Raw genomic sequence first — 453,184 nt, forward strand, 5'->3', positions numbered from 1 at the left:
GCCCTCTACCGACACGCACAATTCGCCGTCCGCAGTCTTGATCTCACCGACGGTGTGAATCTTGCGGCCGTCCTTGGAAAGGAATTTGCCGCTGATCGTGAGGGGCTCGAACAGCGGAGTCGGGCGATGGTACCGAGTGCTCAATTGTGCTGTCATGCCGGAAGTTCCGCCCCAGGCGTTCGCGACGCCGAGAACGTGATCGAGCAGCAGCGCCGAAACACCGCCGTGTACATGGCCGGGAGGTCCCTGGTACGGCAGCGTCAACGTGACCACTCCCTGCACCGACCCGTCAGCGAGCCCTTCCAGAACGAGCGGCGGCGCAATGGCATTCTCGGGGCCGGTCACCGGATCGTGACGAGTCACGCCCTCACCGTTCCACATGTCGATCAAACGCTCAGCCACTTCGGGTGAGTGCTGCTCTAGGTGCTCGGCAATGCTGTTGAGTTCCTCCGCAACCCGGTCCAGGTTGGCGTTTCCGCGGTCGGTCCGCAGCATCGCGTCGACAACGCGTCGGGCTGCTGCCGTGGCCCGGTCGACCGGGGCGTCTTGCGGCGGCGACGTCAGAATCGTGCCGCCCGGGTGTGTGGCTGCCGTGGGGTGTGTACCGAGGTCCATCAGTTGATCTCCATTGTTGCGTGTGTGAGAACCGGGGAGTTCTCGCGCTCGGGGCAGGTCGCCGCCAACGTCAACGTGTTGCCGTCCTGCCATACCGAGGTGGTGATGGATTCGCCGGGGAACAGAGAACCGGCAAACCGCACCGAGTAGTTCTTCACCCTCGTCGGATCTCCGTCGAGGATTCCGTCCACCACTGCCTTGCAGACGATGCCGTACGACGCCAGGCCGTGCAGAATCGGAGCGTCGAAGCCCGCCATCTTCGCGAAGGCAGGATCGGCGTGCAGCGGGTTCATGTCTCCACTGAGTCGGTACACCAGCGCCTGTGAGGGACTCGTGCTCGACGTCAGTACCTTGTCGGGCGCCTGATCGGGCACCCCGGCAACAACTTCGGGACCGGCACTGCCGCCGAAGCCACCTTCGCCGCGCGCCCAGATCTGCATTCCGGTGGTCCACAACGGGTTCCCGTCAAGGTCGTGCGCCGCGGTCTCGAGAACGATCACAGCTGCCTTTCCCTTGTCCCAGACGTCGGCGACCCGAGAGGAAATACGAGCAGCACCCGTCGACGGGATCGGCGCGTGAAGTGTCAGAGACTGCCCACCGTGCAGAATCTTGCGCAGGTCGATGTCGATTCCCGGCATACTCATCGACGGTGCCGGCAATACACCCGCCGAAACTCCCTGGCCTGCAACCATTGCAAACGTCGGGAGTACCTTCAGACCCTTTTCGTACACCCAGGTGAGTTCTGCGGGATCCAGAGCATTCGCTCCTGCTCCGAGTCCCAACTGGTAGAGCATGACGTCGCGGTCGGTCCACGACGCTTCGCGCACTGTCGGTTCGGCGGACAACGCCACCTCGAGATCGATAGCCATCAGTTCTCCAAAGTTCCGGCTCGGTAGACCGTCACGACGCACGCGCCGCCCAGTCCGAGGTTGTGCTGCAATCCGATTCGTGCGCCCTCGACCTGGCGAGCGTCCGCGGTCCCGCGAAGCTGCCACGTGAGTTCGGCGCACTGGGCCAGCCCCGTCGCACCCAGCGGGTGTCCCTTCGAGATCAAACCACCCGACGGGTTGACGACCCACTGGCCGCCGTACGTGGTCGCGCCGGATTCGACGAGCCTTCCGCCCTCTCCGACGGCGCACATCCCCAGGCCCTCGTAGGTGATGATCTCGTTGATCGCGAAGCAGTCGTGCAGTTCGATGACGTCGACGTCTTCGATGCTGATGCCGGCTTCGGCAAAGACCTGCTCGGCGGCCGCCGCCGTCATCGGCGCGCCGACAACGTCGATCATCGACCTCTCGGCAAACGCTGCCTCGGTGTCGGTGGTCATGGCCTGAGCGACGATCTCGATCGCGCGGCCCTCGAGTCCGTGCTCACGGACGAACTTCTCACTCACGACGATCGCGGCTCCGGCGCCGTCCGAAGTCGGCGAGCACTGCGAACGTGTCAGTGGATCGTGAATCATCTTGTCACCGAGCACCTGTTCGAGGGTGTACTCGTCACGGAACTGCGCATACGGGTTGTTGACCGAGTGCTTGTGGTTCTTGACCGCCACGGCTGCAATCTGTTCGACCGTCGTGCCGTACTTCTTCATGTGTTCGACGGCAGCATTGCCGAACAGCTGCGCAGTCATGGGTGAGCGCGCGAAACCGTAGTCCTCGACCATGATCTTCAGCTGCGAGTCCAAAGTCGTGACCTTGGGCATCTCACCGGTGCCGGTCAGTGCAGTTTTGGTCATCTTCTCGAAGCCGACGGCCAAAGCGCACTCGGCTTGCCCGGCCTGGACCCATTCGCGCGCGGTCATCAGTGCCGTCGAGCCGGTGGCGCAGTTGTTGTTGACGTTGAAGATCGGAATGCCGGTCAGACCGGTCTCGTAGAGAGCTCGCTGTCCTGCTGTCGACGCATTGAACACGTAACCGACTGCAGCGCGCTGGATCTGGTCGTAGCCGATCCCGGCATCGGCCAGGGCATTCGAGACGGCTTCGGTCACCATGTCCGGGTATTCCCAGTCGCGGGTCTCGATCTTCTCGAACTTGGTCATGCCCACGCCGATGACGAAGGTGCGATTGCTCATGTGCAGGTCACTTTCCCGGTTCGGGGTCGCGAGGCAGACCCAGGATTCGCTCACCGATGATGTTGAGCTGAACATTGGTTGTACCACCCGCGATGGACATGCACTGCGAGTTCAAGAACATCTGGGTTGCAGACATCCGATGCTGGTCGCCCAGAAGTGAACTCGGCCCGGCCCACTCCATTGCCACATCCCAGACCTGCTGGATGTGCTCGACACCGATCAACTTTGCCACCGAGGACTCGGCGCCCGGCTGCGCGCCGGTGAGCGAGCGCAGCGTGGTGCGCAGACCGAGCAGACCGCCGGATTGCGCGTCGCACAGCACCTTTCCGAGAACGGTCAACTGCTCGTCGTCGATGCCACCGGGCAGTCCGTCGACCAGGCTCAGAAGAGCCTCGCCACCCGATCCGAGAGACGAGTCGTTGGACAACGAGACACGCTCGTTGGCCAGCGTGGTGCGAGCGAGCTTCCAGCCGTCGCCTGGCTCGCCGACCAGGCACTCGTCAGGAACGAAGACGTCGTCGAAGAAGACTTCGTTGAACAGTGCTTCACCGGTGATCTCGCGCAGCGGACGAATGTCGAGGCCACTGTTCTTGATGTCGATGAGGAAGTAGGACAGGCCCTTGTGCTTGGGTGCGTCAGCGTCGGTGCGCGCGAGGCAGATTCCCCAGTGCGCGTCGCGTGCCATCGACGTCCACACCTTCTGGCCCTGCAACTTCCAGCCACCGTCGACCTTGGTAGCCTTGGTACTCAGGGCCGCGAGGTCGGAACCTGCGCCGGGCTCGGAGAAGAGCTGGCACCAGACTATGTCGCCGCGCAGTGACGGCGGGACGAACTTGGCAAGCTGCTCTTCGTTGCCGTGCGCGATGAGCGTCGGGATGACCCAGTTGCCGATGATCATGTCGTGCGGCTTGATCTTCGCCGCGCGCAATTCCTCGGCGATCACGAGCTGGCTGACAGCATCGGCGGACTTGCCCCACGGAGCCGTGAAGTGCGGTGCGGTGTAGCCCTTTTCCGCGAGATACGTCTTCTGTGCGGCGCCTTCGAGTTCGAGAGCAGGAGCAAGTTCAGCGCGAACGTCGGCGCGGATCGCCTCTGCCTCCGGCGGCAACTCGATGCTGAGCACGCGACGGGCGCCGGCAATGGTCAGCTCCGCAACACGACGACGCCAAGATGCCGTGGAACCCAGCAGAATTCGCAAGGACTGCGCGCGGCGCAGGTACAGGTGCGCGTCATGCTCCCACGTGTAACCGATTCCGCCAAGCACCTGGATGCAGTCACGCGTGACGGAAAAGCCTGCCTCCAGGGCCGTGGCTCCGGCGACTGCTGCTGCGAGAGAAGCCTCTTCGGCACCGACGCCGTTCGCCGGTGTCAGCGCACGCGCAGCGTCCCAAGCGCAGACGCGCGCCTGCTCGGCAAGAGCGAGCATGCGGGCAGCCTTGTGCTTGACTCCCTGGAACTGGCCGATCGCGCGACCGAACTGCTGACGCACCTTCGCGTAGTCGGCCGAGGTCGTGACTGCCCAGTCGGCCAAGCCTGATGCCTCGGCCGCGAACAGTGTTGCGGCAATGTCGAGTACACGCTGGGTATCGATGGTGAGGATCTCGGAATCGGTGAGGACCAAACCATCGACGGTGACCTCGGAGTTACGACGCACGACGTCATAGCTGGCCAAGTCCGTGACCTCGAGACGATCGCGTTCGAGCAACACGAATCCGCTGTCGGTCGCGAGCAGGAACACGTCGCCGACATGACCGCCGAGAATGTGGCTGGACGTACCACTCAGAGTGGCGACACCACCGTCGCGTGTGATCTTCAGTGAACCCGGCTGCAGTGCAACAGCTCCGAGAGTACTGCCGTCCACGAGCGCCGGTAGCCCGCCGGTCACCCCGGCATCGCTGAGTACGGCGCTGACCACTACCGTCGGCAGGAACGGTCCGGGAACCATCGAGCGTCCCAGTTCCTCGACGACGATAGCGAGTTCGACCAATCCGTATCCGGCACCGCCGAATTCCTCGGCTACGTGCAGTCCGAGAAGTCCCTGCTCGGCAAGCCCGTTCCAGAGTTGGGGGCGGGTTTCGACCTTCGCCTCGACCGCTTCACGGATGACGGTGGGTGTTGCGTGACGCGCCGCCCAGCCCCGTACGGAGTCGCGGAGGTCACGATCTTCTTCACTCAATCCAATAGTCATGTCTACCTCGTCAATTCGACAGTGTCAGTACGGGTCAGATGCGTTCGATGATGGTGGCGGTCGAGAGAGCGCCACCGGCGCACATCGTGACCAGAGCCGTCGACTTGTTCGAGCGCTCGAGTTCGTGCAGCGCAGTGGTGATCAGACGAGCACCCGTCGAGCCGACGGGATGCCCGAGCGCGATCGCACCACCGTTGACGTTGACCTTGGACAGGTCGGCGCCGTGAACCTGCGCCCAGGAGAGCACGACGGATGCAAATGCTTCGTTGATTTCGACGAGATCGATGTCGTCCAAGGTCATTTTGGCCTTGTCGAGCACCATCTGGGTGGATTCGATAGGACCGTCGAGGTGGTAGAACGGGTCGGATCCGATCATGCCGGACGCGATGATCCGCGCGCGGGGCTTCAATCCCAGTTCCTGTGCGCGCTCTTCGCTCATCAGCAGTACCGCAGCGGCGCCATCACTGATCTGCGACGAGTTTCCGGCGGTATGGATGTGGCCCTCGATAACCGGCTCGAGCCCGGCGAGCGCTTCTGCCGTCGTCTCACGCAGTCCCCCGTCGCGAGTGACAGTGGCAATCTCACCAGTGGGCACGCCTTCCTTGTCCACCACCGGAGCCTTGACAGGAACGATCTCGCGGTCGAAGCGGCCTTCCGCCCAGGCCTGAGCTGCGCGGCGCTGCGACTCGAGACCGAAGGCGTCGACGTCGGCGCGCGTGATGCCGCGTTTTTCGGCGATGCGCTGCGCCGAGGTGAACTGATCACCCATGTCGATGGTCCAGTCGTCCGGGTACGGGTTCCCCGTTCCGGGCGCATTTGCCTGGCCCAGGAACACACGGCTCATGGCCTCGACGCCGCAACCGATACCGGCCGAGATCTGACCGGAGGAAATCAGGCCGGAGATCAAATGCACTGCCTGCTGGGCAGATCCACAGGCGCAGTCGATAGTGGTTGCCGCTGTGCTGTACGGCAATCCGGCGTGCAACCACGCCTGCCGCGTGACGTTGTTGGACTGCTCACCCGCCTGGGTGACACAGCCACCGATGATCTGTCCGATGTCTTCCGGTGCTACGCCTGCCCGCTCGAGAACGCCGAGCTGCGCTGCTCCCAGAATTTCGGCGGGGTGCAGTCCCGCCAGGGCGCCGCGACGACGGCCGATCGGTGTCCGAGCGGCCTCGACGATGACTGCATGACCCATGATGTTCGCTCCTTCGTGGAGTTTTCGGTCGGTGAGCTGGCTCACCGTTCAATTTTCTGTAATTTATTCTATTAATGATGTCAGGGCAATGTCCGGATTGACATCAACTCTGAACCCGTGCCGATCCAAAAATAGAATTGATTTCAATTTTGAAGACATGACGAACCCCCCGAGGAGGGGCGAGGTCACGTCAGTGTCGTGAGAGATTCACCAGAAGCAGGTCGCATCCCTTGCGGATGTCGTACTCCGCATCGGGGATGGAGATTCGACCGTTGAGGCACGATTGGATGACCCCGAACCACAGCTGCATCAGCAGACGCAGCCCGGTGTTGTCATCTTCGGTGGGGTTCTCGATCCCAGCCGCATCGAGGATGATCTGCCGGAATCCGCGATCGATCTTGCCCACGTCCGGCACCGTCGCGACGTTGGCGGTACTGGACGACTGCAGCATCGCAGTCGAGAGAGCCGGCCGACGCAGTAACCCGCGAGTGGCGCGAACCAATACCTCGTACACCGCATCCTGTGGATTGTCCGACTGAACCTGATGCCTGGCAAAGCTGGCACCGATCTGATCGATCTGCTCGACCATCACAGCGACGAAGAGGTGCGTCTTCGAGGGGAAATAGCGATAAAGAGTGCCGATGGCCACGCCCGCCCGCTTGGCGACCTCGTGCATCTGTACCCGTGAGAGTTCCTTCTCGGTCCCCAATTCGGCGGCCGCTTCCAGCATCCGCACATGGCGCGCCCGCTGCTCGTCCGAACTGGGCTCTGCAGCGTCCCTGACCTCGGCAATTCTCGGCAACGTCGCCCCCATCATCGATTCTGTGTCCCGGTCGCGAACGACCTCGCCAATTCTCTCATCTCGACCACCCATCTCGGCATATTGCCCGCTCAGTGGGACCTGGCATGGCCTTCTCTCGCCGTGCGGTATTCCGTGGACACCCCACCCTCTTGGAGTAAGGACGCAATGATGCAGGACTGGACCACCGAGTGCGACGTGTTGGTAGTCGGCTCCGGCGGCGGCGCGCTGACCGGCGCATACACCGCGGCAGCTCGAGGATTGACGACGATCGTCCTCGAGAAAACCGATCGCTTCGGCGGAACTTCCGCGTACTCGGGCGCATCCATCTGGCTGCCGGGAACCCAGGTACAGGAACGTGCGGGACTCCCCGACTCGACGGAGAACGCACGCACCTATCTACGCGCATTGCTCGGCGATTCCGAGTCCGAGCGCCAGAACGCCTATGTCGAGACCGCTCCCGATGTCGTCGCCCTACTCGAGCAGAACCCGCACATCGAATTCGAGTTCCGCGCGTTCCCCGACTACTACAAAGCCGAAGGCAGGATGGACACGGGACGCTCCATCAACCCACTGGATCTCGATCCCGCGGACATCGGTGAACTCGCCGGCAAGGTGCGTCCCGAACTCGACCAAGACCGCACCGGTCAAGGCCATGCGCCCGGCCCGATGATCGGTGGGCGCGCACTGATCGGCCGTCTGCTGGCCGCAGTCCAGAGCACGGGCAAGGCAGAACTTCGAACCGAATCCACTCTCACGTCCCTGATCGTCGAGGACGGACGAGTCGTCGGGGCCGAGGTCGAAACCGGCGGCGAAACCCAGCGAATCAAGGCGAACCGCGGTGTCCTGATGGCAGCGGGCGGCATCGAGGGCAACACCGAGATGCGTGAGCAGGCCGGCACCCCCGGCAAGGCGATCTGGAGTATGGGTCCCTTCGGCGCCAACACCGGCGATGCGATCTCTGCCGGTATCGCTGTCGGTGGCGCAACCGCTTTGCTCGATCAGGCGTGGTTCTGCCCCGGCGTCGAGCAGCCGGACGGCAGCGCCGCCTTCATGGTCGGCGTTCGCGGCGGACTTGTCGTCGACAACGCTGGTGAGCGCTACCTCAACGAGTCGCTTCCGTACGACCAGTTCGGGCGAGCGATGGATGCGCACGACGACAACGGCTCGGCCGTACCGTCGTTCATGATCTTCGACTCGCGCGAGGGTGGCGGGCTGCCCGCCATTTGTATCCCGAATACCGCACCCGCCAAGCATCTCGAAGCCGGGACGTGGGTCGCCGCCGATACGCTCGAAGAACTCGCCGCCAAGACCGGACTGCCGGCCGACGCGCTGCGCAGCACCGTCGAAAAGTTCAACGATGCGGCAAAACTGGGCGTAGACGAAGAGTTCCACCGCGGCGAAGACCCGTACGACGCGTTCTTCTGCCCACCCAACGGCGGCGCGAATGCGGCACTGACGGCCGTCGAGAACGGTCCGTTCTACGCAGCCCGCATCGTCCTCAGTGACCTCGGCACCAAGGGCGGATTGGTCACTGACGTCGACGGCCGTGTCCTGCGCGCCGACGGCAGCGCCATCGACGGTCTGTACGCCGCCGGCAACACGAGTGCTTCATTGAGCGGGCGTTTCTACCCCGGCCCCGGAGTTCCGCTCGGTACTGCCATGGTCTTCTCCTACCGAGCAGCCCAGGACATGGCGAAGTGACGCACTAGATCGTAGAGCAGCAGATGATGGGGCAGCCGAATGGAAATCGGTTGCCCCATTCTCCTTCTCACGGTGTCGCGATGTTGAAATTCGGGTCGAACACGTCCATGATGTCGGCGAAACGCGACAGAGTCGAGACATCGCCGTCGTACGTGACCTTCCCGCTGTCGAGAATGGCGGACGCTTTGCCTGGTTGGAGCAGAATTCCGGCAAGTAGCGCCTTCGGGCCGGTGAGAGTCAGTTGTGCGTCGGGAGCACGTCCGGAGCGGGCGTTCAGCACCGCTCGACGCACCCACATGTTCCAGTCCTGCTTGGTGTCGGCAAAACTGAAATTGACGGAAATGTCGACGTCATCGGCCTTTTCCGCAACGAGATGTACTCCCGCGTAGTCGAAGAGCAGATCGATCGGCATCGCCAGAATCGTGTCGGTGCTGTCGGTATTGACCTGACCGGCGCCGGTCACCCCGTTCCGCAGTTCCATCGCAGTGGCGAGGAAGATCGACCGATACTGCGGTACTTCCTGCTGATACCCGAGTTGTTCGTAGGCATCGGCTTGTAGATTCTTCGCCTCGTCGTCAGCCGGGTCGGCGAAGACCAGATGATGCAGAAGTTGTACAGCCCAACGATAGTCACCCGAGTCGAAGGCGTTGCGGCCCTCGGCAAGTATCTTGTCCCGCCCGATCAAGTCGACGTGCCGCTTGGCGTGATCTTCGGGCAACAACGGCAAGATCGTCGCAGGATCGCCGTCCCAGAAACCGAGTTCCTTGTGGAAAACCGCGCGCACGTTGTGGTGTAGTCCGCCATGGTAGTAACGGTTGTACCACTTCTGGCCGATGGCTTCCGGAAGTCGCACGACCTCTGCAGCTTCGAGCGGCGTGTAACCCTGGTTCGCGAATCGGAGCGCCTGGTCGTGGATGAACTTGTACATGTCTCGTTGCGATTCAAGGAATTCCACTACCGTGGCGTTCCCCCACACCGGCCACGTGTGCGGGCCGTGGTGCACTTCCACGTCGTCGCCCCACCGCACCAATGTCTCGTCCAGGTACCGCGCGAAATTTCGTGCATCTCGCGTGCGCGCACCACGGATCGTCTGGATGTTGTGCATCGAGTGATTGGCGTTCTCGGCACAGGTGAGTGCCTTGATGGCGGGAATCCAGATGTGCATCTCCTCCGGCGCCTCGGTGTCCGGGGCGTACAGGAACTCGAAGTCCCACCCACCGAGGTTGCGCACCTCACCGGTCTTGGTGATGCCGTCGGTGGGCGGGATGTAGGTCATGTGAATGTTCATGTTGTCGGCACCCGAACCCAGACCAACTGTCACCAGACCGCAATCACATTGCGGCAGAATCAAACCGAAGGTATACCCCATGCGTCGCGACATCGCATTGCCGGTGATGACGTTTTCACCGATCGCGAACTTGTTGAACGATTCGATGGTTCCGGGCGCGACGATCGGAATCTTGCCCGAAACCACGTCTGCCTCGTCGACGAGACCCTTGACTCCGGCGTAGTGGTCGAAATGCGTGTGGGTGTAGATGATCGCGACGACAGGCTTGGTGTTGCCCAGTTCACGACGGAACAACTCCAGGCCCGCCTTGGCGAGATCGGCACTGGTGGTGGTGTCGATGATGACGAGTCCGTCGGGAGCGTCGACGATGGTGAGGTTTACTGCGAACCTGACCTGGTACAGACCGTCGACCACCTTGTAGAGCCCACAGCGCCTCACCAACTGCGACTGCCTCCACAGACTCGGGTTTACCGTCTCCGGAGCCTGTTTGTCATCGCCGATGTATTCGAGCGGTTGACCGTCGTGGATCAAATCGCCGTTGTCGTTGAAGACCTGGTCGTTGTCCCACCCGGCGATGAATCCGCGGTCGGCATCGCCGAAATCTGCTCGGTCCGACATCGGATAGTCGTTAACTGCCGCGCGGTTGACCTCGACCGTGAACGGCGTTGCAGGCTTGGTCTCAGCACCCATGAGCACTTTCCTCCGATTCTCGTCTTCTCGCCCACGCAAGCACGCGACGCCATCGGACGTGACCTCACGCGGAACCCTCTGCAGCCAATCTGGTGGCCACACGGAATTCGCGCATCACCCGTCACAGGTGAGATGGCAACTGAACCCCCGGAGAGCAGGCAGATCACATCGAGCAGACCTCACTCGACGGAGGTCATTCGGCAGACGCTGCAGATCGAAGCTCCTCACACATCGCCCTGAAGGCACCGTCGTCTGCAGGATCCGTCGGCACCGCCAGAGCAATCCCGTCGCAGAGGCCCGCGTACTTCGAACTCAGCACGTCGGGGAGTTCCGCATAAGTGCATTGTGTGACCAAGATGTCGAGAACATCGTCGGTGAGGACGGCAGGTAACTGGGCCCAGTCACCTGCCCGCGCCATCACTGTCAGCTCCTCCCCGACCTCGGACAATCCGAGGACCTCCAGCGCGACTCGGTACGCCGGAGTGGAGTAGAGAAAGGCGAGTTCGCTGCGCGCCGCTTCTCGCTGCGCGATGATCGCGGCCCGATCTTTGCCGGTGATCGTCTTCGGAACGGCAATCAGTCTCGGCTTCCTCCCACCGCCCGTCAATGACGGAATGATCCTCTCCGCGAGCACCTTCGGATGCGAGCTGGTGGGGTGAGCCACAAATCCATCGGCGACGTCGCCCGCGAGGGAGCACATCCGAGAGTTCACTCCCCCGGTCCAGATCTCCGGAGCAGGAACACCGATCTGCCCCGGGCTGAAATAGGGTTGCAGCCTGTTGAAAGTGTAGTGCGAACCGGCATAGTCGAGTTTGCCGCCCGTTTGGAACACGCGAAATATCTCACGCACAACGCCGACGTAATCACGCAGTTGCGCAACAGGATCCGTCCACGGCATCGAATACCGTCCGACGATGTTACCCCGCACCTGCGTCGCAAGCCCCAATTGGAATCGTCCACCGGAGAAGTCCGCCAGATCCCACGCAGCCAAAGCCGTCACCATGGGACTGCGCGCAAATGCGACAACCATCGACGTCCGGACGGTGAGGGTGGTGCTGTGTTCGACGGCGAGTGCTGCCACCGCAAAAGGATCGCGGACGGTCTCGGAGATGTGCACCGTGTCGAAACCGAGTTTCTCGATGCGTTCGACGTGCTGAGCTACCTGCCGCAGCGGAGTGTCGGCAGGTAGCGAGGTCACCAATTCCATGTCAGCCCAACGGCTCCAGGCGAATCGACAACAGCCTTCCTTCGTTGGCGACCTTACGAGCGTGCTCGTTGAAGTCCGGTGCGGCGCAGACGAACAGCGTACGTCCGTCGGAGCCGCCGAGCCCGCACGCGAAGACACCGCTGTCGAAGGCAATTTCATCGATTATCTTGCCGGCGATCACATGAAGAACACGAGTTCCGAGTGCGTCGGCCACCCACATCGAATCGTCTCCGTCGATGCAGCATCCGTCGGGCGCAACGACGATCTGAGCGAGAGTGGTCTCCATCTCGGGTCCACCAGGTACCGGCCCGAACGACGCCCAATCACGGCGTTCGCTCAGGGAGCCGTCGGCCTGGACCGCAAACGCACTGATTCGATTTCCCAGCGTTTCGTCCACGAGCAGATCTCCGGTCGACGTCAGAGCCATACCGTTGGGGAAGTGGAGATCTCGCGCCACGACGTGTACCGATCCGTCCGGGTCGACGCGGAGGAGATCTGCCGTTTCGACGGGAGCCAGGTTCATCAGGTCGAACCCGAAGTTGCCTACGTACGCTCGTCCCTGCGCATCGAACAGCATGTCGTTGACGTTGGCACTGACGTACTCGGACAAGTCCGCGTGCACCACCAACTCGCCGTCGGATTCTCGCCGCAGAATCTTCTGGTCCCGCATGGAGACCACCAGCAATCTGCCGTCCGGAAGCCACCCCAGCCCCGACGGTTGCCCTGGAACCTCCGCCTCCACGCGTATGTCGGTCCCGTCCTCGCGGGCCGAAATCACCTGATAGGTATAGAAGTCCGACACCCAAACCCGGTTTTCGTGCCAGCGTGGGCATTCGAAGTAGGTATAACCCTCGAGAACTACCGCAACCTCTGGTGCCATCAGGCTCTCCCACGTCGGTGATTAAATGGTGTATTCACTCCATTCAATCATCGGTGCCCCGGTGGCGGTGTCCGATTCCCGACTACTCGCCGCGGTACACCTGGTCCAGCACGTCGAACGCGGATTCCCACCCGTCGTAGACGTTGCCGTCGCCCTTGAAACCCGGGACCCCGACCAGATGGAATGTCATCTCGGTCTTGTCGCCCCGATCTGCGAGCGTGACCGTGATTCGCGGCGCAGTATCCACCGAATCTCCTGGATTCCCCCAGGTGAAGACCAGTTTCTTCGGCTCGTCGACCTCGAGATAGGTTCCACCGGTGGGGAACTCGGCACCATTCTCGTCGTTGATCATCAGGTAGCGGTACGTTCCGCCAACTCTGGGATCGATCGTGACGTGCTCCCGCGGGCTGCTGACACCCTCAGGGTGCCACCAACGCGCCGCCTCGTCGGGATCGGTCCACGCTTGCCAGACAAGGTCGCGCGGCGCGTCGAAGACCCGGGTGATGGTGAATTCTGCAGTGGCATCGGCATTCTGGTCACTCATTGTCCTTCTCCTTCTTCGGTCGACGTTGTTTCAGCTCACGTAGACGCTCGTCGAGAAGATCGAAGCGTTCGTTCCAACCGCGCCGGTGTTCGTCGACCCAGGCGCTCGCGTCGTCGAGACCCTCTGCGCGAAGGGTGCATGTGCGCCATTGCGCGGTGGCGGTTCGTTCGATGAGACCGGCTCGCTCGAGCACCTTGAGATGCTGCGAGATGGCGGGTCTACTCATTTCGAACGGCTCGGCCAGCTCACCGACGGTCATCGAACCATCCGTCAGGCGAGAGAGCATTTCACGCCTCGTCGGGTCTGCCAGTGCGCTGAACACTGCATCGAGCCGGCCACTTCGCCCATCCATGTAAGCAACTCCTTAATTAAGGAATAACTTAAACATAGAACTCGGGATCGTGGCCGTCAACCCTTTCAACTCCAGGTGTACCGAAGTCGCTCGACGATTGTCGCCTCGTCCATCTGGGAGAACGTCTCCCGCTCGGCTCCCTTCACTGACACCAATGCTTCGACGATCGGTTCCCCGAAGATTTTCTTCGCCGCCGAGGAACAGCTGAAATTCTGCACGAGCGCGCCGACGTCGGTGGGGACTCGGGTCACCCCGCGCTCATCACGTTCCGCCTCTGTGAGAGTCGACGGGTTCACCACCATTTCCGGAGGCAATTGCGCGGAATTGTCGATACCGATATGCGAAAGACCCAGTATCGCAGCGGTGGCCAGGTACGGATTGGCCGACGGATCGACGAGTTTCAGTTCGGCGTTGGCGCCGTGTGGATTCGACGGCGACTCTGCGCAGAACCTCAGTGCGGCTTCCCGGTTCTCGAGCCCCCAACAGACGTAGGCGCCCGACCAATTGTCCGGCCGCAGCCTGATACCCGAAAGTGGAGAGGACGCAAAGACAACGGTGAATTCCGCCAGATGAGCGAGGACTCCACCCAAGGCGGAAGCTCCCGCATCCGTCATTCCGTGCTCCCGATTGCCACCGGAGAAAATTGGCCTACCATCTGCGGTCAACGAAAAATGTTGGTGCGCACCGTTCCCCGCACCACCAATAGCAGGGATCGGCGAGAACGAGGCCGTCCAGCCGTGAGCTCTGGCCGTACGGCTGATCAGTATCCGAGCCAAGACCACCAGATCAGCGGCCTGAACAGGAGCACTCGGAGCGATCGACATCTCGAATTGATCTACTCCGTACTCGGCATGGACTTGCTCGATATGCAGTTGTGCGCGTTCGGCATTGCGCAGGAGGTCCTTGAGGAAGTCTTCGCGACCGAGGACTGCGCCCAGACCGTAGGCCGACCACTCACCGCCGCACGCATCACCGAAAAGAGTGAACTCGATCTCGTGGCCCACCCGAGCGTCCAGTCCGTCGGCAGCAAGCCGCGCCACGACCGCGGCAAGCGCGGAACGAGTGCACACGGCGGCCGTCGAACCGTCTTGCTCGTGCAACGTCGCCGGTGCCCACGACACACCCCCGCCGAGATCGCGGAGGTCGGATCGGTCGATACGCAATCGGAGATCACCGACGACCGAGAAGGAATCGGTGAAGGCAATACGATCGTCGCTACAGAAGACGTTCCAGCTCGGTGAGACTCCCGCACCGACTTCCTCGAAGACACCGGTTCGAGCCGCGGGCATCACTTTCGCGCGAGCGACACCTGCCATGTCGACGATCGAGCCGATGGTCAGAGCCGGAACTTCCCTCATCCAAAGGCAAATACCCCACCCGGTGGCGCGCCAACCCGTCAGATCAGGTTGTCCTCCACCGGCAGCCCGAACGCCGCCCGGCCGTACAGCGCCAACGCGCGCTCGGGTTCGTTGGCAACGTGAACGCTGCCCGCATGAACGTCACGCCACGCACGCTCGATCGGGTTTCCGCGGGAGAGGGAGTTGCCGCCTGCCGTCTTGAACAGCATGTCGATCGCTTCCACCGAGCGTTCCGTCGCGCGAACCTGGTCACGACGCGCACGCAGCCTCATCGAGAGTGGGAGCTCCTGACCGGCGACCGCAAGTTCGTACATCTCCCGGATGTTGCGATCCATCTGCAGAATCGCAGCGTCGATCTCCGACGACGCACGTGCGACGGCGACCTGAGCGAACTGGTCCTCACTGAACCGTCCGCCACCCAGGCTCAGACGGACGCGCTCACGCATCACGTCCAGGTACCCCTCGTAACAACCGGCGACGATACCCACACACGGAGCAGCGACCGTCGAGGTGAAGATGCTCCCGAACGGAAGTTTGTACAGCGGACCAGGATTGACCGCTTGGCCGGGCCCGCTCAGTTGCGCGGTTTCGTAATTGCGCTTCAGGCGGTGCTCGGGAACGAACGCGTTCTTGACCACGATCTCGTTGCTCGCGGTGCCTCTCATTCCCACGACGTCCCAGACGTCGCGGATCTCGTAATCGGTGCGCGGCACCAGCACCGTCATGAAGTCGACGGGACGGCCGTCCACGCCGACCACCATCGCTCCCAGCAATGCCCAACTTGCGTGGTCACAGCCGGAGGAGAAACCCCACTGGCCCGATAGTTCGTACCCACCGTCCACCGCCGTCAGTCGTCCGACCGGTGCGTAGGCGGACGAGATGAGCGTCGTCTGGTCCTCTCCCCACACGTCGTCCTGCGCTCGGTCGTCGAAAAGCGCCAGATGCCACGGGTGCACTCCCACCACCGAGGCGACCCAACCGGTCGAGCCACAGGCGGCGGAGATGGCCCTGATGACTTCGTAGAAGTGGACCGGGTCGCTCTCGGCGCCTCCGTATCTCTTCGGCGCAAGCATGGAGAAGACACCGGCTTCGGACAGTTCCCGGATGGTCCGTTCGGAGATCTTGCGCGAATCGTCGACCTTCTGAGCACGGGCCGCGATCTTCGGAAGCAGATCACGGACGGTACTCAGAACCTTGTTGACCATGGGAGACACTCCTCGCACCGAACCGTGAGGGAGCGGATCGGCAGATAGACATAACGGCTGCCTCGCCACGATATGTCGGTCGCGCGTTCCGGTGATCGGAAGTCCCGAAGGCCGGGACGAGCCGCCGGATCCTCGCGCTCTCCGCTGGTCCCGGCCAGTGAGACGAGGCCCCAGAGGCAATTCACGCTCCCCTAGCGTCGGGCGTCGACACTGACCCTGGAAAGGACGGGACTCATCGTGACGATCAATCAGTCCGACAACGACGAAGTTCGCGAGATCCAAGCTGGAACCGCGCCTACTCGCTTTGCACGTGGATGGCACTGCATTGGGCTCACGGAGTCCTTCAAGGACGGCCAGCCGCACTCCATCGAGGCGTTCGGCACCAAGCTCGTCGTCTTCGCCGACAGTGAAGGCAACGTCAAGATCCTCGACGCGTACTGCCGTCACATGGGTGGCGACCTGAGCCAGGGCACCATCAAGGGCGACGCCATTGCCTGTCCGTTCCACGATTGGCGCTGGGGCGGCAACGGCAAGTGCCAGAAGATTCCGTACGCACGCCGCGTTCCCCCGCTGGCCAAGACGCGCGCATGGCAGACGCTCGACCAGGACGGCATGCTCTTCGTCTGGCACGACCCCGAGGGCAACCCGCCGACCGACGACGTAGCCATCCCCCGCATCGAAGGCGCGCTCAGCGACGAGTGGAGCGACTGGGTCTGGTACACCACGACCGTCGACACGAACTGCCGTGAAATCGTCGACAACATCGTCGACATGGCCCACTTCTTCTACGTCCACTACTCGTTCCCGACGTACTTCAAGAACGTCTTCGAAGGCCACGCCGCAACGCAGTACATGCGCGGCGTCGCTCGCTCGGACATGCGTCCCCACGCGGCAGGCACCCCGAAGATGGTGGGAAGCAACTCGGTTGCGACGTACTTCGGTCCTTCCTTCATGGTCGACGACCTGACCTACGAGTACGAGGACTACAACGTCGAGTCCGTGCTCATCAACTGCCACTACCCGGTCAGCGCAGACAAGTTCGTGCTCCAGTACGGCATCATCGTCAAGAAGTCGGATCGTTTCCAGGGCGAAGCCGCCGACGCGATGGCCGCGAACTTCGGCACGTTCATCGCCAAGGGATTCGAGCAGGACGTCGAGATCTGGAAGAACAAGACTCGCATCGAGAATCCGCTCCTGTGCGAAGAAGACGGCCCGGTCTACCAGCTCCGTCGCTGGTACGAACAGTTCTACGTCGACGTCGCGGACATCGCTCCCGAGATGACCGAGCGCTTCGAATTCGAACTCGACACCGCGCGACCCGTCGCCGCCTGGCAGAAGGAAGTCGAAGACAACCTCGCTGCGAAGAAGGCAGACGAAGATGCAGCCTCTTCAGTGCGCTGAGTGCAAGGCGCAGGTCCTGGTCCAGAAGAACAGTTGGGAACACACCACCGTTCAGTGGAGTGACCAGGCCCGCGCCCAGTGCCTCGAAATCGCCGACGACCGTGAATTCGGGCAACGTGAGGGACGACCCGGTGCTCCCCGCAAGGAGTGCGGCGCCTTGATCGCGTCGATCGTGAACGCTGCAACAGCGGGCGAGCTCGAGATTCTCAACGACGAGCCGGTGCCCAAGCCGATCGTCGACGACAGCGAACCCGTACCGGCTCCGTTTCACTAGTCAAGCCAACATCTTTCGAAGAAGGTAGTAATGATCGATCCTCAGTACTACGGCCCGTGGGCAGTCATCGCCGGCGGTTCCGAAGGTGTCGGCGCGGGGTTCGCCGACGAGCTCAGCAAGATCGGCATCAACCTCGTTCTCATCGCCCGCAAGCCGGGCCCACTCGAGGAGACCGCAGCCAAGGCACGCGCCAACGGCGTCGAAGTACGCACTCTCGCATTGGATCTGCTGGTTCCCGACGCGCTCGATCAGATCAAGGCGGTCACCGACGACGTCGAGGTCGGCCTGCTCATCTTCAACGCCGGCGCCAACAGCTACGGCCACGAGTTCGTGACCGGTGATCTGACCGGATTTGCCGGAGTCATCGAGCTGAACATCAACAAGCAGCTCGAACTCTCACACCACTTCGGCGGTCTGATGAAGGATCGCGGACGCGGCGGCATCATGCTGCTCGGTTCGCTGGCCGGATTCATGGGCTCCGAGCACCAGAGCATCTACGCGGCGTCCAAAGCATTCGGTCGCATCTTCGCCGAAAGCCTGTGGCTCGAACTCCAGCCGTACGGCGTTCACGTCGTCGAGTTCATTCTCGGTGTCACTCGCACACCGGCCATGATTCGCGCCGGCCTCAACTTCGACATCCCGGGCATGAACGTCGCCGAGCCCGAAGATGTTGCACGCGAAGGTCTCGAACACCTTGCCGACGGCCCGATCTGGGTTGCTGCAGGAAACTACGAAGGCGCCAAGAAGCGCAGCGGCTTCCCCCGAGACAAGATGGTCAAGGGCGCTGCCGAAGCGATGCGCAAGCTGCTGAACCGCTGACATCTGCTGTGCGCCTTTATTAACCCCCCGACGTTAAGAAAGGCGCACAGCATGAGCGTCGACATCACCACCCTTCTCGACGAACGTGAGATCACCCGCTCCATCTTCGAGTTCGCCCGAGCCATGGATGCGCGGGACTGGGATGAACTCCACCGGATCATGACGCCGGACGCTACGGCGGAACTGGGAACCGGAACTCTGTGCGGACCTGCCGAGGTAGTGGCTTCCATCCGCTCGTTCCTCGACGAGTGCGGTCCGACCCAACATCTGATCGGCAACGTGCTGGTCGAGGTGGTCGGCGATCTCGCCACCAGCCGCTCCTACGTCAGTGACATGCACGTGGGCACCGGGAGCAAAGCTCACCTGAACTTCTTCACGCTCGGCGACTACCACGATTCGTGGTCGCGAATCGACGGAACGTGGCGAATGACGCACCGCACCAAGCATTCACACGCCAGTCAGGGATCCATCGAGGTTCTGGGAGCCGGCCCCAACGGTTGGCGGAGCTGACTCAGCTCAACACCGACGAACGGCCGGTCGCGAGTGGACTCTTGCTGGTGAGTCCGCCGTCGACCACCAGGGTCTGCCCCGTCATGTAGCGAGATTCATCCGACGCCAGGTAGACCATGGCGTGTGCGATGTCTTCGGGTTCGCCGAGGTAAGGCAGGGCGTTGGCCTGCTTCATGCCTTCGATGACGTCAGCAGGGATGTTGTCCACGAGTGCGGGTGTCATGATCGCACCCGGCGCTACGGCGTTGCACCGAACACCGTTTGCTCCGTACTGAACTGCAATGTATTGAGTCAACCGGATGACCGCCGCCTTGGCAGACCCGTAGGCCGACTGCAGGGAGTCTCCGATCAATCCACCGACCGAGGCCGTGTTGACGATCGACCCTCCGCCGCCGCTGTTCATGTGCGGAATGGCAAGGCGTGAAGCGACGACAGTGCTGCGCACGTTGAGGGACATCACGCGATCCCACTCGTCCAGGTCCATCCGGAGCAGGTCGAGATCTTTGCGCGGATTGCTACCGCCCACGTGATTGCACAAGACGTTGATGCCGCCGAATTCGGCGACCGCCTTTTCGATCATCGCGGCCAGGGAGCCCTCGTTCATGACGTCGACGCCGAAACCCAGTGCAGTGCCACCGGTCTCGCGAATCGCCACCGCCGCTTCCTCTGCTCGCGCCGGATCGAGGTCGGCAACCAGCACCGCGGCGCCTTCTGCCGCCATGAGTTGTGCTGCGGCACGCCCGATTCCACTGGCGGCGCCGGTGATCACTACCTTCTTGCCTTCGAGCCTGTTCATATCTGTTCCCTTCGCGGACAATCGCCATACCCGGATCTCACGTGCCCGGAATTGACAGCTGGGCGATTACCCGATCACTACCAGTGAACGCAGGATCGACAGCCGCGTCCAACTTTCTTGAATGAACTCACAAGTACGTGACCATGGCCCGCGCACCTGCTACACCGCCGAAATCGAGTGGCGACGGCAGGATCGACTGTGCTGAAGTGGCACTATGCAGAATTCTGTTCGACCGCTGTCCATCAACGACCTCGACCGTGCCGCCGAGGTTCTCGGCGAGGCGTTTGCCGACTACCCCTGGACGAACTGGTGCGTCGCCGAAGACTCCCACGTGGAACGCGTCGCGGCTCTGCAACGGATCTACCTCGAACACCTGGCACTACCGTTCGGGCGTTCCTACATCGACGATTCCGGCAACGGCGTCATCGCAGTCCTGCCGCCCGACGCCCCGGAGCCAGATGAAGCGACCGTCGAGAAGATCGTCGAACTGCACGGAGATCGGTTCGAGCGCGTTCTTCAGGCTGACGAACAACTGTCTGCGCTTCCCGTCCCCGACAACGCATGGTCGTTGGCAACGATCGGTACGACGCTGCGCTCACGCGGAACCGGATTGGGTTCTGCGCTACTGAAACATGCTTTGGCGGAGCTGGATCGAACTGAACAGGATTGCTGGCTCGATACGTCAACCGAACGAAATCTACCGCTGTACCAACGGTTCGGTTTCACGATCGTCGGCCAGGCCGCGCTCCCCGACGGACCAGATGTCTGGCGGATGCATCGACTTCAGGGCTGATTGTTCGACTTCAGCACTCGCCGAATCATTTTCGACAAGGACGCGTATTGGGTGATCGTGTTGACTGCGATCCACCTCGACACCGGCCAGGTCCTGGTCCACGAGAAAACCCCGACCGACAGCAGTTGATCCTCGTCGAGAGTTTCCACGTATCGACGCAGCGCTGCGACAGCCGCGCGCAAACGATCCCGAAGCTCTCGAACCGAGGTACCTGCACTCGCCTCGACCACCGACTGATTCAGCGCGGGTGTTTGCGTCCACTTGTAACCCGCCGCCGGCGTCTGCGGGGTCTCGTCTCGCAGTCCGGCACCTATCCACTCTACGACGGCCTCTGCCCACCAGACACGCACAGCGAGTACGTCGTGCACCGTCCACGCATCGACGGCAACGACGTCGAAAACATCGGCCTCGGCGGCGCTCTCGAGTAACGCGTCGAGTTTCGAATACGCCGTGTCCAGCTCACTCGCCAGTTCCTCGCGTGACAAGGTCTGCGCCACAATGCCTCCGAACTTTCGTCAAAAATGGAAGAAGCGGAGCCATCGAATCCGATGACCCCGCGTTCAACCTAACGTCTACCGAAGCTAGTTCAGTTCTCCCATGAACCTGTTGACGTTCTCGGCGATCTCCTTCGACTTGGTGTGGTGCAGGTAGTGATCTCCGTCCAGCAAGACCAATTCACCATGATCGACCGATGCTGCCTGTCCTTCGTGCAGCGCAGTCCAGCCCTCGACTTCTGAGTTCTGCACGGCGAACAACAGAATCGGAAGATCAGCCGGGAATGTCCTGCCGATTGCTTCTGCGAAGTTGCTGGAAAGATGATCCATCTCGTTGAGATAGGTGTCGCTGAAGTTGTTCTTCGCAGTCAACTGTCGCATCTCGTCCTTTGCTGCGGCGTCGAGGTACTCGTCCGAGGTTTCACCGCCGACGAACTTGGAGAGCAATTCCGCCAAGCCCAATTGCCTTCCAACTCGGAGTGCTTCGATCGGGAATTTGGTATCCATATTCGGCTGACCCGGAACACTACTGTCGATTCCCACGAAAGCGGTGACCTCGTCGCGGTACTTCGCCGTGTAGTCCAGTGCATAGACACCGGTGATCGAGTGACCCATGAGGATGTATTGGTCGATCCCCAGAGACTGCACAGCCTCGTGTACCTCCTCGACGATGTTCGCCGTCGTGCGATCCTTGTCCGTTCCGTCGCTGTGCCCGTATCCGAAGGGCTCGATCGTGACTACGCGGTAGTCAGGTGCCAGCTCGTTGACGAGCGGCGTGAAGTCGAGAATCGGTGCAGACGTTCCGAATCCGGGCAGCAGAACGATGGTCTGATCGCCGTTGCCGCGGATCGAGTAGCTCATGTTCTTTCCGTCTACGGACACGAACTGGTTGCCGGTTTCCCCGGTCGGAACGCTCGCCTTGGCGGAGCCGACATCGAATACGAGCGCTATCGATACCAGCACAACCAGAACTACGGACACCGACGCAAGAACCTTCAGTGCAACGGTACGAATCTTCTTCATTCTCATCCTCATCTTTTCGGGCGTCGATACGGCTAGGAAAGGCTCGACATCGAGGCCACACTGGTCTCGTCGAGCACACGCAACACGTTGTTGCCCATCAGCTTTGCCAAGTCCTCCGCAGGCCAACCGCGTTCCGCCAGACGGTCTATCAACACCGCGAAACCGGATACGTCCTGCATACCGTCCGGAAAGTCGTCGAATCCATCGTAGTCACTACCCAAACCGATGTGGTCGATGCCCGCGACGTCTCGGGCATGCTCGACATGATCGGCCAGATGGTCCACCGTCATCGCCGGCCGTGGGCCGACCCGCCCGCCTTTGAACCACTCGTTGTACTCGGCAGAAAGGAACATAGGCACAAAGGCGATCATGATGACCCCGCCGTTTGCCGCGAGCAGCCGCATGACGTCGTCGGGAACGTTGCGGGGGTGACCGCACAGCTGAGAGCAGGACGAATGGCTGAAGATCACCGGTGCCGACGACGTCTCGACGGCATCTCTCATCGTTTCCACCGAGACGTGCGACAGGTCGACGAGCACGCCGAGCCGGTTCATTTCGCGCACGATCTCGCGACCGAAGTCGGTCAGCCCGCCGTGCACTCGGGTGTCCGTCGCGGAGTCCGCCCACCCGGTGTTGTCGTTGTGCGTCAGCGTCATGTACCGAAGACCAAGGCGCGCCATCATTCTCAGGACGCCGAGCGAACTGCCGATGCTGTGACCGCCCTCTGCGCCTAACAATGACGCAACCTTGCCCTCGCTCCAGATGCGACGCACGTCGTCACCTGTACGCGCGAATTCGAAAGTATCCGGGTACCGCTCGATCAACCGGTACACGAAGTCGATCTGTTCGAGTGTGTACTGAACAGCCTCGGCCTCCGTCCGGTCACACGGGGTGTAAACCGACCAGAACTGCGCACCGACGCCACCGCGACCGAGTTTGTCGATGTCGGTTTGGAAGATGGAATCCTTCTCGAGATTCTCCACCGAGTAGTCGGCAGTCTCGCGAGCTGTCCATGCGAGATCGTTGTGGCCGTCGATGACCGGTGCAAGGCCGTAAGCATCCAGTGCCGCTGGGTGATTCACGTCCGGGAAAGGAGCGAGAGGTTTCAACATGAGTTTTCCTCGGGAAAGTAGTGCGGGCAGGTCGAGGGCCCTCATCGCCCTCGACCTGCCCGAGATTTCATTCAGCGGAGAGAATCATCTCGCCGCGACTAGTCGGAAATCTTCTTGAAAAGCCTTGTCATGTACAGATATTCCTCGCCATCGATCGTGAGATGAGCCATCTCACCCGAAGCGCTCTCGTTACTGATCGAGAACCGGGAAGCGGACAGAGGCACGACCTTGGTGGGCGGGGCGGGCGGCTCGCCGTCGATCTCGATCTTGGCGAAGTTCTGCACCTGGAATCCGCCGTCGTCGCCACGCGTGAGTTCGATGCGAACGGTTGTCGATTCATAGGTTCCGAGAATGTGCGACAGGTCGATGTCTTCTGCATTCGGCTCGGACTTCGGCTCCGGCAGAACGAGATCGAGCTCCTGCGCGATCTCCTTCTCGATGTCGTGGGCCAGGGCACCGCCGCCACGCGAGTTGGTGACTACGGCCATGGCGAGACCGAGCTCGGGGAAGGTGTGAAAACGAGTGATCTGACCGATCGTCGCACCGCCATGCTGCGCGGACGTCACACCGCCCCAGTCGGACAGGATCCAGCCGAGACCCCAGGCCTGATCGACGCTCGAGACCGCGGTCAGGTCGAATTGCGGAGTGCGCATCAGGCGCGCGGACTCTTCGGACAGAATGCGCTCACCCGTCAGAGCCAGGCCGTCTCGCATGTGTGCAGCACCGAATGTCAGCAGAGAGCTGACGGATCCGGTGATGATGCCGGCCGGACCGATACCGCGCGGAAGCAGCCACTGCTTGGTCGGAACCACCTTGTCCGGCGACGTCCGATCCGGGTTGGCCACATGGCCGACGGCGGTGCGGTACAGAGGGGCGTCCTTGGCCTTGGTGATGATGTGCGTCAATCCGAGTGGCTTCCAGAGGTATTCGACCAACGCCTCGTCCCACGTCATCTCACGAAGAACCTCGACGATACGGCCGGCCACGGCGAAACCCGCGTTGCTGTAACTCAGATGTCCGCCGGGCTCGGTGACGCTGATCGCGGTCGCGAGTTCGTCGACGTACTTCTCGACGCAGTCGTCGCCGTCACCAGTGTCGTTGAACAGGTCTCCGTCGATACCGCTTGTGTGCGTGAGCAACTGGCGAATCGTGATTTCCTTCGTGTTGGAAGGATCCGCGATCGTGAACTCCGGAAGCACCTCCACCACCAAGGTGTCCAGCGTCAGCTTGCCCTCGTCGACGAGCTGCATGATCAGCGTCGTCGTCCAGATCTTGCTCGCGGATCCGAACTGGAACAGGGTGTCGGCATCGACGTCGACTCGTGTGTTCAGGCTCGTCACTCCGGTGGTGATGACACGGATATCCGCTGCGCCGTCTTCGCCCAGCGCGATCACACCGACCTGCGCGCCCGGTACCGAATGCTTGGCTGCCAGTTCGTCGAGGCGTTCCTGCCACTTCGGGGCGACAAGTAGGTCCTTGGGCAAGTCGGTCACAGGTCGAACTCCTTCGATCATGGAAGCCAGTGGCGTAGATGGCGTTACTGCGATCCGCTCAGGTCTCACTCGTCGGGAGGTGAGGTTGCGGAAGCAATAGCCGTCCACCCATGATCTCAGTGTGCTCGCAGTCACGTCCTGGTCGATTGCACCGAAGTTGCACCCGAAAATGGTGCGATCGGACGAGCCTGTGTTCAGGATTCGCCATTCGAAACGATCAGCGCTCGAAGGTTCCTTCCAAGCGATTGCGTGAACCCGGATGGATCAAGCGCGCCGCACTGACCAACCCGTTGGCCGACCAGGTGCGGCGGCGAATCAGTAGGCACGGTTCCCCTCGATCGATGCGGAGCAGCTCGCATTCGTCCGGGCTCCCCAACACCGCTTCCACGACATGCTCGCCGCGAACCAGAGGCGCAACGTCACTCAAGTAGTTGTTGGGGGTGATCGCGGTGAAGTCCTGGCGCAGATAGTCGGGCGCCTCGTTCGGATTCACGAATCGGTCTTCCACCTGAATCGGAGTTTCGTCCTCGAAGTGCACCATCAGCGAATGGAACACCCGTTTGCCCACCGATTCACGAAGAAACGTCTGCCCGTGGTCGGTTTCTTCCTCACGAACGAAGACGACCTCGGTTCGATGACGGTGGCCGCGGCGCTGAATCTCGTCGGCGATGTTCTTGACTTCGAACAGCGGGGACGCGGTCTTGGTGGCGGCGACAAAAGTACCGACCCCCATCATCCGCACGATCAGACCGTCGCTGGTGAGTTCACGAAGCGCTCGATTGATGGTCATACGTGACAATCCCAGCGCACTCACCAGTTGGTTTTCCGAAGGCAGCTGATCGCCTTCGGTCCACCGACCCGAGTTGATCTGCGAGACCACGAGGTTCTTGACCCGTTCGTAGGCAGGGGCGGACTCGCCGCCTGCCTCGTTGAACAGCACGGCGAGTTCTGCGTCCACTTCGGCAATCGCCATCGCCACCACCCGTTCCTCGAAAACCACCGAGTCGGTTCTCCCGTTCGGCCTCCGAAGTCTATCCGCCTCGTGCACCTTTCCGATCCATCCGCGAGCGTCCGCGCCGGACCTAACCCACCATGCGCCGCAATTGGCTCGTCGCAACCGAAAGCGCAGCAAGATCGTGCTGCCCGGATGCCTCGATCTCGGCGAGAGCGAGAGTGGACCTCTCGATTCTCGACGCATTCCTCTCTTCCCACCGGGAGAGTTTTTCCGCTGTCGAGTCACCTGCTTGCGCGTCGGCCAAGACGTCGAGGGTCAATGCCCGCACCGTCGAGTACAACTCGTCACGCAACGACAACCTGGCCAGCGCGTTCCATTTTCCGTCCTTGCTCAATGCCGACACTCGATTGAGCATCGGGACGAGCCCAACGTGTTCACCCAGCCGGAAGTAAAGTTCGCCGGTCTCCGCGATTGTGCGATCGGCGAGGTCCGCGATCTCCACCACGTCCAGCAGCCCGAACTGGTCGAGCAGGATCTCCACTCGCCTGACCAGGTTCTCCGGCGCGCCCTTGTCCGTGATGAGGACAGTTCGCGCAGCCAGGTTCCGCTGATCTGCACCTACCAGCCAGCCATCGAGTTCGGCCGATGCCTCGGCGATGCGATCACCGAACCGGCTGATCTCGGCCCCGACCGCCAGCGGTTGAGGCCGACGCGTCAGCATCCACCGTGACGCGCGGTCGAGCAGTCGTCTGGTGAGCAGGATCAACTCGTCGGATACGGCTGTCGAGATCGAGGCTTCGCTGATGTCGCGCCACAACTCCCACAGACCGAACACTTCGGACACCACGGTGAAGGCGCGTACTGCGTCCTCCGGATCAGCGCCGACCTCTTCACCGAGGCGATACACATAGGTGATGCCTCCCCGATCGATGACGTTGTTCGTCAGCACCGTCGCGACGATCTCGCGTCGCAGGGGGTGCCGGTCGAGGGCATCGCCCCCTGCATCTCGAACGCCCTCCGGAAAGTAGTTCAGCAGCGCCTTGCGGTAGATCTGGTTGTCGATCGAGCTTCCCGCCAACAGAGTGGATTTCAGATCGAGTTTGACGTGGGCCATCAATGTGGCGAGTTCCGGCGACGTCAGTCCCGTTCCCGTCTTCTCGGCCGCAGCGAACTGTTTCTTGGTCGGAAACCCTTCGATGACGCGGTCGACGATTCCGCGAACCTCGAGGCTCGAAATCACTCTGCCGTGCACACCGATCATCGCCCCCGCATCCGCGCGCGTGGTGCCCATCAGCTCGTTCTGTGAACGGTTGTCTGCAAGAACGAGTTCTGCGACCTGATCGGTCAGCGATTCGAGTAGCGCAACGCGATGTGAGTCCGCGACGACGCCTGAACTGATCAGGGAGTCGAGAAGGATCTTGATGTTCACCTCGTGATCTGAGCAATCGACTCCGGCCGAATTGTCGAGGGCGTCGGTGTTGATCCGCCCGCCGCCGCGTGCGTACTCGATCCGTCCGGCCTGGGTGAGGCCGAGGTTGCCTCCTTCGCCGATCACTCGCGCACGCACTTCGTTGCCGTTCACCCGAACGGCATCGTTGCTCTTGTCGCCGACTTCGAGATCGGACTCGGCGGAGGCCTTGACGTACGTTCCGATGCCGCCGTTCCACAACAGATCTGCCGGGGACCGCAGAATCGCCCGAACCAGTTGCGGTGGAGTCAGTTCGGTGACGTCGTCCTCGAGGCCCAGTGCCTGTCGCATCTCGTCACTGATCGGAACGCGCTTCGCCGAGCGCTCCCACACTCCGCCGCCGGCACTGATCAAGGTCGGGTCGTAGTCGGCCCACGACGATCGTGGGAGCGTGAAGAGACGTGATCGCTCGTCGTACGAGCTCTGCGCTGCCGGGTTCGGGTCGACGAACACATGCCGATGATCGAACGCCGCGATCAGGCGAATGTGATTGCTGCACAACATTCCGTTACCGAAGACGTCACCGCTCATGTCTCCGATCCCCACCGCGGTGAAGTCGTCGTGCTGGGTATCGACGCCGAGCTCCCGGAAGTGCCGCTTGACACTTTCCCAGGCGCCCTTCGCCGTGATACCCATGGCTTTGTGGTCGTAGCCGACCGATCCGCCGGAGGCGAAGGCGTCGCCGAGCCAGAATCCGTACTCCGCAGCAACTTCGTTCGCGATGTCGGAGAACTTTGCAGTGCCCTTGTCCGCGGCGACAACAAGATATGTGTCGTCTCCGTCGTGGCGAACGACCCGTCGCGCTGCGACAACGGCGCCGCTCTGCTTGTCGACGTTGTCGGTCAGGTCAAGTAGCCCGCGAATGAAGGATCGGTAGCAATCGATTCCGGCCGCCAATGCAGCTTCCCGGTCTGCGTCTGCACCCAGACCCGGAACCGGCGGACGTTTGACGACAAATCCGCCCTTCGCGCCGACAGGCACGATGACCGCGTTCTTGACTGCCTGCGCCTTCACCAGTCCCAGTACCTCGGTGCGGAAGTCCTCTTTCCGATCCGACCAGCGCAGGCCGCCGCGAGCGACCGTACCGAAGCGAAGGTGCACACCTGCGACATCTGGTGAGTACACGAATATCTCGAACTTCGGACGAGGGAAAGGCAATACGGACAGCTGCTCCGAATCGAACTTCAGCGAGAGTGCGCCGAGCGATGCGGTGCCGTACACGAAGTAGTTGGTACGCAACGTGTTACAGACCAGTTCCGACATCGCGCGCAAGATCCGATCAGCGTCCAGTCCTTGCACTTGTGCCACAGCCGTATCCACCGCCGCTGCTGCGCGTGCGCCCCGATCACCGTCGACGGCGTCAGGATCGAAACGACTCTCGAACAATTCACACAGACCGCCGGCGATCTCGGGATGATCGGCAAGTACCTCGGCGACACGACTGTTGCTGTACGGAAATCCTGCTTGCTGCAAGAACTCCGCGTATGCCCGCAGCACCACAACCTGTTTCCAACCGAGTCCCGCGATCGCGACCAATTCGTTGAACGAGTCCGGCTCGGCGTCGCCGCGTCGAACCGCGGCAAATGTCGCAGCGAAGCGCGCGGCAAAGTCGTCGAAGCCGTCGACAGGAGCATTCGGATAGTCGAGCGTGAACTCGTAGATCCAGGCCTGTTCCGACCCCACCGGGACGAGCTCGTACGGACGCTCGTCGACCACGTCGACACCCAGGCTCTGCAATACCGGCAGCACCTCGCCCAGCGAGAGCGGGTCACCCGATACGTACAGCCCGAGTCTGTGAGTACCGGGTCCGTCGACAGATCGGGCCAACCGTGGGCTCACCTCTCCGAGTTCGAGGCCATCGAATACCGCCATGTCCTCGGCAGCGCGGACGGCATCGAAATCCTGCTTGTATGCCACCGGAACTCGCTCGGCGAACCGAGCACGCCTGCGCCGCTCGTCGTAGTGCGAAGCATCCAGAACGAATCGCTCGTCCCACGTCAAGCACGCGTCGACGACGAGGTCCCGAATCTCCCGCGCTTGTCGCGCCGATGCGAAATTCGCGCCGCTGCCGACTGTGGCCGTGAAATGCACGACGGCCAGGGCAGATTCCGAGACTCGACTGGAGAATTCGATATTGCGGGCACCGAGCGCGTCGGCGAGTACCGACTCGGCCGTTGTTCTGATCGTCGTACTGAACTTCTCGCGCGGAACGAAGAGCAACGCCGACAACTCTTGATCCCGCCCAGCCGCAGGAGAACATCCCACCGGTTGCAAGAACAGATGGATCGACGTGCGGCCGTCCACGGAAGTGAGTTCGTCCAGCGCGTCCGCGATTCGGGCCGGCTCGGCTGCGAACAGCACTGTGATCGGGATCGACTGGATTACTGCCAGCATCGATTGTCCGACAAACGAATCGACGGTGGATCCGGAGGCATCGAAGATGTCTGCGACACGTCCGCGCACGAGCGGGGTTCGCCGAACATCCGCGACAAGGCCGGTCGCGGTCAAGGACCCGATGAACCGGTACGCACGGTCACCGACGGACACATCGATCTCGGTGGCGTAGGCGGAGCCACCGAACCCTCGCCCGAGAGTCATCACCCCGACCGAGAGGGGCGCCGCTTTCGAATCCGAGGAGCCGGTTGGATCGGGGAGCACGCCGAGAGTCTTCGTCTCCTCGCCGTCGATTGTCTTCGCACCGCCGACGACGCTGAAGTTTCCGGCGCTGCACCACCGGAGGAAGTCAGCCTCTTCTGCGTAGCCATCCGAGTCCAGTTGCTCGCACGCCTCGTCGACGAGATCCCGCAGGGATAAGGAATCGCGGAAGGCATGCGCGATTCGGTCGAGGATTCCGTCGACGTCCTCCGCGATCACCTGAGCCTGCTCGTCCGAACAATGTGCGGGTAGCCCGATGTGGATCCATGATTCGGTGCGCTCACCAAACCGGGCACCTTCGATGCTGTGCGCCGGTTGCACGACTGTGCCAAGCACAGGGTGCACCACGAATTCCGGTTCCATGCGAGCACGGGCGAGCGTCGCCAGGACCGCTTCGACGAGCTGCGGCATGTCGTCGCCGACGTATTGAATCGCCGGGCCATCACCCAACTCCCCGGCCGGCGCGAGTCGCGAGATCGACGAATTATGTCCTCGCCGACGCGAAAGGTCCATGTGCGCGGCGACGATCGCAAGCTTGCGGTCTTCGGCAAGCGCAGCGTATCGATCCGCAGACAAGCCCTCGAAATACGTACTGGACACCCTCCTCACATTCTCGGAGTCCGGTGTCGTGTCGACTGAAACGAGGCTCATGTCAGCACCTTCCGCCGAAAGCCACGCTGCTTCCGACTGGTAGAGGATTCGATCCGCGATCAACTTGTCTATACAGGCTTAGACAAGTTGATCATTGCAGAACGTGAGCCGCGACACAACAGCTACACCCCTGGACAAATTCGCCACCCTCGGCCATAGTCAGTTCATGCCGACTAGTGGCAATTAGATTCCATTAGATGAAATTTGTTGAACACCTCGCTTCGAAGGAGCCCCCGTGACCACCCAGACCGCGCCCGACATCGACAACGTTGATCTCGTAGAGTTCCGCAGCACCGTCCGAGCCTTCGCCAACGCCGAGATTCACCCCGGTGCGGCCGCACGCGACGAGTCCAAAGAGTTCCCGGCGCAGCTGGTCAAGCGCCTCGGACAGCAGGACCTCATGGGCATTTCCGTGCCGGAGGAATTCGGCGGACTGGGTCTGTCGACACGAACCCAACTGGTCGCCATCGAGGAGGTTGCACGCACCGACGCCGCTCTGGCGTCGATCTACACCGCGCACTACCTGGGCCTCGAGCCGATTCTCGTCGGCGGTTCCGAAGAGCAGAAGCATCGCTGGTTGCCCCAGTTGGCTTCAGGCGAACTGCTGGCAGGCTTCGCACTCACCGAACCCGACGCCGGATCAGACATCGCGTCGATGCGTACCGTCGCCCGACGCGAGGACGACGGCTGGCATCTCTCCGGGTCCAAGACGTACATCTCCAACGCGAAGGAAGCCGACCTGGTCGTACTCTTCGCCAAGACTGACCCGAGCGCAGGATTCCGCGGCATCACCGCCTTCGTCGTCCCCAAAGGCACACCGGGAATCAGCTATTCGGAACCGCAGGACAAGATGGGAATTCGCTCGGCTCCGACATACACCGTCTACCTCGACGACGTCGTCCTCCCGCTCGACTCGGTGATCGGCACCGAAGGCCGCGGCGGCAACATCGCCTTGACCGCACTGAACCGAGCGCGCATCGACGTCGCGGCAATGGCGAACGGCATCGCTTTGCGCGCTTGGGAACTGGGACGTGAGTACGCCACCGAGCGAAAGCAGTTCGGCACGCCTATCTTCGACTTCCAGGCAATTCAGCTCCTCCTCGGTGGCTGCGACGCGCAACTGGTCGCATCACGCGTCACCGCAGACTGGGCCGCCGACGTCAAGGACGCCGGCCAGGACATCCGCCGCGCCGCATCGATTTCGAAGTACGTCGCCACTGAAGCCTGCTTCTCGATCGTCGATCAAACCGTGCAGATCCACGGTGGCGCGGGATTCATGCGCGAATCGGAAATCGAACGCCTGTACCGGGATTGCCGCATTCTCCGCATCTTCGAGGGCACCTCGCAGATTCAATTGCTCACCATTGCCGGCAACGCTCCGTCGCCGCGTTCCACCGAGTTCTGAAAGGCGCGGACATGACTGCACTTCCCCCACTCGACGGCATCCGGGTCATCGACCTCTCGCGTGTCCTCGCCGGACCTTATTGCACCGCACTGCTTTCGGATGCCGGCGCGGACGTCGTCAAGATCGAATCCGAGCATGGTGAAGACTCTCGGCATCTCGGCCCGTTCCGCGACGGCGAGAGCATCTACTTCAACGTGCTCAATCGCGGAAAGCGTTCGGTGGCACTCAACCTCAAGAACGACGAGGACCGTGAGGCGCTGCTGACGCTCATCGAGACCGCCGACGTCGTCGTCGAAAACTTTCGCCCGGGCGTCACCAAGCGCCTGGGAATCGACTACGCGGCTGCGCGGGCTCGCAATCCGCGGATCGTGTACGCGTCGATCTCCGGTTTCGGCCAGGACGGACCCATGTCCGGAGCTGCAGCCTACGATCTTGTGGTCCAAGCCCTTTCGGGGATCATGAGCATCACCGGCTCGGAAGCATCCGGGCCGACCCGGTTGGGTGAGTCGTTCGGAGACCTGGTCGCCGGGCTGTTCGCCGCCTGGGGAATCAGTACTGCCCTGCTGAGTGCACGGGCGACCGGGCTCGGACAGCATCTGGACGTCGCGATGTTCGACAGCATGCTCGCCATGCTGCCGACAGCACACAGCCAACTGCAATCCACCGGGCTCACTCCCCCGCGCGTCGGTAACCGTCATCCGGTGTCCACACCTTTCGACACCTATCGGGCCGACGACGGACTCTTCGTCCTCGCAGTTGCGAGCCAATCCGGGTTCGAGAAATTGGCGCAGACGATGAATCGCGTCGACCTGATCGCAGATCCTCGATTTGCCGACGACACCGTTCGGACCGAGAACGAGCCGGCACTGCGTAAGGAGATCGAAAACTGGGCCGCCGGAAAGACCGTCGCCGACGTGGTCGACATTCTCGGCGCTGCAGGGCTCGCCGGCTCGGAGATCTGGGACGTCCAACAGGCACTCACCTCCGCACAGGCCGAGTACCGCGGAGTCGTCGAATCGTTCGTGCACCCGGTAGCAGGAAAGATCTCCTACGTACGACAACCCGTCGTCTTCGGTGAGAGCCGACGTCCAGGAGTTCGCCGCAGCCCCCTGCTGGACGAGCACCACGGCGAGGTGCTACCGGGCTCGCGATAGATTCAGCGCAGACATCCCTCGGCACTTGGAGTAGGACATGGCCCCCGGCGACGTGACCCGCAGCGCGAATCGCACGTTCGAACTTCTCGGTGCGATCGTCGAGCACGGCGGGTTGACGCTCGGCGACGCCGCCAAGGCAACCGATCTGGCAACCAGCACCGCGCTTCGCCTGATCAGAAGCCTCGAACAAACCGAGTTCGTCGTTCGCGGCGAGGACAACGTCTATCGCGTCGGCCCGCGGCTACTGCAGATCGGAGCTCGCGCTCTCGGCGACAATCAACTGTTGCCGAGAGCCCGGCCCGCGATGAAGGCCATCGCCGAAACCACGAGGGAGTCGACCTACCTGTCGACGATGGGACCGAAAGACACTGCGCTGTATCTCGATCAGATCGAGGGCACGCACGCGATCCGCCACATGGGGTGGGTGGGCCAGAGCGTTCCCCTGAACGGCACCGCCGTCGGCGCAGCGTTGAGCGGCAAGGTGGGTGAGAGCGGATACGCCATTGCGCACGACACCATCGAGGACCACTCGACCGGAGTTGCCGCGCCGATCTACAACGTAGTCGGTCAGATAGCCGGGGCGCTCAGCGTCGTCGGCCCGACATTCCGTCTGACGGACGAGGTCTGCGCCAGCCACGGTCGCGTCTTGGTGGAGCACTGCGCCCGGTTGTCCGCGGAACTCGGCAGCCAGACTCCCTGAGCCACCCCGAGCACTTGGCGATTCAGTCTCGTATCCGAGACAATGTGGGTCCCCCGCTACCTCCTCCGACCTACCTGTAAGGACACACCCATGAGCACGAGCCGCGTGAAATCCGCTGAGCGTGTGCTCGACGTGCTCGATCTGCTGGCTCGCCGGGGTGTGCCGCTCGCGACCGCGGACATCTCCAGCGCCCTCGACCTACCCAAGAGCACGACGCATCATTTGCTCAATGTCATGCGGGATCGACGGTTCGTCTCGTACTGGGCTGATCAACGCGCCTGGACTCTGGGTGTCTCGGCGTTCGAAGTCGGTGCGTCGTACATGCGATCCGGCCCACTGCACCGCGAGGGCCAACGATTCATGCTGGCACTCACGCAGTCGACGGACGAGACCTCCCACCTGGCGGTACTTCAAGGTTCTGACGTCATCTACCTCGACAAACGTGAACCGCTCAAGCCGGGCGTGCGGTTGGTGACCGAGATCGGGACCCGCCTTCCGGCGCACCTCACCGCAGTCGGGCGGGCAATTCTGAGCCGCCTGGACGCGGAACAGATCAGCGCGCTGTACGAGGGGTACACCTGGCCGACGCGGACCGGAACAGGACCGTCGACGCTCGCCGAACTGCGAAACCTGCTCGCCGAAGCACGCGAGAGCGGGTATGCGGTAGAAGAGAATGCGACGACATCCGGGATCAATTGCATCGCCAGCCCCGTGATCACACGGGACGGTCGTCCGGTCGCAGCTCTCGGCGTCACCTTCCTCTCCGGCTCCAAATCGGCCGAGGAGAGCGCCCTGATCGCCGACCGAGTGCGCACCGTCAGCGCCGAGTTCTCCGCCGACCTCGGCGATCGAATGGTGGAGACCCCGACCGCCGACATGTAACAAAATTCTCCGCTGCGTACTTCCCGGGCCTTGTTTTCGTCTCATATTCAAGACTAGAGTCTCGTATACAAGACTTACTGAATCACTGCCGCACTATTGGAGTCCCATGAACGCCACCCCTGCCACCCAGACAGCCACCCGAACCATCCAGGTCGGAATCGGCGCTGTCACCATCGCCGACGTCGTCGACGTCGCCCGAAACGGTTACGGCGTCGCACTGACCGCCGAGTCCCTCGCCGCGATCGCCGAAAGTCGTGCACGCATCGAAGCCCTGGCCGCAGACCCCACGCCGGTGTACGGAGTTTCCACGGGATTCGGCGCGCTTGCCACCCGGCACATCCCGGAGCATCTGCGGACGCAGTTGCAGCGCAGCCTGATCCGCTCGCATGCGGCGGGCTCGGGGCCGGAGGTCGAACGCGAAGTGATCCGGGCCTTGATGCTGCTACGCCTGTCGACGCTCGCCACCGGACGGACCGGAGTGCGCCCCGTGGTCGCGCAGGCGTACGCCGACCTACTTACCGCAGGCATCACTCCGGTGGTGCACGAATACGGCAGCCTCGGATGCTCGGGAGATCTGGCACCACTGGCGCACGTGGCGATGGCAATCATCGGCGAAGGTTCCGTCCGCACCGCCGACGGTGAACTCACCGATGCGGCAACGGCATTGGCCGCCCAAGGCCTCGAACCGGTGGTTCTGGCCGAGAAGGAAGGCCTCGCACTGATCAACGGCACCGACGGGATGCTCGGCCAATTGGCCCTCGCGATCACCGATCTCGATCATCTACTCAAGCTGGCCGACATTGCTGCCGCGATGAGCGTGGAGGGCCTGCTCGGAACCGATCAGGTATTCGCCGCAGATCTTCAGGCACTTCGCCCCCACCCCGGACAGGGTGCGGCGGCCTCGAACATGGTGCGTCTGCTGGCCGACTCCCCGATCGTTGCCAGCCATGCGGGCCCTGACTGCACCAGGGTACAGGACGCGTACTCACTGCGGTGCGCTCCGCAGGTCGCCGGCGGCGCACGTGACACCGTCGATCATGCCCGCCTCGTCGCCGGACGCGAATTGGCCAGTGCTGTCGACAATCCCGTTGTCACCCTCGACGGGCGGGTTCGGTCGAACGGCAACTTCCACGGCGCTCCCGTGGCCTACGTCTTGGACTTCCTCGCCATCGTGACCGCGGACGTCGCGGGTATCAGCGAACGCCGCACCGACCGCTTCCTCGACGTTGCGCGCAATCACGGCCTGACTCCCTTCCTCGCCGACGACCCCGGAGTCGACAGCGGACTGATGATCGCGCAGTACACGCAAGCTGCCGTCGTGTCCGAACTCAAGCGACTCGCGAGCCCCGCCAGCGTCGATTCGATTCCTTCCTCGGCCATGCAGGAAGATCACGTCTCCATGGGATGGTCGGGTGCCCGCAAGCTCCGCCGGTCCATCGACGGTCTCACCCGGGTTCTCGCCATCGAGATACTGACTGCAGCACGAGGAATCGATCTCCGGTCCCCACTCGAGCCCTCCCCCGCCACCGGAGCGGTTCTCCGGACGCTACGCGAGAAGGTGCAGGGGCCTGGTACCGACCGCTTCCTGTCCCCCGAGATCGAGGCGGCGGTGGACTTGGCGGCATCCGGCGCACTCGTTGCGGCCGCGGAGAACGCGATCGGTGCCCTGGCATGACCGCACCCGGAGCACTGAGGCCGCACCCTCGACCTGAAATCGAAGCACTCCCTCGATACTCCAAAGCCGCCGGCCTGGAGCAGGTTCGGTGGCGGGCGTCGAGCAACGAGTCGACGGTTGCACCCTCGGCGGCAATTCTCGAGGCCGTCAATCTCGCGGCCGCACACTCGCACTTGTATCCGTCGCTGTTCGGCGACACGCTGATCACCCGGTTGAGCGACCGTCTGGGCGTGGGCGACGACCAGGTATTGGTCGGCGCCGGTTCGCTGGCACTGCTCCAGCAGGTATTGACCGCATACACGGGCCCGGGTACCGAAGTCGTCTACCCGTGGCGCAGCTACGAGGCGTACCCGATTCTGATCGGAATCGCCGGAGCGAGCGGTGTACCTGTCGCACTCGATTCCGAACATAGGCACGATCTGAGTGCAATGGCGGCAGCCGTGACTCCGCAGACCCGCGCGGTACTCGTCTGCAACCCGAACAATCCGACCGGAAGCGAGTTCTCGACCGCGGAGTTCGTCTCGTTCGCCCGCTCGATCCCGGGTGACGTCCTCATCCTCCTGGACGAGGCTTACCGGGAGTTCGCGACCGGCGATGTCGACGGCGTCGACCTGCTTCGAGCCTTTCCCAACATCGTCGTATTCCGAACCTTCTCCAAGGCTTACGGATTGGCCGGCCTTCGGGCCGGCTACGCCATCACCGACTCGGCGATCGCAGCGGATCTTCGTAGCGCGGCACCGCCCTTCGGGCTCAGCGCCGTTGCCGAGGCCGCGGCCTGCGCAGCGTTGACCGATCCGGCGCACACCGATTCGATAGTCGAAACCGTAACCGAGGGTCGCGCGCACCTACGTGAGCAATTGGCTCTGCGCGGCGTCGAGTCCGTCCCCAGCGGAGCCAACTTCGTCTGGATCCCTCTCGGCGAGAGAGCTTCTGCACTCGAAGCGGCTTGCGTCGCCCAGGGTGTCTCGGTCCGGATGTTCCCTCGCGAGGGGGTGCGGGTCACCGTCGGCGAGCGGGCCGCAGAAAACGCCGTGATCTCAGCTGTGGACGCTCTCGCACACAACCTTTGACCGACTGGAGAAAAGAATGTCCGTCCACGAACTTGCTCGGTCGATCGGTTCGAGTCGCCTGATCACCGACCCGGCGGTAATGGACTCGTACCGTCGCGACGAGGCCCATCTCGCCGAACCCGGCCATCCGGTAGCCGTCATGCTCGCCGAAACTGCGGCCGACATTTCCGAGGCCCTGAAATGGGCTACTGCTCACCGTGTCCCGGTGGTAACCCGCGGGGCGGGAACCGGTTTGGCGGGCGGCGGGACAGCCGTCGAGGGCTGCCTGGTCATCTCGACCACTCGCATGCGCTCGATTCTCGAGGTCAATCCGGACGATCAGCTCGCTGTCGTGGAAGCCGGGGTGATCAACGCCGACATCAGTCGATCAGCAGACGAGTACGGGCTGATGTACGCCCCGGATCCGAGCAGTTTCGAGATCTCCACGATCGGCGGGAACATCGCCACCAACGCCGGTGGACTTCGATGCGTGAAGTACGGCGTCACCCGCGATTCAGTCTTGGGCCTCGAGGTGGTACTCGCTGACGGGCGGATCGTGCGAACGGGTCGAAGGACCGTCAAAGGTGTTGCGGGATACGACCTGACGAGCCTTCTCGTCGGTTCGGAAGGAACTCTCGGAGTCGTCACGAGCGCCACACTCAAGCTCCAACCCAAACCCAAGAGAGCACCGGTCACCGTCGTCGGCAGTTTCGATTCTCTCCGCTCCGCGGCGGACGCAGTTGCCGCGGTCGTTCGTGACGGGATCGGGCCGAGCCTGCTCGAACTGATCGATCGAGCAACCCTTCGCGCAGTCGACGACTGGAAACGAATCGGGTTGGAAGACAATACTGCCGCGATGCTGATCGCGCAGGCCGACGGGGTCGATGCCGACGCAGCAGCGGCGGCGATGCAGAAACACTTCGAACAGGCCGGCGCCGATTTTGTCGCCGTCTCGCAGGATGCAGCGGAAGCCGCACAACTACTCGAGATCCGCAGGCTCGCCTACCCGGCGTCCGAACGTCTCGGGCAATGCCTCGTGGAAGACGTCGGGGTCCCACGGTCGAAACTGCCCGACATGCTCGAAAGTATCGACCGGGCCGCTGCCGAGCATTCGGTGAAGATCATGACGGTCGCCCATGCGGGTGACGGCAACGTCCACCCGACGTTCGTATTCGACCGCACCGAAGACGGCTCGGTCCCCGAAGCCGTGTGGACCGCCGCGGACGAGGTCTTCCGGCATGCCCTCGAACTCGGCGGAACTCTCACCGGAGAGCACGGCGTCGGCGTCCTGAAGCGTCGCTGGCTCTCTCTCGAACTCGGCGAGGACAGCATGCAACTGCACCGATCGATCAAGGCCGCGTTCGATCCGCTCGGAATCCTCAACCCGGGTAAGGGTTTCTGATTCGCGAGGGGTGTTACACAGCATTTACGTGAAAACTGGTTCCGGGTATTGACGCCTGTATATACAGGCATATACATTTATCCGCAGTGACAGTGACCCAGCGCACAGAGCGCAAGGCGCAAAGCACCAAGCACGAAGAAGGTGGGCATTACCCCGACGTCGATTCCGTCGCTCGACGGGCTCGCAGCAGAAAGACAGGCCTATGACTCACGATGGACCGGCCGAGGTCATCCTCACTCCGGAGCGACGCACTATCGACGTCGTCCCGGATGCAGAACGACACGGCACCCCGCGCAGCCAGTTCACTCTCTGGTTCGGCGCCAACATGCAGATCACTGCAATCGTCGACGGTGCTCTCGCCGTCGTATTCGGCGCGGACGCCATCTGGGCGATCGTCGGACTTCTGATCGGCAACATCTTCGGTGGCGCTGTCATGGCGCTTCACTCCGCACAGGGTCCGCGCATGGGCCTCCCCCAGATGATCTCGAGTCGCGCCCAGTTCGGCGTCAAGGGAGCCGTCGTCCCGCTTGTTCTGGTCATCCTGATGTACCTCGGCTTCGCTGCCACGGGCACTGTGTTGGCCGGCCAAGCCGTCAACAAGATCCTGCACATCGACAGCCCCACCGTCGGCATCGTCGTCTTCGGTCTCCTCACCGCATTCGTCGCGGTCACCGGCTACAAGCTGATCCACATCGTCGGCAGAATCGCCACCGTCGTGGGCATCGTCGGATTCTCCTACCTGGCCGTTCGACTGTTCCTCGAGTACGACGTCGCCTCATACGTCGGCATCAAGGGCTTCGACATCGTCACCTTCCTGCTCGCGATCTCGCTGGGTGCCGGTTGGCAGCTCACCTTCGGCCCGTACGTCGCCGATTACTCGCGTTACCTGCCGCGCAGCACCTCCGAGAGCACCACGTTCTGGTCGACGTTCCTCGGTAGCGTCATCGGATCACAGTGGTCCATGACCTTCGGCGCTCTCGTCGCGGCCTGCGCAGGCGACGCGTTCCTGGGTAACCAGGTCGGCTTCATGGGAGATCTCGCCGGACCCGCTGCCATCGCCTTCCTGATCTACTTCGTCATCCTGGTCGGCAAGCTGACGGTGAACGTGCTCAACGCGTACGGCGGATTCATGTCGATCCTGACCACCGTCACAGCCTTCAACGGCCAGTCGCGAATCTCCAGCACCGCGCGCACCCTCTACATCCTCGGTTTCACCGCCGTCTCGGTGTTGATCGCGATCGCCGCCAGCGCCGACTTCCTGGACAACTTCAAGAACTTCGTCCTGGTATTGCTGATGGTGTTCACGCCGTGGAGTGCGATCAATCTGATCGACTACTACTTGATCTCCAAGGAACGCATCGACATTCCGGCGCTCTACGACGTCAACGGTCGGTACGGAGCCTGGAACTTCACTGCCCTGGCCTGCTACGCCGCCGGTGTTCTCGCCCAGATCCCGTTCCTCGCCCAGAAGATGTACACCGGCCCCGTCACGGACATGCTCGGTGGCGCCGACATCTCGTGGCTCGTCGGCATCGTCTTCACCGGCCTGATCTATTACCCGCTCGCCAAGCGCACCAGTAATCCGCCTGCGTCGATGATCTACCCCGATCACACCGCGATGACCGACTCTCGCGTCTGATCCCCCAACATCTTTCGAACTTCAGCAAGCTAGGAGAACACAATGGAAATCAGCACCCCCGGCCACGAGCCGCGCCCCGTCCGTGCTCCCCGCGGCCCCGAGCTCACGACGCTCGGTTGGCAGCAGGAGGGCGCCCTGCGCATGCTCATGAACAACCTCGACCCCGATGTTGCCGAGCACCCGGACAGCCTCGTCGTCTACGGCGGAACCGGTCGCGCAGCACGTAGTTGGGCGGCATTCGACGCCATGGTCGCCACGCTGAAGACGCTGAAGAACGACGAGACAATGCTGGTCCAGTCCGGCAAGCCGGTCGGTGTCTTCCGCACCAACGAGTGGGCACCCCGAGTCCTGATCGCCAACTCCAACCTCGTCGGTGACTGGGCCAACTGGGAGGAGTTCCGCCGTCTCGAAGACCTCGGTCTGACCATGTACGGCCAGATGACCGCAGGCTCCTGGATTTACATCGGCACCCAGGGAATCCTGCAGGGCACCTATGAGACCTTCGGCGCCATCGCGAAGAAGCGCTACAACGGCTCACTCGCCGGAACGATCACCCTCACTGCAGGTCTCGGCGGCATGGGCGGCGCTCAGCCTCTCGCTGTCACGATGAACGACGGTGTCGCGATCTGTGTCGACTGCGACATCACCCGCATCGACCGTCGTATCGCCCACAAGTACCTCGACACCAAGGCCGACAGCATCGAGCACGCGCTCGAACTCGCGACAGCGGCACGTGACGCCAAGAAGCCGCTCTCCATCGGCCTCGAAGGCAATGCGGCAGAGATCTTCCCGGCGCTGCTGGAGATGAAGGCCCCCATCGACATCGTCACCGACCAGACCTCGGCGCACGATCCCCTCGCCTACCTGCCGATCGGTATCGACTTCCCCGACATGAAGATCATGTCGGAGAAGGATCCGCAGAAGTTCACCGAAGATTCCCGCAACGCGATGGCCGCGCACGTCAAGGCCATGGTCGGATTCATGGACGCCGGCGCCGAGGTGTTCGACTACGGCAACTCCATCCGTGACGAAGCCCGCAAGGCCGGCTACGACCGCGCTTTCGACTTCCCCGGATTTGTTCCGGCCTACATCCGCCCGCTCTTCGAAGAAGGACTCGGCCCCTTCCGCTGGGCAGCGCTCTCCGGTGACCCCAAGGACATCGAGGCCACCGACAAGGCCATCCTCGAACTCTTCCCCGAGAACGAGCACCTGCGCCGCTGGATCACCATGGCAGGCGAAAAGGTTGCCTTCGAAGGCCTTCCGGCCCGCATCTGCTGGCTCGGCTTCGGCGAGCGTCACCTCGCCGGCCTCAAGTTCAACGAGATGGTCGCCTCGGGCGAACTGTCCGCACCGATCGCCATCGGCCGCGATCACCTCGACTCGGGATCGGTCGCCTCGCCGTACCGCGAAACCGAATCGATGATCGACGGGTCCGACGCCATTGCCGACTGGCCGCTGCTCAACGCCCTGGTCAACACCGCATCCGGCGCTTCGTGGGTTTCACTTCACCAGGGTGGCGGCGTCGGTATGGGACGCTCCATCCACGCGGGTCAGGTGTGCATTGCCGACGGCACCGAACTCGCAGCCAAGAAGCTCGAAGCAGTTCTCACCAACGACCCCGGTATGGGCGTCATCCGGCATGCGGATGCAGGATACGACCACGCCATCGACACGGCAGCCACACGCGGCGTCCGTATCCCGATGACCGAGAACTGAAACAGCTCCACCACCTCACCCTGAGTTAGGAATTACATTGACTACGAATGGTTCTCGAACCACAGTTCTGACCAACATCGGAACCCTCGTCACCAATGACCCGACTCTGGGTGAGGGCAAGCTCGGCGTACGACACGACGCGGCAATCGTCTTCGACGACGGCGTTGTTGCTTGGGTCGGCGATTCCGCCGACGCCCCGGCTGCCGATATCGGTCAGGATATCGGCGGTCGGGCCCTGCTTCCCGGCTTCGTGGAGAGTCACTCACACCTCGTGTTCGGTGGCGAGCGGGCCGAGGAATTCGCGGCTCGCATGGCGGGCGAAAAGTACGCCGCCGGCGGCATTCGCAACACCATCGAAGCGACGCGCTCGGCCACCGACGAGCAATTGCAGGCCAATGTTCGGCGCCTACTCGACGAATCCTTGCGCTCGGGCAGCACAACCGTCGAATGCAAGACCGGGTACGGGCAGAACACCGAGAGCGAACTACGCAGCGCGCTGATCGCCGGGCAGTTCACCGACGAGGTCACACTGCTGGCTGCCCACGTTCCACCACCCGAATATGCCGGCCGCGCCGATGATTACGTCGCCATGGCGTGCGACGAGATGATCCCTGCCTGTGCGCCACATGCGAAGTGGATCGATGTCTTCTGCGAGCGAGGAGCATTCAACCGCGAACAGGCACATGCAGTCCTGAGCGCAGGCGTCGCCGCCGGACTGATCCCCCGCGTCCACGGAAACCAACTCGGCGAAGGGCCAGGAGTCCAGCTCGCCGTCGAGATGGGTGCCGCGTCCGTCGATCACGTCACCTACGTCACCGCCGAAGACATCGATGTCCTGGCTCAGAGTTCCACCGTCGCAACACTGTTGCCCGGCGCCGACTTCTCCACCCGCAACAAGTACCCCGACGCCCGCGCACTTCTGGACGCCGGAGTCACCGTAGCTCTGGGCGCCGACTGCAACCCCGGCACCTGCTACACCACCAGCCTTCCGTTCTGCATCGCAATTGCGGTGCGAGACATGCACATGACGCCCGCTGAGGCGGTCTGGGCAGCCACTGCCGGTGGCGCCCGCGCGCTTCAACGTACCGACGTCGGAACCCTTTCTCTCGGAACACGTGCCGACGCCATCGCGCTCGATGCACCTTCGTACCTCCACCTCGCCTACCGCCCGGGCGTGCCTCTGGTGCGCGAGGTCTGGAAAAACGGCGCACTCGCCACAAGCTACTGAAATACACTCACCGGGAGGCCGTCGTGGCACATCAGATCGCAGTCGACATCGAACCCAAGCCGTGGACCGGACGCTCCGACGGTACCTCTGCCGAGCATCTGCGGTGGCATCATGCCGTGCAACCGTATTCAGTCGAGACCGCACCCGGTGACTGTGTTCTGATCGGATTCTCCAGCGACGAAGGAGTCCGTCGCAACAAGGGCCGTCGCGGTGCCGCGGACGGCCCGGACGCATTGCGAGCCGGGTTGGCTTCCATGGCGCTGGCCGAACCACTGCAGATTCAGGACGCGGGAACCGTTGCCGTGTCGGGTGAAGAACTCGAGGCCGGTCAAGCCGCACTCGGGAACGCAGTCAGCGCTGCGCTCGATTCGGGACACTTCCCCGTGGTTCTCGGGGGAGGACACGAAATCGCCTACGGTACATACCTCGGCGTCGCGGGCTCAGAGTTGCGGACCGCCGGAGCCAAACTCGGAATCCTCAACTTGGACGCGCACTTCGATCTACGTGGCGATCCGATCCCCAGCTCCGGCACGCCCTTTCGTCAGATCGCCGAGGACGAAGCCGCGGCCGGTACCTCGCATCAGTACAGCGTGATCGGAATCAGCCAGCCCAGCAACACCACTGCTCTGTTCGACACGGCCCACCGTCTCGGCGTTCGCTATCTGCTCGACGAAGAATGCGGAGTGATCGATCGAGGCGTCGTGGATCAGTTCCTCGCAGACTTCCTCGACGACGTCGATCTGGTCTACCTGACCATCGACCTCGACGTACTTCCTGCCGCCGTGGCGCCGGGCGTCAGCGCACCCGCGGCCTACGGTGTCAGCCTGGAAACCATCCAATACGTATGTGATCGAGTCACGTCGAGCGGAAAGCTCGCGGTTCTCGATGTCGCCGAACTGAACCCGAGCCTCGACGTCGACAATCGCACTGCACGGACCGCTGCTCGCCTGATCCACCGGATTGTCACCAAGCACGCACCGATTCGTCGGTAGCCTCGGCGCTAGCCTCGGCGCGCCTCCAGCGCATCGAGAATGAGATCGAGACCGTAGGCGAACTCACTCGTGTGGTCGTAAGCCGGACTCAGACCGTGATCGACGATCATCTCGTGAAGGAAGGGCAACTCTTCAGCCGGAAGGTGCTCGAGGATGCCACTCGCAACTTCTTCGACGTCGCCGGGGGCGCTGATCGGTAGATTTGCCTCCTGGAGAACATATCCGCCGATGTAGCTGTCGATCAGCGAGGCTCCATGGGCGGCCATCGGCAGCGTGAACCCCGCCTTCCGGAAAACTCCCAGCACAGCGTCGAGATGACGCAAAGTCGCCGAGCCAGGGTTGCGTCGCGAATCCAGCAGACCGAGAGCCCAACGGTGCTGCGACAGGACTGCTCGAGCGGAAAAGGCGCGGACGCGGATTGCATCTCGCCAATCCGCACACTCGCTGTCGGGTAGGTCGATCGCCTCGAAGACCGCATCGACGACGCCGTCGAGAATCGCATCTTTGTTGGGCACGTGGTGGTAGAGCGACATTGCTTCGATGCCCAATTCCTGAGCCACTCGTCGCATCGTGACGGCCTCGACACCGCCGGCGTCGGCAACGCGGATTGCACCCTCGATCACGCGAGTTCTGTTCAGCGACTGTCGCGGTTGCCGTGCCACGCAGACTCCCCTCCGAGGAACGAATACGTTGACAACCTTACAGACGTAAGTCACCCTTACAGGTGTAAGTCAGCCTTACGCTCGTAAGGCGCTCGCGAAAGGAGATCACGATGCCGATGCCGAGATGGTGGGGACACGTCAACAAGCGAGTGTTCAATCCGCGAGCGATCTCGAGCGGGAAGTGGCCGGTACTGACACACATCGGACGCACATCCGGGACGACCTATCAGACGCCTCTCGACGCCTATCCGGTCGACGGCGGCTACGTCTTCATCCTGGTGTACGGATCAGGCTCGGACTGGGTGCAGAACGTCTTGAAAGCGGGGAGCGCTCGACTGTCGGTCGACGAGACGGAGGTGAGCCTCGGCGCCCCGCGCCTCGTCGCGAAAGACGAAGCATTTCAAGCACTTTCCTCAGACGTGTCCCAACCCCCGAGGATGCTCCGCATCACCGAGTATCTCCGGATGGATCTGACTACGGCTTGAACCTGCTCGTCACGCGAGGACCTCGCGCACGGCGGACCTGACTTCGTCCATGCTGCAACCGGATTCGATCAGTTCTGTACCCGTATGCACGAGCGAGTTGATCAACTTCGCGGTGAGCTTGGGGTCCGACACACCGCGGAGACGGAGTGCCTCGACCAGAGGAAGCACAAGACTGTCGTGCATTTCCATGATCCGCGAATCTCGAAACGTTTGCGGGGTCAGCGTCGCCAGCGCTCCGACTATCGCATGCTCCCCGTCGGCAACCAATTGCAGATTTGCTTCGACGTACGCCCATACCGGATCGTCGGCGCCTGCCATCGCCTCGACGATCTTGTCGTTCCAGCGCGGGAACATGTCTTCGACGACAGCGCTGAGGAGATCCTCTCGGGACCGGAAATAGTGGTAGGCACTCGACCTGGCCAGCCCGGCCTTCGCTGCAACCTCACCGAGCCCCGGCGGCCGGTCCGGGGTCTCGGACAGAAGAGCGTGTGCAGCGTCGAGGAGAGAACGGCGCTGAGCAGCGCGATGCTCGGCCACAGTGGGGGCATCGATCCTCGGCACCGAATCTCCTCCAGTCCCCTTGCGGGCTTACTCGCTCTGACGCAATCGACCGTCAACCATTTCGAGGATGCGGTCGCAGTGCCCGAGCACGTCGTGATCATGGGTCACCATGATCGTAGCGACGCCTGCTTCATGAGTTTCGCGCGAGAGCAGTTCAACCACTTCGTGGCTGCGCTTGCGGTCGAGAGCAGCCGTCGGCTCGTCTACGAGCAGGAGCGAGGGATTACTCATCAGTGCCCGAGCGATACCCACACGTTGACGTTCGCCTCCGGAGAGCTGCCCGGGCCGGCGATCGGCACGGTGACTCATACCGACCGAGTCGAGCAGTTCATCGGCGTCGCGTCCGGACCGCCCCGTAATCTTGGCAACCAGCCGAAGCTGATCACGCGCCGTCAACGCCGGAACAAGGTTTCCGGATTGAAAGACGAATCCGATCTTGTCTCGCCGGAGTTCGGCCAGGGCACGGGCCGGCATGGCCGTGACGTCGGTGCCGTCTATGACGACCGACCCACTCGAGGTACGCGCGAGGCCGCCTGCGACAGCGAGCAAGCTCGACTTACCAGCGCCTGACGGCCCGACGATCGCGACGAGTTCCCCACGCCGGACGTCGAGATTCACGTCGTCGAGGGCGAGCACGGTGGAGTCACCGTCACCGAATCGAAGACAGACCGCGTCCAATGTCAATCCGGTAGTGGTCTTTTCGACTGTGGTCATCGGTTTTCTCCCAACGCGGTGAGCGGGTTGACACGGGTGATGCGGACGATGGCAACGGCTGCGCCCATCAGCCCGAGTACCGCCAAGAGCGCAGCGCCGTTGACGATCGGACCGGACTCGAGAGCGAACGGCATTCCTCCACCTTCGAGTCCCGAGCCGAGACCCAACCCGAGTAGGACGCCAACACCGATGGAGCCGAGCAGCACCACCAATGCCTGCGTCAATCCGTCGCGGAGCAGGAAACCGGTGGAAGCACCCATCGCACGCAACACTGCGAGTTCACGACCGCGCTGAACAGTCCAGATACTGAAGAATGCGCCGACAACCAGCGCGGAGATCGCGTACAGAAACGCCTTGATCATCGACATCGTCATCATTTCCGCGGAGAAACCCGGCGACGAGTCGAAAGAGTCCTCGAGCGTCTTGGCAGACGTTCCCGCCGCCGCATCTCCCGATGCGAGGTCCGGCAACGCATCGCCCTTGCCTCGGATTGCCACAACACTTGCCTCGGAATACGCACTGGCGTTGACAGTTTCGCCGATCTTGGCGCCGGCGTGTACCTCCTGCCAGGTATGCAAGGGCAGGTAGGCGACGTCGACGTGTCCGAAAGTGCGTTTGTCTTCGGTGAATCCGACCACTGTCAGCTCGGTGCCGAGTCGGTCGAGTACGACGGTGTCACCGATCGAGACACCGTCGTCACGGAAGGTGGAGCTGACGATGATGTCGGTGTCAGCGAGCAAAGCCCTCCCGTCGGCAGGGGCGGGTTCGAGGAACGAGCCCGGTTCGATGCCGAAAAGAGTGAGATCGACGGGAGTGCCACTGCGAGTTTTTGCATTGACGATCATGTTTCCGAACAGTTCGGCGTCTTGGACATCCGGTTGCGCGCGCCATGCCTGCGCCTGCTCTTCGGTGACGACCGACCGTGAAAAGGCAGAGTCTGCCTTCGTGTCCGGAGCGAAGGCGAATGCCTGGATCGGTGTCCGCTGCAACGCGGACACACCATCGTTGACCAGGCCGGACGAGAGCCCGGACAGGATCACCATCAGGATCGCGATGAGGGCAACCACGGCACCCATCAAGAGGAATCGATTTCGCGCAAACCACAGTTCACGCAGGGCGAGGAACATTCGGGAAGCTCCAAAGTCGTCGATGCGAGTCACGCCGACTTTTATCGACGCCTTGTCGAAATCATATCGACAAGGCGTCGAAAAGCTATGTGAGGTACATAACTACGACTTGTAGTAGGCAACCGAAGCAGTGAGTGCCGAATCAACCCACAATGCCCACTGGTCGATCTCCCACAATCGAGATTCGGTCCATCACACGTCTCGCCGGGAAGTAGTCGCTGGCTGCATAGTGCTGGCACGTTCGGTTGTCCCAGAAGGCAACGGTATTCGGCTCCCACTTGAGACGGACCTGAAACTCCGGACGGTTGACGTGCCGGTAGAGCATCGCGAGAAGCTCGTTCGACTCCTCTTCGGATACCCCCAAGATTTTCTGCGTGAAGGTCATGTTGACGAACAACACCCGCCTGCCGCTTTCGGGAATGACCCGCACCACGGGGTGCCGCACAGCAGGAAACTCAGGCCGCAGCATCTCGACGGCATCGGCCGGCATCGACCTCCCGAAAGAATTGATCCAATCATGTTCAGCAACAAGAGGATCGATTCGCCTCTTGACGTCTTCCGGAAGCAGATCGTAGGCAGCAGCGGTGTCAGCCCACAATGTGTCACCACCCACCTCTGGCACCTCGACTGCACGAAGCACGGCAGCAAACGATGGAAACTCGTGCCACGTCACGTCGTTGTGCCAGTTGTTCTCGACGCCGCCGACCATCCCATCCTTGGCCAGCGTCGTGACATCGACGTCCGTCTGCCCGGGCTGCGTGTACTTGAAGAACGGATGCTGTTCCAGATCGCCCCAACGCTCGGCAAATGCTCGATGTTCCGCTCGGTCGAGGTCCTGATCCCGAAAGAAGAGGACTTTCCATTCCAGGAGAGCTCGGCGGAGTTCCGCAATCACGGCATCGGACAGGCCCCCGCTGAGTCGAATACCGGAGATTTCCGCTCCGATCGTCGGCGCGACCGCCTTGACTGCAAAGTGTTCGTACGGCGCCGGAACTACCGACTCGGGATTCCGGCGAGCAACGAGTGGACCGTAGGCAGCAAGCGGATCGGTGGGGATCGGAAAGATTGTTGCCGCAGGAAAAAGGGTAGCCATCAGGGCACTTCCTCGGAATCGACAATGTCGTAACGGACGGTATCCACGTTAAGGTTTCATCCTTAATGTGTCAACGGTCACGTTCCCCGGTCGAACCTTGACCCTGACGCCGCGTCAGGGTTGGAGAATGGTTTCCACAGACGGAATCCGATTCGATCACGGGAGGGCAAGGCGATGATGACCATCGGCGAGCTGGCCAAATTGGCCGGCACCACCGTCAGATCCGTGCGCTACTACCACTCGAACGGCCTTCTCGAAGAACCACAACGCCAACCGAACGGCTACCGCATGTACCGCGCGGTGGACCTGGCACGACTGAGCCGCATCCGCCGCCTGCGCGATCTGGGGATTCCTGTCGCCAAGATCGCCGAACTCCTCGACGGCGACGCTCACGACACCCGGTCCGCACTCGATGCCCTCGACAAGGACTTGGCAACAAAGGCCGAACAGATCGCTGTTCAGCGTGCTCACATCGAGTCGCTACGCCGAAACGCCGACCCTGAACTACCCGATGCATTTTCGGAAGTGCTCGCACAGTATGTCGTTGCCGGTGCGCCGACAGCGTGGATCGACAACGAGCGCGAACTTCTGATCCTCGCACTCACGGTCTCCGGGGGTGATCCCGAGGTCTGCGATTCACTCCTGTCCGCACATCGCCGGGTATTGGCTGAGCCGAACCGCGAGCAGGCCATCGAACTGATAGCTCGCATGTATGCCCTCGCCGACGCACCGGCGGACGCGGATACAATTGCGGCCCTTGCCATTCAGTTCTGCGACTTCACCGAGAGCGTGCTACCCGAACAAGCTGCACCGGAGAACGCTTCCCCAACTCGACTGGTAGCGGTACTGCGCGAACACCAAGCGGATCGACGAACCGTCACCCAGGAAAGATTCGCGAAGGCCGTGGCTGCGGAGTTCGCCGCCCGCCAATCCCGACCCTGAACCCCGACACCGAATCCCCACATCAGAAGTGGGGCGATCAATGCTGCCCGAAGAGGGCTCGACGCAAGGACACGACAATGACTGGATCCATCATGCCCAGATCACGCATGCCTCGACCACGAAAATGGCTGGCTTCCACCGTCGCTGCGGCCGCACTCGCTGTGCCCGCATTGGCGGCGTGCTCGGAACCTTCTGCCCCGCAGACAGCTCCACAACCCGATCTCAGCGCGTTCTACGATCAGACTGTCGAATGGGGGCCGTGCGCCGCCGATACCGCGACATCCACGGCAAGTGACTGCGCCATGGTCACAGTACCTTTGGACTATTCCGCCGCTGACGGCAAGACGATCGAAGTGGCGATCTCGCGGGTCGCCTCCACCGACCCCGCGCAGCGACGCGGGATCCTGCTCACCAACCCCGGCGGCCCGGGCGGCCGAGGTCTCGGTTTGCCCGAGATTCTGAATGCGGGCATGACACCGGAAGTCGCAGCGGCATACGACGTCATCGGTATGGACACCCGAGGACTCGGCAAGAGCACGCCGATCGACTGCGGCGTCGAGCAGATGACATGGATGCGTTCACCCGGTACCACGGATGAGGGGTGGAACGAGAGTGTTGCGCTCGCACGCGAGGCCGCCGACAAATGCTGGGACAAGTACCCGGACTATCTGCCGCACATCAATACTCAGAACATCGCCCGCGATCTCGACGTGATTCGCGGTGCCCTCGACCAGGAGAAAGCGTCGTACTTCGGGTGGTCGTACGGCACATATCTAGGTGCAACCTATGCTCAAATGTTCCCCGACCGGATCGACCGTGTGGTTCTCGACAGTGCACCGGACCCGAAGAAATACGGATACGAAATGTTCCAGGACATGGGCCCGGCCAACGAGAAGGCTATCGACGGTTTCTCGCGGTGGGCAGCAGAACACAACTCCACCTATGCACTCGGATCGACGCCCGCCGAGGTTCGAGCCCTCATCGAGAAGCTGATCTCGGACGCTGCCACCACTCCGATTCGTATCGGTGACTACGTCGTAGACGATCACGTCCTTCCATTCCTGATGTACGTCAACGGAACCGGCGACACCGAGATGGAGAGCGAGGCATTCGCACAGGTATTGGTTCAGTTGCGCGATCTCGCCGCCGGCAAGACCGTCGAGAACATCCATCCCCAGCTGACGGGACTGATGCAGGCGTGGTTCCAGACCGAGTTGGGAACCGGCCCTGACTATGCCGGAACAATCGCCATTGTCTGCGGAGACGTGTCGATGCCGAGCGATCCCCAGTGGTACCGCGACAAGTTGGAGGAGCACCGCACTGATCAGCCGATCTTTGCCGGCACTCACAACACGATCATGCCGTGTGCATTCTGGCGCAGTGAGGCCCCGACGCGGATCGACATCGACAACAACGTTCCGACATTGCAGATTCAGGCAACCGGTGACACCCGCACGACGTACGACGAAGGACTCGGTATGCATGAAGCGATGAAAGGCTCACGGCTCGTGACAGTTCCAGGCCGAACTCATGCGGTGTTCCCCGGTTACGCGAATACTTGCGCAAACGCCGCCGTCAACTCGTACCTGCTCGACGGCACACTGCCGGAAGAGGACGTGGTGTGCGAGTCGTGACGGTATCCGGTGATCCCGTCGCCGGAAGACCTGCGTGATCTGATGCGCGATTGCCCCTCGACAATCGCGCATCAGGCAGACAGAATAGTTCGGTGAGTCCCATTCATCGGGCCGACGGCGAGATTTCGGCAATTGGTCGTTCCACCGAGATCCTGAAGACTTTTCGTGACAGCTCAGGCGTTCTCAGCGCAGCAGCGCTTGTTCGACGGACAGGCATGGCCAAAACAACGGTGTATCGAATGGTCGACGATCTCGTCCGAGTCGGGTTGCTCGAACGGCAAGGAACCAACTACCGCTTGGGCCTCCTCCTGTTCGAGATCGGCGAATCTGTTCCACGGCAGCGAAACCTCCGCGAAGCAGCGCGGCGCCACCTTTCGGCCTTGCGTGAAGCAACGGGGCACAACGTGGGACTCGCTGTATTGGACGGTTTCGACGTGGTTTACCTTGATGTCTTCCGTGGCGACGACGGACCACGCCTTCCGCAGCAAATCGGTGGTCGGTGGCCTGCACACGCAAGTTGTTCCGGCAAAGCAGTATTGGCGTTCACCAACTCTCGGGATTTCACGATGCCCACTGTCCTCGAAGCACACACCGAGAACACCATCACCGACCCCGAACTCTTCCACCGAGAACTGGATCGTGTTCGCAAGCGTGGTGTCGCCTTCGACCGCCAGGAAGCATTTCCCCGGATCGTCGGCGCCGCAGCACCAATATTCGGCCCGGACGAAGACGTCCTCGGCGCCATCTCCATTTCCGGTATGGCAGGCCGAATAAATCTGACCCGTATCGACGCGGCGGTGCGGACGACGGCAATCGCCATCTCACGTGATCTCTCGAGTGCCCAGTCCGTCGTCCGCCCTGTCCTACAACGACGCTGACGCCGTCAACCGCGCCCGACGTACGGCATACGGTTGGCCATGATCGTCAGAGTCGGGACATTCACGTCGAGTGGTAGATCGATCAGTTGTACAACGGTGTCCGCCACATGACGTGGATCGAATGTCGGCTCCGGCTTGGTGGTGCCGTCGGATTGTCTGGCGGAGTGGCCGATTCCGGCTGTCATATCAGTTGCCGCATTACCGATGTCGATTTGACTGCAGCAGATGTCGAACTCTCGGCCGTCGAGAGAGATCGACTTCGTCAAGCCTGACACACCGTGTTTGCTCGCAGTGTAGGCGGCGCTGTCGGGCCGTGGTGTGTGAGCAGAGAGCGAACCGTTGTTGATGATCCGGCCTCCTCTCGGATCCTGTGTTTTCATGATACGAATCGCTTCACGCGCACAAAGGAATACGCCGGTGAGATTGGCTGCGACTGTCGCGTTCCACGCTTCAGGATCGATCTCGTCCACACTCCCCGACGGCCCGAATGTCCCTGCGTTGTTGACAAGTACATCGAGTCTGCCGAAACGCTCAGTCACGGATGTGAACAACCGGTGAACCGATTCGGGCGAGGACACATCAGCGGGAATTACCACTGCACGCTCGTGACCCCCACCTGTCCCTTCCAAGCTCACGCTGTTTCGACCAGCCAATACAACGTGGTGTCCGGCGTCGAGTAGACCTCTGGCCATTGCGCGGCCGAGTCCCGACCCTGCACCGGTCACGACCACGACTCGGCCGACACGCTCAGTGATTGTCACCGTGTACCTCCGTTCCACGCCTGCCCACCAGGAAATCGAAATCGACTCCGCGGTCGGCCTGCATCACATGATCCACGAACAGTCGTTGATACCCACTCGTACTCTTTTGTAAGCGCGGCGGCAACGCCTCGAGACGCCTGGCCAGCTCGTCGTCGTCGACGAGTACACGCAAGACTCCACGAGCAACATCCAACTCGATCAAATCACCATCCCTGACGGCGCCGAGAGGCCCACCGGCTCCCGCTTCAGGCGCAACGTGCAAAACGACTGTGCCGAAGGCTGTTCCGCTCATTCGCGCATCCGAGATCCTGACCATGTCTCGCACACCCTGCTCGAGCAGCCTTCGAGGGAGTGGCAGATTACCTACCTCTGGCATCCCCGGAAACCCCTTCGGCCCAGCACCGGTGAGGACGATGACGTCGTCGGCTTCGATGTCGAGATCCGGCGAGTCGACGCGCGCCGTGAAGTCATCCATTCCGTGAAACACGACCGCACGACCCACGTGGCTGAGCAACTCGGGCGACGCCGCAGACGGCTTGATCACTGCACCGTTCGGCGCGAGATTGCCGGTCAATACCGCTATGCCGGCTTGCTCCAGCAACGGTGCCGCCGTGCTACGAATTACGTCGTCATCCCAAATCGTTTCGCCGGAGTTGTTCTCACCGAGAGTCTTTCCGGTAACCGTGGCGGCATCCAGATGGAGGATGTCTCCGAGCTCGGCGATCACCGCGGGCAGTCCGCCTGCGTAGAAGAAATCTTCCATCAAATAGGTACCCGAAGGCATGAGGTTGACCAGCAGGGGAACGTCACGACTCTGCTCCCCGAAATCGCTGAGTTCGAGGGGAATTTCCAGCCTCCCGGCGATGGCAAGCAAGTGCACCACAGCGTTGGTGGACCCACCGATCGCCGTGTTCACCTTGATCGCATTCTCGAATGAATTTCGGTCGACGACCGAAGACATCGTCAGGTTCTCGACGACCATCTCCACGATTCTCACGCCGCTGTCGCGTGCAAGTACACGTCGCCGTGAATCCACTGCCGGGATCGCAGCATTACCGGGCAGCGTGAGGCCCAAAGTCTCGACAATCGAAGCCATCGTCGACGCGGTGCCCATAGTGTTGCAGTGACCAGGCGATCGAGACATCGCCGATTCCGCTGCTCTGAACTCACATTCGCTCATGCACCCCGCTCGCACTGCTTCACTCATCTCGAACACCGAGGTTCCAGATCCGACAGTTTTACCTTGATGGCGGCCGTTCAACATGGGCCCACCGGATACGACAATGGTGGGAAGGTCACAACTGGCTGCGCCCATTACCAGCGCCGGGGTGGTTTTGTCGCAGCCGCAGAGCAGTACGACGCCGTCGATCGGATTGGCTCGAATCGACTCCTCCACGTCCATGCTGACGAGGTTCCGATAGAGCATCGTGGTGGGGCGGATGATCGTCTCACCCAATGACATCACCGGAAACTCAACTGGAAATCCGCCCGCTTCGATGACACCCAGTCGCACCTGCTCGGCCAGATCTCTGAAGTGAGCGTTGCACGGCGTGAGCTCGGAATACGTGTTGCAGATACCGATAACCGGTCGGCCGTCGAACATCCGATCAGGGATACCCTGGTTCTTCATCCACGAGCGGTGGATGAATGCATTGAGATCATTGCCTCCGAACCAATCCTGCGAGCGAAGTGTTCTACTCGTCGGTGTTCTACTCATCCGAACCCTCCAAACCAAGGATTGCCCTTGCCTCCCCAGGTGTTGCAGGCTGCATTCCGAGTCGCTGGACGATGTCGACGATGTTCTCCACCAAACGAACGTTCTCGGCCGGCTCCCCATTCGCGAGAAACGGATAGTCTTCGATTCCCACACGCACGTGCCCACCGAGCACGAGTGCATGAGTCAGACCACGCAGTTGATCTGGCCCGCTGATACTCACGGAGAAGACCGATTTCTCCGGTAGGTGTTCCACCATCTGCTGCAAGATCTGCGGGGAGTACGGCATCGCATTCTGAAAAGTTCGATCAAGTCCCAGTACAAGATTGACGAGGTGCGGGCCAGGCTGCTCTTCGGTCAACGTACGTATCTCCTGGAGCAGATGTGACGGGCTGAAGGCCTCCCATTCAGGTTTGATTCCTAGTTCGCGCATTGACGCTGCCAGTTCGGCGGCACGACTGGGCGGCGTGTCCATCAGTACCTCACCGACCGGTGATGTCACATAGGCCGTGATGGCATCGAGCGTGCATGTGTCTGCTCCGCCATGCAGGCCCTGCAGCCTCGCGTCCCAGTCCACGACGCGCGTTCCGTCACTGCGAACACTCACCATGTCACCGTTGACTCCGCCGCCGGTCGAGTTGTTGATCACGATGTCGCAGCTTTGGCGGACAAGCGTATTCATCCGCCGATAGATTGCGGCATCACAGGTCGCTTGATCGTCCGGTCGTCGAGCATGAAGTGCTGCCACGCTGGCTCCAGCGCTGTGGCAGCGTGCCACATCCGCCGCAATCTGCTCAGGCTGAGTCGGAATGAACGGATTGTCGGCAACAGTGAGGAAGCCACCCGTCGGGGCAACTGTGACGATGACCTTGTCTCGCAGATCGCTCATGCCGGAACGCTCTTGTAGCTGGATGCGGCGAAGAACATGGCAATCGCCGATGCCCCGGGGTCCTCGACGCCCCTGGCGTGTTCTCCCACGTAGGTCGCGCGTCCGCGGCGGGCGAGCATCGCGCGAGTCGATTCGGCGCCGAGCCTCGCAGCCGTGGCCGCAGAGCTCAAGGCAGCAGACAAGGTTGCCCCGCTGACTGCCGCCTCGGTCAATGCGCTGGTTGCGGGGACCATGGCGTCGACCATGGTCTTGTGACCCACCTGGGCATTGCCGAGACGCTGCACCGCAGCTGTCGCCGTACCTAGGGCAGAAGCCAAGTCTGTTGCGGTCACTTCAACTCCAGAGACTGCTCCGATCCGGCCGAACCACAGACCGAGAAGTGGTCCGCTTGTCCCACCGATGCCGAGAAACGCATCCGACGTACGGGCGAACACTTCACCAGGACTGGTCGGCGGGTCGGAACGAAGTCGTTGCACCGCACTTCGCAGGCCCGTCCGCAGATTCATTCCGAAATCGCCGTCTCCGACAAGCCGGTCCAAATCTGTGAGGGAATCGAATTGATCTTCGGCAGCGTCGGCAAATCGATCGATCCACGCCCGAGTGTCCCCGACGCTCAACGTTGTCATCATGAAACTCTTTTCAGTAGTGCATATTCGAGTTACCAAGCGAGTGCGGGAGTGCGTACCGTTGCATCCCAGAGATCCAGAAACTCCTCGGTCGAACGGAGAAGGGTGATAGAGAGCCCGTGCATATCCAATGCAGTGACGAAAGAACCTGCAATCACCCGATCCAAACCGATACCGGCATCCCCGAGGAAAGACTTCAATTCTGCAGTGGCAATCGATAATTCGAGTCCATGGGTTGCCCCTAGCCCATTCACTATCGCTATCACACCGTCCCCGCGCTCCACCCCGACAGCATCGAGGATCGGCTCCGACAACTGCGCCACGAGTTCGGCTGCAGGAACCGTCGGACGCGTCTCACGTCCACGCTCGCCATGGATTCCGATGCCGAACTCCATCTCCCCCGGCGCCAGTTCGAAGGACGGACGATCCTGTCCGGGAGCCGTGCACGAGCGGAAAGCTGCACCCAACGTCGCCGACGCCGCCACCACCCGGCGCCCCAAGTCAGCGATCTCGGAAAGCGCCCAGTGCCGTTCCGCGGCCGCCCCACAAATCTTCTCCACGGCAATTACCGCAGCGGTACCACGACGTCCAGGTCCACCCTCGTCTGCAGTCGTCGTCGCGAGATCGTCGTCGACCATCACGATCTCCACTTGCCGCTCAGTTCCGAGTAACTCGGCCGCGATCGAGAAATTCAGTTTGTCTCCGGTGTAGTTCTTCACGATGAGAAGGGCACCCCGTCCGGTCTCGACAGCATTGACCGCAGCGCGGATCTGAAAGGCTGTGGGACTGGCGAAGACCGACCCAGGAACTGCGGCGTCCAACATGCCGGATCCGACGAACTCCGCGTGTAGCGGCTCATGCCCGGCCCCGCCACCCGAGACCAACACAACTTTGTCTCGGGCGACAACCGCGCGAGTCACAAACGACGGATCTCGGTGGTAGGAGAGCATTTCCGGGTGCAGGATCTGAAGTCCTTCGAGCGCTTCGCGGACTACATCCTCGGGCCGATTGACCACATGGCCGATCATGACGAACTCTCGGACGCCGACATTGGACCGACAGGGAAGCAAACCGCGAACGCACTCACACACGTGCGAACATTGTCACCGACCCGTATCCCAGCCGACGCCGCGGGTTCGTTGACGTAGGAGACAGTTCCGTTGTGCCACATATCCATTCCATTGCTGATTTCGGCAGAGTCGTGACTGACCGCTACGCCGGCAAGTCCCGCATCTCCCATGCGGACGATTCCGATGATCCCTGCGTTATCCTTGCCGATTCCGGCATCGTTCAGCACAGCCAACGCACAGCCCGTCGCAATCGCCATCCGCCCTGACTCTTGACCGCCGTTGGATGCCGCAACGACGATGCGGTCGCGGTCCGACCGTTCGATCTGCGACATACTGTCCATGACAACAATCTGTCTACCGTTCTCCACACCGACAATGTTCCGAAACATCAGTCGACGCTCCTCTCTATCAGTGCCAGCACTTCTTCGGAAACGCGGCTGCCCACACGCACACCCGCTGCGACCGCAGTCGGATTGGCATACGTCACGATGCCGCACTCCCACACGTCGTTGCCATCTCCGATACGCGAACTCTCGTGTCCGACTGCAATGCCGACGATCTTCTGGGCATCGATCGCAGCCAAGCCTGCGATTCCGGCCTTGTTCTTCCCTATGCCGGCGTCATTGCACACCACAACACGAACCCCGAACCCGACGGCGTACTCTCCAGCACTCGTCCCTCCGTGTGATCCGGTCACGATCACATCACCGGCCTGAGCCGAAGAAGCAAACGCAATCGAATCCATGATCCACACCCTCTTTCCGTTAGAGGAATGAACCAAAGTAGGTTCGGCACCTTCGGTTTCAACTACTCGCATGGCCATCCACCCCTAGAATTCGACGTGCCTGATCAGGACTTGCGGGTTCACGCCCGTACCGCCGAGCGATCGAAACAACTTCGGTGACCAGATCAGGTGTGGAGGGATATCCCAGTTCTTCGTAGTGGTAGTCACCGGCTCCGATTGCAACGTGGCCCCCGCGCTTGATCGACTCTTCAGCTGCTGCAAGAACATTGCCTCGGTAGGCCGAGACGATCCACTCCACTGGAAGATCAGCCGGCAGGAGGTCCAGTTGCGCACGTAGCCCTGCCGCTGTCGCCGGATGTGCAGCCGGAAACTCGTCACCACCGAGAATGAAAGCGATCACCAATGGTGACGACGGATTCCGCACCCTTGCGTGGGCGAAGATCGCGCGCGTCCAACTCACGTTGAATGACGTCTGGTATGGCGTCATTCCCAATTCACCAGCGCGCGAAAGTAACTCGATCTGTGTTCGAGTGTCGTTGACGAAGACCCTGGAATCGGTTGCGAACAAGCCTGTCGTCGCATCGATCAAGTCCATCGCCGCACAACCCATATCGACGACCAAGAAGTCGGAACGTCGTTTCGGATCACTTTGGTTCGGGGCAAGATTCGACAGCCGCTCATCTATCGTGTAGCCGGGAACATTGGCCATCGACGGCGCAAGCAGCAGATTCGATACCGCCCGAACCCGCTCGACGATCTCTCCGTAGGTCGCCGCCGAGTGATCCACGCCGCCGTCCACGGCTCGACCGTGAAAATGCATCAACGACGCCCCCGCATCCTCACAAGCGCGGGCGGTGTCGGCTATTTCGCTGGGCGTCCACGGAATGTGGGGGTTGGGTGCGCGCATGGTGTTCTCGTTGACGTGCACTCCGATGATTACCGGTTTCTCCGTTGTATTGGACGTTGTGTCAAGAGTCATGTCGCTCCTTCGCAAGATTCCAACCGGCTGTCATCGACTGACCTCCGTCGACCGTCCACGTCTGACCCGTCACGAAACCGGCGCCGGGACCAGCGACAAAGGTCACGACTTCGGCAATCTCAGCCGGCTCCGCGTAACGGCTCAACGGGATCGACTGCAAGATGGCGCTCTGCATTTCAGGGCTCTGGGCCCGACTGGCGAGCGGGGTCAGGGTCGATCCGGGCGCGACGCAGTTGACTCGGATCCCCTCGCCGGCGAGCTCGATCGCGAGTTGTGTGGTCAACGCGACCACGCCACCTTTCGAGGCGGAATACGCAGCGCGGTCTACGCTGCCGCGTAGGCCGGAAACCGAGGCAATTGTCACCACCGATCCGCCGCCATCTCCGGCGAGCAGATCCACGAACTCCCTGACCACCGCAAACGTGGAAACGAGGTTCAGCTCGAGGGTTCGCCTGAATCGATCGGGTGTGGTGTGCCGGATCGGCGCGTTGTCCGCGGTTCCCGCCGAGGTCACAACCGTGTCGACACGACCGAACAGCTTCTCGGCGACGTCGCGAAGCCGTCGGATATCCCCCTCATCGGTGACATCCACTCGAACGCCGACTGTCCGTGTATCTGGTTCTGGCGCAGTGTCTCCGGATGTATGCGACAGGTCGGCAGAGATGACATTCCAACCCAAGTCGGCGAATCGTTTGCACGTTGCCAGGCCAATCCCCGATGCGCCACCAGTGACGATCGCTACCTTCCTACTCACGACTACAGCACCTTCCTCATGTCGCGAATGGGATTCGACCCGTCCCACTCCTTCGATGCAGCCTCGACTGCGCGAAACAGATCACCCTTCCTTCCACTGACCTCCGAGATTTCGATGACTGTTCCCGGATACGGGCCGTCCTCGTAGTACACGAATCGCTCGTCCGGAGCGCCACTACCGGACCTACCACTCTGCAATTCGACGAGCCCTCGGTTCTTGGATTCCTCCATATATCGATCGAAATCCGCTGTCCAGTAGGCAACATGTTGAAGTCCTTCGAGCCCGCGATCTGCGAACTCGCGAAATGCCGACGGCTCATCGTTGTGTTGTTGAATCAGCTCGATCTGCGCGCTTCCGCTGTGCGCGAGCGCCACACTGAATCGAGGCGCACTCGACTTGCCACGGAAGACGAAGTCGTTCAACGGTTGGTCCTCCACGAAGAAGAAGGGGCCTACGCCGACAACGTCGATCCAATGCTTCAGCGCGCTGTCGATGTCGTTGACCACAAAACCCAATTGGCGCAAAGGCCCGAAGTATCTACTCACGAAGTCCTCGTTTGTTCGTTGCCGACGAAACTACGGTCGACGACTGTGATCCTGATAAGTGATGATGTCCTGCGCATGCTCGCCTGAAGAATGAAGAATTCCCGTTGATCGGGAATCTTCCGGGCCGAGACTCGGCTCAAACCTGCTCAGGTGCAACCAAGGTTCCGGCGTCGCGCTCCGCCCGGTAATCCAGAGTCAGTTGGGCGTTGGCCTTGTCGGCCTTTCTGGTGATCACCTTGAGCAGCAGCACGATCAATGCTGCCGTCGCCAGCACCGCGGAGTACACCCCGATTGCCGGTGTGAAACTGTTGGTCGCGTCCTTGATCCAGCCGGTGACCTGTGGACCGAAATAGCCTCCGAGGTTACCCATTCCGTTGATGACACCGAAACCTGCCGCCAAGGCAGCGCCGGTAAGGAAGCTCGAAGGCATGGTGATGAAGATGCTCATCGAACTGTAGAGACCGATCCCGGCGATGCAGAATCCGAAGATGGCGACAACAGGTGTGGTGAAGAACAGCGCAGCAATAGCAAAACCGAGTGCTGCGACCGATGCGGCGATGGCGAAGTGCACGGGGCGCTCTCCGGCGCGGTCCGAATGGCGCGTCCACCAGATCATCGGTCCGATCGCAATCAGTGCAGGTAGTGCGGCAACCCATCCGATCTGATTGGTGCTCATCCCGAATTGCGCGTAAATCTGCGGCATCCAAATCTGGAAACCGTTGAGGCTGAAGGTGAAACAAATGAACACGGCGATCAACACCAGCACTCGTGGGTGCACGAGTCCCTGGAGGAAGCTGTGCTTACCGACGACCGCTTCGCGCTCTTGCGCCTCCGACTCGAGCGTATCGGTGAGCCAACCGCGTTCTTCCTCGGAGAGGAACTCCGCCTCGGAAGGCTTGTCCCGCAGAACCTTGTAGATCACAAACGCCATGACCACGGCGGGGACGCCGGTGAGAATGAATACCCATCGCCATCCGGAAAGCCCGAGAAAGCCGTCGATAGCCATCAGGTGCGTGGTGATCGGAGTACCCAGGCCGGAGATACAGATGAAGGTCACGATCCACGCCATTGCTTTGCCTCGATCCCGATTCGGGAACCACTTCGAGACGAAGAACAGCATGCCGGGCGAAAAGCCGGCTTCGGCAATACCCAACAGGAATCGTGCTGCCACCAATCCGCTGGCACCCTGAACGAACGCGGTTCCGATGGTGACCACGCCCCACGTGATCATGATTCGTGTGATCCAGCGCCGCGCACCGACCTTTGTGAGGATGTAGTTGCTCGGGGGTTCGCAGATCGTGTAACTCCAGAAATAGATTCCGGCCGCAAACCCGAACATCGAGGCCGATATTCCGAGTTCTTTGTTCATCGTCAATGCTGCAACGCCGATGTTCAATCGGTCGAGATACAGGACGATGTATGCCAATCCGATGACCGGCATGAAGCGGAGCATGACCTTCCGGACGGTCCTGGCCGGAAGGGGAAGTTGCTCGGTGACTGTTCTTTCGTGACGCATGATTCACCTCGTACTCATTCGAACACATCATTGTGATGGCTGACACAGAGACGATGCGGGTCGCGATTCGAACTTCACAGACACGATTCCCGATGATCGGTACTCGATTCGTGAGCAATCGACCGGCCGGGGTGACAAGAAGGCGGAGTGCCTGTCGGTTTCGACAGGCACTCCGCGCGGTGAAACATAGGCTTTCCGGGGGCATTCAGCCAGTCAGCTCACTCTTGATCTCGTTCTTGAGAACTTTACCGACCTTGGAGCGAGGTAGATCGTCCCAGACGATGACTTGCTTCGGAGTCTTCACACTTCCGATGCGAGCTTTCACGAAAGCCATCACCTCGGCGCCGTCGATAGCGGCGCCGAGGTGTGGCTGCACCACTGCCACAACACGTTCGCCCCACTTGTCGTCCGGCAACCCGATCACTCCGCAGTCCTGGATCCCCGGATACGCCATGAGCGCCTGCTCCACCTCGACCGAGTAGACGTTGAAACCGCCCGTGATGATCATGTCTTTTGCACGATCGACGATGAACAGGAAATTGTCCTCGTCCAGGTATCCGATGTCGCCGGTGTGATGCCAGCCGTGAGCCGACGCTTCCGCGGTTGCGTCGGGGTTCTTGTAATAGCCCGCCATCACCAACGAACTGCGGATCACCACCTCACCACGCACACCGCGGTCGAGCAGTGCGCCTTTGTCGTCCATGATCCCCACGGTCACCAACGGCGACGGTCGACCGGCCGAGGAAAGTCGCGACGTTGCGACAGTGCCGTCCGGGCCGAAGTGTTCCTTCGGTGACATCGTCGAGATCATCATGGGGGCTTCACTTTGCCCGAACAGCTGAGCCATGACCGGGCCGATCTTGTCGATCGCCTCCTCGAGCCTGGTCGGGGAGATCGGTGCCGCGCCGTACCAGAAGCACTGCAACGAGCTGAGATCCGTGGCCGCAAGACTCTCGTGCTCGAGCAACATGTAGATGAGCGTCGGCGGCAGGAAGGTGTGAGTCACCTTGTGCTTCTGAACGTTCGCGAGGAAGTACCCGAGATCGGGCTTCGGCATGATCACCACTTCGCCGCCGAGGGCCATGATCGGGAAGCACAGAACACCGGCGGCGTGAGTCAACGGCGCCAACGCCAGATACACCGGTCGTCCCTCGAACGGATAGCTCATCAAGGTGATGGCCGTCATCGTCTCGATGTTGTGCCCGGTCAGCATCACGCCCTTCGGCCGACCCGTCGTACCACCGGTGCCGACCAGCATAGTGACGTCGTCGGGTGCAACGACATCGAGTTCTTGTTCCCCGAGCCAGCTTTCGAGAGACAGAGCCGATTCCCATTCGCCGTCGATGCAGACGAGCGTCACCAACTGGGGAAGCGCGTCCTTGATCTGGTCGACCAGCGACGCGTACGACTTCTGGAAGAACAGCGCACGACAATCGAACAGATCCAACAGATCCCGATTTTCCGCGGCTTCGTTACGAGGGTTGATCGGGCACCAGACCGCGCCGGCCCTGCTGATACCGAACACGCAGGAGAACGAGATCGGGTCATTGCCGGACAGAATCGCGACCTTCTCGCCCGGCCCGATGCCCGAAGCCGCAAGCGACGCTGCGAAGCGTCGGCTGAACTGTTGCACCTCGCCGTAGGAGAGAGTGCGCTCCCCCATCGTCAAACACGGTGCGGTGGAACCCAGAGAGGCTCCCTTGTCGAGATAGTCGGTCAAACGCATGGGGAGCCTCCAGGGCGGGGCTCCCGGCGCGATGCACGCCGGGAGCCGTGAACATGATGACGAGGATGACGAGCTAGGCGTTGATGGTTACTTCCGGTTCCAGCGCCAGCCCGAAACTACGTAGCGCGCCGAGCAGTTCGCGATGGCCGAACGCCTGGCAAGCCGAGGCAAGCCCGGTCCGCTTGGGCGCCTGCTGAAGCAGCGAATGTGCTGCATATGCATGCAGTAGGCCCGTCTGCTTGTAGTTGCAGTTGCCGTGGATCACGACGTGCGAGCGACCGAGCGGGCCCGACGCGTAGACGGAGTCCAATGAGGTGTTGATACGCGGATTCTCACGAGGCGGCATACCAGCCTGCACCGAACCGGCGATCTCGGCCAGGGCGGCTTCCTGCTCGTCGGCAGGCAGGGTTTTGATCTGCTCCTCCACGATCTTCTGTGTCGCGACAACACCTTCCATCACGGTGCGGTCGAAGACACCGCCCGCAGCCTTGACGTTGGAAACTCGCGGATCGTTCTTGAACCACACCGGGTGACACGTTCCGCCCCACGGCAATGCCAGCGCGGTTTCGTGCTGGCCGGGAACGACGACGTCGAAAGTCTGACCGGGCGCCCACTGCACGTACTTGTTCTGCTCGAGGTAGTACCAGTTCGCCTTGAGGATGGTGAAGATCGTCTGAGTGGAGGCGTAAGTGGGGAATCCCTTCCACAGCACCAGAATGTCGAGCGTATCGAGGCCCGGCGTTTCCAGTGCGATGTTGGCCGCGATCTCACCGGTGGTGTACATCTGCGCGATGCCGGGTGAGAGAAGCAGGCCCTTCTCCTGGTACTTGTCGCTGAACTTCTCCTGGACGTCGAGTACCCAGTCCTGCTCACCGGTGGTGTCCATGTAGTGGCAACCGGCATTCAACGCGGCCTCCACGACGGTGCCGCCAAGCTTGATGAACGGCCCGACCATGTTACTGACAACCTGTGCACCGGTGAACAATTCGGTGAGCGCCTCGACAGTGTGCTCGACCTCGACGACCTCGTGATCGACGGTGTCCAAACCGGGGATCTTGTCGAGTACCTCTTGAATGCGAGCGGCGTCTCGGCCGGCTGCGATGAACGGGATGTTGAACTCGCGCAGGTATTCACACACCAGGCGACCGGTGTACCCGGAGACGCCGTAGACGATGACTGGCTTCTTTTCGGACATGTTCGTGGAACCTTTCGAAGACGAGAGAAGGGGATAGTTACGAATCGGGGGCGAGTTACATGCCCATTCCACCGTCGACCGGGAGGCCGATACCGGTGATGAATCGTGCGGCGTCGGAAGACAAGAACACCACGGCGTCCGCCATGTCGTTCACTTCACCGAGACGGCCGAGCGGGGTGAGACCGATGACGTCACCGACTGCTGCTTCGGCACTGGGCCAGAGGCCGAGCTTCTCCATGTCCGCCGCGAGTCCGAGCCCCATCTCGGTGGCTACGAGGCCCGGGTAGATGCAGTTGACGCGGACTCCGTAGCCGAGCTTGCCCGACTCTGCGGCGGCAACCCTGGTGAAGCGATCGACCGCGGACTTTGTCGCGGAGTACCCGCTGATGCCGGGAAAGGGAATGGTTGCGGCGACCGAGGAGATGTTGATGACGGAACCGCCGGTGCCGGCTACTCCGCCCGGACGCATGCTACGCAGTCCGTGTTTGGTTCCGAGCGCCGTTCCGAGGATGTTGACCTCACACATGCGTCGGATGTCGCCTGGATCGAGGTCGACCACCAGCGAGGAAATCTCGATGCCGGCGTTGTTGACGAGGATGTCGAAGCCACCGAGAGTCTCCGCGGTGGCAGCAACCGCCTCTGCCCAGTTCGCGTCGTCGGTGACGTCCAGCTTCACGAAGCCGGTCTTCACTCCGCCGGAACCGACAGCCTCCGCGGTGGCGCGGCCCTCGTCTTCGAGAACGTCGCCGATCATCACCGACGCTCCCGCCTTTGCCAACGCCTCAGCCATACCGGCTCCGAGCCCCTTGGCACCACCTGTGACCAGTGCTTTTCGTCCCTCGAGATCAAACACACTCATTTTCGACTGCCTCCATGACTGAAACGACTCTCGCGATGCCACCGTTCACAGCGACGCTGCCAAGTGGTGTGAGTCACAGAGTATTCAACTTTGGACGAGTGTCAAGAGAAATCTTGACGACTGTCAAGATTTTGTTACACGCTCGTCAAAGACCAGGGGTTACACTGGGTCGAACGCGGCGATCGTGCCGCTGTGGAAACCGCAGGGAACAGGACGTGCCATCGTGACCACGACAGTCGAGAAGCCAAGTGGGGCAGGAAAAAAGGCGGTTCCTGTCTCTTCGGAGAAGCGGTCCAACGCCGACAAGGTGTCACGTCGCCAGGTCGACAAGTTCTCCGAGCGACGCGATCAACTGGCCGAGGCTGCACTGCAAACGCTGGCCGAACTGGGCTACGCGCGCACGAGCCTGCGCGAAATCGCCCAGAATTCGGAGTTCTCACACGGCGTTCTGCACTACTACTTCAGCGACAAAGTCGACCTGATCACCCACTGCGTGCGCCACTACAAGGCGCGCTGCGTCACCCGCTACGACGGCATCGTCGCCACCGCTCAGACGCCTGAGGAACTGAAAGCCGGTTTCGGCGCACTGCTCGCGGAGACCATGATCGAAGAACCGACGATGCACCGCCTCTGGTACGACCTGCGCGCGCAGTCGATGTTCGAGGAGTCGTTCCGAACCGACGTGGCAGCGATCGACGAGAGTCTCGAAAACATGATCTGGCGCATCGTCTCTCGCTATGCCGAGCTTCTCGACGTGGAGCCCTCGGTCACCTCGCCGGCGATGTACGCGATCTTCGACGGCCTGTTCCAGCAGAGTCTGCTGCGTCATCTGTCCGGTGATCAGACTGCCGCGAACTATCTTTCGGAGAGCGTCCAGCAGATGCTGCCCCTGGTAGTGCCCACACCCTGAGCCGGCACCACGTCCTGAGTCGACTCAGCGGGCAGCGATGCCTTCCGCGACGTACCTGGCTCCGCGATCGAATTCGCCGACCACGTCGTAGTCGGCGTCTTGCCGCCAGAAGCGGACCAACGCCCCGTAGGTACCACCGATCATCTGCGCGAGAAACAGCGGCGGGTAGTCCGATCTCACTTCGCCGGCTTCGATACCGGCAGTGACGATCCGCAGGAGTTCCACGTGGAACCGATGATCGTGGGCCGCCCCCGCTCCGGAGGAGGCGAAGTCGCGCTCCAGTTCTGCAGTCACCATGCGCAGATAGCGCGGATGCATGATCGCCTGTTGCGCAAAGTCCTGAAAAATCCTGGAGATCCGATCAGAGGTCGGCATCGGCGATTCCATGAGCTGATCCACCAGTGCCGCAAGCTGATCGAGGTGATCACTGTGCAGCGCCTCGAGAACCGAGTCCTTGCCCTGGAAGTAATTGAAGAAGGTAGCTCGCGACACCTCGGCTCGCTCGGCGATGTCGTCGACGGTCGTGCTGGCGAAACCCTGCGCCGAGAACAGAATTCGAGCAGCCGAGAGCAACCTGTCGTTGGTATCGCGCTTGTTCTGTTCTCGTTTGGAAATCACGTCGACCTGCCTTTCTCCGCCTCAGGACACAGTCTTCGCCACAGTCCGGAATGTGTCCAATGTCGGTCTCGCCAGTTGAAGCACCACCCCTTCGATAGATGGACTACAGTCCAATTATGTCGACTGTTTCCACAGACCGCCACGACCGCGTTCTCATCGTCAGGATCGAACGCGAAGAACGTCGCAATGCGATCAATCGTGAAACTGCCGAGGGAATCGAAGCCGCGCTGAACCTTCTCGACGACGACCCCGATCTGTGGGTCGGCATCATCACCGGAACCCCCAGCATCTTTTGCGCCGGAACCGATATCCGAGAGCGGGCCGATCTTCGCATGCCCCGCGGCGGCGAGTACGGCGTCATTCGGCGCCGGCGGAACAAGCCCCTGATCGCTGCAGTCGAGGGATACGCGCTGGGTGGCGGTTTCGAAATCGCATTGGCCTGCGATCTGATCGTCGCCTCCGCCACAGCACAATTCGGCCTTCCCGAAACCAAACGCGGCCTGGTTGCGACGTCCGGTGCACTCTTTCGGGCGCCTCGCGCGCTTCCGATCAACGTCGCCCGCGAACTCTTGATCACCGGCCGCACACTGGATCCCGAACGGGCCAAGGATCTCGGCGTCGTCAATGCAGTCACTGCCGAGGGCAAAGCACTCGACGAGGCGCTGGTGATGGCAGCGGAGATCTGCGAGTCCTCCCCCACCTCTGTGAGCTTGAGCCTGAAGGCGATCGACGCGCTCTACGCCGACGCCGACGCCGTCGGATGGGAGGTCACCGACGACGCCAAGGATGCAGTGTTGCGCTCCCCGGACATCGCCGAAGGGCTCGACGCCTTTGCCAGTCGTCGGACACCCCGATGGAGCGGACTGCCGCCCGCATGAGCGACCACGATCCGAGACAGATTCCCTATACGTCTGGTCGGAAAGGGTATGAACCGGTTACAGTCTCTCCTGTGACGGGAATCGGCGCATACGAGACGGGCACGCTGCTGACGCGGCGGCGCCATGTCGACTTTGCGCATGTCTGTACATCCGGGTGTCCGATCTACTGATCGGACCTACGACGTGAGCGCCGCTCACGTCGATACTCGTATGTACACCCAGATCAGGGGACATTTCTGTCATGACCACCGCTTCCATCTCACACCTGAGTTCCGTCGTAGCAGCCAACGCCGACGCCATCGACAAGGACGCGAGCAAAGCGCACGTCGTCTTCAAGGCTTCCGCCCAGGCGCACGACGCCGTTGCCAGCACCATTTCTCTCGGTAAGTACAGCGTCGAGGTCGACGAGCCGCCGGCCCTCGGCGGCGAGAACACCGCAGCCAATCCTGTCGAGTACTACCTTGCTTCGCTTCTGTCGTGCCAGGTGGTCACCTACCGAGTCTGGGCCGACAAGCACGGTATCGCTCTCGACGACATCTCGGCCAGAGCCGAAGGTGACCTCGACGTTCGTGGATTCTTCGGCTTCGACGACGCCGTCCGTCCGGGATTCTCCGAGGTACGCGTGGTCGTCACCCTGACCGGCCCGGAAACCCGCGAACGGTATCTGGAGCTGCAGGAGACGGTCGACGCCCACTGCCCCGTACTCGATCTCACCCGCAATCCCGTCCCAGTGCATACAGTCGTCGAAACCGCCTGACCCGCATCAACCCACCTTCACCACGGAGTATGAATTCATGAGCGAGAACACCCCCGTCGACACCGATCCGACCGCCGATTGGTCGTTCGAAACCAAGCAGGTCCACGCCGGACAGGGCCCGGACAGCGCCACCAACGCTCGGGCACTTCCGATCTACCAGACCACCAGCTACGTCTTCGACAACACCGACCATGCGGCAGCACTCTTCGGCCTCGCCGAGCCGGGCAACATCTACACCCGCATCATGAACCCGACTCAGGACGCCGTCGAGCAGCGGATCGCCGCACTCGAAGGCGGAGTAGCGGCTCTGCTGGTTGCGTCCGGCCAGGCCGCCGAGACCTTCGCGATCCTCAACATCGCCGAAGCCGGTGACCACATCGTCTCCAGTCCTCGCCTGTACGGCGGCACGTACAACCTCTTCCACTACACGCTGCCCAAGCTGGGTATCACCGTCGACTTCGTCGAAGACCCGGACAACCTCGATCACTGGCGTGAGGCAATCCGTCCGAACACCAAGGCGTTCTACGGCGAGACCATCTCCAACCCCAAGAACGACGTGTTCGACATCCCCGGCATCAGCGCAGTCGCCCATGAGCACGGCATCCCCCTGATCGTGGACAACACGGTGGCAACTCCTTACCTCATTCAGCCGCTGAAGCACGGCGCTGACATCGTCGTCCACTCCGCCACCAAATACCTTGGCGGACACGGCACCGCGATCGCCGGCGTCATCGTCGACGGTGGCACCTTCGACTGGACCCAGGGACGCCACACCAACTTCACCACCCCTGACCCCAGCTACCACGGCGTCACCTTCGCCGATCTCGGTGCACCCGCCTACGCCCTCAAGGCGCGCGTTCAGCTTCTGCGCGATCTCGGCTCGGCCATCGCACCGTTCAACGCCTTCCTCATCTCGCAGGGCATCGAGACCTTGAGCCTGCGCATCGAGCGCCACGTGTCCAACGCCCAGAAGGTCGCGAAGTTCCTCGAGGGCCGCGCCGAAGTCACGTCGGTCGCGTACGCCGGACTGGAATCCTCACCCTGGCACGAGCGCGGAAAGCAGCTGGCGCCCAAGGGAACCGGTGCCATTGTCGCGTTCGAGCTCGCCGGCGGAGTCGACGCAGGCAAGAAGTTCGTCAACGCACTGACGCTGCACAGCCACGTCGCCAACATCGGCGACGTTCGCTCACTCGTCATCCACCCCGCCTCGACGACGCACTCGCAGCTCACCCCCGAGGAGCAACTCGCTTCGGGCGTCACCCCGGGGCTCGTCCGCCTCGCGGTCGGCATCGAAGGAATCGACGACATCCTCGCCGACCTCGAAACCGGTTTGGCAGCAGCAGCTTCCTGATCGAGCACACGAAAAAGCTCGGTCCCGACAAGCGTCGGGACCGAGCTTTTTCGTTGCGTCAGAACTAGCTCTTGGGAGTGAACGCGGCCAGCGGTTCACTGTCGGACCAGTCGTGGCCCCAGTAGCTGTCCGCCGTGATTTCCTCAGCGGTGTAGAAGGTTTCGTCGACAAGCATGCCTTCGCAACCGAACTCGAGATCCCAGCCACCCGGTGCGCGCACGTAGAACGACACCATCTTGTCGTTCGTGTGGCGACCCAACGTCGAGGAGATCGAGAAGCCGAGCTTGGCAACACGATCGAGAGCCTGACCGACGGCGTCGAGAGTCTCTGCTTCCATCATCAGGTGCACGAGACCGGGCTCGTCCACCGGCGGCGCCGGGCACAGCGCCAGGCTGTGGTGGCGCTGGTTGACACCCATGAAGCGAACGCGGCGAGCCGGCGGCGGCGCATCGATTCCGCCGAGACGGATGGAACCGCGCGGGAGGAATCCGAGCACCTCGGTGTAGAAGGTGTACGCCTCGTCGAAACGCGTAACCGGAAGCACCACATGGCCGAGGCCCTGATCGCCGGTGACGAAACGGCCGCCGTGCGGGGTGACCAACGGGCTGTGGTCGAGTACCGGTCCGAAGAAAACCTCGACGCGGTTGCCGTTGGGATCGTCGAATGCGATGACCTGCTCGGCATCGCGGTAGCTGGCGTCGACCTCGGAGAGGACCTCGACCTCGACTCCGGCCTTCTCCACTGCTTCACGAACACGCTGGAGCGCGAACTGATCTCGCACTTCCCAGCCCACTGCGAGGGCCTTGTCCGTCTCGCCGGGCAGGACGATCAGTCGCGCACGACGCTCGTCCAGGCGCAAGTAGAGGCCGTCGGCTTCCGGGCCACTACCGACCGCGAGGCCGAGTCCGTCGACCACGAGTTCGCGCCAGCGAGCCACGTCCTGCGTTTGGATCCTGAGATACCCCAGGCCCCGAATTTCAGTCATGCCTAACCGTCCTTGCTTCGAGAGTGATTGTGGGACTAGATCATCGAGCGGTGAATGCCCTGCGGTTCGCCACCGAGCTGCGAGAGCGTCGACGCGTGGAAGATGGAACCGGGTACGTGGATCGCATGCGCGAGACCGGCATGCGCATCACGCCAGAACCGCTGCATCGGCGTGTTCAACTGCAAAGCGCCACCACCGGAACGAGCAAAGATCTCGTCCACCGCCCGCACAGCACGCCACGCCGCAGCAGTCTGCGTACGACGACCGATCGCACGAAGCTCGAACGAAACTTCCTGCCCCTTCTCCGTCATGTCCCAGAAACGATCCACCGTCTCCAAGATCGCAGCCCGAGAAGCAGCGATCTCGGCCGCAGCCTCACCGATCGCGAACAGCACGTACGGATCTTCCTTGATCGGAACACCACTGACCGTCACACGCTCACGCTGCGCAGCCATGTTGCACGCCAACGCACCCTCCGCGATACCGATCAACGACGAGGTGATTCCCAGCGGGAAAATGCACGAGAACGGGAACTTGTACAGCGTCTCGGTACGGCCCGCTTCCTTCCACGCCGTCCCGTCGTACACCTTTCCGGCGTCGATCGTGCGGTAGGTGGGCAGGAATGCGTCCTTGACGATCAGGTCCTTCGACCCGGTCCCGCGCAGGCCCACGACATTCCAGCTGTCCTGGTCGATGTCGTAATCGGAGCGCGGCAGCAGTACGTGCAGGTGCTTCGGCGGCATCAACGGCTTACCGGATTCGTCACCGACCATCGCGCCGATCATGATCCAGTCACAGTGATCGGTACCCGAGGAGAACGACCAGCGGCCGTTGAGGATGTACCCACCCTCGACCGGCCTCGCTACGCCCATCGGCGCATACGGCGACGCCATCCACGTATCAGGATCGGTTCCCCACACCTCTTCCTGAGCCTTGCGGTCGAAGAACGCAAGCTCCCACGGATGCACACCGACGATGCCGCTGACCCAACCCGTGGCACCGTCCATCGCGCCGATAGCCATTGCCGTCTCGGCGAATTCACGCGGATGTGCCTCGAGGCCTCCGAATTCCTTCGGCTGGAACATCCGGATGACGCCGGAGTCGCGCAGTCGCTTCGCGCTGCCGTCCGTCAAGCGCATCAGCTTGTCGCCCTCGACTCCGTCGGCGCGGATCTCGTCGGCGAACTGTGAGATGTTGTCCAGAACCTGACCCATGATTTTTCCGGCTTTCTGGTTTCGGTACCCGGCGAGTGCCTAGGCAGAATGAAAATCTGTTGGTGAAACGGTGGCAGGTAGCCCGCCGAAGTGCAGAAACGCTTCCCGGTGAGTGGGAGCACCCATTACTTGCCTTCTGGACGCGTCAGGAATGCCAGAACGGACGCAACCCAGGCGTCACGGGCTTCGATCATCGTCCAGTGTCCGCAGTTGGGGAAGATGTGAACTTCGCCGTTCGGGATGTCGCGCATCGGCAGTATGGCCATGTCCACGGGGCTGACACGGTCGTCGCGTCCCCAGGTCAACAGCGTCGGTGCCTTGATCTTGTTCAGCTGCGCCCAGTACGGCACGGCGGTCGAAGCAGCTGCAGCCGCGCCCATGGCGGCCATGGCCTTGCTGCTGTACATACGACGGGCGATCTCGAGCGTCGTCGGCTCGGTGGCCAGGGCCCAACGCTCTTCGATGAGTTGCTCGGTGACGACGGCACGGTCGAAGACCATCGAATGCAACCACCGGACCAGAGCTTCGCGGGTGGGGTTGTCGGTGAACTCCATGAGGAGTTTGATGCCTTCACCGGGACCGGGAGAGAAGGTGTTCTTGCCCATGCCGCCGATGGTGACGAGCTTGCTCACGCGGTGCGGTTCGTCGATCGCGACCTTGGTGGCGACGATGCCGCCCATGGAGTTGCCGATCATGTGGACCGGTCCGAGGCCGAGGCCATCGAGGAACATCCCGACCGATGCCTGCGCCATCATCATCGGGTGGTCGGGGCCGGGATCGCTGACGCCGAATCCGGGGAACTCGAGAACGTAGCAGTGGAAGTACTCCGCGAAGTCCGCGAGAACGCCACGGTAGTTACGCCAACCGGTGACACCGGGACCCGATCCGTGCAGCAGCAGGAGCGGCGGGCCGTCGCCGGCTTCGTGGTACCGGAGCACACCGAGATCGGTCTGCAGTTCCTTCAGAGTTCCCTCGTAGCTCAGTTCAGTCGTCATGGTCCGAACGGTGCCATCAGTACCGCTGAGCTGCTATGACCCGTCCCGATCAGCGAGACAAGTCGATCGAAATACGTCAGATCCAGTGGTCGGACGACGCTGCCAGCAGGCGATCCATCGTCTCCGCCGAGAACGTATTGGTCGGAACGGGAGGCGTCTTGCGGCCGCGGCGAGGAGCACCCAGTTCGGGGTACAACGTCCGCGAGACCTCACGAGCCGCGTCGACGACCAGCGGAGCAACTCGCTCGAGCTGAGCGGTCCGCATGTCGCCACACAACGCGATGCTGCCGACGGGACCCTCGTGTCCGCGAATTGCCGAAGCCACGCACGCGACTCCACGCGCCGACTCCCCGCGTTCGAAGGCCAGTCCCCGACGCTGACGGATGCGGTTCAGTTCCTGATGGAGCACAGCGACGTCGGTGATCGTGTTCTCGGTGCAGCGGGGAAGAGCCGACCCGAACAGAGCGTCGACGCGCTCGGGGTCGATCCATGCCAGCATCGCCTTGCCACCGGCCGTCGAATGAGCGAGCACTCTGCCGCCTACGCGGGACGGCAGGGCCGCGGCAAACCGTCCGCCGACCTTGTCGAGGTAGACACTCTCGCGTCCGTCGAGCACCGACAGGTGAACGACCATTCCGGTCTGCAGGTGCAGTTCGTGCAGAAGCGGTGCTGCGGCTTCGCGGATCTGGCTGTGGCCGCCGTCGCCACCACCGAGGCCGAGTGCGCGGCGCCCGAGGCAGTAGCCGAACGATGCGTGATCGACCCAGTCCAGCTTGACGAGCTGATCGAGAATGCGGTGGACGGTGGACCGCGGCAACTGAGTACGGCACGCGACCTCTTCCAGCGTCAGCCGCGCGGCACGGCCGTCGAAGGCGTCGAGAATCAGCGTCATCCGCTCGACCATCGACGGCGGCAGATCCTTCTTGGGTTGCCCACCGGCGGTCTGGACGGTGGACAGTGTGTCGTTCATGTCAACGATGGTCATGGACGCCTCCCGAAAACTGGAATTGATTCTACCGACTATAACCCAGGTCACAGTTCCTGGAAAGTGAATCAACCTTTTCGATCCCGATCAGCGGTAATTCCCCTGCTGCCATGCGAGCAGGAGGGCTATAAACGCCCGATGCACCTGGGAATCGTCACGCCGGTACTGATTCAGCACCCGAGCACACGTTCGGAGTGGGAGGCGAGTGCCGACATCGGTGAGATCGCCACAGTGGCCGCTACGGCAGATCGACTCGGTTTCCATCATCTGACCTGCAGTGAGCACGTAGCAGTTCCCGAAGAGATTGCCACCGAACGCGGCGGAACCTATTGGGATCCACTCGCCACACTGGGCTATCTGGCCGCCCGCACGTCGCGGATCCTCCTGGCGACGCAGGTGCTGGTACTGGGTTATCACCACCCCCTCGAGATCGCCAAGCGCTACGGAACGCTGGATCGCGTCAGCAACGGACGCCTGATACTCGGGCTCGGAGTCGGAACTCTGAAACAAGAATTCGATCTCATAAATGCTCCGTTCGTCGACCGGGGAGCGCGTGCCGACGATGCTCTGGCAGCACTTCGTGCATCACTGTCGACGCCGACTCCGGAGTATCACGGCGAGTTCTACGACTACTCCGGATTCGTCGTCGAACCCCATGCCGTCCAGAAGCGCGTACCCCTGTGGATCGGCGGCAGGACCAAGAGGTCGTTGCGCCGGGCCACCACACACGGCGACGGTTGGGTTCCGTTCGGGCTGCGATTCTCCGAACTGAAGGAAATGCTCGACGCCACGACGCTCCCCGACGGATTCGACGTCGTCCTCCCCGCCGGCGCTCCGCTCGACCCCCTCGGCAATCCCGAATCCACGCTTCGTGCCCTCACTCGCGTCCGCGACGCCGGGGCGACCATCGCCAGTTGCTCGATCGGCGCTCGAAACGTCGAGCACTACTGCGAACAGCTAGAAGAACTTCACCGAATCGCCCTCACCGAGGGCCTCGCTTTCACCACTTCCTGATCCGTCAACCTTCCCGAGCAAAGGACGTACCCATGACCGACACGACCGCCCTGATCGAATCTCTGCTGGCCCGAGTGGAATTGCTCGAGGACAAGCTCGCGATCACCGAACTGCTGACCACCTACAGCCCCGCCGTCGACAGTGGATCAGCCGACGAGGTCGCGAACCTGTGGCTCGAGGACGGCGTCTACGACGTCGACACCGGCGCGATGCACGGCCGCGGCGAACTCCGGGCCATGGTTCACAGCGCCTCTCACCAGAACTGGATCATGAACGGCGCGGCGCACATGATGACGCCAGCGCACATCCGCATCGACGGCAACAAGGCCGTCGCAACCTGCCATTCGCAATTGGTCATCAAGGACCCCGAGAACCCGACGGGGTTCAAGGTCCTCCGTATCACCGCGAACCGCTGGGAACTGATCAAGACGGACGGCGAGTGGAAGGTCGAACTGCGTACCAACGCCCTCCTCGACGGACGGCCCGAGGCCCGCGCTCTCCTGGCCGCCGGGGTGACGGCCTAACCCCCTGTGCGCGGTTAAGGACCCTCTGCGGTCGCTAACCGCGCACAGCTGTTGAAAGTTTGGCTCCCCGAACTCTATAGTTCACTTATTCGAACCAACAGGTCCGAGTACGTGTGACCAGGAGAGCGATGAGCACCAGTACGCAAGAGCCGACGACTCCGCGCCGACGACCTACGGGGAGATCCATCGCTCTGCTCGGTCCGGCGTTCGTCGCGGCAATCGCGTACGTCGATCCGGGCAACGTCGCCGCCAACCTCACAGCCGGCGCGAAGTACGGCTATCTCCTCATCTGGGTGCTCGTCCTCGCCAACGCGATGGCCGTCCTGGTGCAGTATCTGTCCGCGAAACTCGGGTTGGTCTCCGGCAGATCCTTGCCCGAGATGCTCGGTCAGCGGCTACGCAAGAACAACCGTCGCGCGTTCTGGCTCCAGGCCGAGATGATGGCGATCGCGACCGACGTCGCCGAAGTCATCGGCGGCGCCATCGCACTCAACCTGCTCTTCAACATCCCGCTCTTCCTCGGCGGGCTGATCACCGGATGCGTGTCGATGGTGATCCTGACGATTCAAAGTCGGCGCGGACAGCGCACTTTCGAGTTCGTGGTCATGGGCTTGCTGGCCATCATCACGATCGGCTTCCTGACCGGGCTCGCCTTCACCGACGTCTCCGGCAGCGAAGCAGTCGCGGGACTGGTGCCCCGCTTCGAAGGCACCGAGACCGTACTGCTCGCCGCCAGCATGCTCGGCGCCACGGTCATGCCGCACGCGATCTACCTTCACTCCGCATTGGCACGTGATCGCCACGGCCACATCAAGCCCGGGCCACGGTTGCAGCGACTACTCAAAGTCACCCGTTGGGATGTCGTCGTCGCCTTGATCATCGCGGGCGGCGTGAACATCGGCATGCTGCTTCTGGCCGCTTCGGCTCTGCGCGGAGTACCCGGCACCGACACCATCGACGGCGCGCATGCCGCGATCGAGAATTCGCTCGGTCCGGGCGTGGCCGTTGTCTTCGCAATCGGGCTCCTCGCCTCGGGACTCGCGTCGACCTCCGTGGGATGCGCAGCCGGCGCCGAGATCATGCACGGTCTTCTGGCCATTCGCATTCCGGTGATCACACGCCGAATCGTCACTCTCATCCCGGCGCTGATCGTTCTCGGACTCGGCGTCGACCCGACGCTGGCGCTCGTGCTCAGCCAAGTGGTCTTGAGCCTGTGCATCCCCTTCGCGATCATCCCGCTGGTGCGAATGACCTCGGACCCCGAACTCATGGGCGACGCGCGAAATGCCCCGATCACGACCGTCGCGGCGTGGATTGCGGCGGGCTTGATCGTTGCACTCAACGTCGCTCTGCTGGTTCTGACGGTGACAGGCTAGAGCACCGGAGCCACCCAACGCGTCCCTCACAAACGCGCTGGACGGCTCCGGCCGGACTAGGAGGCTTGCTCGGCGAGAGTGGCCTTGGCCCAGCGGTAATCGGCCTTTCCGCTGGGAGAACGCCTGATCGACGGAACGTTCATGACGGTGCGCGGCACTTTGTACCGAGCGACCTGCGACGCGCAATGCTCACCGATCTCGGCAGCGTCCGGGACGTCGAAGCCTTCGCGGGTCGTGATGACCGCCGCGACGCGCTCACCGAACTTCGCATCCGGAATTCCCGCGACCAGTGCGTCGAGCACAGCCGGGTGACTCTTGAGTGCCTGCTCGACCTCCTCGGGATACACCTTCTCCCCACCGGTGTTGATGCACTGAGAACCACGTCCCAGCAGGACGATCGAGCCGTCGGCTTCGACACGTCCGACGTCGCCGAGCACCGACATCCGCACCCCGTCGATCACCGGGAACGTAGCCGCCGTCTTGACCGGATCATTGAAGTAGCCGACCGGCACGTGACCACTGCGAGCGATGTACCCGGTCTCGGGAGATCCCGGCTCCAGCGGCCGCATCCTTTCGTCCACGACGCGGGTCTCGTCGCGAGCAGCGATGCGCATCAAACCGTCTTCGCCGATCTCGAGATTGCCGTCGACGCCCGACTCCGAGGAGCCGAATCCGTCGCGGATCACCAGGTTCGGGAGTATGGACTTGAGCTGCTCGCGCAGGGAGAGCGAGAACAATGCTCCGCCCGACGAGACCATTCCGACCGTGCTGAGATCGTAATCCGCAGCGTTGGCAGCCAATTCGTCTGCGAGCGGACGCGCCATCGCATCTCCGACGACGGTGATGGAGACGGCCTTCTCACTCCCGGCGAGCTGCAGGGTCGTCTTCGCGTCGAAGCGCGCCATGAGAATTGCGTTGGCGCCCATGAAGAATCCGGTGAACAGCGAGTACGACGCTGCGCCGTGCATCAACGGTGCAGTGCTGAGCATGTTCATCGCGGGCACGTTCGGGACCGCGGCGTACAGAGCTTCAGCGGTGGTGTGCGGCGGACCGAACGGATTTCCGCCGGTGAGCGCCGCGAAGTAGAAGTCCTCGTGACGCCACATGACGCCCTTGGGCATACCCGTCGTGCCACCGGTGTAGATGACGAAGAGGTCGTCGTTGCTGCGGGGCGCGAAGTCACGAGTAGCGGGCTGCTCCGCGGCAGCGTCGGCATATCGAACGACGTCGACGCCTTCGATGTCGCGGACCACCGACTCGCCGACGACAACGACGTGTTTGATTCCGGGCGCGGCCGGGAGGACAGTCTCCACGACGGGAACGAACTCCTCGTCCACGATCAGCGCTACCGACTGCGAATCGTTGTACAGGTAAGTCAGTTCGGCGTCGACGTAGCGATAGTTGACGTTGATCGGGACTGCGCGAATCTTGAGGCAGCCGAGCAAACTCTCGACGAACTCGATGCTGTTGCGCATGTGCAGAGCGACGTGATCGCCCGGCCCGACACCGACACTCGCCAAGTGCCGGGCAATGCGGTTCGATCCCTCGTCCAGTTCGACGTAGGTGCGACGACGGCCATCGCACACGAGTGCGGTGCGGTCCGGAATCAAATCCGAAATGCCCTCGTACAGATCTGCCAAATTCAGTGACACTACTGGTGCCTTCCTTGATGTCCGGCCCGGGGAATTCGGGACCGACCGTACTGCGTTTTCGGTGAGAACTATCCGACCCTGGTGCCGACGAATGCGGCCAAGAACTGGGCGGATTCACCCGTTGCGCCACCAGAAGTCGCGAAAGCCGATCCCGCCGTGAGGATCTCCGACGGCGGTGTGGGATGGGGACGTTTCTGGGTGTCGACAACCATGGTGGCTCCGGGACAGGATCGGTGGTGACGCAGGGCGCGTACGCGGTGGGGTCGCCGCGTCGACCCAAGGTGGCATGCGCCGCTCGTGACCCAGATCACCGCTCCCGCTCAGTGAGACTACTCGTCTTTCGGCCGATCTTCTGCTCAAAACTAGAACTAATTCTGATTTTGCTCGAATGATTTCTTCGGAACGACAACCGAACTCTCGACTTCAAATTAGAATGAATACTAATTTTGTTGAACCTACTCGCCAGACCGGATCGAAGGAGCACGACATGACGCAATCACTGAGCTTGGAAGGCAAAGTTGCCGCCGTCACCGGCGCCGGCGCCGGCCTGGGTCGCGCCGAGGCACTCGGACTCGCCGCTGCCGGCGCAGCCGTCATCGTCAACGACATGGGCGCAGCGGCCAACGACGTGGTCGACGAGATCAAGGCAGCAGGCGGACAGGCACTCGCCATCACCGGCGACGTCTCCGATTGGTCACTCGGCGGGCGCATCATCGAAGAGGCCGTCAAGAACTTCGGATCCTTCGACATCCTCGTCAACAATGCAGGCATCCTGCGCGACAAGATGATCTTCAACCTGACCGAATCCGATTGGGACGACGTCATCCGCGTACACCTCAAGGGTCACGCCGCCACCTCACACGCAGCCGCAGTCCACTGGCGCGCAGCCAGCAAGGCCGCCGACGCACCGGTCTACGGCCGCATCATCAATACCTCTTCCGAAGCCTTTCTCTTCGGCAGCGCCGGACAGCCCAACTACTCGGCAGCCAAGGCCGGTATCACCGCGCTGACGCTCTCGAGCGCAGCAGGTCTCTCCCGCTACGGCGTCCGCACCAACGCGATCTGCCCCCGCGCCCGCACCGCCATGACGGCAGAAGCCTTCGGCGAGAACAACACCGGCGTCGTCGGCCTCGATCCGCTTGCACCCGAGCGCGTCGCTACCCTGGTCAGCTACCTCGCATCCCCCGATTCCGACGAGATCAACGGTCAGGTATTCGTCGTCTACGGCAAGATGGTGGCGTTGATGGAAGCACCCAAGGTCGAGAATCGTTTCGACGCAGCCGGATCCGCGTTCACAGTCGAAGAACTCGGTGGCCAGCTCTCGTCCTACTTCTCCGGCCGTGGGCCGTACGAGACCTACGCCGCCTACAGCGTCGCCGGCCTCGAAAAGATCGCACTTGCAGTCGACGAGACCGCAACAGTTTAAGCAGCACTGACGAAGAGGAGCGTTTTCATGAGGTTGAACGGCAAGGTAGCGATCGTCACCGGCGGCGCCGGTGGAATCGGTCGCGCCATCACCCGAGTCTTCGCCCGTGAAGGCGCGAAGGTCCTGTTCGTCGACATCAACGACGAGCAGGGCCAGGCCCTCGAACAAGAACTGGCCGGCTCCGGCAAGTTTCTGAACGTCGACCTTGCTGCTGCCGGTTCGGCCGAGCAGATCCGTGACGCTGCGCTCGCGGCTTTCGGCAAGCTCGACATCCTGGTGAACAACGCTCACGCGTCCCGTCAGGCTCCGTTGCTCGAAACCACGCAGGACATGTTCGACCTGTCCTTCAACACCGGTTTCTACCCCGTTGTCCACCTGATGCAGGCGTGCCACGACGAACTCGCGAAGACCAAGGGTTCGGTCGTCAACTTCGCATCGGGTTCAGGTTTGGACGGAATGCCCACCCAGACGTCCTACGCTGCGGCCAAGGAAGCTGTGCGAGGCCTGACGCGCGTCGTCGCCAACGAGTGGGCGCCGGAAGGCATTCGGGTCAACGTGGTCTGCCCGTTCGCTGCCACCGAAGGCGTCGTCAAGTGGCAGGAAGCCTTCCCCGAACGTGCAGCCGCATCGGTTGCCAAGGTACCGCTCGGACGCATCGGGGATCCCGAAACCGACATCGCTCCTGTCGTGGTGTTCCTGGCGAGCGACGATTCCCAGTACATGACCGGACAGACGTTGATGGCCGACGGCGGCAGCATCAAACTGCGCTGAGCCGAAGTTCTTCTCGGTGGGACTCAGCTCACCGAGAAGAGCTTGGCAGCGTTGTCGTGCACGACGGCTCGCAGCCACTCGTCTCCGAGATCGAAGCGCGTAACCGCTTGCAAGGCCGTGAGATACGGGTACGGGATGTTGGGGAAGTCGCTGCCGAACAGGATGCGGTCCTGCATGTCGACGAGCCGTGACACGTCGGCCTTCGGGAAGGCACACTGCTCTTCCGTGAAGTCGGTGAAGGCCATGGTCGTATCCAGGCGAACGTTGCCGTAAGCCTCTGCCAGATCGAGGAATTCGCTGTACTCGGGCATCCCCATGTGCGCGACGATCAACGACAGGCGCGGGTACCGTGACAACAGCGAAGCAATGCGATCGGGCCCCGTGTACTCCCCCGGCGCCGGTCCCGATCCACAGTGGATCACGATGGGTGTCTCGGAGTCCTCGAGTTGACCCCAGACCTTGTCGAGCAGAGGGTCGTTCGGATCGTAGTTGCCGACCTGGATGTGGGACTTGAAGATTCGCGCACCCGACTCCAACGCCTTCCCGACGTACGACGCTGCCGACTCCTCGGGATAGAAAGTGGCCGTGTGCAGGCAATCGGGTGTTTGCGCGGCAAACTCGACGGCCCACTGGTTGAGCCACTCGGCCATCGCGTGCTTGTGCGGGTAGATCATGGACGTGAAAGCTCGGACGCCGAACTCGCGGAGACGGTGTACCCGTTCCTCCTCGGCAAGGCGGTAAGCGATGGGCCATGGTCGCCCGATCATCGGGCCCGCCGAATCGAAGTAACCCCACACCTTGTCCATGACGCTCTTCGGCATGAAATGGGTATGGACGTCGATCACGCCCGGAACACCCAACTCGCGCCAGAAAGCCCGAACCTCGACGATCTCTTCCGGTCCGGTCGATGGGACCTCTTCGGTACACACGTCTGACACCCCTTTCGTTCGCTCGACCATACCGAGCGCCGTCGCGCTCACCGGGACAGGTCGTTGACGGCCCGCCATGAGCACCCGAGTGTGAACCCATCTTGCCGATCACCGTTGGAGGTTGAATGTCTCAGGCCGAGTCCGAAGTGGGGTCGATCAGTGCCGTCGAGGAACTGCTCGCAATCGAGGAAATCAAACGTGTCTTCGCCGCGCGCCTACGCTGCATGGACACCAAGCAGTGGCACGTCTACCCGACCCTGCACACCGCAGACGTCGTCAGCGAGACGTGGGGCGGACTCCCGACGGACAAGCAACCCAAGACCGGTGACACCTCGAACCAGGTAGTGGGCATCGACAAGCTCACCGCGGCAATTCGGAACATGCTCGACGGCGACATCCCCCTCACCACGGCACACCACGCGCACACTCCCGAAATCGTGCTGACCTCGCCCACCACCGCAACCGGTATCTGGGCGATGGAGGACATGCTGTGGTGGAACGACGGCGAGAAAGAACTGCATCTACACGGCTACGGCCACTACCACGAGGAATACCGCAAAGAAGACGGCAGGTGGCTGATCAGCTACCGAACGCTCACGCGGCTCCGTGTCGACCAGGACCCCGGATTCTTCCGATTCATGAAAGCGCTGTGACGAAGTGACCAACCCGCTGTTCCAACCGCTCCGTATCCGTTCGCTCGAATTGTCCAACCGCATAGTCATGTCGCCGATGACGCGCACGTACTCCATCGAGGGCGTGCCCGGGCGCGACGTCGCCGACTACTACCGCCGACGCGCCGAGGGCGGAACCGGACTGATCGTCACCGAGGGCGTCGCGATCGATCACGAGACTGCTGTCGATCACGCCAATGTCCCCAACCTCCACACCCCTGCCGCTCAGGCCGGCTGGCGCAAGGTAGTCGACGACGTGCACGCTGCGGGCGGCAAGATCGTGCCTCAGCTCTGGCACGTCGGACCGCTGTGGGGTGCGATGACGCAAATGGACCCCTCACTCAAGCCGATGCGCCCCTCCGGCGAATGGGGCCCGCTCGGCGTCACCTCGTACTCTGCTGCCTACGTCGAGCGCGCACAGGCGAGCACCGAAGCGATGACCGAGCAGGACATCCAGGACGTCATCGACGCGTACGTCCGCAGCGCGAAGCACGCCGTCGAACTCGGCTTCGACGGCATCGCGATCCACGGCGGTCACGGCTACCTCCTCGACTCCTTCTTCTGGGAGGGCACCAACCAGCGCGACGACGCGTGGGGCGGCGACCTGGAGCGTCGTACCAAGTTCCCGGCCGCCGTCGTCGCTGCGATCCGTGCGGCCATCGGACCGGATCTGCCGATCATCTACCGTTTCTCGCAGCACAAGCAGCAGGATTTCACCGCCAAGATCGCGGAAACTCCCGAGGAGTTGGGCGTCATCCTGGGCGCGCTGGTCGACGCCGGAGTCGACGTTCTCGATGCCAGCATCAGGCGTTTCGACGTCCCGGCCTTCGAAGGCAGCGATCTCTCGCTAGCGGGTTGGGCGAAGAAGCTGACCGGCGCCGTCACGATGGCGGTCGGCAGCGTCGGGATCGGAAAGTCGCTGCGGGACAGCCGCATCGAAGGCGTTGCGCCGGTGGTGGACAACATCCCACAGCTCGAGGAGCGCATCGGCAGCGGTGAGTTCGATCTGATCGCGATCGGCCGCCTCCATCTCGCCGATCCGGCGTTGGCGTCGACCCTGCGCGACGGTGGTCCGCTGCCCGCGTTCGATCGAGCCGTGCATGAGGGCAGCTTGATCTAGGGGCTCCGCCCCCTGTGCGCCTTTCCGGTAGTTCGCACTACCGACAAGGCGCACAGGGCCGAAGGCCTTTATGTTCGACCTATGACTACCTTCAACGCCTGGGTCGCCCGCGAAAGCGACGGCACCATCGACTTCGCCCCCGAAACCGTCGACGAGTCCTTCCTCCCCGCAGGTGAGGTCACCATTCGCGTCGAGTATTCGAGCGTCAACTACAAGGACGCGCTCGCGGTCACCCCGAAAGGCGGGGTGGTTCGCGAGTACCCGATCGTCCCCGGCATCGACGTCGCCGGCGAGGTCATTGCCTCCGAGTCCGACGCATTCGCCCCGGGCGACAAGGTCGTCGCACATGGCTACGAGATCGGGACCGCCCGCAACGGCGGCTACGCCGAGATCGCCCGTTTGCCTGCCGAGTGGGTCGTGAAACTCGACGGCATTTCCACCGCCGACGCTGCTGCGATCGGCACGGCAGGATTCACCGCGGCCATGAGTGTCCAAGCCATTCTGGCCAGCGGAGTGACGCCCGCCGACGGTCCCGTCCTGGTGACGGGCGCGAGCGGCGGAGTCGGCACCGTCAGTGTCGACCTTCTGGCAAGCGCAGGCTTCGACGTGGTCGCCTCCAGCGGCAAGCCCGGCGCGGCAGACCTTCTGGTCTCACTCGGTGCGTCTTCGGTGATCGGCCGGCTCCCCGAGGATCCCGACGCCAAGCCTCGCCCGCTCGGAAAATCTCAGTGGGCGGCGGCCGTCGACTGCGTCGGCGGAAAGACCCTCGCTCACGTTCTGAGCACGATCAACTACGGTGGTGTTGTGGCCGCCAGCGGGTTGACCGGTGGCGCCGCGCTGCCTACGACCGTGCTGCCGTTCATTCTCCGCGGAGTCTCACTGCTGGGCATGGACTCGGTATTGATGCCGATCGAACCCCGTCGCGCGCTGTGGGCCCGTCTGGGCTCCGACCTCGCACCACGTCATCTGAAAGAGATCACGAACCTCGTTGCCGTCCGCGACGTCGTCTCGGTGATCGATCAGGTACGCGAAGGCAAGTACACCGGCCGTGCGCTGGTTCAGGTTGCCGACGGTTTCTGAACCGCTCAGAAAAGTGTGAACAGATCTGCCGGCTCTTCGGCCGTCGTGGACTTCTCTTTGTACGGAGAGTTCACGGCGGTCGGCTCCTTCTTCACCGGGGCAGCAAGCGGCACCGACGCGATGTCCCCCGAGACGATGGCGCGTGCGGCTTCGCCGGCCAGCTTGTCTGCCATCTCGTTGTAGTGGTTGCCCACATGCCCGCGCACCCAGCGGAAGCGCACCGGTCCGACACGATCGGTGATGGCTCGATCGATACTCTGCACCAATTCGAGGTTCTTGACCGCCCCGCCGCTCGCGGTCTTCCAGCCCTTGCGCTTCCAGCTGGGCAACCATTCGGAAGCGCACTTGATGGCGTACTGCGAGTCGGATTCGATGAGCAGAGGATCCGCGCCGGGATGGGCTACGACGGCCTCGAACAGAGCACGCAACTCGGCAATCTGGTTGGTGCCGGACGCTTCTCCGCCGGACATGCTCGGACCCTCGTGATTGACCCACGCCCAGCCGATAGCCCCGCCGGGGTTTCGCAGACAGGATCCGTCGGTGCTCACGATGATCATGGCTCGGACAATACGTTGCGCCACCGACACACGCCTTAACGGAGGATGGACGGTGGCGATACGCTGACCTCGATGACGCCGCTATCTCCGGTCGACGAAGTCACGGTGACTTCTCAGCGACCACTCGATGCCGCGCTGACGCTCAGCCCGCATCAGCGCGGACCCGGCGACCCCGCACATCGGCGGTCCGCCGACGGAGCGATCTGGCGAGTTTCCCGCCAACTTTCGGGTCCTGTGACCTACCGCATCACTCAGTCGGATCGCCACTCGGTGCGGGTGCAGGCGTGGGGTCCCGGCGCCACGGAATTACTGATCGGCGCCGAAGCGTTGCTCGGTCTCGACGACGAAGCCAAAGATTTCGCCCCCGAACATCCCAAGCTCGCCGAAGCTCATCGACGCTTCCCGCATCTGCGCATCGGCCGCACCGGCCGCGTCATGGAAGCTCTCGTTCCCGCGATCCTCGAGCAACGCGTCCACGGCATCGACGCGTTTGCCGCGTGGCGCCGCCTGCTGACCAAGTTCGGTGAGCGCCCGCCCGGCCCGGCACCCGACGGAATGCGAGTTCCACTCACCGCGGACCAATGGCGTCGAATGCCGTCATGGGAGTTCCATCGCGCGAACGTCGATCCCGCGAGGTCCAAGACGATCGTTCAGTGTGCTCGCGTCGCCGACCGCCTCGAGCAGGCATCCACGTTCCCCCGGGCCGAAGCGACCAAACGATTGCGAGCGGTGCCCGGCGTCGGAATCTGGACTGCCGCCGAAGTGGCTCAGCGCGCCTTCGGCGATTCCGATGCACTCTCGGTCGGCGACTACCACCTCGCTGCCGTCGTCGGGTGGTCACTGCTGGGTGAACCGATAGACGACGCCGAGATGGTGGAGTACCTCGCGCCCCTTCAACCGCATCGATACCGCGCCGTGAGGCTTCTGCAGGTCAGCGGCCAAGCCGTCAAACCCAAGTTCGGTCCGCGAACTGCCGTTGCCGACCACCGCTGGCACTGAGCACCAGGAGATAAAGAATGTCGACCCGATACGCACACATCGCCTTCTCCCCCGCTGCGGTGGAGCGTCAGCGGTCGACCGGGAGTTTCACCGTCTACGGTTCGAAACTCGATCAGCCCGACGAAGGCCCGATGGAATTCGATTTCCGCGCTCAGGGATTCGTGAAATCCGTGGATTCCTTCTTCATGTCCACGGTGACGCCCGACGGGTGGCCGTACGTCCAACATCGCGGCGGCCCGCGCGGATTCCTGCATGTGTTGGGTCCGAATCGAATCGGATTCGCCGATCTTCCCGGCAATCAGCAATTCGTGACACTCGGCAATCTGGAAGCGAACAATCGCATCTCGCTGTTCGTCATCGACTACCCGACGCGGACGAGATTGAAGATCTACGGGCGTGCGCAGGTGATCGAGGAGGACCAGGACCCTGCACTACTGCAACAGCTCTTGCAAGTTCCCGGCGGCACCATGACCGCAAAAGCCCAGCGTTCCATCGTCATCGAGGTCGAAGCGTTCGACTGGAACTGCAGTCGAAACATCACACCTCGCTTCGACAAGGAGCGCATGGACGAATCCCTCGCTCTGGCACGCCAACCCCTGCAAGCCGAGGTCGACCGGCTTACAGCCGAGGTCGAGGAATTGCGCGCGCGTTTGTCGAAGAACGAATGAGACTGGGCGGTTTCAGGGCACCCGGAGTCGGGTAGCCACCAAACACGGCCCGTCGCGCGGAGACGACGGGTCCCGTTGTGCCCGAGGAGGTCCGCACGATCGATCCAGACGGTGGAGTTCTGGCTAACGAACTGCACCGCCACCATTCACGACTGGTTCCACACAGACAGATTGGCCGTCCCCATGAAACTGTCCCGAACTCTCACCATGTCCGTTCTCGTTGTCGCCGCAGTCGGCGCCGGAGCCGGCACCGCGGTCGCAGCGCCCCCGAATGCGGGCTTCGATCCGTCCCAGCCCCTACTGACTCCGACCGCCGAGTCGAACAGCCAGGCGGCGTTGATGCTCTTCCCCGGTAACGATCCGAAGCAAGCCGCGTTCGACACGATGGCCAACGAGGTCAATATCGGCTGGAACAACGGCGGCTTGCAGTCGACGCTCATCGGAGCCAACCTCGGCGTCGGAATCGGCTGCCTGTCGATCTTCCCGAACTTCATCGCCGGCTGCATCGTCGGTGGAGTCATCGGCACGGTTGCCGGAGTCGGCGCGGGAATCACCAACGGAAACCCGAACGCTGCGCCGGCCGTCGAGAAGTTCTTCGCGACTCCTTGAGAGACGCTCAGCTGTGCGTGTGCCCGGGGGTGGGTGTCTCGTCGTGAAAATGTGTGGCGCCGATCGAATGCAACAGCTGGTGAACGGTGTCGTCTGCCAGTTGGTATCGCATCGATCGGCCGTCGCGCGTCGCGCTCACCCACCCCTGGCTACGCAGTAGGCGCAGCGCATGTGAGACCGCAGTGCCGCTCATCCCCAGCGCCACGGACAGATCCGTGACGCAGATACCCGGTGCGTGGTGAAGGCAGAGCAGCAGACGCAGACGGTTTGCGTCGGAGAGCAGCTCGAAGCGACCGGACCAACTGGTGACGTCCAGACCCTCGAGTGCAGCCCTGGCGCGACGAACATCCTCGATGCTCAGCGCGCCGCTCGTCTCTGCTGCACCTGCATTCGTCAACCGACTGCCTCCGTAGAACTTCCGATCCCCCGCCGCAAGTGTACCCAGAAGCGAACCCCGTCAGGCGGACTCCACCACGGCCGCCATACCCTGGCCACCGCCGATACACATGGTCAACAGTGCTTTTCCGCCGCCGCGTCGGCCGAGTTCGTGAAGCGCGGTCGTTGCCATACGCGCACCCGTCGCTCCCACGGGGTGCCCTAGTGAGATGCCGGAACCGTTGACGTTCAGGCGATCGAGGTCCTCGAAGCCCCATTCCTTCACGACGCCGAGAACCTGGCACGCAAACGCCTCGTTCAGCTCGACCAGATCGAAGTCGTCAAAGCCTGCCCCTGTTCGAGCAAACAGTTTCGAGACGGCGGCAACCGGCCCGAGGCCCATCAGCGCCGGTTCACAACCGGCCGCGGCCCAGCTGTCGAGGAACCCGATGGGTTCCAGCCCCAGCTCGTCCAGACGATCCTCGGCGACCACCAACATCGCTGCCGCAGCGTCGTTCTGCTGGCTGGCGTTACCGGCGGTCACGACGCCTCCCTGTGTCACCGCACGCAGCCGTGCCAGGGTTTCGAGTGAGGTATCCGGACGGATCCCCTCGTCAGCACGAAACTGTGTGACGTTCCCTTTTCGATCAGTCTGTTCGACGGCAACGATTTCGGCATCGAATCGGCCGGAATCTCTTGCCAGTGTTGCTTTTCGGTGACTGTCGACAGCGAAGGCGTCCGACTCTTCCCGCGTGATCCCGCAGCGCAACGCGACGTTCTCGGCCGTTTCGATCATTCCGCTGATCCGGCCGAATCGCCACTCGGGTTGCGAGCGCTCGCGGCCACGATCGAGGCGGTCGAACAGTTGCAGCCCACCGGATTTGGTCCCCCACCGCGCTCCGGTGGTGTAGTGCTCGATCCCGCTCATCGATTCGACGCCACCCGCGAGAACCACGTCGGCCGCACCCGTCTGGACCATCATGGCCGCGGTAACGATGGCCTGCAGACCCGTTCCACATCGGCGATCGGTCTGGAAGCCTGCTACCGAAATCGGCAACCCGGCTTCGAGCGCCGCCCACCTGCCGATGCACGGTGCCTCCGAATTGGCATACGACTGCCCCATCGCGACGTCGTCGATGCGAGACGGATCGATTCCGCTGCGACGCACGGTCTCCTTGACGACAGTGGCAGCCAAACTTTCCGCAGACACGTCACGAAGTGCCCCTCCGAACCGGCCCACCGCGGTTCTGACCGGCGCGACCAATGCTGCTCGTTTCACAACTGACCTCGAATCTCGTTCTGGAAGAATGGAAAAGGAATCAGGAGACCAACAGGCGCACGGTATCCGCCACCAGCGCAGGCTTACCCGCTCCTTCGATTTCGATCGTGTACCGCACGACAATCGTCGCGCCCTTCGCGGAGCGCTCGAAAGAAAGAATCTCCGCACCGGCTCGCACCGAAGAACCGACCTTGACCGGTTCGGGGAATCGCACCTTGTTGCTGCCGTAGTTCACGGTCATGGAGATTCCGTCGACACGCATCACCTGAGCACCGAGCACTGGCAACAACGAAAGAGTCAGATAGCCGTGGGCGATGGTGCCGCCGTACGGACCCTGCGCTGCCCGCTCGGGATCCACGTGAATCCACTGGTGATCCTCGGTGGCGTCGGCGAACTTGTCGATCCGATCCTGCGTGACCGGGAACCACGCGCTGTAGCCCAAGTGCTCACCGACAGCTGTCTCCACGTCGTCGATTCCATTGAAAATTCGCATAGTTCTCCCCTGAAAGGTGTTGAACAGCAAAGAAAAGCAACAACGCCGCGGCGCAGTTCTAATGTGCGCCCCGGCGCAGTTCTAATGTGCGCCCCGGCGCAGCTCTAATGAGCGCCGCGGCGCAGTGTCACCCGATACGTGTACTGCTCCGGCAAGAAGTAGCTCACCGACAACTCGTTGGCAACGCCCTGCGCGTTGGAGTACAAACGGTCTACCCGCAACATGGCGTGGCCGATTTCGCAACCGACGTCCCTGGCAACGTCCGCCGTTGCCGGGGACACCGTGATCGATTGTGCTGCTTCGACGATCGGACTGTCGATCAGCGGCTCCAGCAAGCCGATCACCGTATTGGCGCTCACCGCACCGGCCGCCATGGCGGGCAGGTCGATGATCTGCCGAGCTATCGCCTCCGGCAGATGCGCCGTCGTCTGAACGAACGGAACTCCCTCGTGGATCCGCCGGAAGACCACGGTGTACACGACGTCGGTGTCGAGCCGAAGCCGACTGGCCGCCTCGATGTCCACGCGCCGTTGCAGCGGTGCCACAACTTCCATCGTCGTGTCCCGCGAAAGGTTCATGAGATCTTCGATGGATCCGAGATGACGGAGATAGCGGCCGCTGTTCTCGGTCACGAACGTGCCGCGCCCGGGTACTCGGTACACGATGCCCTCGGCAACCAGGTCGTGAAAGGCTCGGCGGACTGTCTGCCGACTCACGCCGTGATGCTGCGCCAGTTCGGATTCGGTGGGCAGTTGAATGCCGTCGCGGTAGGTACCGGCAGAGATCTGCTGACGAAGCTCACGAGAGAGGCGTTGGTACGCCGGCTCCGTCTCTCTTTCCTTACCGCTCATAGCGACATGATCCTACTTGCTCACCACTCCGTCACAGACCGCCGCGGGCAACCAGCTGCGAAACGATCACGTTGCGCTGAATTTCGTTGGTTCCCTCCCCGACGATCATCAGTGGTGCATCACGGAAATACCGCTCGACGTCGTACTCCGTCGAGTAGCCGTAGCCGCCGTGGATGCGGACGGCGGACAACGCGATTTCCATCGCCACCTCGGAGGCGTACAGCTTGGCCATGCCTGCCTCCATGTCACAGCGCTCGCCGCTGTCGTACATCTGCGCCGCGTGCCAGGTCAACTGCCGCGCGGCGGTCAGTTTCGTTGCCATGTCGGCGAGGTAATTGCCGATCGACTGGTGCTTCCAGATCGGCTGGCCGAAGCTCTCGCGCTGTTGTGCGTAGGCAAGTGAATCCTCGAGAGCGGCCGTGGCGACGCCCAGTGCGCGGCAAGCCACCTGGATACGGCCGGTCTCCAGCCCCTTCATCATCTGGGCGAAGCCCTTTCCGGGAGCACCGCCCAGAATGGCCGACTCGGAGATGCGGTAATTGTCGAAGGACAGTTCGCAACTCTCGACGCCCTTGTATCCGAGCTTCGGGAGGTCGCGAGAGACGGTCAGCCCTTCGCCGTGCTCGACGAGGACGATCGAGATGCCCGCATGACGAGGGCTTGCGCTGGGATCGGTCTTGCACAGTAATGCGATCACGCCGGACCGGCGGGCATTGGTGATCCATGTCTTTGCGCCGTTGATGATCAGATCTGTGCCGTCACTCTTGGCGTTGGTCGTCATGGCCTGCAGATCGGAGCCTCCGCCGGGCTCGGTGAGCGCCATGGTTGCCCGGATCTCGCCGGTTGCCATTCGCGGCAGGTACTTCACCTTCTGCTCTTCGGTACCGAACAGCGAGATGAGCTTCGCGACCACCGTGTGTCCACCCATCGCTCCCGCCAAGGACATCCACCCTCGCGACAGTTCCTGCGTCACCTGCGCATAACAAGGCATCGACACCGGCGATCCGCCGTACTCCTCGGGAATCGCGAGGCCGTAGATCCCGATCTGCTTCATCTGATCGATCCACTTCTCGGGATACTCGTTCGCGTGCTCCACCTCCTGGACCGTGGGCTTGACCTCTCGGTCGACGAACCGGCGCACGGTTTCGATCAGAAATGTCTCTTCGTCGTTGAGCTTGAGCATGAATCCGCCTCGACTTGAAAAAGTTTGTACGGCCATATTTCGATATTGTTCGCGCAATGTCAATACCGGCCTTGACATCGATACGCAGCAACTGCCAGCATCGAGGCAGTTCGGTGCACATCAACGCCGTTCACGGCAGCTCATCTATTTCGCAACTGGCCGTACATTTGATCCCCAGATCGAGGTAATCGACACACATGGACGAGAACCACTACCGCGCGACCAGACGCCGCGCGTCCCTGGTCGCACCGGGTTCGGACGAGCGCAAGGCCCGCAAAGCACTCTCTTCGTGCGCGGACGAGGTGATTCTCGACCTCGAAGATGCCGTCACTTCGTCGAACAAGGACCTGGCACGAACCCTCGTGAGCTCCTTGGTGCTCGAGTTCGGTGGGGCGCGCACCATCTCGGTCCGAATCAACGGCCTGACCACGCCGTGGGCCCGCGACGACCTGATCGCCTGCGGCAGCCTCGAGGAATCGCTGACGAGCGTGATCGTCCCGAAGGTCGAGTCCGCCGACGAACTACTCGAGGCCGAGCACATCCTCTTCACTGCCGGTGGGAACCACACCACCCTGCAAGCCCTGATCGAAACTCCGCTCGGCGTCCAGAATGCCGACTCCATCGCCCGCGCGACTCCTCGTCTGCAGGCCGCGATCATCGGATACGCCGATCTCGGTGCAGCGCTGGGTCGCTCACGCTCGGCACTGCCTGAACACTGGCTTGCCATTCAGGACAGAATCCTGATCGCCTGCCGCGCAGCCGGCGTCGCAGCAATCGACGGGCCCTTCCTCGGCATCACCGACGACGACGCTTTCCGACACGCCGCGCACTGGACCAGCGCTCTCGGGTTCGACGGCAAATGGGTCATCCACCCGGCGCAAATCGACTCGGCCACTATCGCATTCACCCCCTCGGACGACGCCGTCCGTGACGCCAGACGGGTACTGACCGCACTCGAAGAGGCCGAAAACCTGGGTTCGGGTGCCGCCCAGCTCGACGGCCAGATGCTCGACGAGGCAGTGGCCGTGGCAGCGCGTCGTACGCTTGCCCGAGCCGAAGGAGTCACTGTATGAGCGAGCACTACGTCGGAGGACCGTACTTCGACGACCTCACCCACGGACAGGTATTCGACGAAGCCCCCGCGGTCACGTTGACCAGTGGACTCGCCGCCGCCCATCAGGCGATCCTCGGCGACCGCATGCGCCTTCCGCTCGACGCACACCTGTCGTCGAGTGTCACGGGTTCCGCTGCACCAGTGGCGAATCCAGGTCTCGTCACCGACATCGCCATCGGCCAGTCGACCGTGGTCACACACCACGTCAAGGCAAACCTCTTCTACCGTGGACTGCGATTCCACCGCTTCCCGGTGCTCGGCGACACCCTGTACACACGAACCGAGGTGGTCGGGCTGAGGGAGAACTCGGCCAAGCCGGGACGCGCTTGCACCGGTCTTGCCGCGCTGCGGATGACGTCCACCGACCAGAACGGCAACACGGTCCTCGACTTCTACCGCTGCGCCATGCTCCCACTGAGCCCCGATCCGATCGAGGCGCGAGTTCGCCACGCCGACGACCTCGGGGCGATCGGTCCGTCCGAACCGGATCCGTACCTGTCACCTGACGGCTGGGACCTCGACACGTATCGAGAGCGCGTACCCGGCAGGCACTTCGAATCCGACCTGTTGGGTTCGGTGTTTCGCAGCAGCGGCGACGTCGTCTCCAGCGCCCCCGAGCTTGCCCGGCTGAGCTTGAACATCGCAGCGACGCACCACGACGAGCGCGTCGGCGCCCACGGTCGCCTCGTCTACGGCGGCCACACCATCGGGATTGCACTCGCCCAGGCAACCCGCGCTCTGCCGAACTTGGTGACAGTGCTCGGGTGGCACTCGTGCGATCACACCGGGCCCGTGCACGAGGGCGATACCCTCACCAGCGAACTACACGTCGAAGGCTCGTCGCCCCTCGAACATGGAACCGCAGTGCAGCTACGTTCACTCGTGTTCTCTCACAATGCTTCTGCAGCACACACCCCGGTCCTCGACTGGCGTTTCACTGTGTTGATGGCATGAGCACACACTTTTCCACCACGGAGGAACACAGATGAATCAGACCCTTGGCCCGTTGTCCGGGCTTCGAATCGTCGAGGTCTCGAGCTTTGTCGCCGCGCCCCTGTGCGGACTGACTCTCTCCCAGCTCGGCGCCGAGGTGATCCGGATCGACCCGATCGGCGGTGCCTCCGATTACAAGCGCTGGCCAGTCACCGACAACGGTGAAAGCATCTACTGGACCGGACTCAACAAAGGTAAACGGTCACTGTCAGTGGACATGCGCGCCGAGCGCGGCCAAGAACTGATTCGGCAGCTGGTCACGGCTCCGGGACCCGGCGGGGGAATCCTGGTCACCAATGCCGGCGGACGCACCTGGATGGGCCACGACTCCCTGGCCCAATTGCGTAGCGACGTCATCACCCTCGAGGTTCTCGGACGCCGCGACGGCAGCCCCGGTGTCGACTACACGGTCAACGCCGCGTTGGGATTCCCACAGATCACCGGCCCCGCGGACTACGCCGGAGTTGTCAATCACGCCTTGCCGGCCTGGGACGTCGCGTGCGGGCTCTACGCCGCGCTGTCGATCACTGCCGCTGTGCGCCAACGTGACTCGACCGGACACGGCACGCAGATCACGCTGCCACTCGAAGACGTCGCATTGGCCACCGCGGGAACCCTCGGCTACCTCACCGAAGTACAGGTGAACGGCCGCAGTCGCGAGTCCGGCGGGAACGCCGTCTACGGCACGTACGGAATCGATTTCGTCTCCAGCGACAACGACCGGTTCATGATCGTTGCACTCACTACTCGCCATTTCCGTGACCTTGCGTCGGTCACCGGCACCGCGGCGGCTGTCGACGCCGTCGAAGCCGCCCTCGGAGCCGACTTCTCCACCGAAGCGGACCGCTACCGTCATCGAGAGGTCCTGACAGCCCTGTTCTCACACTGGTTCCGGGAACACAGCGCCGCCGAGATCGCTGCCGCGCTGGACCAGTCGTCAGTACTGTTCGAGAGGTACCGTAGTTTCGAGGAGGTTGTGAAATCCGGTGAACTCGAGAACAACCCGATGTTCTCCGCACTCGACCAGCCTCGAATCGGAAGTTATCTCGCTGCCGCCAACCCGGCGTCGTTCGACGGCGCGCATCTGAGCACCGGACCGGCCTCCGAGGTCGGCGGCGATTCGGTCGCGGTGCTCACCGACATCCTCGGAACCACCGCTGATCACGCCTCGACGCTCATTGCGGACGGCGTCGTCGGGGTTCCGGCGAACTGACCCACTCACGAACGTGTTTTCGCCCTCGGAACACAGTTCCGAGGCCGAAAACATGCAACGAGCAATTCAGAGACCAAGATCCTTCGCGATGATGGTCTTCATGACTTCACTTGTGCCACCGTAGATTCGCGTGACACGTGTATCGGCGTAGAGGCGTGCGATCGGATACTCCGTGATGTACCCGTATCCGCCGTGGAGTTGGAGGCACTTGTCGATCACTCGACCTGCCGCCTCGGTGCAGAACAGTTTCGCCTTCGCTGCATCGGGAATCGTCAGCGTGCCACGGTCATGACATTCGAGTGCGTTGTCGGACACCAACTGGATGGCATCGACCTCGGTAGCACATTCGGCCAGAACGAATTTGGTGTTCTGGAATGCCGCAACCGGCTTGCCGAACACCTTGCGGTCCTTGACGTAGTCGATGGCAAAGCGAAGCGCTGCACTGGCAGTGGCGGCCGCTCCGAATGCGATAGTCAGGCGCTCCTGAGCCAGGTTGTGGGTCAGGTAGCTGAATCCGTCGCCTTCTTCTCCGAGCCTGTCCTCGACGGGTACCTGTACATCGACAAACGAAAGCTCCGCGGTGTCGGAGGTCTTGAGACCGATCTTGTTGATCTTGCGCCCCACCGAGTATCCGGGCGACGACGTGTCGACCACCAGAATCGACAACCCGGTGCGTCGGTTCTCCGCTGTGCTGGGCGCGGTGCGGCACACCACCAGGACGCGATCGGCAAGTACCCCGCCGGTGATGAACGTCTTGGAACCGTTGACCACGTAGTGCGTACCGTCCTCCGACAGCTTGGCCGTCGTCGCGATGTTCGCCAGATCCGACCCTGTTCCCGGTTCGGTCATCGCGATCGCGAACATCAGATCTCCGGAAGCGAAGCCCGGCAACCAGCGGCTCTTCTGCTCGTCGTTCGCGTACTCGAGCAGGTAGGGCAGGATCAGGTTCGTATGCACCGACTGCGAGCCGAAGGACGCCCCGGCGGCAGCAACTTCCTCGGCGACGACGACGTTGAACTTGAGCGACTTCTCGCCGCCTCCGCCGTATTCCTCCGGCACCTGAATTCCGAGTACGCCCAACTCTCCGAGTCGTCGGTAGAAATCGCGGGGCGGGTGACCGTCCTCTTCCCACTTCTCGTGGACCGGGGTTACTTCCTTCGCGATGAAATCGCGGACGGTAGCCCGGAATGCCTCGTGATCCTCGTTGAACACGGTGCGCTGCATGTATGAACTCCAGTCGGTCGAGGGAACAGGGTGATCCTGATCTCACCTTGCCTCAATGTTCCGCATCCGATCCAACACTCATCGGCTATTGCTCCGATAGGGCGTACCAATATGGCCTGACCTGCGATACATAGGCAACCGCTATCGTTCCGATCATCGACGCGACATTGCCCAAAGTGATCCAGAACACGTTGAATGGGTCAGCCGGCAAACACAACATCATCGATCGCTTCGAGGCCGCGCTTCGAGCACGATCGCATCCGCCCACCAGTCTCGAAGGGACGCCACGTGACCCCCATCGCGCCACAGCGTAACGACGTCCAGCCCGAAGCAACAGCAACGCCAGATTCGTCAGCAGTCCCCGTCTTCGGTACCCGCAAGCGTGCGTGGACGATGACCGGGCTCGTCGTCTTCCTCTACATCGTCAACTACGCGGACAAGGCAGTCCTCGGAATCATCGCTCAGCCCCTCGCTCGTGAGCTCGGACTGAAGTCTTCGCAAATAGGCATGGTCGGCTCGCTCTTCTTCCTGATGTTCTGCATCGGCGGATTCCTCGCCGGACCACTCAACAAGTACCTGACCCTACGTTGGGCACTGTTGATCCTTGCCGCAATCTGGTCCGTGGTCATGCTCCCCCTCGTTCTCGGCGCCAGCCTCGCGATGTTGATCGTCTCGCGCATGCTCCTCGGATTCGCCGAGGGTCCCAGCTCGGCGCTGATGCACACCGCGGCGTACTCGTGGCACCCGCCGGCCAAGCGCGGCCTTCCCGGCGCAATGCTCGCCGGATCCGCCTCTGTGGCAAAGATCGCCCTCGCGCCGGTACTGACCTTCATCGCCGTTCATTACGGCTGGCGCGCAGCGGTTCTCTCGCTCTCCGTTCTGGGTCTCGTGTGGATGGGTTGCTGGTTGGCCGGTTGGTCCGAGGGCCCGTACACGAGCAAGGCCGTCAAGGCGACAAAGACTGCGGATACAGAAGCAACCGAGGCAGCCACAAAGACGGTCACAGAGCCCAACGTTCCGTGGCGCAAGATCCTGCTCTCCCGCACCTTCGTCAGCTGCTGCTTCCTCATCGCCACCATCTACGCGCTGACCACCGTCGTTCTCACCTGGTTGCCGTCGTACTTCGAGGTCGGCCTCGGATACAGTGCGATGCAAGCCGGTTCGATGTTCGCGCTGCCCTCGATCGTCGGTCTCGTCCTCATGATCACCTCCGGTTCCGTCACGGACAAGTTGATCGGCCGCGGCTTCACTTCTCGCACGGTCCGCGTCATCGTTCCCTGCGTCGGCGTTCTGATCTGCGGATCGATTCTCCTGTTCCTGCCACAGATCTCCACTCCCATCGTCGCTGTCGCCATGGTCTCGATCGGCTACGGGTTCTCGGCAATCACCTTCCCGCTCATCAACGCTGCAATTTCGGAACTGTGCCCGCCGCAGCAGACTGCCGGAACGATGGGATTCTTCCTCGCCATCATGTCGATCGGTGGCCTGATCGCTCCTTACGCAACGGGAGTCATCGTGGACAACGCTGCAACCCCGGCCGACGGTTACGCCCAGTCCTTCCAGGCAATCGGCGTCATCGGAGTCATCGCCGCGGTTCTGGTCCTCGTCTTCGCCAATCCCGAGCGCGATCGCAAGCTCATCCGCGGCTGAGTACTCCACGTATAGCCATTCGCTAACAAAGCTATTCACCGAAAGACATTGCCGGGTCGACCCGCTCGTGATCGACTCGAGGCACGCCCCGACCGCACAGTCGCAGAACCGGGCACGAACAGCAGGAGAGATACATGCGAGATGCCGTCATCGTCGACGCAGTACGTACACCGATCGGCCGTCGCGGCCGCGCCCTCTCGGAGATCCATCCGGCCGAACTGTCTGCACATGTGCTGCGTGCACTCGCTGAACGGACCGGACTCGACGCGGCGACGGTCGACGACGTGATCTGGGGATGCGTCAGTCAGGTCGGCGAACAGGCCGGAAGCATCGCCCGTACAGCAGCACTCGCCGCCGGCTGGCCCGACAGCGTTCCCGGCGTGACACTGACACGGGCCTGCGGATCGAGCCAGCAGGCAGTTTCCTTTGCTGCGGCCACCGTCATCTCCGGGCAGAACGACGTGGTCGTAGCCGGAGGCGTCGAATCGATGTCGCGAGTTCCGATGGGAACCGCCAGCAAGAACGGTGAGCATTTCCCGGCTTCGGTACTCGAACGCTACGGTGTGGACAGTTTCAGCCAGGGGACCGGCGCCGAGATGATGGCCCGGAAATGGGCACTCACTCGAACGGCTCTGGACGAATATTCCCTCCGCTCACACGAACTCGCGGGCCGTGCCACCGATGCAGGAGCATTCACCGGGCAGATCACTCCGATCGCCGGCTTGTCCCAGGACGAAGGCATTCGGCGAGGTGGAAGTCTGGAGTCGCTCGCGAAGTTGCCCCCGGCCTTCGACGCCGACGGTGTCATCCACGCCGGCAACTCTTCTCAGATCTCCGACGGGGCGGGCGCCACACTCGTCACGACCAGCGAGTACGCCCGCGCACGCGGGTGGAAGCCGCTCGTCCGTATTCACACCGCAGTGGTCGCAGCCGACGACCCGGTCATCATGCTCACCGGTCCGATTGCCGCCACCGCAAAGGCATTGGATCGCTCCGGCCTGTCCATCGACGACATCGGAGCGTTCGAGATCAACGAGGCATTCGCCCCCGTCCCCCTTGCCTGGCAGGCTGAAACCGGCGCAGCCATCGATCGTGTGAATCCTCTCGGCGGCGCTGTCGCGGTCGGCCACCCACTCGGCGGATCCGGCGCGATCTTGATGACTCGCCTGGCACATCACATGCGCGACAACGGAATTCGATACGGACTCCAGTCGATGTGCGAGGCCGGCGGCATGGCCAATGCGACCATTCTCGAATTGATCTGACCCGACAACGCTTTCGGGCCGACACGTCATCCAGCAGGAAAGAAGAATTGATTCATGAAACTCGAGGGACTTTCCACCGCGATCACCGGCGGCGCTTCAGGTCTCGGCCTGGCTACCGCTCGACGACTGCTCGACGCCGGAGCGCAGGTCACATTGATCGATCTGCCTTCGTCCGACGGTAAGCAGGTGGCGGCCGATCTCGGAGCTGCCGCACAATTCGCCCCGGCCGACGTCACCGACAGCGAACAGTTCGCCGAAGCACTCGACGCGGCGCACGAGCGCGGCGGCCTTCGCGGCGTCGTCCACTGCGCGGGTGCCGGACGTCGCATGCGCATTCTCGACAAGGACGGAAAAGCCGGATCGGTCGAAGATTTCGAGTTCGTCGTCAAGCTGAATCTTGTCGGTTCGTTCAACGCACTCCGTCTCGGCGCCGAACGGATGGCGGAACTCGACGCCGTGGACGGTGAGCGAGGTGCCGTCATCATGACGGCGTCGGTCGCAGCATTCGAAGGTCAGATCGGTCAGATCAACTACACAGCGTCCAAAGCCGGCATCGTCGGTATGACGGTCACCGCTGCCCGCGATCTCGCCAGCCGCGGAATCCGCGTCAACACCATTGCTCCCGGCATCATGGACACTCCCCTGCTGGCGCGCCTGCGCGAAGACGTGCGCACGGCCCTCGAAGCCTCGGTTCCCAACCCCTCACGGCTGGGTCGCCCGGACGAGTTCGGCCAGCTCGCCGTCTCGATGCTCGAGAACGGCTATCTCAACGGCGAAACCATCAGACTCGACGGCGCTATCCGAATGGCTCCCCGGTGACGGGCGCCAGCGTGATCGCCAATCCACAACTGCGCCACAACATGCACTACCCGGATACGACCATGGCGTACTGGGCACCCAGCATGGCGGCACTGTACGGTGATCGCCTCGCCGTCGTGGACGGCGAGCGCACGTGCACGTTCCGCGAACTCGGTCAGCGCAGTGCGCAATTCGCCGGTGCACTGCGGCGGGCTGGGGTCGGCGTCGGCGATGTCGTGTTGCTACATCTCGGGAACTGTGTCGAGTTCCTGCAGGCCTACTACGGCTGCCTGCAGGCCGGGGCGACCGTGACGTTGGTCAATCCGCTGCAGCCAGAACTCGGACTGCGCAAGCAGATAGAGGAGACGTCCGCCGTTGCTGCGGTCACTCAGAGTTCGCAGCTGCACGTACTGCTTGCAGCCTCTTCAGGAACCTCCGTACGTACGATCGTGATGGTTCAGGACACCGAGGGCACGCTCGATACACCGGAGTCGGTCGTCGCGTTCGACGCCTTCATCGCCGATCTACCCACCGAATTCACCCCTGCCTCCGTTCTTAGCGACGACATCGCACACATCGCGTTCACCGGCGGAACCACCGGAGTCTCCAAAGGTGTTCGTGTTCTTCACCGCAACGTCGTCGGCAACATCACGCAGATGTGTGGGTGGAGAACCGGGCACGAGTTGGAAGCAGGTCCTGACGGTCTCGTCACGCCTCGACGCATCGACGGCCTCGACGTGCTCGGTCCGACGCCGGGGACCGGGGCGACCATCGTGGTCTCACCTCTCTTCCACGCACATTCGTTGCTCAACACGTCGTTCCTGTTGATTTCCGGTCTCACCCAGGTATTTGCCGGTCGGTTCGAACCCGGCCGGATGCTCGAGCTGATCGAAAAGCACGAGGCCACCTACCTCACCGGGTCTCCCGCCATGTGGCACGCACTGTCGGTTCATCCCGACGCCACGGTGCGCAACACCGACAGCGTGTGCGTCGTCTCTTCGGGCGCTGCCCCGATCGACAGCGTCACGCTCGCCGCACTCCGCCGGGCATTTCCCAAAGCGCTCGTCGTCGAGGGGTACGGGCTAACCGAGGCCACCTGTGTGGTCACGGCCGCTCCGCTGATCAACGGCTCGCAGTACCGGCAGAGCAGCGTCGGCCTCCCGATCTTCGACACCGAAATCCAGATTCGCGATCAGCTCGACCGAAAGACTGTTCTGAGCGAGAACGAACGCGGCGAACTGTGGGTGCGTGGACCTCAGGTCACCGACGGCTATCTCGGACACCCGGAAACCACCGCAGAACAGTTCGTCGACGGCTGGTTGGATACCGGAGACATCGCGTACCTGGACTCGGACGGATATCTCTTCATCTGTGACCGGGCAAAGGACATGCTCATCTACAAGGGGTACAACGTCTATCCGCGGGAACTCGAAGAGATTCTGGTTTCGCACCCGGCGATCTCGACTGCCGCGGTTGTCGGCCGCGAAGTGGGGAGCAACGGCCAGGAGCCCGTAGCCTTCGTGGTGATGATTCCGGGCGCCGAGTTCGACGCCGAGCAGATCAAGGCGTTTGTCGCCGAGCAGGTGCTGCCGTACAAGAAGATTCGCGAGGTCGTCGAGGTAGAACTCCTTCCGACATCGGCTGCCGGTAAGGTCCTCAAGACCGACCTCCGCTCGAGACTTCTCGAATCCGTCGATCAGAAAGGCGGTTCCAGGTGACGACCTTCGCAGACCTGACGTCGCAATTGCGTGTCCCGGTTCTCGCTTCACCGATGTTCATCATCTCGACTCCTGACCTCGTCATCGCGCAGTGCACCGCCGGGATCATCGGGTCCTTCCCGGCACTGAATGCTCGTCCGCAGTCGGCACTTCGGGATTGGCTCAAACTGATCACCGTGGCTCGTGAGGAACATGATCGTGAGCACCCGGAGAATCTGTCGGCGCCATTTGCCGTCAACCTCATCGTCCACCGGTCCAACAACCGCCTGGAAGAGGACCTGGCGACCATCGCCGAGTTCGAGGTCCCGATCGTCATCACGTCCCTCGGCGCTCGCACCGACATCAACGACGCAGTCCACGCATACGGTGGAATCGTCCTTCACGACGTCATCGACAATCGTTTTGCACGCAAGGCGATCGAGAAGGGCGCCGACGGACTGATCGCGGTGGCTGCCGGGGCTGGTGGTCATGCCGGTAGGCAGTCGCCGTTTGCCCTGATTCGTGAGATTCGTGAGTGGTTCGCCGGTCCGCTACTGCTGTCGGGGGCTATTGCTCATGGCGATTCGGTTCTCGCTGCGCTCGCGGCCGGTGCCGACCTTGCTTATGTCGGTTCGGCTTTCATCGCCACCGAAGAGGCCAACGCGGATCCTGCGTACAAGGAGATGATCGTGGGTTCAGGGGCCTCCGACATCGTCTATTCCAACCTGTTCACCGGAGTACACGGAAACTACCTGCGGGGCAGCATCGTTGCCGCCGGCTTGGACCCCGACAACCTGGCCGAATCCGATCCATCCGCAATGAGTTTCGCGACCACCGACACCGATACCAAGGCGTGGCGTGACATCTGGGGCGCCGGACAGGGCATCGGAGCGATCGACGCAGTCCTTCCGACGCATGCAGTAGTAGAGCGTCTCGCCGCCGAGTACGCTGCCGCTCGAGAACGTATCTGCCGACTCTAGTGCTGTGACCGGCGTTCGTCAGGCAGGCGTTCGTCAGGCAGGGATTCGTCGGACAGGTACTCGTGGACCAGATTCACGAATACCTGTCCCACCGGCGACAGTGTCGAGGGGTCGAAGGCGAGACCGTACGCACGCAGGAATCTCGGCTCGCAGGCCCGTTCCACCACCTGACCTGGCATCGATTTGGCCACTGAGCGCTCGACCAACGAACCGCCGAGCCCGGCGATGACCATCGGGAGCCGCGACTCCCGTTGCTCGGTCACCACCGCGAGTTCCGTTCTGGTACCGGCCTTTCGGATCGAATCTTCTATCGCGTCACCCATCGCTGCCCCGCGAGGAACGAACACCATGGGAATGTCCGGCATTTCCGAAAGGCGTACCGGCCCCTCGGGTAGTTCGGTTCCCGCCGGGTAGACCAGGCGGTACTCCTGCTCCCCCAATTCGACGATCTCGAGGCCTTCTCCCGCCTCGAGTGGCAGATGAGCCACCGCGAATTCGCAGTGGCCGTCCCGGATGAGACTTTCCAGATTGTCCTCACGCTCGAGTTCCGAGAATCTGACTCGTGCTTGCGGATACCGTCGACAGAACTCCGCAATCAGATCGACGATCGTCCCCGAGGTCAGTGCCGGGAAAGCCATGATGTCGAGGCGACCGACGATGGCGCCATCGGATGCCGTCAACTGTTCAGCCGCCGCAGCTACGTCTCGCAGGACCTGTCGACTCGGGCCGACCAGGCTGCGACCGGCCGCACTGAGCACCATGCCGCGCCCGATGCGATGGAACAGCCTCACTCCCAGTTCACGTTCGAGCCCGCGCAACGCTTGTGACACGGTCGGCTGAGCAACTCCCAAAGCCGCTGCGGCGCCGTTGATCCCCTTGTTCTCGACGACCGCGAGGAAGTACTCCATCTGCCGGAACTCCACAGTTCACTCCTCTTCCTCGGACGGAACGGCGGAGGTAGCCATTTCCGCAGCCGTCGCGATGAATGCAGCGGCTGCCGGAGATTGCTCGCCCGAGCGATAGACGATGCCGACGTCGCGTGTCAGCGGCGGATCGAAGGAGAAGGCGCAGACGTCTGTCATCTGCTGCTGTGCAACCCTTCTCGGCACGACAGTGGCGCCGATCCCTCGACGCACGAGTTCCCACGTGGTCACAGGATGGACGCAGTCCACGACTACGTTTTCGGCGCCTTCGCTGAGTAGACCCCGGAACTGATTCGATTGATCACCGAGATCGACCACCAGCGGCAAACTGTGCAAGAGCGCTCGCGGAACCGGATCCGTCAACGGCGCTGCAAGCCGGCCGGACAACGACGCATGGGTGGCGAGTACCAACTCCTGAGTGGCAATCGGAGACGTGACCAAACCCTCGTACCCGATACTCAGATCGGTGACACCGACCTCGGCCGACCCTCGCCGCAACGCATTGTCGACCCCGGCTGGGCCGTACGTGTCGAGAACGCGCACGACGATCTTGGGGAAGTTGGCGCGGAATCGCCTGACCAACTCGACCATCGGATCGATCGAGAACGCCGAGTACGAGACGACGTCCACCCGGCCGAACTCGAGTTCGCGAACGGCGGTCACTTTCGCCTTCGCGCGCTCGACATCGGCAAGGATTCTCCTGGCCGCGAGATCGAACGTGCGACCTGCGTCGGTAAGAACCAACCGCCTACCGGTCCGGTCGAAGAGCGTGGCGCCGAGTCGACGCTCGAGCGTGCGAATTGCCTGTGACAGCGAGGGCTGCGAAATGTAGAGAGCCTGAGCGGCCTTCGTTATCCCACCGTGGTCGACAACAGCGACGAAGTAGGTAACGAAGTGCAGATCCACTCATCCATCATACGACCAGCGATCTGACGCTCACTCCACCCGAGTTACCCCGGGTACGGCCCACTCACCGGTGAAGACCGGCTCCCGCTTTTCCACGAAGGCACGAACCGCGTCGGTAGCATCCGTCGCAAAATTGACCGCCTGGGCCCTCGCCTCGTTGTCCAAGGCTTCCCGCAACGAGAGTGAGGTGTGATGTTCGAGCATCGCAGCAGACTGACTCAGTGCGGCCGGCGGACCGTCGGCGAGCCGCTGCGCCAGCGTGGACGTGTGTTCGTCCAGTTCGGCCGGTTCGACCAGATACGTCACCAACCCGAGCTCGTAGGCTTCCTGTGCGTCGATCGTCTCGGCGAGCATCACCAGTCGCTTGGCTTGTTGGAGGCCGACCAGTCTCGGCAGGATCCACGAACCCCCGAAGTCGACAGACAACCCCCGTTTGGCAAAGATCTGGCTGAACTTCGCGCCCTTGGCTGCCACGACGAAGTCGCAGAGCAACGCCATGTTCCATCCGGCTCCGACGGCAAACCCGTCGACCTTCGCCACCAGAGGCTTGGGAAACTCGCCCAGTGCGATCGCCGTTGCGTTGATGACACGCATGCGATCGAGCGGGTGCGACGAGCCACGCTTGTCCAGATCGGATCCCGCGCAGAAGGTCCCGTCCGCGCCGGTCAGGATCACAGAGCGAATCTGCGAGTCCTCTTGAAGTTCGAGGACTGCTTCACGTAGAGCGATCCAGGCGTCGAGATCGAGAGCGTTGCGGCGGTGCGGCCGACAGAGAACAATCGTCGCGACGGCACCGTCACGATCGATGCTCACGGCCGCGCGCTCGATCGTCTCGGCACTCATGAACCACTCCACACAGGAGAGCGCTTCTCGGCAAATGCCGTGGCGCCTTCCTTGGCGTCACGTGAGGTGAAGACCGGATCGATGAATTCGCGTTGCGCGACAAAGGCATCCGGATCGGTGTACTTGGCGGACATTGCCAGTACCTGCTTGGTCGCGCGCACAGCCAGTGGACCGTTTGCCGCTACTCGGGCCGCAAGCTCGCGTGCGACGGTCAGCGCCTGCCCCGGTTCGGCGAGCCGATTGACCAAGCCATGATGATGCGCCACGGTGGCACTGAGCGGATCCCCCGTGATCGCGATTTCCATGGCCAACTGGTACGGGAGAATTTTCGGCAGACGTAGGAGTCCGCCGGCCGCCGCGGCAAGCCCCCGCTTCACCTCGGGCAGGCCGAATTTCGCGTCCGTGGATGCCACGATCAAGTCGGCCGCCAAGGCCAGTTCACAACCGCCGGCGAGTGCCCAACCTTCGACGGCTGCGATCAGCGGCTTCGACGGCGGAGCCTCGGTCAGACCGGCAAATCCACGACCCGGCAGCGATGGCCGCTCCCCGCGGGCAAAACCCTTCAGATCCATACCGGCGCAGAAGGTTCCACCGGCTCCGGTCAGAATTCCGATGGTGAGATCGGACCGTTCCTCGAACTCGTCGATCGCGGCTGCGAGTGCCTTTGCGAGGTCCAGGTTGACCGCGTTCTTGGCCTCGGGACGATTGAGGGTGATGACGGCAACGCCGTCGGCGAAGTCGGTGAGCACGACGCTCATGTTCGGTTCCTACTTCCGTGATGAGATTCTTGAAAGGTCACTGCGCGCGAAGGCTCCAGCGCACGGGCGTGCCGCCGGACGGTGTCACGATCTCCCGCTTGGCCAGAACAACAAGATGAGCATGGGTTTCGCGAACTGCCAAGCGAAGTAGTCGCGGCGACATCTGGTCGAACGGACGAGACCAGGAGATCGTGCGCGAGAGTTCCCAGGCCGTGGATTCGGGCTCAGCCTGCACCGCAGCCACGATCTCCGCCAATCGCTCCTCGTGGTGCCCCATCAATTGACGTGCACGATCGGCGATCCCACGGAATCGATATTCATGTGCCGGAAGCACTTCGCATTCGCCCAGTGTCGTCGTCGCCTCGAGCGAGAGAAGATAACGATGAAGCGGGTTCTCGAGTTCACCGGGAATCGTGGAGATGTTCGGGCTGATCCTCGGCAGCATGTGGTCGCCGCTGAACAACAAGCCTCTGTCCTCTTCCACGAAGCAGAGATGTCCGGGAGTGTGCCCCGGTGTCCATTGGGCCCGGAGATTCCAACCGGGTAGGTCGAGTGAATCCCCATCTCCCAGAACTACGTCGATGGTTTCGTGCTCAGCGAACCGCACCAGGTCGACCCGAGACGCGTCGAGCACTTCGGCCGGTGCACCGAGTTCGGACAACTGCAGGTTCCAGCCGGTGATGTCGTCGCGGGTCTGCTCGGGACCGTGGTATCCGAGAAGCGTCGCATCGGCCACGTGCATCGCAAGCGTCGCGCCGCTGACCTGCCGAAGACGCGGTGCCAGGCCGAAGTGATCGGGATGCAGGTGGGTGATTGCCGCATAGCGCACTTCGGAAACGTCGTATCCGATCGATGTAATGCCGTCGACGAGAGCCTGCCACGACTGTTCGTGATCCCAGCCGACGTCGATGAGGGCAAGTCCGTCGTCGAGCGCGAGTGCGTAGACGAGTACGTAGCGCAAAGGGTTGTCCGGCATGGGAACAGGGATCGACCACAATCCGTCCCGCACTTGTTCCACCGGTGGAAGAATTTTGTTCGCCCACGCCTCACGTTGTGCGACACCGACGTCTTCGGTCACGATCATGATGCTTCTCCGCTCGCGTTCAGCATGGTCCGCAGGCTCGACTTGAGCAGTTTTCCGCTCGCGTTGCGAGGTAGGGAGTCCACGAAATGGATCTGGCGAGGTTTCTTGTACGACGCCAACTTCGCTGTGCTGAAAGCGATCAACTCGTCGACGCTTGGCATGTCGGCACCGTCGACCAGTTTGACCACCGCGGTGACGGATTCACCCCAGCGCTTGTCGGGAACCCCGACCACCGCAACCTCGGCGACCGAGGGGTGTTCGGCCAGAACGGATTCCACCTCGATCGGATAGACGTTCTCACCGCCGGTGATGATCATGTCCTTGAGGCGGTCGGTGACGAACAGATACCCCTCGTCGTCCAGATGGCCGGCGTCCCCCGTCCGGAGGAAGCCGTCGTGGGTGAACAGTTCGGCGGTCTCACGTTCACGTCGCCAGTACCCGCGAGTGTTGTTTCTACTACGCGCGACGATCTCACCGGAATTGTTGGGCGGCAATTCCTCACCAGTGGTGACGTCTCGAATGGAGATCTCGACGCCGATCATCGGTTTTCCCGCAGAGCGGAGCAACTCCGAACGCGGTCCGCTTACGTGATGGTCGTAAGCACGAAGGACGGATACCGAACCCGTTGTCTCGGTCATCCCGTATCGCTGGACGAATTTGCACTTCAAGACGGTCATCGCATGAGCGAGGAGCGCCGGAGTGATCGGCGACGCCCCATAGGCGACCACCTCCAGGCTGGTCAGATCGAAACTGTCGAGAGTGGGCAGATCTACCAGCGTCTGAATGACGGCAGGTACCAGAAATGCGTGGGTGACGTGGTGAGTCGCGATGGCATCAGCGACCCGAGCCGGCGCCAGGTCTCCGAGCAGCACCAAAGGGACCCCGGCCGACAAGCACGTACTCATCCAGCCGGCACCGGCGATGTGAAAGAGAGGAAGTGCGTCGAGTGCGACTGCATCCGAACCGAATTCGTAGACGTCGAACCCCTCGGGCTCGTTGTACAGATTCCGGTGCGTGGCCACGACGCCCTTGGGCCGGCCGGTTGTCCCGGAGGTGTACAGCTGCAGAACTGCTGCGTCCGGGTCGTGCCCCTGTCCGGGGTCGACGCCGGTCCCGGAGGCCACGAACTCCGCCCAGGTTTGCGAATCCGGCAGGCCCCCTTCAGCTCCCACGGTTACGACCTCGATGTCCGGCAACGCTGAGGACATCGCCGCCGCCCCCGCGGCGAACTCGTCGTCGACGATCAAGACGTCGAGCTCCGCGTCCTCGGCGATGTCGACGAGTTCGAGTGGGTTGAGCCGCCAGTTCAACGGGATGAACACTGCGCCCGCCTTCGCACACGCGATGAAGGTTTCCGCACCTTCGAGCCCCATCCGCAGTAGCGCACCGACGCGAGCACCCGTTGCGGTCACTCCCGCCAGCGCACTCGCCAAGGCACTGGTCTCGCCATCCAGCGCAGCCCATGTCACTGTTCGGTCGCCGCACGTGATCGCCGGATCGGACGGCCGTGTCGACGCCGAGTGGCGTATCCGGTTGGGTAGGTGAAGCTCGCTCACATCACGCTCCTGTGTTCCAGGTACTCACCGAGCACGAACCGCGGTCGGTGGTACTGGAACAGTCGACCATCGCTATGGCCTGCGCCACAAAGACGAGAAGGCGCACAGAGCCATAGCTCAGACCTATGTCTGCAGGTCGCAGCAAGTCACCACCGCCAGGGCGCCGTCATCTGGGAGAATTTGTCAGATGCAGGCAACCGGGATGGACATACGCAGCGCACAGTATCTCGTCGCCGTTGTCGATCACGGCAGCGTCACCGCCGCCGCGGACGTCCTGCGTATCTCGCAACCGTCACTCTCGCAGGCCGTACGCAACCTCGAACGAGCACTCGGAGCCACACTCTTCGAGCGCACCACTCGCGGTTTGGCTCCCACCGCAGTCGGACTGGCAATTGCCGATTCTGCACGTGCGTTGCTCGCCGACGTTGCTCGGGCCGAATCCGCCGTGGCCGCAGTAACCGCTTTGCGCGCCGGGGAACTCGCCATAGCTGTTCAGTCCGATCTTGCCATCGACCCTGTTGCAGAGGTCGCCGGACGCCTCCATCTGACGGCACCCGGAATTCGATTCTCCACGAACGCCGTCGCGAACGCGCAGGACGTGCGCGCGCTGGTCCGAGCAGGTACGTGTGAACTCGGTTTTCTCGAGACCCACCCGGGTACCGATGTCTCCGACGGGCTTCGAGAAATTGCCGTGAGTAGCCAGGAAACGGTCTTGTCGATCCCCGTTCGCCTGGCCACAGACCTCCCCGATCCGGTTCCGCGCGCCGTGGTTACGCACCTGCCGATGGTGGTCGAGGCATCGACAGTTCGGCGCGGGCATTCGATCGACGACGATCTGGACCTCGCCAACGTCGTCGTGGAAGTGCCTGATCGCCTTGCCGTCCGGGAAATGGTCGGGCAGGGTGTAGGCGCCGCGCTGCTGCCCAGATCGATCGCCGAACAAGACTCCCCAGCGTCCGAGGTTCGCTCGCTCTTCCCGCCCATCACGCGGCAGACGATCTTGATCTACCGCGACGGCCCACTCTCGCCGGCCGGGTCCGCGTACATCGAGAACGTCTCAACACGTCACAAGCCGTCTACGAACAGCCTGCCCAACGGCGAGAGCGTCTCCGGATCGAACTCGACGCCGTAATTCAGTGAGATCGGCGGCTCCACCGGAAATATCTCCGCGCCGGACGCGACCGATCTCTCGGCCAGCGAACGCTCCATGAATGCCATACCCAAACCCGCAAAGACGAACGCGCCGACGGTCTCCCGCTGCGACAACTCCGTCGACATCCGAGTCCGGGCCCCGGCGGCCTGCAGGGACGACTCGATGGCAAGCCTCGCCCGCGAGTGTTTGAGTACACCCACCACTGGGAGATCGGGCAATGCCGTCAATGACACCGGCTCTCCCGCAGCGGGTTTCACACCATTCGGCCAGACGCCAGGATGAACCCCCGACGGCACTGCCAGCCAGTATTCGTTCACCCCGATCACTTTCGTGGACAGCGCCGACATGTCGGGTGGCCAATAGCTGAAGACCACCTCGCATGCGCCGTCTGCCAACACCTGCTCAGACGTTGCATCCTGCGGCAGTTCACCGACCCGAACGGTCACAGCAGGCCATCGCTCACGAAAGTCCGCCACGATGCGTGCGATCGGACCTTCGAGACCATGTGCCGCGGAGCAGATGTCGAGCCGGCCACGAGGCTCGTCGGCCGTACCGATCGCGACGTTGAACGCGGCCGCACTGCTGCGCATCATCTGCCTCGCCGGCCCTACCAACGCCCGACCTGCCGCCGTCAGAACCAAGCCACGACCGACTCGGTGAAACAGTTCGACTCCGAGTTCACGCTCGAGACCACGAATACCCTGCGACAGCGACGGCTTGGTGACCGACAGATTCTGCGCAACCGTCGACAAGGACTCCCCACCGGCAACGGCAAGGAAGTACTCGATCTGACGTAGGTCCACGGCATCGACTTTGCCATAAGCGCGGCCGACAGTACCGCCGGCAAGCGCGGACGGTGTTCATACACGCTTCACTAGTCGGACATACAGGACACACCTTTTTCTACCCGGCGCCGCCTACCGTAATTGGTCCAGACCAATTACGTATGGGTCTGAACCACCGCGTCGAAGACAAGGAATCCTCGTGAGACGTACGACCATCGCGATAGCAGCCGTGACCGCGGCTCTCGCCGTTCCCGGCATCGCCCCCGCCGAATCCCACGCCGAACCCAGTTGGGGCAGTTCGTCCTTCGAATGGGGTAGCTCTTCGGGCGAGAACAACACGCCACCCGCAGCGCCCGGCGTCAGCGTCCCCGGCGGACGGTACGAGCACCCCGTCGACCTGACCTTCACCGCCGAGCGCGGCGCCACCGTCCGCTACACCTTGGACGGAACGACACCCACCACCGACAGCCAAGCTGCCACGCCGGGACGTCCGTTGCAGATCGCACAGGACACCAACGTCACTGTCGCCGCTTTCCGCGGCGATCACGCGAGTGCGGCCGTCTCGTTCGGCTACCTGATCAAGACCTCGGAAAAGCCGCTGGCTCAGGTCGTCGTAATGTCCGACGTCCACGTCGGCGATCACGCGAACAATGACAAGAAGTACGAAAGCTTCTTCGACACAATCGGTTCCATCTTCCCGAAACCCGACGCGATCCTCTCCAACGGCGACATGATCAACGACAACGGAGACGGCAAGGGGCCCGACCACAAGATCGTCGCAGAAATCTTCCAGGCAAATCTCGCCAGGAAGGGCATGAACGAGACACAACTCCTGATCTCCAACGGCAATCACGATGCAAGTCTCGCGGCGATCAGAGCCGGATATCCGGCGGAGTGGTTCCCGGATTCCGGTGGCGGATACTACGAATCCGACGTCAGCGGTGTCCATCTCTTCACGGTCAACACCGAGACATACAACAATGATTCAGCGCAACGTAATTGGCTGAAGTCCCGCCTGACCGAAATCACTTCGGAATCCGGAAACCTGACCAAGCCGATCTTGGTCCAGGGACACCGGCCGGCAAGCAACACAGCCATGGACGGCCAACAGGCGTCGAATCCTCGACTGACCGAAGACTTGAGTGCCTTCCCTCAGGCAATTTTCTTCTCCGGGCACTCGCACCTGAACAACAACGACGACCGGTCGATCCATCAACGCGACTTCACGGCGGTCAACGACGGCTCGATGTCGTACATCGAGATCGATCACGGCTACCAGATGGTGACCGAGTCCGGTCTCGCGAACCGTTTCGAATCACCCACTGCCCAAGCGCTCTTCGTGGAGGTCTACCAGGACCGCACGGAAATCAACCGCATCAACATGGCGGCAGACAAGCACGACATCTACACCGGAGGCGCGTGGTCGGCCAACTGGCAGCCGCCGTACTCGAGCGCGGGCACGCTGAGCGGCTCGGGGTGGACGGTCGAACTCGACGGGTCGACCAACCAGCAGATCAAGGACAACTTCCGCTACACCTCTGGTGCACGCAACACGAATGCACCGGAATTCACCACGGCCACCCCGCTCTCGGTGAGCACCGGAGCGAACGGTGAAGCAGCGCTACGGATCGCGCAGGCGAAGGACGACCAGATGGTCCATCACTATGCCGTCGAGGTCACGGACACAGCCACCGGGGCGAAGGTCGTCTCGTCGAAGGTGCTCTCCGACTTCTACTTCATGCCACGACCGAACAGCCTCGACATTCCGATTCCCGATGCAGCAGCGGGCACAGCATACGAAGCCCGTGTCGAAGCCGTTGACGCATACGGTAACCGGTCACCGGTGACGACTCTGGCCTTCACCCGCTGATTTTTACCCGTCCGCTTACTGATCTGACACGACAAAGCGGCACCGCGCATGTTCGCGGTGCCGCTTCTCGGCTCAGTTGTAGGTGCGCAGCAGGCCCTTGCTGATGATCTGCTTCTGGATGTCGCTGGTGCCTTCACCGATCAGAAGGAACGGTGCCTCACGCATCAACCGCTCGATCTCGTATTCCTTGGAGTAGCCGTACCCGCCGTGGATGCGGAAACTGTCCTGTGTGACCTCCGAGCAGAATTCGCTCGCCAGATACTTCGCCATACCTGCTGCGACGTCGTTGCGCTCGCCCGAGTCCTTGAGTCTGGCAGCATTGACCATCATCAGATGGGCCGCTTCGACTTTGGTGCCCATCTCGGCGATCCGAAATGCGATGGCCTGATGTTCGGCGATCGGTTTGCCGAACGTCTCTCGTTGTTTGGCGTAGGTGACAGCCAGTTCGAAAGCACGCTGGGCGATTCCGCACGCGCGAGCGGCGACGTTGACCCGGCCGACCTCGACGCCGTCCATCATGTGCCGAAATCCCAAGCCAGGGGTGCCACCGAGAACCTCTTCCGCTCCGATCTCGAAACCGTCGAAGATCATCTCGGTGGTGTCGATTCCCTTGTAGCCCATCTTCTCGAGCTTGCCCGGAATGGTCAGGCCCGGGAGTACCTCACCGAAACCTGCCGGCTTCTCGATCAATATCGTCGTCAGATTATTGTGCGGCTTGTCCGCACCCTCGTCCGTCTTGACCAGGACTGCCACCAACGTCGACGAACCACCGTTGGTCAGCCACATCTTCTGCCCGGCGATCACGTAATCGCCGGACTCCGTGCGCTTTGCCTTGGTCGATATCGCAGCAACATCTGAGCCCAGTGCGGGCTCCGACATGGAGAAAGCGCCGGTAATCTCCCCGGAAGCCAGACGCGGCAGGTACTTCGCCTTCTGTTCCGGCGTCCCGTGCGCGGAAATCATGTGGGCCACGATGAAATGGGTGTTGATGACCCCGGACACGCTCATCCATCCGCGGGCCAGCTCTTCGACACACAGTGCGTAGGTGAGCAGTGATTCGCCGATACCCCCGTACTCGGGGTCGATGGTCAGACCGAACAGGCCCATGTCCTTCATCTGCTTGACGATGTCGGTCGGGTACGTATCCGTGTGTTCGAGTTCCTGCGCCGCGGGGATGACCACCCGATCGACGAACTCGCGTACCGCCCCGACGATGTCGCTCTGGGTCTCGGTCAATCCCGCCGTCTGCGCCAAACGAGTCACTGTTCCACCTGTCAGTCGGTACTTTGTGCTCTCCTGTCGACGAAACTGATTCGACTCCAGGAACTTTCACCCCACCGCGACGTGTGTGCGGCAGAGACGCTGCATCCATTCAATCCCCGAACGGTATATGTGTCAAAGTCGATTTCGCATACGAACCGTATGGCGGAAACTATGTCCGAACAGGTCGTTCCTGCTGTTGACAACCGCGCCACGCGTGCTGGATATTCGAGTGGCCAGGTCGCTATGGGGCCCTTCGATCGGCCCGTTCACGCGACGCATTCCCCACCTCTCCTCGAGACAGGCACATTCCATGCACGACGCAGTCATCTGTGAACCCGTTCGCACCCCGGTGGGCGGATTCGGCGGAGTCTTCAAGGACGTTCCCGTCACCACACTCGCCAGCACCGTTGTGCGTGGCCTCGTCGAACGAACCGGCATTGCGTCCACCGATGTCGACGACGTCATCTTCGGTCAGGGTTACGCCAACGGAGAGGCCGCGGCCATCGGGCGAATCGCGGCACTCGACGCCGGTCTCGACGTATCCGTTCCCGGAATACAACTCGATCGCCGTTGCGGTTCGGGATTGCAGGCGATCATCTACGCCGCGATGCAGGTACAGACCGGGATGAGTGATCTGGTCATCGCCGGCGGCGCCGAGAGCATGAGCGGAACCGAGTTCTACTCCACCGACATGCGTTGGGGCACAAAGCGCCCTTCCGTCGAGTTCCACGACCGATTGGCCAAACCGCGCACGAACTCCGGCGGAGTCAACTTTCCGGTCGAAGGCGGCATGATCGAGACCGCCGAGAACTTGCGCCGCGAGTACTCGATCACCCGCGACGAGCAGGACCGATACGCGGTGCGATCGCACGAACGGGCCGTTCACGCCCAGGACAGCGGGTACTTCGACGACGAGACCATTCCCGTTTCGGTGCACGGGCGCCGTGGTGAGCAGACAGTCGTCACCCGCGACGAGCATCCGCGCCGGGGGATTCAGCTGTCCGATCTTGCTGCACTGCGCCCCATTCGAGGTCGCGTCGACCCCGAAGCCACAGTCACCGCCGGAAACGCCTGCGGCCAGAACGACGCCGGAGCTGCGGCCATCGTCACCACTACGGCCAACGCGGAACGACTGGGCCTGCGTCCGTTCGCGAAACTGGTCAGTTGGGGCGTCGCCGGTGTGGAGCCGAACCGGATGGGCATCGGCCCGGTGCCAGCGGTAGCGAAAGCCCTCTCCCGTGTCGACCTGTCGCTCGGCGACATCGACCTCATCGAAGTCAACGAGGCCTTCGCCGCACAGGTTCTCGCGTGCGCCAAGGCTTGGGGATTGAGCGCGCAGGACATCGAGGAGCGCTTCAACGTCAACGGTTCCGGGATCTCGCTCGGACATCCTGTCGGCGCTACCGGCGGACGGATACTCGCCAATCTGCTGCGCGAACTCGACCGACGCCAGGCACGGTACGGGATCGAGACCATGTGCATCGGTGGCGGACAAGGGATTGCAGCGGTGTTCGAGAACCTGCGACGTGAGAAGCGTTAACCGATCGATCCGTCGCGGCGAAGGTCTGCGATCTGGTCGCCCGTCCGTCCCAGCTCGGCCAGTAGCGAATCCGTCTGCTGGCCGAGCGCCGGAACGTCACCCATACGCATTTCGACATCCGAGTACGTCATCGGAGGCAGCACGGCATCGATCGGACCGTTCTCGGTGCCCACTGACCGCCACCTGGCCCGCTTCTCCAGCTGCGGATGTTCCAGCAGACCGGCCATGTCGTTGAGTGCTGCAGCCGGAACACCGGCGGCGGCCAGACGCTGATCCAGGTCCGCTGTCGAGTACAGACGAGTCAGCGAACCCACCAATTCGTCTACCTCGCCGCGATTTTCGACGCGCACGATGTTGGTGCGGTACCGCGGATGATCGACCAGATCCTCGCGCTCGAACACGTCCACCATCAGTGCACGCCACCCACGGTCGTTCTGGACGCCGATCAGGATCTCGCCGTCGCTCGTGGGGTACGAATCGTAGGGAACGATCGCGGCATGGCCGAGACCGACGCGCGGAATCTGCTTGTCCGCATACATTTTCATGTACATCGGATGCCCCAGCCACTCGACGGTGGAATCGAACATCGAGACCTCGACGAGCGCTCCTTTACCCGTTCGCTCTCTACGGAACAAGGCGCTCAGAATCGAAGTCAGCGCGTACATTCCCGCGGCAATGTCCGAGACCGGGATACCCGTCTTGGTGGCCGTCTCCGGTGTGCCGGTCACGGAGATCATTCCGGTCTCGGCTTGGACCAGCATGTCGTACGCCTTGCGCTCGCGCCGTGGACCGGCACTGCCGTAGCCGGACATGTCGATCACGACGAGCCGAGGGAATTCCTCGCGCAGTGCCTCCGCGCCGAACCCCAGTCGCGCAGCTGCATCGGGAGCCAGATTCTGTAGGAACACATCTGCGCGCGCGACAAAATCGAGAACGATCTGCCGGCCGGATTCCGACTTCACGTCGACAGCGATCGATTCCTTGGAACGGTTGAGCCACACGAAGTGTGACGCCTGACCGTGAACCGCCTGGTCGTAGTGACGCGCGAAGTCGCCCTCGCCGACGCGTTCTATCTTGATCACCCGCGCACCCATGTCCGCGAGATGTCTGGTGGCGAGCGGTGCCGCCACCGCCTGTTCGAGTGCAACCACGGTGATTCCGTCGAGCGGAAGATCCGAGTTCGGCTGTCCCATGTCAGTAGTCACCCTTGAATTCTCACACTCAGAAGTCTCACACTCAGGATTCTTGCACTCGAACAGGACGGATCAGATGTGGCGGCCGCCGGTGATCTCGAGAACCGTGCCGGTCATGTAGCTCGAGAGGTCGCTCGCGAGGAACAGCACAACCGAAGCGACCTCCGAGGGCTCGGCCGCGCGACCCATCGGAATCTCGGCAAGCTTCTCGTTCCAGATCCGTTCGGGCATCGCCTCGGTCATCGCCGTGCGGACAAGTCCGGGCTGAACGGCGTTGACCCGAACGTTCTTGAACGCGACCTCCTTTGCCGCGGCTTTCGTCAATCCGACGATGCCGGCCTTGGCGGCCGAGTAGTTGGTCTGCCCGAGCATGCCCACCTTGCCGGAGATCGACGAGATGTTCACGATTGCGCCCTTCTCACGCTCGCGCATGCGGGCGGCGGCAGCGCGTGTTCCGTTCCAGGCGCCCTTGAGGTGTACGGCGATCACGTCGTCGAAGTCCTGCTCGGTCATCTTCCGCATCGTGGCGTCGCGCGTCATGCCGGCATTGTTGACCATGACATCGACTGGACCGAAGGCACTTTCGGCCAGATCGAGCATGGCCTCGACCTGTCCGGAGTCACGCACGTCGCAGGAAGCGAAACGGGCGACCGACTCTCCACCGAGTTCGGCGACCGCAGCCGTTCCCACGGTTTCGTTGATGTCGCCGAGAACGACGGTCGCGCCTTCCTTGATGAAGGTGCGCGCAATTTCGAGCCCGATGCCCTGGGCTCCGCCGGTCACTACCGCAACCTTGCCGTCCAACAATCCCATGTCCACTCCGTTCGTGAGGTTAAAGCTCGTCAGGTAAATGTGTCAGCGCTGGTTGCGCTTTTTCGCTTGCGCCACGAGCCCACCGCCGAGAATCAGTCGCTGGATCTCACTGGTTCCCTCGTACAGGCGCAACAGGCGAACTTCACGGTAGATGCGTTCGACCGGCACACCTCGCATGTACCCGTTGCCACCGTGGATCTGCACGGCGAGATCCGCGACCTTGCCCACCATCTCGGTGCAGAAGAGCTTTGCCGCCGAGGGGCCGAGACGTCGATCCTCACCGCTGACGTACCGCGCGGCCACCTCACGCACCATCGCCCGCCCGGCCATGACACCGGCCTGTTGGTCTGCCAGCATCGCTTGAACAAGCTGGAAGTCGCCGATAGCGGTGCCGCCTTGTTCGGTGACCACGGAGAACGCGACAGATTCGTCGAGCGCTCGCTGCGCTGCTCCCACCGAGAGGGCCGCGATATGGACTCGTCCGCGTGCGAGAGACGTCATCGCTGCGCGGTATCCGGTGTCCTGGTCGCCACCGACGAGGGCCGACTCGGGAACCCGGACGTTGTCGAAGGTGACCTCGGAGGTCCAGGCACCTTCCTGACCCATCTTCTTGTCCTTGGGACCAACTGTGACTCCCGGCGTGTCGGCCGGCACCAGGAACACTGCAATTCCCGGACCATCGGAATCCGCCGGGCGAGTGCGCGCGAACACCACGAACAGCTGTGCCAGTGGAGCATTGGTGATGAACCGCTTGTTGCCGTCGATGACCCATTCGGATCCGTCCAGGACGGCCTTGGTCCGAAGACCGGCCGGGTTGGAACCTGCGCCTGGTTCGGTCAGAGCAAAGGAAGCCACGACGTCACCGGAGGCGATGCGCTCGAGCCACTGAGCCTTCTGCTCGTCGGTACCGAAGCCGACCAGCACCTGCCCGGCAATTCCGTTGTTGGTACCGAACATCGAACGCAGCGCCAGGGACGTGTAACCGAATTCCATTGCCAATTCGACGTCTTGGGTGAGGTCCAGTCCGAGCCCACCCCATTCCTGAGGAATCGCGTAGCCGAAGAGCCCGATGGCTGCGGCTTTCTTTCGTATGTCCTCAGGAATGGCGTCGGTGTCGGCTATCTCCTGCTCACGCGGCACGACTTCCTTGCGGATGAACTCCCGCGCAGTCGCCAAGATATCTGCGAAGTCATCTGCATCGACCTGCATTCCCACCACTCACCTTGCTGTTTCCGAAGTCCATGCCGTCCTCCGAAGTCAATACCGTGAGGCAATCGGAGTCAAAGACCTGAAAACGAACCGAAGGTAAGGCAGAACCTATAGCAAGTGTCAGACAGTGCGCAGTTCCCGCTTGAGCAGCTTTCCGCTCTGATTTCGCGGGAGTTCGGCCACGAAACGCACGTGCTTGGGGACCTTGAACGGGGCGATTCGCTCCTTGACGTGGGCAATCAACGCCTCAGGCGTCAACTCGTCGTTGCCGTCCTTGAGCACGACGATCGCGGTGACGGCCTCGATCCACTTCTCGTCGGGCGTACCGATCACGGCAACTTCTGCCACAGCCGGGTGTGTGTAGACCGCATCTTCGACCTCGCGCGACGCCACCAGGATGCCGCCGGTGTTGATGACGTCCTTGATTCGGTCGACGACGGTGATGAACCCTTCTTCGTCCCGCACGACAAGATCGCCCGAATGGAACCAGCCGTCGCGGAATGCCTCGGCCGTGGCTTCCGGGTTTTCCCAGTAGCCGTTGCACAGCTGCGGTGAGCGGTAGAGAACCTCACCGGACTCACCGTCGGCGACGTCGTTTCCGTCGGCGTCGACGACACGGGTTTCGACGAAGAACACTGCTCGCCCGCAAGAAGACGGACGATCAGCATGCTCGCCGGGCTGGAGAACGGTTGCCAGCGGACCGATTTCGGACTGGCCGAAGCAGTTGTAGAAGCCTATGTCCGGGTAACGCTCACGCAGACGATTGAGCACCGTGACCGGCATGATCGAGGCGCCGTACTGCGCCTTCTTGAGCGAAGACAGATCGCGGGTCTCGAGGTCCGGATGGTTGGCCAGCGGTACCCACACGGTCGGAGCCAGGAACAGCGATCCGATCTTTTCTGCTTCGACGCGGCGCAGGATCTCCGGGATGTCCGGCGCCTGCATCAGACTGACCGTCGCACCGACGGACAGGTACGGCAGCATGAAGACGTGCATCCCCGCGGAGTGGTACATCGGCATGCAGATCAGCGGGTTGTCGTTCTTGTCGAGCCCGAGCGCGATCACCGAGGACACGTACTCGTGTACCAGCGCACCGTGAGACATCATGGCGCCCTTGGGCTTCGAGGTGGTTCCCGAGGTGTACAGCAGTTGCGCCAGATCCGTCGACGTCGCACGCGGTTCGAAAACAGGCACCTCGCCGGCCTCGCTGATCGTGACCACCGACAGTTCCGCGTCCCGCAGTGCGATCACGTGGTCGAGATCGAGGTCGGAGCGAACCGAGTCGAGCGTCGACGCCAATGCCGGATCCACCAACACCGCGCGGGTGCCTGACTGCGCCACGAGGTACCGGAGTTCCTCCCCCTTGAGTGCGTAATTGACCGGAACATGCACCAAACCTGCTCGCGCACAGGCAAGGAATCCGATCGCATAGGCGTCGGAGTTGGTTCCGTATGCCGCGACGCGGTCGCCGTGTTCGAGGCCCAGACCGAGCAAGTGGGCCGCGACCCGCGTCACCGCGTCGTCGAGTTCGCGGTAGGTGCGAGTGCGATCTTCGAAGACGACGGCTACGCGGTCGGGGTACTTGGCTGCCGAGCGCCGAAGCACTCCGTCGACGGTGTTGGTGCGTGGATCCAGGCTCATTCGCTCAGGTTATAGGACGTCCAACTAAACCGGAAGAGCGATCGTTACTTATTGCGCCATTCGGGCTTTCGCTTGTCCACGAAGGCCTGCATGCCTTCCTGAGCGTCGCAGGTCACGGCGTTGGTTGCCATCGTTTCCGCCATCGCCTCGTACGCCTGTGCTTGCGGCAGATCGATCTGTTGATAGAACGCCTGCTTACCGATCTTCACCGTCAAGGGGCTGGCCGTCGTGATCTTGGCGGCCAGTTCGCGCACCTGCCGGTCCAGTTCTCCGGGCGTGACGACGAAGTTCACCAGACCCCAGTCCGCAGCGGTGCCGGCGTCGATCGTCTGACCGGTGAGCAACATCTGCATCGAGCGCTTGCGCCCTACTGCCCTGCTCAGAGCCACCATCGGAGTCGAACAGAACAGTCCGATCTTGACACCGGGCGTGCCGAAGACCGCGTTCGACGCAGCAACAACCAGATCACACGACGCAGCCAGCTGACAGCCCGCCGCGATAGCCGGGCCCTGGACTGCGGCAATCACCGGCTGCGGAATCCGCTGCACGGTCTCCATCATCTCGGTACAGCCGTCGAAGATCGCCCGCTCGTCTTCGAGGGTTCGCCCGATCATCTCCGTCAGATCGTGACCGGCAGAGAACACCGGGCCTTCGGCGCGCACGACGACAACCCGCACGCGCTCGTCTGCAGACAACTCGAGAAGGGCAGCCGTCACCTCGCGCATGGTCTCCGCCGAGAGCGGATTTCGCCGCGCCGGCCGATCGAGTGTCAGGAATCCGAGTCCCACCGATTCCTCGACGGAAATCTTCACTGCAGTGTCTTCTACCTGTGTCTGCGACATGTGTTCTCTCTACCAATCGAATCCGTCCCGGTCAACGAGACGAAACGGGCGTCGGTTCGCGCCGCGTCGATACGGTCCGGTCAATACTTCGCCACTACGAGGAGTGCCCATGAGCACCGATGCCGCCGTCACCACCGATCTCCACGAGATTCTGCGGGCCCAGCAGGTAGCAACTCGCGCCGCCGGTCTTCCGTCCGCGCAGATACGACGCGAGCGCATCCAACGCGTCGTCGATCTCCTGGTGGCGAACCACAAGGATCTGACCGAAGCGATCAACGAGGACTTCGGCGGCCGGATCCCGGCCTACTCGGTGATGAATGACGTTCTGGGGTCGATGGTTTCACTCAAGCATGTTCGTGATTCGCTCGAAGAGTGGATGATTCGCTCACCGAGAGCCACCGGAGCGATGCAGGACCAGCTGGGCGCCACGGCGTACGTCTCGTACCAACCGAAGGGTTCGATCGGCATCATCGGAACCTGGAACGCTCCCCTTTTCACTCTTCTGAGCCCGCTCGCCTGCGCCCTCGGAGCGGGAAATCGCGCCGTCCTCAAACCGTCGGAGATCGTGCCCAACACTGCGGCCGTCCTGGCCGAGGCGGCGCGTCGAACGCTCGACCCCTTGGAGGTCGCAGTGGTGACAGGTGGCCCGGAGGTCGCTGATCTACTGACGTCGCTGCCGTTCGATCACCTCGTCTTCACCGGCAGCACGACCGTCGGCAAGCTCGTCATGGCCAACGCCGCGAAGAACCTGGTTCCGGTCACCCTCGAACTCGGCGGCAAGTCACCGAGCGTTCTTGGACGAAGTGCCGATATCAGCTCTGCTGCATCGCGTTTGGCCATCGCGAAATCGACCAATGCCGGTCAACTCTGCGTCTCTCCCGACCTGATCTATGTTCCGCGCGAGAACACGGAAGCATTCATCGACGCGTTCACCGACCAGTTCACCGGACTGTTCCCCACGATCGCCGACAACGAAGACATGGTCTCGATAGTCAGCGACCGTCACCTCGCACGCATCGAGGGGTACATCGCGGACGCCGCAGAGCGCGGAGCGCGAATCATCACCGTTCCCGACGAAGAACTCTCCGCAGACACTCGTCGCCGCCCACTGCGAATCGTGGTCGACCCTCCGACCGACGCGCAGATCATGAAGGAAGAGATCTTCGGACCGGCCGTCGTGATCCTGCCGTACGACGAACTCGACAGCGTTGTCGCCGACATCAACTCACGGCCGAAGCCGTTGGCGCTGTACTACTTCGGCACCGATCTGGACGAGAAGGAATCCGTACTCGAACGCACCGTCTCGGGCGGCGTCACCATCAACGATGCGATGTCACACCCGGGGCTGAGCGACGCACCCTTCGGCGGCGTCGGAGCTTCGGGCATCGGGCACTACCACGGCCGCGAGGGCTTCCTCGAGTTCAGTCACGCGCGAACGGTATTCGAAGCAGCGCAGCATGATCCACGCGGCGAGTGGGGAATGCTCCCGCCGTACGGTGAGGGTTTCGAGCAGATGATGCTGGCTCAGGTGACGCCCTAGTGCCTTCCGCCCCGCCTTTTCGGTAGTTCGCGCTACCGGAAAGGCGCACCGGCAAGGCCTCGGCTGAGGAACTCCACCAACTGACCCGGCTCGGTGTCCGCCGACTCGATCAGTTGGATCAGTTCTTTCTTGTCCTCTGCTGCAAGCGGTTCGATGCCACCGAAGGTGCGCATCGTGGAGCCGGCCGGAAGGACTCGTGCACACACGAGCGTGCCCGGCTCGAGATTGACCGAGCCCCACTCGTCCGTGACCTTCACCAGATGCCCGTTGCGGACGTCACTGAGAGTCACCGACTGCCCCGACTCCGTCGAAGCGACCTTGTACACCGAGCGCGCAATCTTCAACCACTCGTCGGCCAGTTCCCGCTCGTCGGCGGGAAGCAGTTCTCCGCGACGCTCGACAAACGCCTCGAAGATACCGGCGTCGAACAAGGCAACGTCGACGGCCAAACCGCCCTCGACGGCCAACGTCAGTGCTTCTTCACTGTTCCACTGCTCGGCACGGATGAGCGCAAGATCGAAGACGGCATCGAAGTACTCCGGAGTGCGCGAGAACAGCTGTGCCTTGACGTACAGCCAGTTGGCCCGATCGTCGAACGTCACCTCGGACTTGCCGAGATGGCAGACCTTGAACTTGCGACCGGAACCGCACCAGCACTTGTCATTTCGTCCGAGTTCGGGGTGCTCGGCCGGGGCATAGCGCTGAAGAACCTCGTGCAGAACCTCGGACTCGCCGCCCTCGATCCGGCCGAGAAGTGCCAGCGCGCGCGTCACATCGCTGCGATCGGCCGCCAGTAGCGCCAGATCGAAGATCGCGGGAGTCCAATCGGGATCGAGATCGTGCGCAGTTTCGTACGATGCCTCGGCGGCAAGGATCTTGCCGAGACGATCCGAAGCCTTGCCCGCCAGCCAGTGCGCTGCCGGCTTGACACGACGCGATCCCTTTTCGGCGAGAGCAGTTGCAACAGAATGCAATACGGAATCGTGATCGTCGAGTTCGGACAGCAGCTCCAACGCCGCCGCAGCCGCGGGCGGCTCGGCGATACCGGCGAAGGCCTGCGGATCCTCTTTGACCTGCTTGCGCGCCCAGTCCGAGGCGTCCTCGACGGCTTCGACTTTCGCGGCCATCACCAGATCGACGAAGGCAATCACCGACGCGGCTTCTTCCGGGTGCAGGTTCTCCCGAACCTCGAGCATGCGGGCCCGGTTCGCCAGGTGGTAGGCCTCGAAATCGAAACCGTCCACTGCGACGTAATCGCCGTCGCGGACGTACCCTGCCGCCTCGAGCATCTCGCCCAGCGGGGCGGTCGGCTGACGGAAGAGCGACGGCTCGTCGAGCATCAATTGCCAGACGATGGCATCGAGGGTGTCCGCACCGATGTCGGCAAGGACCGTCGCCAGACTCTCGCCGAATCCGGGTGCGGGATCGAGTACCTCGGGAATGGTGCAGAGCGTCAGCTCACGGTCTGCGACGAACAACCCGATCAAGTCGCCTGCAGAACATTCGGCGAGAGTATCGGTGTCGAGGAGAAAACCCTCGTCATGTGGGAACTCCGGATCCTCGATCCCCCGATCAGCCAACAGGTCGTCGTCGATCCCGCGGTGCACGACGCTGATGCCATGGACCTCGTCGTCGTCACGATCGAGGAAAACCCGCAGCATCATCAGATCGGGGTTGGCATCGAGGACGCCGGACTTGATTTCCGCTTCGGTGAGCCGATGGGTCAGCACTCGATGCTCGAACAACGTGTCGAGTGCGGCGTACCGCTCCTCACTCAGGTAGCCGAGCAGTGGGTCCTCGACGTACTCGACGAACTCGGCCATGTCCTCGGCTGTACCGTGACCGGCATCAGCCAACAGGGTGCCCCAGTCCGCCGCTGTCTGCGGGCCGTGCTCACGCAACAACTCCATCGCGGCTTCGGCGATCAAGTCATTGGCATCCATCGGTTCGTTCACCTATCCAACTTTAACGGGGTCGACTCGATACATCGTCACCGGTCATCGGTCGAGTGATCGGCGCCTCCACGCGACGCACGCACCACTTCTTCGGCGTCGAGCTCCTCGGAAGCGAGAACCTCGAGGACCTTCGCAGCCTGCGATTCCGAAGCCATGACGACGACGCCCACCACAAGTGCGCCAGTGGGGGCCGTCAGGACCCGGGCACTGATCACATCACCTGGCGTGCCGTCGAGCGAGTGCGCAACGGTCACGGACTCCTCGGACCCACGATCGAGCAACACGACGCCGGCGTCGGAAGTTTCGACCACCTCGTACACCGACCTCCGGGTTCCGAGCCACTGTGCGGCCGTGACAACCTCCGACTCCGGGAGCAGTTCACCGCGCCTGGCCAGGAAGTCGGCAAAGATCCCACCCTCGAACAGAGCCACGTCCAGTGCCGAGCCGTCGAAGATCGTGGCGGCGATCAGTTCGTCCTCGGACAGACTGTCGTTTTCGAGATCGTCGAGCCCGGTCACGATGTCGGCGTATTCGGAGGCAAACGCGAACAGGCATGCCTTCTTGTACAACCACCGACCATCCGACTCGACGGATTCATCCGCCTTTCCGAGGTGGCAGACCTTGTACTTGCGGCCGGAACCGCACCAACACTTGTCGTTTCGCCCGAGCTCAGGATGATCGACCGGGACGAAGTCCTGCAGTACGGCGTAGAGATTCTCTTCACTTCCGCCGTCGATCCGCCCGAGCAGTGACAACGCGCGGGTCGCGTCGCCGCGGTCCGACGCGAACTGAGCCAGCTCGAACAGGGCAGGACCCCAACCGGATTCGGCAAGGAGCGCCTTCTCGTAGTGCGCCTCCGCCTCGAGGACGCGCCCCAGCCGATCGACTGCCTTACCGGCGAGCCAATGCGCCGCCGCCCGGACCGACCGTGGACCTCGCTCGGAAAGTTCGGCCGCAAGTGCTTCGAGAATTGCGTCGGTCACCGGGTCCTGGTTCCGAAAACCGAGATCGAACACCGCTACCGCCGCACCCGGATCCGCGAGTGAGACAAAAGAATCCGGAGCAGCGCTCACATGACGGTGGGCCCAGTCCGCGATGTCGAAATCGGCGATGACGGCGTCGGTGTATCCGCGATCCGCCAGATCGACAAACGCGACGGCAGAGACTGCCTCGTCGTGGGTCAGGTCGTAGGTGCTCGCGACCAGGGCGGTCCGAATCTGCAGATCGTAGGCATCGAAGTCGAATCCCCGCCGAGCCAGTAGTTCTCGCTCGTGTTCGTACCCTGCTGCCTCGAAAAGCTCGCTCAACGGCGCAATGGGAACTGTGAACAGTGACGGGTCTTCGAGCAGGAGTTGCCAACACACGGAATCCAATGCCTCGACGCCGTCTTCCTCGAAGGGTTCGCCGAGGGACGGTACGAGATCTGGTTCGTCCTCGATCTCCACCAGACGAAACGCAAGTCGTCCGTCTTCGACAGCCAGACCGACGAGATCACCTTCGGCACACTCGCCGAGGGTTCCGGCCGGGAGCATCACGACTCGTCGACTCCGGAAGTGGGCCGCTCCGCGTTCCACGGCGGCTTCTTCCGCCGCGATCACACGGATCGCCCCGTCCTCTCCGTCGCCGTCACCGTCACCGTCACCGAATGCCAAGATCGGTTCCAGGTCGGGGCTCGCGTCGAGAATGTCGGACGCAATCTCCAGGGCGCTGAGTCGGTGAGTGAACACGAGACCTTCGAGGACAGTGTCGAGAGCAACGTACTTTCCGCTCGGTAGGTATCCGAGCATGGGTTCGGACAGATACTCGAGCACGTCGGCTACCTCGGTCGCCGATCCGCACTCCTCGAGATGGGTCGCCCACTCTTCGAGACTCAGCGGGCCTTGCTCGCGCAGAACAGCCAAAGCTGCGGAAGCAATGGAACCAGCGGCATCGTCGTGGAAATCAGTCACCCGCCAATGGTAGGCGACTTATTGCAGTCCGCTGAGCCCCTCGCCCAGCACTGTCGCACCGAGGATCACCAGAATGACCGCCATCATCACTGCATTGTTCGCCGTCATCCAAGCTTTCGCCGACACGAGGATGTCGTCGGCTCGCTTGCCGGAGAACACCTTCACCAGGATCGGCGACGCGATACCGACGCTCGCGATGATCGTGAAGATCACCGCGGCAACAATCTGTTGGGCAACAACATTCGTGGCGACTGCGATAGTGGCCGCACCGGATACCGCGAGCGCTGCATTCTTGGGATTGACCGCCGCGGACAAGAACGCCAACCCGAACGCCTTCCGCGGAGTCAACCCGTCGATGCTCTTCATCCACTTCGGAACTGTCGGATCACTTCCGTCCCTCGGACGCGCTCGCCACTGCTTGAACGCCAATCCGAACAGAACGAGCCCCAACACGATTCGTACGACGCTCGACCACACCGAACTCTGCGCCGACCCCGACGCCGACTCCGACTCCGACTCCGCAAACGAATAGTCCGCGATCACGATGGTCACCGCAACGACTGCCGAGATTCCGAGGACCCACCCGAGTAGAAAAGATGCCGCCCCGCGATGTGCTCCAGCGGTGATCATGACGAGCACGATCACCGCCATGGGCATCGAGACGAAAAGCAGGCCGAGGGCAATCGGAAGAGACAGACCGATCGCGGCTAGCACCGAAAACCTCCATTGAATACACGATCGATGATCGACTCGAAGTCGAAATCACGACGGGGGTGGCAGCATGACCTCGATGAGATGAGGACCGGGTTCCGCAAGCGCTGCGGCAAACTGCTCCGCCAACTCCTCCGCAGTGCTCGCCCGTGACGCGGGCACGCCCAATCCCTCGGAGATCTTCACGTAGTCCATGTCGGGAGACGACAGATCCAACATCGACTGCGCGACGACGCCGCCACCATCTGCACCGACTCGTTGCAGTTCGCCACGCAGGATGGCGTATGCGCGATTGTTGAGCAGAATCGTCGTGACATTCAACTGTTCTCGCGCCTGCGTCCACAACGCGGTGATGGTGTACATCGCGCTTCCGTCTGCCTCGAAATTGATCACCGGTCGTTCCGGCGCGGCAATCGCGGCGCCCGTAGCCACCGGGATGCCCTGGCCGATGGCACCTCCGGTGAGGGTAAGCACGTCGTGGCGCGGCGCTCCGGCAAGGGCAATCGGGATCGCCCAACCGGAAGTGGCTGCCTCGTCGGAGATGATGGCGTCATCCGGCAGGAGCGCGCCGATCACGTCGGCCCAGTTCCGTACGTCCAGAGGCCCGCTCGGCAGCGCAGGCCGATTCACCTCCTGCAGAACAGGTTCGACTCCTGGTGCCACGAGTTCGGCCACTGCTTCGAGAGCGCCGACAACATCGTCACCGACGCTCACCAGCGTTGTCACTGCTGCGCCGTCAGGGGCCAGATCGCTCGGCTTTCCGGGATACGCAAAGAACGACACCGGCGAAACCGCGCCGGCCAGGACCAGCTGAGTTGTTCCGCGAAGTTGTTCGGTGGCGTGCTCGGCGAAGTATCCCAAGCGCTCGAATGACGGTAGCCCCGCGCCTCGTTGAAGCTTGGCCGGAAAGGTCTCGACCAGAATTTGCGCTCCCGTCGCGGCCGCGATCCGAGAAGCGGCGCGCAGTCCGGCCTCGGAGCAGGCTGCGCCACCCAGCAGCAGCGTGGTGCGTCCCTCGGCATTGACCGCGCCGACCACCGAGTCGATCTGTGCTGCAGAAACTTCCGCTCGCGGAGATATGTCCCGAGGACCCGCAATCACTCCACCTTCGCCCCACGAGACGTCGGCAGGGAGGACCAGCGTCGCGATTCTTCCAGCCGAATCCATCGACGCGGCAACGGCGTCGGCCGCATCGCTACCGACAGTCGCGGTGGATTCGGAACGTCTACTCCACCCCTCCAGCCATTCGGTCAGCGCGTCGATATTCGATTCGAGAGGAGCGTCGAAACCGTGGTGGTAGGTGGCGTGGTCACCGACGATGTTCACGATCGGCGTGTGGGCGCGGCGCGCGTTGTGAAGGTTCGCCAGCCCGTTCGCCATTCCGGGTCCGAGGTGAAGAAGTGTCGCGGCAGGCTTTCCGGCGATACGCGCGTAGCCGTCCGCTGCACCGGTGACAGCTCCCTCGAACAGTCCCAGTACCGCGCGCATCTGCGGAACGGAATCGAGTGCGGCGACAAAATGCATCTCGGACGTTCCGGGATTGCCGAAGCACACTTCGACGCCCGAGTCGGCCAGGCTCTGGATGAGCGACTGTGCACCGTTCATTTCGATCACCTCTTCTTCATGAAAGCTGCGAATGCTTCTTGCGCTTCGTCGGATCGCCGCCGTCTCGCGAAGTGATCCGACTCCACGTCGATGGTCTCCAGCAGGGCATCGAGATGTGGACGACGAAGCAGCATCTTCGTCAGCGCTACCGATTCAGCCGGGGAGTCTGCAATGCGTACTGCCCGGTCCAGCGCCACGTCGAGTGCGGTCCCGGCTTCCACGACCCGATTGACCAGGCCGGCTTCGGCAGCCTCGTCGGCGTCGAACATATCGCCGAGCATCAACAGTTCCGTCGCGCGTTTGAGGCCTGCGATCTGTGGCAGCAAATAGCTCGATCCGCCCTCGGGCGAGAGTCCGAGCGGAACGAACGGCAAGCGGAATCGTGTACCTCGCCCCGCGAATGCCAGGTCGCAGTGCAACAACATCGTGGTGCCGATTCCGACTGCAAACCCCTCGACCGCCGCGACGATCGGCTTGCGTGCGGTGACGAGCGCGATCAACAAATCCTTGGCCTCGCCGCCGTCTTTCCCGGCGGTGTCCTGGAAACTTCCGATGTCGTTGCCACTGGTGAAGACACCACCGGCGCCCGTCAGCACCGAAACCCGCACTGCATCGTCGTCGTCGGACTCCCGGATCGCGTTCGTGAGTTCACGGTACGTCTTGGGGTCGAGCGCGTTGCGCCTCTCCTGGCGATCCATCGTGAGCAACCGAACTCCCGGGGCGTGCTCCTCGATCCGAACAGTCATCCGTACCTCCGTCGTAGCCGAGAGTCTCGGTTCAAGCTACTCGGTCCGGAGTTCAGCGTTCGTAGCCCTTGCGCATATCGTCGACGATGCGTGGCCGGTCGAGTGTCGAGGGTTCCAACTCCCGCCTCGGGCGATCGCGCGGGAACACCGACGCCGACGCCAGCGTCGGCTCGTCGAGGAACCGCAGTTCCGGCACATCAGCGGGCAGTCGAAGCTCAGGCGGCGTGGAACCTGCTTGCGCGAGCACATACCCCCAGTCACCGAAACTCGGCACGAAGACGTGGTACGGCGAGACACTCAGCCCGACAGCTGCAACCGTCGACACCGTTCTCCAGTACGCATCCGGTGTCGAGTACGGACTGCCGGACTGGACGACCATCAACCCGCCCGGATTCATCGCGGCAGCAGCAAGTCCGTAGAACTCCATGGAGTACAACCGGCCCAGTGCGGGAGTGTCAGGATCGGGGAGGTCGACGATGACCGCGTCGAAACCCGGTTCCGGGCTTTCTCGTAACCACCGGAACGCGTCGTCGAGAACGACGTCCACCCGTGGATCCTCCAGCGCTCCCTCGTTCAGTTCACGAAGACGGGTATTCGCCAACTCGATCACGGCCGGATCGAGTTCGACCTGCACGATCTGCTCGACGCTGTTCATCCGCAGCACTTCCCGTGCAGCGAGGCCGTCACCTCCGCCCAGAATCAGCACCCGCCGCGGGTCGTTGACCAGGGCCGGATACACCAGCGACTCGGTATACCGATGCTCGTCGACACTCGAGAACTGCAGGTCTCCGTCGAGAAACAGGCGCACGTCGTTGCCCCGCTCGGTAACGACGATTTCCTGGTACACCGACCGCTCGGCGGCCACCACTGGATCGGTGTACAACCGCTGCCTCGATGTGGTCTCGATGTCCGAGGCCGCGATCAACAGCCATCCGATCAAGCTCGCCGCCAACAGCATTGCGACGACGGCGATCAATCGTGCGCGCAGGCTGAGCTGCCACCGAAGAAGTATCAGCGCGACAACTGCCGCAGCCACGAGATTGATCATCCCGGTGAGTGCGGCACCGCGAATCATGCCCGCCCACGGCAGCAGGACGAACGGCCACAGCAGACCACCGATCAACGCGCCGAGGTAGTCGGCCGCATTGAGATTGGCCAGCACTTTTCCGGTGCTCTGTGCGTCGTTGTCGCTCCGACCGGATTGCAAGAGCGTCATCAACAGAGGCACTTCGGCACCGACGAGGATACCGATCAGCGCCGTTGCTGCCACGAGAACTGTAGCGCTCGAACCGAAGAACGTGAAGGTCACGTACAGCGTGACGGCACTGAATCCGCCGATCAGCCCGAGCAGAATCTCGACCGTCACGAACGAAACGGCAGCGTGTCCCAGCAGAGGTTTCGCAGCCAGGGCTCCGATACCCAGCGCCGCAACAAATCCCGCGACGATCAACGATGTCTGGGTGATGCCGCCGCCGGTCAGACTCACGCTGAGAGTGAGCAGTGCCAACTCGTAGATCAGGCCACACGCCGCGCACGCCGCGACGGCAGCAAGAAGTAGCACACGCGCACGTGAGCCGAGCATGGTCGACCGCTCGGCAACCTTCACATCGGGATCATCGGCAACCATCAGGTGAGTGCTGCGGCATTCACCAAACCGATGGACAGCAAGCTGACGCCCACGGCCCACGCGGCGCCACACATCTTCGGATCCTGCACCAGCGCAACCAACTTGCCGGGAAGAAACGCGTTCATCAAACGCAGCGCAATCGCTTGCAGGACGATCGCGAACAGTCCGTACACCGCGGAGTCGGCGAGTCCCTGGGCAAAGCCGTCCGAACTGGTCAGGATTGCAGTCACCACGATGATCGCCAGCGCAAGATGATTGGAAGCCAACAAAATCGCAGCGTTCGGATTCTTGTCGACGTAAACCTGATGGCGCAGATTTCCTGGTGTTATGAGGTCGAGGACCAGAAATCCTGTTGCCAGGACCGCTACGCCGACGACAAAATAGGCGAGGGTGCCGAGAATGCCACCGACGAGCAATTCCGGATCCACCGTTCCGATCTCGACGGAAGTGGATGCAAAGATGTTGGTCACGCCGTTCTCCTTCTCATTGAGCACTACCGTCATTTGGCACTACCCGAGCCACCGCTGCCGCTGCTTCCACCCGCCGGGGATCCCGGGTTGAAGCCCGGTCCCAGGTACGCGTATCCGCCGCTGCGATACGTGCCGTCGATGTCCTCTACCTTGATGGTGCTGCCACCGCCCGAAGCCGAACTGACGGTGACGATGTCGTCGTCGTAGCGCAGGTATTCGTTGCCGCCGTCAGCACTTCGCGCCGCCGGTTCGTCCGCGTCGACAATCCGCGAGACGGTCGTGCCCACTGGATCTTTCGACGAGTACAACACGACGTCGCCATCCTGGGACGTCTTGGAATAGTTGTCCGCGATGAAGTCCTTGGCGCCACCACCGCACGCCGACAACACAATTGCGGCCGCCACCATCACCGGAGCCAACCACGTCCGCCCCCTCACGGTCGCCACCTACTGCGCGTCTTCACGATCACTCCTGTCCCCTCCCCCGGGTACAAATGCCAACTCTGCCAACTCCACCCCTGGCGGTCTCGCACGCCACACAACGCGGTCAACGCTGTGTCGTCGCCGGGAAAGGATCCGCAGATCCAACCGTCCTGGCCGGCGGACTCTCTCAACGATGCAGCTTCCGAATCGAATTCGACTCGGTCCAGGACCAGCGAAGAAGACTCGAACCGGTAGTTATCCGTGGACTCCACTGCCGGCAAGGGTTCACCGCCGGCGGCAAGAGCATCGCACGAAACCTGCTCGGTCAGTTCCTTTCCCGACGCCCGGGCCGTCACCACGTGAGATGCCCCGAGCACTCCGAGTGTCAACGTCGCATCGGAAGTTTCGATCACCAACTCGGCGAGGGCCGGCGGCGAGGGCGCTCCCAGCACCAACCCCAGTGCCGAGGCATTCACGTCGGTCGGTTCCACATCGAGTCGATACAGGCTCATTCCGGGGGGCCCGAGTGGATGACGGTGAGTTCGCTGCGTGTGACCGCCCGTCCCGTGGAAACCTCCCACGACTGTCCGCGCGCCCACTTCTCGAATGCGATCAGACCGGTCTTGTCGGCGGTCGCGTAGTCCGCGTATTCCATCGAACCGGAAGGTGCCGTACCCGTCGTACCCTCGGCCGTGAACTTCGCCGTTCCACTTTCGATCTTGCGGTGAACCTTGTCGTCGAGAACGACGTCGCCGTTCGGGACCAGGTTGGTTCCTTCCCGACGCATCCAGAGAGTCATCTCCAGTTCACCCTCGTCGTCCTCCACAGTCAGCCAGCGGCGACCGGTCGACCCGTCGAGAAGGTGCTCACGCCAGATGTAACCCTCTTCGTCGAGCGTGATGGTCCCTCGAACGACGTGGTCGATGCCCGCGTACGTGATGATGTCGCCGACTCCGATCTTGTGAGGGTCGTACACCTCGGGGTAGTCGGCGAGCGGGTCGACACGGGCATTCGGCTTGCCCTGGCGTCCACGCAGGACCACAAACGCGACGGCAGCGATCACTACGAGTATCAGGACAACTATCAGCACGTTGGTCAACGGTTTCTCCGAAATCGTCTCGGCAGGGTTGCCGCGGGCCATACCCTACCGATCCGTTCTCGGCCTTTTCGGATGAGACTGCCGGCAAGCCGGCCCGTCGTCGGCCCATCATGTCCTCAGCGCATTGGAGCAGTTGAAAGACTGCCCCGGCGCACCTTTGCGTTTACGCTCAGCCCGAGGAACTCCGCGCGAAAGAAAGCCGGTCGACTGACGATGAGCAAGAACACGGAGCCGTCTGCCCGCACCGTCATGCACACGCCACGATTCTGGTTGACGCCGTTGATCGTGGTCACCCTCTTGATGTCGGCGCTGGCAGCGCTGTACATGGGCGGAATACTCGACCCCAAGAAACACCTGGACCAGTTCCCGATCGCCCTGGTCAACCAGGACGAAGGGGACACTCTTCCCGGCGGCGACCCCGCCGACCGCAAGAATTTCGGAAACGACATCGCCGCCGGCCTCGACAGCGGAATCGACCACCAGAAGATCGACCTGCAGCAGATCGGAATCGCCGAAGCGCAATCACGCCTGAACTCCGGCACGCTGTACGGAGCGATCGTGATTCCCAGTGATTTCACGAAGAGAACGATCATTTTGGCAGAGGCCAGCGTCGTCGCCGGTGACGTGGACCAACCGATCATCACGATCTACACCAATCCCCGCGCCGGTTCCGTCTCCGCATCTCTGGTCCAGTCGATCGGAACTACAGCCCTCGCGTCGGTCAACAAGAACATGGGCGAGCAACTCACCACCCTGGTCACCCAGCAGTTGGAAGCGGGAGGCACCGGAACCCAGATCTCAGGAGCGAGCCGCCTGCTGCTCGAAAATCCGGTGAACGTACTCACGGTTGCCCACGATCCGCTTCCCGACGGCACCGGATTCGGTTTGGTTGCATTCTATTTCGCGCTGCTGTTGGTCCTTGCGGGATTCACCGGAGCAACCGTGGTCAATTCCTTGGTGGACGGCATGCTCGGATATGCGCCTACCGAATTCGGTCCGCTCTTCGTTCAGAACGACGTTGTGGGTATCAACAGGTTTCGGACGCTGCTCGTCAAATGGGCGTTCATGATCGTGTTGTCCGGCATAGTCTCCGCGTTGTTCCAGTGGATCAGTCGCGCCCTCGGAATGCCGGTCACTCACGGGCTTGCATTGTGGGAGTACGGCGCGCTGGTCATCACTGCAGTCGGCATCACGGCGATGTCGGTGATGGCCGCATTCGGCTCGTTGGGCATGTTGATCAACCTGTTCGTGTTCGTCATTCTCGCGCTGCCCTCGTCCGGCGGCACCATCCCCCTCGAAGCCAGCCCCAGGTTGTACGCGTGGCTGGCCCAGTTCGAGCCGATGCACCAGATCTACATGGGCACGCGGTCCATCCTGTTCTTCGGCGCACGCGGTGAGGCCGGCCTGCTACATGCCGTCTGGATGACGTTGGTGGGTCTACTGATCGGCGTCGTACTCGGCATCGTGACCACCCGTTTCTACGACCGCAAGGGCTATCAACGCACACATCGTCCCAAGGTGGCGTGAGGTGGTACCCAGCCGGGATTTGATCGAAACCTGTTGGGCCAATTCAATGTGATTGGGCGTTTCGGGAATCTTCGAACCCCCTCCGCACGTTGTACAACTATGGCTAATTACAAAACAGTCAATCCCGCGACAGGTGAAACCGTCAGGGAATTCGATACTTTGGATGACGCCGGAGTTGAAGCCGCACTTGCGAACACGCATCGCGGCTACTTGACCTGGCGCAACAGTGCGCCACAGCAACGTGCGGCAGTCCTGAGCAAGACGGCCGAACTGTACACAGAGCGAGCAGACGAACTGGCCCGAATGATCTCGTTGGAGATGGGTAAGCCGGTCCGAGAGGCCAAGGGCGAAGTACAACTCTCGGCCGCGATCTATCAGTGGTACGCAGACCACGGCCCGGCGTTGCTCGAGGAAGAACGGCTCGACGTTCCCGGGGCCGAGGAGTCGGTTGTGTACCGGCGACCGATCGGCGCCCTGATCGGCGTCATGCCGTGGAACTTTCCGTACTACCAGGTCGCCCGCTTCGCGGCACCGAATCTCATGCTCGGCAACACGATCATTCTCAAGCACGCGTCCAACTGTCCGCAGTCAGCCCTGCTGATGGAAGAGATTCTGCGACAAGCCGGATTGCCGGACGACGCCTACGTCAACGTCTTCGCGACCAACGAACAGATCGCGGACATGATCGCCGATCCCCGAGTTCAAGGCGTGTCACTGACTGGCAGCGAACGCGCGGGCACCAGCGTCGCCGAAACTGCTGGACGCAACCTCAAGAAGGTCGTCCTCGAACTCGGCGGATCGGACGTGTTCATCGTCCTCGATTCCGACGACATGGATGCCACCGTCAAGTCAGCCACCAAGGCACGTCTGTCCAACGCAGGCCAGGCCTGCAATGCGGCCAAGCGTTTCATCGTCACCGAAGATTTCTACGATGATTTCACGCGCAAGTTGGCGACCTCCTTCGAATCCGTTTCTGCCGGTGACCCGTTGGACGAATCCACAGTCCTGGGCCCGCTGTCCTCGCAGAGCGCGGCGGACACACTGATCGAGCAGATCGACGACGCCGTGTCCAAGGGCGCAACCCTGCTGGCCGGTGGAAAGAAGATCGACGGCCCGGGCGCCTACGTTCAACCGACGTTGCTCGCAGACGTGACCCCGGACATGCGTGCCTACAGCGAAGAACTCTTCGGACCTGCCGGCGTCGTGTACAAGGTCAAGTCGGCCAGCGAGGCTGTGGAACTTGCCAATTCGTCGGTCTACGGTCTGAGCGGGTCCGTCTGGAGCAGCGATCTCGATTCCGCCCGGTCGGTCGCTGCCGATCTCGACGTGGGAATGGCGTTTGTCAACGAGCACGGAACGACGTTGCCCGGTCTGCCCTTCGGCGGAGTCAAGCGCTCCGGAGTGGGCCGCGAGCTCGGCCCGTGGGGAATGGACGAGTTCGTCAACAAAAAGCTGATCCGCGTCTCCAAGAAGTAGTTCGAGCGCAAAAAGTAGCTCTATGCAGGGAAGGCCCTGATCTCTACGGAGGTCGGGGCCTTCCTGCTGTCACGCCCAGCCTTGTAACACCAAGTCGAATTAAACCGACCTGCTGGTATGACACTTTCACGAATCGCGCGCACCACCGCACTTGCCGCCGCCCTCTGCGCGAGCGCAGCCATCTGTACCGCGACGTCGGCTTCCGCGGACGTAGTCGACGTCACGATCCTTCCGGGTCTCAGCAGCGGGCCGACGACGCCGTACGGAGCTGGTTGCACGTATCTGGTGGTTGCCAGGACAGCAGCGTTGGACGAGCCGAACGTCTCGATTGTCGACATGAACCGGGCATCGACCATGTTCCCGCAGGAATTGATCTGGGACACCGTCAATCCTTACTTCACCTTGCCGGTTGTACTCGGCCATGCCGTCACTCTGTGGACTCCGACTGCACCCGGCGAACACTCTCTGATGGCCTACCAGACGTCCGCGGGCGGGCCGGTCACAACGGTCGATGTCAATCCGGCCACGCCGATCGGTCCGGGGTGCGTCGTCGCACCCTGATCCGCTAGCCCTCCAAGAAGTCGACGAGCACCCGGTTGAGTGCATCGGCCGGGACCATCGGAATACTGTGGTGCGAAGCATCTTCCAACACTTCGATGCGTGCTGCGGGAACAGTTGTCCGCACTGACTTCGACACCGCTTCCGCATCATGCACCCGTCCGTCCTGCGCGAGGACCACCAGCACCTCGACATCCAGTGCACTCAAGTCCTCCGCCGAAGGACGTCGAGGCACTACGAGATCGGGGCGCGGGAGTTCCGAAGCGCCGGCTTCTGCAAGTGACAGCCAGTCGGAGTCGATGCTCAACTCGCCTGTCTCCCACTCCAACAGTCGCCGTCGGCCAGCCCGCGACGGCTTGAGCAACAGCGGAAGCGCACGCAGAAGGTAGCCCGCCTTCATACCGGAGAAACTCGAATTAGGATCGAGCAGAACAAGTTTCCCGACACGTTCCGGGCGACGCAAAGAAAATGCCAATGCGATCATCGCGCCGTAGGAATGTCCGATTACATCGACGGCCTCGGCACCGGTGTACTCGACTATCGATTCCATCCACTCGATCAGATCGTCGGCGGACTTCATCGGATTACCATTCGGAACGCTGCGCCCGGCATCCCCCATGGTGTCGACGGCAAAGACTCGTCGAGATTTCGACAACGCCGCAACGTTGTCGAACCACACCGTCGAGGTGGCGCCTCCACCGGAAAAGAGGATCAACGGCGTCGAGTTTTCAGGTCCACAGACGTTCACATGCGTGCTCCCGAACCGGCCTGTGAGGTCCACACCCAGCGGTTTCTGCGGCCATTTGGTCAGTACAGCGTCGTATGCGCGATCGAAGTCCATCCCCCACCCCCATTTCTCTCGATTATCGAGATAGTAGACAATCGAGAGACAACACACCAGGGCTGGAGGCATCCTTGAGCGTCGGCGATGCAGAAGAAGAAGCGATGGCGATCGTGCACTCGCTTCGCGCACTGACCGTCGACTTGAACGTGGCGGTTTCCGGCTTTGCAAACAAGTACACAATGCACTCCACCGACGTGCGCGCGTTGATCTGCCTTCTCGATGCCGAGCGCTCGGACACACCGGCGACGCCAGGCTGGCTCGGCGCACAACTGGGAATCAACTCGGCATCGGTGACTGCGCTCGTCGACCGCATGGTCAAAGCGGGCCACGTAGCTCGCGAACGGGACTCGGCGGACCGACGGCGAGTGCTCTTGCAGGTCACACCCACTGCAGTCACTCTCGGCGAGAGCTACTTCGATCCGCTCATTTCACGGGCGGTGAACACCATCGGCAATTACACGGCCACGGAGCGAGCCACCATCGCGAGTTTCATCGCCGGGATGCGAGCGGACGTGGAGCGGACTCGAATCGACAGGGAGCCCTCCCCGTGACTCGCATACTTCCCGCTGGAGAATGCGCATTTCTCGTAGACCTCGATTCCGAAGCCGACGTTCTCGCATTCACCGAAGCACTGACACGGAACACCCCGGTCGGGGTCGAGGACTTCCTCCCGGCAGCTCGCACGGTCCTGGTCACGTGCACCCCCGCGGCAGATCTCACGTACGTCCGGAAGTGCTTGAACGATCTCGAGCAGACCAATTCTGCCTCGATCGCAGACGAACGTTCCGAGGCAGACGCACTCACCATCGCCGTCAGGTACGACGGACCCGACCTCGACGACGTCGCACAGTCACTCGGAATGAGCCCATCCGAGGTGGTTGCGGCCCATACCGAGGCGATGTGGCGTTGCGCCTTCATCGGATTCGCACCCGGCTTCGCCTACCTGACTTCAAACGACACGCGACTCCACGTCCCGCGTCGAACTCAGTCACGAACGTCTGTGCCTGCCGGTTCCGTCGCCCTGGCCGCTGGATACAGCGCGGTCTACCCGCGGGCATCTCCGGGCGGCTGGCAGATCATCGGAAGCACCGACACCGTGATGTGGGACCTGAACGCCACTCCACCGGCCACCGTTCAGCCCGGGGGCCGCGTGCGCTTCGTGAACGAGGAACAACGATGAACGGCCTGGAGATACTCGAAACCGGGCCGCTGAGCCTGATCCAGGACCTGGGACGGATAGGGCATCTGCGCTCGGGCGTCGGGGTTTCCGGTGCTGCGGACCGGCGATCGCTCGGACTCGGCAATCGACTCGTCGGCAACGACGAGAGCGCGGCCGGTATCGAGGTCCTCCTCGGTGGGCTGAGTCTTCGGTCCCGTCACTCGTCGACGATCGCGTTCACCGGTGCGCCCGCACAGGCCTACCGCGACGGCATTCCGGTCGGGCATGCGAGCGTGATCTCTCTGCGGCCTGGTCAGACCGTCCACCTCGACTACGCACCGAGTGGACTGCGGACGTATCTGACCGTCAGAGGCGGCATTGTGGTTCCCTCGGTCCTGGGATCGCGCAGTACCGACACCATGTCCGGGATCGGTCCGGCACCGCTCGAACCGGGTGTCGTTCTCCCGATCGGGCCGTCGCCGATCGCGTTCTCGCCGGTCGACCTAGCGCCGGTGCCGCCGATGACAAACGAGACTCTCGACCTTCGAGTCGTCTTCGGTCCACGTGCAGATCGATTCACCAACCCCGAAACGCTCGTCCAGGGGCGATGGGAGGTTTCGAGCGACTCGGACCGGATCGGCGCACGCCTCGGCCGCGTCGGCACCGATGAACTACTTCGAAGAACAGATGACACCGAGCTGCCCACCGAAGGCGTGGCCCTCGGATCGATCCAGGTCCCGCCAAGCGGCCAACCTGTCGTGTTTCTCGCCGATCACCCCATCACCGGCGGTTATCCGGTGGTGGGAGTGGTGGCGGACGCGGATATCGATCGGCTCGGTCAAGCCCGCCCGGGTCAGCACATCCGGTTTGTCGCTGCCTGAGCAGCGCCGAGCATGGTCGTGTCGGACCCTGCCGTCACACTGACGTCGTGCGAGTTGTCCTGGTTCCCGGTAGTACGACGTCCACGGGAGCTGTGACGGCAACTGTCCTACGGACCGATCCCGGTGGAACGCCGCTCGCCGATCCCGTCGAGTACCCCGACCTGATCGCGGCGGTGCGCACCATCGAGGAAGCCGAGCACCCGCGATGGGTGTGGCCCAGCACGGCAACCGTGTACCCACCCCTACTGCGGGCAGGCGTACGGGTTCAGCGATGCCACGACATTTCCCTGACTCGCGCGATCCTCGGAATGCGCGTCGGTAAACCGTCACCGCCTGCCGACGAGTTCGACGACGATCGCCTCGGCCTCTTCGATACTGCCCCCGTTCTCGATCCCGTCGCTGTCGCCACCGAGTTCGCCGAGCAGCGCGCAACCATCGGCACGGACGCGCGTTTGGATTTGTTGATCGCAGCAGAATCGGCCGGAGCTCTCAGCGCCGCCGAGATGACACACACGGGCCTGCCGTTCTCGACGCAGAAGCATCGCGAACTCCTCGAAGAACGGCTGGGGCCGCGGCCGACGGGATACGACCTCCCCGCTCGGATGCAGGAACTCGCTGCCCAGATCAGTGAGGTCTTCGGGCGCACGGTCAATCCTTCGTCGTCGGTGGAGATCACCGAGGCATTCGGGCGTCAGGGCATCGAACTGCCGTCGACGCGCAAGTGGTTTCTGCAGGAAATCGATCACCCGGCGGTCCCGTTGCTGCTGCGTCATCGCGAACTCGCCAAGCTGTACAGCACCAACGGTTGGCAGTGGATGGACAGTTGGGTGCGGGGTGATCGATTCCGCCCGATCTACGTCCCTGGTGGCGTTGTATCCGGCAGGTGGGCGAGCCGGGGCGGCGGGGCCCTGCAGATTCCCAAGACCATGCGCTCGAGCGTCGTCGCCGATCCTGGCCACGTGTTCGTCGTCGCCGACGCCGGTCAGCTCGAGCCCCGAATTCTGGCCGCCATGTCCGGCGACCGCCGCATGATGGCTGCCGCCGGCGACGACGATCTGTACGCACTTGTCGGTGCAGAAGCCTTCGGCGGGGATCGCGCAAAAGCCAAGGTCGCAATCCTCGGAGTCCTGTACGGGGCGACGGCGGGTGAAGCCAAAGCACTGCTCGTCTTGTTGCGGAAGCGATTCCCGGTCGCCGTCGAGTACGTCGAGCAAGCTGCCAAGGCAGGTGAGCGCGGCGAGGTGGTGAAGTCACTGCTCGGCCGGGCCTGTCCCCCACCGTCTCCCGACTTCTACTCCCACGGCGACGCTCATGCCCGCGGTCGTTTCACGCGAAACTTCGTCGTTCAGGCCACTGCGTCCGAGTGGGCGTTGTGCCTGCTCGCCGACCTCAGGCGCCGCCTCGCCGAAGATCCGGACGGCGAGTTGGTCTTCTTCCAGCACGACGAAGTGGTCGTGCATACCCGAAACCCCGAGTCAGGTGCCGCCCACGTGCTGGCCGCCGCGGCTTCGGCAACTCGATTGTTGTTCGGCGACACAGTCGTCCGTTTTCCCATGGACGTCGGCGTTCGCGAGACTTACGGCAAAGGCACTCCGTAGCGTCGTCAATTCCACTCCAAGTGGTTCCACCGCGCCCGTATTGCGTGTTCTACTGGAAAACGTTGCTTTGTTGGTGCTGGTCGACTGTGTTCGAGGAGAACCATGACCAAGCTGGATACAACTGACGCAGAACAGAACGACAGCGGAGCGGTCAAACGCCGTCGACTGCCGATCTTCACCGTGATCGCCCTTGCCATCTTTGCCTTCATTGCAGGTGGATTCGGCGGTTCGTTCCAAGGCAAACTCGCCGAGGTTCAGAAGAACGACAACGCCTCGTACCTCCCGAGTTCCGCCGAATCGACGATCGTCAGCAACCAATCCGCGAACTTCCTCGCGGTCGAGACAATCCCTGGTTTTGTTCTGTTCCATCGGGATTCGGCCCTCACCGAGGCAGACAAGTCTGCGATCGACTCGGCACGTAACTCCATTTCCGGCATCTCCGGAGTGGACGCCGACGGTATGCAGCCCACCCAGTACTCCGCCGACGGCACAACTGCGTCGATCTTCGTGCCACTCGTCGCCAAAGACGGTGACACCGCAGTCGCGGGCGACGTCCTGGCGACCACCGAGCAAAACGTCATCGACGCCGCCGAGCAGGCCGCTGGTGATGTCGAGGTACTCCCTGCTGGACCAGGTGGACTACTCGTCGCTTTCATCGACGCCTTTGCCGGTCTGGACGGAGCGCTGCTGGGCGCGGCACTTCTGGTCGTGATCCTCATCCTGCTTGTCGTGTACCGATCGCCGGTGTTGTGGTTCTTCCCGCTGTTCTCCGCCCTTCTCGCCATCGGCTTGTCGTCGATGGTGATCTACTTCCTCGCGAAGGCCGAAGTACTCACGCTGACCGGCCAATCTCAAGGCATTCTTTTCGTGCTGGTGATCGGTGCCGGTACCGACTACGCCCTACTCTTGATCTCTCGCTATCGCGAAGAACTGCACACGTATCCCAACCGCTTCGACGCGATGATCAAGGCCTGGCGCGAGTCTGCGCCGGCCATCACCGCTTCGGCTGTCACCGTCATTCTCGGACTGCTCTGCCTGACGTTCTCTCAACTCAACTCCAACAAGAGCCTCGGACCCGTCGCCGCCATCGGGATCGCCTGCACCTATCTGGTGATGATGACCTTCATGCCGGTCGCTCTGGCCGCTACCGGACGGTGGGTCTTCTGGCCGCGCAAGCCCAAGGTCGATCACGCCGCAGACCTGACGACGCACGGGATGTGGGGCAAGATCGCCGAGGTCGTCGGTAGCAAGGACCGCCCACTGTGGATCGGCGCCACAGTCTTGTTGATCATCCTGTTCGCGGCCGGGATCGGCAGTCTCAAAACCGATGGCCTGACATCCACCGAAAGCTTCACCAACCGCCCCGACGCCGTTGTCGGACAGGAACTCTACGACTCGAAGTTCGATCCCGGAGCGGGCGCACCCGCCGTGATCACCGCAAACGCCGACCAGGCCGACGCCGTCATCAAGGCCGCCAGCGGCGTCGAAGGTATCTCGCAGGATCCCGGCGCCGTCTGCACCCAGGTGGACGTCGCGAAGGTCAGCGAGCTGATCAAGACCAATCCCGCTGCCGTCGCCCAAGCCGCCGCTGCGGGTTGCGCCCCAGCGGCTTTCACCGTTGCACCGATCGACGGCCGCACCATGATCAATGCAACCCTCGCCGACTCCTACGATTCACCGCAGGCACTCGATACTGTCAAGCGACTGCGGACGGCCGTCCACGACGTGCCCGGCGCCGACGCACTTGTCGGCGGCAGCACGGCCACCACCCTTGACGTCCAGGCCGCCTCGGTCCGCGACAGGAATCTGATCATCCCGATCGTGTTGGTGGTGATCTTCCTGGTCTTGGCCGCTTTGCTTCGCGCTCTGCTGATCCCGGTGATTCTCATTGTCACCGTGGTGCTTTCCTTCGCGGCGACCCTCGGCGTGAGCGGATTCTTCTTCACGCACGTGTTCGGGTTCGCCGGGGCTGATCAGTCTTTCCCGCTGTTCGCCTTCGTGTTCCTCGTCGCTCTGGGTATCGACTACAACATCTTCTTGATGACCAGGGTCCGGGAGGAGACGGGAGAATTCGGTACCCGTGCAGGCGTTCTGCGCGGTCTTGCAGTGACGGGCGGCGTGATCACTTCAGCCGGAATCGTCTTGGCCGCAACATTTGCCGTACTGGGCATCCTGCCACTGGTCTTCCTGGCCGAGATCGGTTTTGCCGTGGCCTTCGGCGTGCTGCTCGACACGATCATCGTGCGAAGTGTCCTCGTTCCGGCGCTCTCACACGACATCGGGAAACGTATCTGGTGGCCGTCCGAATTGGCGCGCGCCAAAGACTGACCGACTACAGAAACGCCTCTTTGGTCCACAGATGAAAAAGCGCATAGGCCCGCCAGGGTCGCCATTTCTCGGACAACGCCGCGGCTTCTTTGCCGGAGGAGACACCCAGCGCACGTTTCAAGACCAGATCATCAGGTACGAATGCGTCGCGATCACCGAGAATTCGAACAGTGAGATAGTCAGCGGTCCACGGTCCGATTCCTGTTAGTGACAACAACTCTCGCCGAAATTGGACGGGATCCGCATCCCAGGAGAGATCGAGGTCGTTCGCTGCCGCAGTTGCCAACGTGTGCACCGTTTTTGCGCGCGCAGTGGTCAGTCCGACGGCTTTCTGAATATCCTCCGGCGATAGCGCTGCAACCGAGGCCGGGTCGGGGAAAGCAAGAAACTCCGCGTCCACCGCCGCTCCGAATGCGCCGACGAAGCGCCCACCGAACGTCCTCGCCGCGCCGAGCGAAACCTGTTGTCCCAGAACGGTGAGCACCGCGGTCTCGAACCCGTCCACCGAGCCGAGCACCCGCAATCCTGGACGGGCGGTCACTAGTGGGGCCAACAACTCATCGCTACAGAACGCTGCCTCTACAGCAGTGTGATCGGCGTCGAGGTCGAGCCAACGACGCACGATCACCTCCAGCTCTGCTGAATCCGCTACCGGCACATCGGAATCCACGACAACACCTTCGTCCGTCCACGACACCGACACGACAACCGGGCCGGACGGCAACGGTATGACTCTGGTGTGAACACCGTCGTCGTGACGTTCGAGGCCGGCGACGCAATGAGCCCGCAGGGCACCGGTGAGCGGTTCGACCGCATAGGGCGCCTGAAAGCGCAGTGTCACTGCGCTCACCGGCCGGCTTCCAGATCCAGCAGTATCGCTTTCAGTTCGGGGCCGCCGGCGTACTGCCCGAGGCTGCCGTCGCTGCGCACCACCCGGTGACAGGGGACGACCAACGGCAGTGGGTTCTTGGCGCAGGCGGTCCCCACGGCCCGCACGGCACGTGGGCTGCCCGACGCTGCTGCGACCACCGAATAGCTTGCAGTGTGGCCGTATTCGATCTCGGGAAGATGACGCAACACTTCGCGTCGGAACCCCTTGGCGAGTTGGAAATCCAAGCGCAGATCGAATTCTCGACGAGCACCGGCAAAGTACTCGTCCAACTCGCGAGCGACGGTGTCGAGTCGGCGCGGGTAATGAAGCACTCGGGGACTGACCGTACCGGCCAGCCGTTCCAGAACAAGGTCGTGCCCTTCGACGGCAAAAGCAACCCGCACCAAGCCCACATCGGTCGCTGCGAGCAATAACTTCCCGACCGGCGAATCTACGGTTCGGTATGCCACGTCGATCAATTCGGCTTCGGACGCCTGCGCAGCCAGGCGCGCCCGTAGGCGGATCATGGCGTCGGCGTCAACGGCTGGAAGTGCCTCGAACACATCGTTACTCATGAGTGACTCCCTTCCGCAGCGGTAGCGGACAAGTAGGTTCTTCGTAGGGTGGCGATACCGTCGGCACCCGCGCGTCTGGCGGCTGCCGGCGTGTTGCCGAGGATGTCCGCGATCTCTGCGTACGGCAGCCCACCCAGAAAGTGATAGGCGACCGCCGCACGTTGTTTGAGTGGTAGTTGTTCGAGTGCGTCCCAGAGTTCGTGATCCCACGTGCCCGGCACGCCGATTCGCGTCGGCAACTCCGGAACGTCGTCTGTCGGCACGGCCACGCGGGCACGCACTCGGGTGATGTCGATTGCCTTGCGGTGCGCGATGGTGACCAGCCAGGCTTCGATGTTCGCGTCCGGGTTCAGATCCGGATAAGCCCGCATCGCTGCGATGAACGTCTCGGACCACGCGTCCTCGGCGTCGACGGGACCGACCACCGCGCGGCAGACACGCAGGACCACCGCACCGTATTCGGTCACGACGTCTTCGAACGGTTTGAGTGTCACGATCGGTAGACGTTCCCGATCACCGAATTGTGAGTCGAACGCATCAGAAGAGAACATCCGATTCGCCGCCGTGCTCGCGGTCGAGCAGGAACCTCTTGCGTTCGAGGCCGCCGGCGAAACCGGTCAGGCTGCCGTCGCTACCGACCACGCGATGACAGGGAACGATGATGCTGATCGGATTCTTGCCGTTGGCAGCGGCGGCAGCACGGATCGCAAGTGGGTTACCCAAAGTTTGCGCGAGCTCCATGTAGGTCCAGGTTTCGCCGTAGGGGATCGTTCGCAAGGTATCCCAGACCCGTTTCTGGAACTCTGTGCCCACGGGCGCCAGCGGCACGGAGAACTCCGTGCGATCACCCTCGAAGTACTCGGCGAGCTGCGATTCGACTTCACCGAAGACCGCTGTGGAACGATCACCGAACGTGGACTCGTCCGGCTTGTGACGATGCTCCGCCATGTACAGCCCGCAGAGGTTTTCACCTGCCGCTACCAGCGTCAACGCCCCGATCGGCGAATCGATCACAGTGTGTGTACGGATAGCCGTCATGTCTCGATCCTTCCAGGTTGCGCGGTGCAGCAGGCAGCGGGTGAATTGATTGTCCGTGCCGGCACCGACACCTCGAAGACGCCGCGAGCCTCGTGAATGTGAGATTTACCTGTACTTTGACGTCACATCAGGCAGTATCGAGGGATGGCTCTAGTTTTGCCCGGCAGCTCCACCGTCGTCCGCTCCGTCGGCGACGTGGTGCACTGGTCCCTGTCCACGGTCGCTTTTGCGGTCACCCTGCCCGCTCGACTCGAGGCGCTCCTCTTCTCGGTCGAGAGGTTGGTGGCACGCATCAACCAGATCGCCGACAACGCCGACCGCGTCGTCATCGGAGCCGCCGCCGTGACCATTCGAGCTGAGACGCTGGTCGAGGCCGTCGAGCAGACCTCGGACATCGCGGGACAGCTCCTCGAGATCTACGAGCCCATTGCGTTGCAGCTCGCGCCGCTGGCGGCCAGATTCGCCGACGACCTGTCCGAGGCGGAGGTCAGCGCCGCGATCAAACTGATCGACCAACTGCCGGAGCTCACCGACCGCGTGACCGCGGTCCTGCCCATCCTCGGAACCTTGGACTCCGTCTCGCCCGAGATCCACGAACTCCTCGGAGTGGTCAAGGACCTGCGTCAGGCGATCGTCGGAGTGCCCGGCTTCCACTTTTTCCGCAAGCGGGGCGAAGCCAAGCTGGATTGATCAGGCCGAGTAGCCGTTGGTTCCGGCTCGCGTCATGACGACCTTCGGAACCACTGCTCGAGACGAGAGCTTGAGCAGTCCGTCCACCAACTCCACGATGTCGTCGACCTTGATCATGGTCTCGGGTGTGATCCGATCGTGCGTCCACGCCGACATGTCCGTGTCGACGTAACCGGGAGCAATGGCCGTCGCGCTCACTCCGTTTCCGGATTCCTCGGCATTGAGTGCTTCGACCATCGAAATGAGTGCAGCTTTGGTGGCTCCGTAGACGGCCAGGCCGCTCTCGGCATACACGCCGGCCATCGAGGCGAGAGCGATCACTTTCGCGCCACCGGCAAGGTCCGCGTCCGCCGCAGTGCGCAGGAGCGGCAGCGATGCTTGCAGGAGCGCGAACGGTGTCCGCAGATTGACGGCGACGGTCTTGTCGAATCGTCGCATGGGGTAATCCGCTACTCGCCCACTGGTTCCCACTCCGGCGTTGAGGATGAGGGCCCGCATGGAGCCGAACCGATCGCCGTGCGTGGCGACGAGTGCTGAGGCGAAGTTCTCGTCCGCCATGTCACCTGCCGAGACTACGACGTCCGGCGATCCGGCGCGCGTAAGTTCTTCGGCGACGACCGCAAGTCGTTCGGCGTCACGGGCGGTGATGGTCAGTCCGTACCCTTGAGATGCCAGGCGCGTTGCGATGCCGAGGCCGATTCCCTTGGAGGCGCCGGTGACCAGTGCTGATCGAGTCATTCGAATTTTCCTTGCAGTGCGTTGAGTCCGGCCGAGATCAGTTCCGGCACAGAAGATCCAGCCTTGTCGAATCCTCCGCCGACGGTGGCTCCTGCTCGGAATCGGTGATCGATGCCCTGCGCCACGACGGCGAGTTTGAAGAACCCGAGCGCCATGTAGAAGTTCCAGTGCGCCAGCTCTCGACCCGATACGGTCGAATACCGTTGCGCCAGATCGACAACAGAGGGTAGTGACGGGCTCGTCCACGCGGCAGGTTCACCCAGAACCAGATCCAAGGCGGGGTGCCGGTAGACGCACATCATCGCGATGTCCGCCAGCGGATCTCCCAGCGTCGAGAGTTCCCAGTCCACCACTGCGGCAACCTTGGTGACGTCGTTCGCCGCAAGGATCGTGTTGTCGATCCGGTAGTCGCCGTGCACGATCGACGAGGCTGATTCCGCCGGAATCATGTCCGCGAGGCTCGAGGCCAACCTGTCCACGTCTGCCGAGTCCTCGGTCTTGACGCGCGACCATTGACCGGCCCACAACTTCACCTGGCGGGCGACATAACCGTCGGGTCGGCCGAGTTCGCCGAGACCCACGGCGTTGTAATCGACGTCGTGCAGGGCGGCCAGTACACGCACCAATTCACCGGTGCACTGCGTGACCTGCTCTGCCGGAACAGCTTCCAACTCGGTCTTGGCCCGGATCACCTGACCGGTGACGAACTCGACCACCGTGAACGACGCACCCATCACCGAGGCGTCCTCGCACAGCACGACGGTCGGCGCGACCGGTACTGCAGTGTTCTGCAACGCCGAGGTGATTCGGAACTCGCGCGCAACGTCGTGCGCCGACGGCGTGAGACCGGCGGTAGGTGGACGACGCAGAATCCACTTCGAGTTGTCGTCGAAGATTCCGTAGGTGAGATTGGATTTGCCGCCTGAAATCAGTTCGGCTCGCAACTCACCGCTGACCGTGACGCCTGCGGCTTGCAGATACTTGTGGAGCGCCGCGAGATCGAGTCCTGGAAAGTCCGTCACTTCGACTCCTCCCGAGCGGCCCGCTTCGCGGCTCCGACAACACGTTTCGCGATTGCCCAGCGATGAACCTCGGACGGGCCGTCGTAGACGCGGAAGGGACGCACTTCGCGGGACAACCGTGCCAGGGGCAGATCGCCGGACACGCCCATTCCGCCACACATCTGAATGGAGCGGTCGACGATCCGGAAGATCGCCTCGGCCGCATAGGTCTTCGCGATGGAGGTCGCGTTGCTGGCGTGTCCACCCTGATCGAGCTCGAAGCAGGCCTGGACCAAGAGCGCGCGGCTGGCCGCGATGTCGATCTCGTTGTCGGCGACCATCTTCTGGATCATTCCGAGATCACCGAGTTTCGAGCCGAAACCTTCACGCTCGGCAACCCTGGCCACGGCAACGTCGTGGCCGCGGCGCGCTGCACCGAGCCAGCGCATCACGTGCGTCATGCGGGCGGGACCGAGGCGAACCTGGGCGTAGGCGAAACCTTGATCGACCTCACCGAGAACAGCCTCGTCGGGAACGAAGAGATCCTCGAACGTGACCTCGCAGTGCCCGCCGATCATGGCCTTGTCGAGGGTGTCGATGTGTCGACCCACGACGAGACCCGCAGTGTTGGTCGGCGCCAGGAACATGGTCGCTCCGCCGCGCTGCCCGGGCTCGCCGGAGGTGCGCGCCATGATGATGAAGAATCCGGCACCGTCGGCGCCGGTGATGAACCACTTCTTACCGTTGATCTTCCAGCCGCCGGGAACCTTCTCCGCGCGGGTGTTCAAGGCCGAGGGGTCGGATCCGGCTCCGGGCGCAGGCTCGGTCATGGCGAAGGCCGACCGCATGTCCCCGCTCGCGAGCGGCGCGAGGAACTGCTGCTTCTGCGCTTCGTTCGCGACGTGGGCCAGCATGTGGACATTGCCCTCGTCCGGCGCAGCGATGTTGAGCGCAGTCGGGCCGAAGAGCGAGTAGCCGGCTTCCTCGAAGACCGGCGCGCGATCACTCATGTTGAGCCCGTGGCCGCCGTATTCGATCGGCGCATGCGGGGCGAAGACACCTGCTTCTTTTGCTGCCGCCTGCATCTCGATACGGATGGCGTCGCCACCCGCGACGGCGATGTCACCGGCGTGTTCGTCTTCGATGGGGAGCACTACGTTGCGCGTGAAGTCGCGCGTCTTCTCGATCAGCGCCACCACCTCGGGCGCGTACGTCAGATCGATTGCCACCAGCCACCTCCGAAAGAACATCCCGACCGAGCGATCGCTCGGTACCAGCACTCTCGCACACGCCGACGCGTCGGGTCAACAATCCTCGAGCATCGCCTCGCCCTGATCGAGCCTGCCGGCAACCACCATGTCGCGGTACAGATCGTCCTTGTCCATGAGCTCGTCGTGGTTGCCGATGTTGCGGATCCGACCGTCCTCCATGACCACGATCCAGTCGGCGTCACGCACCGTCGAGAGCCGGTGAGCGATAGTCACCACAGCGCCGGTGCGCGCACGTTCGTTGATCGCGTCGACAATCGCTGCTTCGGTGAGCGTGTCGACCTGGGCGGTGGCTTCGTCGAGCAGAAGCAAAGCACTCGGTCGCAGAACTGCGCGTGCCATCGCGATCCGCTGACGTTGGCCGCCCGACAGCGACGTGGCGGTCAGTGCGGTGTCGAGTCCGTTGGGCAGGGCCTCGATCGCGTCGTCGAGGCGGAGCAAGCGCAGAACGGACTGCACCTCTTCGTCCGTTGCGTCGGGATGACTGAAGACGACGTTCTCCCGAATCGTTCCGGGCACCACCGGGGTCTCCTGCTCCACGTACGCGAGACTCTCTCGCACAGCCCGGTGATCGAGCGCGTCGTAACCGACACCATGCAGGAGAACCTCACCCGATCGCGGCTCGACGAATCGCAGGACGGTGGAGAGCAGGGTCGTCTTTCCGGCACCCGACGGGCCGACGATGGCCATGTGCCCACGCTCGGGGATGACCAGCGAGACATCGCGCAACGCAGGTTGGTTGGAGCCGTGGTAGCTCACGGTGACGTCGCGCAACTCGATCAGCGGCGCGGCTGCGCTCGTTTTCTCGACTACGTCCACGACCTCGTCGTACTGCTCGGTGGGCAACGATTGCATCTCGCGGATCCGGATAGCTGCCGCGATTCCCGACTGAACGGACGTCACGTTCTGCGCAAGCTCGGACACCGGCCCCATCAGTGTGAAGGCGTAGAGCAGAAACGCGATGAGCGTCGAGACTGCCATTTCGCCGTCGGCGACTCGCCAGGCACCAAAGCCGAGAATGGCAATGATCGAGCCTTGAATGGCGGTCCACGCGACAGTCCACGCGGTTGCCGACACTCGAACCGCCGTGATCGCATGCTTTTTCGCATCGGACGCGTTGTTCGTCACCAGAGCGCCGACGCGATCCTCGGCCAGGGAAACCTTGACCGTCCGGATCGCACGTAAACCGCCCTCGAGAACGCCGCCGAGCTGACCGAGCGATTCCTGGGTTCGCGCCTCGGCTGCGGAGATCCGCGGCATCAGAACGGCAAAGAGTATGGAGGCGAACACGATTGCCACCATGGTCACACCCAGCAACGGCAGATCCAGAACGCCCATCAGAACGATTGTTCCGATGGTCAACGCGGCTGCGTTGAGAATATTCACTGCGGCCGACGACGCCGCCTCCCGCAGCAGCAAGGTGTCCGAGGTGACCCGGGTGACCAATTCGCCGACGGATCGCGATTGCAGCGAAGGCACGGTCGCGGCGAGGAATCGCCTCACGAGCGAAGACCGGGCGTCGAAGACAACCTTCTCGGCAGCGGTCCCGAGAACGATCCACTGAGCACAGCCGAGCACCGCACCGACGACCAGGAGGACGACGAGCGTGAGGATCGGCCCCTTCAGCGACGCACCGGTGTCGAGGGTGTCGAGAACCCATTTGGTGACCATCGGCGTTGCCAGCGTCGCCGCGGAACCGCACAGAGCCAGCACCAATCCGAGGAGGAGCGAGGGCAGATGCGGGCGAGCGAACTCCGAGAGGACGCGGAGATTGCTCCATTTCGGCGCGGGCTGAGGCGCATCGGATTCAAGCATGAATTTATGGAACACGAATGTTCCATAAAGGGCAAGAGGAATTCCGATACGGAAACACTGGATACCGAAACCGGACACGGCTACGCTTCGAATTCGTGACAACGATCCACAGCGCACCAGAACAAAGCGCGACCCGCGAGCGCACCCGGAAGGCCATCCTCGATGCTGCCGTTTCGGTGTTCGCATCCAAGCCGGCCGCGACGCTCAGCGAGATCGCCTCGGCCGCGAAGGTCGGACGAACCACCTTGCACCGCTACTTCCCCGAACGGTCAGACCTGGTCGACGCAGTCGCCGCCGAGGCCACCCGCGCCGTCGGTGAGGCCGCAGCGGCGGCGCGACTCGGTGAGGGCACCGGAGCCGAGGCACTGGTTCGCCTGTGCCATGAATACTTCGAATTGGCCGACCTTTTGACGGTCCTGTTCTTCACTCCCGGCGTGTATCAAGAAGATTCGTTTGCCGAGTCCGCGTCGAACGACGACGACGTCACCGACGCCATCGAGCGCGGACACTCCGACGGGTCCATCGACCCCGACATGGGTTCGGACTGGGTGCAGAACCTGCTGTGGTCACTGCTCTACACGTCCATGGACTACGTGAACCGCGGTTCTGGGACGCGACTACAGGCCTTGGACCTGACGGTTCGCAGCCTCCGACGCGGAATCGCGCCCGATCCCGCGGTCTAGGTTGTCGGCTGCTTGAACAGCGGCACGCCTTTTGGTCACACCCAATTTGCGGTAGATCGAGCGAATATGTGTCTTCACGGTGGGATAGGCAATGCCGAGATGCGCAGCGATCTCGTCCGCAGTCATCGTGGTGCGCAGAAACGTGAGAATCTCGTTCTCACGTTCGGTCAGAACTCCTGTGAGCTGGGCAGAGAGCCGGCTCCGTTTTTCCAGAATCGTGCGCAGGAGTTCCTGGTGTCTCGACCCTTGTACTGCGTGCGCGTTCAAGAGATCGACAATTACCGGATCGCCGCTGAGAAAAGGGGCGAGAATCCGCTCGGGTATTGCCTCCGCAAGCGCACGATCCAACTGCTCGTGCGCCTGCGATCCACGCCCTGCGACGGAACTCAACGCAGCAGACGTGACAAGTGTGCTCACCAACGCATATCGGGGTAGCCCCGCCGAGGTTGCCAAACGAAGCGCCCGAGCCGACGATTCCGGATCTCCCAAGACTCGATAGAGCTCCGCGAGAAGGGCATGAGCGACCGCGGCACCGGTTCGGGTCAGCGTGGGCGTTGCGATCCGGCGCGCTTGGTCGTCCTGCCCCTGAGCGTGGGCGAGCCAGGCCGTGGTGACGCGTCGCAATGTATCCCAAGGAATGCCGTGCTTGTCCGCAGTGCTCACGCCGCGCAGCAGACGAGCGGCGTTGTGGTACCGGTCTTCCCGGTTCAGAGCGATCAGGCTCATCACCAGGTACAGCCGGGCGAGCGCCTCGAAGTTGGTTCCGGGACTGCCCTCGACGATGATCGAGTCGAACTGAGCGATCGCCTCCTCGAAGTCGCCACGCCAGTACGCGATGCATCCTCGATTCGACTGCGGGAGGCCACCTTCGAAGCGTTCCCAGTCGGACGCCACTTCTCGGGACGGGAGGCCGTCGAGAATCTGTTCGGCTTCGGTGAATGCTCCCGCGTGGGTGAGGGCAAACGCCAAATTGGATTGCGCCAGACGAAATGTCTCCGCACGCGACTGCAACTGTGCCTCATCGCTGGCGGAACGAAGTAGCGCGATGGCACGAGGAAGATCACGACGAAGCCTGATCTCGGTCCATCCGAGGAGGAACAGCGCGGACGGGTAATCGTCTTCGGGCTCGCACTGGGAGAGCGCGTGGCGCGCGCGATCGGCGATGACGGCCTTGGTCGAGGTGTCCGGAGCGAGCAGCAGGTCGGTGAAGCAGACGACAAAATCGTCCGACGCCACCCGCAGACCCTGCCCGCGGAGAAACTCCGCGCCGTACGGGTCGCCGCTGAGGTCACGGCAGCACGCTCTTATCAGCAGGATGTGCGGATCGTGCGGATCGGGATGAGCAAGGCAGAGTTGCTCCAGTTCCCTGGTATGAGATTCGAGAATCAGACGGAGCCAATTCTTCCGCAGCACGCGTCGAGCCTGCTCCGCTTCACCGGAGGCGAGTGCATCACGCACGGCTTCGATCATGTGTCGAAGATACTCGAGACATTCGACCGCCGTGGAAATCCGGTCTCATCCGCTTCGGATGAGACTGCGATCGAAGCCTGCGGAAACCGGTGAGAATTGCCGCAATCAACCGAATTGCGCCAGTTGGCGGAATACCGGTGCGCAGGCCCGACACGAACGGACAAGACACATGAGTTTCTGGGAAAGCCTCGGCTGGATGCTGTGGGCGACCGTCTTCATCGGATATCTCTTCGCGCTGTTCGCGATCATCGCCGACCTGTTCCGCGACCACAAGCTGAGCGGCTGGTTGAAAGCTGTCTGGATATTTTTCCTGCTCTTCCTGCCCATCCTCACCGCGCTCGTCTACCTCGTCGCCCGCGGCGAAGGGATGACGGAACGCAGCAACAAGGCCGCACGTGACGCCGAGAACGCTGCCGAATCGTATATCCGCGAGGTCGCAGGAAAGAGCCCCAGCGAGGAGATCGCCACAGCCGCAGCGTTGCTCGAAGCCGGAGCGATCAACGAGGACGAGTTCGCCGCACTGAAGCTGAAGGTGTTGTCATGAGTGCCCGCTTCGGACCTGTTGACTTCTATCTTCTCGGCCTGCCGGGAGCCGGCCTCGATCCCGCCGCGCTCTCCGCGCTCACCGACCTCACGGATACCGGCCTGGTGCGACTGCTCGATCTGATCCTCATAGCCAAGGCCGAGGACGGTGAACTCACCCTCGTCGAGGTCGAGGAACTACCGAACGGCTTCGAGATCAGCGTCGAGATGCTCGGCGCGTCCGGTCTGCTCGGGCACGACGACATCACCGAACTCGCGGCGGCTATCCCCGCCGGCGCGTCAGCGCTGCTGGTCGCTCTCGAGCTGGTCTATCAGCGCGAACTCGCCGCCCGGACCGCCGAGTCCGGCGCGGTGCTGCTGGGCTACGAGCGGATACCCGCACCCGTCGTCAACGCCCTCATGGACACGATCATCCCGAAATTGGAGGTCTGACATGCCGTACATCCCGAGACGAGGACGCCCCGGACTGTTGGGCCTCGCCGCCCGTACCGCGGTCGTGACCGGTACCGCGACCGCCGTGAGCGACGGCATGGCCACTCGCCGGCAACGGAGAGCCCAGGCCGAATACGAGCACGCGCAGTACGAGTTTGCGCAGCAGCAGGCCGTACTCCCGATTCCCGCACCCACACCCACACCCACACCCACACCCACAGCCTCGGTCGATCTCGTGGCGGAGTTGCAGAAACTCGGCGACCTCAAATCGCAGGGCCTACTGAGCGAATCAGAGTTCGAAGCAGCGAAAGCACGACTGCTCGGCTGATTCACCCCCGATGGAGCGAGGGATTCCCGCTCCCGTGCCGTACCCGACACCGAATGGAACCAGTTATGTCCGCGATCGCAGTCAACGTCCTGAACTTCAATCGGGCAGAATCCGACCTCATGTTCGCTCGCCTGGCCGCGGGCGTCGGCCTGGGCACGTGGAACCACACTCGTGATCTCGGGTCACTCGACAACCAGCCGATCATCCGCCAGAACCGCGACACCTTGTACAGCAGCGCGATCATCGACGTGCGCGAGAACGTCACGATCACGGTGCCCGATACCGGCAAGCGCTACATCTCCGTGTGGGTGGTCAGTCAAGATCACTACGGTCCCGTCATCTTGCGCGATCCGGGAGAGCACCTGCTCACGCGCGAATTGGTCGGGACCGACTACGCCGCGCTGATCGTGCGCATCCTCGTCGATCCGAACAGTCCCGAAGACGTCACCGAGGTGAACCGGTTGCAGGACGCCCTCACCATCGACGGCGGCGGAACCGGTGAGTTCCCGATGCCCGACTACGACGAGCAGTCGCAGACCGAGACCCGCGACGCGCTCCTCGCACTCGCGCGCGGCATCACCACCTACGACCATTCATTCGGCACCGCTGCGGAAGTCGACCCCATCAGGCACCTGCTCGGTACCGCCTCCGGATGGGGTGGCCTTCCCGAGTACGAGGCCACCTACGTCAACTTCGACGAAGGTCTCCCGGTCGGGGAATACCGTCTCCGCCTAACCGACGTTCCCGTGGATGCGTTCTGGTCGGTCTCGCTGTACAACGCAGCGGGATACTTCGAAGAGAACACCCTGGGCGTGAACAGCATCAACAGCCTCACCGCCGCCCTCGATGCCGACGGCAGCACGACTGTCCGCTTCGGTGTTCACCTCGACGGCGTCGCGAACGCACTGCCCATCATGCCGGGCTGGAACTACGTGCTGCGCCTGTACCGTCCCCACCCCTCCGTGCTCGACGGCTCCTGGACGGCTCCTCGTCCCGAAGCGCTCTGACCAAGCGTTTCCCCACGCACACACCACTCTCGGGTGATTCGACCCGACCACGGAGGTACAAGCCATGCGTCTGCTGTTTCAGCTCGTTTCGCAATGCGTACTCGGCGCGATCGCGCTGATCGTCGTTCATTTCGCTTTACCCGGGGTCAGCCTGAGCGTCAACGGTTTCTTGGCCGCTATCGGTGTATTCACCCTCGCCCACATGATTCTCGGCCCGTTCGTGCTCAGCGTGGCACTGCACTATGCGGCTCCACTCGCGGGTGGTGTCGGCTTGGTCGCCACACTGCTCGCGCTCTGGGTTGCGACCCTGGTCCCCGACGGTATTGCGATCAGCGGCGTCGGGTCCTGGATCCTCGCCCCGATCATCGTGTGGGTGATCACGGCGTTGGGAGGGTGGATCTTCATGGCACTCGTCATCGACAAGTGGATCAAGAGACGCAATGCCGAAAAGCTCGTGCGCAGTGTGCAGAAGGCATGAATGATCAGTGCAGAAACGGAACCCACGAGGAGTCAGCCATGCCAACTCACCCGCTCGATCGTCGTGTTCTCCTGAAGACCGCTCCGAACTTCCGGGACCTCGGTGGCATTCCCGTTGCAGACGGCACCGTCCGCGCCGGCGCGCTCTATCGTTCGGCGACGCTGGCAAAACTCGACGGCGACGACGTTGCCGCGGTCGCCCGCCTGGACGTTCGGACTGTGTACGACTTGAGGACCGCAGCTGAGCGCGACGGCGCACTCGACAATCTCCCTGACTCGACGCGGACAGTCTGGCTCGACGTACTCGCCGACAATGCCCACAACGCCGCGGCCACCGGACTTCTCATGACGGACCCGGCCGCGTACGCCGAGAGTGTCAGCGGTGGCCGTGGGATCACACAGATGGAGGAAGCCAACCGCAACTTCGTCAGCCTGCCGTCCGCTCTCGACGCCTATCGCACGTTCTACCTCGACCTCATCGACGAAAAACGCGCCGGGGCAGCACTTTTCCACTGCACCACCGGCAAGGATCGAACCGGATGGGCCGCAACTTCTTTCCTGCTCCTCCTCGGCGCCGACGAAGCCGATGTACGCGCCGACTATCTGGAGACGAACACTGATCTGGCGCCCATGACGGAACCGATCCTCGACTTCGCCGCGAGCAAAGGCGTTGACGGAGAACTGCTCCGGCCCCTCCTCGGAGTCCGTGACAGCTACTTCGACGCCGCGCTGGACGAAATGCGCACGCACTTCGGCACAATCGAGGACTACGCACTCAACGGACTCAAGCTCACCGCAGAGCAACTCACCACGCTCCGCGAGCGGTTCATATCAAGATCGGGCCTCGTCAGCGCGACGTGATCGAAGCTCTGGCTGGGCAGGAATCCGTGCCCTCGTCCTGCTTCTTCGGGCGATTGTCCACGCGGGTGACCACGATGACGGCGAGGATGCCCACCGCCAATCCGAGCGCGGTGAACGGAGTGAAGGATTCTCCGAACATCAGTGCGCCCCAAACCGCGGTGACCGGAGCGATCAAGAACATCAAGGTGTTGACGGACGTGATGCCGATGCGACGCAGCAACAACCAGTACAGGCCGTAACCGCCGAAGGTGGACAACACGATCAACCAGAGCAATGCGATCCAGAATGTGTTGACACTCGGCGGTGCGGCAGCACCCGAAGCAAACGCAATAATCGTGAAAACTATTGCGCTGGTTGAGCAGTGGATGGCCAAGGCCTGCAGTGGTGGCATGGACGTGGGAGCGCGTTGCTGGACGAAGGTGGATGCAACCAGGCTCACCATCCCCAGGAACGGAATCGCGTAGGCCCACCACGGCGCCGATGTACCGGCTCCGGCGTCGGCTGCCGTGACCATCGCGACGCCGCCAAGTCCGATCACCAACCCGACCCACTGCATCCGCGGGACTGCGACGCCGAGGACCGGACCGAGCAGCGCGGCTGCCACCAGCGGCTGAATACCGTCGATCAGCGCAGTTGTCCCGGTGTTCACGCCGAGATCGACTGCCCAATAGACAGACAACAGGTAACCGCTCTGGGAGAGCATCCCGATCACTATCTGCCTGCCGAGCGCTCGCGGTGTCGGCATCGTGTTCCGGCGCCGCGCGGAGAGCCAGACAATCGGGACGAGCACCACCGCGAGCGGGAGAAAACGCCACATCAGCAGCGTGGGTACCTCGGCACTGCCGGCGCCGAGTTTGGCCCCGATGAACCCTGAACTCCAGCACGCGACGAACAGGACCGACAAGGTAGCCGTCACGGCAGATCTCGAGGTCACGATCCGAGGTATACCGATCTGTTTACTCATGGAGTCGACTATACAGATCGGTATACTTTTGTCCATGACAGAGGAATCCACACCTGAATTGACTCCGAAAGCGCGTCGCATCCTGGAGTCGGCGTCGAAGTTGTTCTACGAAAAGGGGATTCACGCCGTCGGTGTGGATACCGTCGCACTGGACGCCGGGGTCACGAAGAAGACTTTGTACGAGCGGTTCGGCTCGAAAGACGGTCTCGTCGTGGAATATCTGAAGGATCGAGATCGGCGGTGGCGGATCTTTCGCGACAAGAAGTTGGCATCAGCCGGACACAGCCGCGCCGAACAGTTGAGTGCGGTGTTCGATGCTTCCGCCTCCTGGTCGAGGGCGAGCGGAGGCAAGGGGTGCAGCATGATCAACGCGCACGCCGAGTTCAGTGATCGCTCACATCAGGTATTCGCTGTCATCGCCGAACAGAAGCAGGAAATGTTGGACGTCTTTCGGCGCATTCTGGCGACGGACGGGCGGGCCGACGAACGTCTCGTCGAGACAATCATGCTGCTTCACGAAGGTGCCCTCGTCGCAGACGGGATCGGTATCGGCACCGCCCCCTTCGGGGCCGGCCGGGACGCGGCGCTCGAATTGCTGAAGAATTCCGGTTGATCCACCCCGCTACGCCCCCACAGTCACTCCCCCACCCGCTTCGCCCCCACCATGCGCCGCGCTATCTCCAAATACCTCTCCACCAACTCCTCCGGAGACAACTCACCGTCCGGTCGGTACCACACCGCCACGGCGACGCACATTGTCACAACGGCGCGGCTGGCATCCTCGGGATGGTCGGCCTCGAACACTCCCGAAGCGACGCCGTCGAGGACGATCCGGTCCACCTGTTTCTGCTGTTCGTCGCGCTGCGCGATGTAGCTCGCCCGACTGTCGGGCTCCATGCTGCGGATCTCGGAGGAGGCGACGAACGACTGCTCGCGTCGAAACATGTGGAACCGCAACAGAGATTCGATCACCGCGTCGAAACGGTCCGAGGGGTCGTCCCCGGCATCGAGTTCGGCGGCGCGGCTTCGCTCCAACAACTCCGTCATCACGACGGTCGCCAGACCGATCAGCAGAGCCTGCTTGGACGGATAGTGGTGGTACAGCCCAGGCACCGACAGCCCGGACCGCGACGCCACGTCACGGATCGACGTTCCGTGATAACCCTGCTCGACGAACGCCTCCAGCGCCGCGGCGAGCGGTTTCGGCAATCCCAGGTCTTCGTAATCGCGCCAGGACCCGCGTACCGGAAGCTCGTTCGTCATACCGATACCGTAGATCGCTCTTGCGCCGCCGCCGAACACGTCGGAGCCATTGGTTAGAGTCGGTGTTCACCGAAAGACAGGGACCAGTCATGATCCATGTTCGCCACACCGCGGTTGCTGCCGTGCCGGTTGATGTCGCCTTCGACTACATCGACAACTACCGCAATGTCCCGACCTGGATGTTCGGTGTTTCCGAGTTCACCCCGTTCGGAGAGTTCGATCAGGGGCTCGGCGCCACGTTCGACGCGGCCATGCAGATCGGGCCCAGCACGTTGCGCTCCAAGCTCGAGGTCACCGAGTGGGAGAAGAATCGGATCATCAAGCTGTCTTCGCTCGGCGGTGTATCCAACTCGTCCACCTGGGAATTCGCCGCGATCGACGATTCCAAGACCGAGCTTTCCGTCGACTTCGCCTACAAACTCCCCGGGGGCATTGCCGGAAAAGCACTCGGCCGATTGATCGGGCCGTTCGTCGAAAACGCTGTCAAGAACAGCGAGGAGACATTGCGCCACAGCCTCGAGGAGCAGTTCGCGGCCCGCGGCGAAGGCTGAAAACTACCCGCGGTCGCCTTCGAGGCCCAGGGCGTTGGCCCACACTTGGGTAGCCGTCTTGACGACGTCCTCGAACGGGACAGGGTTGCCGTCGGCGCCAGGTTCTTCCGAGACGAACGAACTGTAGGCAAGACGGCTCACCATCGCCGACAATGCTCGGGAAGCCAGCAGCGGATCCAACGAGCTGTCTGCCTTGCCTGCCGCTTGCAAGCGTTCGATGGCTCGGGCATTACGCGAAATGAAGGTCTCGGCTCGGTCCCGACGCAGTTTCGCGAAAGCCGGATCGATGTGCGATACCTGTTCGAGCAGACCCATCAGCTTGGCGTTACGGCGAAATGCCGTCAGATAGGCACGGTTGCTCGATTCGAGGACCGCATACGGATTGTCGACATCGCGGACCCGCCCCATGCCGGGGTGCAACATGTCTTCCTGCGCAACGTCGAGAACTGCGGCGAAGATCTGCTCTTTGTTGTCGAAGTACGTGTAGAAGGTGCCGGTGGAGCAGTTCGCTTCCTTGGTGATGTCCGTGAGACGGGCGTCGAGATACCCGGCGCGCTCGAACACAGTTCGAGCCGCTGCAACCAGAGAAGCCCTGGTACGGACGCCGCGGGCGGTCACCGGCAGGTCACGCAGAAGCTCCGTCGCAGCCATGGATGGTGGCGGACGGTCTTCCCAGTTCTCCTGAGGTTCGGCGCGAGAGGTCACCAGCTACTTATACGGCAAAGCCGGCGACTTCTCGGCATCGGCGTCAGGTGATGGTGATTCCTCCGTCGACGGCGATGGTCTGTCCCGTGACGTATCCGCCTGCCTCGGATGCGAGCCACACCATGGTGGCCGCGAGCTCTTCCGGGTCACCCATGCGGCCGAGGATCAGGCGCGGAGCCATCGCATCCAAGTAGCCGTCGTTGTATTGGTCGGTCATTTCCGACTTGAAGAAGCCTGGCGCGATCGCGTTGACGCGGATGCCCTTGCGTGTCCCCCACTGCTGTGCGAGGTCACGGGTCAGTCCTACGACACCTGCCTTGCTCGCCGCATAGGCGGCCTGCGGGAGTCCGGCGGTCGTCAATCCGAGAATGCTCGAGATGTTGACGATGGAGCTGCCCGGGAGCATGACGCGGCCGCACGCCTGCGCTGCCCAGTAGGAACCGTTGAGGTTGATGTCGATGACGGCGCGGAACTGGTCCGGGGTCTCACGGGTTGCCGGAACAGCGGTTCCGACGCCGGCGTTGTTGACCAGGACGTCCACGCGGCCGAACTTCTCCATCGCGGCGTCGACCATGTTCTGGGCCTGCGCGGGATCGACGATGTCGGTGGCCACGCACAGCGCTTCGCGGCCTGCGTCACGCACCAGCTTGGCGGTGTCTTCGAGCTTGTCGACGCGGCGAGCTGCGAGGACGACGTCCGCACCGGCCTCTGCTGCGGCTTTCGCAAACGCCACCCCGAGGCCCGACGACGCACCGGTCACGATGACCACTCGATCGGTCAGAGAGAACTTGTCGAGAACAGACATGCGCGGTGATGCTCCTGTGTCGTCGGGTTCGGGAAGTGACGTATGGACGGCAGTGACGTATCGACTGCAGTTGCGAAATTACAGGCCGAGATCGCGGCCGATGAGTTCCTTCATGATCTCGTTGGATCCGGCCCAGATCTTGGTGACGCGGGCGTCCATCCACGCGCGAGCGGCGCGGTACTCGGTCATGAAGCCGTAGCCGCCGTGCAACTGAACACAGTGATCGAGGACCTCGTTCTGAACCTGCGCGGTCCACCACTTCGCCTTGGCGGCGTCGATGGCGGTCAGCTCGCCGGCAGCGTGTGCTGCGACGCAGTTGTCGACGTAAGCCTGGGTGACCTCGATGCGGGTCACGAGATCCGCGAGAAGGAATTTGTTCCACTGCAGCGAGCCGATCGGCTGACCGAAAGCCTTGCGGTCCTTGGCATATTGCAGCGTCTCTTCGAGGATCGGCGCAGCGTGCGCGATGTTGGACACCGCAGCGCCGACGCGCTCCTGCGGCAGCATTTCCATCATGTGGATGAAGCCGCGGTCGATCTCACCGATGATGTTGGTGGACGGCACGCGAACGTTCTCGAAGAACAGTTCGGCGGTATCGGACTCGTGCTGGCCGACCTTGTCGAGCTTGCGTCCGCGCTCGAAGCCTTCCATGCCGGTTTCGACGGCAAAGAGCGTGATGCCCTTGGATTTCTTCTCAGGGCTGGTCCGTGCCGCCACGATCACGAGATCGGCGTTGTAGCCGTTGGTGATGAAGGTCTTGGAGCCGTTGATGATCCAGTCGTCGCCGTCCTTGACCGCGGTGGTCTTGAGCGAGGCGAGGTCGGATCCACCGGAAGGCTCGGTCATTCCGATGGCCGTCAGCATCTCACCGGTGCAGAACTTGGGCAGCCAACGCTGCTTCTGCTCTTCGGTGGTGAGCTGAACGAGGTAGGGAGCTACGACGTCGGCGTGGATACCGAAGCTCGAGGCGACAGCTGCACTGGCGCGCGAGAGCTCTTCTGCCAGAACCGCGTTGAAGCGGTAGTCGCCGGCTTCGCTTCCGCCGTACGCCTCCGGAACCTCGAGCCCGAGGAAACCGTTACGTCCCGCTTCGAGCCAGATTTCACGATCGATGAAGCGCTGGTCGATCAGCTTCTCTGCGACCGGAAGGATGTTCCGGTTGACGAATTCGCGGGCAGATTCGCGAAATGCCTCGTGATCGGGTCCGTACAGAGTGCGACGCATGACGAGTTGCTTCCTTTCGGCGTGGCAATGCCACACGTAACGATGTTCCTAAGCATTCGCTTAGAATCTAAGCACCTGCTTATAGTGAATCGAGAGCGGGATATTGTCAACATCGAAATCCGTCACACCTGGAGGAAACCGTGAGCGACTCACCTGACGTGGTGATCAGCCCCTCCAAAGCCGCGGCCCGTATCCGCGCGGCAGCCGTGGACGCTTTTGCCTCCGCGGGCTACGGCGGCACCACCACCCGTGACATCGCTGCGCGCCTCGACATGAGTCCCGCCGCCATGTACCCGCACTACCGCTCGAAAGAAGAGTTGCTTTTCGCGATCAGCTACGAAGGCCACACCGAAGCGTTGAAGGTGGTCGAGGGCGCCGACCGACCGGGTGAAGAACCATCCGTTCGCTTGCAGGAACTGATCAGCACGTTCGCCAGTTGGCAGGCGGGGCACCATTCACTCGCTCGCGTTGTCCAGTACGAACTCACTGCCCTCACACCAGAGCACTACCGAACCGTCGTCGCGCTTCGCCGCAGCACGACGCGGGTGGTCCGGGAGGTTGTCGATGCCGGCGTGCAGTCGGGCGATTTCACGATCCCCGATGCCGAAGGCGTCACCCTCGCCTTGATGTCCCTGTGCGTCGACGTGTGCCGCTGGTTCCCGGCCGGCAACTACACGAATCCGGAAGACATCGGAAAACTGTACGGAGACCTGGCATTGAGGATGGTGGGCGCCGCCCGAATCAGGTGACGCCAACCGCAGAAAGGACTCGGCCAGTGGCCAACCGCACCTATCTCTACTCGACCCCTGTTGCCCCGCATGAGAATCCGGCTGCCGCTCGCACCCGTGGACTCAAAGGAATCTCGGAGTGGTCGTACGCGATACCGCTGGTCCCCCGGATCCTTGTGTCCGTGAATCCGCTCGCCCGCCAGTCGATCATCTGGGACGACACCCTCGACCTGATCGCGGTCACCGCGCCCTGTGGTCCTGGTATCGCCCGGCTCGAAGACTTCCTCGGCCGCATCGATCACCCCGAACTCGGCACGATGGCCGGCGATGCGCTGCGTTTCCTGCGCAGCCAGACCGAACCCGACCACTACTTCGTCCTCGAGTGCGGCGAGATCTTCGACATGGACGACGAACCGTTCGCCGAACAGGGCACGGCCCTGATGACCGGTCTGGCGAACATCGATGCGGAGATGGAGGCGGCTTTGGCCACGCTCGCACCCTCCAAGTCGAAGTTCTGGGAGAGACTGTTCACACCGACGCAGGAGAGCGTCGAGGAACCGCTACGCGAACTCGGCCTCGGTTACTGGTCCGAGACCTTGTACTTCGATTTCGACCTCCCGCGATAGCCGAACCGGCACAGCCATCGGTTTCAGACCAGTTGGTCCGCAAACAGGTACCCTCGGATTTCGTGCCCGACAACTCCACCGATCTACCAACCACTGCGTCCACCGTCCTCGGCGGTTGGGGTCGCACAGCCCGAACGACCTCGCACGTCGTTTCGACCCCTGATGTAGAGGCGATCGCTAAGGCCGTCGCCCGCGTCGCAGACGACAATGCAGACAAGCCCATGCACCTCCGACGCGGAGTCATCGCCCGCGGTCTGGGTCGGTCTTACGGAGACAACGCGCAGAACACCGGCGGCTTGGTCATCGACATGACTGCCTTCCGTCGAATTCACAAGATCGATGCCCAGACCCGACTGGTGGAGATGGACGCCGGAGTTTCCCTCGATCAGCTGATGCGGGCGGCACTACCGTTCGGCCTCTGGGTCCCGGTTCTCCCCGGAACACGCCAGGTAACCATCGGCGGAGCGATCGCCTGCGATATCCACGGCAAGAACCACCACACCGAAGGCAGCTTCGGAAATCATGTCCGCTCGATGGATCTGCTCACTGCCGACGGCAGTATCCGAACCTTGGAGCCGCATGGCCCGACATCCGAGCTCTTCTGGGCTACCGTCGGCGGAATCGGCCTGACCGGGATCATCCTGCGCGTCACCCTCGAGATGACGCCGACCGAAACGGCGTATTTCGTCAACGACGGCGCTCTGACCGCGAGTCTTGATGAAACCGTCGCTTTTCACAGCGACGGCAGCGAAGCCGACTACACGTATTCGAGCGCCTGGTTCGATGCAGTCAGTGCGCCGCCGAAGCTCGGCCGGGCCTCGATCACGCGTGGTTCGTTGGCGACCGTCGACCAGCTTCCGCTGAAATTGCAGAAGAATCCGTTGAAATTCGATGCACCACAACTATTCACGACTCCGGATGTTTTTCCCAACGGCTTGATGAACAAGCTTTCGGCCTCTGCGATCGGCGAGTTCTACTACCGCACCGGCGGCAACTACGTCGGAAAGGTCCAAAATCTGACGCAGTTCTACCATCCGCTCGACCTCATCGGTGAGTGGAACCGCGCCTACGGGTCCAAGGGATTCCTGCAATACCAGTTCGTAGTACCCGTCGACGCGGTGGACGAATTCAAGAGCATCATCCGCGATATCCAGCGTTCGGGACACTACTCAGCGCTCAACGTCTTCAAACTTTTCGGCGAGGGAAACGCAGCGCCACTGAGCTTTCCGATGTCCGGGTGGAACGTGGCCTTCGACTTCCCGATCAAGCCCGGACTGGGTGAGTTCGTCGCTTCCCTCGACAAACGGTTACTCGAATTCGGCGGTCGCCTCTATACCGCGAAGGACTCTCGGACTACCGCAGCAAGCTTCCACTCGATGTATCCGCGCATCGACGAGTGGATCCAGATGCGCAGAAACATCGATCCAACAGGTGTTTTCGTGTCCGACATGGCCCGAAGGCTCGAATTGGTCTGAGGCGGCGCTCAGCCTGAAACCTCACCCAGCCGACGCTCGAGGTAGGCCCTCTCCGGTTCCGTACCAACGAGTTTCAGAGCTTGCCGATACGCAGATGCTGCCGCGTCGGTGCGCCCCAACCGCGCGAGCAGTTCGGCGCGCGCGAGGTGATACGGGTGGTAGTCGGCAAGTTTGGGCTCCGCTGCCAGTTCTTCCAACGCTGCCAGCCCAACCTCCTCGCCGTCGCGCATCGCCAGCGCAACTGCCCGATTGACGGCCACGACCGGCGAAGGAGTCAGCGTGAGGAGCACTCCGTAGAGCGCGCAGATCTGCGGCCAATCGGTGTTCTCCACATCGGCGGCCTCGTCGTGCAATGCGGCGATAGCCGCCTGGACCCCGTACGGCCCCGGCGCTCCCCCGGTCAATGCGACCACGACGAGGTCGCTTCCTTCCTCGATCATCGGCGTATCCCAGCACCCGCGATCCTGATCTTCGAGGAGCACGATCGCGCCACCGGCGTCGGTACGGGCATCCCGGCGCGCATGGACGAGAAGCATCAACGCGAGCAACCCGGCGATCTCGCGCTCCTCGGGAAGCAAAGCGCGCAAGATCCTCGCCAGCCTGATCGCCTCTACTGCTAAGTCGACGCGTTGCAGATCTGGACCCGAACTCGCTGCGTACCCCTCGGTGAACACCGAATAGATCACCTGCAGAACACCGGGCAGACGTTCCGGGAGTTCTTCGGCGCTGGGAGTTCGGAAGGGAATCCGAGCCTGACGGATCTTCTTCTTCGCACGCACGATCCGCTGCGCCATCGTCGCCGAGGGCACGAGGAAGGCCCGAGCTACTTCGGGCGTCGTCAACCCGCCGAGGCAACGCAAGGTGAGTGCGATTCGGTCGTCCTCGGCGAGCGCCGGGTGCGAGCAGGTGAAGAACAGCTGCAACCGCTCGTCGGGAAGTTCCCCCTCGACGACGGGAGGCGCCGGGTCGGCACGGTCGGCGTCCACCTGCATCACGGCCAATCGCGCCGCGTAGGCCTGATCACGACGAAGCCTGTCGACGGCTTTACGACGCGCCGTGGTCAGCAGCCAGGCACCGGGTTTTTCCGGAACTCCGTCCACGGGCCAGTGCACCAACGCGGCCTCGACGGCTTCGGACGTGACTTCCTCGGCCAGATCGAGGTCACCGAAACGGCGGACGAGCGAGGCCAAGAGCCGTCCACGTTCCTCCCGGAACACTGACTCGATGGAGTTCTCGGCCTGCTCGTCCACGGCGAATCAGTCCCCGAACCCGGCCAGCGGACGCACCTCGACGCTGCCACCGTCGCGCGCGCCGGGGCACCGCGCAGCCCAGGCCAGCGCCGCATCCAGATCGGGAACGTCGATGACGTCGTAGCCGCCGAGGATCTCACGTGTTTCTGCGAAGGGTCCGTCGGTGACGGTCTTTTCTCCGGACTGCGAGACTCGAACCGTTGTCGTAGTCGTCAGGTCGGCGAGGGCATCGCCGGACACCCAGATACCGGCATCCTTCATTTCCTTGTCGTATTGCTGCCAGTCCTCGAACGTGCACTGGGGTTCGGTGTCTCCGCCGGGCGCGGTGTAGATGAGCAACATGTACTTCATGACTGACTCCTTGGTCTGTTGTTTCTCTTCCGGCTTTCTTGCCTTACAACATGACGACGAACGGTTCTCCCCGGAATCGACAGGCGACTCGAAAAAAACTTTTGGCGGGTTCGTCCGAGGTGCTGCCGTTAGGCTGAGTGTATGACCGAACGCGACCGGGACGCCGCTGGGAAACCCCTCAATTCGCGGCCCCGCGACGGACTCGGCCGTCCACTGCCACGCGACGCGCCGGGCGGCGTTCCGCGCATTCCGGACGATGTACGCCTGCCACCAGACGAGTCCATCACCGAGGCTCAGCGCCTCCTCGACCACGGCATGCCTTTTCACGCACACGAGATTCTCGAAGGAACGTGGAAAAGCGCGCCGCCCGAGGAACGTGACCTGTGGCAGGGACTGGCTCAGCTGGCCGTCGGGCTCACCCATCTGCTTCGGGGCAACAACACCGGCGCCGTCTCACTCCTCGGCCAGGGTCACGACCGCCTCAGGCACTACGAAGTGGAAAGCCCGCACGGCCTCGACATCCCCGGTCTACTGACGTGGTCCGAACACCTGCTCGCCGAAATCGATCGCCCCGGCGATTTCCCCGCCCCTCCGATTCCGAGGTTGAGAATCCCCTGATGCCCATCTTCCCCATGTTTCCGCTCGGCTCCGCATTGCTACCGGGCGAGGTGTTGCCGCTGAACATCTTCGAGCCTCGGTACCGCGCACTGGTCGAGAACGTTCTCGAAGCAGCCGACGGCCCACTGTTCGGGGTAGTGCTCATCGCGCGTGGCCACGAGGTCGGCGGCGGCGAATCACGCCACGACGTCGGCACTCTGGCTCGGATCGAGTCTCATGTCGCCATGGGTGCCGGACGGTATCAGCTGTACTGCCGGACCGAGGACCGCATCCGAGTCAATCGCTGGCTGCCGGACGATCCCTACCCGCTTGCCGAGGTCGAACTGTGGCCGGACGAGAACAACGGAACACCCGTCACCGCTTACGAATACGACTCTTTGCTCGAGCGCATCGAGTTCATGTACGGCATGTTGGGAAAGCTCGCACTACGAGCCGGCGAACAGACCCCGCGAATGCCCGTCCCACCTGATCCCTTGGATCCGTTGGGTTCTCGGCTGTATGCCCTAGCCAGGAGCATTCCGATGGGTGACGCCGATCGCCTTGCGATTTTGACAGCGCCAGGCGCCGACGAACGTATTCGCACGCTCTCGGAGGCGGTCGAGAACACCATCGAGGTGGCCCAGTTCAATCTGCTTTGAGTGCGACTACGCCATCGTCTGACCCATGTCGATGACGATCTTCGTCCCGGTGACCGCGCGTGAGAGATCTGTCGCGAGATAGACCACGGCGTTGGAGATGTCCTCGATGGTGGTGCGCGGGACGGACGTGAGCGGCCACTTGTACGAGTTCATGTACTCCGGATGAGCGGTGAGTACCTTACCGACGTTGGGATCGTTGCCCATCTCGGTCTCCACCGCGCCAGGGTGGATGCTGTTGACTCGAATGTCGAAGCCGCCCAATTCCGTTGCCGCGGTGCGTGCCAAACCAACGAGGCCGTGCTTGGCCGCCGAGTAGTGCGCGCAGCCGGGCGCTTCGGCAACACCGGCGGCACTGCTCACAATCACGATGGAACCGCCGTTGCCGGCTTCGATCATTGCAGGAACTGCGGCCGCCATCGTGCGCCAGACACCATTGAGATTGATGTCCACCAGCGTCGACCACTGCTCTTCCGGCATCTCCCAGAAACGGTTCCACGTTGCGATGCCCGCATTGGCGATCACGACGTCGAGGCGACCGAACCTGTCGACGCCCGACGCCACCGCCGCCCGCAGCGCCTCAAGGTCACGGACGTCCGCTACGGCGGTGACGATCTCGCGCCCCTCCGCTCGTACGAGACGAGCCGTTTCTTCGAGGTCGGCTTCAGTCGCGGCCGCGTAACCCACGTCTTCGGACACCGACGCGCACACGTCGACAGCGATGACGTGTGCACCTTCCTGCGCGAGTCGGATCGCGTGATTGCGTCCCTGACCCCGCGCTGCACCGGTGATGAAAACGACCTTGCCTGCCAAGAGTTGTGTCATGGCCGGGACGTTAGACGCTGATGTAGCCAGTTGCCTCCGAGTTCCCGCTCGACGGGAATCAACCGTCGACGATGACGACGTGAAGATTCCTCGGACCATGGACACCTTCGACGCGTTCGAGTTCGATGTCGGAGGTCGCCGACGGGCCGCTGATCATGGTGGTGGGGCGCTCCGGCGTCAACTTCGCAATCGCCTCCGGCACTCCCACTTCCACACTGCTGCGATACGCGACGCAGATGTGTGTGTCCGGTACCAGCGTCAACGCACGGCGGCCCTGCGATGGACCAGCGTCGAGGAAGATGGTGCCGGTTTCGGCGCACGATACCTTCGAGCCGGTGACAACGGCGTCGAGGTTCTCGAGTTCAGGAGCCGGTACGTCAGGGCTGTCCACCACCAGCGTTCCGTCGAATCCGGCTACCCACGATCGGTCGAGGCCGGCGGGGATTCCCAATGTGCGTAGCCCCTGTGCCGTCAGTATCGAGGTGACGACCTCGGCGATTTCTGTTGCAGCGCAATGGTGAACGTGCGCCTTGTAGTCCACCAAACGGTCGACGAACAAATCGATGAGTTCCCCGTCGGACATGGTTCTGCCAGTCCGGTAGTTTCGCGGTATCTCGCTCTCACGGGCGGGCGCCAAGGTGATGGCATCACGAATGCGTCCGAGTACCAACTCGCGTGAATTCATCTGTCTGCCTTCCCGTCGCGACGAGCCTCGTCCAATGCCGCGCGGCCTTCGTCGGAGTCCCACCAGGATCGGAAGGTCTGCTTGGGCGGTGCGGGAATGTCTCTGGCAGCTGTCCAACCGTTCAGTGGAGGTGGCAAGGTGGAGATCTTCCCCTTCTTACCGGCCACGACGCGTCCGATCCCGGCGGCTTTCTGCGCGAGGGTCCATCGGCCCTCGGTCGACATCGCAATAGAGGCCGCTTTCATCGCCAAAGACTCTGCCGTGACACCGGATTGCTCGACCTTCTGGTGGCGCAATTCGACCAGAAGAGACGGTATGTCGATCTTGACCGGGCAAGCGTCGAAGCACGCACCGCACAGACTCGAGGCAAAAGGAAGCGTCGAGTTGGGATCGTCTTTGCCATGCATGCCCGCGAGCTGCGGAGTCAGCACCGCGCCGATCGGCCCCGGATAGGTCGATCCGTAAGCGTGACCACCGGTGCGCTCGTAGACCGGGCACACGTTCAGGCACGCCGAGCACCGTATGCAGCTCAGGGCTTCCCGTCCGATCTTGTCGGCAAGCGCGGCAGTCCGGCCGTTGTCGAGGAGGATCAGGTGGAACTCCTGTGGACCGTCGTCGGGCGTCACTCCGGTCCACATGGAGGTGTACGGGTTCATCCGCTCCCCTGTCGACGACCGCGGCAACAATTGAAGGAAGACCTCCAGATCCTGATACGTCGGCAGAATCTTCTCGATGCCCATCACGGTGATCAGCGTTTTCGGCAGCGTCAGGCACATTCGCCCATTGCCCTCCGACTCCACGACGGTCAGTGTTCCCGTGTCCGCGATACCGAAGTTGGCGCCGGAGACTGCGACCGGCGTCGTCATGAACTTGTGGCGTAAGAATTTTCGCGCGGCTGCGGCGAGCTCGGCCGGATTCTCCCCGAGGTTCGGATCGACATCTGGCATCTCACGAAGGAAGATCGATCGAATCTCGGACCTGTTGCGATGGATGGCGGGAACCAGAATGTGCGACGGTTTGTCGTGGCCGAGCTGGACGATCAATTCCGCGAGATCGGTCTCGTAGGCGGTGATGCCCTGGGTTTCGAGATGCTCGTTGAGCCCGATCTCCTGCGTTGCCATCGACTTGACCTTGATGACCTCGTCGGTGCCGGTGGCTTTGACAAGTTCGGTCACAATGGCGTTGGCCTCGTTGGCATCCGCTGCCCAATGCACTTTCCCACCACGAGCGATTACTGCGGATTCGAACTGTTCGAGCAGTTCCGGCAACCGCGCCATGACGTCGGCTTTGATCGCCGAACCCGCGTCACGCAGCTCTTCCCAATCGGGAAGCTCGCCGGTCACGTTGATGCGCTTGGCACGGATGGTGTGCGTCGCCTTGCCGATATTGCGTCGCAGTTGCGCGTTGGCCAGCTCGTGATGTGCTGCGGCGGGAAACTTCTCAGTACCTCGCAGGAATCCTGCACCTTCGGGTGACCTCGGCGGGAAGCTGGGCAGACCCAGCGCCACAGCGCTCATGCGTGCACCCGGCTTTCCACCGACGCCAGAATCTCCGCGAGGTGAATGGTCTTGGCGCCCATCTGCAGTCGTGACATCCCGCCGCCGATGTGCATGAGGCAGGAGGAATCTCCGGCGCTGCAGAATTCGGCGCCGGTGTCCGCGACGTGGCGAATCTTGTCCGCCAGCATGGCCGTCGACGTTTCGGCATTCTTGATGGCGAACGTGCCACCGAAGCCGCAGCAGGAATCTGCTTCGGGGAGTTCGACCAGATCGATGTCGCGGACGTTGCGCAGCAACTGAAGTGGTTTGTCTCCCACCCTCAGCATGCGCAGTGAGTGACAGGTCGGGTGATAGGTGACCCGGTGCGGGAAGTATGCGCCCACATCGGTGACCTCGAGAACGTCCACGAGGAATTCGGAAAGCTCGTACGTCTTTGCCTTCACGGTCTGCACCTGTCCACACAGCAACGCGGTGCCGTAACGCTCGGCGACGATCTCGTGTTGATGGCGGATCGAACCGACGCACGATCCCGACGGTGCGACAACGGCGTCGATCGACGTGTCACCGAAGGTATCGGCGTAGTTCGCGACCAGCGGCAGCGCACCTGGCTGGTAGCCGGTGTTCACGTGCATCTGCCCGCAGCAGGTCTGCCCGGACGGAAACACGACGTCGTGCCCGAGACGGGTCAGCAGGAGGGCGGTGGCCTTGGCGGCGTCGGGAAACATCGTGTCCCCGATGCAGGTGGCGAACAGCGCTACGCGCATGTGGATCCCCGCAATCTGTCGGTGTGGTCTGACCACAGTAATACATCCCCGGACAGGCCACCCCATAAACGACGCCCACCCGGTTATGCTCTTGCCTCATGCCGACCGAGCCGGGCCCGCGAGCGTGGGAACAAGTACTGAGCCATCTCGAACGTCGGCTCGTTTCAGGCGAGGTCTCTCCAGGCCAGCGGCTTCCGGGAGAGAGAATTCTGGCGGCCGAACTGGGCGTCGGACGGTCATCGGTCCGCGAGGCCCTGCGCGTTATGGAAGCTCTCGGCCTGCTGAAAGCGCAGACGGGATCCGGCCCGACGTCCGGAGCGATGATCGTGGCCAAACCGACCGGCGGCATGACCATGCTGATGCGAATGCAGGTTGCAGCACAAGGGTTTCCGGTCTCGGACGTGGTGAAGACACGACTCGTGCTCGAATCCGAGGTGATGCAGTCCCTGGCATCGCGAACCCCGGCCCCTGACCTCAGCGCGGCCGTCGAACTGCTCGACTCGATGGACTACGCAGCTCTCTCGGCCGAGGAATTCCTGCTACTCGACGCGCAGTTCCACGTGGCGCTCGCCGACGCGGCGGGCAATCAGGTGATCGCAGCCATGATGACCGGCCTGCGCGAGTCCATCGAGTCCTACGTTCTCGCGGGCGTCCAGATCGACAGCTGGCCGAGCACCTGCACGCGACTACGCCACGAACACCGAGGATTGATCGATGCGGTCAACGCGGGTGACGGCGAACTCGCACGTCAGCGCATAGTCGGCCACATCCGCGGTTACTACTCGGAAAGCGCTCACTCCAGCCGGTGACAGGGGGTGGTAATTGCACCTCCAGAAGTCGTGTACTGTTGGTTTCACACCGACGCGGGGTGGAGCAGCTCGGTAGCTCGCTGGGCTCATAACCCAGAGGTCGCAGGTTCAAATCCTGTCCCCGCTACAAAGAAGAGGCCCGTAGGTTGCGAAAGCGACCTACGGGCCTTTTGCTGTGCGCCTTTATTAACCGCCGGGGGTTAATAAAGGCGCACAGCCGTGGTTCACACCGCCACGTTGTGAAAATCGATCTCCGCGGCGAGCATGCCGGAGAACCACCGATCCAGGTCCTCGTCAGGGACGGACTCGGGCATGGCGTCGACTTCGCACGCCAGTACCGCCACCTGGGACACGAACGGCGGAGCGACATGCATGTCCACCCAGTCCTGCAACGCTGGTTCGCGCTCCACCTTCACTGCCGCCGCCTCCCGGCACCACGACAGATACAGGGTTTCCGCGGCGTACATGCCCACCAGGGCCGCCGCCCTGCCCTCTTCGCGAGCCAGCGTCAAGGCGTGGGTGGACAGCACGGCCGACTCCTCGACCAGAGCCGCTGCGTCCCCCTCGTAGGGGAAGCGGGAACGCAACTGCGCGAAATACTCGCGCTGTTCGCCGACCAGGTTGGACATCGACGTCACGTGGTCGAGCGCGTCGTCGAGCGTCGGGGATTCGGCGACCACCAACCCCAGCACCTTGACGGCCGTCAGTACGAATGCCTCTTCGATCACGAGGTACCGGCGAAATCCCTCATCACTCAACGTCCCGCCGATGGTGTCCTCGATGAATGGAACCGCCCGCGCGGCAGCGAGGTTGCTCTGCTGCCGCGCGAGCAGGTCTGAGGACCGACTCATTCGCCGGCGACCCAACTGATCAAGCCGTCGAACAGGTCGGTGTATCCGGGCCACTGCTCACAGAACTCCGGCGGAGCCCAGTGCGGGGAGCAGTCCGAGGTGAAGACGATCGACCGTCCGGCGCCGTATTCACCCGCAGCGACAAGCGGATCGCCGTTGATGGTGGCGGGAACCGCAGCACCGTCTTTTGCGACGACGCGGTTGTATCCCAGGAGCGCCGGCCACGAATCCCCGGCACCACCGAGAGCCGGGTGAGCAGCATCGACGACGGTGGGAACGATCCCGGCCGGTGTCTCGACGCGATCGTCCTCGGCCAGCATCGTCACAGGCAATACCTCGGCGATCGCGGTCTGGCGGAAAGCTGCTCGCGCCTGGAATCCGGAGAACGAGAGGTAGCCACCGATCATCATCAGCGAGCCACCCGCACCGACCCAGTCACGAAGCGCGACAAGGCGATCCTCGCCGGCGCGGAACTGGTCGAACACACCGGGAGCCAACTGCAGCGAGTTCGCTCCGATGTCGGAGAGAACGACGACGTCGAACTGGGACAATGCTTCTGCGGTGCCGGGGAACTGCGTCGGCACCAGGTGTGCGGGCATGTGTGTCACGTCGTGGCCACGTGAGGTGAGCGCATCCCGAAGCGGACCGACTCCCTCGACGTAGGAATGGACACTGAACTCGTCGACGCCCTTGACGTGCGTCGACGTCGTCATCCAGCTCTCGCCGGCGATCAGTACTCGTTTACCCATGACTGCTTCTGTTTCCTTTCGCGGCCTGCTCGAAGAGCGACCTCGGGTTGTCTCGCATCAGTGCGGACACTTGCTGGGGATCTACGCCTGCGCGCACCAACCGGGCGGCGAAGGCGAGTGGTACGTAGGAGAATCCGTTTCCGCCGTGCTTTCTGAGCATTGATTTGAGGAAGAGGTCGTGACTGAGCAAGAGTTGTGATGCGTGACCGGAGGTGACCAATCCGGCTACCGCACTGGCCGTTTCCGCCGGATGCGGAGAGAGACCCTCGCCGGGGAAATCGAAAGGCATCCCGATCATGTCGAACTCGAGAAAGACTCCGCGGTCGGCGAGCGATCGTTGGTAGTCGGCGTCGTGCCCCGACGGGTCCATGTGGCACAGAACTACGGCCTGCGGATCGACGCCCATCTCGTCGACCACGATGTCGACAACATGATGTCCGACGCGCTGCCACCCTGGAAGGTGGACGAACAGGGGCACGTCCACCTCACGCTGAGCGATGCACGCCGCCCGCAAAGCCTTCGCCTCGTTCTGAGTGAAGAGCGGGGAGATACCGATCTCCCCGATCACTCCCGGAGCCAATTCCTTTGCCGGATCGAACTCCGCGACGAGCGAGCCCGCCAGATCGTCGACACCGAGTTCGTGAACCTCGACCGGATGGGTCGTCTCGAGGTACCAGCCAGAACCCATGATCACTCGCACGTCTGACGTGCGCGAGAACTCCGCCAGCTTCTCCGGCGCCCGGCCCAGTCCCGGCGGCGTCAGATCGACGATCGTCCGACCACCGAGGCGGGCGAAGTCCGCAAGGTCTTCCACCACGGCCGCTGCGTCGTCGACTCGACAATTGTCGAGACTGTAGTACGGATTGTCGTGAAGAAGCCAGGCATCCTCGGCGCGTACCGGACCGGCCAACCGCTGCGCCACAACCGGATCCGGGGCCTCGGTGTACGCACCGGTGACGTCGTTGTGCAGATGTTCGTGTGGGAGAACCAGTCCGAGTTCCGAGCTGTCCACAGTTCCCGTGACGGTACGAACCTTGCTCATGAGCGTGCAGGCCCCGAGGGTGCAGACTGCAGGTGTCGCCACAGCGCACTCAGTGTGTGTCCGCGCATGTTGATCCAGATGGCCAGAAGCAGAACAACACCGGTGATGATCGGCGTCAGGAACGGGCTCACGCCGAGCAAGGTCAGCCCGTTGGCGATGATGCCGGTCAGGACGGCGCCGATGACGGTACCGATCACCGTGCCGCGACCGCCGAAGAGGTTGGTGCCACCGAGAACCACCGCGGTGATCACGGTGAGCTCGAATCCCGTTGCGGAGTTGGCCGATCCCGAGCCCAGTCGAGCCGCGATCAGCAGTCCCGCGATGCCGGCAGCCAGGCCGGTGAAGACGAGCGTCATCATGAGCACGCGACGCGTGTTGACGCCGGACCGTCGTACCGATTCGACGTTGGAGCCGATGCCGGTGACGTAACGTCCGAAACGCATGCGGTTGAGCGCAATTGCTCCGATGACCACGACGACGAGAGCAATCCAGGCGCTGGCGGAGAACCCGAGGAACTCCGCAGTTCCGAGCTTCGCGAAGTAGGTGTCGGCCGGGACCGGAACGGAGAACCCTTCGGTCCGGTACAGCGCGATACCGCGGATGACGGACATCGTCGCCAGAGTCACGATGAACGGCGGAATGCCCTGATAGGCGGCGAGCCACCCGTTGACCAGGCCCCAGGCCGCACCCATCACCGGGGCGGCGACGAAGACCAGGGACGAATCGACGCCGGCCTGGATCAGCTCGGCACTCATTGCCGCGACGAACGCGACGATCGCACCGACGGACAGGTCGATCTGACCGGCCGTGATCACGAAAGTCATTGCCACCGCGATGATCAGAACCGGAGCGATCTGGGTCGCCAAGTTCGACAGGTTCGTGAACGTCAGGAATGACGACGTGGTTGCCGAGAAGACGGCTGCGACAGCAACTGTCACCGCCAGCATCGCGAGCGTCGGTTTGTTGACGCTGTCCCACAAAGAGGGTTTCGCGGCGAGCTTGCGCTCGATCGGCGCCTGGGTCTTCTCGAGAGTGGTCATGCCGTGGCTCCCTGTGTTGCTGCCGATGTCCGTTGCGGCACCGGAGTTCGAGTGATGAGTCCGACGAGGGACTCGATGTTCAGGTCGCCGATCGGAACGTCGTCGACGCTCTGCCCCTCGTACATGACCGTGATTCGGTCACACACGCGGAACAGATCCTGCAAGCGGTGTGTCACGAGAATGACGCCCACCCCGGCCGCTGCCACGTCCGTGATCAGCTTGAGTACCGACTCGACCTCTGCGACGGCGAGCGCCGCGGTGGGCTCGTCGAGGATCAGTACGTCGGGTCGGAAGGAGACTGCGCGGGCGATCGCGACGGTTTGCCGCTGCCCGCCGGACAGTTGCCCGATCTCCTGGTAGGTCGATTTCACCTTGACATGCAGGTCGGCGAGAATGTGAGCCGCCTTCTCGTGCATGGCGTGCCGGTCGAGGAACGGACCTTTTCGCGGTTCTCTGCCGAGGAACAGGTTGCTGGCGACGTCGAGCGTGTCGCACAGAGCCAGATCCTGGTAGACGATTCCGATCTTCTTCTGCTGCGCGTCGAGCGGCGTCGAAAAGCGTACCGGTTCACCGTTGACACGCATTTCGCCGCCGTCGTGCTGAACTGCACCGGCGAGAATCTTCATCAGCGTGGACTTACCGGCGCCGTTGTCGCCGACCACTCCGAGTACTTCACCCTTCGCCAGCCGAAGGTCAACTCCTTGAAGGGACTTCACCGGTCCGTACGACTTGGTGATGCCCGAGAGCTCGATCAGTGGAGGTGCCATGATTACTTCTCCAAGTAGTACATGTAGTCGGCTACGTTCTCCGGGGTCACGATCTGGGTGGGGACGGGGATGTTCGCCGGAGCGCCGCGACCACAAGCCAGGTCGATTGCCGAATTCATTGCCTCGTGGCCGAATTCGAAGGTGTTCTGCTGGACCACGCCTTTAAGCCAACCGGCTTTGAGTCCGCCTACCGCCTGATCCGAAAGATCCCAACCGACTGCTTCGATGCGATCCTGCGCCTTCTGACTGTTGACCGCCGCGACGAGTCCGATCAAGGCCGGCTCACCGGTTGCGTAGACGTACTTCATGTCGCCACCGCCGGTCAGCAGGTTCTCCGCTGCAGTCTGCGCGTTCTCCTGAATGTTACGTCCGTCCACGACGGTGCCGACGGTCATTCCGCGGCCGGTCACGGTCTCCGTGAAGCCCTTCTGCCGCTCCAACTGGACAGTACTGTTGAGCGCGCCGACGATACCGACCGTTCCGGTGTTGTTCGCGACGTCCGCCAAGGTGTTTCCGATCTTGGCACCGCCCTCGGCATTGGCCGTACCGACCTGAGTCGACAGTGCCGGATCGTCGATGGTCGCGTCGACAGCGACGACGGGGATGCCCGCGTTCTTGGCCTTGACCACCGACGGCTTGATTCCGTCCGTGTCGATTGCATCGACGATGATCGCGTCGACTCCGGCGGCGATCAGATTGTCGAAGGCGTTGGCCTGCGCGACGGAATCGTCGTTGCCACTGATGATCTGCAGGTCGACGCCTGCCTTGTCCGCGACGTTTTTCGCGGCATTGTTGATCTGGTTGAAGTACAGCGCCTGAAGGTTGATGGTCACCAGACCGACCTTGAGCTTGCCGTTCGTCCCGTCACAGCTTTCGGCGACCCGGGTCGGCTGCGGGATGGACGAGCCACCCGATGCGTCCTTCGAGTCACTCGACGAAGCCGAGTCACAAGCGGTGAGCGTGAGCGCAACTGCAGCTCCCAGCGCCAGAGGCAATGCACGTTTCATCATCGAGTCTCCAAAAGGGTGTGAGGGGTCAATGTTGCTGTGAAGCTGTCCAATTCATCTCGGGTGGGGCATCCGCGGGGGCCGGCGGTGGCGCACGCCAATGCAGCCGATGCCCCAGCGAGTCGTGCGGCGTCCACCGGTGAGCGCCCGGCGTCGACAAAAGCGATGTACGTACCGCCGAAGCAATCACCGGCCCCGACTGCATCGACGACGTCGACCACTACTGCCGGTTCGCTCGTCACCTCGCCGTCCGGTGTGGCCAGTGTCCAACCTCGCGAGCCGTCGGTCACCAGCAGGTGGGTGTTGTGCTCGGCGGCCAGCGTCTGCCACTGATCGAAAGCGATTCCGAACTCGCCTTCCCACAGGGCACGCCCTACCACGACGTGGTCGGCGAGCGCGAACGCGCGCAGCGCCGCGGCCTTGTTTTCACAACCGTCCAGATCGATTACCAGACTTACGCTTCCCGGCAGTACGTCAGGCAGAAACTCTGCCCGGTATCCGTCCAGGAACAGCCGTCCACCGCCGGCAGCGGCCAAGCGGGTGACCACAACACCGATGCGTTCGGCATCGTTCGGGTCGTCCTGGCTGATGATGGAGCGATCGCCGTCCTGCGCGATGAGAACTACTGCCGTCGACAGGAACGCATCTCGCGGCGACCAACTGGTGTCGACGCCATCTGCCTCCAGGGCTTCGAGAAACTCGGTGGACCGCGCGTCCGGGCCCACGGCACCGGCAAAGATCACCTGCGCGCCCATTCTGGCCGCGGATACCGCAGCATTTGCATTCATTCCACCGTCGATCTGACTGATGGCCGTTGCCTGAACGCGCTCCCCGAGTACCGGTACGTGTGGGACATGTACCGTCACATCGTTGTTGGCGTATCCACAAAAGACAATCATGGTTACTTTCCTGCGGCCCGGGACAGTTCGCGGACCTTCTCGCCTGCGACCCGTCCCCACCAGCGTCCATTGTCCTTCACCGAGGATGCAACTATCGCGCCGTCGCATTCCTTCATCAGCGCTGCGACATTGGCAGCCGTGATGCCGGATCCGATGATCACCGGAAGAACGGTGTTGTCTCGGATCACGGAAACCTCGTCGACCGAAGCGGCGTCACCGGTGCGCGAACCCGTCGCGATCAGGACGTCCGCGTCGAAGAACTCGGCGTCTTCGGTCTGTTCCGCGACGGTGCGGTCCGCGACGATGGCATGCGCACCGTGCTTGACGTGCACGTCAGCGAAGATCCGGACCGGGTCGGCGCCGATGCGATGACGGAAGCGCGTCGTCTTGGCAGCCTGACCCTCGATGAAACCCTCATTGGCAATGTAGGCATTGGCCCACTGATTGACGCGCACAAAACTCGCGCCTGCCGCCCACGCTGCGGCCACTCCGCACTCGCCGGCGTTGGACAGGATGCTGACGCCGACGGCCTTGCCGAACTCGCCGACCACCGCTGCCGTGATGACTCCCATGCTGGCGGCGGTTTCGTAGCCGTGTTCGCCGGGCTTGAGGAACGGTATGTCCCAGTGATTTTCGACGATCACGCCGTCGAAACCGTTGTCGATGTACGCGTGTGCTTCCTCCACGGCGAAGCGGGCAATCTCCGAAACCGGCTGCCCGGCGTAGTGCGGGCTGCCCGGCAGGGCTGGGAGGTGAATGGCCCCGATGAGAGAAGGCGTGCCGGTGAACATCTCTGCCAACGCCGAGGGCTTGGGCGGAAAGACTCCGAGCGGTGATGCGGTCACTTCAGCTACCCCATTCCATGCGCAAGATTTGCGCTGTATGTCCATGCACAAGATCTGCACACGATGTAATCGATTGCCTTGATGAATTAGCAGGTTATGCGATCAACACCGGGTTATGTCAAGGTTTTCACAATTCGAATTTGTAAACGATTGCCTCAATCGCGTTACATGCGGGACACTGGACCGTGCGGTTCGATAACCTCGGACCCGAATCGAGCAGAAAACGGGGGACGCATGCGCAAGGCGACCATTCGCGATGTCGCGGAACTGGCCGGGGTGTCGACTGCCACCGTCTCGCGGGCACTGTCCGGCTCCCGTCCTGTCTCGGACGAGCTTGCGGCGACGATCAAACGAGCCGCGGATTCTCTCGGATACTCGGGAAACATCATCGCCAGCTCACTGCGTCGTAATCGGACGGACACTGTCGGAATGGTGGTTCCGAGTATCGCGAACCCCTTCTTCACCTCGCTGGTGGTCAACGTCGAACACGTCCTCGCTCAGCGCGGACTACAACTGTTCCTGTGCGATTCTCGTTCCGACCCCGACGTGGAAGCGCAGCGGCTCAAGTCGCTCGTCTCCCGTCAAGTCGACGGAATCATCATCAGCCCGTGCCACGGCGAATTGAGTTCCGAAGCGGTCCGAGCCAGCGCGGCAACGCTTCCGGTCGTTCAACTCGACCGGTTTGCCATGGATACCCAGACGGACTGGGTCGGTGTCGACGACGACGCCGCTCAATCCCTGGTGATGGAGCATCTGTCGGAGCGTGGCGCGCGATCGGCCGCCTTCATCAGTTCCGAGCTGACCAATTCGTCAACAGAACTTCGCCGGGCCGGCTTCTTCCGCCACGCGGATCGAATGGGGATCGAAACTCGTGACGAGTGGACACAACTCGGCGAGTACTCGATCGAGTGGGGGCGCACGGCTTCCAACACCATCCTGACCGGCAGAACTCGTCCCGACGCTCTGGTCTGCGCCGACGACTTGATCGCACTCGGCGTGTTGCAGACCTGCCACTCATTGGGCATCGACGTTCCCGGCGACGTTCTGGTCACGGGTTTCGACAACATTCCCTTCTCCGAGTTGTGCAACCCTCCGTTGACCACCGTCGGGCAGCCGCAGGAGAGAATCGCGGAAGAAGCTGTGCGACTTCTGGATCAGGCGATGAACAACTCTTCCGAGTCGACAGCCCACATTGCGCTTGCTCCTGAACTGATTGTCCGTCAGTCCACCGTCGGCCAAGCAGCGGCAACCGCACCGTAGGCCGCAATCGCATCGTCCAGTTCGGACACCTTGACGCTTTCGTTCGCCGCATGCATCAACGAGGGAGTGCCAGGGCCCCAGATCACGACGGGCGCTCCGGGGGCGGCCGCGGCCAGTACCGAAGCATCGGTGAAGTACGAAACCGGTTCGGTTGCAACGGGGATCGGCAGGGTGGCCAACCACGAGTCCGATGCGTCGGTACGCACACCTCCCAGGTGAATCGACGTCTCCACCGAGTCGACTTCCGGTTGGGCGCGCCACCAAGCCAGCAGGTCGGTTCCGTCTCCCACCGTGCGATGATCGATCACCGCATGGGCACTGTCCGGCACGATGTTCGGAGCCGAACCCCCACCGACCAAGCCGAGGTTCCAGGTTTCTGCGCCCAGAAACGCGTCGGACGACAGCGGAAGCTCACGTCGAGCTCGGTCGACGACGTCGAGCAGTTTGAGGACGGCGTTTGTTCCGCGCTGCGGCGTACTCCCGTGCGCGGCTTTCCCTTTGACAGACACGTCGAGCCACAGTGCACCACGGTGCCCGAGGTTGATCTGATTTCCTGTCGCCTCGGGAACGATGACGGCCCCGACCTCGAGATTCGCTACGGCGTCGGCCGAACGAACGGCCCCGAGCGACCCGATTTCCTCGTCGCTCGTCAGCAGTAGTGCGACCGGGACTCCACGTTCGAAGGCGTCGACAACCGCGGCAGTAGCGGCGACAAGGCCGGCTTTCATGTCCGATGTCCCTCTGCCGAGGAACAATTCACCGTCGACCTGCGCGGCATACGGGTCGAATTCCCAGTCCGAGACAGTGCCCACCGGCACCGTGTCGACGTGGCAGGCGAACAACAGTCTTGCCGCCGAGGGTGCTGCTTCGTTGGTGATCAAGGCCCAGGGATGATTGCCGGTCAGGTCTGACTCCACCTTCGCCTGTGGCACACGTGAGAGAACCAACGAGACAATCGAATCCATCGCCCGTCGTTGAGGAGCGGCCTTCCCCGAGACCGTGTCGAGAGCCACCAGTTCCGAGAGAAGTCCGAGGGAATCCATGAACCCATTCTTGCACTCCCACGGATTCAGTGCGCTGCCAGCTGGGCGATGACAACGTAATTATCGTCGGTCGACTCTCCTTCGACCACATCACAATTGGCGAGGATCAACCGCCCGGGAACCGATTCACGCAACTCGTGAGTGCCCAGCAGCGAACCTTTGTGCAGCGGCCCGACGGTTTCGACGTCGTACTCGAGCACCCCGTTCGGTGTGCTCAGCAGGACGTGATCTCCTGGCTCCACCACCCGGAGCGCCCGGAACGGTGCTTCGCGAGTGGTGAAGTTGTGGCCGACGACAACAACGGTCTGTGTGGTCGACGTTCCCGGCATTCCGCTCTCACCCCACCACACCGGCAGCTCGTCGACCGGATTCAGCTGCTGCCCACTCTCGCCGCCGCGCATCAGTTTCTCCGAGTGCAACGGACTGCTCAGGTACGTGACCCCGGACGCAGACCTCAACTCGATCCGCTCAGGTTCTGCCGGATCGACGGTCGCCGAAGCCGGTGCAGCCGCGATGTGCGACTGCACCGGCGAGCGATCGGGTAGCGATCCCGCGTTCTCGCCCGAACATCCGGAAACGAGGAGTGCGAGGATCGCTACCGCCGAGAGGCCGGCGCTACGCAGACGTGTTGCCCGTACCGTCATGACGCTTGCGACGAACAACCACCGTCGTAGCTGCTGCGGCGGCAGCGCCTACGACTCCGACGCCGATCAGTACAGCCGGCAGGTTGGAGCTGCTGCTACCGCTGGTGCTGCTTGCAGTGTCGCCGAGAGCAAGGTCTACCGGGGGCAGGCTTCCGGCGAGTGCCGCATCGCCGTCGGCATCGGTGACGTAGTAGTCGACGACGTTGAAGGCTCCCTTGTTGTTGTAGTAGCCGACCAGCTTGACTCCGGTCTTGTTCACTACAGCGGTGGTCTCGTCGACCTTCGTGACTCCGGAGCCGTCGTCGGTGTGCTCACCGATGATCACCTCACCGCCGACGCCTGTTCCGTTGTCGATCTCCTTCTCGCCCTTTGCCTTGAGCTCGTCGACGATCTTCTGCGCTGCATCCGCTTCGGCCTTTGCTGCGGCCGCGGCGGCCTGAGCTTCCTTGGCCTTTGCTGCTGCGGCGTCGGCTGCGGCCTTCGCGTCTTCAGCGGCCAGGTAAAGATCCTGCGCCTTCTTGCTCGCCGCCTCGGCAGCTTCGGCTTTCTTGGCGGCTTCGGCCGCCTTTTCGTCGGCGATGGCTCGCTTGTCGGTGGCAGCCTCGCCCGCAGCATCGGCCTCGGCCTGTGCCGTCTCCGCGGCCTTCTGTGCAGCCTCGGCGTCCTTCTGTGCGGAAGCAGCGGTAGCTGCCGCTTCATCAGCAGCCTTACGGGCGGCGGTGGCAGCTTCTACCTCGGTTGCAGCTGCGGACTCGGCTGCCTTGGCCGTGGTTTCGGCGGCGGTGGCCACCTTCTGAGTTTCCTTGACGGTGATCGCGAGCTGCTTGGCGTTCCACGCTGCGGCCAACGCCTGAGCCTTTGCGGCGAGTCCCTTCGCGATGTCCCAGTTCTTGAAGGCTTCGTCGGCCTCCTTGTTCTTGTCCGCAACCAGTTTGGCGTTTGCATCCGCGGCGGCCTTCGCCTCGTCTGCCTTGGCCTGCAGAGCATTTGCCTCGGCGCGAGCCTGTGCCGCTTCTTCGGTCTTGGTCCCCGAACCGGCGGCCTTCGCAGCCTCCTCGAGTTCCGCAGCCTTGGCTGCGGCAGCGTCTGCTTCTGCCTGAGCTGTTTTTGCTACCTCTTTCGCATCGGCCGCAGCGGACTCCGCAACCTTGGCCGCCTCTTCGGCTTCCTTGGCAGACTGTTCCGCGGCTCCAGCCTCCGCCTTGGCCTTGGTCGATTCGACCGCCGCCTTGGTTGCCTCGACGCTCGCCTGAGTCATTGCCTCGGTCGCCTTCACCGAAGTGTCTGTCGCTGCGGACGAGTCGACCCCCGCCGTCGCGGCTGCTTCGGCTGCCTTTGCTGCCGCGTCTGCTGCTGCTTTGGCTTTTGCTTCGGCTTCGGCCAGTGCTGCGGCGTCCGTACCTGCGGTTTCGACACTGCCCGCGCCCGCGACCCCGGCTTCAACCTTCTCGGGTGTGGTCTCGGTACTCGTCGCCGGGTCGGCGTCGGTGGTGGCAGCTGCCTCTTCCTCGGCGCAGGTCACCAGCGGATCAGCACTCGGGGTACACACGGTTTCCGGCTCTGCCGATGCAATTCCCGTGCCGCCCACCGCCAATCCGAGAGCTAGTACGGCACCGGCGGCCGCAGAGCGGACCCTCCGAGAATGGGCGATGGACTTCTCCGACATAGCGCTCAACCTTTCGGCCTTCTTTACGAAGACGGCAATTCCGGCGTGGACAGCCTTTACTTCGTCAGCTGAACCCCAGACGTTACGACCGGTCGGTCCGAAAAATTGAGAGCTGCTGTTCGACGCGCGGGAATCAGGATCGCGGAATGCGCCCCATCAGGTAGAACTCCGGATTGGGCAGCATGCCGGAGAAGCTCGCCATTCGGTTGCTCAGGCCGAAAAAGGCGGTGATCGCGGCGATGTCCCACGCGTCCTCGTCACCGAAGCCGTGCTCACGGAGGGCATCGAAGTCGACGTCGGCGATTTCGTGCGAGCCGGAGTTCACCTTCGTGGCGAAGTCGAGCATCGCGCGCTGACGATCGGAGATCTCTGCGGTGCGATAGTTGACCGCAACCTGATCGGCGACCAGCGGCTTCTTCTCGTAAATCCGCAGAATCGCGCCATGCGCGACGACACAGTACGTACATTTGTTGGCCGCAGAGATCGTGGTGACGATCATTTCGCGATCACCCTTGGTGAGCGCGGAATCTTCCTTGAGCATGATCGCGTCGTGGTACGCGAAGAATGCCCGGAACTCGGCCGGGCGCCGAGCGAACATCAGGAAGACGTTGGGCACGAACCCCGACTTCTCCTGGATCTCGAGAATCTTGGTGGCGATGTCCTCGGGCACCTCGGTCAATTCGGCCTGCGGAAAACGGGTGCTCACTGTGCCTCCTGGTCAACCAACGATGTTCGATTCAAGATAATGATGATTAACTGAGTTGTCCAGATGCATTTCCTGCCCTACTTTTTCGGGCACGGATAGTCGGGTACGACCCAAGCGATCTGCGTAGCGTGAAACCCGTGAACAGGAAGACACGATGATCGACGGACTGAACCGCGCACTCGAGTACATCGAGAGCAATCTGCGCGGCGAGATCGACACAGCCGAGATGGCAAGGCTGGCAACCACCTCGGAGTATCACTTTCGGAGGATGTTCTCGGCCCTGGCCGGCATTCCCGTATCCGAATACATCCGTCGACGTCGACTCACCGTGGCCGGCGCCGAGTTGTCCGTCAGCAGATCAGGGGTGTTGGAGACCGCCGTGAAATACGGCTACTCATCCGCGGAAGCCTTCACACGAGCGTTCACCGCATTTCACGGAGTGAGCCCCGGCGCGGTCAAACGTGCTCCCGCCGTTCTCAAATCACAACCGAAACTTGTCATTCACGTGACGTTGGAAGGAGCCACACCGATGGACTACATGCTTGTGGAAAAACCTGCCCTGACCGTCGTCGGATTCAAAGCCCGGGTTCCGCTGGTTCACGAAGGTCCCAATTCTGCGATCGAAGATTTCACCCGCTCCGTCGACAAGGTTGCGCTGCGCGGTTTGCGCGAGCTGTCCGATCAGGATCCGGCGGGAATCGTCAGTGTTGTCGACAATGTGGCGCATCCCAGAACCGAAGGCACAGAACTGGATTACTACCTGGGAGTGGTCACCGGCAAACCTTCACCCATGGGTTTCGACGTACTGACGGTCGACGCACACACGTGGGCCGTGTTCACCGCCGACGGGTCGGCAATCGAATCTGTGCAGTACTTGTGGCGAGATATCTACACGGAATGGTTCCCGGCCAACCCTTTTCGCTCCGTACCTGGTCCCGAGATCATGCGTACCGAATACAACGACGATTTCACAGTCGCCCGGTTCGAGCTCTGGATTCCGGTCGAGAGCGAATTGAACGACAACGGCGCCTAAAGCAGCCGCCGGGTCGGATGGAAGTCACGACCCGGCGGCTGAGCCTTCAGATTAAACAGACTGTCAGAGAATCAGTTTCGCTCCGGTGGCAGCAACCACGTCGTCGACACTGATGCCCGGCGCCGTCTCCACCAGACGGAGACCGTCGTCAGTCACGTCGATCACGGCCATGTCGGTGATGATTCGCTGGACGCAACCCTTACCGGTCAGCGGAAGCGAGCACTCCTCGACGATCTTGTGCTCGCCCTTCTTCGAGACGTGCTCCATCATCACGATGACGCGCTTTGCGCCGTGGACCAGATCCATCGCGCCGCCCATGCCCTTGACCATGTGACCCGGGATCATCCAGTTCGCGAGGTCTCCGGTGGCACTGACCTGCATGGCACCGAGCACGGCAACGTCGACCTGACCACCGCGGATCATGCCGAACGACGCGGAGGAGTCGAAGAACGACGCACCGGGAAGAACGGTGATGGTCTCCTTGCCCGCATTGATCAGCTCGGGATCGAGTTCGTCCTCGGTGGGGTACGGCCCCACGCCCAGAACGCCGTTCTCCGAGTGCAATACGACGGTGATGTCGGTCGGGAGGTAGTTCGGAACCAGCGTCGGCATACCGATGCCGAGGTTCACGTACTGTCCGTCCTCGAGTTCGCGCGCAACGCGCGCCGCCATCTCTTCACGGGTGAGCTTGGTGGGTAGTACAGAAGTCATGCTCGTACCGTCCGATTCTCGATGCCGACCGTCACGGGGCCGACGTGGACAACGCGCTGAACGTGAATGCCGGGCGTGTGAATCTCGGCGGGGTCGAGCTCACCTGGCTCGACGAGGTGCTCGACCTGCGCAATGGTGATGCGTCCCGACGTTGCTGCTGCCGGATTGAAGTTCTGGGTACTCGCGCGGTAGACGAGGTTGCCGTGCCGGTCGCCTTTCCAGGCATGGACCAGTGCGTAGTCGGCGACGATGCCGCGTTCCATCACGTAGGTGACGCCGTCGAAGTCACGAGTTTCCTTGGGCGGACTGGCAACTGCGATGCCGCCGTTGCCGTCGTAGCGCAGTGGCAGGCCGCCGTCGGCAACCTGGGTGCCGACGCCGGCCGGGGTGAAGAACGCGGGGATGCCCGCTCCCCCGGCACGCATGCGCTCGGCGAGCGTGCCCTGGGGCGTGAGTTCGACTTCCAGCTCACCGGAGAGGTACTGACGCGCGAACTCCTTGTTGGAGCCGACGTACGAGCTGACGGTACGACGGATACGCCCCTTCTCCAGGAGCACTCCGAGCCCGAACCCGTCGGTGCCGCAGTTGTTGCTCACCGTTTCGAGTGATGTCGCGCCCTGCTCGAGGAGCGCATCGATGAGGATCTCCGGCACTCCGACGAGCCCGAATCCTCCGACAGCGATCGTGACGCCGTCCGGCACGTCGGCGACGGCCTCGGCAGCAGTGGGAATGACTTTGTCCATCATGTCGATCACAGTAGCGCGACGCGTACGTATTGTGAACCCCCGTCCGCATGACGAACATTTTCACCCCCCGGCATTGCCTGGGTCACATCTACGACCTATTCTGTTCGCAGAGCGCAACACATGTACACATTGCGAACAACTTCACGTAACCGAACGACGAGGTTCCCTATGCTGCATCTACCGCCGAGGTACCAGCGGCCGACTGGCGTCAACGCCCCGGCCGATTTCGCGGACTACAAGACGACTTCCCTTCGCCACCCGAAGCAACCGCTGAAGCTGCTCCCCCAGCGGCTCACGGAGCTCACCGGACCGGTATTCGGCGAAGATCGCGTCGGCGCCGGCGAAAACGACCTGACCATTGCCAACGGCGGCGAAGCACAGGGACAGCGCATCGTTGTCCACGGCCGCGTACTCGACGGCGACGGAAAGCCGGTCCCCCACACCCTGCTCGAGGTCTGGCAGGCCAACGCCGGTGGACGCTACCGCCACACCGGCGACAACTGGCCCGCGCCGCTGGATCCGTTCTTCAACGGCCTGGGTCGCTGCGTCACCGACGCGAACGGCCACTACAGCTTCACCACGATCAAGCCGGGCGCCTATCCGTGGATGAACCACGACAACGCCTGGCGACCGGCCCACATCCATTTCTCGCTGTTCGGCACGGCATTCACGCAGCGCCTCGTGACGCAGATGTACTTCCCCGACGATCCGATGTTCTTCCAGGACCCGATCTACAACGCGGTACCCGAAGAAGCCCGTCACCGCATGGTCAGCGTCTTCGACTACGACGCCACAGTCCCCAACTGGGCGCTCGGGTTCCGCTTCGACATCGTCCTGCGCGGCCGTAATGCCTCCGTATTCGAGAACGAGGAAGACCACGATGACTGATCACACCGCGAAGCCCGCACCCACTTATCCGGTCGTCCCCGGATACTTCACCACTGCCCCCTTCGGTGTCACGCCCTCTCAGACCGTCGGACCGTACTGGCACATCGGTCTCCCCTGGACGGACGGCCCCGACGCCGCCCCCGCCGATGCCCCCGGACGAATCACGCTGGCCATCACGGTGATCGACGGCGCCCGCACACCCGTCGCCGACGCGATGATCGAAACGTGGCAGGCCGATACGCTCGGACGCTTCAACCATCCGGACGATCCCCGCGGCGCAGTGGAGCTCACTCCCGCCCGTTTCCGCGGATTCGCCCGCAGCGCAGCGGATCCCACGGGCACAGCTCTCGTCCACACAGTCAAGCCCGGTGCTCTTCCCACCGAAGCTGACGTGAACGAGGCGCCACACGTCGACGTGTCGGTATTTGCTCGCGGCATGCTCGACCGTCTGGTCACCCGCTTGTACTTCCCCGAAGACGCCGACGCACACGCAACAGATCCGGTGCTGTCCTCACTGAGCGAAACCGAACGCGCGAAGTTGGTTGCAACCAAGGTCGACGGTGGGTACTCCTGGACGGTCTATGTTCAGGACGAGGACGCGAACGGCGTCGAGACGCCCTTCTTCGAGCTGTAAGAGGAGTACACATGCCCACTCGCGGCGCACTGTTCGACCCGGTGTTCGGGGCCACCCGAGTATCGGAGCACCTGTCCGACCAGGCGTGGGTCACCGCGTTGCTCGACGTGGAGGCCGCACTGAGTTGTGCCATGGCCACAGTCGGGTTGGCAGATGGGGAACATTGCGCCGCGGTGGCGGCTGCTGCAGCTGAACTCTCACAACCGGGCGGTCTCGACATCGTGGCGCTCGGCCGTGCGTCGGCCGCCGGCGGAAATCCCGTCATCCCACTGGTGAAGATGCTGCGTGAAAGGGTCGGACTGGAAGGTGTGCCTGCCTCCGTGGTGCACCCGGGCGCCACCAGCCAGGACATCATGGACTGTGCGCTGATGCTGTTGACGCGACGCGCAGGCGCGGTGGTTCTGGCCGATCTGACCCGCGCCGCCGATTCCGCCGCCCACCTCGCTCGCATCCATCGCGCCACTCCGATGGTCGCCAGAACCCTGGGCCAACAAGCACTTCCGACCACCTTCGGGCTACTGGCCTCGAGTTGGTTCACCGCACTCGACGCCGCGGCGATCCGACTCGAGATCGTGCTGTCCACGTTGCCGGTTCAATTCGGCGGAGCCGCGGGAACACTCGCTGCTCTGTATCCCGACGGGCTCAGGATCGCCGACGCGCTGGCCGACGAACTCGGCCTGGCCAGGCAGGTCACTCCGTGGCACACCGACCGCGTGACCATCGCAGAACTCGCGACCACACTCGGTATCGTCGCCGGCGCCGTTTCCAAACCAGCCACCGACATCACCGTCATGGCGTCCACCGAGCTGTCCGAGGTCGCCGAGAGCGCTCCGGGCGGCTCATCGGCCATGCCCCACAAGCAGAATCCGGTTGCCGCGATCACCGCCCGCGCAGCAGCGCGACGCACTCCCGCACTGGTGGCCACAGCTCTGTCGAACATGGATCACGAATTCGCTCGCGCTGCAGGCCCCTGGCACGCCGAGTGGGAAACAGTCACCGATCTCCTGCGCCTGGCCGGCGGAGCGGCGCACCAGCTTTCCGTCAGCCTCACCGGTCTGCACGTACACACCGAGTCGATGGCTCGCAATCTCGACATCACCGGTGGCCTGATTCTTGCCGAGCGTGTCACCAAGGCTCTGTCCGCACACACTGATCGAGCGCGCGACATCGTCACAGCGGCAGCCACTTCCGGGGTCGGACTGGATCGAGATCCCGCTGTCGCAGAACACCTGAGCGAAACCGAGATCGCCGAATTGCTCGACCCCGCACACTATCTGGGCCACGCCACCGATCTGGTCGACCGCGCCCTCGCCGAACGCCCTACAGGAGGATCTCGATGAGCGTCGCGCTCAACTTTCAACAGACCGGCATTCCTGATGCTCCCGCAGTGGTTCTCCTGGGGTCACTCGGATCCGATCTGTCCATGTGGCAGCCGCAGATTCACGCGCTGTCGAATCGCTACCGCGTCATCGCCGTCGACCATCGCGGCCACGGCAAGTCACCGGTTCCCGCCGGCCCCTACTCCATTGCCGATCTCGGCGGCGATGTCATCGCTCTCCTCGATTCGCTCGAACTCGAGTCCGTACATCTGGTCGGGCTCTCCCTCGGCGGCGCTGTCAGCCAGTGGATCGCCGCGCACCACCCCACTCGCGTCGAGACCTTGACCTTGATGTGCACGTCCTCGCAGTTCGCCCCGGCTCAGCCGTGGATCGATCGTGCGCAGGCTGTCCGTGCGGACGGTATTGCATCCATCGCGGCCGCCGTGGTCGGACGCTGGTTCACCCCGGGACTGGCCGACAACGATCCGGAACTTGTCGCCCGCCACGTCGCGATGGTCGAAGCCACACCCGACGAGGGCTATGCCGCCTGCTGCGAGGCACTTTCGGTGTGGGACGGCCGCGCCGACCTGGCCCGCATCGTCGCTCCGACGCTCCTCGTCGCGGGTGAGCAGGATCCGTCCACACCTCCGGCGACGCTGAGCGCGATCGCCGAGGGTATCGCCGATGCGGTACTACACGTCGTTGATCCCGGCGCACACCTGGCCAACGTCGAACAGGCCGGGCGCGTCACCAAACTGCTTGCAACGCATATTGCCTCGCACACATCTGCGCTCGCCCAACGGAGCGCCGCGGTGTCGGCAGGCATGACCGTACGACGTCAGGTGCTCGGCGACGCCCACGTCGACCGTTCCATCGCCGGTGCCACCGAGTTCACGGCCCCGTTCCAGGATTTCATCACTCGCACGGCGTGGGGCGACATCTGGTCGCGCCCCGGCCTCGATCACCACACTCGCCGACTCCTCACTCTCGCGATCCTCACCGCCGTCGGCAACGAACACGAACTCGACATGCATATTCGCGCTGCACTGCGTGCCGGGATCGATCCCGACGAACTCGTGGAAGTATTTCTCCATACCGCGGTCTATGCGGGTGTGCCGAACAGCAACTTGGCTTTTGCGCTGGGAAAGCAAGCACTCGCGGACCTCTCGGCCGAACCTGAGGAGAACGAGACAACATGAGCGAGAACAGCAGCGAGCAGTCGCCGGGACCGTCCCCGGACTACGTGCAGTCGCTGGCCCGTGGGCTTTCCGTCATCAAGGCTTTCGACGGTGAGCACCCGCGTCGTACCCTCAGCGAGGTTGCCAGGCACACCGATCTCACGCGTGCGACTGCTCGCCGCTTCCTGCTCACACTCGTCGAACTCGAATACGTACGTACGGACGGTTCGGTGTTCTGGTTGACGCCGCGAGTCCTCGAACTCGGCTACAGCTACCTCTCCAGTCTGTCCCTTCCCGAGATCGCCGGGCCGCATCTGGAAGCCTTGTCCACCAAGGTCCGTGAATCCACCTCCGTGTCGATCCTCGACGGCGACGACGTCGTGTACGTGGCCCGTGTTCCGGTCAGCCGCATCATGACGGTGTCCATCACCATCGGCACACGCTTTCCCGCGTACGCCACGTCCATGGGCAGGGTTCTGCTCGCCGGCCTGCCGGACGACGCACTGGACGCCTACCTCGCCCGCGTGTCCTTCGCCCGCCTGACCGGCAAGACCATCTCCACCGCCGACGGACTGCGCGCCGAACTCGAGAAGATTCGCGCCGACGGGTTCGCGATAGTCGACCAGGAACTCGAAGAAGGTCTGCGCTCGCTCGCCGCACCGATCCGGGACGCAACCGGTGACGTGGTCGCGGCCGTCAACATCTCCACCCAAGCCGCCCGCTACAGCGCCGAAGCTGTTCGCGGTGAACTGGTTCCGGCCGCAGTCGCCACCGCGGACGCCATCTCCGTCGATCTCGGACGTACTCAGTCGTCCAACAATCACTCGGCAGCTACTCGCTGACCGGGCATACCCAAGGAAGAACCAATGCCTGACGTTGTCATCTGTGAGCCCCTCCGCACCCCTGTCGGCCGCTTCGGCGGCGTATTCCGTGACGTAGCTCCGGAAGATCTCGCCTCGACGCTGATCACCGAACTCGTCACGCGTACCGGCATTTCCGGCGCAGAGATCGACGACGTCATTCTCGGCCAGGCTTCGCCGAACGGTGAGGCTCCGGCGATCGGACGCATCGCGGCGCTGAACGCCGGTCTGGGTGTCGACGTTCCCGGCATGCAGGTGGATCGCCGGTGCGGGTCGGGATTGCAGGCAATCATCCAGGCCGTCATGCAGGTTCAGTCCGGTGGCAGTGACCTGGTCCTCGCGGGCGGTGCCGAGTCGATGAGCCAAGCCGAGTTCTACGCAACCGGAATGCGTTGGGGCGTCAAGGGTGAAGGTGTTGCGCTCAGCGATCGTCTCGCTCGTGCCCGCGTCACAGCCGGTGGACGCGACTTCCCGGTTCCCGGCGGAATGATCGAAACGGCGGAGAACCTGCGCGCCGAGTTCTCCATCAGCCGAGAGGATCAGGACGCACTCGCGGTGCAGTCGCATCAGCGTGCAGTCGCCGCCCAGAAGAACGGCATCTTCGCCGAGGAAATCGTTCCGGTGTCCGTTCCGCAGCGCAAGGGTGAGGCCCTGATCGTCGACACCGACGAGCATCCGCGGGCCGACACGTCGACGGAATCGCTTGCGCGCCTTCGTCCCATGCGCGCAAAGATCGACCCCGACTCCACCGTGACCGCAGGTAATGCCAGCGGCCAGAACGACGGCGCAGCACTGGCGATCGTCACCACCGCAGACAAGGCCCGCGCACTCGGACTGCGCCCCCTCGCGCGCTTGGCAAGTTGGAGTGTCGCGGGCGTTCCCCCGCGCACCATGGGCATCGGTCCCGTCCCGGCGTCGGAGAAGGCACTCGGCCGCCTCGGATTGACTCTGGCGGACATGGATGTCATCGAACTCAACGAAGCCTTCGCGGCACAAGCACTTGCAGTCCTGCAGAGTTGGAAGCTCGAGGCCGACGACCCACGCATCAACCCCAACGGCTCCGGCATCTCCCTCGGCCATCCGGTCGGCGCCACGGGTGGACGAATCCTGGCCACCCTGTTGCGCGAGATGGACCGTCGCGAAGCGCGTTACGGCCTCGAGACGATGTGCATCGGCGGCGGGCAGGGCCTGGCTGCGGTCTTCGAGCGCCTGTCCTGATCAAGCTCCGACGTGCGCGACGCCGGGGTCACCGAGTTCGCCGCGTAGACCGTCGAGAAAGACACGCAACAGTTCGGTCAGTTCGGCCTGCTGCTGCTCGGTGAGAATCGACGTCAGTTCGGCTTCACGGCCGAGGACTCGGTCCACCAGTTGCTCCACCAGCTCGTGACCGGCGGCAGTGAGTGTCACGAGAACGATTCGTGAGCCCTCGGATGCAGACCTCTCCACCAGACCTGCGTTCTCCGCGCGCGCGAGTCGCTGTGAGATCGCACCGGCCGTGACTCCGGTCTGCTCGGTGATCTGGCGAGTCGTCAACTGATACGGCTCGCCGGATCGCCGCAGGACACTGAGCAGGTCCAGAGTCGCGGTGTCCGCACCGGCCGAGGCGAGTACCCGTCGGCGATCCTCACCGAGCAGCTTGGCGCACATCCACAGCCTGGTCACGATGCCGATACCCTCTACCGGCGTGCCGGGCCTTTCGCGAAGCCAGGCCAACGCGACCGCGTCCACCGCGTCGTCCGGGTTGTAGTCGCCCACCACTGCACACCTCGTTTAGCTCTAAATGATACGTTCTTCGTATAGGTCTAAACGTAGCTCACGGAGGTAGGCATGACACGCACAGTTCTGGTAACCGGCGGCGGAACAGGGATCGGGCGCGCAGTTGCAGCAGCGTTCGCCCGAGACGGAGACACAGTTTTCGTCACCGGCCGACGCACGGAAACACTCGAAAAGACCGCGGAGGAGTTGGGCGACGCTGTTCACGCCTTGACGTGTGACAACTCCGACCCGAAAGACCTGAAGCGGCTGCAGGATTCGCTTCCGGGAACCATCGACGTCGTGGTGCACTGCGCCGGCGGTAACACGGACTTCGATCGCGAAGCGCCGTCGGATCTGGAATCCCTGGCCGCCGGGTGGCGTGCCAATCTGGACTCCAACCTCATCTCCGCGGTGTTGACCACAGCAGCAATTCGAGATCGAATCCCCAGTGGCGGTGCCGTCATCACCATCGGATCGATTGCCGCCGACAAGGGCGCGGGAGCGTACGGCGCTGCCAAAGCGGCAGTTGCGACGTGGAATGTCGATCTGGCCGCCGAACTGGGCCCCGAAGGCATCACGGCGAACATCGTCTCCCCCGGTTACATCGCCGACACGGAGTTCTTCCGAGACTTTCTGACGGACGAGCGTCGCGCGATGCTGATCGAATCCACCAGCACCAAGCGCGCCGGAACGCCGGACGACATCGCGTCGGCCGTCCACTTCTTGGCCTCACCTGGCGCCCGGCAGATCACCGGCCAGGTATTGGCAGTCAACGGCGGTGAGAGAACCAGTCGCTGATCATGCCAGGTGGCGCTCGAAGAACGAGTCGATTCGCTTCCAGGCATCCTGCGCTGCAACAGGATCGGGACCGATTCCGACGATGCGCTCCAACGGACGAAGCACCTTGGGTCCGGCCTCCGCGTCGTTGAGGAACGCGTGGCCGGCGGTGGGGTACTCCTTGACGTCGTTCTCGATACCGGCATTGTCGAGCGCCGTCTCCAGTTTCGCTGCCGCGCCCCGGAGCGAAAAGTCCTTGCCTCCGAAACTCCCGACGATCGGGCACGCATCCACCACGGCCTCATCGAGTTTGCGTGGAAGCTGACCGTAATTGACCGATGCAGCATCGAAATCTCCGGCGCTGACCATCGCGAAGCCGCCGCCCATACAGAATCCGATGACACCGATCTTTCCCGTGCAGTCCGGGGATTCCACCAACCAGCTGCGAGCGACTTCGATGTCGGTGAACGCCTTGCCGTGGCCTCGAAGCATCGACGTCATGGTGGGCACGAGGCACCGCTTCGCCCCGCCCGCGCTGTAGAGGTCGACGGCAAGCGTCAGGAATCCCGCAGCGGCCAGCCGCTTGGCTTGACGCTGCATCACCTCTTCGAGCCCGAAAGCCTCGTGAATCATCACTACCCCCGGCCACGGGCCGGGGGTAGTGGGGATTTCGAGTATCGCTCGCAGCGGTTGTGATCCGCCGACTACTGCGGCGCGGCCCGTCAGATCTATGTCCACCATGTCTCGATGCTAGGCCGACACGGCGTCCACAGGCTCGCAAGCGAGGTCAGGGAAGCTGTTTTCCCTGGCCCGCCGCAAGTCCGGACAAGAGCTCGGCGAGCTGCGGCAAGGCGTACGGCGCGCTCAGCGGACCGAAATTGTCGACGAAAGCACTCGAGAGCAGAAGTTCCACCGGCGCATAGGCTCGCGCCTTCACCGCGGGGAGGTTCTGGAAAACTGCGAAGTTCTCGAACCTCGTCGTGGCTTCCTGGTCAGAAGCGAGGCTGAGCAGAATGTCTGCGGGCGCGAGTACCTCCGCCTGTTCCATCGACAGCGCAGTCATCTGCTCGGCGTTGTATCCGCGATAGTTGAGTCCGAGTTCTCGCAGCAGAACCCCGGGCGCACTGGCATCCCCTTGCACATACAACTGATCGCCGTACATCGAGCCGATCATGATCGCCTTGCCGCCCAGACCGTTGAGTGAAGCTGCCGTGTCGGAGATCAGGGCATCGGTCCGGGCGATCGCGGCAGTAGCGGCCTCGTCGACAAAAGCGGCCCGGCCGACCGTGGCAACGCCGTCACGCCACGACGTGGTCCAGTCCAGCGCTACGACCGGCGCGATCTGACTGAGCCTCTCAGCTGCCGGTTCGAGATAAGTCTTCATACCGATGATGAGGTCCGGCGAGTAACGCGCGATGATTTCCGGATTGATTTCGCCTGTGGTGCCGAAGCTTTCGAGATCGGCTATTCCCGCGGTGCTCTGCCACGGCAGTGAACCGCGGTCCCACGATCCTGTGTTGCCGTAGGCGACTGGGTGAACGCCGAGCGAGAGCAGGAATTCCAGATCCGTGAAGTCGCTGGCAACAACGATCCTTTCCGGCTTTCCCGAGATCGTGGTGGTTCCGAGCGCATTGACGACTTGGCGTTGCTCACCGGCGTCTGCGGCATCTGACGTCGTCGAACACCCCGCAAGGATGGCGGCCGCTGCCGCCGCGCCGACGCCGAAGAACCCACGGCGGCTGAGCTGGTCCACAAGTTCAGCGGTCGTCGGTGATTCGCGAATCGTTCCGTATACGTGTGCACTCTCCTTCTCGGCGTCTGCTGCGCGCGCCGAGGGCACAGCGAATGCGAGATTAGCCCACCCTGAGCACGCGTGGGGCTCCTACGTTTCGGTGTACGGCAACCATTGACGTTTAAATATATCGATTGATATATTTAAACGAAGTTGTACTGCTCATAGAAACGGAGACCACATGAGCGCGCCGGCCACCACCCCGCCAACAATTGCCAAGTCCGAACTGGAACTTCGCCGCGAACTCGCCGCCGTCTACCGGTTGCTCGCCCACTTCAAGATGACGGACCTCATCTTCACGCACGTCTCGGTGCGCGTTCCGGGGCCCGAACATCATTTCCTCATCAATCCGTACGGCCTTCTCTTCGAAGAGATCACAGCATCCAACCTGGTCAAGATCGATCTCGACGGGAACCTCGTCGAGCCGTCCGAATATCAGGTCAACCCAGCAGGATTCGTAATCCATGGGGCAGTGCACTCCGCGCGGTCAGACGCACAGTGCGTCCTTCATACGCACACCAAGGCCGGCTGCGCCGTCGCAGCACAGGAAGACGGTCTGCTGCCACTCAACCAGATCTCGATGGAGTTCTACAATCGGGTCGGCTACCACGACTACGAGGGCATCGCTCTCAACACCGCCGAGCGTGAGCGGTTGGTGAAGGATCTCGGTACCCACCCCGCGCTGATTCTCCGCAATCACGGCCTGCTGACTGTCGGCGAGACTGCGTCGGAAGGATTTCTGCGAATGTTCTACCTGGAGAAAGCATGCGACATCCAGATCGCCGCACAGGCTTCCGGCAGTCTGCGCCTACCCTCCCCTGAACTGGCGGAGTACACCGCCAGACAATTCGCGGGCGAGGTGACAGACGAGTTCAGTGACGACCAGGCTTACGAATTAGCCTGGGCTGCACTACTACGCCTTCTCGATCGAATCGATCCGGAATACAAGAACTGAGGCGAGCGCCCCTCAGGACCCCGGTGCGGCTACAACGCCCACCGGGGACTTTCCCGTCAGCACCGCAACGACGTTGAGTGCGGACTGCCTGGCCAGAGTCCCCGAGACCGCCGACGAATACCAGGCGGCGTGAGGAGTGATCGTCAGGTTCGGAATCTGCATTATCGGATCATCAGCAGTCGGCGGTTCTGCCGGTAGCACGTCGACCGCAGCGCCGGCCAATCTGCCGCTACGCAAAGCACTTCCGAGCGCTTCGTGATCGACGAGGCCTCCGCGCGAGACGTTGACCAGGAACGATCCCGGCTTCATCGACGCCAAAGCCTGAGCGTCCACGATGCCCGCAGTCTCCGCAGTCAACGGAACATGCACGCTCAACACGTCCGATCGACGCAGAAGCTCGTCCCACTCCACGACCTCGACGCCGGGCGCTCCGGCCGAGAGTGAACGCCCCGCTGCCAAGACCGTCATCCCCAGCGCTGCTGCACGGCTGGCAAGTGCCTGAGCGATCAGTCCGAATCCATAGAGGCCCAGAACTGTTCCTGCGATCCGACGTGGCGGATACTCCACGACACTCCAACGACCTTGGTGCACTGCGGCATCGAGCGGACCGATGGAGCGCAGCAAGGACAGGATCGACGCCAGCGCATGATCGGCCACCTCCTCGGTGCAGTAGTCGACCGCGCGAGTGACGGTGACGCCCCGATCATGCGCCGCGCCCACCGGCAGGTGATCGAACCCGGCCGAGGTGGCCGCGAGGAGACGCAGATCCGGCAAGGAGTCGAGATGATGTGCGTCGAGCCCTACAGTCTCCGGCCCCACCAGTAGCGCGATTATGCCTGCGCCGCTCGGGATCTCGGAACTGAACTCGACGCCGACGTCGATCCCGGCGGCGACGAGAGTTTCTCGCAGAGTGCCGAGGTCGATGAAATCGTCGAGCACCACGATTCGATCCGTCACGTCCGAGCCTCTGCGGATATCGCTTGCAGGACTGCGTCGACGCCTCGGGCCACCGCGCCGGGAGCCCGAATGGCGTCCATCATGAAGGGATCAAGAATCGACTGCATGGCAAGGCCGTCGGTGAGTCCGACCAACCTGATCGTCACGAGGTCGGGGTCGACATCTGCCGGCACCGACCCCTCCTGTTGCGCCTCCAGAACCGTCTCGCGAACGATCCGGCGCCACCGAGCGAGAAAGCCCGCGATCTCACTGCGAGCTTTCTCTTCCTGTGCGCCTTCGGCATAGAAGAAGAGGAACACGCGCGTCATCGCCAGGCGTCGATCGTCGAGCGGCAAGACACTGGCGGTGATTCCCCGCAACTTTTCGAGCGCCGAGTTGTCGACCTGATCCAGGATGACCTGATACTGATCACCTTGGATGTCCGCGGCCCGCCGCAGCGCGGCGAGGAGAAGTTCGTGTCGAGAATTGAAGTAGTGGTTCAACACTCCGGTCGACCATCCACTCTCCTCGGCAACCGCCCTGGTGGTCACCGCCGAGATACCCTCGCGGGCGATCAGGCTGAGAACAGCGTCGGCCAGCACCAACCGTCGCTCGTCGTGATCAACGACCTTGGGCACGATCTACCTCCTTGTGGCGTGCACTCCTGCACGCACCGACCTTCAGGCTATCGGGGCGACTTCGGGTTCGGCCGTCTCCGTGCCCTTTCCGGAAACTCGCTCGTTCCAGATCTTCATGACTGCGGGCGGAGTCGGCGCCGTGGTCAGACTCAGCGCAACGAAGACGACGAGTGCACTCACCAGACCGACGTACACCGGTTCGTTGGCCAGCACGTCGCCGACGACGAACATCGTGATCAGAGTCGCTGCCGTTCCCACCGCCATCGATGCCATCGCTGCGGTTCCGGTGGCCCTCTTCCACACCAGACCACCGAGGATCGGGACGAGCAGGCCGCCCACGAGGATGTCGTACGCAATCGTGAGCGCCGCGACGATGTCGTTGATCAGGGCGGCGAGGACGATACTGACGAGGCCGATCACGATGACGTACAGACGGTTTCCGCGCACATCTGCTTCCGGATCGGACGTATCCAGGCCAGGCTGTGTATGCCCGAAGATCTTCGAGACGAGTGGCAAGACGTCTTGCCGCGCCACGGTGGCGGTAGCGATCAGCGCGCCCGAAGCAGTCGACATCATCGCTGCGACGGCCGCTGCCAGGACGATGCCGCTGAGACCGATCGGGAGAACGTGGACTGCCACGTCGGCGTAGACGTCGTCGGAAGATCCGATGTCAGGCATCAGAGCCGAGGCCGCCAGACCGATCAGTGCACCTGCCACACCGTAAAGCAGGCAGTAGACACCCGCTGCGACGCCGCCCCAGCGCGCAACTTCGGGCGATTTGGCCGTGAACACACGCTGCCAGATGTCCTGCCCGATAAGGATTCCGAGCGTGTACACGACGAAGAAGGTGATGATCGTGCCGGTGCCGATGGTGCCGAGCGAGAACGCTGCGTCGCCCACACGCTCCTTGATCCCGTCGTACCCACCGGCTTTCGACCATGTGAACGGGAGCAGGAGGAAGAAAATTCCGATGGTCTTGATGACGAACTGAACGACGTCGGTCAGGGTGATCGACCACATGCCGCCCATCGCGGAGTACGCGACGACGATCAATCCACCGAGGACTACGGAGAGCGTCCGGTCGAACCCGAAGAGCACGTTGAAGATAGTGGCGTAGGCAATGGTGGACGTAACGGTGAGCATCAACGTGTAGGCCATCATCACGATGCCGGACGCGCCGGTTGCGTCGATTCCGTAGCGCAACTTCAGCATTCCCGAAACCGTGTATACCTTCAGTCGCTGAATCCGGGAGGCGAACAACAGACTCAGCAGGAGCACACCAGCGGCGATGGAGACAACCAACCACATACCGGAAATTCCGTATTTGTAGCCGAGGCCGACACCACCGACCGTGGACGCTCCGCCGATGACGACGGCGGCCATCGTGCTCGTGTAGAGAACTCCGCCGAGCCTTCGACCGGCCACGAGGTACTCGCTGGAGTTGCTCGCGCGGCGTTTGCCCCACCAACCGAACGCCAGCATTGCGGCCAGGTAGGTCAGGATTATGGCTATGTCCATGGTGACGATTCCTTCGTGAAGTACCAGCAGGTCCGAGTGCAGACGCCGGTCTCGTCAGACCGCCTGAGGAAACCGTAGAAGACGATTGACGTGAAATAAATCACTTGATACAAATAATCACTTCAGAAATTTCTGATGTATCTGTTCGCGACTCTGCCGAGGTACCCGATGCGCAGCTCACTTCCCGATCTGAAACTGCTTCGGATCTTCACCTCCGTGGTGCGCCACCAGGGCTTCGCGCCGGCGCAACAGGACCTCGGCCTGTCCGCCTCGGCGATCAGCACCTACATGAGCCAGCTCGAACGCCAGCTCGGCATCGTCCTGTGCCACCGCGGCCGCAGTGGGTTCAGTCTGACCAGCAAGGGCGAGCTCTACCACCAGGAGTGCGTCCGCATCCTCGGCGAACTGGAGGGGTTCGAGCGGTATGCCACCGCACTCCAAGGCGAACTGCGGGGAACGATGACCGTCGGGGTGCTGGATTCGACTGTCACGGACTCGACGCTCCCGCTCGCCGACGTCATCGGCGAATTCAGCCGAACACACCCCGGCGTCTATCTCGACCTCAAGGTCCAAACTCCGCACGAGCTTCAAGTAGGCGTCCTCGACGACCGTATCGACGTGGCGATCGGCGCATTCGCATCCCCGATGAACGGCCTGACCGCACAAGCCCTACACCGCGAGCAGCACTGGCTCTACTGCAGCGACAAACATCCACTCTTCGCGAGCAAGCGGGTGCACCCGGACGTCATCACCCGTCAACGAATGGTCACCAGGGGTTATTGGAGCGAAGCCGAATTGGCTCGCCAAGGATTCACCGAGAGATCGGCCACCGTCGAGAACATGGAGGGGCAACTCATTCTCATCCTCTCGGGCGGATACATCGGATATCTACCCGAGCACTACGCCGGATACTGGGTCGACCAGCAACGACTGCGCCCCCTACTGCCCGCCTCCTTCGGCTATCAGGCACCGTTCTCCCTGATCTATCGCCGTGGACGGGCACGCGAACCACTGGTCCTCGCCTTCCGTGAATTGGTCAGAACCAGCGTCGAAGATCAGTAGCGCGGCCACCTCTGATCATGCTGACAAACCGTTTTCTGCACGTCGCCCACCCTTCGACTTGCGCGGCGTGGGAGGATAGACATATCGAGATCGGGACTTCGATGTGAGGGCCCGGATCGAGTTTGTAGGGAGTATCGGTATGGCACAGGGCATCGTGAAGTGGTTCAACGGCGAAAAGGGCTTTGGTTTCATCGCTCCCGACGACGGAACACCGGACGTGTTCGTTCATTACTCTGAAATCTCGGGCAACGGCTACAAGTCGCTCGACGAGAACCAGCGTGTGGAGTTCGAGGTTGGCCAGGGCCAGAAGGGTCCTCAGGCCACCAATGTGCGCGCTGTCTAATCAGTGACACAAGAAGAGGGCCGCACCCGCAAGGGTGCGGCCCTCTTCTGCATCAGGTTCGCCCCTGAATCACTGATCCTGAATGACGGCCAGCGCGCCCACGATGTTCGACTCCGCCACTGATTTCGAGATTCCGAGATCGGCCAGAACACCTGATCCGTCTTCGAGTTCGAGCAGCGCGAGCAGGATGTGTTCGGTTCCGATGTAGTTGTGGCCCAGGCGAAGAGCCTCACGGAACGTCAGTTCCAGGACCTTGCGCGCACGAGCGTCGTACGGAATGAGTTCTGGTAGTTCGGAAGTCGAAGCCGGTAGTACACCCGCCACTGCATCCCGGACGGACCCGAGCTCCGCCCCCTGCGCCACTATCGCCTTCGCAGCCAACCCGGCGGGCTCCTCGACAAGCCCCAGGATCAGGTGCTCAGGCTGGATCTCTGCATTACCGGCGGCGCGGGCTTCGTTCTGCGAGGCCATGACGACGTTCTTCGCCCGGGGAGTGAACCGGCTGAATCCTTCGTTCGGATCCATCGGCTTCTGATCATTCGGCGCCTTGGGAACAAAACGCTTCTGTGCGGCCTGCTTCGAGACACCCATGCTCGCGCCGATCTCCGTCCACGACGCTCCCGACCTGCGCGCCTGGTCGACGAAGTGGCCGATCAGATGATCTGCAACGTCACCGAGATGATCAGCGGCGATCACCGCGTCGGACAGTTGGTCGAGCGCGTCGGTATGCACCTTCTTGATCGCGTCGATGAGGTCGTCGAGTCGAACCTTGTTGGTCATTTCCACTGGTTTGCTCATGCGTCAACCATAGGTTGACGCAATTGAAAACGTCAACCCTAGGTTGACGATCGCTTTCGCCGCCCAGTGATCAGCTGGAAAAGAATTCACGCAGAGCCGGGACAATAGCGTCGTCGGCAACGCCGTGACCCTGACCGGGGATCTCCAAAGTTTTTGTCCCCGAGACTTTTGCAGCGATTCGCGTCGCCGAGGCAGGTGCCCATCGGCCACTCTCACCGCCGTACATGACCAACGTGGGGACGGTAATCGAGGCCAGCCAGTCGAGCGACTCGCAGCCGTGATCGCACACGGCGACGTCGTAGGGCAAGGTGTGCGCGATGGCGCACATTTCGGGCCAATCGGTACTCCGCTTGATCTCGTCGACCATCTCCGAAGACGCGCCGGTCAGGTCCAGAAAACGGGTCACAGCCCCCTCCCTGTCACCGGCAGCGATCAACCGCTCCAAATCGCGTTGGGCAGTCACGTCACGCTGGTCGTCGTCCATGTACGGCGCCTCGTAAACGGCGAGCTTGCGCATCGGTACGGCCTGCGCGGCGGCTTCCAAAGCCAGCGCAGCACCCGACGACAATCCGTAAACCAGCGGCGTTTCACCGGTGGCAGCGACGACCGCCCGCAAGTCTTCTACCTCGGCGTCGATCGAGAACGCACGACTGTCACCGCTGTCCCCGCGTCCGCGCCGGTCGTACGAGTACACCGTGAAACCCGCCGCCAACTCTGCAGCGAGAGAATCGAACCATCCTCGATCGCAGAACGCTCCGGCAACCAGGACCACTGCTGGTCCGGCACCGGAGCGTTCGTATGCGATGGTCGTACCGTCGCGGGATTGCACTACCTCTGGGGATTGCTCTGTTTGCACGTCGATCTCCTCAGGTTTGGTCAATGCCTACCTGATTAGACCGCCCGCGCTACCGAAACTCATCGGTCCAGTCGGCAGAGGCTTCAGCTGATCTTGTTGTAGAGGGCATCCCAACCCTGTGCCACGTACGAAATCGTGTAGATCGAACCGTAGAACGTGGAGCCACCCAGACTGGTGACGTTGCCCGCCTGCACTGCCGGGAGTCGCTGCCACAGCTTGCTCGCCACCAATGCCTGGTACGCGGCACTGTCCTCGTTTTCGGTGATCATGAAGCCGTCGACGCCGGCCAGCACATCGAGGCCTTCGAGGCTGACGCCCCCCTCGGGATCGAGGCCCTCCGAGGTGGCAGTTTTGCCACCGATGTCGCCGAGCGTCATGTCGCTGGGCTTGTCGCCCTTCTCGGAGGTACGGATGCTCGTGACGTACAGCGTGTTCGTGTCGGGCATGAACGAGACACTGGCGACGGTCTTGGATGCAATCTTCTCGGCGTGACGACTGCGGATGTCGGAAATCAGATTGTCGTAGTCGAGCGTCAATCGATCGAGTGTGGCCGTTCGACCGAGCCAGCCCGACAGTCGCGAGAGGTTGGTACGCCAGTCGTCGGTGAACTCGGTCGTCAGAACCGGTGCGATGGTGGACATCTCGGCTACCGGCCACCACTCGCTCTCGTAGTTCAGGCATACGATCAGGTCGGGCTCGAGTGCCAAGATCTGTTCGCGGTTGGGGATCTCCGACAGGAACGGTACCGACGAATCGATGGGCACCCACGGTGTCGCCTGGGCGTACGTGTAGCCGACGAGCGGAAGTTCCAGCGCTACAGCAGGTTCCAGGTCGAGTCGAGAGTCGATCGCGACAACCCTCTTGGGATTGACAGGAATGTCGTACGTTCCGAGAGGTGTCGTCACAGAACGCATTTCGGTTTCACCCGAACTGCTCCCGCTGTCACCGCAGGCCGCCAGGAACGCGCCCAGTCCGGCGATGCCGGCACCGAAGCCGAACTGCCGACGCGTGAGGTCCGAGACTAGGCGGTTGTCGGAGTAGCCCTCGGGAAGCAAGAGCGTGGATTGAGCGGACATGCGTGTCGAACCTCCAGAAGAAATGAATCATCCACTGTTGCGAGCGGATAAGGATGCCCTAACAGCGTACGCAGGGAGGGTCGTCGCGATCGGCCCAGAAATAGTCGGATCAGGCCAAATCGAGCCCCCTACTTGTCGAGTTTGCGCATCTCGACGAAGTAGACCGCGCTGAACGCGAGGTAGGTGCCGACGATTCCGAGGACCGAGATGATCAGGACGAGAGCGAGAAACATAGCCATGATGGTCTCCACTGACACGGGTTGTTCACGATGTCGATCGAGAGAAAATGGCTTCGAACTGCGGCGCTGCGACTCGAAGCGGGGCCGAAACTTTCGATTACACACACCACGCTAGCCCCAGGCGTCTCGAGTTTCGATGAACTCGAGGTGAACTCTCCGACGGCTACGTCACACTTTTCTGTCGGACGGTCAGTTCGGTCCGAGCACCTGTCCGGACCATTCGACCAGAGGCGTCAATGCGCGCCACGCTGTGCGAACTTCCTTCAACGTCCTGGCGCTGTCCAGCCACGAGGGGCTTGGGTAACTGCGACCAGCAGTGAGCGACTTGTGTCGCAACAAGTCGATTCGCGGGTGATCGACCGTGTATCCGCGAGGCGCCGTCTTGAGCTTGTCGCCGCCGATGGTGAATCCGGCCTTCTCGACGGAGGCCAGGATCTTCTCGAGCTCCGGCCCTCGAACGTCGTCGTCGACAGCCGCACGATAACGCGCGATAGTCTCCGAACTGCTGGCGTAGAAACCACCGGCCACCATCAACCCTGCCGCGTCGATCTGCACGTAGTAGCCACAGCTCTCGGCAAGACCGACGAACGCGCCCTGATGTGTCTTGTACGGAATCTTGTCCTTCGAGAATCGAACGTCTCGATATGGCCGAAAGAGCTTGGCCGCGCCGAATTCGTCCTCCAACGCCGCGGTCAACGACGCCATCGGACGACGAACCACCTCGTCGTACGTCTCCTTGTGCGCTGCCCACCAGGTTTTGCTGTTGTCGGCTTCCAGGTCTTCGTAGAAGTCGAGTGCAGCAACGGGTATGCCAGTGAACGCAGCCATGGCGTAAGCCTAGCTGCCTGTTCGGCTTTGGACCGCCTGCCCTGCACCGATGCCCGGATCGGCCGGAATCCGTAGACTGCATGGGGATGATTTCCGAAATACAAGCATGGGAACTGACCGACACCAACCGAGACTGGCTGATACACCGACCTGTCGAGATCGCGATCTACGTGGCGCTCGCAGTCGTACTGCGCTTCGCGCTGCACCGCGGGATCGATCGAATGTCGAAGCCCCGTAAGTCTCCGAATGCCAAGGTGAACGAGCGCAGATCGCAGAGAGCCCGGACCATCGGTTCGGTACTCAAGTCGACGGTGTCCATCGTCATCCTCGTCTGGTGTGTGCTGCAGATCCTCGGCATTCTCGGGATCAACGTCGCGCCGTTCATCGCATCCGCCGGAGTCATCGGTCTTGCCATCGGTTTCGGTGCACAAAACCTGGTGCGTGACTTCCTCTCCGGCATCTTCATGTTGCTCGAGGATCAGTACGGTGTCGGCGACGTCGTCGATCTCGGCGACGCAGTCGGGACCGTCGAAACCGTGGGCCTGCGAGTTACCACGATTCGAGATGTCAACGGCACCTTGTGGTACTGCCGCAACGGCGAAATCCTGCGAGTCGGCAACATGAGTCAGGGTTACGCCACTGCAGTTCTCGATCTCCCGATCGCCCACAACGCGAACGTGCACAAAGCGTGTGAGGTGGCAACGCGAGCTGTCCTCGAGGCGGCGGAGTCCGAACCGATCAGGGCGGACATGATCGACAAGCCGGAGATGCTGGGAGTCAATTCGGTTACTGCCGAGGCAATTACCATTCGAGTGACGGCGCAGGTCAAGCCTGGACGCCAGTGGGCAGTCCAGCGCGCATTTGCGCGCTCGGCGCTGACTGCGTTCGAAGAGCAGGGAATCGAGGCACCGTACCTGCCTGTTCTGCGGTGACGGTGGGGACGGAAGCGTCTGCCCTTTTCATCAACTACGCGAGCCCCCGGCGGGGTCGATACCGCCAGGGGGCTCGCCGGTCTCTGAAGCGTGCTTCAGACGGTGGAGGTCGAGACCTCCCGGTTTGCCGAGGTGTTACCGAAAACCCTGTGCAGGAACATCGTCAGCGCAATCGCTGCGACGATGCCGATCAGCGGCGGGATTCCCACTTCGAACTCACCGGAAAGCCATGCGAGGAACGCTGCGACGGCATAGACGGCGAGGTTTCGCCAGTGGACCGGCTGCGGGGTGTAACCCTCGGGAATGCCGCGCCGCCAGCGGCACAGGAAGTCCGCGATGATCACACCGCCCAATGGCGGGATGAACGTTCCGAGAAGGCTCAGGTAGTCGACTAGATGGTTGTGCACACCGGTCAGGGCGAGTGCCGTTCCGATCACACATCCACCGATGACGAACGGGGTCTTGCGGGGCTTTCTGAACAGTTCGGCCCCGGCCACACCGAAGGCGTAAGCGGTGTCGGCGTTGCTCTTCCAGAGATTCCCGAACAGCAAGACCAGGCCCCAGCCGACAAGCCCGAGGTTGTAGAGAATCAGCACGAAGTCACCCTCGTGGAACGTGATGGCTCCGATGGCACCGAACAGGATCATCAATCCGTTTCCGAGCAGGAACCCGATAACGCAGGCCCACACCGCTTGTGATCCGGAACGGGCAAACCTGGTCCAGTTGGGCGCTTGCGTTCCCGCCGATACAAATGTGCCGACCACAGTGGTGATTGCGAGCGCGATCGTCATGGTCGTCTGTGGTTGAACCGAGACCAGGCCGGAGAATCCACCGACTTCCTCGAGGGACCGGAACACGACCCAGCAGGCCAACGCCAGGATCAAAGGCGTCGAGACGAGCGAGACCCAATACATTCCGCGGTAACCGTAGCAGGCAGTGATGCACATCAAGACGCTCGCCGCGATCATCACCGACGCTCGCGCGAGATAAGAATCCCAGCCCAACGCCTGCGCGGTGAGATCGCCGATCGTGCCGATGATCACTCCGTACCAGCCGATCTGGGTACCGCCCAGCAGGATCGAAGCGAGCTTGGACCCGCGAGTGCCGAAACTGTAGCGCGCCATCACAACTGTTGTGAGTCCGGTTCGGGCTCCGACGAACCCCATCATGGCGACGTACACCCCCAAGATGGCGGATCCGGCGGCGATCACCACCATCAGTTTCCAGAACGAGAACGCGGTACCGAGCGCTGCTCCGGCCAACATCGTCGGTGTGAAGATGGTGAACCCCAACAACACCACCGCGAGCGAGAAGAACGGCTTTCGTGCATGAAGCGGAACCGGAGTAACGGGATAGTCTGGATCGATCGGGTGGCCTGCGCTCTCCGAATCGCCTGCGACCGTGGCAGGTTCGACGGCGCTGCTCATACAACTTCGCCGATGTCTTCGAGCCACAGGCTCGGGCGCTCGGCCAGCATGCGGTCCATCAGTGCCACACACTCCGCGTCGTCGACGACGTCGACCTGAATTCCGCTGCTGCGCAACCATTCTTCCGACGCTTCGAAGGAACGATTTTCGCCGACCACGATTCGAGGGATCTCGTACAGGCGCGCAGTTCCGGCGCACATGAAGCACGGCGACAAAGTCGTGTAGAGGACACACTCGCGATACACCGAGGCCGGCAGCCGTCCGGCACGCTCGATGCAGTCGGTCTCTCCATGACGGATGGCGCTGTTCATCTGGACCCGACGGTTACGTCCGACTGCGAGAACCTCGCCGCGGTGAATCAGCGCCGCGCCGATCGGCACGCCGCCCTCCTCCCAACCGATCTTCGCCTGTTCGATCGCAAGTCCGAGAAAATACTCATCGGTGTGTGCCGGGTGATTCATGTGTGCTCCTGGATTCTGACCAAAATCGTCGATTGTGGCTCGTGTCACAATCCGACCACGGTGGTAACAGCCCGACAAGGGACAACCTGTCAGTTCGTCAGAACTAGCTCTATGACGAAGTGCCCCCTCGGCGGACGATATAGAAATGCTTCCGACTCTGCGACAAGTTCTTGCGATGCCCTCGTTCAAGGCCGCCGCAATCGAGGTGCTCGCGGGCGACGTCGATACCGCGGTGGTTCGCTGGGTCCATTCTTCCGAGGTGTACGAGATGGGTGGGCTGCTGTCCGGGGGTGAGGTTCTTCTGACCACGGGCCTCGGTCTGCACGGGCGATCTCCCGAGCAGCTCACCGCCTACATCGACCAGCTGGCGGACGCAGGATGCGTCGCGCTCGCGATGGAAGTCGGTCGCTCGTTCCTCACGGCCCCTCCCGAACTCGTCGAAGCATCGCGCCGACGCGGGCTCGCGTTCTTGGCCCTGCACGCGGTAGTGCCCTTCGAGCGGATGGTCGAAGACTTTCACGACCTGATGCTCCGCCGCACTCTCGGGTCGGCGCAAGCGGGCGAGCCTGTCTGGCAAGAACTTCTGAGTCTCGTGGTCGCAGGCCAGGGCATGACCGCGCTGCTCGACAAGGTGTCACGACTCGCGGGGTGCGCCGTCGATCTTCTCGACGCGGATGGCAGAACCGTCGAGCGCAGCACAACCGGAGCAGAGCGATCCGAGACCGAGCGCACGATCCACGACGTACGCGGCCCGACGAACTCGCTCGGTCGACTTGTCCTGTGCGGGCGCGCAACCACACGTCGAACCGCCGTCGCAAACTGCGCCGCCGTCGCCGTGGCTCTGGAACTCGGACGTCACGGCGATGTCGGCCCACGACAGTCACTCGCGCAATCGGTGATCACCGACGTGGTGGGCGGTGTGCTCACATCACACGGCGACTTGTCCGAGCGACTGACAGCGGCCGGGTGGACGCCGTTGTCGGAGGGGCACCATGTCCTCGTCGCCGCTGTCGACGTCGATCGGCAAACGCCGGTTCGAGAGCTCGCTGACCAAGTACGCGACGCCGTGCGGGCCGTGCTCGGTTCCTGCGTCGTCGGGACTGCGGCCAATCACGTCATCGTGCTCGCGCACGGGTGGGCGTCCGCATCCCCGGCACGAGTTCGGGCCACCTTCACCGAAGCCGACGAGCTGCTACGCCGCGGGCCGGGCGGTTCCGCAGTACGCACGCTCGGAGTTGCGACGCCGGCCGAGGATCTGTCCGGCGTCGGGGCGGCGGTCGCGCAAGCTCGCGAGGTCGTCCAGATCGCGCGGCGCTTCGGCACCCGGACCGGCGTGATCCTCGCGAGGGACGTCGGCGTCCAACGACTCCTCGCCGCCGGCACGACGCCCGCTTCCCTGTCCTCGTTCGTCACGGAGCAACTCGGTTCGCTGATCGCCTACGACACAGCACATTCCGCCGATCTCGTCCGAACACTCGACGCGTACCTCGCACATCGGGGCGGCAAGGCGAGAACCGCGGATTTCCTCGGCATCCGGCGTCAGTCGCTTTATGCACGGCTCACGCGTATCGAGAAGCTGATGGGCGTTTCCCTCGACGATCCGGCACAGGTGGTGTGTCTCGGGCTTGCGCTGACCGCATGGCGCATGCGCACCGGCCTTGATCCACAAGCAGCGTTCGAGCGTCTCCCCGGGTAAGCAACCGAGATTCTGCGATGATGGACGTATGACCGGAGCAGCGGAGTTGATGATCGAGATCCCTGCCGGCGAGGTGCACCTTCGGGACGACCGCAAAGGCACTGCATGGACCTCGAAAGTCGAATCCTTCCGCCTCGCACGCCATCTCACCACCAGGGCACTGATTCACGGAAATTCGTCGGGCGATTCGAGCAAACCCGCGGTCGACCTTTCGTGGAAAGACGTCATCGCAACCTGCAACTCGCTGTCAGTCGCGGACGGCCTGACACCCGCATATCAAGACGTCGACACCGATTCTCCGCGGTGGGACCGAGCGGCAACTGGCTACCGGCTCGCCACCGAGGCCGAGTGGCAGTACGCGTGCAAAGCCGGCACCTCCGGCTACCGCTACGGCGAAATCGACGAGATTGCCTGGTACAGCGACAATTCAGGGGGACGGGCACATGACGTCGGGATGAAGGCACCCAACAATTGGGGCTTGTTCGACATGATCGGCAATGTCTGGGAATGGTGCTGGGATCTCTACGACCCCGAGGTGTACGGCACGTACCGGATCTTTCGCGGCGGCAGTTGGGCCGAAATTGAACGCGGTTGCGGCGCTACCGTAAGAAGGCGAAGCCACCCGACGTTCGCTATCGACGACCTGGGATTTCGCCTAGCTCAGACGATCTGAGGGCAGACGACCGAGGACTTCGAGCACAGCCTCGATCTCTTCTCGACTGCGCAGCCGAACTATCGGCAACGACGGCACATCGACCAAGACCGTGGCCATTCGCTCCGCATTGCGCCCGTCGCTTCGCCAGGCCCACCGAACCACATGATCCGGATCGAACAGAATGGTGTGCAGTGGCGGCTCCATGTTGCGGTTCCACAACATCTCTCGCTGCAATCGCCGACGCACGGTTCGTGTGATCACCTGGCGCATCACCGTCCGCCGAGGCAGATCCAACCACAGCATCAGGTCCGCACGCTCGGCCAGTAGCCGACGTACTGCACCGTACTGCCACTCGGTCACCCAGGCCGGCTCGCTGGAAAAGCGTCGTACTTCGGGTTCGAAACTCTCGAGCGGAATCCAGTCGGGCCCGTGGAAGAGAGAGTCCAACTCGGTGTGTTCGATCTCGAGAAGCCGACCGATTCGACCGGCGAGAGTCGTCTTTCCGGCACCTGAGGTCCCCGCGACAAGGATCTTCTGCGGACGAACCGTCAGCTCGGCAGGGTCGACGAAAGGCACCGATACACACTAGGGGCCTCAGACTTCGCAGTCCACCCATTCGATGTAACCGGTGCCGTTGATCGACGCACCGTCGAAACTTCCCCGGTAGGTGTACGCGCCGACGTACCCCTTACCGTGGCCGTAGCGCCACTCCGAGTCGATCTCGGCCTCGAACTCCACGATCGTCCTGCCGTAATCGCGTACCTGCCAACGTAGTACGCGCGGCACACGCATCTCACGTCCCTCCGGGTCGACATGCAATGCGTCGGCGTACTCGAGTACGTCGAACACCACGTCGTCGAAGACCTTCGCACTGCCGTCAACAGTCCGAATGTAGGCGAGCTTGCACGCCGTAACCCCTGACGCTCGAACATCGGTGAGCAACAACTGATGCCGGTCGTCCAGTTGAACGATCTGGTAGGTGAAGAAGTCGGCCGGAAGCTTCCACGACTCGGGAAGTGCGCGGCGAGTCAACGATTGCGGTGTCATGCACCGCGCGTATTCGACGGTGCACGGAGCCGAAATACTCACCGGTCCATCCGGACTCGAGATCGTCCCGGAACACTGCGCCAGCAGACTGACATGGTCGTAGACGGGATTGCGCACGAACCACGACGCTTGATCCGTTGCCACGATCTCGAGATCGACGTCGAAAGAGTCGTATCGCCCGGTGACACGGAAGTTCGGATAGCTGTTCTCGATGATCAGGTTGTCACCGAAGGCGATTCGCGAACCATCTTCTTCGAACGCACACTCATCGGCAGCGTCGTACGCCTGATAGAAGTGATGCCCCGGTGCAGCGGTGGAACTCAGCACGGTCGCGGTGTTTCGCGCGTCTGGTACAGCGAGATAGTCGTTGTCGAACACCATCGTCCCGGTGGCACCGATCAGCGTCATGGTGTTGAGGTAACGGAAAGGTCCTGGCAATCGGGGAACGAAGATCCCGTAGTGCGTCCAGGCGAATTTTCGCGAGGCTAGATGCGGGCGCATCATCTCCGGACGGTCGAACGGGCGTACCGATTCGGCCATCCGCTTGTCGATCAGCGGAAGCGCGCCGTCCAGCAATGCCCGAACCGCGGGTCGCCACAACCGCCGCGAGCGGGTGGCGGAGGCAGTGTGGGAACGATCAACAGTTTGTCCGGTCACGCCCCCAAGTTAATGTAACCAGCCGTAACAAACAAGTGTCGAAGTTTCCTCGTCGACCGCACACCCTGAACACCCGCGCCCTGCACACGGGACGAATAGCATGTGAGAATCCGCGTACCGGAACCGGTCGCAGAGAGGGCGCAACAATGCAGCACGAAGAGTCGTCGTTCACCGGAGTGGCCGGCACCAAGATCGTCTACGACGTGTGGACTCCGGACCGCGAACCCACCGGGGTTCTCGTCCTCTGCCACGGCCTCGGCGAACACGCGAGGCGCTACGACCATGTTGCCTCCCGTCTCGGGGAACTCGGGCTCATCGTGTACGCACCCGACCATCGCGGGCACGGGCGTTCTGGCGGCAAGCGCGTTCACCTGAAGGAATTCTCCGACTTCACCGACGACGTCCACACGTTGTTCTCTATCGTGACGGCGGCTCATCCCGGCAAGGACAAGTTCCTGCTCGGGCACAGCATGGGCGGCGCGATCGCCCTTTCCTACGCCCTCGACCATCAGGCCGATCTCAAAGCCCTCGCCCTGTCCGGACCTGCCGTGATCATCGCAACCGGTACTCCGAAGATCGTGATGCAGTTGGGCAAGATCGTCGGCAAATATCTCCCCGACGTGCCCGTCGAGAATCTGGAAGCAGCTGCCGTATCGCGTGATCAGAAGGTCGTCGACAAGTACAACGCCGACCCGCTGGTTCACCACGGCAAGGTTCCTGCCGGAATCGCGCGCGGCATGATCACCGCCGCGGAAGGATTCCCGGCACGCCTACCCTCGCTCACCATTCCCGTACTGCTTCAACACGGCTCGGACGACCGATTGACGGACCCCGCCGGCAGCAAGCTCGTCGCAGATCTGGCCGGCTCTTCGGATGTCACCTTGAAGGTGTACGACGGCTTGTACCACGAGATCTTCAATGAGCCTGAGCAGGAAGAGGTTCTGAACGATCTGATCGAGTGGCTGCGTCCGCGGGTCACCGGAGCGTAGTCATGTCGACGTGCGGGATCCTGCTGGCTGCCGGGGCGGGATCCCGCATGGGCAAACCGAAAGCTCTCGTCACAGACGCCGACGGTCAGTCGTGGCTCCACCACGGGGTGACGACACTGCAGTCCGCCGGCCTCTCGCCGGTCATCGTGGTCCTCGGCGCCCAAGCCGAGGCCGCCGTCGAGCTACTGCCCACCACCGATGTCATTGTGGTGATATCGGATTGGCAACACGGAATGAGCGCGTCACTGCGCTGCGGACTCGAGGCGGCCATGCAGATCGAGGGCGCCGAGGCGGCAGCGATCTCCCTGGTCGACGTCCCGGACCTCAATGCCGAAACCGTTACTCGTATCGTGGGCCAGAGCTCCCGCTCACGAAACATACTGCGAAGAGCTGTCTTTCACGGCAGGCCCGGCCATCCCGTCCTGATCGGACGCGACCACTGGCCGACGCTTGCCAAGTCACTCACCGGGGACGGGGGCGCCAACGCCTACCTACGCGAACACGGGGTCGAGTTGGTGGAGTGCAGCGACCTCAGCAGCGGCGTCGACATCGACTATCCCGAAGCCTGATCGCACTGTCACAATCCTCCCAGGTGGTGGGTGTCCGAATTCGGTGTAAAGATGACCCGATGAAACGTACCGTCGCCGCCCTGCTCGACATCGAGATCGACGAGGCGACCAACCTGGAGTTCAAGATCGCGGTGACGCGCGCACCGGGGGTCGAGCTACTGGAAACGATGTCGTTCGTTCATGACGGCAATCCGATCGAACCCCGTGAGGTTATCGCCGAACACGGCACCCGGATTCATCTACTCGACTGTGCCCCAGGCACACTGATCGTCAGCTACGACGCAACCGTCATCGGCCGCGCAGAACCGGCGTCGGTCAGCGACTACGACGTGTCGAAATATCTGCGCCCCAGCCGGTATGCCGAGGCCGACAAGTTCTTCGGTTTTGTCGCCGGGCAATTCGATCTCGCCACTCCCCCGGCCGAACTCCTCCTCGAAGTCACGCGCTGGGTGAGTACACATTTGAGTTATGTTCCGGGCACCAGTCGTGGCACCGACAGTGCGGTCGACACCCTGCTGGCAGGTGCCGGAGTGTGCCGCGACTACTCGCACCTGACCATCTCACTGCTACGCGCGGTGGGGATTCCCGCTCGCCTGGTGGCCGTCTACGCGCCGGGGTGCGATCCGATGGATTTTCACGCCGTCGTCGAAGCCAGTATCGACAACGTGTGGCGCGTAGTCGATGCAACGCAATTGGCCCCGCGCAGCAATCTTGTGCGCATCTCGACCGGCCGAGACGCCGCAGACACAGCCTTCCTCGATAATCACGGCGGTTCTATCACTTTGCATGCCTCGGAAGTTCGCGCAGTCGTCGACGGCGTTCTCGACAACGACGACTACGCGACACTGACGTCCATCGGATGAAGAGCAGCGTCAGGCGCTGATCTGGTTCTGCGAGGCCATCGTTCGCTCGAGGAACTTGACCGTGAGATCGACGATCGCTTTGCCCTCGCGAAGTGCTTTGCCGATCACCGGGAATGCATGGATCTGCCCACTCCAGATGTGCGTTTCGACGGCTTGTCCTGCCTTGATCAAGTTTTCGGTCATGATCTCGACGTCCGGACGCATCAATTCGTATTCGGCGGACACCAGGAACGACGGCGGAATCAGACTGGCGTCCGCGTTGATCGGCGACTGCGCACCAGGAATCTCGTCCGGACCCTCGAGCCACCGGTCCTTGAGCTTTTCCACCTGTGACATCGGTAGGTAGGCGTCACGTTTCATGAAATCGGGATCGTGGTCCTCGAGGTTCACGTTGAGAAGCGGCGAGTATCCGACGACGGCTGCGGGCCGCGTGATTCCGCGCAGTGCGGTAATTTCGGCGACCTTCATGGCCAGGTAACCGCCCGCCGAGTCACCGGCGACCACAATCTTGTTCGGATCTTCCGCTGTCTCGAGCAACGCGGTGTACGCGGCCATCGCGTCTTTGACGGAGGTGCCGATGGAACCTTCCGGCAACTGTCGGTAGCGCACGGAGATCACCGGTACGCCGGCCTTCGCCGAGAGCAGGCCGCACAGCGCGCGGTGCGTTGCCAGACCGCAGAAGACGAACCCACCGCCGTGGAAGTAGAGGATCGTGGCGCCGGCCAATTCGCCCTGCGCTTTGCGTGGATGCTGCACCTTCTCGCTGGGCACACCACCCAGAGTGAAAGGCTCGATGTCGAGGTTCTTCGGCTTCGGCAGTTTGTCCGCCATCGCGTCGAGTCGCTCGAGTTGGCGGATACCGCGTTCGGTGGTCGGCCAGAGGGTGAACATGGGCTTCACGAACGTCCTGGTCAGGCAGAAGATAACCCGTGCTCGCGGGCTCACGTTCCAATGCCATACCGTCGAATCTCGCGTCCGCATAGCGTCCTCCCAGGTCAAGCCGTTTTGTGCATGTGAGTTACACATACTTGTCGGCTGCTGATGTGAACGATAACTGACGCTGCGTCAAAATGACACGACGGGTGGACCTCAATTGCTCGAGCGTGTGCAAGTTCGGCTTGCCATCACGGCGAGGAGAGATACGCGGACAGTCCGCGGTGCCCGCCACGCATCATCGCTTCATGATTCCACTCGAACACCGGCTTCGCGATCTTCGAGGCCAGACCGAGCGCTCCGGACACCGCCACTTGTTGCCGAAAGTCGGCTATGCAACCAGATCCAGCAGGTTGCACCGCCCAGCTACTCCACCCGGTCATTGCCCCGGAGAGACGCACTTTCAGATAGCGGGCAACTGAATCTTCGACCTCGCGCCGCCCGAAGACCAGCAGCGTCAGAGGGACAGCGCTGCGGATGGACATGGAGCCTGAATGCTCGTCGATCGTCCGGACTCGGCGTATCTGAGGCCACCACTGCGAATACCTCTCGGCGTTCGCGAGAACGTCGTAGACACGGTCGGCAGAGGCAGGGAGCGTCCAGACGCTGTGGAAGTCGAAGTCGGTCACGGTTCAGTCTGTCTGCGCAGCAGTCACCCTTGCACCGTAACCCGAACCGCGGGTGCCCACACACCTGGCTTGCTCAGTATTCGAACGTCTCCACCCGTCGCAGGATCTCCTCCGCGATCTTGGCGGGACTTCCACCCACGTCGACGACGATGGCCTGTTCGTCCGGGTCGACCGCCTCGAGCGTCGAGATCTGGGAGTCGAGAAGCGAGGCGGGCATGTAATGATCGAGGCGGGCGGTCAATCGCTGGCCGATCTGATCCCGCGAACCGGCGAGGTGCACGAATACGACGTGCTCACCGCGAAGAACGTCGCGGTAACTCCGCTTGAGCGCCGAACACGTGACGATGCCCGGCTGACCGGCGTCGGTATGGCTCTTGATCCAGACGGCGATCTTGTCGAGCCAGGGCCAGCGATCTTCGTCGTTCAACGGATGCCCGGTGGCCATCTTGTCGATGTTCGCCTGCGGGTGCAGATCGTCGCCTTCTTGAAGGTCCCAGCCCATCGCTCCGGCAAGCATGCCGCCGACCGTCGACTTTCCCGAACCCGAGACACCCATCAGGACGAGCACGGGATACTGCTTCTGCTGTGCCGCTTCGCTGTTCATGTGCTCGCCTACCTAGATGAATGCGCTCAACACGAGCACTCCGGCCAGGCCCGATACCGAGATGATGCATTCCATCACGGTCCAGGTCTTGAGGTTCTGTACCACGCTGACGCCCAGATACTCCTTCACCAACCAGAATCCGGCGTCGTTGACGTGCGAGAGGAAGAGCGAGCCTGCACCGATCGCCAACACCATCAGCGAGACGTGCGCCGACGAGAGGTCTGCCGCAACCGGAGCGAGGATGCCCGACGCCGTCACCGTCGCCACCGTTGCCGAACCCGTTGCGACGCGGATCAATACCGCCACCAGCCAGGCCAGGAACAGCACGGGAAGGCTGCTGCCCTTGATCGCGTCGGCGATCACCCCGGCGATACCGGTGTCGATCAGGACCTGCTTGAAACCGCCTCCGGCACCGACGATCAACAAGATGCCTGCGATGGGAGGTAGGGAACTTTCGAGTGACTTCGAGATGGCCTTGCGGTCCATCCCGCCGCCGCGACCCAGAAGCACCATTCCGACCAGAACAGCGAGACCCAAAGCGACGACGGGTGTTCCGAGGAAGTCGAGGACGGACTTGGGGAGCGCCTCGGAATCGGGAGCGATCACGTCGGCGAACGCTTTGCCCAGCATGAGAACAACCGGAAGGAGGATCGCTGCGAGAGTCGCCGCGAACGAGGGGCGCTGCTGCTTCTCTTCCTCGCCTCGATCTTCCCCTGTGACAAAGAGATCCGGAACCTTCACGTCGACCCACCGCGCGGCGTACTTACTGAAGACCGGTCCGGCGAGAACAACAGTGGGGATCGCGACGAGGACACCGAGCGCGAGGGTGAGGCCGAGGTTTGCGTTCAATGCCGAGACTGCAACCAGCGGGCCGGGGTGAGGGGGAACCAACCCGTGCATGGCCGAGAGGCCCGCGAGGGTGGGGATCGCGATACGCATCAGGGACAAGCCGGAGCGCCGCGCGACGAGGATGATGACCGGCATCAACAGCACGAGACCGATCTCGAAGAACATCGGCAGACCGATGACCGCGCCGACCAGAGCCATGGTCCACGGGAGTGCTTTGGTGCTGGATCGGCCGACCAGTGTGTCGACCACGCGGTCGGCACCGCCGGAATCGGCGAGGAGTTTGCCGAACATCGCGCCGAAACCGATCAGGATTCCGACGCTTCCCATGGTCGACCCGAAGCCGGTGGCGAACGCCGCGACCGACTCGGCCGAACCGAGGCCTGCCGCCAGTCCGACGCCCACCGCGCCGATGGACAGCGCGAGGAAGGGATGCAGGTCCAGCCAGGTGATCAGCGCGATGATGACCGCGACGCCGGCGACCGCAGCGATGATCAATCGTGCGTCGCTACCAGCGGGGACGACCTCGGCCGCCAGCAATGCTGTGGTGTTCATAGGGACTCCCAGTCCGATGAGTGATTGAGGTCACTGTTCCTTAATTAACCTACAATTTCAAGAGCAGACACTAATTTGTAGTATTTATCCGGCTTCCACCGGGCTTACTCCATACGCATGGGACGATCTACATATGCCTTCTGTCCCGTTTCAGCAGTTACACGACTCGATGCTGGAACAGCTCGGCCAAGACATAGTCGGTGGCGTTCTCGCCCCGGGAACCACGATCTCGGCCGACGAGGTCGCAACGCGCTACGACGTGTCACGAACCGTCATCCGCGAAGTCGTCCGCGTTCTCGAATCCCTCGGATTGGCCTCGGTTCGTCGACGCGTCGGAATCACCATCCTCGGCTCCGAGCACTGGAACTCACTCGACCCCAATGTCATCCGCTGGCAACTGGCCGGTCCGGATCGGTTCGAGCAGCTGTCGATCCTGAGTGAACTCCGTTCCGGTATCGAACCCTTGGCTGCACGACTGGCCGCAACGCGAGCAACACCCGAGCAGTGCGGCGCTCTCACCGCAGCCGTCATCGGCATGTCAGCTACCTCTCGCGCTGCCGATACCGATGCCTATCTCGGCCATGACTCCGACTTCCACCGCACACTGCTCGCCGCCTCCGGCAACCCGATGCTGCGTGCGATGTCGCAGATCGTCGTCGAGATACTCGAAGGCCGCACCCGCCACTCGCTGATGCCCCACGAAGCCGACCCCGAAGCTATTCACCTGCACGGAGTGGTCGCGTCAGCCATTCAGGCCGGGGACGCCGACGCTGCAGAAGCCGCGATGCGTTCGATCGTCGCGGAATCCGCAGAAGCGGTCGAAACAATGCGCGAAAGCCCCGAACCGCCGCCTCATCTGTAAGTCGAGCCACAGACTCGGCGGAATTGGCCCGCAACTGCTCCGCAAGTGGAACGCTTGGCGCCATGACAGCACTCGCTACCCAGAACAGCGCACTCTGATGGCCCGCCCGGTACGCGTCGTCGTCCTCGGTGCCGGATCGTGGGGAACCACGGTGGCCGGCCTCGCTGCCCGCAACACTCCCACCCTGCTGTGGGCACGAAATTCCGAAGCGGCCGACGAAATCAATTCGCAACGGACCAACTCCAAATACCTTGGTGAGCGCAAACTTCCCAAGGGACTCAAGGCAACCTCGGATCTGGTCGAAGCCGCTCGCGAAGCGGACGTCCTCGTCTGCGGAGTGCCGTCGCACGCCGTTCGCGCCACCCTCGCCGAGATCGCCAACGAGGTTCGGGCCTGGGTGCCGGTGTTGTCACTGTCCAAGGGCCTCGAACCCGGCACCCGGCAGCGTCCCACCGAAGTGATCGCCGAGTGCCTGCCCGGCCATCCCGTCGGACTGCTCGCGGGCCCCAACATCGCCAAGGAGATCGTCGACGGCATGGCCGCGGCATCGGTCGTGGCCACCCAGGACGATCGCGTCGCCGCCGCGCTGCAACCGCTCTTCGCGTCGTCGGTCTTCCGTGTCTACCGCAACACCGACGTGCTCGGCTGCGAACTCGGCGGCATCCTCAAGAACATCGTCGCCATCGCCTCCGGCATGGCGGACGGCTTGGGCGTCGGTGACAACACCCGCGCGATGGTGCTCGCACGCGGCCTCGCCGAGATGACCCGCCTCGGTGAAGCGATGGGCGCCAACCCGCGTACCTTTGCCGGCTTGACAGGCGTCGGCGATTTGATTGCCACCTGCATGGCTCCGACTTCCCGTAACCGTCGCGTCGGCGAAGCTCTGGCGCAGGGCCTGACCGTCGAGGAGGCTGTCGCCAAGCTCGGTCAGGTCGCAGAGGGCGTCAAGACCGCCCCCACCGTCATGGATCTGGCCCGCGAATACGGCGTCGACATGCCGATCGCCGCGGAGGTCGAGGCCGTCATCGGTGGCCGTCAAAGTGCCAGCGACGCGTATCGCGGGCTTCAGAAAGTTGCTCCAGGCGGCGAGCACGAGGTGGCGTGAGGAAGTTCTACAGATATCTAGCAATTTAGCTAGATACCTGTAGATCGCCCGAGATCAGTGAGATGGAGCGTCGACGAAGATGTCGATCGCCAGCGGTGACCGACCGCCGTACTGCGAGAAATCCGAGATCCCCGCCTCGCGCAGGATCTCGACGTCGAGCACCGTGCGACCGGTATCCGTGCCGGCGGGACGCCCGAGAATCTCGACCGCCGCATCGGCCATGATCTCGGGTGAACGCGAGTGATCGATGCTGTCATCTCCCCCGAGCAAGTTTCCGACAGCGGCCGTGGCGATCATGGTCTCCGGCCACAGGCAATTACTCGAAATCGGTGCACCTGAATACTCGGCGGCGATACCCAAGGCCGCCAACGTCATTCCGTATTTCGCCAGCATGTAGCCCGGATGGGCACCCAACCAGTGCGGCGAAAAGTTGAGCGGCGGCGACAGCGTCAACACGTGCGCGTTGGCCGACACCTGAAGGTACGGAAGGCACGCGCGGGTGAGCGCGAAGGTTCCACGGACGTTGACCTGCTGCATCAGATCGAACCGCTTCATCGCGAGGTCTTCGGTTTTCGAAATGTCGAGGACGCTCGCATTGTTGACCACGATGTCGATGCCACCGAAGTGCTCTACCGCTGCAGCCACTGCCCGTGCGATGTCGTCGTCGCTCCTGACATCACCGACGACGGGAATGGCATGACCCCCAAGCCCGTTCAACTCGTCCACAGCCGTGTGGATGGTTCCGGGCAGCCTGGGATCCGGCGTATCGGTCTTGGCGAGCAACACGATGTTCCCGCCGCGGCGCGCTATCGCACGGGCTATGGCAAGTCCGATACCACGGCTCCCGCCGGACATGATTGCGGTTCGTCCCCGGAAGTTTTTGTCGTCCAAAACGAATCCTTGTCATCGTCGACGGTCATCGTCGCTGCGGATGTGGCCGAGGGAAGTCCCGACACGACCACTCGTCGACTTCCACGATATGAGCGCCTCACCGCGATGACTACGTCCGCTGAGCATCAAGAATCGTTGATCCCTTGTCCCGTCAGGACAACGGATCAATGCGGTCAGCCACCCACCGGGCGCAGGATCCACCATCCGCCGAGCACCAGCACCGCGACGTTCACGAGTAGAAACAAACCTACCCAGACGATCGCGGGTATCGGTGAGAGCCTGGCCAATTGATCGGCATCCGAATCCGGCGCTCCACCGCGTCGCATTCGCTGCCGTTGAAGTTCCACGACGGGGCGAGGCCCGGCAAAGAGCAGAAAGAGCGTCAAGAAGTACGCTGCAGCAACTTGCTGCTCCTGGGTCCCCCACCAGACGAGACCGAACAACACTGCGCCCACGACGGCAAGTGAGAAGACTCCGTAGAGGTTTCGGATCAGAACCATCATCACCGCGATGACGAATACACCGATCCACAGCACCGAGACCGCACGCTGCGCACCCAACAAACCGGCCGCGCCCAGGCCGAGAATCGACGGTCCCACGTAACCCGCGAACGTCATCAGAATGACGCCGAAGCCGGTCGGCTTGCCGGACGAAATCGCGACACCCGACGTATCCGAATGCAGGCGAAGACCTTTCAAGCGTCGACCGACCAGGACGGCGACGATCAGATGAGCGCCCTCGTGTGCGATGGTGACGACGTTGCGGGCGATCCGCCACAGGTGCGGTTCGAGAACGATGATCACGGCGATCAACGCGGCCAGCTGAACCACCCACGCCGGCGGATTGGGACTGAGCGCCGCCACCCGATCCCACGCGGTTTCGAGCGCGTTCACTCCGCTTGCCCGCGCAGGTATCGGCCGAAGTGCGGGACCGTGAATCCGATGGACCCACGTTCTGCCGAGTAAATCAGCCCCTTCTTGATCAGTCCATCGCGTGCCGGCGACAGGGAAGCCGGCTTACGTCCCAACTCGACGGCGATCTTCGCGGTCGCGACCGGTCCGTCGTCCCCGGCGAGATCGGCCATGGCCCGCATGTACTCGCGTTCCGCGGGCGTTGCTCGCTCGTACCGTGACCCGAAGAAACCGACAGCGAGTTCTTCCTCCGCCGTCGGCGCGCCGACGCGCACATCGTCTGCCGTGATCGGACTTGACGCCGCCACATCCCACGTGGCTTTCCCGTAGGCCTGAACGAAGTACGGGTACCCGTCAGCCGCTTCGTAGAGGGCATCGAGCGCAGATTCGGTGAACTCGACGTCCTCACGCTCGGCAGGTGCGATCAGTGCCTGATCCGCCGCTTCCCTCTCGAGACGGTCGATCCGGTGGTAGCTGAACAGGCGCTCCGAGTAGCTTTTCGACGCCGACAGCACAGCAGGCAGATGTGGAAGCCCTGCCCCGACCACGATCAGCGGCGCCGCGTCCTGACTCAACTCGTGGCAGGCCCCGCAGATCGCCGAGACATCCGAAGCCCCGAGGTCCTGCATCTCGTCGATGAAGATGGCGATCCCGACACCGACATCCCTGGCCAGCGACGACGCGTCGAGCAGCAACTCGACCAGGTCGATCTCGATGTCGCCACTGTCTGCGCGACCTTTGATCGCAGGTGCGTCGATGCCTGGTTGCCAACGCTCACGCATTCCCTTGTCCGCGGTGGCGCGCAGGGCAAACGACTTGAGGACTCCGAGGAACTGCTCGACCCGTTCCGGATCGCGATGCGAGACCGCGATCTCTCGGACCGCCATGTGGAGCGCCGACGAAAGTGGGCGTCGCAAATCCTGATCGGGTCGTGCCTCGATCTTTCCGGTCCCCCAGCTGCGGGAGATCGCCGCCGAACGCAACTGATTGAGCAGGACGGTCTTGCCGACGCCACGCAATCCGGTGAGGACAACACTTCGTTCCGGGCGGCCACGCGCAATCCGCTCGAGCACGACGTCGAAGGCGTCGATCTGCTTGTCACGCCCGGCGAGTTCCGGCGGTCGCTGACCGGCACCGGGGGCATACGGGTTGCGCACGGGGTCCATGCCCATCGACGGTACAAGCCGAGTAGACGAATATCCCGCTATCTAGCGCGTGTCCTAGAGAGAACTAGGAACAGCAATATCGGCTCGACCTTGTCGAACCGGGCTCCGGCATCGTCGTCTAACAGTCCAGGCTCGACGCTCGGGCGAAGTCCCCGGCCACGTGGGCTCCAATTGCTCCGGCCAGAATGATCGCGGGATGCGCCGCGGCCAGATAGAGCCCAGACACGCCTGCGGCGAAGCCCAACAATGGGCGGGCACCACGCGGGATGGGACGGTCAGCGACTACCGCCTCGATCAGTTCGACGTGGTCACCGTCAACGAGCTGACTGCGGACTGCCTGCAGCATCGGCTCGGCCAGCTCGCGAGCATCTCCGGAGAACCCGACCGGAACATCTTCAGCCGCAATCAGTGTCGTGTCGTCCAATTGCCGGATCTCGAAATCCGGAGTGGAGAGTATTCCGTTCACCAATGGGTGGGGCGTCGAGAATCTGATGAGGCAACACGGGGAGGCGTCGACCTCGACGTCGATTCCCGCCGACGCCGCGAGTCCAGGGATCGCGGTACCTGCAGCGAGCACGGTGGTCGATCCGTAGACGGGACCGTCGGCAGTCACTACTCCGCACACTCTCGCGCCCTCCGTGAGCACCCCGAGCGCACTGACACCGGAATGCACTGTGGCACCGTACTCTTCGGCACCTCGCATGAGCGATCGAGCGAACGCAACCGGGTCAACGCCGCCGTCATCAGGCGCGGACGCTGCCACCACCGGAGCCCTCCGTAATCCCGGCTCACGAGCAAGGATTTCTTCTTTACCGATGAGGTCGACGGGATGGCCGAGTGCTCGATGTGTATCTACGAACGCTCGGGTCTCCGCTTCCGTCTCTTCCCAGGTGATCGCGCCTCTGCGGCGCAAACCGATTGGCTCGGCGAGTTCGCGCTCCAGGCGGTCGAATTCGACTGCGGCGCCTTGCCGGAACGGATCGGAATAAGTTTCTGCGGCACTCTTCGAGAGGCCGACCCAGGCAAAGGAGTTGCCGGTTACCCCTCCGGCCACCGAGCCGTGCTCCAGCACGGTGACTCTGAGACCAACGCGCGCCAGGTGATACGCGATCGACGCGCCGACGACACCGGCACCAATCACCAGGATCGGACTGTCGTTTCGACCATTTGGTTGCGTCACCAGTGGACCATATCTGCGAGCCGCAACCTGGATCCACTCAATTTGGGGGCAAGGACGTCGCCGGTTAGCGAAGGACTAGGCCTGTTCCCGCTCGGCGCACATCGGGAACGATACGGTGTGCTCATGCTCTGGCGTTGGTTCGCAGTCGTGATCGTCATCCTCGCTGTTGCCGGCATGTGGCACGTGACCATCCCCGACCGTCCTGTTGCCGTAATAGTCGACGCCGAGACGCTGGGGTGCGCGACCCCGTATCCGATCGGCCCGCTCCAGACGACACCAACGGCGACGGTTCCAGACGATTTCGTACCGGTCGCCGCCGTCACGTGCGACCCGTACATCAGCGACAACGTGGCAGCCGACCGAACCGTCAGCTTCTATGCTCACCGTTGGGAGGGCGATTTCAGTCGGGCAGTGAAAATGCTGAACCGCTCGTCCGAGCACAAGACTTGGTTCCCCGGAAGCTGCGGTGACAACTACAGCCTGGCTGTCCTGGACCAATTCTGGTTGGTCGACGATCGAGGCCGAGCAACTCGGCCGGGGTATCCCTCCGATTCGTGTGGACTGCCGAAACCCGGTGGCCTGGCTGCCATCAAGGAGCTGACACCGGTCGGCAGTACCGAACACCGAATAGCGTTGTCCGACGACCAGATCTACGAACTGTCGCATTGCCGGCCGGCCTACCGACCAGCCACAACAGGTACCGCGGCGCTGACGTCGCTGTCGGCGGGCAGCGTTTTCTGCCGATTCTCCTCCACCGAATTCGTAGGCACATCGTCTACAACGGAAACCTTCGACGGACTTCCACCCGCTCCCGACTGTGGCGCGTTGGCCACCGAGGTGGCATCGACGATCTACGTGGACCGTCCTACGAACGAGGAACGATTGCTCACCGTCGAGCTCGACGGCTGTCGGCGCGTCATCGCCGACGGATACGCGCCGATGCAAGCGTCGGACGAGCTGTTGGCGTCTTTCCGGTAGCGCTGCGCCACACGCTCGGACGCGTAGGTCCCGATGTGACCGCTGACGGCACGCAATCTTGTCAGGCGCCCGGGAACTGAAGGTGCGCTTGGGTCTTTCCCAGAACCGTCTGGCCCTTGTGCATGACGGTGACATCGATACGCACAATCCGCGTTGTGGAGTCGATCCGCGCGATCTTCGCAGCGACGGAGAGATCTGCACCATCGACGGCATCGACTACGACGGGCCGAGTAAAGCGAGTTTCATACGAGATCACACCGCTCGGGTCACCAACCCAGTCGACGATGGCTTGCAAAGCAATTCCGGCGGTGAGCATTCCGTGCGCCAGAACTCCCGGTAGCCCAGCCGCAGTAGCGATTGCGTCGTGGAAATGGATCGGGTTCATGTCGCCGGAGGCACCGGCGTAGCGAACTAGGTCATCACGAGTGAGGACCAGATCGACCTTCGCGACGATGTCACCGAGGGCGAGGTTCTCGAAGACCGGCACGGCGGCAATGGTCATGCCTCTTCTCCTCTCGCCAGCAGGGTCGAGGTGACCGTCGCGACCAAAGCCTCGGTCGCGTCGTGGATCTCGGAAACTGTCGACAGGATCGCACTGCCTGCTCGCACTGTCACCCCTGTAATCGTCAGTGTCGTAGACAGGTCATCGCCGGCGACTATCGGACGCTCATGCTCGATCTTCTCGGAAGTATGGACTACACGAGTCGGATCGAGCCCAGTATCCGGCGTGCGCAGCAGTGCCATGATCGCTCGTTGCTGGACAACGGTTGTGAATGTTGTCGGCGCGATGACATCGACGAACCCGGCCTCCCTGGCGACACCGACATCATGGTGCAAGGGATTGCTCGAACGCACTGCCAGAGCGAACTCGCGAATCTTCTCGCGCCCGACAAGGTACGAAGACGAGGGAAACACCCGGCCGGCGAGCGCTGGGTTCACAGGAGACATCCCGGAATACTAACGGCGGCCGACTTCGAGTTGATTCGTGGCCTGAGGTCTCGTCGGCCCGAGAATCCGATCGAGGAGACGCTCAACCAGTTGGACCGCCAATTCTGCTGTGGCGTAGCCGGGAAGCATCCCCTGGGCGAGCCCGGCGACAGCCGCCAGAATGAGCTCGGCGTCGAGGTCGGGATCCATTGACGGCGCAACCGCGTCCCGATTGGTCACTCGTTGAAGCTGGCCGGAAATGAGCGCTGTCAACTCTCTTGGGGCAGTGAGGGTTTCCTCGGCGGCGATTCCTTGTCCGGTCAGTGCGGCAGCGTGGAAGGCGCCGAGAACAATCGCTTCCTCTCGACGTTGTCGATCGAGTGGGAGCATGCCAACAAGGAACGCTGAAATAACCTCGCGAGGTGTCGCTTCCGCGCCAAGAACAGACAACTCCTGCATCAAGCGAGCACCCGCATCCTGACGCACAGCTTGATGCGTCGCAAGAAGGAATTCCCGCTTCGTGCCGAAGTAGTACTGCACGAGTCGCACCGAAATCCCGGCCTCGGCAGCAACGGACTGAAATGTCACCGCCGCGAGCCCACCGTCGACAATCACTCGCCGCACCGCATCGGTGATCTCCCGTTGCCTCACTTCATGGTCGACCAGTCGCGGCATGAGGCTGTCCTTCCCCTTTCGAATGGATGACTTTGACTCGTTAATGATACGCACGTACCGCATTAGTGATACGGTCATACCATCAAAATTGAAAGCAGCGAGAGGGAGGCTCATGCCGAAGATCGGACGATTCAAGAACGAGGCATCAAAGCAGGCGTACGAGAGCATCTACCGAGAACTGGAGGGCACCTGGCCGGTTCCGTCGACACAACTCGACGTGCCGACATCGTTCGGAACCACCCATGTCCGCAGGTCGGGGACCGGCACGGAGACGCCGATCGTCCTGCTGCACGCAGTCGGCGCCAATTGTCTGCAATGGCACATCGTCATCGAGGACCTGTGCCGAGACCGAGTCGTTTATGCGCTGGACACGATCGGTACTGCAGGCCGCAGTGTGCAGACCGCTCCATTGACCGGGGAATCCGACTTCGCAACCTGGGTGGGCGAGGTATTGAACGAACTCGGGGTCGATCGCGTCCACCTGGTCGGCTACTCGCATGGTGCATGGCACGCCGTTCTCGTAGCACTTCATTCTCCTGAACGACTGGCGAGTGTGACGCTCATCGAACCGGGTGGAGTCTTCGACAAGCCCTCGTGGCGTGTGCTGCTGAAGATGATCCGCGCCGGTATGCGCCGCACCGACAAGAATATTCGCAAGCTCAATGATTGGCTGTCCCCCGGGTACGTCATCGGCGACCGCGAGTTCGCTTTGCTTACAGAGGCATTGAACTACCGGCCCGGTATCGGGTGGGCACGAATGCTCAAAGATGCAGAAGTGCAGTCGATCTCGGTTCCCGTGCTCGTAATCTCCGGCGCTGAGACGGTGGTCTCCAACCCCGAGCATGTGGCCGCGAGGCTGGCTGACCTTCAACCTGAAGCCGAGGTGGAGATCTATGCCGGAACCGGCCACGGAATCCTGGGACACATACCTGATCGGGTAATTCCCCGACTCATGAAGTTCGTCCGCAATCATGACGACGCGAAGCGGACGTGATCTCGCGGACCAGCCGCCGACAGGGTGGTGATGAAGCCGGTCAATCAGCTGACCAAGGCGGTACAACTGATTGATGCGAACATTCCTCTCCGACCGCCGCGGTCAGCTAGTGGTGGCCGTTGCCTCCGCCGTTTTGGTCGTGGCGGGAGGTCTGTGGTGGACGAAGACCATCTCCTTCACCGCATCTGCGGTAGTTCAGTTCAGTAGTAATCGAACCGGACTCTACGACGGGTCCCCGCGCGATGCGTACATCGGCAATCGGGAAGCCTCCGATGGCATGCCTGTTCCTGCTGAAAAACTCGCGCAGATACTCGGTGGCAGAGCTTCCGACTACGAGTCCGATCTGACGATCACGGATGCGGATGCACCTGGGCTCGCGGTGACTGCCCGAGGTCGAACCCCCAGCGCCGCCCGAGCATTGGCGACCGACGCCGCCGAAGCTCTCTGTTCGATCGTCGGCGAAGCCAACGCAATGACTTCCGGAGGGTTCACGTGCACCGTCGTTCCACCGGGGAACTGACGGATCGATGTTCAGTAGCGCGGCCGCGCCAGGTTCAAGCCTGTTCCCGATCGGCGGCGAGGGCAACCGCCCGCTCGAAGGTGTGGACGAGCACTGCGCGTCGAGCGACCTTGTGATCGTCGTCCGGTTCGAGTTCATCGATGTAGCCATCCCACACGCTCAGGTATCGATCGCGCCAGTCGATCAGCACTTGCGTCGACGGAAAGGTCACACCGACTCGTTTCGTCTGGGCAATATCGGTGAGGATCTCGAGCCAGGCCGGCACCATCTCCCCACCCCATTCGTCCGGCTCCAGACTCGAATCGTCTTCGAACTCGGCGGTGATGTCGTCCACGATTCGGCCGGTCAGTACCCCCAACCCATCCGCGACAGTGTCACTGTCGAAGTTCCCCGGACCCCAGACTCCCACAAGCCCTCCCGTATCGATCGTGGATATTTCAGGTCGACAGTGAATTTTCCGGTCGACAACCGCGCTACGGTCGCGACCGGCGGTGAGCGTCCGACCCTCGCACAGTCAGAGCTTGCGGTCGTTGCTGCCCGCCCAAATCGGGCTGTCGGCTATCTTCCGAAACTTCGGCGACCCGCCGATTGCTGAAAGCTTGAGCATCAACCAATTCCAGATCTGCACAGTTACCTCCACGTAGTGGTTCACCGTCAACACTAACCGACCGACAAGACTCTTTTGGTGCAGGGTCGCACGAAGAGGATTTCGACGCTGTTGGTTGCGCCGATACCGTGCCGGCGCCTTCAGCCCCCTAAAGCATCAGTAGCACTACACATTCCGATGAATGAATGTAGTTTCGGGATACATAGTGCCAGTTCGTCGCCACAGGTGCCCTCATGGCGCGGCACGGTAACGGTCAAGAAACGATTCACGGATGGACGAGATGTCCGAAATATGTTGCAAGAGTCCAGTTTCAGGAATTGCACTGCGCATCGCCGTTCCACACGCGATTCCGTCGATTGCGTAACAAGTATACGAAGGACAGCCATCGATCTCCGAAAGGAAGGCGGATCAGGCGGAGGGGGGGCGGTAGTGTCAAATCCGGAAAGCGAATCTCGCTGGGCAACTGTTCACGAAGGAACGACTTCACACGCCGGGCACCGAAGATCAATGGCGCTGGTGACTTGCCAGTCGGAGGATGTCAACAAGAAATAGAACCCGTATCGCGGATATCACCAGTACCCGTTACATATTCGACTCTACGTCTCACTGCAGGAGGACTGAGAACATGGCTGATGTAATTTCGTGGATTATCCAGAATCCGATCGGTGCCGTCGTCGCGCTTGTTGCCGACATCGTAATTTTGACGATGACGTCCATCGCGGGGTACTCGTAACGAACCTGCCCTGATCGCACTGTCGCTGCGCGTAGCTCCGACATTGAAAACTTTTATGCAAAAACACATTTCACGAAAGGAACCACAATGGGTTCGATCAGCGCCTTCAACGAATGGGTCAACCAGGCTACGTATGCGGGCGACCCCTTTGCCACCGCCATTGCGATCGTGCAGTTCTTCGCTGTAAGTCTTGTCAACCTGTTCACCGGCGGCCCCATTCTATAAGGGCGTCCACTCTCGGCCCAACGTCTGCGCGGCGTCCATCGCGGCTTGTTCTTCGGCGGTACGACTCCACTCGAAGAGTGCCCGGACATCGCTTGACGAGCATGAAGTGTTGGACGGTCGATCAGGACGAGTCGACATCGGGGCGAATGAACGCCGAAGTGCCCAAGCATGTTCGACGCTCGGCCCTAGCTGTCTTGTTACCCGTCGGTCGGGGTGAGCTCAGGGTTTTCCTGGATGAAATGCAGATAGCGAGCCCGTACGCTATCGCAATGGACTTGATGGTCTGGATCGTCACGACGCCATTTCTAGCAGCGGCACTTGCGGGCGTGATGCGACGAACGCTGGGGACGAGAGTCGGATGGCCGCGAACACTTGCGGTCGCGGTGATAGCCCTCTCGGTGGGCGTTCCACTGTCGGGATACGTCGCAACACTTGCAGGAATTGCCAACCAGGACGATCAACTTCTGGTGAGCGTGGGAACCGCGCTCATATTCTTCGGAGTTGTCGCGCTCTGGGTGTTCGCAGCATGCCTGGCCGCATTGGTTTTCCTCGAAGTCGTCATTCCTACAGGTTCCCTACCTGGCCCGTCAGAAGCCTTACGGCGCAGCCGCAAATCCTGGCGACGGACGAAACGGTACGTCCAGATCATGAGTATCTTCATGCGAGCGGGAGGCGGGTCTGCTCTCCGTGCCGGACCGTCCGCACCTCAGTTCGGGGACGCGTTGGTGGATATTGTCAGCCGATGCGGTGTCACTTTCGTGAAATTGGGACAGATCCTCGGGACGCGAGACGACCTCATCCCACCCGAGTTGGCGCGCGCACTCTCGTCACTGCAAAGTTCGGCACGCCCAGCTGATCCCGACGGCATTGCGGAGCTACTGGCATCGGAACTCGGGGATACCCCCGAGGCGGTGTTCTCTTGGTTCGATATGGAGCCGTTCGCCGCCGCCTCTGTTGCACAGGTTCATTCCGCGCGCACCACCGAAGGCACCGATGTGGTGGTGAAGGTTCAACGACCCGAGGCCGGCACACAGGTGAGCGTGGATTGCGATATCTTCCTCCGCGTGTCATCGCTTGCGGAGACCCGCTTTCCTTGGGCACACGATATCGGCGTTCATCGACTCGCCGGCGGCCTCGTCACGTCACTACTCGAGGAACTCGACTACCGCACCGAAGCAGCGAATACCGGCGCGATTGCCTCCACCATGTCGAACCGCCCGGATATCGTCGTTCCTCACATCTACCCCAGCCTCAGTAGCGGACGGGTGCTCGTGATGGAACGTCTTCGCGGCGCACCACTTTCCGATGGCGAGGCAGCGCTCACCGACGTCGATGTCGACACCCGCAGCAGTATTGCCACCGAACTTCTTGCGTCGTTGCTCGACGGGATCTTCGTCCACGGGGTATTCCACGCCGATCTTCACCCCGGAAACATCCTGATCCTCGACGACGGACGTATCGGGCTACTCGACTTCGGGGCTGTCGGAGTTCTGGACGGAGAGACACGGATCCTGTTCGCCGTGCTCCTGAACGCCGCCCTGGCAGGTGATCCGGTGGCGACCGTCGACGCGATGCTCATGGCATTCGACGTACCGTCCGAAGTGGATCGAGGAGCACTACGTCACCAGGTAGGCCGAGAGATCACCCTGCTCAGTGTCCAACCCAATGTTTCCATGGCATCGTTCGCGCGAATGTTCACCGTGCTTCGAGAGCACCGAATAGGAGTGCCGGGAGACGTTGCCGCCGCATTCCGTTCGCTCGCGTCTTTGGAGCGCGCCCTCCGGCTCCTGGATCCGCAGATCGACCTCGTCGCAGCTGTTCGGGCCGAAGTACCCCGACTGTTGACCCAGGTCGCGAGCCCGACTGCAGCCGCGCAGGCGATCTTGTCGACGACGGCGGTCACAACCGCGGTGGTCAGGCGCCTGCCTGGTCAGCTCGACCAGATCGCGACGTCGATCGCATCGGGAAACTTCACACTTCGCACTCGCTCGGTCGCGCACCCCGACGACAGGCGATGGCTCCGACGGTCGGCGAACAACGCCCTGGGTCTGGCGGCTGGAGTGACCGCCCTGATAGTCGCGGCGATCCTGCTATTCGTGCCCGGCGGTCCTCAACTCACACCTCAGCTGTCGGGCTACGCACTCGTGAGCGCGGTACTGGGCTTCGTCGGCGTCGTTCTGTGCATGCGGACCGTGTTCCGCTTGTTCACGCTCGACAACAGGTAGCGAACAAGCACGCACGCCGGCACTGAGCACTGACGGTAAGGTCAGATCCGTGTCTGAGATCGAGCGCTTGCCGTATCGGCTGTTGACCGGACCCGACGATGCGGAGTTCTGCCGTCGCGTATCCGCGGCTCTCGCCGACGGATACGTCCTGCATGGTTCTCCCGCTGCGACATTCGACGGTGAGCATGTAATCGTCGCTCAGGCGATAGTGCTGCCACCGACCGAGGCGCGATCCCGCGCGTAGCCGACTGTGACGGGTCGTCCGAGACAAGGATGAATCATGCCGGTGTTCATCGCTTGATCTCGATGTCTTCGAAGTCAAGCGCCAGGAGCGTCGGCCGCGAGAGAACGCGGCCGCCTGGGACTCGCGGAAGTACGCGCCGTCGAGTGGGAACGGTGAGACCGTCGAACTGGCGGTGCTGGTCGCAATAGAGAGCAGCTTTCGCCCAGCTGCCCACCGGTTCGGCAACGAAGTCGTGACGGCGGATGAGGCCACCGTTGTCGACGTAGAAGGTCTGTTGCGGGCAATGGGTGTCGAGTCCCGGCGAAAATTTTGCCTCTAGTCGTCGCCATCGCTGCCCGGCTTCCTGCCACGGTTCGGCTTCGGTGACAGTGATGCCGTCGCGGGCCAGGAGCAGCGGCGCGTTCAAGTAATTCCAGAAGGCGTACCCGGCGAAGTAAGCGGTGTCGAGCGCATCCCAGTGAAAGTTGCGTCGGATTCCACTCATCCCGAAGAACTCCGGACGCGGGTCGGCTCGGCCGTCCAGCTGTTCACCGTCACGAGTTTCGATCCGCACGACGCCCTTGTCGAACACAGCGCGCTCGCCGACACGCGGAAAGTCATGGAGGACAGTGTGTTGATCGGCGACTTGGACCTCGACCGTGAACTTCGCCAGCTTGTTGCCTGCGAAGCGCTGAGGCAACAGACCGCTCAAGCGTCCCCGGGCCGTGATCGCTGAAACCGACTGCCAACGTTCGACTCCGCCATGTGCGGTGAGGACTTCATCGAGCAATTCGTTCATGATGTGAGACTCTTCGTCCCCTGACGAAATTGGGGAAATCAGCGATCAGACGGCCGCGGGGCTGTAGTTGCGTTCTTCCGGCGGTACCACTGCCAACCCGCAGTGATGATGACAGCGCCGGCGAGGGAGCCCAGGATGCCGCTGGGGCGCAATGATATTCCGTCGCCTGCAATCAAACTCACAAGCAGCCCACCCACCAGCGAACCACCGATTCCAGCGATGAACGCAAAGGTCCAATCCACTCGTGCGGCCTTTTGCCCCAGAATCAACTGGGCTCCCGCTCCGATGACGATCCCGAACAGAAGTATTCCGATGATGAGCATGAGCTGAGGCCCTTTCGTGGAGTGACGGCGCAAGACGCGAACGACTTACTCTGCGCCATCTTTCCGGTATGTCCCCTATGTCGTGGTGAAATCCGTGTGAAAGGTCGTCGTCGCTCACTCCACGCCGCTAGGACGACGCCAGTGTCGTCGCCCAGCGGTAGTCCGCCTTGCCGGCCGGGGTTCGCTTGACTTCATTGACCAGCACGATCGTGCGCGGCACCTTGTATCCAGCCAACGTCTTGCGGCAATGCTCCTGTACCACTTCGAGAGTCAGCTCGTCGGATCCGGGGTAGGTCGCGATCACCGCTGCGACCTGCTGCCCCATGCGCGGGTCGGGTGCAGGGACCACGAGCGCGTCCGATATTGCCGGATGCGCGTGAAGGGCAGCCTCGACCTCCTCCGCGAAGACCTTCTCGCCGCCGGTGTTGATGCACTGTGAGCCGCGGCCCAGGAAGACAATCGTTCCGTCCGCTTCGACCTTGCCCATGTCGCCGAGCACTGAAAGGCGGGTGCCGTCGGCACGGGTCGGGAACGTGCGGGCGGTCTTCTCTTCGTCCTTGTAGTACCCGAGCGGGACGTTTCCGATACGCGCGATGTAGCCCACGTCGTCGGAGCCGGCGGGGATCTCTTCGAGACGCTCGTCGACCAGGATCATGTTGGGTGAGGGTGGCATTCGCAGATTGCCCGCCTCGTCGATGGAGAATGCTCCGTCGTTACCGGACTCGGAGGCTCCGAAGTTGTCGCGCAACAGTAGGTCCGGCTTCACCGCCAGCATGCGGTCTCGAACGCTGGTGGACCAGATCGCGCCACCCGACGTGATCGAGAAAAGGGTGCTGAAATCGACCTCGTCTTTGCGTCGTTCCATCTCGTCGACCAACGGGAGTCCCATGCCGTCGCCGACGATCAAGATCACCTGTACCGAATCCTTCTCGATCGCTTCGACGACCTTCTCCGCGTCGAACTCTCGCCGCAGAACAACTCGCGCACCGAGCGTGAGGAAGGTGAACAGCGAGTACAACGCGGCGCCATGCATCAGCGGGGCGGCAATGAGGAACGAGAGTTCCGGAAATTCCTTTGCTGCACTGGCAATCTCGGCGAGGTCCTGTCGCGCTCCCTCACCATACGGATTTCCGCCGGAGAGCGGCTTACGGAAGAAGTCGTCGTGACGCCACATGACGCCCTTCGGGTATCCGGTGGTCCCGCCGGTATAGAGGAGGTACACGTCGTCGCCAGAACGAGCGTCGAACTCCCCCACTGGCGACTGTTCACGGGCGTCGTCGAACGAAACAACAGAAACTTCATGCGCTTTCGCTGCGGCGACCAGTTCTGCGTCGATCTCGCCGATCACGATCACCGTCTTGACCTTCGGGCATGCACCGAAGAGGGAAGCAAGGACACGCTGATGCTCGGGCAGTTCCACGACCACCGCGACCGAATCGGAGTTGGTGAAGATGTACTCCAGTTCAGCGGGCGTGTATCGGTAGTTCACGTTGATCGGGACCGCGCGGATCTTGATCAACCCGAGGATCGACGTGACATGTTCGACGCTGTTCTTCAGGAACAGAGCTACATGATCGCCACGTGAGATACCGGCTTTCGCGAGCAGATTGGCGGTTCGGTTGGCTTCCGCATCCAACTGAGCGTAGGAGAAGTTCTCTCCCTCGTAAGTCAAGGCGACGCGATCAGGTACCGAGCTGGCGACGGTTTCGAATACATCAGCGAGGTTGAACTGCATCGTCTTCCCTTTCAGAGTCTGCGCCGCGATATCGAGGCATACAACCCTGAATCTAGAACACGTTCCATGTCACGCGAGGCGAAACGGAACGATTAGCTGATCATTACCTGGACCTGACTATCGGTGCGGCAACGGCCGAGGCTGCCCCGCCCGACATCCATTCGGTGAGCAGGGTCTGCCACGACCCACAATGACAGCGCAGATAGGTGACCATCCCCTCGCTGGTCCGATGCCGGGATTCGACCTCCCAGCGGTGGATGCAACCGATCGGCGTGAGCTCTGTTTTCTTCATGCACCGAGCATGATGTAATGGCATTGTGCATCTCAACCCTTACGGTGAATATGCGGTGACATTGGCCGCCGACCTGGCCAATCGAAATCCCGAGACCTTGGCCGAACTCGTCGAACGCTGCGTCGATGCAGGCATCATTCTCGATTTCCCCATCGCCGAGAAGGACCTCGACGAGACCCTCGACCTTCTGATCGAGTGGTCGAAAATCGTTGACGTCGCGGAGGAGACAGCCCGCGCCGAACTCGTGAACGTCATGCTCGAGCAAGCGTCGGCGTATCCGCGTATGACCAACCACGCGAACGACGGCTGGCATCTGCATTACCGCGATCCCCAACAGTCGCTCGCCGAGGTCCTCAAGGCACTCTTCTCGGTGGGCACGGCGCTGCACCTCGTCGGCCGCGGCATGCACCGATTGGGTCGGTGCACCCTGGACGAGTGCACCAACATCTACGCAGACACCTCGCGCAACGGCAATCAGCGGTACTGCTCCCCTACGTGCGCGAATCGCGACGCGGTGCGACGTCATCGTGCGCGCAAGTGAGCTGCACCTACTACGACGTGGGACCGACTACCTCGAAATCCGAGCCACCTTGGTACTCGAACTGAAAGCTACCGCCGCTGCTTCCCGAGCTGATCCGATTCCACGCGTCGATCAAGTCCTGAACCGTGTTGTATCCCAGATCCTCCAAAGATCCTGAGAGACTTCCGGTTCCCGCGCCCTCGAACCAGCCGCCGACCACAACTGCCTGCGGAATCGCGATAGTGGGGTTGGTCGGATCGAGCAGTCGAACACACGCTCCCGCAACGGCGTAGACGCCGGCCGGCAGATTGCCGACGGTCCGGGTGATCGTCTGGCCAGGCGAAACGGCGAACAGATCGAGGATGTTACTGACGGTCGGATACACCAACACGCCAGGCTGGAGCAGCTTCGCCGGATCACGAATCACGTCGGGAACATCCCTGGCATTGAGGATCGCCACCGTGCAGTTGATGAAGCTGAACCGCGGGTTCGGGTTGGTGACGGTGAAGGTGATCGCATTGTCCGCTGCGCTCACCGACACCGGAGGCGGGAGAATCGCCGGTGCTGCCGACGCCGTCGCCGGAGACATGACAACCAGTCCCACGACGGCAGCGGACGCCGCGACAATGCTTCCGAGAGCGCGTTTGAATCCACGACTTCGCATTTTCCGAACCTCCAGGCAAGTCGGTCAGATCACCAGATGCATGAAGAATAGACCGCTCAGTCGGAAAATTGGGAGACAGGCAGCGAGCTACCCGAAAAGTCCTTCGAGGCTGCCGCTACCGAACAGGTCGCTCAAGCTGCCGGTATTGATGCCGCTGAACGGTCCGCCGATGACAACGAGGCTCGGCACGCCAGGAACCGGCTTGCCCAACGTCTCGAGATCGAGAAGATCGAAGCAGGCACCGAGCACGGCGTAGGTTCCGTCCGGAACATCGGTCACGGTGTTGGTGACCGTCTGCCCCTTGCCCACGTCGAAAAGCGAGGCCGGATCGGTGATCTTGGGGTACACCACAAGGTTCGGATCTAGCAGTTTCAGCGGATCATCAAGCACAGCAGCAGAATCCGCGGCGTTGACGACAAACGCCTGACACAACGGGGCAATTCCGGTGTTGTTGTTCGTGATCGTCAGTGCCAGACCGTTTCCGGTCACCTTGTACGAGACGACCGGCGGGACCACCTCGGCCGACGCAGTTGCAGGATTGACCATCGCGACGCCTGCCGCGGTTGCAGCGGCAACCGCGACGGTTCCCACTACGCGACGTACTCCACTCGTGCCCAGCTTCATCGAGGTTCCTTTCGTACTGCGCCTTGAGTTCGGCAACAGTGCGCAGCCTAGATCGGATCTAGCGCCCGAAATGGCCCAATTGTCCCGCCAGGAGGTCATTCCCGAAAGATCGGGACATACGTCCCCTTCTCGAAGAGTTCGCTGTTCGACTCAGTTCCCACTGGAGACGAAGGGCGTTCGCACCGGTCCGCCGGCCGTACCGTGCGGTGCCACCAATCCACGCTTTTCGAGGATCGGACGCACGCCCTCACCGAACTGATACGCCTCTTCGAGATGCGGATAGCCCGACAGTACGAAGTGATCCAGACCGATCGCCGCGTACTCGGCAATCCGATCAGCCACTTCTTGGTGCGAACCGACCAATGCGGTGCCCGCTCCCCCTCGGACCAACCCGACACCGGTCCACAGGTTCGGCGCAATTTCCAGCGACCTTGCTCCGACGCCCTGCTTGTAAGCCGAACCGCCGCCGTGCAATTCCAGCATCCGACGCTGACCCTCGGAGCCGGATCGCGCAAGACTCGCCTGAGCCTGCTCGACGGTCGCCGGGTCGAGCGCGCTGAGCAGCCGATCCGCTTCTGCCCATGCCTGTTCCGAGGTGTCCCGGCTTATGACGTGCAAACGGATTCCGTAGTCGAGGTGACGACCTTGAACTTCCGCGAGGTCACGAATCCAGGCGATCTTGGCGGCGACAGCGGACGGCGTCTCACCCCAGGTGAGGTAGGTGTCGGCGTAACGCGATGCGACGGTTCCGGCTGCCGGCGAGGATCCGCCGAAGAAGATCGGCGGTACCGGATCCGGAATACGCTGCAGCGTAGCCTTTTCCACGTTGACATACTCACCGGAAAAATCAACTGGCCCGTTACCGGACCACAGCTGGCGGATCACGTCGAGGAACTCACCGCATCGTGCGTACCGCTGGTTCTTGTCGAGGAAATCACCGAACGTGCGCTGCTCGTGGTCCTCCCCGCCGGTCACGACGTTGAGCAGCAGACGACCGCCAGACTGCCATTGGAAGGTTGCGGCCATCTGGGCGGCCAGCGTGGGGCTGAGCAATCCCGGTCGCAGAGCAACCAGAAACTTGAGTGTCTCGGTGGTCTCGATCATCATCGCCGTCGTCAGCCATGCGTCTTCACACCACGCGCCGGTGGGCGTGAGGACGGCTTCGAAACCGTTCGTCTCGGCGGCCGCACCGATCTGGTTGAGGTATTTCAGCGTCGCCGGACGATCACGGGACATCGAGCTGCCGTGCCCACCCGCCATCAGATTCCGGGAATCACCGTAAGTAGGCAAGAACCAGTGGAAGCGCAGTGACACGGTGATTCCTTTCGTCGACGAACAGGCAGAACTCTTCTGTCATTACAACCACACTCCACCTCGAAGAACAGGGTTGAAATCACCCTGATCGCTATGGGTGCCCACTTTCGGCTCCGGCGATACTTTCGTGAATTTGCACCGCTACCCGGGGGGCTCCGATGACCACGTTTGCCGAAGTCGAGCACAATTCACCGTTCTCGAACGAGACCGACGGTGAGCGACGTTCCAGACTGAGAACCGTCGTCGCCGCAAGCCTGCTCGGCACGACGGTCGAGTGGTACGACTTCTTCCTCTACGCGACGGCCGCGAGCCTGGTCTTCAACCAACTGTTCTTCCCCAATCAGAGTTCCTTCGTCGGGACCATGCTTTCTTTTGCGACCTTCGCGGTCGGCTTTCTCGTTCGCCCTATCGGTGGAGTGGTGTTCGGTCACATCGGCGATCGCATCGGACGCAAGAAGACGCTTGCTCTCACAATGTTCATCATGGGTATCGCGACGGCGCTCATGGGTGTTCTTCCGACCGCCGCTCAGATCGGGGTTGTTGCTCCGATTCTGCTTCTGCTGCTTCGTATCCTGCAGGGATTTGCTCTCGGTGGCGAGTGGGCCGGAGCCGTTCTCCTGGCGGTGGAGCACAGCCCGGAGAAGAAGCGTGGCCTGTTCGGCAGTATCCCGCAGATCGGATTGGCTCTCGGGTTGGCATTGGGCACAGGAATGTTCGCGCTCCTTCAAACAGTCTTCGACGACGAACAGTTTCTCCGTTTCGGCTGGCGCATAGCCTTCGTTCTGAGCTTGGTTCTCGTGATCGTGGGGTTGGTGGTCCGTTTGAAGGTGGACGAGACGCCCGCCTTTCAGGCGGTTCGCGACCTCGAACAACGCTCCTCCGCCCCGCTCAAGGAAGTCTTCCAAGGAAAGGTCGCCCGAAACACCGTACTGGGCATGCTGTCTCGCTGGGGCGAAGGCGCTGCCTTCAATACCTGGGGCGTCTTTGCAATCACGTATGCAACCAAGACTCTGCATTTCGAGAAGGTTCCCGTACTTCTCGTGGTCACCGTCGCCGCGGTCGTGATGGCGATCTTGCTGCCGTTTTCCGGTTTACTCACCGATCGGTTCGGCCCGCAACGGGTCTACATCGTGGGCATCGCCGCGTACGGCCTCGCGATCTTCCCCGCCTTCGCATTGTTCGGGACCGAGAACCTTCTGCTCTTCGGAGTCGCGATGGTCGTGGTCTTCGGAGTGATTCATGCCTTGTTCTACGGCGCCCAGGGAACGCTCTACGCCAGCCTCTACCCCACCGAAATCAGATACACCGGCTTGTCTGTCGTTTACCAGTTCTCGGGCATCTACGCCTCCGGCGTCACTCCCCTGATTCTGACTGCACTGATCGGCGCCAGCGGCGGTTCACCGTGGCTGGCCTGTGGGTATCTGGTTGCCACGTCGGTGATCAGCGTCGTTGCCACTGCGGCGATCAGGAGGAGTGATCTGCATCTGTAGCGATCACACCTGAATATCCGTATCTATTGCACATTCACTAGATATGCATAGAAATACCTGAGAAGAAGAACAGCTCGAGATACGCCTACGCATCGGATACATCGGTGTATCGTTTGGGGTCCACCCCGACGGAGGCGCCGATGACGACTGGAACGGACAACTCGCCGGCCAAGCGTGTCACCAAACGCCGTGGTCAGACCCGGCAGCGACTGCTCGACGCGGCCGCGGACGTCTTCTCCGAATCCGGGTTCGGACACGCAACGGTCGAGCAGATCTGCGAACGCGGCGGTTACTCCCGAGGCGCGTTCTACTCCAACTTCGATTCACTCGACGAACTGTTCTTCGCGATGTGGGAGCAGCGATCTGCAGCAATGCTCGCCGATCTGCGGTTGGCGACGGAGTCGATCACCGCCGGCAACGCCGTCGACATCCATTCCGCCGTGGCCCGAATCGTGTCCGTGGTTCCGGTCGACCCGCAGTGGTACCGGATCAACGCGGAATTCACAGCCCACGCGCTCCGCAACCCGGCACTTCGTAAGGCGCTTGCCGACCGTGAAGACGCAATTCTTCGGACCCTGCTTCCCATCGTGGAGTCCGCACTCAGCGATGTCGGTCGAACAATCGTCGGTGACCCGACGTCGTTGGGACGAGCATTGGTCGCAGTGCACGACGGCACCAGCGTGCAGTGTCTCGTCGACACCGACACCAATGCCGCCTTCGCACTGCGCCGCGATGTCTTCACTCGAATCCTGCTGTCCTACAGCGAAATAATCCAGAACAACCAATCTGAAGAGGAGCTGTCGTGAGCGAACAAGCTGACGTCATCGTTGTCGGGGCAGGGCTGGCGGGACTGGTCGCCACCTACGAACTGACGCGCGCCGGCCGCAAAGTCCTTGTGGTGGAACAGGAGAACGCGGCAAACCTCGGAGCCCAGGCATTCTGGTCTCTCGGCGGGCTCTTCCTCGTGAACAGCCCCGAGCAGCGTCGCCTCGGCATCAAGGACTCCCTCGAGTTGGCAATGCAGGACTGGATGGGCACTGCCGGATTCGACCGCGACCGCGAAGATCACTGGCCGCGACAGTGGGCCAAGGCGTACGTCGAGTTTGCGGCCGGAGACAAGCGTCAGTACCTGCACGATCTGGGTCTTCGCCTGATGCCCAACGTCGGCTGGGCCGAACGCGGTCGCGGAATGGCTCTCGGACACGGCAATTCGGTCCCGCGCTTCCACCTCACCTGGGGTACCGGTCCCGGCGTGGTCGACGTCTTCCTGACCAAGGTCATCGCCGCTCAGAAGCGTGGGCTGGTCACGTTCAAGCACCGCCACCAGGTCGATCAGTTGGTAGTCACCGACGGTACGGTCACCGGTGTACGAGGAACCGTCCTCGAACCGTCCAGTGATCTCCGCGGCGTGAAGAGCTCCCGCACTCCCGTCGGCGAATTCGAGTTCGCCGCACAGGCCGTCGTCGTCACCTCCGGTGGAATCGGCGGCAACTACGAACTGGTGAAGAAGAACTGGCCCGAGCGACTCGGCAAGGCACCGAAGCACATGCTGACGGGAGTGCCCGCACACGTCGACGGACGCATGCTCGAAATCACCGAATCCGCGGGCGGAAACATCGTCAACCGCGACCGCATGTGGCACTACACCGAAGGTATCCAGAACTGGAATCCGATCTGGCCGAACCACGGAATCCGCATCATCCCCGGACCGTCCTCGATGTGGTTCGACGCCACAGGCAAGCGTCTGCCCGTCCCCAATTTCCCGGGCTTCGACACGATGGGGACCTTCAAGTACATCCTGGACAGCGGCCACGAGTACACGTGGTTCATCCTCGATCAGAAGATCATCGAGAAGGAGTTCGCGCTCTCGGGATCGGAACAGAACCCCGACTTCACCAATCGCGACTTCAAACTCCTCCTCGAACGAATCAAGAAGGGTGCGCCGGGACCGGTAGAAGCGTTCAAGCAGAAGGGCGCCGACTTCGTGGTGCGCAACAACCTTCGCGATCTGGTCGACGGCATGAACGCCCTCACCGACGAACCGCTCCTCGACTACGAGGACATCGAACGCGAAATGATCGCCCGCGACCGCGAAGTCGACAACAAGTACAGCAAGGACTTCCAGGTCACCGCCATCCACGGCGCCCGTAATCTGTTGGCAGACAAGATCGTGCGTGTCGTTGCACCGCACAAGATCTTGGACCCCAAGAACGGCCCACTGATCGCGGTCCGGTTGCACCTGCTCACCCGCAAGACCCTCGGCGGCTTGGAAACCAACCTGGATTCACAGGTCATCAAGGCCGACGGCAGCATCTTCGACGGCCTGTACGCGGCCGGCGAGGTCGCGGGCTTCGGCGGCGGTGGAGTCCACGGTTACAGCGCGCTCGAAGGGACCTTCCTCGGTGGCTGCATCTTCTCCGGCCGCGCAGCCGGACGAGCACTGGCGCGCGACCTGTAGCCCAGATCAGGCGAGCGAATGCGTGACCAGTATGTGATGTGCGCGCATTCGCCGTGCCTCGTGCACGGATTGATGGTGGTGATGATGCGTCGGCCCGCGCGCGTGGCGAACCAGATCGTGAACAGTGCGGATGACCGTCGGCATTGCGACCCTCCCTCAGGAGATTGTGACTGCTGCTCTTACTGGTGAAATCACTGTCTGGACACCGCCACTCGCGCCACCTCCTCCGGATCGATGAGGTGGGTATGGTCGTCGTCGCCGACGTCGATCTGCACGAGGTCGATACGTGCGTTGAATGTGGTTGCGCCACTGTAATCGACACTGACAGGCATGCCGTAGTCGTCACCGATGTCGGTGGTCTCGTCCGCGGAGAAGACCATCGGTTGGGTCTGCTCGACGCGACCCGAACCCACTTCGCGACCGTCGTGGTAGATCGTGACACCGCCGCCCCTCGCGAGACCACCTCCGTCGTAGGCGAACTCGGCCCTGATCTGATGTGATCCTGCCGGTATGTCAACGTCGGAACCGATGACGAATTCGGTCATGCCGAGCAGGTTGTAGACGAATCTCGCGCGGCCTTCCCGCGCGTAGAGCGCCCAGCCGCCGAACCTGCCTCCCTGCGCGATCATCACACCGTTGGCAGTAACGCCATCCGCGAGGTCGACTGCTGCTGTGACACTGAATGATCGGTTCTTGATACTCAGCACGCTGTGCTCGCTCAGTCGCTTCATTCCGGGAAACAGAACTTGCCTGTTCCCGGATACCAACTGCGGACGCCCCGCGATGTGAGGGTTGAACCTCTCGAATCTACGATCGTCGATCGGAAGTACGTTGTACTTGACCGCTTCGATCAACCACAAGCGTTGCAGTGCAGCCAATTTCTCCGGCATCGCAGCGGCCAGATCATTGGATTGCGTCCAATCCTGTGACCCGTCGTAGAGTTCCCACACGTCGTCGTCGAGAGCGGGAAGCACCTCCGCGAACAGCCACGGAGTGCTGTGACGCGTGACCGCACTCCAACCCTTGTAATAAATTCCACGGTTGCCGGCCATCTCGAAGTACTGCAGATCGTGACGTTCGGGGGCTTCGGCGTCGTCGAAGGTGTAGACCATGCTGGTCCCCTCGATGGGTGATTGCTGGACGCCGTTGACAAAGGTCGGTTCCGGCAGTTTCGCAGCCTCGAGGATCGTCGGTGCAACGTCGATGACGTGGGCGAACTGCGACCGCGTCTCCCCCTTGGTCCGAATCCCTGCCGGCCAGTGCACGATCGCCCCGTTGCGTGTGCCACCCCAATGCGACGCAACCTGTTTCGTCCACTGATACGGCGTACACATTGCCCACGCCCACCCCACGGAATAGTGGTTGTACGCGTCCTTGGTACCGAACTTGTCCTTCACTTCCGCCATGAACTCGGGCGTCTCGATGGCCGCGAGTCCGTTGAAGTTGGCCATCTCGTTGAAGGCTCCGTTGATCGTCCCCTCTGCGGACGCTCCGTTGTCTCCGATGATGTAGTACACGAGGGTGTTGTCGAGAGCTCCGAGTTCTTCGATCGCATCGACAAGCCGGCCGACATGGAAGTCGGTGTGTTCGAGAAATCCTGCATAGACTTCCATTTGGCGTTCGAGGACAGGCTTCAATTCCTGACTCATGTCGTCCCACGCCGGAATGGCCTCAGGGCGCGGGGTGAGAACCGCATCCGTGGGAACGACTCCCCGCTGCTTCTGCCGCTCGAGGATCTTCTCGCGTTGAGCGTCCCAACCTCCGGCGAACCGGCCCTCGTACTTGTCGGCCCACTCCTTCGGAACATGGTGCGGCGCATGGGTAGCGCCGGGAGCGAAGTAGACGAAGAACGGCTTGTCCGGAGCCAAGGACTTCTGCATCCGGACCCAGTCGACGGCGTGGTCGGCCAGGTCCTCGGTGAGGTGGTAGCCCTCCTCCGGTGTCTTGTCCGGCTCCACAGGCGCGACGCCTTCGTACAGCGCCGGGTAATACTGGTTGTTCTCCCCGCCGATGAATCCGTAGAAATGCTCGAATCCGCCTTCTCCCGTCGGCCACGACGTAAACGGTCCCACCGGGGATGTTTGCCACGGCGGAACCTCGTGACACTTGCCGAACTGCGCTGTCGAGTATCCGTTGAGTTTCAACGTCATCGGCAGTGCGGCTTTGGTATTCGGCCGCAGGCCGGAAAGACCAGGAGCCGAGGTAGCGGTTTCGGTGATCGATCCCATGCCGACCGAATGATGGTTGCGCCCGCTCAGAAGAGCGGCACGGGTCGGAGCACACAGTGCAGTCGTGTGAAACCGCGTGTACGTGAGCCCATTACCTTGCAACCGCTCAGCAGTCGGAGTGTCCGCCGGTCCGCCGAAGGCACTGCTCGCGCCATATCCCACGTCGTCCAACAGGACCACCAGAACATTGGGTGCCCCGGTCGGTGGTAGTAACGGAGTGATCGGCGGAAACTCGGTGTCCGGATCCTTCGCGTCGTACGTCACCAGACCAAGATGTTGTCGATCCGGGATCGGTAGTACAGCGCGGCTCTGGCCCGTCGGATCCGTCATGACGTCTCGCCTTCTGTCTCTCACATGGCTCTTTCAAGCGTTTCAGGATCACGACGACGTCGACATCATCCGTTTCGGGTGAAGGCGCACCATTACCGCAGCGTAGAGGCTTGAAGTGTGGATCAGCCCGGACGTTTCGCTCCCACCCCGATCGGGCATGCCTTCCTCGTCCCCCGGCGCCGTGTACGTGCCGGCCTGACCCAGATCCTGTGCGTCGTCGTAGGACTGGCTGCCGGACTGGCGATGCCGTATATCCGGAGCGGCCCGATGATTCCCGCCCGTCAGGTCAGCGAGATGCTCGTTGCCCTCGGACTGGGGTTACTGGGTGTAGTCGCAGTGATCTTCTCGCTGCTGTTCCTCGTCGTCCAGTGGGCTGCGACCACCTTCACCCCTCGCCTCTTGTTGTTCCGCGACGACCCCATCGTGTGGCGGACGTTTGCCTTCGCGATAGGCCAGTCGGTTTTCGACATCACGGCAGCACTCGCCATCAGCAACGAAACGGATGTGTCCGTGGTTGTGCCCAGTCTCGCAGTGCTGGCACTCTTGGCCACGCTGACGCTGATCAGACTGCTCCAACTGCGCGCCTTCTCGGCCATCCAATTGGCTCCGGTCCTCGCCTCCATCTCGAGCCGTGGACGAGCAGTCTTCGAATCCGTATACCCCGACACCGATCGGGAGTTACCGCCTCTACCAACGCTTCCGGTGATCATGACGATCGAGTGGCATCGGCCGCCCGCCGTTCTGCAGCAGATCCTCGTCGAAGATCTACTGCACAAAGCTCGCGACTGTCACGCTCTTGTGGTCTTCCGAGTCTCGCCAGGCAGCACTCTGCGAGGCAGACTGCCGCTCGCCGACGTCTACGGCGAACCCATGCCCGCCGACGCGATCCTCGACGCCCTGGTCAGTGGGAGTGAGCGAACCTTCACGCAGGACCCCCTACTCGCGCTTCGGTTATTGGCCGACATCGCGCTCAGAGCGCTCTCACCCGCGATCAACGATCCTGCTACGGCCGTCCAGGCTCTGGACGAGATCGAGGACCTCCTCTCGCGCGTGGCCTCCGTACGAGCAGATTCGATCCGGGCCCTCGACCAGCGTGGTGAACTGCGCGTGGTGGTTCCGCTGCCCGGTTTCACGACCTTCGTGCGTACCGGACTGGACGACGTCATAGCCTCTGCATCGAACTCGCCGCTCGTTCTGGGTCGGCTTCGCGAGTTACTTTCGCACGTCGCCACTCACTCGGAGTCTCCGAACCGCGACGTTCTCGCCACGCGCGCTGGTTGGGTAAGCCAGATGTCCGACGGGTTTCGTCGACGCGAGCCGCCGTTGTGAACCCGTACAGATTTGCGGGCCATCGCGTCAAGGCATCGTCAAGATCAGTCTCAGTGCTGCGGGAAATGACGATACTGACTCGGTGAGACATGCAGTGATACTCGGACACCGTGGAGTCATATCGTCGACCACCCGCCCCGGCGGCGAACCTGAGAAGCAAAAGCTCTCCGTCGCAACCGGACTGGCGGGTCTGTCGCTCGACGCGATGGCCTCGGTGTCGTACGGTCCAGAGGCCATCGTGTTGGTGTTGGCCCTCGCCGGCGGCGCGGGGATCGGCTTCACCGTGCCGGTGACGATTGCCATCGCCGTGCTGCTTGTCGTCCTGGTGGCGTCGTATCGCCAGGTGATCGCCGCATTCCCCGAAGGTGGTGGCGCCTACGCCGTCGCGAAGAAGCATCTGAGCCCCCGCGCGAGCCTGACCGCCGCCGCCTCGTTGATCGTCGACTACACACTCAACGTCGCGGTGTCGATCGCAGCCGGTGTCGCGGCCCTGACCTCCGCCTTCCCCTCGCTTCTTCCCTACACGGTCTGGATTGCGCTGGCGATACTCGGCGGCATCACGGCACTGAATCTGCGTGGCATCGCAGATTCCGCGCGGGTATTCATGTTGCCCACCGTGATCTTTGTCGTCAGCATCTTCACGGTGATCGGCGCCGGACTGCTTCGGGAAAGCCCCGCCGCCGCAACGGCTCCCTTCGTCGCCGACAACGCACACACGATCGGCATTCTCCTTCTGCTCAAGGCATTTTCGAGTGGTTGTGCAGCATTGACCGGTGTCGAAGCCATCGCCAACGCGGTACCCAGTTTCAAAAAGCCTCGCGTGCGTAGCGCTCAGCGCGCCGAAGTTGCTCTGGGAATCCTGTTGGGCACCATGCTGATCGGCCTTGCCGTGTTGATCGAAAAGTTCTCACTGGCCCCGATCCCCGGAACAACAGTCCTGTCGCAGCTCACGTCCGCTGCCCTCGGAAATGGTGTGGGTTACTACGTCGTCCAATTCTCCACCGTCATTCTGTTGGCGTTGGCCGCGAACACCTCCTACGGCGGACTCCCCAACCTGATGCGGATCCTTGCCGACGACAACGTGCTCCCACACCGCTTCAGTCGGAAGTCGACGCGCGACGTCTTCACGTACGGCGTCTTGTCGCTCGGCGGCGTCGGCGCTCTCCTGCTCATCGGATCCGGCGGAAACATGAACACCTTGGTGCCGCTGTTCGCCATCGGTGTGTTCATCGGTTTCACGCTCGCGCAGTTCGGCATGGTGCGCCACTGGCTCGCCGAACGCACACCGGGCTGGAAGTGGCGCCTAGCGCTCAACGGTTTCGGCGCTGTGTTGACTTCGATCGCAGCAGTGGTGACCACCGCCATGAAGTTCACCGAGGGCGCCTGGCTGATCGCTCTCGCACTCCCTGCGCTCGTCCTCGGCATGGAACGCATCCGCGGCGCGTACACACATATCGGTACACGGTTAACTATTCAGAGTGACAACGATTCTCTGTCCATCGGATACAAACCAGCGGTCCTGGTACCAGTCTCCGAAATTACGTCGCTCTCCACCCGCGCCATGGCCGCGGCAACGGCGATGGCGTCACAGCCCATCGCAATTCGAGTCTGCCTGGCCCACGAATCGACGACGGACTTCACCCGCCGGTGGCAAGCCCGACACCCGAATTCGCGTTTGATCGTCATCGAGGACACCGAGAATTCTGTGGGGAACACCCTCGCTCGATACATCCGCACACACTTCCCCCACCGAGAGACCTTTGTCGTCGTCGCCACCATCGACCCGGCGACCAGATGGCACCGATTCCTCCCGAGCCAACGGACCGATGAGATCGCTCATGCACTGCGCAAACACACCGAGGCCGTGGTGTGCCAGATTCCGGTCCGGATCGATCCGGCTCACCGCGATCCCGCCCTACGCGCGTGAGCAGACGCTCAGAGCGAGGTCCCGAACAACATGCCAGTGCCACCATGACTAGCCCTTATGCCGAGATCCCGATCAACGCAATGGTCGACCGACCACCAGTCGCCTGATCGGACCGCGTGTGCTTTGACCTTCATCTCTTGCCCTTTCCCTGACGTGGCTCGGCCATTCCGAACTGGTTGCGGATCGCCTTGGCGGTCAACTCGGGAATTTCCGAGTGCCGGGCAACGACTGTTCGTCGTGATCAGAAAAGCGTCAGTACTCCCAGTTGACACACCTTGCGGTGCTGTCGTGCATCCGAGGGCAGGAGTAGTCACCGCAGCCGGGGTTCAGTCCGGCGTAGTGGCTGGTCCCGGCCTGGTGGTCTTCGCCCTGCTCGAAGTCGTAACCGTTCACTGACTTGACCTTCCCGTTTGGTGCCCGGCCCCCTCGGTAGCCCCTGACAATTTTTTCCGTTCTGACATGGAGCTCCGGATCGGCGGATTTGGGAGTGGCGCAATGCTTGGCCGCAAAGTTTTTCAGCGAAACGTCTTTGAAAAGGTTTTCGGAGCCGGAAGCCGGCGAAGCCGCCAGGGGTTGCGGGACCGCCGTCGATCAGGATCGGAAGGACAGAAAGGAAAAGGATCTTTTCACTTTTACAGAGCGGAGCGCAGCATCCTCTTGGGGGACACCGCAGCTGGCCGGGCCGCCGGGCAGGCGGATGCAGCAGGTGATCCGACCGACCGGGTTGAGTGCCTGATATTCACTCCTGCCGAACCGGAACTCGGTCGGGACAGGTTGCGATCCGCTTCTCGTGGCGCGCATCGGCGACATCGTTCCTGATCAAGATGAATAAGTGCGGAGGATTGAGCTGCATCCCCGTCGCGTGGGACGTGACCGAGGTCATCTTGTCGCAAATGTTCGGTTACCGAAATATGCGATACCGTCAGTTACACCCAAGTGGGCTGCGGCCGATGCAGCCTTCGCGTCATAGGAGGTTTCATGTCCCGTTCACGTATGGCCGTAGCTGCAGTGCTGGTTCCGACCGCTGCCGGTGCTGTCGCCCTGCTCGGGGCGGGTGCGGCTTCTGCCGCGACCCCGTATTCCGGCAACGGGTATGTCGGCGTCAATTTCGATCAGAACGAGACCCGATTCATCGCCGACACCAATGCCGGCAACCTCCTCGGCCCCATTCCGGATCGGGGGTGGCGCGTGAACCTCGGCCCTGGTTCCATCTACCAGCCCACCGGAAACGTCGTCTATGCCACCGTCGACCAGATCGTCGACGAGGCAGCTTCACACGGAGGTCGTGTCTCCATCACGCTCAGCGACCCCGCGCTCTGGAATGGCACGTACGTCACCGGTTTTCAGCGCTGGTGACCTAGCTCGATCCATAGGGGAGACCGTCGAAATGAAGCTGAAAATGGGCCAACTGGTTGCATCCGCGACACTGGCCTCCGTGCTGCTCCTTTCGGGCTGCAATGAGACGGTCTCCGGTGCTCCGGTCGCCACAACCGTTGCCCCCACGTCAACCGAGTACAAGACCACCCTGGTTCCGCTTCCTGGAGTGGATTACCAGCGCTTTGAATGGCCCGGAACCGACACCCAGGTTCTCATGCCACTCGTGGACGGTTGGCAATTCCACTCCAATTTCGATGAGGACGTCGGTGACGGAGAGGGAGTCATTCTCTACAACTCGACTGGTCTCCCTGAGGGCCGGATCACTTCCGGAACAATCGCTTTCAACTCCTGGGAGAAGAAGTACGCCAAGGACGAGGAGCAGGCCACCGTCCAGGCTTATCAGGACCTGGCTCGGCTGGACGACTTCAAGCTGATCGAGAAGAAGAAGACGAACGCCAGCGGATGGGACGCGACAGTGGGAACTGCGACCTTGACTTTCAAGGATCCTGGCGCGGACCGTAAGCCTTTCTTCATCACCTTCGCCATCTACTCTCGGATGGAAGGTGGTCAGGCGAAGTCCTTCACGATCATGGCCCAGGACGAGTACGGCGATATTCAACAGGTCCAGGACTACAAGTTGAAGTTTGTCACCACCCCGCTGTTTCAGTGACGGGACCGGGAGCTCGGAGATTCGTACATGTTCCTCGTCTAGGTAGCCGGCGCTTCGGTGATAGCGTCGGCGGTGACGAGCATGTCGATTTCGACGCTGCTGGTTCCGCCGGCATCGGTGACATACACGGTCACTCCGGCCAGCCATTGGCCGTCGTGTCTGTTTGCTGCACCAGAACCACCGGCTTGAGATGTATTGGGACTATACGTCCATTTCAATGGCGCAACGCGGTGTGGACAAGGGTGCACCAGCGGTTGGCGCCACCCCCTGACTTGGCGTCATCACGGGAATGGAGCCTGTCATTGTGGTGAGCTCGACTGGCCCCTTCCATCCGCGCCATCCTCCGCAGGACGCTACGACTTGGCTTTCGATTCGTCCGTCGTTCAACTCAGCGGTGATGCATACCGCCCGAGCCGGGTGATCACATACAGGGCATCTACCGAAGTAGTTCAAGACGTCACGCGACTCGGATGCCACAACCTTTACACGCTCGACCATGCTCCGACCATATCTTCCTAGAGCTTGCACAGGCACAACTTGTTGATGGTCTGATCTGGGCCTTTTCGTAGCACCAGTGTGACACGGTGCCTGGTGGACAGGATGTTCTCGATCGGATTCGGTCGGCCCGCTTAGTGCAGAGAATGCATTCTCGCCCAGAATTTCAAAACCCCGTCGAGGTATACGGACATGTGGAGCGCGGATGTTTTCACGCGCGCGTGCTCACGTGATCGGCGCATGATGCCCCCCGAGAGAGAGAAGGTGCGCCAGCTCGACCACCCCTGTGAGATAGGGCCAGACTGCCGTGAGAGCAAAGGTGTTCGAGCCCTGCACCGACATGATGAGGCTCGTTATGAAAACCGGTCAGCAATGACACCTCCGAGGATCGCGAACGCGAAGAGACCGAGACTCAGACCAGTCGCAACGGCTGAGAGCGCGAGCGGGCTGTCGTCGATCTGGACAGAAGTAACCGGTAGTCACGATTGTGAAGCGGCCGCAGCGTTCGCCATCGCATGAGTCGTTCCACCCTCATGCCGATACCTCGCACTCGTCGCCCGACAGCCTCAGGTTCGGCCATCCGTCCGTATCCCGCAGGATCTGTCGATCGTGAGTGGAAACCACCACGGCTGCCTCAGTAGCGCTGAGCGCCTCGGTCAACTCATCGACGAGAGCAATGGACAGGTGATTGGTCGGCTCGTCCAAGAGCAGCACGTGCGGGCGGCATGCGAGCGCAAGGGCGAGATCGAGTCGGCGTTGCTGGCCCATCGACAGCTCGCCGATCCGCTTGCTCATCTCATATGCGCGCAGGAGCCCCAACTCTGACAGCGAGACTGCAGAACTGGTCTGAATCGTCCCAACCGCCACGAGTTCGTCGACCCGTGAAGAGTAAAACTCGCCCACCCGCTGCTCTGGAGGCAGCGACGATTCCTGTTGGAGCAGTACAACCCGCGCACAGTGCGCTGTATGGGAGCGTCCTGTCGTCGGATCCACTTTGCCTGCCAGCACCGATAGGAGTGTGGATTTTCCGGAACCGTTCGGTCCCGTCACCACATGCTTGGACCGCCCGTCGACGCGCAGCGATGTCGGCACGACTAGGCGACCAGTTACGGTCACCCCGCTTGCAACCAGCAGGGAAACTCCAGACCGAGTCGGCAAGTCGGGAAACCTCAGCCTTTGAGGAGGCTGGGGAACGGGAAGGCGCTGCGATTCCAGGGCCTCGCGGCGACGGTGCACGCTTTGCACGAGGCCGGCGGCCCGAGTTGCGCGCTGATGTTTCCCTGCCCCTTTGCCTGGACGCCATCCACTGACGAGACGATTCTGCGCAGTAATGAGATCCTCACGCAGTCGTGCCGTCTCCACCTTCTGTCGCTCGTAGTCTTGCTCCCATCGCGCGCGCTCACCTTCGCGGCCCGCCCGGTAGCCCGCGTATCCGTCGCCGTACACCCGGGGGCGGCCATCCGGTGTCGGGTCGAGGTCGAAGACGTTCTGCGCGACGTCGGCCAGAAATGCGCGGTCGTGGCTGACCACAACCACCCCTCCGGCTCGGGCACGGAGCCTCTCGGTGAGGTAGTCGAGTCCTACACAGTCGAGGTGGTTGGTGGGCTCATCGAGCAGCAGGAAGTCATCGCTCACCCCGAGCAGGCATGCCAGACGCACCCGATAGCGCTGTCCGACAGAGAGTTCGGTCAGGCGACGAGAGTGGTCGGTTTCGGCGCTAAGGGCGGCGAGTGCGATGCGCACCCGCCGCTCGGCATTCCAAGCATCCAGTCTCTCCGCTTGTTCGAGCGCGGTTGCGAACCGCTCATCGTCCTTTGTCTCCCCTGAGGCAAGACCGAGAGATGCGGCATCGAGTTCCGCCAGAGCGCACAGCGAATCGGCTATCGCATCTGCTACGACCCGGCCGACGGTGCGTGTGTCGGTTGTGAGCATCTCCTGCTGCGCGAGACCAAGTGTGCCGACACGTGTAACGGTGCCGCTATCCGGTTGAAGTGTTCCGGCGAGGACGTGTAAAAGAGTTGACTTTCCGCGGCCGTTCTCGCCCACAACCGCCCAGCGCGAGGAGGACGTTACCGCGAGGTCGACCCCGCTCAGGACAGGTACGCCGCCGAATGAAACGGCGACGTCGGACACGACAAGTTGCGCATGCGAGCGCGCAGGAGTGATCGCTGAATCAGGCATTTAGATCCCTAAAAAGGGCGCGCTACAGAGACATACCGATGCTCGATCGAGCGCGCGAAAATTGACGGAGACCCACAGGGGTCAGAGGTTCACGAACGACTGCCCGGCTCGGATTGCTCGACGAGCTCGGGGAACCGAATGAAATCCGTCATTCAAAGATCAAATGCATATCGTCACGATAGCAGGAACCGGATGGACCATGCCCGGCAATAACCCACCGTCGGCACGTCGACCAATCGATCAATTCCAGCCATTGCCCACGTGGCATGCCCGCTGCGGGCTTTGGATCAGATCTCGTGAATGTGCCGGCGTCACCATCCACTCACCTGCCGTTATTGTGAACATTCTCGGATCATCCCGCGCAAGCTGTTGCGTGCCCCCATCAGTTCATTGTCGGTTTCCCGAACTTGATTGACAAGCTCCGCGACTTGGTTTGTGAGCCTGGCGTTTTATCCTGGCATCGCACATTCGCTGCTGCCAGTTCGTCGACCCACTGACGCAGAGTTTCGTTCGATTCGAATTCCAGTTGTTTGCCGAGGTTTTCGCGCAGGATCGTCTTCAAACGGTCGAGTGATGGACAGGCTTCGCTCCCCTCCTCAAATTGCTTGAGGCAATAGCCGCGCAGATCGAGCACTTGATAATCAGACGTTCGAGGGCGACCGCGAACGCTCGACTCAGATTGCGGCATCGACTGCGGGCAGTCTTCTGCAACACTGTGGAGATGACTTAGCTCAATGCACGATGGTGGAACCCAGCGAATGAGGACAACTGGGTTTCCGGAATACTCTCAGTCGGGTCCGACGAAGCGCCTTGTTAGAGCTGATAGGCACACTCGCCGACAGCGCCAGCATGCAAAAATGGCCAATAATACAGGGTGGGTTTCTCTCAAAGGAATTGCAACAAAAAGCTGCACGGTCTGGCGCCTTCGAATCTGCTGCGAAAATCTATCTAGACGCGGCGCGGGAGCATCGTTCAGTACGCTGACAACTTTCGACACAGGGTGTTGCGAGTATCAAACGGGTCATAACTCGAATTGCCAGTCAATGGCAGGGACGTTTAAGGGGTGCGATGTCGAGATTCGTGCAGTTTATCGACAGTGAAGTCGTTCAGCGTTGGGCGTCTACGATCGCCACCATCTTGTTTCCTGTGCTTGTTTTACCTTCTGCAGTCGACGCCGCAGTCGAGGACGCCTCCGCATGGAACTGGGCACTCCTCCTGATCGTGATCGGTGGATCTGTCGCCTTCCTTGCGACCGCCATTACGAAGTGGCGCAAGCACTATTCCCGACGGAAAGATGCCTGACCTCCGGCAGTCGCCGGTTCCTACTTGATTCCAGCTGTATCAAGGACCGATCGATGAACACCGACTTCGTCTAACTGTCCGATTGATCGAGACACCACTTCGGCCCTAATCACATGATCAGAGTTGAGCGGGTCAAAACAGGATCTAGTCAATACCGATCGTGTGTTCTCGCCGTACGAGATTCCACCCTGTCGTCAAAACGAGCGCCCCGACGGCAGTTCCAAAAAGGGGTCCGCCAATGAGCAGTCCAGTTATGAATCGATAAACCGAGACCTTCTCGATCTGGGTCGATTCGAGGTGGTGCGGCTGGTAGCTGAATGTGTAGATCGTGACGGGTTGGGAGGCGTACCACCACAACACGGCAGCACTTACAAGTCCGCACACTAAGCCGAAACCGGCGAAGGCCAGCACAGTAACGGTCGCCGAGCGGCGTTGCCCCTTCAAAACTTCTCTTCCATCGCCACACACGCACGCTACCCAATGAGAAACCGCACACGAACGGCGGAAGGGTTTGAGCAGAACACCGCCACCTAGTGGGCCCCACCTCACGGGATCAGCCAGGTGGCCGATGCGGTTTCACCGAGTACCCATTCTGTCAGCGGATGGAAATGTCGACGCCAACGAGTACCCTAAGCACATCTAGTGGTTACATTGATGTAATTCGTCTACATATTGTGGTCGATGCCTTCAGGTTTCCGAGATGCGCGTCTACAGCAAAGCCCCGACCGCCGGGGTAAGCCGACAGACGGGGGCTTGTGCAAGATTGGAGCCTTGTTCACTCACCGTAACGCAGTCTGCTGTGACCGTCCGTTTGGGGCGTTCCCGGAAAGAATGCGTGTCAGCTCGACTTGACTGGAGTTGCACGCTCCCAAGGAGGGAGCTTTGAAATGAGCAAAACACCTAGCAATCACGGCAAGACATGGGCAAACAATGACGACCGGCAACTGCGTAAACTCGCCGATCAAAACACTCCGACCCGAGTGATGGGTCTCAAGCTCGGACGCACGGAAGACGCTGTTCGTTCACATGCCTCCGAACTCGGCGTCAGCTTGAAGCCGACGAACCAATCTCCGTACATCAGGCAGAGTAAGTGATGTTCGAGAACGAACGCGACTATCCCTGCGCTGTCACCAACAGCAGCGCAGGTGACCCAACGGCTATCGGGCTGGCATTCCACTCGGTACGCCAACGCAAACAACCTGGCCAAAAGATCCTGCTGTGGACTTCCCAGAAGAGCAACATCAGCAACAATCGCCAGGTGAAAGCCATCTCACGCGAGCGAGATGTCGTCGTCGGAACATCTCGGGGTCGGAACTCTTCAGACTGGTCCGAGGGGCCGGCGCTAGGGATGTGGCACGACACCGAAGATATGGCCAAGGTTCCGCTCGGCCAACCGACTGCAATGTGCATGGTGCCGTGGATATCCGACCGCCTCGCCGCCTGGTACGGGCTGTCGATGCGGAAATCCTCGGCGATGGACGCGACTGGCAAACAGACACCCTCGCAGGGAATCTCGACCCTGTTGTCATTCATGCACTCAAGAGCATGACGCTCATCATCAACCACAGCAACACGATCAATGCAGGCTACGAGAAGCGTGACGTCATCAGCATCCTGCTCGCGCTGCACGACGCTGGATATGACCTTCCTGCAGAAGCGATTCAAGCCTGGGCACTCGGACACGTTTGGCGCACACAGAACGCCAACCATCTGACCGACTACTGCACCCAGATCAAACGAGGCGGCCGGCCACGGTTCAGGGGCGCCTCCGCCCTGCGCCCCGACAATGTCGCAGTCTGGCGCAATGAGCTTGTCGGAGAACAAATAACGTAACCCCCAGCGGTTGTAGATCCGGTCCTGTGAGGAACGTCGTAGGACCGGATCTCCACCTCGGCCAGAGGCTCGTGGTGGATGGCTTCGCACTGGCACACAACGCAGCGGGCAAGATCCCGGTCCGGATCGATCCGGCTCACCGCGATCCCGCCCTACGCGCGTGAGCAGACGCTCAGAGCGAGGTCCCGAACAACATGCCGAGCAGATACGTCGCGCCGGCAGCGCCGTAGCCGATCGCGAGTTGGCGTAGGGCCCGCTTGAACGGCGGCCCGCCCGACAGCAACCCGACCACAACGCCCGTCGTCAGCAACGCGATCCCCACGAGTACAGATGCGACGATCAGAGCCGTCATGCCTTCCAGGCCGAACAGATACGGCAACACCGGAATGATTGCGCCCGAGGCGAAGAAGCAGAAACTTGCCGCCGCTGCGCCCAATCCGGTTCCGACGGCTTCATGGTCGTCGACAACGTCCGCGGCGCCGAAGGTGCTGTTCGCTAGGACCTCGGCGGCGCGCTGGTCCGCTTGCTCGGCGGACATGCCGCGGGCCCGGTAGACCAGAGCCAACTCGTTGGCGTCGACGTCGAGCAGACCGACAGCTTCGCTGGCGGCGGGACCAGGATTGGACGCTTCCAACAACTCTCGCTGAGAGCGGACGGAAACGTACTCGCCGGCACCCATCGACAGGGCGCCGGCCAGAAGCCCGGCCATGCCGGTAATCAGAACGATCTGGTTGGAGACACCGCTACCACTGATGCCGAGTACGAGAGCGAGGTTGCTGACCAGGCCGTCGTTGGCCCCGAAAACGGCGGCACGAAACGTCCCCGAAAGTCTGTTCCGACCCCGAGTGGCCAAGGCCCGCACCACTTCTTCGTGGATCTTCTCGTCCGCGCCCATCGATGCGGTCGCGTCGGCGTCGTTCGGATACGGGGATCGCGTCTCCGCGCGCTGGGCAAGAGCGAGCACGAACACGGAGCCGAAGCGCCTGGCCAGAAAGCCCAGTATCCGGGTGCGGATATCGCCGCGCAGTGGTTTGCCGACGTGATCGCCGAGTAGCGCTCGCCAGTGCGCCTCGTGTCGGCCCTCCGCGTCGGCCAGTGCGAGAAGGATTTCGCGCTCCTCGCCGCTGCGCCTACCCGCGAGGTCGCGGTAGACGGCGGCCTCGGCTTGTTCGTCGGCGAGGTATCGTCTCCAGCGCTTGACATCTCGCGGGTCTGGATCGGGTCGTGCGGCCGGAACTGTGGACATCGTGTTCCCCTTCCGGTGAGGCGGTCACGCTTCGAGTACGCGGTCCATCCACGTCGTCAGATCGTTGATGACGTCGTCGCGGTTGGTCTCGTTGAAGATCTCGTGCCTGGCGCCCGGATAGGTGTAGTAGGTGACGTCTTCGATCCCCGCCGAGTTGTACCGTTCGACTGCGACGTCGGTACGGCTCAGCGCGGCGTTGAGAGGATCCGAGGTGCCGACGAAGACCAGGATCGGAAGGTCTTGTCGCACACCCTCGACGTCGACGAACCTCGGCCCCGCCGCGATAAGTCCGCCCATACCGGCGTCGTCCAGGCTGAAACCACACAGCGGATCGTTGATGTACAAATCCACCTGAGCTTCGTCACGGCTGAGCCAGTCGTGCGGAGTTCGGGCCGGTTCGAATTCCGCGTTGAACTGGGCGAGGACGTCCGGGCCGTCGTTGACGAGGCTCTCGATCAGTTGATCGACGGCGGTAGTCCCCGACAGTGCGACGGCGTCGATCAGGTGCGAATGATCGAGGATGTACTGCTGCGAAGCGAACGAACCAAGACTGTGGCTGAGCAGCACGACCGGCAGGCCGGGGTGTTTGTCGCGGATGATCCCCGTGAGGGTCACCATGTCTGCCACCAAGCGGTTCCAGCCGTCGTCGCCGATGTTGCCGGGGCCGGCGTGCATGCTCTCACCGTGGCCGCGGTGGTCCGCCGCGTAGACGAGGAAGCCGCGAGCATTCAGAGCTTCGGCAACGTGTGCGTAGCGTTTTGCATGCTCACCCATACCGTGCGCGAGTTGAACAACCCCTCGAGGTTCCTGCTCGGGGGGCCATTCGTGGACATGAATGACCACTCCGTCGTCGCTGGTGAAGGTGAACATGCGCTACTCCCGGTGGTCGCGATCCGGACAGGTCATTTCTCATGCTAGATCCGCAGCGGCAATCCATCCGGGAAGTAGGTCCTGATCACCGGCGAGCCTGATTCGTTTCTGCACATCCGGCTTCAAACTCGGATATACCGGACACGGATGTTCCGGAGACAGTTGTCGACCAGCTTGAGGAGTACAGAGCGATGAATCCCAACCGCGTGCGCAACATCGGCTTGTTGGCGGCTCCACTTGCTGCTCTCGCCCTTCTCAGCGGTTGCGGCTCGGATGAAACGGGAACAGCCGAGAGTTCACCTGCTCCTGCCACCACGACGGCTACCTCTGCGCCGACGACCCCGACCGGTACCGCTTCACCCTCGACGACCCATACCGATCACGCCCAAACCACAACCTCGACGGCACCCAATCCCGAAGGCTGCGCCATGGGGGAACTGAACGTCACCCTTGGCCAGCCGAACGGCGCCGCCGGTTCCGTGGAGCTTCCGGTTGTCTTCACCAACACGGGCGGCCGCACGTGCACGCTCGACGGTTTCCCTGGCGTCTCGTATGTCACGGGAGCGTCCGGAAGCGAAGTGGGTGCCGCCGCCGGCCGTTCCGGATCCGGTTCACTCGTCTCCCTTGCCCCTGGCTCCGCCGCAACGTCTTTGGTGCGAGCTACGAACGTCGAGAACTACCCGGCAGATCAGTGCGGCGTGACCGACGTTGCGGGACTGAAGGTTTACCCGCCCAACAGCTACGACTCGGTCTTCCTCGCCTACCCCACCAAGGGTTGCTCGATGACCGGCGCGAACATCAACCAACTGACGGTCGCACCGGTCGCCCGCTGACTCACGGCTTGAGGCGTCGTAGACCCCAGAGCGCCGGCAAGAGGAACAAGCCCGAAAGGATCAGCACGAGTGCAGCTTCCGTGAACTGGAAACGCCAGAACTGATCATCCGAGTGGTAGCGAACTTCGTAGTGGTCGACGCCGTGTTCCCGCAAACAGATCTCCATCTCCCTGTTCTGCTGCGCTGACAGCACATCCATGCGGAGGCTGTACTCGGCGCCGGTCTCCTCCGGGCGCTGGTAGTACGGGTTCTCATCGCCTGATCCACCCCACATGCACTCGTCGTATCCGATGTCGACCCAGTTACCTCGGAGATCGACATATCCCTGCGCGAGTTCCCAATTGACCGCGGGGATACTGGTATCGCTCGAATAGTAGGAACTGAATCCGGCGACGGGTGATGTTCGGACACTCGGCTCGGCGTAATCGAGTCGTGCAACCAACTGAAATCCTGCCAGGATCGCAACAACACCGACCATCGTGATCGCCATTGCGCCGATCGAACTACGCAACAGCAAAGCCAGTGCTGCTCCGAGCATGAGTGCCATGAATGTGTATGCGCCCAAGACCAGTCCGCTGGATTGAAAGAGCGGATACGACAGGTTCGATATCTCGACGAAAGTCGAGCGCCCGGAAACAAATGCATACCGGGAGTTGTCCGGGAGCGATCGAGCCCATTGCAATGCAAATCCAAGCAATGCCGAAGCCACAGAAATCGGCAGGAAGACAATCAACACCCGGGTCCAGAACCAACGAGTCCGACTGACCGATTGAGTAAGCCCCAATACGTGTGTTCCCTGTTCGACATCCCGCGAAAACACGGTGACACCGATCAACACGCCGAGGAACACCGGCAGAGCCGTCGCAACCACTGTCAACAGGGTGAGAGCAGTCTCTGCCGTGCAGATCGCGGTGATGTCGTCGAAGCAACTGAGTGGCGATCCGAAGCGTTGGGTTTGTCCGCTGCTCTTGATGATCGCACCACTCGACAAGACAATGACTGCTAGTGCCGCGATGAATCCCAACGACACAACGAGCGATGTGCGGTGATGCCGCCACGTAACCCAGATCATGCCGCCACCATCGTTTCTGCGCTCAGGTGCCCGAGCACCACGTCGTCGAGAGTTGCGTCGTCGATCACCCAGCCGGCCCGAGGGCTCGGACGGACTCCCTCCACCACATGAGAATTCGACCGCATCCCCTTGTCGGTATGAATGACCGCGCCGGCGCCGACGACATCGGCAGGGTCGCCGTCCCCGATCAATACGTAATGGGCAGCGATCAATTCATCCAACGGACCGGACAATCTCGCGTTTCCGCCGCCCAGAAGAAGGAGTCGATCCGAGACGTCTGCCAGTTCGGAAACGATGTGTGACGACAACAGAACCGTGGTGCCGTACTCGGCAACGTCTTCGAGCAGGGTGGTCGCCACGGATCGCCGCGCCACGGGATCAAGATCCGCCAAGGGCTCGTCGAGAAGCAGCAGTTGCGGCCTGCGTCCGAGTGCCAAAGCCAGTGCAACCCTGGTTCGCTGACCTGGTGACAGCGTCTTCGCCTTTGCATCGAGAGAAATCCCAGCGCGCTCCACCAGATCCAGAGCGTACTTCGCATCCCACTCGTCGTTGGTGTACGCGCCGAATCGAAGAAGTTCTGCAACAGTGAATTTGGGGTACAGCGGCTTGTGCTGAGCGAGATAGGACAGGCCTGGGCAGATGCCGTCCTGATCCGGCGTGCTACCCAGGACCGAGATCGAACCGTGGTCAGGCATCGTCAATCCGACCGCCAAGGACATCAGTGTCGACTTGCCCGCTCCGTTCACCCCCACCAGGGCAGTGATACTTCCGGTGGCCACCTCGAAAGTGCAGGCGTCGAGCACCTTCTTCTTGCCGAAGCGCTTGTCCACGTCCTGCATCGTCAGTGCCGATTCTTGCGCAGTCATGATGTCTCCCCCTGCTTTCCGGACGGATCCGATTCGATGAACGTCTTCTCGAGCTCCAAGCTCACCAACGCTTCGATGTCCGTGCGCTCGAGTCCGGCGGCGACGGCATCTGCCACCCAGCGAGCCAACTCGCGCCGTAGCGCAGAGCTTTCCGCCATACCGGGCTTGGCCAGGGACTTGACGACGAACGTGCCCAATCCAGGCCGCGGAGCAACAAGTCCGTCGCGCTCGAGTTCCTTGTAGGCCTTCAGGACTGTGTTCGGGTTGATCGCGAGCGCTCCCACGACGTCCTTGGCTGTGGGCAGCCGATCCCCGACTTGGAGATCACCGAGCCTGAGCGCCTGCTTCACCTGAAGGACCAATTGCACGTATGTGGGAATGCCGGATCGGCGGTCGATACGGAAGTCGATCATCCGAACCCTTTCACTAGTTCATTAGTGGAATAGATATTTACCCTGCCTTGACCTCTCGGGTCAAGCCCGACGACCCCTGTAAAGTGCAGATGCCCCGGTTCACCGGGGTGCCACGCTGCTCGTGTGAAGTTCGGTGAAACCCCGGCACTGTCGACGCAACTGTGAATTCGCCCGTCACTACTCGAGGCGAACGAGTCAGGTCACCGGCCTCGTGGCGACACGATGGTTCTCGGACGAAGGACCGCTCGTGGCGCTTCCCCTCGCGGCCGCGCTGCTGGCGGCCCTCGTCCACTAGCGGAGGGGTGGCTGTGAGTACTCGGCCGACACGTAGATTCAGATCCGTACTTGCAGCGCTGACGGTGAGCACCGCACTGCTTGCCGGTGCCTGCAGTAGCTCGACGTCCGACGCACCCACGACGACAGCCGCCTCGGACGGTTCGTTCCCGGTGACTGTTGTTTCCGGTCCCACGGATTCCGGCACGGACATCACCATCGAGTCACGTCCGCAGTCGATCGTGTCGCTCAGTCCCAGCGCCACGGAAACCTTGTGGGCCGTCGGCGCGGGCGACCAGGTGAAGGCCGTCGACAATCAGTCCGACTACCCGGCCGGTATCCCGGTCACCGATCTCTCGGGCTTTCAACCCAATGTCGAAGCCATCCTCGGTTACGCACCGGATCTGGTGATCGCGTCCGATGACATGAACGATCTTGTGTCCGGACTGCAGAAGGCGAAGGTGCCGACGCTCCTGTTACCGGCAGCGACCAGCATCGACGACGTCTACGCCCAAATCGAGCGCGTCGCGACGGCCACCGGCCACGAGGACAAGGGCACCGAAGTCGTCGACGCCATGCGCTCGGACATCGACGCCGCTGTCGCCAGTGTTCCTGCGCGCCAACAGCCGCTGACGTACTTCCACGAACTCGACTCCTCGCTCTACACCGTCACGAGTTCGAGCTTCGTCGGGCAGATCTACTCGCTGTTCGGAATGAAGAGCATCGCCGACGCCGCGGGGCAGGGCGACTATCCGCAGCTGTCCGCCGAATTCGTGGTGCAGGCCAATCCCGATCTCATCTTTCTCGCAGACTCCCAATGCTGCGGAGTGACAGCAGAATCCGTCGCCGCCCGACCCGGGTGGAGCGGCATGAAAGCGGTTACCGGCAACCAGATCCATGTGCTCGACGAAGACCTCTCCAGCCGGTGGGGACCTCGTGTCGCCGATCAGGTGAAGGCCGTCGCGGCCATCGTTGCCCAAGTTCCCGCGGCCTGAGCATTCGATGATCAAAGCCGGTATCTCCCATCATCGGACGGCCGTTCTGCTCGGCGCCGCGCTGATTCTGTGCGCTGCCTTGCTGATCGGTGTTCTGGTGGGGCCGGCCGGTTTGACGCCTGATCGGACAATTCTCGAACTTCTGGACGGAATACCCGGCATCAACATCGATTCCGGTCTCACCGCGACACAGCAGGCGATTCTCTGGCAGATCCGGCTTCCGCGAGTAATCCTGGGCGCCTTGGTCGGAGCCATGTTGGCCGTGGCCGGCGCCGCATACCAAGGTGTGTTCCGAAATCCCTTGGCGGATCCGTATCTCCTCGGCGTTTCGAGCGGAGCCGGACTGGGTGCGACCCTCGCCATCGTTTCGGGTGGCGCCCTGGGCATGTTCGGAATTCCCATGGCCGCCTTCGTCGGTGGTGTGCTGGCCGTGTTCGCAACATATTCGCTCGGCCGAAGCATTGGCGGGCCGCAGAACGCGGTAGTCATCATCCTCGCCGGTGTCGCTGTCGCGGCGTTCACGAATGCAGCGCAGACTTTTGTTCAGCAGCGGTTCGACGATTCACTCCGTGAGGTCTATTCCTGGCTGCTCGGCGGATTGTCCACCGACGGTTGGTCGGAAGTTCTGGTCGTCCTGCCGTACGTCGTGCTCGCATCTGTCGTCATCCTCGTACACCGGCGCGTACTCGACGTGATGGCGGTAGGTGACGTCGAAGCCTCCAGCCTCGGCGTCGATCCGGCCAGATCGCGCCTGGTACTGGTGCTCGCTGCAACACTGGGAACAGCTGCAGTAGTGAGCGCCAGTGGGCTCATCGGCTTTGTCGGAATCGTTGTTCCCCATGCGGTTCGACTGGTCGTCGGCCCGTCGCATCGGCTGCTTCTCCCCCTGTCACTCATGCTGGGTGCGGCGTTTCTCGTCCTCACCGACGTCGCCGCCCGCACGGTCATGGCGCCGGCCGAACTCCCGATCGGCGTTGTGACCGCGATGATCGGCGCCCCGTTCTTCCTTCTGGTTCTGCGCCGCAGTCGAGTTTCCGCATGACCGACACCGCAGTGCGATGCCGCGACCTCCGAATCAACCTCGGCGGCAAAGACGTCGTCGACGGCATCGATCTCGATGTGACACCCGGCGATTGGGTTGCCGTGGTCGGGCCGAACGGCGCCGGCAAGACGACCTTGATGCATGCCCTCGCTGGATTGATTCCGTCCACCGGTGAACTCACCGTCGGGGGACTCAACCCACGCAGTTCGAGCCGCAAGGCCATGTCCGCCGTCGTCGCGCTGATGCCTCAGCGTCCGGTGGTACCCGAGGGCGCCACGGTTGCCGAACTGGTTGCGCTCGGCCGTACACCGTATCTCCGACGCTTCGGAACCGAAACCGCCACAGATCGTTCGGTGATCTCCTCGGTGATCGAAAGGCTCGACCTCACCGAGTTCGCCGATCGACGAGCCACCGAACTTTCCGGCGGCGAATTGCAACGCGTGGTCCTGGCTCGGGCACTGGCTCAAGAACCGCAGGTACTGCTCCTGGACGAACCCACCAGCGCCCTCGACATCGGCCACCAGCAGCAGGTTCTCGACTTGGTGGAGGAGCTGCGAGAAGCCGACGACATCACTGTCATCGCCGCGATGCACGACCTCACCCTCGCAGGTCAATACGGGCGACGAATCGTGTTGCTGGACAAAGGCCGCGTCGTCGCCGACGGCGCGCCCTCAGCGGTATTGCAAGCCGACCTTCTCGGCCGTGTGTACGGAGCTCGGGTCGAAATCCTGGACCGGCCCAGCGGTCCCATAGTTGTTCCGATTCGGCAGGAAGGCACGCGCTGATGGAACTGGTGTTGCTCGGCACCGGTGCTGCTGACGGTTGGCCGAACCCGTTCTGTACCTGCCCTTCCTGTCTGGCGGCCTTGTCGAGTGGAACCATTCGCGGGCACACTGCCGCTCTGGTGGACAACCGAATCCTGTTGGACTGTGGTCCGGAAGTACCTAGAGCGGCGTCACGCTACGGACGCACATTGGCAGGCGTGGAACACATTCTGCTGACGCACTCTCATCCCGACCATCTGGGCCCGATGGCATTGCTGTTCCGGTCCTGGGCCTCTCGCACCGAACCACTACAGGTTCTCGGGCCACCGGACGCGCTCGATCTCTGCCGAGACTGGGTAGGCCCCGCCGATCCGGTGACCTTCACGCCGCTCGAGCCCGGTCAGTCGATCATGTTGGGCACCTATCGTGTTCGCACACTCGAAGCCGCGCACGAAGTACCCACCCTTCTCTACGACATCACCGACGCATCCGGGACCCGAGTCTTCTGGGCCACCGACACCGGACCTCTGCCCGAATCCACTGTCGACGCCCTCGCCGACGCCTGTTTCGACGCCGTCTTTCTCGAAGAGACCTTCGGCTACAAAACTGACCACGGCACCGGGCACCACGATCTGCCGACTTTCGCGAGAACCGTGTCACAGCTACGCAATTGCACCGCGATCACCGACAGAACCGATGTGGTTGCCGTACACCTCGGGCACCACAACCCAGCCGAAAACGAACTCGCGGAGGCACTTCGCGTGTCCGGGGCGCGAGCGGTTCCGGATGGAACTGCACTCGAGATCGGGGTAGGACAGAGCCGGCGAACTCTGGTCACCGGTGGCGCCCGTTCGGGCAAGTCCACTTACGCAGAGGCCTTGCTTGCCGGCTACCGGCACGTCACGTACATCGCCACCGGGGATCCGCAGGACGACGATCCCGACTGGATCGAACGAATTGCGTCGCATCGCGCGCGGCGGCCGTCGACGTGGACGACGGTGGAGACCTCCGAGGTGTCCGAGATTCTTCTAGGCGCGACAACACCGATCCTGATCGACTGCCTCGGCACGTGGTTGACCGCACGTCTGGACCGACATCAGGCGTGGGCGACGGGAGATCTCAGCGCCGTCCACGCGGACATCGACCACTTGGTCGATGCCTGGGTCGCCTCTCCGGTACCGATTGTCGCCGTGACCAACGAAGTGGGTAGCGGCGTCGTCCCGGACACGAAGTCCGGGAGGCTGTTCCGTGATCTACTCGGTCTGCTGAACAGCCGCATCGCCGGTGCGTCGGAGTCCGTGGTTCTGATGACCGCCGGACTCCCCCAGCACCTGCGCGGGTGACGTCAGAGCAATCCGGTGAGCTGACGCGCACAATCAAGTAGGAACCCGACCAACTCTCGATCCCCCTCCGTCACTCGCCCGCTCGCTCCCTGAACACACAATCCGCCGGCCACCTGGTCTGCGTGATCGCGAACCGGCACTGCCACCGCGGATCGACCCAGGCGACATTCCTGGTTCTCGAATGCATAACCCTGCAGACGAACCGATCTCAGCTGTTCAGACAAAGCATCGAAATCACCGATGGTGAACTCCGTGACCCGACGAAGTTCCAAACCCGACAGCAACTGCTCGTCGTGCGCCAACAGAACCTTCCCCAGCGCATTCGCGTGAAGGTTCTTCGGCAGTGCGGCTATTCCGATGATCTCGTGGTCCGGATCCTTGTCGACGAACCGCAAGCGCCCACCGGCGAATGACGCAACGTGCAATCCGAACCTCGTGTGTGTCCGCATGTCCTCGACGCGCTCGTGCAGCGTCGGCGCCGGACCACTCGACGACGCCGCATGCGAGAGCTCGGCAGTTCGACGCCCCAACGCGAACCCCGACAGGTCTGGCACTCGCACGAGGAAGCCCTCCGCCACCAACAGATTGAGCATGCGATACGCCGTGGCCGAAGGGACGCCTGCAAAAGTGGCGATCTCCTTCGCGGTTGTTCCCGGTCCCAGATGAGCCACCGCCTCGAGCATCCCCAGCGCCTTCTGAACTGCACGCGGTTGTTGCCCACTGAAGTGGGTCTCTTCGCCGATCCGCTTGTCTGATCGTGGACCAGCGGTTGCACGGTCCGCGGTCACCGCCCATGCTCCGGCGAGTTACCCTCGGCGGTCCCACGATCCGGCACGAGTCGCCTTCGCCCGTCACCGTCTATCAGCAGAGTGCCAGCACCGGGCAACAGGTCCGCCGTCTCGACGCTGTCGAAAGCGCCGAGCATCAGAAGGCTTTCAGGTCTGGCTCGTCGAAGCAACGAACTCCACACTGTCCCCGACACAGCAACAGCAAGAGCAGCGATCGGCAGTGCCCACATCCCGTGAACCGCACCGTCGAGAACGATGTAGACCAGTAGACCGGCACCGGCGACGCTCACCGACACCGTGCATATCCGGGTCAGCGAAGTATGTTCCCCGATTCGGCGCAAGAACTTCCACGAAGCAAAGGCCACCAGCGTGTAAGCGCAGACCAACGCGGTCTCCACCACGCCGTCGAAGGATCCCGAATCGTCGCGAACCGTATCCGAATAGATGAATACTCCAATCGCGCTTGCCGCGACGAACGTCAGTACCGCAACGTACGGGGTGCGGAACCGTCTGTGCACGCGAGCGAGCGGCGCAGGCAGCACCCGTTCGATCCCCATCGAGTACAACAACCGCGAACCCGCCTGCGCACAACCGAGAGTGGATGCGAACCAGGAACACGTCATTCCGATCTTGACTGCCAGAACCACCTCCGCGCTGGCCCCGGATGCCGTTCCCTCGAAGTACGCTCCGACGATCGTTGCGCCGTGGCCGGTCATCGCCGCCCAGGCCGCAAAAACGAAGAGGACCCCGCAGATGATCGGCGAAATGAGGACCGTGCGTGTGACGCTGATGAGTGGTCGCTTCGCTTCCGGGCCGAAGAAGGCCGAACTTTCGAAGCCCGCCATGCTGAGTACCGTCAGCATCGCGAGAAACGGAACTGCACTCAGCGACGGATTCGGCAGGGCAACAGCAGTTGTCGTGTCACTGTGCGTCGCCAGCATGACCACGACGATCAGAATCAGCGAGCACGCCTCGACAACGAGGATCGCTCGAGTGGCGAACCGAACGCCTCGCACTGCAATCCACGCGACGGCCAGGGCAATCGCCACCGTCGTGATCACCGTCGCCGCAGTCCCCCGCACGTCAGGTCCGACAATGGCGATGGTATCGAGCAGACTCGGAACTGCCTGGGAGAAAACCGAAACCGAGATTCCGAGATACCCGAGCACCAGTGCAGCGCCCGCTGTCAGTGTCGCCCGGATACCGGAGCCTTGGAAGACGAAGCTGTACAACGATCCTGCTGCGGCCAGTCTCCGTGTGAACTGAGTGATGCAGAACGCAACGAGAAAAACAGCCGAAGTTGTCGCAGCAATCGCAGCCAACCCGACGTAACCGGGACTGTAAGTGATCATCCACAAGGCGATGAACACCATTCCCGTTGCGGGTGCGATCGTGGAGAGTGACTGCCCCAACAGATCGATCGGGGTCAGACGTCCCCGTCCGAGACCACGGAGCGGGGAGAACACGGGCTCACTGTGTTGATCCGCATTCTGCGCTCGCGTGATCGCTGCACGCAGTGCCGCACTCACGGCCATGTCTCACCGTCCGTCGCGTCCAGGCCCGAACCTACGAGCGAATTGTCAGAATTCGGTCAAGTTAGTCCGCTTATGTTTCCGCGCAGTTTCGACGATGGCGCGCACAGAACTTTCAAGTGGGAATCCGACTCTGTTTCCCACCCCGCGTCATGCCGGATCAACGGCGGCCGACGATACCCTGCCCCGCCGGCAGCGGCTTCACCTGCGAGTTCTCCGATTCTCACACGACAACTGCTCTCTCAGTTGCACCTCGTCCAGGCGTAGCGCGGTCGACGCGGATTCGCAGCATCGCCCGTACAGGATGTGTCCCACACACCACCGGCACTACCTGAGAGGAACGGAGGAAGCATGGGCTTGGTCAGCGCCACCACTTCGGCGATCATCGGATTTGTTCTCCTGCTCGCCGGCATTCCCAAGCTGAACGAGCACGACGGGGTCCTTCGTTCAGTGCGCGGATACAAAGTGTTGCCGGTACGACTCGAAGCGCCGATCGCTCGCATCCTTCCCGTCGCGGAAACCGTCGTAGGCATCCTTCTGGTTCTCGGCGTTGCCCATCGCCTCGCTGCCTTGGCTGCTGCCGTCATGTTCGCGTCGTTCTTCACGGGCCTCACGATCAACCTCCTGCGTGGGCGACGCGATCTGGACTGCGGTTGTTTTGCATTCGGAGTCGGCGAGATTCCGCGAATCGGATGGTTCCACGCCGTTCGTGCCGGAACACTCGCGGTGATCGCTGTGGCAGTGGCGGCCACCGCCGGACAGGCTGAGATCGGCGTCCAGGTCGTGGCGGCGACCTTCGGATTCCTCCTCGTTCTGGCTGGAGTTGCTCTCGCACAGATTCGTTCGGTGGTCCATCTGGGGCGACGCCCTGTCGACGATTACCTGTCGAGCGCCTCCATCCGACTCCGCACCGCCGAAACCACATCCCGGTACGGCTCGTGAACCACACCCACCGCACCGAAAACTCGAAGGCAGGACTTCCACGATGACCACTTTCCTTCTCGTCGCGACCGTGATCCTGGTGATCGCCGTAGCCGTTCTCTTCCTGATGGTTCTTGCTCTGGCTCGTGAAATCGGCCGCGTCCAAGTACGTCTCGGACCTCTTGGCGCCCGGATGATGGATACCGGCCCCAAGGTCGAACAGGTCGGCCCGTCGTTTGCCGGTCTGATCGACCAGGAAGGACGAACCGTCGGAGTCGGTGGTCACCGCGACAAGCCCCAACTCCTGCTGTTCACAGCACCGAGTTGCTCGACGTGCAAGAGCCTTCTTCCCGGCGTAAGGGCAATGGCCCGAGCCGAATCGGATCTCGACGTCATCATCATCTCCGACGGAACACCCGAGGAGCATCGCGAGTTCCTGGCCGGCAGCGGGATCGGTTCCGAGCTCAGTTACATCGACGCTCGCGACGTCGGTATCGCGTACCAGGTGGGCACCACTCCGTACGGCGTGATTCTCGACGAGCACGGCAAGATCCGAGGGAAGGGCCTGTGCAATCACATGGCTCAGGTGGAAAGCCTGCTCAATGCGCTCGAATCCGGCACCCCCTCACTCCAGCACCTTCATGCCCAGGCGAAATCCGGCAGCGCGGCCTGATCTTCCTGCACAGTTCGATCCTCTTCACGAATCAGGAGAAAATCGTTGGACGACAATGAATTCCCGCAGCACAACATGACGGAGAACCGATATCCTGTCGACGAGGCGACAGTTCAGGCCCAGGCCGAATGGATGGCCGGCCAGGGCGGTTCGCTCACCAGTCGAACCGGACGCAAACTTTCCGAACGAGTTTCGCGGCGGTCCATGATCAGTCGGATCGGCAAGTGGACCATGGGTGTGTCAGGAGTGGCACTGATCAGCACACTTCCTGTGACGCGTAGTGCCTTCGCCCAAGAGCCCGAGGTTCCTGCACCGGCACCTGGCCCCGAACCCCTTGTCCCTGTCTACGACGGTAAAGATCCGGCCGAGTGCGAGTACTGGCGCTGGTGCAACATGGACGGAACGTCGTGTGCCGCATGCAACGGCGGCGGTGTCACCACCTGCGCCCCCGGCAGTAAACCCGGCGCAGAGTTCTGGGTCGGATGCTGCACCAACCCTGATACCGGTAAGACCTATCTGATCGCCTACTACGACTGCTGTGGTGCGCCTTCGTGTTCCAACGCATTCTGCGGCGAACCGGACATGCAGGCCGTGATGTACAACCCGGTCTCCGGAAGCTACGACCAGGAAATCATCTGGTGTGTCTCCGACGAGTCTCAGGCATACACCTGCACGATGGCGCCCATCATCGGTGAGGACTGCCAGACTCGACCGGCCGAGCGCCCCAAGGTCGGTGCCGGATCATGAGCAGTCCGCGAACCCGAAAACTGGCGCGCCCCGCCGTTGCCGTCATCCCACTCACCGTCGTACTCGCGCTGGCCGGTTGCAGTTCGTCCGACAACGACGAACCGTCCAGCGCAGGTGATGTCACCTATCCGACAGTTCCGTTCACTGCTCCGGGCGAGGGAATCTCCCTCGGACACGACGACCAGGAAATCGGCGATACCATTCCCGAGCCATTGCACGTCGGTTCGATCACCCCGATCGCAGCTGACCGCCTCCTCGGCGTCGAAGGTGGATTCGGCCAGCTCGAGCTCAGCGTCAACGTCATCGATCCGAAGACCGGTGTGGCCGAGAGCCGGATCACCGTCGGCCCGGGCATCTGGGATCCGGTCATTCACGGATTCGTCGGGGATTCCGCCGAAGATCCTGCGGTGCTCGCTGCGGAGGTGTGGCGCCCCCGAGGTTCCCGTGGCGCAGCCGATTTCACGGTCAGCACCTACTCCGGCAACCTGCTGGAACCAGCCGAGGTCATGCTTCCGGACGTCGCACGCGTACATTCCCGCCCCGGCTCCAATGCGGTGACCTCCGACGGCAAGTTCTTTGTCACTTGGGATGACGGTTTGTACGGCATCAGAGTGGTCGACCTCGAGAAGAAGGAAGCAACCGGCGCACTCCAGATAGTCGGCTGCGGTCCGTTCACGTGGATGGTCGATCACGAGCTGTACAGCGTCTGCGAGGACACCCGGGAACTGCTACACGTCACGATCGGTGACGACGGTGTTCCCAAGGAAACCGCCCGAAGCAAGGTCCTACCCGAAGATTTTGTCTCCACCCGAAAGGTCACGTGGGCATCGGAAGCACAAAAAGCCTTGCTGGTCAGTGAGAACGGCGATGTGTACGTCTTCGACTTCTCCAACGGCCTGCCTCAGGAAGGTGTCAAGCCGATCGGAAACGCCGGGCAGGACTCCGGTCGATTCTCGGAGAACGTCATCAACGCCGACGCAACCCGGCTCGCAATCGCGTACACGGACACGGCTATTCATCCGGACTCTGCTCGGGGAGGCTCACTGGTCAAGATCGACCTGTCCGACGCGACGACCTTCGCCCCCGTGAAGAGCTTGACGCTTGCAGACCTCGGCCTGACAGACATCAAGAGCATGACCTTCTCCGTCGACGGCGCCACGTTCTACGTGCTCGGTACGGGACCAGAAGTCGAAGGCTCCGCTCCGCAGAAGATCGTGGGTTACAACGCGAGCACCGGTGAGCAGGTCAGTTCCGTCGATGTCTCGGGCAACGTCGGGGATGTCAGCGGGTTGATCACACCAGAAGTACTCCGATGAGCCGTCCCGGATCCGGTGTGGTGATGGGCCGACGCCGCTTCCTGAGTTTGGGAGCACTCGGCGCCGGAGCACTCGGGCTCGGCGCCATGGGGACGATTGCCGGATGCAGTTCCACTGCAGCATCTCCGACGCCCACGACCGATCTCGACTACATCCTGCCCGCCGACCCCGAAGTTGCCGCCGCAGAATCGGCGCGAGCCTGGAACGGGACCACCGCTGCGTTTGCCCTTGCCGCCGGATTCTCGACGGTAGATCTTGGCGGACGCCTCGTGGACACGTGGACGTACGGAGGCGCTGCGGTGGCTCCGGAACTTCGATTGAAGTCCGGTGACCGGGTGAACGTCAGCGTCCAGAACGGCCTCGACGCCGAAACAACACTGCACTGGCACGGAATTCGAATCCGCAACGACATGGACGGCGCGGCACCCACCACGCAGGCTCCCATCGGCGCCGGTTCGAGTTTCGAGTACAACTTCATCGCCCCGGATCCGGGAACGTACTGGTACCACTCGCACAGCGGATTACAGGCCGATCGGGGGCTCTTCGGCGCCATGATCGTCGAGGATCCGAACGACACCACCGGGGCCGACGTCGATGCCGTCCTGGTGCTCGACGACTGGCTCGACGGATTGGGAACCAACCCGGATTCCGTCCTGATGGCCCTGAACCCGGCAATTTCGGGCGGGCACGGCGGACACGGCGGTGGGGCAACAACTCCGGCGGAACACTCGGAAGCCGACATGTCCGTCGCGCAGCAGTTGGTGAGCGGCGGACACGGTTCTTCCGAACCACTCGGCGGGATGACTCAACACATCGCGTATCCGCTGCACTTGATCAACGGGCGGCCACCCGATGATCCTGCTGTCGTCACTGCAGCGCCCGGTTCGACCCTGCGACTACGAATCATCAACGCAGCGGCCGAAACTCCGTACCGGTTCGCTGTGGCCGGTCACGAGATGACAATCGTCGCTACCGACGGCTACGACGTGGAGCCAACTCCTGCCGACACCATCATCGTCGGCATGGCCCAACGCTACGACGTATTGGTGACGGTGAAGTCGGGAACATGGCCGGTGGTAGCGAAGGTCGAGGGCCGAGATGGTTATGCGTCGACCGTCCTACGCAGCACCGACGCGTTGGCGCTGGCGAATCCGGATGTGGGCGGAAACCTCTCGGAACTGGCCGGGCGGCTGGTAACCGAAAGCGAACTCCGGCCAACGGAATCCGCACGGCTCGAGACGAAGACGCCTGATCGCGACTACCACATCGAGTTGATCCAGGCCGGCGATCGATACGTGTGGGGAATGGCGGGAGCCGATGCGGGCAAGCTCGTCATGAAACAGGGTGAACGGGTCCGCATCACGATGAAGAACACGTCCACGATGTGGCATCCCATGCATACCCACGGCCACACCTTTGCGGTACCGGATTACGGCGGGCTTCGCCGCGACACCGTGAACGTCCTACCCGGCACCGAGCTTGCCATCGAGTTCGACGCCGACAACCCCGGCGAGTGGATGTTCCACTGCCACAACGCCTACCACTTCGAAGCAGGCATGACGGCAAATCTGCGTTACGTCCGCTGACAAGTCGAAGAATGGAGAAAACCCCTCATGAAGAAACTCGTTCCCGCTTTCCTCGCAGCCTGCGCGGCATTGAGCCTCACCGCCTGCAGTAGTGACGCCGGTGCGTCGTCTGACGAACCTGCCGTCGTGATCGAGGTGAAGAACATGGCGTACACACCAACATCGGTCACCATCGAGAAGGGGCAGACCGTCGAATGGAAGTTCGACGACAGCGGACTCCCCCACGACGTGGTCGGCAACGGTGATCTCGACGGGAAACTGAAGAGCGAGTTGCTCACCGAGGGAACCTTCTCGTACACGTTCGACGACACCGGCACCTTCACCTACCACTGCACGCCCCACCCGATGATGGTGGGCACCGTGATCGTTCAATAGTGAGGAGGTGGATCGCCGGCTTCGTCCTCGCCGTCACAGCAACGTATGTTTCGTCTTGCGGCACAGAAGATCCCGTCCCCGACGTGGTGGTCGAGATCAGCAATGTTCAGTTCAGCCCGATGGACGTCACCGTGGAACACGGCGGCACCGTCGAGTGGCGCTTCGACGACGGTGGACTCCTGCATCACGTGGAATCACCCGGCCTGTTCGACAGCGGTATCACCGGAGACGGAACGTTCCGGCACACGTTCGAGAGCGTCGGCGTCTACGAGTATTCGTGCTCCGTACACCCGTACATGATCGGAGTCATCACAGTGCTGTGAACTCTGGCTCATCACTTTTCGCTGCGACTTCGACTCAATACTTTTCCTGAACCACAAACACTTCGGAGGATCTGATGACTACTGTTCTCTCACACGGCCCACTGCAGACCGATGTCCCTGACATCCGGCCGACCCTTCAAGGCTCCGTCGGCACCGCGACCCGTGTCAGCCTCGTCGCGGCGGGCGCTGCTGCGGGTGCCGGCCTCGCACTCGTGGCCACGCCGTCCGCGACAACAGCTTTGACCACAGCTGTTATCGGCGCCGGACTGGTTACGTCGCTGGCCGCGAACTGGTCGACCTGCGGAATGTCCGTCGCCGGAGTTGTTGCCGCGCCGAAGCAGGTAGATCGGAAGGGATCCTCGACTCCCGTCCGCCGACTCGGCTGGCACGCACTGGGTTCGGTCACGACGGGGGCCGTCACCGGGGCATTGATCGGCGCCCTCGGTGCGACGATGTCCGGCTACGTCCCGATCAGCTGGGCGCTGGGCGTCTGGGCCGTCGTCGCGGTGGCGTACGGGCTGCACGAGCTGGGTGCAGTGAAGATGCCGACTCCGATGCGGCGCCAACAGCTTCCTCGTCATCTGCGCCGCACCATGGCGCCCTGGAAGGTCTCGCTGATCTTCGGCGCGATCATCGGCCCGGGATTTCTGATCTTCATCCGCTCCAGTGCGTACTACCTCCTGGCGCTCGGCGTCATCGCCTCGGGTTCACCGGCTCTCGGCGCGGCGCTGTTCACGGTCGTATCCCTTGGCCGCTGCATGCCCAGCCTCGCGGCAATCGTGCACACCAAGCGTGGTGGCTCGATGCCGGGATTCCTCTCGATCATGTGCGTCGTGGACCGTCGCGTGCAGAGCGTCACCGGCGCGGCATTGATCGCACTGGGAGCATTCGCCGCCGCAGCACTGATCTGACTGTCGAGCTAGCACCCTTCATCTCGAGTGAACACACGCTCCGACTCTCGGGAGCGTGTGTTCACTCGACAGAAACCGTGCGCACTCACCCCTCGTCAGGGAATCGACAGCGCCACCTGGACCGAGTCCTCCGACGGCGACGTCACCTTTGCGTCCCGACTCCACAGCATGTCCAGCGCTGCCTTGGGCTTGGCAAGAACCCACTCCCGCGCGGCGTTCTTGATCAGCGTCGGAGTTGCGCACCCGCAATCGCTGTTCACCCCGTCTGCGTCGATGCCGACGTCTCGGCACAACGCCACAGCGCGTGGCACGTGATACCCCTGAGTGACGATCAACGCCTTGGTCACCCCATACGTATGTATGGCCCGGAAGCAGGTGTCATAGGTGTCGAGGCCGTACGGATCCCCGACGATGCGACGCTCATCTATTCCCTGCTCCACCAGGTAGTTCGTCATCGCCGCGATCTCGTCACCCGAGCCGCCGTTCGCGTCGCCGGAGACCAGGACCGCTTTAGCCTTTCCCGCTTCCACCAGTTCGACTGCTGCGTCCAGTCGCCCTTTCAGGAAAGCCATCGGCTTACCGTCCTTGATCTGCGCGCCCAGCACGATCACCACCGGAGCGTCGGGAGCATCGGCGGCGTCTGACGTATGTCCGGCCGACGCCACGGAAATCCACACGATCGAGCCCGCGTAGACAACTGCTCCGAGCACCGCAATGCCTGCGACCCATCGAGGCCATCGGCGCTTCCGCGGCGGTTTCACCGGATCTGCAGCGGCTTCGTCCATTCTTCGATCAAACCACACGGTTTGCTCATGGCTCTCGCGCTCGGTCGATCCTCCATCCCTCCGCGCCACTGCGCTCGGCCCACAGATCCGAGTACTTTCCGCCGTGCGCGATCAGGTCTTGGTGAGAACCCACCTCTTCAACTGTGCCGCCTTCGAGAAACACGATGTGATCTGCTCCCTGAATAGTCGACAGGCGGTGGGCGATGACCACCACCGTTCGACCACGGGCCAATCGGTGAATTGCCTCGGTGATCGCTACTTCGTTCTCGCCGTCGAGGGCGGAAGTCGCTTCGTCGAGTAGAACTATCGGAGTGTCCTTGAGGAAGGCGCGCGCAATCGACACCCGCTGACGTTCACCGCCGGACAGCAGCGATCCGCCTTCACCTACTCTCGTCTCTTCGCCGCTCGGCAGACGATCGATCACTTCGCCTAGTCTGGAATCGACCACCGCTCGGCGGACCTCCGACTCGGTGGCATCCGGTCTCGCCAACCGAACGTTCTCCACAATGGTTCCGTCGAACAGGTAAACCTGCTGCGAGACAGTCGATATCCGAGACATCAATGCTCTCGTTCCGATGTCGCGAACATCTACTCCCCCGATCGACACCGTTCCTTCGTCAACGTCCCAGAATCTGGAGATCAGCCGAACCAGCGTTGTCTTTCCGGAACCGGAAGGGCCGACCAACGCGGTGACCGAACTTTCCGGGAATTCGAGGCTCACGCTACGAATCACGCGATCCGGGCCGTAGCCGAAGGAGACCGAATCGAACCGAATACCGTACGACGTCGGCTCTTTCGGCACCTCAGGCTCCGCCAGCACCGGTACATCGATCATCTCTCGGACAGATCCGAGCGACACCCGGGCCAGTGAGATACCTTCACCGAATCCTGCGAGCATTTGCATCGGCTCCACGAACCTCACGGCCAACACGAGCACAACGATCACGCTTGCGGTGTCGATGGACCCGGTGGTGACCAGCAGTGCCGCCAGAGCCAGTACAGCAAGGAAGGCAACCTGAACGACGATCATGAAGCGCAGCAGATACTTGTCGACCGAGCCGATTTCCTGGAGGTGTGCGTCCCGGTTGGACACAAGAGCTTCGTCCAGCCGATTCCATCCTTCGTCACTCTTACCGGCTGAGCGCAGAACCTGTTGCGCCTGTGCATATTCGACGACGCGCGATGCCAATTCGGATTCACTCTTTCCAATCGCCTCGTATTCGGGCACAACCGCCCGCTGCACGTTGCGGTAAGCGCGAATCCCCAGTGGAACGAAGACGACCATCGCGAAGGACAATCTCCAGTCGACGAACAGGACAGCGATCGCCACGGTCGCGGGAGTGACGGTCACGGTGACGAGTTGCGCGACGATCATTCCCGGGATGCTCATCAAGATCGCTGTGCCCTCGGTGACCAGACGAGTGAACGCTCCACGGTTTGCCTTACTGAACCACCCGAGCGGAATCTGCACCAGATGCTCGCCCAGTCGGTGCATGATTCCACCGGCAAAACGCTCGATTCCGATGCGGTACGCACGATTCTCAGCTATCCACCGTACGGCGCCGCAGGCCGCCGCCACGAGAGCAGCCGAGACAACCCATGGAATTGCAGCGCCGTAGTCGCCGCGGACAACCGCTTTCAGTATCGGGATCGTCAAGGCGAAAACGACACCCTCGAGTATCCCGGCGAGCGTGAAACCTACTATCTGGCCTCGCATCCCGTTGTCTCGTCCGAGGATCTCGTCCAGGTCCCGAATCATTGAAGTACCTTCCGCGGAGTCATGTCCTCGCCGAGGGGATTCTGGAGCGCCCACATCCGCGCGTAGGTTCCCCCGAACTCCGACAGCTGTTCGTGTGTACCCTTCTCCACAATTCTTCCGTCGTCGAGTACGAGTATCTGGTCCGCGTAGCGGATGGTGTGCAGTCGATGAGCGATCACCATCATGGTGCCGCCGTCTGCACTGATCTCGCCCAGCGCCCGTTGAACGGCCGCTTCGCTGTGCGGATCGGCCTGCGAGGTCGCCTCGTCCAGGATGACGATCGGCGGATTCTGAAGGATCGCGCGAGCGATGGTCAGGCGTTGCTTCTCCCCACCCGACAACTCACCACCCGAACTACCACCGATCTCGGTGTCGTACCCGTCGGGCAGTCGCATGATCACGTCGTGAATCTGCGCCCGCTTCGCTGCTGTCTCCACCTCCAGATCGGTTGCATCCGGCCGACCGAGCCGGATGTTCTCGCGCACGGTATCCCGTAGGAGGACAACATCCTGGAAGACGATCGCCATCGATTTCAAGACTTCACGACTGGACTGATCTCGTACATCGCTTCCACCGAGGCGAACAGACCCGTCCGTCACGTCCCAGAACCGCGGAAGTAGACGTGCCAACGTGGTCTTTCCGGAGCCGGACGGTCCGACGATCGCGGTAACGGTGCCCGGTTGCATCTCGAAGGAAATATTCTCGAGGACGCGCTGCCCGGCGGTGTATTCGAATCCTACGCAATCAAACTCGACCAAGGTGCCCCGAACCGAGACCGGATCCTGGGGTTCGGCCAACGCGGGTTCGCCGAGAATGCCCTCGACGTGAGTGGCTCCCAGTTGGCCTTCGCGGTAGAGGTTGGCCATCGTTCCCAGATGGAGAACCGACGACGGCACACCTATCCCGACGACCAGAAAAGCAACAAGAGCTACCGGGGTGATCCAGCCCCCGGAGAGCAACGCAATCCCCGTCGCCGTGATGACCACGATGAGCACCGCCGGTGAGAGGAGGATCGACATCGCGACCACCGGCCTTCCCATCCCCGACATCCATCGCACGCACACCGCGACCATCGAATCCACAGCACTCGAGTAACGCGCGAACGCGCGACTCCCACTCCCGTACGTCTTGACAACCTCGATGCCGTCACCCAGTTCGACTGTTGCAGAGGTCAATGTCGCCATGGCGCGGTTCCACGAGTCGACGTTCGTTCGATACGCATTGCGCATCGATGGTGCGGCAAGGGCGAGACACACTCCGATGTAGCCGACCAGGACAAGACTGAACTTCCAGTCGATCGCCACCAGATAGACCAGAGCCACTACCGGCGACAGGATGGCAGGCACCACGTCGGCAGGAAGATGAGCGACGAGGAGATGCATCCGTTTGACGTCGTCGGTCATCGCTTGTTTCACTTCACCGGTTCCGCCGTTTGCGAACCACCCCAGAGGAACTCGGGACAGGTGCCGAGCGATACGCGAGCGGATCGAGTACTTGAAGTGTGCGTCGGCGGTGTGACACACCGTCAGGGCCGCGTTGTAGACCACGAAACCGAGAACTGTGCCCGCTGCGCCGATCGCGGCCCACCACCAGATCACGTTCAACGACGTGCCGGTCAAGAGCACTCGTGCGATCTCGACCACCGCAACGTAGGGCAGAAAGCGCAGCGGCACCGACAGCGCAGACAGACCCGCCCCCAGGAGGAGTCGATCTCTCACCGGCGCGATCATCCTGCCCAAAGCGTCGCGGTCGACGAGTCCGCGCGAATCATCCGAGGCTGCAGCCTCGTTCACTTTCATGTCGTCACTCACTCTTCGACGATGATCGTGCCGGTCATGTTCGGATGTGGTGTGCATGTGTACGTGAAGGTTCCGGCTTTGTCGAAGGTCTGGCTGTAGGTTCCACTTCCTTGCAGGTCACTCTTGGTCCCGAGTTCCGCGAACACGACATCGTGTGGCATACCTTGATCCTCGAAAATCCACGTGACGGTCTGTCCCGTGTGCACGGTGACGGAGTTCGGCGTGTACGCAAGGTTCTTCACCGAGATCTCGACCGGCGTCTGCTCGGTGGATCCCGTCGAATCGCTACCGCACGACGTCAGGGTAAACACGGCTGCAACAGCGATCAAAGTGGTCAACCCGGTGCGAACTGACATTCTGCTCTCCTCATCGAACGTAGTGGAGGTCGGCAGTCATCCCGGCCTCGAAGTGGTACGCGTTGTGACAATGGAACATCCACCGTCCTGGATTGTCGGCGTCGAAGTCGATCGCCAATTGTGTACGCGGAAGCGAGATCACGGTGTCTCGGCGAAGCCCGCCGTACGAGGGAACCGAGAAGGTGTGCCCATGGGTGTGCATCGGGTGCCACATGTCGGTGTTGTTGTTCATAACGATTCGTATTCGCTCGCCCTGCTTCATGATCAACCGACCTGCGTCGGCGCCCGCCATTCCCCAGACGTATCGATCGCCGGCTTGAATGAGATCCACCGAATACTCACGATCCGGCACCTGATGCTCCAGCGCGCCGAACGGGCGAAGCACCGATTCCAGAAGGAGTCGGCCGCTGGAAACTGACAGCACTGCAGGAGAAGTCAGGTCGACGCTCGCGACCGAATCCGGTGTCCGAAGCAGGCACGCAGCGCCACCTGTCTTGCCTTCCACCTTCGCGGCTATGGGCCACGAACCAGACTGCACCGTCACCAGCACGTCGTATCGCTGCGCGGGCGCGATCAGAATCTCGTCTCCGACCGCGTAGGAGACGTCCTGCCCGTCAGCACTGACAACGGTCAACTCGTGCCCGGCTACGGAGAATCGGTACGGAGTCTCGGCCCCGGCATTGATCACCCGCAGGCGGAGTCGCGTCCCGGCCGGCGCACTGACGACGAACGGATCTTCTGCCGGCCGTCCGTTGATCAGGTGCAATGGATAGGTGATGTGCGTTGCCATGCCGCCGAGCGCTGTCGAACTCCCGTGGCCGTCCTCGAGAAGTTTTGCAGCAGAATCGATCTCTGCTTCGTCGATTTCCGGCGGCGGCCCTTCGTGTCCGTGGTGTCCTCCCTGAACTTCCGGAGACAGTGCACGTAGAACTGCATCCGGGGTTGTTCCCAGCCCGTCCAGCCAGTCGTCGATCACGATGACGACATCTTCGTCGGCTCCGGTCCGGTCGTTCGGGTCCTCGACCACGAGTGCACCGAAGAGCCCTCGATCAGCCTGCAACCCCGAATGAGAGTGATACCAGTAGGTTCCGTGGTCGGGAGCCACGAAGTCGTAGGTGAACTCGGCACCTGGTTGTATTCGTTCCTGGGTGATCGGCGGGACACCGTCCATGTCGTTGCGGATCGCAATGCCGTGCCAGTGCACTGACGTCTCCGACGAAAGGTCGTTCTGCAACCGCAGGTTCAGCCGGTCTCCCTTGGAGATTCGGATCTCCGGGCCAACTGCTTCTGCTCCGTACGACCACGTGTCGACGTGTCTGCCGCCCAGATTCACCCGAGCCGGTGCGGCTGTCAGATTCCGCTCAACTGTACGTCCGCTACGAAACCGCGATCGCTCGGCAGCACGAACTTCATCGTCGAACGGCGAAATTTCGGAACTGACTTCATTCGCCGCACCACGGCTGCACGCACTCAGCGCCACAGAGCCCAGTGCCGCAGACCCGAACGTCACAGTTCCCCATCTCAGCGCCAGGCGCCGACTCAACGCACTTGAACTCATGCCGTCAGCGCCGTGAATTCCTGATAGCGGTTCGCAGCAACAGATTCGGTACCGGTGCCGGCCAGATTGCCGCCAGCCATGGCGTCCATGTCCTCGATCATCCAGAAGGTGGCAAAGGGGTGAGTAGCGAGCCACATGTCCCCGTTGACCTTGGCCACCCGGTTCTCCTGCGCCGCCGAAAGACTCGAGAACCCGGGGACGCTGGCAACCTTGCCGAATTCGTATACGCCCTCGTCGAAGACGGCAACGATCCGAGCGTCCTGCGCCGGAATCGCCTCATCGGACAGGGGTGCATACGGTAGGCCTCCCGCGGCATTCGCTCGCTGCGATTCGGGACGCCCGAATCCGCTCTCCGCCAACAGCAACGAGGGCGGTGCTTGCTCGGTGGTGGTGGCAAGAATGCCAGAGCTGCTCATCAGCACCGACACGGTGTTCGCTTCGCCACGGGAGCGAGCAGAGACGTCAGCGATCTTGCCCTCCAAAGCGCCTGTCAACTTGTCGGCAACCGACTGACGATCGAAGGCCCGACCGAAGAAGGCAAGATTCTCACGCCACGGAGTGGTCACGGCAGGGACCGGCACTGTGGGAACCGTCGACTCGATGGAGTCGTAGTAGCTCCGATCGCCCATCGACGTGAAGATGACCAGTCCCGGATCCTGGGCGAGGACCTGCTCGATCGGCGGCGCACCGAGCGGCGGCACCGTGACCACCTCGGTACCTGCCGAGGCCAGGATGTCCTGGCCGATCTCCGATCCCCACGACGTGAAGACCACGTCAGGCGTGATGCCGACGGCAAGGAGACCGAGTGCGGCGTATTCGTCCAGGGAAACGATTCGCCCGAGGTCGTCCGGAACCGACGTCTCACCGAATTCGTGGGTCACGGCATGCGTTCCCTCGGCAAGTTCCGTCGTCTGTCCCGCCTCACTCGAGCTACAGGCGGCCGCAGCCAGGGCAACGACACTGACCAGCAGCGAAGCACCCAGCTTCGATAGATAACCGGGTCGCGTTTTCAACTTCATGGTGTCCTTCAGCTTCGAAAAATCGGGGGTTCGCTACAAATCGGAGCACTGCTCGGATTTGGCAAGTAAACCTCACCTAAGTTCATCCGTCAATCGGTTGCGCCCAGTGCATGCCCCGATCCGACGCCGCTAAGCTCGGTCGGACCATGACTGCGCCATCACCTGACAAGAAGCCCACCGCGACATCACAGCGCCGCCGGAGCTACAACACCGGCATCACTGCGGACGCCGTGCTGACCGTGGCACTCGGGCTCAGTCGCGAGCACGGAGTCGAGGGGTGGTCGCTGCGGCAGTTGCTCGGCGAACTCGATACGTCGTTCTCCGTCGTCTATCGACTCGTCGGAGATCGCGATGCGCTCTCGGCGGCGGTGGTCGACAGGGCGATTTCGGCCGTGAGCGTGCCGTCCGCAGAGAGAGATTGGCGCCAATGGCTGACACATCTGCTCGTGCAAATGCGAGAAGCGCTGGTCGAGTGTCCGGGTGCAGCGCAGTGGCTGTTGATGAACGGCGTTGCCACCGAGCGCAGCCGGGAACTCATGGAGGCCGGATTGGCATCGCTGACCGACGCCGGGTTCGGAGCGGAAGCCGCCCAGGCTTACACCGTCGCCTTCACCTCGACAACCACACTGATAGCCATGCACGACGCCCGGCGCATTCCCAGCGGGGAGCCTTCACCCGATCACGGCGCAATGCTGGATCAGCTGAGCAAGGACGGGCCCACCGATCCGCGTTCATCGATGGAGGCACTCATCGGGAAATTCGCCGGCCCACCGGATACTGCGGAAGCGACACGGGCAGAACACTATCGCTACACACTCGACCGTGTCCTCGACGGCCTCGAGGCGCGGCTGGACGCAATCAAAGAGTCGCGGAAATGACCCGAGGGGCCGCTGTCGCACGTGTGCGACAGCGGCCCCTCGAATGATCTGGATTCTGGGTACGACTAACGGAACAGGTTCGCGACGAACGGAATCGTGTCAGCCTGCGATTCGACCAAGGCGCCGCTGTGATCGGTGTTGTAGGTCTTGAACGTGACCGGCTCACCATTGGCGACCAAGGCTGCAACCAGCGAAAGCGCCGACGGCGCAGGGACATCCACGTCGAGCAGTCCCTGCCCGATGAAGATGGGGCGATCGTATCCGCTCGTCGGCACACCCATGTAATCGTTCAACAGACCCTGGAAGTTCGGGATCTGACTGAGCGGGCGGGAGAAGATGTCACCGAGGACCAGATCCTTGGATGCCTCGTCCAGGTCTGCGGCGCAGAGCTTTTCGGCCGAGTCGACCTTTTCCCGTCCCAGTTCGTTGAGATACGAGTTCAGGTCGATCTCGGGGTGCGCTTCCCGCAGGCCCGCGAGGATGTAGAGCGCGTACGAGGTCAATCCGCCACCGAGTGCGATGGGCGGGAAGCCCGGACCTGCAGGCAGGAGGGTCAACTCGATGTTGGCCGGCACTCCGGTGCCCACGCCGCCGCGGTAGTCGAGCGAATCCCCTCCGTACTCGGTGGCATAGCGGGCCGTCGTGATGGCCGCACCGCCGCCCTGCGACTGCCCGACCACCGCCCAACGATTCGAGATGGAGGAGTCGATAACCCGGGCTGCCTTGACCGAGTCGACTACGCTGTGCGCCTCCACCTTTCCGTCGAGGTACGGCATCAGCCCTGGTGTTCCCAGTCCGACGTAGTCGGTGGCGACAACGGCGTAGCCCTCCGAGAGCCAGCGTCCCAGGTACGGGTAGTCACGTTCGGGCAGGCCGGGACCCACCAGCGAAGGGGCACAGGAATCGTCGAGTCCGGTGGTGCCGTGCGCCCACGCGATGACCGGCCAACCGCCTTCCGGAGCGGGACCGGCCGGGACGTAGTACGCGCCACTGCTGAGCGCAGGTCCGCCATTGGAACCGATGGTCCAGTACGTGAACCGCTTGGCGTCGGCGGTACCCGGAATCCACAGATCTTTCGGCAGCGGCTCACTGGACACCACAGTGCCCGTGGCCTGCGACGCACTCGGCGCCTGCGCGGACGCGACGGGCGCGGCCACTGCGGAGCCGATGGTTGCAGCGCAGAGCGCAGCGATGGATATGCGGGCAAACGATTTCGACTGGAATTTCACGTCTGACGACTCCGGTTCTTGCGGTGGGCGACCTCGTTGGACGTTATCGTAGATTTTGTTTAACCGATCGGTCAAGCAAAATTTTGCGGCTCGACGACACGAACATGTCGAGATCCCGGCCCCGACTCCGACCTAGCATCGAACCGGCACGAAACAACCGCAGGAGGATGGATCCATGGCACACGTACAGCGTTTCGACCACATCGGCATCACCGTCGCGAACCTCGAATCGGCAACGGCGTTCTTCGTCGGACTGGGGCTCGAACTGGAGGGCACCGGATCCGTGGAGGGTGAGTTCGTGGAAACCGTCTGCGGTATCCCTGGGGCCAAGTGTGAAATCGCGATGCTGCGCCCTCCTGGCGAAGGGTCACGGCTGGAGCTCTCGTCCTTCGTCACGCCCGACCACGTGCCCGGATCACCTGCTCCGATGGCCAACGAGATCGGGCTGCGCAATGTTTCCTTCGAGGTGGGCGACCTGCAGGCGGCGGTCGACGCGGTGGCTGCGGACGGTTACGGGCTCATCGGCGGGATCGGCGAGTACGAGAACAGTGTGCGCATGGCCTACGTCCGAGGACCGGAAGGGATCATCGTGTCTCTGTTCGAGCAGATCGGCTGAGGCGTCACGACTACCGGACCGTCAAATCGCCTTCCAGGAGCTGACCAGAGCGCCCATCGCAGCCGCGAATTCGGCAAATGCCGCGTCAATTCTGACGCGGTCACCGGTGGTCACGAGATCGAGCGTCAACCCCCGAATCTGCGCCAACACGATCGTCGCGTAACGATCAGCGCGATCGGGCGGACATCCATGTGCGAGCGCAGCTTCCGTCAAACCACCCAACCAGTCCCCCACCACATGATCGAGAAACTCGCGATACCGCTCCGGATGCAGCAACGCCTGTCCGTAGATCTCGAACATCAACCGAAAGTTCGGCAACGATTCCGCTGACGTACGCCGATTCCAGTAACTCGTCATCATCTCGACGATGTCGGTCCCGGAAGAGATGTCGAGAGAAGAGCTGTCTCGCAGGGTGGCGACTACTTCAGTGAGCAGTTGTTCCTTCGAACCGAAATGATGGATGAGTGTCGCATGGCTGATCCCCAGGTCCTTGGCCAACGGCCGCATGGACAGTTCACCGACGCCGTTCGCCGTGACGTACGCGGTTACCTGCTCGAGCAATTCGGCACGGCGATGCTGGTAACGCAGTTTCCGGCCGTCGATCGGCGTGCTGTCCTCCACCTGCAGGAGCCTACGGAGGATGGGAAACACAGCAGCACTGGGTCACACGGTGACGTGGTGGCGATCCGATCGACTGATCGTGACAGCGGCGACGACAACACCGATCACCACGCCGATCAACGTGTCCGCGACGCGAGCCACTGCCGCTTCGGTCCCGATCGGAGCGCTGAAACCGATGAGGAGGAGTGCCATCGGGGTGACGGCCAGCGACGTCAGCGCATAGTTCTTGATCACGAGCAGCTCCGCAGCAGTCTGCAGAATCACGACCACGGCAACGGCTTGCCAGTAACCGAGCGTCAGCGCAATGAGCCCGGCAGCGACGACGGCGCCACCGACATTTCCCACCAACCGCTGAATCCCGCGCTGGACGGTCTGCTTGTAGTTCAGTCCCTGCATCGCGGCGATGGCACCCATCGACGCCCACAGCGGATGCTCCAGCCCGGCTCCCGCTGCGAGCCAACCAGCCAGGGCCGACGCTGCCACGATGCGGAGAGCATTCATTCGGACCGGGCGCGAATAGAGCCGATTCAGTCCCTCGAGGAAATAGCCTTCGGGCGCGGCCAGGGTTCGTGCCGGCGCAAGGTCGTGTTCGATCATGCTGGAGCGCTTGAGCTTCCGCAGCTCCTTCTCGTGCCGAGCGATGCTGCGAATCAGGGTGGCGTCGCCGTGCAACTGCCACTGCTGTACTGCCGCTTCTGCCTCGTCGAGCACCGCGACCAATTCGCGGCCGTGATCGACGGTCGACTTGATCCGGCCACTCGACGCTATGACCAAGCGGGCGTTGGCAATCGATCCGAGCGCCGGTTCCACTCCGCCGGTGCCGGACTGTTCGAGACGCCCCACCGCAGAGACTGCACGAGCCACGGCCAGGCGCGCAGGGCCCATCGGCAAGACGAGCGCTGGGAGCATCGCGGCCACCCAACCGACCAGAACTCCGAGCGCACCGGCAGTCACCAGTCTCGCCAGATCATCGACACTGGAGGCATATCCGGCTGCACCGGTCGCCGCGAAGACGAGGATGACCGGCCCTGGTCCGGTGATCCGGAAGCCCGACATGAAGCAGTACGACGCACCGGCCAGCAGCGAGAGGATGCCGATCTGCAACCAGGTCGGAACGCCCACAACACCCATGGCGCCGCCGAAAGCGATGGAAACCACCAATGCGGCACCGACCATCGCCAGCTTGCCGGCCAACCGGGGATACGGCTCGTACCTACCGAAGGCGGCACACAGCGCACCCAAGGCCGCGAAGCCGGCCAACTCCCGATGCCCGAGCAGTCCGCCGACCACGAGCACTACGGCGGTGGCGAGTCCGACCCTGATCGCGGGCGCGATGGTCGCGTCCGCGGACCCGATGCGAAAAGCCGCTCGCCACGTCGCCCCGGAGACGGTGTGTGCAATGGCCTCACTCGAATGAGTGAGACGGCTGGGCATCCTGGCTGCGGTTTCGGTTCGGGTCACCGAACCAGCATACATTTATTTCACTAGTAAATTACTTGTGAAGTAATGTGAATTCTGTCGCTAAGATGGGTCCATGGGCGTGGCAAACAGATCCGAAGACGACTTCATCGACAGAGTCCGTCGCGAATGGAAGCGCGCCTACCCCGACTTCGACACCGCCCCCGTCGAGGTGATGGGCCGGATCGCCCGCATCAACGCGCAGTCTCTTCACCAACTCGACCGCGCACTGGCGTCCAGCGGGGTCTCTCGCGCCGAATTCGACGTGATGAGCGCGCTCGCTCGCAGCGACCGTCCCCTGCGGGCGAGCGAAGTCACCGCCGTCACGATGGTCAGCGGCGCCGCCACCACAAAACATGCGGATCGCCTGGCCAAACTGGGCTACGTCGAGCGTCAGCGTTTCGAACACGACGGGCGAGTGGTTCTGCTTCAACTCACCGATGCCGGCCGAGCCTTGGTCGAGGCAGAGTTTCCCCGACGCGTCGAGCGAGACCGTCAAGTACTGACCGGACTCGACGAGGACGAACGTGCCCAGTTGACGGCACTGCTCAAAAGAATCTCGCTCAACATCGACTCGGGAATCTGGGACTGACCTACTTCGGCAGCGGTACGTTCTGCAAGCGCACCTGACCGCGCGCGACCTCTTTGCCCGATTCCGGATCGGTGATGACCACCGACCACAACTGCTGAACGCGGCCCTGCTGTATCGGCACAGCCACGACGTCCACGCGCCCACCCGTACGGGCCCGCAGGAAATCCGTTCCGTTGTGCACTCCGACGGCGAATTCGCCGCGATCTGCCACTGCAGTGCTGGCTCCGATGCTCGCGGCCGACTCGACAGCAGTCGTGTAAACGCCGCCGTGGACTACACCCCACGGCGTGTGATGCGCCTCGGACAGATCGATGTGCCCGACGACCTTCGTGCCGGAGACCTCGTCCAGTTGCAATCCGGCAGCGCTGACAAATCCGCTTGCTGCCTCGAGATTCAATTCCGTCATGACGACCCCTCATCTGCTCCGTTGGATTTCTCGACCCACCTTCCGCCCTCGAATACATGCCGTCAAGTGCTAAGTTGGAATTCCCAACCAACATTTTCGACAAACAGGGGACCCAGAGACGATGGCGACAAGAGGACGCAACTGCTCCATCGCCAACGCCTTGGAGGTCGTCGGCGAGAAATGGTCACTTCTGGTGCTCAGAGAAATCGTCCTCGGGCGACGACGGTTCGACGAGATCGCCGCGGGCACGGGCGTCAGCCGTGACATCCTCGCCGCGCGTCTGCGGACCCTTGTCGACGCCGACGTCCTCACGAAGCGTCGCTACGAAGACCATCCACCGCGCTACGAATACGTCGCCACCGAATCAGGGAAGGCGCTTTACCCGATCCTGATGGCACTCATGGAATGGGGAGACACCTTTGCGACGACGGGTCCGCCGCCAACCGTCGTCGAACATCGTTGCGGTGAGATCCTGCACGCCCAAGTTGTGTGTGCACACTGCCAAGAACCGCTGGCCGCCAGAGACGCGCACGTAGTCGAACTCTCGCCGCCTGCTCGATAGCGTCAGCGTCCGGGCGGAAACCCGCCTGTTGCGATCGGACCCCACGAGTCGACGGTGACGCGGATCAGGCTCTTGCCCTGCTTGCGCATGGCTTCGCGGTACTCGTCCCAGTCGGGATGATCACCGGCGATGGATCGGTAGTAGTCGACCAGCGGTTCCACCGAGTCCGGAAGGTCGATCAACTCCGCAGTTCCGTTCACCTGGACGTACGGCCCGTTCCACTCGTCGGAGTGGATACACAGAGACACCGCCGGCGTGCGGCGGACATTCGCCGCCTTGGCCCGTTCCGGGTACGTCGAGATGACGATCCGCCCCTCGTCGTCGACTCCACACGTCACCGGAGAGATCTGCAGCTCGCCCGATTTCTTCACCGTCACGAATGTGGCCCGATGGCGCGGCCTGACGAATTCGAGGAGTTCTGCAAACGACACACGATCTGCGCTGGCGATCTTGGACATGACCTCAGCCTAATTCGATTTACGAGCTGACGCTCAGGGCATCTCGATGGTCTGAGCACGCGCGATTTCGTCGATTGCACGAATGATGTACGCGCTCTGAGCCTTCTTCACTCCGGTCGACAAGCTCCCGATGACCAGAACCGCCGAACGCAGGTACGCGCCGTGCCCGATGCGGAACGAATCGTCCTCCAGATCCGAAATCCCGAGCGCCCCGGTGTAGACCGCAGCGAGCGCCTGCACGTCCAGATCCGGCAGCCACACGATCGTGGACTTGGCGCAGGCAGTCAGCGCATCCTGCACGTCCTCACTGGACAAGCCGTCGGGATGCGTGTCCTCGAGCAATTCGCGCACAATCGCCGCGTGAACCGAACTGACCTGCTCGAAAGAGAGCCCGCGCAGTTCTTCGACGGCATCGCGCAGTCCGTCACGATTTGCCGCCCGCACCGCGGCGAGTGCGTCGGCTGTGGCGTCGGCGATGTCACGGGCCACCTTCGGCCAATGCGTCGGCCAGCTCTGCTCGGGCGTCCGCTGTTCTGACGTCATCGTGATGTCTCCTCGGTCTTCGCGTTCACGCGGAAGCCTGCCACAGCCCACCGACAGGCGAGACGATCCTTCAGCGCAACCGATCCAACAGAGACATTGCGTTATGCGGCGCAAAGCCTTTCATGTCGTTGTCGAAGTAGACGTACACGTCGAGGCCCTCGTCCGCCCAGGCCTGAAAGCGCTTGGACCACTTGCCCAGAGCTTCGTCGGTGTACCCACTCGCATACAACTCTTTGTCCCCGTGCATCCGCACGTAGACGAAGTCGGTAGTCGGAGTGGTGATGCGGGGGTACCTGCCGGCGGTGTCAGCGACGACGAAACCGATGGAGTGCTCGCGCATCAGGTCGACGGCTTCGTCGGTTTCGAAACTGGCGTGCCGCGCCTCCACGGCGTAACGAATCGGCGCGTCCCTCTCCGTCTGGGCGAACACTCTGTCGTCGGTGAGCTTGTCGTCGTGCTGAGCTGCCAGATCGGCTGCAGCCTGCGTGGTGCGGGGAAGACCGTCGAAGAAGTCGACCATCCGCTGCGGTTCGAACTGCAGCGTCGGAGGTAGTTGCCACAGAATCGGCCCGAGCTTGGGTCCGAGGGCGAGTGTCCCGGCGGCGAAGAAGTTGGCGAGTCCGTCACGGGCGTCGAGCAGCCGTTTCATATGCGTGATGTACCGGCCGCCCTTGATCGCGAACACGAAATTTTCGGGAGTTTCACTGCGCCATTTGGTGTAGCTTTCCGGCTTCTGCAGCGCGTAGAACGAGCCGTTGATCTCGATCGACGTCAATCTCTCTGCGGCATAAGACAATTCTTTGCGGTGAGCAAGACCTTTCGGATAGAAATCTCCGCGCCACGCGGGATACGTCCACCCGGAGATACCTACCCGAATATCTGCCATCGCCTCAGACTAAGCGGCAGTCGAGAGTTTTTACACTCCCGCGCTGAGCGCCACGGATACCGGTACGACGGTCAGGCACACCACCGCGGCGACGAACAACGCGATCACGAGGCGACGGTCCCACTTTCCGCGTGCACCACTGGCAGCCAGCATGAAGATCACAAAACCTACACACACGGACACGATAGTCACGATCACCGGAGTTCCAACCATGCCGTGATTGTCCCCTACCCATTGCCACCGAGCGCCCTACGGGTACACGATCGAAGTACCCATCCCGAGCTAGGAGTGGAAATGCCGAAATACCTCTGGCAAGTGACGTACTCACCCTCCGGCGCCGCCGGCCTACAGCAGGAGGGAGGCACTGCACGGCGCGACGCGATAGCCCGAATGGTCGAAAGCATCGGCGGCACAGTCGAATCCTGCCACTTCGCACTGGGCGGTCACGACATGTTCGTGATCGGCAACCTGCCGGACGATGTCGCAGCCGCCGCATTGAGCATCCGCACAGCTGCAGCAGGTGCAGCACGCTCGGAGTCGATCACACTACTCACGCCGGAGCAGATCGACGAGGCAGTCAAGCGACCGACCGACTACCGAGCGCCGGGCAAATGACGGCGGAAGGAATAGATCCCGGCAGCGGCCGAGTTGCACCCGCTGTGACGGAGACTACGCAAACACCTGACCTGGGCACCTACGGAATCTGGCGCGGAGCGGCTGGTTTGCCGCCCGAGCTGGGAACAGCGATCGAGAAACTCGGTTTCGGCACCATCTGGATCGGCGGCTCACCGCGGGCCGATCTACGAATCGCCGAGAAACTTCTCGACGCGACCGAGCACATCACCGTGGCGACAGGAATCGTCAACATCTGGTCCTCGCCTGCGGCTGAGGTGGCGGAGTCCTATCACCGACTCGAAGCCGCACATCCGGGGCGATTCCTCCTCGGTGTTGGTGTCGGACATCCGGAGGCGACCGGCGACTACACCAAGCCGTACGCCTCGCTGGTGTCGTACCTCGACGAACTCGACGCGGCCCAGGTCCCGGAATCACGGCGCGTCCTCGCCGCACTGGGACCGAAGGTGTTGAAACTGTCCGCAGATCGCGCCGCCGGCGCGCATCCGTACCTGACCACCCCCGAACACACGGCCGAAGCTCGCGAAATCCTCGGACCCTCGAAGATCCTGGCCCCTGAGCACAAGGTTGTTCTGGAAACCGATCCGGAGAAGGCCAGAGCAATCGGTCGCCCCGCCGTCGCCAATCCGTATCTGTACCTACGCAACTACACGAGCAATCTCGAGCGCCTCGGTTTTGCACCCGAAGAGTTGGCGAACGAGGGAAACGATCGCGTCATCGACGCTCTGGTTGCGCGCGGTACCGCGAAGTCCATCGCGGATCGGCTACGCGAGCATGTCGCGGCGGGCGCCGATCACGTTGCGATCCAAGCACTTCCCGCCGAGGGTGATCCACTCGCGACCTACGAGGCACTGGCCGCCGAACTTTTCGGCTGACGGGCAACCCTTGACTTGGATAAGTCATGTCCGAGTATACTTGGACACGACTTATCCAAGTAAAGGAGAAAATCATGAAAATCGTCATTTTCGGAAGCGGACTCATCGGAAGCCAGGTCGCCGCCAGGCTCGCTGATGCCGGGCACGACGTGAAGGCACTCGGTCGCGGCGACGGGATCGACATCACCACCGGCGCAGGTATCGCCGAGGCAGTCGAGGGGGCCGACGTCGTCGTGGATCTGACCAATTCCCCTTCGTGGTCGGACGAAGACGTCTTGGCCTTCTTCCGTGACGGAACCAGCCATATCCTCGCTGCGGAAGAGAAGGCGGGAGTCGGTCACCACGTCATCCTGTCCATCGTCGGCGCCGATCGACTTCCCGATTCCGGGTACATGCGAGCCAAGGTCGCCCAGGAAGACCTGGTCAAGGCCGGCCCGACCCCCTACACGATCGTCCGCTCCACCCAATTCTTCGAGTTCGTCGCCGGAATCGCCGACGCCGGAACCACTGACGGCACGGTCCATGCGACGCCGGCACATCTGCAACCCATTGCGTCGCGGGACGTCGTTTCTCACGTCGCCGAGGTAGTGACCGGTGCGCCGCGTAACGGCACGGTCGAGATCGCCGGGCCCGAACCGCTGGGTATCGACGAACTGGTCCGGCGCCTGTTCCTCGTCACCGGCGACAAGCGTTCGGTGATCTCCGATCCCGAGGCCGGCTACTTCGGCGCGAAACTCGACAACTCGGCACTCACCCCGACACCCGGCGCCGATGCATGGATTGCGCCGACAACGTACGACGCGTGGCTTGCCGAGAAGGCCTGACATCGACTGCTGAACCGATGTCCGACCCGCACCACTTTCCGCGGCGTCGATAGAGTCCAATCATGAAGCTTTCCGGAGGCGTGGAGTGGTCACTCCACTGCTGTGTGGTTCTCAGCCAGGCCGAGGGGCCGGTACCCACAGCCAGACTCGCCGAACTTCACGGGGTGTCGAAGACATACCTGGCGAAGCATCTGCGAGCGCTCGCGCACGCCGGTCTGGTCAATCCGACCGAGGGCCGTGACGGCGGGTACGTCCTCACCCGAACTCCCGAGAAGATCACCGTTCTCGACGTCGTGCAGGCCGTCGACGGCACCGAACCTGCTTTCCGGTGCACGGAGATTCGACAGCAAGGAATCCTCGCCGCCCCACCGGAACAGTGCCGTTCCGCCTGCGGAATTGCCAAAGTGATGGCCGACGCCGAAAAAGCCTGGCGCGCATCGCTGTCAGGGGTCACTATTGCAGATCTTGCTGCAACCCTGGATCTTCCGGCCCTCAGAAAGATCCTGACCGCGCCGATCACGCCCTAGCAGTCCTCACCTCACGAGACATCAATCCATCGTTCAACTATCGGGTACCTTGTTCGGGGATCAAATCTTGACGAAGAATCTTCCGGGAATTTTCGCAAGATCTCGGAGGGGGTTTCATGGGAGTCAGTGGCACTGCGGGGTTGGGGCAGAACATTCGTCAAACAACTGGACTGTTGAGTCGCTGGTGGTCTCTTGCCTACGACGGCGAATGGTTCCCGAGGTTCCTGGCTGCTCGATCGATGTTGGGGACAGCCAGGGTGGTCGTCACCTTTTGGTGTGCTGTGTTCGTGGCACTCGCCGTACTGGCTCAATTCGTGAAGGGCGGCGCAACCGAACTCCCTGAACGGCTCGCGGCGGGCACGGCATGCATGATCGCGCTGTACTGCATGGTTCGTTGGTCACTCGGACGGTCCTGGCCGAGCCACCGCCAATCCGTTCGATTCATTGCGCTCACCAACATCTGTTTGTCCTTGATACTGCTCGCCGGAATCCATGCGAGTTTCCTGGCATTGACCGGCGCCGTTCTGTTCGTGGTCGTCGCGAACTATTCGTCGGTATTCCACAGCCCCCGGATAGTCACTGCACAGATCATCGGCGCGCTGTTCGTCGTTGCCCTACTGACAATTCGAGCTGTAACCGATCCGGATACCGACTCTTCGCTGTCGGTGTCCACCGGATTCGTCATCGGGTGTGTCATCGCCTCAGCCGCGATGACCGTGCATTTCCTCGTCTTGTACTTGACCGACGATGCACGACACTCTTGGCGCGATCCACTCACCGCTGCTCTGAACCGACGTGGGCTGCACAACGTCTGGCAACAGCTGTTCGGTGTCGGCGAACTCCAGGGACACGTTGTTCTCGCGGTGGTGATCGACGTCGATTCGTTCAAGAGCGTCAACGACAAACTCGGTCACGCAGAAGGTGATCGAATACTGGTGACAGTGGGCCGACGACTGAACTCGGCCGTCGGAGAGACCGGACTGGTCGCGCGGACCGGCGGTGACGAGTTCGTGATTCTCATGCCTGTCGAGCCACGTCGCATCGAACAAACCGTGGTCGACATCCACAACTCGATCTCGAAGCCTGCCGGCAGACAGACGATCTCGGTGAGTGTCGGAGCCAGCGTGTGGCTGTCCTCGACAATCCCGGACGCGTCCGGAACCATCGATCGAATACTTGCCGACGCCGACAACGCGATGTATCGAGCCAAGCGACGAGGTGGAGACCAAGTAGCCTGGGCGGTAACGCATCTGAGCTGAATCGGCACGTTTACTGCCGATCGAAATCAGAGCGCCGCTTCGCTGTCGTTCGCCGGATCCAACTGATCCTGGGTTGCCGCCCAACTCGCCAGGAGTTTGAGTGCATCAGCCGTGGGCGTCCCGGGCGCGGCGGTGTAGACCAGCAGTGTCAGACCGGGATTGGACGGCAGTTCCATCGCCTCGAAGTTCAGCTCCAGGTCGCCGACGACGGGGTGACGAACCTTCTTGAAACCCGTCCGATGAAAGCGCACATTGTGTTTCGCCCACCGGGTACGGAATACCTCACTCCGAGTGGCAAGTTCACCGATGAGCTCGGTCAGCGCCTTGTCGTGGGGGTTGCGCCCCGCTTCCGAGCGGAGCATCGCGGCGATGTCGTCTGCCGCGCGCTCCCAATCTACGAAGAAGTCCTGCGACGCCGGGTCCAGGTACACGAAGCGGGCGTTGTTCGCCGGCCTACGCGGATCAGCCAAGACTGGCGAATACAACGCGCGCGCCATGCGATTGGCCGCCAGCATGTCGTGCCTGGCATTGCGTACCCACGCCGGCGCGTCCGTGATGGCGTCGAGTATCTGCTGAATCGCCGGGCTCACGCCCTTGGGGGCGGGCCGCTTTCTACTCGGCGCGCCTGCACTGGCGGCTTTCGCGAGGTCGTACAAATGGGCAGTTTCGGCTTCGTCGAGTTGCAATGCTCGGGAAAGGCTTTCGAGCACCGAGTCCGATGCTCCCGCCAGATTTCCGCGTTCCATGCGCACGTAGTAGTCGATGCTCACACCGGCGAGCAGAGCGACTTCCTCACGGCGCAACCCCTTGACGCGGCGGTTTCCGCCGTAGGCCGGCAGCCCTGCCTGCTCGGGTGTGATGCGAGCACGACGGGAGCTGAGGAATTCGCGAATCTCGGCTCGGTTGTCCATGCAGTTCACGTTACTCGAGCGGCGATGGCCGAGGGAGGTACTGCCGTTACCTGGAACAACAGACACTCCCGCGCCCGCGAGGCGCGGCGTTGACTGATTGCAGTCGACCGGTTCACGCAGAAACGTCGACTTCTACGCACGCGACACCAGAAGCAAGAGGGGACACCATGCGAGCAACCATCATGTACGGCGCCGGAGACGTTCGAGTCGAGACCGTGCCCGATCCGGTACTGCAGCAGCCGACGGACGCGATCGTGCGGGTCGTCAGGGCCTGCGTTTGCGGCTCTGACCTGCACCCTTACCACAACATGCCGGCGACGCCCGGTGGTTCCCCGATGGGCCACGAATTCGTCGGAGTAGTGGAAGAGACCGGTCGCGAGGTGTCCACGTTGAAGAACGGCGACTTCGTCATCGCCCCCTTCGCCTGGTCGGACGGAACATGCGACTTCTGCCGCGAAGGCTTGCAGACCTCCTGCCGACACGGCGGATTCTGGGCCGGAAACGGGATCGGAGGCGGTCAGGCGGAGGCCATCCGAGTGCCGTTGGCAGACGGCACCCTGGTCAAGGCGCCGGTCGGTGAGGATTCCGAACTCCTGCCATCACTGCTGACGCTCTCCGACGTCTTCGGCACCGGCTATCACGCGGCGGTCAAGGGTGGCGTCAACGAACGCACGACGGTCACAGTTATCGGCGATGGAGCAGTGGGGCTGATGGCCGTACTCTCCGCCAAACGCCTCGGTGCCGAGCGCATCATCCTGATGGGGCGCCACAAGGCCCGTACGGACCTCGGTGTCGATTTCGGAGCCACCGATGTAGTTACCGAACGTGGTGACGAGGGCGTCGAGAAGGTCCGCGAACTGACCGGCGGCGACGGCACTCACGTCGTCCTCGAAGCGGTAGGCCACATGCCTGCCTACGAGCAGTCGCTCGGAGTTGTCCGACCGGGCGGCGTCATCAGCCGAGTCGGAGTACCCCAATACGAAGAAGCTCCAATCGGTTTCGGGTCGCTCTTCGGACCGAACATCACGCTCACCGGTGGACCGGCCCCGGTGCGCGCGTACATCGAGGAGCTGATGCCGGATGTACTCGACGGAAAGATCGAGCCGGGCAAGGTCTTCGACCGCACCGTCGGGCTCGACGACGTTGCGGAAGGCTACCGCGCCATGGATTCCCGTGAATCGTTGAAGGTCCTCGTCCGCCCGTAATCCACCATTTGCGAAGGTCCACCACTTGCGAAGAAGAAGCGCGTGACCCACACTGCCACCCGTCCCGTTGCCGGTCGCATCAATTCCACCGCGATCTTGGCGATCATTCTGATCAGCTATTTCATGATCCTGCTCGACAATTCGATCATCTTCACCGGGCTGCCCAGCATCCAAAGCAGCATGGGTTACTCGGCAACCGGGCTGTCCTGGGTCCAGGACGCCTACACCCTGGTCTTCGGCGGGCTTCTCCTGCTGGGTGCTCGTCTCGGGGACATCTTCGGCCGTCGTCGCGTATTCGTGGCCGGTCTCGCAATTTTCGCGATTGCGTCGTTTCTCGTCGGGGTCGCGTCGAACGGTTGGTGGCTCATCGCAGCGCGCGCTCTCCAAGGCGTCGGAGCCGCAGTGGTGGCCCCGGCGTCGCTGTCACTGCTGACGGCCAGCTTTCCGCCCGGCCCGGGGCGAACGCGTGCTGTTGCCTGGTACGGCGCTGCGGCGGGAATAGGCGCCAGCCTCGGACTCGTGATCGGCGGCGCCCTTGCCGACTGGGTGTCCTGGCGCGCGGGCTTTTTCATCAACGTTCCGATCGGAATCGCGATGATCGTGCTCGCTCCCCGGTTCATTCCGGAAACCCAGCCGAGCACCGGACGTTTCGATGTGGCCGGTGCTGTTCTCGCGACACTCGGCATGACCATGCTCGTCTTCGGCATCGTCAACTCGGCCGACGCGGGGTGGACCTCACCGATCACTGTTTCGACACTGGCGGCTGGGGCGATACTACTGATCCTGCTCTTCCTCAACGAAGCGAGAGCGGAGCAGCCGATCATGCCACTGCGGTTGTTCCGTAGCCGGGAGCGATCCGGCGCTTATGCCGCCCGAATACTCTATCTGGGTGCCATGATCGGATTCTTCTACTTCACGACTCAGCTACTCCAAGGCGTCATGGGCTTCAGCGCGTTCCAAGCAGGCATCGCGTTCTTCCCGATGACGATCGTCAATTTTGCTGTGGCGATGCTTATTCCGCGACTGACACCGCGATTCGGAAATTCCACAATTCTGTCGGTTGGCATTGCCGTCACCCTAACCGGGATGGCGTGGCTCAGTCTGGTCCATCCCGGCAGCACGTACCTCACGGCGATAGCACTTCCGATGATCTTGATCGGCGCCGGTCAGGGGTTGGCTTTCGCCCCACTGACTTCTGCCGGGATCTCCGGGGTAAAGGCCGAGGATGCCGGTGCCGCATCAGGATTGGTCAACACTGCACACCAACTGGGCAGCGCTCTCGGACTCGGCGTACTCGTCGCGGTCTCGTCAGGAGCCGGATCCTCTGCCGACGACGCTGCAACGGCACTCACCGATCACGTGTCCACGGCTCTCACTGCAGGAACCGCCCTGCTCGCCGCTTGTCTCGTCATCGCCCTCGCACTGATCGTCCCGTCCACGAGAACGCGAAGTCCCACAAAGCAATTCGAACCGAGGAATGGAATTCGAGATGGCGCACTCGTGGACCGAGGCTGAACTGACCAAGATCGGCGGTGCCGAGGAATTGCAGATCTCCTCTAACCGCCGCGACGGCACCGCAAGGCCGTACGTCGCGATTTGGGTCGTCCGTGCCGACAACCAACTGTACGTGCGCTCGGCCTACGGATTCCGCTGACGCAGAACTGAACCGGCCCTTTCGATTCCGAGGAGACCTCATGGAAATCTTGAAGCCCCAGCCCACCAGCAAGGCACCCGGCGACTGGTTCACCGGCGACGTCTGGTGGGACGTCATCTATGCCGGCCAGGAGCCGTCGAGGATGCGCGCCAACATGGTTCGCTTTGCACCGTGTGCGCGAACCGACTGGCATTCCCACTCCCTCGGACAGACCCTTCACATCGTCTCCGGGACCGCGCTGGTTCAAGCTCGCGGCGGCGAGATCGTCGAACTACACCCGGGTGAGACCGTCTATACCCCGGCGGGAGAGGAACACTGGCACGGCGCAGCACCCGACCGTTTCATGAGCCACCTTGCACTGTGGGAAGGACCCGGCGACGGAAGCACCGAAACGACATGGGGCGACAAAGTCACCGATGAGGAATACAACGGTCCCCGCGCCAATCGCCGCTGAGACCGGACACCCCTCAGATACGTCGCATCACGGAAACGACCTTGCCCAGGATGGCCGCGCGATCGCCGTCGATGACGCTGTATGCGGGATTGCGGGGTTCGAGGTACACGTGACCGTCGCGGCGCCGGAGCACCTTCACGGTGGCCTCGCCGTCGATCATCGCGGCGACGATCTCGCCGGAGTGGGCCTCGTCCTGACGGCGCACCACGACGACGTCTCCGTCGCAGATAGCTGCGTCGACCATCGATTCACCACGCACCCGAAGCCCGAATACCGTGCCGGAACCGACGAGCTCGCGAGGAAGCGCCAGCACCTCGTCGGTGTGCTCCTCCGCGAGGATCGGCGCGCCGGCGGCAATGTCACCGACCACCGGAACCGTCACGGTGTTCGACGACGACGGTTCCTTCGCGCCTGCGAGGAACGGCCGCACGTCCAACTGCCGAGCCATGGCTGCTCCCCTACGGAGGAAGCCCTTCTCTTCGAGACTCTTGAGGTGCTTGGACACCGTCGACGTCGAGCGCAGACCAACCGCGTCTCCGATCTGCCGCGTGCTCGGCGTGCACCCGTTGGCAGCCACGAGATCCCGGATGGTCATCAGAATCTGCTGCTGGCGGAGCGGCAGGGAGGAGGCGTCGAGGCCACCGAACATGTCGAGATCGTCGTAATCGGTCACGACGAGAATCGTAGTGATGGGTCCCGACATCCAGGCCTGGCGGCCGGAGTCTGCCAGAAACGGCACAAGCAGTTTGTTTATCGTGCAGCACATGGCACGCTGGGTTGATGGAGCCCCTCGAACCGATGCGCCCGGTGAGCGTCACCGAGGACACTCATACCTCGACGCCGATCTGGAAGTCGGCGCCGGTCACTCTGGGAACGGTGGGCGTATTTGCCTACGCCTTGATGTCCACGAGAACCGGCGTCGTCGAAGTTGCACTTGGCGCGGTGATCGCGATCGCCGGCGCCGCCCTCTACTTCATTTCAGTAATGCGCACGATCAGAGAAAACTCGGACAGCCGCGTACCCCTGCTCGGAACCCCACCCGTCTCGCCCCGTGACGTCGACCTGCTCGCCGGGGCCGGGATGCCCTTGATCATGGGCGGATCGTTGCTGGCCATACGAGCAGCGGGATGGACCTGGCCCTACCTCTACCTCGGACTGCTGGCCGTGATCATGGTCGCTGCCTATGTTCTGCCCGTCGTGATGCACAACCGACGATTGCGGAAGCGAACTCACCGATCACGAACCCCGTGACGCGATCGGGTGCGCCGACGCAACATCGCCAGCCCATTCGCCGACGTTCGAGTGGTGCGACCGGCTCGCCTCAGTGAAGTCGGCTAGGCACTGACAACCTTGCTGACAGGTTCGACCGGAATGTCGACCTTGCTGAACTGCAGCACACCGTCTTCGATCTCGGCGTCGTGCATCAGCTTGCGGTCGCGGTAGTAATTGTTGACCACTTTCCACGCACCGCGGGCACCCTGACGCGGCATTTCTCCGTCGCCGCGCTGGATGTAGCCCGAGGTCAGAGCTCCGCCCATGAGAGATTCTTCGGCGAAGTCCTCGGGTTCGGCGTGAACCTCGAAAGTCGTGTAGTCGCGCTTACGCATGATCTTGAGCACGCGACACAGATAGGACGCGGCCAGATCGGCCTTGAGCGTCCAGGATGCGTTGGTGTATCCGAGGATCATCAGGAAGTTCGGGATGTCGGAGTAGAGAACACTCTTGTAGGCGACTGTCTCGTTGAGCTTGACCGGCTCGCCGTCGATGCTCATGGTCGCACCGCCCAGGATCTGTACGTTCAAGCCCGTCGCCGAGACGATGATGTCGGCCTCGAGTTCGCGGCCCGACTCGGTCACGATGCCCTTCTCGGTGAACGTGGCGATACGGTCCGTGACGATGTCGGCCTTGCCGCTCTTGAGCACCTTGAACAGGTCCCCGTTGGGAACCACGCACAGGCGCTGATCCCACGGGTTGTAGTTGGGGGTGAAGTGACGCAGGTCCACGTTCTTGCCGAGTTGCAAGCGGATCTGGGTGAGGAACAGCTTCTTCGCCAGCTTCGGATTGGTACGTGAGAGCTGAAAGCTGGCGCGTTGCAGTGCGATATTGCGGGCACGACCGATCTTGTAAGCAATCTGGTCGGGAACGCGTGCGAGCTTGAGACCCTTGGCAACAGGGTCCTCGGACGGTAGCGCCTGGATCCACGTGGGCGATCGCTGCAGCATGGTGACGTGGCCGGCCGTGGGAGCCATCGACGGGATCAGTGTGATCGCGGTGGCACCGGACCCGATCACCACTACCTTCTTGCCGCTGTAATCGAGATCTTCCGGCCAGTGCTGCGGGTGCACGATCTGACCGCGGAAATCGTCCTCACCGGGGAAGGCGGGGCGGTAACCCTTGTCGTAGTTGTAGTAACCACAGGCGCCGACGAGGACGTTCGCGGTCCACGTCTCGGTCGCACCCGTCGCCTCGATCAAGACGGTCACGGTCCACTGAGCCCTCGCGCGATCGAAGTCCATGGCCACGACCTTGCGGCCGAAGTTGATGTGGTCGGTGACGCCGTATTCCTTCGCGGTTTCCTCGACGTAGTCACGAATACTGGCGCCGTCCGCGAGCACCTTGGTGCCGATCCACGGGCGGAAACCGAATCCGAAGGTGAGCATGTCGGAGTCCGAACGGATGCCGGGGTACTTGAACAGGTCCCAGGTGCCACCGATGTTCTCGCGGCGCTCGAGGATCGCGTAAGTGCTTCCGGTCTGCTCACGAATGAGGTGGCAAGCCGCGCCGATTCCGGACAAGCCAGCGCCGATGATCAGTACGTCGACATGCTGTGTCATGAGGAAACTCGTTTCGTAGGTCGTCGCGAAGCTACATCTGGCGTCGGCAGTGGCCGAGAATCATCAACCGGTCCAGGCCGGATTCCCTAAGGTCAGCGCCAATCAACAGGGTATGTGCAACCGACGGTAACAGTCAATATCTCGACCAGGCTCGAGACAGAACGTCACGAATGGCGGCGCGCCTGCCGCATGGCAATTCGATCGAGACGGCTGAACGCCTCACGCCACCGAGGTGTCGTTCACACCGCCGACGAAATGCCCGACGGCTCGCCTACTCGAGATAGCCATCCCCAAACATTCATCGCTCCAACATAATTCGATAACCAAACGTGCGAGCTTCTCCAGGCGGACGGGCAACTGAGATATTGCCGTTACCCTCGTGCGCATCAGATGGAGAGGTCACTGCGACCGCTGGCGCACTGACGAGACCACTCTGAAACCAACGGTGTTGGTTTCGCGGCAACGAGAACAGAGCGTATTGGGCCTCCACCGGCGGTGTAGTCCCTATGACACACTCCAGCACAGTCACCGTGTACACCACTCGTCGCGATCGAGGATTCGCCCATGCAATCGCTGCCGGAATCAGCGACAGGGCTGATTCCGGGCCACACACCGCAGACATGAGTCTGTTGGAGAACCACACCAGCGAGCACGGTAGAGCGCTTGTTCTTCTACCACTCGGGGGCGTCGATTGGCAGGTGAAGGAGCTCTCCGCGCTCGAAGGATCGGTCCTGATCGGCGATCTCAGTGGCGGCCACTCCCTGATTCGGGGGCTCGCGGCGGGCGCCCGCACGGCGCTCAACTCGCAACTACCGTTCGCATCGCTGCTCGATGAGCTGCAGGCCGCGCTCAACCCCACCTCTGCTCAGCCTGCGCACGACACTTCCTCTCTCGTACAACGCATCCGGTTGCGCGCCGAAGAATTCGCACGAATCAGCAGTCTCACCGATCGCGAATTCGAAATCATGGGACTTCTCTACGGCGGTTCCAATGTCGACTCGATTGCTCGAACCGCCCACATTGCACCGACCACGGTTCGCGCCCACATCCGAAGCATCTTGCAGAAGCTGGGGGTGCACTCCCAGCTGGAGGCCTGCGGGATGCTCCGCCGCTCTGGTCACGACACACGCAGATACCCGTTGGAGCTTCGGATCGGACGCTTCTAGCAGGAAGCACCCATAGACACACTCGTTGAGATGGGTGCTCACTCTGATCGAACTCGACCTTCGCAAAGATCGTCAATTTTGACGATTCGACGACGTGCCCGGACGTCGAATATTAGGTCCTACACGACGCCGAAGACACGAGTGAACATCGAAAGGTGCATTCAATCAATGGAATACACACGCACAGTGCCGCGACATCTCGTCCACAGACATGCGGTTGCCGAGGTTTTCCTGACGGACTACCGGATCGAATCGAACTCGGCGTACCAGGTTGCTGTGCAACTCCCGCTCTCGCACCGAATATTCGACGCATCGAGCGAGCAACACGATCCGCTCGGGGTGGCAGAAGCATTCCGGCAGGCAGTGGTGCTTCTGTGCCACACCCGATACGACATTCCACTGCACTACAAGTTCCTCATGGAAACATTCAGCTTCGAGATGTTGGATGCGCTCGACGTGCAACCAGTCGCGGAGCCGTTGAGTTTCTCGATGACAGTGGACAACCTCACCCATCGCGACGGAGCGGTCTCGGGCGTCGAAATGACGGGGGTCCTCCGAGGGGGCGCCCGGCACGTCGCCGGATGCAAAGCTGTTGCGCGAGGAGTCAGCCCCGAGGGATACCGTCGAATTCGGCAAGGACGAGAAGACTACCGCCCGAGTCGGCGCATCCTTCCCACCGGAACCGCGGTGGTCGGTTCGGAGCGGGTCGGACGTTTAACCGATGGAGATGTGCTCATCAGCACTGATGCTGCTGGGCACACGATGTTCTGCACTCCCGATCCGCGCAACCACTCCCTTTTCGACCACCCCGTCGACCACATCCCGGGAATGATTCTTTTCGAGGCCGCTCGACAGGCGGTGCGGTACCGCACCGGCGCCCCAGCAACACGTATCGCCTCACTCTCGGCGACCTTTCCGAGGTTCACCGAATGGGAAACGGCGTGCGAGGTGTCAACGACTCCACTCGACGCGTCAGGCCGTGTGCACCGAGTTCGGTTCACTCAAGAACTGGAAACGACTGCGGAACTTGAACTTACAGTTGCGGACCAACCATGACAGGACACGGACACGCCCTTCTCGTAGCGTCGTTTACGTCAAACGCTCGGAGGTTCCCACTCTCTCGGTGCAAGCGCGGCCAGTTGCATGACATGCGCCAACTTGTCCTCGCGGACAATCGTGGGCAACACCAAGTTCCACATCTGACTCAACCGCTCGTACAGATCGGTTCTGCCCGTCAGCATTTCCGAGAGAATCTGCACTCCGGTGAACGACCCCACGACGAATCGAGCCAACGCGTCGATGTCGGTGCCCGGGACGATATCGCCGGCTTCCGCCGCTTGGGTTGCCACCTGCTTGATGGCCTCGATCCAATCGAGGTACGGCTGTTCGATGGGACCTTGAATACTGCCGATCTCCATCGTCAACCGCATGCCACCTCGCGCGATGGGCTCCGTCACAAGCTGCCGAGCCATCTCCTGCGAAACGAGCACAAGGGTTTCGACCGCAATGTCGGAATGCGCAGCAACCCGTCGGGTCCCCTCCATCGCCATACCGTGCTGCGCTGCGATGACCGCGTGCGCAAGCTCCTCCTTCGACGCGAAATGAAAATACATCGCGCCCTTGGACACACCCCCGTGTTGCAAGATCGTGCCCAGACTGGCGGAGTACCCGAACTTCTCAAAACTCTTCGCAGCACCCAAAATGACAGCCTGGCGCGTGAGGACCGCACGCTCCTGCATGATCTACCCAGCTCTCGTTGCCGACGGAATGAATCTCAACGATACGTCGAAAGACCCGGCAGCAACGCTCCCGACACGGACACACCGTGACGACTCTGGTCCTCGGGGCCACGGGTTTCATCGGCTCGGCGGTGATGAACCAGCTGGTTTCCCGGGACGGAAACGCTGCGATCGGTTTCGTTCGCACGGACGGCGCGGCCAAACAACTCAGCCGCAACGGAATTGCCGCCACTATCGGCGACATCAACGAAAGCGCCTCTCTACGAGTTGCAATGAGCCAGGCGTCGACCGTCATCTGCTGCGTGTCGTACGTGGGCGACGACGAACAACAGTGTGTTCACGTCAACGAACACGGCATACGTAACGTTGCGTCGATCGCCACCGCCGTCGGCGTCGAACGGCTGCTCTACGTCAGCACCGCCGCGGTGTACGGGCCAGGCCCGTTTCGAGACCTGCCGGTCAACGGCGCACCTCTCAAACCCCTCTCACCTGCCAGTCGCACACGCGCTCTCGCCGAGAAGTTCGTGCGCGACGCCGGCGGCCTCGTCGTCCGGCCCCATCTCGTGTACGGACCCGGCGACAGATGGTTTCTGCCGACACTGACGCGAATTGTCTCTCGACTCGACTCGATCATCGACGACGGCAACGCGGTACTGTCAGTAGTCGACGTAGACCTACTCGCCCGATCTATCCACGAGCTGTCGATAGAACACCAATTTCGCTACGGCTCAACACTTCACGTCAACGAGCCTGCCCCACGGACAGTCATCGACCTTCTCGAGCATCATGCGCGGGAGACCAATTGGACTCTGCCCCAAAGCTCTATCCCCCGCGCCGACGCAGTGAAAGCTGCTGCCCAGCTGGGTCTCGACATGCACAAGATAGACATGATCAGTCTCGATCACTGGTTTCGGTCGAGACTGTACTGATGACACAAAGGTTGCTCTCGCCAAAACAACTGCCTCCCAGACTTTTCAGTTCTCATTCGGGATCATCCTGCGCAATGAGCAGGACCTATTGCGCTGTCACTACAGACGAACGGTGCGAGCTCTGATGGATGAAAACAATGACTGCACAATGACGGCAGTGGTCGCGCCCGACACCGATTCTCTCGGGCAGATGGCGATCCACAGTTCCACTAACGGTGTCAGCTCCCGAAGTTCATGTCAGGGGTTGATGTGGGCGCACCAGCGCTGGGCAGTGAGACCACCCAGGATGCTTGTTGCACCGCGTACGTGGTGTACGGGAACATCGCCAGGTAGGGCTCGAGTCCTGGGTAGTCCGATACCCACATGCTCGTCGGTTCATCGACGCTGCCGCAAGACGCCAGGACGACGTAGGAGCCTTCCGGGATATCGTTGATCGTCTGAACTGTTGTGCCGGTGGGAATCACGCCGCTCTCGTAGATCGTCTGTCCTGGACCGATCGTCACTTCGATCGGTGGCAGCACTCCGCCGGGCGCGTTCCCGAGCGAGGTGCTGCATTGCAGAGCTCCACCCGAATTATTGGTGATGGTGTTGCTCACGGTCGAGCCGGAAGCACTGTAAGCGAAGGTGACGTCGGCAGCTGTGGAAGCTGAGGCCAGTGAGGGAGCAGCCATTGCCAACGGAAGAGCTGCAGCACCGACGAGGGCCGCTCGCGTGATCGAATGCATCGAATCTCCTTCTCGTTCAGCATGAAAGGTCGTCAGTTGATCTTGACATGAAACGAGACCAATTGGACGGATTAAACGAAGATTGATGTCTAACCTAACGACCACAGTTGATGGCAATCTCAGAATGACCTGGAATGTCGACAAATTGAATACCCGTTTCTTCTTCGAGAACTGCCCACCGATCCTCCCATTCGCGAGGCCGAAATCAACCTGAAACTCAGGACATTCCGGTATCCCGCAGGGTGATGTTCAGCCGCCCGGACGGCAAACCGATGTCGGGGCTTGCACTTCCGGCGATAACTTTCGGCACTCCGTGATACGCGAACCGAGACTCTCCACCGAACACGAACAGATCACCCGAATGGAGTTCGACGTCGCTGTACGGCTTGTTTCGATTCTCGGAATTACCGAACCGAAAGACACAACTCTGGCCGACGCTCAGTGAGACGACGGGAGCGTCGCAACGCTCGTCCTTGTCCTGGTGCATACCCATCCGAGCGCCCTCCTCGTAGAAATTGATCAGGGCAGTGTCCGGCGTGTACCTCTCCCCCGCAGTCGGGTCACCGTAGGCAGAGGCGACTGCGGTGCGGCCGAGGTCGACGAGCCAGTCAGGTACCGCTGCAACGGGCGCGCCGTTCACGTCGTCGGCGGTGCGGGTGTATTTGTACGGCTGCCAATGCCAACCGAGACAGACCGTCTGCACCGACATCTTGTGCCCACCAGGGACAACAGCCGAACGCATCGGAACAGGGGCGGTCGCCCACCGTCGGCACTCAGCCACCAATCTGCGCTGTTGTTCGATGCTGAGCCAATCCGGAACGAGAATCGCCCCCGGTGCCACCTCCATGCGTGGCCGAGGAATCAGAGCGTTCATGAATTCCACGCTAATCGGTTTCGAAGCATTGACACCCTCCGCATGGGCTCGTATCGTAATCAATAGATTGGTTGATAAAGGAGATGGTTGACAAGTGATCGTGGATCCAGGGGCAGACGAGCGTCTCGACAAGGCGTTCATGGCACTCGCCGACCCGGTACGACGGCGGATCATCGCCCGTCTGAGCACCGGCCCCCACACGGTCAACGAGTTGGCCGAGCCATTCGAGATCACCAAACAGGCAGTCTCCAAACATATTCAGGTACTCGAAGCCGCGGGTCTGGTCACTCGCAGCCGCGAAGCCCAGCGGCGGCCGGTACATCTCAACGCCGCAACTCTCGAGGCTTTGACCGCCTGGATCGACCGCTATCGACTGATCCACGAACAACAGTTCCGCAAGCTCGATCACCTACTCAGCACCACACAGAAGGAGACTTAGCCATGGCTACCACCAATCCCGTCACCATCACGGCTCCTGAGGGCGTGCCGTACATCGACATCACCCGTGAGTTCGACGCACCCGTCAGTGCCGTCTTCGCAGCTCATTCGAATCCCGAACTGGTCAAGCAGTGGCTCGGCCCCAACGGATACGAGATGGAGATCGACGAATACGAGTTCGTCAGCGGCGGTCGATACAAGTACGTCCATCGCAACCCCGAGGGCGAAGAGTTCCGGTTCAACGGTGTGTTTCACGTTGTTCGCGAAAACGACTTTGCCATCCAGACCTTCGAATACGAGGGATTCCCCGACATCGTCAGCATCGAATCGATCACGTTCGAGGATCTGGGTAACGGACGCACCCGCCTCTCCGGTCATTCCGTATATCCGAGCCTCGAAGCGCGAGACGGAATGATCGAGAGCAATATGGAGCTCGGTGTCACCGAAGGTTACGAACGCCTGGACAAGATCGTCGCGCAACTCTGACCACCTGTTTGCCCGAACCTCCCCAGCGAAAGGCAGTTTCATGGACTGGACCCTCGAAGTAGTCATCGTCCCCGTCAGTGACCTCGACCGCTCCATCGAGTTCTATCGTGACAAGGTCGGTTTCGATCTCGACCACCACACCGTCAACGAACACATGACGGTCGCCCAGCTCACTCCGCGTGGTTCGGGCTGCTCGATCGTCATCGGCAACCTGCCGTCGCAAACCGAGATGGCCCCTGGTTCGTTGAAGGGATTGCAGTTGGTCGTGGCCGACGCTGCAACGGCTCGCCAAGAGCTCATCGACCGCGGCGTCGATGCCAGTGAGGTCACCGTCTTCGACGAGCGTGACGGGGGCACCTTCTTCGGATTCGCCGACCCGGACGGCAATACCCGGGCTGTCCAGCAGCTGAAGGTCCGCGGCGACAAGCCGCTCATTCCGAAGGAGTACCGCGACCGCTTCGGTGCGTAGTGGCTGCCTTCCATGCTGCGTAACCTTCGGGCATGCAGACGGCGCAGGGGCGATAGCCGGCCGCAATCGCGGTCGGCTCGTCTGCGAAGAACACCCGACTGGCGAGGTACCCACCGCGTGCGATTGCCTGCGCAGCCCCTCGACAGTCGAGCCGCCCGTAGATCTTCGTTTTCCGATGCCCACCAAGCGCACCGGGCGTCGAACTCTCGTAGGGTTTGTTGCGAGCGTCGCGAAGAATGTACGTCTTACTCGGCATCATGAAGCACCAATCCCAATGTTCGACGCGTGCCGGAGTGCACCACGCTGACACCATGCCGCACAGGTGCTCTCGACCACCCACGCGAACTCTGAACCGGCCGATCCCGCGTGGTGAAGATCAACGCGTGCCCCTGTTCGAGCACCGTCACCGTCGCTTTCGACTGGGCGCGCGGCCGCTGTTCCACGAGCAAGAACTCGCCGCCGGAGTGGTCGATGCGAGGTCTGTCGAGTCCGATCACGATTTGCAAGGGAAATACCAACTCTCCGTACAGGTCCCGATGCAGAGCATTCCAGTCGCCGGGTCCGTAGGACAGAAGAATCGGGGTCGGCCGATTCTGGCCGGCGTCGTGGCACTGATCGATCCATTCTTCGAAAGTGTCCGGCCACGGCGCACTGTCCCCCAGTTCGAACGCCCACTCCCGCGCCACGGGCAGCAGGTGCCGGTAGAAGGCCGCTCGCATAGCCGTGATCGGCTCCGGTACGGGATCACCGAAGTACCGGTACTCCCCCTGGCCGAAGCGGTATCGAGCCATGTCGACGGTGCTCCGAAAGCGGTCGACCTCCGAGTACCAGGAAGCGATTTCGCGACACTCCGACTCGTCGAGTATCGGCGCCGCCTGTGCACACCCACTGGCGTTGATTCCCTCGATCAGCGCAGGCCAATCGAGGGAATCAACTCGAGCAGGCAGATCGGTGAAGAGGTCCATACGTCGTAGACGACGCGGCGGTCAGGAATGTGAGAATGCCAGCAGTTGGTCAGCCAGAGAGTTGTACGTACGGGCGATCCCGGCATAACTGAGCACGGGTTCCGGATTCCAGGTGCCGACCTTCCCTGCCTTCACCGCGGGCAAGTTGGACCACGCAGGATTGGTGCCGAGCGAATCCAGTTGCAAACTGGACGGGCGGTCGTCGAGGAAGATCATGTCGACCGGATAGTGGTCCGCCATCTCCCAGGCCAGTTTCTCGACGTAGACCGACGAGCCCTCGGCCGGATCGACGACGGCAAGGCCCAGACCCGTCAGATCAGCGAGGATCGGGAATCCCGAACGACTGACACGAATCGTGTCCGGATCTGCGGACACGAACAAAACCGGTGATTTCTTCAGGGAGGAAGCAACTTCGGAGATTCGCTCACGCGCAGCGCGGTAGTCCTCTCTCTGCGCCTCCAGATCCTGGTCCGCTCCGAGTTCCACGGCCAGTTGCACAATGTCCTGCACGATGGAATCGATGTTTCCTGTTGCTGTTTCCACGAAAAGTACTGACGACAAGCCTTTCACTGCATCCAAGTTCGCCTCGTCGAGTAATGCCGACCCGCGCAACTGAGGGACGATGACGACGTCCGGCTCGAGCGCAGCGATCTTCTCGAGTTCCACTTGTCCCCAGAGTTGCCCGACCATGTCGGTCTTCGAGAAATCCAAGTTGCCGGAGATGCTGGTGTCCGTCGATCCCAGAGATCGTGTCAGTGCCCCGAAAACACCGACCGGCACCAGTCCGTAATCCCACAGAGCACCGGCGATACCGGTGTAGGCGACAAATGTCCTTGGCGGTGAATCCAATTCGATCAGGTTTCCGCGATCATCGGTGAAGGACCAGCCTGCATCGCCTACACCCCCGTCGTCTGCACCCGAGCGCGAGCAACCGGCCACTGCCAGTGAGGCAGCCAATCCCGCTGCGGCGCCGAGGAACCTGCGGCGATTCCAGTCCATCACGAGACACCTGTGCGGTCGTGGAGTGAGCAGCGTGGTCATGTGTGTGCCCTTTCGGCGATGGGTTGAACTGTTGCAGGAGTTGACGAACGAGAAAAGAGAAGGATCGATGTAAAACCTGTGAGCATTCCGACGCCCGCGCAGAAGACCAACGGCCACAGCAGGGCGAACTCGTCCGAACCAGCGAAGAGCGAGCCGCACAACGCAATTCCGACGGCAAGCCCGAATTGACGCGACGAGTTGGCTGTCGCTGAAGCCGTCCCGGCGCGCTCTGTCGGGGCATCCGACATCGCCGCGCCCGGCAGCACCGGCGATACCATCGCCGAACCGACACCGGTCAGAATCAGCCCGGCGATCAGCGCGGGCCAGAGCGGCTCGACGAGAACGTACAGCATGGCCACGCAACCGATTCCGCACAGGACCGTCCCGAATCCGAGCGACAGTCGAAGGTCGACTCGCTGAAGCCGTGATCCACACAGCGCCGACACTGTGACAAAAGCGAGCGGTTGAATCGAGAGCACAAGTGCGGCCGTCGATGCCGACAGTCCCAGCCCGTTCTGCAGCCACAGTGAAAGAACCACGAGCGGGCCGTAGGCTGCGAGGTAGTACCCGAACGCCGCGACGAGAACGCCGTCGAATTTCAAGGATCGGAACAATGCCGGATCGAGCATCGGGCTGCCGCTTCGACGCTGCCAGGACACAAAGGCCGTCAGCGCACCGATTGCGATCAGGAATGCCGGAACTGTCGATGACGAAGTCCACCCGACGTCGCCGCCCCACGTCACGCCGAGAACCGCGGCAACGGCAGCGACGGTGAACAGAAGCATCCCGGCCCAGTCGATGTTGTCGCCGCCTCGCTCACTGTCTTCGAAGCAGAACACAGCCATCACGAGCGCCACTGCGGCCACGGGGATTCCGAAATAGAAGACCGCACGCCAGTCGAAGAACTGCGTCAGCAGCCCTCCTGCAACATTTCCGATTCCCGCTGCCAATCCGGCGACGGCTCCCCACGCAGCAAAGGCGACGTGACGATCGCGGCCCGAATATGCGTCGCCGAGCAGCGGCAGGAGCGTCGCGAACATCGCCGCACCGGCAATTCCTTGAGCGCCACGGGCTGCGACCAGAACCGTGACGTCGGGAGCAATCGCGCACACAGCCGTTGCCACCAGGAACACGACCAGTCCGCAGATGTAGAGGCGTTTGCGTCCCCACGCATCACCGAGTGCGCCCATGCCCACCAGAAGAGCAGCCAAAGCCAGCGTGTAGGCGTCGACGACCCAGGACATCGCGCCCGTACTGCCGTCCAAACCGACCGCGATGGCCGGCACCGCGATCGTCGTGATCGTGGCGTACGTCAGTAACAAGAAAGTTCCGATGCATGCGGCGATGAGCGGCAGCCATCGTCGTGCCGACATGGTCAACCTCCGGATAGGGCGGTAAGTGCGCCCTAACTATGGAGGTTCAAGTCAACTTGAAGTCAAGCGCCGCTTCGACGCGTTTGTCGAGCTGCTCGAGCAACCACGGGCACTGCATCGGACGCTCTTGCCGACACGTCAGGTGATGCTCGAGAATAAGTTTCGCTCGCGTAGCTGCGGCGATCTGCGCCTCGAGGGTCGACACTTGATCTGCGAGAACCGTGGAGAACTGCTCGGACGTAGTGTCGGTTTCGATGAAGGACCGCACCTGTTCCAAGGTCATTCCCGTCTCGGTGTACATCCGGATCAATGCCAGGCGGCGCAGCTCACGCTGGCCGTACCAGCGTTTGCCGCCAGTTCGCGACCGCGCGGACAGCAGTCCTTCGTCCTCGTAATAGCGCAAGGTCGACGCCGCGATTCCGAACGATTGTGCAACCTCGCCGATCGGGATCAAGTGCTCACGCATTCACCGATCGTAGGCTGAATCCGTAGGCGGTTCCGGCAGTTATGTGTGACTTGGCATACTGACTAACGGAAGGGGTCGCGTAAGTGATCTCACGGCAAAATGCTGGATGCGCTCGTTGAACGAGGGAGAGCTGTGCTGGATCCAACGCGACCTGTCGGACCGTACTCGTCAGGAGTGCCCGCCTCTGCCCTCGAGGTCCGCATGCCGGACCTCGAACGCTTCGGCCTCGCCCAGCTGTGGCGTTCCGCGATCATCGCCGTCGTATTGTCCACGTCGATCATGTTGGCGCTGATCGTGTGGCCTTTCCGCAAGCGCGGACGCACGTGGGCAGACGCTGCCTCCGACGGGATGGTCGACGGATTCATCGCACTGGGTCCCACCTTCGTCAAGCTCGGCCAACTGGTCGCGTCGTCGTCCGGCCTGTTCCCGGCCCCGGTCGCCAATGCGTGCCTACGTTGTCTCGACGACGTTCCGTCCTTTCCTGCCGAGCAGGCTCGGAGCGTCGTGCTGAAGGACCTCGGGTACTCCGTGGACGACCTGTTCGCGAAGTTCGACGATGTACCTCTCGCGGCCGCGTCGGTTGCACAGGTGCACGCGTGCGTTCTGCACGACGGTCGAGAGGCCGTCATCAAGATCCAGCGTCCGGACATCTATGCGCGGATGCTGATCGACCTGCGGGCGGCGTACTGGGGCGCGAACATCCTCGAGAAGTTTGTCGAGTTCCTTCGAATTGCCAATGCCACCGCCATCATTCGCGATCTGCACAACGCCACGATGACGGAATTGAACAGCGCAGTCGAGGCCGACCGGCAGACCACCTTCCGGAACAACATCAGTGCGTTCGGCGACAACAAAGGAGTCACGACGCCAGAGGTCTACTGGGACTACTGCGGTCCCCGAGTCATCTGTATGGAACGCATGCGGGGCGTTCCGCTCGATCGGTTCGTCGCCGGTCCGGACGGAATCGACGAAGCCCGAATGCTGATCCGGCGCGGTGTGAAGGTCTGGCTCGAATCTGTCATCGTTCACGGTCCGTTCCACGGAGACGTACATGCCGGGAATCTGTGGGTCCTCGACGACGGCCGGATAGCGATGCTCGACTTCGGCATTGTCGGAGTTCTTCCGGAAACGTGGCGCTCGATCCTGTCCGATATGTTCCGCGCGACTCTCATCGACGGGGATTTCGCCCGCGTCGCTCGCGGAATTCGATCCTTGGGTTATGCAACCGACTACGAAGTCGACGACGCTCAACTCGGAATGCAGGTGGCGACAGCCCTCGCCCCGATTCTCGGCCGTGACCTGGGTGAACTCAAGCTCAGTGAATTGATCATGGCACTGATTCAATTGGGCAAACAGTGGGGTGTCGCGAGTCCCGAGGAATTGGTTCTTTTCGGTAAGCAACTCGGATACTTCGAGCGATATGCGACGGCGTTGGCACCCGGTTGGGTGATCGGCCAAGACCTTTATCTGTTCAAGAACGTATTTCCCGAGGCAGTCGCCGAAAAAGCACAAGAACTCGGCATCACGATGCCTGACGAATAAATTTGTCCCCTATTTCCTTATTCTGCATTTCGCCTGTCGGGGTTAGCCTGTAATGACCAACCGGCCGAGGAGCAAATGTGCAGCCACTTTCTGTAGCCCTCCCGCACGCGTCGACAAGTCCGAGGAGTAACGGGCCGCGTGTCGGCACCACCCTCGGCGCCCTCATGCATTCCACGGACAAGTCCGTGATCGAGCTTCTGGAAAGCCCGGACGGGCTTGACATCGACATCCGTTCGATCGCCCTCGTCGAGTCCTCCGACATCGACGGCACCGACAGCCGAGGTGCGATCTCCGACATCTACCTTTCCGTCGGAGTTCCGGAGTCGACGCTGACGCAGTGGCTGCGAAAGTTCGAAGGCAGGCCGTCACGGCGTCGGCCGAAGCTCTTGCTCGTCAAGAATGCGCGCGAGGCGACGACGGTACTCAACGCCGCACGAGGCATCGGAATCGCCGTGGCCGCGGTCCATCCGCAGGCCAGTTCCGGCCACGTTTACTCGCTGGTACAACGACTTCTGACGCAGAGTTCGTATCGTTCACGGGCCGCGGCGGGTGCGGTACCGGGAGGCGACTCCGATCTGTTCGCGCTCTCCGAAACGATCGCTGAACTGACCGGCGGCCTCGTGACGATCGACGACACTGCACTCCACGTCATCGCGTATTCGGCTGCTCACGAGGGTGAAGACGAGCTCCGTCAACTCTCCATACTCGGCCGGGAGTGGCCGATCGAATACACCGAATGGATAGAGAGCAGAGGCGTGTTCGAGCATCTCAGGCGCTCGGACGAGGTCATCAGTCTGCCCTCCGAGCCGGGCATCGGAGCCGCGCACCGGCTGGCAGTGAGTATCACCCGCCCGGACCTGTCGGCGCCGACGGGTTCCGTTGCACACCAACACAATCTCGGCAGCATCTGGGTGCAGCAGGCGTCAGGACCACTGTCGGACGACGCGGGCGCGGTATTGCGTGGTGCAGCGGCCGTCGCCGCACGCATTCTCATGCGGACGCTGGACGCGTCCAGCCGCGAAAATGATCAAGTGCAAAGGTTGTTCGGTGTTCGCTCCGGCGGAATCGACGTGCACTCCCTCGCCGGCTCCTTCGGCATCAGCACCGACGGCCCCGCTGCGGTCGTCGGATTCGCGACCTCCCTCGAGCCCGGATCGGATCTCGATCGAATCACCAACGCCTTGCGCTTGCGCGCCAGCGCATTCCGCAGCGACGCGGTCACGACGATCATCGACCACCGGATCTACGTGCTGTTTCCTCGGGCCGAAAACGAGGTCGCGATCAGCGACTGGGCTTACGACACCGTGCGAGTACTCGAGAATCGTGCGGGCATCAGCGTCCGTGCCGCCGTGGCGGTACCGATCGCGCGGTTGCACGGTGTGCCCGAGGCGCGTCGAGAGGTAGACCGCGTGCTCGATACCACTGATGATCACGACACCGCGAAGGTCACCACACTCGCGGCGTCACGCACCGCGGTGTTGCTGGGCGAAATCCTCGATCTCGTCGCCGATCACGAGCGACTACGTGACCCTCGTATCGACAGACTCATCTCCTACGACGACAAGAACACTTCTGACATGCAGTTCACGCTCACGGCCTATCTGACAGCTTTCGGGGACGTGAAGAAGGCCGCTTCCTCACTGAAAGTTCATCCGAACACGCTGCGCTATCGCATTCGGCGTGCTGAACAGATCATGGGCATTTCGTTGGACGAGCCGGATACGCGCCTGCTCACCGAACTACAACTCGCCATCCTGGGACGTGCCCCGGACGAGTCTGAAAGATACGAAACGTCCGATCAGTGAGATGGGCCTCGAGCCCACCCTGAACTCTCGAGTAGACAACTGAGGAATCCGAAGAACAACTCTCACCTCAGGAGATACCTTGCGCACTCGTGGAGCCGTCATTCGCCAAGCACCAGGCACATACGAGGTGGTCGATCTCGAACTCGATTCACCCCGCAGCGGCGAACTCACCGTCAAGATGGTCGCCTCCGGCTTGTGCCACTCGGACGATCACATCGCCAGTGGCGACCACGGAGTCGGCCGCTATCCCATCTGCGGTGGACACGAAGGCGCCGGAATCGTCGTCGAGGTCGGGCCGAATACCGAAGGGTGGTCCGAGGGTGATCATGTCGTGTTCTCGTTCCTCGCCGCCTGCGGCCGTTGCCGGTGGTGCGCAAGCGGAATCCAGAACCTGTGCGACAACGGCGCCGCCATCATGACCGGCAGCAGGCCCGGCGAAACCTCGAGTTACAGAATGTCTCTCGACGGTCAGCCCGTGGCCCAGACCTGCGGCCTGTCCACCTTCAGTGAATACACCACGGTCAGCACTCTCTCGGCCGTGAAAGTCGACAAGCACCTGCCTCTCGACGCTCTGTGCCTGCTCGGCTGCGGCGTCGGAACCGGGTGGGGCGCCGCGGTCAACTCCGCTCAGGTCTATCCCGGGCAGACCGTCATCGTCATGGGAGTCGGCGGAATCGGAATCAATGCGGTACAGGGCGCCTCGCATGCCGGTGCCGCCCACGTGATCGCGGTGGACCCGGTCGCCTTCAAGCGTGACAGTGCATTGAAGTTGGGCGCGACCCATGCCGTGGCCACCATGGAGGAAGCCACCGACATCGCGCGCTCGTTCACCAACGGCCAGGGCGCGGATTCCGCCATCGTCACCGTCGGCGTCACCACCGGCGAACATGTCGCGCAGGCGTTCTCGTCGATCCGCAAGGCAGGAACGTGCGTCGTCACCGGTCTCGGGAAGATGACGGACGTCGGCATTCCCGTGAGCCTGATGGAGCTCACCTTGTACCAGAAGAGAATTCAAGGATCCTTGTTCGGGGCGTCCAATCCCACCGCCGACATTCCGTGGATGATCGATCTCTACACCAGCGGCAAACTCGAACTCGACGGCCTCATCACCAACCGGTACAGCCTCGACCAGATCAACAACGGATTCGCCGACATGCATGCCGGTCGCAATCTGCGCGGAATCATCACCTTCTGAGCGATGTCTCTCCGGGCTTGACTCGTCAGCAAGTCCGGAGAGATCCTTCACATCAGCGTCACCAGGCATTCATGGTGTCGAGGATTTGTCCTCTGGCCATCCACAATTCAGCGGACCAGTACGGCCACGAGTGAATACCGGCGGGCGGAAAGCTGTACGTCGCTGGGATTCCCAAGGACTTCAGGCGAATTTCGAATGCCCGCGCGTGCACCCACGAGAGCGCCTCCAGTCCCATACCCGTCGCGGTGTGGAAATAGTCGATCGGCGCAGACGGATGATCGTACGGTCCCGGGATGCCGTTGGACGACGAAATGTACATCGACAGTCCGCGAAGCGATTCCGCGTTGACGAACGGGTCGTTCCGAAGCCACCCGGATGACCACGGCGGGCCCCACATCGAATCGACGTTGTACCGGCCGGCGTCGAACATGGCTACGCGGATCGCTTCGCGCATACCCGGGCCCGAGATATTGATGTAGCCGGACAGCGAGCCGGCGAACTTGAACTGATCCCGATGATGCCCCGCCAGGTTCAATGCGGCACTACCGCCCATCGACAACCCGATGATCGCATTATTTGTTGGTGAAACACCGTACCCTGCAAGGAAGTCCGGAAGCTCACGGGTGAGAAATGTTTCCCACCGGTACGTTATCGGCTGAGCGTTGAAATTGGACGGCGCGTACCAATCCGTGTAGAAACTCGACTCACCGCCGACCGGCATCACCAACGTGATGTTGTCGTTGCGGTACTGATCGAGTGCGTTCGTTTCGAAACTCCAGGCATTCCTGTCGTTTTGCGCTCGAAGACCGTCGAGCAAGTACAGCGCGGCGTTGCCACCGCGCGCGGCCCACTGCACCTGAACCTTGATGTTTCCCATCGAAGACGGGACCCACAACTCGTCGTAACCACCCCATGGCGCCGAGTGCGCCGGAGTCACGCCATGGGCCGGAGTGGCACTCGCGGCGGTCGGACCGAACATACCGCCGAGAAGAAGCATCGACAACAACGCCGCTACGAGCACCCGTACCCGCCGTGTATTGCGCTCGGGCAACGTGAATCTGATTCTCTGCAAGGTTGTGTCTTTCCCCGAAACTGCGCATCAAGAAACTCGCTTCGGTAAGTGCATCGTCGGTTCCACTGTCGACGTGTTTGTCCCTTTCCGGGGGCTCCGGTGTTACAAAGTCGAGGTCATCGCGGCAAACGGACAACTGTCGTGCCGAACGAATCCAGGTGGCGAAAAGCACAATTCACGATGCGCGCTGTCCGCGCTCACTCAGCCGAGGGACGAAGCGATCGCCTCCCGCCCCGCAGCAGCGCAAGCTTGGTCCTGCATTCCGTCTGGAGCACCACCGACACCGATACCGGCGATCGAGGCGGATCCGGACTTCAATGTGACTCCACCTGCAAGGAAGAGGGTGCCGGGAAGGTCGGCGATGGTCGATCCCTCACCTTTGGTACGCTGCGAGAGGTCACTGGTGTCGGCTCCGAAAGCTGCAGAGGTGTATGCCTTCTCGCGTGAGGCCTCCACCGTGTGCTGCGCCGCGTTGTCGCCTCGCACCATGGCGATGACGTTTCCTGCCCGGTCGACGACAGAGACGGTGACAAATCCGAGCCCGTCGGCACGGCATTTGGCCATGGCCGCACCGGCGGCCTTCACTGCTGCGTCGGCGCTGAGTCGATTCTGACTGACCACCGCCGAATCGCCAGTCGCAGCAGGCTGCTGCGTGGCAGAAATCGACGTCGTGCTCGATGCGTTCGCCACCGGCGTGTCGGTGGTCGAGCAGGCGGCGCTTGCAAGGATCGCGACAACCGGAACGGCGACAGCGAGCGTACGGGGAAGTCGGGTGTAGATGCGGTGGTTCATGGCGGGCACACTTTCAGTCGAATGGTTCGAAACCGTCCACTACAGCGTCGCGTCCCGGCGCGGGTGCGCACATCGGGCGCTCGGGTGACGAACCGTGCCCCATCTGGTTGTCCGGATATCATCCGAATGGTTGATACGACGGCCTGGCGCCCTCCGTAATATTCGAGGGATGAGTAACGGAGCGATGAACGCCGACGCCGAACTCGGCCTACGCGGCCCGTTGGCGTGTGCGATCCACGCGTCGTTCTTCGTACTGTTGTCGACATCGGGAGTTCGGTACGTCACAGTCCACGGGACAAGCGGTCGGTTCGGGGTGGTGCTCGTTCTGGCCGGGGTTCTCGCCGTGCTCTACGCCGTCATGGCTACGGTGTCTTCGCGAGACGTGGTTCGCCAACGGCTGTGGATGTGGCCGGTACTGAGCACCTGGGCAGCACTGGTCTGGCTTGCACCGAGTTTCGCGTGGTGCGCGTTCCCCGTTCTCTTCCTCTGTATTCGCCTGTACCCGAGCAAGATCGCCTACCCACTCGTCGGGATCCTGGGCGTCCTCGCCGGTATCGCGTTCTACAGGGTCACCGGTCGTGCCGAATTGGTGACACTGCTCGGACCTCTGTGCACCGCGGCACTGGTCGCGGCAGCCTACGGGCAGATGGAACGAGATGCCCGAGAACGCCTTCGGCTTCTACGTCAGGTAGCAGAAGCGCAATCTGCATTGGCAGATACCGAACGTGCTGCCGGCGTTGCCGCTGAGCGAGAGCGCCTCGCGCGCGAAATCCACGACACCGTCACGCAGGGACTGGCGAGCGCCCTTCTTCGACTCGAGGCAGCCGAACAAACGTGGAACACAACGGGTTCGCCGTCTCGCGCCGATGTCGATGCCGCGGCAGAGAACATCCGCACGAGCCTGATGCAGAGTCGAGACCTCGTCCACGATCTGGCGCCGACCAAGGGCGGTACGGGCAACTTCGACGCCTTGGTCGTGTCCGCGGCCCGGCAGTTCGTCCCGGCCGTTCGGATCCGCACCGTCGGTGAAGCCGTCATCCTGCCCTCGGACGTAGCTCATGCCATCGTGCGAGTGGTCTCGAGCGCGTCCTCCAACATCGCCCACCACGCCCGCGCCGACACAGCGGGCGTGACGATCACGTATCTCGACGACTCCATCTCGGTAGACATCTTCGACGACGGCGTCGGCTTCGATCCGGGAAAACTCGCCGACCATTCTCGGTACGGTGGATACGGCCTACGTGCGATGCGGAGTCGCGTCGCGCAGCTCGGCGGATCGTTCACCGTGGAAAGCGCACCGGGAGACGGCACCGTCGTCGCGGCCCAGTTCCCGCTCGAACGGAGGATCCGGTGACCACCATTCGCGTCTTCCTCGTCGATGATCACCTGGTGGTGCGCGCCGGGCTGAGAGCGCTGCTGGACACTCAGCCGGACGTCGAAGTAGTCGGCGAAGCATCGTCCGGCGAGGAAGCGGCCACGGCGATACAGTCGGCCTCGCCGGATCTGGTGATGATGGATCTGGACATGGGCACCGGCATGCACGGTGCAGAAGCGATCAAACGGCTTCGAAACGACGGTCTCGATGTTCCCGTCCTGGTTTTCACGACGTATGACACCGACGCCGACGTCGTACGGGCTGTCGACGCCGGCGCCATCGGTTACCTACTCAAGGACTCGACGCCCGACGAGATCTTCGGCGCGGTGCGCGGGGCGGTTGCCGGGCGCAGCGTCCTCTCCCCTACCGTCGCCTCCCGTCTCGTTCAGCAGATGCAGCGCCCACAGGAAGCGCTCACCGCCCGTGAGTCCGAACTACTGAGCCTGCTCGCCGAGGGGATGACCAACCGCGAGCTGGGTAAAGCACTCTTCATCAGCGAGGCGACGGTGAAAACCCACCTCGGGCACATCTACGCCAAGCTCGGTGTCGATACCCGCTCTGCCGCAGTCTCCGTCGCACTACGTCGCGACGGAATACGCTGACCTCGACAGCGGCCGAACAGCTCAGCCGCCCATTGCCTTACGCATTCCGTCGATCAGTTCGAGGAATTCGGTCTTGGGAGCGAAGTCGACGTACTCCGAGTCGTCGATCGCTCCCGGAACGTGACCGGGCGCCCAATAGAACACGTCGCCTGCATTGTAGGTCTGCCGCCCCGCTTCGGAATCTGTGTAGATCCTGCCCTTCAAGACGTATCCGTAGTGAGGACATTGACAGCGTCCCCCTTCCAGATGCGAGAACGGTTCGGCGAAGTTGGCACCGGCAGGCATTTTGACGAAGTTGACGATCATGTCGCCTTCTTCTCGCATCCGTAGTTCGAATTCGCCGTCCTGCAACACGATGGGAAGCTCGTGAGCCGAGATGGTGTGCATCGGAGTTCCTTTCGACTTCAGAACGGGAAGGTCTGAGCGGCAGGCCGGCTGGTTCGCCACTGCCAGGTGGTGAATTCGTCCCAACTGCTTTGAGTTCCGAATCTCGCGCCGTTTCCCGAGGCACCCGCGCCGCCGAACGGTGCATAGGCATCGTTGTTCAGAGTCTGATCGTTGATGTGCACGATGCCGGTCCGAAGGCGGTCAGCGATCCGCTCGCCGCGTTCCACCGATCCTGTTTGTATGGCCGCCACCAGACCGTATTCGCTGTCATTGGCCAGCCTGACGGCCTCGTCTTCGTCCTTGACGACCACGACGGGCGCCACCGGCCCGAAAATCTCTTCGCGGAACGCGGGCATGTCCGAAGTGACGCCGGCCAGCACGGTCGGCTGATAGAACAGCCCTTTGTAGGTTCCGCCTGCGCGAATTTCGGCACCGGCTTCCTTGGTGTCCTGGACGATTCGATCGACGTTCGCGATCTGCCTCGCGTTGATGAGCGGCCCGAGAGCGACGTTGCCCGTATTGGGATCTCCGACCGGCAGGACCGAGGCACGCTTGGCCAGCAAGTCCAGGTACCGATCGACAACCGACTCCAGCACGATGTGTCGGCCCGCGGTCATGCAGACCTGCCCCTGATGCAGGAACGATCCCCACGCACCCGCCGAACTCGCGGCATCCAAGTCTGCGTCGTCGAGAACGATCAGGGCATTGTTCCCACCCAATTCCAGCGAGACACGCTTGAGTGTGCGGCCGGCCGTCTCTCCCACCTGCCGGCCGACGGCGGTCGAACCGGTGAAGGACACCATCGCGATCAGCGGGCTCTCGCACAACGCCTGACCTGGCTCCGCATCACCGGCGAGCACATGAAGTAGACCTTCGGGAAGGCCTGCAGCCGTGAACAACTCCGCGATGACGGCGCCGCCGCTGATCGCGGTTTGAACATCCGGCTTCAGAACGACGGCGTTTCCGAGAGCCAAGGCCGGTGCGACAGCACGCATGGCAAGGAGCAGCGGGAAGTTCCACGGGCTGATCACGCCGATCACGCCGAGGGGTACCCGCCGGCCGATGCTCGATCGCCCGCGCTGGCTGGCGGGCAGGAGGTGACCGCACGGCTGCGTCGGCAGCGCCGACGCCTCCCACAGTTCGGAGATGACGAGATCAACTTCGAACGCGGCTTTCCCTGGTACCGAACCACCTTCGCGGATCAACCAGCGTTCCACTTCGGCTCGCTCCGCTTCCAAAATCTGCGCGGCCTTACGGATCACCGAAGCGCGGTCCTGTCCGATCGTGGCCGCCCACTCCGGCTGCGCCACCGACGCGATGTGTGCCGCTCGATCTATATCAGCAGCAGTGGCCGTCCCGATCACACCGAGCACCTCACCGGTTGCCGGTTCGACCGACTCGACGGTCTCACCGCTCCCGTCGATCCATTGGCCGCCGAAAATCTTTCCGTACCATTGCCGATTCGCGAGCAGATTCGTCATGAGTTCCTCGATTCGTAGCTTTCGCTGCAGTCCTCGCCGGTCGCGGGCCTGAGCTCTTCACGAGCTTGAAAAGCGATCTGGAACACACTCTGCCCCGGTATTCGGGCTCCGAGTTGTCGTGATCGGACACGTTTGTTGTTCGGATGCGACAGTTCAGTGAAGTTCGCGCACGTTCGGATCAGTCGAGCCACGTACTTCCGACGGTGCCGTACCGAATTCCGTCTTGAACGCCCGCGAAAAGGCCGGAGCGTCATGGAAACACCATCGTGCGGCCAGTACGGAGATCGAGTGATCTCGCAGCGAGGCGTCGGTGAGATCTCGGCGTACGCGAATCAACCGTTCTCGGCGAATCAGCGCATTGAGGGTAAGACCTCCGTCCCCGAAGTGACGCTGAACGGTTCGCGGCGACATGTGCAGCGCACCGGCGATCGATGTGACCGAGAGATCCGGAGAGTCGAGATTCCGAAGCGCATATCGCAAGATCTCCTCTCGCGCCGACCGTCCGGGTGCCGCGGGCGCAGTGTCTTGGACCAGAACTGCTGAAGCGAGATTGACGCCCGCATCTCCGAGAAGCCCTGCCGCGCTGCCGTCGACCTGGGATGCCACGGCGCCCGAGATGAAGTTCTGCAGCAATGCCCCGGATCCGCGTCGACCGTCGTGGATGCGTTCGAGCGCGCAGTTCAACTCTCGCTCGGTCAGACTCATTGCCGTGCGCGGCACGGTCATGACGGTGCACGACCAGTGGCCGTCGAAACGCAACGCGTACGAACGCTCCACGTCGTAGAGAATCATCGTGCCGGGCCGAGCCGTCAACTCGCGGTCGGATTGGCGCAGTATCGCGCTCCCGGTTCGGACCGCGCAGATCTTGAGCAGATCACTACCGTGTCGCTTTGCTGCCCGTGTGCTCCGTCGCAGTATCTGAGGCGAACCGGAAATGTCGAAAGCGCCCACGTCCCCGAGACTTACGCCACTGACCGTGCCCACGGGCACGGTATCGACAGAGCTCTCGGGGCACAGGCCACCGAAGGTCTCCGACATCTCGCAGTGCCACTGCTGCACAGATTCCAGCAGGCTCGCAGGCGTGGCAGACACGGCAGACACGGCCGGCTACTTGATCGAAGATCCGTGCTGCGTCAACGGCATGACCTCGATGGTCATGTACGGGAACAAGGGGAGATTCCAGAGAATCTCGTGCAGTTCGTCAGGCGAGTCGACGTCGAAGATGCTGATGTTGCTGAACTGTCCCACTATTCGCCACAGATGCACCCACTTGCCCTGGCGCTGAAGGTCTTGTGAGTACTCCTTTTCCGTTGCGACGGTCTCGGCGCGAACTGCCGGATCCAGATCGCGTGGAATATCGACGTCCATCCGTACGTGAAACAGTGCCATGTTCTTCTTGTCCTCTAGTTCCTGGTCCAGGTCTTGACGGCGTCCATGTTCAGTTCGACTCCCAGCCCAGGCCCGGAGGGGAGGTGCAACTGCCCCTCGGAATACTTCAACGGCTCCTGAAGTAGTTCTTCACTGAAGAGCAGTGGACCGAAAAGCTCTGTTCCGAAGTTGATTCCGGGCTCGGCGCAGGCGAAGTGCAACGATGCTGCTGTGCCGATCGGTCCTTCGATGGACGTCGCGCCGTGGCACGCGATACCCGCCGCCTTGGCGATCGCAACGATGTCGCGGCTGCGCTGGAGGCCACCGCACTTGGTGGTCTTGAGGGCGATGACATCGGCAGCACTCCGGCGAGCGATTTCCAGAGCGTCGTGCGGGGTCTGCACGCTCTCGTCCGCCATGATCGGAATCGGCAGTAGCCTACTGAGTTCGGCGAGGACCTCGATTTGGTCTGCCGGCGTGGGCTGTTCGATCAGTTCCACTCCGCCGTCGGCGAGTTGTGGCAGGTACCGAAGCGCGGTGAAGCGATCCCACCGCGCGTTGACGTCGACGCGGACGCCGGCGTGGCCGTCGAGCGCCTGCGCGATGCTGACGATGCGCGCGACGTCGACCGCTGGATCGAGTGCACCCATCTTGAGTTTGAAGCTGAAATTGAGCCTGGATTCCAGCTTTTCGTGAGCTTCTTCGATGATCTCGTCCGCCGGCGCTGCACCCAGCGCCCACGTGACGTCGACGCTCTCGCGGAAAGCCCCGCCGAGCAGCGTATGCACGGGAACTCCCAGGCTACGAGCCCAGGCGTCGTGCAACGCCACGTCGACGGCTGCCTTCGCGAATCGTGCATTGGCAACAATCTTTTCGATGTCTGCCATGATCGCGGTGATCTGATCCACACGTCTGCCGACCACCACCGGCGCGATGTACTTCTCGATGATGACCTGCATCGTCTCCACCGATTCGCCGCCCCACCACGGCCCGCCCGGAACGACACCTTCGCCGTATCCGACCACACCGTCGGATGTGCGAATCGCAACGAGCAACAACGGTTGCGCCGTCATCGACGTGGTGGCGAATTTGTGGGGGCGAACCAGAGGAACGTCGAGGATGGTCGTCTCGATGGAGACGATCGACAGGTCTGTCATCACATCACTTTCTTTCGAGCAGTTGTGGATCAGGCCGGGTCGAGCACGAAGTCGTACGTGACCCGGTTGATTCCGTCGACACCCGGCTTCGGATCGAGAATGAGTTCAGGCTTCGTGGCCGTTGCCACGTCGTTCTCGATCCACTCACCGTCCTTGAAATAGAGCTGGGTGGTGATCGTGCGCTTGCCGGGAGCCTTCACCATGAGATGCAGGTGAGCTGGACGCCACGGGTGCCAGCCGGCCTTCTCGATGAACCAGCCGGTGGGGCCGTCGGTCGGGATCTGGTACGGCGCAGGCTGAATCGTGGTGATCTCGAAACGTCCCTCGCCATCGGCAACGATCGTTCCGCGGAGGTTGCCGTCGGGGATGTGCGGCGCGAAGTGTGAGTAGTAACCTTCGTCGTCCGCGTGCCAGAGTTCGACGGTTGCGCCGCCGAGCCCCTTGCCGTCGAGATCGCGAACCTGACCCTCGAAGACCAGCTTCGATCCAACCTCGTTGTCACGCATCGGAAGTTCACACTTGGATGGCAGCGTCTTGGCATCGGCGACGTAGTACGGGCCCTCGATGCTTCCCTTGGTTCCGTGCTGGCCGCGGTACGCAACCTCTTCGACGTTGTGCTCGAGGAAGACGTCCAGCCACAGGGGCCACTCGCCGAACTGGCCGATGTCGATGAGCCACTGCTTGAGGACGCGGTACTCGGAGTAGGTGACGCCGTGCTTGTCGATGACGCCGGCGAGTGCCTCGAGTACGTCCTTGGCAATGGCCGAGACGCGCTCGGGCGGGGTGTCCGCGCTGACTCGTTCCTGGAGGAACTTGTCAGTGGCGGCAGTGCCCGAACCTACTGCGGTGGGGCTCTCGGAAGTGGTCATGTGGTCCTCCTCGGGGCCGTGTGTGGCTGTTACCGGGTGGGTGCCGTACTGCTGGGCTGAGTCGGCTTCCCAAGTCTGGTTGCACTCAAAGGTTGTACGCTCTGCGTACATCTGTTACGCTCTGCGTACGCTTGTACTGTGCGCCCAGTCACAAGGTTTGTCAACCTTCGAGGGCACCGATCAGGCATACCCGCAGATGAAAGGCCCTTCCGTGAGCGAGAACGATCGCGATTACATCCAGAGCATCGAGCGTGGATTCGCTGTGCTGATGGCCTTCGACGAGAAGAACCCCAACCCGTCGCTCGCCGATCTTGCCGCCGAAACGGGACTCTCTCGCCCTGCTGTCCGACGCATCCTCCTCACCCTGCAGAAGCTGGGGTACGTCACCGGCAACAACAGTCGGTGGTCGCTGACCCCGCGCGTTCTGAGCATCGGGCAACACTTCTCCGCATCACACGCTCTGACCGAGGCGGCTCTCCCGCGTCTGCTGGAGATCGCAGAGCACACCCACGAGTCCGCGTCACTCGGAGTCCTCGACGGCGTCGACGTGGTCTACGCCGCGCGTGTACCCGTTCGTCGGATCATGAGCATCAACGTCAGCGTCGGCACCAGAGTGCCTGCATACGCCACCTCCATGGGACGGGCCCTGCTCGCTTGGGCGCCAACCGAAATCGTCGACAACGTCATCGCGAACTCCACGTTCGACGCCCTCACACCCACCACGATCACCGATGAAGGCGCATTCCATACCGCTCTTCGTGTGGTGCGCGAGCAGGGATACGCGCTCACGTCCGAGGAACTCGAAGACGGCCTGATTTCCCTCGCCGCCCCCGTCCGCGACGCCGGCGGAAGCGTCGTCGGCGTGGCCGCGTGTTCGACGTCGGCCGGACGCACTACCCCGGAAGCCTTCCGCACCGACGTCGCACCTTTCCTCGTCGAGAAGGCGAATCAACTCAGCGCGGACATGGGGTACCGGAGCTAACGCCTCAACACTTCCGAGGGCAACAAGCCGTACTTGCGCCGAAAAGACGATGCGAACCGTCCGGTGTGCGTAAAACCCCATCTCACAGCGACATCGGTGACCGTCGTGGAGTCGTCGGCGTCCACCAGATCTGCGTGGACCCGCTCGAGACGGATGTCGAGCAGGCATTCCGACGGACTCCGGCCCACGTACTGCCGAAATCCTTCCTGCAATCTCCGTACGCTGACGCCCGCAACCTCCGCCATCTCGGCTGCGGTCCACACGCGGGCCGGGTCGTCGTGCATCTCGTCGAGCACCCGCTTGACGATGCGTGGCCTGGCGTGTCGCACCGCGTCCTCACTGTCGGGCATTGCAGCAAGGACGAATGCCGTGACCACGGCGCCGGAGAGCTGGCCTGCCACCAGTTCGTTGTGCAGAACTCCGACCGGGCCGAGAATCTGATCCGACAGTGAGCGAACAAATCTCAACCATCTGGCTCCGTCGTCTCCTCGAAGGTCCACCTGATCGGGCAAGTGCATTCCGGGTCGGCCGAGCACTTTCTCCATCTCGCGGTCGAGGTACTGACGGTCCATCCGGACGCCGACGATCTCGCAGTCCGCACTCCACCGGGTGATCCTCGTGGTGATGTCGGGCGGACACACCGTCGCGACGCCCCGTGTCGAGAGCACGTGCGAGCCTGCGAACACCGACTCGAGCTCTCCCGAGAGCGGAATGTTCACCCCATACGCACCGGGATGATCGGATTCGACTGCGACATCTGCGCCCCACCGGATATGCGCGATCCGCAGCGGCCCCAACTCGGTGGTGCACACCCCGACTCCACTGGCCGCGTGCCGTGACAACGGCGTCAGCGTGTGCGGAAAATAGGCGTCCGAAACCGCATGACATGCCTCGTCCCAGTCGCGCGGAACTGTACTGATCATGGAGTCGACCATCGTCCTTCTTCACCTTCCAAACCCGTGACCAGCCACATTGCCGAGCATGGGCGCTGAACCTCATTGAACACTGTGTCCCCGGTCACTTCCAAGGGGAAACGGATACAGGCTTCGATCGGGTGCGCAATCCGGATAGAGGCCGCGCTGTACGGATCGACCGAAGCCTGCGCTCGCCGTACGTTCGTCTTCACTCCCGGCGCGAGTCGTCCACCACCTCCGCCTCCCGCACTTCGCGGCTCCCCACTCACCCGCCATCCGACAAGGAGGTCCGGTCATGGAACAAAATCAACTTCGAGGAATCTTCGGTCAATTCGCGAGCGGCGTCACCGTCATCACCTGCACCAATGCCGACGGCCAGCCGCACGGAGCCACCGTCACCGCATTCACGGCCATTTCCCTCGCACCACGGCTGTGCCAGATCACGATGACTCGCAAGTCCAAAGCGTGCGGCTACCTCGGCAACGCACCGTTTGCCGTCAACATCCTTGCCTCCGACCAAGTGGACACGGCCATGCATTTCGCCGGCCGCCCGCAGCGCACCGAACCGAGGTGGATCGACGGACCGACCGCTCCCCTGCTCGACGGCGCCGCAGCAACCATCTCGTGCGTCCCGTGGAAGGAGTACGACGGTGGTGACCACATCATCTTCATCGGCGAGATCGTCGACGCGCAGTCGAGCGGCAAAGATCCGCTTCTGTTCTACAGAAGCACTTTTCACGATCTGGGCGCTACCTCGTCGACCACAGTCTGGAACGGCAGTCAGGACGACCCCCACAGTGGGTGGTTCGACGCCACCACTTCGTTCACCCCGATTCATCTTCAGCCCGCACCTCAAACGATCTGAAAGGCTTTGCCATGACGACCACCGAAATCCCTCCCACCGGCGTCGACCCCGCAGATTCCGGAGCGCCACAGGTCAATCCGGCCGCCGACTGCGAAGCCAACCGTACGAAGAACTTCGCTACCCGGCCGATGACCGGTGACGAGTACATCTCGAGCCTGCAGGACGGTCGCGAGATCTGGCTCCATGGTGATCGCGTCAAGGACGTCACGACGCACCCCGCGTTCCGGAATCCGATCCGCATGACCGCAAGGCTGTACGACGCTCTGCACACGGGCGAGCACGTGGACGCCTTGACCGTTCCGACGGACACGGGCAACGGCGGTGTCACCATGCCGTTCTTCCGCACACCGACGTCGTCGGCCGATCTGCTCAAGGAACGCGACGCCATCGCGACGTGGGCACGTATGACCTACGGCTGGATGGGCCGCTCCCCCGACTACAAGGCAAGTTTCCTGGGAACCCTCCACGCCAACAAGGAGTTGTACGCACCGTTCCAGGACAACGCCGAGCGCTGGTACCGCGAGTCGCAGGAGAAGGTTCTGTACTGGAACCACGCGATCATCAATCCCCCGGTGGATCGCCAACTTCCGCCGGACGAGGTCGGCGACGTCTTCATGAAGGTGGAGAAGGAAACCGACGCCGGATTGATCGTCAGCGGTGCCAAGGTGGTCGCCACCGGATCGGCGATCACCAACTACAACTTCATCGCTCACTACGGTCTGCCGATCAAGAAGAAGCAGTTCGCCCTGATCTGCACGGTGCCGATGGACGCGCCGGGCGTGAAACTGATCTGCCGCACCTCGTACACCGAACATGCTGCGGTGATGGGCAGTCCGTTCGATTATCCGCTGTCGAGCCGCATGGACGAGAACGACACCATCTTCGTCTTCGACAAGGTGCTGGTGCCGTGGGAGAACGTCTTCATGTACGGCGACGTCGACCGGATCAACGCATTCTTCCCTCAATCGGGTTTCCTGCCGCGCTTCACCTTTCAGGGCTGCACTCGCCTGGCCGTCAAGCTCGACTTCATCGCCGGCCTGTTGATGAAAGCACTCGAAGCCACCGGCGCGGGCGGCTTCCGCGGAGTTCAGACCCGTGTCGGCGAGGTGATCGGGTGGCGAAACCTCTTCTGGTCGTTGACCGAATCGATGGCACGCGATCCCGAACAGTGGGTCGGCGATTCGGTGATCCCGAAGCTCGAGTACGGCCTCACCTATCGAATGTTCATGATCCAGGGGTACCCGCGGATCAAGGAGATCATCGAACAGGACGTGGCGTCAGGCCTGATCTACCTGCCTTCGAGTTCACTCGACTTCAAGAGCCCGGACGTGCGTCCGTACCTCGACAAGTACGTTCGTGGTTCGGACGGCATCACCGCCGTCGACCGGGTGAAAGTCATGAAAGCACTGTGGGATTCGATCGGTACCGAGTTCGGCGGGCGACACGAACTCTACGAGCGCAACTACTCCGGCAATCACGAGAACGTCAAGGCGGAACTGCTGTTCGCAGCCCAGAATCGTGGACACGCCAGTTCCATGAAGGGCCTGGCCGAACAGTGCCTGAGTGAATACGACCTCGACGGCTGGACCGTTCCGGACCTCATCGGCAACGACGACGTCTCGTTCTTCAAGAACCGGTAACCCACTCGTCGGGTAGGGCGGACTCGCGCTGTCGAGTCCGCCCTGGTCGTCGTCCCCAGCAGCCATGGCCCATCCGAAGAATTCGACGAACACTGCACCCTTGGTCAGGACTAGGCAAATGCCTGGTGTGACCCGAGCCACACGATGTCAAGGTGAATTCAGTACCGGACGCAGCCCCGTCCGGAAAGCGGGTCCCACCGACTTGTCCGACAGCCCTCGGATTTCTTCGGCAGGCGCCCACTCTCATCTGGAGGACACCCATGACGGATATGTTGGACGCTGCCCGCGCCGCCGATCAGTTCGCGAACATCCGCGCTGCCCTCGACGACGCACTCGTCGAGGACCCCGAGACCGGCCGCTACCAGGTGCGGCGCAGCGTATTCACGGACGAGCAACTGTTCGACCTCGAGATGACCCACATCTTCGAGGGCAATTGGATCTACCTCGCGCACGAGAGTCAGATCCCGAACGTCGGCGACTACTTCACCACCTACATGGGCCGCCAGCCCATCGTCATCACCCGCAACAAGGACGGCGAGTTGGGTGCGCTGATCAACGCGTGCAGCCACCGCGGCGCGATGCTCTGCCGCCGCAAGACCGACAACCGAACCACCTTCACGTGCCCGTTCCACGGCTGGACCTTCAACAACAGCGGAAAGCTCCTCAAGGCCAAGGACGCTCGCACCGGCGGCTACCCGGATCAGTTCAACAAGGACGGCTCACACGACCTGACCAAGGTGGCGCGGTTCGAGAACTATCGCGGCTTCCTCTTCGGCAGCCTCAACCCCGACGTGCTGCCGCTCGAAGAGCACCTCGGTGACACCACCAAGGTCATCGACATGATCGTCGATCAGTCACCTGACGGTCTCGAAGTTCTGCGCGGCGCTTCCACCTACACCTACGACGGCAACTGGAAGCTGCAGACCGAGAACGGTGCCGACGGCTATCACGTGTCGTCGACGCACTGGAACTACGCCGCGACAACCGCTCGCCGCACCGCCGGTGAGTCGTCCAACGAGACCAAAGCCATGGATGCCGGCACCTGGGGCAAGCAGGGCGGCGGTTACTTCTCCTACGACTACGGCCATCTCCTGCTCTGGATGTGGTGGGGCAATCCCGAGGACCGTCCCCTTTTCGAGCGCAAAGCAGAGCTGGAAGCCCAGTTCGGTTCCAAGAAAGCCGAATTCATGGTCGGTGCGTCGAGGAACCTCTGCCTGTACCCGAACGTCTACCTCATGGATCAGTTCAGCAGCCAGATCCGGCACTTCCGTCCGATCTCCGTCGACCAGACGGAGGTCACTATTTACTGCATCGCCCCTAAGGGAGAGAGCGCCGACGCTCGCAGCAACCGCATCCGCCAGTACGAGGACTTCTTCAATGCCAGCGGTATGGCCACCCCGGACGATCTCGAAGAGTTCCGTTCCTGCCAGAAGACGTACCAGGCGGCCGGCGCGCCGTGGAACGATCTCAGCCGTGGTGTCGCACACCAGATTTCCGGTCCGAACGAGGTCGCGAAGGATCTCGGCATGAATCGCGTGCTCTCGAGCGGAGCCAAGACCGAGGATGAGGGCTTGTATCCCATTCAGCACGGATACTGGCGCGACGCAATGCTCGCAGCAGTCGACGCCGAGCAAGCAGCTTCTACCCGGACGATCTGAGGACGACCACCATGACTGTCACCATCACCAATGCCGTTGCCCTCGAAACAGTGCAGCAGTTTCTCTACCGTGAGGCTCGCTATCTGGACGATCGTGAGTTCGAGAAGTGGATCGAGTGCTACCACCCCGATTCCGAGTACTGGATGCCCGCGTGGGCTGACGACGGCGAACTGACCACGGACCCGCACGCGGAGATCTCCCTCATCTACTACCCTAATCGTGGCGGTATCGAAGACCGCGTGTTCCGCATCAGAACGGACCGTTCCAGCGCGACAAGTCTTCCCGAGCCCCGCACCGGCCACAACATCACCAACGTGGAAGTGGTCGAAGAGCGCGGCTCCGTGGTCGACGTCCGCTTCAACTGGTTCACGCTGTACTTCCGTTACAACACCGTCGACACCTACTTCGGCACCTCGCATTACACGATCGATTTCTCGGGCGAGCAGCCGTTGATCATGAAGAAGAAGGTAGTCCTCAAGAACGACTACATCCATCACGTGGTCGACATCTACCACTTCTGACACGACTTCCCTTCGAATCGAGCTGTTTCCCATGACTATTCAAGCTGCGCCGACATTTCAGGTAGCCCTGAGTTTCGAAGACGGCATCACCCGCTTCGTCGAATGCAACACCGACGAGACCGTCGCGGACGCGTCGTACCGTGCACGAATCAACATTCCGCTCGACTGCCGCGACGGAGCCTGCGGTACCTGCAAATCGCTGTGCGAGTCAGGAACTTTCGACGCCGGCGACTACATCGACGAAGCACTCACCGAGGACGAGGCCAAGCAGGGATTCTGTCTGCCGTGCCAGATGGTGCCGGAATCGGATCTCGTGCTGCAGATTCCCACCACATCTGCGGTTGCCAAGACCGCTGCCGGTTCGTACACGTCCACGATCACCGAGATCATCCGTCATTCGGATTCGACGGTGGGTTTCACCGTCTCGGTCGACAACCGCGCAGATCTGGTCTTCCTCCCCGGCCAGTACGTGAACATCCTCGTTCCCGGAACCGAAGCGACGCGGTCGTACTCGTTCAGCACCGGTCCCGAGGTCGAGTCGGCGTCGTTCCTGGTCAAGATCACCCCCGGTGGGCTGATGTCCGACTATCTCAGTCAGCGGGCGCAGGTAGGTGACACTCTCGAACTGACCGGACCGATGGGTAGCTTCTTCCTCCGGGCAGGTCAACGGCGAGCCCTACTGCTTGCCGGCGGAACCGGCTTGGCCCCGCTGCTCTCCATACTGGAGAAGATGCGTACCGAAAGCTCCACTCGGCCCGTTCATCTGGTCTACGGCGTCAGCTCCGACACCGATCTCGTCGAGCTCGACAAACTGCATGACTACGCGCAGTCCCTACCCCAATTCACCTTCGACTACTGCGTATCCGATCCCGACAGCACAGCACCCAACAAAGGCTATGTCACCGGCTTGATCGAGGCCTCTCACCTCGACGACGGCAATGTCGACGTCTACCTGTGCGGCCCGCCGCCCATGGTCGAAGCAGTACGCCGGCACTTCAAGGAAGTCTCGATCACACCGACGAACTTCTACTTCGAGAAGTTCAACAACGCGGCAGCACCGGCTGATTCACCGGCAGCCTCGACCGAAGAATCTGCAGCCGGCACGTACGAGATCGGCGAAGAACACCTACCGGTCGCGAAGTCGGACGCCCAGTTCGACGCCCGGATGGCACTTGAACTCGGAGCAATGGAACTCACGATCGGTCGCCTCACTTCGGCACAGTTGACGGAGTACCGCATTCTGGCGGAGAACTCGGCTGCTTCGATCGACCGTGATCGTTTCACGGATGCAACGGCATTCACCGAAACCAATGCTCTGTTCCACGACTTCCTCTTCCGCTGCACCGGCAACGAAGTACTGCTGCAGGCATACCACCGCCTCGAGGTCACGCAGTTGATGAACCGTGTGCTCCGCACCGCCGATTGGGTGGACGAGCATGTCGCGGAGGATCACTCGAGGATCGTGCGCGCATTCGAGCAGAATGATCGCGCTGCGGCACGCGAGCTGATCGTCCAGCACAGCGAACACGCAAAGTCGACGATGCGCCGAGCCATCACCGACGCTCGGGAACGTGTGGCGTCGTGAGCACCCGATTCTTCGCCGGACGGTTCGACGACCGCGTGGTGGTCGTCACCGGAGCAGCTCAGGGGATCGGGCGCAGCGTAGCCGAAAGAATTTCCGCCGAAGGAGGTTCCGTCGCACTGGTGGACCGGGCAGAACTGGTCCACAACATCGCGATACCGTTGAAACGATCCCATTCGGTGACGGCGGACCTCGAGACGTTCGAAGGAGCCCAACACGCAATAGATTCCGCGTTGGAGCACTTCGGGCGCATCGACGTCCTGGTCAACAATGTCGGCGGGACCATCTGGGCCAAACCCTACGAGTACTACACGCCGGAGCAGATTCAATCAGAGGTCACACGATCGCTGTTCCCCACTCTGTGGACGTGTCGAGCGGTGCTGCCCCATCTGATCGAGCAGGCGAGCGGCACCATCGTCAACGTCTCCTCGGTCGCCACCCGCGGCGTCAACCGTGTTCCCTACGCGGCGGCCAAGGGCGGAGTCAGCGCGATCACCGCGGCCTTGGCAATGGAGGTCGCGCAACACGGAATACGGGTGGTGGCAACCGCTCCCGGCGGAACCGAGGCGCCACCACGCGTCGTGGCACGCGGACCGGGCGCCGAGACCGACGAGGAGAAAGCCTGGTACCAGCAGATCGTCGACCAGACCGTCGACTCGTCGCTGCTCAAGCGTTACGGCACCCTGGACGAACAGGCTGCCGCCATCACTTTCCTTGCCTCCGAAGAGGCTTCGTATGTCACCGGAACGGTCCTTCCCGTTGCCGGTGGCGACCTCGGCTGAATCCAGCCTCCCCCGATTCCTGATCTCTCGAACGGAGATTCGCCATGTCCTCGATCGATCGTGGTTCCTGGGCCAGTGCCCGCCATCGCTCGTCAGTGTTGTGGGTGGTCACCATCGCCGCCATTGCCATTCTGTTCGACGGATACGACCTGGTCGTGTACGGCACGATCCTGCCGGTCCTCATGGACGACCCCGGCCATATCGGCACCTTGACCGCATCTCAGGCGGGCGCATTGGGTTCGTACGCCCTCGTCGGAGTGATGGTGGGCGCGCTGACGTGTGGAGCGATCGGTGATCACTTCGGTCGCCGAAAGATGATGCTGATCAACATCATCTGGTTCTCTGTCGGAATGGCACTGGCAGCGTTCGCCACCAGCATCACCACCTTCGGTCTGCTGCGGTTCTTCACCGGCATCGGGGTGGGTGGACTTGTCGCCACCGCCGGAGCCATGATTGCCGAGTTCGCACCGCCGGGACGCCGCAATCTGTTCAACGCCATCGTCTACAGCGGTGTCCCGGCCGGTGGCGTCATGGCTTCCGTCCTGGCGATCGTTCTCCGCGATTCCATCGGATGGCGCGGACTGTTCCTCATCGGCGCTCTGCCATTGATCTTCCTGTTTCCCCTTGCCTGGTTCAAACTGCCCGAGTCTCCCGCTTGGCTTCTTGCTCGCGGACGTGTCGAGGAAGCTCGCGCCATTTCCTCGCGAACAGGAATTCCGTTGCCTGTCAGTGCAGATCGACCCAACGACGCCGTAGCCGAGAAGGTCGGGTTCCGAGCGTTGGCGAGCAGACAATATGTCTGGGGCACCGCGCTTCTCGGCCTCATGAGCTTCGCCGGCCTCCTCCTGACCTACGGACTCAACACCTGGCTGCCCAAGATCATGGAAAATGCAGGTTACAACGCGAAGGGTTCCCTCTCGTTCCTGCTGGTACTCAACGGCGGCGCCATCATCGGCGGACTTCTCGCCTCCAAGATCGCGGACGTCACCGGTCCGCAGCGCGTTGTCGCCACCACCTTCGGCCTGGCTGCACTTGCCCTGCTCCTGTTCACTTTCGGATTCCCACTTCCCGTGCTCCTTGCCTCTGTTGCCATCGCCGGCGTCGGCACCATCGGTACTCAGGTCCTGATCTACGGATTCGTGTCCAACTACTACTCGACGGCCGCTCGGGCCGCAGGTGTCGCGTGGTGCGCCGGCTTCGGGCGTCTGGGCGGAATATTCGGGCCACTGATCGGAGGAAGTCTGATCAGCGCGGGGATCAGCTCGGAATCGGCGTTCTACGTCTTCGCCGGCATCGCGGTGCTGGGCGCCATCGTCACCTTCTTCGTGCCGAAGCAGACTCCCGACCCTGGCGCCGCTGCACTTCGAACCGATGACGACCGTGCCGAAAAGGAAACCCGTGGTGAGCCCGGCGTTACGGTAGTCGGGTGACACTTCGCGACCTGCTGCTCGGCCGAGAACGCGAGCTTGCCGTTCTCGGCCGAGGCTTGGCCGCGGCGGAGGCAGGAGTGCCGACTCTCGTGCTGGTCGAGGGCGACGCCGGCAGTGGTAAGTCCACTCTCGTCGACCGGTTCGCCGAAATCTCTTCCGCCCACACGCTCCGCCGCGCCCGTGGGTTGGAGTGGGAGTCGAACACCGACTTCGGGGTGATCGGACAACTACTCGAACGTCCGGTTTCGAATTCGGACCCGGTAGCCGTAGCGCACGAGATCATCGACGCGGCCGCACAACTGACCGTCGTCGTCGTCGACGACGCCCATCACAGTGATGTCAGCTCGCTTCAGGCAATCACCTCAGCCCTTCATCGAGGCCGAACGGCCCCACTGTTGTTCGTCCTCGTCACCGAGGAAACGCCGTTCCTGGGCGAGGAGGTCAGGAAGATTCTCGACCTGCACCGGTCGGCGCGCTTGCACATCAGCCCGCTCGACGCTTCCGTCATCATCGACATCGCACGGATGCGAAACGGAATCGACCTCAGTTCCGGCGTCGCGCTTCAACTTCAGGGTTTCACCGCCGGCAACACACTCGACGTCGTCTCGCTTCTCGACGAGCTGCCACCGACCTATTGGACCCGATGGCACCGAACCTTGCCGGTCCCTCGCCATCGATCAGTGTCGATCGCCGCCGCTCTCTCGGCATGTCCAACTGGAGCACGAACGTTGATCGAAGCAGCAGCAGTTCTCGGACGCAGCACGACGTTGTCACATCTTGCCCAGTTGGCCGAAATCGACGACGTGGTCGGCGCCTTGGACAGCGCCTTCGCCACCGGTCTCCTCACCGTCCACGAGCAACGGGGCAGCACCGAGGTGTCACTGAGCGGCCCGATGGTCACGGCGGCAGTACTCGCGGCCTTGGGACCAGCGCACTTGCATCGACTGCACATCCGCGCAGCCGACATCGCGTGGGGAGAAGGCGAACGACTTTTCCACCTTGCTGCTGCCAGTACCACCCACGACGAGGGCCTCGCCGCCGAACTGGTTACTTACGCGGCACTACGAGCATCCGAGGGCGCGTGGTCGGAGGTCGCCGACGCCATGGTCACGGCCAGCCGTCTCACCACGGCCCGACCCGAACACGAAGACCGACTGCTCCGCGGAGTCGACGCACTTACCGGATCAGGCGACATCCCCCGGGCCATGGTCTTCGCGCCGGAGATAGAAAGCATTTCGCGCGGGCCTCTGCGCGACGCCGTCCTCGGCTACCTCGCCATTCATCGAGGGCGTCCGACCGAGACTGCAGATCTACTGACCAGAGCGTGGGACAACTGCAGCGCGGATCGTGAACCAGGCACCGCTGCGATGATCGCTCAACGAATGGTCCTGCATTCCCTGGCTCGACTCGATGGCACAGCTCTCGTCGAGTGGGTGGACCGCGCAGTCGAATTGGTGGGCCCTTCGGATCCCGCAGCAGTGGAGTCCGAGGCGATCAAGGGTCTCGGACTCGGCGCCACCGGAAGGACCGTCGACGCACTCGCGGCATACGACGAACTGTCCGATCGCGTTCGCCCCGGAGCCCAGGCACAACGCTTCCAGATGGGACGCGGATGGCTCGAGCTTGCGTTGGATCACCCGGAGTCCGCCAGACGCGACCTCGAAAGCGCGGTGTCAACGGAGTTTTCCAGTGGTTCGGCGCGAATCTCACTGTGGGCACAAGCCTGGCTCGCCCGCACTCAATTCGCACTCGGCGCCTGGGACGAAGCGCTCTCGACGGTCGAGGGCGCCGCGGCCGAGGTGGATCGGTTCGAGATAGAGATCATCCGACCGTTGGTCCACTGGTCGGGAGCGCAGATTCACGCTCTGCGCGGCAACTGGGAACTGGCCCGTGACCATGTGCGACGCGCATACGCAGGCATTCACGCCTACGAGATCATGTACGTTCCTGCGCTTCTCGCCAGAGCACAGGTGGCTGAGGCAGCCGCCGACTACGCCGAAGTCCTGGTGGCACTGACTCCGCTCACCTCGAGCAAAGCACAACAATGGCTCGACGAGCCGGGCTTCTGGCCGTGGGTCGATCTCTACGCCAATGCATTGGTCATGGTCGGGCGAGTCGATGATGCCGACACCTTCCTACAAACACACGAGCAGACCGCGCGAGGTCGCGAGCACCGCTCCGCCGCGGCACGTCTCGGCTACGTTCGCGGCCGGATCCACGGCGCACGGGGTGAACTCGACTCGGCGAGAGAGGTTTTCGACGCTGCCTTGTTCAGCATCGAGACGCTGCCCCTGCCCTACGACCGAGCCCGAATCAATTTTGCCTACGGCCAGACTCTCCGCCGGGCGGGCAAACGCGCCGAGGCCGACGTCGTTCTCCGGGCCGCCCGCGAGCTTTATCACTCGTTGGGCGCCGCTACTTACGTCGAGCGCTGCGAGCGCGAACTCCGGGCAGGCGGGTTGAACCTCTCGCGAACGGAGAAGGGAATCACCGACCTGACCCCGCAGGAGCGAGCCGTAGCCGACCTTGTCGCAGCGGGCAAGTCCAACAAGGAAGCTGCCGGGGAATTGTTCCTCTCCGTCAAGACTATTCAGTATCATCTCACGCGCGCGTACGCCAAGCTCGGACTGCGATCACGGAGCGAACTCGCGGCATTGTTCCGCGATCGGGGGCTTTCGGATCCGCACCAGGAGAACTGAGAACATGTCGGATATTTCGACGACCGCGACCGTTCGCGTCGTTGCCGAGCCACTCCCCCAACCGCTCTACGGCCCGAGGCGGGTCTTGCGCGACTTCGGTGCGACGTCCATTGCCAACGGAGTCATCGGCATCGTCTTCTCGGCCACCGGGCCGGTAGCGGTCATTCTCGCCGCGGGATTGACGGGCGGTCTCAGTCAAGCTCAGTTGGCCTCTTGGCTTTTCGGCGCCTTCTTCGTCAACGGCATTTTGACCATCACGGCTTCCTGGCTGTACCGACAGCCACTGGCCTTCTTCTGGACGATCCCTGGAACCGTTGTCGTCGGAGCGTCATTGGAGCATCTGCCGTGGGAGCAAGTGCTCGGCGCCTTCTTCGCGACGGGTGTCCTGATCTTGTTGTTGGGATTGACCGGGTGGGTCACACCGATCATGGCCGCCTTACCCATGCCCATCGTAATGGCGATGGTGGCAGGCGTTTTCCTTCATTTCGGAACCGATTTGGTCGAGGCACCCGCCCACGACGCGATGATCGCACTGCCGATGATCGCCACCTTTGTCACTCTGAGCGTGTTCGCAAAGTTGGGAAGATTCGTTCCACCCGTTCTCGGCGCGTTGATCGTCGGTGTGGTCGTGATACTCGTGACTGGAAGATTCACCTCCGCCGGCAACGCTCACGAGTGGATGGCGCATCCGATGCCGACCACGCCGACCTGGTCCTGGCAGGCGATGATCGAACTGGTTGTACCGCTCGCGATCACAGTCGTCGTGGTGCAGAACGGCCAGGGAATCGCAGTCCTGCGAGCCGCCGGTCATCAGCCGCCGATCGGCACCGCGACTATTGCCTGCGGAGTGTTCTCCCTGGTGAACGCGGCGGTGGGGTGTATATCGACGTGTCTGACCGGGCCGACGAACGCATTGCTCACGGCGTCAGGAGAGCGGGCACGCCAATACACCGCCGGAATCTTCTGCGGCCTCCTCGCCGCCGCCTTCGGCCTGTTCGCCCCGACGTTCGTCGCGATGATGTTGGGAACTCCGATCGCATTCATCGTCACGCTGGGTCGATCCCGAGTTCATCGCACGCGAAGAACAATCTCGCAGTGCTCCTGTCCTCTCGCGAACTACTCAGGCAGGATTCCCCGTCTCCGGGTAGCGTCGCGGCCAGATAGACGGCCGCAGCAACTCTCTTCGGGTGAATTTCAGTCAGTTGTGCCGTCAGTGTTCCGCCCATCGAGTGGCCGACAAGTATCACTTCTCCAGGCAGTTGAAGCAGATCGGCCGATAGCTTGGAAAGCGTTGATTCCCAAGTTATTTCTCCATCTTTCGTCATGTCTCGACCCAAGCCTGGTTGATCGGTGGCCAGAGCTGTGTGCCCACGTCTCTCCCGCGCCTCGACCACATGGTCCCAGCACCAGGCTCCGTGTCCTGCGCCATGAATCAACATGAACTGCGTCATTGCTCCCCAGCTTTCGATCGACCGATGTGATCTACAGCATGTCCCTGCCGACATCCGTGCACTAATACCTAGTTGAACCAGCGCCATACCCAAATCGAACACACCTGCACCGAATATTCAGCGACCACACACCAGGCGATCGCCAGCGCTTTCTCGCCCTCTTGGCGGCCGTCCTGACATGCGAACATTCGCATACTCGACTTTGACAATCATTTACATTAAGCAGTAGATCTATACCCATGCACCTCAACACCCGCATGTCGCGGCGCCTCACCCTTGCCACATCAGTAGGCCTCTCACTCGCCCTCGTTACGGGTTGCTCGTCCGACAGCAACGACTCAGCCCAGTCCGAAACCACGACCACGACGTCGGCCGCACCCACCGAACAGGCCTCGGCAACACCGCGTCTCGCGGTGTCGTACGACGGTGGCGTCCTGGTGCTGGATGCTACTTCCCTCGACGTGGTCGGCGAGACCGAGATCGACGGCTTCACCCGACTCAACCCGGCCGGCGACGGTCGCCACGTCATGATCTCGTCGGGTGAGGCATTCAAAGTACTCGACACCGGCACGTGGTCCTCGGCCCACGGCGACCATTCTCATTACTACACAGCCGATCCCGCGATGTCCGAGGTCGAGTTCGCAGCCAACGAACCCGGACACGTTGTACGCCATGCCGGAAAGACAGTCCTCTTCAACGACGGCTCGGGACTCGTCGAGATATTCGATCCGGCGCAACTTGCAAAGCGCCAACCCCGCGTCGAGACGTACACCACCCCGGAACCCCATCACGGCGTTGCCGTCGCACTTGCCGACGGAAGCTTGTTGACGACAATCGGAAATTCGGAGTCCCGCAACGGCATTGCCGTCCTCGATGCCGACCGCAAGGAAATCCTGCGCAACGAACAGTGCCCGGGCGTCCACGGCGAAGCAGTGGCCGCAGGTGAAGCCATCGTGCTGGGCTGCCAGGACGGCCTGCTCGTGTACAAGAACGGAGCAATCACCAAAGTCCAGAGCCCCGATGCCTACGGCCGCATCGGCAACCAAGCCGGCTCCGAGGAGTCGGACATCGTTCTGGGCGACTACAAAACCGACCCGGATGCCGAACTCGAACGCCCGCAACGGGTCTCCCTGACCAACACGTCGACGTCGGAACTCAAGCTCGTGGACCTCGGCACCAGCTACACCTTCCGCTCACTCGGCCGCGGACCGCACGGAGAGGCACTGGTGCTCGGCACCGACGGCGCCATCCACGTCATCGACCCGAACACCGGCGTCGTCACCAAGAAGATCGCCGTCATCGACGCATGGACCGAGCCCACCAAGTGGCAAGAGCCCAGGCCGGCACTATTCGTGGAAGACCACACCGCGTACGTCACCGATCCCACGTCGAAGAAGCTGATCGCCGTCGACCTCGAGGACGGCAGCGTCCTGACCGAGACCACCCTCGATCACGCCCCGAACGAATTGACCGGTGTCACCGGCTGATCCCGGCGCTCACGTCGGCCAATCGAAGCCGTTGTCGCCCAACTCTGCCGGAGCTGGGCGACGAGCAGGACCACGACTGAGGGCGGCCCAAGTCAGAGTGGAATAACTCTGTGTAGAGGTTCGTTGTAGAGGGTGTCGGTGTTCGGTTCTTTGCCCCGGGTACCACCCCAGAAATGCCGCTTCGAGCGGCCACTTGCCGAGAGGCGCAAGACGGGCACCGACGCGCTGGAGCCGCCGGACACCTTTAGGTGCCGGCGGCTTCGCCATGGGAATGATCAGGCCGGGTTTTCGCCGGAAGCAACGTCGAGGATCCACGTCACCCCGAAGGCATCGGTGAGCATGCCGAAACCGGGGCTCCACGCCGCGGCGGCAAGACCCTCGATGATCGATGCACCAGCAGAGAGTTTGGCCCAGTAACTCTGCACCTCTTCGAGGGTGTCACCGCGAACCGAGACGAAGAACGGTTGGTCGGTGATCGTGGTGCCGTTCTCGCGGTGCGTCGTGCCGGCGTTGCCGGGCGAGCCTCCCGATTGTCCTGGGATGTCGTACGCCATTACGCAAAAGCCGTCCGTTGTCTCCACCTGGCCGAACACGACGTTCTCAGCGCCGGGCACCTCCTTGGGCATCCCGAAGTCGCCGTAGGTTGCGATCGTGACCTGTCCACCGAAGACGGACTGGTAGAACTCCAGCGCCGCGCGGGCGTCTCCGCGGAAGTTGAGGTGGGTCGTTGTTCTGATGCTCATGTCTGCTCCTGGTACGAACTTCGCCCGGGTTTTCCCTGGCAGCCTCAACTCTCACAGCTGTATAGGACTGTTTTCGTCCTAGACTCGTCGTAGTCTCACGGCATGGCGACCACCACTCGACTCTTGAATCTGCTGTCCCTCTTGCAAACGAGGCGCGACTGGCCGGGCGCTCTACTCGCCGAGCGGCTCGACATCAGCCACCGCACGGTCCGCCGCGACATCGACCGGCTCCGGGAGATGGGTTACAGCATTGCGGCGACCATGGGCCCGGACGGCGGATACCGACTCGACGCCGGCAGCGAGCTACCACCCCTGCTGTTCGACGACGATCAGGTCATCGCCTTGGCAGTCGCTCTGCAGGCGGCGACGCTGACCGGCGTCGGCATCGAAGAGGACGCAGTGCGTGCGCTGACCACCGTGCGACAAGTGATGCCGTCGCGCCTGCGTCATCGCCTCGACGCACTCACGTTCACCACGATTTCGACCGATTCCAGCGACGCAGACTCGGTGTCCCCTGAGGTGCTCGTAGCGATTTCCGCAGCGGTGCGCGCTCGCGAGGTGCTCCGCTTCGACTACTCGAACGGCCGCTCAACTGACAACATCGAAATAACACCCCCACGCCGCGTGGAGCCACATCATCTGGTGACCTCCAAGCGTCGCTGGTACCTCGTCGCGTGGGATCTCGAGCGAGACGACTGGCGAATCTTCCGCGCCGATCGCATCACCCCACGCATCCCGAACGGCCCGCAGTTCACACCGAAGGAGATCCCCGGCGGTGACGTGAGCGAATACGTGGCCGCGTGCTTCAAGGGATCGGAACATATCAACAAATGGCCGTGCCACGGCAAGGTCGTTCTCCATCGACCAGCCAGTTATGTTCTTCCCTTTGTCGAGGACGGCGCCGTCGAAGATCTTGGCCCCGACCAGTGCAGCCTCGAAGCCGGATCATGGTCCTGGACGGCGCTGGCAGCCTCCTTCAACCGATTCGACACCGACATCGATGTCGTCGGCCCGGCAGAACTGACCCACGCTTTCGCGCAACTCGCCGCCCGCAATGCCGCGACTGCTGCGAGTTAGTCAGTCGTCTCGAATGAGATCCAGGTCTCCAACACAACCGTGCGCTCGTGAGTTCATGTAGGTTTCAGTCCTCAGAGGACCTGAGGACTTGAAGACCTGAACGAAGGGATGCCCAAGGAGATGAAGAAGGGGCAAGTTGCGTTTCTCACCGGCACACACGTCGTGAACGATCTGTACCAGGGGGCTGTGCCTGCACTGTTGCCGTTCATGATGCTGGAACGCGGATATTCCTACTCCGCGGTTGCCGGAATCACGCTCGCCGCGACCGGACTATCCAGTGTCGTGCAACCCGCATTCGGCATGCTGGTCGATCGAAAGAGCCGGAATTGGCTGGTACCCACAGGTTTTGTGACGGCCGCAACGGGAATTGTCGTGGCCGCGATGAGCACCACCTACATCGTCACTTGGCTGGCAATTGCTTTGGCCGGCATCGGCATTGCCGCATACCATCCGCCCGCCACAAATTTGGCTCGCGCAGCTGGAGGTCACTCGCAAAAGGCCATGAGCGTGTTCTCCGTGGGCGGCACGTTGGGAGCCTCACTGGCGCCACCGTTCGTCACGCTCGTGGTCGGTTCGCTCGGATTGTCCGGCGGCTACCTGCTCGCAGTTCCTGCAGTGGTAGCGGCTATTTGGTGGATCGTCGCCCAATCACGATCGGCCGGCACGGGCACGGACGCCGAATCAGCCCAGTCGTTGAGTTCGCAGCTAGCCGCGAACGGTCCCGTGCCAGATGATTGGCGCTCGTTCACCCGACTCGTGCTGGTAACGGTGTGTTGGTCAATTCCATATGTGACCACGCTGTCGTTGGTCTCACCGTACGTACTCAACGGACTGAACGGATCGTCCTCGAGTGCAGCAATCGTGTTGTCCTCCTTCACCTTGGCGGGAGCGGCCGGCACGCTACTGGGCGGAGCCCTCGCGGACCGTCGTGGTCGACGTGCATCCATCCGACTCGGTTACCTGCTTGCGGTACCTTCACTGGCATTGCTCGCCGCGGCTCCGAACGTGGCAACTGCCGAACTAGGAATCGTGTGTCTCGGATTCGCGATGTTCTTGCCCTTCGCGCCACAGGTGACGCTGGCGCAGGACTACCTACCGAACCGCCCAGGCACGGCAAGTGGGGTGACCCTCGGACTCGCAATGTCAGTGGGAGGCATCGCCTCTCCGCTGTTCGGTTACCTGGCAGATCACTTCGGACCGCGCATGGCGATCGGGGCGACAACTGCAGTGCTGTTCGTCGGAGCCGTCATCGCGTTCACCTTGCGCGATCGACGCCTCGACCCGGAGGACGAGACGGAGCGCGAACTGGACGTCATCGCCCTTCGATAAACCATAAGACGGCCCCGTAGTCTGAAGATTCATCGGAGGACATGAAGTATTACTCGGTGAGCCGCTCCATTGCGGTTCACCGAGTCAGTCAGGAGCAGTCACATGGCAGTGCGCCAGATCAAGCAGCAGTCGCTGGTACAGAAAGCCGCGGACGAACTTGCGCGCCTCATCGGCGACGGCGAGTGGCCGGTCGGGACCAAAATCCCGAACGAGCAGGATCTGAGCACACTCCTCGGAGTCGGGCGTTCGACCGGCAGAGAGGCAGTTCGTGCACTGATTGCGTCGGGCCAACTCTACTCTCATCAGGGATCCGGCACCTACGTCATGTCCTCGACTCCGGTCACAGAACTCGAGCGAGAACTCAAACGCTCGGACCGCCGCGAAGTCTACGAAGTACGTAGACTTCTGGAGGTGGAAGCGGGCCGCCTGGCTGCCATGCGTCGAACTTCCGCCGACGTCGACCTGTTACAGGCAGCACTCGAAGCCCGTGAAAATGCTTCGACACCAACAGAATTTGTCGACGCCGACATAAAACTACATCGCGCCGTGGTGAATGCTGCGCACAACAGCGTGTTGTCGATGGTGTTCGATTCATTCATCGAAACGCTCCGCAACTCGGCCCTGGACGTGATCACCGACGTCACGGCACGAAACCCCGAATCCATCGACGACGAAGCCGCTGCCCACCGAGATCTGGTGGAAGCCATCGTCGCGGGCGATGCCGACGCTGCCAGCGCGGCAACGCGCAGGAACATGGACGGGCTCGACTGACCCTCTATCGTTGCCAGGCATGACGTCCACATCGCTCCCTCCACGGGGTCTCCGGATCGGTCTGTCCGCAATCGCGTGGCTCAACCTGCTCTCCGCACTTATCGGGATGGCCGGCCTGACGATCGGCGGCGGAATGGGTCTACCTCCGGAGTGGATCGAAGGAAGCGTCTTCCCTTCCTACTTCTGGCCCGGCATCATTCTCGGCGTCGTCGTCGGAGGCATCCAAGCCGCCGCGCTCTTCGCTCAGCACAACAGGTTCCGCCTGGCATGGGGCCTGCACGCCGCCGCCGGCCTCACGATGATGATCTGGATCTTCGTCGAGATCGTCATGCTACTCGTCTGGTCGCCGCTGCAAGGCATCTTCTTCACCACTGGATTGGCCCAGACGATCCTCGCCGTTCTCGCACTCGGCGCCTGGCCCCGCCCCTTCCTCCAACGAACCGACAGCCATCACGGTCAGTGACGAATTACATTGGGATAGAAGGTCACTAGGACCGACCTCGATGCTCTCCATCGCCCAATCCAGCTCGACCCCCGACCGTCAACTGAAATCTGTTCAGCCGATGAGGTCTTTCGAGAAGTTCAGCGAGTCGAAAGACCTGTTCGCTACGAGTTCCAATTGCCTCTGTGTTGCACCGTCTCGGGCGCGCTGAGACATGCCTTGGATGACTACACCGATGAACTCGGCAAGGTCCTCGGGATCGGAGTCAGCGGGCATGAGTCCGTTGGCGATATCGGCTGCGATCCTCTGCGACAGCAACACCACGTTGGCATTTCGCATGTCGCGCAATCGGTTTGCTATGTGACTGTTGGCGTCGGTCACGCTGACCGCCGCGCTGATGATCAGACAACCACCCGGACAAGACTCGTCGGTGTAATGGGACGCCGCGTCGTTCAAGAGGCGGCGAATCAATTCGGATGCCTCGCGCTCTTCGGCGAACGCCCGGTCCATGAAGTCGCCGCGAGTCGCGTTGTAGTGATCGACGGCGGCAAAGAACACTCCTTCCTTGCCGCCGAAAGCACTGTAGAGACTCGGTGGATTTATCTGCATCGCAGCAGTCAACATGGCAACGGATGTCCCCTCGTAGCCGTGCTCCCAGAAGGCATACATCGCCTTGTCCAAGGCCGCGTCTACGTCGAACTTCCGCCCTTGTCCCGGCACCCCGGCCATGCAACCTCCCAATTCCGCAGCATCTACCGATCCAAATGTGATCTATTCTACTCTTGTAGCGATCACTATGCGAATGTCCTACTGTTCTCCTCGAAAGTTCATTTCGTTCACTGAAGTACCGCCGTACTGCTGACACAGCTCGCGAACGCTCTTTCACACCGTCTAGGGGGATCGACATGCGTAGTGCCGCTTCATTCAAACTGGGTCTCAGCCACAGCGCGGCCACCGATTCGACATGGAAGGTCGAAGCGGTCAAACAGGTCGAGTATCACGTGATTGCCGCACGAAATCTGTTCGCCAAGGACAGCACTCGACTACTCGACGGGTGCAGCGCAGCGTCGCTACACCGCGGAGACCGACGCTTGATCATCATCGACGCGAACGTCGACCGAATTCACGGGGATAGAATTCGAGGCTACTTCGAACACCACGGAATACGAGCATCCTTCGTACCGATGCGAGCCGACGAGACGGTCAAAGAGTGGGGTTCTGCGGTGCGGGTGGTCGACGCGATGAACGGATTCGGCATCGACCGACGCAGGGAGCCGGTAATCGCGATCGGCGGGGGTGTTCTACTCGACATTGTCGGTTTCGCCGCGAGCGTCTACCGCCGCGGAACGCCGTACATCCGGGTCCCCACCACACTGATCGGCCTCGTCGACGCCGGGGTCGGTGTCAAGACCGGAGTCAACTACGGCATGGGCAAGAATCGACTGGGGACGTATGCACCGGCCCTGGCAACTTTTGTCGACCGAGCATTCCTGCGTACCCTCGACAACCGACACTTGTCCAACGGCCTTGCCGAGATACTCAAGATGGCCTTGATCAAATCCCTCGACCTCTTCGAACTGCTGGAAATCTTCGGGGAACGATTGATCGATGACAGGTTTCAGGGCTCTTCCGACGAACTCGACACAGCAGCAACACAAGTCATCGCCGAGTCGATCCACCTGATGCTCGAGGAACTGCAGCCCAATCTGTGGGAATCCTGCCTCGAACGCTGCGTCGACTACGGCCACACATTCTCGCCCACGCTCGAGATGGAAGCACTACCGGAACTTCTGCACGGTGAAGCCGTAGCTGTCGACATGGCATTGACGTCTGCACTGGGTTATTTGCGGGGAAGTATCAGTGAAGCTGAACTTGATCGCGTCCTGACTGTAATGAGGCGCCTCGGCCTTCCCACCTGGAACGACGTCTTGTCCACACCGGGCGTCCTCGGCGCCGCATTGGCCGACACAGTGCGTCATCGGGACGGGCGGCAACGGCTGCCTTTGCCGGTCGGGATCGGTGGACACCACTTCGTCAATGATGTCACGATCGACGGAATCAACTCTGCCTCCGCCCTTTTGAACAGGAAGAGCGACGAGCTACGCGTCCGTGAGACGTCGGTGACGAAGGTCGCGTCATGAGGTGGGGCGGCCTCTACATCGAAGGCTTCGGCTCATACCTACCGGACAGGCGGGAACAAGCCTCCGACATGGTGACCGAAGGACGGTTCGATCCCGTCGAACAGCAGAAGACCGGACAGACTTCGGTTGCAGTGTCGGACCCTGATATCGGCGAATCCGCGCCGGAGATGGCAGTCTTCGCAGGCAGAGCTGCGTTGGCCGACAGCGGAATCAGCAGCAACGAAATCGACCTACTCGTGCATGCAGTGGTTCTGCACAACGGCCTGGAGGCGTGGAACTGCGGCGCCTACATTCAGAACGAACTTGGCATCGACGACTGCCTGCCGATCGAGATCCGAACAGCCTGCGCCGGAGCAATCGTCGGAATCGAACTGATCGGCCGCTGGTTCGACGGACATGGCAAAGGCCTGGTAACTGCATCCGACGCTTGGCGTCTCCCCCTGTTCGACCGGTGGAATTCCGACAGCGGTCTCGCCTACGGAGACGGCGCGGCCGCTGCTGTCATCGGCCCGGATCCGGGTCCCTTTCGTGTTCTTTCGACTTCCGTAGTCACTGATGCACACCTCGAGCAGATGCACCGCGGGCACGAGCGCACAAGCATGCCTGTCTACGGCACCGCCGACCCGATCGATCTCCGAGCACGGGTGGGGGGCTTCACCGAGACTCACTCCATCGACGAGTTCTGGTCACGCAACGCGGCCGCTCTGTCTCGATGCGCTGAAACAGCTTTGGGTGATGCCGCCACTCATCACGGTGACATCGCCACCTGGATCGTACCGAATTTCGGCAACGTCCTACTCCGCAAACAATGTTTCGAGCCGCTGAAGATCCGCGCCGAGCAGACCTTGGTCGAACTCGGCAGAACCATCGGCCACACCGGTGCTGCCGACCCACTACTGGGCCTCGACCTGCTCCGCCGCAGCAAGGCCCTGCACCCTGGAGACCGGATCATGCTCACCGGCATCGGCGTCGGGTTCACATGGGGATGCGCAGTCGTCGAATACACCGGATACGAGAAGGGATAGGCCATGGTGGTCGAAACTCCGCACGAATTGACGACAACGGCTCGCTCTACCAACGCGAATGCCGCAATAATCTGGATGCTCCTGGCAGTGTTCGGCGTCGGCACTGTCGAATACCTTGTGGCCGGCGTACTTCCGGACATCTCCACCGACCTCGGGGTCAGCACCTCCACAGCCGGACTGCTCGTCACCATCTATGCCGTCACAGTGGTCATCGGTGGCCCTCTACTGACGATCGCTACCACCAGGGTGCCGCGAACACCTCTCATCGCGGCTCTGATGGCTCTCTTCGTCATCGGCAACATCGGAACTGCGCTGGCACCGAACTTCGCAACCATGGTGATATTTCGGATCATCACTGCTCTGCCACACGCGACGTTCTTCGCTCTGTGCCTGGTGCTGGCGACGTCGTTGGTGGCGCCTGAATTCCAAGGGCGTGTGATCGCCCGCGTCACCCTCGGACTGAACCTGGCGACGGTCCTCGGCGTCCCCTTGGGAACTCTCATCGGTACACAACTGGGTTGGCGCTGGTCTTTTGCGATCATCGCCGTTTTCCAACTGCTGGTCACCGCTGCGCTGATCGCCTCGACGCGCAACGCCGCTCCCTCGCACCAGACCGGCAACGTCAGCTCAGAGCTACGGGTGTTCACCCGGGGCCCAGTTCTGTGGGCGATCGGGCTGACCGCTCTCAGTCAGGCAGCGCTTTTCGTGGTGTTCACCTACATCTCGCCGTATCTCACCGAGCATGCCGGCATCTCGGTGTCGACGGTGACGGTGGTGTTGTTCGTATTCGGCGTCGGGTCTGTTGTCGGCAATCAACTCGGTGGTTACTACGCAGACAAGGACCTGGACAAAACGCTGTACATCGCGTTGACCGCGCTCGCGTTGGCACTTCTCGCTCTCTTCGTCTTCGGCGGAACGTCTTGGTTTGCCTTCGCCTGGATGTTCGTACTCGGTGCTACCGGTTTTTCCATTATTCCGCCGCTCGCCTCGAAACTCATCGGTGCTGCAAGCGAAGCCCCGCACCTTGCTGCCACGGTCAACATTGCAGGATTCCAACTTGCGAATGCTGCCGGCGCGTGGATCGGCTCGATCGCTCTGTCCGGCGGCAACAGCGTTGCAGTCCTGCCTGCTATCGGGGCAGTCCTCGCGGCGGGCGCAGTACTGCTGCTGTTCGTCAGTCGGCGCACTGCTCGGAGCGTGACGTGAAAGCCATGAGAGCTGCGATGATCGACGCTCCCCGTTCCGTGTCGATCGTGACGATCGACCGTCCCAACTGCGGGCCTGACGATGTCGTCGTCAAGGTTGCCTATGTCGGTCTGTGCGGTACGGATCTGGAGTTGTTGCACGGCACGTCGTCATACCTCACTGACGGCCTTACGTCGTTTCCGCATCACTTCGGGCACGAATGGGTGGGCACCGTAGAGCAGACCGGCCCGAATATTCACGATCTGTCGGCGGGTGACGTAGTCACCGGGAGCACGATGATTTTCTGCCAGGCGTGTTCGGCCTGCGGGGCCGGACGACGCAACCAATGCTCCGATCTGCGTGAGGTCGGGCTATACGAACATCCTGGTGCCGCAGCCGAATTCCTCCGCATGCCGCGGCGCACGGTCGTTTCACTCGGTCGCGTCACAGTCGAACCGGAGCACGTTCTCATCGAGCCGCTCGTGACGGTGCTCGAGGCGCTCGACGCTGCTTCGGTGTCGCCGGGTGATCGGGTTCTCGTCGTCGGCGCGGGCACGATCGGCAGCTTGTCCATCGCCATGCTGAGTCGATACCCGATCACCGTCGACGTTCTCGAACCCCGGTCGATCGAACACCTCGACTCCGGCACCGTCACACACAGTTTCACCGATGCCACACACCTGACCGGGCAGTACGACGTGGTCGTGGAGGCGTCTGGCGGCGCCGGTGCGCTGGGTACCGCCGTAGGCGTTCTCCGTCCGGGAGGCAAGTGCATCCTCGTAGGCGTCGCGGCGCACACGGAATCGATCGATCCCGGAGCGGTTGCGCTGGCCGGCATTTCGATCATCGGAGTACGTCACGGGGTAGATCACTACCGCCGAGCCGCGGAACTGTTCCCGCTGATTCGCCCGGCATTGACCGCATTGATCGACAGTGTGGTTCCTCTGACCGAAGCACAGTCCGCATTCGATCGTCTCGAAGGCCACAGGACACGGCCGAAGGTGGTGATCTCTGTTGAGTGAGCTCGAATACACAGTGATAACCGGAGCGAGTAGTGGTATCGGCCGGGCAATCGCGCTCGCGCTTGCGAAAGAGGGTCACAACCTCGTCCTCGGATACGGCAATGGTCTCGATCGCATCGCACGGTTGGTGAGCGAACTAAATGCGCAGTTCCGCATCGACGTCGTTCCCCTGCAACTGGACCTGCGCAATGCCGAATCGACAGTCGACGCCGTTCTGAGATGCACAGATGAACTGGGTGAGATCCACTGCCTGGTAAACAATGCCGGAATCAACGATCGATCACCCGCAGATGCACTCGCCATCGATCGAATGCGCGAGGTCATGGCCGTCAATTCGATCACCCCACTTGCGTTGGCCTCGTCGGTGGGGCGCCGGATGATCGCGCGAGGTATCGCAGGATCGATCGTCAACATCACATCGATCCATGACACGGTCCCCATCACCGGCGGTGCAATCTACTGCGCCAGCAAGGCCGCATTGGCGGCGTCGAGTCGTGTCCTCGCCCTCGAATTCGCGCCCCACGGAGTGCGCGTCAATTCCGTCGCACCGGGAGAAACCGCCACCGCGATGAACGGCATCGATGACGAATCCTCGTATGCGGACATCGATCGCCCCGCTATCCCGTTGGGGCGTCCGGCCGGTGTGCACGAGGTCGCAGCAGCCGCGGCGTTCCTCGCCGGGTCCGGTTCGAGCTATCTCACGGGGACCACCGTTACCGTCGACGGCGGACTGGTTCTGACTGCAGCCGAAGCGAATGCCCGCTACGCCGTCGATCATTCTCCAACGCAAGGTCTCATGAAAGGAATCGCATGAAAGCCATCGCAATCGAAGCCACCGGCGACCCAAGCGTTCTCACTCTCACCGAGGTTGACGAGCCGACATCCGGCCCCGGAGACGTCACTGTTTCCGTTGCAGCCGCTGCCGTCAACCCTGTCGATCTGAAGACCCGTTCGGGGTTCTTGCCCATCGAGTTGCACTTCCCAGCCGTATTGGGATGGGACGTCTCCGGAACTGTTATCGCAGTCGGATCCGCGGTAACACGCTTCACGCCAGGAGACCGCGTCATCGGAATGATCGCGCAACCGGCACACCGCTACGGAACCTATGCCGAACGCGTCACCGCCGACCAGTCCTTGTTCGCACCCGCTCCGTCGAACGTCACCCTCGAGCACGCTGCTGCGATCCCACTCGCAGCGCTCACCGCTGTGCAATGCCTCGAGAAACTCGACCTTGCACCAGAATCCACGGTGTTGGTGACCGGTGCTGCCGGCGCGGTGGGCCGAATAGCGTCGGCGCTGCTGATCTCGCGGGGACACCGCGTCGAAGCCCTCGCTCGCGAGAGCGACACTGACGAACTCTTGGCCCTCAGCCTCAGCCGGGTCATAGCGAGTCCCGTCGACCTGCCGCAGAAGGAGTACGACGCCATCGTCGACACGGCGGGTATTGCCGAATCCGTCGACAGTGTGCGAGACGACGGCGCCTTCATCTCCATCGACGACAACGAGCAACCCGCACCGCAACGTGGAATCACACCGGCGAAAAGCTATGTCGACGAGGACGGCTCGGGCCTCGAATCATTCGCCGAACTGGTATCGACCGGTTCGGTCACCGTCCCTGTCGCCCGAACATTCCGGTTCGACGAAGCACCCCAAGCCCACGCTCTGCTGGCCGCGGGCGGAACCCGAGGAAAGGTACTGCTGATCCCATGACCGTGACCGCGAATGTCGAAGATGCCTTGTCCACAGTCGGTGTCACCGTTCCCGATGCGGACGCCGCCGCCAACTTCTTCGCTTCACTCCTGGGTGCGAACCGCGTCGTAAGATACCCCGGACGTGTCTCCGTACCGATCGGATTGTCGGGGGTCGTGGATTTCGTATCAGCGGATTGGCCCCATCAACCCCCACCGCGGTTGGTCGACATCGGTACCAACCATCTCTGCTTCACTGTCGGCGATATCGAACTCGCTGTGAGCTACCTTGATTCGCGAAGCGACGTGACAGTCCTCGGCGACGTGATCGAGGTACCCGAGGGTCCGATTGCGGGCAACAAGTGGGTGTACTTCCGGTCGCCGTGGGGCGATCTCTTCGAACTTCAGCAGTGGCCCGAGGAGCCGGGATACTTCCACGAGACCCAGGCCCGACTCCACCACAGACGAGAGGACATCGCGTCAGCCCTTCTCCCGACCTGCCGCGGTTTGGATCACACGGGCTACAGCGTCCCGGACCTCGACGCCGCGATAGCGCGTCTGGTGACCGCCCATTCGGGAACCGAGGTGCTCCGCACCGACATCGCAGCGGATCGCGGGTTCATGACGGCACAGTTCGATCTCGACGTCGAAGGAACGTCCCGGATGGCGATGGTATCCGTCGGCGACTTGAACATCGAGTTGTTCGAGCACCACATCGGCCGGCAGGAGGCCCCTCGCCCTTTGACCGCCAACGGGGGAAACTTCCTGACGTTCCGCCACGGGGGCGCCGCGCGACTGATTCCGAGTTCGCTGTGAAGTACGGAATCAATCTCCCCAACTTCGGGCCGCAGATCGCCCCCGAGGGGATTCTCGCGTGGGCCCGGACAGCGGAAGCTGCCGGATTCGACAATGTCCTACTCTCGGATCACGTGGTGTTGACCGACGACGCGAATCGCCGCTCTCCCGCTCCGTTTTACGAGTGCCTGGCCACGCTGTCCTGGCTCGCAGCGGGTACCGAGTCGATTCGCCTGGGCAGCGGCGTGCTGATCGGCAGTCATCGACACCCGGCCCACCTCGCCCACGCGACCGCGACGATTGATCGACTCAGCGGCGGACGGTTGATCGTGGGCATCGGGGTCGGCTGGACTGCACAGGCTTTCGACGTCCTCGGCGTTCCGTTCACACGTCGAGGCCGACTGACGGATACCACTCTCGAAACCCTGATCGCAGCGTGGACGTCGGAGACATACGACGCACCGGGCTCGGCCGGAACACATCGCGTGCACAACGGACCTCTACCGCTGCAGCAACCACACCCTCCGTTGTGGATCGGCGGCAACGGACCCGCTGCGATCGACCGAACCAACAGATTAGGCACTGCATGGCACCCATTGCACCCTACCCGGGGCCTATGCATCGCTGGAGTCGCTTCACTCGCCCCCGGGCGTGAGTTCGTCCCCCGCATCTACTTTCTCCCCACCGAAAGATCTGTCGAATCACCAGACCGTCCACTCGGGTACGGAACCATCAACCAGATACGTGCCGACATCGATTTTCTGTCTGAGATCGGTGCACAGACGATTGTGCTCGATACCGATCCTGGCGACCAGCGACTGCGTCGCTCAACCGACCACGATCTCGATCTGATTCGCATTGCCGGCGAAAGTTTGGGAATGAGTCGGGTGGCCGTCTTATGACTCTGCGGCCCAGCTTGATTCGACAATCCATTTCGACCTCGGCACTGCTGTTCGACATGGACGGAACCCTCGTCGATTCGCAGGCGTCGATCGAGGCTGTCTGGTTCGAATTCGCGGACCGGCACGGCGTTGATCGGGCGGTGGTAGCGCAGGCACTTCCAGGCCGCATCGCTTCCGACATCATCCTTCGGGTTCTCGGTAATCGAGCAAACGTCGAATCCGAACTGAACTGGATCAGGCAAAGCGAAGAGCAGAACTCGCATCCAGTTCGCGCCATCGCCGGCGCCAAGGACTTTCTGGCGTCTGTGCCCCGGGAGCAATGGGCGATTGTCACGTCGGCCCCTCGATCGATGATGGTGCGAAGGCTCACTGAAGCGGGCCTCCCGCTTCCACACGCGTCGGTATGCGCTGAGGACGTGCGCGCTGGCAAGCCAGATCCCGAGGGCTTTCTTGCAGCGGCGGCGCGCTTGAAGGTTTCCGCCGACTCCTGCACCGTATTCGAAGACTCCTCGGCCGGCATGGCTGCTGCGGCCGATTCCGGCGCATCATGCGTTGCAATCGGAGCCGAGCCCGGACGAAACCTTTTGAGAGTGAATAATTTTACTTCACTACGACTCTCCCGAGAGAGATCGGAGCTCGTAATCGACGTGGTACCGGAACTATGACGGATACCGTATCGGTCGATCTGGGAGGTACGTGGCTACGCATCCGCAGCGGTGAGCGAACCGAACGGCTGCCATCGCCCAGCGTGCTCCGACAACCGTCTGCCACTCCCGATCAACTCCTGCGCGAGCTGATCGAGACACTGGATCGATATCTACCGCCGGGTGCCGCAGTGAACATGGCGTGCGGGGCCGCGCTCGACGAACAGAAGGGCGTCGCCCATGGATCCGGCCCATTGTGGGGCGGCACTCCTGCCGGTGAGATTCCGTTGCTGCGCCTCCTCGAATCCCACCGCCCGGACGTTCGATGGACACTCGTGAACGACGTGACGGCAGGGTTGGCGTCATTCGCTCGTGGGTTTACACGTCCCACCGATCGGCGCATCGCCTACCTCACCATCAGCAGCGGGATCGCACTGCGGATAGCTGATGCAAGAGAGGGAGTGATTCCAGTGGACGCATTGGGGTTGCAAGGTGAGGTCGGCCACCTTCGTGCAGTGACGTCGGGGCCGGATACAGTGCGACAGTTGCCCTGCGCATGTGGAGGCATCGGACATGTCGCGGCGATCTCGTCCGGCTCGGCGTTGGCTGCTGTCGCCTCGGCTCTCGAATTGCCCTATGACAGAGATTCGTTCGGTCCAGCACTCGAGTCAGGCGCCCCTGGTGCATCACTTCTGTTGAGCGTGGTCGTCGAGCCGATCGCCGAGCTGGTCAGAACGATGATCGCCCTCGATCCACGACTGGATCGCATCGGGATCGGTGGCGGGCTCGCCGAAGGTCTGTCCGAGATGTACGAGAGGGAACTTTGTTCCCAACTCGCCTCGGTGCGATCGTACGCGGACACGTCACTGACTCCCGAGAGAATCCGTAAGACGATATACCTGTGCCGTCCTCACGACATCGACACCCTGTCCGGTGCCGACGATATTGCCGCCGGTCGCCTCCGCGTAAGCAAGCTGTGAAAGAGGATACATGACAACGCAACTCACCCATCGCGCAATCGTGAGAAGGGGCAGTCGGTCGAGCGTCGAAAAGCGGCCGACTCCAACTCCCGGACCCGGCGAACTTCTCGTCGCCCCCGAGAAAGTCAGCCTGTGCGGGACTGACATTCAGATTGTGCGCGGAGACAGGGACGACCCCTCGCCCATCGTCGGCCACGAAGGCGCTACCCGCGTCGTCGAAGTGGGCGACGGCGTCACCGGCTTCGAGGTAGGTGATCGAGTCGTGGTCAACCCGACGCATCCGCATGATTCATCGTTTCTTCTCGGCCACAACGTCGAGGGGTTGTTTCAACAACGCGTCATCATCGGCGTGCCCGCGGTGAGTGGAGGGTTGGTCACGCCGTTGCCACTGGAACTTTCCAGCGCACGCGCTACTCTCGTCGAACCGTACGCCGTCGTCAGGTATGCGCTCTCCTGCCTCTCCCGTGAGTCACCGGGGACGCTGCTCATTTTCGGCGACGGTCTCATCGGAAATCTGGCTGCGGCCCTCGCACCCTCCGTTCTCTTCCCAACCGTCCGAGTAGTAATGGTCCACCGCACCGAACTCGGCATGGAGTGGACGACAAATCACTTTCCATCCGTGGTCAACTCGCTCGCTACCGAGAACTGGGTACGCGAAACCACAGGCTCGGTCGCCGTGCTGGTCGCGACTCACCGCGCCGGCACAGTAGCGTCGATCGACACCGCTCTGGAACGCCTCGGCGATCGAGTTGTCTCCGTGCATCCGATTGGTGGAGTGCCGGCCAAGGCCACGTCCGATTTGTTACCCGGGGTGGACATCGCCGGGGTGCGACAAGCCAACACGGGTGGACCGACACCACCCGCGATCACGACGTTCACCAGGGGCTCTCTGCGCGTTGCCTTGACGGGCAACAGAGGAGCCACGAACCACCAACTCGCCTCCGCTGCAGCTGCATTGACGAGCGCCGACGACACGATCGACACGCTACTCACACACCAACTCGGCATGGATGAGGGCACCGCATTGATGAACGTGATCTGCGAGAAACGGACCCGAGAGGTAGACGGCGAGTTGGTGATTCGATTGGTGGTGAATCTTGCGGGTCATTGAAGGTATTTGATCCGACGAACTCGGGGAACAACCAGCCAAGACCTCCCGCCCGAGATCCCCCACGGACTCGCATTGCTAGTGTTGATGACGTGTTTGCCACGGGACCCAACGCGCTGACGGCAAAAGGCCAACCGACGCTTCAACACATAGATTTCACCTTTTTGGATTCTTTTCGATTTCCCGACCGGCAGGGCTTCCCCGATTCATATCGCGCATTCATCCGGCACGCAGGGTGGGCGCGGACCTTCGGACTCTGGCTCATCTATCCGCCCGTCCTTCCCGGATTTGCCGACGGCTGGCAAGGGCGCGCCCGCAACCTCACCGCTCATCTTCATTCGGTCTACACAGAAGGACAGGATGACGAGTTCGATTGGATGATCGAACCCGACGGCGATTGGTCACTCCCCGACTCGCTGCAGGTTTTCGGATGGAGCGAAAACGGTGACGCCCTCCTGTGGGACACAGCATCACGCGACACCGACGGAGAGTTTCCGGTTTGGGAATCGCGATCGTTCAACTCCCTCCACCGCCTCGGCGGGAGCCTCTACGAAGCACTTCCGTCCATTCGCACCCGGACGGCGAGCCTGTTCGGACCCCACACCTTCGACATCGAGCCACTCCAGCCCACCCAACTCTGACGCGCGACCCAAATTATCGATAAGCCGCGGGCACAGCCACCAATACGACACCGACGACGACGACCAGCGACAGATAGCCGAGAACGAGGCCGGCCACTGCCAATCCGCGCCCACTTTCGCCGGAACGGCGAATCTGGTTCAGCGACACATGGCCCACCGGAATAGCAAGAACCCCACCGAAGATTCCAAGTACCAGTGCGACGATGGCCAAGGCATTCGTACCGACCGCTGATCGCGCTGGATAGCGCACATCAAGTTCATCTGCGAGTACCGGAATCCCGTCCGATGTGAAGCCCACTTGCGCAAAAACAGGTCGGCCATCGGCGGTGTAGCCGATCACCCCTGGCGGCGCCGCCGCCTGCCTGACAGGCCCGAATGCCGAACGAAGGCTCCTCCCTAACAGCAGCGCCCCGACCATATACAGCGACAGTCCCGCCACTGATCCGGCTACCCAGGCTCCACGAAACGCCGGCCCGTCGACGTCGAGGATCCTCCCCGCCGCCCTTACCCCGGATCCTGCTGCACCGACCGCGATACTCAAATTCACTGCGCCAGGAAGAACGGCAAGCAAGGCAATAGCACCGATACCAAGCGACAATGCCGGGCCACCTCGGCGCCGCCACGCCAACGAACTCATCAGCGCTGCGAACAAAGTCACAGCAATGCCTAAAAGCCCAGTCACAAATCCGACAACGACTCCCGTCTCGAAGTCCCCACCGACATGACGAGCAACCCACTGTGCCCAGGCCCGTGCGAATGGCGGCCCGAGCGTCAGCGAGGCAACGACCGTTGCAACCGCAACACACGCCACGACACTGATGACCCGCAGAATCCACCCCAGATAGCCGGAATGCGAATTATTCGGCGCAACAGTAGTTTCCGAGTCGATCACCAGAATTCCTTCGTTCAGAGTGTGACAACAGAACGGCTCTAGCCGTCACTCCACACAGAACCGTGGCCGGACCGGCTCACTCATCTGATCAAGTTCTGGTGCCTGTGTCTGTAGTTCGTTCGCACGACCAAACCCGCGATAGCAACGATTACACATTTCTGTTAACGTTGTTTACATGAGTTCGAGAGCAAAAATTCTGGCCGCAGCGACCGAGCTGCTCAACACGTCTCCCAACGGCGACATCTCCACCCGCGCCGTATGCGAGATGGCCGGCGTCGGCGCCCCCGCGCTCTACCGCCAGTTCGGCGACAAGGACGGACTGCTCGCAGCCGTCGTCGACGCAGGATTCGCGGAATACCTCGCAGGCAAACGCGCTGCGACGCCGTCCGACGACCCTGTCGCCGACCTACGGGCCGGCTGGGATGCACATACAGCCTTCGCACTCGCACATCCCGCTCACTACCGGCTGATGCACTCACCTTCCGCCCAGAGCGCCGACACCGCCCTGCAGGCCCAGGCGCTACTTCGATCAGTTCTCGAACGATGCGCTGCGGCAGGCGTTCTGACCGTGTCCGTCGATGTTGCCACCCAGATGGTGATGTCGGCGAATGTCGGGGTTGCTCTGATGCTCGTCGTCAGGCCGGAACAGTACCCCGATCCGACGCTGTCACAGCGAGTTCGCGACGGAATCATCGCGTCCATCATCGACGAGTCCGACGCCCACCCGGACGCCTCACTCAACAGAGTTGCATCGACTCTCGACGCCCAACTGGCCGGCGTGGATTCAACTTCCCTCTCCACCAACGAAGTTGGCCTGCTGCGCGAGTGGCTCCGCAGGCTGTCCGATGCACCCGAAACCAGATCAGGAGTTACATCATGACTGACACCACCACCCGCGTAGCCATCGTCACCGGAGCTTCCGGCGGCATCGGGCGAGCGACTGCAGAAAAGCTCGCCGCCGACGGAATGGCTGTCGCCGTTCACTATTCGGGAAATCTTCAGCGCGCGCAGCAAACAGTTGACTCCATTGTCACAGCGGGCGGACGCGCCATCGCGGTACACGCCGACGTCGCCGACGAAGGTGAAGTCGCGGCCCTGTTCGATACGGTCGAGGAGGAGTTCGGGGGCATCGACGTCGTCGTACACGCAGCCGGAATCATGATCCTCTCCACCGTCGCCGAACTGAACTTCGACGATTTCGATCGGATGCATCGGACCAACGTCCGAGGGACCTTCGTGGTCGACCAGCAGGCAGCCAGACGTGTCCGGCGCGGCGGTGCGATCATCAATTTCTCCACCTCCGTGAAGAAGTTGGCGTTTCCGACTTACGCCGCGTACGCCGCCACCAAAGGTGCCGTCGACGCGATCACCCTGGTTCTCGCGAAAGAGCTACGCGGACGCGACATCACGGTCAACGCCGTAGCCCCGGGACCCACAGCGACCGATTTGTTCCTGGACGGGAAAGACGAAGCAACAGTGGAGAACCTGTCCAAACTGGCCCCCTTGGAGCGGCTCGGCACACCGGTGGACATCGCGGAGGCAGTCGCGTTCCTCGCCGGCCCAGCTCGTTGGGTCAACGGCCAGGTCATTTACGTCAACGGCGGCGTGATTTAGCAAATCCATCGTCTAAGGACCACACCTTGGCAATTCCGACAAAACAGTCAAACCAGTCGACTTTGGTTGTAATGTGCAAACAATGGAAAACCAGGATCGAGGGTCCGCCCGGACGTCACGACGACAGTTCATCAGCGTTGCAGGACTGGCGGCAACCGCCGTCATAACCCTCGCGACCTCCTCGACCGCCAGCGCCGCCGGCCCCACGGCACCCAATCCAGGTTCGCGGGTCGGCGATCCTGCAGAAGCCCAAGCGGTACAGCGCGTCGCAGAGACACTGCTGAACAGCGGAGTCCCCGGCCTTGCCTTCGCCATCGTCAAACCGGATGAGAAGAACCGCAAAGCGAGTGTCACCACTACGTACCACTACGGCCAGGCCGACGTCGAAAACGGCGTGAGAGTCACTCCACGAACGCAATTCGAGATCGCCTCGGAGACCAAGACCTTCACCGCTGCACTACTGGCGAAACTGATCGCTCGGGGAGAAGTCGGATTGGACGACCTGGCGAGCAAGTATTCGGACGGCAACCCGCTGCCAAAAGGCAGCGGTGGCGAGGAGATCACGCTTCGCCAACTGGTCACCCACCGTTCCGGTCTGAGCGACGACCCACCCAATCTTTCGGCAGGGTGTGCCGATCCCACACAATCGTGCACGGACGAGAAAGCGAAGTACACGAGAGACATGCTCTGGGAAGGACTCCGGGCTCCCGGGGCCTTGGAGTTCGCCCCCGGTAGCCACTGGCTGTACTCGGACTTCGGGTTCGGACTGCTCGGCACACTCATGGCAGACAAGATCATTCCGGGACAGGAGAAGCCGCCTTTCGCGGCAGCAGTCGCCCGCGAAATCACCGACCCGCTCGGGATGATGGGTACCGTGATCGAGACCAAAGCAACCGACCTGGCCGTTCCGTACTACCTCGACGGCACAAGAGCCCCTCTGTGGAACAACACGGGTGCGATCGCAGGCGGGGGTGGCCTCGTCAGCACCGCCGAGGACATGTCGATCTGGGCCGCAACAACTCTCGGCTATGGCAACAACCCGCTCAAACCGGTCCTGACCTCGATGCTCGAGCAGATCGACACGCAAGCTCCGGAGAATCCTGCATTCGGAATGGGAATGGCGTGGCAGCTCCAACCCCCGACGCCGAACTTCCCACAATCGTTCGCCAAGAAGAACGGAGACAGCTCGGGATCCAACTGCATCACCCTGTTGGTTCCCGACAGCGGCTGGTCGATCACGATTCTGGCGAACGGTGGAAATGCGGCGATGATCGACCCTGCAGCAGTGAACCTGATGCATGATCTGGTTCCAAGACGACCGATATTCGGTAGCTCGACGGGAAGTTCGTCGGGCAGCGACGCCGGTTTCCAGACCGGGTCATTCGGATAGACCCACTTACCCAGGGGCGCTACATCTTCGTCGAGCGTGCCATCACGAAGCAGTAGAGCCCGTAGGTGATGATGCCCAATCCGGCAAGGATCAGCAGGGCCACTCCGTACGGCTGCGCACCCAGCGTCTTGAACGCTCCGTCGAGTCCGGAGGACTTGCCGGGTTCGGAACTGTTGACCGCGAGAAGAACCAGAACGCCGACAGCAGCGATGGCCAAGCCCTTGGCGACATACCCGACGGTTCCGAGTCGGCGCACGAAGTTGCTGGGTGTGCCTTTCAAATCATCCAGGAAGTTCTGGCTCGCGCCCTTGTACACGTGGTAAACACCAACAGCGATGATCGCGATCCCACCGATCACCAATGCGATAGTCCCCAGCGTGTTCTCCATCAAACGCGCCGTGATTCCCGCACTCTGACCGCTGCTGGACTTCCCGCTTCCGCGGGCGAATCCGAATGCAGTGAAAGCAAAACCGAAATAGACGAGCGAAATGCCCAGAGCCTTTGCACGGTTGAAGAACTCCTTCTTCTTGTCGTCCGAGGACGGCGACGACGAGCTCCCCAACGCAGCTTCGGCCAATCTCCACAACGCCATGGCAAGGAAGGCCACGACGCCGACCCACAGAGCGAAGACACCCCCTGGTTTTCCTGCCAACTCGGCCATCGCACCCGATTGGTCCGCAGACCCGGATCCACCGAGAGCAAGGCGGATCGCGATATATCCGATCAGCAGATGAACCACGCCGCTGACGACAAATCCTGCGCGGGCAAAGCGCTCGAAGACATTGTTCTGTGCGACGTCAGCCGCCGTGGACGTGACACTTTTCTGGTCCTGCGGTGACGATTCTTTGTTCATCATGATCGTCGAACCATATACGGGCAGACGCTTCCCTCGAACGCCTGCACCAAGTGTTTCGAGATCAAGGGTTTCGAGGGTTCTGATCCGGCGTCGACCGCGGTTCTTCGGGGTTGGGAACCTTGGGGTCGATCGTGTCTGCATGATCTCGTTGCTGGTTCAGTTCCTCGCGAGAGCTCGTCGCCTCTTTCCGATGTTGCGCTGCATGATGTTGCAGCGCAGACGCTTCCGCCGCTTTGGCATCGGCCTCTGCCTGCACCATGCGCGCTTTGGCTGCTGTCTCTTCTGCCCGCGCCTCGCGCTCGCCTACTTGCAGCGACTTGTCTGCGACGTCTTCGCGGATCTGTTCTGCCTCGATGTGACGACGCTCGTCACGCCTGTTTCGCGCCACCCACAGGAGTGCGGCCACGATCGCTATCACCACGACCACGGCAACAATTATCCAGATAATGCTGCTGGTACTCATACTGCGAGAGGTACCCACCTGCGGCTTTCTCACACGCAGGCAAACAAAGACGCCAAAATTACAGGTCGGTCGGATGCGTGTTGGCACCGCACAAAACGACGCACAGCTCACCGTCGGACGGCGGCGTCACCGTTCCGTTCAGAACCGGAACCAACGCTGCCGCGGTGCCCAACTCCACCAGAATCCGGAACTCCCGCCACAAGAATGCCCGAGCCTGTCGGATCGAATCATCGTCGACCACAACACTGTCTACCGAACTCTCCTGCAGCGTCTCCCAGGCGATGGCGCCAATTCGTGTGGCCCCCAATGAGTCGCCGGCAATGCTGTTCACTTCGATGTCTACCGGACGCCCCGCATCGAGCGAGGTGTGCAGGGTGGCAGCTCCGGTCGGCTCGACGGCTACCACGTGATCTTCGGGGCGAGCCGCCGCCACGATTCCAGAGACCAATCCACCACCACCGACCGCGATGCAATACGTGATCGGCCCGGACACCTCGTCTTCGATCTCGAGAGCGATGGTGCCGGCCCCACTGACGATGTCGGGCAGGTCGTAGGCGTGTAGTTCGAGCGCACCACTGGTGCGTGCGATGTCCGCAGCAGCGGCAGCAGCGAGTGCATACCGGTCGCCGACCTTGTGAACGGTTGCACCCAACTCCCCGAGTGCCTTCACCTTTGCTTCGGGCGCCGTCTCCGGCACCACCACTGTGCAGGTGAGTCCCCGCCGTCGTGCTGCCCACGCAGCGCCGATCGCAGCATTGCCGCCGGACGCGATCACCACACCGGCATCGGGCATGGTGCCGTTGGCTACAGCTCGTTCCACTGCATTGAGACTGCCGCGCACCTTGAAGGAACCGCCGTGTTGGAGGTACTCGAGCTTGAACAGAACCGATACCTCACCGTGTGGCGTCGGCACCGCAGTTCGGAAGATCGGGGTTCGCCGCGCCAGCCCTGCGATACGAGTTCGCGCGGCTTCGACATCCGAGCGCTCAATTGCCAGTGGACCTGCATTGTTGTCGGCGGTGAGAGTCATACACCAACCCTACGGTTCGCAACTTCGACCCGAAGCAGTCGGCCTGCCATCGTTGGAATGTCTGTTTTTCACCAAAGAGTGCCCGCATCTGACCGAGACAATGACCATCGGGGTGAATAAATTTACTACTACAAGAACAACAGCGTCATCAAGGAAAGGCACACCCCATGTCGAAGATCGCAGTATTCGGTGGAAACGGTTTTGCAGGAAGCGCAATCGCGAAGGAAGCCGCTTCACGCGGCCACGAGGTAACCGTCGTCGCTCGCAGCGCGCAGTCCGGAACCGAGACGAATGTCGTGCAGGGTTCTGTTCACGACAACACGATCGTGGAGCAGATCACGGCAGACAACGACGTCGTCGTCGTTGCCATCCCCGCTCGCGAGATCGACGGCAAGCGCCTGCTCGACGCCGTCACTCCCCTCGCAGATGCCGCCGCACGCAACGGCGCTCGCATTGCAGTGGTCGGTGGAGCCGGCAGCCTGTTGGTCGCCGAGGGCGGTCCGCGCGTCGTCGATACTCCCGATTTCCCGGACGCGTACAAGGGTGAGGCGCTCGCTCACGCCGACGTCCTCGACGCGCTCCGCGCAACTGACAGCAATGTCGACTGGTTCTACGTGAGCCCGGCCGCAGCATTCGGCGCCCATGCCGGCGTCGCTCCGAAGGGATCCTTCCAGGTGGGTGGCGACATTCTGCTGACGGACGCCGAGGGGAACTCCGCCATCGCGGGCGAAGATTACGCACACGCTTTCGTCGACGAGATCGAGACTCCGGCACACCGTCGCCAGCGTTTCACCGTCGCACACTGAACATGAGCAACCTTCGTAGGCGCGCAGCCTGGATGACCGTTCCCGCTGCCGCCGCCCTCCTGCTCACCGCGTGCTCCAACGACGCGGAATCCGCAACGCCCAGCAGTTCTACGACGTCCACGAGCGTTGTCGCCGAACAGGGCGATCAACTCGAATCAAACAAAACCATCGTCACGGATTTCTACGAACTGGCGTTCAACGGCCGTCAGGTTCAGCAAGCCGCAGACCGGTACCTTGGCGATGTCTACATCCAACACAACCCCACCGCCGCCGATGGGGCAGCCGGATTCGTGAGCGGCATAGGCGGTTACGTCGCGGCCACACCCGGATTGCATGCCGAGATCACTCGCGTTTTCGCCGAGGGCGATCTGGTTGCCCTCCAGTCTCACACCACGTCTGCTCCCGGCGACCGCGGCCAGGCCGTATTCGACATCTTCCGCGTCGACAACGGCAAGATCGTCGAACACTGGGATGCCATTCAAGACGTGCCGGAAACGTCCGCGAATCCGAACACGATGTTCGACGGACCCACCTCGTCGCCGTCCAGGACGTCAGAAGTTCTGGAGCGCAACACGGCCAACGCGTTGACGTTCCTGCAGCTCGCCTTCAACGAAGGCAATGCCGCCGAGGCTGCCGACCAGTTGATCGGCCCGACCTACACGCAGCACAACCCCTCGTTCGCGGACGGTAGGGATGCGTTTGTCACGGCTCTGGCCGGGATCGAACCTGCTACCGGAGACAAGGCCACCACGTTTCCGCGAACGGTAGCCGAGGGCGACTTCGTCTTCGTTCAGACCTTCGCTTCGTCCGGTGAGGGAACGGCCGGCAGCGGCTCGATGGACATCTTCCGATTCGACGAGAACGGCAAGATCGTCGAACACTGGGACGCCGTCCAGGACTACCCGTCGACGACTGCAAGCGGCAACACCGTGTGGGACGACGGTCGCTGAGACGACAACTCCGCACAGTTCAGAGAGGGCTGCGCGATCAGCCGACGTTGATTCGTTCCAGATCGCCGTCGTAGTAGTCCAACAAGCGCTGATCCATCACCCGGCGCCACAGCGGTGGTATCCACGCGATCACGATCATCACTGCGTAGCCGGCCGGGAGTTGCGGGGCTTCGGCTGCGCTGCGCAGGCTTTGGTACCGCAACTTCGGGTTGGCGTGATGGTCGCTGTGCCGCTGCAGTTGGTAGAGAAACAGATTGCTCACGACGTGATCGCTGTTCCAACTGTCAGCGGGGCTGCAGCGAACGTACGAGCCGTCGGCACGCTTGCCGCGCAGCAGACCGTAATGCTCGAGGTAGTTCGCCGCTTCGAGGAAGGTGAATCCGGCAACTGCCTGCAGCAGGAGCCAGGGTGCAACCTCCCAACCGAAGATGCCGATCAGCGTCGCGAAGAGGACAACGCTCATCGCCCACGCATTGAGGACGTTGTTCTCGAGGCTCCAGGTTCGCTTGCCTTTCCGCTGGAGTCGAGCGCTCTCGATACGCCAGGCAGAACGCAGGCCGCCGAACACACTTCGTGGCAAGAACCTCCAGAAGCTCTCGCCGAACCGCGAGCTGGCCGGGTCCTGCGGAGTAGCTACACGCACATGGTGGCCGAAATTGTGTTCGACGTAGAAGTGCCCGTACAGAGACTGTGCAAGCGCCACCTTCGCGAGCCACTGCTCGACCTTCTCGCTCTTGTGCCCGAGTTCGTGGGCCGCGTTGATACCGACGCCGGCGACTACGCCCACCGTGAACGACATCGCGATCTTCTCCGCGATTCCCATCGGAGCGTTGATCCAGCACCAGCAGGCGAAGACCAGACCGGCGTATTGCAAGGGGAGGAACGCATAAGTGCACCAGCGGTAGTAGCGGTCCTTCTGCAGCCCTGGGATCGCATCGTCCGGCGGACTTTCGCCGTCTTCACCGGCCAGCATGTCGATGATCGGGATGACGATGACCAGCAACCACGCACCGGTCGCCCAGAACAATCCGAGACGAAAGTTGTCGACGAGAAACCAGGAGATGAACGGGCTGAGTGGAATCAGCAATCCGAGCGGCCACAGGTACCTCTTGCGGTCGCGCCAGCGCGGATTTTCGCCGGACGGCGAGTCGGTGTTCTGGACAGCCTTCGATCCGGTCTGCCGTGCGTCGGAAGTAGCTGTCATTCGCCGATCTCGCCTTTCATCCCCTCGAACGATTCGCCCCACGCACCGTTCACGCTCAGCAAACCACGACTCACGCGCTGACGGATGTGGCCGCGAACGCACGGCGCTCTACTGGAAACCGACCGGGACGCATGTCCGGCACGCGCTCTCCCCCGAGAAGCGACTGTTCACCCCGACAGCTGATCCGGACAAAATACCCCATCGATCTGCGGCAATCGACACCGACACAGCCTTTCGCTGCGCGTCGAAACGTCAAGGGTTTGGCAAGATCAGCCCAGATCCCCCTCAACGAGTAACGGTAACCATCAGTGACAGAAATCATAAGCAGGGGACAGGATCCTCGTCCCAGATAGCAACTAAAAGACTGCGCGCCCTCAACTGGTCGGTTGCGGGCGCGCAGTCCAAAGGTGAGCAAGCGTCAGAGCGTTGCAAACACCTTCGTTTTCACTTCGTTCAGCCAACCGTTCGCGGTCACGAAATCTGTGACGCTCGACTGCAATCCGAAGACGTGCCCAGCCTGCGCCGCCGGCAGCCTTGTGAAGAGGTTGTCGTCGAGGACCGCCTGAACCGCCGCACTGGTCGACCCGTCCGCATTCAGCGGGTACAGCACGACCGTCACACCGTTCATGATGTCGGCCAACTGCTCCATCGGGTAGGACTCGTATCCGGCATCGGTGTAATTGGTCGGAACACCGGGCCCGTACGCCAATCCGAGTTCGTTGACGACCAAATTGCCGATCGCACCGGTGGGCTGCTGAACCGAGAACGCGCCGGGTGCGTCTCCGAGTGAAATGTGAATCCACTTGTTGTTCGCGATCACGTCCGCGTACTCGCCGCGAACACGTTCGAGATTCGTTTCGTAAGCAGTGCGCGTCGACTCGAGCACGTCGGTCTTGCCGATCGCCTCCGCGATCTCGGTGGTGATCGTCTTCCAGTCGCCCCGGCTCTCGCCCTTGACGATGACAGTGGGCGCAATGCCCGACAGACGGTCGAACGCCGCTTGGTCCACCTCGTCGGCGTCACCGACGATGATGTCGGGATCCGCCGCAGCGATCGCTTCGAAGTTCATTTCCCCGAAAGGCCCGATCGTCGGGAGCCCGTCGACGAAGGCCTGTTGCTCCTGCGTGAATTCACTGATCCACTTGCCGTAGTCCTGCACAGCAGCCGGTTTCACTCCGAGGGACATCAGCTGCCAAGGAGTGTCGTACGACGCGGCGACGACGCGCTGCGGTGAAACCGGAACCTCGATGTCCCCGTACGCCGACGCGACGGTCCGGACGTCAGTCTGCTCGGAATCGGCCGACGACGAGGAACATCCGGTCATCAGCATCGCACCGACAACGGCTGCTGCCGCCGCTGCGATGACTCTGGAACCGAAAGAAGATGATCGAATTGCGCGCACGCAGAACTCCTACAGGGTGATTGTTTAGCCAACCCTAAGTTGATGCTCGGGCGCTACACAAGTCCGATCGAGGCCCTTTGAGTCGCTGTTCGGACTAGTCCTGTAGCCAATCGGCCATCGGCGTGCGCGGATGATCGATCAGGCTTGCGAACTCGCCCGGAGTCACACCCATCGTTCGACGGAACGCCGCGCCGAACGCGCTTTCGGAACGAAAACCCGTCTTCCGCGCCACAAACGAGATGCTTCGACCGAGTGCCAGAAGTTGCATCGCGTGATGAGCCCGCAGTCGCATACGCCATTCCGAGAAGGTCAGTCCCGTCTCAACCGGAAACCTTCGCGTGAGGGTCCTCGTGCTGACTTTCGCGTCGGCGGCCCACTCCTCCACCAATCGGGTGTCGGCCGGGCTGGCAACCAACTGATCTGCGATCTGCCGAAGCCACGGCGTCGTCGGCAGCGGTACATCGAAAATCAGTCGCGGAACGGGTTCGACGAGGTCGATGGCAAACGCCTCGGCTCGCCGACGCTCCGCGTCCGTCAGGTCGTCTCTGGTGAGGTGATCGAGTACTAGTTCGAGCAGCGGCGGGGTGGACAAGGCCACCACACGATCCAACCCGGTCACATCGGATGCCACCAACCACGTGCACGACAATTCGGTGCCGCTGCGCGCCGTCACCTCGTGGGGAACAAAGGAGGGGATCCACAGACTGACCCCGCTCGGCACGGTGTACACGGTCTCCGGAGTACGGACCTCGAGAACACCATCGATCGCCCACAGCAATTCGTGATCGCTGTGGCGGTGCATGTCCCAGGTGTAGTCGGAATCGACCGCCAGCCGATTGGTCGCCAACCGCAGGTAACCGTCGGCGCTGACACGCAGCGGTCGCACCACGCGTTGCCACTCGGACAGTTCGTCGAGTGGACTGCTGAGCGGGTAGTCGATCTGCTCGCTCACCGCAGAGTCGACAGTTCGGGGTGGCCGAACAGGCCGGGTAACCCACCGGTGTGCAGGAAGACCGTTTTTGATCCCGCCGTGATGGCCTTGTCCTTCACGAGTTGGATCAATCCCGCAAAGCCTCGGCCGGTGTACGTCGGGTCGAGGAAGATGCCCTCCGTACGAGCCAAACATCTGATCGCGCCGGCTGATGCTTCCGTAAGCGTCGAATAGCCTTGGCCAACTTGGTTTCGGACGATCTGAAGATCCTCGGCTCGCACAGTTGACCCGGGCATCTCGTCCACTAACCCAGCGACAGTCGACACTGGATCGGCAACAGCCCCGACATCGACGCCGACAACCCTGTCGACGCCCAGATGGGCGACAAGGCCAGCCATCGTTCCGCCCGATCCGAGCGCAACCACGACGCGATCCACTCCGGGGAGTTGCTGCTCGATCTCGCGTGCGCAGTCGACGTAGCCCTGCGCGGCCACCGCACTGGTGCCACCGAAGGGAATGACAAAAGGAACACCGCCCGAGTCAGCGACGGCCTGCACCGCAGCGTCGACCGCGGATGCCGTGTCCCCACCAGCCCAGACGATCTCAGCGCCCGCGAGTGCATCCAGAACGAGATTTCCCTGCACGGATTCCGGCTCGGCACCACCGAGCACCAGCACACAACGCAATCCCAACCGAGCTGCTGCCGCGGCAGTCAACCGAGCGTGATTGCTTTGCGGTGCACCGGTAGTGATCAGAGTCGTCGCGCCGACCGCCAAAGCCTGAGCGCAGGTGTACTGCAGCTTTCGGATCTTGTTGCCGCCGCCGCCCAGGCCGATGACGTCGTCACGTTTGATCCACAGGTCTTCCGGACCCAATCCGAGTGCCTGCGCGCAACGCGCCACAGGTTCGACGGGCGTCGGCCAACTGCCCAGGCTGATCGGCGGAACGTCGGAACTGAACATTCGACGAGTCTAGTTCGACCGTGCACCTACAGGCTGTGCTCGAATACAGTCCGTACTCGCATACAGTCGGGACATGGGAACTTTCACGACGACCACACGTGACGTACCGCTGACCGTCAGTCGACCGGATTCGCCGAGTGAACCGTTGCATGCAGTAGTCGTTCTCCAAGAAGCGTGGGGCGTGAACAAACACATCGAGAGCATCCTCGAGCGCCTCGCCGCCGCCGGCTATCTTGCCGTGGCTCCGCACCTCTACCACCGCGGCGCACAAACGTCCTTCACCGACTTCCCGTCCGCGAAGGATGCGCTCATGGCACTCGACAGCACAAGCATCGGCCACGACGTACGTGCCGCCGTCGACTACAGCCGATCCGAGGGAGCAGACAGAGTCGGCTCCCTCGGATTCTGCATGGGCGGCACCGCGTCACTGTGGTGTGCCGCGGTACCCCTCGTCGATTCCGCTGTCACGTATTACGGCGGCGGTGTCGCCGAGGCCCGATGGGACGGAATCGCGGCAGGCACCGAACTTGCAGCGCAACTGCAGGTCCCGTGGCTCGGTCACTACGGCGACCTCGATCCGAGTATCCCACCGGAGAGCGTCGAGCAATTGCGCACAACCGCGTCCGATCTCGCCCGGGTGTACCGCTATGCCGACGCCGGCCACGCGTTCAACAACGACACTTCGACCAGCCACTACGCCCCGGATTCTGCTGCCCTCGCCTGGACCCGCACTATGGAGTTTTTCGCCGAAACCCTGTGATTGCCAACGTAAGTCAGGGAACCCGCTTGACCACCGTGCCGGTGATCTCGTCCTGAACCTGTTCAGCCGTTACCGCTCGACTATGCGCCCGACGTGATCGGGTGAAGTAGTAGATGCCGATCACGGCAAGAACAAACGGCACCCCGAACACCAAGGTCATCTTGAAATCCTCGACCCACAATGTCGTGACGAGGATCGCGACCATGAGGACACCACCCAGTATCGTCCCCACCGGGAAGAACGGAATCGTGAACGAGAGTGTTCGTCCTTCGCTTGCCATCCGCTTGCGAAAGAACCAGTGCGTCACGAAGATCAGCAGCCACGTCGCCATCGCTCCGAACATCGACAACGAGATCATCAACGTGAATGCCTGCTCGGGAAAGAGAACGTAGACGATGGTCGCGACGGCGATGCCCGATGTCGACAGCAGCAAGGCGTTGACCGGCGAGCCGTTGGCCCTGACCTTGCCGAGAATGGCCGGCGCGTCACCAGCACGCGAGAGCGAGAACATCATTCGCGAAGATACGTACAGCTGACTGTTCATCGCAGACAGTGCAGCGATGATCACCACGAAGTTCAGCACGCTGTCTGCGCCCGGAATCTTCACGACCTGCATCACCGTGACGAAAGGGCTTCCACCGCTCAAGATCTTGTCCATCGGAGCAATTGCCAGAATCAAAGCAAGGGTTGCGATGTAGAAGACGAACAGTCGGACGATCGTCACACGGAACGCCTTCTTCACCGCTACCGCCGGGTTCTCCGCCTCACCGGCCGCAATGGCGATCATCTCGATGCTCAAGTAGCTGAAGATCGATACGATCACGGCAAACCACATGCCGGACAGACCATTCGGAAAGAATCCGCCACCGGCTGTGTAATTGTGAAATCCGTAGTCCGGGTTTCCGCTACCGAACACGACGTACGCTGCCATCACGATGAACGCCACGATCGCGAAGACCTTGATCGTCGAGAACCAGTACTCCATCGTTCCGAAGGCCTTGACGTTGAACATGTTCACGCCGATCAACACTCCGGAGAACAACACGATCCACAGCCACGACGGTACGTCGGCGAACCAGAACTGCATGTATTCACCGATCGCGGTGACCTCGGTACCGACCGCGAGGACGATGCATGACCAGTAGAGATAGCGAACGAGGAAGCCGATCAACGGTCCGACGTAGAACTCGGCGTACGCACCGAACGAACCCGATGTCGCATGTGCGACGGTCATTTCGGCGAGGGCACCCATCAGCAGCAGGGCGATCAACCCGCCGATCGCGTAACTGATGATGACGCTCGGGCCGGCAAATCCGATGGCGAACTTACTGCCGAGGAAGAGTCCGGTGCCGATTGCACCACCGAGCGCGATCATGCTCATCTGCTTGGGGCCGAGTTCGCGTTTGAGACCTGATTCTCGCTGCTGAATGTTTTTGAAATCACTCATGAAAGCTCCTTGCGAAAGGCGGTACCTCCCGGTCCGCGGAAACTTGGAAGAATCAGGTGACTGCGTCGCGCTCGCGGAATTCGGGGCGATCCCAGGACTTGTTCTCGAGGATGTCTCGCAACACGTCGACGGCGTTCCACACGTCGGCATATCCGAGATAGAGCGGAGTGATACCGAACCTCAGCACTCCTGGTTCGCGGTAGTCGCCGATCACGCCCCTCGCGATGAGAGCCTTCATGATCGAATAGCCCTCGGGATGAACAAAACTCACGTGCGAGCCACGACGCTCATGCTCGCGGGGCGTGATCAACTCCAAACCGTATGCCGCGCAACGATCCTCGACGAGATCGATGAAGAGATCGGCCAGCGCGAGCGACTTGCTGCGGATGTCGGCCATGTCAGCTTTGAGCGCGACGTCGAGACCACACTCGACGAGTGACAACGACGTGATGGGTTGAGTACCACTCAGAAACCGTCGTATTCCTGCGCCCGGTTCGTAGGCCGACTCCATCGCGAACGGTCGCGCGTGCCCCCACCACCCGGACAGCGGCTGGATTCCGGTGTTCTGATGGCGACGGTTGACCCAGATGAATGCAGGTGAACCCGGACCACCATTGAGGTACTTGTACGTACACCCGACCGCGAAGTCGGCGTCGGCGCCGCCCAGGTCGACTGTCACGGCGCCAGCAGAGTGTGCGAGGTCCCAGATCATGAGCGCGCCACATTCCTGCACTGCTGCAGTGACTTCCGCCATCGCATACAGGTTTCCGGTGCGGTAGTTGACGTGCGACAACATCACCACGGCGGTGTCCGGCCCTACCGCCTCGGCGAGGTCACCCGGTTGGTCGATCAGGCGTAGTTCGTATCCCTGATCGAGCAGCGAGATGATGCCCTCCGCAATGTAGAGGTCAGTCGGGAAATTGTCTCGCTCGGAGACGATCACCTTTCGGCTGGGGTCCTGTGCAGCCGCGATGGACAGTGCGGAGGCCAATGCCTTGAACAGGTTGATCGACGTCGAATCCGTCACTACCACTTCGCCTTCACCTGCTCCCAGCAACGGGGCAAGTTTGTCACCGAGGCGGACCGGGAGGTCGAACCATCCAGCCTCGTTCCAACTGCGAACCAAGCCGTTGCCCCACTCGTCGCCGATCACTCTCGCGGCGCATTCCTGTGCAGCAACGGGACGCGCGCCGAGCGAGTTTCCGTCGAAGTAGAGAACGCCCTCCGGAATCGCGAACTCGCGGCGGAACTCTCTCAGGGGATCCACTGCGTCGGCCTTGACGCAGTCTTCCAACGAAAGGGTGGTTGTCGATGTCATGACGATTCTTCTCCTGCATGTGTCGGCGTTGAGGGTGATGAAGGCAGAGTCCGGAGCACGGCCCGTACCGGGCTGGCATCGAGGTCGAGGAACTTCAGCGGCAGTGCGATCAACTCGTAGTAGCCTTCGTCGACGTCGTCGAGGCAAAGTCCTTCGAGGATCGCGACGCCACGATCGCTTGCCGCGTGGTGCCCGTCCATGGTCTTGCTGTCCATCGGATCGAACGACGCGCCGTCGATTCCGATCAGAACGCCCCCGCGGTCGGCGAACCAGTGGGTCAGGTCCGGAGAAACACCGGCGAAGTCGTTGTCCCACTCGCTCGGGTACTTCGGGTACGTCCTCAGAATCAGCCGTTGCGGCAGATGGCCGCCGAGTCGCTCCACCGTCTCTTCGACGGGCTTGATGCAGGCGGCACCGTCGACCCCCGTCATGTCGACCACCAGCGCTTCGCCGAGATAGGGCTCGAGGGGAACAGAACCGATGGGCGCACCGTCGATGCGGGTGTGCGCCGGTGCGTCGGCGTGAGCACCGATATGTGGGGTGGTGGTGATTCTGTTGATGGTGACGGCGTCACTGCCGCCCAGATCTGACGTAACAGCCCGGTTGAAGGCGGTATCACCTGGCCATACGGGCGTCGATTCGGAGATCGGCGGGCTGATGTCGATCAACCGCGCCCCCGAATCGCCCGTGTGTCGGCCGATCCTCGGAACCATCCGGACCCCTTCGTCGCAACAGTCGACTGTGTCGATCTCGACCGTTTGATAATTCGATGTGTTTGGCAAAAGCTAGAATCATCGACGGGCGCGGTCAATAGTTGCTGAATATTTTCGCGACGGCAGGGAGAAATCGGATGATTAATGCGATCGAACGGGCGGCAGCCGCGGCTCGGCCGAATCATGTTCGGCTCGACGACGTCGATACGGCGATTCTCCGCGAACTCGTCCGGGATGCACGCATCCCCAACAACGCACTCGCCGAGAAGGTCGGGATAGCGCCGTCGACCGCTCTGGCGCGGATGCGTGCGCTACGCGAATCGGGCGTCATCAAGGGGTTTCATGCAGACATAGACCTCGAGCTACTCGGCCTCGAGATCTCGGCGATGGTGTCGATTCTGATTCACTCCCACGCCAGGAGCCGGATGACGGAAATTGCCGAGCACCTGAGCGGATTGGATTCCGTTCAGCGAGTGTTCCTGATGAGTGGGGACCGTGATCTCCTGGTGCACGTCTCGTGTGAATCCCCCACTCGGCTTCGCGATTTCGTCAGCGCGCACCTCAACGATCCGGCCATCGCCAATACCCAGACCAACCTGATTTTCAGCGAACTGCGTCATGGCGATTGAAATGCCACTCGGGTTGTCCATGCTCTGGGAGTCGGTGGAGCCGGAAGCCGCTCTGGAGGAGCGATTCGGATTCAACAGCTTCCGCGCAGCCACCCATTGGGTCTCGGCGGTACTCGAGCAGACTTGGGGATTGACGGCCCTCGAGTGCTCGCGAATGGCGATCAGTGACCAGAACGCGATTGTGTGGGTTGCGAGCGACCGAGGCGGGCTGGTGGTGAAGTGGTCGCGCGCCACCGATCGCTTCCCGAAGCTGGAGGCGTCGACGCGACTGCTGAGCGCACTCGCCGGGCAGGGTGCGCCCGTTCCGTTGCCAGTCACGTCTCTGAACGGTTTGGACCGGGAAACACTGCTGGTCCGGGAAACACTGCTGGATCGGGAAACACTGGAAGGGCCTTCGTGCGCAGTGTCATTCACCGTACTGCCGGAGTTGGCGGGAGATTGGTTGGACGTGCAGGACCACGCGGCGGTCCGGTCGGCAGGAGCATGTCTGGCAGAGATACACCGAACGCTCGGCGCCACCCACGTCGACGGATCGGTATTCTCGTCGCGCAGCACCGGGTTGGAGGAGCGCATCGGTGGTTGGCTCGAGAATTTCGACCGCGGGTTCGCACCTGAGGCGACGCGCAGGCTCGCGGACTTCTTGTCGCGGGCACACGACCTCGATGACCAACCACAACTGGTACACAACGACTTCCGTGCAGCCAACATCTTGACTCGAAACTCTCAGACCACCGGAGTACTCGACTTCGACGACGTGGTGATCGACCACCGGGTGAGCGACCTGGCCAAGGCAAGCGTCTATCTGGGCACCCTGTTCACCGATTGGCGACCGACACCGATCGCGGTACGGCAGAGCCTGCGCGCCGGCTACGAATCTGTACGTCCCCTCAGCCGATCCGAGACAGAATGGTTCGAGATCCTCGAACTGTGGCACGGCCTGATGGCAATCCCGGGTGAGAACGACACCGCCGGTTGGGCATCAGCGTTGTGACAAAGTGGGGACGCCGGTACCGTCGTCCCCACTTCGCTTCTGATCACATCAGGATCCGGCGCGGATCCATTCTTCGAGATGCGGCGCCTCGGTACCGATCGTCGTGCCGTCGCCGTGACCGGTGTGAACCTTGGTCTCGGCGGGGAGCGCGAACAGCTTGTCGCGAATGGACCCGATGATGGTCGGGAAGTCGGAGTACGACCGCCCGGTAGCACCGGGACCACCGGAGAACAAGGTGTCACCGCTGAACAGTTCCCCCGCCTCGGGCAGGTAGAGGCAGGTCGACCCCGGGGAATGGCCGGGTGTATGGATGGCCAGAATGTCCGTGCCCGCCACAGCAATACGCTGATCATCTTCCAAGCTCAGATGCTTCACCCCGGGGTGAGTCATCTCCCAGAGGACATCGTCGGCCGGGTTCAGGTAGATCGGAGCGTCGAGCTTCTCGGCCAGCTCCGGCGCAACCGTGACGTGATCGTTGTGACCGTGGGTGCAGACGATTCCGATCACCTTGCGTCCGCCGACAGCGTCGATGATCGGCTGCGCGGTGTGAGCTGCGTCGACGATTACCACTTCGTTGTCGTCACCGATCAGCCAGATGTTGTTGTCGACGTCCCAGGTTCCGCCGTCGAGGCTGAACGTGCCCGAGGTGACGACGCGATCGACTCGCAATGTCACAGGACCACCACCGAACGGAGGACCTCGCCGCGGTGCATCGTCTCGAAGGCCTTCTCCACCTCGTCGAGCTTGATGCGCTCGCTGACGAACTTCTCGAGCGGCAGACGCCCCTGCTGGTACAGGTCGACCAGAACGGGGAAGTCACGCTCGGGCAGGCAATCGCCGTACCACGACGACTTGAGGGCTCCGCCGCGCGAGAAGAAGTCCACCAGCGGCATTTCCAGCTTCATATCCGGCGTCGGAACACCCACCAGCACTACAGTTCCCGCGAGGTCGCGGGCGTAGAACGCCTGCTTCCAGGTCTCCGGGCGACCGACTGCGTCGACAACCACGTCGGCACCGAAACCTCCGGTCAGCTCCTGGACTGCCTCGACGACGTCGTCGACCTCGGTGGCATTGATCGTGTGCGTGGCACCAAGTTCCGTGGCCCACTCCAGCTTTCGCGGATCCCGGTCGATGGCGATGATGGTATTGGCACCGGCCAGGCGTGAACCCATGATCGCTGCGTCGCCGACGCCGCCACACCCGATCACGGCCACTGAATCACCGCGTCCGACGTTGCCGGTGTTCATCGCGGCACCCATGCCGGCCATGACACCGCAACCGAGCAGTCCGACGACAGCCGGATCGGCCGAGGCGTCGACCTTGGTGCACTGGCCTTCGTGAACCAGCGTCTTGTCTGCGAATGCGCCGATGCCGAGTGCCGGCGTCAGTTCGGTGCCGTCTTCGAGCGTCATCTTCTGCTCGGCGTTGAACGTGTCGAAGCAGTACTGCGGGCGGCCACGCTTACACGCACGACACTGCCCGCACACGGCACGCCAGTTGAGGACGACGAAGTCGCCCACCTCGACGTGAGTGACACCGGGGCCGACGCTCTCGACGATGCCCGACGCCTCGTGCCCGAGCAGGAACGGGTACTCGTCGTTGATTCCGCCGTCGCGGTAGGTCAGGTCGGTGTGGCACACACCGCACGCTGCAATGGCGACCACTACCTCGTTGGCACCGGGATCGGGAATCGTGATGGGGACGATTTCGACGGGGGCACCCTTGGATCGGGCGATGACGCCGCGTACCTGCTGTGGCATGGCTTTGCTCCTGGCTTCGTGCGATTGAGGACGTGTCGTCACATGGCGCAGTGTTTTCACATTGCGATATGTGCACTCGTTGAAAGGTTAGCCCGAAGCAGGTGCCCGCAACCCTGGTCGAACTGACTGACCGACCTGGCCGAAAGGACTAGGGTGCAGGCTTCACGCCGGCCTCCGCGCCCGCGGCGGCCGCCGCACCCCGACTCTCGACGCCCAATTTCCGCAGGACCCCGGCAACATGAAACTTGATCGTGCTCTCACTGACGCCGAGGCGCTCCGAGATCGCCTTGTTTCGTCGTCCGGCCACCAGATGCTCGAGTACCTCGAACTCCCGCGGAGCCAGTTCCGTCAGGACGTCGCGGTTCGGTAGGGCGACGGGGGCGTCGAGAGGGATGGTTGCACTGATCCGGTTCCCCCACCCGGGCGTCGACTCGGATTCGACGGTTCCACCCAAAGTCTCTACCCTCGAACGCAATTGGCGTTCCACGTCAACCACGTCGGCTTCACCGCCGCCGTCGTCGCGGATGTCGATCGAGAGCGAAGCCGCGTCGAGCGTCCAGGCCACCCGGATTCGCGAGAGCGTCTGCTGATCCGACAACGCCAAGACTGCGCCGCGGACGACCGCGCGGGCGCCGTGCGCCACTTCGCCGGGTAGCCCGCGCCCGTCGACGGGTGGCTCCACCAATTCCAATGCGATTTCGCGATGCTTGAGCAGCGAACGCAATTCCCCACGCATCCGAGCAAAAGCCGTGGTGGTGGACTCTTCGGCCAACTCGCGGTGCACGTCGACGGCTGAACGAAGGCCGATCAGGGCCGAGGCCGCAGTCTCCCTGGCCGAGGTTCGCGCACGTGTGTCGTCGAGATCGGCCGAGCGCAGCGTCGCCAGCATCGTTTCGAGGGTGGCCGCGTGCACCTCCGTCATCTCTGCCACGGTGCGCGCACGCTCGGACGACGCCGCCCGCGACTCGGCGAGATATGCGGGGCTCGCGTTCCGGACCTGGAGCTGGATTCCGGTTGCAGTCACTGCGAACAGCGCCTGGATCAATTCGAGAGATGCCGTTTTCACCGGTCCGGGGTGCGGCGTCAGAACGAGGAGCGTATCGGTTCGATCGAGCATCGCAAGCACTTCACGGTCCCGGCCGGCGATAGCGCACTTTCCCCGAAAGATTTGTCCGACAGTGAGATCTGTACGGATGCGGTCGAGTTCGGCGATGGTCACACGATCGACGACGGCTGGATCCCCGGCGACCTTGCGCGGCCTACCGGTGCACTCACGGGTGAAGATCACCAGAGAGGTGTGCGGCGCCATGTCCGCGATCAGCGTCGAGAATCGTCGGCCGATTTCGGGAAGTGGCCCCACCAACACGTCGCGAAGGGCGGTGATCAGTAACGCGTTGTCGGTGGTGCTCACCGTTCAACGATAACCATCCGGTTCACTGATGCAGCGTGGTCTTCATGAGCATGACGTTGTAGTCGGACCAGGTGGTGGCGAGAAAGTAGAGGTCCTGCCCCTGCGACCAGGGGTGCATGTAGGCGCCGTAAAGCCCCGGAACCGCATCGGTGCCGATCACGACGTCCGGTGCACTCCACGGACCGGTCAGATCCGACGCCGTCCGTAGCACCAGGGCGCCCCACTCGTTGGAGTACATCGCGACGAACTTGCCGAGATAGTTGTTGTACTGCACCGACAGTTCGCTGACGTCCCCGTCGAGAACTACTGCAGCGGCAGCGGGATTGTTGGGGACCCACGCTTTTCCGTCCCAGTATTCGTACGCCGCGACGTCCGCGATGGAGGTTTCCTTCACGCGTGAGAGGCGCCCCTCGCCGAAGCGTCCCGCAGGGGTACCGAAGTTGTAGACGTAACCACCGTCTTTGACGAAGGAACCCATCTGGAAGTTGTCGTTACCCGTCAACGGCAGATTGGGCCGGGACGAGGCCGGTTCGATCTGCCAGGTCTCACCGTTGTCGTGCGAGGACGCGATCTGCGAGAAGTTGGTGACCCACTCGCCCGACCCTCCCCACGAACGAATCGACATGTAGTTGACGTATTGAACGCCGCCCACCGAGATACCCGTCGTCGGAATGCTGCTGGTTTCGACGCCGGTGACTTTCAGACTTCCGATGATCTCGCGAGAATGATTCGGCCGGTCGGTCGGCGAGGAGTCGATGTTCATGCCGTCGGACAGGTTTCCGTCCGAGCTACGGAACAGGACGTTGCTGCGCCAGTCACCGACCACCCCGGAGCACAGGGGGTCAGATCCGATTCCGACGGTGTCACCGAAAGCAGTCAGGACCTGACCTGCGCCGTTGTCCCACATGATGCCGAGATCCGTGCCGAGAACATTGAACCGCTCGACGGTTTGGTTGGGGCTGAGTGCGCCCGTGATGTATTCGACGGCGGACGTGCGCCCCTGCAGTTCCGGCAGTTTGCCGTCCGTGCCGTTGAGCCAGGGAATCGGATTGGTCGGCCCACCTGATTGATCCAAGCTGCCTGTGACGTTGCAATCCCACGGGGACGCATGCGCCTGGGTCGCTCCCAAGACCGCGGTCGACGCGAGTACACACGTCACTGCTGCTGTCGATATCTTCCGTATCCGGCGCATCGCTCCCCTTTCGCGGGGGAGATCCGGACTCTACGAGGTGTCTTGCTCGACCGGATCGGTTCATCCACCCACGAGAACACAAGGTAACAGGTAAATCGGTCAATCTAGACAAAACGGGCCTATTTGGCGGAGATGGATTTCAACCATTTCTCCATCACGGCTACGGCAATCTCGAGCCCCTGCGACTCGGCAGCACCCAACTGCTCCATGAAGATGCGCGGACCGTCCGCCCCCAACGAAGCATGCAGCGAATCGCGGTACTCGGCCAGTTCCATCCATTCGCGCGCCACCTCGGACGACGCTTCGAGGTGAAACTGAACGGCGTAACTCTGCTTGTACCGGAAAAGTTGATTCGGATACTTGGCAGAGCCTGCGAGCCGCACCGCGCCGTTCGGGATTTCGAAGGTGTCCGAATGCCATTGCATCGCAGGAAAAGTGGAGGGCAGACCTCCCCACACCGGATCTTGCCGCCCCTCGGCAGTCAAGGTGATCTCCTCGACTCCGACTTCGGGCACCGCGCCCGTGTAGACGCGAGCACCCAGCGCTGCGGCGAGCAACTGCGAACCCAGGCACACTCCCCACACCGGGACGTCGCTCTCGACCAGATCGCGAATGTACTCGATCTCTGACGTCAGCCACTCGACCTCGCCTTGATCGCCGACGCCCATCGGCCCGCCCATCACGATCACGGCGTCGAACCGTCGATGGTCAGGAAGCGGGTCGGTTCCCAGAAGAACAGTCTGCACGTCTCCGTAGCTCTCCAGGACGGGCGCATACGCCGCTGGGGGTTCGCACTGCGCGTGTCGTAGTTCCAGAAAATGCATGCCCGCGGTCCTTTCGCTCCCGATGCCGGCAAGCCTATGACCCTTTCCGCTGCCGGTCGCGGCGGCGTCACGCTTGACAACTACTTGCCATTTCCCGCACCCTGATCAACAAAATGTAGCATCCAATATATTGGATGCCAGAAGGGTGTACTTGTCACATGAGGATGGCCACGAGCGAACCCGTCATCGGAATACTCGGCGGGATGGGCCCCGCCGCTACTGCGGACTTCTACTCCAAACTCGTTGCCCTGACGCCAGGTTCGACGGATCAGGAGCACCCCAAAGTTGTCATCTGGGCCGATCCCACCGTTCCCGACCGGACTTTGGCACTCACCGAGAACGGCCCGGACCCGACCCCCTGGCTGATCCGAGGTGCGCGCGTCCTCCGAGAGTCGGGCGCTACGACGCTCGCCATTCCGTGCAATACCGCCCACGCCTTCCTGCCCGGCATCTCGTCCCAACTTGGGCTTCCCGTCGTCCACATGATCGACGAAGTTGCGCGGCACATTCGGACGCTTGCGCCCGCCGTCACGTCCGTCGGGCTATTGGCCACCACGGGGACGGTCCACACCGGGTTGTATCAACAATGGCTGTCGCAATACTCGATCGACGTCCTGGTGCCCGAACCGGCGATTCAGGACGAATTGGTGATGCCGGCGATCCGAGCAATCAAGAGCGGCAACCTCGGGGACGAGACCGCCGACAAACTCGTCAGGGCCGCTGATCTTCTCGCCGAATCGGGCGCGCAGGTCGTCGTGGCCGGATGCACCGAGATTCCGCTCGGTCTGCCCGCCGACGCCACAACCTGTCAGATCATCGATCCGGCAACAATTCTCGCCCGCGCCCTACTCCGGCGGGTTGCGGATGCCCGGAAACACGCGTCACTGGCCGACCTGGGCTGACCTGCGACAAGCAACGTGCAGAGTACGATATCCAGTATGTTGCGTGGCGGTAAACCGGTTGAGCGAGCACGAATGAGCGACATCGCTCTCGAACGCATTCGCGAAGCGATCGTCACCGGCGAACTGGCGCCGGGCTCGAAGATCAAGGACAGCGAACTCGCCGAGTATCTGGGATTGAGCAGAACTCCGGTCCGCGAAGCGCTCGCAAGGCTGGTCGACACCGGACTCGTCGAAGCGAAACCCGGAGCCTACACACGCATCACCACCCTCGATCGCGGCGACGTCGAGGCAACACTCGCGGTCATCGAAGCTCTCGACCAACTGGCCGTCGTCACCGCCGTACCGAACCTCACCGACGAGATGATCGGGGCGATGCGCTCCGCCAACAAGGACTTCGCCGCTGCCGTCAAGCGAAACGACATAGGCCGAGCCCTGACCGCGGACGATCGCCTACACAGCGTCATCATCGACGCTGCTGCAAATCCACTGTTGAAGAAGCTGATCCACCAGGTTCACCCGCAAATTCACCGCATCTACTACCGCAAGTTCTCGAGCCTGCTCGGCAGCCAGGACTCCGTCGACCATCACAACAAGCTGATCGCCCTGTGCGCCGACCACGATGCCGAGGCAGCAGCGACGCTGTCGGCCGAACATCGACGCCATCTCGGTGGGCTGATCGGTGAACTCTTCGACGCTGACGAGTTCGCACTCTCGGATTGAGCGTCCCCCGACTGCAAGTTTCGGCGCTTGCCTATATTGGCCATTGCCGATATAAATGACTGGTGCATGCGTTCGACGTTCTCGGAGACCCCGTTCGGCGACGAATCATGGAACTCCTGTCCGGCGGCGAGCGCTCGGCGGGTCAGATCGCCGAAGTCGTGGCAGCGGAGTTCGGGATCTCGCAACCGACCGCGTCCGGGCACTTGCGAGTGCTCCGAGAAAACGGATTCGCCACGGTCCGCAGCGAAGGCACCAGGCGTCTCTATGCCGTCGAGCCCGCGCCATTGCAGGAAGTGGACCAATGGCTCGACGGATTCCGGCAGTTCTGGAGCGGCCCTCTCGACGCACTGGCCACAGAACTCGCACGCGGGAAACGACGCGGCTCGAAGCGGAGCAGATCTTCACCATCGAATTCTTCCGACGAAGGAGACTCACAATGACCGAGATCGCCAACCAGGACACCAGCCTCAACGCGGTAGAGCGGAGCATGGGCAACCGCGACATCGCGGAAGGTGCGGCTCGAACAGCCGTACTCAAGCGCCGCTACGACGCCTCGGTCGACGACGTCTGGAACGCCATCACCACCCCTGACCGGATCAACCGCTTCTTCCTGCCGGTGAGCGGAGACTTCCAGGTGGGCGGCTCGTACGCTTTCGAAGGCCAGGCAAGTGGCGAGATCCTGGCTTGCGACGCTCCACACCTGCTGCGACTGCAGTGGACCCCACCCGGCGATCGCGGATACAGCGATCAGGTCGAGATCCGGCTGACCGCAGACGGCCCCGACGCCACCTGGCTCGAGTTGGAGCACGCCTCCGTAGCCGACGTCTTCCGCAACGACCCGGACACTGGCTGCTACGGCGTCGGAACCGGATGGGAAGGCCCTCTTCACTACCTGGGCGAATACTTGCGCGGCACTCTTCCCGATGCGCCGAGCACCGAGTGGTACACCTTCGATGAAGCAGAGGAGCTTCGCCTCGCCAACTTCCGAGGGCGGGAGTGGGCAAAGATCGAGGCAGAGCACGACGGCCGGTAACGCCCAATTCTTCGAAAACGGTCACAGGATGGCCGTTTGCTTTGTATCGTGACCGAGCTGGACGTATGTCCAGCAGTTTGGTGGCTTTCTTTCGTGCCACAACTGCTTCGGTCCACGAGAAGAGAGCTCCACATGGCGCCACAACCCGTAGTCGACAACGCGGCAACGACGCGACGCACGCACATCATCCGGACAGTTCTCGCTGTCCTCGTCATCGCACCGCTGTCGATTGCGGCGTTCTACATGTGGGCACTGTGGGATCCGGGCGACACGGTCAACCGCTTGCCCGTCGCCATCGTCAACGCGGATGCGGGCACGGAACTCGACGGAACACGCCTGCAAGCCGGCGACGAAGTTGTTGCCGCGCTCGTCGAGAGCGGAGACGTCGCGTGGAAGGTAGTTTCCGAGCAGGAAGCCGCCGACGGCGTCAACGACGGCACCTATTACTTCTCTGTCGTCATTCCGAAGACTTTCAGCGCGGACGTGGCCAGTGCCGCATCGGGTTCGGGCCGCAAGGCCGAGCTCGACGTACTGTACAACGACTACAACAGTCTGGTCGCCGGACCGGTCGGTGAAAGCATCATCGCTCAGGTGCGCTCGGCAGTCTCCGAGTCGATCGGCGAGCAGTCCATCGACCAAGTGCTGGTCGGGTTGGGCGAACTCGGAACAGGATTCGGTGAAGCAGCCGCGGGCGCGCAACAACTGTCCGACGGGTCCTCCGAGGCACTGGCCGGAACCAACGAGCTCTACGCCGGGAGCAAGGAACTCGCCACCGGCATGGGTGAAGCCAATCAGGGCGGCAAGGAGCTGGCCGCCGGAGCCGGCGAGCTGGCCACTGGAGCTGGCGAAGCTGCTGCAGGTTCGGGCGAGTTGAGCAGCGGACTCAACCAGTTGGTCGGGGGCACCGACGAACTCGGTGCAGGAGCTCGTCAGATCAGCGAAGTGGTCGACATGGTCACCACCCCGGTACTCGACCTCGCGGGGTCCTCCGCCGCCGTCGTCGGTCAGATCGATGCCCTCACCTCGATGCTTCGGAACTCGACCGATCCGGTCTCCGCCGGGCTCGTCGAAGCGCTCGGCGGACTGCGGGCCTCCCTGACCGCACAACCCTCGGACGACGACGTGATCGGTCAGCTCGGTCAGCTTCGCGACGGTGCGCAGGAGATCTCGCGGCAGCTCACCGACCCGAGCAGCGACTACCGTGGCGGGCTTCTTGCCGCGGCGGCCGGTGCAGGTGAACTCAACACCGGTCTAGGCCAACTGTCCGACGGCGCAGGCCAACTCGCTACCGGCGCACAGGAACTCTCCGCCGGCCTCGGGCAGTTGGACACCGGAAGTATTGCGCTCCGTGACGGTCTCGGGCAGCTATCGGCCGGCGTCGGCGAGCTCGACGCGGGCAGCGCAGAACTCGCCACCGGTTTGTCCGACGGCGCCGCCCAGGTGCCGCAGTTCTCGGACGACGAACGCGCCACCACAGCCAATCTGCTCTCGTCCCCGGTTGCCGTCGACGCGCGGAACAACTATCCCGCAGCCGGTTTCGGGCCGGGAGCCGTCCCTGCCGTGATCTCGGTGGCACTGTTCCTGTGCGGAATTCTCACCTGGTTCGTCGTCCGCCCACGACGCGGACGTTCGCTGAACTCGCACACGAGTGTGGTGCGCGAGGGGCTGCGCCGCTACCGCATTCCCGCCCTGGTCACCTTGGTCGCGGCGCTCGTGTTGTCGGTGGTGTCACTGACCGTGGCACACGTCGAACCGCCGAGCGTCCTGGCGATGATCGCCGTGATGATCCTGGTGGGTGCCGCCGCGGTCAGCTCGGGCAGGCTCTTCACCGTTGTGTTCGGAGCCGTCAACGGAACCTTCATCGCTCTGGGCGCCTTGATGATTCAGATCTTCGCCTTCGGCGCGGTGTATCCCATCGAACAGATGCCGACCGTTCTGCAGTGGCTGCACGCTCTGATGCCACTGACCTGGGCGCGCAACGCCATGCGCATGGTCCTCGTCGGCTACTACGGCCCGAAATTCTGGGTGGCAGTATTCGCTCTGGCTGCCTTGGTGATCGGTGCCGTCCTGTTCACCATCTGGTGGCGCCGCCGACAAGAACCGCCGACAGACGCCGAGGACGACGCGCCGATCACCGAGGAGATCGTGTACCTCCAGCAAACGCAAGCGTGAGTCGGATCAGCGAACGAGCGTCGTACGCATCAACATGACGTTGTAGTCGGCCCACGTGGTGGCAAGGAAATACAGTTCCGAACCGCTGGACCACGGGTGGATGTAGGCAGCGTAGATACCGGGAACCTCGACCAGATTGACCAGTGTTTCCGGCGCTGTCCACGGACCGACAGGACTGGGCGCGGTACGCATCACGATCGAACTGAACGCGTCGGCGTACATCGCGACGAACTTGCCGAGGAACTCGTTGTACTGAACGGAGACCTCACCGATGCGGCCGTCCATGACGGGTACGGCCGCAGCTGGATCGGCGCGAATCCAGCCGTTTCCGTTCCAGTACTCGTAGGCGGAAAGTTGAAGGATCGAATCCTCGGGGACGCGAGAAAGCCGAACCTCGCCGGATCGTCCCGCGGGGGTTCCGTAGTTGTAGACGAACCCGCCATCCTTCACCATCGAGCTCATCTGAAAGTTCTCACTACCGGCAACAGGACCTACACCGGTGGGAAGAACACCACCGATGTTGGGGCGCAGCGTTTCCGGATGCGTGGCCCACGTTTCGCCGTTGTCCGAGGAAGTGGCAATCTGTGAGTAGTTCGTGCTCCACTGCCCGGCCTCACCCCAGTTACGCACCGACATGTAGCTCAGATACTGCACACCGTTCACCGCAATGCCGCTGGTGGGGATACTGGACGCCTCGACGCCCGGAACCTTCAGACCGGCAATGATCTCGCGTGCCTGACCGGCGCCGTCCATCGGCGCGCTGTCGATGCGCATACCGTCGGCCAGCACCCGATCCGAGCTGCGGAAGAGTACATTGCTTCGCCACTCGCCCACCAAACCGTCGCAGGCGGGGTTGCGACTGAGCCCGGTGGTGTCACCGAAAGCGGTCAGAATCTGACCGGCACCGTTGTCCCACATGATGCCCAGATCCGTGCCCAGAACATTGAAGCGATCGACCGTCTTGTTGGGACTGTATGTCCCGGTGACTTTTTCGATCGCGGTAGTACGCCCGGACAGGCCCGGCAACCCTCCGGTGTTGCCGTTGAGCCACGGCGCCGCATTGGCCGGCCCTCCGGTACTGCCGACACCACTCACTCCGACGCATCCCGGCGCCGCCGTCGCCGGCGAAGCCACCGCCGTGACGGCAGCGGCCGCAATCGCAGCAACTGTTCCGAACACTCCCAACGATCTCCCCGCGCGAAACATGACTCCCCCAAGGCCGGGATTGTTGGTGTTGTCGTCGTCGTTCCCCCCGAACCTCGGACAATCTAGCAACCTCAGTCACAGATAACCCAATCGGACAAAGCCACGAAAAGGCCTGAAAGTCATAGTAGTTCAGACTTTCAGGCCTTTTCGGACAGAGAAGATCAGTCAGACGGTCAGCGCGCTCCGCTCGCACCGCCGTCGAGCGGGATCACCGCACCGGTCAGATAAGCCCCGGCACGCGAAGCCAGGAAGATAGCAAGTCCTGCAGCGTCCTGGGGAGTTCCGACCCGGCCCAACGGGACCGAGTCCGCCACAGCCTTTGCGCTCTGCTCGTCCTCCAGGAGGAATGCCATCATCTTCGACGGAAACGGACCCGGCGCAATGGCGTTGACCGTGATCTGTTCCCCCGCAAGCGTCGCCGCCAACTTGCGCGTCAACATGTGTACCGCAGCCTTACTGGCACCGTACGAGAAGTTTTCCGAGCCCGACACCACAAGTCCGTCGATCGATCCGATATTGATTACGCGCGCGGGATCTTCGGCCTTGGCCGCAGAACGCAACTGCGGCAACAGCTTCTGTGTCAAGAGGAAGATGGCTTTGACGTTGATGTCGAAAATCTTGTCGAAGCCGGCGGCCGGAAAATCGTCGACCGGAGCTCCCCACGTCGCACCGGCGTTGTTGACCAGTACGTCGAGCGTCGGCGAAATCTCGGCGACCTTCGCAGCGAGGCTCTCGATCCCCTCGTCCGTGGACAGATCGGCCGGATGCGAGATGCAGGTGCCGAACTCCGAAAGCTCCCGCGCGGCTTCGTCACAGGCTTCGGCTTTTCGAGCCGAAATGACGACCGTCGCACCGCCTTCGACAAATCCGCGAGCGATCATGTATCCGATGCCACGTGATCCACCGGTGACCACAACGGTCTTGCCACTGACGTCGAACAGTCCCTCGATCAAGCTCATGCGACCTCGAAAAGCCCGGCAGCACCCATGCCGCCGCCGATGCACATGGTCACGACCACGAGCTTGGCTCCGCGCCGTTTTCCTTCAAGAAGTGCATGGCCGACCAGACGAGCACCCGTCATTCCGTACGGATGGCCGACGGAGATACCGCCACCGTCGACGTTGTACTTCTCGGGATCGATCCCGAGCTTGTCACGGCAGTACAGGGCCTGAGAGGCAAAGGCCTCGTTGAGTTCCCAGAGATCGATGTCGTCGACCTTCAGCCCGTGCAGATCGAGCAGGCGGGGAATCGCGAACACCGGCCCGATGCCCATCTCGTCGGGAGCGCAACCCGCGACGGCCATGCCACGGTAGATACCGAGAGGAGCCAACCCGCGGCGTTCCGCCTCGCCTGCCTCCATCAGCACGGAAGCGGAGGCACCGTCCGAGAGCTGAGACGAGTTGCCCGCAGTGATGGAGGAATGCACGCTGACAGTACCGTCGGCCAGAACCGGTCGCAGACTCGCCAGACCTTCCAACGTGGTGGAAGCGCGGTTGCCTTCGTCCCGGGTCAGCGTCACGGACTCGCTGCGGATCTCACCCGTCTCCTTGTCCTGCACCTGCTTGATCGAGGGCAGCGGGACGGTTTCGAGATCGAACCGACCTGCGTTCTGAGCTGCTGCGGTCCGCTGCTGCGAGACGAGCGCGAATTCGTCCTGCTGCTCGCGGGTCACTCCGTAGCGCTCGGCGACGATTTCGGCCGTGTGCAGCATCGGCATGTAGATCGACGGCTTGTTTTCCTTCAGCCACGGATCCGCTGCGCGGAAGTTGTTCATGTGATCGTTCTGTACCAACGAGATCGATTCGACGCCGCCGCCGACCGCGATCTGCATTCCGTCGTCCACGATCTGCTTGGCTGCGGTTGCGATGGCCATGAGCCCGGACGAGCACTGACGGTCGATCGTCATTCCGGAAACCGAGTCCGGAAGGCCGGCTCGCAGTACCGCTTGCCGCGCGACGTTGCCGCCGGAAGATCCCTGCTGCAACGCAGCGCCGAGAATGACGTCCTCGACCTCGCCGCCTTCGAGTCCCGCGCGCTGAACTGCATTCGAAATGGCATGTGCAGCGAGCTCTTGAGCCTGAGTGTTGTTGAACGCGCCGCGGTACGCCTTACCGATCGGGGTACGGGCAGTGGAAACGATGACAGCTTGCCTCATCGGGGAAACCTTTCGTCGAACACGAGTGCTGTGCGCCTTTATTAACCGCCGGGGGTTAATAAAGGCGCACAGCAGAGAATCAGGGCTGGAACACGACGCGACCGACTGTGGTGCCGTCGCCGAGGCGGCCGATACCGTCGGCCACGTCCGTCAACGACAACCGCTCACTGATCAGTGGTTTGACCAGACCGGCATCGGCGAGCCTGGTGAGCTCGATGTGGCAATCGTCGATGGCCTGCTGGTTGTAGGCCTTGTACAGCCCCCAGTGCAGACCGATGATCGAATAGTTCTTGATGAGAGCATGATTGAGTGCCGGCTGCGGAATCGTGCCACCCGCGAAACCGATGATGACGATCCGTCCCTCGAAGGCGATGCACTTGGTGGACTTCGCGTATGCGTCACCGCCGACCGGATCGAAGACGACATCGGCGCCCTTGCCGCCGGTGAACTCCTTGACCGCTGCCACGAAGTCCTCACTGTGACGGTCGACCACGAGGTCTGCGCCCAGCTTGCGCGCGTACTCCGCCTTGTCCGGCCCACCGACGACACCGATCACCTTGGCGCCTGCCGCCTTGCCGAGTTGCACTGCAGCACTGCCCACACCACCCGCAGCGGCGTGCACCAACAAGGTTTCACCTTCGAGCAGTTGAGTGCGCCGGTGCAGAGCGAACCACGCCGTCTGGTAGCCGATGCTCAGTGCGGAGGCTTCCGCGTCGTCGAGAGCCGACGGCGCCGGGAACGTGTTGTTCTGATCCAGTACCGAGTACTCGGCGAATCCGCCGGACGGCAGACTCGGATTACCGATCACCCGGTCCCCCACCGCGAACTTGGTCACCGATTCACCGACCGAGACCACTTCACCACACAGTTCGACGCCGGGGGTGAAGGGCAGCGGCGGCTTGATCTGGTATTCACCCCGGCACATGAGGACGTCGGGGAAGTTGGCCGGAGCGGCCAGCACCTTCACCAACATCTCCGTCGCGCTGGGGGTGGGATCCGCGGTTTCCTCCAACGCGAGTACATCGCGGGGTTCGCCGAGTTCGTTGACGCGCCAAGCCTTCACAGCAATTCTCCAGACAGATAGTGGGTGGGATTCAGGACGAGATCGGGAGGTCGACCAACTCGGCGAGGCGTGCCCGATGCTGATATGCGGTTCCCAGCGACAACTGATCGCTCTTCGCCCGTTTGAGGTAGAGGTGCGCCGGATACTCCCACGTCATTCCGATACCACCGTGGAGTTGGACGCATTCCTCGGCGGCATGAACCGCGACGCCGCTGCAGAATGCCTGGGCTATCGTCGCCGCGATCGCCGCATCGTCGTCGCCGCGTGCATAGGTGTCCGCCGCATAGCGTGCTGCCGCGCCCGAGGAACTGACTTCGAGCCAGAGATCGGCCAGGCGGTGCTTGATCGCCTGGTACGAACCGATCGCCCGGCCGAACTGCTTGCGCTCCTTCACATACGCGAGAGTCGTTTCGAGGCACCACTGAGCCACAGCGAACTGTTCGGACGCCAGAAGTGCACTTCCGCAGAGCAACGCTTCCTCAACCGCTTGCGCCGCATTGCCGCCGTCGACCCGGACCGACGGCGACCCCGAGAACTCGACGTCCGCCAAACGGCGCGTCATGTCCAGGGACAGAACCGGCGTGACGGTAGCGTCGGCGATCCGAACGGTGTGCAGCTCCAGGCCGCTCTCACCGGCAACTGGAACAACAAGAACATCGGACTCGGCGACGCCGGCAACCGTGGTGACGCTGCCGACGAGTCCACTCGCCGTCACCTTGACAGAGGGTGTGAAAGTTCCTGGTGCAGTGGACAACGGGACGACCAGAGCAGCCGTCGACTCCCCAGCGGCCAATTGACCGAGCACCTCGGTCTCACCTGCCTTCAGCAACGCCGTGGTCGCCAGCACCGCGCTGGTGAAGAACGGAACGGGCGCGACCGCACGTCCGATCTCCTCCATCACGACCGCCGCCTCACGCGTCGACGCACCTGCCCCGCCCAGTTCCTCGGGTACCAGCAGTCCCGCCAAACCGAGTTCCGACGCCAGCGACTTCCACAGCCCGGTGAAGTCGGCGGACACGTCGTCGTACGCCGTGACCACGGTGTCGGCGTCGGCCCGCTCGCTCAGCAGTCGTCTGACGCTGGCTCGCAGATCTTGTTCGGTCTCGGAGTACAGCAGATCGGCGCTCATCGGGGTAGGTCCTTCCAGGCGATGTCCTTGTCGACGCGATGCTCGGGTGGCAACCCGAGTACACGTTCTGCGATGACGTTGCGCAGAATCTCCGACGTTCCGCCCTCGATCGAATTGCCCTTGGCTCGCAGGTACCGGTATCCGGGTTCACGCCCGGTGAAGTCGACGGAATCCGGTCGACGCAGTGTCCAGTCGTCGTAACGCAGACCGGCTTCGCCGTGCAACTCGAGGTCGAAACCCGAAATCTGTTGGGCCAAACCGGCAAACGCGAGCTTCATTCCCGATCCTTCGGGGCCTGGCTGGCCGGCGGCGAGCTGCTGACGCAGTCGCTCCCCGGTCAGACGCGCAACTTCGGATTCGGTCCAGAGCCGCATCAACTCGTCGTGCATTGCCGGGTTACGCAACTCGGGCTCGTCGCGCCAGGCCTGTGCGACTTTTCCGATCATGCCGCCCTCACGCGGTGCGCCCGAACCGATGGCAACACGCTCGTTGTTCAGGGTGGTGGTCGCAACCTTCCATCCCTGCCCTTCGGCTCCGAGGCGATTGGCGTCCGGAATCCTGACGTCCGTGAGGAATACCTCGTTGAATTCGGCCTCGCCGGTGATCTGACGGAGCGGCCGGACGTCGACGCCCGGGTCGGTCATGTCGCAGATGAAGTAGCTCAGACCCGCGTGCTTCGAGCGTGACGGATCGGTCCTGGCCACCAGAATCGCCAGCTGCGCGTTCTGCGCGCCCGACGTCCATACCTTCTGCCCGTTGACTATCCAGTCGTCGCCGTCGCGGACGGCACGGGTAGCGACCGCCGCAAGGTCCGAACCTGCGCCCGGCTCACTGAACAGCTGGCAGTAGACCGTCTCCGCAGTCCACAACGGGCGCAGGAACTTCTGCTTCTGCTCCTCGGTACCGAAGGCAGCGATGGTCGGTGCCGCCATGCCCAGTCCGATCCCGTTCTTGCCGGTGGCCGGGCCGGGTGCACCGGCAGCCTCCAGCTGAGCGTTCACCTGCCGCTGAAAGCTCTGCGGTACACCGAGTCCCCCATGACCTTCGGGGAAATGAACCCACGCCAGTCCGGCGTCGAATCGTGCGCCGAGGAAATCCGATACCGACACACTGCTCGGATCGTTTTCCGCGAGAAGCGCGTTCACCTTGTCGGTGATGTCACGCGATACTGCCTCTTCGTCGAAAGCCATGCCCATTCCTTCGGTTCGAGCGGTGAGCGGACTGTCAGTCCTTGGGTCCACCGGCGACGTAGACGACCTGACCGGAAACGAAGCCCGCGCCTTCACTGACGAAGAACGACGCGGTGTGCGCGATGTCCTCGGGCTGACCGACGCGGTTGACCGGAATCTGCGAAGCGGCAGCGGTCTTGAAGTCCTCGAAGCCGACTCCCATGCGCTCGGCCGTTGCGGCGGTCATCTCGGTTTCGATGAATCCGGGGGCAATGGCGTTGGCGGTGACGCCGAACTTGCCCAGCTCGAAGGCCAACGTCTTGGTGAATCCCTGCATCCCGGCCTTGGCTGCGGAGTAGTTGACCTGTCCGCGGTTGCCGAGAGCCGACGTGCTCGAGAGGTTCACGATGCGGCCGAACTTCGCTTCCACCATGTACTTCTGCACCGCACGCGACATGAGGAACGCTCCACGCAGGTGGACGTTCATCACCGAATCCCACTCGGCAACGCTCATCTTGAACAGAAGGTTGTCGCGAGTGATGCCGGCATTGTTGATCAGCACGGTAGGTGCACCCAGTTCTGCGGCAACACGATCCACCGCTGCAGCAACCGAAGCCTCGTCGGAGACGTCAGCGCCGACGGCCAAGCCCTGGCCGCCTGCAGCCTTGATCGCGTCGACGGTTCCGGCACACGCCGCTTCGTCGAGGTCGAGCACGGCGACGGCAAAACCGTCTTCCGACAGTCGCTTCGCTACGGCCGCACCGATTCCGCGTGCTGCACCCGTGACAATTGCGGTTCTACGTTCCTGGCTCACTGGCCCTCCATACTTTCGTGATTCGACGGACACCGGACGATCTCGTCAGATCCCGGCCTGATCTGCAACTTCCCTGGCTTTGGCGACCAAGGCGTCAATACGTTCCACGGTGGGAGTTCCGCTCTCGGCGGCATTCTGCGGTTCGTCGCGAGCGCGACGCATCACGCCCTCGGCGATCACGGCAATCTTCCACAGCCCCAAGGTGTGCCAGAACTTCAGCGCAGCCGGATCCCGTCCGGTGGCCTCGAGATAGATCCGGGAGATCTCCTCTCGCGAGGGGAATCCGGGGAGCGCCGACGCCGGAAAATCGCCGCCGGTGTCCTCCCCAGCCGCCGGCCAGTACGCCAACAAGCTTCCGACGTCCGCCAACGGATCACCGAGTGTGCACAGTTCCCAGTCGAGGGCCGCGACAACTTCGCCGTTGCTCGCCGAGGTGATCACATTGCGTAGGTGAAAGTCGCCGTGCACCAACGTGGTTTCAGTGTGATCCGGCTGAGCCGCAATGAGTCGTCGGGTGAGATCGTCCAGATCAGGGCATTCCCGCGTCTTCGACTGTTCCCACTGACCACCCCACCGCTTCAGCTGCCGCGCGGCGTAGGGCTTGTGACTTGCCAAGTCGTCGAGACCTGCCTGCTTCAGATCCACGGCGTGAATCTTCGCGAGCGTCTGAGCCAGCGAGATTCCGATTGCCCTGCGACGCTCTTCCGACAACGCCTCGGCAAGAGGCATCCGGTCTACGACTTCGCCGTCCACGAATTCCATTAGAAGCAGCGGAACTTCGGTGACGGACGGATCCTCGGTCAACCCGAATACTCGCGGCGAAGGCACGTCGGTGGATTCGAGAGCGCTCAGGATGCGAGCCTCACGCGCCACGTCGTGAGCCGAGGCGAGAAGGTGACCGAGCGGTGGGCGTCGTAGAACCCAACGGTTACCGTCCTGATCACGAACCAGGTACGTGAGGTTGGACTGCCCCAAACCGATTCGATCGAAGGACAGCGGCCCGGTGAAGTCGATCCCCAGGCCTGTAATCCACCCGGTAACCGCCTCGGTATCGAGTCCCACTACTCCGACGCTAGCCACCGACGGACGCTCCCTGCCGGAACGGGAGTGCGTCACCCAACAACTGGCCGCCGTCGATGGTCATGATCTCGCCGGTGATCCACTGGGCTGCATCCGAAACCAGGAAGGCAATGGCCGCGGCCACGTCCTCGGGTTCACCGATACGTCCGAGAGCGGTCGACGCGGACACCGCTTCTTCATGTTCTTTCCACAGAGCTTCGGCGAGTTTGGTTCTCACTACTCCCGGAGCAACGGCGTTGACACGAATCTTCGGTGACAACTCGAGCGCCAACTGCTTGGTGATGTGGATCAGAGCAGCCTTCGACGCGTTGTACGTACCGATCCCGGCCTCGAACGCCATGCCGCCGATCGAGGCGGTGTTGACCACGGAACCACCGTGCTCGCCCATCCAGGCCCGCGCTGCCAGGCCGGTCCACAGGACTGGAGCCCACACGTTGACGTCGAAGGTCTTGGCGAAGCGCGAGTGATCCTGGTTGATGATCGGCCCGAACGACGGGTTGGTGCCCGCGTTGTTCACCAAGATGTCGAGACTGCCGAAACGCTCGATCGTCTGCTCGACGCACGTTCGTGCAGCATCCTCGTCCGTCGCGTGAGCGCCGACGCCGATCGCGTTGCCGTTCACCTGTGCGGCAGCCGCATCTGCGGATTCCTGTGAGCGCGAAGTCAGTACGACGTTTCCGCCCGCCGCCGCAATCGCCTGCGCGGTCGCGAGGCCGATGCCCCGCGATGCGCCGGTGACGATTGCCGTCTTACCTGTGAGATCCAGTCCTGCCATGTCAGTTCGCCTTGACTTCGCGGTACTTGCGCAGTTCCTGCTTGGCGATGGCGCGCTTGTGCACCTCGTCCGGGCCGTCGGCCAGGCGAAGGGTGCGCATGTGGGCGTAAGCCATCGCGAGCGGGAAGTCGTCCGTGACGCCGCCGCCGCCGTGAACCTGGATGGCGCGGTCGATGATCTTGAGCGCTATGTTCGGCGCCGCAACCTTGATGGCTGCGATCTCGGTGCGCGCTTCCTTGTTGCCCACCGTGTCCATCATGTGAGCGGCCTTGAGCGTGAGGAGTCGAACCATCTCGATGTCGATACGAGCCTCGGCGATCCAGTCCTGGATATTCGCGTTGTCACTGACGGGCTTTCCGAAGGTGATGCGGGTGGATGCGCGCTTGCACATCAGTTCCAGTGCGCGCTCGGCCATTCCGATTGCACGCATGCAGTGGTGGATGCGGCCGGGTCCGAGGCGAGCCTGGCTGATCGCGAATCCTTCGCCCTCGCCGGCGAGAATGTCCTTGGCCGGGACGCGCACGTCCTCGAAGGTGATCTCGCCGTGTCCTTCACGGTCCTGGTAGCCGAAGACCGGCAAGTTGCGCAGGATCGTGACGCCGGGAGCATCGATCGGAACGACCATCATCGACTGCTGACGGTGGGTGGCGGCATTGAAGTCGGTCTTGCCCATGACGATCAGAACCTTGCAGTTCTGATGCAAAGCGTTGGAAGCGAACCACTTACGGCCGTTCAGTACGTACTCGTCGCCGTCACGGTCCATACGAAGCTGGATGTTGGTGGCGTCGGAACTGGCAACCTCGGGCTCGGTCATCGCGAAAGCAGAGCGGATTTCGCCTTCGAGAAGCGGCTTGAGGTACTTCTCCTTGTGCTCGTCGGTGCCGAAGAGCGTGAGCACCTCCATGTTTCCCGTGTCCGGAGCGGCGCAGTTGGTGGCTTCGGAAGCCAGGTGGCTGCGGCCCATGATCTCCGCGAGCGGTGCGTATTCCAGGTTGGTCAGGCCGGGGCCCCACTCGGGATGCGGGTGAAAGAGGTTCCACAGCCCGCGCGCCTTGGCTTCCTTCTTCAAGTCGTCGATGATCGGCGGCTGGAAGTGCGGGTTACCGGACTCACGCATCTGCTCTTCGTAGACCGCTTCGGCCGGATAAACGTGCTTGTCCATGAAATCGAGCAGTTCGGCCTGGTACTTCTTGGTGCGATCCGAGAACTCAAACACTGACATGTGAACTCCTGACAGAGAGGGAAGGAAAATTGGGGGCTCGATGTTCGAGATGGCTGTTGACGCCTTCGACGACATCCGGGCCGTGAAATGCATTCAGCATCAGCGATTCCGCACGCCTGGCGGAATCGGTGAAGGTCGAGTGCGCGTCGGCACTCATCTGAGACTTGATGACGGAGAGGGACGTCGGCGAGCAGTTGGCCGCGATGTCCTCGGCGTAAGCAATCGCCGCATCCAGAGCGTCACCGCCGGTGACCAGGTGGTCGATCAAACCGATGCGGTACGCCTCGTCGGCATCCACCATCCGGCTGGAAAGCAGCAGATCGACTGCTCGACTGTGACCGACCAATCGGGGCAACATCCAGGAGATGCCGTACTCCGCAATGAGGCCTCGACGCGCGAACGCGGTAGTGAATCGTGCTGCACTCGAACCGAAACGAACGTCGCAGTACAGAGCCTCGACCATTCCGAGGCCTGCGGCGACGCCGTTGACGGCAGCGATCAGCGGCTTGCGGATGGTGGTCGGGAAATCACGATCTCGCGGTCGGACCAGATCACTTTCGGAAACGCCGCCGACGTTCTTCAGATTGCCGAGGTCAGCCCCCGAACAGAATCCGCGGCCCGAGCCGGTGACTACAATTGCTCGGACACCGGGATCTTCGTCTGCTGCGGCCAAAAGGTCGTAGTACTGATCTTCGAGCTCGTTGGTCCACGCGTTGAGAACGCGGGGCCGATTGAATGTCAGAACCAGCACCGCGCCTCTCTGCTCGGAGAGGACGAGTTCCTCGGTCATCGCGTTCCCGCGAGCAGCGACGCCTGGTACCGACGCATCCCGCGCAGCCAACGGTCGTAGTCGGCGCCCTTCTGCCGGTACATGTCCAGCACGTTCTTGTGCGGAAGGATGAGGAATTCCTCGGCATCTACTGCGGCAAGAACGATTTCGGCGCATTCAGCCGGCTCGAGAACGTTGCCGGCGGCAAGCACGGCTCCGGTTGCGGCCTTGCCGACCGGATCGCCGGAGTTCTCGCCTTCGTAGAGGAGCTTGGTGTTGACGCCCATCGGACACAGGCAACTGACGCGAACGCCCTGATCTCCGTAGGTGATCGAGAGCCACTCGGCAAATGCGACCGCGGCATGTTTGGTCACCGAGTACGCGGCCGAGCCGACCTGGCTGAGCAAGCCGGCCGCAGAGGCGGTGCTGATGAAGTAGCCCTCCCCGCGCTCGGTCCAACCGGGGACGAGGAGCCTGGCAGCGCGAATGTGAGCGCGAACGTTGACGTCGATCGTCGCGTCCCAGACGTCCTCGCTGATGTCGAGGCCCATGCCTCCGGTGACGCCGGCATTGGCGAAGTAGAGGTCGACCGGGCCGAATTCCTTCTCCGCCTGCGCGATCAGGCCTGCAATGACCGTCTCGTCGGAGACGTCGCCACCGGCAGACACGGCCGCTCCGGGACGCTCCGCGTTGATCGCCTCTGCTACCGCTGACGCCGCCGCTCCGTCGAGGTCGGCCACTACGACGCGAGCGCCCTGGGCAGCCAGTCGCTCGGCCAGCGCACCGCCGATCCCCCCGCCGCCACCGGTGACAATTGCTACCTTCTGGGCAACCTTCATGAGCGATTCCTCTCGCTTGCGTCATACCTACGCGCTGACAGTGATCCACGTCTCCCCTCATGTATAGTTGAATCCGGCGTCAGTTTCAACCGTCGAATCGTGACGGTCACCCGAACGGCCCGTTCCGTCCTCCTGAACTGCGAGTAAAGGGATCAACGATGACTGAAAACCAATTGCCCGTCCGCCCGTCCACCTTCGCCGAGCTCGAGAAGCTCATCGGCCAGGAACTTGGCCCGACGGAGTGGTACGACATCACCCAGGAGCGCATCAACGCGTTCGCCGAAGCCACAAACGATCATCAGTGGATTCACGTCGACCCGGAACGAGCCGCATCGAGCCCGCTCGGCAGCACCATCGCGCACGGACTCTTCAGCCTCTCGCTGGGCCCCCAGTTCTCCTACCAACTCATCCACTTCGACGGCTTCGCCCACAGCCTCAATTACGGCTACGACAAGGTTCGCTTCCCCGCTCCCGTTCCTGTGGGATCCCGGGTCCGCATGCGCGCAACCGTCGTGTCCGCAGAGCAGTTGCCCGGCGGAATCCAAGTGAAGATGAGCCAGGTGGTCGAGCGTGAAGGTTCCGACAAGCCCGTGGTCGTCGCCGAATCCGTCGCTCGCGTCGTCGAGAAGAGCTGAATCGAGAAGGGCTGAACCTGCGCGTCCCGGCCGCTCCGAGCCTCCCGGCCCGGGGCGGCCCCTCGTCAGAGACGGTCAGGGAACTTGAGAGCGTTCGCCCACAGATCGGTCACCGTGGCGACAATCTGATCGAACTCCGGCGAACGCCCGTCCACCTCACCCTCACGGAGGGTGAACAGACTGTAGGCGAGTCGACTCACCATGCCGGACAGAGCAATCGACGCCGTCATCGGATCCAGCGTCGTGTCCGCGATGCCGCGGGACTGCAGATCTGCAATCCCGCGGGCATTACGGCGTATGAACGCATTGGCACGCTCGCTGCGGAACTTCCGGAACTCCGGGTCGATGTGAGCGACCTGCTCCATGAGCCCCATCAACTTCGCATTGCGTTGGTACGCGGCCAGATACGCTCGATTGCTCGCCTCCAGCACGGCGTACGGATCGTCCGCGCCCGCAACGCGTCCCATGCCCGGATGCATCATGTCGTCTCGCGCGACCTCGAGGACGGCGGCGAACACCTCTTCCTTGTTCGCGAAGTACGTATAGAACGATCCCGTAGCGCAGCCGGCTTCTTTGGCGATGTCGATCAGACGGGCATCGAGATAACCACTACGCTCGAAAACCTTACGGGCAGCGGCAACTAATGCCGCACGCGTGCGGGTCCCCCGCTCGGTGGTCGGTCGATCCCGGAGCAGCGCGGGCGGAGCCACCGGTAAGGCGGCAATTCGCGATTCGTCGTCGAGCACGGTGCGCTCCTCATCCTTCCGAGTCAACATCATTTTCGGGACAATCCCAGCAGACTCGATGTTGACGCCGGATTCAAGTGTACGCTCTGGTGAGACCCAGGACACACAATCGGTCGATTCCTCCCGAAAGGCAGAACCATGGTTAGCGTTCTCGACCCGGTGACCCGTCACGCGGAAGCCACTCCGGACAATATTGCAATTCGCGGCACGGATAATCATTGGACATACCGGCAGCTTCACGATGCATCTCTGGCGTTCGCCGGCCGCATTCGCGACGAAGGGTTGAGCGTCGGCGACCGCGTTCTGCTCGCGGCGCCGTCGGTGCCTGAATTCATCGTGGCGTACATGGGGATTCAGGCTGCAGGTTGTGTCGTGGTGCCCATCAACACGATGTCGGCGCAACCCGAAGTCGAGTACGTACTGGACGACGCCGAGATTTCGCTGGCGATCGCCTGGCACCAGCTCGGTCCCGCAGTTCAGGATGCAGGGAGTGCGCGCGGCGTCCCGGTGTGGACGCTCACCGAAGAATCGGCGAAGGCCGACCATCCACCGGCAACGGTGGTCGACCGCGACACAGCGGACACCACGGCGATTCTCTACACCTCCGGTACCACCGGACGTCCGAAGGGCGCTCAGCTGACGGTCGGGAATCTGTTGTCTGCCGGTGAGATCGGCGCCGAGAGCAGCCGCGGAAATCCCTCGGACCGCACCGGTACCGGACTGCCGCTCTTTCACATCTTCGGCCAGGGTTCGGTCATGATGGCAACCTTCACCGGCGGCGGATCACTATCCCTGCTCGCCCGGTTCGACCCGGCCGCCATGCTCGATCTGGTGCGCCGGGACAAGCTCACCATCATGGCGGGCGTCCCCACCATGTGGAATGCCATGCTGCACGCCGCAGCCGACGTGGACAGCTCCGACTTCGAACAACTGCGGATCGCAATCTCCGGTGGCGCATCACTTCCCGGTGAAGTCGCTCGCGCCTTCGAAGCACGGTTCAACTGCACAATCCTCGAGGGCTACGGCCTGACCGAGACGAGCGCATTCGGAACTTTCAACAGCATCGACCGCGTCGCAAAGATCGGATACACCGGCCGCGCCGTACCGCGCACCGAGGTCGAGGTCCGTGATCACGACGGAAATGTCTGCCAGGCAGGCACAGTGGGCGAGGTATTCATCAAAGGACCGACGGTCATGAAGGGCTACTGGAAGCGCCCGGCCGACACGGCCGCCGTCCTGTCCGACGACGGATGGTTCCGCACCGGAGACCTCGGCGAGACCGACGCCGACGGTGACCTTCGCATCGTCGACCGCGTCAAGGACCTCATCATCCGCGGTGGATACAACGTCTATCCAGGCGAGGTCGAAGAGGTGCTCTACCAGCACCCCGACATCATCGAGGCCGCGGTGATCGGTATACCCGACGACTACTACGGCGAGGAGGTTGCGGCGGTGGTGGCCGTTCGCCCAGGCTCCGACCTCGAAGCAGATGACGTCACCTCGTGGGCTCGGGAACGTCTGTCCGCCTATAAGATTCCGCGGGTGGTCCAGTTCATCGACGCGCTCCCGAAGGGTTCGACGGGAAAGATCCTCAAGCGATCGATCGACCGCACTGAACTCCTCGCCCAGAAGCAGAACTGAAAACACAGGTGAACCCCGGCGAGATTTCGCCGGGGCTCACCTGTTCATGCGCTCAGAGAGCCCTGTCCATTCGCTCAGAGAGCGTCGAAGTACTCGATCTGCGGGGCGCCGGCGAGGAACGGCGCCATCGCCTTTCCTGCAGCCTGGAAATGCTCGGACGTTCCGTGTGCCTTGATGGCAGCGCCGTCCTGGTACAACTCCATGAACTTGTAGGAATTCGTATCCGTCTTCGAGCGGATCAGTTGATACAGAATTGTTCCGGGCTCTTCTGTGCGCGCCTTCTCGGCGAGTTCGGCGATTACGGCTTCGAACTGCTCGCCGCTTCCGTCCTTGACGGTGATATCCGCGATGACAGCAATCATTCATTCCTCCAAAAGTGTTCCGGCAATATCCGAGTGTTCCAGCAGTGTCCACGTGTTACCGAGAAACCTACAGTTTCACCGCGTGGACAGTAGTCCGAACGTCGATTCCAATTGTCTGCGAGTGCTTTCCGCATCAGTGTGAAGAATGCCGGCGATCCCCAACCGCGCCGCACCGTCGAGGTTCTGTTGCAGATCGTCGATCATCACGGCGTCGTCGGGCGCGACGCCCAGTCGCTCACACGCAATGGTGTAGATCTGACGAGAAGGCTTGCGAATCCCGACTTCCGACGAGATCACCACCTCATCGGCCAACTCCTCGAGGACAAATCCCGCATAACAATCACGCCCGAAAGCATTCGACACGAGCGCAACAGGGTGTCCCGCTGCCCGAACATCTGCGAGCAGACGCACCATCTCCTCGTCTCGAATCAGCCCGGCCTGCATCCGGTCCACCAATCCGGCGCTGTCGACGACGGCGCCGTGTGCTCGTAGCCGTTCCCCGAATCCGACCTCGAAGGCCTCCTGGTCGATCTTTCCGGATTCGTGATCGGAGAGCAGCTTCTTCGAGACGTCGTCGCGGGAAAGCAGGGTCAACGGAAGTCGTGGGTCGCCGCCGAGCGAGGCCCCGAAGTCTTCGAAGGCCTGCAGAACACTGGAGGTGAGGACTCCACCGAAATCGACGAGCACTGCCGTACGCGTGGGTGTCATTGCTCCATCAGACACCAGACATGAACCCGGCGTCAACATCAATTTTGTTGCAGCGAGAATTGCAAAGTGTTGATCCACAACCGGTTGACCGTATCGAGCAGACCGTCGAAGGTCACTCCAGCCGCGCCGTCCTCGCCGCCGCGGGATACGAAGTACCCGAACGCAAGTCGACTGATCATCCCGGAGAGCGCCCGAGACGTCAGGAGCGGATCGAGATTCGCGTCCGCCAGACCGGCTTTCTGCAGCTTCTCGATGCTGCGCGCGTTGCGTCGAACAAACGCGTCAGCGCGCTCGAGGCGCAGAACCCGGAACTCCGGATCGATGCTTGCGACCTGCTCGAGCAGTCCCATCAGTTTCGCGTTCCGTCGGTACGCCTCGAGGTATGCGCGGTTACTCGCCGCGATGACGTCAGCGGGATCGGCGCCTTTCGGAGTGTGCGGCATTCCCGGATGCATCATGTCTTCTCGCGCCAGCTCCATCACTGCTGCGAAGATCTCTTCCTTGCTCGCGAAGTAGGTGTAGAAGGTGCCGGCCGAGCACTGGGCCTCCACCGTGATGTCGATCAGACGCGAGTCCAGATAACCGGTCCGCTCGAAGACGGTGCGAGCCGCATCGATCAACGATCGACGCGTGCGCAAACCACGCTGAGTGGAGGGAAGTTCCCGTGACACTGTCGACGAAGCATCTTCGGAGCCTGTGCGTGCTGCAGCCATGCTCCAGTTATACGTCAGACGCCCGCCACCGGTGACCGGTAGCGGGCGTCTGTTCGAAACCGAAGGTACTACTTGGCGTAGAGATGCGCGCCGGGAATGGCGTTCGGATCGTCCCGAACTTCTTTCGGGTTGGTCTCTTTCAGTACCCAGGCGCTGAAGAAGGTCACCAAACCCATGAGTGCTACGAACACGGCAACCCACGTCGTGGTTCCGGTCTTCGCGATAAGCGCGGTCATGATGAACGGGGTTCCACCACTGACCGTGATCGCGGCCAACTGGTAGGCCAACGATGCTGCCGAGTAACGCACGTTGGGTGCGAACAGCTCACCCATGTATGCCGCGATCGGCCCGTAGGTCATCGACTGGAACACACTGCCGACCGTGACTGCGATGAAGAACAGCGGCAAGGACTTGGTGTTGATCAACCAGAAATACGGGAATGCCCACACCACGATCGCCGCGGCGCCGATCAGGATCATCGGACGACGACCGATCTTGTCCGACATCTTCCCGGACCACAGCACCACTCCGACTGTCAGCAACGCACTCAGGAGCGAAATGATGAGCAGTGAGTTCCGCTTCAACCCCAGTTCGGTTGTGCCGTAGCTGAGCACACCGGCGATACTGATGTAGAACAGCGCATTGGTGGCGGCCAGAAGTCCGCAACCGAGCAGAATCTTGCGCCAGTGATCCTTGAGCGCCTGCGCCAGTGGAGCCTGAACGACGACGTCCTTTTGGTTCTTCTTGGCGTCTTCCTGCAACTCGAGGAATTCCGGCGTGTCCTCGACCTTCGTCTGGATGTACAGAACCACGGGGAAGAGCAGCGCGCTGGCGAAGAACGGAACTCGCCAACCCCAGCTCAGGAATGCATCATTGGAAATGGTCGCGGTTGCGACGAGGAAGACCAGGTTGCCCAGCACTACACCGAACGAGACACCCATCTGACCGAAAGTGCCTGAGAATCCGCGCTTCTTGGGACTCGCGGATTCGGTGAGGAGAAGGACGATTCCGCCCCACTGGCCACCGCAGGCGAGACCTTGGATGAATCGCAGTGTCACCAGAAGAATCGGAGCGACGACGCCGATTGCCGACGCACTCGGGATCGCGCCGATCAGGAACGTCGCGACGGCCATCAGCAACAGGCAGGTGACGACAGCGGGCTTACGCCCATACTTGTCGCCGAAGTGTCCGGCGACCAAACCGCCGATGGGGCGGGCAACGAAGCCGGCCCAGAACGTACTGAACGAGAGCAATGTGCCCATCAGTGCGGATGAATCGGGGAAGAACACATGCGGAAAGACCAGTGCCGCAGCCGTTCCGTACAAGAAGAAGTCGTACCACTCGATGGAACTGCCGAGCAGTCCCGCGCCGAGAAGTTTGCGGTGCGCTTTCTTCTTCTTCCGTTCCTGATCGGACAGACCCCCTGCCTGCGTGTTCGAATCCACTGCCGATCTCGTCATGGGTTACTCCTCGATGGGTCGGACGCTCGTCGCGCCGGGAGTTGAGAAGCGGAACCGGGCCAGAAGTAGAAACTGACACCAACTTCAACTCTGTGGCGTTGCGATCAGTCTGCGATACAAAAAGAGTGATGTCAATCACTGAAATGCATTGCCGCATAGGGGACTAAATCCCCTACCGATGCTCGTCAGCCACCACGACGAATGGCCGGCTCACCTTGTCGGCGGCCGGCAATTCGTTTGTCAGGTAGATCTAGTTCGGTACCCGCAGTTCACGACGAAGAATCTTGCCGCTCACTGTTTTCGGCAGGTCGTTCATTACCTCGACGATGCGTGGATACTTGTATGCTGCAAGCCTTTCCTTGCAGAACTCGACCAGATCCTCGGTGGTCGCCTCGAAACCATCCTTGAAAGACACGAAGGCCTTCACGGTTTCGCCCCGATACGGATCCATGACACCGACGACGGCAGCTTCTCGTACGGCGGGGTGTTCGTAGAGAACATCTTCCACTTCGCGTGGCCACACTTTGAAGCCCGACGCATTGATCTGATCCTTCATCCGGTCGACGATGTAGAACCAACCGTCGCCGTCCATGAATCCGATGTCGCCGGTGTGAAAACGCCCGTCCGGCATGGCATGCGCGGTTTCGGCTGGCTTGTTCCAGTAACCGAGTGCAACCTGAGGCCCGGAGACCACGATCTCGCCGTACTTCCCGATCTGTACCGGCCTGTCGTTCTCGTCCACCACCTCGGCGTACGTATTCGACACCGGAACACCGACGGCAACGGCTCCCGATGCCGGATCCACCGGCGCTTCACGAGAATTCGGCACCACGATTGCCGGACTGTTCGTCTCGGTCAGCCCGTAGCCGTTGTGAATGTAGTGACCGAACTTCGCCCGGAACGCTTCCAACGCCGCATGCGGAATCGGCGCTCCACCCGAATACACCGATTCGAGACTGCTCAGCGATTCCTTCGAGACTGCCGCGCTGTCCGTCCACGCGATGAATACGGTGATCGCTCCGATGATCGCGGTAGCCCGATGCTCCGAAATCGACTCCGCTGCAACGATGGGATGGAATCGGCAGGTCAGAATCGTGGGCGCGCCGGCCAGGAGTGGAGCCGCGACGTGCCCGATCAACCCGGTGATATGGAACAGTGGCGCCACCGCAAACATCGCGCCGCCGGGGCGCAACCCCAGCCAGTCCCGATAGATCTGCGCTGCGAACACGACATTTGCGTGCGAGTTCATCGACCCCTTCGGCGGGCCGGTTGTCCCTGACGTATAGGGAAGGTAGGCAAGGTCTTCCGGGGACAGATCGACCTTCTCGGGCTTCTGCCCTCGATGAGCCTCGATCAATTCCAGTAGATCCGGAAATCCATCGTGCCGAATCCTGGACGCCGAACCGAAGATCCGTTCATCGTCGCGCGACTGAAAATCCAGTTCCGACGTGGTGATCACCCGTCTCACTGCGGTGCCCTCGGACGCAGTCGCCACGGTCTCGGCCGAGGACTCGAGACAGATGACTGCCGCCGCTCCGCTGTCGGCCAGTACGGTGGACAGCTCACGGTCGCGGTACATCGGATTGACCGGAACGACGACGGCACCGAGCTTCCAGACCGCGACTGTCGCGATCACGAACTGCGGAACATTCTGCAGGACAAAGGAAACTCTGTCTGCGAACCCGATTCCATCCTTGGCGAGGGCTACGGCAAGCGCATCCGACATCTCGTCGAGCTCGGCAAAGCTGACGGTCCTGTCGAAGTACCTGATGATCGGGGCAGTGCGATCGCGCTCCAGCGAAGCACGGAACATCGCGAGGGCGTCGACGTGCTCGATGTCTACGTTCGGCGGAGTGTCGGCGTCGTAATTGGCGAGCCAGGGCTTGCTCTCGTACACGTAGGTCATATCTCAGCTCTCGAAGTACCGACGTGGGTTGTCCACCAGCATCGCCTTGACCTGGTCTTCGGTGACACCACGTTCGAGCAGCGCAGGAATGACATCATCACTGATGTGGGTGTAGTTCCAGTTCGGAAGTGCCACTTCTCTTGCAGCACTGGGGAAGTAGTCGATGAAACACGACGCGTCATGTGCCAGAACCATCTTCTCCGCGTAACCGCGACGGGCCATCTCCACCACCGTGTTGACACGATCCTCGAACGACAGGAACGGTTCGAGACCGAAACGGTCCATCCCCAGTAGCGAACCGGCATCGGCCAGCGCACACAGGTAGTCGAGATCGGTGGTGTCGCCGGAGTGACCGATGACCACCTTGGTCAGATCCGCACCCTCTTCGGCCAGAACCTTCTGCGCGACCAGCCCGGATTCAGTGTGCGGATTGGTGTGCACGGTGATCGGCACTCCCGTTTCCACCTGCGACTGTCCGACCGCGCGCATGACCCGCTCGACGCCGGGGGTAAGGCCCGGCTCCTCGATGGCGCACTTCAGGAAGGAGGCTCGGACACCGGTTCCGGCGATTCCTTCCCTGATGTCCTTGACGAACAGTTCGACCATCGGCTCGGGGCCGTCGAACAGCAATCCCGGTCCGGTGTAATGGAATTGGAAGGGAATGTCGTTGTAGGTGTAGATGCCGGTAGCAACGATGATGTTGAGATCGACCTGCTCGTTGATCCGGACGATTCGCGGAATGTACCGGCCGAGGCCGATCACCGTGGGATCGACGATCGTGCTGATTCCGCGGGACTTCACCTCGGTCAGCTTTGCCACCGCGTCCGCTACCCGTACTTCCTCGTCCCAGGGTTCGGGGTAGTCGGGGTAGTTCTGGCGCAACTCCTCACCCAGAACGAAGACATGCTCGTGCATCAACACCTTTCCCAGATCGGCTGTATCCACCGGCCCACGAACGGTTTGTACTGAACTCATCGATCGAACCCCTGACTGTGATCGCCATCACTAACATGAGACAATGAGCTAGTGTGTCTCACGTGGCCAGGTTCGTCAATAGGCTCGTTCCCCCGAGGCTCACCATTTTTCAACGGCCGAAATTGTGCAGTACCGGACAACCGGAGAGAATGTCCCGATGCCTACCGACCTCGAACGCCGACGCGCGATCGACACCGCCGCGAGCATGTACCTCGCGGAGGAACCACTCGACATGTCACTGCTCGCCGAACGTCTCGGCGTAGGCCGCGCGACGCTGTACCGCTGGGTCGGCAACCGCGACGAGCTGCTCGGAACAGTGCTGGCCGAGGCCACCGAACGGACATACCGAAAGGCGATGTCACAGGCGTCGGGGCAAGGTCCGGAGTACATTCTCGACGTCTTCGGCCGCGTCATGCGATCGGTGGAATCGTCGACAGAACTGCGCGCGCTGACCAAACGCGAACCGATGGTGTTCATCAAACTCGCGATGATGCCCGGCTCCATCGAATCGATCTCCGCCTCCATCACCGCAGAAATCCTGCAATCCCAGGTCGACGCCGGCCAGCTGACGATCACGCTCTCGCCGCAAGTGCTGGGCGAAGCCCTCGTTCGCATCTGCGACGTACACCTCTACGCCCCCCTGCTCGGCCGAGAAAAGGCCGAGATCGAGACGGCCCTCGACCTGATCGCACTGCTCCTCGGCGTCACCCGCAACTGACACGCTTCGACCGCGTGAACACTACGGCGACACACCGGCCACCCGAGTCCTCAGACGTCTGATGAGTTGTTACTCTTTCGGTACCCACCCGAGAGGCAAGCCGTGTCCGACGACCACACAGGATTCACACTTCGCAGTGGTCCGCTGGTACCGCAACTCGAACAGTTGCTGCGCGGGCGAATCATGCATGGAACGTGGGCGCCGTCCGAGCGCATACCGAGCGAGGCGGCCCTCGCCGTCGAACTCGGCGTCGGGCGTTCCTCGATTCGCGAGGCAATCCGCCTCCTCGCTCGCGACGGACTACTCGAAGTCCGACACGGCGTCGGAACCTTCGTGGCTGCCGCGTCCGAACTCGAGCACGTCGACGAATTCACCAAACTTCTTCGACGCTCGAGGATCCTCGAGGTCTTCGAAGTCCGTCGCGCACTCGAGATCGAGGCCGCCAGACTGGCCGCGGAGCGGGTACAACCCGAGGATCTCGACGGCCTGCGGCGTCGACTGACCATGCGACACAGTCATTTCGAGGGTGATGTCGAGAAGTTCGTCGACGTCGACCTCGACTTCCACACCGAAGTCGTTCGACTGTCAGGAAACGCAGTTCTGCTCTCGCTTTTCACGTCGGTGCGTCCGCTCCTTCGTGAATCCCTCGTCGAGATGATGGCCCACGAGGCCGGCGTCCCCGACACCTCACATGCCCATGATCAGTTGGTCGAGGCCCTTCAAGACGCCGACCCAGAAGCCGCGGTAGCGGCAACTCGAGCAAACATCGACACCGTCCTACGACGACTGCGTGTGCTCGACGCCTAAGAGAGGTTAGTTCTCGTGCAACACCCCACCGGCACAGTTCTGTCGACCGAACACGTGGATCTCGTCCGCGACGGCCGATACTTGTTGAAAGACATCAACATTTCGATCGAACCCGGACAACACTGGGTCCTCCTCGGCGCGAACGGCGCAGGCAAGAGCACCCTCCTGAGCCTGCTCGGAGCAACCGCCCACCCGACTCGCGGTTCCGTCTACGTCCTCGGACACAAGCTGGGCCGCGTCGACATGAGGGAACTGCGGATGGACATCGGGCACGTGAACCCGCGTCACACGATCGGAATTCCGATCACCGTCCGCAACGTCGTGATCACCGGCCTCACCAACACCACCGAGGTGATGCCCCGGTGGTCACCGACTCCGGAACAAGAGGCTCACGCCGACGCACTGATCGATCTCCTGGGGATGAGACCGCGCTCGGACGCGCTGTGGCCCAACCTGTCCCAGGGCGAACGAGGACGAGCCCTGATCGCCCGCGCGCTCATGGTCGAACCACGCCTGCTCCTGCTCGACGAGCCGGCGACCGGGCTGGATCTGGCTGCGCGCGAACAACTCTTGACGGCTTTGGACGACCTCCGCAATCAGAACCCGTCACTTGCCAGCATTCTGGTGACGCATCACATCGAAGAGATTCCGAGCACCACCACGCACGCTCTGCTGATCAAGGATGGAGTCGTGACCGCCAGCGGGCTCGCCGAGAATGTGATCACCACCCAGAACATCAGCGAGTGCTTCTCGCATCCCATCGAGATCGAGCGTCGCGGTGGTCGGTGGAATGCACAATCCAGACCGCGCGAAAGAGTCTGACCGACAGGATTTTCAGAGGCGTCTGGCGCCGGGCCCCTCCCGGCCCAGTTCGTCTCCCGGGTTGAGCAGGTTGCAGGTCTTGAGTGACAGACACCCGCAGCCGATGCACCCCGTCAGTTCGTCCTGCATCCGGGCGATGGCCTGCTTACGATCCTCGAGTCGCCGATTCCACTCCGTCGAAATCTTGCGCCAGTCCTTCTTCGTCGGGGTCCGCCCCTGCGGCAACGACCCGAACACTTCGGCAACTTCGGCCAGAGGTATCCCGAACCGGACTGCCAACTGGATGAGCGACACCCGCCGGATCGAGTGCCGCGGGAACTTCCTCATGTTCCCCGCCGTCCGCTCCGCAGGAACCAAACCGAGTGTTTCGTAGTAGCGCACCGCCGACACGGCGACGCCGGTTCGCGCCGATACCTCACCGATCGAGAGAAGTTCGTCACTCTTACGGATCATTCTGCCTCCCAATGGCTGCGCGACATTGACCTGAAGCGCACTTGAGATTCTACCTTCGACAACATGCACTCCCCCACCGATGCTCCCGCCGGAACCTGGCGGCAGCTCCTGAGCGGTCGATACCTCGGCACCGCAACCGTCCTCGCAGGCGGAGTCGCGCTGTACGCGACCAACGTCTACCTGACGACCAGCCTGCTTCCGACTGCCATCGACGACATCGGCGGTCAGCAGTATTACGCCTGGACCGCGACGGTCTTCCTGATCGCTTCCGTCATCTCTTCGATGCTGGTCACCAACGTCCTCGCCGCCAGAGGCCCGCGCGGGGCCTACCTGATCGGCCTCGCGATCTTCGCACTCGGCACCGTCGTCTGTGCGGTCAGCCCGACCATGGAATTGCTGTTGGTCGGCCGCACGATCCAGGGTTCGGGAGGTGGCCTGCTGGCTGGTCTCGGCTACGCCGTCATCAATGCCGCGCTCCCCAGACATCTGTGGACCCGCGGGGCCGCGCTGGTCTCGGCGATGTGGGGAGTCGGCACCTTCGCCGGGCCCGCCATCGGCGGAGTGTTTGCTCAATTCGGCGCCTGGCGGTGGGCTTTCGGCGTTCTGGTCATCGCGACGATCGCAGTCGCAGCTCTCGTTCCCGGTGCTCTGCCCGCGCACGAACCGGGCAGCACCACCAGCAGTCCGGTGCCGGTCCTCTCACTGGCACTGCTGACTGCGGCGGCTTTGTTGGTCAGCGTGGCGGGGATCCTGTCCAATATCGCGGTGACTGCAGCGATGGTTCTCGCCGCCGTGCTGCTACTGGTCGCTTTTGTCGCAGCAGACCGCCGCTCGCGCCACGGCGTACTACCACCGTCGACGTTCAACGCGTCATCCCTCATGTGGGTGTACCTGACAATCGTGGTCCTCGCGGTAGCGTCGACCGTCGAGACGTTCATCCCCCTCTTCGGCCAACGACTTGCCGGGATGGCGCCGCTCGCAGCCGGATTCCTCGGCGCCGCACTGGCTCTGGGCTGGACTCTCGGCGAGATCCCGAGCGCCTCGGCGACGGCCCCTCGAATGGTGCGGCGAATCGTTGTCAGCGGTCCGATCCTCGTCGCGATCGGTTTGGGCATCATGGCGGCATTCCTCACCGAACATGCCGGCGCCGGTGCGATCGTCGCGTGGGTGATCGGACTGTTGGTCGCCGGCGTCGGAATCGGCATCGCCTGGCCTCATCTTGCAGTCGGTGCGATGACGTCGGTAACCGATCCCGGCGAAGGGGCGCGTGCCTCGGCTGCCATCAACACCGTGCAGCTGATCGCCAATGCCTTCGGCGCAGCCCTGGCCGGAGTTCTGGTGAACATCGGAGAACCGTCGACGCTACGTTCTGCGCAGCTGCTTCTCGTCACATTCGCCGCGATAGCGATCGTCGGCATTGCCGTAGCAGTCCGCGCACTTCCGCGACGGCTCGACAAGATCGACCGATCCGAAAGCGCACTCGACCGACCCGACATCGTTCACGACACTCGCTAGACTGTGGAAAACCCCACACGAGGAGTTGACCAGTGACAGAACCAGATCCGGACACCGACTTCCCGAAAACAGGGGCTCCCGCGCAGCGCGCGCTGATCGGGGCGGGTTACACCCGACTCGCACAGCTGACGTCCGTATCCGAGAAAGAACTGGGCGCTTTGCACGGGATGGGGCCGAAGGCACTGAGGATTCTGCGTGAAGCACTCGCCGAACGCGGTCTGAGCTTCGCCGACTGAGATCTCACATCAGACCAGGCTCGCGCGAACCTGGTTGCCGCCTTCCCGCTTTGCTTCGTACATCGCCGAATCCGCAACACGGAAGAGTTCGGCGAAAGCATCGTCCACCGACTCGTCCGGATGCCGTGGCGCGGTCCGGACCGCCATTCCGACGCTGGCACTCGTCCGCGGATCGTCGGTTGCTCCGTCCATGGCCGAGCGGATCTGTCCTTCCAGCCTGGCGATCGCATTGACGGGCACGCGCTCCACCACGACGAACTCGTCGCCTCCCATCCTGGCCGTCAGCGCGGATGTGGTTGTCCACAGACGAATACGCAGTGCAGTTCGCATGATCGTGCTGTCTCCCACGTCGTGGCCGTGAACGTCGTTGATCGTCTTGAATCGGTCGAGGTCGATCACCACCACGAGCAGCGCGTCGGACTCGGTGATCGGAGCATCCATGAGGTCGTTCACCCGACGCGCCAGTCCGCGACGATTGAGCAGTCCGGTCAACGGGTCGATGTCGGAGGTGGTGGCATCCGAACCGAGGACCGCCAGAACGATTTGTGACACAACGGGAATCACGATGATGGTGGCCATCACGACCGCGATTTTCGCCAACCCCAAGCCGACGTCCGCTGCTGGCCCGAACAACAAAGTCCACCCCGAAAGCACCGTGACCATCGAGGCGAAGACCAGGTGACCGACTTGGAGTTTCGGATTGTGAAAGAACGCGATATAGCCGCCGATCGACGCAAACACGACACACGCGATCAGTCGGCCCAGCGGTTCCGAATCGGTTGCCGCTGCTGCCGCAATCGCGATGTCGGAACCCACGACGAAGGTGTACGACCACAGCGGCGTCGGCGGGAACACCCACCAGACAAGAGCCGCGCCGAGGCACAACACGATGACCGTCAGATTGACCGCCCGCCAGAGCGTCCCTTGCGGACCGACGTCACTGAATCGGGCCGACAGCAACACCAATCCCATCCAGAACGCCGTTCCGCCGACCAACACCCGGCAGGCAGTGAAGAAACCGCGATCTTCGAGATAGCGACTGAACGTGTGAAACTGGTCGGGCGTCTGCCACCAGCGTCCGACGACTTCGATCAAACCACTCATCGACGAACCGCCGACGCGCTTGTGCAACCTTTCGGCACACTTCGACGTTGCGGACACGCTGATTTCCCCCCGGAGCACACTGGCATATCCGGCAGCATAGTCAGCTCCGGTCGGGCAAACCAACCGTTCTGCCGGATTACCGAGGACGCTTAACCGAACACCGGTGAGCTATTACTCGGCAAGGATTCGAGTAACGCCGACGCCTCTGTTCCGTCGATCAACACTGCACGTCCGATCAGCTCAGAGCGCTGTAGGCAGCCGATACGTACTGCGCCGATCGTTCCGAACCGAGCAGGCCCGGCCCCATCTTGTTCATCACGTAGGAGAAGGTCATGCGCTTGTCGGTGTCGATGATGATCTGCGACCCACCCCAACCGCCCCAGAAACAGATTCGTCCCTCCGGAATGAACGGCACGGACTCGGGCGTCGGCAGGCCGAATCCGACGCCGAAACGGACCGGCACACCCAGGACGAGGTCGACCCCGTACGACTGCTCCTCGAAGATCTTGTCGATCGTTTCCTCCGACAACAGACGGACGTCACCGACCTTGCCGCCGCACGCGATCACCGATTGAATACGTGCGAGCGCCCTCGCATTCGAATGTCCGTTGGCCGCACCGATCTCGGCAGCGCGCCACCCGTCGGTCCACGAACCTGTTGCATCGGCCGGCGGCGCAGTGAACGTCTTCACCATGATGTTGTCCATCCCGAGTGCCGCGACGTCGATCGGCAACGGCGGGGGCGCAATGACATTCGAGACTCGGCCGTACTCCGACTTCGGCAGCCCCAGGCGGAAATCTGCATCGAGCGGACCCGCGATCTCCTCGCCGATGAAGCGGCCGAGGGTTCGCCCGTCGATGCGCCTGACGACCTCGCCGATCAGGTGGCCGTAGTTGAGAGCGTGATATCCGGACGCGGTTCCCGGTTCCCACCAGGGAGCCTGAGTGGCCAACCGGGCGGTGGCATATTCGTCGTCGCAGATGTTCTCCAAGGTGAACGGTTGATCCCACCCCGACACACCCGACGTATGCGACAACAGTTGCCGGACCTGGATGCGGTCCTTCCCGGCTGCTGCGAACTCGGGCCAGTACTGCGCGACGGGGACATCCAGATCGAGCAACCCACGGTCGACGAGCATGAGCGCGGCCAGTGCGGTCACGGTCTTGCTGCAGGACCAGACGTTGGTGACGGTGTCGCGAGCCCACGGTGCAGTGTGTTCGGCGTCGATCCACCCGCCCCACATGTCGACGACGGGTTCGCCGTCGATCGTCAGTGCGATCGCCGCCCCGACATCCTCGCCGGAATCGAGATTGCGTGCCAGCGCCTCCTTCAAGCCAGAGAACCGCTGGTCACATACGCCTTCGATGTTCGCCACTGACAGCCTCCACAGGAATGATGAAACTTGACGTCAACTTCAACTAAGTTGAGTATGTGTCCGATTTACCTGTGGTGTCAATCACTTCAAGTTCGAGAGTCGGCTCAGACCAACGGGATTCCCTTGGCAATGCGCCGACGTAGATCCCAGAGGTAGAAGTTGTAGGGGAACATCCGCAGAATCTTCGGGCTGAACCGATTGACCAGCGCGGCGACACGCATGGATCGGTCGAAATTACGCTGCCGACGCGCTGACCACGGGAGCCGCATTTCGTCACGGAAGGTCTGGGGCAGGAACCCGGTGGTGACAAACCGATTGAGTGGGCCGACCACCGGATGCAACAACTTCGGCGTGAAGGTCGCCGACGCGATCCCGTACAGATGCTCACGAATCGTCTCGTCGATCGCCACCTTGTCGAGGTTCTCGTTCCAGTAGACCTCGAACGCATCCCGGTCCGCCGGCCACATGTCGCGTCGCATCTGGAGGGTCGTGCCGAACGTGGCGCTTCGCTGATAGAACGCATCCTGAGTAACTGGATCGAGATCCCCGTACAAGATTGTGTAGACATCCTCGAAGCCTCGGTACAGGCAGGCGGCTACCCACAACTGCAGTTCGGGATCGAACGCGTTGTACTCGACCGCACTGTTCTCATCGGAGCGAACGTGTTTGTGCGAGCCGTTGACGGCACGTCGGTACAGCTTCTTCTCTTCGTCAGTCGCCAAGCTCGCGACCGCGAGATAGGTCAACGTCGTCCGGGTTCGCTTCACCGGATGCCGATCCAGCCGTCCGGTCTCGACCTTGCTCTCGTACACGCCGTACCCCACCGCCGGACGCGCCAACTGCATGATGACGTTCGCGCCGGCAGCCAACAGTCCGAGCCCGGACATCGCCTTCTCGACCTCGGCGTCGATGTCGACCGCTCGATTGCCGACCGCTCGACTGCCATCCACCACCGTCTCCCCGCGCCCGTCCATCGAATCCCTACTCACCGTCATGGCAGAACCCCTTCGAAGTCATATCTGCGAACGCACGTTCTCAGATGAGTGAAACGCTGAAATGCCGAGATGTCAAGCAATCTCGGGATGCAAAGATGGTCTTCATGAATGACCAACCGCGTTCGTACGGTGGCGTCGACGGCGCGCTCCGCGTAGCCCAACGACGAGAGACGCTGATCGAGGCCGGTCTGGAACTCATGGGTTCGACCGAGCCCGAACTGACGGTCCGCGGGGTGTGCAAGAAGGCCGGTGTCGCGGCGAGGTACTTCTACGAGAGCTTCACCGATCGTGATGCTCTGATGTCGGCCGTCTACGACACCGTCATCACGGACATCGCCGTCTCGACCCAGGCCGCGGTGGACGCCGCCGAGACCGAGCGCGGCAAGGCCCTCGCCGGAATCGCGAACATCGTCCGCACTATCGCGAACGATCCCCGTCGCGGACGTCTACTGTTCTCCAGCGCCCTGACGAGCCCTGTCCTGGCCGAGAAACGACGAGCGTCGACGACGATTTTCATCGGTCTCCTGGCCGCCAACGCCAAGACCTTCTACCGTTTGGATGACAGCGGCCACCTGACGCTGACGGCAACCTTCCTGGTCGGCGGTCTGGCGCAGACCCTCAGTGCATGGCTCGACGGCTACATCGACGTGACGGAAGAAGAACTGGTCGCCGAATGCGCAGCGATCCTGCTCGCTCCCGCCCTACCTCCGTCTCGAGAGCCTGACTGAATTCAGTCCCAGATCCCGATGTTGTCGAGGTGAGCGAGAAGTCGAGCAGCGCCGTCGGAGAACTGCAGACTCATCTGCGCGTCCACCTGTTCTCGATCGTGCTTCTCGAACGCCTCGATCAACGCGTCGTGGCTCGACACCGCAAGCTCACCCCAGCCTGGATCCGTCGCGTAGAGACGAGCAGGGGTGTACCGAATCGCGCCGAACAGGAACCACGCCAGTTTCGCACCACCCGCAGCGCGATTGATCAGGCGATGGAACTCGAATTCGCACTGCTCGATCGCAGCAGCATCCGAGGCGTCGACCGCCGCTCGCAAATCGGCATTGAGTTCCGTGAGTTCCACCAGTTGATCAGCAGTGATGCTGTCCATCGCCCGCAAAGCCAGCTTGACCGCGATCTGCCCCTGCAACCAGAAGATGTCTTCGATGTCCTGGCGACTCAGCGGCGAAACGAGATAGCCACGATGTGGAACCAACTCGACCATCCCCTCGCCGCGTAATGCGACGAGGGCTTCTCGCACCGGCGTGACGCTGACCCCGAGGTCGGCCGCGGTTTCGTCCAGCCTGACGAACTCGCCCGGACGGACCGAGCCGGACATGATCAGGTTGCGAACGTGGTTGGCCACGTCCTCCGACAACTGTGGCCGCCTCCTCAGCTCAGATGTCGCCCTCCGAGTGCGTGCAGACGTTGCCACAACCGATCCTCACAGTCCGTACGTTTTGCCGATGATGTCTCGCTGAATCTCGTTGGTACCACCATAAATGGAGGACACAAGAGTCTTTCGCACATGATGCTCCATGTCGAACTCAGTGGCGTAACCGTACCCACCCATCATCTGCATGCCTTCGAGCGCGACCTTCTTGGCGGTCTCGGTCAGCTTGAGCTTGGCCATCGATGCTTCCCTCGGGAACATCTTGGTCGGGTCGGCGTCGACCATGCGGGCAACGCTGTAGACCAGTAGACGGCCACATTCGATCTCGGTGGCGAGATCCGCGATCCGGTGGCGAAGTGCCTGAAACGATCCGACCGGACGCCCGAACTGCTTACGCGTAGTGACGAATTCGAGGGTGTCGTCGAAGGCCCGCTGCGCGGTCCCGAGCATCATCGCGGCAAGGATGAGGCGTTCGATGTTGAGCCCGGCCATGAGCTGACGCCAGCCGTTGCCGACGTCCCCGACCACCGCGTCCTCGGGCAGGAACGTGTCGGTGAAGTAGAGATCGTTGACCTCCTTGCCGCCCATGGTGTCGATTCCGCTGATCTTCAATCCGGAGATGTCGGCCGGGACGTGGAACATCGTCAGGCCCTCGTGCTTGCCCTCGCCCCTTGATGTACGAGCCACGAGGAGGATGTTCTCGGCGAAGTGAGCGTTGGAGCACCACGTCTTCTGTCCGTTGATCAGCCACCCACCGTCGACCTTCTCGGCGCGGCAACTCAGGTTGCCCACGTCGGAGCCCGCTTCGGGTTCGGACATCGAGATCGACTGCGAAGCGCCACGGACGATCCCGCCGAGCACTGCTTCCTTTTGCACCGGACTACCGAACTTCTCGTACGCGGATCCCGTGATGACGGTCGGGCCGAGTCCACCGATCGGCGCCATCCCCTTGGCTGCTTCCTCCAGGAAGATGCACAGGTCAACCGTGCTTCCGGCCGATCCGCCGTACTCCTCCGGGACAGTCAGTCCGAGCCATCCCAATTCCGCCATCTTCTCGTAGAACGCCTGGTTGTGATTGTGGGCGCCATGATCGGTCAGCAGATCTCGCTGCTCACGGGTGCCACTTTCCTTCTTACAGAACGCCGCTACCGATTTGGCGAAATCAGACTGCTCCTGCGTGAAATCCATGTACATCGAAAACTCCCGAGTGAGATGAGGCTGGAGGCTTGTCGGAGCTCCGTCCGACGCATACTGTGACTACCAGCACAGTAAATCACATCACATATATGTGATGCACCGACATGTGGAGGATCTGAAGAACATGACAGAACAGCTCGGCCGCCAGAGCACGTCTACAGATCTGAAATCGGACGATCACACCTTCGCGAGCCTCGACCCTCGCAACGACTCCGTGGTCGCGCAGCACCCCATCGCCGATCAGCAGGCGATCGAGAAGGCGGTCGCCGCGGCGCGAACCGCGTCGAAGTGGTGGGATCAACTCGGATTCCAAGGGCGCCGGAAGGTGCTCGGCAATTTCCGCGCCGCGATCGCCACTCACGCCGAATCGATGGCAGCGATCATCTCCACCGAGACGGGAAAGCCCAGCGACGACGCACTACTCGAAGTCATGCTGGCCGTCGAACATCTCGACTGGGCGGCACGCAACGCCCAGCAAGTGTTGCGCCGCAGACGCGTCGGCGCAGGACTGATCAGCGCCAACCAGTCTGCATCGGTCGGCTACCGGCCGATGGGTGTCGTCGGCGTGATCGGCCCCTGGAACTATCCGCTGTACACACCGATGGGGTCGATCGGCTACGCATTGGCCGCCGGTAATGCCGTCGTCTTCAAACCGAGCGAACTCTCACCCGGTGTCGGCGTCGAATTGGCGCGGTTGTGGAACATCGCCGCACCCGGACATGCTGTCCTGCAGACCATTACCGGTGACGGCAAAACCGGCGCACTTCTGTGTTCGTCCGGTGTCGACAAGATCGCATTCACCGGTTCGACCGCTACCGCGAAGCGCGTGATGGCAGCCTGCGCGGACACCCTCACTCCCCTGGTCGCCGAATGTGGCGGCAAGGACGCCATGCTGGTGGACGCCGACGCCAACCTCGATGCGGCCGTGAGCTTCGCCGCGTTCGGAGCAGTGGGCAACGGCGGACAGACCTGCGCCGGCGTCGAGCGAATCTACGTCGCAGCGCCCGTGTACGACGCTTTCCTGTCCAAACTCACAACCGCGTTACGGGACGCCCACGCCGGTGCCACCGACAGCTCGACCTACGGGCCGATGACGCTGGGAAAGCAAACCGCGATAGTTCGGGGCCAGATCGAAGACGCTCTCGGTCGCGGCGCGAAAGCTGTACTCGGCGGACTTGATTCGTTCAACGGCCCGTTCATCGATCCGATCATCCTGACGGATGTTCCGGAGGATTCCACCGCGATCACCGAGGAAACGTTCGGCCCGAGCGTCGTGGTGAACAAGGTGGCCGACATGAACGAGGGGATCGAGCGCGCCAACGCGTCGAAGTACGGCTTGGGCGCCTCGGTGTTCACCAAGAGTTCGTCGAGGGGGCGAGCGATTGCCGAGAAGCTCGAATGTGGTGTAGTCACGGTCAATTCGGTTCTCGGATTCGCCGGAATCGCCGCCCTGCCATTCGGCGGGGTCGGCGACTCCGGATTCGGTCGAATCCACGGAGCCGACGGACTGCGTGAGTTCAGCAGCGTGAAATCACTGGCCGTTCAGAAGTTCAGCGCTCCGCTGGACCTGCTGACCATCGAGCGAAAAGCTCGGGACATGAAGATCTCTCGTTGGATGCTGGCGAAGCGCCACGCAAAGTCCTGAATCACCAGCGCCCGCGGTGATCAGCCGGCGGTGACGAGCGCATGCTCGTCGCTGCCGGCTGCTTCGAGTTCGCGAACCAGCGGGAGCACCTTGGCCCCGAAGTACTCGATCTCTTCCTGGAAGTGCAGGAATCCGCCGAGAATCAGATCGACACCGCGGCGGCGATATTCGACGATCCGATGGGCGATCTGTTCCGGCGTGCCGATCAGTTGTGAGCGGAAGCCGTCGTTGTACTGGACCAAGTCCTCGAATGTCGAATCCGCCCACATCCCGTCCTTGGACGCGGTCGACGCGCCGGCCTGTTGGACTGCATTCTTGAATCCCTCGACTGCAGGACGGTTCGCCTTGGCGATAATCTCGCGCAGCGTGTCTTTCGCCTCGGCCTCGGTATCGCGGGCGATGATGAACCCGTTGAGCCCGAACTTGACCTCCCGATCGTTCTCACGAGCAACACGACGGACGTCGACCAACTGTTCGGTGACTCCGTCGTAGTCCTTGCCGTTACTGAAGTACCAATCCGAGTAGCGACCGGCGTTCTCACGGGCAGCCGCCGAGTTACCACCTTGGAACAGTTCGGGATTGGGGCGCTCCGGAGTGTTCAGCGGCTTCGGCTTCAACGTGAAGTCGTGAATGCGGTAGAAGTCGCCGCGGAAATCGACGTCGTCCTCGGTCCAGATCTTACGAAGAACCTGAAGGAACTCGGCGCTGCGACGATAGCGCTCGTCGTGCTCGAGCCACGGCTCGCCGAGATGGGTGAACTCGTCCTTGAACCAACCGCTGACGACGTTGACGGCAAATCGTCCATTCGACAGGTGGTCAGCGGTAGCGCCCAGTTTCGCCAACACGGCCGGCTGCCAGAGTCCGGGGTGCACCGCGGCGATGACCTTGAGCTTCTCGGTGGCCAAGAGCAGCGCAAGACTGAAGCTCGTGGATTCGTGCTGGAACTCGGCCCCGTAGCTCGCCTCGTAGCGAACCTGACTCAGGGCGTACTCGAAGCCGTTGTTCTCCGCGGTCTGCGCCAGCTTCTTGTTGTACTCGTAGTCCCAGCTGGTCCGCTGCTCGATGTCGGAGGTGACCAGACCACCACTGACATTGGGCACCCAGTAGGCGAACTTGATCTCGTCGGCGATACGTTCAGTAGACATGAAACCCAGCAAACATGCAGTTCCCAGGGGTTTCCAGGGTAGCGATCACACAGGTTGTAAGTGTTGGGTGGGTGCTGCGACTGTGAAACGGTGGCAGCATGACTGCTGTGGACATTCAGGAGATCGCGCACCGCATCACCAGCGAAGACGAGACACTCTCGGTAGCGTCGCAGCTGTCCGCCGAGTTCGCGGCAGGCGCTGGTGTCCGCGATGCGCAGCGCCTCCTTCCCGAAGACGAGGTCCGCACCCTGGCGCAGTCCGGCCTGCTCGGACTATCCGTGCCGACGGAGTTCGGCGGCATCGACGCGAGCACCGAGACGTTGGCCGAGGTCTTCCGTTTGCTCGCCGAAGGCGATCCCAGCATCGCGCAGATTCCGCACAGCCACTTCACTTTCCTGGAAGCGCTCCGGTACCAGGGGTCGAACGAGCAGAAACAGTTCTTCTACGCCGAGGCGTTGTCGGGTAAGCAGTTCGCCAACGCGCAGAGCGAACGCGGCAACAAGACCATCGACATCGACGGCACCACCCTGACCCCCGACGGGGACGACTTCGTACTCGAAGGTCGCAAGTTCTATTGCACGGGAGCACTTTTCGCGGACTGGATCGTCGTGCGCGCGGCTAATGCCGATCAGTTCACGGAGACCGGCGCTCAAGTGAAGTCCGCGGTCTACCTGCCCCGGAATACTCCCGGACTGTCGATCGTCGACGACTGGGACGGTATGGGGCAGAAGACAACTGCAAGCGGAACCGTGATCCTCGAATCCGTGTCGGTGCCGCGGTTCAATGTCGTCCCCTTCACGTCGCTGTTCTCTCACCCGACCACCTACGGGGCACAGGCCCAGATTCTGCACGCCGCGATCGACACCGGCATTGCATCAGCTGCGCTGCGTGAATCCGTAGAACTCGCCGCAAAAGCGCGTCCGTTCTTCGAGGCGAAAGTCGATACAGCAGTGGAGGATCCGCTGCTCGTTCAACTCGCCGGCGAAGCAGCCATCGAGGTTCGCGCTGCCCGATCCCTCTTGGCGGAAGCGGCGCGATCGATCGACGTGGCGAGGCGAGATCCCACCGAGGACTCCACGGCCCGAGCATCCATCGACGCTGCAACTGCCAAGGTGGTCGGAGCGCGAGCGTCGTTGGCGGCTACGAGCACCCTGTTCGAGATCGGTGGCACTAGAAGCGCGGGTGAATCAGCGAACCTCTCGCGATTCTGGCGTGACGCACGCACACACACCCTGCACGATCCGACGAGGTGGAAGGTCCAACATATCGGCCGCTGGACGCTGTCGGGCACGGTCCCACCGAGGCACGGACTGCTGTAAGCCCACTCAGTCGGAATTCACGTATCCGCTGATCAAGACTTCGAGACCTTCCAGGTAACTCTCGGTCGTCGTCCCTCCCGGCCAGTCCTCGAGCACCTCACTGAGTACCGGCAGCTTCTCGGGCCCGATTTCTCGGATCTTGACCGCGAGAGGTGACACCCTGCCTTCCGGTCGCGCGGCGGTGTCGTAGATGTTGAGCAGTGCGCCGAGTGTGTAGTTCCACAGCGCTCGATAGACCAGCAGAGCGCGACGCGGCGACATGCCGAGTTCGACACACGCGGCCATGGCCCGGTCAACCAAAACCACGGCACCGCTCCCACCACGCCCACCGCGCTGAAGCAGCTCGATGATCCAACGCTCCGATGCGAGTGTTTCGAAGATCGCGGTGAAGATCGTGCGAAGTCGCTCGACCTGATCCTGTGGCAGGACCAGAGAGCCGAGGTCTTGTGAGTACGCGTCGAGAACCGCGCTGATCAGCTGTTCCTTGTCGCCCACGTGCCGGTACAGCGCCATCGGCGTGGTACCGAGCGACTTCGCCAGCGCTCGCATGCTCAGCGCGTCGGCGCCGCCGGACTGAAGTTGCCGTTTCGCCTCTTCGACTATCTGCTCCGACGTGATAGTAGGGGGACGTCCGAGCCGCGGGGATCTCGGTTCCATCTTTTCGGCCATTCGTCGATTGTGCGCGTTCCCGCTACGACGCTCTCCCCCGGGGGAACCCCTTGCATCTCGATCGTCAGCAAGGTAAACCTAACTATTTATGAGAACGCGTATACAAATTAGGTACCTGCAATGACAACAACAACGAGGGCGGTAGCCGCGCCTGCTCTGGTCCTCACCGCCGCCGCGGCAGCGCAGTTCCTGGTGGCATTCGACATGTCGGTCATCAACGTCGCATTGCCGGACATCCAGGAATCGCTGAACTTCTCCGACGCCGGGTTGTCCTGGGTCGTCAACGCGTACGCCCTGGCCTTCGGCGGGCTGCTGCTTCTCGGCGGCCGTCTGTGCGACGTGATGGGCACTCGTCGCGTTCTGGTTTCCGGGCTGCTGCTGTTTGCTCTCGTCAGCATCATCGGGACCTTCTCGGCGTCCGCCGAAATGCTTGTCGGAGCTCGGGCGCTTCAAGGCGTCGGTGCCGCGATGATCGCACCGGCCGGACTCGCCGCCCTCAGTCAGGCCTTTCCCACCGGACGTGCCAGGGCCAAGGCATTCGGCATCGGCGCAATGTCGTCAGCACTCGGCGGCGCACTGGGCGTCGTTCTGAGTGGCATTTTGACCGAAGGACTCAGTTGGCGATGGGTGATGTTCGCCGGCGCACCGGTGGCACTGATCGCCGCAGTTGCCGGTGCCCGTGGCCTGCCGGCCGGCCAGGCCGCCAGAGGCGGCTCCCTCGATCTTCCCGGCGCCATCTTGGCGACGGCCGGAATCACCGCCCTTGTCGGCACCGTCATCGCCACTGAATCACATTCCTGGACTTCGAGTTACGTGCTGGGCGGATTCGCGCTGACGATCGCTCTGCTGACGGCCTTCGTTGTGGTCGAAAGCCGCTGCGCCACACCACTGGTACGACTGTCCACCCTGCTTCGCCCCCGAATCGGTCTGGCCAACGCCATCATGTGCCTGGTGTGTGCGGCACAATTCAGCGCGTTTTTCTTCGTCTCGCTCTTCCTGCAACGTGGACTGGGCTATTCACCGACCACCACCGGCCTGGCTTTCCTGCCCTTCTGCTTCGGCCTGGTGATCGGCATCCTCGCCTCCACCAAACTCCTTCCGCGCTACGGAGTCCGGCCACTGCTCGTCGTCGGAACAGCAGTCGCAGCAGTCGGGACGTTCATCTTCTCGACCATGAACCTCGACAGTCCCTTCTGGGCCGTCATCCTGGTGCCTTCGCTTCTGGCAAGTATCGGCATCGGCCTGTCGTTCATGCCGCTCAGTAACGTCGCCACCGCCGACGCGCCTCCCGAAGAGGTCGGCATGGCATCAGGGCTACTGAGCACGTCGCGTCAGATCGGCGGTTCACTCGGACTGGCCGTTCTCGTGAGCGTCGCTGCTTCCTCGACGGCACGCTCGGGCAGTGCGCCAACCGAAGCACTGGTTTCCGGATACTCCCAAGCCCTTTTCGTCTGCTCCGGCCTCCTGCTGGCCGGCACCCTCCTGTCCTTCTTCTTCCCACGAATGGATCGTTGACCTCAGATGTTCACCACCCGAACCGCATTCGGCATCGTCTCGGCGCTACTCCTCACCGTTGCCGGCGCCAGCGCGTGCAGCAGCTCCGCCGAGTCCGACGCCCCTTCCGCAACTCGCTCCGTCACACACGAACTCGGCACCGTCGAGGTCCCCGCATCACCGCAGCGCATTCTCGCTCTCGACGAGTATGCAGGCCTGAGTGCACTCGCACTCGGCGTGAAGCCCACCGTCGTCTACAGCACCCTGCGATCGGACGTCGCCAAATCGATTCTGCGCGAGCAGGGCGTCGAAGTTCTCGACAAACCGACCTTCTTCGCCAACCCGGCCGTCGAGGAGATCGCGTCGGTCGAGCCCGACGAGATCTTGATGAGCAATGCCGGTCCACTGCCGAGTCTGTTCGCTCAGATCAACGCCGTGGCACCAACCCTCGTCCTCCCCTACTCGGCACCGTGGCGCGACGTGCTCGAACAAGCTGGGGCACAGCTCGATCGAGGCAGCGAAGCAACCGCCATGATCGGAAAGCTGGAATCCGGTCTCGACGACGTCAAGACCGCGGCGGGAGGCCAGAGCCTTGCGATACTGCTCGGCTACAGCGGGAACCTGTTCACCGTGCCACCGACCACTCCCATCTCCACCCTCGTCACCGAGGCAGGATTCACCAGGCCCGTATCGGAAGTCAACGCCACCAACAATCAAGACACCGGCACGATTTCACCCGTCTCACCGGAACTCCTGCCCGAGCATGCGGCGCAGACCGTCGCCGTACTTTCCGGGCAGCAGTACGACGCGTCCGTCGTGCGAAACACTCCGCTGTTCGACAACCTGACACCCGATCCTGCGCACGCTCTGGACGTCAGCGGTGATCTCTGGTTCGGCAGCCATCCCTTCGCCATCTACTGGATCATCCAGGATCTGGACGGCATCGCACATGGCAAGGGGCAGAGCGGAATCGGAACGCTCGACAGCGCCGACGCGCGATGGGCGGCGTTCAGCGCGCTCTGACGTCCTGACGGAAGGTCAGCGGAGAAACACCCACCCGGGTGGCGAAGAATTTGGTGAAGTTCGCAGAATCGTCGAACCCCAGCTTCGACGCCACCTGGGTGACCGTGTCCGTACCGAAAGACAGTAATCGTTTCGCTTCGAGCACCACTCGCTGATCGATGTACTGCTTCGCGGTCATCCCGGCAGCGGATCGGGTAGCTCGCAATACGGTCTTCTCGGAGTACCCGATCGTGTTGGCGTACTCCGAAACCGAACGTACCGAGGCGAAGTCACGTTCGACAGCGGCATGAAACCTTTCGAACACGTCATTGTGTGCCAGCACCGAACTCTGCTCCTGCCCGCCGAGATGGGTCAGTTTCAACAGAATTGCCGTCAGCGTGTGCCGCAGAATCGCCGCGCGAACGGCCGGCGCGGAAGTATCCGGACACGCGTAGTTCAGGTTCAGGTGTTTCATACCCGTGCTGATGGTCTCGAGGTTCTCGCCGGACAACTGCCACGCTGCCTGCCTACTACGAAAGTTTCCGTCCAACAGTTGCTGACTGGCGGCGTCGAGCGAGGAGGGCGTGAACAGAACGACCGTCGCCTCGAAATCCTGGATTCGACCCCACTGTTGCACCTGCCCCGGCCTGACCCAGAACACAGTCCCCGGACTCACCGCATAGTTCACGAAGTCGATGGTGTGTAGCGCCGAACCCTCGGTCACCAGCGCGAGCAAGTGAAACTGCGGACGTTGGGGGCCGATGAACTCTGCGCTTCCCCCATTGACGCGAATGGTGTCCAGGCTGAGAACTTCGATCTCGGTCGCATCCGCCACCGAAGATGCGTACCCGACGTCCCGGACGGGCACTTGTCTGTTTTTCACTAGTTCGGGACTCATCTTCACCGTGACCGAATACCCGAATGCGACATACCGTCAGAGTATCAATCAGTTCACGCTCGGATAGGAATCCTCCAGTGCAGACATCACGCTCGAGAACAGCAGGCAAGACGCAACTCACCTACGTCTTCGACGCCTATTGCGGGTGGTGTTTCGGCTTCGGCCCTGCGTTGACGGAGTTCGTCCGTCGAAATGCCGACTCCGTCGACGTGTCCGTGGTCAGCGGCGGACTGTTCACCGGTGAGCGCGTCGCTCCCATGTCTTCGGCTCCGTACCTGAAAGCAGCCAACGCCGCCATCGCAGCCCAGACCGGCGCCGTCTTCGGTGACGGATATTCACAACTGGTGTCTGACGGACGGTTCGTCATGGATTCGACGGATGCTGCGATCGGACTCGCCGCGCTGCGCGCACAGGACCCGACACGCGCACTCGACGTCGCGGAGGCCATGCAGATCGCTTTCTACCGAGACGGACACAGCCTCTCCGATCCCGAGACCTACCGAGCCATCGCGAAGTCACTCGGACTCGACCCGTCTGCCGCAATGTCCTCCCTGTTCACCACCGCGTCGAAGGACGCCGCCCGCGCCGATTTCGTCCGTGCACGCACGCTCGGCGCCACGTCGTTTCCGACACTGTTGTTCCACGGAAGCGACGGGTCAGTCGTGAAGTTCGGTTCTCCGACCAGTACGGCGGCCGATCTCACCCGCGACCTGAACACGTGCGTGCGGGCGTATGCCGTGGCCTGATCCACTCACTTCCCGAGCGAAAGGTACGTTCAGCGCCGTCAGTGCGCCGAACGTACCGTTCGCTCAGCGCAAGTCCACCGAATTCACACACCCTCCAGTTCTGGTTTGATGAACATCGGAACAAATTGCACCAAGGGGAGGAAAACCTGTGGTTTCAGATCCGATCACCGGCCTGGAGATGGAACTTACCGACATGTGGCAGAAGGGACGTGCGCGCTCGCGAGACGATGCGCGGGCGATTCATCCCAAACTCGACCCCGCTCTGTACCACGTTCTGGTGCTCCTGAGCCGGTCCGACGCCGTTCGGATGGCAGACCTGATCTCGATACTCAACATAGAGAAGTCGACGCTGACCAGGCAGATCGATGCGGCGGCCAGACTTGGTCTGGTCGAACGCATCCCCGATCCCGACGATGCCCGCGCAAAGTTGGTCGCGCTGACACCCGAAGCACGAACGAAGCTCACGACTTACCGCAACCAGCAGATCGACCGTTGGCGTGCTCGCTTGGCCAAATGGGACACCGACGACGTCATCACGCTGACCGCTCTCCTGCGTCGCCTCGCTCAGGCCAAAGACTGACACCGGAGCAGCCGCGCAGAACAGCCGACTCGAATGGCCGGACGCATTACCCCGTCACGACACTTGTGCCGCAGCACGCAGAATCAACTGGGTTACCTCGTGCGGGTGTGACGCCAACGATGCATGACCCGCGTCGAGTTCCTCGATCTCGCGCGCGCCGATGCGCTCTGCCATCCAACGCTCGGTCTCGGGAGGAATCATTCGGTCCTGCCCGGAAACCTGATACCAACTCGGCTTCCCACGCCACGCCGGCGGCCCTGATGGATCCGAGAAGCACTGACCCGCAATGGGTTTCTGCGTCAGCGCCATGACCAATGCCTCGGTATCGTCGAGGTCCTGACTGAAACTCTCCTGAAACTTGTCCGGGGTGATCCACAGGAAGCCCTCGGCGTCCGGCGCAATGTTCGCCGCTCCCGCAGGCTGATCAGTGCGAGCGAAGATGCTCCCCAGACTGTCCCCCTCGTCCGGTGCGAAGGCAGCGATATACACCAGTCCCACAACATTTTCCGCATGACCCGCGCCTGTGATCACCGCACCGCCGTACGAATGCCCGACCAGTAGCGTCGGGCCGTCCATCGATTCGGCCAACTTCCTGGTGCGGTCCACGTCGGCGGCCAGCGAAGTAAGTGGATTCTGAACCGCGATCACCCGATGCCCGGCGTTATGGAGAGTCGGTATGACGTGACGCCAATGAGAACCGTCTCCCCACGCTCCATGCACCAGAACGATGTTTACCTTCTCTGCCATGACCAACTCCTTCAGATACGCAGTGGGAACGAGCACTCCGACAATCGGCAAGCCTCCGAAAACTCGCCTTGCCTGTTACCCACGTTAAGGGGATCCTGGATCAATAACCATGACCAGATTGCCAAGTTTTTATGCAGAAACACCGAAATGTTCGAGACCTCCGGAGTGGCCGACCCATGACGACGACATCCCCACAGCGGTACGTACCCACCACCGACGAGACCCGAACCCGGGACACCCTCTCGCATGTTCTCGAAGTCGTTCACCTTCGCGGCGATCAGATTCATCGCTGCGTCCACAGTGAGAACTTCACCGTGGAGGTGCCGGCGGGAGTACGAGCACTTCACATCGCCGAGCGCGGTGACATAGTGATCAGAACCCACGGAAAGGAACCGATCGAACTCGGTCCAGGGGAACTCGTACTGTTACCCCATGGGCACGCACATACGATCGAGAATGCGGTTCCGGTCCTCCCGAGAACCGAAACACGGTGGCTTTTCGGAACTTTCACACTCGACGACGTTGCGGCTCAGCGACTGCTCTCGGTTCTACCGGACTGCGTCGAACTGCGTCCGACGCAGTCGCCCCCGGTCGAGTGGCTGGAGGTGAGCAGTCGCCTGTTGAGTGAGGAGGTGAACGATCCGAGACCTGGTTCCTCCGTGATGGTTTCCCGAATTCTCGACCTTCTCTTCGTCCAGATACTCAGAGCGTGGGCACGGGCGGACGGCTCGAACGGCGGATGGCTGACCGCCGCAATGGACCCACGAATCGGGCAGGCGCTCGAGGCCGTCCACAACGACCCCTCTCGCAACTGGAGCATCGACGAATTGGCGACACTGTCCACGCTGTCGAGATCGTCTTTCGCGGAGCGATTCTCGCGACTGGTCGGTCAGACGCCCGGCGCTTACATCACCGAACGCCGACTCGACCGCGCGGCCGAACTACTCGTGCAAACTACCGAGCCGGTCGGAACCATTGCGGTAACTGTCGGCTACGAATCCGATGCCGCGTTCAGCCGCGCCTTCCGTCGACGATTCGACGCCTCGCCGTTGAACTGGCGAAAATCCAACTCCCACAATCACTGACGTCAGGTCGCAGCGATTACACCGGCGACCGGGATCCGGCCGAGAACCGCAACGCGGAAATCCACCATCGCGCGTTCCACGTGATTGGCGCTCGAGACCACAACCACGCCGGTCGCGCCTCGATCGGCGAGAATCCGCGCAGAGTTGAGCGCGTTCTCCACCGTCGACCACGACGTTCCTTCTTCGGTGATCCGGCCCGGGTCGACGCCGTTGGCAACCAGCCACTCACGCATCGCCCTGGCTTCCGTCACTCCGGCCTTCGGAGCCCCACCGCTCGTGATGATCGGAGATTGCGGGTACTGACGAGCCAGCTGTAACGCCGCCTGAAGTCGGTCGACCAGCATGGGACGCATCGTGCCGTCATCGAAGAGGCCGGCGCCCAAGACGACGATGTTGGTGCCCACCGGGTTCAGGTCGAGCAGGACGGGCGACTGGCGTGTCAGCGTCTCAGCGCTCGTGCACGCAAGGATGAGGGACCGCACCGGTGTTTGGCACCCACCCACCGTCGACAAGATTCCGTTGACGACCGTTGTCGGTGTGATGTCGGCGCTCGCCGTCGCCGGCGAAAGACCCACCCCAGCTGCGGCGATTACCGAAGCAGCGATCAAACCCTTCGTCACAGACCTGCGAACATTTGCCATGTAGCCGAACCCCCAGATTGTCGATTGTCCAGCCCACGGTAACGAATATTTGGCCGCGATTGCATCATTTGACTCAAATTTACTGTTCACTGACCGTCACACAGACTAAACATAAATATTGGGCAACAATTCGGATTCGAAACCGTCATCTACCAGCATCTCGAATCGACGCGCCCGCCTCATTACCTATCTGAGCAGCAGCGTCACCGAGAAGGTCGACAACGCTGAACGGCAACAATTGGTTGTCCCAGATCACGATGTTGCATCCAGGTGTTCCTGGTCGCCCGATCCCCCTGGCCATGTCTCCCGGCCGGATCTCCAGCCCTCCGGCTCGTTCACCGAGAACCACAGACGCGTCATGTTCGGGAAGCGTCCGCCTCGATGCCGATTGCGCGGCGCGCTCCCAGCGCCATGGTGACGCGCACGAGATCCTTCGGCGACGACAGGTCAAGTCCCGTCAGGGAACTCGCCTTCCGCAGGCGGTACACCACTGTGTTCGGATGTACGTGTAGCTGCCGGGCGGTGGCGGCTCGATCGAATCCGGAGTCGATGAAAGATTCGAGCGTCTCGAGTACCGCACTATCGGACTCCAACGGCAACAACACATCTGCCAGTATCGGTAGAGCAGCGCTGGGCCGCGTCAGTTGGTACTCGACTGCAAGATCTTCGAGACGGACTACGCCACTGGTGCGTCCGTACTTTCGGGCGACGTTCAGCACCTCGCGCGCCTGAGTCACGGCTGCAGGAACTGCGACCGGTGCGGCGATATGTACGGCGGCCACTGTGGACGCACCGATCACCTTTTCGAGATCCCCCAACCGTCGACACAGCGTCAGATACTGCGGGCTCGACGCCCAGTTTCCCTCTGCAGGTTCCGATTCCACGATAGGGATCAGCACGGCTCCGCCACTGCTCCCGAGCACTCCGAGGGCTTTGTCCCGCCCCACCTGATCCAGTTCGCGTTGCAGGTGGCGCACCTTTCTCCGCTCCGCGACGGCAGTATCCACCTCGGTCGAGGACTCGTCGTCGTTCCGCTCGACGTGCAGCGCCACCACCCAGTACAGGCGCGCCAACCTGATCCCCACCTCGTCGGAGACTCGATCCACATCGACACCCGTCGAAAGTGCTACGAACAGCGACCTTCGCGCCGAATCCTCGTCCGTCTGGGTAGCGTGGTCGGAACCGTAGCCGGCCAGAACCGCGGACGTGGAGGCCGCGGTGTATGCATTCAAGAGTCGTCCGGTGCGCGCAAGTGCAACACCGTCTTCCGGAACCGCCCATTCGCTGATCGTCTCCCACCACAACCCTGCGGCCAGGTGATATGCGCGCAGCACCTCACCGAGCGGAACCAATTCCTGCGCCCGTTGACGAGCCGATTCACTGATGTCGGCGAGCAACTCGGGCGCCAGATCCGCGCCCGTCCGGAGCATCGAGATGAACAGTTCCAGGTTTCGCCTCACGATAGTGGTGACGTCGTTACGCAACGCCTCGTCCGGGAGCAACCGGTAGAAGGTGACGTCGCGGTGAACCAGGTCGACCGTCGCCATGACCAGCGGATGGGTGCGTTGCGCCAGCGATCGGCCAGAGATCTGCCGCCAACCAATATCGGCTCGAACGGCAGCTCTTTGTTCACAGACACAAAACCCTCCACAGAATTGAATTGCCATCACAAGGCCGACCTGCCTTTTTCCTATCACTATGTAACCCACGCCACTCTCGAATTCACAATCGGTGGCGTAACTGGAAGTCTCACTTTCGACCAATAGGAGCCTCGAGTGACGTGGAAGACGCGCAGCGCAGCCATTCTGGCAGGCGTCGTCGCTGCCGGTTCGATCGCCGCCATCGGGACCGGTGTGTCGAGCGCCGAGACGTCGGACAGTGTTGTCCAGTACGTCGCACTCGGCGATTCCGCAGCGGCCGGCCCACTGGTAAACGCACAGGACTCGTCGTCGCCGGGCTGCCTACGATCACTCGACAACTACCCTTCCGTAGTGGCGCAAAGACTCGGCGCTCAACTCACGGACGTGACCTGCTCGTCGGCGCGATCCGCCAACGTCACGGACACCGCACAACCGACGTTCTCCGGTCAAGTACCGCCGCAGGCAACAGCATTGGGTCCTGACACCGACCTCGTCACCATCACCATCGGCGCCAACGACATCTCGTTGTTCCCGACAGTTCTCAGCTGTGTCAATCCACTTCCCGAACCCACCGGAACTTCCTGCCGTGACAAGTTCACCGCGGGTGGCGTAGATCAGCAGCGACACATGATCGAAAATGTCTCCGCGGGTTGGGGTTCCATGATCGAATCGGTTCGCGACCGTGCGCCATCGGCACGCATCGTCGTGATCGGATACGGGACATACATCGCCACCGGCGGATGCCCCGGCACCCAACCGTTCTGGCCGCGCGACGCCGACTATCTCCAGAGTGTGATCGACTACGGCAACACTGTCATGGCAGCGACCGCTGCCCGTCACGACGTCGAGTACGTCGACATCACCGAAGCCACTGCCGGACATGACATCTGCACGGATCCGGCAACCGCGTTCTACACCGGAATCGTCCCGACCCAGCCGGCGGTTCCACTGCATCCCACCGCAGCCGGAATGCAAGCCATCGGCAACGCCGTCGCCGACGCTCTGTCCTGAGCCCTCCCCAGCACAATTCATTCAGCACTCGCGAAAAGGGTGGAACAACCATGTCAATTCAACGAGACGCTCCACCGCTGCCGTCCGTCGACGGCGCCCCCGTCGGAACCCGTGACAAACTGCTCGGCGGCACACTCGTCGCACTGTTTCTCGCAAACATGCTCAACTTCTTCGATCGGGCGATCCCCTCGGTCGTCGCCGAGCCGATCAAGAACGAGTTCTCGCTCAGCGACCTGCAATTGGGATTGATCACCTCTGCCTTCACCCTGGTCTACGCGATCGCCGGGCTGCCGCTGGGCCGGTTGGCCGACACGAAGAACCGGCCCAAGATCATCGGCATCGGCCTCCTGGTGTGGAGCGGCCTGACGGCAGCAACCGGTGCAGCCGGCAGCTACGTGCTGTTCATCCTTGCGCGCCTGGGTGTCGGCGTAGGCGAAGCGACGTTCACACCAGCGGCAAACTCCATGATCGGCGATATGTACCCGGCGGAACGACGCTCGCGTGCTCTCGGCGTCTTCATGCTCGGCTTGCCGATCGGTCTGATGCTCGCGTACTTCACCGTCGGCAAGATCGCCGAGGCCTTCGACAGCTGGCGGGCACCGTTCTTCCTCGCCGCGATTCCCGGTGTCCTTCTGGCAGTTGTCCTCTACCGCATGGCAGATCCGATTCGTGGCGGTTCCGAAAGTCCGGAGGCCCGCGCAGCCGCTGTTTCACAGGCACCGATCACGCGACCGATCCGTCGCCTGCTTGCAATTCCCACGCTCCGCTGGCTCATCCTTGCCGGACTGACCTTCAACTTCGCTGCCTACGCGGTCAATTCGTTCGTCGTCCCGCTTCTGATGCGCCAGTACCACCTGAAACTGACTGCTGCAGCGTCGGTCACCGGCATCATCGTCGGTATCACCGGCCTGATCGGATTGGTTCTCGGCGCCAAGTACGCAGACAAGGCCAGCGCACGCTCACCGCGAGCACGCTTGATGATCGGCGTGGGAACCTCGGCATTGGCAGCGCCTTTGACGGCGTTGGCACTTCTGCAACACGGCGGGAGCGTCGTGATGTTCACGCTCTTGTTCTCGGCCGGTTGGCTTCTGGCCTACGGCTTCTACATCAGCGTCTACCCTGCAATTCACGATGTCGTGGTTCCCAGGCTTCGCGGCACTGCGACAGCGCTGTTCTTCGCTGCCATGTATCTTCTCGGCGGATTCTCGGGACCTGTTGCTGTAGGCGCGATTTCGGACTGGTTCGCCAAGCGTGCGCTTGCCGACGCCGGTACCGGAAAATTGACTCAGTACGCCGGCGACGGGCTGAACTCGGCAATGTATCTCGTGCCGATCATGTTGGCACTCACCGCGGTATTCATCTACCTGGCCACGCGCACCGTCGGCAAGGACTCCGCGCGCATGCAAGCAGAACTGAGCCAGGCCTGATCAACTAGCTCACGGCGGTGGCGGGGCTCCCGAAGCCCCGCCACCGAAGTCAGTTCACCGTGATCGCAAGAGTCGACAGCACGGACCGCAGCATGTCCGGCAAGCGAGCGATCATTCGCTGCTCGGTAATTCGAACGGACACCGGCGCCGCCAGCGTCGATCGCCACAGTTCCGGCTGATTCTTCATCAAGTTGTTGTAGACCGGGAGCAACTGATCGTTGATGTAGGTCCAACGACCGCCCCGGTCAGCCCAGTTGAAGTCCGGAAGCGGTGTTTTCACAACGGCATTGCCCACCGCGAACGAGAGTGGGTTCGACTCACGCGGCGGCACGACACCCGGCATGGACGGTGATGCGGCGAAGGTGGTCAGGTAAGTCAATGAGCGACCGACGCTGCCACGGTAGGCCTTTGCCTCGTCCCACTGATCACCCACCGACTGGTACTGCTCCCGCCGCAGCAGACGCACGTTGCCGTCGAACACCGCCTCCGGTGTCCCCGAAGCGATGTTGGTCCACGCGGTACGGGCGTTCTCGTCGAGCAGCCCCGCACGATCGAGTTCGGCAATGCCGTCGACGCCGTCGTGAACCCACGCCATGTGCATCGGAATCAGATCCGAGAAGATGTGTTTGCTCATCGCGATCACCTTGCCCTGGAACCACATCACGTCCTCGGGACGAATCTCGTGGCCGACCTGGAGGAGCGCCGCGATGTCCTCGGGCGCTCCCATCGACGTCGTGATCGGCGATCCGACGCGGTCGACCTCTCGCCACACCAGTGCCATCGCTTCGCTGATCGCCTGGACTTCCAACACCACTCGCCCGTAGTCCAAGTCGAGCAGGCCACCGGCGAAAGCGGGCCCGACCATTCCGCCCATACCTGCCCACTGCAGTTCTCGATGCTCGAGTTGGAGTCGCTCGTAGAACTGGAAAGTGTTGGTCAGGTTTCCGAGATTCGCGTGTACCCCGTCGAACGGCGTCCACGACGCGAGATCGATACCTGCGGATTCAGTTCCCACTGCGAGCCAGTACTGCTTGAGGAGGGTCTGATAGCGGTACGGGTCTACACCCGACGCTCGGGCAGCATCGACCAGACTCCGCAGCGTCGCGGAATCCGACGGGAGTAGCGGATGCAGACCGCCCGCTGCTTCGGCGTTTGCGTTCACTGCTTCGAGGTCGAGGTACCTGTCCAGGTCACCAGTGCCCGCGGACGCCCGGCTTCCCAGTACGACCGCACCTCCGATACCTGCCGAAGCGACGAGAACTGCGCGCGCAAAATCCCTGCGCGTCAGAGACTTCCGCATGCTCATCACCCTTCGGCTTCGTCGAAGGTCTTTGCCAACCAGGCAATGTCCTGCATACCCAACTGATCGGTCACCGTCTTGTAGAGATCGGTCACGTAATCGAGCGGCCCGCACTGCGAGGGGATCAGGTCCACGTCTGCACCGCCTGTGCGATACGTCTGCGCCAATTGTTCTGCCTCGCTGAAGGGGACGAGAAAATCGTCCTCACAGGAGGAGATCAGAAGCTTGGAAGCCGGCGTCTGCTTTCCCAACGTGTTGTCCGCGTACGCCGCCGCCAGGGCCGGGATCGTTCGGGGAGCCGGGTTGGTCAGCAGGACGTCGAAGGGAACGAACGGGAGCCCGAGGTACAGCGCCTGGCACGAAGCGCGGAAGGCGCCGGCCACGTTGTGCCCGATCGGAGTGAGGTGATCATCGAGACGGATGTCGGGGTAACCCGCGTCGAATCCGAGAATGCTCGAGAAGACGAATCCCGAACCGATCCCTCCGGCCGCCGTCTCCTCGAACGTTGCCGGATCGATCATCATCGCCTGGATGGCACTGGCCTGGACGTTCAGTTCCGGCGCGTAGTCGTGCGCCTGTTCCGCGGCAAAACCTGCTGCGACACCGCCTCCGGCGACGCCGTAGATACCCACAGGTGTATCCGATTCGAGGCCGGCTTCAGGAAGCGCGAGCGCTGCCCGCACACCGTCGAGCGTCGCCTTGCCCGAGAACTGTCCGATCGAGAACGGGTGAGGAGCCGTGTCGCCGTCGTTGCCGACGTCGCTCATCATCACTGCCCAGCCGTGACCGAACATCTGCGCCACCGGGCCGAGCGCCGAGAACATCGCGGGGTCGCTCTGGTTTCCACCGGTCCACTGATGACTGGGCGCGCAGTTCGCGCCCAGGCTGTCGTTCGCCTCGGCGTATCCGATGATCTTGCGTTCACCTGGTGCAGTACCGTCCTCGGGGATCATCAGAATCCCGGTGCTGATCACCTGCCGACCGAAATGATCAGTGGTTGTGTACATGAGCTGGTGAGCCGAAACGACGTCCGGGCGGACCTGGTAAACCTGAACGCTCACCGGACGCGCCTTGAGAAGAGTCCCTGGGGCGGTGCCGGGCTCGATTTCAGGCTCGTCGAACCACGGATCGTCGGACGAGAGCCCGAGTGGAGTCAATTCGGTCGAGATGTCGGCGCCCTGAAGTGCCTTCACGACCAACGGGTTGAACACGTCGGCCAGGTCGACGGTCTCCTGCGCACCAGCCGGCGACCCCACCGCAAACAAGGCCACTGCCAGGGCCGATGCCGTTCCGGCGCGCCATGACCACCGTCGCCACGTCGAGTCAAACATCGTTCACGGGTTCCTTACTTTCGGGTAATGAGCACCCCTACACTCCCATTCACCTGCATTAACAGACAAGTCGGGCACCGATCCCTTGGCTGAATACCTCGATCGGGCACAGGCTGACGGCACCTGTTCGGCAAGTCTGCTGTGAGTGTTTCGGCTCGAACCATTGATCGCACCCGGCTGGTTCGACGGCCACCCGCTATGTCGTCGCGACGGCCGTGCTGACAATGCGCCCTGGTCACCACGCACCCTTGTCGACAGACGGCGAAAGACAGGCGGCGTACGAGACGCTGCCTTCGGCGTCCACTACGGCAAGAGAATGCCCTCCTGCAGTATCCAACTCTCCGGATACCGCAGGAGGGCTCATCCCCGGGCGCAGAACGCGACCCTTGGGGCGCGACACATCTCCCTCAAAAGGGTGCGCCATTCGTTCAATGTGGCGCCGGCGTGCCGCAAGCTCGGGGATCGACAGCGATCCTGTTTCGGTGTTGCTTCAGCATGGCAATCTGCGCTCGGCTGCACACGGGCCGAATGGCCTGTTCGGCTACCTGTATCCGCCCGGTATCGAATCGCCGACGACCGGGACACGGCAGCCAGTTGCCTTCAAGCGGCACCAATCGGCGCCGACTGCGTCGGTGGTCGTACTGCGTCGGTATCCGTACTGCGTCGGTCCGTAAAACAGGTATGCCACCGGGCCATTGAGCCGTTGTCGGCGATCGCGAAGAGCGGCCAATCTTGCCATGCCTCGAAATCATGACGTCGAAGCCAGGACCTTCACACACCGTCCGCCTCAATCACATTTCAGCACTGACGATTTCGCGAAACGCGTTGCGCAACACACCAGCCGCACGTCGAACCGCAATCGCTGTCCGTCAGACCGATCAAGGAAAACAATCATGGGAAATCACCGGAGAAACAATCGTTCTCACACCGCACGGTTCGTCACGATAGCCGCGGGAGCAGGCGCTCTCACAGTTGCCGGCGCAATCGTCGACACGGGCGTAGCCAGCGCACACGATTGGTCACAAGTGGCCATGTGCGAGAGTTCCGGAGACTGGAACATCAACACCGGCAACGGCTTCTACGGAGGGCTCCAGTTCACACAGTCGACGTGGGACGCATACAAACCGGAGGGTGCACCGGCTCGCGCCGACATGGCGTCGGTTGCCGATCAAGTCGCGGCTGCGGAGACAACCCTCTCAGCTCAGGGCATCGGTGCATGGCCGGTGTGTGGCGCCTACCTCGGCTGGGGTGGCACCACCCCGGATTCGTCCACTCGGACTCCATCGACCGAAGAGTCCGCCGAGGCTCTCCAGATGGCACCGGCGGCACCGCAGGCCGACAACATATGCAGGTGGGAATGGCCGGTCGACGGGATCATCTCCCAGGGATTCCATCCTGGGCACGACGGTACGGATTTCGCGGTCGATGTGGGGACCGTGCTCCATGCCCCGACCTCGGGCTCGATCTCAGTTGCCGGACCGTACGATCCCGGCGGATACGGAACTTACATCCAGCTGGAAGCGAACACCGGCGAACAGATCCAGATGGGACACCTCTCCGAAACCTGGGTGAGCGAAGGCGATCATGTCGAGGTCGGTGACAAGATCGGCGCTACGGGCAACACCGGGAGTTCGACCGGCCCGCATCTTCATCTCCGCATCCACAACAACGACGCTGTCGATCCTGTCGGCTTCCTGAAATCGGCGGGAGCATGCGATACAGCAGCGGGCGACGCGGTGACCGTGTCCGCGGGCGATACGTTGTCCAACCTGGCCTCTGCGAAAGGTTTTCGTTGGCAGGATGTTTGGGCTGCCAATGCCTGGATCGCCGATCCCGACCGGATATTCGTGGGGGATGTGATCAAATTCTGAAGCATGGCGGCCTACAGGTAGTTTCACGAACCGAGAAGGTGCGTATCGGGTCGGCGACTGGTGGCGCCATCTATTGTCGGAAGTGTGACGGAATCCGACGCCCACGAAGGCTCGACTGAATCGACGAAGGCTGCTCATCCGAGAAAACGTCCACTGTGGCGTGAGATTCTCATTCTCGTTGTCGTCGCCCTGGTTCTGAGTGTCGTCATTCAGAACTTCGTCGGACGCATTTTTCTGATCCCGTCCGAGTCCATGGAACCGACGCTGCACGGATGCACCGGATGCACGGGCGACAAGATCCTCGTCGACAGGATCAGCTATCGATTCGGGGATCCGCAGCCTGGGGATGTAATCGTGTTCAAAGGGCCCGAATCCTGGAACGACGAGTATCGATCCATTCGATCCGACAATTCGGTGGTTCGAGCGTTTCAGGGACTCGGGTCCGTCGTCGGCTTGGTCCCCCCGGACGAAAACGACCTCGTGAAGCGGGTTGTCGCGGTCGGAGGCCAAACCGTACAGTGCCTGTCCGAGGAAGAGGGGCTCAGAGTGAACGGCGAGCCGCTGACGGAGCCGTACATCGACAATCTCATCTCGGGCAACGGTATCCCTTGTCAGGGAAGATATTTCGGCCCGATCACCGTTCCCGACGGGAACCTGTGGGTAATGGGCGACAACCGTGCCCATTCGAAGGATTCACGTTTCCATCTCGATGACGAACACAGAGGAACGGTGCCGATCGACAATGTCATCGGCAAGGTTCAACTGATCGTCCTTCCCTTCTCACGGTGGGGAACTGTGAGCTCGTTCGATCCGCAGTGACAGATCGAATCAAGCAGGTAGCCCGCATCTTCGGACTACACAGTCGACACGACTCCGCATTCGGACGATCATCGAGCACATCTGTTGCCCGAAGGTAGGAGAACCACATGCGTACACGACGCATCACCGCCAATCTCAAAGTCGCCGATGTCGGAACCGCCAGTAGCTTCTACTCCGACTATCTCGGCCTGAGCACCGAAGAGTTCAACTTGGGATGGGTCGCTCGCTACACCTCCCCCGACACCGGGGCGCACGTACAGCTCGTCACGCACGACGCCACTGCGCCCGAAGACTCGGTCATCTCCGTCCACACGGATGACGTCGACGGCGCCTACGAAGAGGCGCGAAAGCTCGGCTACGAAATCGTGCACCCCATCACGACCGAAGAGTGGGGTGTTCGCCGATTCCTCGTCCGGGCACCCGACGGCAACGTCGTCAACATCGTGCGACACCGGGACTGAGCACTCGAAAACGCCATTCGACGTTTTAGGTCATTTGACCTAGAGTTGAGTGCATGACCGATTCATTGCAGTACTCAGCCGACGGCCCGATCCTCGTGGCCGGCGGATACGGAACCGTGGGCAGCGCTCTGACCGCCCTGCTCGCCGCAGACTTCCCGCTGCTCCTCACCGGGCGCACCCCCGAGCGCGGCAACGAACTGGCTCGCCGTCACCGCGCCTCCGTTCGTCGTTGGGACCTCCTCGACCCGACACCCTTCGACGCGTCGGTACGCGCCGTCGTGTCGACGGTCAACGATCCCCACGATCGTGTGTTGTCCGCCGCCGTCGAGGCCGGAATTCCCTACGTGGACATCACCCGCTGGACATCCCGCGTCGCTCGCGCCGCCACTCTGGCCGGCCAGATGTCGCCGAAAGCACCGGTGTACCTCTCGTCCGGATGGATGGGCGGCGTCACCAACATCGTCACCGCAGCATTGGCCGAGGAACTCGGTGGCGCAACCACCGTCGACGTCTCGATTCGCTACGACGTCAACGATATTGCCGGGCTCGACTCCGTCGACTTCATCGATCGCCTCGGCCAGGATTTCGAGGTGATGCAGAACGGCAACCCGATCACCGTCAGCCCGTTGACCGATACACGCTGGATCGACTTTCCCGGTTCGCGTACCAAGGTCGGAAGAATCGACACTCCGGAACAATTCACATTTCCCATGACATTGGGCACCGAAACTGCCAGTACTCGAATCGGTTTCAGTTCGAATGCATCCACCACCGCCCTACTTGCCGCCAAGAAGGTGGGCCTGTTTCGTTGGGGTCGCGGCGACCGCTTCACACCCCTACGACGTGGACTCCTGTACTCGCCCGGCAAGGGCGGGAGTGCGCAAGTACGCATCGACGTCACCGGTCCGAGGGGCACGACGAGCGCAACGATCGTAGATCCGCAGGGACAGGCTCACCTCACCGCGGTGGGCGGCGCGCTCGCCGTCAGACGCGCCTCGAGCGGCGATGCTCGGCCGGGAGTTGCTTTCCCCGAGTCGCTTCCGAACCCGCGCAGCACCGTCTCCGAGTTGGAGAACTTCGGGGTGGCAGTATTGCGGGCATGACCCCCTCCAAGGGTGCCGCCCGCGCGGCAGCACTTCTCGACGCAGCAGAACAGGTCCTCACCACGCAGGGCAATGCCAACTCGGCAATGCGCGATTTCGCAGCCGCGGCCGGCGTGCGAGTGGGGCATCTGCAGCATTACTACCCCACCCGCGCAGATCTGATACGCGCAGTGATGTCACGTGCATTGACCCGTTCACTGGATCGCCTTGCCGTCGTCACCGATACGGATCAGAGCTTGTCCCGCGAGGAATCCGAACACTTCATCGCAGTCCTGCTCGGAGAACAGGACGACGAGGCAACAGTGCGCTTGTACGTCGAAGTATGGGCGATTGCTGCGGCAGACGAGGAAGTGGCCGTGGTGGTTCGAGACTTCTACGCGCAGTACATCGCACACGTTGAGCGCGCTGTTGCGTGTGCACAACCGGATCTGGATGCGGTGGACCTCAGCGCAACGGCCCAGACCATCGTGAGCCTGCTCGAGGGTTCCGCCGTTCTCCGCTCGGGAATCACCGGCCGAAAGTCCGAGGCTTCGGACCGAAAGCTGGTGAACACGCTCCAGTACCTGATTCACGGGTCCTGACTCGGACGTATCGTAAAGCCCATGAGCGTTGCAAACGAATGGAGCCGAATCGAAGCGTGGTGCCGTACACACGCACCGGTGACGGCTGCAGCGTTTCAACCAGGGCTCGGTGACGCCGTCGTCGAGGAATTCGAAGCCTCGACCGGCGTCACGTGGCCCCAGGAACTTCGCGACCTGTACCGGGTGCACAACGGCAGCCTGACCCACGACGACCGGACGGGACTCTTCCTCGGCAGCGTGCTCCCCGACAAGTTCTTCTACCCCATCGACGTCGCAACCGAAGTGCGTCTCACTCTCCTCGAAACATGGGACGAGACGATCTACGAGAATCCCGACCACTACTCCGAGGACGAGATGGATCGACACGATCGACGCGACGCAGGCACTGCCGCAACCATGTTCATCCCCTCGTTCATTCCCTTTGCCGGACTGGACGAGTACCACTACTTCGTGGACACGCGCAGCGGCGCACTCCATCATTGTGTGACGGAGTACGCGTCGGACGCCACCGACAACGGCGGGCCGATCTGGGCGTCCATCTCGGTCATGCTGGCCGCCCATGCCGCTGCGTTGGAGACAGGGTCCACGATCGGAGTCTGGAAACCCGTTGTCAGCAAGGGTGTTCTGGAATGGGAAGTCGACGCATGACGTCGGAGCGGAACCCGACCCGCCGCTCCCTTGCCGACGGGCGTCAGATCTTCTACTTCGACGACGCCGGCCGTACCCGCGACCACACTGCGCGAGATACCCGCGAACTGCCGACACTCGACCACTCGTCTCGAATGAGGTACGACGTGCTCACCGGCGAGTGGATCACCGTGGCCTCCCATCGCATGACACGGACCCATCTCCCCTCCACTGCCGAATGCCCGCTGTGCCCGACCAACGAAACACGCACGCCTACAGAAATACCCGACGCGGACTACGACGTCGCGGTGTTCGAGAATCGGTTTCCGAGCTTTGCGTCGGCACCGCAGGATGGCGCCCCCAACACCGGAGACGGCCCGGGGGATCGCCCAGCCCTCGGCCACTGCGAAGTGATGTGTTTCTCGAGCGATCACACGGCGTCCGTCGCCGAACTTCCGCTCGAACGCATGCGCACGATTGTGGGTGCCTGGATTTCTCGGACCGAAGAGTTGTCAGCGGATCCGGTTGTGGAACAAGTCTTCTGCTTCGAGAACCGCGGCGAAGAAATCGGGGTAACACTCACCCACCCGCACGGACAGATCTACGCGTACCCGTATGTCACGCCACGCACCCGATCCATGCTGACGCAAGCAGACAAACACTTCGAGCGCACCGGGCGCTCACTACTCGCCGATGTTCTGGCGTCCGAGCGCGAGGACGGAACCCGGTTGATCTACGACGGCGATCACTGGAGCGCCTACGTCCCGATCGCCGCACGATGGCCCATCGAGATTCACCTGGCACCGCATCGCGACATCCCGGACCTTCCCTCGCTGAACGACGAAGAGCGCGAGGAACTTGCGGTCGTTTACCAAGATCTCCTGCGCCGTGTCGATCGCTTCTATCCGGGCATCGACCGGGTACCGTACATCGCTGCCTGGCACCAAGCTCCCGTCCGCATCGACCGACCTCTGAGTCGACTGCATCTTCAGCTGTTCTCGATCTTGCGCGCGCCGGGCAAACTCAAATACCTCGCCGGGTCCGAGTCCGCCATGGGCGCCTGGGTGAACGACGCCATTCCCGAGGCAGTGGCGGCCCGACTACGGGAGTTGAAATAGTGGATGCCGTCTCGAAAGAATCCGTGCTCCACCAGTTCATCGACGCCTGCGGGTATCCGGCAACCGGAGTTTGGGCGGCACCTGGTCGAGTCAACCTTATCGGTGAACACACGGACTACAACGGTGGATTGTGCCTTCCGGTCGCTCTCGAGCAGCGAACACTGGTTGCTGTCGCACTGCGCAGCGACGGCGTCGTCCGCGTGCACAGCCGGCAATCCGACGAGACATACACCGGGTCCATCGGCGACATCACAGCAGGATGGGCCGCCTACCCAACAGCCGTTCTGTGGTCTCTTGCGCTCGAAGGCCTCCCACTCGGAGGAATCGATCTGGCAGTCGACTCGTCGGTACCCGTCGGAGCCGGGCTCTCGAGTTCCGCTGCCCTCACCTGCTCGGTTGCGTTGGCCGTCAACGAACTTCACGATTCACCGTTCAGCCGTGACCAGCTCGTGCAAGCTTGTATCCGAGCCGAGAACGAGGGCGTCGGGGCACCGACCGGCGGCATGGATCAAACAATTGCCCTCTTTGCTCAGCCGTCGACCGCGCTCCTGCTGGACTGCCAGGACGGGTCCACCGAACCCATCCCGTTCGACCTCCACGGTGCGGGTTTCGAACTGATCGTCGTCGACACTCGGGTCAAGCACTCGCTCGCGGACGGACAGTACGGGTTACGACGCGCTCAATGTCTCGATGCAGCTACAGCTCTCGGCGTCGACAGTTTGCGAGAGGCTACTGCAAACCAGGCCGAGACAGTGCGAGACCCGATCCTCCGAGCGCGGGCGCGGCACGTGGTGACCGAGATCGAACGAACCCGAAGGGTCGCAGAACTCCTACGCAGCAACAGATTCAGCGACATCGGAGAGCTGCTCGACAACTCTCACGCTTCATTGCGTGACGACTTCGAGGTCTCGTGCGAAGAACTCGATGTCGCCGTTGCCGCAGCACGACGCGGGGGTGCGATCGGCGCACGGATGACCGGCGGCGGCTTCGGAGGCTCGGCCATCGCGTTGGTTCCGGAAGGAAGCGGTGCGGAGGTCATCGCGTCGGTGAGCCGCGAGTTTGCGGTGCGAGGTTGGCGAGCACCCCACTTTCTCAGCGCAACTGCCGGAGGTTCGGCCACCCGATTGTGAGCGAACGGTACGTTCGGCGCACTGAGGGCGCCAAACGTACCGTTCGCTCCGGTAGGGGCCCTCGAGATCCCCCTCACATAAATAGTCATCTCAGATGCGAATTATGTAGGTTCAGATCATGCAACTGACGCAGTTCACCGATCTGGGATTGCGCGTCGTCATGCGGTTGGCCGTACTCGACGCGGATGCCTCCCCCAGCACTCGGGATGTTGCGCAGCAGCTCAACGTGTCGTACTCCCATGCCACCAAAGTGGTTACACGGCTCGGCGAGTTGGGCATCGTCACAACCAGGCGCGGCCGCGGCGGCGGACTTTCCATCACCGAACTCGGCCGCACCGCCACCATCGGCTGGCTGGCCAGACGCCTCGAAGGCCCGGGTGAAGTCGTCGACTGCGAAGGCGACAAACCGTGCCCACTGCGCGGTGGTTGCCTCCTTCGGAGTGCATTGCGTGACGCTCAGGAAGCGTTTTTCGTCTCGCTCGACGCCGTCACGATCGAGGACGTCATCCGACAGCCGTCCAAAACTGTTCTGCTTCGCCTCACCACTCGTAGCGACGAAGCAGGCTGATCAACCGAATCTCGACCGAACGGAGCAGCTCATGCTTTCCCCACAGTCAACCGAGGTCATTCGCGCCACACTCCCCGTGGTCGGCGCCGCCATCGGCGATATCACAACCCTGTTCTACCGCAGGATGTTCGACGCACATCCCGAACTCGAACGCGACCTGTTCAATCGCGGCAATCAGAAGCAGGGCGAACAGCAGAAAGCACTCGCGGGCGCTATCGCGGCATTCGCTACGCTGCAGCTCGAACCCGACAGCGCCAAGGTCGATCTCATCCTTTCGCGTATCGCTCACAAGCATGCGTCGTTGGGAATCACCCCCGATCAGTACGCGATCGTTCACGAACACCTCTTCGCCGCGATCGTCGAAATACTCGGAGATGCAGTGACTCCCGAAGTCGCCGCAGCCTGGGACGAGGTCTACTGGTTGATGGCGGAAACCCTCATCACGATGGAACGGGGTCTCTACCAGCTCGCCGGTGTCGAGACCGGCGACGTGTGGCGAACGGTCAGAGTCAGCGAGCGCGTCCTTCAATCCGCCGACACTGTCTCCCTGACACTCTCCTCGGTCGACGGCAGCGCTCTACCCACCTTCGCTCCCGGACAGTATCTTTCGGTCGGTGTCATCCTTCCGGACGGCGCCCGCCAGATCCGTCAGTACAGCCTGTGTTCGATACCGAGTAGCGCGGACTGGCGGATCAGTGTGAAGCGAATCTCGGGCACTCCCGACGGTGAAGTATCGAACTTCCTCTACAACAACGTATTCGAAGGACAAGAACTCTCCGTCACCACCCCGTTCGGTGATCTCACCATGCCCGACGACGACTCGCCACTGCTACTCGCATCGGCCGGAATCGGTTGCACACCGATGATCGGCATGCTCAATCATCTTGCCGATACCGGCGCACAGCGTCCCGTCTCCGTCATTCATGCTGATCGATCCATCGCAGATCATGCTCACCGAGCAGAACTCAGCACGCTCGTCGACAAGATTCCCGCAGCAACCCTGCACCGCTGGTACGAGGACCTCGGCACGCATGTGCCCTTCGGATCGGTTCACGAAGGCCGAGCCGATCTGCGTGACATCACCGTAGAGCCGGATACCCAGGCGTTCCTCTGCGGGCCGATGCCGTTCATGTTGGCGATGCGCGCATCGTTGCTCGAACGCGACGTCCCGGCGCAGAATATCCACTACGAGGTCTTCGGTCCCGACAGCTGGGCCAATACCTGAGCGGACCACTGTCTGCGAACTGGACCTTGGCCTGCCACGGTAACCCCTTGTGTACTCGACGGAATATCCAGATCGAGTAGTGGGAGACCGACATGATCACGTCAGCGTCGATGACGGGAGTCGCGCTGATCGCCCTGGCGATGGTTCTGACACCGGGCCCCAACATGATTTACCTGGTGTCCCGCAGCATCAGCCAGGGCCGCCGGGCAGGTTTGATCTCGCTCGCCGGAGTCGCAACCGGTTTCCTGGTCTACCTCGCCGCCACGTGTGCCGGGCTGACGGCGGTTCTCTTCGCCGTACCCACGGTGTTCACCGCGGTGAAAATCGGCGGCGCCCTGTATCTGGCCTATCTCGCCTGGTCGACGCTCCGACCAGGCGGGAAGTCCGCCTTCGAGGTGGGCGCCGTCGACCGCCACGGCAGCGGTCGACTGTTCGGGATGGGTCTGACCACGAATCTGCTCAATCCCAAGATCGCTCTGATGTACGCGGCACTGATCCCCCAGTTCGTCGATCCCACTGCGGGTCCGGTCTGGCAACAGGCACTCGTACTCGGCGGCGTGCAGATCCTTGTCGCAGTCACCGTCAACGCGTTGATCGTGTGCTGTGCGGCAGCCGTGTCAGCTTTCCTGATGGCACGTCCGGTGTGGATGCGGGCTCAGAAGTGGCTAGCTGGTGGCATTCTCGGAATCTTCGCCACCCGCATGGCCCTGGAGTAGTTTCAGCCCTTCGGACGTTGGTCGATCAGACGACGCGCTTTACCGATCGAGCGTTCGAGTCCGCCCGGTTCGAGCACGTTCACCTCGACCGTGACACCGATCTTGTTCTTCACCAGCTTCTGCAATGCAGACGATGCCGCCGCATGGTCCGATAATGCCGCATCGGGGCGAGCCTCGACGCACACCGTCAGGGTGTCCATTCGGCCCGGACGCTCCAGCACACACTGGAATTGAGGCGCGAGGGCGGGGACGGTCAGGATCAGTTCTTCGATCTGCGTGGGGAACAGATTGACCCCACGCAGGATGATCATGTCGTCGGTCCGGCCGGTCACCTTCTGCATCCGTCGCATCGTGCGCGCCGTACCGGGCAACAGACGGGTCAGGTCCCTGGTGCGATAGCGAATGATGGGCAGCGCCTCCTTGGTGAGCGAGGTGAAAACCAGCTCCCCTTCCTCACCGTCCGGGAGCACCTCGCCCGTGACCGGATCGATGATCTCCGGGTAGAAGTGGTCTTCCCAGATATGGAGTCCGTCTTTGGTTTCCACACATTCCATTGCCACGCCCGGGCCCATGATCTCGGAGAGTCCGTAGATGTCCACCGCATGCATGTCGAGTTGCTGTTCCAACTCGGTCCGCATCTGTTCGGTCCACGGTTCCGCTCCGAAAACTCCCACCCTCAGCGAGGTCTTCGAGGGATCGATCCCCTTCTTGATCATCGCATCCACGATGGTCAACATGTACGACGGAGTCACCATGATGGCATCGGGCTCGAAGTCCTCGATCAGCTGAATCTGCCGCTCGGTCATGCCACCGGACATGGGAATGACCGTGCAGCCCAATCGTTCAGCACCGTAGTGTGCTCCCAACCCACCGGTGAACAGGCCGTACCCGTAAGCCACGTGAACTTTGTCCGACGACCGCACGCCGCCGGCCGAGAGACTGCGCGCGATGAGATCGGCCCAGTTGTTCAGGTCATTGCTCGTGTACCCCACCACCGTCGGGCGCCCGGTCGTCCCCGAGGACGCGTGAATTCGCGAGACCTTGTCCTGGGGTACCGCGAACATCTTGAACGGATAGTTCTCGCGCAGATCCGCTTTGGTGGTGAAGGGGAACTTCGCGAGATCGCTCAGATCCTTCAAGTCGCTCGGGTGGACGCCGGCGTCGTCGAAAGCTTTGCGGTAGTGCGGAACATTGGTGTACGCGTGCATCAGGGACCATTGCATCCGCTCCAGTTGGAGCGTCGAAATGCGGTCCCGGCCGGCAAATTCGATTTCTTGCGAAGTAGCAGTGGCGAGTTCGGTCATGATTGTCTCCGGTGGGCTCAGTGAGGGCGCTGTGCGGGCGGTCAGGCGTCGAAATCGACTGTTATCTGGTCACCGACAGGAAAGGTCTGGCAGGTCAGCACGAAACCCGCGTCGACTTCGTAGTCTTCGAGTGCGTAGTTCCTGCGCATCTCCACATCACCGCAGGTGACCTTGGCGCGGCACGTTCCGCACACTCCGCCCTTGCAGGCGAAGGGCAGATCCGAGCGGTACTGTTCGGCCGCATCGAGAATCGACTGGTCGCGTGGCAACGTCGCGGTGGTCGATCGACCGTCGAGAGTAATCGTCACCTCGCTGCTCGGTCCGACAATTCCGCGCTCACGATGCACTGCGACGGGTGGAGCGACATCGTCGACGTAGAACAGCTCGTGATGGATGCGATCCTTGGCAATTCCCAAGCCGGCCAGCACTTCCTGGGCGTCGTTGACCATCCCGAAGGGACCACAGAGCCAGAAGCCGTCGACCTGGTCGCACGGTACGAGAGAGGTGAAGATCTCACGCAACCGGCCGGCGTCGAGACGGCCCGAGAACAACTCGACCTCCCGCGGTTCGCGAGAGAGAACGTGAATGACGTCCAGGCGCGCACCGTACCGGTCCTTCAGGTCGGCGATTTCTTCGGCGAACATCACCGAACGAGTACGCCTGTTCCCGTACAGCAGGGTGACATCGGCCTCGGGGTTCGCCAAAAGTGTTGCAGCGATGGAAAGCATGGGCGTGATGCCAGAGCCCGCCGCGATCAGAACGTGCCGTCCACCCAGTGCCGGATCGGCGACGAAATTGCCCGAAGGGCCCTGGACGTCGATTTGATCCCCGGCCTTGACGTCGCGCACCAACCAGGTGGAGAAGAGTCCGTCTGCTACTTCGCGAACCCCCACCCTTGGAGACGCGCCTACCGGTGCACAGATCGAGTAGGAACGACGGTGTTCGACGCCGTCGATCATCCGCCGCAGTGTCAGTGACTGCCCGGCGCCGAAGTCGAATTGATCGGCGATATCGGCAGGCACGTCGAAGGTGACGGCAACTGCGTCGTCGCACAGTGATTCGACACCGGCGACCGTCAACGGGTGAAAGGGTTTGTTCCGGTTCGTCGTTGCGGTACTCATCTGTTCAGATCTCCTTCACGTGATCGAACGGCTCGAGGCAGTCGAGGCAGCGATACAGCGCTTTGCACAGGGTCGCACCGAATTCCGAACTCAGTCTGGTGTTTGCCGAACCGCACTGGGGGCAGAGGATGTCGCGGGGCTTGGCCGTCAAGGTCAATGCGATCGGCCCCGAGGTGCGGCGCGGCGCTGCCCCCGGCACCGAGTACCCAGCCGTCCGAAGTTTCGCGAGCCCTTCTTCGCTGATCCAATCCGAACTCCAAGGCGGCGACAGTTGAGTCTTGATCTGGACGCTGCCGTACCCCGCATCGTTCAGCTTGTGCTCGATGTCGTCTCGCATCGTCGCCATCGCTGGACACCCGGAATAGGTGGGAGTGATTGTCACACAGACGAAGTTCGCTTCGACGTCGACCGATCGGATGACCCCGAGATCGGCCAGAGTAAGCAGTGGCATCTCCGGATCCATCACCGAGGCGACGATCTCCTGCGCGGACGAGACGGTGGTGGCAGCCACGGTCACCACACCCCTTCAGGGTGCTCCCGAGCGACGCTCTGCATTTCGGCGAGAAGCAGTCCCAGTGCCCCGGTATGCAATCCGGCGCGTCCACCGCGGCCGCCGACGAAACCGGAGAAACGTGCAGGGGGCTCTTCCATTTCGGCCGCATGGAGCACCTGGGCAAGAACAGCGTCGAACTCCGGCCGAACAGTACGCGGATCCACTCCGACGCCAACTTCTGCCAAAACGAGTTCGTCTTGAGTGGGAACAAAGAGTTCGTCCACGAACGGGAAGATCTCGAGCAGGGCGTCGGCCGTCCGGCGCTTTGATTCTGCCGTGCCGGCGCCCAAGGTGACGACCCATCTTGCCGCGTAGTCGCGGTGATAGGTCAGTTCCTTGACACCTTTGTTCGCCACAGCAGCGAGAACCGGATCCCGCGATGTGCGGAGCCGATCGAACAGCGCCAGCCGCCAGGTCGCGAACACGAGTAGCCGAACGACCGTGTGTGCGAAGTCGCCGTTGGCGAGTTCCACCAGTCTCACGTTACGGAAACCGAACTGATCACGAAAGAAGGCGAGCGCATCTTCGGCCGGCACCGGTGACGTATCCGAGATGAACGGAACCACGGTGGAATCGGCTGCTGCCGCGCGAGCAAGCAGCAGCCTG

At 62.2% G+C, this 453,184-nt stretch carries 463 protein-coding genes, 1 tRNA gene and 1 pseudogene (2 of these 465 running past the window's edge); 217 read left to right on the forward strand and 248 right to left on the reverse strand.

Annotated elements, in window-relative coordinates; translation table 11 throughout:
- The 6 genes from ABWI03_RS01710 to ABWI03_RS01735 all read right to left on the reverse strand — a co-directional run.
- Positions 1 to 615: the 5' portion of a PaaI family thioesterase gene (locus tag ABWI03_RS01710; protein WP_019745318.1), read on the reverse strand. Its footprint begins 36 nt before the window's first position; the window shows 615 of its 651 coding nt (coding positions 1–615); it begins with the start codon at positions 613 to 615; the stop codon falls past the left edge of the window.
- Positions 615 to 1,484 (reverse strand): MaoC/PaaZ C-terminal domain-containing protein, encoded by an 870-nt coding sequence (locus ABWI03_RS01715; RefSeq protein WP_235170314.1) that lies wholly within the window; start codon positions 1,482 to 1,484, stop codon positions 615 to 617. The genes ABWI03_RS01710 and ABWI03_RS01715 overlap by 1 nt, the downstream gene beginning before the upstream one ends.
- Entirely contained in the window at positions 1,484 to 2,686 is a 1,203-nt protein-coding gene (locus tag ABWI03_RS01720; protein WP_298777155.1) for a lipid-transfer protein, read from the reverse strand. The genes ABWI03_RS01715 and ABWI03_RS01720 overlap by 1 nt, the downstream gene beginning before the upstream one ends.
- Before the next feature lie 7 nt (positions 2,687 to 2,693).
- The gene (locus ABWI03_RS01725) at positions 2,694 to 4,874 is read right to left on the reverse strand and encodes an acyl-CoA dehydrogenase family protein (RefSeq protein WP_298777154.1); all 2,181 of its coding nucleotides are present in this window, start codon (positions 4,872 to 4,874) and stop codon (positions 2,694 to 2,696) included.
- Positions 4,875 to 4,908: 34 nt separating this feature from the next.
- A complete protein-coding gene (locus ABWI03_RS01730) occupies positions 4,909 to 6,072 on the reverse strand; it encodes a steroid 3-ketoacyl-CoA thiolase (protein ID WP_235172350.1) in 1,164 nt (387 codons plus the stop codon).
- Positions 6,073 to 6,262: 190 nt separating this feature from the next.
- Complete coding sequence (locus ABWI03_RS01735; RefSeq protein WP_296552171.1) at positions 6,263 to 6,889, reverse strand: TetR/AcrR family transcriptional regulator; 627 nt, start codon at positions 6,887 to 6,889, stop codon at positions 6,263 to 6,265.
- Positions 6,890 to 7,042: 153 nt separating this feature from the next.
- On the opposite strand from ABWI03_RS01735, the gene ABWI03_RS01740 reads away from it, so the two are divergent.
- Positions 7,043 to 8,575 (forward strand): FAD-dependent oxidoreductase, encoded by a 1,533-nt coding sequence (locus ABWI03_RS01740; protein WP_296552173.1) that lies wholly within the window; start codon positions 7,043 to 7,045, stop codon positions 8,573 to 8,575.
- A 67-nt stretch (positions 8,576 to 8,642) separates the two neighbouring features.
- Here the strand turns inward: ABWI03_RS01740 and ABWI03_RS01745 are convergent, their stop codons facing one another.
- The 7 genes from ABWI03_RS01745 to hsaA form a co-directional block, all read right to left on the reverse strand.
- Positions 8,643 to 10,553, reverse strand: coding sequence for an alkyl/aryl-sulfatase (locus ABWI03_RS01745; RefSeq protein WP_298777153.1), 1,911 nt, complete (start codon positions 10,551 to 10,553; stop codon positions 8,643 to 8,645).
- 193 nt (positions 10,554 to 10,746) lie between these two features.
- Positions 10,747 to 11,760: a TIGR03617 family F420-dependent LLM class oxidoreductase gene (locus ABWI03_RS01750; RefSeq protein ID WP_298777152.1), complete on the reverse strand. Its 1,014-nt coding sequence runs from the start codon at positions 11,758 to 11,760 to the stop codon at positions 10,747 to 10,749.
- A 1-nt stretch (position 11,761) separates the two neighbouring features.
- Positions 11,762 to 12,640: an SMP-30/gluconolactonase/LRE family protein gene (locus tag ABWI03_RS01755; protein WP_298777151.1), complete on the reverse strand. Its 879-nt coding sequence runs from the start codon at positions 12,638 to 12,640 to the stop codon at positions 11,762 to 11,764.
- 82 nt (positions 12,641 to 12,722) lie between these two features.
- Complete coding sequence (locus ABWI03_RS01760; RefSeq protein WP_298777150.1) at positions 12,723 to 13,184, reverse strand: SRPBCC family protein; 462 nt, start codon at positions 13,182 to 13,184, stop codon at positions 12,723 to 12,725.
- On the reverse strand, positions 13,177 to 13,536 hold the full coding sequence (locus ABWI03_RS01765) for an ArsR/SmtB family transcription factor (protein ID WP_095968461.1): 360 nt from the start codon (positions 13,534 to 13,536) through the stop codon (positions 13,177 to 13,179). The genes ABWI03_RS01760 and ABWI03_RS01765 overlap by 8 nt, the downstream gene beginning before the upstream one ends.
- A gap of 65 nt (positions 13,537 to 13,601) precedes the next feature.
- Positions 13,602 to 14,894 (reverse strand): type I glutamate--ammonia ligase, encoded by a 1,293-nt coding sequence (locus tag ABWI03_RS01770; RefSeq protein WP_298777149.1) that lies wholly within the window; start codon positions 14,892 to 14,894, stop codon positions 13,602 to 13,604.
- Positions 14,895 to 14,932: 38 nt separating this feature from the next.
- The gene (gene hsaA, locus ABWI03_RS01775; protein ID WP_095968459.1) at positions 14,933 to 16,099 is read right to left on the reverse strand and encodes a 3-hydroxy-9,10-secoandrosta-1,3,5(10)-triene-9,17-dione monooxygenase oxygenase subunit; all 1,167 of its coding nucleotides are present in this window, start codon (positions 16,097 to 16,099) and stop codon (positions 14,933 to 14,935) included.
- Positions 16,100 to 16,336: 237 nt separating this feature from the next.
- Between hsaA and ABWI03_RS01780 the strand changes: the two genes are divergently transcribed.
- Genes ABWI03_RS01780 through ABWI03_RS01795 form a run of 4 tightly spaced genes read left to right on the forward strand, consistent with a single transcriptional unit; the run spans position 16,337 to position 19,103 of the window.
- Complete coding sequence (locus tag ABWI03_RS01780) at positions 16,337 to 17,500, forward strand: 3-ketosteroid-9-alpha-monooxygenase, oxygenase component (protein WP_095968458.1); 1,164 nt, start codon at positions 16,337 to 16,339, stop codon at positions 17,498 to 17,500.
- A complete protein-coding gene (locus tag ABWI03_RS01785; RefSeq protein WP_095968457.1) occupies positions 17,478 to 17,774 on the forward strand; it encodes a hypothetical protein in 297 nt (98 codons plus the stop codon). Before ABWI03_RS01780 ends, ABWI03_RS01785 begins: the two co-directional genes overlap by 23 nt.
- Before the next feature lie 30 nt (positions 17,775 to 17,804).
- On the forward strand, positions 17,805 to 18,593 hold the full coding sequence (locus ABWI03_RS01790; protein ID WP_020909164.1) for an SDR family NAD(P)-dependent oxidoreductase: 789 nt from the start codon (positions 17,805 to 17,807) through the stop codon (positions 18,591 to 18,593).
- A gap of 51 nt (positions 18,594 to 18,644) precedes the next feature.
- Positions 18,645 to 19,103 (forward strand): nuclear transport factor 2 family protein, encoded by a 459-nt coding sequence (locus ABWI03_RS01795; protein WP_235170322.1) that lies wholly within the window; start codon positions 18,645 to 18,647, stop codon positions 19,101 to 19,103.
- A 1-nt stretch (position 19,104) separates the two neighbouring features.
- Here ABWI03_RS01795 and ABWI03_RS01800 read toward each other — a convergent pair whose 3' ends face one another.
- Positions 19,105 to 19,899 carry an SDR family NAD(P)-dependent oxidoreductase gene (locus tag ABWI03_RS01800; RefSeq protein ID WP_298777148.1) on the reverse strand — a complete coding sequence of 265 codons (795 nt, stop codon included), beginning with the start codon at positions 19,897 to 19,899 and terminating at the stop codon, positions 19,105 to 19,107.
- A 214-nt stretch (positions 19,900 to 20,113) separates the two neighbouring features.
- Between ABWI03_RS01800 and ABWI03_RS01805 the strand changes: the two genes are divergently transcribed.
- Positions 20,114 to 20,692, forward strand: coding sequence for a GNAT family N-acetyltransferase (locus ABWI03_RS01805; RefSeq protein WP_298777147.1), 579 nt, complete (start codon positions 20,114 to 20,116; stop codon positions 20,690 to 20,692).
- Here ABWI03_RS01805 and ABWI03_RS01810 read toward each other — a convergent pair.
- The 6 genes from ABWI03_RS01810 to ABWI03_RS01835 all read right to left on the reverse strand — a co-directional run bounded on the left by ABWI03_RS01810 (position 20,683) and on the right by ABWI03_RS01835 (position 30,543).
- Positions 20,683 to 21,189, reverse strand: a complete 507-nt coding sequence (locus tag ABWI03_RS01810; RefSeq protein WP_124569618.1) for a ClbS/DfsB family four-helix bundle protein — start codon at positions 21,187 to 21,189, stop codon at positions 20,683 to 20,685. The genes ABWI03_RS01805 and ABWI03_RS01810 overlap by 10 nt on opposite strands.
- Positions 21,190 to 21,273: 84 nt before the next feature.
- A complete protein-coding gene (locus ABWI03_RS01815) occupies positions 21,274 to 22,209 on the reverse strand; it encodes an alpha/beta fold hydrolase (protein WP_206028790.1) in 936 nt (311 codons plus the stop codon).
- Positions 22,210 to 22,241: 32 nt separating this feature from the next.
- Positions 22,242 to 23,321 (reverse strand): dipeptidase, encoded by a 1,080-nt coding sequence (locus tag ABWI03_RS01820; protein WP_124569616.1) that lies wholly within the window; start codon positions 23,319 to 23,321, stop codon positions 22,242 to 22,244.
- A 98-nt stretch (positions 23,322 to 23,419) separates the two neighbouring features.
- Positions 23,420 to 24,814, reverse strand: a complete 1,395-nt coding sequence (locus ABWI03_RS01825; protein WP_298777146.1) for a serine hydrolase domain-containing protein — start codon at positions 24,812 to 24,814, stop codon at positions 23,420 to 23,422.
- A 217-nt stretch (positions 24,815 to 25,031) separates the two neighbouring features.
- The gene (gene hutC / locus ABWI03_RS01830; protein WP_024487384.1) at positions 25,032 to 25,787 is read right to left on the reverse strand and encodes a histidine utilization transcriptional repressor HutC; all 756 of its coding nucleotides are present in this window, start codon (positions 25,785 to 25,787) and stop codon (positions 25,032 to 25,034) included.
- 109 nt (positions 25,788 to 25,896) lie between these two features.
- Positions 25,897 to 30,543: an NAD-glutamate dehydrogenase gene (locus ABWI03_RS01835; protein WP_298777145.1), complete on the reverse strand. Its 4,647-nt coding sequence runs from the start codon at positions 30,541 to 30,543 to the stop codon at positions 25,897 to 25,899.
- A gap of 235 nt (positions 30,544 to 30,778) precedes the next feature.
- On the opposite strand from ABWI03_RS01835, the gene ABWI03_RS01840 reads away from it, so the two are divergent.
- From ABWI03_RS01840 to hutG, 11 genes are all read left to right on the forward strand, one after another.
- Positions 30,779 to 31,948: an acyl-CoA dehydrogenase family protein gene (locus tag ABWI03_RS01840; protein ID WP_298777144.1), complete on the forward strand. Its 1,170-nt coding sequence runs from the start codon at positions 30,779 to 30,781 to the stop codon at positions 31,946 to 31,948.
- Positions 31,949 to 31,959: 11 nt separating this feature from the next.
- Positions 31,960 to 33,102 carry a CaiB/BaiF CoA transferase family protein gene (locus ABWI03_RS01845; RefSeq protein ID WP_298777143.1) on the forward strand — a complete coding sequence of 381 codons (1,143 nt, stop codon included), beginning with the start codon at positions 31,960 to 31,962 and terminating at the stop codon, positions 33,100 to 33,102.
- Positions 33,103 to 33,139: 37 nt separating this feature from the next.
- Positions 33,140 to 33,802, forward strand: coding sequence for an IclR family transcriptional regulator (locus ABWI03_RS01850; RefSeq protein ID WP_298777142.1), 663 nt, complete (start codon positions 33,140 to 33,142; stop codon positions 33,800 to 33,802).
- Between the two features lie 90 nt (positions 33,803 to 33,892).
- A complete protein-coding gene (locus ABWI03_RS01855; protein ID WP_095968444.1) occupies positions 33,893 to 34,684 on the forward strand; it encodes an IclR family transcriptional regulator in 792 nt (263 codons plus the stop codon).
- Between the two features lie 106 nt (positions 34,685 to 34,790).
- Positions 34,791 to 36,359: a histidine ammonia-lyase gene (hutH, locus tag ABWI03_RS01860; RefSeq protein WP_298777141.1), complete on the forward strand. Its 1,569-nt coding sequence runs from the start codon at positions 34,791 to 34,793 to the stop codon at positions 36,357 to 36,359.
- Positions 36,356 to 37,429: an aminotransferase class I/II-fold pyridoxal phosphate-dependent enzyme gene (locus ABWI03_RS01865; RefSeq protein ID WP_298777140.1), complete on the forward strand. Its 1,074-nt coding sequence runs from the start codon at positions 36,356 to 36,358 to the stop codon at positions 37,427 to 37,429. The genes hutH and ABWI03_RS01865 overlap by 4 nt, the downstream gene beginning before the upstream one ends.
- Positions 37,430 to 37,445: 16 nt before the next feature.
- Positions 37,446 to 38,810 (forward strand): FAD-binding oxidoreductase, encoded by a 1,365-nt coding sequence (locus tag ABWI03_RS01870; protein WP_124569608.1) that lies wholly within the window; start codon positions 37,446 to 37,448, stop codon positions 38,808 to 38,810.
- 202 nt (positions 38,811 to 39,012) lie between these two features.
- Complete coding sequence (locus ABWI03_RS01875) at positions 39,013 to 40,449, forward strand: purine-cytosine permease family protein (RefSeq protein WP_069145581.1); 1,437 nt, start codon at positions 39,013 to 39,015, stop codon at positions 40,447 to 40,449.
- Between the two features lie 42 nt (positions 40,450 to 40,491).
- On the forward strand, positions 40,492 to 42,165 hold the full coding sequence (gene hutU, locus ABWI03_RS01880; RefSeq protein WP_298777139.1) for a urocanate hydratase: 1,674 nt from the start codon (positions 40,492 to 40,494) through the stop codon (positions 42,163 to 42,165).
- Positions 42,166 to 42,202: 37 nt separating this feature from the next.
- Positions 42,203 to 43,393: an imidazolonepropionase gene (gene hutI / locus ABWI03_RS01885; protein ID WP_296551978.1), complete on the forward strand. Its 1,191-nt coding sequence runs from the start codon at positions 42,203 to 42,205 to the stop codon at positions 43,391 to 43,393.
- A 23-nt stretch (positions 43,394 to 43,416) separates the two neighbouring features.
- Positions 43,417 to 44,385: a formimidoylglutamase gene (gene hutG, locus ABWI03_RS01890; RefSeq protein WP_298777138.1), complete on the forward strand. Its 969-nt coding sequence runs from the start codon at positions 43,417 to 43,419 to the stop codon at positions 44,383 to 44,385.
- A gap of 8 nt (positions 44,386 to 44,393) precedes the next feature.
- Here the strand turns inward: hutG and ABWI03_RS01895 are convergent, their stop codons facing one another.
- A complete protein-coding gene (locus tag ABWI03_RS01895) occupies positions 44,394 to 45,047 on the reverse strand; it encodes a TetR/AcrR family transcriptional regulator (RefSeq protein ID WP_235170331.1) in 654 nt (217 codons plus the stop codon).
- A 110-nt stretch (positions 45,048 to 45,157) separates the two neighbouring features.
- Between ABWI03_RS01895 and ABWI03_RS01900 the strand changes: the two genes are divergently transcribed.
- On the forward strand, positions 45,158 to 45,532 hold the full coding sequence (locus ABWI03_RS01900; RefSeq protein ID WP_298777137.1) for a nitroreductase family deazaflavin-dependent oxidoreductase: 375 nt from the start codon (positions 45,158 to 45,160) through the stop codon (positions 45,530 to 45,532).
- A 9-nt stretch (positions 45,533 to 45,541) separates the two neighbouring features.
- Here the strand turns inward: ABWI03_RS01900 and ABWI03_RS01905 are convergent, their stop codons facing one another.
- The 4 genes from ABWI03_RS01905 to ABWI03_RS01920 form a co-directional block, all read right to left on the reverse strand.
- Positions 45,542 to 46,093, reverse strand: coding sequence for a TetR/AcrR family transcriptional regulator (locus ABWI03_RS01905; protein ID WP_124569599.1), 552 nt, complete (start codon positions 46,091 to 46,093; stop codon positions 45,542 to 45,544).
- A 27-nt stretch (positions 46,094 to 46,120) separates the two neighbouring features.
- Positions 46,121 to 46,807, reverse strand: a complete 687-nt coding sequence (locus ABWI03_RS01910) for an ABC transporter ATP-binding protein (RefSeq protein ID WP_298777136.1) — start codon at positions 46,805 to 46,807, stop codon at positions 46,121 to 46,123.
- Positions 46,804 to 47,934, reverse strand: coding sequence for an ABC transporter permease (locus tag ABWI03_RS01915; protein ID WP_298777759.1), 1,131 nt, complete (start codon positions 47,932 to 47,934; stop codon positions 46,804 to 46,806). Before ABWI03_RS01915 ends, ABWI03_RS01910 begins: the two co-directional genes overlap by 4 nt.
- A gap of 142 nt (positions 47,935 to 48,076) precedes the next feature.
- Positions 48,077 to 49,027 carry a TauD/TfdA dioxygenase family protein gene (locus ABWI03_RS01920; RefSeq protein ID WP_298777135.1) on the reverse strand — a complete coding sequence of 317 codons (951 nt, stop codon included), beginning with the start codon at positions 49,025 to 49,027 and terminating at the stop codon, positions 48,077 to 48,079.
- A gap of 174 nt (positions 49,028 to 49,201) precedes the next feature.
- Between ABWI03_RS01920 and ABWI03_RS01925 the strand changes: the two genes are divergently transcribed.
- From ABWI03_RS01925 to ABWI03_RS01935, 3 genes are all read left to right on the forward strand, one after another.
- A complete protein-coding gene (locus ABWI03_RS01925) occupies positions 49,202 to 49,969 on the forward strand; it encodes a MerR family transcriptional regulator (RefSeq protein ID WP_095968428.1) in 768 nt (255 codons plus the stop codon).
- A 77-nt stretch (positions 49,970 to 50,046) separates the two neighbouring features.
- Positions 50,047 to 51,603, forward strand: coding sequence for an alpha/beta fold hydrolase (locus ABWI03_RS01930; protein WP_298777134.1), 1,557 nt, complete (start codon positions 50,047 to 50,049; stop codon positions 51,601 to 51,603).
- Between the two features lie 92 nt (positions 51,604 to 51,695).
- Positions 51,696 to 52,481 (forward strand): IclR family transcriptional regulator, encoded by a 786-nt coding sequence (locus ABWI03_RS01935; protein ID WP_298777133.1) that lies wholly within the window; start codon positions 51,696 to 51,698, stop codon positions 52,479 to 52,481.
- Positions 52,482 to 52,486: 5 nt separating this feature from the next.
- Here ABWI03_RS01935 and ABWI03_RS01940 read toward each other — a convergent pair whose 3' ends face one another.
- The 14 genes from ABWI03_RS01940 to ABWI03_RS02005 form a co-directional block, all read right to left on the reverse strand.
- Complete coding sequence (locus tag ABWI03_RS01940) at positions 52,487 to 53,242, reverse strand: SDR family oxidoreductase (protein ID WP_166809081.1); 756 nt, start codon at positions 53,240 to 53,242, stop codon at positions 52,487 to 52,489.
- On the reverse strand, positions 53,229 to 54,959 hold the full coding sequence (locus ABWI03_RS01945; RefSeq protein WP_298777132.1) for an IlvD/Edd family dehydratase: 1,731 nt from the start codon (positions 54,957 to 54,959) through the stop codon (positions 53,229 to 53,231). The genes ABWI03_RS01940 and ABWI03_RS01945 overlap by 14 nt, the downstream gene beginning before the upstream one ends.
- Positions 54,952 to 55,845, reverse strand: coding sequence for a beta-keto acid cleavage family enzyme (locus ABWI03_RS01950; protein WP_020909189.1), 894 nt, complete (start codon positions 55,843 to 55,845; stop codon positions 54,952 to 54,954). Before ABWI03_RS01950 ends, ABWI03_RS01945 begins: the two co-directional genes overlap by 8 nt.
- A complete protein-coding gene (gene dhaL / locus ABWI03_RS01955; protein ID WP_029256296.1) occupies positions 55,842 to 56,471 on the reverse strand; it encodes a dihydroxyacetone kinase subunit DhaL in 630 nt (209 codons plus the stop codon). The genes ABWI03_RS01950 and dhaL overlap by 4 nt, the downstream gene beginning before the upstream one ends.
- Before the next feature lie 32 nt (positions 56,472 to 56,503).
- Complete coding sequence (locus ABWI03_RS01960; protein ID WP_124569594.1) at positions 56,504 to 57,499, reverse strand: dihydroxyacetone kinase subunit DhaK; 996 nt, start codon at positions 57,497 to 57,499, stop codon at positions 56,504 to 56,506.
- The gene (locus ABWI03_RS01965; protein ID WP_298777131.1) at positions 57,496 to 57,882 is read right to left on the reverse strand and encodes a hypothetical protein; all 387 of its coding nucleotides are present in this window, start codon (positions 57,880 to 57,882) and stop codon (positions 57,496 to 57,498) included. Before ABWI03_RS01965 ends, ABWI03_RS01960 begins: the two co-directional genes overlap by 4 nt.
- A gap of 47 nt (positions 57,883 to 57,929) precedes the next feature.
- Entirely contained in the window at positions 57,930 to 58,286 is a 357-nt protein-coding gene (locus tag ABWI03_RS01970) for a hypothetical protein (protein WP_007732768.1), read from the reverse strand.
- A 58-nt stretch (positions 58,287 to 58,344) separates the two neighbouring features.
- Entirely contained in the window at positions 58,345 to 59,265 is a 921-nt protein-coding gene (locus ABWI03_RS01975) for a beta-keto acid cleavage family enzyme (RefSeq protein ID WP_095968419.1), read from the reverse strand.
- On the reverse strand, positions 59,255 to 60,019 hold the full coding sequence (locus tag ABWI03_RS01980) for an SDR family NAD(P)-dependent oxidoreductase (protein ID WP_095968418.1): 765 nt from the start codon (positions 60,017 to 60,019) through the stop codon (positions 59,255 to 59,257). The genes ABWI03_RS01975 and ABWI03_RS01980 overlap by 11 nt, the downstream gene beginning before the upstream one ends.
- Before the next feature lie 2 nt (positions 60,020 to 60,021).
- Positions 60,022 to 60,564 carry a VOC family protein gene (locus ABWI03_RS01985; RefSeq protein ID WP_166809077.1) on the reverse strand — a complete coding sequence of 181 codons (543 nt, stop codon included), beginning with the start codon at positions 60,562 to 60,564 and terminating at the stop codon, positions 60,022 to 60,024.
- A 136-nt stretch (positions 60,565 to 60,700) separates the two neighbouring features.
- Positions 60,701 to 62,080, reverse strand: coding sequence for an MFS transporter (locus ABWI03_RS01990; RefSeq protein ID WP_019745369.1), 1,380 nt, complete (start codon positions 62,078 to 62,080; stop codon positions 60,701 to 60,703).
- 205 nt (positions 62,081 to 62,285) lie between these two features.
- Positions 62,286 to 63,806, reverse strand: coding sequence for an AMP-binding protein (locus ABWI03_RS01995; protein WP_298777130.1), 1,521 nt, complete (start codon positions 63,804 to 63,806; stop codon positions 62,286 to 62,288).
- Positions 63,807 to 63,879: 73 nt separating this feature from the next.
- Complete coding sequence (locus ABWI03_RS02000; protein ID WP_003940189.1) at positions 63,880 to 65,001, reverse strand: DUF5938 domain-containing protein; 1,122 nt, start codon at positions 64,999 to 65,001, stop codon at positions 63,880 to 63,882.
- 55 nt (positions 65,002 to 65,056) lie between these two features.
- On the reverse strand, positions 65,057 to 65,860 hold the full coding sequence (locus ABWI03_RS02005; protein ID WP_095968414.1) for an SDR family NAD(P)-dependent oxidoreductase: 804 nt from the start codon (positions 65,858 to 65,860) through the stop codon (positions 65,057 to 65,059).
- A gap of 307 nt (positions 65,861 to 66,167) precedes the next feature.
- Between ABWI03_RS02005 and ABWI03_RS02010 the strand changes: the two genes are divergently transcribed.
- Entirely contained in the window at positions 66,168 to 66,770 is a 603-nt protein-coding gene (locus ABWI03_RS02010; protein WP_378375532.1) for a TetR/AcrR family transcriptional regulator, read from the forward strand.
- Positions 66,771 to 66,794: 24 nt separating this feature from the next.
- On the opposite strand, the gene ABWI03_RS02015 is transcribed toward ABWI03_RS02010, so the two are convergent.
- Entirely contained in the window at positions 66,795 to 67,388 is a 594-nt protein-coding gene (locus ABWI03_RS02015; RefSeq protein WP_003940428.1) for a TetR/AcrR family transcriptional regulator, read from the reverse strand.
- 116 nt (positions 67,389 to 67,504) lie between these two features.
- Between ABWI03_RS02015 and ABWI03_RS02020 the strand changes: the two genes are divergently transcribed.
- From ABWI03_RS02020 to ABWI03_RS02030, 3 genes are all read left to right on the forward strand, one after another.
- Positions 67,505 to 68,266 (forward strand): enoyl-CoA hydratase-related protein, encoded by a 762-nt coding sequence (locus ABWI03_RS02020; RefSeq protein WP_172436468.1) that lies wholly within the window; start codon positions 67,505 to 67,507, stop codon positions 68,264 to 68,266.
- A gap of 241 nt (positions 68,267 to 68,507) precedes the next feature.
- Positions 68,508 to 69,023, forward strand: a complete 516-nt coding sequence (locus ABWI03_RS02025) for an OsmC family protein (RefSeq protein ID WP_353798694.1) — start codon at positions 68,508 to 68,510, stop codon at positions 69,021 to 69,023.
- 37 nt (positions 69,024 to 69,060) lie between these two features.
- Complete coding sequence (locus ABWI03_RS02030; RefSeq protein WP_124569590.1) at positions 69,061 to 70,374, forward strand: bifunctional o-acetylhomoserine/o-acetylserine sulfhydrylase; 1,314 nt, start codon at positions 69,061 to 69,063, stop codon at positions 70,372 to 70,374.
- 64 nt (positions 70,375 to 70,438) lie between these two features.
- Here ABWI03_RS02030 and bphC read toward each other — a convergent pair whose 3' ends face one another.
- The 4 genes from bphC to ABWI03_RS02050 form a co-directional block, all read right to left on the reverse strand.
- Positions 70,439 to 71,359, reverse strand: a complete 921-nt coding sequence (bphC, locus tag ABWI03_RS02035; RefSeq protein WP_095968411.1) for a biphenyl-2,3-diol 1,2-dioxygenase — start codon at positions 71,357 to 71,359, stop codon at positions 70,439 to 70,441.
- 35 nt (positions 71,360 to 71,394) lie between these two features.
- Positions 71,395 to 72,573, reverse strand: a complete 1,179-nt coding sequence (locus tag ABWI03_RS02040; protein WP_003940250.1) for an acyl-CoA dehydrogenase family protein — start codon at positions 72,571 to 72,573, stop codon at positions 71,395 to 71,397.
- 125 nt (positions 72,574 to 72,698) lie between these two features.
- Entirely contained in the window at positions 72,699 to 73,568 is an 870-nt protein-coding gene (locus ABWI03_RS02045; protein WP_124569215.1) for an alpha/beta fold hydrolase, read from the reverse strand.
- 76 nt (positions 73,569 to 73,644) lie between these two features.
- Positions 73,645 to 74,553 carry an IclR family transcriptional regulator gene (locus ABWI03_RS02050; protein WP_095973173.1) on the reverse strand — a complete coding sequence of 303 codons (909 nt, stop codon included), beginning with the start codon at positions 74,551 to 74,553 and terminating at the stop codon, positions 73,645 to 73,647.
- 138 nt (positions 74,554 to 74,691) lie between these two features.
- Between ABWI03_RS02050 and ABWI03_RS02055 the strand changes: the two genes are divergently transcribed.
- From ABWI03_RS02055 to ABWI03_RS02065, 3 genes are all read left to right on the forward strand, one after another.
- Positions 74,692 to 75,567: a TIGR03619 family F420-dependent LLM class oxidoreductase gene (locus tag ABWI03_RS02055; RefSeq protein ID WP_298777128.1), complete on the forward strand. Its 876-nt coding sequence runs from the start codon at positions 74,692 to 74,694 to the stop codon at positions 75,565 to 75,567.
- A gap of 32 nt (positions 75,568 to 75,599) precedes the next feature.
- On the forward strand, positions 75,600 to 76,091 hold the full coding sequence (locus ABWI03_RS02060; RefSeq protein WP_124569213.1) for a nuclear transport factor 2 family protein: 492 nt from the start codon (positions 75,600 to 75,602) through the stop codon (positions 76,089 to 76,091).
- A gap of 128 nt (positions 76,092 to 76,219) precedes the next feature.
- Positions 76,220 to 77,467 (forward strand): Nramp family divalent metal transporter, encoded by a 1,248-nt coding sequence (locus ABWI03_RS02065; protein ID WP_095973170.1) that lies wholly within the window; start codon positions 76,220 to 76,222, stop codon positions 77,465 to 77,467.
- 56 nt (positions 77,468 to 77,523) lie between these two features.
- Here the strand turns inward: ABWI03_RS02065 and ABWI03_RS02070 are convergent, their stop codons facing one another.
- Positions 77,524 to 79,119 (reverse strand): acyl-CoA synthetase, encoded by a 1,596-nt coding sequence (locus ABWI03_RS02070; RefSeq protein ID WP_166809070.1) that lies wholly within the window; start codon positions 79,117 to 79,119, stop codon positions 77,524 to 77,526.
- Positions 79,120 to 79,187: 68 nt separating this feature from the next.
- On the reverse strand, positions 79,188 to 79,331 hold the full coding sequence (locus ABWI03_RS02075; protein WP_172436752.1) for a hypothetical protein: 144 nt from the start codon (positions 79,329 to 79,331) through the stop codon (positions 79,188 to 79,190).
- A 275-nt stretch (positions 79,332 to 79,606) separates the two neighbouring features.
- Between ABWI03_RS02075 and ABWI03_RS02080 the strand changes: the two genes are divergently transcribed.
- Positions 79,607 to 80,545 carry a 3-oxoacyl-ACP reductase gene (locus ABWI03_RS02080; RefSeq protein ID WP_095973168.1) on the forward strand — a complete coding sequence of 313 codons (939 nt, stop codon included), beginning with the start codon at positions 79,607 to 79,609 and terminating at the stop codon, positions 80,543 to 80,545.
- 27 nt (positions 80,546 to 80,572) lie between these two features.
- A complete protein-coding gene (locus ABWI03_RS02085) occupies positions 80,573 to 81,316 on the forward strand; it encodes an SDR family NAD(P)-dependent oxidoreductase (RefSeq protein WP_095973167.1) in 744 nt (247 codons plus the stop codon).
- Between the two features lie 23 nt (positions 81,317 to 81,339).
- Here ABWI03_RS02085 and ABWI03_RS02090 read toward each other — a convergent pair whose 3' ends face one another.
- Complete coding sequence (locus tag ABWI03_RS02090) at positions 81,340 to 82,245, reverse strand: amidohydrolase family protein (protein WP_298777127.1); 906 nt, start codon at positions 82,243 to 82,245, stop codon at positions 81,340 to 81,342.
- Positions 82,246 to 82,370: 125 nt separating this feature from the next.
- On the opposite strand from ABWI03_RS02090, the gene ABWI03_RS02095 reads away from it, so the two are divergent.
- The 3 genes from ABWI03_RS02095 (at position 82,371) to ABWI03_RS02105 (ending at position 85,116) form a co-directional block, all read left to right on the forward strand.
- Positions 82,371 to 82,898, forward strand: a complete 528-nt coding sequence (locus tag ABWI03_RS02095; RefSeq protein ID WP_166809067.1) for a nuclear transport factor 2 family protein — start codon at positions 82,371 to 82,373, stop codon at positions 82,896 to 82,898.
- A 4-nt stretch (positions 82,899 to 82,902) separates the two neighbouring features.
- A complete protein-coding gene (locus ABWI03_RS02100) occupies positions 82,903 to 84,036 on the forward strand; it encodes an oxidoreductase (protein ID WP_124569210.1) in 1,134 nt (377 codons plus the stop codon).
- Positions 84,037 to 84,117: 81 nt separating this feature from the next.
- Complete coding sequence (locus ABWI03_RS02105; RefSeq protein WP_166809066.1) at positions 84,118 to 85,116, forward strand: acrylyl-CoA reductase family protein; 999 nt, start codon at positions 84,118 to 84,120, stop codon at positions 85,114 to 85,116.
- A gap of 5 nt (positions 85,117 to 85,121) precedes the next feature.
- On the opposite strand, the gene ABWI03_RS02110 is transcribed toward ABWI03_RS02105, so the two are convergent.
- Entirely contained in the window at positions 85,122 to 85,673 is a 552-nt protein-coding gene (locus ABWI03_RS02110) for a ribonuclease H family protein (RefSeq protein WP_007729467.1), read from the reverse strand.
- 45 nt (positions 85,674 to 85,718) lie between these two features.
- On the opposite strand from ABWI03_RS02110, the gene ABWI03_RS02115 reads away from it, so the two are divergent.
- From ABWI03_RS02115 to ABWI03_RS02125, 3 genes are all read left to right on the forward strand, one after another.
- Positions 85,719 to 86,672, forward strand: coding sequence for a DNA-3-methyladenine glycosylase family protein (locus ABWI03_RS02115; protein ID WP_298777126.1), 954 nt, complete (start codon positions 85,719 to 85,721; stop codon positions 86,670 to 86,672).
- A gap of 17 nt (positions 86,673 to 86,689) precedes the next feature.
- Complete coding sequence (locus ABWI03_RS02120; protein WP_200316840.1) at positions 86,690 to 87,340, forward strand: pyridoxamine 5'-phosphate oxidase family protein; 651 nt, start codon at positions 86,690 to 86,692, stop codon at positions 87,338 to 87,340.
- Between the two features lie 111 nt (positions 87,341 to 87,451).
- Positions 87,452 to 87,949: a hypothetical protein gene (locus ABWI03_RS02125; protein ID WP_003940625.1), complete on the forward strand. Its 498-nt coding sequence runs from the start codon at positions 87,452 to 87,454 to the stop codon at positions 87,947 to 87,949.
- Between the two features lie 7 nt (positions 87,950 to 87,956).
- Here ABWI03_RS02125 and ABWI03_RS02130 read toward each other — a convergent pair whose 3' ends face one another.
- The 5 genes from ABWI03_RS02130 to ABWI03_RS02150 all read right to left on the reverse strand — a co-directional run bounded on the left by ABWI03_RS02130 (position 87,957) and on the right by ABWI03_RS02150 (position 92,130).
- A complete protein-coding gene (locus ABWI03_RS02130) occupies positions 87,957 to 88,346 on the reverse strand; it encodes an ArsR/SmtB family transcription factor (RefSeq protein ID WP_298777125.1) in 390 nt (129 codons plus the stop codon).
- Between the two features lie 60 nt (positions 88,347 to 88,406).
- Positions 88,407 to 89,603, reverse strand: a complete 1,197-nt coding sequence (locus ABWI03_RS02135; protein ID WP_298777124.1) for an acetyl-CoA C-acetyltransferase — start codon at positions 89,601 to 89,603, stop codon at positions 88,407 to 88,409.
- 40 nt (positions 89,604 to 89,643) lie between these two features.
- Positions 89,644 to 90,096, reverse strand: a complete 453-nt coding sequence (locus tag ABWI03_RS02140) for a MaoC family dehydratase (RefSeq protein WP_095973159.1) — start codon at positions 90,094 to 90,096, stop codon at positions 89,644 to 89,646.
- Between the two features lie 104 nt (positions 90,097 to 90,200).
- Entirely contained in the window at positions 90,201 to 90,947 is a 747-nt protein-coding gene (locus ABWI03_RS02145) for a GntR family transcriptional regulator (protein WP_298777123.1), read from the reverse strand.
- Positions 90,948 to 90,978: 31 nt separating this feature from the next.
- The gene (locus ABWI03_RS02150) at positions 90,979 to 92,130 is read right to left on the reverse strand and encodes an acyl-CoA dehydrogenase family protein (RefSeq protein ID WP_095973186.1); all 1,152 of its coding nucleotides are present in this window, start codon (positions 92,128 to 92,130) and stop codon (positions 90,979 to 90,981) included.
- Between the two features lie 197 nt (positions 92,131 to 92,327).
- Here ABWI03_RS02150 and ABWI03_RS02155 point away from each other — a divergent pair, with 197 nt between their 5' ends.
- Genes ABWI03_RS02155 through ABWI03_RS02165 form a run of 3 tightly spaced genes read left to right on the forward strand, consistent with a single transcriptional unit; the run spans position 92,328 to position 95,450 of the window.
- Positions 92,328 to 93,203, forward strand: a complete 876-nt coding sequence (locus ABWI03_RS02155) for an HpcH/HpaI aldolase/citrate lyase family protein (protein ID WP_298777122.1) — start codon at positions 92,328 to 92,330, stop codon at positions 93,201 to 93,203.
- Positions 93,200 to 94,198: a MaoC family dehydratase gene (locus tag ABWI03_RS02160; RefSeq protein ID WP_166809061.1), complete on the forward strand. Its 999-nt coding sequence runs from the start codon at positions 93,200 to 93,202 to the stop codon at positions 94,196 to 94,198. Before ABWI03_RS02155 ends, ABWI03_RS02160 begins: the two co-directional genes overlap by 4 nt.
- A 31-nt stretch (positions 94,199 to 94,229) precedes the next feature.
- Positions 94,230 to 95,450 (forward strand): CoA transferase, encoded by a 1,221-nt coding sequence (locus ABWI03_RS02165; protein WP_298777121.1) that lies wholly within the window; start codon positions 94,230 to 94,232, stop codon positions 95,448 to 95,450.
- 66 nt (positions 95,451 to 95,516) lie between these two features.
- Here the strand turns inward: ABWI03_RS02165 and ABWI03_RS02170 are convergent, their stop codons facing one another.
- On the reverse strand, positions 95,517 to 96,674 hold the full coding sequence (locus tag ABWI03_RS02170; protein ID WP_020970861.1) for an acyl-CoA dehydrogenase family protein: 1,158 nt from the start codon (positions 96,672 to 96,674) through the stop codon (positions 95,517 to 95,519).
- Between the two features lie 195 nt (positions 96,675 to 96,869).
- Here ABWI03_RS02170 and ABWI03_RS02175 point away from each other — a divergent pair, with 195 nt between their 5' ends.
- The 5 genes from ABWI03_RS02175 to ABWI03_RS02195 all read left to right on the forward strand — a co-directional run bounded on the left by ABWI03_RS02175 (position 96,870) and on the right by ABWI03_RS02195 (position 103,064).
- The gene (locus ABWI03_RS02175; protein WP_298777120.1) at positions 96,870 to 98,324 is read left to right on the forward strand and encodes an MFS transporter; all 1,455 of its coding nucleotides are present in this window, start codon (positions 96,870 to 96,872) and stop codon (positions 98,322 to 98,324) included.
- A gap of 134 nt (positions 98,325 to 98,458) precedes the next feature.
- Positions 98,459 to 99,589 (forward strand): thiolase family protein, encoded by a 1,131-nt coding sequence (locus tag ABWI03_RS02180; RefSeq protein WP_095973154.1) that lies wholly within the window; start codon positions 98,459 to 98,461, stop codon positions 99,587 to 99,589.
- Between the two features lie 54 nt (positions 99,590 to 99,643).
- Complete coding sequence (locus ABWI03_RS02185; RefSeq protein WP_124569201.1) at positions 99,644 to 100,408, forward strand: SDR family NAD(P)-dependent oxidoreductase; 765 nt, start codon at positions 99,644 to 99,646, stop codon at positions 100,406 to 100,408.
- A gap of 41 nt (positions 100,409 to 100,449) precedes the next feature.
- Entirely contained in the window at positions 100,450 to 102,105 is a 1,656-nt protein-coding gene (locus ABWI03_RS02190) for a class I adenylate-forming enzyme family protein (protein WP_298777755.1), read from the forward strand.
- A 53-nt stretch (positions 102,106 to 102,158) separates the two neighbouring features.
- Positions 102,159 to 103,064, forward strand: a complete 906-nt coding sequence (locus tag ABWI03_RS02195) for an NAD(P)H-dependent flavin oxidoreductase (RefSeq protein WP_435054165.1) — start codon at positions 102,159 to 102,161, stop codon at positions 103,062 to 103,064.
- Here ABWI03_RS02195 and ABWI03_RS02200 read toward each other — a convergent pair.
- Genes ABWI03_RS02200 through ABWI03_RS02225 form a run of 6 tightly spaced genes read right to left on the reverse strand, consistent with a single transcriptional unit; the run spans position 103,061 to position 109,134 of the window.
- Entirely contained in the window at positions 103,061 to 103,987 is a 927-nt protein-coding gene (locus ABWI03_RS02200) for a LysR family transcriptional regulator (protein WP_298777118.1), read from the reverse strand. The genes ABWI03_RS02195 and ABWI03_RS02200 overlap by 4 nt on opposite strands.
- 3 nt (positions 103,988 to 103,990) lie before the next feature.
- On the reverse strand, positions 103,991 to 104,893 hold the full coding sequence (locus tag ABWI03_RS02205; RefSeq protein WP_095973149.1) for a LysR family transcriptional regulator: 903 nt from the start codon (positions 104,891 to 104,893) through the stop codon (positions 103,991 to 103,993).
- Positions 104,894 to 104,923: 30 nt separating this feature from the next.
- Entirely contained in the window at positions 104,924 to 105,736 is an 813-nt protein-coding gene (locus ABWI03_RS02210) for an enoyl-CoA hydratase/isomerase family protein (protein WP_296552074.1), read from the reverse strand.
- Positions 105,733 to 106,494, reverse strand: coding sequence for a crotonase/enoyl-CoA hydratase family protein (locus ABWI03_RS02215; protein WP_166809056.1), 762 nt, complete (start codon positions 106,492 to 106,494; stop codon positions 105,733 to 105,735). The genes ABWI03_RS02210 and ABWI03_RS02215 overlap by 4 nt, the downstream gene beginning before the upstream one ends.
- A 37-nt stretch (positions 106,495 to 106,531) precedes the next feature.
- Positions 106,532 to 107,578, reverse strand: a complete 1,047-nt coding sequence (locus ABWI03_RS02220) for an MBL fold metallo-hydrolase (RefSeq protein ID WP_296552078.1) — start codon at positions 107,576 to 107,578, stop codon at positions 106,532 to 106,534.
- A complete protein-coding gene (locus ABWI03_RS02225) occupies positions 107,575 to 109,134 on the reverse strand; it encodes a long-chain-fatty-acid--CoA ligase (RefSeq protein WP_296552081.1) in 1,560 nt (519 codons plus the stop codon). Before ABWI03_RS02225 ends, ABWI03_RS02220 begins: the two co-directional genes overlap by 4 nt.
- A gap of 187 nt (positions 109,135 to 109,321) precedes the next feature.
- Here ABWI03_RS02225 and ABWI03_RS02230 point away from each other — a divergent pair, with 187 nt between their 5' ends.
- The gene (locus ABWI03_RS02230; protein ID WP_200316861.1) at positions 109,322 to 110,266 is read left to right on the forward strand and encodes a LysR family transcriptional regulator; all 945 of its coding nucleotides are present in this window, start codon (positions 109,322 to 109,324) and stop codon (positions 110,264 to 110,266) included.
- On the opposite strand, the gene ABWI03_RS02235 is transcribed toward ABWI03_RS02230, so the two are convergent.
- The gene (locus tag ABWI03_RS02235; RefSeq protein ID WP_298777117.1) at positions 110,200 to 111,090 is read right to left on the reverse strand and encodes a LysR family transcriptional regulator; all 891 of its coding nucleotides are present in this window, start codon (positions 111,088 to 111,090) and stop codon (positions 110,200 to 110,202) included. The two genes, ABWI03_RS02230 and ABWI03_RS02235, sit on opposite strands and share 67 nt — an antisense overlap.
- 181 nt (positions 111,091 to 111,271) lie before the next feature.
- Between ABWI03_RS02235 and ABWI03_RS02240 the strand changes: the two genes are divergently transcribed.
- Positions 111,272 to 112,942, forward strand: coding sequence for a chitobiase/beta-hexosaminidase C-terminal domain-containing protein (locus ABWI03_RS02240; protein WP_298777116.1), 1,671 nt, complete (start codon positions 111,272 to 111,274; stop codon positions 112,940 to 112,942).
- A 72-nt stretch (positions 112,943 to 113,014) separates the two neighbouring features.
- On the opposite strand, the gene ABWI03_RS02245 is transcribed toward ABWI03_RS02240, so the two are convergent.
- On the reverse strand, positions 113,015 to 114,205 hold the full coding sequence (locus ABWI03_RS02245) for an acyl-CoA dehydrogenase family protein (protein ID WP_298777115.1): 1,191 nt from the start codon (positions 114,203 to 114,205) through the stop codon (positions 113,015 to 113,017).
- A 310-nt stretch (positions 114,206 to 114,515) separates the two neighbouring features.
- On the opposite strand from ABWI03_RS02245, the gene ABWI03_RS02250 reads away from it, so the two are divergent.
- Positions 114,516 to 115,745 carry an acetyl-CoA C-acetyltransferase gene (locus ABWI03_RS02250; RefSeq protein ID WP_298777114.1) on the forward strand — a complete coding sequence of 410 codons (1,230 nt, stop codon included), beginning with the start codon at positions 114,516 to 114,518 and terminating at the stop codon, positions 115,743 to 115,745.
- Here ABWI03_RS02250 and ABWI03_RS02255 read toward each other — a convergent pair.
- From ABWI03_RS02255 to ABWI03_RS02275, 5 genes are all read right to left on the reverse strand, one after another.
- Complete coding sequence (locus ABWI03_RS02255) at positions 115,742 to 116,938, reverse strand: CaiB/BaiF CoA transferase family protein (protein ID WP_298777751.1); 1,197 nt, start codon at positions 116,936 to 116,938, stop codon at positions 115,742 to 115,744. The two genes, ABWI03_RS02250 and ABWI03_RS02255, sit on opposite strands and share 4 nt — an antisense overlap.
- A 72-nt stretch (positions 116,939 to 117,010) precedes the next feature.
- Positions 117,011 to 117,751, reverse strand: coding sequence for a 3-oxoacyl-ACP reductase FabG (gene fabG / locus ABWI03_RS02260; RefSeq protein ID WP_095973140.1), 741 nt, complete (start codon positions 117,749 to 117,751; stop codon positions 117,011 to 117,013).
- A gap of 42 nt (positions 117,752 to 117,793) precedes the next feature.
- Positions 117,794 to 118,960, reverse strand: coding sequence for an acyl-CoA dehydrogenase family protein (locus tag ABWI03_RS02265; protein WP_124569191.1), 1,167 nt, complete (start codon positions 118,958 to 118,960; stop codon positions 117,794 to 117,796).
- A gap of 120 nt (positions 118,961 to 119,080) precedes the next feature.
- Positions 119,081 to 120,601, reverse strand: coding sequence for an acyl-CoA synthetase (locus ABWI03_RS02270; protein ID WP_298777113.1), 1,521 nt, complete (start codon positions 120,599 to 120,601; stop codon positions 119,081 to 119,083).
- 44 nt (positions 120,602 to 120,645) lie between these two features.
- The gene (locus ABWI03_RS02275) at positions 120,646 to 121,443 is read right to left on the reverse strand and encodes an enoyl-CoA hydratase (RefSeq protein ID WP_166809049.1); all 798 of its coding nucleotides are present in this window, start codon (positions 121,441 to 121,443) and stop codon (positions 120,646 to 120,648) included.
- A gap of 109 nt (positions 121,444 to 121,552) precedes the next feature.
- Between ABWI03_RS02275 and ABWI03_RS02280 the strand changes: the two genes are divergently transcribed.
- Positions 121,553 to 122,983, forward strand: a complete 1,431-nt coding sequence (locus ABWI03_RS02280) for a coniferyl aldehyde dehydrogenase (protein ID WP_298777112.1) — start codon at positions 121,553 to 121,555, stop codon at positions 122,981 to 122,983.
- Positions 122,984 to 123,015: 32 nt separating this feature from the next.
- Here ABWI03_RS02280 and ABWI03_RS02285 read toward each other — a convergent pair whose 3' ends face one another.
- From ABWI03_RS02285 to ABWI03_RS02330, 10 genes are read right to left on the reverse strand one after another with little or no spacing between them, the layout of a single operon-like run.
- Complete coding sequence (locus tag ABWI03_RS02285; RefSeq protein ID WP_298777111.1) at positions 123,016 to 124,938, reverse strand: SEC-C domain-containing protein; 1,923 nt, start codon at positions 124,936 to 124,938, stop codon at positions 123,016 to 123,018.
- A gap of 35 nt (positions 124,939 to 124,973) precedes the next feature.
- On the reverse strand, positions 124,974 to 126,887 hold the full coding sequence (locus tag ABWI03_RS02290) for an SEC-C metal-binding domain-containing protein (RefSeq protein ID WP_298777110.1): 1,914 nt from the start codon (positions 126,885 to 126,887) through the stop codon (positions 124,974 to 124,976).
- An 18-nt stretch (positions 126,888 to 126,905) separates the two neighbouring features.
- Entirely contained in the window at positions 126,906 to 127,601 is a 696-nt protein-coding gene (locus ABWI03_RS02295) for a GAP family protein (RefSeq protein ID WP_298777109.1), read from the reverse strand.
- A 48-nt stretch (positions 127,602 to 127,649) separates the two neighbouring features.
- Complete coding sequence (locus tag ABWI03_RS02300; protein WP_366054972.1) at positions 127,650 to 129,203, reverse strand: acetolactate synthase large subunit; 1,554 nt, start codon at positions 129,201 to 129,203, stop codon at positions 127,650 to 127,652.
- Between the two features lie 5 nt (positions 129,204 to 129,208).
- Entirely contained in the window at positions 129,209 to 129,949 is a 741-nt protein-coding gene (locus ABWI03_RS02305; protein ID WP_298777107.1) for an enoyl-CoA hydratase/isomerase family protein, read from the reverse strand.
- Positions 129,950 to 130,001: 52 nt separating this feature from the next.
- The gene (locus ABWI03_RS02310; protein ID WP_435054163.1) at positions 130,002 to 131,576 is read right to left on the reverse strand and encodes a polyamine aminopropyltransferase; all 1,575 of its coding nucleotides are present in this window, start codon (positions 131,574 to 131,576) and stop codon (positions 130,002 to 130,004) included.
- Positions 131,576 to 132,079, reverse strand: coding sequence for a DUF350 domain-containing protein (locus ABWI03_RS02315; protein WP_435054162.1), 504 nt, complete (start codon positions 132,077 to 132,079; stop codon positions 131,576 to 131,578). Before ABWI03_RS02315 ends, ABWI03_RS02310 begins: the two co-directional genes overlap by 1 nt.
- A complete protein-coding gene (locus ABWI03_RS02320; RefSeq protein ID WP_124569429.1) occupies positions 132,076 to 132,453 on the reverse strand; it encodes a DUF4247 domain-containing protein in 378 nt (125 codons plus the stop codon). Before ABWI03_RS02320 ends, ABWI03_RS02315 begins: the two co-directional genes overlap by 4 nt.
- Before the next feature lie 26 nt (positions 132,454 to 132,479).
- Positions 132,480 to 132,980 carry a DUF2617 family protein gene (locus ABWI03_RS02325; RefSeq protein WP_095973132.1) on the reverse strand — a complete coding sequence of 167 codons (501 nt, stop codon included), beginning with the start codon at positions 132,978 to 132,980 and terminating at the stop codon, positions 132,480 to 132,482.
- Positions 132,977 to 133,609, reverse strand: coding sequence for a DUF4178 domain-containing protein (locus ABWI03_RS02330; protein ID WP_235170368.1), 633 nt, complete (start codon positions 133,607 to 133,609; stop codon positions 132,977 to 132,979). Before ABWI03_RS02330 ends, ABWI03_RS02325 begins: the two co-directional genes overlap by 4 nt.
- Positions 133,610 to 133,780: 171 nt before the next feature.
- Between ABWI03_RS02330 and ABWI03_RS02335 the strand changes: the two genes are divergently transcribed.
- From ABWI03_RS02335 to ABWI03_RS02345, 3 genes are all read left to right on the forward strand, one after another.
- Positions 133,781 to 135,094 (forward strand): YhgE/Pip domain-containing protein, encoded by a 1,314-nt coding sequence (locus ABWI03_RS02335; RefSeq protein WP_298777106.1) that lies wholly within the window; start codon positions 133,781 to 133,783, stop codon positions 135,092 to 135,094.
- Between the two features lie 99 nt (positions 135,095 to 135,193).
- The gene (locus ABWI03_RS02340) at positions 135,194 to 136,570 is read left to right on the forward strand and encodes an NAD-dependent succinate-semialdehyde dehydrogenase (RefSeq protein WP_298777105.1); all 1,377 of its coding nucleotides are present in this window, start codon (positions 135,194 to 135,196) and stop codon (positions 136,568 to 136,570) included.
- A gap of 117 nt (positions 136,571 to 136,687) precedes the next feature.
- The gene (locus tag ABWI03_RS02345) at positions 136,688 to 137,131 is read left to right on the forward strand and encodes a hypothetical protein (protein ID WP_095973128.1); all 444 of its coding nucleotides are present in this window, start codon (positions 136,688 to 136,690) and stop codon (positions 137,129 to 137,131) included.
- A 4-nt stretch (positions 137,132 to 137,135) separates the two neighbouring features.
- Here ABWI03_RS02345 and ABWI03_RS02350 read toward each other — a convergent pair whose 3' ends face one another.
- On the reverse strand, positions 137,136 to 137,969 hold the full coding sequence (locus ABWI03_RS02350) for an alpha/beta fold hydrolase (protein ID WP_095973127.1): 834 nt from the start codon (positions 137,967 to 137,969) through the stop codon (positions 137,136 to 137,138).
- A 74-nt stretch (positions 137,970 to 138,043) separates the two neighbouring features.
- Between ABWI03_RS02350 and ABWI03_RS02355 the strand changes: the two genes are divergently transcribed.
- The 5 genes from ABWI03_RS02355 to ABWI03_RS02375 all read left to right on the forward strand — a co-directional run bounded on the left by ABWI03_RS02355 (position 138,044) and on the right by ABWI03_RS02375 (position 143,938).
- Positions 138,044 to 138,523, forward strand: a complete 480-nt coding sequence (locus ABWI03_RS02355) for a MarR family winged helix-turn-helix transcriptional regulator (RefSeq protein WP_298777104.1) — start codon at positions 138,044 to 138,046, stop codon at positions 138,521 to 138,523.
- Positions 138,520 to 139,152 (forward strand): 5-oxoprolinase subunit B family protein, encoded by a 633-nt coding sequence (locus tag ABWI03_RS02360; RefSeq protein WP_124569177.1) that lies wholly within the window; start codon positions 138,520 to 138,522, stop codon positions 139,150 to 139,152. Before ABWI03_RS02355 ends, ABWI03_RS02360 begins: the two co-directional genes overlap by 4 nt.
- The gene (locus ABWI03_RS02365) at positions 139,149 to 140,012 is read left to right on the forward strand and encodes a 5-oxoprolinase subunit C family protein (RefSeq protein ID WP_124569176.1); all 864 of its coding nucleotides are present in this window, start codon (positions 139,149 to 139,151) and stop codon (positions 140,010 to 140,012) included. The genes ABWI03_RS02360 and ABWI03_RS02365 overlap by 4 nt, the downstream gene beginning before the upstream one ends.
- A gap of 47 nt (positions 140,013 to 140,059) precedes the next feature.
- The gene (locus ABWI03_RS02370) at positions 140,060 to 141,610 is read left to right on the forward strand and encodes a bifunctional 3'-5' exonuclease/DNA polymerase (RefSeq protein WP_095973123.1); all 1,551 of its coding nucleotides are present in this window, start codon (positions 140,060 to 140,062) and stop codon (positions 141,608 to 141,610) included.
- Positions 141,611 to 141,712: 102 nt separating this feature from the next.
- Positions 141,713 to 143,938, forward strand: a complete 2,226-nt coding sequence (locus ABWI03_RS02375) for an MMPL family transporter (protein WP_124569174.1) — start codon at positions 141,713 to 141,715, stop codon at positions 143,936 to 143,938.
- Between the two features lie 4 nt (positions 143,939 to 143,942).
- Here ABWI03_RS02375 and ABWI03_RS02380 read toward each other — a convergent pair whose 3' ends face one another.
- From ABWI03_RS02380 to ABWI03_RS02395, 4 genes are read right to left on the reverse strand one after another with little or no spacing between them, the layout of a single operon-like run.
- Positions 143,943 to 144,788 carry a DNA-3-methyladenine glycosylase family protein gene (locus tag ABWI03_RS02380; protein WP_298777103.1) on the reverse strand — a complete coding sequence of 282 codons (846 nt, stop codon included), beginning with the start codon at positions 144,786 to 144,788 and terminating at the stop codon, positions 143,943 to 143,945.
- Complete coding sequence (locus ABWI03_RS02385) at positions 144,785 to 145,384, reverse strand: methylated-DNA--[protein]-cysteine S-methyltransferase (RefSeq protein ID WP_298777102.1); 600 nt, start codon at positions 145,382 to 145,384, stop codon at positions 144,785 to 144,787. The genes ABWI03_RS02380 and ABWI03_RS02385 overlap by 4 nt, the downstream gene beginning before the upstream one ends.
- Positions 145,381 to 145,935, reverse strand: coding sequence for an RNA polymerase sigma factor (locus ABWI03_RS02390; RefSeq protein WP_298777101.1), 555 nt, complete (start codon positions 145,933 to 145,935; stop codon positions 145,381 to 145,383). The genes ABWI03_RS02385 and ABWI03_RS02390 overlap by 4 nt, the downstream gene beginning before the upstream one ends.
- The gene (locus ABWI03_RS02395) at positions 145,922 to 146,422 is read right to left on the reverse strand and encodes a methylated-DNA--[protein]-cysteine S-methyltransferase (RefSeq protein ID WP_095973118.1); all 501 of its coding nucleotides are present in this window, start codon (positions 146,420 to 146,422) and stop codon (positions 145,922 to 145,924) included. Before ABWI03_RS02395 ends, ABWI03_RS02390 begins: the two co-directional genes overlap by 14 nt.
- Before the next feature lie 144 nt (positions 146,423 to 146,566).
- Here ABWI03_RS02395 and ABWI03_RS02400 point away from each other — a divergent pair, with 144 nt between their 5' ends.
- Positions 146,567 to 147,112 (forward strand): ribulose 1,5-bisphosphate carboxylase large subunit, encoded by a 546-nt coding sequence (locus tag ABWI03_RS02400; RefSeq protein WP_298777100.1) that lies wholly within the window; start codon positions 146,567 to 146,569, stop codon positions 147,110 to 147,112.
- Here the strand turns inward: ABWI03_RS02400 and ABWI03_RS02405 are convergent, their stop codons facing one another.
- From ABWI03_RS02405 to ABWI03_RS02420, 4 genes are all read right to left on the reverse strand, one after another.
- On the reverse strand, positions 147,113 to 147,850 hold the full coding sequence (locus tag ABWI03_RS02405) for an SDR family NAD(P)-dependent oxidoreductase (RefSeq protein WP_095973116.1): 738 nt from the start codon (positions 147,848 to 147,850) through the stop codon (positions 147,113 to 147,115).
- On the reverse strand, positions 147,847 to 148,872 hold the full coding sequence (locus ABWI03_RS02410) for a phosphotransferase family protein (RefSeq protein ID WP_298777099.1): 1,026 nt from the start codon (positions 148,870 to 148,872) through the stop codon (positions 147,847 to 147,849). Before ABWI03_RS02410 ends, ABWI03_RS02405 begins: the two co-directional genes overlap by 4 nt.
- Entirely contained in the window at positions 148,869 to 150,080 is a 1,212-nt protein-coding gene (locus ABWI03_RS02415; RefSeq protein ID WP_070796058.1) for an acyl-CoA dehydrogenase family protein, read from the reverse strand. Before ABWI03_RS02415 ends, ABWI03_RS02410 begins: the two co-directional genes overlap by 4 nt.
- A 75-nt stretch (positions 150,081 to 150,155) precedes the next feature.
- Positions 150,156 to 151,934, reverse strand: coding sequence for an ABC transporter ATP-binding protein (locus tag ABWI03_RS02420; protein WP_124569167.1), 1,779 nt, complete (start codon positions 151,932 to 151,934; stop codon positions 150,156 to 150,158).
- A gap of 95 nt (positions 151,935 to 152,029) precedes the next feature.
- Here ABWI03_RS02420 and ABWI03_RS02425 point away from each other — a divergent pair, with 95 nt between their 5' ends.
- Positions 152,030 to 152,617: a TetR/AcrR family transcriptional regulator gene (locus tag ABWI03_RS02425; RefSeq protein WP_095973114.1), complete on the forward strand. Its 588-nt coding sequence runs from the start codon at positions 152,030 to 152,032 to the stop codon at positions 152,615 to 152,617.
- On the opposite strand, the gene ABWI03_RS02430 is transcribed toward ABWI03_RS02425, so the two are convergent.
- Positions 152,552 to 154,087 (reverse strand): LuxR family transcriptional regulator, encoded by a 1,536-nt coding sequence (locus tag ABWI03_RS02430; RefSeq protein ID WP_298777098.1) that lies wholly within the window; start codon positions 154,085 to 154,087, stop codon positions 152,552 to 152,554. The genes ABWI03_RS02425 and ABWI03_RS02430 overlap by 66 nt on opposite strands.
- Before the next feature lie 169 nt (positions 154,088 to 154,256).
- Here ABWI03_RS02430 and ABWI03_RS02435 point away from each other — a divergent pair, with 169 nt between their 5' ends.
- From ABWI03_RS02435 to ABWI03_RS02460, 6 genes are all read left to right on the forward strand, one after another.
- Entirely contained in the window at positions 154,257 to 154,631 is a 375-nt protein-coding gene (locus ABWI03_RS02435) for a PLDc N-terminal domain-containing protein (protein WP_124569165.1), read from the forward strand.
- A complete protein-coding gene (locus ABWI03_RS02440; protein WP_095973111.1) occupies positions 154,628 to 155,062 on the forward strand; it encodes a DUF6325 family protein in 435 nt (144 codons plus the stop codon). The genes ABWI03_RS02435 and ABWI03_RS02440 overlap by 4 nt, the downstream gene beginning before the upstream one ends.
- A gap of 1 nt (position 155,063) precedes the next feature.
- Positions 155,064 to 155,390, forward strand: coding sequence for an SHOCT domain-containing protein (locus ABWI03_RS02445; RefSeq protein WP_298777097.1), 327 nt, complete (start codon positions 155,064 to 155,066; stop codon positions 155,388 to 155,390).
- Positions 155,391 to 155,455: 65 nt separating this feature from the next.
- Complete coding sequence (locus ABWI03_RS02450) at positions 155,456 to 156,397, forward strand: DUF1214 domain-containing protein (protein ID WP_298777096.1); 942 nt, start codon at positions 155,456 to 155,458, stop codon at positions 156,395 to 156,397.
- 64 nt (positions 156,398 to 156,461) lie between these two features.
- Positions 156,462 to 156,875, forward strand: a complete 414-nt coding sequence (locus ABWI03_RS02455) for a phage holin family protein (RefSeq protein WP_070385180.1) — start codon at positions 156,462 to 156,464, stop codon at positions 156,873 to 156,875.
- Between the two features lie 38 nt (positions 156,876 to 156,913).
- Complete coding sequence (locus tag ABWI03_RS02460; protein WP_298777095.1) at positions 156,914 to 157,735, forward strand: tyrosine-protein phosphatase; 822 nt, start codon at positions 156,914 to 156,916, stop codon at positions 157,733 to 157,735.
- Here the strand turns inward: ABWI03_RS02460 and ABWI03_RS02465 are convergent.
- Positions 157,722 to 158,651 carry a DMT family transporter gene (locus ABWI03_RS02465; protein ID WP_435054164.1) on the reverse strand — a complete coding sequence of 310 codons (930 nt, stop codon included), beginning with the start codon at positions 158,649 to 158,651 and terminating at the stop codon, positions 157,722 to 157,724. The two genes, ABWI03_RS02460 and ABWI03_RS02465, sit on opposite strands and share 14 nt — an antisense overlap.
- Before the next feature lie 82 nt (positions 158,652 to 158,733).
- Between ABWI03_RS02465 and ABWI03_RS02470 the strand changes: the two genes are divergently transcribed.
- Complete coding sequence (locus tag ABWI03_RS02470) at positions 158,734 to 159,312, forward strand: TetR/AcrR family transcriptional regulator (protein ID WP_124569160.1); 579 nt, start codon at positions 158,734 to 158,736, stop codon at positions 159,310 to 159,312.
- 23 nt (positions 159,313 to 159,335) lie between these two features.
- Here the strand turns inward: ABWI03_RS02470 and ABWI03_RS02475 are convergent, their stop codons facing one another.
- Entirely contained in the window at positions 159,336 to 159,962 is a 627-nt protein-coding gene (locus ABWI03_RS02475) for a TetR/AcrR family transcriptional regulator (protein WP_095972127.1), read from the reverse strand.
- An 89-nt stretch (positions 159,963 to 160,051) separates the two neighbouring features.
- Here ABWI03_RS02475 and ABWI03_RS02480 point away from each other — a divergent pair, with 89 nt between their 5' ends.
- A complete protein-coding gene (locus tag ABWI03_RS02480) occupies positions 160,052 to 160,513 on the forward strand; it encodes an SRPBCC family protein (protein ID WP_003940411.1) in 462 nt (153 codons plus the stop codon).
- A gap of 3 nt (positions 160,514 to 160,516) precedes the next feature.
- On the opposite strand, the gene ABWI03_RS02485 is transcribed toward ABWI03_RS02480, so the two are convergent.
- The 3 genes from ABWI03_RS02485 to ABWI03_RS02495 all read right to left on the reverse strand — a co-directional run bounded on the left by ABWI03_RS02485 (position 160,517) and on the right by ABWI03_RS02495 (position 163,247).
- Entirely contained in the window at positions 160,517 to 161,164 is a 648-nt protein-coding gene (locus ABWI03_RS02485) for a TetR/AcrR family transcriptional regulator (protein WP_095972109.1), read from the reverse strand.
- 97 nt (positions 161,165 to 161,261) lie between these two features.
- Positions 161,262 to 162,023: an SDR family NAD(P)-dependent oxidoreductase gene (locus ABWI03_RS02490; protein WP_003939707.1), complete on the reverse strand. Its 762-nt coding sequence runs from the start codon at positions 162,021 to 162,023 to the stop codon at positions 161,262 to 161,264.
- 78 nt (positions 162,024 to 162,101) lie between these two features.
- Positions 162,102 to 163,247 (reverse strand): acyl-CoA dehydrogenase family protein, encoded by a 1,146-nt coding sequence (locus ABWI03_RS02495; protein ID WP_007730036.1) that lies wholly within the window; start codon positions 163,245 to 163,247, stop codon positions 162,102 to 162,104.
- A gap of 140 nt (positions 163,248 to 163,387) precedes the next feature.
- Between ABWI03_RS02495 and ABWI03_RS02500 the strand changes: the two genes are divergently transcribed.
- The 3 genes from ABWI03_RS02500 to dprE1 all read left to right on the forward strand — a co-directional run bounded on the left by ABWI03_RS02500 (position 163,388) and on the right by dprE1 (position 166,076).
- Positions 163,388 to 163,996, forward strand: a complete 609-nt coding sequence (locus tag ABWI03_RS02500) for a TetR/AcrR family transcriptional regulator (protein ID WP_050654586.1) — start codon at positions 163,388 to 163,390, stop codon at positions 163,994 to 163,996.
- A gap of 26 nt (positions 163,997 to 164,022) precedes the next feature.
- Positions 164,023 to 164,601, forward strand: coding sequence for a DUF7822 domain-containing protein (locus tag ABWI03_RS02505; protein WP_298777090.1), 579 nt, complete (start codon positions 164,023 to 164,025; stop codon positions 164,599 to 164,601).
- A gap of 62 nt (positions 164,602 to 164,663) precedes the next feature.
- Positions 164,664 to 166,076 carry a decaprenylphosphoryl-beta-D-ribose oxidase gene (gene dprE1, locus ABWI03_RS02510; RefSeq protein WP_298777089.1) on the forward strand — a complete coding sequence of 471 codons (1,413 nt, stop codon included), beginning with the start codon at positions 164,664 to 164,666 and terminating at the stop codon, positions 166,074 to 166,076.
- 8 nt (positions 166,077 to 166,084) lie between these two features.
- On the opposite strand, the gene ABWI03_RS02515 is transcribed toward dprE1, so the two are convergent.
- Together ABWI03_RS02515 and ABWI03_RS02520 are read right to left on the reverse strand one after the other, a co-directional pair.
- Complete coding sequence (locus tag ABWI03_RS02515; protein WP_298777087.1) at positions 166,085 to 167,326, reverse strand: RNA polymerase sigma factor; 1,242 nt, start codon at positions 167,324 to 167,326, stop codon at positions 166,085 to 166,087.
- A gap of 6 nt (positions 167,327 to 167,332) precedes the next feature.
- Positions 167,333 to 167,677, reverse strand: a complete 345-nt coding sequence (locus ABWI03_RS02520; protein ID WP_007730031.1) for a YciI family protein — start codon at positions 167,675 to 167,677, stop codon at positions 167,333 to 167,335.
- A gap of 141 nt (positions 167,678 to 167,818) precedes the next feature.
- Between ABWI03_RS02520 and ABWI03_RS02525 the strand changes: the two genes are divergently transcribed.
- Together ABWI03_RS02525 and ABWI03_RS02530 are read left to right on the forward strand one after the other, a co-directional pair.
- The gene (locus ABWI03_RS02525; protein WP_095972105.1) at positions 167,819 to 168,295 is read left to right on the forward strand and encodes a DUF309 domain-containing protein; all 477 of its coding nucleotides are present in this window, start codon (positions 167,819 to 167,821) and stop codon (positions 168,293 to 168,295) included.
- Positions 168,295 to 168,933, forward strand: a complete 639-nt coding sequence (locus ABWI03_RS02530; RefSeq protein WP_003940076.1) for an LON peptidase substrate-binding domain-containing protein — start codon at positions 168,295 to 168,297, stop codon at positions 168,931 to 168,933. Before ABWI03_RS02525 ends, ABWI03_RS02530 begins: the two co-directional genes overlap by 1 nt.
- Positions 168,934 to 168,939: 6 nt before the next feature.
- Here the strand turns inward: ABWI03_RS02530 and ABWI03_RS02535 are convergent, their stop codons facing one another.
- The 4 genes from ABWI03_RS02535 to ABWI03_RS02550 are packed head-to-tail and all read right to left on the reverse strand — an operon-like array spanning position 168,940 to position 172,703.
- On the reverse strand, positions 168,940 to 169,755 hold the full coding sequence (locus ABWI03_RS02535) for a mycofactocin-coupled SDR family oxidoreductase (RefSeq protein WP_298777086.1): 816 nt from the start codon (positions 169,753 to 169,755) through the stop codon (positions 168,940 to 168,942).
- Between the two features lie 58 nt (positions 169,756 to 169,813).
- Positions 169,814 to 170,440 (reverse strand): LutC/YkgG family protein, encoded by a 627-nt coding sequence (locus ABWI03_RS02540; RefSeq protein ID WP_298777085.1) that lies wholly within the window; start codon positions 170,438 to 170,440, stop codon positions 169,814 to 169,816.
- Positions 170,437 to 171,957, reverse strand: a complete 1,521-nt coding sequence (locus tag ABWI03_RS02545) for a LutB/LldF family L-lactate oxidation iron-sulfur protein (RefSeq protein ID WP_298777084.1) — start codon at positions 171,955 to 171,957, stop codon at positions 170,437 to 170,439. The genes ABWI03_RS02540 and ABWI03_RS02545 overlap by 4 nt, the downstream gene beginning before the upstream one ends.
- A complete protein-coding gene (locus ABWI03_RS02550) occupies positions 171,954 to 172,703 on the reverse strand; it encodes a (Fe-S)-binding protein (protein ID WP_298777083.1) in 750 nt (249 codons plus the stop codon). The genes ABWI03_RS02545 and ABWI03_RS02550 overlap by 4 nt, the downstream gene beginning before the upstream one ends.
- A 98-nt stretch (positions 172,704 to 172,801) precedes the next feature.
- On the opposite strand from ABWI03_RS02550, the gene ABWI03_RS02555 reads away from it, so the two are divergent.
- Together ABWI03_RS02555 and ABWI03_RS02560 are read left to right on the forward strand one after the other, a co-directional pair.
- On the forward strand, positions 172,802 to 173,512 hold the full coding sequence (locus ABWI03_RS02555) for a FadR/GntR family transcriptional regulator (protein ID WP_166809002.1): 711 nt from the start codon (positions 172,802 to 172,804) through the stop codon (positions 173,510 to 173,512).
- Positions 173,513 to 173,565: 53 nt separating this feature from the next.
- Positions 173,566 to 173,639, forward strand: a tRNA-Met gene (locus ABWI03_RS02560).
- A 97-nt stretch (positions 173,640 to 173,736) separates the two neighbouring features.
- Here the strand turns inward: ABWI03_RS02560 and ABWI03_RS02565 are convergent.
- The 8 genes from ABWI03_RS02565 to ABWI03_RS02600 are packed head-to-tail and all read right to left on the reverse strand — an operon-like array spanning position 173,737 to position 180,712.
- Positions 173,737 to 174,363, reverse strand: coding sequence for a TenA family protein (locus tag ABWI03_RS02565; protein ID WP_235170393.1), 627 nt, complete (start codon positions 174,361 to 174,363; stop codon positions 173,737 to 173,739).
- The gene (locus ABWI03_RS02570) at positions 174,360 to 175,112 is read right to left on the reverse strand and encodes a glutamine amidotransferase (RefSeq protein WP_166809001.1); all 753 of its coding nucleotides are present in this window, start codon (positions 175,110 to 175,112) and stop codon (positions 174,360 to 174,362) included. The genes ABWI03_RS02565 and ABWI03_RS02570 overlap by 4 nt, the downstream gene beginning before the upstream one ends.
- Positions 175,105 to 176,154, reverse strand: coding sequence for a phosphotriesterase family protein (locus ABWI03_RS02575; protein WP_296552597.1), 1,050 nt, complete (start codon positions 176,152 to 176,154; stop codon positions 175,105 to 175,107). Before ABWI03_RS02575 ends, ABWI03_RS02570 begins: the two co-directional genes overlap by 8 nt.
- Positions 176,151 to 177,194: an ABC transporter permease gene (locus tag ABWI03_RS02580; RefSeq protein WP_003939698.1), complete on the reverse strand. Its 1,044-nt coding sequence runs from the start codon at positions 177,192 to 177,194 to the stop codon at positions 176,151 to 176,153. The genes ABWI03_RS02575 and ABWI03_RS02580 overlap by 4 nt, the downstream gene beginning before the upstream one ends.
- Entirely contained in the window at positions 177,191 to 177,961 is a 771-nt protein-coding gene (locus tag ABWI03_RS02585) for an ATP-binding cassette domain-containing protein (protein ID WP_003939830.1), read from the reverse strand. Before ABWI03_RS02585 ends, ABWI03_RS02580 begins: the two co-directional genes overlap by 4 nt.
- Before the next feature lie 2 nt (positions 177,962 to 177,963).
- On the reverse strand, positions 177,964 to 178,971 hold the full coding sequence (locus tag ABWI03_RS02590) for a substrate-binding domain-containing protein (RefSeq protein WP_019745494.1): 1,008 nt from the start codon (positions 178,969 to 178,971) through the stop codon (positions 177,964 to 177,966).
- Positions 178,968 to 179,867 (reverse strand): carbohydrate kinase family protein, encoded by a 900-nt coding sequence (locus ABWI03_RS02595; protein WP_095972096.1) that lies wholly within the window; start codon positions 179,865 to 179,867, stop codon positions 178,968 to 178,970. Before ABWI03_RS02595 ends, ABWI03_RS02590 begins: the two co-directional genes overlap by 4 nt.
- Before the next feature lie 2 nt (positions 179,868 to 179,869).
- Positions 179,870 to 180,712 (reverse strand): BtpA/SgcQ family protein, encoded by an 843-nt coding sequence (locus tag ABWI03_RS02600; RefSeq protein WP_095972095.1) that lies wholly within the window; start codon positions 180,710 to 180,712, stop codon positions 179,870 to 179,872.
- Positions 180,713 to 180,946: 234 nt separating this feature from the next.
- On the opposite strand from ABWI03_RS02600, the gene ABWI03_RS02605 reads away from it, so the two are divergent.
- Positions 180,947 to 181,972, forward strand: coding sequence for a LacI family DNA-binding transcriptional regulator (locus ABWI03_RS02605; RefSeq protein ID WP_095972094.1), 1,026 nt, complete (start codon positions 180,947 to 180,949; stop codon positions 181,970 to 181,972).
- On the opposite strand, the gene ABWI03_RS02610 is transcribed toward ABWI03_RS02605, so the two are convergent.
- The 4 genes from ABWI03_RS02610 to ABWI03_RS02625 form a co-directional block, all read right to left on the reverse strand.
- Positions 181,933 to 183,015 carry a M20/M25/M40 family metallo-hydrolase gene (locus tag ABWI03_RS02610; RefSeq protein WP_095972093.1) on the reverse strand — a complete coding sequence of 361 codons (1,083 nt, stop codon included), beginning with the start codon at positions 183,013 to 183,015 and terminating at the stop codon, positions 181,933 to 181,935. The genes ABWI03_RS02605 and ABWI03_RS02610 overlap by 40 nt on opposite strands.
- Before the next feature lie 26 nt (positions 183,016 to 183,041).
- Positions 183,042 to 183,659 (reverse strand): sortase domain-containing protein, encoded by a 618-nt coding sequence (locus tag ABWI03_RS02615; protein WP_298777078.1) that lies wholly within the window; start codon positions 183,657 to 183,659, stop codon positions 183,042 to 183,044.
- Complete coding sequence (locus tag ABWI03_RS02620) at positions 183,631 to 185,325, reverse strand: hypothetical protein (protein WP_298777075.1); 1,695 nt, start codon at positions 185,323 to 185,325, stop codon at positions 183,631 to 183,633. Before ABWI03_RS02620 ends, ABWI03_RS02615 begins: the two co-directional genes overlap by 29 nt.
- Before the next feature lie 133 nt (positions 185,326 to 185,458).
- Positions 185,459 to 186,031, reverse strand: a complete 573-nt coding sequence (locus ABWI03_RS02625) for a peroxidase-related enzyme (RefSeq protein WP_235170400.1) — start codon at positions 186,029 to 186,031, stop codon at positions 185,459 to 185,461.
- A 154-nt stretch (positions 186,032 to 186,185) separates the two neighbouring features.
- Here ABWI03_RS02625 and ABWI03_RS02630 point away from each other — a divergent pair, with 154 nt between their 5' ends.
- Complete coding sequence (locus tag ABWI03_RS02630) at positions 186,186 to 187,064, forward strand: AraC family transcriptional regulator (protein ID WP_200316943.1); 879 nt, start codon at positions 186,186 to 186,188, stop codon at positions 187,062 to 187,064.
- A 63-nt stretch (positions 187,065 to 187,127) separates the two neighbouring features.
- Here the strand turns inward: ABWI03_RS02630 and ABWI03_RS02635 are convergent, their stop codons facing one another.
- Both ABWI03_RS02635 and ABWI03_RS02640 read right to left on the reverse strand, forming a co-directional pair.
- Complete coding sequence (locus ABWI03_RS02635) at positions 187,128 to 187,775, reverse strand: CoA transferase subunit B (RefSeq protein WP_019745502.1); 648 nt, start codon at positions 187,773 to 187,775, stop codon at positions 187,128 to 187,130.
- Complete coding sequence (locus ABWI03_RS02640; protein WP_007730016.1) at positions 187,772 to 188,518, reverse strand: CoA transferase subunit A; 747 nt, start codon at positions 188,516 to 188,518, stop codon at positions 187,772 to 187,774. Before ABWI03_RS02640 ends, ABWI03_RS02635 begins: the two co-directional genes overlap by 4 nt.
- 171 nt (positions 188,519 to 188,689) lie before the next feature.
- Between ABWI03_RS02640 and pcaH the strand changes: the two genes are divergently transcribed.
- The 6 genes from pcaH to ABWI03_RS02670 are packed head-to-tail and all read left to right on the forward strand — an operon-like array spanning position 188,690 to position 194,618.
- Positions 188,690 to 189,409 (forward strand): protocatechuate 3,4-dioxygenase subunit beta, encoded by a 720-nt coding sequence (pcaH, locus tag ABWI03_RS02645; RefSeq protein ID WP_095972088.1) that lies wholly within the window; start codon positions 188,690 to 188,692, stop codon positions 189,407 to 189,409.
- Positions 189,402 to 190,043 (forward strand): protocatechuate 3,4-dioxygenase subunit alpha, encoded by a 642-nt coding sequence (gene pcaG / locus ABWI03_RS02650; RefSeq protein ID WP_298777065.1) that lies wholly within the window; start codon positions 189,402 to 189,404, stop codon positions 190,041 to 190,043. The genes pcaH and pcaG overlap by 8 nt, the downstream gene beginning before the upstream one ends.
- An 11-nt stretch (positions 190,044 to 190,054) precedes the next feature.
- A complete protein-coding gene (gene pcaB, locus ABWI03_RS02655; RefSeq protein WP_124569138.1) occupies positions 190,055 to 191,383 on the forward strand; it encodes a 3-carboxy-cis,cis-muconate cycloisomerase in 1,329 nt (442 codons plus the stop codon).
- Positions 191,380 to 192,561: a bifunctional 3-oxoadipate enol-lactonase/4-carboxymuconolactone decarboxylase PcaDC gene (gene pcaDC, locus ABWI03_RS02660; RefSeq protein WP_298777061.1), complete on the forward strand. Its 1,182-nt coding sequence runs from the start codon at positions 191,380 to 191,382 to the stop codon at positions 192,559 to 192,561. The genes pcaB and pcaDC overlap by 4 nt, the downstream gene beginning before the upstream one ends.
- Entirely contained in the window at positions 192,558 to 193,382 is an 825-nt protein-coding gene (locus ABWI03_RS02665; RefSeq protein WP_298777060.1) for an IclR family transcriptional regulator domain-containing protein, read from the forward strand. Before pcaDC ends, ABWI03_RS02665 begins: the two co-directional genes overlap by 4 nt.
- Positions 193,383 to 193,406: 24 nt before the next feature.
- On the forward strand, positions 193,407 to 194,618 hold the full coding sequence (locus ABWI03_RS02670) for an acetyl-CoA C-acetyltransferase (protein WP_298777058.1): 1,212 nt from the start codon (positions 193,407 to 193,409) through the stop codon (positions 194,616 to 194,618).
- Here the strand turns inward: ABWI03_RS02670 and ABWI03_RS02675 are convergent, their stop codons facing one another.
- On the reverse strand, positions 194,619 to 195,155 hold the full coding sequence (locus ABWI03_RS02675) for a MarR family winged helix-turn-helix transcriptional regulator (protein WP_234036887.1): 537 nt from the start codon (positions 195,153 to 195,155) through the stop codon (positions 194,619 to 194,621).
- Positions 195,156 to 195,227: 72 nt separating this feature from the next.
- Between ABWI03_RS02675 and ABWI03_RS02680 the strand changes: the two genes are divergently transcribed.
- Positions 195,228 to 195,953, forward strand: a complete 726-nt coding sequence (locus ABWI03_RS02680; RefSeq protein WP_166808987.1) for an SDR family NAD(P)-dependent oxidoreductase — start codon at positions 195,228 to 195,230, stop codon at positions 195,951 to 195,953.
- On the opposite strand, the gene ABWI03_RS02685 is transcribed toward ABWI03_RS02680, so the two are convergent.
- Both ABWI03_RS02685 and ABWI03_RS02690 read right to left on the reverse strand, forming a co-directional pair.
- Positions 195,954 to 196,673 carry a dienelactone hydrolase family protein gene (locus ABWI03_RS02685; protein ID WP_166808986.1) on the reverse strand — a complete coding sequence of 240 codons (720 nt, stop codon included), beginning with the start codon at positions 196,671 to 196,673 and terminating at the stop codon, positions 195,954 to 195,956.
- Positions 196,674 to 196,719: 46 nt separating this feature from the next.
- The gene (locus ABWI03_RS02690) at positions 196,720 to 197,772 is read right to left on the reverse strand and encodes an ABC transporter substrate-binding protein (protein ID WP_253252980.1); all 1,053 of its coding nucleotides are present in this window, start codon (positions 197,770 to 197,772) and stop codon (positions 196,720 to 196,722) included.
- 133 nt (positions 197,773 to 197,905) lie between these two features.
- On the opposite strand from ABWI03_RS02690, the gene ABWI03_RS02695 reads away from it, so the two are divergent.
- Positions 197,906 to 198,679, forward strand: coding sequence for a class II aldolase/adducin family protein (locus ABWI03_RS02695; protein WP_298777056.1), 774 nt, complete (start codon positions 197,906 to 197,908; stop codon positions 198,677 to 198,679).
- Positions 198,680 to 198,691: 12 nt separating this feature from the next.
- On the opposite strand, the gene ABWI03_RS02700 is transcribed toward ABWI03_RS02695, so the two are convergent.
- The 3 genes from ABWI03_RS02700 to ABWI03_RS02710 are packed head-to-tail and all read right to left on the reverse strand — an operon-like array spanning position 198,692 to position 201,771.
- Positions 198,692 to 199,636: a C-terminal binding protein gene (locus ABWI03_RS02700; RefSeq protein WP_298777055.1), complete on the reverse strand. Its 945-nt coding sequence runs from the start codon at positions 199,634 to 199,636 to the stop codon at positions 198,692 to 198,694.
- Positions 199,633 to 200,253, reverse strand: coding sequence for a TetR/AcrR family transcriptional regulator (locus ABWI03_RS02705; protein ID WP_054826364.1), 621 nt, complete (start codon positions 200,251 to 200,253; stop codon positions 199,633 to 199,635). Before ABWI03_RS02705 ends, ABWI03_RS02700 begins: the two co-directional genes overlap by 4 nt.
- A 42-nt stretch (positions 200,254 to 200,295) precedes the next feature.
- Complete coding sequence (locus tag ABWI03_RS02710; RefSeq protein WP_298777052.1) at positions 200,296 to 201,771, reverse strand: sodium:solute symporter family protein; 1,476 nt, start codon at positions 201,769 to 201,771, stop codon at positions 200,296 to 200,298.
- Positions 201,772 to 201,939: 168 nt separating this feature from the next.
- Here ABWI03_RS02710 and ABWI03_RS02715 point away from each other — a divergent pair, with 168 nt between their 5' ends.
- Positions 201,940 to 202,833 carry a LysR family transcriptional regulator gene (locus tag ABWI03_RS02715; RefSeq protein ID WP_095972124.1) on the forward strand — a complete coding sequence of 298 codons (894 nt, stop codon included), beginning with the start codon at positions 201,940 to 201,942 and terminating at the stop codon, positions 202,831 to 202,833.
- 139 nt (positions 202,834 to 202,972) lie between these two features.
- A complete protein-coding gene (locus ABWI03_RS02720; RefSeq protein ID WP_003939930.1) occupies positions 202,973 to 203,176 on the forward strand; it encodes a cold-shock protein in 204 nt (67 codons plus the stop codon).
- A gap of 69 nt (positions 203,177 to 203,245) precedes the next feature.
- Here ABWI03_RS02720 and ABWI03_RS02725 read toward each other — a convergent pair whose 3' ends face one another.
- From ABWI03_RS02725 to ABWI03_RS02740, 4 genes are all read right to left on the reverse strand, one after another.
- Positions 203,246 to 203,974 (reverse strand): Clp protease N-terminal domain-containing protein, encoded by a 729-nt coding sequence (locus tag ABWI03_RS02725; protein WP_298777051.1) that lies wholly within the window; start codon positions 203,972 to 203,974, stop codon positions 203,246 to 203,248.
- A gap of 70 nt (positions 203,975 to 204,044) precedes the next feature.
- Complete coding sequence (locus ABWI03_RS02730) at positions 204,045 to 204,830, reverse strand: alpha/beta fold hydrolase (protein ID WP_298777050.1); 786 nt, start codon at positions 204,828 to 204,830, stop codon at positions 204,045 to 204,047.
- Between the two features lie 83 nt (positions 204,831 to 204,913).
- Positions 204,914 to 205,906, reverse strand: coding sequence for an ABC transporter substrate-binding protein (locus tag ABWI03_RS02735; RefSeq protein WP_298777048.1), 993 nt, complete (start codon positions 205,904 to 205,906; stop codon positions 204,914 to 204,916).
- Positions 205,907 to 206,334: 428 nt separating this feature from the next.
- Positions 206,335 to 206,973: a DUF2461 domain-containing protein gene (locus ABWI03_RS02740; protein WP_166808981.1), complete on the reverse strand. Its 639-nt coding sequence runs from the start codon at positions 206,971 to 206,973 to the stop codon at positions 206,335 to 206,337.
- Between the two features lie 80 nt (positions 206,974 to 207,053).
- On the opposite strand from ABWI03_RS02740, the gene ABWI03_RS02745 reads away from it, so the two are divergent.
- Complete coding sequence (locus ABWI03_RS02745) at positions 207,054 to 207,905, forward strand: mechanosensitive ion channel family protein (RefSeq protein WP_019745515.1); 852 nt, start codon at positions 207,054 to 207,056, stop codon at positions 207,903 to 207,905.
- Between the two features lie 95 nt (positions 207,906 to 208,000).
- Here the strand turns inward: ABWI03_RS02745 and codB are convergent, their stop codons facing one another.
- Together codB and ABWI03_RS02755 are read right to left on the reverse strand one after the other, a co-directional pair.
- Positions 208,001 to 209,332 (reverse strand): cytosine permease, encoded by a 1,332-nt coding sequence (gene codB / locus ABWI03_RS02750; protein WP_298777046.1) that lies wholly within the window; start codon positions 209,330 to 209,332, stop codon positions 208,001 to 208,003.
- Positions 209,329 to 209,793 carry a nucleoside deaminase gene (locus ABWI03_RS02755; protein WP_003940577.1) on the reverse strand — a complete coding sequence of 155 codons (465 nt, stop codon included), beginning with the start codon at positions 209,791 to 209,793 and terminating at the stop codon, positions 209,329 to 209,331. The genes codB and ABWI03_RS02755 overlap by 4 nt, the downstream gene beginning before the upstream one ends.
- Before the next feature lie 175 nt (positions 209,794 to 209,968).
- Here ABWI03_RS02755 and ABWI03_RS02760 point away from each other — a divergent pair, with 175 nt between their 5' ends.
- A complete protein-coding gene (locus ABWI03_RS02760; protein ID WP_235170408.1) occupies positions 209,969 to 211,489 on the forward strand; it encodes a PucR family transcriptional regulator in 1,521 nt (506 codons plus the stop codon).
- A gap of 28 nt (positions 211,490 to 211,517) precedes the next feature.
- A complete protein-coding gene (locus ABWI03_RS02765) occupies positions 211,518 to 212,162 on the forward strand; it encodes a formylglycine-generating enzyme family protein (RefSeq protein WP_298777045.1) in 645 nt (214 codons plus the stop codon).
- On the opposite strand, the gene ABWI03_RS02770 is transcribed toward ABWI03_RS02765, so the two are convergent.
- Positions 212,145 to 212,720 carry a P-loop NTPase family protein gene (locus ABWI03_RS02770; RefSeq protein WP_298777043.1) on the reverse strand — a complete coding sequence of 192 codons (576 nt, stop codon included), beginning with the start codon at positions 212,718 to 212,720 and terminating at the stop codon, positions 212,145 to 212,147. The two genes, ABWI03_RS02765 and ABWI03_RS02770, sit on opposite strands and share 18 nt — an antisense overlap.
- A gap of 18 nt (positions 212,721 to 212,738) precedes the next feature.
- Positions 212,739 to 213,848: a DUF6670 family protein gene (locus ABWI03_RS02775; protein ID WP_298777042.1), complete on the reverse strand. Its 1,110-nt coding sequence runs from the start codon at positions 213,846 to 213,848 to the stop codon at positions 212,739 to 212,741.
- Positions 213,849 to 213,994: 146 nt separating this feature from the next.
- Between ABWI03_RS02775 and ABWI03_RS02780 the strand changes: the two genes are divergently transcribed.
- From ABWI03_RS02780 to ABWI03_RS02790, 3 genes are read left to right on the forward strand one after another with little or no spacing between them, the layout of a single operon-like run.
- Positions 213,995 to 214,837 carry an alpha/beta hydrolase gene (locus ABWI03_RS02780; protein ID WP_296552619.1) on the forward strand — a complete coding sequence of 281 codons (843 nt, stop codon included), beginning with the start codon at positions 213,995 to 213,997 and terminating at the stop codon, positions 214,835 to 214,837.
- A 2-nt stretch (positions 214,838 to 214,839) separates the two neighbouring features.
- Positions 214,840 to 215,406, forward strand: coding sequence for a nucleotidyltransferase family protein (locus tag ABWI03_RS02785; protein WP_095972068.1), 567 nt, complete (start codon positions 214,840 to 214,842; stop codon positions 215,404 to 215,406).
- Positions 215,407 to 215,465: 59 nt separating this feature from the next.
- Positions 215,466 to 216,269, forward strand: coding sequence for a transglutaminase-like domain-containing protein (locus tag ABWI03_RS02790; RefSeq protein WP_298777039.1), 804 nt, complete (start codon positions 215,466 to 215,468; stop codon positions 216,267 to 216,269).
- 9 nt (positions 216,270 to 216,278) lie between these two features.
- Here the strand turns inward: ABWI03_RS02790 and ABWI03_RS02795 are convergent, their stop codons facing one another.
- The 4 genes from ABWI03_RS02795 to ABWI03_RS02810 all read right to left on the reverse strand — a co-directional run bounded on the left by ABWI03_RS02795 (position 216,279) and on the right by ABWI03_RS02810 (position 219,836).
- Positions 216,279 to 217,250 carry an alpha/beta hydrolase gene (locus ABWI03_RS02795; RefSeq protein ID WP_095972066.1) on the reverse strand — a complete coding sequence of 324 codons (972 nt, stop codon included), beginning with the start codon at positions 217,248 to 217,250 and terminating at the stop codon, positions 216,279 to 216,281.
- Between the two features lie 143 nt (positions 217,251 to 217,393).
- Positions 217,394 to 217,831 (reverse strand): SRPBCC family protein, encoded by a 438-nt coding sequence (locus ABWI03_RS02800; RefSeq protein ID WP_298777038.1) that lies wholly within the window; start codon positions 217,829 to 217,831, stop codon positions 217,394 to 217,396.
- A gap of 73 nt (positions 217,832 to 217,904) precedes the next feature.
- Complete coding sequence (locus ABWI03_RS02805) at positions 217,905 to 218,435, reverse strand: gluconokinase (protein WP_003940404.1); 531 nt, start codon at positions 218,433 to 218,435, stop codon at positions 217,905 to 217,907.
- A 12-nt stretch (positions 218,436 to 218,447) separates the two neighbouring features.
- Positions 218,448 to 219,836, reverse strand: coding sequence for a GntP family permease (locus tag ABWI03_RS02810; RefSeq protein WP_095972064.1), 1,389 nt, complete (start codon positions 219,834 to 219,836; stop codon positions 218,448 to 218,450).
- Positions 219,837 to 219,969: 133 nt separating this feature from the next.
- Here ABWI03_RS02810 and ABWI03_RS02815 point away from each other — a divergent pair, with 133 nt between their 5' ends.
- A complete protein-coding gene (locus ABWI03_RS02815) occupies positions 219,970 to 220,698 on the forward strand; it encodes a FadR/GntR family transcriptional regulator (RefSeq protein WP_047272025.1) in 729 nt (242 codons plus the stop codon).
- A 97-nt stretch (positions 220,699 to 220,795) separates the two neighbouring features.
- The gene (locus tag ABWI03_RS02820) at positions 220,796 to 221,803 is read left to right on the forward strand and encodes an NAD(P)H-dependent glycerol-3-phosphate dehydrogenase (protein WP_019745531.1); all 1,008 of its coding nucleotides are present in this window, start codon (positions 220,796 to 220,798) and stop codon (positions 221,801 to 221,803) included.
- Positions 221,804 to 221,857: 54 nt separating this feature from the next.
- Here the strand turns inward: ABWI03_RS02820 and ABWI03_RS02825 are convergent, their stop codons facing one another.
- From ABWI03_RS02825 to ABWI03_RS02840, 4 genes are all read right to left on the reverse strand, one after another.
- Positions 221,858 to 222,694, reverse strand: a complete 837-nt coding sequence (locus tag ABWI03_RS02825; RefSeq protein ID WP_200316971.1) for an SDR family oxidoreductase — start codon at positions 222,692 to 222,694, stop codon at positions 221,858 to 221,860.
- A gap of 173 nt (positions 222,695 to 222,867) precedes the next feature.
- Complete coding sequence (locus tag ABWI03_RS02830; protein WP_003940327.1) at positions 222,868 to 223,587, reverse strand: M50 family metallopeptidase; 720 nt, start codon at positions 223,585 to 223,587, stop codon at positions 222,868 to 222,870.
- On the reverse strand, positions 223,584 to 224,771 hold the full coding sequence (locus ABWI03_RS02835; RefSeq protein WP_095972059.1) for an ATP-binding protein: 1,188 nt from the start codon (positions 224,769 to 224,771) through the stop codon (positions 223,584 to 223,586). Before ABWI03_RS02835 ends, ABWI03_RS02830 begins: the two co-directional genes overlap by 4 nt.
- A 118-nt stretch (positions 224,772 to 224,889) precedes the next feature.
- Entirely contained in the window at positions 224,890 to 225,951 is a 1,062-nt protein-coding gene (locus tag ABWI03_RS02840; protein ID WP_298777030.1) for an NAD(P)/FAD-dependent oxidoreductase, read from the reverse strand.
- Positions 225,952 to 226,074: 123 nt separating this feature from the next.
- On the opposite strand from ABWI03_RS02840, the gene ABWI03_RS02845 reads away from it, so the two are divergent.
- The gene (locus ABWI03_RS02845; protein WP_298777029.1) at positions 226,075 to 226,929 is read left to right on the forward strand and encodes a hypothetical protein; all 855 of its coding nucleotides are present in this window, start codon (positions 226,075 to 226,077) and stop codon (positions 226,927 to 226,929) included.
- Between the two features lie 61 nt (positions 226,930 to 226,990).
- On the opposite strand, the gene ABWI03_RS02850 is transcribed toward ABWI03_RS02845, so the two are convergent.
- The 3 genes from ABWI03_RS02850 to ABWI03_RS02860 are packed head-to-tail and all read right to left on the reverse strand — an operon-like array spanning position 226,991 to position 228,531.
- A complete protein-coding gene (locus tag ABWI03_RS02850; protein WP_298777028.1) occupies positions 226,991 to 227,431 on the reverse strand; it encodes a MaoC/PaaZ C-terminal domain-containing protein in 441 nt (146 codons plus the stop codon).
- Positions 227,428 to 227,877, reverse strand: coding sequence for an FAS1-like dehydratase domain-containing protein (locus ABWI03_RS02855; RefSeq protein WP_298777026.1), 450 nt, complete (start codon positions 227,875 to 227,877; stop codon positions 227,428 to 227,430). Before ABWI03_RS02855 ends, ABWI03_RS02850 begins: the two co-directional genes overlap by 4 nt.
- Before the next feature lie 9 nt (positions 227,878 to 227,886).
- Positions 227,887 to 228,531 (reverse strand): TetR/AcrR family transcriptional regulator, encoded by a 645-nt coding sequence (locus ABWI03_RS02860; protein WP_200316975.1) that lies wholly within the window; start codon positions 228,529 to 228,531, stop codon positions 227,887 to 227,889.
- Between the two features lie 112 nt (positions 228,532 to 228,643).
- Between ABWI03_RS02860 and ABWI03_RS02865 the strand changes: the two genes are divergently transcribed.
- Together ABWI03_RS02865 and ABWI03_RS02870 are read left to right on the forward strand one after the other, a co-directional pair.
- Positions 228,644 to 229,525, forward strand: coding sequence for an alpha/beta fold hydrolase (locus ABWI03_RS02865; protein WP_298777023.1), 882 nt, complete (start codon positions 228,644 to 228,646; stop codon positions 229,523 to 229,525).
- Between the two features lie 73 nt (positions 229,526 to 229,598).
- A complete protein-coding gene (locus ABWI03_RS02870) occupies positions 229,599 to 230,045 on the forward strand; it encodes a hypothetical protein (protein WP_124569112.1) in 447 nt (148 codons plus the stop codon).
- 34 nt (positions 230,046 to 230,079) lie between these two features.
- On the opposite strand, the gene ABWI03_RS02875 is transcribed toward ABWI03_RS02870, so the two are convergent.
- Positions 230,080 to 230,454, reverse strand: a complete 375-nt coding sequence (locus tag ABWI03_RS02875) for a DUF4259 domain-containing protein (protein WP_298777021.1) — start codon at positions 230,452 to 230,454, stop codon at positions 230,080 to 230,082.
- Between the two features lie 1,018 nt (positions 230,455 to 231,472).
- Here ABWI03_RS02875 and ABWI03_RS02880 point away from each other — a divergent pair.
- The 3 genes from ABWI03_RS02880 to ABWI03_RS02890 all read left to right on the forward strand — a co-directional run bounded on the left by ABWI03_RS02880 (position 231,473) and on the right by ABWI03_RS02890 (position 234,079).
- Entirely contained in the window at positions 231,473 to 231,610 is a 138-nt protein-coding gene (locus ABWI03_RS02880; RefSeq protein WP_166812135.1) for a hypothetical protein, read from the forward strand.
- 269 nt (positions 231,611 to 231,879) lie between these two features.
- Positions 231,880 to 233,835, forward strand: a complete 1,956-nt coding sequence (locus ABWI03_RS02885; RefSeq protein WP_298777019.1) for an ABC1 kinase family protein — start codon at positions 231,880 to 231,882, stop codon at positions 233,833 to 233,835.
- Between the two features lie 49 nt (positions 233,836 to 233,884).
- Complete coding sequence (locus tag ABWI03_RS02890) at positions 233,885 to 234,079, forward strand: DUF1737 domain-containing protein (protein WP_095972056.1); 195 nt, start codon at positions 233,885 to 233,887, stop codon at positions 234,077 to 234,079.
- A 46-nt stretch (positions 234,080 to 234,125) separates the two neighbouring features.
- Here the strand turns inward: ABWI03_RS02890 and ABWI03_RS02895 are convergent, their stop codons facing one another.
- The 4 genes from ABWI03_RS02895 to ABWI03_RS02910 form a co-directional block, all read right to left on the reverse strand.
- A complete protein-coding gene (locus ABWI03_RS02895) occupies positions 234,126 to 234,857 on the reverse strand; it encodes a hypothetical protein (RefSeq protein ID WP_298777017.1) in 732 nt (243 codons plus the stop codon).
- 38 nt (positions 234,858 to 234,895) lie between these two features.
- Positions 234,896 to 235,180: a hypothetical protein gene (locus ABWI03_RS02900; RefSeq protein WP_095972054.1), complete on the reverse strand. Its 285-nt coding sequence runs from the start codon at positions 235,178 to 235,180 to the stop codon at positions 234,896 to 234,898.
- Between the two features lie 127 nt (positions 235,181 to 235,307).
- Entirely contained in the window at positions 235,308 to 236,915 is a 1,608-nt protein-coding gene (locus ABWI03_RS02905; protein WP_298777014.1) for an AMP-binding protein, read from the reverse strand.
- 103 nt (positions 236,916 to 237,018) lie between these two features.
- Entirely contained in the window at positions 237,019 to 237,207 is a 189-nt protein-coding gene (locus ABWI03_RS02910) for a hypothetical protein (protein ID WP_298777013.1), read from the reverse strand.
- A gap of 25 nt (positions 237,208 to 237,232) precedes the next feature.
- Between ABWI03_RS02910 and ABWI03_RS02915 the strand changes: the two genes are divergently transcribed.
- The gene (locus ABWI03_RS02915) at positions 237,233 to 237,748 is read left to right on the forward strand and encodes a CGNR zinc finger domain-containing protein (protein WP_298777011.1); all 516 of its coding nucleotides are present in this window, start codon (positions 237,233 to 237,235) and stop codon (positions 237,746 to 237,748) included.
- 10 nt (positions 237,749 to 237,758) lie between these two features.
- On the opposite strand, the gene ABWI03_RS02920 is transcribed toward ABWI03_RS02915, so the two are convergent.
- From ABWI03_RS02920 to ABWI03_RS02930, 3 genes are all read right to left on the reverse strand, one after another.
- Positions 237,759 to 238,391, reverse strand: a complete 633-nt coding sequence (locus ABWI03_RS02920) for a hypothetical protein (RefSeq protein ID WP_298777010.1) — start codon at positions 238,389 to 238,391, stop codon at positions 237,759 to 237,761.
- Positions 238,392 to 238,478: 87 nt separating this feature from the next.
- Positions 238,479 to 239,015, reverse strand: a complete 537-nt coding sequence (locus ABWI03_RS02925; RefSeq protein WP_298777009.1) for a hypothetical protein — start codon at positions 239,013 to 239,015, stop codon at positions 238,479 to 238,481.
- A 150-nt stretch (positions 239,016 to 239,165) separates the two neighbouring features.
- Positions 239,166 to 240,329, reverse strand: coding sequence for an LLM class flavin-dependent oxidoreductase (locus tag ABWI03_RS02930; protein WP_298777008.1), 1,164 nt, complete (start codon positions 240,327 to 240,329; stop codon positions 239,166 to 239,168).
- Positions 240,330 to 240,487: 158 nt separating this feature from the next.
- On the opposite strand from ABWI03_RS02930, the gene ABWI03_RS02935 reads away from it, so the two are divergent.
- The 3 genes from ABWI03_RS02935 (at position 240,488) to ABWI03_RS02945 (ending at position 244,277) form a co-directional block, all read left to right on the forward strand.
- The gene (locus ABWI03_RS02935; RefSeq protein ID WP_298777006.1) at positions 240,488 to 241,819 is read left to right on the forward strand and encodes an MFS transporter; all 1,332 of its coding nucleotides are present in this window, start codon (positions 240,488 to 240,490) and stop codon (positions 241,817 to 241,819) included.
- Positions 241,820 to 241,959: 140 nt separating this feature from the next.
- Positions 241,960 to 242,625, forward strand: a complete 666-nt coding sequence (locus tag ABWI03_RS02940) for a TetR/AcrR family transcriptional regulator (RefSeq protein ID WP_298777005.1) — start codon at positions 241,960 to 241,962, stop codon at positions 242,623 to 242,625.
- Positions 242,622 to 244,277, forward strand: coding sequence for an FAD-binding dehydrogenase (locus tag ABWI03_RS02945; protein ID WP_298777003.1), 1,656 nt, complete (start codon positions 242,622 to 242,624; stop codon positions 244,275 to 244,277). Before ABWI03_RS02940 ends, ABWI03_RS02945 begins: the two co-directional genes overlap by 4 nt.
- 6 nt (positions 244,278 to 244,283) lie before the next feature.
- Here ABWI03_RS02945 and ABWI03_RS02950 read toward each other — a convergent pair whose 3' ends face one another.
- Both ABWI03_RS02950 and ABWI03_RS02955 read right to left on the reverse strand, forming a co-directional pair.
- Positions 244,284 to 244,421 (reverse strand): hypothetical protein, encoded by a 138-nt coding sequence (locus ABWI03_RS02950; protein ID WP_153211511.1) that lies wholly within the window; start codon positions 244,419 to 244,421, stop codon positions 244,284 to 244,286.
- 47 nt (positions 244,422 to 244,468) lie between these two features.
- Positions 244,469 to 246,835, reverse strand: a complete 2,367-nt coding sequence (locus ABWI03_RS02955) for an arylsulfatase (RefSeq protein ID WP_298777001.1) — start codon at positions 246,833 to 246,835, stop codon at positions 244,469 to 244,471.
- 117 nt (positions 246,836 to 246,952) lie between these two features.
- Between ABWI03_RS02955 and ABWI03_RS02960 the strand changes: the two genes are divergently transcribed.
- Both ABWI03_RS02960 and ABWI03_RS02965 read left to right on the forward strand, forming a co-directional pair.
- Positions 246,953 to 248,164, forward strand: coding sequence for a DUF2254 family protein (locus tag ABWI03_RS02960; protein ID WP_298777000.1), 1,212 nt, complete (start codon positions 246,953 to 246,955; stop codon positions 248,162 to 248,164).
- Between the two features lie 94 nt (positions 248,165 to 248,258).
- Positions 248,259 to 250,091 carry an APC family permease gene (locus ABWI03_RS02965; protein WP_298777743.1) on the forward strand — a complete coding sequence of 611 codons (1,833 nt, stop codon included), beginning with the start codon at positions 248,259 to 248,261 and terminating at the stop codon, positions 250,089 to 250,091.
- Between the two features lie 252 nt (positions 250,092 to 250,343).
- Here the strand turns inward: ABWI03_RS02965 and ABWI03_RS02970 are convergent, their stop codons facing one another.
- On the reverse strand, positions 250,344 to 250,484 hold the full coding sequence (locus ABWI03_RS02970) for a hypothetical protein (RefSeq protein WP_298776999.1): 141 nt from the start codon (positions 250,482 to 250,484) through the stop codon (positions 250,344 to 250,346).
- 585 nt (positions 250,485 to 251,069) lie between these two features.
- On the opposite strand from ABWI03_RS02970, the gene ABWI03_RS02975 reads away from it, so the two are divergent.
- The gene (locus ABWI03_RS02975) at positions 251,070 to 251,447 is read left to right on the forward strand and encodes a hypothetical protein (protein ID WP_298776998.1); all 378 of its coding nucleotides are present in this window, start codon (positions 251,070 to 251,072) and stop codon (positions 251,445 to 251,447) included.
- Positions 251,448 to 251,478: 31 nt separating this feature from the next.
- On the forward strand, positions 251,479 to 252,138 hold the full coding sequence (locus ABWI03_RS02980; protein ID WP_298776997.1) for a hypothetical protein: 660 nt from the start codon (positions 251,479 to 251,481) through the stop codon (positions 252,136 to 252,138).
- A gap of 1,026 nt (positions 252,139 to 253,164) precedes the next feature.
- Here ABWI03_RS02980 and ABWI03_RS02990 read toward each other — a convergent pair.
- Together ABWI03_RS02990 and ABWI03_RS02995 are read right to left on the reverse strand one after the other, a co-directional pair.
- Complete coding sequence (locus ABWI03_RS02990; RefSeq protein ID WP_298776996.1) at positions 253,165 to 254,814, reverse strand: ABC-F family ATP-binding cassette domain-containing protein; 1,650 nt, start codon at positions 254,812 to 254,814, stop codon at positions 253,165 to 253,167.
- A gap of 382 nt (positions 254,815 to 255,196) precedes the next feature.
- Positions 255,197 to 255,448, reverse strand: a complete 252-nt coding sequence (locus ABWI03_RS02995) for a hypothetical protein (protein ID WP_298776995.1) — start codon at positions 255,446 to 255,448, stop codon at positions 255,197 to 255,199.
- Positions 255,449 to 257,003: 1,555 nt separating this feature from the next.
- On the opposite strand from ABWI03_RS02995, the gene ABWI03_RS03000 reads away from it, so the two are divergent.
- The 3 genes from ABWI03_RS03000 (at position 257,004) to ABWI03_RS03010 (ending at position 258,113) form a co-directional block, all read left to right on the forward strand.
- Positions 257,004 to 257,210 (forward strand): hypothetical protein, encoded by a 207-nt coding sequence (locus tag ABWI03_RS03000; RefSeq protein WP_298776993.1) that lies wholly within the window; start codon positions 257,004 to 257,006, stop codon positions 257,208 to 257,210.
- 322 nt (positions 257,211 to 257,532) lie between these two features.
- On the forward strand, positions 257,533 to 257,949 hold the full coding sequence (locus ABWI03_RS03005; protein WP_298776992.1) for a DUF1889 family protein: 417 nt from the start codon (positions 257,533 to 257,535) through the stop codon (positions 257,947 to 257,949).
- Positions 257,950 to 257,975: 26 nt separating this feature from the next.
- Positions 257,976 to 258,113: a hypothetical protein gene (locus ABWI03_RS03010; RefSeq protein ID WP_298776991.1), complete on the forward strand. Its 138-nt coding sequence runs from the start codon at positions 257,976 to 257,978 to the stop codon at positions 258,111 to 258,113.
- Between the two features lie 8 nt (positions 258,114 to 258,121).
- On the opposite strand, the gene ABWI03_RS03015 is transcribed toward ABWI03_RS03010, so the two are convergent.
- Together ABWI03_RS03015 and ABWI03_RS03020 are read right to left on the reverse strand one after the other, a co-directional pair.
- The gene (locus ABWI03_RS03015) at positions 258,122 to 259,195 is read right to left on the reverse strand and encodes a VIT1/CCC1 transporter family protein (protein WP_298776990.1); all 1,074 of its coding nucleotides are present in this window, start codon (positions 259,193 to 259,195) and stop codon (positions 258,122 to 258,124) included.
- A gap of 24 nt (positions 259,196 to 259,219) precedes the next feature.
- Positions 259,220 to 260,065 (reverse strand): alpha/beta hydrolase, encoded by an 846-nt coding sequence (locus ABWI03_RS03020; protein ID WP_298776989.1) that lies wholly within the window; start codon positions 260,063 to 260,065, stop codon positions 259,220 to 259,222.
- Positions 260,066 to 260,256: 191 nt separating this feature from the next.
- On the opposite strand from ABWI03_RS03020, the gene ABWI03_RS03025 reads away from it, so the two are divergent.
- Entirely contained in the window at positions 260,257 to 260,898 is a 642-nt protein-coding gene (locus ABWI03_RS03025; RefSeq protein WP_298776988.1) for a DUF4232 domain-containing protein, read from the forward strand.
- A 1-nt stretch (position 260,899) separates the two neighbouring features.
- Here the strand turns inward: ABWI03_RS03025 and ABWI03_RS03030 are convergent, their stop codons facing one another.
- The 3 genes from ABWI03_RS03030 to ABWI03_RS03040 are packed head-to-tail and all read right to left on the reverse strand — an operon-like array spanning position 260,900 to position 263,249.
- Positions 260,900 to 261,970, reverse strand: a complete 1,071-nt coding sequence (locus tag ABWI03_RS03030) for an ABC-2 membrane transporter-related protein (RefSeq protein ID WP_298776987.1) — start codon at positions 261,968 to 261,970, stop codon at positions 260,900 to 260,902.
- The gene (locus ABWI03_RS03035; RefSeq protein WP_095972040.1) at positions 261,967 to 262,836 is read right to left on the reverse strand and encodes an ABC transporter ATP-binding protein; all 870 of its coding nucleotides are present in this window, start codon (positions 262,834 to 262,836) and stop codon (positions 261,967 to 261,969) included. The genes ABWI03_RS03030 and ABWI03_RS03035 overlap by 4 nt, the downstream gene beginning before the upstream one ends.
- On the reverse strand, positions 262,833 to 263,249 hold the full coding sequence (locus tag ABWI03_RS03040; protein WP_007729675.1) for a GntR family transcriptional regulator: 417 nt from the start codon (positions 263,247 to 263,249) through the stop codon (positions 262,833 to 262,835). Before ABWI03_RS03040 ends, ABWI03_RS03035 begins: the two co-directional genes overlap by 4 nt.
- Before the next feature lie 308 nt (positions 263,250 to 263,557).
- Between ABWI03_RS03040 and ABWI03_RS03045 the strand changes: the two genes are divergently transcribed.
- The 4 genes from ABWI03_RS03045 to ABWI03_RS03060 are packed head-to-tail and all read left to right on the forward strand — an operon-like array spanning position 263,558 to position 267,666.
- A complete protein-coding gene (locus tag ABWI03_RS03045; RefSeq protein ID WP_124569096.1) occupies positions 263,558 to 264,517 on the forward strand; it encodes an ABC transporter substrate-binding protein in 960 nt (319 codons plus the stop codon).
- A gap of 7 nt (positions 264,518 to 264,524) precedes the next feature.
- The gene (locus ABWI03_RS03050; protein WP_200317007.1) at positions 264,525 to 265,559 is read left to right on the forward strand and encodes a FecCD family ABC transporter permease; all 1,035 of its coding nucleotides are present in this window, start codon (positions 264,525 to 264,527) and stop codon (positions 265,557 to 265,559) included.
- Positions 265,556 to 266,344: an ABC transporter ATP-binding protein gene (locus ABWI03_RS03055; protein WP_124569094.1), complete on the forward strand. Its 789-nt coding sequence runs from the start codon at positions 265,556 to 265,558 to the stop codon at positions 266,342 to 266,344. The genes ABWI03_RS03050 and ABWI03_RS03055 overlap by 4 nt, the downstream gene beginning before the upstream one ends.
- Positions 266,344 to 267,666: a bifunctional adenosylcobinamide kinase/adenosylcobinamide-phosphate guanylyltransferase gene (locus ABWI03_RS03060; RefSeq protein WP_298776981.1), complete on the forward strand. Its 1,323-nt coding sequence runs from the start codon at positions 266,344 to 266,346 to the stop codon at positions 267,664 to 267,666. The genes ABWI03_RS03055 and ABWI03_RS03060 overlap by 1 nt, the downstream gene beginning before the upstream one ends.
- 2 nt (positions 267,667 to 267,668) lie before the next feature.
- On the opposite strand, the gene ABWI03_RS03065 is transcribed toward ABWI03_RS03060, so the two are convergent.
- On the reverse strand, positions 267,669 to 268,454 hold the full coding sequence (locus tag ABWI03_RS03065) for an IclR family transcriptional regulator (protein WP_235170429.1): 786 nt from the start codon (positions 268,452 to 268,454) through the stop codon (positions 267,669 to 267,671).
- Positions 268,451 to 269,989: an APC family permease gene (locus ABWI03_RS03070; protein WP_353798692.1), complete on the reverse strand. Its 1,539-nt coding sequence runs from the start codon at positions 269,987 to 269,989 to the stop codon at positions 268,451 to 268,453. The genes ABWI03_RS03065 and ABWI03_RS03070 overlap by 4 nt, the downstream gene beginning before the upstream one ends.
- Before the next feature lie 348 nt (positions 269,990 to 270,337).
- Between ABWI03_RS03070 and ABWI03_RS03075 the strand changes: the two genes are divergently transcribed.
- The 8 genes from ABWI03_RS03075 to ABWI03_RS03110 all read left to right on the forward strand — a co-directional run bounded on the left by ABWI03_RS03075 (position 270,338) and on the right by ABWI03_RS03110 (position 276,838).
- Positions 270,338 to 270,928, forward strand: coding sequence for a MauE/DoxX family redox-associated membrane protein (locus ABWI03_RS03075; protein WP_166812078.1), 591 nt, complete (start codon positions 270,338 to 270,340; stop codon positions 270,926 to 270,928).
- 43 nt (positions 270,929 to 270,971) lie between these two features.
- Positions 270,972 to 271,580 (forward strand): redoxin domain-containing protein, encoded by a 609-nt coding sequence (locus ABWI03_RS03080; protein ID WP_298776976.1) that lies wholly within the window; start codon positions 270,972 to 270,974, stop codon positions 271,578 to 271,580.
- Positions 271,581 to 271,655: 75 nt separating this feature from the next.
- Positions 271,656 to 272,327, forward strand: coding sequence for a methylamine dehydrogenase light chain (locus tag ABWI03_RS03085; protein ID WP_029256402.1), 672 nt, complete (start codon positions 271,656 to 271,658; stop codon positions 272,325 to 272,327).
- Complete coding sequence (locus ABWI03_RS03090) at positions 272,324 to 273,643, forward strand: hypothetical protein (RefSeq protein ID WP_042925925.1); 1,320 nt, start codon at positions 272,324 to 272,326, stop codon at positions 273,641 to 273,643. The genes ABWI03_RS03085 and ABWI03_RS03090 overlap by 4 nt, the downstream gene beginning before the upstream one ends.
- The gene (locus ABWI03_RS03095) at positions 273,640 to 275,229 is read left to right on the forward strand and encodes a multicopper oxidase family protein (RefSeq protein ID WP_095972030.1); all 1,590 of its coding nucleotides are present in this window, start codon (positions 273,640 to 273,642) and stop codon (positions 275,227 to 275,229) included. The genes ABWI03_RS03090 and ABWI03_RS03095 overlap by 4 nt, the downstream gene beginning before the upstream one ends.
- A 27-nt stretch (positions 275,230 to 275,256) precedes the next feature.
- Positions 275,257 to 275,604 (forward strand): plastocyanin/azurin family copper-binding protein, encoded by a 348-nt coding sequence (locus ABWI03_RS03100; RefSeq protein ID WP_298776975.1) that lies wholly within the window; start codon positions 275,257 to 275,259, stop codon positions 275,602 to 275,604.
- Entirely contained in the window at positions 275,604 to 275,927 is a 324-nt protein-coding gene (locus tag ABWI03_RS03105; RefSeq protein WP_166812072.1) for a cupredoxin domain-containing protein, read from the forward strand. Before ABWI03_RS03100 ends, ABWI03_RS03105 begins: the two co-directional genes overlap by 1 nt.
- A gap of 74 nt (positions 275,928 to 276,001) precedes the next feature.
- Positions 276,002 to 276,838, forward strand: a complete 837-nt coding sequence (locus tag ABWI03_RS03110) for a methylamine utilization protein (RefSeq protein ID WP_095972027.1) — start codon at positions 276,002 to 276,004, stop codon at positions 276,836 to 276,838.
- A 95-nt stretch (positions 276,839 to 276,933) separates the two neighbouring features.
- Here the strand turns inward: ABWI03_RS03110 and ABWI03_RS03115 are convergent, their stop codons facing one another.
- From ABWI03_RS03115 to ABWI03_RS03140, 6 genes are read right to left on the reverse strand one after another with little or no spacing between them, the layout of a single operon-like run.
- A complete protein-coding gene (locus tag ABWI03_RS03115; protein ID WP_019745580.1) occupies positions 276,934 to 277,623 on the reverse strand; it encodes a SanA/YdcF family protein in 690 nt (229 codons plus the stop codon).
- Positions 277,624 to 277,648: 25 nt separating this feature from the next.
- Positions 277,649 to 279,382, reverse strand: a complete 1,734-nt coding sequence (locus ABWI03_RS03120) for an ABC transporter ATP-binding protein (RefSeq protein WP_298776974.1) — start codon at positions 279,380 to 279,382, stop codon at positions 277,649 to 277,651.
- Positions 279,379 to 281,193: an ABC transporter ATP-binding protein gene (locus tag ABWI03_RS03125; protein ID WP_298776972.1), complete on the reverse strand. Its 1,815-nt coding sequence runs from the start codon at positions 281,191 to 281,193 to the stop codon at positions 279,379 to 279,381. The genes ABWI03_RS03120 and ABWI03_RS03125 overlap by 4 nt, the downstream gene beginning before the upstream one ends.
- Entirely contained in the window at positions 281,190 to 281,537 is a 348-nt protein-coding gene (locus tag ABWI03_RS03130) for a cupredoxin domain-containing protein (protein WP_095972024.1), read from the reverse strand. Before ABWI03_RS03130 ends, ABWI03_RS03125 begins: the two co-directional genes overlap by 4 nt.
- Positions 281,538 to 281,547: 10 nt before the next feature.
- Positions 281,548 to 283,095: a multicopper oxidase family protein gene (locus ABWI03_RS03135; RefSeq protein WP_298776970.1), complete on the reverse strand. Its 1,548-nt coding sequence runs from the start codon at positions 283,093 to 283,095 to the stop codon at positions 281,548 to 281,550.
- Positions 283,092 to 284,114: an ABC transporter substrate-binding protein gene (locus tag ABWI03_RS03140; RefSeq protein WP_298776968.1), complete on the reverse strand. Its 1,023-nt coding sequence runs from the start codon at positions 284,112 to 284,114 to the stop codon at positions 283,092 to 283,094. The genes ABWI03_RS03135 and ABWI03_RS03140 overlap by 4 nt, the downstream gene beginning before the upstream one ends.
- 146 nt (positions 284,115 to 284,260) lie before the next feature.
- Between ABWI03_RS03140 and ABWI03_RS03145 the strand changes: the two genes are divergently transcribed.
- A complete protein-coding gene (locus ABWI03_RS03145) occupies positions 284,261 to 284,992 on the forward strand; it encodes a TetR/AcrR family transcriptional regulator (RefSeq protein ID WP_298776966.1) in 732 nt (243 codons plus the stop codon).
- 65 nt (positions 284,993 to 285,057) lie between these two features.
- On the opposite strand, the gene ABWI03_RS03150 is transcribed toward ABWI03_RS03145, so the two are convergent.
- Complete coding sequence (locus ABWI03_RS03150) at positions 285,058 to 286,221, reverse strand: alpha/beta hydrolase family protein (RefSeq protein ID WP_235170437.1); 1,164 nt, start codon at positions 286,219 to 286,221, stop codon at positions 285,058 to 285,060.
- A 175-nt stretch (positions 286,222 to 286,396) separates the two neighbouring features.
- On the opposite strand from ABWI03_RS03150, the gene ABWI03_RS03155 reads away from it, so the two are divergent.
- Positions 286,397 to 286,837, forward strand: coding sequence for a VOC family protein (locus ABWI03_RS03155; RefSeq protein ID WP_095972019.1), 441 nt, complete (start codon positions 286,397 to 286,399; stop codon positions 286,835 to 286,837).
- A gap of 21 nt (positions 286,838 to 286,858) precedes the next feature.
- Here the strand turns inward: ABWI03_RS03155 and ABWI03_RS03160 are convergent, their stop codons facing one another.
- Entirely contained in the window at positions 286,859 to 287,458 is a 600-nt protein-coding gene (locus ABWI03_RS03160) for a TetR/AcrR family transcriptional regulator (protein WP_124569079.1), read from the reverse strand.
- Positions 287,459 to 287,500: 42 nt separating this feature from the next.
- Entirely contained in the window at positions 287,501 to 288,934 is a 1,434-nt protein-coding gene (locus ABWI03_RS03165) for an FUSC family protein (RefSeq protein ID WP_124569078.1), read from the reverse strand.
- Positions 288,935 to 288,992: 58 nt separating this feature from the next.
- Here ABWI03_RS03165 and ABWI03_RS03170 point away from each other — a divergent pair, with 58 nt between their 5' ends.
- The gene (locus tag ABWI03_RS03170) at positions 288,993 to 289,508 is read left to right on the forward strand and encodes a MarR family winged helix-turn-helix transcriptional regulator (RefSeq protein WP_095972017.1); all 516 of its coding nucleotides are present in this window, start codon (positions 288,993 to 288,995) and stop codon (positions 289,506 to 289,508) included.
- A 1-nt stretch (position 289,509) separates the two neighbouring features.
- Here ABWI03_RS03170 and ABWI03_RS03175 read toward each other — a convergent pair whose 3' ends face one another.
- Complete coding sequence (locus tag ABWI03_RS03175) at positions 289,510 to 289,914, reverse strand: PaaI family thioesterase (protein ID WP_019745591.1); 405 nt, start codon at positions 289,912 to 289,914, stop codon at positions 289,510 to 289,512.
- A 121-nt stretch (positions 289,915 to 290,035) separates the two neighbouring features.
- Here ABWI03_RS03175 and ABWI03_RS03180 point away from each other — a divergent pair, with 121 nt between their 5' ends.
- Positions 290,036 to 290,476: a winged helix-turn-helix transcriptional regulator gene (locus tag ABWI03_RS03180; RefSeq protein WP_124569077.1), complete on the forward strand. Its 441-nt coding sequence runs from the start codon at positions 290,036 to 290,038 to the stop codon at positions 290,474 to 290,476.
- A 2-nt stretch (positions 290,477 to 290,478) separates the two neighbouring features.
- On the opposite strand, the gene ABWI03_RS03185 is transcribed toward ABWI03_RS03180, so the two are convergent.
- From ABWI03_RS03185 to ABWI03_RS03200, 4 genes are all read right to left on the reverse strand, one after another.
- Complete coding sequence (locus ABWI03_RS03185) at positions 290,479 to 290,934, reverse strand: PPOX class F420-dependent oxidoreductase (protein ID WP_030536493.1); 456 nt, start codon at positions 290,932 to 290,934, stop codon at positions 290,479 to 290,481.
- A gap of 33 nt (positions 290,935 to 290,967) precedes the next feature.
- Entirely contained in the window at positions 290,968 to 291,477 is a 510-nt protein-coding gene (locus ABWI03_RS03190) for a hypothetical protein (protein ID WP_298776962.1), read from the reverse strand.
- Positions 291,478 to 291,547: 70 nt separating this feature from the next.
- Positions 291,548 to 292,363 (reverse strand): DUF72 domain-containing protein, encoded by an 816-nt coding sequence (locus ABWI03_RS03195; RefSeq protein ID WP_298776960.1) that lies wholly within the window; start codon positions 292,361 to 292,363, stop codon positions 291,548 to 291,550.
- Positions 292,364 to 292,393: 30 nt separating this feature from the next.
- Positions 292,394 to 292,576: a hypothetical protein gene (locus ABWI03_RS03200; RefSeq protein ID WP_095972013.1), complete on the reverse strand. Its 183-nt coding sequence runs from the start codon at positions 292,574 to 292,576 to the stop codon at positions 292,394 to 292,396.
- Between the two features lie 81 nt (positions 292,577 to 292,657).
- Here ABWI03_RS03200 and ABWI03_RS03205 point away from each other — a divergent pair, with 81 nt between their 5' ends.
- The 5 genes from ABWI03_RS03205 (at position 292,658) to ABWI03_RS03225 (ending at position 296,481) form a co-directional block, all read left to right on the forward strand.
- Positions 292,658 to 292,978, forward strand: a complete 321-nt coding sequence (locus ABWI03_RS03205; protein WP_095972012.1) for a GYD domain-containing protein — start codon at positions 292,658 to 292,660, stop codon at positions 292,976 to 292,978.
- Positions 292,979 to 293,022: 44 nt separating this feature from the next.
- Entirely contained in the window at positions 293,023 to 293,871 is an 849-nt protein-coding gene (locus tag ABWI03_RS03210) for an LLM class F420-dependent oxidoreductase (protein WP_172436651.1), read from the forward strand.
- Positions 293,872 to 293,945: 74 nt separating this feature from the next.
- Entirely contained in the window at positions 293,946 to 294,695 is a 750-nt protein-coding gene (locus ABWI03_RS03215) for an SDR family oxidoreductase (RefSeq protein WP_298776958.1), read from the forward strand.
- Positions 294,696 to 294,757: 62 nt separating this feature from the next.
- Complete coding sequence (locus ABWI03_RS03220; RefSeq protein WP_296552658.1) at positions 294,758 to 295,222, forward strand: RrF2 family transcriptional regulator; 465 nt, start codon at positions 294,758 to 294,760, stop codon at positions 295,220 to 295,222.
- 116 nt (positions 295,223 to 295,338) lie between these two features.
- Positions 295,339 to 296,481 (forward strand): GGDEF domain-containing protein, encoded by a 1,143-nt coding sequence (locus tag ABWI03_RS03225; protein WP_298776956.1) that lies wholly within the window; start codon positions 295,339 to 295,341, stop codon positions 296,479 to 296,481.
- 26 nt (positions 296,482 to 296,507) lie between these two features.
- Here ABWI03_RS03225 and ABWI03_RS03230 read toward each other — a convergent pair whose 3' ends face one another.
- Positions 296,508 to 297,392: a helix-turn-helix transcriptional regulator gene (locus ABWI03_RS03230; protein ID WP_007729733.1), complete on the reverse strand. Its 885-nt coding sequence runs from the start codon at positions 297,390 to 297,392 to the stop codon at positions 296,508 to 296,510.
- Between the two features lie 167 nt (positions 297,393 to 297,559).
- Here ABWI03_RS03230 and ABWI03_RS03235 point away from each other — a divergent pair, with 167 nt between their 5' ends.
- The 4 genes from ABWI03_RS03235 to ABWI03_RS03250 are packed head-to-tail and all read left to right on the forward strand — an operon-like array spanning position 297,560 to position 300,705.
- Positions 297,560 to 298,597 carry a zinc-dependent alcohol dehydrogenase family protein gene (locus tag ABWI03_RS03235; RefSeq protein WP_235170441.1) on the forward strand — a complete coding sequence of 346 codons (1,038 nt, stop codon included), beginning with the start codon at positions 297,560 to 297,562 and terminating at the stop codon, positions 298,595 to 298,597.
- 42 nt (positions 298,598 to 298,639) lie between these two features.
- On the forward strand, positions 298,640 to 300,112 hold the full coding sequence (locus ABWI03_RS03240) for an MFS transporter (protein ID WP_298776953.1): 1,473 nt from the start codon (positions 298,640 to 298,642) through the stop codon (positions 300,110 to 300,112).
- Complete coding sequence (locus ABWI03_RS03245) at positions 300,087 to 300,251, forward strand: DUF2255 family protein (RefSeq protein ID WP_298776952.1); 165 nt, start codon at positions 300,087 to 300,089, stop codon at positions 300,249 to 300,251. The genes ABWI03_RS03240 and ABWI03_RS03245 overlap by 26 nt, the downstream gene beginning before the upstream one ends.
- Before the next feature lie 40 nt (positions 300,252 to 300,291).
- Positions 300,292 to 300,705: a (R)-mandelonitrile lyase gene (locus ABWI03_RS03250; RefSeq protein ID WP_296552662.1), complete on the forward strand. Its 414-nt coding sequence runs from the start codon at positions 300,292 to 300,294 to the stop codon at positions 300,703 to 300,705.
- A gap of 13 nt (positions 300,706 to 300,718) precedes the next feature.
- On the opposite strand, the gene lexA is transcribed toward ABWI03_RS03250, so the two are convergent.
- Positions 300,719 to 301,408, reverse strand: coding sequence for a transcriptional repressor LexA (lexA, locus tag ABWI03_RS03255; RefSeq protein ID WP_298777738.1), 690 nt, complete (start codon positions 301,406 to 301,408; stop codon positions 300,719 to 300,721).
- Positions 301,409 to 301,485: 77 nt separating this feature from the next.
- Between lexA and ABWI03_RS03260 the strand changes: the two genes are divergently transcribed.
- Complete coding sequence (locus ABWI03_RS03260; protein WP_298776951.1) at positions 301,486 to 301,956, forward strand: hypothetical protein; 471 nt, start codon at positions 301,486 to 301,488, stop codon at positions 301,954 to 301,956.
- Positions 301,957 to 302,039: 83 nt separating this feature from the next.
- Here the strand turns inward: ABWI03_RS03260 and ABWI03_RS03265 are convergent, their stop codons facing one another.
- Complete coding sequence (locus ABWI03_RS03265) at positions 302,040 to 303,539, reverse strand: flavin-containing monooxygenase (protein ID WP_298776950.1); 1,500 nt, start codon at positions 303,537 to 303,539, stop codon at positions 302,040 to 302,042.
- Between the two features lie 506 nt (positions 303,540 to 304,045).
- Here ABWI03_RS03265 and ABWI03_RS03270 point away from each other — a divergent pair.
- Positions 304,046 to 304,705, forward strand: coding sequence for a LuxR C-terminal-related transcriptional regulator (locus tag ABWI03_RS03270; RefSeq protein ID WP_298776948.1), 660 nt, complete (start codon positions 304,046 to 304,048; stop codon positions 304,703 to 304,705).
- 168 nt (positions 304,706 to 304,873) lie between these two features.
- Positions 304,874 to 305,761, forward strand: a complete 888-nt coding sequence (locus tag ABWI03_RS03275; RefSeq protein WP_298776947.1) for a ScbA/BarX family gamma-butyrolactone biosynthesis protein — start codon at positions 304,874 to 304,876, stop codon at positions 305,759 to 305,761.
- Positions 305,762 to 305,799: 38 nt separating this feature from the next.
- Here ABWI03_RS03275 and ABWI03_RS03280 read toward each other — a convergent pair whose 3' ends face one another.
- Positions 305,800 to 306,444: a ScbR family autoregulator-binding transcription factor gene (locus ABWI03_RS03280; protein ID WP_019745609.1), complete on the reverse strand. Its 645-nt coding sequence runs from the start codon at positions 306,442 to 306,444 to the stop codon at positions 305,800 to 305,802.
- Between the two features lie 86 nt (positions 306,445 to 306,530).
- Here ABWI03_RS03280 and ABWI03_RS03285 point away from each other — a divergent pair, with 86 nt between their 5' ends.
- Positions 306,531 to 307,373 carry an NAD-dependent epimerase/dehydratase family protein gene (locus ABWI03_RS03285; RefSeq protein ID WP_298776946.1) on the forward strand — a complete coding sequence of 281 codons (843 nt, stop codon included), beginning with the start codon at positions 306,531 to 306,533 and terminating at the stop codon, positions 307,371 to 307,373.
- Positions 307,374 to 307,591: 218 nt separating this feature from the next.
- Here the strand turns inward: ABWI03_RS03285 and ABWI03_RS03290 are convergent, their stop codons facing one another.
- Both ABWI03_RS03290 and ABWI03_RS03295 read right to left on the reverse strand, forming a co-directional pair.
- Positions 307,592 to 308,098, reverse strand: coding sequence for a hypothetical protein (locus tag ABWI03_RS03290; protein WP_200317062.1), 507 nt, complete (start codon positions 308,096 to 308,098; stop codon positions 307,592 to 307,594).
- A 217-nt stretch (positions 308,099 to 308,315) separates the two neighbouring features.
- The gene (locus ABWI03_RS03295) at positions 308,316 to 308,972 is read right to left on the reverse strand and encodes an alpha-ketoglutarate-dependent dioxygenase AlkB family protein (protein WP_095972113.1); all 657 of its coding nucleotides are present in this window, start codon (positions 308,970 to 308,972) and stop codon (positions 308,316 to 308,318) included.
- A gap of 94 nt (positions 308,973 to 309,066) precedes the next feature.
- Here ABWI03_RS03295 and ABWI03_RS03300 point away from each other — a divergent pair, with 94 nt between their 5' ends.
- Genes ABWI03_RS03300 through ABWI03_RS03310 form a run of 3 tightly spaced genes read left to right on the forward strand, consistent with a single transcriptional unit; the run spans position 309,067 to position 310,365 of the window.
- Positions 309,067 to 309,411, forward strand: coding sequence for an ArsR/SmtB family transcription factor (locus ABWI03_RS03300; RefSeq protein ID WP_029256427.1), 345 nt, complete (start codon positions 309,067 to 309,069; stop codon positions 309,409 to 309,411).
- A gap of 2 nt (positions 309,412 to 309,413) precedes the next feature.
- A complete protein-coding gene (locus ABWI03_RS03305; RefSeq protein ID WP_095971994.1) occupies positions 309,414 to 309,896 on the forward strand; it encodes an SRPBCC family protein in 483 nt (160 codons plus the stop codon).
- 40 nt (positions 309,897 to 309,936) lie between these two features.
- Positions 309,937 to 310,365, forward strand: coding sequence for a VOC family protein (locus ABWI03_RS03310; RefSeq protein ID WP_298776942.1), 429 nt, complete (start codon positions 309,937 to 309,939; stop codon positions 310,363 to 310,365).
- On the opposite strand, the gene ABWI03_RS03315 is transcribed toward ABWI03_RS03310, so the two are convergent.
- From ABWI03_RS03315 to ABWI03_RS03335, 5 genes are read right to left on the reverse strand one after another with little or no spacing between them, the layout of a single operon-like run.
- Positions 310,328 to 310,621, reverse strand: a complete 294-nt coding sequence (locus ABWI03_RS03315) for an Ada metal-binding domain-containing protein (protein ID WP_235172359.1) — start codon at positions 310,619 to 310,621, stop codon at positions 310,328 to 310,330. The genes ABWI03_RS03310 and ABWI03_RS03315 overlap by 38 nt on opposite strands.
- Entirely contained in the window at positions 310,611 to 311,330 is a 720-nt protein-coding gene (locus ABWI03_RS03320; RefSeq protein WP_124569575.1) for a 2OG-Fe(II) oxygenase, read from the reverse strand. Before ABWI03_RS03320 ends, ABWI03_RS03315 begins: the two co-directional genes overlap by 11 nt.
- A 21-nt stretch (positions 311,331 to 311,351) precedes the next feature.
- Positions 311,352 to 312,329: an ABC transporter substrate-binding protein gene (locus ABWI03_RS03325; RefSeq protein WP_298776940.1), complete on the reverse strand. Its 978-nt coding sequence runs from the start codon at positions 312,327 to 312,329 to the stop codon at positions 311,352 to 311,354.
- Positions 312,330 to 312,367: 38 nt separating this feature from the next.
- Positions 312,368 to 313,744 (reverse strand): MFS transporter, encoded by a 1,377-nt coding sequence (locus ABWI03_RS03330; protein ID WP_298776938.1) that lies wholly within the window; start codon positions 313,742 to 313,744, stop codon positions 312,368 to 312,370.
- 46 nt (positions 313,745 to 313,790) lie between these two features.
- Positions 313,791 to 314,210: a MerR family transcriptional regulator gene (locus ABWI03_RS03335; RefSeq protein ID WP_214880346.1), complete on the reverse strand. Its 420-nt coding sequence runs from the start codon at positions 314,208 to 314,210 to the stop codon at positions 313,791 to 313,793.
- Between the two features lie 132 nt (positions 314,211 to 314,342).
- Between ABWI03_RS03335 and ABWI03_RS03340 the strand changes: the two genes are divergently transcribed.
- The 3 genes from ABWI03_RS03340 (at position 314,343) to ABWI03_RS03350 (ending at position 318,752) form a co-directional block, all read left to right on the forward strand.
- On the forward strand, positions 314,343 to 315,752 hold the full coding sequence (locus tag ABWI03_RS03340) for an ABC1 kinase family protein (RefSeq protein WP_235170456.1): 1,410 nt from the start codon (positions 314,343 to 314,345) through the stop codon (positions 315,750 to 315,752).
- 77 nt (positions 315,753 to 315,829) lie between these two features.
- Complete coding sequence (locus ABWI03_RS03345; protein ID WP_298776937.1) at positions 315,830 to 317,557, forward strand: PucR family transcriptional regulator; 1,728 nt, start codon at positions 315,830 to 315,832, stop codon at positions 317,555 to 317,557.
- Positions 317,558 to 317,636: 79 nt separating this feature from the next.
- The gene (locus tag ABWI03_RS03350) at positions 317,637 to 318,752 is read left to right on the forward strand and encodes an NDMA-dependent alcohol dehydrogenase (protein WP_095971986.1); all 1,116 of its coding nucleotides are present in this window, start codon (positions 317,637 to 317,639) and stop codon (positions 318,750 to 318,752) included.
- Positions 318,753 to 318,810: 58 nt separating this feature from the next.
- Here the strand turns inward: ABWI03_RS03350 and ABWI03_RS03355 are convergent, their stop codons facing one another.
- Positions 318,811 to 319,815 (reverse strand): alpha/beta hydrolase, encoded by a 1,005-nt coding sequence (locus tag ABWI03_RS03355; protein ID WP_387411214.1) that lies wholly within the window; start codon positions 319,813 to 319,815, stop codon positions 318,811 to 318,813.
- 210 nt (positions 319,816 to 320,025) lie between these two features.
- The gene (locus tag ABWI03_RS03360) at positions 320,026 to 320,616 is read right to left on the reverse strand and encodes a GlcG/HbpS family heme-binding protein (protein ID WP_124569572.1); all 591 of its coding nucleotides are present in this window, start codon (positions 320,614 to 320,616) and stop codon (positions 320,026 to 320,028) included.
- Positions 320,617 to 320,800: 184 nt separating this feature from the next.
- Here ABWI03_RS03360 and ABWI03_RS03365 point away from each other — a divergent pair, with 184 nt between their 5' ends.
- On the forward strand, positions 320,801 to 321,970 hold the full coding sequence (locus ABWI03_RS03365) for a sensor histidine kinase (protein WP_298777731.1): 1,170 nt from the start codon (positions 320,801 to 320,803) through the stop codon (positions 321,968 to 321,970).
- A complete protein-coding gene (locus tag ABWI03_RS03370) occupies positions 321,967 to 322,593 on the forward strand; it encodes a response regulator (protein WP_124569571.1) in 627 nt (208 codons plus the stop codon). The genes ABWI03_RS03365 and ABWI03_RS03370 overlap by 4 nt, the downstream gene beginning before the upstream one ends.
- A 21-nt stretch (positions 322,594 to 322,614) precedes the next feature.
- Here ABWI03_RS03370 and ABWI03_RS03375 read toward each other — a convergent pair whose 3' ends face one another.
- From ABWI03_RS03375 to catA, 6 genes are all read right to left on the reverse strand, one after another.
- Positions 322,615 to 322,980 (reverse strand): cupin domain-containing protein, encoded by a 366-nt coding sequence (locus tag ABWI03_RS03375; protein WP_298776934.1) that lies wholly within the window; start codon positions 322,978 to 322,980, stop codon positions 322,615 to 322,617.
- A 17-nt stretch (positions 322,981 to 322,997) separates the two neighbouring features.
- Positions 322,998 to 324,461: a benzaldehyde dehydrogenase gene (locus tag ABWI03_RS03380; RefSeq protein WP_298776932.1), complete on the reverse strand. Its 1,464-nt coding sequence runs from the start codon at positions 324,459 to 324,461 to the stop codon at positions 322,998 to 323,000.
- A gap of 153 nt (positions 324,462 to 324,614) precedes the next feature.
- Complete coding sequence (locus tag ABWI03_RS03385) at positions 324,615 to 325,562, reverse strand: helix-turn-helix domain-containing protein (RefSeq protein ID WP_234036901.1); 948 nt, start codon at positions 325,560 to 325,562, stop codon at positions 324,615 to 324,617.
- Positions 325,563 to 325,568: 6 nt separating this feature from the next.
- The gene (gene catC, locus ABWI03_RS03390) at positions 325,569 to 325,850 is read right to left on the reverse strand and encodes a muconolactone Delta-isomerase (protein ID WP_095971979.1); all 282 of its coding nucleotides are present in this window, start codon (positions 325,848 to 325,850) and stop codon (positions 325,569 to 325,571) included.
- A 14-nt stretch (positions 325,851 to 325,864) separates the two neighbouring features.
- Positions 325,865 to 326,986, reverse strand: coding sequence for a muconate/chloromuconate family cycloisomerase (locus ABWI03_RS03395; RefSeq protein WP_095971978.1), 1,122 nt, complete (start codon positions 326,984 to 326,986; stop codon positions 325,865 to 325,867).
- A gap of 29 nt (positions 326,987 to 327,015) precedes the next feature.
- Positions 327,016 to 327,855 carry a catechol 1,2-dioxygenase gene (gene catA, locus ABWI03_RS03400; RefSeq protein ID WP_095972111.1) on the reverse strand — a complete coding sequence of 280 codons (840 nt, stop codon included), beginning with the start codon at positions 327,853 to 327,855 and terminating at the stop codon, positions 327,016 to 327,018.
- Between the two features lie 211 nt (positions 327,856 to 328,066).
- Between catA and ABWI03_RS03405 the strand changes: the two genes are divergently transcribed.
- Positions 328,067 to 328,837, forward strand: a complete 771-nt coding sequence (locus ABWI03_RS03405) for an IclR family transcriptional regulator (protein WP_037120593.1) — start codon at positions 328,067 to 328,069, stop codon at positions 328,835 to 328,837.
- Here ABWI03_RS03405 and ABWI03_RS03410 read toward each other — a convergent pair.
- Positions 328,834 to 329,772, reverse strand: a complete 939-nt coding sequence (locus tag ABWI03_RS03410; RefSeq protein WP_298776928.1) for an AraC family transcriptional regulator — start codon at positions 329,770 to 329,772, stop codon at positions 328,834 to 328,836. The genes ABWI03_RS03405 and ABWI03_RS03410 overlap by 4 nt on opposite strands.
- Positions 329,773 to 330,046: 274 nt before the next feature.
- Between ABWI03_RS03410 and ABWI03_RS03415 the strand changes: the two genes are divergently transcribed.
- The 9 genes and pseudogenes from ABWI03_RS03415 to ABWI03_RS03455 form a co-directional block, all read left to right on the forward strand.
- On the forward strand, positions 330,047 to 330,616 hold the full coding sequence (locus ABWI03_RS03415) for a flavin reductase family protein (protein ID WP_298776926.1): 570 nt from the start codon (positions 330,047 to 330,049) through the stop codon (positions 330,614 to 330,616).
- Positions 330,617 to 330,627: 11 nt separating this feature from the next.
- The gene (locus ABWI03_RS03420; protein WP_003939685.1) at positions 330,628 to 332,256 is read left to right on the forward strand and encodes a 4-hydroxyphenylacetate 3-hydroxylase family protein; all 1,629 of its coding nucleotides are present in this window, start codon (positions 330,628 to 330,630) and stop codon (positions 332,254 to 332,256) included.
- 260 nt (positions 332,257 to 332,516) lie between these two features.
- The gene (gene benA / locus ABWI03_RS03425) at positions 332,517 to 333,914 is read left to right on the forward strand and encodes a benzoate 1,2-dioxygenase large subunit (protein WP_166812004.1); all 1,398 of its coding nucleotides are present in this window, start codon (positions 332,517 to 332,519) and stop codon (positions 333,912 to 333,914) included.
- Between the two features lie 11 nt (positions 333,915 to 333,925).
- Positions 333,926 to 334,435, forward strand: coding sequence for a benzoate 1,2-dioxygenase small subunit (benB, locus tag ABWI03_RS03430; protein WP_095971974.1), 510 nt, complete (start codon positions 333,926 to 333,928; stop codon positions 334,433 to 334,435).
- A gap of 31 nt (positions 334,436 to 334,466) precedes the next feature.
- On the forward strand, positions 334,467 to 336,020 hold the full coding sequence (gene benC, locus ABWI03_RS03435) for a benzoate 1,2-dioxygenase electron transfer component BenC (protein ID WP_353798689.1): 1,554 nt from the start codon (positions 334,467 to 334,469) through the stop codon (positions 336,018 to 336,020).
- Positions 336,017 to 336,799 (forward strand): 1,6-dihydroxycyclohexa-2,4-diene-1-carboxylate dehydrogenase, encoded by a 783-nt coding sequence (locus ABWI03_RS03440; RefSeq protein ID WP_298776920.1) that lies wholly within the window; start codon positions 336,017 to 336,019, stop codon positions 336,797 to 336,799. The genes benC and ABWI03_RS03440 overlap by 4 nt, the downstream gene beginning before the upstream one ends.
- 44 nt (positions 336,800 to 336,843) lie before the next feature.
- Positions 336,844 to 338,229 (forward strand): MFS transporter, encoded by a 1,386-nt coding sequence (locus ABWI03_RS03445; protein WP_298776918.1) that lies wholly within the window; start codon positions 336,844 to 336,846, stop codon positions 338,227 to 338,229.
- Positions 338,226 to 340,928 carry a helix-turn-helix transcriptional regulator gene (locus ABWI03_RS03450; protein ID WP_298776916.1) on the forward strand — a complete coding sequence of 901 codons (2,703 nt, stop codon included), beginning with the start codon at positions 338,226 to 338,228 and terminating at the stop codon, positions 340,926 to 340,928. Before ABWI03_RS03445 ends, ABWI03_RS03450 begins: the two co-directional genes overlap by 4 nt.
- Positions 340,929 to 340,932: 4 nt before the next feature.
- Positions 340,933 to 341,985: pseudogene (locus ABWI03_RS03455) on the forward strand (benzoate/H(+) symporter BenE family transporter); the annotation flags it as partial.
- Here ABWI03_RS03455 and ABWI03_RS03460 read toward each other — a convergent pair.
- The gene (locus ABWI03_RS03460; protein ID WP_353804320.1) at positions 341,975 to 342,466 is read right to left on the reverse strand and encodes an alpha/beta fold hydrolase; all 492 of its coding nucleotides are present in this window, start codon (positions 342,464 to 342,466) and stop codon (positions 341,975 to 341,977) included. The pseudogene ABWI03_RS03455 and the gene ABWI03_RS03460 overlap by 11 nt on opposite strands.
- Before the next feature lie 152 nt (positions 342,467 to 342,618).
- Here ABWI03_RS03460 and aztD point away from each other — a divergent pair, with 152 nt between their 5' ends.
- Complete coding sequence (gene aztD, locus ABWI03_RS03465) at positions 342,619 to 343,866, forward strand: zinc metallochaperone AztD (protein ID WP_298776914.1); 1,248 nt, start codon at positions 342,619 to 342,621, stop codon at positions 343,864 to 343,866.
- 275 nt (positions 343,867 to 344,141) lie between these two features.
- On the opposite strand, the gene ABWI03_RS03470 is transcribed toward aztD, so the two are convergent.
- A complete protein-coding gene (locus tag ABWI03_RS03470; protein ID WP_124569560.1) occupies positions 344,142 to 344,609 on the reverse strand; it encodes a VOC family protein in 468 nt (155 codons plus the stop codon).
- A 102-nt stretch (positions 344,610 to 344,711) separates the two neighbouring features.
- On the opposite strand from ABWI03_RS03470, the gene ABWI03_RS03475 reads away from it, so the two are divergent.
- The 4 genes from ABWI03_RS03475 (at position 344,712) to ABWI03_RS03490 (ending at position 348,249) form a co-directional block, all read left to right on the forward strand.
- Positions 344,712 to 345,686 carry a helix-turn-helix transcriptional regulator gene (locus tag ABWI03_RS03475; protein WP_060937865.1) on the forward strand — a complete coding sequence of 325 codons (975 nt, stop codon included), beginning with the start codon at positions 344,712 to 344,714 and terminating at the stop codon, positions 345,684 to 345,686.
- 120 nt (positions 345,687 to 345,806) lie between these two features.
- Positions 345,807 to 347,015 (forward strand): MFS transporter, encoded by a 1,209-nt coding sequence (locus ABWI03_RS03480; RefSeq protein WP_296552681.1) that lies wholly within the window; start codon positions 345,807 to 345,809, stop codon positions 347,013 to 347,015.
- A gap of 102 nt (positions 347,016 to 347,117) precedes the next feature.
- Positions 347,118 to 347,786 carry a FadR/GntR family transcriptional regulator gene (locus tag ABWI03_RS03485; RefSeq protein WP_298776910.1) on the forward strand — a complete coding sequence of 223 codons (669 nt, stop codon included), beginning with the start codon at positions 347,118 to 347,120 and terminating at the stop codon, positions 347,784 to 347,786.
- A 19-nt stretch (positions 347,787 to 347,805) separates the two neighbouring features.
- On the forward strand, positions 347,806 to 348,249 hold the full coding sequence (locus ABWI03_RS03490) for a hypothetical protein (RefSeq protein ID WP_298776909.1): 444 nt from the start codon (positions 347,806 to 347,808) through the stop codon (positions 348,247 to 348,249).
- Positions 348,250 to 348,342: 93 nt separating this feature from the next.
- Here ABWI03_RS03490 and ABWI03_RS03495 read toward each other — a convergent pair whose 3' ends face one another.
- Positions 348,343 to 348,957 carry a TetR/AcrR family transcriptional regulator gene (locus ABWI03_RS03495; protein WP_020909395.1) on the reverse strand — a complete coding sequence of 205 codons (615 nt, stop codon included), beginning with the start codon at positions 348,955 to 348,957 and terminating at the stop codon, positions 348,343 to 348,345.
- A 176-nt stretch (positions 348,958 to 349,133) separates the two neighbouring features.
- Here ABWI03_RS03495 and ABWI03_RS03500 point away from each other — a divergent pair, with 176 nt between their 5' ends.
- The 12 genes from ABWI03_RS03500 (at position 349,134) to ABWI03_RS03555 (ending at position 360,359) form a co-directional block, all read left to right on the forward strand.
- Complete coding sequence (locus tag ABWI03_RS03500; RefSeq protein WP_021345782.1) at positions 349,134 to 350,369, forward strand: sedoheptulose 7-phosphate cyclase; 1,236 nt, start codon at positions 349,134 to 349,136, stop codon at positions 350,367 to 350,369.
- Positions 350,366 to 351,394 carry a 3-oxoacyl-ACP synthase III family protein gene (locus ABWI03_RS03505; protein WP_235170468.1) on the forward strand — a complete coding sequence of 343 codons (1,029 nt, stop codon included), beginning with the start codon at positions 350,366 to 350,368 and terminating at the stop codon, positions 351,392 to 351,394. Before ABWI03_RS03500 ends, ABWI03_RS03505 begins: the two co-directional genes overlap by 4 nt.
- A 3-nt stretch (positions 351,395 to 351,397) precedes the next feature.
- Entirely contained in the window at positions 351,398 to 352,600 is a 1,203-nt protein-coding gene (locus ABWI03_RS03510) for an MFS transporter (protein WP_020971053.1), read from the forward strand.
- Between the two features lie 5 nt (positions 352,601 to 352,605).
- Entirely contained in the window at positions 352,606 to 353,601 is a 996-nt protein-coding gene (locus ABWI03_RS03515) for a zinc-dependent alcohol dehydrogenase (protein WP_020909399.1), read from the forward strand.
- Positions 353,594 to 354,415, forward strand: coding sequence for an SDR family oxidoreductase (locus ABWI03_RS03520; RefSeq protein WP_019745655.1), 822 nt, complete (start codon positions 353,594 to 353,596; stop codon positions 354,413 to 354,415). Before ABWI03_RS03515 ends, ABWI03_RS03520 begins: the two co-directional genes overlap by 8 nt.
- Positions 354,412 to 355,311 carry an NADP-dependent oxidoreductase gene (locus ABWI03_RS03525; RefSeq protein ID WP_020909402.1) on the forward strand — a complete coding sequence of 300 codons (900 nt, stop codon included), beginning with the start codon at positions 354,412 to 354,414 and terminating at the stop codon, positions 355,309 to 355,311. Before ABWI03_RS03520 ends, ABWI03_RS03525 begins: the two co-directional genes overlap by 4 nt.
- A complete protein-coding gene (locus ABWI03_RS03530; RefSeq protein WP_019745657.1) occupies positions 355,308 to 356,105 on the forward strand; it encodes a VOC family protein in 798 nt (265 codons plus the stop codon). The genes ABWI03_RS03525 and ABWI03_RS03530 overlap by 4 nt, the downstream gene beginning before the upstream one ends.
- A complete protein-coding gene (locus ABWI03_RS03535; protein WP_298776904.1) occupies positions 356,102 to 356,986 on the forward strand; it encodes a TIGR03619 family F420-dependent LLM class oxidoreductase in 885 nt (294 codons plus the stop codon). Before ABWI03_RS03530 ends, ABWI03_RS03535 begins: the two co-directional genes overlap by 4 nt.
- Positions 356,983 to 357,651 (forward strand): HAD-IA family hydrolase, encoded by a 669-nt coding sequence (locus tag ABWI03_RS03540; RefSeq protein ID WP_182262423.1) that lies wholly within the window; start codon positions 356,983 to 356,985, stop codon positions 357,649 to 357,651. Before ABWI03_RS03535 ends, ABWI03_RS03540 begins: the two co-directional genes overlap by 4 nt.
- The gene (locus ABWI03_RS03545; RefSeq protein ID WP_019745660.1) at positions 357,648 to 358,610 is read left to right on the forward strand and encodes an ROK family protein; all 963 of its coding nucleotides are present in this window, start codon (positions 357,648 to 357,650) and stop codon (positions 358,608 to 358,610) included. The genes ABWI03_RS03540 and ABWI03_RS03545 overlap by 4 nt, the downstream gene beginning before the upstream one ends.
- A 10-nt stretch (positions 358,611 to 358,620) precedes the next feature.
- Positions 358,621 to 359,721, forward strand: coding sequence for an alcohol dehydrogenase catalytic domain-containing protein (locus ABWI03_RS03550; protein WP_298776902.1), 1,101 nt, complete (start codon positions 358,621 to 358,623; stop codon positions 359,719 to 359,721).
- A gap of 89 nt (positions 359,722 to 359,810) precedes the next feature.
- Positions 359,811 to 360,359 carry an SMI1/KNR4 family protein gene (locus tag ABWI03_RS03555; RefSeq protein ID WP_235170470.1) on the forward strand — a complete coding sequence of 183 codons (549 nt, stop codon included), beginning with the start codon at positions 359,811 to 359,813 and terminating at the stop codon, positions 360,357 to 360,359.
- A 13-nt stretch (positions 360,360 to 360,372) separates the two neighbouring features.
- Here ABWI03_RS03555 and ABWI03_RS03560 read toward each other — a convergent pair whose 3' ends face one another.
- Positions 360,373 to 361,251 carry a DUF4190 domain-containing protein gene (locus ABWI03_RS03560; protein ID WP_298776899.1) on the reverse strand — a complete coding sequence of 293 codons (879 nt, stop codon included), beginning with the start codon at positions 361,249 to 361,251 and terminating at the stop codon, positions 360,373 to 360,375.
- Positions 361,252 to 361,426: 175 nt separating this feature from the next.
- Here ABWI03_RS03560 and ABWI03_RS03565 point away from each other — a divergent pair, with 175 nt between their 5' ends.
- The 3 genes from ABWI03_RS03565 (at position 361,427) to ABWI03_RS03575 (ending at position 364,255) form a co-directional block, all read left to right on the forward strand.
- Positions 361,427 to 362,131, forward strand: coding sequence for a TetR/AcrR family transcriptional regulator (locus ABWI03_RS03565; RefSeq protein WP_298776897.1), 705 nt, complete (start codon positions 361,427 to 361,429; stop codon positions 362,129 to 362,131).
- Positions 362,128 to 362,865, forward strand: coding sequence for an SDR family oxidoreductase (locus tag ABWI03_RS03570; protein ID WP_124568140.1), 738 nt, complete (start codon positions 362,128 to 362,130; stop codon positions 362,863 to 362,865). The genes ABWI03_RS03565 and ABWI03_RS03570 overlap by 4 nt, the downstream gene beginning before the upstream one ends.
- An 82-nt stretch (positions 362,866 to 362,947) precedes the next feature.
- On the forward strand, positions 362,948 to 364,255 hold the full coding sequence (locus ABWI03_RS03575) for a serine hydrolase domain-containing protein (RefSeq protein ID WP_020909409.1): 1,308 nt from the start codon (positions 362,948 to 362,950) through the stop codon (positions 364,253 to 364,255).
- Positions 364,256 to 364,274: 19 nt separating this feature from the next.
- Here ABWI03_RS03575 and ABWI03_RS03580 read toward each other — a convergent pair whose 3' ends face one another.
- The 3 genes from ABWI03_RS03580 to ABWI03_RS03590 form a co-directional block, all read right to left on the reverse strand.
- The gene (locus ABWI03_RS03580; RefSeq protein WP_019745667.1) at positions 364,275 to 365,111 is read right to left on the reverse strand and encodes a DUF1206 domain-containing protein; all 837 of its coding nucleotides are present in this window, start codon (positions 365,109 to 365,111) and stop codon (positions 364,275 to 364,277) included.
- Between the two features lie 61 nt (positions 365,112 to 365,172).
- Positions 365,173 to 365,574, reverse strand: a complete 402-nt coding sequence (locus ABWI03_RS03585; protein ID WP_020971062.1) for a hypothetical protein — start codon at positions 365,572 to 365,574, stop codon at positions 365,173 to 365,175.
- Positions 365,575 to 365,632: 58 nt separating this feature from the next.
- Positions 365,633 to 366,604: a serine/threonine dehydratase gene (locus ABWI03_RS03590; RefSeq protein ID WP_124568137.1), complete on the reverse strand. Its 972-nt coding sequence runs from the start codon at positions 366,602 to 366,604 to the stop codon at positions 365,633 to 365,635.
- 167 nt (positions 366,605 to 366,771) lie between these two features.
- Between ABWI03_RS03590 and ABWI03_RS03595 the strand changes: the two genes are divergently transcribed.
- Together ABWI03_RS03595 and ABWI03_RS03600 are read left to right on the forward strand one after the other, a co-directional pair.
- Entirely contained in the window at positions 366,772 to 367,410 is a 639-nt protein-coding gene (locus ABWI03_RS03595) for an NAD(P)-dependent oxidoreductase (RefSeq protein WP_124568136.1), read from the forward strand.
- 2 nt (positions 367,411 to 367,412) lie between these two features.
- Entirely contained in the window at positions 367,413 to 368,360 is a 948-nt protein-coding gene (locus ABWI03_RS03600) for a nuclear transport factor 2 family protein (RefSeq protein WP_296552690.1), read from the forward strand.
- A 37-nt stretch (positions 368,361 to 368,397) separates the two neighbouring features.
- On the opposite strand, the gene ABWI03_RS03605 is transcribed toward ABWI03_RS03600, so the two are convergent.
- The 4 genes from ABWI03_RS03605 to ABWI03_RS03620 all read right to left on the reverse strand — a co-directional run bounded on the left by ABWI03_RS03605 (position 368,398) and on the right by ABWI03_RS03620 (position 372,859).
- Positions 368,398 to 369,564 (reverse strand): alkane 1-monooxygenase, encoded by a 1,167-nt coding sequence (locus tag ABWI03_RS03605; RefSeq protein ID WP_298776891.1) that lies wholly within the window; start codon positions 369,562 to 369,564, stop codon positions 368,398 to 368,400.
- Between the two features lie 418 nt (positions 369,565 to 369,982).
- Entirely contained in the window at positions 369,983 to 370,966 is a 984-nt protein-coding gene (locus tag ABWI03_RS03610; RefSeq protein ID WP_298776889.1) for an ABC transporter substrate-binding protein, read from the reverse strand.
- Between the two features lie 94 nt (positions 370,967 to 371,060).
- On the reverse strand, positions 371,061 to 371,918 hold the full coding sequence (locus ABWI03_RS03615) for a helix-turn-helix transcriptional regulator (protein WP_298776888.1): 858 nt from the start codon (positions 371,916 to 371,918) through the stop codon (positions 371,061 to 371,063).
- Positions 371,915 to 372,859 (reverse strand): D-cysteine desulfhydrase family protein, encoded by a 945-nt coding sequence (locus ABWI03_RS03620; protein ID WP_298776886.1) that lies wholly within the window; start codon positions 372,857 to 372,859, stop codon positions 371,915 to 371,917. The genes ABWI03_RS03615 and ABWI03_RS03620 overlap by 4 nt, the downstream gene beginning before the upstream one ends.
- Positions 372,860 to 372,932: 73 nt before the next feature.
- Here ABWI03_RS03620 and ABWI03_RS03625 point away from each other — a divergent pair, with 73 nt between their 5' ends.
- A complete protein-coding gene (locus ABWI03_RS03625) occupies positions 372,933 to 373,619 on the forward strand; it encodes a dienelactone hydrolase family protein (protein WP_298776884.1) in 687 nt (228 codons plus the stop codon).
- A gap of 13 nt (positions 373,620 to 373,632) precedes the next feature.
- Here ABWI03_RS03625 and ABWI03_RS03630 read toward each other — a convergent pair whose 3' ends face one another.
- From ABWI03_RS03630 to kynB, 3 genes are read right to left on the reverse strand one after another with little or no spacing between them, the layout of a single operon-like run.
- On the reverse strand, positions 373,633 to 375,066 hold the full coding sequence (locus ABWI03_RS03630; RefSeq protein WP_298776883.1) for an amino acid permease: 1,434 nt from the start codon (positions 375,064 to 375,066) through the stop codon (positions 373,633 to 373,635).
- Positions 375,067 to 375,118: 52 nt separating this feature from the next.
- A complete protein-coding gene (kynU, locus tag ABWI03_RS03635) occupies positions 375,119 to 376,384 on the reverse strand; it encodes a kynureninase (RefSeq protein WP_298776882.1) in 1,266 nt (421 codons plus the stop codon).
- Positions 376,381 to 377,097: an arylformamidase gene (kynB, locus tag ABWI03_RS03640; protein WP_298776880.1), complete on the reverse strand. Its 717-nt coding sequence runs from the start codon at positions 377,095 to 377,097 to the stop codon at positions 376,381 to 376,383. Before kynB ends, kynU begins: the two co-directional genes overlap by 4 nt.
- Before the next feature lie 137 nt (positions 377,098 to 377,234).
- Between kynB and ABWI03_RS03645 the strand changes: the two genes are divergently transcribed.
- On the forward strand, positions 377,235 to 377,726 hold the full coding sequence (locus ABWI03_RS03645) for an Lrp/AsnC family transcriptional regulator (protein ID WP_124568128.1): 492 nt from the start codon (positions 377,235 to 377,237) through the stop codon (positions 377,724 to 377,726).
- Complete coding sequence (locus ABWI03_RS03650; RefSeq protein ID WP_298776878.1) at positions 377,716 to 378,717, forward strand: phosphotransferase enzyme family protein; 1,002 nt, start codon at positions 377,716 to 377,718, stop codon at positions 378,715 to 378,717. The genes ABWI03_RS03645 and ABWI03_RS03650 overlap by 11 nt, the downstream gene beginning before the upstream one ends.
- 48 nt (positions 378,718 to 378,765) lie before the next feature.
- On the opposite strand, the gene ABWI03_RS03655 is transcribed toward ABWI03_RS03650, so the two are convergent.
- The 5 genes from ABWI03_RS03655 to ABWI03_RS03675 form a co-directional block, all read right to left on the reverse strand.
- Entirely contained in the window at positions 378,766 to 379,392 is a 627-nt protein-coding gene (locus ABWI03_RS03655) for an MBL fold metallo-hydrolase (protein ID WP_007730862.1), read from the reverse strand.
- Complete coding sequence (locus ABWI03_RS03660) at positions 379,389 to 380,477, reverse strand: S-(hydroxymethyl)mycothiol dehydrogenase (RefSeq protein ID WP_007730860.1); 1,089 nt, start codon at positions 380,475 to 380,477, stop codon at positions 379,389 to 379,391. Before ABWI03_RS03660 ends, ABWI03_RS03655 begins: the two co-directional genes overlap by 4 nt.
- Positions 380,478 to 380,625: 148 nt before the next feature.
- Positions 380,626 to 381,888 (reverse strand): helix-turn-helix transcriptional regulator, encoded by a 1,263-nt coding sequence (locus ABWI03_RS03665; protein ID WP_166812744.1) that lies wholly within the window; start codon positions 381,886 to 381,888, stop codon positions 380,626 to 380,628.
- A gap of 22 nt (positions 381,889 to 381,910) precedes the next feature.
- A complete protein-coding gene (locus ABWI03_RS03670) occupies positions 381,911 to 383,080 on the reverse strand; it encodes a glycoside hydrolase family 183 protein (RefSeq protein WP_095972755.1) in 1,170 nt (389 codons plus the stop codon).
- Between the two features lie 119 nt (positions 383,081 to 383,199).
- Positions 383,200 to 383,904, reverse strand: coding sequence for a type 1 glutamine amidotransferase (locus ABWI03_RS03675; RefSeq protein WP_296552700.1), 705 nt, complete (start codon positions 383,902 to 383,904; stop codon positions 383,200 to 383,202).
- A 158-nt stretch (positions 383,905 to 384,062) separates the two neighbouring features.
- On the opposite strand from ABWI03_RS03675, the gene cuyB reads away from it, so the two are divergent.
- The 5 genes from cuyB (at position 384,063) to ABWI03_RS03700 (ending at position 388,731) form a co-directional block, all read left to right on the forward strand.
- Positions 384,063 to 384,806: a cysteate racemase gene (cuyB, locus tag ABWI03_RS03680; RefSeq protein WP_240952828.1), complete on the forward strand. Its 744-nt coding sequence runs from the start codon at positions 384,063 to 384,065 to the stop codon at positions 384,804 to 384,806.
- 36 nt (positions 384,807 to 384,842) lie between these two features.
- Positions 384,843 to 385,526, forward strand: coding sequence for a GntR family transcriptional regulator (locus ABWI03_RS03685; protein ID WP_095972758.1), 684 nt, complete (start codon positions 384,843 to 384,845; stop codon positions 385,524 to 385,526).
- Between the two features lie 62 nt (positions 385,527 to 385,588).
- Entirely contained in the window at positions 385,589 to 385,966 is a 378-nt protein-coding gene (locus ABWI03_RS03690; RefSeq protein WP_124568124.1) for an ArsR/SmtB family transcription factor, read from the forward strand.
- Positions 385,963 to 386,559: an SRPBCC family protein gene (locus tag ABWI03_RS03695; RefSeq protein WP_298776872.1), complete on the forward strand. Its 597-nt coding sequence runs from the start codon at positions 385,963 to 385,965 to the stop codon at positions 386,557 to 386,559. Before ABWI03_RS03690 ends, ABWI03_RS03695 begins: the two co-directional genes overlap by 4 nt.
- Positions 386,560 to 386,691: 132 nt before the next feature.
- On the forward strand, positions 386,692 to 388,731 hold the full coding sequence (locus ABWI03_RS03700; RefSeq protein ID WP_298776871.1) for a YhgE/Pip domain-containing protein: 2,040 nt from the start codon (positions 386,692 to 386,694) through the stop codon (positions 388,729 to 388,731).
- Positions 388,732 to 388,737: 6 nt separating this feature from the next.
- Here ABWI03_RS03700 and ABWI03_RS03705 read toward each other — a convergent pair whose 3' ends face one another.
- The 12 genes from ABWI03_RS03705 to ABWI03_RS03760 form a co-directional block, all read right to left on the reverse strand.
- Positions 388,738 to 389,937: a glycoside hydrolase family 183 protein gene (locus ABWI03_RS03705; protein WP_298776870.1), complete on the reverse strand. Its 1,200-nt coding sequence runs from the start codon at positions 389,935 to 389,937 to the stop codon at positions 388,738 to 388,740.
- 173 nt (positions 389,938 to 390,110) lie between these two features.
- Positions 390,111 to 390,896 (reverse strand): RhlG family 3-oxoacyl-ACP reductase, encoded by a 786-nt coding sequence (locus ABWI03_RS03710; protein WP_095972763.1) that lies wholly within the window; start codon positions 390,894 to 390,896, stop codon positions 390,111 to 390,113.
- Positions 390,893 to 392,092, reverse strand: coding sequence for an acetyl-CoA C-acyltransferase (locus tag ABWI03_RS03715; protein ID WP_353798688.1), 1,200 nt, complete (start codon positions 392,090 to 392,092; stop codon positions 390,893 to 390,895). The genes ABWI03_RS03710 and ABWI03_RS03715 overlap by 4 nt, the downstream gene beginning before the upstream one ends.
- Positions 392,093 to 392,171: 79 nt before the next feature.
- Complete coding sequence (locus ABWI03_RS03720; protein WP_298776867.1) at positions 392,172 to 393,155, reverse strand: NADPH:quinone oxidoreductase family protein; 984 nt, start codon at positions 393,153 to 393,155, stop codon at positions 392,172 to 392,174.
- Between the two features lie 31 nt (positions 393,156 to 393,186).
- Positions 393,187 to 394,284, reverse strand: coding sequence for an acyl-CoA dehydrogenase family protein (locus ABWI03_RS03725; protein ID WP_298776865.1), 1,098 nt, complete (start codon positions 394,282 to 394,284; stop codon positions 393,187 to 393,189).
- Positions 394,281 to 395,474, reverse strand: a complete 1,194-nt coding sequence (locus ABWI03_RS03730; RefSeq protein WP_298776864.1) for an acyl-CoA dehydrogenase family protein — start codon at positions 395,472 to 395,474, stop codon at positions 394,281 to 394,283. Before ABWI03_RS03730 ends, ABWI03_RS03725 begins: the two co-directional genes overlap by 4 nt.
- Before the next feature lie 34 nt (positions 395,475 to 395,508).
- On the reverse strand, positions 395,509 to 396,267 hold the full coding sequence (gene fabG / locus ABWI03_RS03735) for a 3-oxoacyl-ACP reductase FabG (RefSeq protein WP_019745698.1): 759 nt from the start codon (positions 396,265 to 396,267) through the stop codon (positions 395,509 to 395,511).
- 45 nt (positions 396,268 to 396,312) lie between these two features.
- The gene (locus tag ABWI03_RS03740; protein ID WP_298776861.1) at positions 396,313 to 397,347 is read right to left on the reverse strand and encodes a phosphotransferase family protein; all 1,035 of its coding nucleotides are present in this window, start codon (positions 397,345 to 397,347) and stop codon (positions 396,313 to 396,315) included.
- Positions 397,340 to 398,122 carry an SDR family oxidoreductase gene (locus tag ABWI03_RS03745; protein WP_095972768.1) on the reverse strand — a complete coding sequence of 261 codons (783 nt, stop codon included), beginning with the start codon at positions 398,120 to 398,122 and terminating at the stop codon, positions 397,340 to 397,342. The genes ABWI03_RS03740 and ABWI03_RS03745 overlap by 8 nt, the downstream gene beginning before the upstream one ends.
- Before the next feature lies 1 nt (position 398,123).
- Positions 398,124 to 399,344 carry an acyl-CoA dehydrogenase family protein gene (locus ABWI03_RS03750; RefSeq protein WP_019745701.1) on the reverse strand — a complete coding sequence of 407 codons (1,221 nt, stop codon included), beginning with the start codon at positions 399,342 to 399,344 and terminating at the stop codon, positions 398,124 to 398,126.
- Positions 399,331 to 400,134, reverse strand: coding sequence for an enoyl-CoA hydratase-related protein (locus ABWI03_RS03755; RefSeq protein WP_124568118.1), 804 nt, complete (start codon positions 400,132 to 400,134; stop codon positions 399,331 to 399,333). Before ABWI03_RS03755 ends, ABWI03_RS03750 begins: the two co-directional genes overlap by 14 nt.
- Positions 400,131 to 400,952 (reverse strand): SDR family oxidoreductase, encoded by an 822-nt coding sequence (locus ABWI03_RS03760; protein ID WP_298776858.1) that lies wholly within the window; start codon positions 400,950 to 400,952, stop codon positions 400,131 to 400,133. Before ABWI03_RS03760 ends, ABWI03_RS03755 begins: the two co-directional genes overlap by 4 nt.
- A 158-nt stretch (positions 400,953 to 401,110) precedes the next feature.
- On the opposite strand from ABWI03_RS03760, the gene ABWI03_RS03765 reads away from it, so the two are divergent.
- Positions 401,111 to 401,587 (forward strand): MaoC family dehydratase, encoded by a 477-nt coding sequence (locus ABWI03_RS03765; protein WP_003942878.1) that lies wholly within the window; start codon positions 401,111 to 401,113, stop codon positions 401,585 to 401,587.
- A gap of 65 nt (positions 401,588 to 401,652) precedes the next feature.
- Here ABWI03_RS03765 and ABWI03_RS03770 read toward each other — a convergent pair whose 3' ends face one another.
- Positions 401,653 to 402,366 (reverse strand): TetR/AcrR family transcriptional regulator, encoded by a 714-nt coding sequence (locus ABWI03_RS03770; RefSeq protein WP_206029810.1) that lies wholly within the window; start codon positions 402,364 to 402,366, stop codon positions 401,653 to 401,655.
- A gap of 105 nt (positions 402,367 to 402,471) precedes the next feature.
- Between ABWI03_RS03770 and ABWI03_RS03775 the strand changes: the two genes are divergently transcribed.
- The gene (locus tag ABWI03_RS03775) at positions 402,472 to 403,974 is read left to right on the forward strand and encodes a class I adenylate-forming enzyme family protein (protein WP_298776857.1); all 1,503 of its coding nucleotides are present in this window, start codon (positions 402,472 to 402,474) and stop codon (positions 403,972 to 403,974) included.
- Positions 403,975 to 404,048: 74 nt separating this feature from the next.
- Here ABWI03_RS03775 and ABWI03_RS03780 read toward each other — a convergent pair whose 3' ends face one another.
- The 6 genes from ABWI03_RS03780 to ABWI03_RS03805 form a co-directional block, all read right to left on the reverse strand.
- Positions 404,049 to 404,336 (reverse strand): putative quinol monooxygenase, encoded by a 288-nt coding sequence (locus tag ABWI03_RS03780; protein WP_298776856.1) that lies wholly within the window; start codon positions 404,334 to 404,336, stop codon positions 404,049 to 404,051.
- A gap of 75 nt (positions 404,337 to 404,411) precedes the next feature.
- Complete coding sequence (locus tag ABWI03_RS03785) at positions 404,412 to 405,044, reverse strand: HAD family hydrolase (protein WP_298776855.1); 633 nt, start codon at positions 405,042 to 405,044, stop codon at positions 404,412 to 404,414.
- 38 nt (positions 405,045 to 405,082) lie between these two features.
- Positions 405,083 to 405,757, reverse strand: a complete 675-nt coding sequence (locus ABWI03_RS03790; RefSeq protein WP_095972774.1) for a TetR/AcrR family transcriptional regulator — start codon at positions 405,755 to 405,757, stop codon at positions 405,083 to 405,085.
- A gap of 68 nt (positions 405,758 to 405,825) precedes the next feature.
- Complete coding sequence (locus tag ABWI03_RS03795; RefSeq protein ID WP_058038323.1) at positions 405,826 to 407,217, reverse strand: MFS transporter; 1,392 nt, start codon at positions 407,215 to 407,217, stop codon at positions 405,826 to 405,828.
- Positions 407,218 to 407,467: 250 nt separating this feature from the next.
- Complete coding sequence (locus ABWI03_RS03800; protein ID WP_298776853.1) at positions 407,468 to 409,123, reverse strand: AMP-binding protein; 1,656 nt, start codon at positions 409,121 to 409,123, stop codon at positions 407,468 to 407,470.
- A gap of 3 nt (positions 409,124 to 409,126) precedes the next feature.
- Positions 409,127 to 410,098 carry a phosphotriesterase family protein gene (locus ABWI03_RS03805; protein WP_003943005.1) on the reverse strand — a complete coding sequence of 324 codons (972 nt, stop codon included), beginning with the start codon at positions 410,096 to 410,098 and terminating at the stop codon, positions 409,127 to 409,129.
- Between the two features lie 157 nt (positions 410,099 to 410,255).
- On the opposite strand from ABWI03_RS03805, the gene ABWI03_RS03810 reads away from it, so the two are divergent.
- From ABWI03_RS03810 to ABWI03_RS03820, 3 genes are all read left to right on the forward strand, one after another.
- A complete protein-coding gene (locus ABWI03_RS03810) occupies positions 410,256 to 410,816 on the forward strand; it encodes a TetR/AcrR family transcriptional regulator (protein ID WP_003943195.1) in 561 nt (186 codons plus the stop codon).
- Positions 410,817 to 410,918: 102 nt separating this feature from the next.
- The gene (locus ABWI03_RS03815; RefSeq protein ID WP_003943086.1) at positions 410,919 to 411,623 is read left to right on the forward strand and encodes a FadR/GntR family transcriptional regulator; all 705 of its coding nucleotides are present in this window, start codon (positions 410,919 to 410,921) and stop codon (positions 411,621 to 411,623) included.
- A gap of 15 nt (positions 411,624 to 411,638) precedes the next feature.
- A complete protein-coding gene (locus tag ABWI03_RS03820; protein ID WP_124568105.1) occupies positions 411,639 to 412,445 on the forward strand; it encodes an ABC transporter ATP-binding protein in 807 nt (268 codons plus the stop codon).
- 12 nt (positions 412,446 to 412,457) lie between these two features.
- On the opposite strand, the gene soxR is transcribed toward ABWI03_RS03820, so the two are convergent.
- Positions 412,458 to 412,898: a redox-sensitive transcriptional activator SoxR gene (gene soxR / locus ABWI03_RS03825; RefSeq protein ID WP_060937845.1), complete on the reverse strand. Its 441-nt coding sequence runs from the start codon at positions 412,896 to 412,898 to the stop codon at positions 412,458 to 412,460.
- A gap of 63 nt (positions 412,899 to 412,961) precedes the next feature.
- On the opposite strand from soxR, the gene ABWI03_RS03830 reads away from it, so the two are divergent.
- Together ABWI03_RS03830 and ABWI03_RS03835 are read left to right on the forward strand one after the other, a co-directional pair.
- Entirely contained in the window at positions 412,962 to 414,413 is a 1,452-nt protein-coding gene (locus ABWI03_RS03830; protein ID WP_298776849.1) for an MFS transporter, read from the forward strand.
- Positions 414,414 to 414,445: 32 nt separating this feature from the next.
- Positions 414,446 to 414,649 (forward strand): helix-hairpin-helix domain-containing protein, encoded by a 204-nt coding sequence (locus tag ABWI03_RS03835; RefSeq protein ID WP_095972789.1) that lies wholly within the window; start codon positions 414,446 to 414,448, stop codon positions 414,647 to 414,649.
- Positions 414,650 to 414,658: 9 nt separating this feature from the next.
- Here ABWI03_RS03835 and ABWI03_RS03840 read toward each other — a convergent pair whose 3' ends face one another.
- The 3 genes from ABWI03_RS03840 to ABWI03_RS03850 all read right to left on the reverse strand — a co-directional run bounded on the left by ABWI03_RS03840 (position 414,659) and on the right by ABWI03_RS03850 (position 418,102).
- A complete protein-coding gene (locus ABWI03_RS03840) occupies positions 414,659 to 415,810 on the reverse strand; it encodes a GGDEF domain-containing protein (RefSeq protein ID WP_298776847.1) in 1,152 nt (383 codons plus the stop codon).
- A gap of 178 nt (positions 415,811 to 415,988) precedes the next feature.
- Positions 415,989 to 417,128: a serine hydrolase domain-containing protein gene (locus ABWI03_RS03845; protein WP_298776846.1), complete on the reverse strand. Its 1,140-nt coding sequence runs from the start codon at positions 417,126 to 417,128 to the stop codon at positions 415,989 to 415,991.
- Between the two features lie 104 nt (positions 417,129 to 417,232).
- Positions 417,233 to 418,102, reverse strand: a complete 870-nt coding sequence (locus tag ABWI03_RS03850; RefSeq protein ID WP_298777727.1) for an oxygenase MpaB family protein — start codon at positions 418,100 to 418,102, stop codon at positions 417,233 to 417,235.
- Between the two features lie 116 nt (positions 418,103 to 418,218).
- Here ABWI03_RS03850 and ABWI03_RS03855 point away from each other — a divergent pair, with 116 nt between their 5' ends.
- On the forward strand, positions 418,219 to 418,851 hold the full coding sequence (locus ABWI03_RS03855; protein ID WP_235170517.1) for a TetR/AcrR family transcriptional regulator: 633 nt from the start codon (positions 418,219 to 418,221) through the stop codon (positions 418,849 to 418,851).
- Between the two features lie 2 nt (positions 418,852 to 418,853).
- On the opposite strand, the gene ABWI03_RS03860 is transcribed toward ABWI03_RS03855, so the two are convergent.
- Positions 418,854 to 419,546 (reverse strand): GntR family transcriptional regulator, encoded by a 693-nt coding sequence (locus tag ABWI03_RS03860; RefSeq protein WP_124568099.1) that lies wholly within the window; start codon positions 419,544 to 419,546, stop codon positions 418,854 to 418,856.
- A gap of 9 nt (positions 419,547 to 419,555) precedes the next feature.
- Positions 419,556 to 420,698, reverse strand: coding sequence for an acyl-CoA dehydrogenase family protein (locus ABWI03_RS03865; RefSeq protein ID WP_298776844.1), 1,143 nt, complete (start codon positions 420,696 to 420,698; stop codon positions 419,556 to 419,558).
- Positions 420,699 to 420,825: 127 nt separating this feature from the next.
- Here ABWI03_RS03865 and ABWI03_RS03870 point away from each other — a divergent pair, with 127 nt between their 5' ends.
- Positions 420,826 to 422,346 carry an aldehyde dehydrogenase family protein gene (locus tag ABWI03_RS03870; protein WP_298776843.1) on the forward strand — a complete coding sequence of 507 codons (1,521 nt, stop codon included), beginning with the start codon at positions 420,826 to 420,828 and terminating at the stop codon, positions 422,344 to 422,346.
- Positions 422,347 to 422,366: 20 nt separating this feature from the next.
- Here the strand turns inward: ABWI03_RS03870 and sfnG are convergent, their stop codons facing one another.
- Positions 422,367 to 423,491: a dimethylsulfone monooxygenase SfnG gene (gene sfnG, locus ABWI03_RS03875; RefSeq protein WP_298776842.1), complete on the reverse strand. Its 1,125-nt coding sequence runs from the start codon at positions 423,489 to 423,491 to the stop codon at positions 422,367 to 422,369.
- Positions 423,492 to 423,589: 98 nt separating this feature from the next.
- Between sfnG and ABWI03_RS03880 the strand changes: the two genes are divergently transcribed.
- Positions 423,590 to 424,810, forward strand: coding sequence for an SfnB family sulfur acquisition oxidoreductase (locus ABWI03_RS03880; protein ID WP_298776841.1), 1,221 nt, complete (start codon positions 423,590 to 423,592; stop codon positions 424,808 to 424,810).
- A 6-nt stretch (positions 424,811 to 424,816) separates the two neighbouring features.
- Here the strand turns inward: ABWI03_RS03880 and ABWI03_RS03885 are convergent, their stop codons facing one another.
- Complete coding sequence (locus ABWI03_RS03885) at positions 424,817 to 425,479, reverse strand: TetR/AcrR family transcriptional regulator (RefSeq protein ID WP_235170519.1); 663 nt, start codon at positions 425,477 to 425,479, stop codon at positions 424,817 to 424,819.
- A gap of 120 nt (positions 425,480 to 425,599) precedes the next feature.
- On the opposite strand from ABWI03_RS03885, the gene ABWI03_RS03890 reads away from it, so the two are divergent.
- The gene (locus ABWI03_RS03890) at positions 425,600 to 426,994 is read left to right on the forward strand and encodes an MFS transporter (RefSeq protein WP_298776839.1); all 1,395 of its coding nucleotides are present in this window, start codon (positions 425,600 to 425,602) and stop codon (positions 426,992 to 426,994) included.
- 6 nt (positions 426,995 to 427,000) lie between these two features.
- Entirely contained in the window at positions 427,001 to 427,996 is a 996-nt protein-coding gene (locus tag ABWI03_RS03895) for an ABC transporter substrate-binding protein (protein WP_124568094.1), read from the forward strand.
- Here the strand turns inward: ABWI03_RS03895 and ABWI03_RS03900 are convergent.
- On the reverse strand, positions 427,983 to 428,810 hold the full coding sequence (locus tag ABWI03_RS03900; RefSeq protein ID WP_298776838.1) for a helix-turn-helix domain-containing protein: 828 nt from the start codon (positions 428,808 to 428,810) through the stop codon (positions 427,983 to 427,985). The genes ABWI03_RS03895 and ABWI03_RS03900 overlap by 14 nt on opposite strands.
- A gap of 140 nt (positions 428,811 to 428,950) precedes the next feature.
- Between ABWI03_RS03900 and ABWI03_RS03905 the strand changes: the two genes are divergently transcribed.
- Both ABWI03_RS03905 and ABWI03_RS03910 read left to right on the forward strand, forming a co-directional pair.
- Positions 428,951 to 429,619: a DsbA family protein gene (locus tag ABWI03_RS03905; RefSeq protein ID WP_298776837.1), complete on the forward strand. Its 669-nt coding sequence runs from the start codon at positions 428,951 to 428,953 to the stop codon at positions 429,617 to 429,619.
- A 148-nt stretch (positions 429,620 to 429,767) separates the two neighbouring features.
- On the forward strand, positions 429,768 to 430,199 hold the full coding sequence (locus ABWI03_RS03910) for a MarR family winged helix-turn-helix transcriptional regulator (RefSeq protein ID WP_095972800.1): 432 nt from the start codon (positions 429,768 to 429,770) through the stop codon (positions 430,197 to 430,199).
- A gap of 54 nt (positions 430,200 to 430,253) precedes the next feature.
- Here the strand turns inward: ABWI03_RS03910 and ABWI03_RS03915 are convergent, their stop codons facing one another.
- A complete protein-coding gene (locus ABWI03_RS03915) occupies positions 430,254 to 430,946 on the reverse strand; it encodes an alpha/beta fold hydrolase (RefSeq protein ID WP_124568092.1) in 693 nt (230 codons plus the stop codon).
- Positions 430,947 to 431,122: 176 nt separating this feature from the next.
- Between ABWI03_RS03915 and ABWI03_RS03920 the strand changes: the two genes are divergently transcribed.
- Positions 431,123 to 432,031 (forward strand): AraC family transcriptional regulator, encoded by a 909-nt coding sequence (locus ABWI03_RS03920; RefSeq protein ID WP_298776835.1) that lies wholly within the window; start codon positions 431,123 to 431,125, stop codon positions 432,029 to 432,031.
- A gap of 2 nt (positions 432,032 to 432,033) precedes the next feature.
- Here ABWI03_RS03920 and ABWI03_RS03925 read toward each other — a convergent pair whose 3' ends face one another.
- Together ABWI03_RS03925 and ABWI03_RS03930 are read right to left on the reverse strand one after the other, a co-directional pair.
- Positions 432,034 to 432,762: a YdcF family protein gene (locus ABWI03_RS03925; RefSeq protein ID WP_166812686.1), complete on the reverse strand. Its 729-nt coding sequence runs from the start codon at positions 432,760 to 432,762 to the stop codon at positions 432,034 to 432,036.
- Positions 432,763 to 433,028: 266 nt separating this feature from the next.
- Positions 433,029 to 434,219: a PucR family transcriptional regulator gene (locus ABWI03_RS03930; RefSeq protein ID WP_240952832.1), complete on the reverse strand. Its 1,191-nt coding sequence runs from the start codon at positions 434,217 to 434,219 to the stop codon at positions 433,029 to 433,031.
- Positions 434,220 to 434,447: 228 nt separating this feature from the next.
- Between ABWI03_RS03930 and ABWI03_RS03935 the strand changes: the two genes are divergently transcribed.
- On the forward strand, positions 434,448 to 435,323 hold the full coding sequence (locus tag ABWI03_RS03935; protein WP_298776834.1) for an SGNH/GDSL hydrolase family protein: 876 nt from the start codon (positions 434,448 to 434,450) through the stop codon (positions 435,321 to 435,323).
- Between the two features lie 50 nt (positions 435,324 to 435,373).
- Positions 435,374 to 436,750 (forward strand): spinster family MFS transporter, encoded by a 1,377-nt coding sequence (locus ABWI03_RS03940; RefSeq protein ID WP_298776833.1) that lies wholly within the window; start codon positions 435,374 to 435,376, stop codon positions 436,748 to 436,750.
- Positions 436,751 to 436,799: 49 nt separating this feature from the next.
- Here the strand turns inward: ABWI03_RS03940 and ABWI03_RS03945 are convergent, their stop codons facing one another.
- The 3 genes from ABWI03_RS03945 to ABWI03_RS03955 all read right to left on the reverse strand — a co-directional run bounded on the left by ABWI03_RS03945 (position 436,800) and on the right by ABWI03_RS03955 (position 439,805).
- Positions 436,800 to 438,050: a Tat pathway signal protein gene (locus ABWI03_RS03945; RefSeq protein ID WP_253253040.1), complete on the reverse strand. Its 1,251-nt coding sequence runs from the start codon at positions 438,048 to 438,050 to the stop codon at positions 436,800 to 436,802.
- 5 nt (positions 438,051 to 438,055) lie between these two features.
- Positions 438,056 to 439,381 (reverse strand): lipase family protein, encoded by a 1,326-nt coding sequence (locus ABWI03_RS03950; RefSeq protein ID WP_298776832.1) that lies wholly within the window; start codon positions 439,379 to 439,381, stop codon positions 438,056 to 438,058.
- Positions 439,382 to 439,616: 235 nt separating this feature from the next.
- Positions 439,617 to 439,805: a hypothetical protein gene (locus ABWI03_RS03955; protein WP_166812676.1), complete on the reverse strand. Its 189-nt coding sequence runs from the start codon at positions 439,803 to 439,805 to the stop codon at positions 439,617 to 439,619.
- Between the two features lie 58 nt (positions 439,806 to 439,863).
- On the opposite strand from ABWI03_RS03955, the gene ABWI03_RS03960 reads away from it, so the two are divergent.
- The 12 genes from ABWI03_RS03960 (at position 439,864) to ABWI03_RS04025 (ending at position 449,600) form a co-directional block, all read left to right on the forward strand.
- A complete protein-coding gene (locus tag ABWI03_RS03960) occupies positions 439,864 to 440,055 on the forward strand; it encodes a hypothetical protein (RefSeq protein WP_143538729.1) in 192 nt (63 codons plus the stop codon).
- Between the two features lie 219 nt (positions 440,056 to 440,274).
- Positions 440,275 to 441,252 (forward strand): transglycosylase family protein, encoded by a 978-nt coding sequence (locus ABWI03_RS34175; RefSeq protein WP_166812674.1) that lies wholly within the window; start codon positions 440,275 to 440,277, stop codon positions 441,250 to 441,252.
- Positions 441,253 to 441,336: 84 nt separating this feature from the next.
- A complete protein-coding gene (gene lepB / locus ABWI03_RS03980; protein WP_298776831.1) occupies positions 441,337 to 442,071 on the forward strand; it encodes a signal peptidase I in 735 nt (244 codons plus the stop codon).
- Positions 442,072 to 442,178: 107 nt separating this feature from the next.
- Positions 442,179 to 442,532, forward strand: a complete 354-nt coding sequence (locus ABWI03_RS03985; RefSeq protein ID WP_298776830.1) for a VOC family protein — start codon at positions 442,179 to 442,181, stop codon at positions 442,530 to 442,532.
- Positions 442,533 to 442,585: 53 nt separating this feature from the next.
- Positions 442,586 to 443,635 (forward strand): saccharopine dehydrogenase family protein, encoded by a 1,050-nt coding sequence (locus ABWI03_RS03990; RefSeq protein ID WP_298776829.1) that lies wholly within the window; start codon positions 442,586 to 442,588, stop codon positions 443,633 to 443,635.
- Positions 443,632 to 444,216: a TetR family transcriptional regulator C-terminal domain-containing protein gene (locus tag ABWI03_RS03995; RefSeq protein ID WP_095972813.1), complete on the forward strand. Its 585-nt coding sequence runs from the start codon at positions 443,632 to 443,634 to the stop codon at positions 444,214 to 444,216. The genes ABWI03_RS03990 and ABWI03_RS03995 overlap by 4 nt, the downstream gene beginning before the upstream one ends.
- A gap of 21 nt (positions 444,217 to 444,237) precedes the next feature.
- Positions 444,238 to 444,864 carry an SMI1/KNR4 family protein gene (locus tag ABWI03_RS04000; protein WP_298776828.1) on the forward strand — a complete coding sequence of 209 codons (627 nt, stop codon included), beginning with the start codon at positions 444,238 to 444,240 and terminating at the stop codon, positions 444,862 to 444,864.
- Positions 444,861 to 445,961: a galactose-1-phosphate uridylyltransferase gene (gene galT, locus ABWI03_RS04005; protein WP_298776827.1), complete on the forward strand. Its 1,101-nt coding sequence runs from the start codon at positions 444,861 to 444,863 to the stop codon at positions 445,959 to 445,961. The genes ABWI03_RS04000 and galT overlap by 4 nt, the downstream gene beginning before the upstream one ends.
- Positions 445,961 to 447,091: a galactokinase gene (gene galK, locus ABWI03_RS04010; protein ID WP_298776826.1), complete on the forward strand. Its 1,131-nt coding sequence runs from the start codon at positions 445,961 to 445,963 to the stop codon at positions 447,089 to 447,091. The genes galT and galK overlap by 1 nt, the downstream gene beginning before the upstream one ends.
- 118 nt (positions 447,092 to 447,209) lie before the next feature.
- On the forward strand, positions 447,210 to 447,659 hold the full coding sequence (locus tag ABWI03_RS04015) for an RrF2 family transcriptional regulator (protein ID WP_042446409.1): 450 nt from the start codon (positions 447,210 to 447,212) through the stop codon (positions 447,657 to 447,659).
- Between the two features lie 31 nt (positions 447,660 to 447,690).
- On the forward strand, positions 447,691 to 448,884 hold the full coding sequence (locus ABWI03_RS04020; protein WP_298776825.1) for a globin domain-containing protein: 1,194 nt from the start codon (positions 447,691 to 447,693) through the stop codon (positions 448,882 to 448,884).
- A 92-nt stretch (positions 448,885 to 448,976) separates the two neighbouring features.
- Complete coding sequence (locus ABWI03_RS04025; protein ID WP_095972818.1) at positions 448,977 to 449,600, forward strand: LysE family translocator; 624 nt, start codon at positions 448,977 to 448,979, stop codon at positions 449,598 to 449,600.
- A 2-nt stretch (positions 449,601 to 449,602) separates the two neighbouring features.
- Here ABWI03_RS04025 and paaK read toward each other — a convergent pair whose 3' ends face one another.
- The 4 genes in view from paaK to paaC are tightly spaced (at most 50 nt apart) and all read right to left on the reverse strand, a layout consistent with a single transcriptional unit that may run on beyond the window.
- Positions 449,603 to 450,904 carry a phenylacetate--CoA ligase PaaK gene (paaK, locus tag ABWI03_RS04030; RefSeq protein WP_298776823.1) on the reverse strand — a complete coding sequence of 434 codons (1,302 nt, stop codon included), beginning with the start codon at positions 450,902 to 450,904 and terminating at the stop codon, positions 449,603 to 449,605.
- Positions 450,905 to 450,945: 41 nt separating this feature from the next.
- Positions 450,946 to 452,025 (reverse strand): 1,2-phenylacetyl-CoA epoxidase subunit PaaE, encoded by a 1,080-nt coding sequence (paaE, locus tag ABWI03_RS04035; protein ID WP_200313143.1) that lies wholly within the window; start codon positions 452,023 to 452,025, stop codon positions 450,946 to 450,948.
- A 4-nt stretch (positions 452,026 to 452,029) separates the two neighbouring features.
- Complete coding sequence (gene paaD / locus ABWI03_RS04040) at positions 452,030 to 452,488, reverse strand: 1,2-phenylacetyl-CoA epoxidase subunit PaaD (protein WP_044480149.1); 459 nt, start codon at positions 452,486 to 452,488, stop codon at positions 452,030 to 452,032.
- A 50-nt stretch (positions 452,489 to 452,538) separates the two neighbouring features.
- A protein-coding gene (gene paaC, locus ABWI03_RS04045) for a 1,2-phenylacetyl-CoA epoxidase subunit PaaC (RefSeq protein WP_296552733.1) crosses the window boundary here: on the reverse strand, positions 452,539 to 453,184 show its 3' portion. The gene runs 272 nt beyond the window's last position; the window shows 646 of its 918 coding nt (coding positions 273–918); its start codon lies off the right edge, out of view — the gene reads right to left on this strand; the stop codon is at positions 452,539 to 452,541.

It is taken from the genome of Rhodococcus baikonurensis (assembly GCF_040489275.1).
GTDB classification, from domain to species: domain Bacteria; phylum Actinomycetota; class Actinomycetes; order Mycobacteriales; family Mycobacteriaceae; genus Rhodococcus_F; species Rhodococcus_F baikonurensis.

Bases quoted from the DNA above. Each gene is read 5' to 3' on its own strand.
- ABWI03_RS03075 (WP_166812078.1), top strand. From the start codon at position 270,338: ATGGGCTTGGTCAGCGCCACCACTTCGGCGATCATCGGATTTGTTCTC.
- ABWI03_RS02140 (WP_095973159.1), bottom strand. From the start codon at position 90,096: ATGCGAATTTTCAATGGAATCGACGACGTGGAGACAGCTGTCGGTGAG.
- ABWI03_RS03645 (WP_124568128.1), top strand. From the start codon at position 377,235: ATGATTAATGCGATCGAACGGGCGGCAGCCGCGGCTCGGCCGAATCAT.
- ABWI03_RS03990 (WP_298776829.1), top strand. From the start codon at position 442,586: ATGACCGATTCATTGCAGTACTCAGCCGACGGCCCGATCCTCGTGGCC.
- ABWI03_RS03915 (WP_124568092.1), bottom strand. From the start codon at position 430,946: ATGGCAGAGAAGGTAAACATCGTTCTGGTGCATGGAGCGTGGGGAGAC.
- ABWI03_RS03470 (WP_124569560.1), bottom strand. From the start codon at position 344,609: ATGAGCATCAGAACAACGACCCACCTCAACTTCCGCGGAGACGCCCGC.
- ABWI03_RS02885 (WP_298777019.1), top strand. From the start codon at position 231,880: ATGGACTTGATGGTCTGGATCGTCACGACGCCATTTCTAGCAGCGGCA.
- ABWI03_RS03445 (WP_298776918.1), top strand. From the start codon at position 336,844: ATGTCCTCGATCGATCGTGGTTCCTGGGCCAGTGCCCGCCATCGCTCG.
- ABWI03_RS03495 (WP_020909395.1), bottom strand. From the start codon at position 348,957: ATGGCCGGGGTGCCGGGACAAGGGCGGAAGTTCGACGTAGACGCGGCC.
- ABWI03_RS02680 (WP_166808987.1), top strand. From the start codon at position 195,228: ATGACACGCACAGTTCTGGTAACCGGCGGCGGAACAGGGATCGGGCGC.
- ABWI03_RS02395 (WP_095973118.1), bottom strand. From the start codon at position 146,422: ATGACGGCTATCCGTACACACACTGTGATCGATTCGCCGATCGGGGCG.
- ABWI03_RS02480 (WP_003940411.1), top strand. From the start codon at position 160,052: ATGATCCATGTTCGCCACACCGCGGTTGCTGCCGTGCCGGTTGATGTC.
- ABWI03_RS03810 (WP_003943195.1), top strand. From the start codon at position 410,256: ATGCCTACCGACCTCGAACGCCGACGCGCGATCGACACCGCCGCGAGC.
- ABWI03_RS03725 (WP_298776865.1), bottom strand. From the start codon at position 394,284: ATGAGCGCCGATCTGCTGTACTCCGAGACCGAACAAGATCTGCGAGCC.
- ABWI03_RS03730 (WP_298776864.1), bottom strand. From the start codon at position 395,474: ATGGCTTTCGACGAAGAGGCAGTATCGCGTGACATCACCGACAAGGTG.
- ABWI03_RS03805 (WP_003943005.1), bottom strand. From the start codon at position 410,098: ATGAGTTCAGTACAAACCGTTCGTGGGCCGGTGGATACAGCCGATCTG.
- ABWI03_RS03245 (WP_298776952.1), top strand. From the start codon at position 300,087: ATGGCGCACTCGTGGACCGAGGCTGAACTGACCAAGATCGGCGGTGCC.
- ABWI03_RS02120 (WP_200316840.1), top strand. From the start codon at position 86,690: ATGTCGACCCGATACGCACACATCGCCTTCTCCCCCGCTGCGGTGGAG.
- ABWI03_RS03930 (WP_240952832.1), bottom strand. From the start codon at position 434,219: ATGGCGACGGTCGACCTGGTTCACCGCGACGTCACCTTCTACCGGTTG.
- ABWI03_RS03775 (WP_298776857.1), top strand. From the start codon at position 402,472: ATGGTTAGCGTTCTCGACCCGGTGACCCGTCACGCGGAAGCCACTCCG.
- ABWI03_RS02955 (WP_298777001.1), bottom strand. From the start codon at position 246,835: ATGACGGATCCGACGGGCCAGAGCCGCGCTGTACTACCGATCCCGGAT.
- hsaA (WP_095968459.1), bottom strand. From the start codon at position 16,099: ATGGTCAACAAGGTTCTGAGTACCGTCCGTGATCTGCTTCCGAAGATC.
- ABWI03_RS02685 (WP_166808986.1), bottom strand. From the start codon at position 196,673: ATGGTGGACATAGATCTGACGGGCCGCGCCGCAGTAGTCGGCGGATCA.
- pcaH (WP_095972088.1), top strand. From the start codon at position 188,690: ATGCTGCATCTACCGCCGAGGTACCAGCGGCCGACTGGCGTCAACGCC.
- ABWI03_RS02045 (WP_124569215.1), bottom strand. From the start codon at position 73,568: ATGACGACTGAACTGAGCTACGAGGGAACTCTGAAGGAACTGCAGACC.
- ABWI03_RS02055 (WP_298777128.1), top strand. From the start codon at position 74,692: ATGCACCTGGGAATCGTCACGCCGGTACTGATTCAGCACCCGAGCACA.
- ABWI03_RS04000 (WP_298776828.1), top strand. From the start codon at position 444,238: ATGAGCGTTGCAAACGAATGGAGCCGAATCGAAGCGTGGTGCCGTACA.
- ABWI03_RS03015 (WP_298776990.1), bottom strand. From the start codon at position 259,195: ATGTCCACAGTTCCGGCCGCACGACCCGATCCAGACCCGCGAGATGTC.
- ABWI03_RS03365 (WP_298777731.1), top strand. From the start codon at position 320,801: ATGAACGCCGACGCCGAACTCGGCCTACGCGGCCCGTTGGCGTGTGCG.
- ABWI03_RS01990 (WP_019745369.1), bottom strand. From the start codon at position 62,080: ATGCGTCACGAAAGAACAGTCACCGAGCAACTTCCCCTTCCGGCCAGG.
- ABWI03_RS02880 (WP_166812135.1), top strand. From the start codon at position 231,473: ATGGGTTCGATCAGCGCCTTCAACGAATGGGTCAACCAGGCTACGTAT.
- ABWI03_RS02350 (WP_095973127.1), bottom strand. From the start codon at position 137,969: ATGGACTTCGATCGCGCATACGACGCTGTACTGACCAAATGGCCGCAG.
- hutC (WP_024487384.1), bottom strand. From the start codon at position 25,787: ATGGCGATTGCCGAAGTGGACGCAGAACTCGCCGTGCTGTTCAACGAG.
- ABWI03_RS03480 (WP_296552681.1), top strand. From the start codon at position 345,807: ATGAAGAAGGGGCAAGTTGCGTTTCTCACCGGCACACACGTCGTGAAC.
- ABWI03_RS02630 (WP_200316943.1), top strand. From the start codon at position 186,186: ATGATCGACGGACTGAACCGCGCACTCGAGTACATCGAGAGCAATCTG.
- ABWI03_RS02210 (WP_296552074.1), bottom strand. From the start codon at position 105,736: ATGAGTGCCGAGACGATCGAGCGCGCGGCCGTGAGCATCGATCGTGAC.
- ABWI03_RS02315 (WP_435054162.1), bottom strand. From the start codon at position 132,079: ATGACGGTAGTGCTCAATGAGAAGGAGAACGGCGTGACCAACATCTTT.
- ABWI03_RS03060 (WP_298776981.1), top strand. From the start codon at position 266,344: ATGGAACTGGTGTTGCTCGGCACCGGTGCTGCTGACGGTTGGCCGAAC.
- ABWI03_RS01850 (WP_298777142.1), top strand. From the start codon at position 33,140: ATGGCCCCCGGCGACGTGACCCGCAGCGCGAATCGCACGTTCGAACTT.
- ABWI03_RS02060 (WP_124569213.1), top strand. From the start codon at position 75,600: ATGACCGACACGACCGCCCTGATCGAATCTCTGCTGGCCCGAGTGGAA.
- ABWI03_RS03605 (WP_298776891.1), bottom strand. From the start codon at position 369,564: ATGACAGCTACTTCCGACGCACGGCAGACCGGATCGAAGGCTGTCCAG.
- ABWI03_RS02845 (WP_298777029.1), top strand. From the start codon at position 226,075: ATGCTCTGGCGTTGGTTCGCAGTCGTGATCGTCATCCTCGCTGTTGCC.
- ABWI03_RS03630 (WP_298776883.1), bottom strand. From the start codon at position 375,066: ATGAGTGATTTCAAAAACATTCAGCAGCGAGAATCAGGTCTCAAACGC.
- ABWI03_RS02375 (WP_124569174.1), top strand. From the start codon at position 141,713: ATGACCAAGCTGGATACAACTGACGCAGAACAGAACGACAGCGGAGCG.
- ABWI03_RS01950 (WP_020909189.1), bottom strand. From the start codon at position 55,845: ATGAGCGATCTGCGAGACAAGGTCATCGTCACAGTTGCCCCGACGGGT.
- ABWI03_RS02540 (WP_298777085.1), bottom strand. From the start codon at position 170,440: ATGAATTCACGCGAGTTGGTACTCGGACGCATTCGTGATGCCATCACC.
- ABWI03_RS03510 (WP_020971053.1), top strand. From the start codon at position 351,398: ATGGTGGTCGAAACTCCGCACGAATTGACGACAACGGCTCGCTCTACC.
- ABWI03_RS03360 (WP_124569572.1), bottom strand. From the start codon at position 320,616: ATGAACCACCGCATCTACACCCGACTTCCCCGTACGCTCGCTGTCGCC.
- ABWI03_RS03700 (WP_298776871.1), top strand. From the start codon at position 386,692: ATGGCGCCACAACCCGTAGTCGACAACGCGGCAACGACGCGACGCACG.
- ABWI03_RS03830 (WP_298776849.1), top strand. From the start codon at position 412,962: ATGCACTCCCCCACCGATGCTCCCGCCGGAACCTGGCGGCAGCTCCTG.
- ABWI03_RS02820 (WP_019745531.1), top strand. From the start codon at position 220,796: ATGGCCCGCCCGGTACGCGTCGTCGTCCTCGGTGCCGGATCGTGGGGA.
- ABWI03_RS03225 (WP_298776956.1), top strand. From the start codon at position 295,339: ATGGGAGTCAGTGGCACTGCGGGGTTGGGGCAGAACATTCGTCAAACA.
- ABWI03_RS02175 (WP_298777120.1), top strand. From the start codon at position 96,870: ATGGGTCAGCCGGCAAACACAACATCATCGATCGCTTCGAGGCCGCGC.
- ABWI03_RS01920 (WP_298777135.1), bottom strand. From the start codon at position 49,027: ATGGCTACCCTTTTTCCTGCGGCAACAATCTTTCCGATCCCCACCGAT.
- ABWI03_RS02895 (WP_298777017.1), bottom strand. From the start codon at position 234,857: ATGAACGAATTGCTCGATGAAGTCCTCACCGCACATGGCGGAGTCGAA.
- ABWI03_RS03220 (WP_296552658.1), top strand. From the start codon at position 294,758: ATGAAGCTTTCCGGAGGCGTGGAGTGGTCACTCCACTGCTGTGTGGTT.
- ABWI03_RS02870 (WP_124569112.1), top strand. From the start codon at position 229,599: ATGCGAACATTCCTCTCCGACCGCCGCGGTCAGCTAGTGGTGGCCGTT.
- ABWI03_RS03850 (WP_298777727.1), bottom strand. From the start codon at position 418,102: ATGGACGGGCGCGGGGAGACGGTGGTGGATGGCAGTCGAGCGGTCGGC.
- ABWI03_RS03880 (WP_298776841.1), top strand. From the start codon at position 423,590: ATGACTGCTGTGGACATTCAGGAGATCGCGCACCGCATCACCAGCGAA.
- ABWI03_RS02735 (WP_298777048.1), bottom strand. From the start codon at position 205,906: ATGTCCGCTCAATCCACGCTCTTGCTTCCCGAGGGCTACTCCGACAAC.
- ABWI03_RS02305 (WP_298777107.1), bottom strand. From the start codon at position 129,949: ATGACTGTTCGGATCGAGGAGCACGCCCCGGGAGTTCGGTTGCTCACG.
- ABWI03_RS02575 (WP_296552597.1), bottom strand. From the start codon at position 176,154: ATGAGCAAGGTTCGTACCGTCACGGGAACTGTGGACAGCTCGGAACTC.
- ABWI03_RS02330 (WP_235170368.1), bottom strand. From the start codon at position 133,609: ATGGCCCGCGGCAACCCTGCCGAGACGATTTCGGAGAAACCGTTGACC.
- ABWI03_RS02180 (WP_095973154.1), top strand. From the start codon at position 98,459: ATGCGAGATGCCGTCATCGTCGACGCAGTACGTACACCGATCGGCCGT.
- ABWI03_RS01970 (WP_007732768.1), bottom strand. From the start codon at position 58,286: ATGGATTCGATTGCGTTTGCTTCTTCGGCTCAGGCCGGTGATGTGATC.
- ABWI03_RS01765 (WP_095968461.1), bottom strand. From the start codon at position 13,536: ATGGATGGGCGAAGTGGCCGGCTCGATGCAGTGTTCAGCGCACTGGCA.
- ABWI03_RS02555 (WP_166809002.1), top strand. From the start codon at position 172,802: ATGCCGACCGAGCCGGGCCCGCGAGCGTGGGAACAAGTACTGAGCCAT.
- ABWI03_RS02470 (WP_124569160.1), top strand. From the start codon at position 158,734: ATGACAGAGGAATCCACACCTGAATTGACTCCGAAAGCGCGTCGCATC.
- ABWI03_RS03940 (WP_298776833.1), top strand. From the start codon at position 435,374: ATGTCAATTCAACGAGACGCTCCACCGCTGCCGTCCGTCGACGGCGCC.
- ABWI03_RS02190 (WP_298777755.1), top strand. From the start codon at position 100,450: ATGCACTACCCGGATACGACCATGGCGTACTGGGCACCCAGCATGGCG.
- ABWI03_RS02255 (WP_298777751.1), bottom strand. From the start codon at position 116,938: ATGGGACAGCCGAACTCGGATCTTCCGCTCGACGGAATCACCGTGGTT.
- ABWI03_RS02715 (WP_095972124.1), top strand. From the start codon at position 201,940: ATGCGCAGCTCACTTCCCGATCTGAAACTGCTTCGGATCTTCACCTCC.
- ABWI03_RS02720 (WP_003939930.1), top strand. From the start codon at position 202,973: ATGGCACAGGGCATCGTGAAGTGGTTCAACGGCGAAAAGGGCTTTGGT.
- ABWI03_RS03380 (WP_298776932.1), bottom strand. From the start codon at position 324,461: ATGACGAATCTGCTCGCGAATCGGCAATGGTACGGAAAGATTTTCGGC.
- ABWI03_RS04015 (WP_042446409.1), top strand. From the start codon at position 447,210: ATGCAACTGACGCAGTTCACCGATCTGGGATTGCGCGTCGTCATGCGG.
- ABWI03_RS02990 (WP_298776996.1), bottom strand. From the start codon at position 254,814: ATGCCTGATTCAGCGATCACTCCTGCGCGCTCGCATGCGCAACTTGTC.
- ABWI03_RS01930 (WP_298777134.1), top strand. From the start codon at position 50,047: ATGACTGGATCCATCATGCCCAGATCACGCATGCCTCGACCACGAAAA.
- paaK (WP_298776823.1), bottom strand. From the start codon at position 450,904: ATGACCGAACTCGCCACTGCTACTTCGCAAGAAATCGAATTTGCCGGC.
- ABWI03_RS03485 (WP_298776910.1), top strand. From the start codon at position 347,118: ATGGCAGTGCGCCAGATCAAGCAGCAGTCGCTGGTACAGAAAGCCGCG.
- ABWI03_RS02975 (WP_298776998.1), top strand. From the start codon at position 251,070: ATGTCCCGTTCACGTATGGCCGTAGCTGCAGTGCTGGTTCCGACCGCT.
- ABWI03_RS01755 (WP_298777151.1), bottom strand. From the start codon at position 12,640: ATGGCACCAGAGGTTGCGGTAGTTCTCGAGGGTTATACCTACTTCGAA.
- ABWI03_RS02025 (WP_353798694.1), top strand. From the start codon at position 68,508: ATGACCACCGCTTCCATCTCACACCTGAGTTCCGTCGTAGCAGCCAAC.
- ABWI03_RS03670 (WP_095972755.1), bottom strand. From the start codon at position 383,080: ATGCGCCGGATACGGAAGATATCGACAGCAGCAGTGACGTGTGTACTC.
- ABWI03_RS02420 (WP_124569167.1), bottom strand. From the start codon at position 151,934: ATGCTTGAATCCGATGCGCCTCAGCCCGCGCCGAAATGGAGCAATCTC.
- ABWI03_RS03085 (WP_029256402.1), top strand. From the start codon at position 271,656: ATGACGGAGAACCGATATCCTGTCGACGAGGCGACAGTTCAGGCCCAG.
- ABWI03_RS03230 (WP_007729733.1), bottom strand. From the start codon at position 297,392: ATGGACAACCGAGCCGAGATTCGCGAATTCCTCAGCTCCCGTCGTGCT.
- ABWI03_RS02215 (WP_166809056.1), bottom strand. From the start codon at position 106,494: ATGAGCGTCGTGCTCACCGACTTCGCCGACGGCGTTGCCGTCATCACC.
- ABWI03_RS03710 (WP_095972763.1), bottom strand. From the start codon at position 390,896: ATGAGCTTGATCGAGGGACTGTTCGACGTCAGTGGCAAGACCGTTGTG.
- ABWI03_RS03290 (WP_200317062.1), bottom strand. From the start codon at position 308,098: ATGCATTCGATCACGCGAGCGGCCCTCGTCGGTGCTGCAGCTCTTCCG.
- ABWI03_RS03650 (WP_298776878.1), top strand. From the start codon at position 377,716: ATGGCGATTGAAATGCCACTCGGGTTGTCCATGCTCTGGGAGTCGGTG.
- ABWI03_RS34175 (WP_166812674.1), top strand. From the start codon at position 440,275: ATGGGAAATCACCGGAGAAACAATCGTTCTCACACCGCACGGTTCGTC.
- ABWI03_RS03055 (WP_124569094.1), top strand. From the start codon at position 265,556: ATGACCGACACCGCAGTGCGATGCCGCGACCTCCGAATCAACCTCGGC.
- ABWI03_RS02340 (WP_298777105.1), top strand. From the start codon at position 135,194: ATGGCTAATTACAAAACAGTCAATCCCGCGACAGGTGAAACCGTCAGG.
- ABWI03_RS03110 (WP_095972027.1), top strand. From the start codon at position 276,002: ATGACTACTGTTCTCTCACACGGCCCACTGCAGACCGATGTCCCTGAC.
- ABWI03_RS02265 (WP_124569191.1), bottom strand. From the start codon at position 118,960: ATGCAGGTCGATGCAGATGACTTCGCAGATATCTTGGCGACTGCGCGG.
- ABWI03_RS02320 (WP_124569429.1), bottom strand. From the start codon at position 132,453: ATGGTGGCGGCCGCAATTGTGTTGTCGGCGTGCGGTGGTGGCGCCAAG.
- ABWI03_RS01945 (WP_298777132.1), bottom strand. From the start codon at position 54,959: ATGAGTAGAACACCGACGAGTAGAACACTTCGCTCGCAGGATTGGTTC.
- ABWI03_RS01915 (WP_298777759.1), bottom strand. From the start codon at position 47,934: ATGTTCCTCGCCCTGCGTGAACTGTGGTTTGCGCGAAATCGATTCCTC.
- ABWI03_RS02170 (WP_020970861.1), bottom strand. From the start codon at position 96,674: ATGCAGCGCACCGTGTTCAACGAGGATCACGAGGCATTCCGGGCTACC.
- ABWI03_RS02345 (WP_095973128.1), top strand. From the start codon at position 136,688: ATGACACTTTCACGAATCGCGCGCACCACCGCACTTGCCGCCGCCCTC.
- ABWI03_RS02080 (WP_095973168.1), top strand. From the start codon at position 79,607: ATGACGCAATCACTGAGCTTGGAAGGCAAAGTTGCCGCCGTCACCGGC.
- ABWI03_RS01795 (WP_235170322.1), top strand. From the start codon at position 18,645: ATGAGCGTCGACATCACCACCCTTCTCGACGAACGTGAGATCACCCGC.
- ABWI03_RS03050 (WP_200317007.1), top strand. From the start codon at position 264,525: ATGATCAAAGCCGGTATCTCCCATCATCGGACGGCCGTTCTGCTCGGC.
- ABWI03_RS03795 (WP_058038323.1), bottom strand. From the start codon at position 407,217: ATGACGAGATCGGCAGTGGATTCGAACACGCAGGCAGGGGGTCTGTCC.
- ABWI03_RS03155 (WP_095972019.1), top strand. From the start codon at position 286,397: ATGGCACACGTACAGCGTTTCGACCACATCGGCATCACCGTCGCGAAC.
- ABWI03_RS02300 (WP_366054972.1), bottom strand. From the start codon at position 129,203: ATGAACGGTGCACAGTCGCTCATCCAGAGCCTGGCCGACTCGGGCGTC.
- ABWI03_RS03310 (WP_298776942.1), top strand. From the start codon at position 309,937: ATGGACTGGACCCTCGAAGTAGTCATCGTCCCCGTCAGTGACCTCGAC.
- bphC (WP_095968411.1), bottom strand. From the start codon at position 71,359: ATGACTGAAATTCGGGGCCTGGGGTATCTCAGGATCCAAACGCAGGAC.
- ABWI03_RS02635 (WP_019745502.1), bottom strand. From the start codon at position 187,775: ATGACTTCTGTACTACCCACCAAGCTCACCCGTGAAGAGATGGCGGCG.
- ABWI03_RS01900 (WP_298777137.1), top strand. From the start codon at position 45,158: ATGCCGATGCCGAGATGGTGGGGACACGTCAACAAGCGAGTGTTCAAT.
- ABWI03_RS02490 (WP_003939707.1), bottom strand. From the start codon at position 162,023: ATGTCTGTTCTCGACAAGTTCTCTCTGACCGATCGAGTGGTCATCGTG.
- ABWI03_RS03625 (WP_298776884.1), top strand. From the start codon at position 372,933: ATGGGAACTTTCACGACGACCACACGTGACGTACCGCTGACCGTCAGT.
- kynB (WP_298776880.1), bottom strand. From the start codon at position 377,097: ATGGTTCCGAGGATCGGCCGACACACGGGCGATTCGGGGGCGCGGTTG.
- sfnG (WP_298776842.1), bottom strand. From the start codon at position 423,491: ATGTCTACTGAACGTATCGCCGACGAGATCAAGTTCGCCTACTGGGTG.
- ABWI03_RS03000 (WP_298776993.1), top strand. From the start codon at position 257,004: ATGAGCAAAACACCTAGCAATCACGGCAAGACATGGGCAAACAATGAC.
- ABWI03_RS03030 (WP_298776987.1), bottom strand. From the start codon at position 261,970: ATGATCTGGGTTACGTGGCGGCATCACCGCACATCGCTCGTTGTGTCG.
- ABWI03_RS03020 (WP_298776989.1), bottom strand. From the start codon at position 260,065: ATGTTCACCTTCACCAGCGACGACGGAGTGGTCATTCATGTCCACGAA.
- ABWI03_RS02405 (WP_095973116.1), bottom strand. From the start codon at position 147,850: ATGACTCGATCAGCACTGGTCACCGGCGCCTCCAAGGGAATCGGCCTC.
- ABWI03_RS02905 (WP_298777014.1), bottom strand. From the start codon at position 236,915: ATGCAGTTCAACCTCGCTGATGTATTCGAAACCGTCGCCAGCTCGGTA.
- ABWI03_RS03145 (WP_298776966.1), top strand. From the start codon at position 284,261: ATGACTGCGCCATCACCTGACAAGAAGCCCACCGCGACATCACAGCGC.
- ABWI03_RS04025 (WP_095972818.1), top strand. From the start codon at position 448,977: ATGATCACGTCAGCGTCGATGACGGGAGTCGCGCTGATCGCCCTGGCG.
- ABWI03_RS02185 (WP_124569201.1), top strand. From the start codon at position 99,644: ATGAAACTCGAGGGACTTTCCACCGCGATCACCGGCGGCGCTTCAGGT.
- ABWI03_RS01815 (WP_206028790.1), bottom strand. From the start codon at position 22,209: ATGAAGAAGATTCGTACCGTTGCACTGAAGGTTCTTGCGTCGGTGTCC.
- ABWI03_RS02670 (WP_298777058.1), top strand. From the start codon at position 193,407: ATGCCTGACGTTGTCATCTGTGAGCCCCTCCGCACCCCTGTCGGCCGC.
- ABWI03_RS03780 (WP_298776856.1), bottom strand. From the start codon at position 404,336: ATGATTGCTGTCATCGCGGATATCACCGTCAAGGACGGAAGCGGCGAG.
- ABWI03_RS03865 (WP_298776844.1), bottom strand. From the start codon at position 420,698: ATGTACATGGATTTCACGCAGGAGCAGTCTGATTTCGCCAAATCGGTA.
- ABWI03_RS03295 (WP_095972113.1), bottom strand. From the start codon at position 308,972: ATGAACGCTCTGATTCCTCGGCCACGCATGGAGGTGGCACCGGGGGCG.
- ABWI03_RS02935 (WP_298777006.1), top strand. From the start codon at position 240,488: ATGACCACGTTTGCCGAAGTCGAGCACAATTCACCGTTCTCGAACGAG.
- ABWI03_RS02475 (WP_095972127.1), bottom strand. From the start codon at position 159,962: ATGACGAACGAGCTTCCGGTACGCGGGTCCTGGCGCGATTACGAAGAC.
- ABWI03_RS03170 (WP_095972017.1), top strand. From the start codon at position 288,993: ATGGGCGTGGCAAACAGATCCGAAGACGACTTCATCGACAGAGTCCGT.
- ABWI03_RS02785 (WP_095972068.1), top strand. From the start codon at position 214,840: ATGTCGACGTGCGGGATCCTGCTGGCTGCCGGGGCGGGATCCCGCATG.
- aztD (WP_298776914.1), top strand. From the start codon at position 342,619: ATGCACCTCAACACCCGCATGTCGCGGCGCCTCACCCTTGCCACATCA.
- ABWI03_RS02805 (WP_003940404.1), bottom strand. From the start codon at position 218,435: ATGAACAGCGAAGCGGCACAGCAGAAGCAGTATCCCGTGCTCGTCCTG.
- ABWI03_RS03335 (WP_214880346.1), bottom strand. From the start codon at position 314,210: ATGCGTGAGCACTTGATCCCGATCGGCGAGGTTGCACAATCGTTCGGA.
- ABWI03_RS03140 (WP_298776968.1), bottom strand. From the start codon at position 284,114: ATGAAGTTGAAAACGCGACCCGGTTATCTATCGAAGCTGGGTGCTTCG.
- ABWI03_RS02925 (WP_298777009.1), bottom strand. From the start codon at position 239,015: ATGAAGCTGGGCACGAGTGGAGTACGTCGCGTAGTGGGAACCGTCGCG.
- ABWI03_RS02000 (WP_003940189.1), bottom strand. From the start codon at position 65,001: ATGTCCGAAAAGAAGCCAGTCATCGTCTACGGCGTCTCCGGGTACACC.
- ABWI03_RS02400 (WP_298777100.1), top strand. From the start codon at position 146,567: ATGGCTCTAGTTTTGCCCGGCAGCTCCACCGTCGTCCGCTCCGTCGGC.
- ABWI03_RS02365 (WP_124569176.1), top strand. From the start codon at position 139,149: ATGAACGGCCTGGAGATACTCGAAACCGGGCCGCTGAGCCTGATCCAG.
- ABWI03_RS03100 (WP_298776975.1), top strand. From the start codon at position 275,257: ATGAAGAAACTCGTTCCCGCTTTCCTCGCAGCCTGCGCGGCATTGAGC.
- ABWI03_RS02460 (WP_298777095.1), top strand. From the start codon at position 156,914: ATGCCAACTCACCCGCTCGATCGTCGTGTTCTCCTGAAGACCGCTCCG.
- ABWI03_RS03095 (WP_095972030.1), top strand. From the start codon at position 273,640: ATGAGCCGTCCCGGATCCGGTGTGGTGATGGGCCGACGCCGCTTCCTG.
- ABWI03_RS02590 (WP_019745494.1), bottom strand. From the start codon at position 178,971: ATGATGAAACGTGCATTGCCTCTGGCGCTGGGAGCTGCAGTTGCGCTC.
- fabG (WP_095973140.1), bottom strand. From the start codon at position 117,751: ATGGGATTGTTGGACGGCAAGGTTGCGGTAGTGACCGGCGGAGCCCAG.
- ABWI03_RS03165 (WP_124569078.1), bottom strand. From the start codon at position 288,934: ATGTATGCTGGTTCGGTGACCCGAACCGAAACCGCAGCCAGGATGCCC.
- ABWI03_RS02585 (WP_003939830.1), bottom strand. From the start codon at position 177,961: ATGGCACCTCCACTGATCGAGCTCTCGGGCATCACCAAGTCGTACGGA.
- ABWI03_RS02980 (WP_298776997.1), top strand. From the start codon at position 251,479: ATGAAGCTGAAAATGGGCCAACTGGTTGCATCCGCGACACTGGCCTCC.
- ABWI03_RS02570 (WP_166809001.1), bottom strand. From the start codon at position 175,112: ATGGGTAAACGAGTACTGATCGCCGGCGAGAGCTGGATGACGACGTCG.
- ABWI03_RS02810 (WP_095972064.1), bottom strand. From the start codon at position 219,836: ATGAACACCACAGCATTGCTGGCGGCCGAGGTCGTCCCCGCTGGTAGC.
- ABWI03_RS02335 (WP_298777106.1), top strand. From the start codon at position 133,781: ATGAGCAAGAACACGGAGCCGTCTGCCCGCACCGTCATGCACACGCCA.
- ABWI03_RS03590 (WP_124568137.1), bottom strand. From the start codon at position 366,604: ATGACTCTCACCGCCGACAACAATGCAGGTCCACTGGCAATTGAGCGC.
- ABWI03_RS03685 (WP_095972758.1), top strand. From the start codon at position 384,843: ATGTTGCGTGGCGGTAAACCGGTTGAGCGAGCACGAATGAGCGACATC.
- ABWI03_RS03675 (WP_296552700.1), bottom strand. From the start codon at position 383,904: ATGCATTTTCTGGAACTACGACACGCGCAGTGCGAACCCCCAGCGGCG.
- ABWI03_RS03600 (WP_296552690.1), top strand. From the start codon at position 367,413: ATGAGCAACCTTCGTAGGCGCGCAGCCTGGATGACCGTTCCCGCTGCC.
- ABWI03_RS02920 (WP_298777010.1), bottom strand. From the start codon at position 238,391: ATGCGAAGTCGTGGATTCAAACGCGCTCTCGGAAGCATTGTCGCGGCG.
- ABWI03_RS01745 (WP_298777153.1), bottom strand. From the start codon at position 10,553: ATGGGTGCTGAGACCAAGCCTGCAACGCCGTTCACGGTCGAGGTCAAC.
- ABWI03_RS02850 (WP_298777028.1), bottom strand. From the start codon at position 227,431: ATGACCATTGCCGCCGTGCCGGTCTTCGAGAACCTCGCCCTCGGTGAC.
- ABWI03_RS03580 (WP_019745667.1), bottom strand. From the start codon at position 365,111: ATGATGAACAAAGAATCGTCACCGCAGGACCAGAAAAGTGTCACGTCC.
- ABWI03_RS03565 (WP_298776897.1), top strand. From the start codon at position 361,427: ATGAGTTCGAGAGCAAAAATTCTGGCCGCAGCGACCGAGCTGCTCAAC.
- ABWI03_RS03305 (WP_095971994.1), top strand. From the start codon at position 309,414: ATGGCTACCACCAATCCCGTCACCATCACGGCTCCTGAGGGCGTGCCG.
- ABWI03_RS02795 (WP_095972066.1), bottom strand. From the start codon at position 217,250: ATGCGGACGCGAGATTCGACGGTATGGCATTGGAACGTGAGCCCGCGA.
- ABWI03_RS01870 (WP_124569608.1), top strand. From the start codon at position 37,446: ATGTCCGTCCACGAACTTGCTCGGTCGATCGGTTCGAGTCGCCTGATC.
- ABWI03_RS02455 (WP_070385180.1), top strand. From the start codon at position 156,462: ATGCGTCTGCTGTTTCAGCTCGTTTCGCAATGCGTACTCGGCGCGATC.
- ABWI03_RS03765 (WP_003942878.1), top strand. From the start codon at position 401,111: ATGACTGAAAACCAATTGCCCGTCCGCCCGTCCACCTTCGCCGAGCTC.
- ABWI03_RS02520 (WP_007730031.1), bottom strand. From the start codon at position 167,677: ATGAAGTACATGTTGCTCATCTACACCGCGCCCGGCGGAGACACCGAA.
- ABWI03_RS02195 (WP_435054165.1), top strand. From the start codon at position 102,159: ATGTTCATCATCTCGACTCCTGACCTCGTCATCGCGCAGTGCACCGCC.
- ABWI03_RS01960 (WP_124569594.1), bottom strand. From the start codon at position 57,499: ATGATCGGCCATGTGGTCAATCGGCCCGAGGATGTAGTCCGCGAAGCG.
- ABWI03_RS02310 (WP_435054163.1), bottom strand. From the start codon at position 131,576: ATGGTTGCCGATGATCCCGATGTGAAGGTTGCCGAGCGGTCGACCATG.
- ABWI03_RS02740 (WP_166808981.1), bottom strand. From the start codon at position 206,973: ATGGCTGCGTTCACTGGCATACCCGTTGCTGCACTCGACTTCTACGAA.
- benC (WP_353798689.1), top strand. From the start codon at position 334,467: ATGACTATTCAAGCTGCGCCGACATTTCAGGTAGCCCTGAGTTTCGAA.
- ABWI03_RS02385 (WP_298777102.1), bottom strand. From the start codon at position 145,384: ATGAGTAACGATGTGTTCGAGGCACTTCCAGCCGTTGACGCCGACGCC.
- ABWI03_RS03115 (WP_019745580.1), bottom strand. From the start codon at position 277,623: ATGGACGAAGCCGCTGCAGATCCGGTGAAACCGCCGCGGAAGCGCCGA.
- ABWI03_RS03080 (WP_298776976.1), top strand. From the start codon at position 270,972: ATGACCACTTTCCTTCTCGTCGCGACCGTGATCCTGGTGATCGCCGTA.
- ABWI03_RS03800 (WP_298776853.1), bottom strand. From the start codon at position 409,123: ATGACCTACGTGTACGAGAGCAAGCCCTGGCTCGCCAATTACGACGCC.
- ABWI03_RS02325 (WP_095973132.1), bottom strand. From the start codon at position 132,980: ATGAGCCTGTATCGACTCGATGTGGAACCGACCGACGTGAATGCCTCG.
- ABWI03_RS03035 (WP_095972040.1), bottom strand. From the start codon at position 262,836: ATGACTGCGCAAGAATCGGCACTGACGATGCAGGACGTGGACAAGCGC.
- ABWI03_RS03195 (WP_298776960.1), bottom strand. From the start codon at position 292,363: ATGGCAGATATTCGGGTAGGTATCTCCGGGTGGACGTATCCCGCGTGG.
- ABWI03_RS02765 (WP_298777045.1), top strand. From the start codon at position 211,518: ATGACCGGAGCAGCGGAGTTGATGATCGAGATCCCTGCCGGCGAGGTG.
- ABWI03_RS02450 (WP_298777096.1), top strand. From the start codon at position 155,456: ATGTCCGCGATCGCAGTCAACGTCCTGAACTTCAATCGGGCAGAATCC.
- ABWI03_RS03515 (WP_020909399.1), top strand. From the start codon at position 352,606: ATGAGAGCTGCGATGATCGACGCTCCCCGTTCCGTGTCGATCGTGACG.
- ABWI03_RS02230 (WP_200316861.1), top strand. From the start codon at position 109,322: ATGCAGGCAACCGGGATGGACATACGCAGCGCACAGTATCTCGTCGCC.
- ABWI03_RS03420 (WP_003939685.1), top strand. From the start codon at position 330,628: ATGACGACCACCGAAATCCCTCCCACCGGCGTCGACCCCGCAGATTCC.
- ABWI03_RS01725 (WP_298777154.1), bottom strand. From the start codon at position 4,874: ATGACTATTGGATTGAGTGAAGAAGATCGTGACCTCCGCGACTCCGTA.
- ABWI03_RS03540 (WP_182262423.1), top strand. From the start codon at position 356,983: ATGACTCTGCGGCCCAGCTTGATTCGACAATCCATTTCGACCTCGGCA.
- ABWI03_RS03205 (WP_095972012.1), top strand. From the start codon at position 292,658: ATGCCGAAATACCTCTGGCAAGTGACGTACTCACCCTCCGGCGCCGCC.
- ABWI03_RS03870 (WP_298776843.1), top strand. From the start codon at position 420,826: ATGACAGAACAGCTCGGCCGCCAGAGCACGTCTACAGATCTGAAATCG.
- ABWI03_RS02435 (WP_124569165.1), top strand. From the start codon at position 154,257: ATGAGTTTCTGGGAAAGCCTCGGCTGGATGCTGTGGGCGACCGTCTTC.
- ABWI03_RS01995 (WP_298777130.1), bottom strand. From the start codon at position 63,806: ATGCGTTTGACCGACTATCTCGACAAGGGAGCCTCTCTGGGTTCCACC.
- ABWI03_RS03715 (WP_353798688.1), bottom strand. From the start codon at position 392,092: ATGAGGCAAGCTGTCATCGTTTCCACTGCCCGTACCCCGATCGGTAAG.
- ABWI03_RS03185 (WP_030536493.1), bottom strand. From the start codon at position 290,934: ATGTCCAAGATCGCCAGCGCAGATCGTGTGTCGTTTGCAGAACTCCTC.
- ABWI03_RS03705 (WP_298776870.1), bottom strand. From the start codon at position 389,937: ATGTTTCGCGCGGGGAGATCGTTGGGAGTGTTCGGAACAGTTGCTGCG.
- ABWI03_RS03530 (WP_019745657.1), top strand. From the start codon at position 355,308: ATGACCGTGACCGCGAATGTCGAAGATGCCTTGTCCACAGTCGGTGTC.
- ABWI03_RS02620 (WP_298777075.1), bottom strand. From the start codon at position 185,325: ATGTCGGAGAAGTCCATCGCCCATTCTCGGAGGGTCCGCTCTGCGGCC.
- ABWI03_RS03320 (WP_124569575.1), bottom strand. From the start codon at position 311,330: ATGGACCTCTTCACCGATCTGCCTGCTCGAGTTGATTCCCTCGATTGG.
- ABWI03_RS02725 (WP_298777051.1), bottom strand. From the start codon at position 203,974: ATGAGCAAACCAGTGGAAATGACCAACAAGGTTCGACTCGACGACCTC.
- ABWI03_RS03790 (WP_095972774.1), bottom strand. From the start codon at position 405,757: ATGGCTGCAGCACGCACAGGCTCCGAAGATGCTTCGTCGACAGTGTCA.
- ABWI03_RS03620 (WP_298776886.1), bottom strand. From the start codon at position 372,859: ATGTTCAGTTCCGACGTTCCGCCGATCAGCCTGGGCAGTTGGCCGACG.
- ABWI03_RS03375 (WP_298776934.1), bottom strand. From the start codon at position 322,980: ATGCACACCATCTCGGCTCACGAGCTTCCCATCGTGTTGCAGGACGGC.
- ABWI03_RS02020 (WP_172436468.1), top strand. From the start codon at position 67,505: ATGTCGACTGTTTCCACAGACCGCCACGACCGCGTTCTCATCGTCAGG.
- ABWI03_RS03330 (WP_298776938.1), bottom strand. From the start codon at position 313,744: ATGTCGGCACGACGATGGCTGCCGCTCATCGCCGCATGCATCGGAACT.
- ABWI03_RS01730 (WP_235172350.1), bottom strand. From the start codon at position 6,072: ATGGGTCATGCAGTCATCGTCGAGGCCGCTCGGACACCGATCGGCCGT.
- ABWI03_RS01965 (WP_298777131.1), bottom strand. From the start codon at position 57,882: ATGGACAGTATGTCGCAGATCGAACGGTCGGACCGCGACCGCATCGTC.
- ABWI03_RS02710 (WP_298777052.1), bottom strand. From the start codon at position 201,771: ATGGACATAGCCATAATCCTGACCTACCTGGCCGCAATGCTGGCGTTC.
- pcaB (WP_124569138.1), top strand. From the start codon at position 190,055: ATGCCCACTCGCGGCGCACTGTTCGACCCGGTGTTCGGGGCCACCCGA.
- ABWI03_RS02780 (WP_296552619.1), top strand. From the start codon at position 213,995: ATGCAGCACGAAGAGTCGTCGTTCACCGGAGTGGCCGGCACCAAGATC.
- ABWI03_RS02115 (WP_298777126.1), top strand. From the start codon at position 85,719: ATGGACGGTGGCGATACGCTGACCTCGATGACGCCGCTATCTCCGGTC.
- ABWI03_RS02565 (WP_235170393.1), bottom strand. From the start codon at position 174,363: ATGAGTCGGTCCTCAGACCTGCTCGCGCGGCAGCAGAGCAACCTCGCT.
- kynU (WP_298776882.1), bottom strand. From the start codon at position 376,384: ATGACATCGACAACCACCCTTTCGTTGGAAGACTGCGTCAAGGCCGAC.
- hutH (WP_298777141.1), top strand. From the start codon at position 34,791: ATGAACGCCACCCCTGCCACCCAGACAGCCACCCGAACCATCCAGGTC.
- ABWI03_RS02545 (WP_298777084.1), bottom strand. From the start codon at position 171,957: ATGAGCGCTGTGGCGCTGGGTCTGCCCAGCTTCCCGCCGAGGTCACCC.
- hutU (WP_298777139.1), top strand. From the start codon at position 40,492: ATGGAAATCAGCACCCCCGGCCACGAGCCGCGCCCCGTCCGTGCTCCC.
- ABWI03_RS03135 (WP_298776970.1), bottom strand. From the start codon at position 283,095: ATGAGTTCAAGTGCGTTGAGTCGGCGCCTGGCGCTGAGATGGGGAACT.
- ABWI03_RS01720 (WP_298777155.1), bottom strand. From the start codon at position 2,686: ATGAGCAATCGCACCTTCGTCATCGGCGTGGGCATGACCAAGTTCGAG.
- codB (WP_298777046.1), bottom strand. From the start codon at position 209,332: ATGAGCAGCGCCGTCGAACCTGCCACGGTCGCAGGCGATTCGGAGAGC.
- soxR (WP_060937845.1), bottom strand. From the start codon at position 412,898: ATGATCCGTAAGAGTGACGAACTTCTCTCGATCGGTGAGGTATCGGCG.
- ABWI03_RS02250 (WP_298777114.1), top strand. From the start codon at position 114,516: ATGCACGACGCAGTCATCTGTGAACCCGTTCGCACCCCGGTGGGCGGA.
- ABWI03_RS02860 (WP_200316975.1), bottom strand. From the start codon at position 228,531: ATGCCGCGACTGGTCGACCATGAAGTGAGGCAACGGGAGATCACCGAT.
- ABWI03_RS01975 (WP_095968419.1), bottom strand. From the start codon at position 59,265: ATGACTCTTGACACAACGTCCAATACAACGGAGAAACCGGTAATCATC.
- ABWI03_RS03890 (WP_298776839.1), top strand. From the start codon at position 425,600: ATGACAACAACAACGAGGGCGGTAGCCGCGCCTGCTCTGGTCCTCACC.
- ABWI03_RS01845 (WP_298777143.1), top strand. From the start codon at position 31,960: ATGACTGCACTTCCCCCACTCGACGGCATCCGGGTCATCGACCTCTCG.
- ABWI03_RS01790 (WP_020909164.1), top strand. From the start codon at position 17,805: ATGATCGATCCTCAGTACTACGGCCCGTGGGCAGTCATCGCCGGCGGT.
- ABWI03_RS02835 (WP_095972059.1), bottom strand. From the start codon at position 224,771: ATGGACCCCGTGCGCAACCCGTATGCCCCCGGTGCCGGTCAGCGACCG.
- ABWI03_RS02900 (WP_095972054.1), bottom strand. From the start codon at position 235,180: ATGCTCATCATCGGAATACTTCTGTTCGGGATCGTCATCGGAGCGGGA.
- ABWI03_RS01925 (WP_095968428.1), top strand. From the start codon at position 49,202: ATGATGACCATCGGCGAGCTGGCCAAATTGGCCGGCACCACCGTCAGA.
- ABWI03_RS01715 (WP_235170314.1), bottom strand. From the start codon at position 1,484: ATGGCTATCGATCTCGAGGTGGCGTTGTCCGCCGAACCGACAGTGCGC.
- catC (WP_095971979.1), bottom strand. From the start codon at position 325,850: ATGGCACTGTTTCACGTACGGATGGACGTCGATATTCCACGCGATCTG.
- ABWI03_RS04020 (WP_298776825.1), top strand. From the start codon at position 447,691: ATGCTTTCCCCACAGTCAACCGAGGTCATTCGCGCCACACTCCCCGTG.
- ABWI03_RS03410 (WP_298776928.1), bottom strand. From the start codon at position 329,772: ATGGTCGACTCCATGATCAGTACAGTTCCGCGCGACTGGGACGAGGCA.
- ABWI03_RS03235 (WP_235170441.1), top strand. From the start codon at position 297,560: ATGCGAGCAACCATCATGTACGGCGCCGGAGACGTTCGAGTCGAGACC.
- ABWI03_RS02150 (WP_095973186.1), bottom strand. From the start codon at position 92,130: ATGCTCAAGCTCAACGACGAAGAGACATTTCTGATCGAAACCGTGCGC.
- ABWI03_RS03315 (WP_235172359.1), bottom strand. From the start codon at position 310,621: ATGCCGAGTAAGACGTACATTCTTCGCGACGCTCGCAACAAACCCTAC.
- paaD (WP_044480149.1), bottom strand. From the start codon at position 452,488: ATGGATCCGGAGATGCCACTGCTTACTCTGGCCGATCTCGGGGTCATC.
- ABWI03_RS02580 (WP_003939698.1), bottom strand. From the start codon at position 177,194: ATGACCACTCTCGAGAAGACCCAGGCGCCGATCGAGCGCAAGCTCGCC.
- ABWI03_RS03040 (WP_007729675.1), bottom strand. From the start codon at position 263,249: ATGATCGACTTCCGTATCGACCGCCGATCCGGCATTCCCACATACGTG.
- ABWI03_RS03175 (WP_019745591.1), bottom strand. From the start codon at position 289,914: ATGACGGAATTGAATCTCGAGGCAGCAAGCGGATTTGTCAGCGCTGCC.
- ABWI03_RS03415 (WP_298776926.1), top strand. From the start codon at position 330,047: ATGGAACAAAATCAACTTCGAGGAATCTTCGGTCAATTCGCGAGCGGC.
- pcaDC (WP_298777061.1), top strand. From the start codon at position 191,380: ATGAGCGTCGCGCTCAACTTTCAACAGACCGGCATTCCTGATGCTCCC.
- ABWI03_RS03130 (WP_095972024.1), bottom strand. From the start codon at position 281,537: ATGTCAGTTCGCACCGGGTTGACCACTTTGATCGCTGTTGCAGCCGTG.
- ABWI03_RS03895 (WP_124568094.1), top strand. From the start codon at position 427,001: ATGTTCACCACCCGAACCGCATTCGGCATCGTCTCGGCGCTACTCCTC.
- ABWI03_RS03490 (WP_298776909.1), top strand. From the start codon at position 347,806: ATGACGTCCACATCGCTCCCTCCACGGGGTCTCCGGATCGGTCTGTCC.
- ABWI03_RS03995 (WP_095972813.1), top strand. From the start codon at position 443,632: ATGACCCCCTCCAAGGGTGCCGCCCGCGCGGCAGCACTTCTCGACGCA.
- ABWI03_RS02595 (WP_095972096.1), bottom strand. From the start codon at position 179,867: ATGATTGTCTTTTGTGGATACGCCAACAACGATGTGACGGTACATGTC.
- pcaG (WP_298777065.1), top strand. From the start codon at position 189,402: ATGACTGATCACACCGCGAAGCCCGCACCCACTTATCCGGTCGTCCCC.
- ABWI03_RS01855 (WP_095968444.1), top strand. From the start codon at position 33,893: ATGAGCACGAGCCGCGTGAAATCCGCTGAGCGTGTGCTCGACGTGCTC.
- ABWI03_RS03545 (WP_019745660.1), top strand. From the start codon at position 357,648: ATGACGGATACCGTATCGGTCGATCTGGGAGGTACGTGGCTACGCATC.
- ABWI03_RS02270 (WP_298777113.1), bottom strand. From the start codon at position 120,601: ATGAGCCTGGATCCACGCACCAACACCGTCGACGGAGTGCTTCGGCGC.
- ABWI03_RS03475 (WP_060937865.1), top strand. From the start codon at position 344,712: ATGGCGACCACCACTCGACTCTTGAATCTGCTGTCCCTCTTGCAAACG.
- ABWI03_RS02665 (WP_298777060.1), top strand. From the start codon at position 192,558: ATGAGCGAGAACAGCAGCGAGCAGTCGCCGGGACCGTCCCCGGACTAC.
- ABWI03_RS03275 (WP_298776947.1), top strand. From the start codon at position 304,874: ATGGAATACACACGCACAGTGCCGCGACATCTCGTCCACAGACATGCG.
- benB (WP_095971974.1), top strand. From the start codon at position 333,926: ATGACTGTCACCATCACCAATGCCGTTGCCCTCGAAACAGTGCAGCAG.
- ABWI03_RS02940 (WP_298777005.1), top strand. From the start codon at position 241,960: ATGACGACTGGAACGGACAACTCGCCGGCCAAGCGTGTCACCAAACGC.
- catA (WP_095972111.1), bottom strand. From the start codon at position 327,855: ATGACCACTTCCGAGAGCCCCACCGCAGTAGGTTCGGGCACTGCCGCC.
- ABWI03_RS02695 (WP_298777056.1), top strand. From the start codon at position 197,906: ATGAGCGCGCCGGCCACCACCCCGCCAACAATTGCCAAGTCCGAACTG.
- ABWI03_RS01910 (WP_298777136.1), bottom strand. From the start codon at position 46,807: ATGACCACAGTCGAAAAGACCACTACCGGATTGACATTGGACGCGGTC.
- ABWI03_RS02445 (WP_298777097.1), top strand. From the start codon at position 155,064: ATGCCGTACATCCCGAGACGAGGACGCCCCGGACTGTTGGGCCTCGCC.
- ABWI03_RS02095 (WP_166809067.1), top strand. From the start codon at position 82,371: ATGTCTCAGGCCGAGTCCGAAGTGGGGTCGATCAGTGCCGTCGAGGAA.
- ABWI03_RS01865 (WP_298777140.1), top strand. From the start codon at position 36,356: ATGACCGCACCCGGAGCACTGAGGCCGCACCCTCGACCTGAAATCGAA.
- lexA (WP_298777738.1), bottom strand. From the start codon at position 301,408: ATGTCGGGACCCATCACTACGATTCTCGTCGTGACCGATTACGACGAT.
- ABWI03_RS03395 (WP_095971978.1), bottom strand. From the start codon at position 326,986: ATGACAGACCTGTCGATCGTCTCCATCGAGACGACCATCCTCGACGTT.
- ABWI03_RS02485 (WP_095972109.1), bottom strand. From the start codon at position 161,164: ATGGCTGCGACGGAGCTTCTGCGTGACCTGCCGGTGACCGCCCGCGGC.
- ABWI03_RS02760 (WP_235170408.1), top strand. From the start codon at position 209,969: ATGCCCTCGTTCAAGGCCGCCGCAATCGAGGTGCTCGCGGGCGACGTC.
- ABWI03_RS02815 (WP_047272025.1), top strand. From the start codon at position 219,970: ATGCCTTCTGTCCCGTTTCAGCAGTTACACGACTCGATGCTGGAACAG.
- ABWI03_RS02615 (WP_298777078.1), bottom strand. From the start codon at position 183,659: ATGACGGTACGGGCAACACGTCTGCGTAGCGCCGGCCTCTCGGCGGTA.
- ABWI03_RS01785 (WP_095968457.1), top strand. From the start codon at position 17,478: ATGCAGCCTCTTCAGTGCGCTGAGTGCAAGGCGCAGGTCCTGGTCCAG.
- ABWI03_RS02605 (WP_095972094.1), top strand. From the start codon at position 180,947: ATGCGCAAGGCGACCATTCGCGATGTCGCGGAACTGGCCGGGGTGTCG.
- ABWI03_RS02745 (WP_019745515.1), top strand. From the start codon at position 207,054: ATGGGGATGATTTCCGAAATACAAGCATGGGAACTGACCGACACCAAC.
- ABWI03_RS01770 (WP_298777149.1), bottom strand. From the start codon at position 14,894: ATGAGGGAAGTTCCGGCTCTGACCATCGGCTCGATCGTCGACATGGCA.
- ABWI03_RS02110 (WP_007729467.1), bottom strand. From the start codon at position 85,673: ATGATCATCGTGAGCACCGACGGATCCTGTCTGCGAAACCCCGGCGGG.
- ABWI03_RS03215 (WP_298776958.1), top strand. From the start codon at position 293,946: ATGAAAATCGTCATTTTCGGAAGCGGACTCATCGGAAGCCAGGTCGCC.
- paaE (WP_200313143.1), bottom strand. From the start codon at position 452,025: ATGAGTACCGCAACGACGAACCGGAACAAACCCTTTCACCCGTTGACG.
- ABWI03_RS02040 (WP_003940250.1), bottom strand. From the start codon at position 72,573: ATGGGTCAGGTTCTGGACAACATCTCACAGTTCGCCGACGAGATCCGC.
- ABWI03_RS03070 (WP_353798692.1), bottom strand. From the start codon at position 269,989: ATGGCCGTGAGTGCGGCACTGCGTGCAGCGATCACGCGAGCGCAGAAT.
- ABWI03_RS03585 (WP_020971062.1), bottom strand. From the start codon at position 365,574: ATGAGTACCAGCAGCATTATCTGGATAATTGTTGCCGTGGTCGTGGTG.
- ABWI03_RS03460 (WP_353804320.1), bottom strand. From the start codon at position 342,466: ATGGCGCTGGTTCAACTAGGTATTAGTGCACGGATGTCGGCAGGGACA.
- ABWI03_RS03025 (WP_298776988.1), top strand. From the start codon at position 260,257: ATGAATCCCAACCGCGTGCGCAACATCGGCTTGTTGGCGGCTCCACTT.
- ABWI03_RS02790 (WP_298777039.1), top strand. From the start codon at position 215,466: ATGAAACGTACCGTCGCCGCCCTGCTCGACATCGAGATCGACGAGGCG.
- ABWI03_RS03180 (WP_124569077.1), top strand. From the start codon at position 290,036: ATGGCGACAAGAGGACGCAACTGCTCCATCGCCAACGCCTTGGAGGTC.
- ABWI03_RS03500 (WP_021345782.1), top strand. From the start codon at position 349,134: ATGCGTAGTGCCGCTTCATTCAAACTGGGTCTCAGCCACAGCGCGGCC.
- ABWI03_RS03785 (WP_298776855.1), bottom strand. From the start codon at position 405,044: ATGACACCCACGCGTACGGCAGTGCTCGTCGATTTCGGTGGAGTCCTC.
- ABWI03_RS02855 (WP_298777026.1), bottom strand. From the start codon at position 227,877: ATGTCTCCTGTGAACCCAGCGCTCGCCGGCCGGGTGTTTCCCTCGTCT.
- ABWI03_RS02160 (WP_166809061.1), top strand. From the start codon at position 93,200: ATGAGCGAGCACTACGTCGGAGGACCGTACTTCGACGACCTCACCCAC.
- ABWI03_RS02610 (WP_095972093.1), bottom strand. From the start codon at position 183,015: ATGGATTCCCTCGGACTTCTCTCGGAACTGGTGGCTCTCGACACGGTC.
- ABWI03_RS03920 (WP_298776835.1), top strand. From the start codon at position 431,123: ATGACGACGACATCCCCACAGCGGTACGTACCCACCACCGACGAGACC.
- ABWI03_RS02275 (WP_166809049.1), bottom strand. From the start codon at position 121,443: ATGTCGCAGACACAGGTAGAAGACACTGCAGTGAAGATTTCCGTCGAG.
- ABWI03_RS02550 (WP_298777083.1), bottom strand. From the start codon at position 172,703: ATGCGCGTAGCGCTGTTCGCCACCTGCATCGGGGACACGATGTTTCCC.
- ABWI03_RS02440 (WP_095973111.1), top strand. From the start codon at position 154,628: ATGAGTGCCCGCTTCGGACCTGTTGACTTCTATCTTCTCGGCCTGCCG.
- ABWI03_RS01760 (WP_298777150.1), bottom strand. From the start codon at position 13,184: ATGAGTGACCAGAATGCCGATGCCACTGCAGAATTCACCATCACCCGG.
- ABWI03_RS03265 (WP_298776950.1), bottom strand. From the start codon at position 303,539: ATGACACAGCATGTCGACGTACTGATCATCGGCGCTGGCTTGTCCGGA.
- ABWI03_RS01835 (WP_298777145.1), bottom strand. From the start codon at position 30,543: ATGAGCCTCGTTTCAGTCGACACGACACCGGACTCCGAGAATGTGAGG.
- ABWI03_RS03745 (WP_095972768.1), bottom strand. From the start codon at position 398,122: ATGGCAGGACTGGATCTCACAGGTAAGACGGCAATCGTCACCGGCGCA.
- ABWI03_RS02535 (WP_298777086.1), bottom strand. From the start codon at position 169,755: ATGACACAACTCTTGGCAGGCAAGGTCGTTTTCATCACCGGTGCAGCG.
- ABWI03_RS02280 (WP_298777112.1), top strand. From the start codon at position 121,553: ATGAGCACCGATGCCGCCGTCACCACCGATCTCCACGAGATTCTGCGG.
- ABWI03_RS02865 (WP_298777023.1), top strand. From the start codon at position 228,644: ATGCCGAAGATCGGACGATTCAAGAACGAGGCATCAAAGCAGGCGTAC.
- ABWI03_RS02075 (WP_172436752.1), bottom strand. From the start codon at position 79,331: ATGGTTGTCGACACCCAGAAACGTCCCCATCCCACACCGCCGTCGGAG.
- ABWI03_RS03950 (WP_298776832.1), bottom strand. From the start codon at position 439,381: ATGTTTGACTCGACGTGGCGACGGTGGTCATGGCGCGCCGGAACGGCA.
- ABWI03_RS02145 (WP_298777123.1), bottom strand. From the start codon at position 90,947: ATGAGCGGTAAGGAAAGAGAGACGGAGCCGGCGTACCAACGCCTCTCT.
- ABWI03_RS03505 (WP_235170468.1), top strand. From the start codon at position 350,366: ATGAGGTGGGGCGGCCTCTACATCGAAGGCTTCGGCTCATACCTACCG.
- ABWI03_RS03250 (WP_296552662.1), top strand. From the start codon at position 300,292: ATGGAAATCTTGAAGCCCCAGCCCACCAGCAAGGCACCCGGCGACTGG.
- ABWI03_RS02390 (WP_298777101.1), bottom strand. From the start codon at position 145,935: ATGTTCTCTTCTGATGCGTTCGACTCACAATTCGGTGATCGGGAACGT.
- ABWI03_RS03755 (WP_124568118.1), bottom strand. From the start codon at position 400,134: ATGACCGAGGAACTCGTCCTCTCCGAGCAGAGAGGCGCGGTGCTGGTT.
- ABWI03_RS02640 (WP_007730016.1), bottom strand. From the start codon at position 188,518: ATGGACAAAGTCATTCCCACTGCTGCCGAGGCCGTCGCCGACGTGCCG.
- ABWI03_RS02430 (WP_298777098.1), bottom strand. From the start codon at position 154,087: ATGATCGAAGCCGTGCGTGATGCACTCGCCTCCGGTGAAGCGGAGCAG.
- ABWI03_RS03190 (WP_298776962.1), bottom strand. From the start codon at position 291,477: ATGACGTCAGAACAGCGGACGCCCGAGCAGAGCTGGCCGACGCATTGG.
- ABWI03_RS03200 (WP_095972013.1), bottom strand. From the start codon at position 292,576: ATGGTTGGAACTCCGGTGATCGTGACTATCGTGTCCGTGTGTGTAGGT.
- ABWI03_RS02755 (WP_003940577.1), bottom strand. From the start codon at position 209,793: ATGAATCACCCGGCACACACCGATGAGTATTTTCTCGGACTTGCGATC.
- ABWI03_RS03325 (WP_298776940.1), bottom strand. From the start codon at position 312,329: ATGGACTGGAATCGCCGCAGGTTCCTCGGCGCCGCAGCGGGATTGGCT.
- ABWI03_RS03885 (WP_235170519.1), bottom strand. From the start codon at position 425,479: ATGGCCGAAAAGATGGAACCGAGATCCCCGCGGCTCGGACGTCCCCCT.
- ABWI03_RS03120 (WP_298776974.1), bottom strand. From the start codon at position 279,382: ATGATTCGGGACCTGGACGAGATCCTCGGACGAGACAACGGGATGCGA.
- ABWI03_RS03750 (WP_019745701.1), bottom strand. From the start codon at position 399,344: ATGTCAGTGTTTGAGTTCTCGGATCGCACCAAGAAGTACCAGGCCGAA.
- ABWI03_RS03770 (WP_206029810.1), bottom strand. From the start codon at position 402,366: ATGATGTTGACTCGGAAGGATGAGGAGCGCACCGTGCTCGACGACGAA.
- ABWI03_RS03985 (WP_298776830.1), top strand. From the start codon at position 442,179: ATGCGTACACGACGCATCACCGCCAATCTCAAAGTCGCCGATGTCGGA.
- ABWI03_RS03575 (WP_020909409.1), top strand. From the start codon at position 362,948: ATGGAAAACCAGGATCGAGGGTCCGCCCGGACGTCACGACGACAGTTC.
- ABWI03_RS02050 (WP_095973173.1), bottom strand. From the start codon at position 74,553: ATGACCATCGTTGACATGAACGACACACTGTCCACCGTCCAGACCGCC.
- ABWI03_RS01875 (WP_069145581.1), top strand. From the start codon at position 39,013: ATGACTCACGATGGACCGGCCGAGGTCATCCTCACTCCGGAGCGACGC.
- ABWI03_RS03945 (WP_253253040.1), bottom strand. From the start codon at position 438,050: ATGCGGAAGTCTCTGACGCGCAGGGATTTTGCGCGCGCAGTTCTCGTC.
- ABWI03_RS03855 (WP_235170517.1), top strand. From the start codon at position 418,219: ATGGTCTTCATGAATGACCAACCGCGTTCGTACGGTGGCGTCGACGGC.
- ABWI03_RS03270 (WP_298776948.1), top strand. From the start codon at position 304,046: ATGACACACTCCAGCACAGTCACCGTGTACACCACTCGTCGCGATCGA.
- ABWI03_RS03695 (WP_298776872.1), top strand. From the start codon at position 385,963: ATGACCGAGATCGCCAACCAGGACACCAGCCTCAACGCGGTAGAGCGG.
- ABWI03_RS02105 (WP_166809066.1), top strand. From the start codon at position 84,118: ATGACTACCTTCAACGCCTGGGTCGCCCGCGAAAGCGACGGCACCATC.
- ABWI03_RS02910 (WP_298777013.1), bottom strand. From the start codon at position 237,207: ATGAAGAAAACAGAGCTCACGCCGATCGGTTGCATCCACCGCTGGGAG.
- ABWI03_RS03525 (WP_020909402.1), top strand. From the start codon at position 354,412: ATGAAAGCCATCGCAATCGAAGCCACCGGCGACCCAAGCGTTCTCACT.
- ABWI03_RS01805 (WP_298777147.1), top strand. From the start codon at position 20,114: ATGCAGAATTCTGTTCGACCGCTGTCCATCAACGACCTCGACCGTGCC.
- ABWI03_RS02065 (WP_095973170.1), top strand. From the start codon at position 76,220: ATGAGCACCAGTACGCAAGAGCCGACGACTCCGCGCCGACGACCTACG.
- ABWI03_RS03570 (WP_124568140.1), top strand. From the start codon at position 362,128: ATGACTGACACCACCACCCGCGTAGCCATCGTCACCGGAGCTTCCGGC.
- ABWI03_RS01740 (WP_296552173.1), top strand. From the start codon at position 7,043: ATGCAGGACTGGACCACCGAGTGCGACGTGTTGGTAGTCGGCTCCGGC.
- cuyB (WP_240952828.1), top strand. From the start codon at position 384,063: ATGAGGATGGCCACGAGCGAACCCGTCATCGGAATACTCGGCGGGATG.
- benA (WP_166812004.1), top strand. From the start codon at position 332,517: ATGACGGATATGTTGGACGCTGCCCGCGCCGCCGATCAGTTCGCGAAC.
- ABWI03_RS03595 (WP_124568136.1), top strand. From the start codon at position 366,772: ATGTCGAAGATCGCAGTATTCGGTGGAAACGGTTTTGCAGGAAGCGCA.
- ABWI03_RS02085 (WP_095973167.1), top strand. From the start codon at position 80,573: ATGAGGTTGAACGGCAAGGTAGCGATCGTCACCGGCGGCGCCGGTGGA.
- ABWI03_RS03955 (WP_166812676.1), bottom strand. From the start codon at position 439,805: ATGGCGCACCCTTTTGAGGGAGATGTGTCGCGCCCCAAGGGTCGCGTT.
- ABWI03_RS02495 (WP_007730036.1), bottom strand. From the start codon at position 163,247: ATGCGTCGCACTCTGTACGGACCCGATCACGAGGCATTTCGCGAATCT.
- dhaL (WP_029256296.1), bottom strand. From the start codon at position 56,471: ATGACAACGTTGAGCGTCGGGGACACTCGGGCGTGGATCGATCGATTT.
- ABWI03_RS03660 (WP_007730860.1), bottom strand. From the start codon at position 380,477: ATGCCACAGCAGGTACGCGGCGTCATCGCCCGATCCAAGGGTGCCCCC.
- ABWI03_RS02530 (WP_003940076.1), top strand. From the start codon at position 168,295: ATGCCCATCTTCCCCATGTTTCCGCTCGGCTCCGCATTGCTACCGGGC.
- galT (WP_298776827.1), top strand. From the start codon at position 444,861: ATGACGTCGGAGCGGAACCCGACCCGCCGCTCCCTTGCCGACGGGCGT.
- ABWI03_RS03550 (WP_298776902.1), top strand. From the start codon at position 358,621: ATGACAACGCAACTCACCCATCGCGCAATCGTGAGAAGGGGCAGTCGG.
- ABWI03_RS01820 (WP_124569616.1), bottom strand. From the start codon at position 23,321: ATGTTGAAACCTCTCGCTCCTTTCCCGGACGTGAATCACCCAGCGGCA.
- ABWI03_RS02155 (WP_298777122.1), top strand. From the start codon at position 92,328: ATGGACGAGAACCACTACCGCGCGACCAGACGCCGCGCGTCCCTGGTC.
- ABWI03_RS03760 (WP_298776858.1), bottom strand. From the start codon at position 400,952: ATGAAGGTTGCCCAGAAGGTAGCAATTGTCACCGGTGGCGGCGGGGGG.
- ABWI03_RS01800 (WP_298777148.1), bottom strand. From the start codon at position 19,899: ATGAACAGGCTCGAAGGCAAGAAGGTAGTGATCACCGGCGCCGCCAGT.
- ABWI03_RS03260 (WP_298776951.1), top strand. From the start codon at position 301,486: ATGGAGCCCCTCGAACCGATGCGCCCGGTGAGCGTCACCGAGGACACT.
- ABWI03_RS03090 (WP_042925925.1), top strand. From the start codon at position 272,324: ATGAGCAGTCCGCGAACCCGAAAACTGGCGCGCCCCGCCGTTGCCGTC.
- ABWI03_RS02950 (WP_153211511.1), bottom strand. From the start codon at position 244,421: ATGCCGACGGTCATCCGCACTGTTCACGATCTGGTTCGCCACGCGCGC.
- ABWI03_RS03280 (WP_019745609.1), bottom strand. From the start codon at position 306,444: ATGCAGGAGCGTGCGGTCCTCACGCGCCAGGCTGTCATTTTGGGTGCT.
- ABWI03_RS01750 (WP_298777152.1), bottom strand. From the start codon at position 11,760: ATGGAATTGGTGACCTCGCTACCTGCCGACACTCCGCTGCGGCAGGTA.
- ABWI03_RS02525 (WP_095972105.1), top strand. From the start codon at position 167,819: ATGACCGAACGCGACCGGGACGCCGCTGGGAAACCCCTCAATTCGCGG.
- ABWI03_RS01735 (WP_296552171.1), bottom strand. From the start codon at position 6,889: ATGATGGGGGCGACGTTGCCGAGAATTGCCGAGGTCAGGGACGCTGCA.
- ABWI03_RS02165 (WP_298777121.1), top strand. From the start codon at position 94,230: ATGAATCAGACCCTTGGCCCGTTGTCCGGGCTTCGAATCGTCGAGGTC.
- ABWI03_RS02030 (WP_124569590.1), top strand. From the start codon at position 69,061: ATGAGCGAGAACACCCCCGTCGACACCGATCCGACCGCCGATTGGTCG.
- ABWI03_RS02005 (WP_095968414.1), bottom strand. From the start codon at position 65,860: ATGAGTGTGTTTGATCTCGAGGGACGAAAAGCACTGGTCACAGGTGGT.
- ABWI03_RS02220 (WP_296552078.1), bottom strand. From the start codon at position 107,578: ATGATCGTGACCGAAGACGTCGGTGTCGCACAACGTGAGGCGTGGGCG.